Raw genomic sequence first — 461,373 nt, forward strand, 5'->3', positions numbered from 1 at the left:
CATTGAGATCGGTGGACTGAGTCCACATGAGACCCGTCACGTTGTCACTGACTGTACCATTACTGTTTTTGGTGTAGCTCGGAGTATTGCCTTGGTACTGAGCATCTTGTCCAAAAGTGGCATCAGAAGAAGAAGGACAAGTGCTCAATGTGTTTCTAAGCCCAAAACATTGGCTTTGGTTGGTATCTACAATCGGTGTGGTCAGCTCGTTTGCACTAGCTGTACTAGACCAAGCGGCTAAACTAGCCATAGCTAACAAACTATTTACTGGCGTATTTTTCATTGTCGTTCCTTGTTTACTCAGCGTAATCATAGTCTAGATAGCGGGAAGTAAAGAAACACATTGAGAAAGTAAATGTATGTAAAGCTAACTCTATGCAATTCGTCTTACTTGAGAACACAGCAGGCCAATTGCGGCGAATAGTTGAACGAAAAAACAAGTTATAAAGATAACTTCTATGCCAAAGTAAGCAATCACATAGCCCGATGCAGCCAAGCCAAAAGGCATCAGTAGCTTAAATAGAGAACCCGTAATCCCTGCTACCCTACCTAAACATTTCTCTTCAAATGCTTCCTGTCGGTAGCTCCAAATACAAATACTGCTATACAAACCAACCGCTGAAATCCATAAAAATGCCGCTGCCATACCCCAGACATTATTGATGACCAGTGGGAAAACAAAACCGAGAGACTCTAAAACTATCGAGCCAATCAAAACCACGCCTAAACCAAATCTAGCTCGTAGCTTATCTGCACTGAACGATCCCAAAAGACCGCCAACTCCCGATGCCGCTATCAAGTAACTCACCTCTAAAGCGTTAAACTCAAGCTCTGATTTCGCGTAGAATATCGCTTGGATCCAGAAAACGGCTCCTGTGGTGTTAATCACCATCACCGCAAGAGTGATAATCCACATATTATGTTCAGCTCGTAATACCGTCCAAGCTTCTTTTAATGCCGCAAAGACACTCTGCTTTTTTGGCGGTTCACTTGGAGCAAGCGTTAACCTTTCTAATTGCCAATACGAAAGCAATAGAAGTACCGCCACAGCTAGAAAAACATTGTGGATTGTCGACATTAGCATCAATGCTCCCGATAACACTGGCCCTACCGTTTCCATCACGCTGTTTAACGAACTCATCCTCGCTATCGCAGTATTTTGTGTTTCAGGTGCCAATGCCCTTTTCATCATCGTCATGCGCGCATTGTGATAGCCATAGTTAAACGCCATCATCAAAAAGGCGGCGGGAAACAGGACCCAAAGTGGCTCACTTAGCCACTCAACTGCCAGATACGAGCACAAAACGACCACCAACTGACCCAACAACATCGCTTGAGACCAGCGCTTCTTATCAACGCGATCGACTACCACACCAATAAACAGCGCCAATAGTAAATTTGGTAAAAATTCCACAGCGCGCATCCACCCCATCATCTTGGATGATTGCGTGAGTTCATAAACCAATAGCGGTAATGCTAGGTTATAAATCTGCGCTGAAAACGCAACAAACAGCGCGCTGGAAAACAGAATTTGAAATGGCCTGTTACGCCAGATTGAAGTTTGAGGCTTAGCTAACGTATTCATTTATTTTTCCTTTCATCCTGAACAGAACCTCCTATTATCGAGATTAAAAGATGAAGAAAAATAGAAATAAAAAATTAGGATTTCACCTTTATGCGCTATTGGAATGCTCTGGCATTTTGCCGTGATAATCTCTCGACCCAACATTGGACTCAAATATCATTAGATCAATTCAGCCATGCTTTATGTTGTACACGTCGTAACGCGCAGCTGCTAATTAAACGATTGGTTGAAGAAGAGAAAATTGAATGGCAATCGGGAATTGGGCGCGGAAATTTACCGCAGGCGAAACTAAAACAACCACTTGATGGTCTGCTAGAGCAAAAAGCAACTAGCCTACTTAAACAAGGCAATGTAGAAGCAGCACTTGATCTCGTTGATACACAAGAAAGAGAGAGTTTTCTTAGTCAGTATCTTTCCCAATATCAGGTAACACAAACTCAGCAAGACATCTTACAAATTCCTTTTTATCGAGGCACCCATTGCCTAGATCCAGTCAAGATTAATCGCCGTACCGAACTCCACATCGCCAGTTATCTATATGCCAAATTGGTTCGAACTCAACCTAGTCTGCATGGCGATCTCGCACACTCATGGCAACAACTTGATGACAGCCTGACGATAACCTTAAGGAAGGGGCTCAAGTTTAGTGATGGAAGTCCATTATGGGCAAAAGATATCAAGGTTCATTTTCAACGTTTGATGGAACATGGCGGTGCGCAAGTCGAGCTTTTTCGATTGATAGACCAAGTGGAAGTAATCAACCCGCTTTGTATTAGATTCACCAGTCATGCTATGTCTTCTCTTCTGCCGAGGCTACTTAGCCATAGCGCGATGGGCATAACGAAAGTTAAGGACGGGAAGTTACTCGGTAGCGGCTCATTCTTACTGTCAGAGCAAACAGAGTGGCGCACATTACTCAGCGTTAACCCGAACTATCACGGCTTAAGACCTTGGATAGATGGCATCGAAATTTGGAACGTGGGTGATAATGCTAAAACCCTAGAACTTAACTGCGATGTGGTTCATGGTCACCACTTAGTGGAAAGATCAGCTGCGAAATTTACCTCAAAGCAAAAATGGGAACAGGGTTGCACCTATGCAATGCTGAACCCCCACCATCATTCTTGGATGCGAAATCGAGCTCATCGTAAGTGGCTGCAACAACTGATGCTCAGTATAGGGACACCTAGCGGGGTTCATTGCGAAGTGGTTGCGCGTGCAAAAGGTATGCTGTCAACGCCAACAACCATTGCCGAGCAAGATTTATCACACGCCAAACGCGCACTAGCGGAACTTAAAATCCCAGCAAAACCCTTAACGATTCTCACCTATCAGCTTGGAACCAATATCGCGACAGCACAACTCGCCACTGATTGTTTGCATCAACTCGGTATAAAGTGCCAACTACAAGTTTTGGAGTATCCAGAGTTCAATCGGCCTGAAACGTTTAAAAGTGCGGATATTGTCATCAGTGGGGAGGTATTTGGTGAAGATACCCTGCTTTCTTGGGTTGATTGGCTACTGTGTAATTATTGCCACCAAGCGTGTCTGTCCAAAAAAAATAAACTTTGGTTGGAACAAAAAGTCATCGCGGCCGTCGCAGAGCAAAGCGAAAGTAAGCAGCTAAGAATGTTAGAGAAAATAGAAAAACAGCTGATCACCAAGCACCTATATCAGCCGCTGTATCACACAATGCAAGATTTAAATATATCTGACCAAATATCGGCACCTGAACAACTTGCCAACGGTTGGATTGATTTCAATCATATCGTGATGTGAACTATAGTACTAAGGCAAGCTATTAAAATAATGCAATAAAAATGGGAATTACTGGACAAACCATTGTTAAATATTGCCCACAATGCCGTACAGGTTATTTATAAGATGATAAACTAAAGCATTAATCTTCTAATATGTTGAGATCACCTGATTTAATGAAACGCCTTATTACCATTATGGTTACCATTTTGGCATCGATTGCCGCAGCACCCTCTATTGCTGCCTGCAATGTCGCGGCTGATCAGGATTTTCTTTACTCACATATTGAGACTCAAGACCGCCCAATGCTTGAGTTCTATTACCAATCTCTTTGTCGCCCAAGGTCCGTCAGCTTAGATGAATACCAACTAGCGGCTGATGCATCTCCGTCTTCTACGGCACTCTACTACTTCGCCCTTGGCAACCTCAGAAAATACGAAGGGATTAAAAACATCACTATTCCCGATATGGAGAAGATCGGGCGAGATAACCATGTCGACTGGATCGTGGCAGAAGCCAAACTCAATCAGGCACTGAAACTTATCGATTCAGACTTGTTAATCCAAGCGGAATACCTTCTCAATGAAGTGGTACCGATAGCGAGAGAAATCGGCTATCGTCGCCTGTTGGCCCGAGCATATCGTTGGTTAGGAAATGTTAAAATTCAGCGCTCAAATATCAAAGCTAGCTTAAATTATTATAAAACGGCTTACGAGCTTGTCAGCGAGATTGGGGATGACTTTCAGAGCACCATGACCCTGAACAACATCGCAACTGTCTACATGCTTTCAGAAGATTGGGAGCGTGCAGATACTTATATTCAACGTGCGCTTAAACTCTACAATGACAACCAATACGATAACAGCCTGTTTGAAGCCATATTGTTTGCTAATTCTAGTGCGGTCTATTTCGCGACCGAGCAAAATGAACAAGCCAAGTACTATTTGCAACGTGCTTTAGAGGAAGCAGACAAAACAGGATCAAACAGAATCAAAATTTCGACTCTGTCCAATATGTCACAAATGTTCTCGAGGGTCGATCAGCCTAAAGAAGCCTTAGCTATGGCTAAGCGCTGCGTCCTACAAGCGGAAAATAGTTCAACAAGCCTGATGCTAGCAACTTGCTATGAAGCCTATGCCGCGGCTTACTTATTAGAGAAAAAGTATCAACAGGCGATCACTTACGCGCACAAAGTCATGTATATCCTGAAAGCGTCAGAGAGTAACGAAATCATCTGGGAGATGGACATACTGTCAAAGCTTGTCGAAGCGCACGAAGCACTGGGTGACTACGAAAAAGCCCTTAAGTTTATGAAACAAAAATACTTAGTGCGCAAAAACTTCTATCGTCAGACCTACAATGAAGACATACTCAGCGAAAAAAGTGCCCTGGAAAGACGACTAAACAAGCGAGAAATTGAGTTACTAGAAGCACAAAATGAATTACAAACCATCACGCTCAAAGAGCAACGCTCGCGTGAGATTCTTTATGCCGCACTATTTTGTGTGCTCGCCTATTTTGTGATCCGAAGTGTGGTAAACCTAAAACGTACCAACCTAGAGTTACGTAACCAAAATACCACCGATCCATTGACCGGAGCCTACAACCGACGTTTTTTAGAAAATTGGTTGGAGCAAGCCCCTTCAACGATGCAAAGCCCTGTCTACGTGGTAAGCGTGATCGATATTGACCACTTTAAGCAATTTAACGATCAGTACGGCCATGAGATTGGGGACTTGGTACTCAAGGAAACCGTAGAGACACTACAGAACAACTTACGCAAGAAAGACATCTTAGTTCGCTGGGGCGGCGAAGAGTTTGTCTTAGTCATGCCTATGGAAGATTTAAGCAAGCTAGAAGAGACCCTAGAGCGACTAAAAACCAATGTCGAAACGCATATCGCGTATCATAACGACCAACAATTTAGCATTACGGTCTCCATTGGTGCATCTTCTTGTAAAAGAGAATATCTTGCCGATGATTGGGAAACGGTGTTCGGGCAAGCCGATACCGCCCTATATCAGGCGAAAGATGCAGGGCGAAATCGCTATCAGATCTACTCCAATCAAGCGTAATTTAACACGTTATTTTTTAACCGTTCCTGCTACCCAAAATTCGTTTTCCCTCGACTGAACCTGCTCAGCAAGGAAGTCAACAAAGCAGCGAATTCGCGCCGTTCTGCGCAGATCGCTGTGCATCAATAACCAAATGCTGCGATAGGGAATTGGCTTCTGGAAAGGCGCACGAACTAAGTTTGGATGCCTATCCCCCAGATTACACGCCAGATAAGCCATCCCTAGCCCTGATGCTGCTAAAGAGACCAGTGGCACAAGTTCTGAAACGCGATGCTTTAATGTTGCTTTGGGGTAATAGCTCTCCTGTAACCACTTCGCCGTGATATCCCCTTCAGGCTCATGCCAACCAATGAATGACAAACCTTCACCTTGGTTGTCTTTGACCTTTTCAGCATATTCTCGAGTGCAATATGCCGCTTGCGACATTTGAACCAGCCTTCTTCCTACCGCTTCATCATAAACTTCATTTGCTACCCGAATGGATACATCCGCTTCTCGGCGACTCAAATTGGCAATATCATTACCAAACTGCAAATTTAAAGTAATGTCCGGATAACGCTCCGAAAACAGCGCCAAATCATCCATTAGTGAAGTCAAAGCCATCCCATGAGGCATTGAGACATAAACCGTTCCCACAGGGTCAGAGTCTCTCCCGATGATCATTCTCGACGCAGATGTCATCTCGTCTTCAACTCTTTCTGCGTAAGGCAGTAGCTCTTCACCGATCTGGGTTAGTACCAACCCTTGTTTAGAGCGATCAAACAGGCGACTCCCTACCTGTTCTTCCATCACTGAAATTCGCCGAGTTAAAGTGGTGTGATTCACACCAATGTCATCCGCCCCGCCTCGCAAAGTCCCGCTACGTACCACGGCCAAAAAATACTTAAGGTCATCCCAGTTGAAGGCATAGCTATCATTCTTCTTCACTTCCATTCTCCCGTGGTTCATTTTTGAAGCACAGTGTCCACTTTTACCTATATACAGTCCATTTTTCAACCATGGTAACTTAATCCCAAGTCAGCAATCACACCAATGGAGAAAGACATGGGTACTATTCAAACGGCATTAATCACAGGCGCTAACGCAGGTCTTGGATTCGAAGCGGCGCGCCAACTCGCTCAAGAAGAAGGCATTAATAAAATTTATCTCGGCTGCCGTAATCTCGCCAAGGCACGAGAAGCGAAAGCCAATTTGGTTCAGTTATCTGGCCGAGACATTTTTGAAATCCTAACCCTTGATGTTTCGGATTCATCGTCGGTGCGCAACGCCGTTTCAACACTGTCTGCACCTCTTGATGCCGTTGTACTAAACGCGGGTGGCACTGGAGGACGCACACCGAATGCTCTTACTTCAGATGGCGTAACCAATATCTTTGCGGCAAATGTGTTTGGGCATTCGGTGTTGGTAGAAGAGCTCATTAAAAGGCAGCTGATTACATCAACCGTGCTCTACGCGGGCTCGGAAACCGCAAGAGGTGTGCCTAAGATGGGTGTTGCTAAGCCCGAGTTGAGTAGTTCATCCGTCGAAGAGTTCGCATCTATCGCTAACGGCAGCAAATTCGGCGCGAAAGCAGATCCACTGGATATATATGGAACCATCAAGCTTACCGCTGCGCTATGGATGTCTTCAATGGCACGCCAGCACCCTCATCTACGATTTGTCACTATGAGTCCAGGTGGCACAATGGGCACCAATGGTATGGATGACCTTCCTTTCCTTAAAAAAGTGTTCTTCAAATATGTTGGCGGGCTACTGATGCCGATGTTAGGCATGATGCACAGCGTCGAAAAAGGGGCAAGACGCTACCTTGATGGTCTGTTCGATCCAAGGTTTGAGTCTGGGCACTTTTACGCCAGTCGACAAGGTTCCCCAACTGGCCCCGTCGTCGACCAAATCACGATTGAACCTTCGCTCGGCAATATCGCTGCGCAAGATAACGCCCGCCAAGCTATCGAACAATTTTCGTAGCAATAACAACGAATAGGAGAATCATTATGGATACTACACTGCAAATACTGGTAGGAATTTTCACTTTGATGCTAACTGGACTCGGTGTGATGTCGATGTTTGCCCCTCAAAAAATGTTAGCTAACTTCGCGCTTGAGCCCATTGGTAAAGCGGGTCTCAATACCGTTCGCTCTGTCATGGGCGGTCTATTTTTAGCCAGTGTGGCAATGCTGGTGTTCGGATTGACCTCAGGCAATACAGAAGGCTACTTCTTTGTTGCAGTCGTCATGTTAGCTGTCGCGATAGGTCGCGTGGTCGGTATAGTACTTGATGGCTTTGATAAAGCCGTTGTACCACCGCTGGTTCTAGAGCTCGTCATTGCAGGCGTATTGACCTTCGCACACTTCAAAAATGGCGGGTTTTATTGAGTTTCCCTCAGAGTGAATACAAAGGCAGTATAGCGACTGCCTTTGTTTTACTTATCTTAAAACCAACCACCCAACTCGAAAAGATACGCCAACAATAACAAACAGTATTGAGAAAACAGTAACTGGAATAATGTGCAATGCCATATCAGTGAGATTAGATTCTGATAATTTAGGAATCACTCGGAGCCTTGCATCTAATGCGAATAGAAAAGTGAGTAAAAGCAGAGTGAGTTTAGCGGCAATCCCGTGCGAAATTGGAATAGACATATCAAACCATAAACTCACATCAGGTAACATTCTGTATGCCAACATTAACCCTGTAATGATTTGAATAACTAGCGCAGGCATACCTATTTTTTCATAGACAGATTCAAAATCCAAAAGTCTCTGGGCAGAGCGTTCTCGTAGCACCCTAGGCAGCACGACCACAGCTATTACGATATGCCCTCCTGTCCAAATAGTCGCCGCGAGTATATGTAATGTGACTAACAAACCATACATGTTTTGTCCCTTTTCTACTGGTTAGGCAGACCGCATTGAGCGATGCGAGATTGATTACCTTCAATAATGACACCTCATAAAAATGAGAACCATAATCAATATCAATCAATTGGCAGTTAATTAATTCCCCACCTGAACCTTTTGACAAAAATCTACCCAGTAAAACTATTCAGCTACAGCAAGTTAGTTGGATTTTGATTACACTAAACTTTTAGAGTTTGTAGAGCCGTTCCATTGCTGACCAATAAAACGCTGACTTTCGCTACAGCGAATCTGTTTAATTTTGTAGAGCCTCCAAAGGCGTTTTACGACTTTGAAAACATCTATGATGGCGAAGCATGGAAAGAGAAGTGTCGATGGACTCAAGAAAAACTCAACATCCTAAAAGCGGACATTGTAGGTGTTCAAGAAGTGTTTAGTATCGACGCCGCGCGAATAATGTTTGAAGAGCTGGGCTACCCTCATTTTGCCGTCGTTGATGAGCCTCATTTGGAGCAGGACTATATTTGTTCTCAACCAGTCGTTGCCCTAGCTTCAAAATATCCAATCGTGAGCCTAGGCGCTGTTACGCCGCTCAATTCAATTAAAGAACACTATCAAGTGAATACGCCTGAGTTTAGCCGCAAACCGATTTATGCGACGGTTGATGTACCAGATATCGGCGAGGTAGCCGTTTATGTCTGTCACCTTAAGTCACAACGGCCAACAGACAGCCTAGACGCTGAGAATGCTCACTCTCTTGTAGGTCAATGGTTATCAAGCCAGCAAAGGGGATGGGAAGCCGTGATGCTACGACTGTTTATGGAACAACAATATAACAACCACCCAATCCCAACCGTTCTGATGGGAGATATGAACCAAACGATAAGCAGTAATATTACTGGCTTACTGATCCAGCAAGTCAATGAAGATGATAAACAACTCAGGCTAAGAGACAGCTGGCAGCTTCAATCTGCATCGGCAATTGAAAGTGAGCGACCATCCACTCACTATCATTTTGCAAAAGGGAATGTGCTCGACTACATTCTGCTGTCACAGGAGTTTCAACCCGACTCCCAATATTCGATGGCTGACGTCACAGAGTACCAGACACTGGATGCCCACTTGATCAACCCGAGTTTTGAGAAAGATAAGCAAGCCAGTGACCATGCGTTTGTTGCCGTAACCGTTCGTTTTGTTCTGTAAGCAAAAGCGAGTGGCATCAACTCATTTTATTTTCGCTTAGCTGCACTCTAGTTTTGCTTCCTCTCCCATAAACCAAGAGATCCATCTCCTCTTCGAGTTCAGTATAAATCCTTCATCTTTACTGATCCCCCCAGCAATGAAACCGTCGATAGGAGACTCACTTGCGTTAGGTGAAAAGCGCCATTTTTCACTGTTGATTCGTTGTCCACGTTGAATTGCCTGATTGAGTTTTTCACTAACCACATAAAGGGTGAAGCCTTTTGTCTCGCTGAACCCTAACCCAGAATCTGACACACTGCCGATAGCCACTGGCAGCTCCATTGTACAATCGCGACCATCTGGATCTGAAAAGCGGTAGATGGCATTTCCAACTCTTCCTTTTAACCAAACTAATTGCCCTTGGGTCATTTGATCTGCGACGATAACGCCTAACGAATTGGATGGCACTTCCTGCGAGGCAACTGCAACTGCGGAAGCCGAACATAGAAATAGAAGCTTGATGACGTTTTTCATGCTGACGCCTCCTCAGTCATATGCGTAAGAGTCGGTTGAGCTAACAGGTAAACCAACCAAAATGGCCCTGCAATTGGGACGAAAAACACAAAGCCCCAATATCCTGATTTACCGGTATCGTGGAGCCTTCGAGCTATTGCAGAAAGAGTAGGAAATAAGCTCAAAATCCCATAGGTAGCATCAAACCAACTTTTCATCGCAACATCAGCCAATATACAAACCAAACTAACCAAGGCATGTACAAGGAAGAACCGCCAAAATTCTTGTTTCGACGAGCAGCCAGAGAAGTCAAAACTGCGCCTCCACGCCAATAAATAAAACCGCATAAATGTCACTCCTTTATAAACAACAAGGAGATTTTCAGGCGATTTCGAATCTAAAAAGACCTAAATCGCGTTCTAGGTCGTCTCAAAACCGGCATTTGTCCTATTATTGTTTTTAATTAAGTTTCAAAGAGTTATCCTTATTGGTACTCGAAACGGAATCAAACTTCATCTAGGACCGATTATGCTCGCCATTCCTGTGCCTTTTGTTGTCTCAATGCTACTTGGGCTATTAGCGATTACGCTCTATTTGCGTTTCGAGCGACAAACCAAAGCAGCTTGTTTGTTTCTGGGGTTGTGCGCAACAACAATCGCGATGGTAGGTTTGAGATGGACATTTGATGTCTCACTGTTTAACTTTTTCCAGCCCGTTTTAGCTTCTCTGATTCCGGTTTGTGCTTGGTTCGTTTTTTCGGCATCAACGCAAAGAAACTTATGGTCACTAGTAAAGCACTTTGTCGCGCCTGCATACATATTGACTAGCGTGGCTACTCAAGATTGGTTGTCACTCCCTATAGATGAAGTTCTCACTCTTACCTATATCGGTTATGGCATTGGGTTGATCCGGTTTTCAGGAAAAGAGTCCTTATTGATCAATGTTTCTCTAGGAAGTTGGGATAAGGTTAAGAAAGCAGAGAGTATTGCGGGTTGGATGTTACTGTTTTCAGCACTCGTCGATACATTGATGTCACTGGATTTCGCATACAACAAAGGAGAGATGTCGTTATATATACTGACTGTTGCCCACCTAGTATTGTTGCCGACGCTCTCTATTGCTGTCGTTATTGTTGGTATAAACACACCTATCTCAGAGACTGAGAACGCTGAAGCACAGCCAGATCATTTGGTAAGTAATACTGTTTCTACAATGACGATGTCACAAGAGCGAGCTATCGAGATTACGTCTTTGTTAGATGAGAAAATACGTCGAGAGTCTCTGTATCTCGATCCCGATTTAACACTCGCGAAACTTAGCCGTAAACTCGTCATACCCGCTAAGCATATTTCTATCGCAGTCAATCAAGTACATGCTCAAAATATTTCTAAACTCATCAACTCTTACCGGGTTTGCCATGCAAAACAGGCGTTACGCAGCTCTCAAGATACCGTGACACAGATTTTCATGAATAGTGGCTTTCAGACTAAATCAAATTTTAACCGGGAATTTTCAAGAATCACTGGTATGACCCCAAGTCAGTATCGTAAAGCTAAATCAGCGCAATAAACCTAACCATCTGAGTTCGTTGACACAAACATTGAACTTAAACTTAATTACGACTTAGAACTACGCCTAACTGACTAAAGTAGCGACTGCTATACTAGAGAAAACCCATCTCTTGAACGGTACTAATGAAAGTTCGCGCAATACTGTTGTTTTTCTTATTGTTACCCATTCAAGTTATAAGTGCAGAGATCGCGCTGTTTGTTCCGCGAACAGAGAGTGCTTCGTGGCAATCACAAATAAGATTTGCCCAAGCGGCTGCCAATGACCTTGGCGTTACCTTACATGTCTATGATGCAGAGAACCAACCCGAGACTATGTTGAAGCAAGTCTCCCAAGCATGTGAGAAAGGCGTAGATGGTGTTCTGTTCATGAACTACGAACAGATAGGTGAAAAGCTGCTTACCATTACTGAGAAGTGCAAAATACCGAGTATTCTTTTCAACACAGGGTTTAACTCCCGCGATTTTCTCCCTCGAACCAAATATCGTTACTGGATTGGAGAAATTACTCCTAACGATATCAAAGCAGGTTCCGTTTTGGCCGAGCAACTGCTGCTAAAAGCCAATGGTCAGATCAACAAAGTAAAAATGCTGGTGCTCAATGGTAATCTCAAGGAGTTATCGGCAATCGAGAGAAACCAAGGGCTTTATCAATTTATACGGCACAACCCGAGCGTAACTGTTGTTGCAGAAAGTGACTCCAATATGAGTTGGGGGCGTGAAGAAGCGAAACGCCAATTTAAGCATTTTTACCAACGTCATCCTGAGATCAACATGGTATGGGCCGCCTCTGACACTATCGCATTAGGTGCCAGAGATGCCATGCGAGAGCTAGAGTTACCGCTAAATTCCATCTATATCGGAGGAGTGGATTGGCTACCGGAAGCACTTAGAGTAATTGAAGAGGGAGAGCCCTATATCTCGGTTGGTGGTCACTTTACCGAAGCGGCGTGGAGCATGATCTTGTTGAACGACTATCTTGATGGTCACGATTTTATTGCTGAATCCACCCAGTTTCGCTCCCCATTCTATTCAATCAATCATGCCAATGTAGCCATGTTTCAAAGCTTTATTGACGACAATTGGCAACGTATTGATTTTCAGGCGCTCTCTAAACAGCATGAGAGCGATAAACTGTATAACTTCAGCATCAAATTCCTACTTGATGGTTATTATCAAAACACCAAAGCACTCAAGTTGACCGATGAAGAAGTAGAATGGTTAAGAGATCATAACGAACTAAGGTTAGCAATTGATATTGATTGGCCGCCGTTTGAGTATGTCGACGGTAGTGGAGAGTATCAGGGCATTGCTGCCGACTACATTAAGCTGATCGCTCAGCGCTTAGGGATAGAGCTTGTTCCTAGTACCAATATGAGTTGGTCTGAGGTTGTTGAAGCTTCAAAACAGCGAGCACTAGACATTTACCCTGCTCTTCCTGTCACGCAAGATCGTGAGCAATATCTGGACTTCACTCGCCCATACCTCAGTTTTCCACTCATGATTATCACCAATCAAGACATTCCTTATGTGCGCGATATCGAGGCTCTCAATGGTATGCAGGTTGCGGCGGTAGAAGGGTATAGTTCATACGAGCTACTGCGAGACAACCACCCAAAAATCAAGCTGTATGCCGCTGAAAACGTGTCAGATGCTTTGCAATCCGTCGCATCAGGCAAAGTAGATGCATACGTAGGTAATATTGCAACCGCCAACTATGTTATGACACGCGAAGGGTATAGCAACCTTAAAGTTTCAGGGCTCACACCGTATCGAATAGATCTTAGAATGGCAGTGCGAAGTGACTGGCCAATCCTTAACAGCATTTTGCAGAAGTCTTTGGACGCCCTCTCTGAAGAAGAGAAACAAACCATCTACTCCCGGTGGGTAACGGTTAGATACGAACACGGAGTGGATTATAGTCTCGTGTGGAAAATCGCTCTTGTGTCGTTGTCGGTGTTGATTTTACTAAGTTACTGGACGAGCAAACTCTCCAAGTTAAATGACAAACTCAATAGCGAAATTGCCGAGCGAAAGCAGATAGAACAGCAGCTGTTACATGAGAAAAACAAAATCGAGCAGCTGTCGATTACTGACCCATTAACAGGGCTATTTAACCGTCGTTACTACAACAAGAAGGTGCCGTCAGAAATTCTAAGAGCACAAAATAGCCAAGATTGGCTGAGCTTTGTGATCATTGATGTCGACGATTTCAAGCAGTACAACGACCATTACGGACACCTAAACGGCGACAAGCAGTTGATCGAGTTCGCCAATGTCCTCAAGCAGCAATGCCAGCACGTGTCTGACTACTGTTTTCGTCTTGGCGGGGAAGAATTTGGGGTACTCTTTATAGGAAAATCCCCACAAGAAGCTAAAAGCTTTGTCGAACAAATTAGGCTAGCCATTGAGTCTTTGCAGATTGAGCATCAGTACAGCCGCGCTACGGACGTGATCACCGCTTCATTTGGATTAGTCACTACCAATAAACCCAATTACAGCTTAGAACAACTCTACGAAACCGCCGATGCCGCTCTCTATGATGCAAAAGAGAGCGGCCGCAATAAAGTGGTAGTTAAAGAGTTAAAGTAAAGATTTAATCAAAGAAAGCTAACCGTTCAATCTGTAAGTCTCATTAACCCCGCTTTCTTGCACGAAATCCTCATCGTGACTGACTAAAACAAATGCGCCACCATAGTTATTTAAAGTCTCGGCGAGTAACTGCTTAGACTCCAGATCAAGGTGGTTATCAGGCTCATCCAACAAAAGTATCGGCTGAGTTGGCTGATGGCTGACCACCAGCATTGATAACTTCATTTTCTCACCACCACTTAGCTGCTTGACTGTGCGGAAAACCGAATCACGCCGAAAACCGATACCTGCTAACAAAGTTCTAGTCTCCGCTTCCAATAGTCCACGGCACATTTCCATCACCGTCTCTAACAGAGCCTTGGTGTTATCTAACAAGCCAAAGTGTTGGTCTAAGTAAAATAACGGCGTATTGAGGTAACAGTCACCGCTGAGCAAAGTACTTTTGCCCCGCAAGATATTAAGCAAGGTAGACTTGCCTGACCCATTGCCACCATGCAACCAAAGTTTGCTAGTTCCCGTTAGCTGCAAATGAATAGGCTCCTGGCAGCCATAAGGTAAGACGCCATTAACTATCGAGACTAGCTGTCCTTTACGGCCTCCATGACTTTCACCCATATAGAACTTTTGCGCTTTTAACTGCTCACTCCTCTTGTTCAAAGCGTGCTCTTTCTTATCAAGCAAGTCTCGACGACTGTTTTCGTTTTTCAGCTTGTTGGACATGGTTCGCTCAGCACTGTCTTTCATACCATCAAGCAAGATTTTAGGTTGGCTGCCACTTCTACGCGCTTTCATTCCTTTTGCTTGTCTTTGCTCGGCTTTCTCTTTGTTCTTCTGTGCTTGTCGCTCAAGCCTTTTTTGCTCCTTGTGGACACTGTCTAGTTGACGTTCAACCGCAGTGACTTCTAGCTCTTTTTGATTTCTATAGTCATCATAGTTACCACCATATTGGGCTAACCCCAAGGTTGAAAGCTCCCAAATTTGCTCCATTTCTCGCAATAAAAAGCGATCATGGCTTATAAGCAACATATGACCCGTGAAGGCATTCATTTGCTCGCGAAGCCACTCGCGACCTTGTTTGTCTAAATGGTTGGATGGTTCATCAAGCACAAGCAGCCGCGCTTCAGATTGAAACAGTTGCCACAACTGCAAGCGTGCGAGTTGCCCACCACTTAGCTCTGAACAGAGAAAGTCCGTGTTTCGCGGTAACTGCATCTCATCAAGCTGGGATTCGAGCTCTTGTTTCAAAGACCATTGCTCTCCGACAATTTCGAACAATTGTTCGTCGCAATCCCCTTGCTCAATTTTCGGCAAAGCGCGAAGAACACTCTCGACCCCAAGGTACTGCGCAACCGAGATATTGCCATCCAATAGCTTTGAAGGTAATTGAGTGTAGGTTTTCACACTCGCATTTAAAGCGACTTCACCCTGAGTGGGAGAAAGAGCCTTGGTTAGAATAGAGGCGAGAATCGATTTCCCCACCCCGTTACGTCCGACTAACCCGACTTTAGATTGCGTTAACGAACAAGAGATATCACTGAAAAGCACCTCGCCATTGTCGAAGTGGTAACTGATTTTATTGGCTTGTATAACTGGCATAAATTGCCTCCTGTTAGACAGGGTTAGGCATTGCACGTAGCAAACAGATCGCAAACAAATGCGATAAAAAACAATCTTGTATAAGAGAAATCATGCTCGATTGAGCACAGACGGAGCTACGCCGACTAACCCTGTGGAATCCTAATAACGATGTAAAACTGGATAACAGGTGTTAGTTATTCATATTGGCGTAATCTCCTAAAGAAGTGATGGCCGGAGTATAGGGTAATCTTTGTTCAAACTTCAAGCGCTAAAAAATAAAGAGATGATCAACCGCACACATAAGCATGTTCATCTCTTTGTCTCGAATGCTATTAATCGACTTGCTCAACCGAAATACGGTTTTTGAACTCGAAGACCTTCTCTGCACACACATCAATGCAACGTCCGCAGCTCATACAGTCTTGGCTCATGACTCGTCGGTCACCTTCTTTTAGCGGTTGACGCAAAATCTCTGGCTCTGGGCAAACATTGTAGCAATCCATGCATTTGGTGCAGTCTTCACGACGCACTGCTGAAACACGAAGTAAGCTCTTTGAACCAATCACACCATAGGTTGCACCTAGCGGGCATAAGTGACCACACCAGCCGTGTTCAACAAGCAACAAGTCTAGCAAAAAGACCATAACAATCAGTATCCATCCGGCACCCATTCCAAACACCAAGCCACGATGAAGGGTGGCAACCGGATCAATCCACGCCCAAAGCACGCTTCCCGAGATTGCACTGCCAATAAGTAGTACTGGGATCAACCAGTAACGAAGTTTAGATGACCAGCGGTAGCTCGCCTTTAAATTGAGCTTTCTTCTCAACCAAGCGGCGAAGTCGGTAACGATATTAAGGGGGCAAACCCAGCCGCAAAAAGCACGCGGGCTCACTACAGCATAAAATACCACCACAACGGCGAAGCCAATCAAAGCGGTGAGTTCAGGCATATGCCCTGCTGCGAGTGTTTGAAGAACAATTAATGGATCACTAAACGGAATGACATCAAACAGATTACTAGACGATAGGTTGCCCTTTAGTACACCTAAGGTTGGCCCTGCCATGAACAAGGCAATGATGCTGAGCTGACAAACACGGCGCAGCAGCAAAAAGCGATGAGCCTTCCACCAGCCGAGTTCTCGGATTGCGTCTTTTCCTGCATCTTTCGCTAGATTCTTAGCCATTAGAGCTTACCTCCTAGCGTTTCTAACGCTTCTACAGGTACTTCCGGCGCGCTATTTTCCAGTGACTTGGTTACCTCTTCCCACCCCAATTGGTAGTGAGCTCCCATCTTGCCTTTCGCGAGCTCTGTTGGAATGATCTTGATTGCGGCAACTTCGGTCACACAAGCCTGCTCACATTTACCACAACCTGTACATTTGTCTGAATGAACGGTTGGAATGAGTTTCGCGTGATAGCCCGTTCGTTCATTGCGAATATGCTCAAGGGTTATTGCTTCATCGACTAGTGGGCAAACGCGGTAACAGACATCACAGCGCAAACCCTGCCAGTTAAGACAGCTTTCATGGTCAATCAAGACCGCGGTACCCATGCGAGCATCGTCGATATTGGTCAGGTTAGGGTCAAGCGCTCCGGTTGGACAAGCAGGCACACAAGGGATGTCTTCACACATCTCGCATGGAATTTTGCGTGCATTAAAGTAAGGCGTTCCTGCTTCAACAGAAGAGAGTAGCGTTGCCAATTTCAAGGTATCATAAGGGCAGGCTTGAACACATAAACCACAACGAGTACATGCGGCTTCAAATTCCCCTTTAGGCAGCGCTCCCGGTGGTCGAACCGGTACACCTTCACCGTTTCTTGCCTGACTTTGCGTCGACTGAAGTCCCAATACTGTCGCAGCGACTCCAACCCCAGCGGCCGTTCGAGCGGCATCGCGTAAGAACCGACGTCGACTCTCTGATAGCTTTGAATTAGACGAACTCATGACCCAATACCTCTCGCCTTCGCTTACATTGCAAGGTGACTTACAACCTACTTAAGCATAGCAACCATAGTAAATTTAAGGTTATTTTTGCGAGCAATGAGATCGAGATACATACCTCTAAAGAGGTGTATCAAACTTCAATTGATGCTTATCAACAAACCGCAGTGATAAAGCGCCCATATTGAAAAATTGCAGGGAAAGCACAGCTCACCTTATCCAACAAATATCTAAAGATTGAGTTTTTTGTCACACGAACTTTCCTTGCGACATATTATCCTTATAGAATGTGTGGCTATATTTTTGCTGCGGGGGTCTTATGATTGAAATCGTAATAGACGGAAAGTATCGAATTGTTGAGCAAGGCTCGACCCTACTAGAAGCGGCCAAAGTGTGTGGTGTAGACATCCCCTCACTATGTGGCCTGAACAAATCTGACCAAAAAGTCCCTTGTGACTTATGTGTTGTCGAAGTCGAAAGTGGCGGAACAAAGCGTGCTTGTGAATTAGAAGTCTATTCTGGGCTTAATGTCATTACCCAATCAGAGCAACTCAGCGCCCACCGTAAGCAAGCACTCAACCGGATCATGCTAGATCACTACGCCGATTGTGAAGCGCCATGCAAAACTGCTTGCCCTGCGGGTGTCGATATACAATCTTACTTATATTTCATCGCACAAAACGATCATCAAAAAGCGATTGAAGTGATCAAAAAGACGCTGCCAATGCCGCTTTCAATTGGGCGTGTTTGCCCTGCATTCTGTGAGAGTGAATGTCGCCGCTCATTGGTTGATGAGTCGATAGCCATTCGACAACTTAAACGTCACGCTGCTGATGCTGACCTTGCAGCGCAAGAATCTTATGTACCAGAGAAAAAACCAGCCAAAAACCTTTCCATTGCGATTGTCGGAAGTGGGCCGGGTGGCCTAACCGCAGGCTATTACTTGTCCAATGAAGGTTACGATGTCACTGTATTCGAGTCTATGCCTCAAGCTGGCGGCTGGCTTCGATATGGGATCCCTGAATACCGACTCCCTAAAGCGATTCTCGACAAAGAGATCGAATTAATGTGCCGTAACGGCATGGTGGTAAAAACGAGTCAGAAGCTGGGTGAGAATTTTAGCCTGTCTCAATTAAGCGAAGATTATGACGCAGTGTGCCTTGCTGTCGGTGCCTCACTCGCTGTCGAAATGAACTACCCGGGCAGTGATTTAGATGGCTGCTACCTAGGTGTGGATTACCTCAAAGATTATGTCACTGAGCAGCACTACACCACTGGCAAAAAGGTCGCAGTGATTGGCGGAGGTAACACGGCGATAGATTGCGCTCGAACAGCGCGCCGAGCCGGAGCAGATACCACCCTGATTTATCGCCGTACTCGCGAAGAGATGCCCGCCGAAGACTACGAGATTGAAGAAGCCGAACACGAAGGTGTGAAGTTCTTATTCTTAACCAATCCTGCTGAAAACATTGCCGACTCAAATGGTCGTGTCAGTTCAGTTCGGTTAGAGAAAATGGCGCTAGGTGCTCCAGATTCTTCAGGGCGTCGTCGACCACAAGCCACTGGTGAGTTCTTCACTGAAGCGTTTGATACCGTGATTGCCGCAGTATCGCAAAAACCTGATTTGAGCTTTTTGGAGAACGATTCACTCTCTATCCCATTGACTCGTTGGAATACCGCGCAAACAGATGACGCCACCATGCACACGGGCACTGGCAATATTTTCAGCATTGGTGACTTCAGACGTGGCCCTGCTACCGCTGTAGAAGCCGTGGGAGATGGCCGCATTGCTGCGAAAGCGATTGATTTATACCTCAATGGCGACATGACAGATATGCCTAAACCAGAGTTCAACTCACGCAAAGAGCAGAAACTCTCTCAAGTTGATCCGCTTCACTTCGAACATATCGAAAAAGTCGCGCGAAGCATTATGCCAGAGCTCACTCCCGATCAACGTGAGCAGAGCTTTGCCGAAGTCGAGTTAGGTTTCGATAACGATGACGCCATTCAAGAAGCACTGCGCTGCCTTGAATGTGGCTGCCAAGCCAACACCCAATGTGATTTACGTGACTACTCAACAGAATATGGTGCCGAGCAGCAATTCAAAGTTTCGCTGGAGGTGAAATCTCATCAAGATTGGTTAACACTGCGCAGTAAAGATCCTAGACACAAGTTCAGCGTTGACCGTAGTTCGCAGTTTATCGAATTCGATGCTAACCGCTGTATCAGCTGTGGTCAGTGTATTCAGGCATGTAGCGAACAAGCCGTTCACGGCATTCTCAATTTTGTTCACGATGAGAAAGGACGTCCTGCCCTCCGCCCCGATGATAGACCGCATTTTGGCTCAGCGAGAAATGGTCATTTACTCATGGGTGACTCCAACTGCGTGCAATGCGGAGCGTGTGTGCAAGCCTGCCCGACAGGCGCTATGGTCGATAGCCGAGATCGCTCTCAAGGTCGCAGCGAACAACTTAAACAAGTGGATACCATTTGTACTTATTGCGGGGTTGGCTGCAAGCTCACCATGCATGTCGACGAGGCGAGCAATCAAATACGCTACGTAAAAGGTGCAGAATCTCCCGTTAACCAAGGCATGCTGTGCGTCAAAGGCCGTTTCGGCTTCGACTTTATCAATGATGAATCAAGGCTAACAACACCTCTCATCCGCAAAGATGGCTGGTTGCAACCCGCAACGTGGCAAGAAGCGATTGATTTAGTCGCGAAGAAGTTCTCTGCGATTAAGCAAGACTTCGGCGGCAATGCGTTGGCAGGTTTCTCGTCAGCAAAAACCACCAACGAAGATAACTATGCATTCCAAAAGTTTATCCGTCGTGAGCTTGGCACTAACAACGTCGATCACTGCGCGCGCTTGTGTCATGCCTCTAGCGTTACCGGTCTTGAAGCCTCGTTAGGCAGTGGTGCAATGACCAACGACATACCCAGCATCAAACATTCGGATGTTATCTTCATCATAGGCTCAGACACCACGTCTGCGCATCCGATCATCGCTTCGCATATCAAACAGGCGATTCGTCATCATGGCGCTCGACTGATCGTCGCCGATCCAAAGCGGATTGATATGGTCGATCATGCTGAGCTGTACCTCGCCCATAGACCGGGGACAGATGTCATGCTGTTAAACGGGGTGATGCAGCAGATCATTAAAAACGGTTGGTACGATCAAGAGTACATAGAAGAGCGTGTGGATGGCTTCGATACCTTACTTCAAGAAGTGATGTCCCCTGCTTACGCCTTAGATAAAGTTGAGCTAGTCACTGGCGTCAGCGCTGAAGACATCTTTGCCATGGCGCGCACCATAGGCACGGCCAAACGTACCGCTGTTTACTACTCTATGGGCATTACCCAACATACAACGGGGCACGACAACGTTCGCTCAATCGCCAACCTGCAGCTTTTGTGCGGCAACATTGGTATTGAAGGTGGTGGCATCAACCCACTACGCGGTCAGTCTAATGTTCAAGGGGCCTGTGATATGGGTGCACTACCAAACAACTACCCTGGCTATCAAAAGGTGTATAACCCAATGATACGCCAAAAGTTCTCTATTGACTGGAACGCACCTGACCTGCCAGCAGAACCCGGGTTAACACTCACCGAGATCATTGATGGCGCATGCCAACGTGATGTGCGCGGCTTGTACATTATGGGTGAGAACCCAGTATTGAGTGACCCGAACCAAGCCCATGTAATTGAAGGGTTAGAAACGCTCGACTTCTTAGTGGTGCAGGACATCTTCTTAACTGAGACAGCCCAATACGCAGATGTGGTTTTACCTTCATGCTCGTTTGCCGAGAAATCTGGTCACTTCACCAATACAGAACGTCGCGTGCAGCGAGTCAACGCCGCAGTCAACGCTCCGGGAGAAGCAAAAGAGGACTGGTGGATCATCCAACAAATCGCCAATGCATTGGGCAGTGACTGGCACTATCAAACTGTCGCTGACATAACAGCGGAAATCACCCGCGTCACGCCACAATATGCTGGCCTCAAGTGGGATAACATTACGCCAGAAGGTGTCCAGTGGCCGAGCAACAAGAACAACCCGAACGGCACACGCATCATGCACCAAACCCAATTCACTCGAGGTAAAGGGCAGATGGTTGGAGTTCCATTCCGCTACGCAGCCGAACTGCCTGATGAAGAGTTCCCGCTCGTGCTTACCACAGGCCGAGTGTTAGAACAGTTCCACACCGGAACCATGACTCGTAAAACCAAAGGGCTCGACAAGCTTGCTGGGCCAAGAGCGATGATCAGTGTACAAGACGCCGAAGCGTTGGGGATTTCAAATGGTCAAAGATTGAAAGTCTCGACCCGAAGAGGAGAGATAGAGATCGATGCGTTTGTTACCAAACGAATCCAGAAAGGAGTGATCTTTATTCCTTTCCACTTCGTCGAGTCGCCCGTAAACAGGCTCACCACCACAGCCACCGACCCGCACGCTAAGATCCCAGAGTTTAAGGTCGCAGCTGTAAGAGTTGAGTCGCTAGACACCGCAGATAACCATGCCTAGCTAGCCGTTTTAGATAAGGAAAGAGAGTCAGCCGGAAGGTTGGCTCTTTATGTTTATCCGTCTAACCCCAACATGATACGATATAAAATAGATTGGTGAATATTAAATACGAGTTGTAGTAGAAATACTCTCCCAACAGTAGTTTTAGCGCTTTGCAAATTTACGGAAAATAATCAGAAAGGAATTCGAAAAAATGATAAGTAACTTTTACACTTGCGAAAAAGAAGTGGATGAAAATAGCCATGACGGAGAAGGCTCAATAGACATTTATCGTGCGTTCAAGCGTAAAGATTTCGACGGTGCATGGGATTTCGCTATTCGTGTCGTTATGCCGCCGGGAAGCTCTATGGGCGAACATACTCATGGAGACGATGAAGAAATGTATATCATTTTGAAAGGTGAAGGCACTATGACCATCGAAGGTAAGGAAAGAAAAGTGTCTTCAGGAGATATGATAGTTAACAAACGTTTTGGCACACATGGTTTGGTAAACACATCGAGCAATGAAATTGAGCTGTTAATAATTCAAGCAAGTCTAAAGTAAATAGCAATTGCAAAACGTTTAAACGGATTCCAAACGCTCGGCTTTTTTCGTTCAGCTAAGTTGGTGATGACAATCAATTTACTGGTTTTATGGTTGGACGATTATAGCTTCAAAGAGGCAGATGTAATGAATAATTTGTTCACGTATGTATCAGCAATGAAAGAAGAGCTTGACGGCCTATCGATAATTGAGAGAGTACATACACAACAGACTACCGAAGAAGACGGATTACTTATAGAACACAGTGAACTACTCGTAACGTTTAACAACGGTGTCGGTGTAAGAAAGTTAACCGAACGAGAGCTGTCAGATCATGACTCGGATACAGTCTGTGAGGAATGCTGGATTTCATACGAAGTCACTGAGCAACCGATCACTCTAAACATAACCCCCAAGAAAAAACACTTTACAAATCAGTGCCAAGAATCATTCTGGCTGCAAATCAATAAAGCGCAGATATGCACATAAAAAGGAATCTCAGTTGGAGAAAGTTTTAGTTAGTTCCTGTTTGGTTGGCAATAAAGTTCGATACAACGCCAGTTGTTTATCCATACCTGAATCCGATTTCAATTGGCTTCAATCAAATGTAGAGCTGGTGATATTTTGTCCTGAAGTGTCGGCTGGCCTTCCCACTCCAAGAGCGCCTGCTGAAATCATCTTCGGAAGAGGGATTGATGTGCTTAGCGGCTCTGCCAATGTTGTTGGTGATGATGGTATTGATGTCACAACTAAATTCGTAGTCGGCGCTGAAAATGCTTTGAAAAGTTGCCAGCAACAACAAATAAAGTATGCAGTACTAGCTGAGGGCAGCCCTTCTTGTGGTAGTTCCAAGATTTACGATGGAACATTCAGTGGCACCAAAATCACTGGATCTGGTGTAACTGCGGCTTTGTTGGAGCGTAACGGCATCAGGGTGTTCAGCCAACATACAATCGACCGACTTCGAAGCGTACTGAAGAGAGCTCGCTAGCGAGCTTCGACATTAGAATACTCGATGGAAATCAGCGACAATGCATTCTTGTCAGCATACCCATTACTATCATCTGGTACCTCGACGTTTCATCATCTCCATTCACACTTTACGGCAAATAGCGTTTAGCCGACTTCATCAGTTTTTGGAAAGATGGGCACTCTAGATGAGAGGGTTGAGGGCAGTTCGCGACGTGGTTAAGGTTATCGCGTACGATTGCCAGCCTCTTGATTTTCTCATCAATTTCTTCCACTTTTTGAGTAAGCAAATTTCGGTTAATGGCCAGTTCATCGTCGACATCAAACATGGATGCGATCTCCTCTAGCGATAACCCCGCAGCCCGACCCAGTGAAATAATATTTAATTTATTCAAAATATTAGGTGAGTATTGTCGACGTAAGCCATTTCTTCCAATCGAACGAATCAGCCCAATCTTTTCATAATACCTGAGCGTGGACGGTGCCAAACCTGACTCTTTAGAAACGACTGCAATATCCATAAATATTCTCATTGACTTAAAGTTAACTTCAAGTTGTAACATGATTCAAAACTAACAGGTTAAAAGCGAATTACAACAGGGAAAACGAAATGGCAGTATCAATTTGGCTACAAGCGATTTGGGTTGGTATAGGCGCGACGGTGATCATGGATATTTGGGCGTTAATTCAGAAGCGTGTGCTTGGCATTGCTCCTCTTGATTACGCGTTAGTCGCGCGTTGGGTATGTTTGATACCAAACGGACAATGGGTTCATCGTCCGATTATGGCGACGCCACCCGTCAAGGGAGAGAGGCTATTGGGTTGGGCTCTACATTATTTGACTGGTATCGTTTTTGCGTTGGTCCACACACTTGTTTTGGGCGAAACATGGCTGATGAATCCGAGTATCGTACCTGCACTCACGACAGGCATAGTGACCCTAGCGTTTCCATTCTTGATCATCCAACCTTGTCTAGGATTTGGTATTGCCGCAACCAAAACACCCTCGCCATGGAAAGCACGAGGGTTAAGTTTGTTAGCGCATAGCTTATATGGCTTTGGTCTGTATCTAACAGCGCTTGTGACGCTATAGAGACGTTAAGCTTAACTAACCCGCTTGAGAATCAACGCAGTACCCATACCACCACCGATACACAGTGAGGCGAGACCGAGTTGAGTTTTAGAGCGGATCATTTCATAGATCAGCGTAGTGACAATTCGGCCACCCGATGCACCGATTGGATGCCCAAGGGCTATCGCTCCGCCATTGACGTTGGTTTTACCTTCAAACCAATCGTAAGGCACTTGATGCTGTTCAGACAGCCCTTTCATCACTCCAATGGCTTGCGAAGCGAAGGCTTCGTTGAGCTCTAACCTTTGAATATCACTCAGCTCGAGCTCTGCGCGTTGCAATGCCTGTTTTACCGCCGGGATTGGGCCTAATCCCATCACATCAGGCTCAACACCACCCTGCCCTGTTGCCACTACCTCAACCAAAGGAGCAAGCCCATGTTGCTGAACCGCTTGCTCACTGGCAACAATCAAGGCTACCGCACCATCATTTAAGCCGGAGGCATTACCTGCCGTTACGCTCCCTTGCTTATCGAATGCCGCGCGAAGCCCAGACAAGCTTTCTATGGTCGTACCGAATCTCGGATGCTCATCAAGATTCACAGCGCTTTCACCTTTGCGTGATTTAATCACTACAGGAACGATTTCTTGTTCAAAGCAACCAGACTTAATTGCCTGCTCGGCTCTTGATTGGCTGCGCAGGGCAAATGCGTCTTGCTCCTCACGGCTTATTTCATAGCGCTTGGCAATGTTTTCAGCAGTAATACCCATATGAAAACTGCCAAAAGCATCCGTTAAGCCATCTTTGAGCATAGTATCAACCATGGAGATATCGCCCATTTTATTGCCTTGGCGACACTTCCCATCCACCACAAAAGGAGCATTACTCATACTTTCGGTGCCTGCAGCAACCACAAGGTTTGCGTCACCGCTTCGTACCGAGTTTATGGCGTTGAGTATGGATTTCATGCCACTGCCGCAGATCATGTTCAAGGTATACGCAGGGGTTGTAACAGGTATCTCTGCGTGAATAGCGGCTTGCCGACCCACCCCCTGCCCTAAACCTGCACCGAGCACATTACCCACCACCACTTCATCAATCATGGTCGGAGCAAGTTCGGCTTGGGCAAGCGCACTCTTAATGGTTAAGCTCGCTAATTCAACGGCAGATTGGGAGCTCAGCCCGCCAAGGAAGCTGCCAATCGGAGTTCGCTTGGCAGCAACAATATAGACTTTCTCGGTCATCTTAGAGTACCAACCCACCATCTATTTTAAGAACTTGCCCAGTGATAAAGCTTGATTTGTCACTGGCTAAAAACTCGACGCCATTGGTGATATCTTCCGTTGTCCCCATACGGCCAAGTGGCGTTTTGCCTTTCATCATATCGAGAACTTTCTCCGGCAAATCAGCGGTCATGGGCGTTTCGATAAAGCCAGGTGCTACACAGTTGGCGCGAACTTGAGCCCCTTTACGAGCAAACTCTTTCGCCCACCCTTTTGTCATGGCAATAACCCCACCTTTTGTAGCCGCATAGTTGGTTTGCCCAATGTTGCCGTCGGTCCCAACTACTGAAGACATAGTCACAATCGAGCCGTAGTTGTTTTCCATCATTAACGGCGCGATGGCTTGAGTCAGGTTGAATACACCTTTTAGGTTAACGTCTAGTACAAAGTCCCATTCTTGCTCTGTCATTTTGTCGATCAGTGCGTCTCGGGTCACGCCTGCGTTATTCACTAACACATCTACGTGCGAGTCTTGTTGTTTAATTGACTCCACCAGCTCAGCAATTGCTTGTCGGTCGCAGATGTTCACCGTAACAGCTTGCACATTTTCTACATCAGAAAATGCCGCGGCTAATCCGTCCGAATTCATATCTAAGGCGTATACCTTTTCTGCTCCGTTTTGAGCGAATCTCTCAGTGATTGCTCGACCTATTCCTTGCGCTGCGCCTGTTACCAGACAAATTTTGTTCTCAAACATGTCTTAATCCTTATGGGCAAAATAAAAAACTGACGAGTAAAACCAATCAATCGCAAACGCACTTCGCCTACCGAATTATCGGTGTCTGCCTTGATTGGAAGTTGATGAACGATTGAACCACTATTCATCTTTACTAATTTTGAGTCGAAACTGCGTGTCAAAGATTGCAGTATCCATAAATTTTAATGACGAACTGACGACAGGAGCGAAATCCATGTGCTGCAAGATGTCTCGCTCTAAATCCATACCCGGAGCTATTTCTATTAGCTCTAATCCATTCTCCGTTAAGCGAAACACCGCTCTTTCGGTGATGTACAGAACAGGCTTGTTACTCATAATGGCTTGCTTAGCACTAAACGTAATTTGTTCTACTTGGTTAATGAGCTTTTTCTGTCGACCTTCCTGAATAATAGTCAAAGCTTGGTGATTTACCTCAACTTGTAAACCTTGTGCGGTAAAAGTGCCGCAAAAGTAGACCTTCTTCGCGTTCTGCGTGATATTGATGAAACCACCACAACCTGCAATTTTGCTCCCAAAACGAGAGACATTAATATTACCGCTTTGGTCACATTGGGCTAAGCCAAGAAAGGCTTGGTCGACGCCGCCACCATCGTAGAAATCGAACATCTGATCTTGGCTGATGATGGCTTGTGGTAGACGAGAGGCACCAAAATCCAATCCACTTTGCGGCGTTCCACCCACGGCGCCCGGCTCAACCGTTAAAGTGAAATGCTCCAAAACCCCCGCTTGCTGCGCGACTTGTGCGATATATTCAGGAGCACCAATCCCTAAATTTAAAATAGAGTTAGCTTCTAGCTCCATCGCGGCGCGGCGGGCAATAATGGTTTTCGCATCAAGCTTAGTAGGTTGGTTAGAATCACAAGGTGTTGCTTGCTCTTGAGGAGTTGGGATTCCCACAAACTCAGGATTCATCATGGTGGCGAAGGTTTGCATATGCTCTGCGTCATCTTGGCACACAACCACAGCGTCAACAAAAATACCGGGGATCTTCACCGCATGTGGATCGAGCGTTCCGGCTTCGACGACACGTTTCACCTGAACAATCACTTTACCTCCGTTGTTCTTTGCTGCTTGCGCCGCCGCTAAGCTTTCAACAATTAGGCACTCATCTTCCATAGTGATGTTGCCGTTCTCATCGGCTGTGGTACCTCGCAATATGGAAACATTGACGGGTAGTTTGTGATAGAACAGGTGTTCTTCTCCGAGCAGATCAATCACCTCTACCCACTGCTGCGTGGTTGCTGAGTTGATCTTCCCCCCTTCGATTCTCGGGTCGACAAACGTACCTAACCCGACTTTGCTAATCGTGCCCGGCTTACCTGCTGCGGTGTCACGTAATAAGTGAGAAATAATACCTTGAGGAAGGTTGTAGCCTTGAACTAGGTTGTCGACCGCTAACTGTTGTAGCTTAGGGACTAATCCCCAGTGCCCACCAATGGCTTGTTTCACTAGACCTTGTTTCGCAAGATGATTAACAGCGCGACCTCGCCCATCGCCCTGCCCTGCAGCAAAAATCAGAGTAAGATCTTTCGGTTGCTGAGTGTGAGTAAAACGCTCCCCAATGGCTCTTTCAATGGCTTCAGGCACGACACTGCCAATGAACCCCCCGAGTAATACTGAATCACCGTCATTAATCCATTGCGCTGCCTGTTCTGGCGTAAGCTTTGCGACCACTTCAACCTTCCTTGTTGTCTCTGCCCAAGTTTCTTTCTACCAAATCAGCTTAGTTCCTGTCGGCGCTGTTGTTAATTGCACAAATAGAGATTGTGAATTTCATATTAGGAATAGTTTTTAGCTAGGGGAGTGAGCGACACAGATCTCTTCGACCCTCTGATAGAGGTACTGTTTAAAGCCGAGACAACGTTCTGGCATTGGCGTTCTTGGGCGGAAAAACAGGTCGATATCAAAACTCGCGCACTGGTAATCTTGCATGATGTGTTGCAGCTCGCCATCTTGAATCTGCTTGCTCACCAAGGAATGAGGTAGGTAAGCAATCCCAGCATTTTCTAGGGCAAGATCAAGCAGCATTTCGCTGTTGTCACACTCTAGTGTGTCTTGAATGGTGGCTATCTCCGTTTCTCCATCACGCTCAAAACACCATCGGTTGCCTCCAACCAAGGTTCGCGCATATAGGCAACGATGCTGACCAAGCTCATTGGGGTTTTCTGGCATACCATGTTTAGCGAGGTATTGGGGAGAAGCACATAAATATAAAGGCTCACGCAGCAGCCGCTTACGCACAAGTAACGAATCTCGTTCTGGCTCACCGTCATAACTGGCACTGGCACGAAACGCAAAGTCGATACTGAGTGGATCAAACTCTCCGGCCTCAATAAAGATCTTAAAGTTCACCTGAGGGTGCATTTCAATATACTCAGCGACAATCTTGGTCAAATATTGACGTGCAAATAAGGGGGTGGAAGAAAGCTTTATTTCACCACGCTGCTCTTCCGCTAGATTTTGCACCTCTTCACACAAGCTATGAATATCGGGTAACAGCGGAGAAAAGCGCTCATAGAGTAGTTGGCCTGCTTGAGTGGCGTTCAACTGCCGCGTACTGCGTTTAATCAGCTCGACTGACATCGCTTCTTCCAGCTCTTTAACCCACCGACTGCCCGCCGCAGGAGAAATACCCTGTTGAATGGACGCCTCACGAAAAGAGCCGAATCGAATCACGGCACAAAAAAAGACGATCTTATCCAGAATAGGCTGTCGGCTTGAAAGCAGATTCGTTGTCATTCACTCACCAAGCCTTTTTGCAGAGCGAGTTTGACCAACGCGGCTGTTGATGTAGCGCCGAGCTTCTTTTTGATTCGGAGTCGATGCGTTTCTACCGTACGAACACTGATATGAAGCAAGTCGGCAATATCTTTATTGCACGCGCCATTAACAATCGCCTTCAGCACATCTGACTCGCGGTTAGTTAGCGTATCGTCTTTTGGCTCTGGCTTATCGTTTATCTGCTCAAGCAATCGATCTGATGCCTGAGGACACAAATAAGAACGCCCTTGCGCCACTTGGTTGATTGCCATGACCAACTCTTCAGAACCCACATCTTTGAGCACATACCCTTTCGCCCCTGCTTTGACAGAGCGAACGACATAGTCACGGCTATCGTGCATCGACAACATAATCACTGCCGTGCGTGAATGGCTTTTTTCGAGCTTCTCTAAGACTTCAATCCCATTGAGACCCGGCATATTGATATCAAGCAACAACACATCGGGCTTAAGTGACAGTGTGGTGTCGAGTGCATCGATACCTGTTCCCACACAAGCGAGAATATCTAGGTTGTCTTCCCTTTCAAGTCGCGACTTTAGCCCGTCCTGCATCAAACGATGATCGTCGGCTAATACAAGTCTAATCATACAAACTCCATGTTTAAGCTCACTCGTACTTCTGTACCTTGTCCCTGCTCACTGGTTACGGCAAATGTGCCACCAATCGCCTGAATCCTTTCCTTCATATTCTGCAATCCCATATGTTCAAATATAGGTTGTTTGCGCTTTCCTGATTTTAGTTTCTTGGCCGGAATACCGACTCCGTCGTCACTGACGGTTAAAATCAACATTCTGCCTTCTCTTTGCATAATCACGTCGACACCTTGTGCATTGGCGTGTTTTTCGACGTTATGCAGTGCCTCTTGCACAACCCGATACAAGGTTGTTTCTACTTCTGGTAAAAACTCTTCTCCATCTATATCGTGTTCGAACACGAGCTCTAACTGCGTACGCTCCCTTAGCTCGTTTATATAGGCTTCAATCCCCGCCACCAGCCCTAAGTCATCCAGCTGCGGTGGGCGTAAATCACGCGAAATTCTTCTTAATTCAACAATCGCCTGCTCCATCGCGTTTTTACTCGCATCGAGTTCAAGTTCTTTTTTCTCTTCATTCGCTTCTTGGGAAACATTGTCTAAACGGTATTTAGCGGCGACCAACAACTGATTGACGCCATCATGCAGCTCTCGCGATACGCGGCGACGTTCATTCTCTTGCGAATCGATAATCTGTTGATTCAATACGCTTAACTGTTGATTCGCTAAACGACGAACATTTAGGTTAAGCGAGGCACCCAAAGCAGCAATGACAGATACGGCAACAAACACTAAACCAAACAAGGCGGTACTGGTTTTGCCAACATTCTGGTCAAAGCCGTTTTGCATATGCTCGACTTGTCGCTCAATATCGTCGAGATAGACCCCTGTCCCCACCATCCACTGCCATTTATCAAGCGAGACCGCATAGCTCAGCTTAGGTAGTGGTTCTTTCTTCGATGGCTTGTGCCATAAGTAATCGACAAAACCGCCACCGCTTTTTCCCGCTTGGATGAGCTCTTGCAGCAGTTTTTTTCCTTGAACATCTTCGACGTTCCACCAGTTCTTGCCTATTCTATCTGTTTGATATGGCAACACGAGCGCATCGCCTTCCCAGGTATAGGCAAAGAAATAACCATCACTGCCATATGTGAGGCTGCTCAACTTTTCGGCAACAATTTGCTTGGCGAGCTCCTCAGTTAACGAGTCATCTAGGTAGTAAGGCTCGATACTTTTGACTGCCATTTCTACGTACTGTTTTAATTCTTGCTTCTTGACCGCCAGGACATTATTTCGGGTCAAGGCGACCTGCTCTTCAACTAGCTGTTTTGCTTGACTAAATAGGATGCTAGCAACAATCACCACTACGATAATTAATGGAACTATCGATAGTAGAATGATGTTGAGTGTCAGCCTTCTGTTACTTACAAATCCCATTTCGCCATCCATGCTTGTACGTAGTTTTACTAAAACTTTATTCGGAAAATTGCACTTAATACCGACTAAATTTGCGCAATTTTCCCAATAGAGAGCAATAAATCCCCTCTCTAAACTTAAGCTCAAATGTAACATTGCGTTAACACAAATTACTACGCGATGTTCACATTTCTCAATATTGACAAGGAACTCAGCTTAACAAGGAGACACCCCCCATGAACCTTAAGAAAGTTGCCATCGCTACTGCACTCACTCTTGCGGCTTCAGGTCTTTCTATCAGCGCTCAAGCCGCAGATAAAAAGGTACTACTGAAAACCCCAATCGCTTTTGGTAGCCACTTACCCGCTCTCGGTACACCGATTCAATGGTACGCCGATCACATCACCAAAACCTCGGGCGGTACGATCAAAATGAAGATCTATGAGCCAGGTAAATTGGTCAATCCAGCTGAGATCTTAGACGCAGTATCTACAGGTAAGGTCAACTCAGGCTATTCAACTGCTGGTTACTGGCAAGGTAAGCTTCCTGCATCCGCACTTTTCTCAGCAGTACCATTTGGCCCAGAAGCGGGGGAATACATGGCGTGGCTGTTCTTCGGCAACGGTCTAAAGCTCTATCAAGAGATGTATGACCAAGGTGGCTACAACGTAAAAGTGATGCCTTGTGCGATCATTTCCCCGGAAACATCGGGTTGGTTCCGTAAGCCTATCGAGAAGCCAGAGGATCTAAAAGGTCTTAACATGCGCTTCTTCGGCCTTGGCGCATCGGTGATGGAAAAACTTGGTGTTGGTACGGTTCAACTACCCGGCGGTGAGATCTTCGGCGCTCTAGAGAAGGGGGCGATTGATGCTTCAGAATTCTCTCAGCCTGCCATTGACCAACGTTTAGGTTTCCACAAAGTGGCTAAGTACAACTACTTCCCGGGCTGGCACCAACAATCGACCGTATTCGAGCTGCTGATCAACAAAGATACGTGGAACAAGATGAGTGACACTCAGCAAGCTGCGGTTGAAACCACTTGTATGGCAACCATGACCTACTCGATTGCAGAAGGTGAAGCACTGCAATTTGCTGCGATGGAAAAAGCTAAGGAAAACGGCGTAGAAATCCGTTACTGGAACAAGGAAATGCTCAGCCTGTTTGAGAATACTTGGCTAGAAGTGGTTGATGAGAAAAAAGCCGCCGACCCATTCTTCGATAAAGTCTGGAGTGACCTAAGCACCTTCCGTGAAGGATACGCGCTATGGGCAGCAAACGGCTTCTTACCTCGTGAAACCCAAAGCCAATAAGCTTGCGTAAAAGGTCGACGTGAAAACGTCGGCCATGGTTGTAAGGAGTAACCAATGAGCAAAGTGTTGTATTCAACCCCGACGGTCCCTATGTACTGCCACATTGAACGCTTAATCACTACCGCAAGTAAGGCCTTGGCTTGGACGAACCTAGCCCTAGTTGCAGTGATCATCATTCAGGTAGTGCTGAGAAAAGTTTTCTCCAATGGTCAAATCGCGCTTGAAGAGTTGCAATGGCACCTGTATGCAACGGCGGTAATGTTTGGTACCGCTTACGCGCAAATATCCAACTTACATGTACGTGTCGATCTGTTTTATCACAAGTTCTCGGAACGTAAAAAAGCACTCGTCGATCTGTTTGGGCTAACCCTGCTTGCGATACCTTTCGTCGTGATTGTGATTCTTCACTCTTATGATTTCGCTTATGAGTCTTGGCGCGTGAATGAAAGTTCTGCGTCCCCATCCGGACTGCCTTATCGCTGGCTTATCAAAAGCGTTATCCCACTCAGTTTTACGATGTTACTTCTGTCGATGCTAGCGAGAATTCTGCGCAATTTAGAAACTTTGTTTGGCGGCGAACAATCAAAAGGAGCAAATCATGGAAGCGAATGAATGGATTGTGATCGCCATGTTTGGCTCGTTTATCCTGTTACTGTTTACCGGCATTCCAGTTGCGTACGTACTTGGCGGTATTGGCGTTGTGTTTGCAGCAGTGGGGTACTTCGCGGATGTCTATCTCGATACTTTTACTGGCCTCGATTACACCAGTTTAGGGTTGGTGGTTAACCGTATCTACAAGATCATGGACAACTGGATCTTGGTTGCCCTGCCTATGTTTATCTTCATGGGTAACATGCTCGATAAATCAGGAATCGCAGAAAAGCTCATGGCTTCAATGCAGGCTCTGTTTGGTAAGGTACACGGCGGCTTAGCCATTACTGTGATGGCAATTGGTATCATCTTAGCTGCTTCTACCGGGATCATCGGTGCCTCTGTGGTGCTGTTAACCGTGATGTCACTGCCAAGCATGATGCGTCAGGGCTATCATCTACCTCTTGCTCTTGGCACCGTCGCATCGGCAGGGACGCTGGGTATTTTACTTCCCCCATCCATTATGCTCGTGATCATGGCGGATCAGCTTGGTCTCTCAGTTGGTGACTTGTTTATGGGTGCCATCATGCCGGGCTTGCTACTAGGTAGCTTGTACATTATCTACATATTGGTTGTAGGTAGAATGAACCCAGACAAAGCGCCTGTACCAGAAGACGTCGAGCCCGTCGATTGGAGCTTGATTCTGCAAGTTTTCAAAGACATCACGCCAACCGTTATGCTCATTTTCTGTGTACTGGGCTCTATATTCGCTGGAGTGGCTACGCCAACTGAAGCGTCTGGCATTGGAGCAATGGGGGCGACGATGCTCGCGGCTTACAATAAGAAGCTTAACCTCAAAGTACTGAAAGAGGTGTTACTGGCTTCTTACGGCACTACGGCTTACATCTTTATGATCTTCTTAGGCGCTTCGTGTTTTGCTTTAGTGCTGCGAGAGCTAGGTGGAGATGAGCTCATTGAGTCATTCTTAAGCGGCTTACCGTTTGGTCCTTATGGCATTATCGCTTTCATCTTGATGATCGTCTTCCTGCTTGGCTTCTTCCTTGATTGGATTGAAATCACCCTGATTGCGCTGCCGCTACTTGCACCAGTCATCGCAAGCCTAGGAATTGAACTGGATGGTCACGGTGTGGTGGATAACCCAAGCTTGGTTTGGTTCGTGATGCTGGTTGCTATGGCACTGCAAACGAGCTTCCTAACACCACCGGTTGGCTTTGCGTTGTTCTACTTGAAAGGGGTTTGCCCAGAGGGTGTCGCACTAAAAGATATCTACCGCGGCGTTATTCCGTTTATCGCCATTCAGTTGGTCGCACTTATCTGTTTGGTTGTTTGGCCGCAGTTAGTTCTTTGGTTCCCGAGTGTTGCATACGGTTAACCTTGTTAGCGAAGTATAGTAGTCCAAAAGCCAGCTCATTTGTTTGAGTTGGCTTTTTATTTGATATCAAAACATTCATTCAAAATGCTAAGAGCGCGTATACTAGACGCTACAACACACTACAGAGACAACTTGGATGAAAAACAAACTCATTGCCACAGCATTAATCTCAGGCTCACTATCTTTGTTTGGCTGCTCATCAACTGGCGACATCGAAAATGCGGCCGATAAAAATGCTGATGCCCAGATTGCAGGATGGGTAGACTCACAGATCTTAGCCCCAGAAGGACTCTCGCTAGCCAGTGATAATGTCGAATATCTATCAGGGAAAGCGGACTTAAACAGCGATGGTAATCCCGAGTATTTTGTTCTAATTCAAGATCCTTACTTTTGTGGCAGCGGCGGCTGTAGCGCGACCATCTTCGATAATGCGGGCAACATAATTCACAACATGACGGTCACCGATACGCCAATCTTACTCGCTGATAGCTACCGCAATGGCTGGCAAGACTTTATCGTTTGGAGTAATGGCGCATACCGACTGATGAGCTTCAACGGCGAGTCTTATCCAAGTAACCCGTCCGTAGAGCCAGTGGCAGATCTAGAGTCACAGCGACAAAGTGCTATGGAAAAAGTCATGGCAACAGAGCTTTACCAGCAAGATGGTTACGATATTGAAGCGGTTTATGATGTCGAGATTTGGGCACCTGCCGAAGAGTTTCGCTTCACCTTCAAGCACTACGGTGATCCCGACTTCACCTATCATGCAACAGTAAATCAAACGACTGGCGAAGTGGATGTTCATACCAAGCCAGTTAAATAAGCCAAACATGGCTACCAAGGTTGCTTGGTAGCCCTAAATAGGGACAACTAACCAGTAAAGGTTTCCCTATTTAATCTGCGACAGCTTAAGATAGGAGTGAATCTCGCCATTCTTGTGTTCTACCGCAGAATGAATATTGATCTCTGCGTTACCGACAATGCAAAAACTGTAGGTATTCTCCCCTTTGTAGATCTCTACCGAGACGAGCCCCTCTTTCAATTTCCACTTCCCCGTAGTTTGGAAACGGTCAAACAATCGATACTCGTCTAGAGTACCATCACAGTGAAAAACGACTTCGGTAATGTAGCCACCAGTACAGGTCTTAATCCAATGATTGCCCGCAACATCGTCAAGCGTAAGTTCACGCTTACCTTCAAGCCAATGTAGATACTCACTACTCTGCATTTGCGTTGGTGATAAGGCTTCTTTATTCACCAAGGCTTGCTGCTCAGCTTCCCGATTAAATAGTTGCAGTAAAACCTTATCTTTATCCATCTCTATACCGTTAGTTCTAGTCGATTACCATCTGGGTCAAACACACAGCTTTCATAGTACCCATCGCCAGTATGCCTTGGACCGTCAACCCTCTCATACCCATCCGCGACTAAGCGAGCCGTTAACTCGTCGACAGCCTGTTCGCTCCCCAATGAAATCGCAAAATGAATCAAGCCCGTAAACTGTTCATACAAATCATCTTTTGATTCTGGAACCCCTGCCATCTCCATTAGCTCTAGTCGACAACCGCTATCAAAGGATAGAAAGTACGAAGAGAATTTCTTGCTTGGGTTATGGTACTTTTCATTGGCCGTCGCATTAAAGTACTTAATGTAAAACTCTTTAAGTACTTCAAGTTGTTTTGTCCAGATTGCGATATGTTCGATTTTCATCACTTTGCCCCTTTAGTCTCGATAAATATCAGATTAAAGGCGAACGAGAAGGTAAAAAAGAGATGAGATTTGAGGCAAAAATTTCCCATTATCACTTCCTTTTCTGCTTGAAAACTAAACGCTTAAATCTTAGCTTTCTCGGCACGATATTGATTTCCCTGTCAAAACCGATACAATCTCTGCGCTATTTAAGCAAACGTTTATTTATTCTCAGGGCGGGGCGAAATTCCCCACCGGCGGTATTCCCTTCAGAGTTTAGGGTGAGCCCGCGAGCGCTCGATACGTCGAGGTCAGCAGATCTGGTGAAAACCCAGAGCCGACGGTTATAGTCCGGATGAGAGAGAATGAAAACACACCATCATGCAAAGATCGGTTGATCTAAGCGTGTCGTGGTGCATTTCGTTTTGGCTGGGGTTTATACCTCAGTGCTCATGTATGCCCTGATTCTGGTGATATTTAGGAGTTAACCATGAATCAGTCATCTCTACTTGCCGAATTCGGCGAACCAATTACTCGTGTTGAAAACGCACTTGTTGCCCTTAAAGAGGGACGTGGCGTGCTTTTGCTTGACGATGAAGATCGTGAAAATGAAGGCGACATTATCTATTCAGTTGAATCACTCACAACACAGCAAATGGCGTTAATGATTCGCGAATGCAGCGGTATCGTATGTTTATGCCTTCCAGAAGAGCAAGCTGACCGCCTTGAACTAACCCCAATGGTAGAAAACAACAACAGCGCAAACCAAACTGCGTTTACCGTTTCAATTGAAGCGAAAGTTGGGGTGACGACAGGCGTTTCAGCTCAAGACCGCGTGACGACTATCAAGACTGCTGCAAACCCAACAGCGCAACCTTCAGACTTAGCGAGACCTGGTCATGTCTTCCCACTGCGTGCGCGCAAAGGTGGCGTTCTGACTCGCCGTGGTCATACTGAAGGCACAATCGACCTAATGCAGATGGCTGGTCTTCAGCCAGCAGGCGTACTTTGCGAAGTGACCAACCCAGACGGTAGCATGGCGAAAACGCCAGAAATCGTCGCCTTTGGTAAGCTACACAATATGCCAGTACTGACCATTGAAGATATGGTGATGTACCGCCAACAGTTTGAGCAAAAACTTGCTTAATGAGATAAAGCCAAGTGCTTTAGCACTTGGCTTTTTTGATTGAGACTATCCGATGCAACACGCGCCCTTTGAAAAGCAGTTGATAGACCTTATTCAAGCAGATTCCTTACGTACTCAAGCTCTAAAGTGCGTTTCCGAACTCTGTCTACCTGATTGCTATATTGCAGCCGGATTTGTGCGAAATTTAGTGTGGGATTCATTACACCACCAGTCTGAAGCAACACCTTTAAATGATGTTGATGTCGTCTATTTCGATAGAAACGAATCAAACTCAGACCGCTACCTCGAATATGAACAACAACTGAGCTTAGAAATGCCGAATCTAAACTGGCAGGTAAGAAACCAGGCGTTGATGCATACTCGGAATGGAGATGAACCATACCGAAATTCGGTTGATGCTATGACTTATTGGCCAGAAAAAGAAACCGCCGTCGCTGTTAGACTAAACGATAAGCTTGAATATGAATGCGTTTCTGCATTCGGTTTTGACTCGTTATTTGATCTAAAAATAACTCACAATCCGGTGCGGCCGAAAAAACTGTTCGTGAGTAGAGTTGAAGGAAAAAACTGGCTTGCAAAATGGCCCTTACTTAAAGTGACGTTCTAAGCTTGCTCTCGCTCTTGCAACCACATATTTAGCGCTTCAACAGGAATGGGTTTAGAGAAGTAATAACCTTGTACACAGTTACAACCGTATGAACTTAGCATCATGTGTTGTTCTTTCGTTTCGACCCCTTCTGCGACCACTTTAATTTCGTAGGTCTCTCCGATTGCCAAGATAGCTTTGATCAATGCATTACTTTGCGCGTTGTCCGTTAAATTAGCGATAAAGCTCTTATCAATCTTTAACTCGTCAATAGTGAACTGATTAAGATGGCTCAAGCAAGAGTAGCCAGTTCCAAAGTCATCCAGTGAAATACTGAATCCATGTGACTGCAATCGAGCAATGATGGGTGTCACTCTCTCCAAATCATGAATAAAAATACTTTCCGTTACTTCAAGCATTATTCGGTTGGTGGTTATTCCCACCTCTTCCGTTATAGCAAGTAAGCTTTCGACAAATCCGTCGAGCAGCAGCTGTTTAGGAGAAACATTGATAGAAACATTTAACCCCTCACCGCCATTGCCCGGTAAGTGGCAAATATCTTCACAAGCTTTCCTAAACACAAACAGCCCTATTTCGTTGATCATTCCATTTTCTTCTGCAAGAGGAATGAAGACATCCGGTGGGATAAATCCGTGTTTTTTCGAGTTCCAACGGACTAAGGCTTCAACACCCACCGTTTCTCCTCGCTCAGTACATATCTGGGGCTGGTACACCACGCTAAGTTCCTGACGGCGTAGCGCATGCTTTAACTGTTGTTCAATTTGATACTCATCTTTGATCTGCTGATTAATCTCATGATCAAAGAAAAGAACACTGCCTTTCTTGTTTTGCTTAGATCGATAAAGCACCATGTCTGCATTGGTGATTAAGGTTTCTGCGCTATCACTGTCACATGGATACATACTGACACCAATGCTGCAATCAGCTGTTAGTAAGCGTCCATCAATGATCAAAGGCTCATCAAACACACTTTTGACCGCCGATGTTTTCGCAATCGCATGCTGCTTGTCGTCTAAAGCTGGGAAACAGAAAATAAACTCATCACCACCGAAACGAGCCACTGTGTCTTGAGGTTCAAGCAGTGATTCGAACTTACGACTTAAGCACTCTAAAAGCTTGTCACCCACAGAGTGTCCATAAAGATCGTTAACTTTTTTAAAGTCATCTAGATCCAAGAAGATAACGGCAAGCTTTTTCTGGCTATCTTTCGATTGTTTGATTCCCATTTCAATTTGCTCTATCAGAGCAGAGCGGTTGGATAACCCTGTTAGTGGGTCATGCAGCGCCATATACTGCATTTGGTTTTTGGACTCTTCTAAGCGTTCAAAGTCATCGGTAATCCGTTGTTGAAACTTGCCAAATCGCGTCACAATAACATGGCTTGCGACGAAGCTTAGACCAACCATGAGCAGCGTTGAAGCTAAGCTAATAAGAACGAGGTTGATTAACTGCTGGTTGTGGCTGTCTTCAAGTATCTCTTGTTGCTTCTCTATGTAACGATTAACTTCGTTGATCGGAAACGAGGCACCGATGTACCAACCCCAAGGATTAAACTGCCTTAAGTACGCTATCTTGGACGCCTCTGACACCTCTCCGCTTGGTGGTTCAATAAACTCCCCTTGCTCAAAGTCGTTACGATTCAACTTCTGCCAAGCGCGTGCCAATTGACCATCTAACTGATATACGTTTTTCCCCACCAAGTTAGTATCTTCATGGACAAGAATGACGCCATGTGTATCAAAGATAAACACCTTCTCTTCTTGGTTAGTTTGGTAGTCAGCGATACTTGTAATCAATGCAGATTTAACGTCTCCCTCTACATCAGCTACGTATTCTCCCGTTCCTATAAACCAGTCATACGGCTCAAACGCTTTACCAAACCCAATCTTTTCAAATTCTTGCGTGACAGGGAAACCCGGCTTTTGGTACCACCAGCGATAAAAAGCTTCACCACCATTCTGCTGAATAAGCTTAATATGCTCTCTTAAGATGTAGGTACCTTTAATGTCGACAGCATTCCACGCCGAATTACCTTCTATTTGCGGCTTAAGAGCATGCATGACGTTGATGCCATCCATCTGAAATATGAAGAAGTAACCGCGATTGTTGTAGAAGCGAATTGGCTTGAGGGCATCAGAGATCATTTTCTTGATCTCTGCTTTACTTTTGTTCGGGTTGTTTTGGAAGATACTATCGGCGATCTGATGAGCTTCAATAACTCTTTGCTTTGCCTGATTTTTTAACTCTGATACCGTTTGTGCCTGACGATAGACCACTCGGTTGTAAACCTGCTCCACTTGCTCAAAGACCACTTGCTTTTGGTGATCAAGCATATTGCTTCGTAACGATTCAACACTAACGCGTGCTTTTTCCTTACTGTCGCTGATAAACACCAACATGATGACGGTTGCAAACAAGGCAACAATCAAAGTCGGTACATATCGAATCAACAGCACTAATTTTTTATCGTTAAGAGACGCCAATTCAAACAACCATCATTACTATAGATATATTTAATAACTATACTGCATGGAGTGACGCACACTAGAAAACAATACCAAACTTGAGGCTTAGGTTAGATTTTACCCCAACACAGTTCAAAAATGAAATCAAATGCTTAATTAGCGCACTATTTGAAGCAATTTTCTTAAGGGAAGAACCGCCACTGCTAGTAATATCAGCGATTACGCATCTCTTTCAATCTAAGACTAAACTCTTAGCTTAAGGCTGCTTCCTTAGATGGAGAATAAATGCACGACGAAGAAAACTCAGACGATGATTTGATGCCAATCATCGACGACGTATCTGAAGTCCCTCAACAAAGTGCGCCTCTACCTTCTTGGCGGGTTCTGATCGTCGATGATGATCCTGAAGTTCATCAGGCAACCATATTGGCGTTAAAAGACCTGATCATTGAGCATAAACCGCTTGAACTGCTTCACGCCTATTCTGCAGCAGAAGCTGAACAATTATTAAGTAAAGAGCAAGATATTGGTGTTGTCCTGCTCGATGTCGTGATGGAAACTGATAGTGCAGGCCTAGACCTTGTTGAAGTCATAAGAGAAAAGCTCAACCTTGTTGCTATTCGGATTATTTTAAGAACGGGGCAACCGGGTTATGCGCCCGAAATGGAAACCATTCAGCGCTACGACATTAACGACTATCGTACTAAACCTGAACTGACTCGAATTCGCTTGTTCACTATTTTAACCAGTGCTCTTCGCGCGTATAAGCAAATATGCAATCAGAAGGCGATGCGTCAAGGCCTTGAAAAAGTCGTCAATGCCAGTACCGAACTCGCCAATTATCACGGACTGAGAGTTTTTGCTGAAGGTGTCGTAAGACAGATCAGTACCATCATTCAAATTGAAGCGGATGGTTTGATATGTGTACAGGAAAATGAAAATAGTGGCGATTCGATGGCACAAATCATCGCCGCCGCAGGGCGATATAGCCAGTTTGTCCAGTCACCATTGGCCAGTCTTGATTCCCCTAAAATACGTCAACGTATCACACATTGTTTGGAGCAACGTACCAACCAACTCGATGATGGCCTAACTCTCTATTTCGCCACAGAACATGGCCGACGATTAGCGGTCTATGTTGATATCAATCGCCCGTTGGAGAACGTGGACTACAAACTGCTCGAAGTATTTTGCGCTAACCTTTCGGTGGGCTTTGACAATGTGTTGCTTTACAGTCGCTTAGAAGAGCAAGCATTTACGGATCCACTACTCAATATCCCCAATCTCAATCGGTTACTGCAATATCAGTATACGTTAGAGGATACGGCCTCAGCTCCGATGCTCGCGCTCATCGATATTGATGACTTCTCTGCGTTTAATGATAGCTTCGGACACCGCTCTGGCGACAGGCTGCTCCAATCCGTTGCTGACAGGCTGTCAGAAGCTTTTCCTCGTTGCTTTCTCGCTCGGGTTGGTAGTGATGTCTTCGCCATTGTCGGTTTAAATCACGATGTCACATCGCAACGGATCGCCGACGTATTTGATCAAAGCTTCTTAGTCGACGATCAACCCTTCAAAATCTTTGCCAGTACAGGGCTTGTTCGCTTGGGAGACAGTTCAACTGACCTTGCGCATCGCTATAAGGATGCTCAAGTCGCTTTGAAACAGGCGAAAGTTCATCATCGCGGCGCTGCAATCACCTTTTCAATTGAAATGGGGCAAGATGCCAGAGATAGAATGTTGCTACTCACCGAACTTAAAGAGGCACTCGATGATAAAGGGCTGTTTCTCATGTATCAGCCCAAATATCGGCTTAATTCTATGGAGCTATCTGGAGTTGAAGCTCTGCTACGTTGGACTAACAAACAAGGCAGCCTTGTTCCACCTGACCAATTCATTCCACTAGCTGAGCAATCCGGTATGATGACAAGAATTGGTGAGTTTGTTCTCCAACGCGCTTGCGAAGAGTTTCGTCAACTCATTGAGTCTGGTTACAACAATATCACGATGGCAATCAACATTTCTCCGGCACAGTTTGATGAACCAAACTTTATCGCTCAGTTACAGCAAGCGATGACTATCAATGCCATTCCAGCTCACCAAATTGAACTAGAAATTACCGAAACGATCGCGGCAAAGGACTTACCCTACCTAAGTAGAATGTTAGAACAAGTCCGAGAGCTTGGATGCAAAGTCGCCATTGACGATTTTGGAACCGGTTTTTCGTCATTGAACGTACTGCATAAATTACCCGCCACTCGGCTCAAGATTGATAGAACTTTTGTTGATGCCATGGAGCATGACTGCACAATCGCGAAAATGATCGTTAACTTAGGGCAAACACTCGGCATGGAGATAACGGCAGAAGGAATAGAGACGCCATTCCAACTCGAAAAACTCAAGAAATTCCAATGTGAAGAAGGGCAAGGTTGGCTATTTGCAAAGGCAATGAGAATGGAAGAGCTAATCCACTTCATAACAAACGAAAAAGACACTTGAACGGTAGTGAGCGATATGAAAATCTCAAACCAAACCTCAAGCTCTACAAAGCCAAATGGCCACCCACAAGCACAAGAGTCTCACCTCACGGCAACTTCCCTGATCCAACGCTACCGAACTATGATTTATATTGGCTTGCTGTTGATCATTCTCATCACATTAGGCAATGCTCTTTATCTGAGGGCACAAGTGAAATCTCAACTGTTAAGTCAGCAAGCTCAGTATGGCTTAGAGTCAATGCTGTCGCTAAATAAAACCATTTCTGTGTCACTCAACCATATCGATACGATGCGTAACGCAATAGAAACCGCGTATCTGTATCCTCAACTTGCACCGAACAAAGTCTCGCTCGATTTCCTTTCGAGCTACTCTCAACAATCTCCAGCGAATGCACCTTGGGAAAACCTGCCACAATCGCTCAAAGATAAGATCGGTCAACTTTACGTACGCTCCAATGCACGCGATTACTCATTTGATCAACTCGCGCTCTTAACTATGGCCTCTGAAGTGGTGTCAACGCACGCGCAGCACGATGATTTCCAGTGGAGTTACTACTACGATGCTCACGAGGTCATCACCTATATTTACCCCTGGCTAAGTTACCTGGACCTTATGGCTGCCACCAATACCACCACTTTGGATGATGCACTAGATGTAGTATTTGAAGCCGGTGGAACCTATCCCTTATCGCTGATCAACCCTGAAGCTAACCCAGAGAGAAACAAAGTCTGGACCACGCCTTATATGGATGCAGGTGGCAAAGGAATGATGGTTTCACTGCTTGCTCCTGTCTATCAGGATTCAAAATACATTGGGGGGGTGGGAACAGATATCACACTCAAGGTTCTAGATAAGATACTCACCAAGCGCCCACTCGAAACAGGAAGATTAGTCATAGTAGACCAACAAGGGCTAGTTGTCGGTGACAGCAAGGGAACGCTGCAAGGCAAGACCGAGTCTGTCTCTCAACAAAGTGTTCTAGCTTTAAGTGAGATTGGTGATGCACACCAAGCGACACATGGGAGACTCAATAGTCACCCGAATGGCTACTGGATCTCATTTACTCTAATGGATACCCCTTGGAGACTCGTGTTAGAGATCACCAACTCTGATATTAATCGACATGTACTTACTACATTGCTGCCGAACTTGATTTTAGCAACAGTGTTTACTGCGATACTGTTGTTCGTCGTTCTATATCAACATTGGAACTTTAGCCAACCAGCGCTTCAGCTTGCTCAATACGTCGAAGAACTACCCACTAAAAATGTGCTTACCATACCTGATATTCCAACTCGCTGGGAATACTGGTTTAAGCGGGCGGCGGATACAGAGCGAGATCGCCGAAATCATCTGGACACCATCGAATTGCAAACACATGAACTGGAGCAGCGCGTCCATGAACGGACAATAGAATTAAAAGAAACACTAGAAACCTTGAAAGCGACACAAGAAGAACTGGTCAGGTCAGAGAAGTTGTCTGGATTAGGGTCACTGGTTGCAGGTGTGGCTCATGAGCTCAATACCCCGATTGGTAATGCTATGATGGTTGCAACTAGCCTTAAAGATTTCAATCAAGAGTTCATTGAATCCACTAAACAGGGTCTAAGACGCTCTGTGCTCGACAACTACATTGCTCAAAGTACCGAAGGGTCTGAAAGTATTGAGCGCAACTTACGCAGAGCATCGGAGCTGATCTCAAGTTTTAAACAAGTTGCGGTTGACCAATCAAGTTATCAAAGGCGTGAGTTCGCTCTCGATGAAATATTGCATGAGTTGCAAATCACGATGTCACCTAATTTGTCACGCAGCCAAGTATCTCTTGAACTGGAATGTGAGAAGAGTGTGCACATGAACAGTTACCCTGGTCCATTGACGCAAGTATTGATGAACCTACTGTCCAATGCCCTTACGCACGCATTCAGTGAGCAAGAGCATAAAACTGTCTGTATCCGTGGAACCTTAGTCGAACAAAAAGCCATTATTACTGTTGAAGATAATGGTCACGGAATCAGCCAAGAGAACATTAGCAAAATTTTTGACCCATTCTTTACCACTCGTCTTGGTCAAGGTGGATCTGGCTTGGGGCTAAATATCGTCTATAACTTGGTTACGGATCTGTTAGGTGGCGATATTCGCGTAGAAAGTGAACTCGGATTAGGAACCACCTTTATCCTTACCCTACCGATTTCCGCGCCAAATAGTGAAACCGAACCAGAATAGAGATTCAGAAAACCCGTTAAGCTGCCGATTGTGCGGTTAATCGCTCTCTTTGACGGACTTTAATCGAGAACAGGCTAAGTAGTATCAAAGCACAGACTGTCCCTATTAACGATACGTATAGGGTAGTGTAATAGTTATACAACTCACCAACCACACCCACAGATAGGCTCGCCACCAGCATACTTATGTTTAACGTATTCGAGAACAAAGTAGACGCTGTCCCAAGTCGGTCACGCATCATATCCTGCAATACCACCATCCCCAATGTGGCACAAATACCGATAAAGAATCCATTGAGTAATTGAGCCGCTAACATAGCCGTAAAGCTGGTATTGGTCAGCATCACCGCATAGAAAAGCGTACCACTGGCAATTCCCATAAGCAGTAGTTTTACTGTCCCCACTTTCTCCGATAGCCGCCCAGCCCATAACATCACAGGGATCTCACATAATGCGCCAGCACCAAATAAAAAGCCTAACCAGTTAGGGTCGACTTGTAACTCTTGCGAGAGATAGAGAGGCATACTGGTGATATAGAGATTGTTGGCTCCAAAAGCGACAACCAGCACGAGGCAATACAGAGAAATTAAGCCCCCTTTACCTTTCGAGCTTGGTTTTGTAGGGTCTGCTTCTAGCTCTTCAGCAGCCGTTTTGCATGAGGGTAAGAACAGCAGAATGACAATGATCCCGATAGTGACAATCGTGGCTGACACGCCAAATGCTGCACCAAACCCAAAGCTGGCTTTGAGCATAAAAGCCGCTGGCGGTCCAAATACCCACGCAATTGCAATACCCGCGCGCATGGTCGATAGGAAAGTGGTGCTGTCTTCAACGTTGTCATCTGCATACTCTCGCCCCATTGCAAACAGTTGCCCAAACGCCGCACCTCCAAAGCTGCCAAACAATGTCGCTATCGTGACCCCTACCCAATAGTCTCGGATAAATATAAAGCTCACCACGGTGATCAAATAGCAAATTAGTGAAACGACTAAGATCGTTTTTCGTTGCCAGTTTTTGTCTGATTGAGCAGCCAACATCTGTGAGACAACGACTGAACTCACGACTGCGAGCACCATATATAAGCTCAACATCATTGGCGAGGCACCAAGCTGTTCAACAATAAACAGACTCGAAAGTGGGTAAAAAAACGCGCCACATAAGCCTGTTACAAAGGCGGTGAAAATAAATAAGATAGCGGTTTTATCTTTATACATCATGAGATAACTCTTGCTGTGTAATGTCATTCAATTAGCGCTAGTTTAATCAAACCAATGCCTATCAATTGATAGTATTCGAGCTACCTCTAATACTATTCCTTCAGTTTTGAATTAGTTTTTGACGGTTAGAGTCATCTAACTTAGCCTAGGTGATGAGAGAGGGGCTTATCGATGAAACCATTTATTGAAAATGTACTCAGCGCACCAAATTACGACTGGTTAGTGCGAGAATTTCATTGTCGTGTGAAGAAAGAAGAGTTTGCTTGTTCATGGCACTATCACTCAGAGTACGAGCTTGTCCTGTATCTCGACCCGGAGAATGTCTTTAATGGCAATTACCTTGCGGGCGATGCAATAGGCCAAGTACATAACAACACGCTTCTGCTTTATGGGCCTGGGTTACCGCATATGATCACAGGCAAACTTGCAAGCAGTGTAGAAAAGCCGCATAGCTCAATCATCGTATGGCTTAAGCATCATTGGATTGAAAAGCTTCAGTCAACGATTCCCGAAGCACGCAATATCAAAGCTCTACTAGAAAAAGCAGCGTTTGGTATCAAATTCAGTGACGAAACGGCCCAAAAGGTGGCGCAGTTGTTAATTGGAACGGAATCGCTTGAGCGCCACTACCAAGCTTTAAAAGTCATGGAAGTTCTTATCCACTTAGCGGATGATTTAGAGTCCCAGAAACTTTCTACGACGCCTTATCGAATTAGCCAAATCTCTGATAGGGATACCCATCAGAAAGTGGAAAGAGCCACGCACTACATTGAAAAGCACTTCCACGAGCCGATCAGAATCTCTGATGTATGCCACGCCCTCCACATGAGTGAAAGCTCGGCATATAGGCTGTTCGAAAAGCACTTTGGTGTCAGTTTCTCCGATCACTTAAAGCTATTTCGAATTGGTAAAGCGTGTGAGCTGCTTGCTAGTACTCAATCTCCAATCGCGTTGGTCGCGGAAAAGGCAGGCTTTCCTAACCTTTCTAATTTCAACCGCCAGTTCCGCGCCGTAAAGCAGATGACACCCACCCAGTTTCGGGCTCGGTTTAATTAGGGCAAGCAGGAACTTGCCCTGTAAGGAACATGGTTTAGAGATTGTACTTCGACAAATCTGGACGCGTCGCTATCGCTTGTTCAACCAACGCAACAACTTGCGCGCGTTCTTCACCTTTAAGCAGCTGACGAGGAGCGCGTACTTGTTCGCTGCCTCGGCCACACACTTGTTCCGCCAGTTTGATACATTGAACCAAAGTAGGAATTGTATCGAGACGAAGCAGTGGTAAGAACCAACGGTAGATTTCTAACGCTTCAGCATAGCGCCCTTGGCTTGCTAGTTTATAGATAGCAACAGATTCCGCAGGAAATGCGTTGGTTAAACCAGAGATCCACCCGGTAGCACCGAGCATGAGAGACTCCAGTGCGATATCATCAACGCCACTAAAAACGGTAAAACGGTCGTCGAAGCGATTATACAGTTCCGTAATACGACGCGTGTCAGTGGTAGACTCCTTAACCGCAACGATATTTCCACACTCTGCAAGTTGTTCCATCAGATCAAGATTCACATCGACGCCATAGGAAACTGGGTTGTTGTAAATCATAATTGGCATTTCAGGTGTTGCTTGCGCAAGAGTACGGTAGTAGTCCACTGTTTCGCTATCCGATGTGCGGTAAACCATTGCTGGCATCACCATGCAGCCATCGATTCCTATTTTTTGCGCATCTTGCATGTAATCAATCGCCGCAGTGGTTATCGACTCTGCCGTTCCTGCAATCAACGGTACTCTATCAGCAACCACTTCCTTTGCGGCCAAAAGCACCTGACGCTTCTCTTCAGGGTATAGCGCGCAGTTTTCACCAACCGTCCCCAAACAAATAATGCCGTTGACGCCATCATTAATTTGGTTATCGATTACAGTTTGCGTGGCGTCGAGATCAATGCTCTGATCTTTACGAAACTGAGTACTTACTGCAGGGTAGACACCTTTCCAATCTACGTTCATCTTTACCTTCCATTTGTATATTGTATGCAATTTATGTTTGCAGTCGAAACTGCAATTAAAGCGGGGATTTCCCCTAGTTAAAAATCTCTTTTTCTTGTAGCACAAACTTTACTGCCGCAAGATCAGCAAGGGCACTACCTACTGATTTATATAAGGTTATCTCCTCTTCATCACTGCGACCTTGATGAGATTTACGACACAAGTCAGCCAACTCTGCTTGTATGTTCTTGGCAGCAAAAACTCCCTCTTCGATCGGGATCAACAAATCACCTGCTTCTGCCAATACATTAACTCTACTGTCGACAAACACACTGGACCGTTGAACTGCAGTGCTGTCACACTCTCGCTTGTCAGAATCGTGATTACCAATCAGATCGATATGAGTTCCCGGTTGAACAAGAGCACCACTAAACAAAGGCTTATCTGATCCCGTTACGCATGAAATGATATCCACTTGATCAAGTACTGAGTCGACATCGTTAATGACTTCTAGCGTGAACTGATCAGAACTTGGCAGAGACTGATACTCGTTGCTCGATGAAATAGTATCGAGAGTTTGACGTGCTTTTTGCTCATCGCGCCCCCAAATCAAAACTTTGCGTATCGGACGAATGGCTGAATAGGCGTAAGCAATGTAGGGAGCAAGGTTGCCCGTTCCACAAATCAGCAGGGTTTCAGCATCACGCTTTGCTAAATAATCCGCAGCAAGCGCAGATGCAGCAGCAGTGCGCCAGTAAGTAAGGACTTTGCCATCGAGCAAAGCCAGTGGTTCACCATTAGAGCGATCAAAGGAGAGGATTTTTGACGCTAAACTGTCTTTGCCTTCGATGTCGTTATCTGGGAAATAGGTAAAAGCTTTGACGGTGATCAGCGATTCACTCCAAGCAGGTAACAAGGCAAACGCATCGTATTTATCTTCCTCTAAAGGCATCACGTTACGCTGTGGAATAGTTGCTTGCTCTTGGTAGGTTAGTCGCATTGACTCAATCAGCCCTACCATCGAAAGGCAGTTGACTATTTGCTGTGCGTCTAAGTTAATCATCTCTCGTTCCTTTTGCATTTTCACTGCAACCTTTTGTTAACATAATATGTCAGTATATTTTATACAATATTTAATTTTAAATTTTTTAGCAAAAGCGACTTAGCGCAAATGGAGAAATATTAAGCGATGGTTCACGCTGTCGACTTAGCTCACTGACTAAGTCTGCAGTGATAGCCGCTTGCGTAAGACCAAGGTGTTGATGGCCAAAAGCAAACAGTATTTTTCCATTTTCTACGCTGTCGATGACGGGTAAAGAATCAGGTAATGAGGGGCGGTTTCCCATCCATTTTTCACCATCCAACTCATACGATAACTCCGACTTCAAAAGCCCTTTCGCCAACTCTTTAAGCATGGTTGCGCGTTTCATGTTAGGCGGCGAATTCAGCCCTGCATACTCAACCGTACCCGCTAACCTCAGTCCCTCTTCCATAGGTGTCATTATGAATTTTCTATCCGCAGAACTGACAGGAAACGGGAGACAATTTTTCAGCTCCGGCACCATTAAGTGGTAACCTCTTTCTGCTTGTAGTGGCACCTTAATGCCGGTGATTTTTTTGACCAAGTCTACGGACTCTGCGCCAGTGGCAATGACAATTTTGTCAAACGAGTAGCTTTCATTTTCCGTTGCGACAACACCTAACTCACCGTCAAAAAAAGCCTCTTCCACTTGTTCTTCTACCCACTTCCCTTGTCGAAACTTAAAAGAAGATTCAAGCTCAACGCATAGCCTATAAGGGTTTAGACTATGGCCAGTATCTGGAAAAAACACGCCAAACTTTACTGAATCAGAAAGTTGAGGAACTCGCTCGCGCAGTTTGTCTTGTTGCCAAACTTGGCACTCCACCCCATGCTCTCGTAAGCTGTTTAGCGTCGCACGATACGAATCAAACAGCCGCTCACTTTCAAATGTCAGCAATGAACCGTCCATCTCGATTAAGTGTTGCAACCCGACTTCTTCAAGCAGCGCGAACCAACTTTGCATCGCGTTCTGATTGAGTTGAGTCAAGGCTTGAGTAGATTGCTTGGTCGTTTTTTCTCTCGCATTTAATAAGAAACGAATCATCCAAGGAGTGGTTTTGTGAATGTCTTGAAAGCGTATTGATACCGGGCTTTGACGAGACAAGAGCATCTTCGGAAGTTGAGGTAAAAGATCAGGTGTAGCAAGCGGAAAAATTTGTTCTGTCGCGAAGTGCCCTGCGTTACCTTTTGAGCATCCTTGTCCAGCTCCACGCTTATCGAAAACCGTCACATTTTCACCTTCAAGTTGCAACTTCAGAGCGATACACAAGCCAATTATCCCACCACCAATCACTGCAATATTGTGCGAATCTGCTGAATTGTTGCTCACCATTTATTTTGCTCCTTATCACGTTTCAAAAACAAAATTGTATAAAATATACTTAACATCACGATAACATCCAATCTCACCACTTCAACTAATTTCTTATTCAAGGAGCAAGAAATGAGACAAGGAACCTTCTTTTGTATCGATGCCCACACCTGTGGCAATCCTGTCCGGCTAGTAGCAGGCGGTGTTCCTCATTTAGAAGGCAAGACGATGAGCGACAAGCGTCAGTTTTTCTTGGAGCACTATGATTGGATCCGTCAATCGCTCATGTTTGAACCTCGCGGTCATGCAATGATGTCTGGTTCGGTTGTTCTTCCTCCTTGCAGTGAGAATGCTGATGCTTCGATTCTGTTTATCGAAACTAGCGGCTGCCTGCCGATGTGTGGACACGGCACGATCGGTACCGTGACATCAGCCCTAGAACATCGTTTGATTACTCCGCGTGTCGAAGGCAAATTGATCCTCGATGTTCCAGCTGGTCAAATTGAAGTGCATTACCAACGCGATGGCGAGAAAGTCACCTCAGTGAAGATCTACAATGTTCCTGCCTACCTAGCCCATCAAGATGTCACCGTTAACGTGGAAGGGCTGGGTGAGATAACGGTTGATGTTTCTTATGGTGGCAATTACTACGTCATTGTTGATCCACAAGAAAACTATAAAGGGCTTGAACGCTACTCATCAGATGAAATTCTAATGCTTAGCCCTAAAGTTAGACAGGCGGTGTCACAGGCCGTCGAATGTATCCACCCTGAAGATCCAACCGTATGTGGTGTATCTCATGTTTTGTGGACAGGCACACCGACTCAGCCAGATTCTACCGCACGAAATGCCGTCTTCTACGGTGAAAAAGCGCTCGACCGCTCACCATGTGGTACAGGAACAAGCGCGCGAATGGCGCAGTGGTATGCCAAAGGAAAACTCAAACAGGGCGAAGATTTTATCCACGAAAGCATTATTGGCAGCTTGTTCACTGGGCGTATTGAAGGTATCACTGAGGTCAACGGGCGCGCGGCCATACTGCCAAGCATCGAAGGTTGGGCTCAAGTCACAGGACACAACACCATATGGGTAGATGATCAAGACCCTTACGCATATGGCTTTGAACTTAAATAACCCGAATCGAATTAGAACAACTAGGAACCCGTTATGAGTACCGCAACTACTTTTTCAGCCATAAACCCTCAAACACAGCAGCCCCTACAAGGGGTATTCGCCGAGCATACTGATCAAGACGTTGATCTGGCGATTACTGCTGCTCACGAAGTAGCAAAAGCATATAGGCAAACCTCTCCCAATATACGTAGTCAATTGTTACAGACCATCGCCGACTGCTTAGAAGAGGCGCGCCAAGCGATTGTAGAAAGAGCAAATCTTGAGTCTGCCCTCCCGCTCGCAAGACTTAATGGTGAGCTAAGCCGCACTACAGCTCAACTCCGTCTCTTTGCCGATGTAGTTGAAGGAGGTCTTTGGCAAGAGGCAATATTTGATACTGCTAATCCATCCCGCGAGCCTTTACCTAAACCAGATATTCGCCGCCAAAACATCGCCTTAGGTCCTGTTGCCGTATTTGGTGCTTCTAACTTCCCTCTTGCCTTCTCAACCGCTGGTGGCGATACCGCTTCTGCACTTGCGGCAGGTTGCCCTGTGATTGTAAAAGGTCATCCAGCCCACCCTGGAACCAGTGACATTGTCGCTAAGTGCATAGCAAAAGCACTCGACGCAGTAAACTTACCTCAAGCCATTTTTGCTTTGTTACAGGGAACCACTCATGAACTAGGACAGGCTGTGGTCACTCACCCTGCAATTAAAGCGGTTGGTTTTACGGGGTCCATTCATGGAGGTCGAACACTGTTTGATCTCGCTCAGCGAAGACAAGAACCGATTCCATTCTATGGTGAACTAGGCGCTTCAAACCCTGTTTTCATTCTTTCGAATCGAATGAAGAGTGGTGCAAGGACTTTAGCTGAAGAGTATGTAATGTCGATGAATATGGGCTGCGGTCAGTTCTGCACCAAGCCTGCGGTCGTATTTGTCGCGAAAAGCAATGCAACCGATGAGTTCCTAGCTGCCGTACGCAAAGGTATTGCTGCACAACAAGGGCAAACCATGCTCACTGCTGGCATTAGGCACAATTATCTAGAGCAAAGTGAGCTAAGAGCACAGCAATCAGGTCTTACTCGCACACTATCGTCAGCGGAACAAGGCGTACCGTCAATGCTGTTTGAAACCACCAGCGAGGAGTGGCGATCCAATCCTCAGTGGCAAGAAGAGATCTTTGGTCCCCAATCCATTGTCGTTTTGTGTGAACACGACCAAGATATGCTTGAACTTTGCCAAAACTTAGCAGGTAGCCTTACCGCGACCATACAAGCAGAACCCAACGATCATCCGGTCGCAGCTCAACTATTGTCTGAGTTAGAAGAAGTCGCAGGTCGTATCGTGTTTAATGGTTGGCCAACGGGTGTCGAAGTCAGTTATGCCATGGTACACGGCGGCCCTTACCCTGCCTCGACTATGCCCGCGAGTACTTCTGTCGGTGCAGAAGCGATTAAACGTTGGCTAAGGCCGGTCGCTTATCAGGCCGTGCCTGAAGAGTTATTGCCTCAAGCATTGAAATCAACCAACCCATTTAATGTACGACAGAGCGTTGATGGGAAGTAAATCAGTGTAAAACGAAAAAGCCAACCTCGTTTGAGGTTGGCAAAATCTTACCAATCAGGTGATTTAGGGGGGAAAGGTAAGATCAGGAGGTAGCGAGCACTCCGTGAATTTCAGACTTGATTGTATCTGACTGAGTACCAAAGATAGCTTGCAGGCTGTCACCTATCACTAGCACATCGTGAGCACCGAGTTGTTTGAGCTTTTCCACATCGACATTGGCAATATCTTTTACTGACACTCTCAAACGGGTAATACACGCATCAACAGACTTGATATTCGCTTTACCACCTAGAGCGGCAATCACATCAACCGCAATCTCATCTGGCTGACCCGCGATTTTAACTTCCGCAATTTCAGTCTCACGACCCGGTGTCTTAAGATCCAGTTTTACGATTAAGAAGCGGAACAAGCCATAGTATAGGCATGCCCAAATCGGACCTATGATGATAAACATCCACGCGTTGGTCGACATTGGGTAGTACAAGAAGAACTGAATCGCGCCATGGGCAAAGTCAGTACTGTGCTTGATCTCCAAGAACGCGGTGATGGCAAAGGCGATACCAGTCAAAAAGATGTGAATGATGTACAGCACTGGCGCAACAAATAAGAAAGTGAATTCGATAGGTTCTGTAATACCTGTTATCCACGAGGTTAGCGCCGCCGACATCATTAAACCACCGACGATTTTCTTACGCTCTGGTGTTGCACAGTGGTAGATAGCGAGAGCCGCTGCGGGTAGTGCCCACATTGAATACATAAAGCCACCAGATAGATATCCTGCTGTTTTATCTCCAGCAAAGAAGCGAGTTAACTCACCAGTGATCTCTTTGCCTGTCTCAGGATCAATGTAGCTACCGACTTCAAAGAAGAATGGAGCGTTCCATATGTGGTGCAAGCCAACTGGAAGTAGTGAGCGCTCACCTGCTCCATAAACAGCCCAGGCCAAAACTGGATTCTGATAAGCCGCCCAATGGGAGAATGCATCTAACATTTGCCCTACTGGTGGCCAAGCAAACGCCAAAAATGCACCAACGACAATGGCACTTAAGCCAGTTACAATCGGTACAAAGCGCTTTCCGGCAAAAAAGCCGAGATACTCGGGTAAACGAATATTGTAGAAACGGTTGTACATTAGAGCTGCGACGGCACCAATGATCACCCCACCAAACACCCCAGTTTGCAGGGTGCTAACGCCCATAATGGTCGCATCCGTTTCAAAACCTCTAAGCCCAGTAACGATACCGAGCGAGGCGTTCATAATAATCAAACCGACTAAGCCAGCGAGTGCCGCAGCACCATCGTTACCTTTAGATAATCCAAGCGCAACACCGACCGCAAACATCAGCTGCATATTGCCAAATACGCCATCGCCCGCCGCTAGCATAATCTTACTTAAGGATTCTGGGATAAAGCCAAATCCGGCATTACCTATCCCGAGCATAAGGCCCGCGACAGGTAACACGGCCACTGGCAGCATCAATGACCGCCCTATTTTTTGTAGTTGTCCAAATAAACTTCCAAACATGGTTCCCTCCTGACTTAAGTCAGTCATTTAGTACCCGAGAAAACCTCGGGTTTTGTGTTTCACGTAAAGTCGGGGAAATTTTATCGAGTCATGAAATGTTGAAGGTTACAAAACGCTACCAGTTTGTAAGCGATGACTTACAAAAGTGTGGCGTTTAAATCAAGAAATTGCTCCATCCTCGATTGAGAAAGGATGAGCAAAAATGCATCATATTTGAGCGCACAAGCTTGGATGCATGACAATGGAAAACAAACAGATACTGGTTGTAGACGACAATTTAGAGCTAAGAGAAGCCCTATCAGACTACCTTGGCCGGGCAGGGTTTGAGGTCATCGGTGCTGAGAATGGTCACGCGATGTGGCGCTTATTGCAATCAAATCAGCCCGATTTGATCATTCTCGATATCATGATGCCGGGTGAAGATGGCTTTACCCTATGCCAAAAACTTCGTCGTGACTCGCAAATTCCGATCATCATGCTAACCGCAGTAACGGAGGAAGCCGATCGAGTGGCCGGGCTCGAAATGGGCGCGGATGATTACATCACAAAGTCATTTAGCCCTCGTGAACTGTTAGCACGAATTAAGACTATTCTAAGACGCAGCCAGCACAGCGCTGAGGCAAAGCTAACCCGTAAAGTTATATTCAATGAATGGCAACTCGATACGGTCACTCGTCAGCTTACTCACCTAGATAACAAACATGTCAAACAACTCAGTGGCGCAGACCTCTCCTTGCTTGGTCTGTTCATCAATAATGCTCAAGCTATCTTGTCTCGCGACGATATCGCCCGCGAAATATGGGGCAGAGACGCCGACCCGTTTGAACGAGGTATTGACGTTCAAATTAGTCGTCTACGACACCACCTCGAAGATAAAGATCGCTCTTTGATCTTAACGGTTCGCAACAAAGGCTACATGCTGACAACGGACGTCCACTATGAAAATTAGAGCACTCAGCCAGTCGTTAGCCTTTCGTGCCAGTGCATTCCTGTTGGTGGTGATTCTTGCCGCGCAGCTATTATCTGGACTGATTTGGTATCAGCACGCTAGTGAGCGGGACAGGCAAGGACTCTCTAATACCGTTAAAAGCTTAGCGTTAAGCGCCTCATCAACGATTTCATTTTTCCAGACTCTTCCTGCTGAATATCGCCACTTAGTCCTAAACCAATTGAGAAATATGGGCGGCACGCGCTTTTTTGTCTCTCTTAACAACCATCGTATTGATGTCCCGCCAATTGCTCAAAGCGAAACTAAAACACTGGTCGTCAATCAAGTAGAGCAAGTGCTCAAAAGCGAGTTACAAGGCGTTCCGAATATCGACGTTGAGTTTACTGAAAGAGAAAACCTGCGTGTGTTTAATAACGAGTTACCCATTGATGAGCTACCACTACTCTGGGCACATTACTCACTCTCGTTTGGGGATTTAGATCCGCCGATTCTAGTGATGCAAGTTGAAGTAGCCGAGAATGAATGGTTTTACCTTGCTGCCGTTCTACCCGCTCCCTATGTGAACCTTGAAACCAGTTATTTCGAGCTCAGAGAATGGTTAACACTCTGTTTATCTGCCTTGCTACTTTTGCTCTGTACCTGGTTTATCGTTCGACGCGAGATACTACCTATCCGTGAGCTCGCCAAGGCTGCGACATTAATGTCGAGCAGGCTCGATGTACCAAAGGTGAAAGAAAGAGGGAGCAAAGAGTTAAAAGCAGCGGTGAGAGCGTTTAATAAAATGAATCGCCGAATAGATAGCCATATTAATGATCGTGAAATGCTATTCGGCGCAATTTCTCATGATCTCAAGACCCCAATTGCTTGTCTGAAGCTAAGGGCTGAAATGCTTGAAGATGAACGAGAACAAGAGCGCTTTACTCGCATCGCCAATGACCTCGACCTCATGGTCAAAGGAGCCCTTCAATGCATAAAAGACACAGATATCCACGAGGAAATAGAACCTATCAACCTCAATGAGCTGATCCAACATATTACCACTTCATTTCCTCATCAAGCCGATAACCTAACGGTCTTAGGGTATGTTGATAAACCCTTAGCAGGTAAGCCTTTAGCCATCAAACGCTGTGTTCAGAACCTAGTCGACAACGCGCTTAAATACGGTGATAAAGCTGAAATCACTTTAATTGAAGAGACCGAGCATGTTGATATTCGGATTGAGGATCATGGTCAGGGGATAGAGCCAGATCTATTCGAAAAGCTCTACCAACCCTATTTCCGAGCCAACACTGAGCATCAGGGCACTGGACTAGGCTTGACCATTTCCCAGAGCATTGCCAAAGCGCATGGCGGCTCTCTCACCTTATCCCGCTCTCAGTTTGGTGGATTATGCGCTACGTTATCTTTCCCAAGAGATTCGCTATGAAAAAACTTGTATCACTATTGTCCCTCTCTCTTCTCTCGCTACCGGCTCACGCTAATGTCGAGTTTCTTCATTGGTGGACATCGGATGGAGAAAAGCAGGCACTCAGCGTGCTTGAAAAACAGCTCACTAGCCACGGCTTAGCGCTCTCCCCTAGCCCAGTATTAGGTGGCGGTGGTGACAGCGCCATGACGGTTCTGCAAGCACGCGCCCTAGCGGGAAATCCACCAAGTTTTGCACAAACTGAAGGGCCGAGTATCAAATCTTGGGATGCGATAGGTATTCTCCATGACGTCAATTCAGTTGCTCAGAAGCATCACTGGGATGAGACTTTGTACCCGCTCGCAAGAGATATTAATAAAACGCAAAACGGCTATGTTGCTCTACCACTGACCTTACACCGACTTAACTGGTTGTGGGTGAACCATAAACTTCTAAACTCTCTCGATCAACCTGTCCCCAAAACATGGCAGCAAATGTTCGCCACGATGGAATTGGCCAAGCAAAGCGGAATCAGCCCACTTGCCGTCGGTGATCAGCCGTGGCAAATCGCCATGCTGTTTGAAAACCTAGTTATATCAACGGGTGGAGTCGAATTTTACACCAAAGCCATGGTTGAGCTACAAAAAGAGAGTATCGACAGTGAACCTTTGAGGCTCGCGCTCCGGCAATTAAGACGAATTAGCTTACTGGTAGAAAACTCGTTACCAGACACCAAATGGGATTCTGCAACCCGCGCGCTGGCTTCAGACCAAGCTCTGTTCCAACTCGGCGGTGACTGGATATTAGGCGAGTTAATGGCGAACAACATCGATGTACCCAATGACGTCGGTTGTTACGCCACCCCAGAAAGTGACGGCGTATTCCTGTTTAACATGGATAGCCTTATCTTTATGACGAGCAAATCCTTTAGCTCGTCTCAAGCCAATCATGCTGCTGATATTCTGGCAGATAAAGACTTTCAACGTGACTTCAATCAGATAAAAGGCTCTATTCCCGTTAGAGAAGATATTGATATCAGTGACTTCAATCCTTGTCAGATACAGTCGTATCAGGACTTCCAAGTAGGGACAACCAATAACAAAGTCGTGCCGAGTATGATTGATTCAATGGCGGTGAACCCAGTGGCTCAACAAGCGATAAACTCAGCCATTTTCCGTTTCTATCGCGACAAAGATCTTAAGCCCGATACGGTGATAAAACGGATTATAGCTATTGCAGAAAGCAATTAGATGATGGAGTAAGTGAAGCAGCCGTGAATGACTGCTTCACTTTGTTAACGAGGTTTACATGATACCTCTAGCAACGCCGACGCGACGCCCTTCTTCCATTTCCCACTGCACTCCATACTTGTCAACCCAGTAGAAGAACGAAATTGGGAAACCGTCTAGCTTCTCAGGGTGATAATCATCAGACGGGTCAATCATCGCCACGCCTTCTTGCTGCTTAAGGTAACTAAACACCGCAGTGCAGTTGGAGACTTCAAGAGCTATATGTCGCGGGCCACCTAAGTCATAGGTTCTTGGTTGAGGCGGGATTTCTGATTGACCTATCGGCTTGTGATAACGCATCAGCTCCAAATAGATCGAAGCATAAGGGTGTTTGAGGAAAAGCACATCCACCTCGACATCTTGGTCTGATAGTCCAGCATCCTGATTGAACTCCGCCATCGAAACATTGCGATAGTCCATCTTCTGGCCTTGGTCATCGATCGCACGGTCGAAACCCAGTACTCTGTGATAGTACTCAGCGGCACTGTCAACATCTTCCACAATGATGTTAACGTGAGATAAACCGAGTATAAAACTACTGATATCCTGTTGCGTAAGACGTTTAAATAGCTCAGGCTCAGCACTAGGTGACAACTCCACCGCGTAGTTAACCAATTTGCCCGTGGTTAGCTGTTCATTGCAGACTAGGTATTCCTTGGTTTCACCTCTATCGGTGTCACTTGGAGCGACTTGAACCTGAGTATGCCATTGCTTTAAAGCAAACCACTCAGGGTTAATCACATAAGCCGCAGCGACCATATCAAAAGGAATAAAGCCTTGGCTTGAACCAAATAGCGCCGCCCATTCAAGTGCCCAAATACGCGACTCTTTTTCTAAGTACTCAGCCAGTGAACTGCCGTTGCGCATCTCTCTCAACTCATGGAAATCAATCCAAATGTCGTCACAGACTTCAAACGGAATAAGTGTGAGTTGTACGTCACTGTTTAACAGTACGTTAAACGCCGCTTCATCGACTTCGAAGTTAAGATCTCTGAAAGGTCGCAACTGCCTCTTACTCGCTACGAAATGTTGGTCTGTATTTCGACGCCCAGCAACACAGACAACTTCTTCAATGTTTGCGACCAACTCGGGAAAATGTTTAATAAGTAAGGCAATGTTGGTCAACGCGCCGATAGCAAGAATGGTCAATGGGCCTTGCTTTAACTCTTGAGCGAGATTGTTGACGGCTTCTGGTAACTCTTTGTCTTGCGCTTCAGAATAGAAAACGGGACTTCCTTTCGATACCCTCAAACTGGTTGGCCCAAATTTGGCGGTAAACTGAGTCGCAATCTCCGTCGTCACGTCAATATCATCAGTATTACCAAGCGTTGAGCTCAAACCAACAATATCGACTTCTTGACTGCGGAATAAAACACCTAACGCGTACCCGTCATCAACGTCACAAGGGATTAACCCATTGTAGTGGTCGACGGTAATATCTGTATCTATCCATGTACGTTTTTGAGGCTGCATTAAGAAGTCTTTAGAATCAAGACCTTGCATAGACTCTCCTTTGCTTTCTGTTTATTAGTGGGATTATTTTTTAAGTAGGATAAAGAGGAAGGCTTATTCAATGATCAAAGCCTGGCTATACATCACCACATTTCGGCCAGCTTCTTTACCCAAGTAGAGTTGCTCATCCGCTTTGACGATAGCGCGTTGGATACATTGGTCTGATTGTTCCACGGTGACATCATGCAATCCTGAAGAAATCGGAACTGCCCCAATAGACACAGTGACAACGTCATGCGGAGAGTTCTTGCAATGCTCAATATTAAGGTTTTGTACAGCGACTCTGAGCTCGTTTACTCTTTCTTTCAGCTTCTCTTCCACTTTGCTTGAAAGAATGAATACAAACTCCTCTCCACCTAAACGACAACCTAACTCTTGTGGCTCAAGTAGGCTGTGCATCGCATTTGCCACATCAGTGAGGGCGTTATCGCCTTCCGTGTGACCGTAAGAGTCGTTAAACAGCTTAAAGTTGTCGATATCACACATAATGAAATAGACAGACTCACCCTGATGCAAAGCTTGCTGTACTGTTTTTGCAGCATGTTTCTGATATTTAAAACGAGATCCAATACCGGTGAGTGGATCGGTTTCTGTTTGATTATGTAAAATCCGCAGTTGGTTTTTGATCTTGGTGATCAAACTCGAATAAGAGCGTGCTAAATCACCAATTTCATCCGCTCTTTTTATCTCTGGAATTTTTGATTGATCAATCTTTTCAATATCTTGCTTCATTGACAGCGCTAAAGCTTTAACCGGGCTGACCAACCAAAAAGTCACCAAATAAATCAGTAGGAATGAGATAACTAGCGCAACCAATGCCTCGTACAATACTCGAACTAACAATTCCCTTTGGATCTGCTTGAGCGAGGTGGCATCAACAACTGCTCTAAAGTAACCGCCATTGTTATTGCGTAACTTAACCTGAACATAGAGTAGTCCCGCTTCCTCATCGAGGTAATAACCCGATTCGTATATATTCTCAGGTATGGTCGGAATTGGCAGTGAGCGTAGCTTAAGATTCTCATTGATAACCGAAAGATCGACCTTTAGCTTATTAATCAGGCGATTAAGCTTCTTAGTATGTATAGCATTGGTGGTTGGTGTTGCGGCTAATTTGCTCTCAAGCTTAACTAATTTGTTTGCCAGTATTTGAGCCTCTTCTCCGGTAACATCCAGCCGCCACCCTTTGCTTTTCGCTATCGAGTATCGCACCTTAACGGTTTGCTTTAGGTAGTCACTGGTACCTGAAACTTCAGCAAACTTTAGGTTCGGTATCGCTTTGAGGTTATCTAACGTCGACTGCATAAGCAGGTTGGCATAGTTTCTTCCGGCTACAGAGCCAGAAAAGAAGGTGTTATATGCCGTAAGATGACTGGCAGACATATCCGCTAGATACTCAACTTTTGTTGACCAGTCATTTTGATAGCGGCTGTAAGACATACCAAAAATGATGGACAAAACAAGAACCAGATGCGAAACAAACAGCATCTGGTTTATTGTCATCCAGCCAAATAAACGGTCACTCAACGGCGTTACTCTTTGCTATCCGTATAGGTCGCGAGCACAGGCTCCGTACAGGTACCGTTGATACAGATATCTTTGTAAGTGGTGTGGCAGCTAGCGCAAAAGCTAGGATCTAGGGAAGGATGCATCGAACTAATGTCCTCGCCTTTACGATTGTAGCTTCCATAAATTGCCAACCCTTCTATATGTTCCGTCACCCATATAATCCCGTCTACTTCTGAGACCGCGACAACCGTTGGACCATCGGTATAAGGCCCATGAGTCTTATATTGCTCTAATTTGCTTGGGTTAACTCGAATCGTCAGAGGGGAGCCTCTTCCTTCATTGATCCACGCGTACGCACGAACTGACTCTTGAATAAACAGAGAGGTATCTGGCGGTAAAACGGTATCAGCAGGGAGGTTCATTGACTCTTTCACCACTGGCCAATCTTCCCACCCTTCTGGGTAACTTGCATCTGAATCCGCGTAGGCAAATCCAATAGATGCGATTGAAGATACTGCACACAACAAAGCCACTTTTAGGCGTTTGGAAACTTCCATATCATTCCTTTGAATTTATACTTATTATTTTCTGTTTCTGCACTTTAAGAAACACTGCTCAAGCCGTGAGCAATCAAGGCCTATACGCATGTTATGAAACTAAAGTTTATACATCAGTTGAATATAGTAATGATATAGATATTAAGTGCAAATTGAATTCTGCGTATTTAGAACTTAAATGAAACAATAACAGCACAACTTAGAGCAATGGTTCGTTTTAGCTCGTTTGCATGTAATCACCAACTATTGACCAATCCCCCAAAAAGCAGCTGTTTTTGAGTTGTAAAGTCGCATTACGCCAATCAAATGGTATATTGAATACAAAATAGTAATAGAGAAACACTGGAGACTTGGATGTCGCAAAAACCTGTTTTTAAGACTCGAACCCAATTAGTGGAAGAAGCAATCCGCAGCAAAATTTTAAAAGGCGAGTTAAAAACTGGGCAGCCATTACGTCAAGATGCGTTGGCAAAAGAGTTTAATGTCAGTCGAATTCCCGTACGTGAAGCCTTAATGCAGCTTGAGGCGCAAGGTCTAGTGAGCTTCGAAGCCCACAAAGGTGCGACGGTAACCGAGCTTTCACCAGATAAAATTGATGAACTGTTTGAACTGCGCGCAGTGGTTGAATGCCACATCTTAGAGCGTGCTATTCAAAACATGACAGATGAAGACCTAGCGCGTGCCAATGAGATTCGCGAACGCTTCGATGATGTTGTAAGCCGCGGGGACGAAGTCGAAGAGTGGAGCAATTACAACTATGAGCTTCACAAGGCGCTTTACGCTCCGGCTAACATGCCAGAAACCATGGATGTAATTTACAACCTTAACACCAAGTGTGACCGCTACATTCGCATGCAGCTCCTTTTCACCGAAGGAACGGCAAAGGCAGATAAAGAGCATCAGGCGCTACTCGAAATGTGCCAAAACCGCGATATTGACGGCGCTAAGTACATGCTGAAAAAGCATATCCTTGAGGCTGGTGCTGCCATACGCGACTTACTGCTTGAGCGTAACAACCATCAATAGAGTGAGTAAAAGCCATGCATCTAGGCCCAGAGTTCTTACTGGCGGCGATTCGCCAGAAAATTAAAGACGAAGGTTTGTGTTACAGCGAATTGTCCGAGAAGACGGGGATACCGCTATCGACAATAAAACGCCAATTACACAATCCATCGCTGGGCTTAGATAAAATCTTGCTCTACACCACGCATCTTAATACTGATTTACAAGGCATATCAGATATCGCGATTCAAATTCAACGCGATAACGAACAGTTTTTATCCGACGAACAAAACGCCTTGTTTGTTGAACACCCTTACCTGCTCGACTTCATCTACCTAGTGACTTCTTGCAATAAAACCCCAGAGGAAATCGCTGAGGAGTACCAGTTGTCTGATACCAGCGTGCGTTTTTACCTTAGTATTGCAGAAGTATTGGGCTACATAGAAAATCTCGGAGATAAGATTTTTTATCGTTCTGGACGCCGCTTTATCATGGAAGAAGGCACCGCGCTTGATACCTTGTTCAAAAGACGCTTTGAACAAGTGTCTATGGCTGATGAAACCCTCTCACAAGTCTGCCACGCTCGCGTGCGATTAACCGCAGAGCAACGGCTGCAACTAGAAAAAGAAGTCGATCAGAAAATCGGTGAGATGCATGCCGCCAACAGCGCTAATGGAACGGGCGAGTTGACGAATGTCTTGCTGCGAAACATTCCTGGACAACAGATTTTCTTCTCTGACGGCATTCCTGAAATTGATGGAAAGCTGCTTAAAGAAGTCTCTTCCCGCTTCCGTCGCCAGTAACCCTCTCTTCCTGAGCTCTTACTGTGATCAAAGCGAAGTAATTGTCACATCAATAGCTTGTTTTTTACCCAGTCTCAGATTCTAAGACTGCCGGTCTCTCTTTTTGCCACCTTGTTACAAACATGTTAATTAATGTTGTTTGATTATTTTATACAATATACATTTCTCTTATCCCTTTGGTGAAACATCAAGCTTACTCTTGTGCCGTTTTTCGAGTAGGCGTCGCCCACAAAGTGACGCCAAAGGGCCATTCCGATAAGGACATAACGAGGAAGCTATGAAAGCCAAAAAACTGATCGCACTAAGTACCATCGCTGCTGCGCTACTGACTAGCAACGCGATAGCTAAACCCTTTCCTGCTGGGACACAGCTCGCAGATAAACAAGAGATTGTGTTAAACAACGGAGCAGAAGTCACCTCTATTGACCCTGCAAAACAAGCGGCAGAGCCTGCATTTAATCTAGGACGAGACCTGTTTGAAGGTCTTACAATCCAAGATAAACAAGGCAAAACCATTCCAGGTATCGCAGAGAGTTGGCAGGCTAATGATAACAACACTGTCTATACCTTTAAGCTGCGTGAGTCTCAATGGTCAAATGGCGAGCCTTTGACTGCGCACGATTTCGTTTATAGCTGGAAACGCTTAATCAATCCCGAGACCGCTTCTCCGTACGCATGGTTTGCTGCGATTCCGGGCATAAAAAACTCAAACAAGATTATGAAGGGTGAAGCATCGGCAGATACCTTAGGTGTGCGTGCTGTTGACGATTATACCTTTGAGGTAACGTTAGAAAAGCCCGTTCCTTTTTTCATCAAACTGCTTAGCCACCCTGTACTCGCCCCTGTTCATCAGGCAACGGTAGAAAAGCATGGCAACGCTTGGACACAGCCCGAAAACATCGTGACCAACGGCGCGTTCACCGTTTCAAGTTGGAAAGTCAATGAGAAGATGGTAATGGCGAAAAACGCCCACTACTGGGACGCAGATAATGTCGTACTAGAGAAAATTACTTGGTTACCGATTGGTGATGCTAACGTCGCACTAAACCGCTACCTTGCAGGAGAAATTGATCAAGCACTCTCGATTCCAGCGGCGCAGAAAAACAAACTCCTTAAGAAATACCCAGAACAAGTCGCTGATACCAGTGCCTCATTAGGATCGACTTTCTACTACTTGAACACACAAAAAGGGCCAACCAAAGATTTACGCGTTCGTCAGGCTTTATCATTTGCGATTGACCGTAACATCATTACCAAAGCGATTGCTAAGAATGGCGGCATCCCTATGTTCACTTTGGTGCCACCGCAAACCGATGGTTTTAAAACTCATACGCCAACCTTCGCAACTTGGGATCAAGCTAAGCGAGATTCTCAAGCTAAAGCACTGCTTGCAGATGCGGGGTACAGTAAGAGCAATCCACTTAAGCTGACCTTCACTGTCCCTACCTTCTCGAAAGATGTGAAAATGGCGACCGCAATGGCTGGTATGTGGAAGAGCAAACTGGGTGCACAAATCGAAATCAAACAGCTAGAACCTAAAGTCTTTTACGCACTTAAAGATCCGGGCAACATCAGCCGTGGTGGTTGGACTGCCGACTACAATGAAGCATCCACTTGGTTAGATATCTTTGTCTCAACTGGCGAGTACAACGACTCAAAATACAACAACCCAGAGTATGATCGCCTGATGGCTGAGTCTAAGAGCCTAAGTGACCCTTCCGCTGAATATATTGCCGCAGAGAAGCTTCTGATCGAGGACATGGCGATCATTCCAATGTATCGCAATGGCAATGACCAATACCTGATCAAAGAGTATGTCGGTGGATTCGAGCGCACCAATCCCGAGTCGTCATACTACCGCAAAAATGTTTACGTAAAGGCCCACTAATTGGGACGGTTTGCCCGCACCTTACGACGTCCTCGTAGGTAGCGGGCTTTTTTGAACGAAAGGATGCGTCATGTTGCTGTATATTCTCCGTCGCTTGCTTATCGCAGTGCCCACATTACTGTTTATCGCCTTGGTTTCTTTTTGGCTAATGCATATTGCCCCAGGTGGCCCATTTGATATGGAAAGGCCGATGCCAGAAGTGGTACGCGCTAATATTGAAGCCAAATTTCACCTTAATGAACCTTTTATTGTTCAGTTTTTTATCTACATTGGGAACTTCATACAGGGCGACCTTGGCCCTAGCTTCGTTTATCAAGACTTTAGTGTCACCGAACTTGTCGCGCAATCATGGCCTGTTTCAGCTGTGTTGGGCGTAATTTCTTTTTGTATTTCCGTCCCTCTAGGCATGGTTCTAGGTACCATAGCCGCGCTCAATCGCAATGGAAAACTCGACTACTTACTTATGTCGCTTTCAATGACAGGAGTTGTGATTCCAGCGTTCGTCTTGGCGCCTGTGCTTGTGACTATTTTCTCTATCCATTTAGGCTGGCTACCCGCAGGCGGATGGGAAGGCGGACAAGCTTCGTTTTTGATTTTACCTGTACTTAGCTTGGCGATTGGCTCTGTAGCAAGTATCGCTAGGGTCATGCGCGGCGCAATGATTGAGACGCTCAACCAACCTTATATACGCACAGCAAAAGCAAAGGGGCTGTCCACCAGCTACATCCTGTTTCATCACGCTCTTCGCCCTTCACTCATACCGATTGTCGCGATGCTCGGCCCGAGCTTTGTTGCCGTTGTCACTGGCTCGGTGATTATCGATATCTTCTTTAGTACCGGAGGTATGGGGCAACACTTCGTCTCTGGAGCACTCAACCGAGATTACGGCTTAGTCATGGGCATAACCCTGATTGTCGCCTCTCTTACCATCTTGTTTAACTTGGTGGTCGATATTCTCTACACCGTCATCGACCCGCGTATTCGTGTTTAGGAGGTAACCAATGTTAACCAAACGTATTGACGCCCAAGAGCTAGCAGATCAAGTAAGCTCTCAAGTTGAAGCGGTGGAAGGGCGTAGCTTATGGCAAGACGCCTGGACTCGCTTTCGTAAAAACCGTGCCGCAATGACATCCATTTATGTGCTGATGTTTATCGTATTGTGTATCACGTTCGGCCCTCAGCTTGCTGCCTTCGGTCACGATGAAATTGATTGGAACGTGGTTGCTGACCCTTATGAATTAGGCAAACCTTCGCTCAGTTCGGGGCATTACTTTGGTACCGATGACTTAGGCCAAGATATCTTCGCCCGCACCATGCAGGGAGGCAGGCTTTCGATCATGGTTGGCTTTATGGGCGCACTGGTCGCGGTGGTGATTGGAACTGCTTGGGGAGCCTTATCTGGTTATCTTGGTGGCATCGTTGATAGCACTATGATGCGCATTATAGAAGTGCTCGACTCCGTCCCATTTATGTTTCTGGTCATTCTGTTCGTTACCCTATTTGGCAATAATATCTACCTGATCTTTGTTGTGATCGGCATGGTCTCTTGGCTCGGCATTGCTAGGGTCGTACGCGGTGTCACATTCAGTATCAAGAAAAGGGAGTTTATCGAAGCAGCCCATTCTATCGGCGTGTCTCGATTGACCATAGTGCGCCGTCACGTGTTACCCAATGTGCTGGGCATTGTGATGGTTTACTCCTCTCTCATGGTGCCCGGATTCATTATGTTTGAATCCTTCCTAAGCTTTTTGGGGCTGGGCGTTCAACCACCCGATACCAGTTGGGGCATCTTAATCGCTGAGGGCGCGAAAACAATTGATGTTGCCCTTTGGCAATTGGTGTTCCCTTCAATTTTCCTTGTTGCCACCTTGTTCTGTTTTAACTTTATCGGTGATGGTCTGCGTGACGCACTCGATCCAAAAGATCGTTAAGGAGTAGTGATGAGTATTCTCTCGATTAACCAGATGAATGTGCGCTTCCAAACCCCTGATGGCTTAGTGCAAGCGGTCAGTGATTTGTCCTATAGCATAAACAAAGGCGAAACCTTGGGCATTGTCGGCGAGTCTGGCTCGGGCAAAAGCCAATCGGTTTTTGCGCTGATGGGCTTAACTGCTGACAACGGTTTGGTCAGCGGAGAGGCCAATTTCCACGGTGAAAACCTACTTTCGATGTCAAAGAGCCAACTCAATCATATTCGTGCAGAAAAGATTGGCATGATCTTCCAAGATCCGATGACCTCACTTAACCCGTTTATGAAAATTGGTAAGCAACTTGCCGAAGTTTTGATGATTCACAAAGGCATGTCACGTAAAGAAGCCGATAAAGAAGCCATTGCGATGCTTGATGCGGTAAGGATTCCATCAGCGGCCACAAGGATGGCGCAGTATCCGCATGAAATGTCCGGCGGCATGCGCCAGCGAGTGATGATTGCAATAGCACTACTGTGTAAACCTGAACTACTGATCGCAGATGAACCGACCACCGCCCTGGATGTTACGGTACAAGCGCAAATTTTGACTCTATTGCGTGAGCTGCAAGCCGAGTTCAACACTGCCATTCTGCTTATTACCCATGATATGGGCGTGGTCGCGGAAATGTGTGATCGAGTCTTAGTCATGTATGGCGGGCGCAAAATGGAAGAAGCAGATACGGAGTCAATTTTTTCGACTCCTTCTCACCCGTACACACAAGGTCTTCTCAAAGCGATACCTTCAATCAGTGAAGATATGGATCGCCTGCCTACCATTCCCGGCAATCCCCCTAGTGCACTGATTCACAACAAAGGCTGCCCTTTTAAAGAACGTTGTAACGAGTACCGGGCGGAGTGCAGTGCGCAAATGCCGCCATTTAGAGCGCTCTCTACGAGCCAAGGGTTAGCTTGCCATGTCAAAGCCCCCGCTTCCATCACATCCATTGCACGTTCAGCTTAGGAGGTAACATGAACCAACCAGAAGTTTTACTTTCAGCGCGTGATTTAAAAGTTCACTTCGCAATCAATAAGCACATATTGCCAAGTAAACGCAAAGTGGTGAAAGCCGTCGATGGTATCGACTTAGAAGTATTCCGCGGAGAAACTTTAGGCATTGTCGGTGAATCTGGGTGTGGAAAATCAACCCTAGCACGAGCACTGCTTCGCCTGATAGAACCGACAGGTGGCGAGCTCTCATGGAAGGGGCAAGATATGCGTGGGTTTGGTAAACAAGAGCTAGCGAAAAAACGTCGTGAGTTTCAAATGGTGTTTCAAGATCCTTCTGCCTGTTTGAATCCTCGTTTGACGATATCCGAATGTATCGCTGAACCCTTGCTGACTCATGAGCCCCATTTAAGCCGCCAAGAGGTAGAAAGTCGCGTTATCGCGATGATGGACAAAGTGGGTTTACTTGCGAGCCAGCGAAATCGCTATCCGCACGAGTTCTCGGGCGGTCAATGTCAACGCGTGGGCATCGCACGTGCTCTGATCCTCAAACCCGACTTAGTGGTGTGCGATGAACCTGTCAGCGCCCTTGATGTATCGATACAAGCGCAGGTGATTAATCTTCTTGATGACTTAAAGCAAGAGATGGGCTTAACACTGGTCATGATCGCCCACGACCTAAGTGTAGTAAGACACATAAGCGATCGTGTCATGGTGATGTATTTGGGTAAACCGATGGAAGTTGGGCGTTACGATAAGGTTTTCGATGACGCCCAGCACCCATACACTAAAGCCTTACTATCTGCTGTTCCTATCGCTCACCCAACACTCGCTCGCAATCGCGATATTCAACTACTGCCTGGCGATCTTCCATCCCCACTCAATCCACCAAGCGGATGCGTGTTTCGTACCCGTTGCCCAAGTGCCACTGATTTATGTGGCCAACAAAAACCGACTCGAAGTGGTTTGCCAGACCACCACATTTTCTGTACTCATACTTTGCTAGGAAGCCAACCATTATGACTTTAACCACTGTTCCACAACGACTTAACGCTTTACGCGACGGCATGCAAGAACATAATTTTGATGCTTATATCGTTACCAATAATGACCCGCATGCCAGTGAATACTCCGCCGATTATTGGTTGGCAAGACAATGGATTTCCGGCTTTACAGGCTCTGCTGGCAACGTGGTGGTGACCAGAGATGGCGGCGGGCTTTGGACAGATGGACGCTACTACATTCAAGGAGCCGAGCAAATCGAAGGCTCTGGTTTATCGCTGTTTAAAGCACGCCTAGCCGAGACGCCAACAATTGCGCAATGGTTAGCTCAAACCTTGCCAAAAAACGCGACGGTAGGTGTCGATGGTCGCAGTATCAGTAAGCAGTTTTTTGATGAGCTTACTAGCGCATTCGCAGACAAATCGATTCGAGTGGTACTAGAGGACGATCTTATTTCCCCCATTTGGCATGATCGCCCATCGCGACCGACAGCGCCTGTTTTTAACCATCCAATAGAAGTTGCAGGGCTAACATGTGGCGAAAAAGTCGCTCAGATTCGTCAATACCTTAATGATGAGAAGGCCGATGCGCTATTGATTTCAACGCTAGACGACGTGATGTGGACGCTTAACATTCGTGGAGGCGATACCACCTATTGCCCGATATCTGAGGGCTACTTACTTGTCGATAAGCAAAGTTGTCGTTTGTTTATTGATAATCGAAAGCTCGCTCAGCAAGTTGTCGCCGCACTTGAAGAATCTCAGGTTCATATCCATGATTACGAGCACCTTAGCACAGCGTTAAACCTTATCGAAAAAGGCGCTAGGGTCATTTATACCGCTAAAAACTGTGACAGCCTGTTAGCAAGCCAGATCAAATCTGAGCTCTGTCTAATTGACCGCCCATGCCCTGTCACGCTAATGAAAGCCCAAAAGAATTCAACCGAACTTGCAAGTATGGAAGAGACCTTGCGCCAAGATGGCGTAGCGGTCGTGAAATTCATGCAATGGCTAGATGAACAAGTACCCAGTGGCAAAGTCACCGAGTTAAATGCCGAACAACAGTTAATGGGCTACCGCAAGCAGATTGACGGCTATTTAGGCGAAAGTTTTAGAACCATCGCGGGGTTTGCTGAGCATGGCGCTAAGATGCACTACGCGGCAGACGAAACGAGCTGCTACCAAGTCGATGAGAGCCATTTCTTCCTTGTCGATTCGGGTGGGCAATATCCAGGTGGTACCACAGACATCACTCGCACTTTCCACTTTGGCAACCCTTCAGCACAAGAAAGAAAGGACTACACCTTAGTGCTAAAGGCTGTCATACGCCTAACACAAACTCGCTTTATGAAAGGCTCGACTGGAGCCAATCTCGATATCATGGCGCGCGGCGTGTTGTGGCAACATGGCATCGACTATCAATGTGGTACTGGTCATGGTGTCGGCGTATATTTGAATGTTCATGAAGGGCCGCAAAATTTTTCGCAAAATCCTGCCGAAGTCGCCCTTAGACCGGGTATGGTGATAACTAATGAGCCCGGTGTTTACCGCGAAGGTGTGCATGGAGTGCGGATTGAAAACATCATGAAAGTGGTCGAGTTAGAAGAGAACGAATTTGGCACTTTCTATGGCTTTGAGACCATAACCCTCGCACCAATCGCGACCAAGATGATAGATAAATCGATGTTGGATAGCAGTGAAATTGAATGGCTCAATCACTACCATCAGCAGTGTTGGAGTAAGCTCTCACCAGACCTTGATGAGCAAGGAAGAATTTGGTTAGAAAAAGCCACGCAGGCGATCTAACCTCATAAAGTCACTCTGCCAGATACGCCATGATGTATCTGGCAGATTCAATAGGTTTTGTTGAAGCGTTATTTCCGTGAACGACCGCCGCGCGAAGAACGCGCTTTATGCGCCGAGGCCGCCTTTGCTTGTGAATTCAATATTGATTCAACGGTCAGTTCCATCGGCTCTTTTGGTTTAAGGCCATGTGGGAAAGTACGCGCGCGCGGAGGTAAATCATACTCTTCACTAGACGCTCTAGGCATACGCTTAAAACGGTACAGATAAAAGTTTTCTACTTTCTCTCGCGCCCAGTCGGTTTTCTTTAAGTATTTTACGCTGCTGGCGATCGAAGGATTGGTATGGAAACAGTTGAAGCGCATTGCGGTATCAAGAATATCCCAACCATAAAAGTCTACTAACTCTTGTAGCAAAGTCTCTAGTTTCAGGCCGTGTAGAGGGTTATTTTGTTGTAGTTCAATTCTTTCTTCATCGGTCATCATATTGAGATCCTAGGTGTCTTACTAATTGCAGCGAGTTAAATAGCCAATGTTGCGCATACCCTGCTAAGTAGATGTCAAACTAGCAGAACAAAGACAGCAACACTTGGTGGCGCGGATTCTAACAGAGTTAATCTAGCTTCCCTATCCTTATTATCAACTAGGTAAGCTTTCTTCTTCTCGTAAAGTCAGCACTTCATATCCACTACTAGTCACCAACACAGTATGCTCTGATTGAGCAGACAGTTTTTTGTCGCGGGTTATCACCGTCCAGCCATCTTTCTTGGTCTTGGTTTTCTCGGTGCCTTGATTAACCATAGGCTCAATGGTAAACACCATGCCTTCTTTTAGCAGCAAACCGGTATCACGAATACCATAATGAAGCACTTGCGGCTCTTCATGCATTTCTCGACCAATGCCGTGACCACAGTACTCTCTTACTATGCTGTAGCCGTAAGTCTCTGCATAGCTTTGGATGGCATGGCCAATATCACCAAGACGCGCTCCTGGTTTGACTTGCTTGATCCCCTGCCACATTGCTTCATAAGTGACTTTCACTAACTTTCTCGCCAGTGGGTTTGCATCAGGCATCACATACATTTTGCTTGAGTCAGTGATAAAGCCACCTTTCTCTAGCGTAATATCCAGATTGATAATGTCGGTACTTTTTAGGATTTGGCTCGCTTTAGGCACACCATGACAAACCACTTCATTCAACGAAGTATTGAGCACGTACTGGTAATCATACTGCCCTTTGCTGGCAGGTCTCGCCTGTAGCTCATTGAGAATAAAATCTTCAACTCGGTTATTAATGTCCATAGTTGAAATACCCGGCTTCACGTAGTCATCCAGCATTTGAAATACCTTAGCCAACAACTTGCCGGAGGTGCGCATCAATTCAATCTCGCTTTCTGACTTAATCGCTACATTACTGTTCATTAGCAACGCCTTCTGTCGTCGAAACATTGGTCGCTGACACTTCTGCCGATTTCATTAAATCTGCCACCAAGTCATTGAAAGAGAGCTGAGGATGCAGCTCAGCAAGCATACCAATCTTGATCCAGAATTCTGCCTGCGAGTTGATCGAACGCGCCATCACAGAGCTCGCTTTTCTGAGCTCTTCATGCAACTCGTCTGAAATCTTAACAATACCCATCAAATACACTCTATATATAAAACGTATATTTATTGTATATGTGGCGCTTAAAGGATCAAGTAATTTTCGGATCCTCTTTATCTCGCCTTGTCTCACAACAACTTCTTGTAAGGCTAACGCTTTGCTTAATCAAGCTTTCTGCATTTCAGCATTCATTCGTCATCTCTGGAGATCACTGCTTTAATTATAAAATTCAGTTACTGACAATTTTATTTAGATCACAAAAGCACCACCTTGGTATTGTATTGGTATTACACTTTAAAATACCATCAATGTGTACCCTACAGTACCTAAGGACATAAAATGAAATCTACTAACATCAAACTATCATTCATGATGTTCATTGAATGGTTTATATGGGGCGCTTGGTTCGTCCCCTTATGGCAAATTCTAAATACCAATGGATTTACTCCTACTGAAATTGCCTGGTCTTATGCGTGTACTGCGATTGCCGCTATTTTGTCGCCAATCCTTGTTGGCTCAATTACTGACCGCTTTTTCCCCGCGCAGAAAGTGCTTTCTGTGATGCTTTTAGCAGGTGCAGGACTGATGTACCTAGCAGCACAACAAACTGAGTTCTCAACCTTTTTCCCGCTGCTACTCGGTTACTCACTCACTTACATGCCGACCATCGCACTGACCAACAGTATCGCTTTCTCAAACGTTGATGACGTTGAACGCGACTTCCCACGCATCCGTGTAATGGGTACGATTGGGTGGATTGCTTCTGGTATCGCTATCGGCTTCTTACCATCGTGGTTAGGCTATGGTGATATCTCGTCAAGCAACATCCCACTGATCATCACGGCTCTAAGCTCAGCATTACTTGGCGTATTTGCTTTAACACTACCTAACACACCACCAAAAAGTACTGGCAAGCTGAATCTAAAAGTTATGCTTGGTCTTGATGCCATGGTGCTTCTAAAAGATCGTAACTTCCTTGCTTTCTTTGTTTGCTCTTTCATGTTTAGCATGCCTTTGGCTTTCTACTACATCTTCGCGAATGGTTTCTTAACTGAAGTTGGTATGAGCAACGCCACGGGTTGGATGACGCTAGGCCAGTTCTCTGAAATCTTCTTCATGCTCGCATTGCCTTTCTTCACCAAGCGATTTGGTATTAAAAAGGTACTACTCCTTGGTCTCTTTACTGCGGCAATTCGCTACGGATTCTTTGTCTATGGCAGCGCCGAAGCTTGGTATCTATACTCACTGCTATTTTTGGGCATTCTACTGCATGGGGTTAGTTACGACTTCTACTTCGTTACGGCGTACATTTATGTCGATAAGAAAGCGCCAGCGCATATGCGAACAGCCGCTCAAGGCCTTATCACCCTTGGATGTCAAGGTATCGGCAGCTTGCTAGGCTACCGCCTCGGGGGAGTATTGATGGAAAAAATGTTCGCTTATGACACGCCACAAGACGGTTTGACCTTTAACTGGGCAGGCATGTGGGGATTCGGTGGCCTGATGATCGCCGTCATCCTAGTCATTTTCATGTATTTTTTCCGTGAACCAAACGGTGAGATCAAACCGATAAAGATTGACTCGCAAAGCGACGAATCCAATACCCAACAAAAAGCACAAGCTTAATTAATTTCCTGCTCAGACATAGCCCCACAACGGTTTCTGAGCAGGCTCTTCAACCTCAATTTTTGGTAAGTAAAATGACGATTACAAAACAAGATAAAATTCTCGGTGCTTTTTATGGTCAGGCATTAGGTGACTCGATGGGAATGCCGTCTGAGTTGTGGCCACGTAGTCGAGTAAAAGCCCATTTTGGTTGGATTGATCGTTTTCTTGATGGCCCACAAGAGAATAATGCCGCCTGCTACTTTGAAGCATGCCAGTTCACCGACGATACCAATATGGCGCTAGCACTAGCCGATGCGATTATCGAATGTGATGGTGAAATTGTTCCTGAAGTGATTGCTCGCAACGTGCTAACGTGGGCGGAAGGGTTCGATGCATTCAACAAGAACATTTTCGGCCCTAGTTCAAAAGCTGCGATGCGCGCGATTAAAGATGGTGTTGCGATCAGCGAACTTGAAAACAATGGCGTAACCAATGGTGCAGCAATGCGCGTCTCTCCTATGGGGTGCCTGATGCCTACAGCAAGCCTTGACGACTTTATCAGTGAGGTAGCATTGGCATCTAGCCCAACTCATAAGTCAGATGTCGCTATCTCAGGTGCCGTCGCGATTGCATGGGCGATTTCTAAAGCCATTGAAGGTACGAGTTGGTCTTCCATTAAAGATCAGCTGCCAGCCATTGCTATTGCTACTCAAACTAAAAACATCACCACTTTCAGTGCTTCAATGGGAGCGCGTATCGAACTAGCGTTAAATATTGCTAGCGAGCATTCAGGTATAGAGGAACGCATGGAGAAAATCTATAACCTAGTGGGCGCGGGAGTAAGCACCATAGAGTCCGTGCCTGCGGCGATTGCTATGGTCGAGTTAGCACAAACTGACCCTAACCGTTGCGCGATTTTATGTGCTAACTTGGGTGGTGACACTGACACTATCGGTGCGATGGCAACCGCTATCTGTGGCGCTTTGCATGGCATTCAGGCTATTGACCCTATGCTTAGAAAACAGCTCGATGACAAAAATCAACTCGACTTTGAAGAGTACGCTCGTAAGTTCAGAGTATTAAGAGAAAGTAAGGAGCAAGTCTATGCCTCATAATGCTCTAATCAACCTGATACCCAACTTGAGTAATCGGCGTCAACTATGCCTAATTGGTGCAGCCGTCGTCGATATCGTAACTGAAACTCCCGCACTTCCGCAGCGTGGTGGTGATGTTGAAATGCAGGAAAAAGGCATGCATGTCGGAGGATGCGCACTGAACATCGCTATTGCTGTTAATCGACTTGGGATTAACTCAACCAATGCCTTACCTATTGGACAAGGGCGATGGGCAGATTTGATCCGCAACGCCATGCTAGAAAAAGGGATAAGTTCTGATCTCCAAGATAACAGCGGCGATAACGGTTGGTGTTTAGCACTCGTAGAGCCTGATGGCGAGCGAACCTTTCTCTCTGTCAGCGGTGTTGAGAATAACTGGAATCAGCAGGTGCTTGATACGCTTAATCTAGACGCAGACGCCATCATCTACCTTTCTGGTTATCAACTGGCTTCACAATCCGGCGAAACGATAATTGATTGGCTCGAAGCCTTGCCAAGCAGTACCCAACTCTTTATCGACTTCGGCCCACGAATCAACGATATAGAGCCTAAGATCATGGAACGCCTTCTAGCGCTGAAGCCGATCGTTTCGTTGAACCGGCAAGAGGCACAACACTTGGGAATGGATGTTAGCCATGAGTTTGTCGAACAGTGGTACTCTCGTTACCAATGCCCTTTAATCCTTCGAACGGACAGTGATGGGGCTCTGTTTAGCAATCGTGACGCTTATGGCACTGTCGCTCCTTTCGCTGCACAAGTGGTTGATACGATAGGTGCTGGCGATACCCATGCTGGCGGTGTACTCGCGGGTCTTAGCTCTGGCTGGGATTTTGCTGATGCAGTCTTATTGGGCAATGCCGTTGCATCTTACGTCGTCAGCCATGCCGGCGGCGATTGCGCCCCTGACGCTAAACAGCTTTCAAGCTATCTATCTCAATACGCTTAAATCTCAGAAATCGATTAGTAACCGAGGCTTAACCATACGTTAAGCCTCTTAAAGCGTATCCTTTACCTACTTTCAATCCCAAGACATTATGAAATCTAGAGCGAACACCATTCTCGCCGCTGGATGCGGCATCAATTTGTGCATCGGCGTACTATATACATGGAGTGTGTTTAAAAATGCCCTTATTGAAATGGGTTGGACACATACTGAGGCTTCCCTGCCTTATACAATCACCATTGTGACTTTATCGTTAGCACTGCTTGTCGCGGGCAGAATTCAAGACCAGTTTGGCCCAAAAAGAATCTTGATGGTTGGCACTTTTATCGCTGGCAGTGGAATGATGGTATCTGGGCTTTCACTTACGCCACTCAATCTCAGCTTAAGCTTTGGGGCGCTGACAGGCACAGGAATTGGCTTTGCTTACGCCTGCCTTAACCCAACAGCGATGAAATGGTTTCATCCTTCAAAGAAAGGGATGGTCAACGGTGTCCTCGCGACCGCGTTTGGGCTCGCCGCACTCTACCTTGCGCCTCTCACGACTTTTTTAATCAGCCAGTATGGTCTATCGGCTAGCTTGCAAATATTGGGAGCGGGATTACTACTTATTGCTTTCCCATTGGCGTGTTCATTCGGCAATCCACCAGCGGACTATAGTCCACCAGCAAGACAAGCAACAAACGCCACGAAAATCGAGAGATCTCAAACCAATATTGCATGGAGAGAAATGCTCGCAGGACGTTCCTTTTACCTGCTCTGGTTCGCTTATGCTTTTGCTGCTGCAGCCGGGTTAATGGTCATCGCAAACATCACCTCTATCGCCACTCATCAAGCCAATATATTCGATGGTGCATATTTGGTTATCGCCTTAGCAATATTCAACTCAGGCGGCCGCTTGGCGGCAGGGTTACTCAGTGACAAAATCGGCGCAGTGAAAACCTTGGCATTGGCAATGGGACTGCAAACTGTCAACATGCTGCTGTTTACTCAGTATGATACGTCACTAACTCTCATCGTTGGTGCCGGGTTAGCAGGAATTGGCTACGGTACTTTGCTTGCTGTTTTCCCGTCCGTGATGGCAGATCTTTATGGACTCAAACACTTCGGTACTAACTACGGCATTCTCTACACTTCTTGGGGAATGGGTGGTTTTATTGGCCCTGTCCTCGCCGCCTGGTCAATCGATAGCTTCGGCTCCTATGACCTTTCATACTTAATTTGTGCAGGGCTCGTGCTCATCGCTTGCCTACTCGTCTGGCAAGTAAAACCCCGCTCACAAGGTGTTGTCATCGCACACGTCTCATAACGCTCTAAAAAGCGAGTGGGGATACGCCCACTCCTTTGCACAGCTCTTCATATTGGTAGAGCAAATCGGCTATAATCGCCAGATCACTGATAACAAAAAGAAACTCATGACTACGTATCAACCTCTGATTTCGCTGATCAAAAAGCGCATCGAACAAGGCGATAAATCTCCGTTGTACATCAAAATTGCTGAATCGGTTAAAAGTGCCACAGAGCAAGACATTCTCAGCGGTGGAGACTTTATCCCAACAGAGCGCGAGTTTAGTGAGTTGCTGAGTGTCTCAAGGATTACGGTTCGTAAAGCATTAGACCTACTTGATAAAGATGGGGTCATCATCCGCTCACGAGGCTTAGGCACCAAGATCAGTGAAACCGTCGAATATTCGGGTAAAGAAGCCGCGGGATTTTCTCAGCAGGTGGTATTGAAGGGTAAAAAACCCGACACATTGTGGATAAAAAAAGACATTGTCCCTTGCTCTAGTGAGATTGCAGAAACGCTCAATATCAACCAAGGGGATGAGGTTTTTATTCTTAAGCGCGTTCGTTATATCGATGATCAGGCAGTCTCCATCGAAGAATCTTATGTCCCCGCAGAGCTCATCCACAACCCAGACGAAATTCAGTTATCGCTCTACGATTATTTCCGTAGCCAAGACATTATGCCGTCCAAAACGAAAAGTCGCGTTTCGGCCATCATGCCGACTGAAGAGTCTTTAGAAAAACTCCATATCGACGAGAAGACCCCAGTGCTGCTGATTGAACAAACCGCCTACGACAGATCAGCCAGACCTATTGAGTACAGCATCAACCATTGTCGAGGCGACTTGTACGTGTTTGTCAGTGAGTAAGTTGAGCTAAAACTCCCCCCATTTCTATTGTTTAAACCGCTATTGCTCTTTGCTTGCTTTCATCCTCACCGACTGTTACGTTGTGAGGATGAAAGAATTTAACACCTCTCACATCAATCTTTTCTGGTGGCGCTCTAACTAGAGCGGCGCGGAATAGTCACATTCTTACGCTGCTGGATGGTAGCTAAGAGTGTGGTGCTTTTTTATCTCCAGTAGCGATCTATTTAGCTCGGAGATAAACCATGAACAATCATCCAACCCCTTCACAGCACGAAGTCATCCTTACTGGGGATAGAGCAACAGGCCCTTTGCATCTAGGTCATTATGTCGGTTCACTGCAACAACGTGTTTCCCTACAAGCACAACATGATCAAACCATCTTGGTCGCAGACATGCAGGGCCTCACCGACAATGCGCACAACCCGGCAAAAGTCTCATCAAACATTTTGAATGTGGTGGCAGACTACTTAGCGGTGGGCATAGACCCATCGCAAACAACCATCTGTTTGCAATCTCAACTGCCTGCTCTTGCCGAACTCACGATGTTCTATAGCAATTTGGTTTCTATAGCGCGCTTAGAACGCAATCCTACCGTTAAAAATGAAATCCAGAGTAAAGGTTTTGAGCGCTCTATTCCGGCTGGTTTTCTTACTTACCCGATTTCTCAGGCAGCCGATATCACAGCATTTAACGCGACGCTGGTTCCGGTTGGCGATGACCAGCTCCCTATGCTCGAACAGACCAATGAAATCGTTCGAAAAATTAACAATCTAGCGGGTGAACCAATCATCAATGAATGCCGACCACTACTAAGTGACGCGCCGCGTTTACCCAGTACTGACGGTAAAAACAAGATGTCTAAGAGTTTGGGTAATGCCATCAATTTAGGTGCAAATGAAAAAGAGATTCGCGCTGCGGTAAAGTCAATGTTTACCGATCCAAACCATTTAAGAGTAGAAGACCCAGGGCAAGTGGAAGGTAATATCGTCTTCATCTATCTTGATGCCTTTCATACCGACAAAGGCTATGTCGAGCAGCTTAAAGCCCACTATCGCAGAGGCGGTCTCGGTGATGGTACAACGAAGAAAATCCTTGAGGAGTGCCTGCAAGATATGCTTCGTCCAATACGAGAGAAACGCGCCGATTATCTCGCTGACAAAGCGCAGCTTATTGAGGTGCTAAAGCAAGGCAATATCAGGTCTCATCAAACAACACAACTGATGCTGAACAAGGTAAAAGAGGTTTTTGGATTGAATCTGTTTTGAAAGTTTTGTAGCTTGGCAAGCATACTATAAGAGCACATCCACAGATGTGCTCTTTTATTTTAAAGTAACTCGCTTATTCCCTAGTAGAATTAATTTCTTTACGGTAAATAAACCACTCTAGAGCCTCAAGAAACTGTTCAGGCTGCTCTAACATAGGAGTATGTCCTGACCGACTAATCTGTTTGAGCTCAGCCTGAGCCAATCCAAAATCAATGGATTGCCAGCACTCCAATGGTGCAATACTAAAATCATGATCGGATCCGATGATCAATAGTGGTATCGCAGGTAGTGATTGATAGAAATTTCCACTTATCTCAGTGAAAACTTGACCCCACAACTTATCTAAAACAACCGTATGTGTCGGGAAACCTTCCCACAACGGCAATTCGTTAAAGCCGAAATCGAACCAGCGCATAGCTCCCAAACGATGACACATATGAACAAATTTACGTTCTGGTTGCGCTTGAATATCATCATGCAGCTTTGCGATGTTTTCAGAAAAATAAGCCTTTCGGGTCTCATCGGCTTCAGACTCCCAACGTTCGAATTGCTTCGACTGCATCTCTGGCGACAGACTGGGAGAAATGTTGCTTAACACTAGGCTACTTATACGTGCTGGATAGCGAACAGCAAAGTATGCTGCCATATATCCGTGACCAGAGTGGCCAAGTATAGCAACTGTATCTAATTCTAGAGATTGGCAAACAAGATCAATATCATCAGCAATGATATCAAGAGAAGCATCTCTAATATCTGGCTCCCTAATACAAGAAGCAAAGCCTCGATGATCGATGTAGATGCATTGAAAGTTGGAGTAAATAGACTCGGGCATTATGCGGTAATAATAATCTGTACTACCGATAATCAGCAGAGGTTTACCAGTACCTTGGACAACAACCTTAAGACTGAAGCCTCCAGATTCAACAATTTGGGTATTCATTAGAAATTACCTTTATCAATTCGTGTTTAACCCCTCTTTGATGAAAAAGAGTGGGCAATAATGCGTTTGAAGTTAGGTAAAAATCGTCAACGAATAAGTGTCATGGTCGTCTGTCAGTCTTTAGATAAGTTGATTGGAGATTATTAAACATACGCCTTGAAATCAATAGAGCATTACAGAGCACCATTGCTGGCATAGTATATTAATGGCATATTAAGTAGCTGATATTTGCCATCAAGCTAGGGAGAGTTAAGTGCACAAGGTATTTGTTTTTGGGACGCTAAAGGAAGGTTTTCCTAATTTTAAAACGAATAAAGGGATTCGCTATGGCAACACATTCCAAACCAAACAGCGATTCCCTCTTTACCTGATTGGTGAACGCCACTCCCCTTGGCTAGTGTTACAACACGGGCAAGGTCATCCGGTCAAAGGGCAAATCTTTAGCGTTACTGAGCAAGCTTTGTCGGCAATGGACAAGCTTGAACGTATTGATGCAAAGGACGGCTATCGGAGAATTTCACTTGAAGTTGAGTGTGTAGAAACAGGAGAGACTCTCACTGTTTATGCTTATGGTAAACCACCTGAAATGCTAGTAGACGCTGATATTCGTGCTCAGTTAACTGACGAATATTGTTTATCGCACGCGAAGCTTTATCGTAGCCGATATGCCACTTCCTAAAGGTTTGAAATGGACATTTTGAAATTTGCAGAAAAAGCCATGTCTATGGACGACGACGCGTGGGCAAAACACTCTAGCCCTTGGAGTGTCTATTCTCGCTTTTCAATTTTGCCACTGCTTACTTCTGCCCTAGCGTCAAGAGAGTGGTTAGGCTGGTATGCTTTGATTCCAACATGCTTGGTATTGGCCTGGGTATGGCTCAATCCGCGTATGTTCCCGGTTCCAAATTCAACCAATAATTGGGCCTCAATGGGAACATTTGGCGAACGCATTTACCTTAATCGCAACAAAGAAGATCTAATTCCCAAGCATCACCTTATTGTGTGCAAAATTTTGATGCTGCTACAGCTTCTCGGCTTACCCGTTTGGCTCTATGGCGCTTATACACTCCATATCGAATCAATGATCTTCGGCACGCTTTGGCTGATGGCAACCAAAGCTTGGTTTGTCGATCGTATGGTTTGGATCTATCGAGATGTTAGGGATCTAAACCCAATTTATCAGTCTTGGTTTAAAGACTAACCCGTCAGTTGTTTAGGAGAAATTGAATGAAGTGCTCATTACAAAAAATAGATAAGAGCAAAATGATAATTTAGGACACATTACCTATAGTTAGAAGTGTAGCTTGATCCATTCCACATTTTGTTGGAGGAAGGTATATGACATTTACTCAACTATTGGTCCCAATTGCTCCTGGACAAGAGATTGATGACTCACACCATCAAGCTTTCCAATTTGCTAATAATTGTTCAGCAAATGTCACCTTGCTGCTTGTTATCAAGGAATTGGCGGAGTTCAAAGAGATTTTTCACCTTTCTGGGTCATCGCTCAACGTACTTGACCAAGCGACCCATCACTTTAAAGACCATTTGGCTCAACAAGCACGAACCCTAGCAGAGCAATATGCCAACATACGTTTTACGACTAAGGTTCGTGTTGGTACACCATTTATTGAGATCATTCAAGAAGCTGACGAGTCGAACTCGTCAATGATCATCATTAATTCCTATCGAGAATCGAAACAAGATGCGTGCGAAAGAGGCAGCAACACTCTCAATCTAATGCGTAAATCGGAAGTGCCGATCTGGTCTTTAAGCCGAGCTCCAAGAGCAACTCGCAACGTTGTTGCCGCTGTCGATCTAACCAATAACGAATATCAAGATTTCAATGCACAGCTCTTGGCAATGGCAGTAGATTTCTGCACCCAAACTGGCGCTTCTCTCACCCTTTGTCACGTTTGGAAGTTTGAATCTGAAGGGTTTCTAAAAGATTGGAGTGGTTATAGTGACATTGAGATCGCACTGCTAGCCCAAGAAATGCGCAAAGAAAGACAGTCTCGTTTGAGTAAACTATTAGAAGGACAAAAAGAGTGCTCAGTAGATATAGCGACTAAAATACTCGAAGGTGAAACTCGAGAAGTTTTCCCTCAGTATGTCGCTGATGAAAACATAGATCTTGTAATCTTAGGCTCAATGTCGCGGACAGGCATTGCAGGTTTTGTGCTCGGAAACACAGCTGAAGCAATGGTTAGCCAACTCGATTGTTCAGTTGTAACGCTCAAACCAGATACGTTTGCGTCGCCCGTTCTAAAACATAATAACGAAAAATGAGTACTAAGACTTGAGCTACACTAAGACAATAATAACAATTCCATCATCGATGTCGTAGGCAAATACCAATAACTAATCAGAGCATTGGGGAAAGAACTTATGGACTCGTTCGCCATTGAGTTTGCCTTTGAAGTATTCATTTCAACGTGTTGTGTTTATGTCGCCGCACAAATTGCACTTGAGAAAGTACATTTCGCTTCTCTCACAGCAATCGTTGTTGTTGTGTCTCTTTTTTCCTTGATTCCTTCACTAGGGTGGGTGATCAGCTTAGTCATTTTTGTCACTCTTCTTTACTACGTGACCGAAACACCTCTTGAAGGGTGTATATGGATAGCATTTATCTCTAAATTAATCAGTTTCGTTTCCATTGAAGTGATGCGGTACTTGTTGATCTAAACTTTCTAGTGTCGCTAATCGTGAACCAAAAAAATGGGACTAACCAATAGTCCCATTTTTAGATCTTGTTTCGTTATCTTTACTCAGTTGGATTGATCGTCACTGGCTTGAAGGTCGCCGTAGCATTACCACCAGCTCCAGGGCGATCCACATATGGCGTGTTTTGCATCAAGGTGTAATAAACATCGACATAATCGTCATCGTTGGTCAGCAATCCATCAGGAATCACGTCAATAATTTTTCCGGTGATCTGAGCGATAATGGCATAGCCTTGCACTTCCGGATCTGGAATCATTTTTAAGATCTCTTCAGCGGCTTTCACTAGAAGCTTGGCAAGCTCCTTGTAGTCAGTGCCGTCGTCCTGCTCCATCAGAACCATATCAACGGCTCCCCAGCGGTAACGAGGCCAGATTATGATTGTTTGCCCTGGGTAGTAGTCTTGGCCGTCGTAATCGAGGTAAGGCATTTCAACTAAATCTATCTGAGGCGCGTCTCTGCTTGGGTCAACACCAGTGATGATAGCGTAGATCTCTGCCTTGCCAGAAATCCAAGGTTCTTGGTCATCATTGAGGCGAATTTTGGTAAGCTGAGTCGTACTCAGGGGTTGCACATCTGCAGCCATAGCAGAGCGTTTAAACCGCTGCGCTTTTGGCTTAGCAACGGGTTCATCGGTTGTTAGCTTGGTTGGTTGCCCTAAGCGCTGCATCTCTGCCTGCATAGCTTGTAGACCCGCTCGTAGCTCCTCGGCGCCATTACTATCAACAACCAGAACAGGTACGTCTGGCATTTCATATACATCTAACTGATGAAGCTGACCGTATATGTCGTAGGCCTCTATGTACTGCCAATTGGAGTCATCGCCAGCAGGTTCAAATGCGAAAAGTGGGCTTTCCCCCTGCTTCCACTGTTCTACCATCGAAGCATCAGCAATACGAAGCTCGATTAAAGAGTCCGTAAAATCTTCGACTCCTTTGATCGTCCGGTAGTCTTGGTCTGCTTGTTGTAACTGACGACTAAAAGCCGAGTATGGTTGGGCCGACTGAATCTGACTGACGGATGCCGACAAATTCTTCTCGGTGATTTGCGCTTTCAGGTTAGCTTCTAGCGATTGGTACCTTTCACTGAACTGAAGTGCGAGTTCTTGTTTCTGTTTGGAGATTTCTTCTGCTTTCGACACCGGAGTCATGTCTTGTGCAATAAGAGGTTTTGCGTTGGATTGGAATCCAACCACTGCCGTTGCAAGCATTAAGCTGATAGAAATATTCGGTCTCATAAATGATCCTCATTGTAATAATTATCAGTAGTAGAGTAATTAATCTACAACTACAACCTATCAGCTTGATGGATAAGAGGAAGCAAAATGATTAGATTTTGGCCAATTTTTCTGCTCAAGATCACTCTATCACATAAAATATCAATATTTAATTTTGTCTAAATTAGCAACAACGAATTTAACCTCCACCTATTGATACATTTGTAATATCATTAACTAAAAGAGCGCCGTTGGCGCTCTTTTATGTTTAGTTTTAGTAACTTGCAAATAGCTCTATTTCACTGCCTAAGTGAGAAGACTTGAGAGTGAAGTGGACATAGCCCGTTTTTTCGACATTGAACTCAAGATACTGGTGTTTGCCCTGTGAAACCGTGGAAAAATCATACTGATTTTCAGATGCCCAAGCCTCTAGACCAACGTACATATCGACTTCTCCTTGCGCTTGCTGTTTAGGTGTCAACCAAATACGGACAGTACCTGGCTGTTCAACGTACAATCCGATATAACGACGCTCATTCACAGTGAGTGATTTAGCCCTGTTATTTTCAATCAATAGTGGCGATAGGTCATCTTTCGGTTTATGAGTTTGATTTTGCTGTTTAGCAAACGTAACAACTTCGACATTTTGAAATGCCTCGCGCGCTGCCAAGCTAAAGTAGTAACGCCCAGGGGCAACCAAACCGTTCGATTGTGCAAGGAACTGAATCGTTTCTTCACTTCCACGCTGGAACTCTGAAACCTGGTAGTCATAATAGTGCGAGACTTTCTCGTAACTAGCATAAAGATCAGCATCTCCGTCGCCTGTTATCGAAATACTGAACTCCGAAATACCGTTAGGAACATCAACATAAAACAGCTGCTCCTGATAATCATCAGCCTTAAAACTCATTGTTTGATTTAAGCCGATGTTTAATAGTTCTTGTGGTTGAGGTTTGTCGGTTGTGCCCGATTCACCATTGCCGCCCCCCTCTTCTGTATCCGGCTGTTTTGACACCACTTTCAGCCAAGTAGCAAACTCAGCATTCAAGTTAACACCAAGCAGATCTACTTCGCGAGACCATGTCACATAATCGCCCGAACGAGCAAACTGAAGCAGACGGTCAACTTCGCTTGGATGTTGCTCGAACAGGAAACGAACCGCTAAGTAGCCCCATCGGTAAACTCGATTAAGGTCATGCTCATATGTTGTTGTTAGTATTTCTGCCAATGAATAGTTTTCATCACCAATGAGATCCACCGCAGCTTGATAGCCTTTTTTGTAATGCATGTACTCAGCAAAACCTTCGAGCCACCAAACAATGTTTCCTTCACTTAGTGTCTTACCAAAACCACCATACAAATTGAATCGACCATCAAGATAATGAACGTATTCATGTTCTAAATTGAGGATTGAGAGTTCATCTGACGAATATCGATACGCGAGGAATCGCGCCATGTTGTTCTCATCCGAAGGGTCTCCTTCCAAATACTGACCACCGTTATCAGTACTATTACCAAACAGAAAATTCGAATATGTGGTGTACGAATTATTGTCTTGCCAAACCACAACCTCTACCTTGTTGTTATGGTCGTCTTTGACTGGAATCTGACCAGTATTGGCAACTAGATGGAAATCAGCCTCAGTCGAATCCAGTATCTCACATGCCTGCTGAGACTGCTGCTGAGTAAGGTTCTGAGAGCGAATGACTGCCGGACCATTACACTCATACCTATTCACTAACAAGCGGTGCTCTAGTTGCTGCTTTTTACCCTCAACATTGAGCTTTTCCGCCTTTTCGGGCGCGTAGAACATCAGCATTTCAGCGGATGCCAGCCAAAGTTTTTCACCTTGAGTTCCGATTTTATGCTGAGCCATAATGCTTTCTAAGAAAGGGATGACTTGCTGGTTAAGTGATTCGTTTCTGCCCGCTAGAAGGCGGCCTGTTTCACGCACTGCGTTGTAAATAAGAAACTCAGAGTCCGTCCCTAGAGTCCACAAGTTGCTATCGACAAATTGTTTTAATCTTTGCAAGTACTGAGGATGTTGTACCAACTCTTCATAGAAAGCATCGCGAACAATGTGACCATTCATTGCTCGAAAGAGGTTGTTTAAGCCATCAACGTACTGAAGGTTATTACTGTTTTCACGATCAAACGACTCCAGTAAAGTCAGCATGGACTCCATCGTTACGTGAAGCTGCTTAACACTATCAACCAACAAGGTCATGGACGACATTGCCCTAATTTGCTCGCGTCCTAGATCTGTTGCATGTTGAGAACGAATAAAGCGATCTGAGATTTGTGCAATCGAGCGACTCAATTCATCAGAAAAGTAGCCGTACTGCTCCTGTGTCGAATAACGAGCAAAATACCCCGCTTTAATAAACTCGCTTAGATTAGCAATGCGAATTGCCTGCGCGTCTTCCCCCTTGTACTGGTTCACTTCGGCACTTAACACGTGAACTACTTGGTTTAGTGATGCTTCACTATAAAGTGAAACAGCCGCTTCAGCTGGCGCATTGAACCAAGATTGATAGCAAGATGATTGAGCAGATGCGATATCCTCTACCCATAAATGACTTTGAGATAAATCGTTAAATTCGCATTTTGTAGACGCTTGAGCATGGCTTCCCAAGCTCGCTACTAGACATGCTCCCGCTAATTTTCCGAGAGCCCATTGACGTTGTTTCATTTGCAACACCCTGTTTTTATTGATAAATGGCAGGCGCGTTATAACAACAATCAATATATTAACTAAAAACATATCAGAAGCCTTTTAGACTCCCATTCAAAAATTTCGCTCTCTGTTCAAATAGCAATCGTTTTCATTAAACACTTATTTAACAATTACTTAGAATTAAAAAAGTCGACACGGAACTGGCTAATCTGCTCATTGTAATAGACCATCCAATCTGAATCAGTCATCGCGCTGTAAGTGGAAGTCCGCTGTTGACTCAGTGAGGACTTCAATGCTGAAAGCTGGCTTTGATAGTCTTGTACTTCTTGCTGCTGATCCTTTACTTGCTGCTGCCGAGTGCTGATTTCATTGATTTGTTCACTGCTTAGGTAAGTCGCAGCTAGTTGATTGACGACCGCATCTCTTTGCTGCTGGCTGTAACTAGCTGGAATGAGAGAAACCGCCGTTTCAAAAGTGGCAACATCACCCTCCAATCCCACCGAAGCCGAATTCTGTTGCCAACGCTGCGTAAGGGATTGGAACTGAGCGAGGTAATCATCTGGCGAGATATCAGCGAGTGCTTGGGAGTCGAGAGCAAAATCATAGGCCGCAAATTGATCTGCGAATATTGTTTCAGCCTTCTGACCCCAAATCTCTTCTGCCTCACGTTTAAACTCGGTAATTTTGTCGGCTAACGTTGCTAGTTGGTTTAACTCTAGAGTCCCTAAGCTGTCATGCCATTGCTGCTTCAATTGCGGATAATTTGCCAGCAAGAAGTAACCTGAATCAGTCATTAAAAATTTCAGCGAGACCAGTTGCAATTCACAGTTGTTCAACTCTAGGCAATGTTGCCAGAATGCTTCGAGTTCCTGACTTAGCGCTGCCCCTTCCAAACCTGATAAGCGCGCTACCCATTCATTTGCATTCGGCTGATTAGGTTGAGCAGATGGCGCCTGAGTTTGAGCTTTGTCTTCTTGAGCCAGATTATCAATAGGAGAAGGTGTTCTCGCCGCCTCAACCACGGACTCGACAGGGTTAACGTTATAATTCATTGTTGAAGAGGACGAGTCCTCAATGACGAACCAACCAATAATGCTCGCCGAAGCGACGAGCATGACCAATGACAACAAACGCAGCATTATTTCACTACCGCTGTCACTGGGAAGTGATCCGACAGATTATAGTGTTTCCATAATCGTTCGTCGGTTGAGCGAGGGACATCCACACGGTTGTCGTTATAGGACTTCACCTGATATTCATTACTGACCATCACGTAGTCTAGATACTCGACGTTTTCTCCCCCAGACATGGCTTCACCGGCAAAGTCGTTGATTCGAGGATCAAACGTCGACGCCGTATAGCCTGAGTAGGTTGGCTCGATAGCGCTCAAGTTGGCAATCATCTGTTGGTAATCACCCGGGAACTTCAGCTTGTTGACGTTGAAATCACCGCTGTACACCACAGTGTCTGTTTTGGGAATGTTGAGTGACGTCGCTAACTGGCGAATCTGTTTGAACTGACGCTGACGGTAATCCCTCGCCGTATCAGTATCAAACGACGCAGTATGAGTGGCGAATACGTGGTAAGCCTTTCCACCTTTGATCACCTCAGCATAGTTTACGCCTTTATCCGCAAAGCAATCCGTGCCCGTACAGTCTGGAAATACATATTGCGCCTGGTTAACAATAGGATAGCGACTCACGATCATCACACCACCATCGTAGATGTTGATCCCTTCCTTATCGAGCATCTTGGTTTGATAAGGGTATTCTTTCGCCAGTTCACGTAGAAAAGCATCACGTCCACTTGCAAATACTTCTTGCAGTGCCAACACGTCATAACCCTTCACATATTCAGGGATCAGATCATAACGATCACCAATATGAGAAGCGATAACAGGTAGCGCCCAAATATTGTAGGTCATCATTTTGAGGGTGTTCTCATCGTTCTCTACTTGCTCTTCGACCTTTTGTGGCGTGATGGTGTAGTAAAGGTCATCATAACGAGCTGTTTTAGCCGATTTAAAAGCAAGCTCAGCACTGCGCTCCCCAAATGATTGGCTGTTGTAACGGTGAATATTTCTATCATCTTTCAAACTTAGCGAAACATCTGACGCAGATACACCATATTCAATGGAAGAGTTGTACCAATGCCCTTTCATCACCTGATTTAGCGTTACACTTTCACCCACCGGGTTTGAAACAACGGTACTAAAGCGGTAGGTTTTACCGGATTTAACCCCTTCCCAACGGTTGAAGCTCATCACCTGTTTGGTTTCCCAAGGTCCGAGGGTTTCAACATGCTGCTTCCACTCTTCACCATGTTTGAGAATGTCTGTGCCGTCATGGCTGACTTGAATAGTCAGCGCTTGGCTGGAGTTGTTAGTGAGATACACATCTGTGTCAGCAAAAGCTGAGCTTGCCATCAGAGCGACTAAGGCGATGGAACACTGCTTAAAATTCATTACGTTATCCTTGTTGTGTTTTGGAGGCTTGAATCTAGAGCATATGCTTTACATAAATGTTATGAATGTATGACATGGTTATTTCGCAGTAATCGCGATACAAATTCGTGAATCAGACATTATTTACGTGCAAAAATAAGCAAATCTATAAGTAAGTATCTGGCAAAAGATCAAACTTTCATAAACTGGGGTTCATAACTTCAAATGAAAAAGCTCAGCGATTGCTGAGCTTTTTCTTTGGTTAGCTGATTACGGGCGACAGCTTGCGGTATCGAAATCAACGACTATTGCTGCATTTTCAAAATTGCCGGAAACTTTCAGATATCCCCAGTAATTAGCTTGCCCAGCGATAGTAATACACTCACTGTTGCCTTCATTGTCCGACCATCCGTGAAGGTTCGATCCTGCTTCATTCGGCCATTCAAAATTGCTGTATTCCAGTTTAAGATCACCTGTTCCATTAGCAGAAGTTATTGCCATCGACTGATGCTCATTGACCCCTTCGATACTGAGCCAGATGGCTGACTGGCTCGCTAGACATGCAGGCTCTCCTGCCACTAAACGTCCGCCTGAGATTTTGCTTTGTACTGCACAATCAGTCGGTAGCGATGAACCACCTCCTTGCGGTGAAATAACAATCGAAGCAGTCGTCGTGCCGGTATTTCCATCGTTATCCGTAACAGTTAAGCGGACCGTGTAGTTACCCTCGCTGTTGAACTGGTGCGACGGATTGGCCTCGGAACTTGTCGAGCTATCACCGAAGTCCCAGAGGTATTTTGTGATTTGGCCGTCTTTGTCTGAACTACCTGCACTGCTGAATGAAATGGATTCACCGACTTTACCCTCATTGCTTACATTGATTACCGCGGTCGGTGACTCTGCACCGCCACTGACCAGTTGTTGTTGCCACTGTTCGAACTCAGACTGATACTGAACGGCCCATTGATTAATGATGACTTTATACTGGGACCAGTTTCCGCTTCGTGTTTCAACTAACATGCGATTGACGTCATCCATGTGGCGTTCAAACATGAATCTCACGGCTAAATAACCCCAACGATAGATGCGATCGACATCGAAGCCATCGTAAGTGGTTTCGAATATTTCGCTTAATGTGTAAGTAGAACCATCTTTAATTGTCTCCATCGCTTTAGGATTGTTGTCTTCATTTGCGACATACTCAGCGACACCTTCACTCCACCACACGACTTTTTCAGTTGGATGACTGAAGTCGCCATACATGTCGAATCGCCCATCTAAGTAGTGGACATACTCATGTTCAAGGTTCCAAACGAAATGATCCGGGTTAGCGTAAGACGCTTCATAAGCAATGAAGTTAGGAATATTGCCCGGCTTAGAAGGGTCACCTTCGAGATACATGCCACCATTATTAGTGCTGATATCAAAAATAGGGCCTGCATATTTACCGTAATCGTCACTACTATCGAAGATATTCACCTGCAGCTGTGTATTGTGATCGTCTGCGACAGGCTGATTGCCAGTTTCCAGTCGGGTGTGGAAGTAACCTTCCTCAAAACCCATTTTTTCACACGCAGCCTGATGCTGAGTTTGAGTCATATTCTGCGACAGAATACGAATAGTCGGGCTACACGTGTAGCTTTGCGCTAAAACAAGGGACTTCAGCTGTTGTTCAAAATTACAGATGCCAAATTGAGAACAATCGGAATGATAAGAGGCAGTATCAGCGGTCGCGAGCCAAACCGTATCACCATAGCCATACATCTCGTATTGGCTAAACACCTCAGTGACCTTAGCTTTTACTTTCGCTTCAATCGCAGTGCCACTGTACTTCAGTAATCGGGCCATTTCACGACCCGCGTTAGCGGTCATAAACTCATCCGCTCGCGTAATAGAATCTCGATTGAGTGCCATCTTAGCGAGTGCGTCGACCAAAGCGGTCTGCGAACCTATCGCCTGAACGTATTGGTCATTCCATTGCCCCGCGAACAGCACGGTGAAAACGCCATTGACAGCATCACGCATATACCAATGCTGAGCGTAATCTGAGTTCCAGCGATTTAGCCATTGAGTAATAACATCAAGGTAGGCATGCTCAAGACTTGCGCTATCCATTGTGATGATCACTTCGCGCAACACCTTACCGTGAGCATCGCTGCTTTCATAAAAGTTCGCGTTGGCGACAAAAGCATCGACCGCTTCTTTTACCGCAGGTGTCACCCAAGATAAAAAGCTCACGTTGTTGTTATAAAATTCAGCGTAGTAGCCTGCTCGCAGGAAGAGGAACAACGCCTCTAACTCATCACTTCCACCACCCTGATATGCTTTTGCAACATTCACCGTATGCTTGGCGACATTGAACATGTTGCTAGACTCAAAGGCTGTTTCTTGAACGCGGCTTTCTGCTGAGAAAAGTTTGTTCACGCAACTCGCTCCCTGCGTCGTAATCGCGGATATAAGCGCTGTACTATTTGAAGTGGCAAATGTCTCTACATCACAGGTCACTGCTGCTTCATCTGCAGCAGAAAACATCTTAAAAGTTGGTTCTGGTTTTTGAGTGAGTGTTTTCTTTGGTGCGTTGTCTGGTTGATGATCTTCGACACCATGATGTTCATGGTCATGCAGAACACTTCGATCTACATATTGCGGCACTGGCTCGCTCGCCGCGTACACGTTCAAAGAAAATAAAGCACCTGCCACTGCAATTGTTAGTTTTTTAAGTTCCATCTTAGCTCTTCTATATGTGTGTATATTTTATACAAACGGCGTTGCCGTCACCGGATCTCACTTGCTGCGAAATCACTGAATAATCTAGACGGGAAAATCTTAACTATGAAACAAATTACTCATATTCAATTTTTGAGTCTCATTTTATAAGACGCACAGAATCACTATTTAAGCTTGGATACTTATTCATTCATTAATTTAGTAGCAGTGACTTTCTAAGCTTTAAAAGTGGTAGAAGCCACGTGTGTAAGAAAAGCATAATGCTGCCTAAAATGAGGGATAAGGTTGAGATTTAACCCGATGAATATCAATAAAAAAGCGCCAGAAAGGCGCTCGTATAAAATTGAGATTTTTTGCGAAGTGTTAGACTAAAACGATTTCGCCCAACTATGGAGAGCATCTTTCATCTCGGCTCGGTCATGTTTCATTTGATGCATGTCTCCATCACTAATTGGAGAATCTCGCAACTCAAGGGTTCGAATCTCTTTATCTAATGAGTTGTAGTTTCTCATCATCTGCGCAAAGTCCTCATTGGTTTCGACAAGCGCAAGAATCGCTTCTTTATATTCAGGAAATTCTTTTAGTAGAGAATGATCTTCACCGAGCATATGTACTCCTCCATGGTAGAAATTAACTGTTCAATTTTTAACCATAGCAACGAATACTGCCGTGAAATGTGCGCTCTCGCACTTACTGGCAATAAACTTGCCGTTCAAGTGTACTTTGATTATGGAAGCTTTAACCCATAATCTTAGGAAGAATCGATTAATGTAGTCTTGAGTCATTTGTCCCATAATGGCTACATCGACATCAGACAGGTTCAGTAAAATGCAAAAGGTTATTCTCGTAACAGGCGCAACAGATGGCATCGGTTTTGAAACTGCAAAAATGCTCACTAGCCAAGGGCATCACGTTCTTATTCATGGCCGTAATCCAAGCAAGCTGCAAGATGTAGAAGAAACACTAAGTCAACTTGGCAAGGTCTCTAGTTATGTGGCGGACCTGTCTGACTTAAGTGACGTAGACAAGCTCTCCCAGCAACTTATTAGCGACTTTGAAACCATCGATGTGGTGATTAACAACGCGGGCGTATTTTCTACCCAACAACCACGTACCGACAAGGGTTTAGACATCCGCTTTGTGGTCAATACTCTAGCGCCTTATAAACTCACTAAAGCGCTTTTGACTTTGCTACCAAGTGATGGTCGAGTAGTAAACTTATCTTCAGCCGCTCAAGGAAGTGTCAGCATTGAGGCTCTTATTGGCAATAAAGCGCTTGCCGATGGTGACGCCTACGCACAGAGTAAGCTCGCGCTCACTATGTGGTCTCGTTACTTAGGTTTAGCCCATAAAGATACTGGCCCTATGATTGTTTCCGTCAATCCGAAATCGCTGCTTGGGAGCAAGATGGTAAAAGACGCGTTTGGTATTGCTGGCGGCGATCTTAGCCTAGGCGCCGATATACTGGTCAGAGCGAGCCTTTCAACTGAGTTTGCCAACGCGCATGGACTCTATTTCGATAACGATCTCGAACGTTTCTCTGACCCGCATAAGGATGCGCTTGATGATTTGAAAGTTCAGCAAGTCGTAGAGGCAATTGAGCGCTTAGCTTGATCGAGTGTGCTCACTAAATACAAAAATCGGTGTTTGGCTTAACCAAACACCGATTTTTTATGTTTAAGCGAGTGCCTAATTCCTAGTAAGAAAATGTCTCACGGTAAGCAAACAAGCCTTGGCTGCCCCCGGTATGCAAGAACAAAACATTGCTGCCTGCTTTTATCTCTCCCTTAGCACAAAGATCCATAAGGCCCGCCATTGCTTTTCCGGTATAAACAGGATCGATAAGCAATCCTTCAAGCCGAGCACAGCGCTCAACCGCTGTCACCATCGCTTTGGTAGGAATGCCATAGCCGTCGCCAAAATAGCTGCCATCGGCAAACACTTTTCCGTTCGCTAGATTAGGATCTAAATCTAAGCTTGTTAGCGTTTGGCGCAGAAGCTGCGACACCAGTTCCTGCTGCTCCTCAGTAGAACGGCTAACCGTTATTCCAAGTACTGGAATATCAACCTCAGCCGCAATCAACCCTGCCAATAAACCCGCTTGTGTCCCAGCACTCCCCGTTGCCAAAACGATTTGGTCGATTTTTACTTCTTGCTCAGCGATCTGCTGTACCAACTCGTTGGCACATCGAACATAGCCATAGCTGCCAATGACGTTAGAGCCACCCATTGGAATCAAGTAAGGTTTACGCCCGCTAGCGGTAAGCTCACTCATTAATTGAGTCACAAAGTCATCGCATTGTTCACCTTGAGGCACGGAGTGAATTTCAGCACCCAGTAGGTGATCTAGCAACATGTTGCCGTTATTGTAGTAGTCAATCTTTGGTGTACCCGCGACATCCTCCAACACTAACTCACAATCCAAACCAAACTTAGCGGCCGCTGCCGCAGTTTGTCTGGCGTGATTCGATTGGAAACCACCGACGGTTAATAAGGTATCCGCCCCTTGTGCTAGCGCATCGGCAATGAGGTACTCAAGTTTACGGGCCTTGTTTCCACCACCAGCCAATCCAGTGCAATCATCACGTTTGATATACAAATTGCACCCCAATTCTGCGGAAAGCCTTGGGGCAAACTCCAAAGGTGTCACACCGTGTAAGATTGGACTGCGCTTGAGATCTTCAAATTTGATCATCCGTTTACTGCCTCCTTGGTAAGGGTTGGCGCTTTAAAACAGCGTCCACCGAGTCGCAACTAGACCGTTGTCGCTGCTTGATTACGCTTGAAAAACTTGTTCGGTACTTTAGTCAATAAGATACCAAAAAGAAGTGGTAACATCAGAACAACTGATTGATCTGAGATCATTTCGTCGTTCACATAGGAAGAAATAAACAATGCGACAATCGGGAAGATCAAAAAGCAGATTGAAGCATGAAATGGTGACGACACCTGACCCAGTTTAAAGTAAGCAACGATACCGCCAACACTGGCAATCAAGCCAAGATAGATAACCGCCCAGATCGAGTCCCATGTGAACGCGCCAATCTCTACGTTTTCACCGACCGCCGAAACCGCAAATAGAAATAGAGAAGCGATAGAACAAGGTATCGCGTTATAGGTCAGTACCTGAACATCACGACACTGCTTTTGAGCAAAGACATACATGAACGCGTGGATCGCAACAGCCATACCTAGCGACAAGGTACCAATGAGATAATCTTCGCCTCCAAGCTCCAATTCATTAGATAGGATGATGCATAGGCTGATCACCGCTAACACTAAACCGAACATTTGGTGCTTTTCCAAACGTAGACCTAAAAATAGCGAAGAGGTTAACATCACCGCAATCGGCATATTGGCAAAGATAATCGAAGCAAGACCCGACGAAATGTACTGCTCGCCGTAAATCATCAGGGTGAACGGGATTGCAAAATACATAATCGACACAATCAACATCCAACGACGCTTACCCTTAGGAAAAAGCAGCGGTTGGTTAAATGCTTTGGTTAAGACAATAAGCAGTGGAGCTGCGAGCAAAAAGCGTAGAGCAGTGGCAAACATGGGTGGAATGGAATGCAGCGCGACTTCCATCGCAAACCAAGTTGTCCCCCAAATTAAACAAACTGATAGGAACAGAAAAAAGGTAAATGACTTTGAATTCATGGTGATAACTCATCAACTACGCAAATGAAAACTGTGCGCTGAAGCACGAAAAATTTGGCATGTAGTCTAATGAATCACTAAGAGAAAATGTTTTCCTTTTACATCAAACCTTACCTATTAAAGGTAAAAAATTTCTAATAAATCGAGATATCTTAGAAAATTTTTATATCTGGCAAATAATGCAAACGATAACCTTGGTTAAAATAAGGTTATGAATAGAATTGAAGCATTTACGGTCGCTATACAAGATAGTACTTCAAGAGTGAGTCACTATGATTTAGCAGGATAGTAATGTTCAAAGTTGGGAATATGCTGCTCCCAAATAGGCGGAGTCCCAATATACTGTTGAACAGCCGTAATAAACTCTCTTACCAGTGCCGTCTGCTTACGGTGAGGGTATAAAGCGTAAAGAGCCAGTCCTTTGTTACACAAGGTATAGTCGGTAAGAAGCGGCTTCAGCCCAAGCTCATCAATAGAGCAGTTTAGATTGGAAGAAGAAAGCGTCACATAACCAAGCCCATCTTGAACCGAAGCAATCAAGGTCGGGACATCATTGACTTTGAGCTTGCCTCTCATCTTGTAGTTAATGATATTACTGGAGTTGGGTTGCTCGCTAAGTCTCATCGTATCGACAGTCAAAGAGCGGTTGCTGTACACCACAGAAGGAAGCTTCACTAGCTCTTCAGGGGTTAACGGCTCTCCATACTTTTCGATAAAACTGTGTGAAGCAAGGATCACCGCCCTAATATCGGCAATCTTTTTCGCAATTAAGCTCGAATCATCTAAGCGCCCTAAACGAAACGCCACGTCAAAGTGGTCAGAGATAATATCTGAACGTTTATCATCCAGTAGCAGTTCAATCTCAACATCTGGAAACGCTTGCATAAACTGACTGATCACTGGACGAAGGTAGTTTTGACCCACATGGTACGGGGCAGTCACTCTAATTCGCCCTTTAGGCTGAGCATGATAAGAGTCAGCAATTGACTGAACGTGAGTCAAAGTACCCACAAGGTTATGAGCTTGTTCGAGAATCTCTTCTCCTGCTGGCGTTAGTGAAAATGAGCGCGTCGAACGGTTAAGAAGCTGAACGCCTAAATCAGACTCTAATTTTTTTATCTGCTTTGATAGAGAAGAGTTGTCCATATCATGCAGAGCGGCTGCCTTGGTAAATGAGCCTTGCTGGACGACATCGATAAACAGAGAGAGTTGATTCACTAACGCCATATTACAACCTTACTATTGAGCTCGCTGCCATTGCACCAACCACTTGTCAAGATGGTTCGCAAACTGCTGGCGATCAGCCTGACTTAATGGCGCAGGCCCTCCTGTTTGAATACCACTGCTACGCATGGTCTCCATAAAATCACGAATGTTCAAACGTGACTTGATGTTCTCTTTGGTAAACAGCTCACCGCGCGAGCTCAGTGCATGGCCGCCTTTGGTGATGATTTCGTCCGCAAGCGGAATATCACTGGTGATCACCAAGTCACCCGTTTGGCAGCGTTTTACTATCTCATTATCAGCCACATCAAATCCGGCTTGAACTTGCAGCATGGTTACCTTTGGTGAGGCTGGAGTGCGGATAAACTGGTTAGCCACCAAGGTCACTTCAACCCCAGTACGCTCAGAAGCGCGAAACAAGATGTCTCGTACAACGACAGGACAAGCGTCCGCATCTACCCAAATTTTCATTCTTCATTATTCCTAAAAACGGTCTACTGACGCTATTAGACCGTAATTACTAGGGACTTAATAGCGTTATTTAAACTTAACCGCCGTTCCGCTAACACTCACCATCATCATGCTACCGCCGCTACCTATCACTTCATAGTCGATATCAATACCGACAATACCATCTGCACCCAACTCACGAGCTCTGGACTCCATCTCTTGGAAGGCGATTTCACGCGCACGTCCCATCTCTCGCTCATAGGCACCTGAACGACCGCCAACCACATCACGAATCGCACCAAACATGTCTTTGAAGATATTGGCTCCTAATATTGCCTCGCCTACAACAACACCCAAATAGTCTTGGACCGGGCGACCTTCAACAACTGAAGTGGTAGTTTTGATCATCATTCTTTCCTTATTAATGTGTGGTATAGAGGGTCTTACAAGGTTAGCCTCGGCTGTATAAAGTCAACGAATACTGAGATACGACGAGCCACCGTCGATGACTTGTAGTAAACCGCATTGACCAACTCTCGCTCTGTGTTATGAAGTTTTTGATCCTCTAGCAAAGAGACGAGTCGACCTTCTTCAATATCTTTTTGAACCATAAAACCAGACAAGCAAGCCACACCATTTGCGTTGAGGGCTAACTGACGTATGGTTTCACCATTTCCCGAAGTAATCAGTGGTTTCAAAGGTTGGAACCCTTTTAGAGGCCATTGGTTCAATACTTTTGGTGTCGTAAAACCAATCACTTGATGCTGAGACAATTCCAACGCTGTTTTAGGTACACCATATTGGGCGAGATAATCCGGTGACGCCACAATGTAGAGTGGGCTTTTACCAAGCAGTCTTGCATGTAATGTGGAATCTTTTAGCTGTCCGATTCGAATAGCGACATCCGTTCTCTTTTCTAACAGATCAACAAACCCTTCATTAGAAGTCAGCTCCAGCTCAATATCTGGAAAGGCTTGTTTGAACTCTTGAATAAGTGGCACTAACTGATGGAAAACGAACGGGCTTGCGGCATCTACACGGAGGTGACCCTTGGGTAGCTCACCTCGCGTTACGATTTCTTCTTCAGCTTGTTTGATAATATCAAGCCCGCGTCGAACCGATTCGATAAACTGCTTCCCTTCAAAAGTGAGCTCAATACGTCGAGTTGTCCGGTTCAAAATAGAAACACCAAGCTGCTTTTCTACTTTGCTTACTGCTCGCGATACCCTAGCTACCTGAATATCAAGCACATCCGCAGCCGCAGAGAACCCACCGCTATCCACGACTGTAAGCAAAATATCCAAATCATCTGAACGGGTCAGCATCCCATCTCTCCAACAATGTTATTACCTTCATTTATAGCAAAAGTAATTTGATAAAAGCACTATTTTTCGCAAATAACCTTTCTTTAATAATGCTCGCCATCGAATACACAACTAATGAGAACAACAATGCCAATCGCTCTATTCGCATTAACACTCAGTGCCTTTGCTATCGGCACGACTGAATTTGTCATCGTTGGATTAATTCCAACCATGGCTGCTGATTTATCCGTTTCGCTCCCTTCCGCCGGACTCCTAGTGAGTTTATATGCTTTGGGCGTTGCGATCGGTGCACCTGTATTAACCGCTTTAACTGGCAATTGGCCACGTAAAAAAGTGCTCCTGACCGTGATGAGTTTGTTTGTCTTGGGTAACTTGTTAGCTTGGCAAGCCCCCGGCTATAACACGCTTGTTATGGCACGTATACTGACCGGCCTTGCCCATGGCGTATTTTTCTCAATTGGTTCCACCATTGCGACAGGCTTAGTGTCGAAAGAAAAGGCAGCCAGCGCGATAGCGATAATGTTCACTGGTCTAACTGTTGCTTTGGTTACAGGTGTGCCGCTTGGTACATACATTGGGCAAACCTTTGGCTGGCAGGCGACATTTCTCATCGTAGCCTTGCTAGGATTGATTGCTCTTATTGGCAGTGCGGCATTGATACCAAGTAATCTGAAACAGCCACCAGCAACCAAGTTGTCTGCTCAACTTAAAGTGCTTACTCAACCGAGACTGCTACTCGTCTATGCGATCACAGCACTGGGATACGGTGGTACGTTTACCGCGTTTACTTTCCTTGCGCCAATTCTAGAAGAAGTGTCGGGGTTTAACTCAAGCGCAATCGGTCTAATCATGTTGGTGTATGGTGTATCAGTCGCCATTGGCAATATTTGGGGCGGGAAAATGGCAGACACTATGGGACCAATTAAAGCCTTAACGGTTATCTTTGTCGGCCTCGCTCTGGTTCTATTGATGTTTAACTTCACTGCATACAACTCAATCACCGCAGTAATGACCATTCTCGTTTGGGGCGCGTTTGCTTTTGGCAATGTTCCCGGCTTACAGGTCTATGTGGTCAACCTAGCGGAGAAGTACGCACCTGATGCTGTCGATGTCGCCTCTGGTTTAAATATCGCCGCATTTAATGTAGGTATCGCATTAGGCTCTTGGGGAGGTGGCGTTATTGTTGAGCAAGCCGGATTGATGAACACACCTTGGGTTGGCGCAATGATTGTGTTGTTTGCTCTCGTCCTTACTCGCGTGAGCGGCGCACTGGATAAGCGCTCACTGAGATTGCAGCAAGTATAATTAAACCAATACTCAGCCCATGTCATACGGGCTGAGTGTCATTTCACACGCATAAGGCGATGCTTAACATCCTCTAGCTCAAACTCTTCGACTTGCGAGCGTCGCATCTGATCTACTTGCTCTATCATTACTGCGGAATAACCTTTGCGTTTCATCCACTGCATTGGCTCAGAAAAGCTATCTTCGTTCACCACGTAAGACTCGCCTTTATGCACTCCTTGATACACGCTGACAACCCAAACGCGAGATTGAAAATCTAATACTTCAAGCAGTTGTGACTTCACTCGTTTCAACAGATTCATAGCTAGCTCATAAACAACCAAACACCAACACCCATCATTAGCGTGCCAGCAATACGATTAAGAAGTCGAACGTTTTGCGATTGCCCAAGTAGACGTTTCAGCCCTTTCCCGCCCGTTGCGTACAAAGTCATACAGATAAACTCGAATACCAAGATTATCGAGACCAATACAATCAGCTGAGGGGCTAAGTCAGCACTCTGGTCGATAAACGGAGGAAGCAAAGAGATCATAAACGCCCAGCCTTTAGGATTAGCGATCGCAGTGACAAAGCCTTGCACCACCAAATCCCAATCACTTGAAGGTTGCGGAGCTTGTTCATCTAGGTTAATAGCAAGCTTACCTTTTGAGCGCCACATCTGAATGCCTAGATAAAACAGGTAACTGCCCCCAATGAGCTTCAATGCTACAAATAACCACGGATAATTGAGCATCACAGCAGCAATACCGAGGACAGCAGCGACAGCCACTAGACCGACACCAACTAACTCCCCTGCCATCATCCACAGCGCTCGGCGATAGCCAATACTCATGCCTAAGGTCAGCGCTAACGTCATGCACATCCCCGGCGTAATTGAGACAAAGAAAAAAGTCGGAATAAACATTCCCAGCAAGGCGGTATTCATAGTTGAGATTTTTATCGTTATTTGTTGTGTTATGCGTCTAACATAAAGCAATGAACTCTTAAAACCAATACACGTAATTGGTTGGATTAGTGGTGACAACGCTAAATGATATTATAATCAGTCTATTAACTGTTTCTCACTCATAAGGGGCTAGGCTTGTTCACTCTCATTTGGCGCATGCTTACACTATTGTGTTTCACTTGGTTGGTTGGCTGTGCGTCGGTGGATCCAAGCACGCTGCCTGAAAAAGCCACCTCCACTCATTTGGGTTACCAACAGAGTAGCCCACTCGCCAAATACTTTGAGTTTGATAAGCACCCCGATCCTTCCCTGACTGGATTTTTACCCTTAGATCAAGGCGAGGACGCTCTTCTAGCCCGCCTTGCCTTGATTGAATCGGCACAAAGTTCGCTTGATTTACAGTACTACATCTATCGTAATGACGAGACAAGCCAACTCCTGACTTGGCGACTCTACGAGGCAGCGGAGCGTGGGGTTAGGGTCCGCTTGCTCCTCGATGATATGCAGGATAGAGGTGACAATAAACTTGCCGTACTCAATGCCCACCCAATCATAGAGATTCGCCTGTTTAACCCTCACCACTATCGAAGTGCCCGAATAATAGCGATGGCAAGTGACTTCCAAAGACTAAATCGGCGCATGCACAACAAGTCTTTCACCGCTGACAGCGTTGCTTCTATTGTTGGGGGTCGTAACATAGGCAATGAGTACTTTTCATTTGAGTCTAATGTCGAGTTTGGTGATTTCGATGTGCTTTTATATGGTAAAGCTGTTGAACAAACCGCCGAGCAGTTTGACCTCTATTGGAACAGCCTCTACGCCATTCCAATGGAGTGGATCGTTGAAAATGCAGAACACCCAAATGAGAGCGCTATTGAACAAGAAGTCGCGGAAAGAAAACTCGGCGAAAAGTTCTCCGAAGGACAATACGACTTCACTGAGTTAGACCTCTACGAGCAGCTAGTCGCAGGTGATTTGGATATGTATTGGGGAGAAGGTGTTGTTTGGTATGACTTACCTGACAAAGTCGCCACACAGCAGAGTCAACTGGTTGATAATTTAAGTGAACTGCTAGCAGATATTGACTCCTCAATTGTACTGATTTCTCCTTATTTCGTTCCTACCGAATCTGGAACAACCGCTTTGGTAGAAGCGGCTCAACGAGGAATAGACGTTACCGTTGTGACTAACAGTCTCGCCTCAAACGATGTGTTTGCCGTTCATGGCTGGTATGCGAAATACCGTGAAGCGCTCGTCAAAGGTGGGGTAGAACTATGGGAAACCAAAGCCAGTGCAGATCTAGCAAGTAAATGGAGTGTAACAGGCAGCAGTCGTTCAAGTTTGCACGCCAAGATGATGTTCATCGATGGAAACACTCTATTTGTTGGATCTATGAACTGGGACCCTCGCTCTGCTTACCTCAACACAGAAATGGCAGTGGTTATAGAACAAAAGCGCTTTGTTGAAGAATCTCTCGAAGAGCTACCAAAAAGCTTAGAGAAAAATGCCTATCAAATAGTCATTCAAGACGGTGACATTGCGTGGAAAGATCTCTCTTCTGGGAAATTGTTAACCTCTGAACCAGACGCCAGTATTTGGCGAAAAATGGGCGCTTGGGTTTCAGGGTTGCTGCCAATTGAAGAACAACTCTAGCCCTATGATTTCATGTTAAAAACTGCATAAGCCTCGACTATATATGCAGTTTTTAACACCTCATACCAGTATATGCATTTAGATTCTCAAGTAATGAGAAATCTGTATATATTAACGGGCAGTCTTTTCCTTGTTACAAAATATAACTTATAGATAATTCCGTTAATCATACTGGTTAAAAACCTGTTAAATGACATAAAATTCTAGTGATGAATGTCACATCTATAAATCTAGTCAGTTATTTTGCTTTTTGATTTTTCGATCTGCCTGCTAACCTCCTGCTCGCCTTGAAGTGAACTCAAGGTGCATAACTATAAGGAGTGTTCACTATGAATACCAAGAAACCGATGTCGCTAACCAGCCGCGTAATTCTAGGTATGGTTGCGGGTATCTTGACAGGATTTGCGATTCGCAGTCTCTTTGCTGACAACGGATTTGTCGATGCATATATTGTAAATGGATTATTTGAAGTCGGCGGCCAGATCTTTGTCGCTAGCTTGAAAATGCTTGTTGTCCCACTAGTCTTCGTTTCACTAGTTTGCGGTACAAGCTCTCTGAAAGACCTTTCTACACTGGGTCGTATGGGTGGTAAAACACTCGCGTTTTATGTTGCAACCACAGCCGTTGCCATCACTCTTGCCCTAACCATGGGTAACCTTTTCCAGCCGGGCGCTGGTGCAGACTTAACTGCCGCAAGCTCGTTTAAATCGGCGGAAGCACCCTCTCTTGGTCAGGTGATCATTGATATGTTCCCGACCAACCCAATTAGCGCAATGGCAGAAGGTAAAACCCTTCAAGTTATCGTCTTTGCTGTGCTTTTTGGTATTGCAATCAGCGCTGCGGGTAAACCGGGCGAGCGTATTGCTTCTTTCTTCTCAGATCTCAATGAAGTGATCATGAAGCTTGTTGCTATCCTAATGAACCTTGCGCCATACGGTGTGTTCTTCTTGATGGCGAAGCTATTCACTGGCTTAGGTCTTGGCGCTATCGTCAATCTAGCGGAGTACTTCCTTGTACTAGCAGGAACGCTATTGCTGCACGGTCTGGTGACTTACAGTGTGATGCTAAAAGGCTTTACGGGCCTTAGCCCAATTACCTTCTTGAAGAAGATGGAAGATGCGATCATGTTTGCTTTCTCTACGGCTTCTTCAAATGCGACGATTCCAGTCACAATGGAAACAGCGAAGAACCGTATGGGTGTAGAAAACCGTGTCTCTTCATTCACTGTGCCATTGGGCGCAACAGTGAATATGGACGGTACGGCAATCATGCAAGGCGTCGCGACCGCGTTCATTGCTCAAGCATTCAACATTGATCTGACTATGGGTGATTACCTAATGGTGATCATGACGGCAACTCTGGCATCAATTGGTACAGCGGGTGTTCCGGGTGTTGGCCTTGTCATGTTAGCGATGGTGCTTAACCAAGTCGGTCTACCGCTTGAAGGTATCGCTCTTATTATGGGTGTTGACCGTCTACTGGATATGATTCGTACTGCCGTAAACATAACAGGTGATAGTGCCGTGACCATCATCGTTGCTAAATCTGAAGGTGCACTAGATGAAGCTCGCTTCAATGACCCAATGGCAGGTGTCAAAGAAGAAGAAGTTCATTTAAAGCGCTCTGAAGCCTAAAATTCGGGTTCAAAACAAAAGCCCCAGATACAATGTCTGGGGCTTTTTCTATTTCGCTAACATGGCAACCTTTTTAAGGAAGCTATCTCTAAGGTGTTCTTGGTCATAATCGAGATGATAGGTATTGTGAAAGCCGATTTTTAGCTCAACACCATTACCTCGCATATATACATTGTAACCATCGTAATCAGAGAAGGCTTCGACACCTTCATAGATCTTACCATGCTCAGTTGGTGAGCCGTTCGCCATCACCGTTTCATAAGCTTGTAGGACCTTGGTTGGATCAAGTTCGTTCTTCATAGCTTACCTCCTTTCACTATCCAAACCTAGTTTAATGTTTGAATAGCGATCTACTAAAAAGTATGAACGGTGATCGAGGTTTTCGCCATCTCTAGTCTTGAGCCAAATCAAAACTCTAAACGTTATTACTTTCGCGAACTAGCTCTGCCAATGTTTTTAATCGTTGTTCGCTATTCTTAACATACGGGTTGTCTTGATCCCACGCATACCCCGCTAAGATAGCGCTGATCATTTGTTTGATACGGGGGTTAGGGTTCTGATAGAAGATGACATCTTGCAGAATACCGCTATACCAGCCTTCGACATAAGTTCGGAAAGTGTTTACACCAACCATTAACGGCTTAGCGTACTCGTCATCCCAATCCACTTCTTGCCCATTTAGCTGTTTCACCACGCACTCGGCGGCATACTGGGCCGACTTCATCGCAATGGTCACACCGGATGAAAATACCGGATCAAGAAACTCTCCTGCATTGCCTAGCAGAGCGTAGTGCTTGGTCGCGAGCTGTTTTACGTTCGCTGAGTAGCCGCCTAGCTCTCCCGCAGGGTTTGGATATTTTGCATTGGCAAGCAATCGGGCTAAACCAGATTCTTCGCTCGCTAGTTGCTTAATGGCGGCAATTTTATCTTCCGGGTAGCGATCAAAGAACTCAGGTTCCCCCACCACACCAAATGAACACACGCCATTGGAAAAAGGAATCAACCAGTACCAGACATCGTGATTTTCAGGGTGCACGGAAATTAGAATCTTGTTGCGGTCGTACTCTAACGCTTGCGGGTCAATGTTATCAACGACATGAGTGAAGATAGCTTTGCGTGGCGGAAGACAAGACGGCTCTTCAAGGTCGAGCATTCTTGGTAAAACTCGCCCGAAACCACTCGCATCCAACACATAGTCTGCTTCTATTTGGTAGCTCTCACCCTGCTCATCTTTGACTGTCAGCAAAGAGCGTTCACCAACAAACTCAAGTTCAGTTAACTCATGTTGATATCGAATTTCTACCCCTTGAATCTCAGCACTATCGGCGAGGACTTTATCGAAGTTACCTCGCTGAACTTGGAACGTAGTCCCTGGTCCTGAAGTAAATTTATCTGTGAAATCAAACTGGGTGTATACGCCATTGCGTCTAAACGCTGCGCCATCTTTGTACTGAAAACCGTATTGATTAACCGCATCAAGCATACCGGCTTGTTCTACTACTTCCATACACGCGGGAAGTAGGCTTTCTCCGATAGAAAAACGCGGGAACAGCGCCTTTTCAATAACAATAACGTTTATGTCCTGCGCGTTTAACAACGCAGAAACAGTAGAACCTGAAGGCCCTGCACCAACAACAACGACTTGGGTAATTTCTTTTTTCATAATTTTTATTGTGATTTTAGCTTGAGCAGCGTATGGCCAAGGCCAATATTATCGGTTCTTTCTTCAACGGCTAATCCTGCTGCTTCAATGATCTCTAAGAAATCGTCGCTACGATAGAAACGGCTATTGCCATTGGCTAGGCAGGTGAAGTAGAGAGAAGTGGCATTCAAACTGAAAGAAGCGGCGTCATACTTTTGCGCATCCCAAAACAACTCAAGAATGTAAATAGAGTCGCCTTCACGAAGCTGACCTTTGACTTTCTTGAGGATATTAAGAATTTCCATTGGCGAGAAGCAATCTAAGAACTGGCTCATCCACCAAACATCGGCGCTTTCTGGCAGTACTTGCTGCTTATCGAGCATATTGGCAGGGTGTGGATGAACTCGACTTGCAAAGCCCTGATCTTTGGCATTTTTCATCGCCATCTCAAGCTGTTGAGGTAAATCAACAATGGTGATCTCAACATCTGGGTTGTAGTTACAGCATTGCATTGCCCACTTACCCGTGTTGCCACCGATATCAACCAGTGTTTTCGGTTGGCTTTTAAAAACTTCTTTGAGCAGAACCGGGAACGAACGGTCAGAATAAAAGTGGTCAAACTTAAACCAGCTCTCTTTTGCTTGCTCTGGCAGAGTCGACAAACCTTGATAAATGGTTTCCCAGTCACCAAGCTCCTTCAAGCCAGCTGGTTTGCCTTCAACTATCGCTTCGGTGAGGTGCATCATCGCCGCGTAACAAACATCAGCAGTAAAATCCATGTTGGCATTGGTCATGCCATCATGGAGGATAAAGAAGCCTAAGTTTGCTAGGCAATAGTTAGGTTTTTCCCACAACACGATATTGGCACTGATCGCCATATCAAGCAGCACTTTAACGCCATACTCAGATACCTGAGTTTGCTGAGCAATTTCAGCCGCATTTAAGCCTTTTTCACCTGCTTTATCTAGAGCAGACAAAATACCTAAATCACGTAAAGTGCGCGCTGTTTGGAACACAATTGGCGCAAATGATAGCTTTTGAGCTTCTGTTTTTGCTTCTAGAGCATTAAACGGGTCTTTGTTTTCTTGTACCACGAAAAACCTAACTATAAGTTAATTAAATGATTATTGTGCAGACGCTGTAAGCGCTAGCTGCTTCTTAATATCTACGTTTAAGTTGTTAATCCAACGATTGTAGTTACGGTGAATTTTGCCATCACCTGCTTTCAAGTTTTCTGAGTTGAGATAAATAATTGAATAAAACTTGTCGTTATATGGAATTTTTACTTCCGCATAATGCGAGCGAACGTGTAATTTCGCATTCAGCTCATTTTCAGAAACTTCATCTACGATCCAACCGCGGTTCATGGCAGCTTGCATAATCGCCATCTTAACTTGTTTACTTTGAAGATTATAAGCAACTGGAGTATCCTCAACGTTCATTACTGGCTGAACGCGACCACAACCGACAAGTAGCAATGCGAGCAATACTGAGCTGAGTAACTTTAGTGGTGACATATTAATAATTCCTTATTAGGTGTTTAGTCTTTAATAGTATTTCGCTGTAAAAACGACAATTCAATATCTTATGCTAAATTCAGATATCAACATCTCATTTAACATCGACGCGTGGCTCGCGCATTCTAACGGATTCTCAGTGTCTCAAAACTGGGAAAGTTGGGCAAATAGCTTACAGTGGCCTGAAGAGGACAAATTAATTACCTCTGCGATTCCACCCATGATGCGCCGTAGAATGAGTAATCTGAGCAAGCTTGCCGTTCAAACGACCATTGAACTTCTCAATGAGCACGAGGTCGATTACCTGGTCTTCGCCAGTCGTCATGGAGAACTGCACCGCAGTGTTAAACTTGTCGACGATATCTTAAATGGTGAAGAAGCTTCTCCGATGGCGTTTTCTCAGTCGGTACACAATACTGCGGCAGGTCTTGCCACCATCGCGACCAAAAAACCTATTCCTCTTACTTCTATTGCTGCTTCAGAAAACACCTTCCAAAGCGCAATTCTCGAAGCCTGGTTGTATTTAAACGAACATCCAGATAGCAAAGTATTGGTTGTCGATTTCGATGAGCCACTACCTGAGGCCTACAAAAAGTATGAAGACCTGAGCTATCGCGGTTACGGCTTAGGACTTGTTGTTTCAAATGGCAACGGCTTCTCGTTATCGCAACATCAAACTAACGAGACACCAACCCGAACTCTGCCCCAAGGATTAGAATTCATTCGTCATTTCTTGTCTAATCAAAGCCAATGGAAAATTGAATCCCCACAACAGACATGGACTTGGCAGAGAAATTAATGAAAACATTCGATCAACATTGGCGTGTTTTCGCGACGGGATTCTGCTTCTCTGTTTTTGGCCTTGGCGGCTTAACACTGAGTTTTATCGTTATCCCCGCGATTCATCTACTAACCAAAGATCAAACGGTTCGAGAGTATCGCGTTCAAGGTGCCATTCAGCGTTCATTCAATCTGTTTTGTAAACTGATGAAGTTCACTGGTGCCATTGATTACAAAATTGTCGGCGCTGAGCTTCTGCAACAGGACAAAAACTGCTTAATCGTTGCCAACCATCCAAGCCTTATTGACTATGTTCTAATTGCATCGCAATTGAAACGATGTGACTGCTTAGTTAAATCTGCCATTTGGGCCAACCCATTTATGAAGCATATTGTTAAGGCGGCGGGTTACATTCCAAATGAAACGCCTGATGACTTACTGGCAATATGCGAAAAACGTTTTGAACAAGGCAACGTACTGCTCGTCTTCCCAGAGGGCACCCGAACCACACCCGGTGTTGAATCGAAACTACAGCGAGGCTCAGCGCAAATCGCTGTGCGCACTGAGCGAGATTTACGCGTAATTCACATTAGCGTTTCTCCGAGCTTTCTCACAAAAGAGACAAAATGGTATCAAGTTCCCCCTACCAAGCCTTTTTTCCTTGTTGAAGTTAAGGATAAAGTTGAGGTTAAACCATTTATAGAGCAAACTACGTCCCCAACAATTGCCGCTCGCCGTTTGCAGCAGCATTTATCAGAGACGATCTTTCCAGAAAATGACTAGTGACAAGTAGGCCCAAGTGGAAAAACTACACAACGAAATAAAACAACTTATAATTGATGCACTAAATCTAGAAGATTTAACCATTGATGATATTGAGACAGACGCTCCACTGTTTGGTGATGGTCTTGGCCTAGACTCAATCGATGCGTTAGAACTAGGTTTAGCGATTAAGAAGAAATACAACATTGTCATCGATGCGGATGATTCAAATACTCGCGAGCACTTTGCTTCAGTGAGTAATTTAGCGAAGTATATTTCTTCACAGATCAGTGAATAATCCGTAGGTAACACCCATGACAGATGTAAATAAAGAACAGGTATTTGCTCAAGTAAAGGACGCACTTGAAGAGTTATTTGAGATTGATGCTGCGGATATCGTGCCTGAAGCGCACTTGTATCAAGATCTTGATTTAGACAGCATTGACGCTGTTGACCTAGTAGTTCACCTACAGAACGTAACAGGCAAAAAAATCAAACCCGCTGAGTTCAGTACTGTGCGTACTGTCGAAGACGTGGTTAACGCAGTGACTGAGCTTCTTAAGGAAGCCTAATGCGCCAATTGCTGACAGTTCTGTCTGCACTTGTCCTGCTCGCTTATCCATTCGCCGTTTACTTCGGCATAGATAAATACGGCCTTTCCATGGTGGGGATTCTATTGATCGCCGCCTTGGGAGCACGCCTCCTGTCCGTACATCGTACCAAACTAAAAGAACTCAAATACGTCGCGCAAGTTACCGCTGTTACGGGTATCTCACTCGTTGGATTAGGTATCCTGTTCAAACAACATGGCTGGTTGATGTTCTATCCCGTCGTTGTCAACTTATGTATGCTGGTTGTGTTTGCTTCTAGCTTGAAGCAGCCCCAGACTATCATAGAGCGCTTGGCACGCCTTCAAGAACCCGACCTACCTCAAAGCGGTGTTGATTACACGCGTAAAGTCACCATAGTTTGGTGCCTGTTCTTTGTTCTCAATGGTTTGACTGCCCTGTATACCTGTTTCCAACCTATCAAAGTTTGGACACTATACAACGGGCTGATCAGCTACATTCTTGCTGGCAGCTTGTTTGCAATTGAGTGGGTTGTGCGTCAGTTTATTCGTAAGGATCACTCATCAAAATGAACCTAGTTAACCCCGAATTTACTTCGCTTGCTTCGCTTATGAACGCATCGCGCTTGAGCACAAAGCCAGTGGCGTTCGAGTCAAACGAAACCATTACATGGGGTCAGTTCCAACAAGATGTGGCTGAATTTTCTCAGCAGCTATCGAAACATTCCGCAAAACGCGTCGCTCTGTGCTTTGGTAACAGCTATCTATTTGCGGTCAGTTTCTTTGCCAGTTGTTATGCTAGTAAAGCAATCATCCTACCGGGTAATTACCAAACTCAAGCCGTGGCGGAGCTTAATGGCCATTTCGATCTCGTTATCCATGATAAGCAAGTCGTGGTAGCGAACGAACTGAAAGCACTAAAGCTCAATCACAATACACACGAGACGATCAAAGAAGTTTCCTTTGACGCGTTATCACTCGAACAGATCTCGATAACCTTGTTCACTTCCGGCTCTAGCGGCAAAGCGAAAGCGATCAATAAAACGCTTTTACAGCTTGCAACTGAAATTGAAATATTAGAGTCACTGTGGGGACCAACCTTGGTAGATACACGTATCGAAAGTACCGTGTCCCACCAACACATCTATGGCTTACTGTTCCGCCTGTTATGGCCTTTGTGTGCAGGCAGACCGTTTGCCCAATTCAATCTTGAGTTTCCAGAACAAATTGTTCACCATGCGGATGACAATACTGCCTTGGTTAGCAGCCCTGCCTTGCTTAAGCGTTTGACAGAAGAGCATAACAGCTCACCACTACGCTGTGTGTTCTCCTCGGGCGGTCCATTGCCCTTAAGTGCAGCCAAACACAGCAATGCGTTATTTACTCATTTTCCTATTGAAGTCTTCGGTAGTACAGAAACCGGAGGGATTGCATTTAGACAACAGCAAGTGGCAACGACACCTTGGCAGTTGTTTCCAAGTGTAGAAGCAGAGCTAAATAGCGAAAATTGTCTAAGACTGCGCGCTCCGCACATTGCAGGTGATGAGTGGTATCAGACAGCGGATGAATGCCATTTCCATGATAAGGTGACCTTTGACCTAAAAGGGCGTACTGACCGAGTCGTGAAAATTGAGGAAAAACGTATTTCTTTGGTTGAGGTGGAAAAACGTTTGGAACAATTAGATTGCATTGAAGAAAGCGCGGTCATTCCAATGCAAGATGGGAACCGTTTAACACTTTGCACAGTCATAGTATTAACCAACGCAGGCCAGCAAGAGGTGGAGCGACTTGGTAAAGGAAAGTTCTGGCTCTCTTTACGTAAAAGTCTACGCGACTGGCTAGAGCCTATCGCGATTCCAAGAAAGTATCGCGTGCTAGCTGAAATTCCGCTTAACAGTCAAGGTAAGCGACAAGTCGCTGAAATTGAAAAGCTATTCCAAGATTAAAAGAACATGGATAAAAGAAAACCAACGATAATAGATGTAAAGACAATAGATTCAGAAACGACTTTAACTTTTAAAGTGGATGCTGACATATTGGATTTTCGTGGTCACTTTACTGATTTCCCGCTGCTGCCGGGTGTCAGCCAAATCGATTGGGCGCTGTATTATGCCGTTGAACAGCTAAGCACTCCGCCAACCTTTAAAGGCATGGAAGTGATCAAGTTCCAAGAGCCTATCCTGCCAGACATGACTGTTAACCTTGCGCTGAGCTGGGATGGAGCAAAGCAAAAGCTCGCCTTCAAGTACAGTTCACAACAAGGTGAGAGATTGGTCATCCACTCTTCAGGTAAAATGAAGTTAGGTCAGTAACGTGGAAAATTACCAACCTTGTTTCCTTATCCCTTGCTATAACCATGGCAGCACAATCGCTGCTGTGGTGTCATCGCTCGAACCTTTTTCATTACCTTTTATTGTGGTGGATGACGGCAGCAATAATGAAACTAAACAGGCACTTCAACAGATAGCCGAGCAAGACAATATTACTCTGGTCACGCTGTCCGAGAATTCGGGCAAAGGTGGCGCAGTCATGGCCGGTATTCGCAAAGCGAAAGCGCTTGGCTACAGTCATGTAGTACAGATTGATGCCGATGGGCAGCACGACGTAGAAGCGCTGCCTAATCTGCTAGCGTCTTCACAGCAAAACCCCAATCACCTCATTTCTGGTCAGCCCGTCTACGATGATAGCGTACCTAAATCGCGCTTATATGGTCGATACGCGACCCACGTTTGGGTCTGGATTGAAACATTGTCGTTTGCCATCAAAGACAGTATGTGTGGTTTTCGAGCCTATCCAGTAGCCAAAACCGTAGACGTGCTCGATAAGTACGACATTGGCACACGAATGGATTTCGATATCGAAATTCTTGTGCGTATGTATTGGGAAGGCGTCGAAATTGATTTTGTTGAAACTCGCGTTATCTACCCTGAAGGCGGCATCTCCCACTTTGATGCTCTGTGGGATAACGTTAAAATCAGTTGGATGCACACGCGACTTTTCTTCGCCATGTTGCCAAGAATCCCTCGTCTACTGGCGCGTAACCGTCGCAAGAACGCGGCCAATAAAGACGCACACTGGTCTAAACGACAAGAGCAAGGCACCATCTTTGGTATCAAACTGATGCTCGCGATCTACAGCTTGCTGGGGCGTAAAGTGTTCAACCTGATACTCAAGGTCGTCATGCGTTACTATCACCTAACTGGCAAAGAGGCGAAACAAGCTTCTGAGATCTATCTCAAGCAACTGAAAAGTTACGCTCAGCAGCACTCGCTCACTCTGCCCAATGGATTAGATAGCTATCAGCATTTGCTCTCATTTGGTCATACCATGCTGGATAAACTGGCCGCTTGGAAAGGTGACTTCAATGTCGATAATCTAACCATTCACGGTCAAGAACATTTCCAAGAGATGGTCGACAATAACCAAGGGGTACTTATCCTTGGTTCGCACTTAGGTAATATCGAGCTTTGCCGTGCGCTCGGCCGCCGGCATTCACACGTCAAAATTAACGCTCTTGTCTTTACCGAACATGCCGAGCGTTTCAACACCGTGATGAAGGCCGTTAACCCAAATTCTGAGTTAAATCTGATACAGGTGAGCTCGATGGGGCCGGATACCGCGATTTTACTCCAGCAGAAAATCGAGCAAGGAGAATGGGTGGTTATTGTCGGTGATCGCACCTCCACCAGCAAAGAAAGTCGCTCTGTATGGGCAGAATTTTTAGGTAAACCTGCCCCCTTCCCGCAAGGCCCATTTATGCTCGCTTCAGTACTCAAAGCGCCTGTTTACCTGTTATTTGGCTTAAGAGATGACTCAAGTGAGAAACCTCACTTTGACGTCTATTTCGAACCGTTTAGCGACAAGATCGTTCTTCCACGTAAAGAGCGTCAGCAAGCGCTAGAGAAAGTGGTGCAAGATTACGCTAATCGATTGCAACACTACACCCTGCAAGCACCCTTGCAGTGGTATAATTTTTTCAATTTTTGGACATTAAGTAATCAGAATGATGACAAAGCAAAACACTAACGCCATTAAGTTTGGCGCACAGGCCCTAACCATAGAAGATGTGGTGGCCATTGCCCAAGGTGCCAATGCTAGCCTCAACAATTCACCAGAGTTCACTGCAAAGATTGATCGCGGTGTCGCGTTTTTAGAACGCCTGCTGAAAGAAGAAGGCGTCATCTACGGTGTCACAACTGGCTACGGCGATTCTTGCACCGTTGCGATTCCGCCTAACCTTGTTGACGAACTGCCACTGCATTTAACTCGCTTCCACGGCTGTGGATTAGGTGAGGTGCTCTCTCATGAACAAGCAAGAGCAGTGCTTGCAACGCGACTTTGCTCATTAGCGCAAGGTGTGTCTGGCGTTACCCATGATCTGCTTAACCAAATCGTTACTCTGATCAATCAAGATATTGCTCCACGTATTCCTCAAGAGGGCTCTGTTGGCGCCAGTGGCGACCTTACTCCACTTTCTTATTTAGCTGCAGCATTAATTGGCGAACGTGATGTCCTTTACAAAGGTGAAGTTCGCCCTACCGCTGAGGTGTTTGCCGAACTTGGCATTGATCCTATTCATCTTAAGCCAAAAGAAGGTCTAGCCTTGATGAACGGTACATCCGTCATGACCGCTTTGGCTTGTCTTGCTTATAAACGCGCCGAGTACTTAGCGCAACTTTGCACCAAGATTACCGCCATGGTTTCTGTCGGCATGCATGGTAACGACTTCCACTTCGATGAAGCTCTGTTTGCGGTTAAACCTCACCCGGGTCAACAGCAGGTCGCAGCTTGGTTACGTGATGATCTAAAAGCGGATCGTCCACCGCGTAACAGTGACCGACTACAAGACCGATACTCACTGCGCTGTGCGCCGCATGTTATCGGGGTAGTACAAGACTCACTACCTTGGCTACGTTCAATGATTGAGAACGAGCTCAATAGTGCCAACGACAACCCAATAATCGATGGCGACAACGAACGCGTTCTGCATGGTGGTCACTTCTATGGCGGCCATATTGCGATGGCAATGGATACGCTAAAAACAGGTATCGCTAACTTAGCTGACTTGCTCGACCGCCAAATGGCGCAGCTAATGGATTACAAATTCAATAACGGCTTACCATTCAACTTAACGGGTGCCGAAGGCGAACGTAAACCAATTAACCATGGCTTCAAAGCGGTACAAATTGGCATCTCGGCTTGGACAGCAGAGGCGCTAAAACACACCATGCCAGCCAGTGTTTTCTCTCGCTCAACGGAATGTCATAACCAAGATAAAGTCAGCATGGGCACCATTGCAGCACGTGACTGTATTCGCGTATTAGAGCTGACTGAACAAGTTGCTGCCGCTTCGCTTTTGGCAAGTGTTCAAGCGGTAGAGATTCGTCGACGTCATAATGAGCTCGATGAGCACCACATGAGCGACAATCTAAAGATGATTCGCGATGCCGTACTTGGAGAATTTGAATTTGTCGCAGAAGATCGTCCATTAGAGAAAGATCTGCGCCACTTTATTTCACGTATTCAACAGCGTCACTGGTCTTTGTACTCGGAGTCATAATGGAGCAAGAGATCCTATTCCCGCTCGAATCTGAGGTGACAATAGTCACCTCTTTTCAAGATGCTGACCCAATGGGCGTCATCTATCACGGTAACTACTTCCGCTACTTTGAAGAAGCTCGTCGTGTGATGATGGATAAGATTGAGTACGGCTACCTAGCAATGAATGCCTCTGGCTATATGTGGCCTATCATAGGGACTCAAGTTAAGTACGTAAAAGCGATTCCATTTAACCACGAGATCCGCGTAGCCGCGAAACTCACCGAGTGGGAAAACCGACTGCGCGTCGATTACGTCATTTATGATGGCAAAACAGGACAGAGAATGTGTAAGGGCCACACAATGCAAGTCGCAGTGGCAATGGAAACGGAAGAGATGTGTTTTGCCTCACCTAAGGCGCTAACGGATAAAGTAGAATACTGGCACCAACACGGGAGAATTGCCGAATGAAAAAATGGCTGTTAATCGCCCTGCTTGCTGTCTCTCCATTTTCATCGGCTAAAGTCACTGATCTTGAGTCGCTGCAAGTTCAACTTGCACAGCATGAAATTGTTCGCGGAGACTTCACCCAACTGCGACACATCGAAATGTTCGAGCAACCTCTTAGCTCACAGGGCAATTTCACATTAAGCAAACAGCAAGGGTTACTTTGGCAGCAAACAGTCCCTTTTCCAGTTAATCTCGTTCTGACTGAAGATAAGCTGCGCCAAACTTTTGCAGGTCAAAAACCACAAACCGTCACCGCAAAAGACAACCCAATGGCCTTTTATTTCAGCCATGTGTTTTTGGCGGTTTTCCATGGTGATACGCAAGCGCTGCAGGAGCAGTTCGACATTGCTTTCAAGGTGACCTCCGGCGACTGGACGATAAAGCTGACGCCAAAACAAGCGCCATTAAATGCAGTATTCGAAACGATCACCCTAGTTGGAAGCCAGAACATTGATCAACTGACCTTAAAAGAAATTCGTGGTGATAAAACCGAGATTCTTTTCTCCAATCAAACTCATCAACCAGAGAGTCTAACGGATGCTGAACAAGCGCAATTCAGCTTCTAAGCTCCCTAACTCAGCAGAAGCAAAAACAACGAAAAAAATCGCACTCGCATGGCTAGGTTTGGTCATGCTGTTTATTGCTGTGCTCGCGAAACAATGGCTCTGGTCAGCCCAATCTCCGATAGAAACCAATATCCTCAAGCTGCTGCCTGTTAACCAGCAAGACCCTGTCGCAGAACAAGCCTTTGAATCGGTCTCTAGCAACCTAAGTGACAAAGTCGTGTTTGTTGTCACCGCCAACAAAGATGAGCATGCCTTCGCGGCGGCCAGCCAATTGGAACAAGATTTGACCCAAACAGGGCTGTTTGCCGAAGTCGTCGGTAAAGTAAGCGCAGCGCAACAAAGTCAGTGGGCGGCCTACTATTTTGATCACCGTTACCAACAACTGACAGCCGAGCAGCGTGATAGGTTAGCCAATCAACCTCAAGCTCAAGCTCAACATGTACTCCAGTCACTGTATAACCCGTTTTCTGGTGTAACAGGTCAAGAGCTCGCGAGCGATCCATTCCTCCTCTTTCGAGATTACCTTTCTCAATTAACTCAGTTGAGCTCGGCTTTTGTCCTTGACCAAGGTTTCCTCACTACAGAGTTTGAAGGGCAAAAATATATACTTGTCAGTGCGACACTCAATGACTCCCCTTATAGCTTAACGGCACAGCAAGGTGTCGCAGATATTGTTTCGATTGAGCACTCGCTAACCGAACAATTTGATGCCAATACCTTCCATACTGGAGTGTTGTTTTACGCCCAATTTGGTACTGAAAGTGCCAAATCCGAGATCAGTACCATCGGTTTATTCTCGCTATTAGGCGTCATCATTTTAATTGTTGGTGTTTTCCGCAGTGCAGCACCGTTATCACTTGCGCTTCTTTCTATTGGTGTGGGCCTTTTATCCGCATTAGCTCTAACAACCTGGATATTTGGCAGCGTGCATCTGTTTAGCTTGGTATTTGGAGCGAGCTTAATTGGCGTCTCCATCGATTATGCATTCCACTACCTAACCGAAAGACTGGCCGCAGGTCAAAAATGGGACAGCCGTAAAGGGCTAAAGCATATCTTTACCGCAATCACTATGGGGCTCATCACTAGCTTAGTCGGCTACCTAGGAATGCTGATTGCGCCTTTCCCGGGTCTACAACAACTAGCTCTGTTCTCTTCAATAGGTTTAATTGCCGCCTACGCCACCGTCGTTGCTTGGTATCCTGTGCTTGCCGTTAAGCCAAGTGCTGACAGAAAGCTTCCAGGGCAATGGTTCTGGCAACAGTGGCTCGCTGTGTGGACTAAACCTGCCATTAAGTACGGGCTACCTTTAACTTGCTTAATCGCAGCGATCTTACCTTTATCAAACTTGCACTATGATGACGATATCAGGCAGCTTCAAGCCATGCCTGAGAGTTTAAAACAGCAAGAAGAGTTCATTACCCAACTGAGTGGTCTGCAATCATCACAACAGATGTTGGTCGTAACTGCCGACAGCGATGAAGCGTTACTGCAAAGGCTTGAAGCTTTAGATACACAGCTAAAAGAATGGCAACGTGAAGGTAAAATCCAAGGTTATCAGAGCCTAAGCCAATACCTGAGTTCTACCGCTCGCCAAGAGCAAAACTATCAACTGATTCAAGATTTGTATCAGAAGCAAGGGACTCTTCTCCGTGATACGTTAAAGCTATCAGAAGTGCCTAATTTGTCTGCACCTTTGTCGCAGGTGACACTGCAAGAGTATCTTGAGCATACGGTTTCAGAGCCAGTGCGCTTTCTCTATATCGGCAAAATAGAAGATAAAGTCGCCGGGGTCGTTGTTCTCAATGAGCTCTCGCAACCAGAAGAGGTCAAGGCATTTGCCAATTTCCATAGTGATATTAGCTACCTCAATAAAGCCGAAGAAATCTCGGCTTTGTTTGCCGACTATAGAGTTAAAGTCATGGAACTGCTTATTGCGGCATTGACGGTAATTGCACTACTGCTGGTAAAACGTTATGGCTTCAAGCATTCAATCAAAATTTTGGCGCCTTCTTTGATTGCCTGCGTTGCCGGTTTAGCGACCGCTTCAGCCGTAGGTTCAACACTGAATCTGTTCAATTTACTCGCACTTATTCTCATTATTGGGATTGGCATCGACTACACTCTGTTTTTTGCTGAAAAAGCGCGTAGCCAAAGTACATTACTGGCAATTACGCTTTCGGCGATGACCACATTGCTCTCGTTTGGCTTGCTGTCCCTGAGCCAGACACACGCCATTCATAGTTTTGGTATCACAGTGTTGAGTGGTATTTTCGTTGCTTGGTTGCTGTCCCCTATGGCTATTGAAGAAAGGAAACCATCATGAAGTCACGTTTTCTATCCCAAACGCTATTAGCCACATTGCTTGGTGTGACTGTAAGTGCCTGTAGCTTAACTCCTCAATCAGCTACACCCGTTGTTCAGATTACTCAGCAGGAGCAAGTTAACTTACCAACACCAAGCGACTTAGGTTACTCCCTAACGGCTAGCCAGCTGATTGAAGCGACATGGAACAGCGATGAGCAAAAACGTACAGAGCAGCTGCCTGTTCAGCTGCAAGTGGGTAGCGACAAACTGGTTTTAGCTGGTTTTTCATCTTGGGGCACTCGAATATTATCGCTTAACTATCAAGATGATAAGATCACAACCGAGGTATTAAGTGGTCTGGGGGGCGTCTTACCTCCTCCAGAGCAGGTACTATTTAACCTGATGATCACGCTCTGGCCTGTTTCTGCTTGGGAAGGCCCATTAAATAAGGTAAGGTGGCAAATAATTGATAACTATAATACCCGAGCAATTTTCGATAATAGTGGTAAAAAGGTCATTGATATCCAATATAGCAACAAGGACAGGCTAAGCGGAGATATCGTTTTCCATCACTTAATCGACAACTACACTATTAAAATTAAAACACTGCAATTTAATAAAGTTTAGACAACACCATAGATAGCCATCATGCTGACACACGTTTCAAGACCCATTTTTATTCAAGACTGTGGCTTTCATTCTGCGATGGGATCTGAAGACTCTCAGATTCATCAGTGCCTGTCCGGTCAACGCGCATCAAACATGGTGCGAGATGATCATATACTCAATACAAAAACGTCAACCATAGTCGGTCGCGTGCAAGCTGAGCTGCCCGAACTTCCTGAGCACTTACGCGCATTCGATACTCGCAATAACCAATTGGCTCTCTCTGCACTTAAGCAAATTGAGGGTTCGGTCCAAAATGCCATAGTTGAATTTGGTGCATCACGTATCGCTGTGATTATCGGCACTAGCACATCTGGCATTGCCGATGGCGAAATTGCCTATAAGCAGAAGTTAGACAGTGGCGACTTTCCCGATTCATACCACTACCGTAAACAAGAGTTAGGTAATACCAGTGACTTTGTCGCATCCTACTTTGGAATTACCGGACCTTGTTATGCCATCTCAACCGCTTGTTCTTCCAGTGGGCGCGTATTTATTACTGCTCAGCGCTTAATGCGCAGTGGGTTGGTTGATGCCGTCATTGTCGGCGGCGTTGATACGATCTGCCGCCTAACATTAAATGGCTTTAACGGTTTAGAAGCTTTATCCCAAAATCTTTGTCAGCCATTTTCAGAGAATCGTGATGGCATCAATATCGGTGAGTCAGCGGCGATAATGCTACTGGGTCAAACACCATCAAAGGTTGCCTTGCTTGGCACTGGGGATAGCTCTGATGCTCACCATATCTCTGCACCTCACCCTGAAGGTGTTGGTGCTGAACAAGCGATGCAAAAAGCACTAGATGATGCTGGGCTAACTGCCGCTGACATTGGCTACGTCAATGCGCACGGTACAGCGACCCCACTCAACGACAGCATGGAAAGCAAAGCCATCCATAGGCTGTTCCCAAACAACGTGCCTGTTAGCTCAACCAAGCCTTTAACAGGCCATACCTTGGGCGCTGCTAGTGCTACCGAAGCCGCGATTGCTTGGCACATTTTAAAACACGATTTACCACTACCGATTCAGCATTGCCAAAACAAAGCAGAAGACATTGAAGTTTCACTGGTTGAAACTCAAACCAAGCTGCAAGGCAAAGCCATTTTAAGTAACTCTTTTGCGTTTGGTGGTAACAACATTAGTCTAATTTTTGGTTACACCCATGACTAACTACCCTTCAGTAGGGCAACTATTGCCTCATGATGAGCCCATGATACTTATTGATCGTGCGCTAGACATTCAACAAAACACCATTCACTGCCAAGTGGATATTGGTGATAAGAATCCGTTCTTCAACGCCGAGTCACAAACCATTCCTGCATACGTCGGTATTGAGTTTATGGCTCAATCAGTCGCTGCTTGGTCCGGTTACCATGCCATGCAACAAGGCCAAGAACCGCCAATAGGCTTTCTTCTTGGCAGTCGCCGTTACACATCTCATTGTGACCATTTCAATCAAGGTCAAATACTCGATGTATACGCCGAGAAAATGATGGAAGATAACGGAATGGCGGTGTTCACTGCGCGTATCGAATTCGAGCAGCAAACCGTGGCGAGCTGCCAATTGAATGTTTACGTACCATCTGAAGAAAAATTAAAAGAAATGAAAATCAGGAGTCAACAATGACCCGACAAGTTTTAGTGACAGGCGCAAGTAAAGGAATCGGTAAAGCGATTGCCGTTCAATTAGCGAAAGATGGCTTTACCATTGCCGTCCATTATATGGGCGATCAGCAAGGTGCTCAGGACACATTGAACCTCATTGAGGAAAACGGTGGCAGCGGCCGTCTGATCCAGTTCGATATCAGCAATCGCAAAGAGTGCCGCTCTAAGCTAGAAGCCGACATCGAACAACATGGTGCTTATTATGGTGTGGTTAACAACGCAGGCATTACCCGTGATACTGCCTTCCCTGCAATGACAGAAGAAGAATGGGATGGCGTTATCCACACAAACTTGGATAGCTTCTACAATGTGCTCCACCCATGCGTGATGCCAATGGTACAAAAACGTAAAGGTGGCCGAATCGTCACACTAGCGTCTGTATCTGGCCTGATGGGTAACCGTGGGCAAACCAACTACAGCGCGGCAAAAGCTGGGGTTATTGGTGCGACGAAATCTCTCGCGTTAGAACTGGCCAAACGCAAAATCACCGTTAACTGTGTCGCACCTGGTCTTATTGATACTGGCATGGTTGATGACCATGTTAAAGAGCACGCAATGCCTCAGATTCCGTTGCGCCGCATGGGCGAGCCAGAAGAAGTGGCAGGCTTAGTCAGCTACTTAATGTCTGACATCGCGGGCTATGTGACTCGCCAAGTCATTTCAGTTAACGGAGGTTTAGTATGAGTCGCCGCGTCGTAGTCACCGGTATGTCGGGCGTTACTGCCTTTGGTAACGACTGGCAATCAGTAGAGCCAAAGCTGAGAGCCTGCGAAAACGCGACTCAATATATGCCGTCTTACGAGCAGTACGATGGTCTTAACACTAAACTCGCGGCACCAGTTGATAACTTTGAGCTGCCTAAACATTACAAACGCAAGCAAGTTCGCGGTATGGGGCGCGTGTCTCGTTTGGCGACGGTGGCAACTGAAAACGCACTTGAGCAGGCAGGATTAATCGGCGCTGAGGTGCTTACCAACGGCCAGACCGGTATTGCTTACGGCTCTTCGACAGGCAGTACCGACGCCGTCGGTTCATTTGGTGTGATGCTCAACGAGAAATCGACCAGAGCCATTACCGCCACGACCTATGTTCAGATGATGCCTCACACTGCCGCTGTGAATGTCGGCCTATTCTTTGGTTTAAAAGGGCGTGTAATACCAACTAGCAGCGCATGTACTTCGGGTAGCCAAGCCATTGGCTATGCCTACGAAGCAATTAAACATGGCTATCAAACGGTGATGGTGGCGGGTGGCGGTGAAGAGCTATGCCCAACCGAATCTGCTGTCTTTGATACTCTATTTGCCACCAGCTTAAAGAACGACGCGCCAAAAAGTACGCCTCGTCCATACGACACTCACCGTGATGGGTTAGTGATTGGTGAAGGCGCTGGTACTCTAGTTCTTGAAGAATACGAGCATGCCAAAGCACGCGGTGCCAAAATCTATGCAGAAATCATCGGCTTTGCCAGCAACTGCGATGCCGCTCATGTGACCCAACCTCAGATGGAAACCATGCAGATTTGTATGGAAATGGCGCTGCAAGATGCGGGCATCGAACCGGAGAAAATCGGCTATGTTTCAGCTCATGGTACGGCGACAGATCGGGGTGATATTGCGGAAAGTAACGCCACCGCGAACGCATTAGGTAAAGTGCCTATCAGTTCGCTTAAGAGTTACTTCGGGCATACTCTTGGAGCTTGTGGTGCTATTGAAGCATGGCTGAGTCTAGAGATGATGCATTCTGGTTGGTTTAGCCCAACGCTAAACCTAGACTCATTAGACGAGCAGTGCGGTAATCTCGATTACATCACAGGTAACGGTCGTGAACTTGATGTCGAATATCTGATGAGCAATAACTTTGCTTTTGGTGGCATCAATACATCGATTATCTTTAAGAAGATCTAACCCTCTCTTTCTCAGCCAAGTCCAACGTTGACTTGGCTGACTTCCCCCGCCCTCATTTCCTATTCCCCCGTCTTCTCGTTTCTCTAATAATTCTATGTACTTGCGCAAAATTTTTACTGGTTAGGCCTGGGTAAAATCCAAAACTGAAGCAATCTCACAAGTTATTTTTAACAATTAAGTAACATGCAATAAATCACTCATTATCTCGTGATTTCAGCCGCATAACGCTCTTAGCATAACCGATTTCCCACCTATTCCTGCCAAGACTTGCTAACTTATTTTTAGGTAATTATTTATCTAACCATACGCAGTTTATAAGCGTTAGAGCGTGAAACGGAAATAATAAAATAACGAGTAGAAAGGAACTATTATGTTTAGAATGAGCAAGTTAGCGGCTTCGTTAGCGTGTATTGTTTTAAGTGGCAGCCTATACGCTGCAGAACCTTACGATGCGACGAAGAGCTACTCCGGTGGCAGTCAAGTAACCGTCGATGGAAATACCTACGAGGCTAAATGGTGGGTGAATGCAGGACAAAGCCCTACTGACAACTACGCCAATGAATGGGATTCTCCATGGAAACTGGTCAGTGGAACAACACCAGAGCCAACGCCAGATCCGGACCCGACACCGGATCCAACACCTGACCCTACTCCCGATCCGACCCCAGATCCAACCCCAGATCCAACCCCAGACCCAACACCCGATCCAACACCTGGTACTGGAGTCTGTGCTGAATTCAACGTGTACCCAAATTGGACGCAAGGCGATCATGCCACTGGTGGCGACATCATGGTTAATGACAATATTGCCTACAAAGCAAACTGGTGGACATCTTCCATTCCTGGTAGTGACAGCAGTTGGGGACATCACCTAGATTGTGACAATAACTCTTCAGGTGGCACTACTGCTCTGAAATTGCCAAACCCATTAGATCCAGTAAGGCTCGAAGTCAGCGGTTGGCCAAGTAACTTTGTGGTCGCAAGTCCTGCAAGTCTTGATGCTCCATCCACTTTGACTATCAATGCGATTAATAGCCAAGACCTTGCAAATCTGACCAAACTGACTGACGCCTTCGTGGCCTTGATTCAAGCAGCAGATCTTGCGGGCTCAACATCAATAATCCTCAACAGTGACGTATTGGATGCTGCAACAGCCGATAAAGGTGCAGCCCTTGGTACTGTAGCGGTCAAACAAGCACTAACCGCAGCAGTAGACGCCACTGGTACTCATAGCCAAATTGACGTTAACGCGATCAATGCGCTTACGGATGATGTTAAAGGATGGGCGCAAGCTCATAACCTTGTCATTTCAGCGCTGGCACCGCAGGCGACATTCGGTTGGACGTTGAGCATTGGTGATTTTGCTTACAACACTCATTCAGGTAAACGAGCAGTATGGAACGCCGCTTCTGGTGCGTCTTCAGATCTGTTGGCAAGTTTCGAGCTTTATAAAGCAGACTCACTCAACAAAGCCGACTTTGTTGCCTTTAATAAATCAGCAACGACTGCCGCTCTTACCGATGAGCAATGGCACTATGCGTTAGAATACGTTAAACAAGTGTCTGACCATATCAAAACACCAGCGCTACTCTCTTCGATTCCAACCGCGCAGGCTTCCACCTACTTCTTAGGCAATAACTCTGGTGACCGCCATATTCGCAAAGCTGCACACAGCAACATTTTTGCAATTTTATTTGATACAGACAGTGCTGACCTAAATACTAAGATCGCTCGTTACCAGACTGCGACCGTACCTTTGTATTACGTTGGCGAAAGCGTGAAGAATGGACCACTAACTCGAATCACCTCATTGAATGCTGAGTTGGCAAGTGCTGAAAATGCAATGAACAACCAAGCCTTCCTCTATGAAGTGGCTCAAGCACAATGGGCACCCTCTACGGTATACAAATGGAATGACTTCTTAGCAGGTCTTAACTCGATGCACAATGTCGGTGTCGCTGGTAACACCTTCTGGCTATTGGATGACAATGCTAACGATGCGACGAACTCAGTTTACGCAAAAGTCGCCATTGCCGCATTCTTAGCGCAAAGTATGCAAGAAACCATTCGCTACAATGCTTGTGATGAAAACAACTGGTCCGAAGTAAGATACGGCGCTCCGGTTAACTACCCAATGACAGCAAGTTGTGGTCAGCTAGGTCAGAAATACGCCGATTACGGTAAAGACCCAGTTACCGGTATTGACCACCCTTACTCATGTCCACGCGATCCGAAGATGGAAGTCACCGCACTAACTAATGCGAAATGGTACGGTGCGCCAGCGCCAGTCTTCGCAGCACCAGACTCTGTACTTGCAGAGAAAGGTTTACTCGTGAATGGCAATGTTGGTCGCTGGACGAACGACGGTCACTGTATGGAAGTCCCGACTAGCGTTGATACCTCTAAGCAGGTTTGGGAACGTGGCGAATGTAAGGTTTACGAAGGCCAGAAAGCAGGTAAATTCATCTGGGATGGTAGTGACACTAACGGCACTGTCGAAGGCTGTGGTTGGTGGGGCCGTGGTGTTATTCAAACCACAGGTCGCCAAAACTTCGGTACGCTAAACCACTTCATGGGTCGTTCTCACGTTGACCCAGATACGATTGGAACCACAGTGAATGGTGTTGTTGTTCAAGCACCGCCAGCGAACCCACTCTATGCCGATCTCGACTTCTGTTCTAACCCTGGGTTAATTTGTAGCTCAGAAGAGAACAGAGAGATCAAATGGATTGCAGGTCTATTCTACTGGGTAACCTCCGTACAGGCTTACAACGATGAAGGTGGTCCATACGCAAGCTGGAACTACCATGCCGAGCTGAAGAGATACGTTGACGGTGGTCTACAAGGCACTGAGTTTATCGACGCAATTTCTGGCATTGTAAACCGTGGCTGTCCTGATAGTCATTGTCCGGTAAGTGGCGAAGTTCACGCAGTTAAAGAGCGTCAAGACAACTTCAAACTTGTGTTACAAACTCTGGGTCTAAACCCTCAGTAATGAAGTGGCCCCTTAACTACAACAAAGGCTCCTGATGTTCAGGAGCCTTTTTGTTTTTTTTAAAAGACAAACAACTAGAATAAAGATGACAACGTGGAATGCAAGCCCCTGCACTAATGCATAAATCACAAACCATAAATTACACCTATGAAAAGTATGATAGTCTTACGCTCCCACAGGCGACAGGGTTGCTTGTCAGGTTATCAATAATTAGATCATAAAAACTAAGGATTAATGATGTTTAAACGCCTACTTTGCGTTGCTGCTGTACTTGTAATGGCAGGGTGTAGCTCACCTAAATTTGACGGTAAGCCCCTTGAAGAGACAAACCAATCAAAGCAACTCACCATTGTCGAAGATGATGCGACACGAGATATTTTTCTGGCTTCAATGCTAAATTGGTGCGATATCAATGGCTACACATGTAAAGTTGTCGTAGATGGCACAACCCCTAAGGAAGATGAACTCACTCTCGACTATGTATCTCGCTGGAGCTGGGACTTTAAAACCTTTATCGCAGATGCTCGCATCACTGCATACCAAGAAGGGCAACGCGTTGGCTACGTAACATTCAAAGCACCGAATCAACTTAATTTTGACAAATACGGAAGTGATGAAGAACGCATTAAAGCCATGATGGACGTTCTTTTCAAAATCACCTCTGCAAAAGAAGCGACTCGCAAAGCTGGTAATGGTGAAATTTAACAATATAGAGCCCTCTTCTTGAGGGCTTTTCTAAATAATTTAAACGAATCCCTTCGAAACCTACCCAACCTTCACAATAAACCTTTACAATGCGCTAAGTTCAGGTACTATCTACGTGCTCTGCAATTCAGAGTTATTAGTGAAACTGCAAGTCGAAAGTAAATTCTTAGTAAAACGCGTTACCGTTGTTATCCTTAGTGTTTCCCTTAGCTTCATCGTTACATTAAATAGTTCAAATTTTCAGTGCATATAGAAGATTAACTTAACTTATATAAGGAAGACATCATGTCTAACAAAACTACTGGTATCGTAAAATGGTTTAACGAAGAGAAAGGCTTCGGTTTCATCACTCCAGAAAACGGCGGTGCTGACGTATTCGTTCACTTCCGTGCTATCGCTTCTGAAGGTTTCAAAACTCTAAAAGAAGGCCAACAGGTTTCTTTTGAAGTTGAACAAGGTCAAAAAGGCCCACAAGCTGCTAACGTAGTACCAGCTTAATTTTAGATTGACCTAAGCGTCAATTATCTAAGATTCGAAAAACCAGCCCAAGTGGCTGGTTTTTTATTGCCTATAAGAACGAAAAAGCTCTACCGAAGTAGAGCTTTCTTTAACAGCGATTACCACATTAAATCGTCTGGCACAACGAAATCTGCGTACGGGTCATCTTCAGCAGGGATATCTTCCGCTGGTGCATTTTGTTCGATGATGACGCTCTCGTCACGCATTGCAATTTTCTTCGCTACGCTACTTGGAATTACCACGTAAGTCTCATCAGTACGGGCAATAGATAGAATGCCTTTTGCCAATTGGTCACGAATCAACTGTTCAACATAGATAGCTTTAACCAGTGTGCCATCAGTAAAGTTGTATTTAATTTCGCCATCTTTCTGATCGATGGTGTTCATCTCAATCAGTTGCTTGATTTGCGCTTTGATCTCTTTGGATAAACGTTGCTCTTTCTGCTCTTCACTCAGTGCTTTATCGCGCTCTTGCTGTTGGCGCTTGTTCTCTTCCACTGCTGCTTTAACTTCACGTGCCTGTACACGAGATTTTTTCGAACCTTTCTTTGCTTTTTTCAGTTTCTTCTCGTTCACTAAGCCTGCTTTCAGCATTTGCTCTTGAAGTGTCAGTTTTGCCATTGTTCTTCCACAAGTAAGTCATCAATTTGTGTCTATTTTACCGACTCAAGGCAGTCAAAGAAAGGCTTCATCCAACATAAAATCCGCAGTAGAAATGAATAGAAAATCATCGCCTCGCCAGAGCGATTTCATCAATCGTGACGACAAATCTATTTTGTTAGACTCTGCTGCCTTTTTATCCGTTAATGCGCTCGACGCGGAAGCTTAGAGAAGCCAAATTCAGACCCGTGTCAGGTATGACTCAGCTCCACTGGGTCATGTATTTCTCTCCCTATCTTTGTGAGATTTGAAGTGGAAAACAATTCCAAACTTGATCGTGTTCGTGCTGATTACAATGTTCATTACTGGAGCCAAGGCTTCTACGGTATCGATAACCAAGGTGAGGTGTATGTATCACCTCGCAGTGATAATGCCCATCAGGTGCCACTAAGCAATATCGTCTCTAAGCTAGAACAGAAACAACTGAATTTGCCGGTATTGGTTCGCTTCCCACAGATCCTGCACCAACGCGTGCACGGCATTTGCCAAGCGTTCAACCAAGCGATTGAAGAGTACCAGTACGACAACAACTACCTGCTGGTGTACCCGATTAAGGTCAACCAACAGAAAGAGGTCGTTGACGAGATTCTTGAAAGCCAAGCGCAGCTAGAAACGAAACAGCTTGGCCTTGAAGCAGGCAGTAAACCTGAGCTACTCGCGGTACTGGCATTAGCTCAGAAAGCGAGCTCTGTGATTGTCTGCAACGGCTACAAAGATCGTGAATACGTTCGCTTAGCGCTAATAGGTGAAAAGCTAGGTCATAAAGTCTTCATCGTATTAGAGAAATTATCTGAGCTTGATCTGGTTCTAAAAGAAGCAAAAAGTCTTGGCGTTAGACCTCGCTTAGGCATCCGTATTCGCTTGGCATCTCAAGGGGCAGGTAAATGGCAATCGAGTGGCGGCGAAAAGTCTAAATTCGGCCTAGCCGCGTCTCAAGTGTTAACCGTCATTGAGCGTCTAAGACAAGAAAACCAACTGGATGCGATGCAACTGGTGCACTTCCACCTAGGTTCGCAAATGGCCAACATTCGTGATATCCGCAATGGGGTTAATGAGTCAGCTCGCTTCTACTGCGAATTACGTGGCATGGGAGCAGATATCAAATACTTCGATATCGGTGGTGGCTTAGCAGTAGATTATGACGGCACACGTAGTCAGTCGTCTAACTCGATGAACTACGGGCTGATTGAGTATGCACGTAACATCGTAAGCACAGTGGGCGATGTATGCCAACAGTATGAGCAGCCAGTACCAGTCATCATCTCTGAGTCTGGCCGCTCACTCACTGCCCATCACGCAGTATTGATCACAAACGTAATTGGAACAGAGGCGTATCATCCAGAGAGCGTGGGACAGCCAAGTGCTGAAGATCCAACTCTGCTACAGAATATGTGGCGTAATTGGGAAAACCTGCAAGATGGTAGCGATGCGCGTGCCTTAATTGAGATTTATAACGACACCCAAAGTGACTTAGCCGAAGTACACTCACAGTTTGCGACTGGAGTACTTAACCTACAGCAACGCGCTTGGGCAGAGCAGCTTTCGCTACGAATTTACTTCGAGCTGAGCCGCCAGATGAGCAATAAAAACCGTTTCCACCGTCCAATCTTGGATGAGTTGAATGAACGACTAGCGGATAAGTTCTTCGTTAACTTCTCGCTATTTCAATCTCTACCAGATGCTTGGGGGATTGATCAGGTGTTCCCTGTATTGCCACTATCAGGATTGGAAAACGTTGAAGATCGCCGTGCAGTAATGCTCGATATCACTTGTGATTCTGACGGTGCTATAGAGCAATACGTTGAAGGTCAGGGGATTGAAACCACGCTGCCTGTTCCAGCTTGGGATAAGGATAAGCCATACCTGATGGGCTTCTTCCTTGTCGGTGCATACCAAGAGATTTTGGGCGACATGCACAATCTGTTTGGCGACACCCACAGTGCAGTGGTGACCGTTGATCAAAGCGGTGAGGCGATTATAGAGCGCATTGATGAAGGTGATAGCGTCGAAGATATGATGCGCTATGTACACATTGATGTAGATAAGATTCGTCAAAACTACCGTGAGTTAGTTGCTGAGCGTGTCAATGTGAACGAGCAGCAAACCGTCTTAGAAGAATTAGAAGGTGGCTTAACAGGCTACACCTATTTAGAGGATTTCTAAATGAATGATTTGTTTACAAAAACTGATTATTCGCTTTACTCGAACTCAATGAGCTTTATGCGCAGACCTTACCTGCGCAATCCTGTCTCTGCAGATGCCGATCTCGTCGTACTTGGCGTACCCTTAGATATGGCAACATCAGGCAGACCAGGCGCTCGAATGGGGCCAGATGCGATTCGTCGTGCATCAGTAAATCTTGCGTGGGAAGGAAACAAGTTCCCTTGGGATTTTAATGTCTTTGACCGCGCTAAAGTCATTGATGCGGGTGACTTGGTGTTCGACTGTGGCGACGCGGAAGATTTCACTTATCGCCTAGAAGCTGCGACCAGTGAGATCCTTAAAAGCGGTAAAACGATGTTAGCGCTAGGTGGTGACCATTTCATCACTTTGCCAATTCTGCGTTCTTATGCGAAACATCACGGAGAAATGGCGCTGATTCATTTTGACGCGCACACAGACACTTATGACAACGGCAGTGCTTACGATCATGGCACCATGTTCTACCATGCGCCCAATGAAGGCCTAATTTCAGCGAAGCACTCTGTTCAGATTGGTATTCGTACTGAGTATGACCAAAATGATCATGGATTTAATGTTATTAATGCCATGGAAGCAAATGACTTGAGTGCAGAAGCGATTGTAGCGTGTATTCGTGACATCATTGGCGATAAGCCAGTCTATGTGACCTTTGATATCGACTGCTTAGATCCTGCTTTTGCACCGGGTACAGGCACTCCAGTTTGTGGTGGCTTGAACTCTGACAAAGTACTTAAGATCTTGCGTGGTTTAGCTGGTGTTAACATTGTTGGGATGGATGTGGTGGAAGTATCTCCTCCTTACGATCATAGCGATATGACTGCCTTAGCAGGTGCAACCGTCGCACTTGAACTGATGTACGCTTGGGCGTCGAGCCGCGTTAGCGAATAGCCTCTAATATCAATCGGTATAAATAAAGCCTGCCAACTCAAAACTGGCAGGCTTTCACCGCGTCCCACGAAATCGTTGAGGCGTTATTCCTGTCCAGCGTTTGAACCCCCTTCTGAAATTGGCGGTATCACTGTACCCCAAACGAAAAGCAATCTCTTCAATGGTCAATTCGGTACGAAGCAGAAACTCTTTGGCAATATCGCTACGTACCTCGCCGAGCAATTTCTGGTAACTCGTCCCATCCTGTTCAAGCTTTCTTCTTAACGTACGTGAAGAGCAACCAAACTGCAGTGCAACTGCTTCAATCGATGGGAATACACCAGCACTCTGATACAGAATTGTTTTGATCTGGTTGGTCAGTAGATATGGCGATTGTAGTGCTGCAATAACTGAATCACAGGACTGAAGGCAATTGCTCAACATATCTGCGTTATGGGTTTTAAGCGGCAGAGACAATAGCGAGGAACAAAAGCTCAATCTTAAACTAGGCGCTTCAAACTCGACTGCACAGCTAAATCGCTCGCTATACTTCGAACCATAAGCAGGTGCTCGATAAGGAAAAGAGAGGTGAGTAATCTCGAGCCTATGCCCTGTTAGCTCTTCGAACATAGCCACTAGCGCACTAAAAAAGTACTCGCTACAGAAAGGCAAAAGCTCGCCAATTTCGAGTGTATTTTCCAATACGATAGAAGCGATACCGTCATCTATTGTCACTTTTACAGAAAATACCGGACCATTTAGGTTGAGATATTTAAAGCCCGTTTTGATCGCTTCTTCTAAAGTACGACTGCTTAAGATGGCATAACCTAAAAGACCAAAATGGCTCAGCTTAGCTCTTTCTCCAATCAACAAGCCCAGCCCTACGTCGTGAAACTGCTGAGACACATGGCGAAACAGAAGCAACTTGTCCGCATAGGTCAACTGCGTCTTCTCGCTTTGCCAATCTAAATGAACCAAGCCGAGCTCCTCTAATATGGGTGTCGTCTTAACTCCAAAGCTCTCCACCGCTTTTAGCAGCAAGGCGATGTCCATAACGCCTAACTGGTGACGGTGGTCTATAGGTAGATACTCAGCGACAATTTCCATAACTCGTTTGTTGGTTGTTTGGGGTGGGTTGGCTAATTGGTGTTTCTAGCATACTGACATTATGAGTTTACTTTCGTGATCGTAGATGACTTTATGTCCGAAAGTGACCTGATTAATCGCTTCAAAATGACTCAAGCTAAGTCAAGTGTTAATCATTTGTAAATCAAAGCTATGATCTCTACTCATTCTGCCCCTGAGAATCTTGTGTCGTCAGAAGGCAAACCCACCTATGGTCATTTTGATGGTACGCCTAAGCAGCTCAATGCGACCTGTTTTGACTATCGAAATAGTATGGACAAACCTGCAAGCAAGCTTGCCAAGCATTTCCACTACAAGCAGTTTCAGTTTGTCAGCCTGAAAACGGCAAGATACATCATAGGATTCGCCATCGCAGATATACGCTACCTTGGTTCGTCTTTTTGCTATATCTACGACACCGAAAGCAACTCGCTAAGCGAACAAAGCTGGTTAAGACCACTGTCGTTTGATAAACAAATGACCGAGTCGCCCTACTCTGGTATGACACAGTTCGCGGGAACAAAACTGCAGTTTGAAATAGCCAAAGGCCAGTGGCGTGCTAAAGCGATGAGCAACAATCTGAAGCTCGATATTATCTTACATGCTCCAGCCAATAGTTTGCCGCTTTCCGTATGCACGCCCACAGCTTATTCCGGATGGACTTACACCCAAAAGCACAACGCACTAACCGTGACTGGCAAGCTAGAAATCGATGGCAATAGCGTAGATCTAAACAGTGCACTTGCCAGTTATGACTTCTCTGCGGGGTATATGCGCCGTGAAACAAGTTGGCGCTGGGCGAGCATCAATACCCGTGATGAAAACACCTTGCTTGGATTGAACCTAGCCGCAGGGGTTAATGAAACCGGCAGCTGCGAGAATGCACTTTGGGTCAATGGTCAACGACACTTGCTTAATCCAGTCCATTTTACGTTTGATCGCGACCATGTTGAGCAAGATTGGCACATATATTCCGACGACGGACGAGTATCTCTTAGGTTTAAACCACTCAATAAACGCAGTGAAAAGCTCAACTTACTGCTACTTAAAAGTAACTTTCGCCAGTTCATCGGTCTCTTTGATGGCTTTGTTGTCGATAACGATGGACTAAAGCATCAGCTAAAAAGTGTTCTTGGGCTCACTGAAGATCACTATGCCAAGTGGTAATCCTGTTTAACGGAGAGCAGAAATGGAATTTCAAACGATTATTGATCACCCAGAGTGGCTGCTGATGTTGCTCGCTCCACTGTTTATAGGCTTGATGGCCGCAGAGTATTTCATCGGTCAGAAACGAGGAAAGCTTCCAGAGAACTCCGCCTATAAACTGCCAGAGGTGCTGTGCAATTTTTCGTTAGCAGGCATGCATCAATTAGCGGATCTGCTGACGGGTCTCGTCATCGTAAAACTCTATTTTTGGCTGTTTGGCTGGAAGTTGCTCGACATTGAAATGAACGTGACCTCTTTCATTGTTTTACTTGTTTTGCAGGATTTTTGCTACTACTGGTTTCACCGTGCGAGCCATAGGATACGCTGGATGTGGGCTGCCCATGTCGCGCATCATAGCTCGGAAAGAATGAACTTTAGCACCGCATTTCGTCAAAGCTTAATGTACCCGGTAGCCGGAATGTGGCTATTTTGGGTTCCCTTGGTCATCATAGGTTTTGAACCTAAATGGGTCATTTTTGCTGTGCTGCTCAACTTAGGCTTGCAGTTTTTCGTTCACACTCAATGGATTCGCTCACTGGGTAAGTTCGAGCTCATTTTTAACACGCCATCGCATCATCGAGTCCATCATGGACGTAATCCACAATACATAGATAAGAACTACGCGGGTGTCTTGATCATATGGGACAAACTGTTCAGTACGTTTGAACCTGAAGTGGAAACCGTCCGCTATGGGATCACTAAGCCTATCGACAGCTACAATCCGCTGACGGTCACCTTCTCCGAATGGCGAGATATGTTCCATGATGTGCAGAGCAAGCATATGTCACTAAGACAGAGGCTGAGGATCTTGCTTGCACCTCCCAGTGATAAACCCGTGGCTACTGAAACAAAGGATACAAAACAGCCTGTAGAAGAAGCCAATCAGTAACAGACTAACGGTCAACACTGTGCTCTTTGCGCAAGCCTTCAAGTAACTGCTGTGCTTGTTTAGGGCTACGCAAGCGAACAAACCGAATATGCTGGTAATCTGGGTGATTCATATCCGCTAGATAACGCTGCTGATTCTTGTGATAGGTTTTCACAGTCCAGAGAATTATTGAATCACGGCTAAAGAAAGACTTGGCAAAAGTTTCGCGATTGCCTGTTCCCGGCCAAAGCTCTTTGCCTGTGATACATCGCTGTATCGCTCGGCTTACCGCCTGATACAAGGTGCGTGGGAGAGAGTAATCTACCCAAATAACGGTATCGACGTTCTCCCATTTCACTTTCCGTGTACGGTTGTAGTTGCCATCGAGCACCCAACTGGAGCCTTGCAATGCATTGCGGATCTTGGCAAAAAACTCTAGGTCTGGTGACTCCTGCCAATCTGGCTTCCAAAACAAACGATCCATCTCGATATGCTTGCAATCAAGAGCACTTGCTAGCTGAGCACTAAAGGTCGATTTTCCACTTCCACTTGTCCCTACAACATTCACCTTATGCATTGTAACTCCTTGTATGCTAGTCAAAAAAGGGGCGAGAGTAGACCACAAGTTGCACATTCAATCAAGGGAAATGTTGCAAATAGCACCAGACTAAAAAGGGCTTCCGAAGATGCCCTAAGTCATATGTCTAAGATCGTAAGCTTAATCGAGTCTTAGAGTCACGCCAGAGTAGTTTGTATAACCGCGCAGCATCACATGATAAGTCACACCTTTCTGTGCTGATACACTACATTGTTCGCTATTGCCGTTTCGGTATGGACGACAATCATAGCTACTCGTCGTTGGTTTGCTGCCTGCTTTTACGTACAAATCAGCATCACCTGAACCTCCAGAAATAGACACAACCACATTTGATGCTGAATCTACGGTAAAGGTGTAAAAGTCTTGAGCAGAGCGGCTGCCACTAAGGTTAGTGAGAGGCTTACCTTTCTCGAGAACGTTGCCGCCAGGAGGCGTTGCGCCACAGCTCGCATCAACACCAACAGTGGTAAATGCCGCTTTAACATCATCGACGCTGTATCCCATATCTGAGGCAGCTTTCGCTACACCACACGCTCCTTGGTCAAAAGTACTGTTTGCTGTCCAGTAAAGTTGGTTAGCCACGGTAAAGACTTCGAACCCCTTACGGACATTCCATCCAGTCTTATTCGACAACAAATAGAACGCGCGGTTGAAAACACCACTGGAGTAGTGAACATTTAAACCATCATAGTATTGAGATGCATGATCAATTGAACGACCATCTTTTGAAGGCTGATCAAAGTAGCGTAGGCCACCCTCTGATTTAAAGATATCTGCACCCACAATCCAGTCTACATTGCCACGCATGTAGTACTCCGCAGCCTCACCTGCAATATCAGAGAATGCCTCGTTAATACCGCCAGACATGTTTTGGTAGACGAGCCCTGAGTTTTGCTCTGTAAATCCGTGACTCACCTCATGTGCGCTGACGTTAATGTCCACTAGCGGATAAAAGGTATTTTGACCATCACCGAACGTCATTGACGATCCATTCCAGAATGCGTTTTCATAGTTAGAGCTATAATGCACACGCATGGTTAATTGGAAAGTAAGAGGGGCGGTGTTCATCCACTCTTTATACATATCAAACACGACGTTACCGAAGTAATGAGCATCATTAAGTGGTGAATAAGCACCATTGATGTATTTGTGATCGGTAAAGTTAGTCCCATCAGTACAGTCGTACGTATAGGCCTGAGTACCGGAAGTGCCATGATTTAAGTCGATGGTTTTTACCGCAGCATTTTCTAACTTACACTTGGTGCCAGTTTTGTCGATCGCAAACGCCGGGAAGTCTTTACCGTAATCATAGCGATTAGTCTTTATGTTACCTCCAGGGCCTGTGCCGTTAGCTTCCGCATGGTTTAAGCCATCCCAATGCTGCAGTACTTTACCTGTCATCGCATCAATGAAGTAAAACGGGCGCGCTGGTTCTTCCTCTGCGACAAAGAAATCTACCATGTATACCACTTGTGCCGTCTGAGACTCATCTAAACGGACCATGAGTTTAGCGTTTTCATTTTCAACGTTAGGTTTAGCAATTGACTTACCTTGATAGGCTGCAATTGCTGCCGAGACGGCCTGCTTTTCATCTAGCGTCGGGCTTGTCGTTGCTAGATCGGCGCCAATTCCCTGAGCCATGGTACCAAACACTTGGCTAGGCTGATCTTTTGACACTGTGGCGACAACCGAAGTATCGAATACAGGCAGACCTAGGTGTGTTTGTTGGTAACGGACTTTGGTTTTACCGTTTGGCAATACGACACGTTTCACTTCGACGAAACCTGTCTCCACTGGAGCCACGCTGTTCGACTGAGTCTGAAGAGTTTGTTGGAGTAGTGCATCATCACTGACTTGCACCATTTCTGCCGCAGTCACAGACCAGCTCATAGACGTGCCCAAGATCGCGGCGATCATCCAGCTTAATTGACGTTGTTGGTTCATTATTTTTTCCTGTCATTTGTAGAAATTCCTTCTTCCCAACAGCTAGATAGGAAGTATTTAGCGATAAATCGCGCATTAAACATGGAAGATCGCGTCAAAAACGCGCAACTTTCCTAAACAGATAATTTATACAGAACGCTAACTAAAATTTACGCAAATGAATCAATAACGAGCAACCAATAAAAGTGAGCAATAAATGGTAGTTAAAAAGCAAGGATTTAGAGCTAGTGATAGAAATATGTGCTTATTTGTTAACGCAAAAGTGTCAACAACTAGTCAGTGACTTAGGCCAAAAGTTTATTTCTCGCTTTCATACTTTGCAGTATATCCTCCCGCCAAAGATATGGAGTAAAAACTCAGTTAACACCTCAAAAATCCCAATATCTGACACAATAAAATACCGTCTCAACTTTAAGAAACTACGCACTCATAAATCGGTTTTTGTTCTGTTTGAATTCCAGTAATGATTTGAAGTAATTTTGCATGTTGCAAAAAAGTTGCAATATGCAAACTAGATATACAACTAAAGCGTCAGAAGACGGTATTTAAGGGTTAATTCCTTATTTATTCAGCACCTTCCTGTGGCACATCCTTTGCTTCGATGGTTATAAAAATGTAAATCAATATTGCGTCAGACAATAAAAAGGAAGTTCCGCATGCTGTCTAAACTAACGATTGCTCAAAAGGTGTATTTATTAGGCTTCTGCCAGCTACTTGCTATGGCTATCTTAGGCGGGTTCGCACTCTATCAAATGAACAAAATTGGTAACGAACTTATCGACATAGCAGAAGAGGATATACCACTGACCAAAAAGCTCACCGTTGTTACTGAACATCAACTTGAACAAGCAATTCTATTCGAACGAGCCCTAGTCAAAGCCATTCGTGTAGATCAAGGAATGGAAAGCAAACAAGCATTTGAAAAGGCCAAAGATAAAGTGCATGACCTGACGGTACAAGTACAAGAAGAGATCATCGAAGTTGAGTCATTCATAGAACATGCGATCCCTTTACTTCACTCAGAAACAGCCAAACTGGAATTTGCTCAACTGCTCGCAGACCTGAAAAAAGTAGAGGCGTCCTACAGTACTTTGACGGGCGAAGTCGACCAAGTCATGGAGTATGGACTCAACGGTGATATCGAGAAGATGTTAAAAATCTCGCATAAGGTCGAGGCACATGAAGATGAGCTGGACAAAGCTTTAATCGCGATACTGGACAGGGTTCAGAACTTTACGCTGAAAAGCGCATTACAGGCCGAGCAAGATGAGAAAGAAGCCATAAAATGGATGTCTATCATAGCCGCTATATCTTTGGTGGTCGGTATTATCCTGCCACTTTTAGTGACTCGCTCTATTCGTTCCCCCATATTGAACCTAATTGAAAGGTTAGATCAAGTGGCTAGCGGAGATGGAGACCTCACTGTAAAACTTGAGACCAGTGCCAACGATGAAACGAGCACAGTGGCAAGATCCTTTAACAAATTCTTAGGTGTTCTGAGCTCCATGATTTCACAAATCAACTCTAAGGCAGAGGAGTTGCAAAGTTCTTCGAGCCTGACTTCTAGCTCTTTGCAAAGAACATTACAAAACGTAGAAAAACAGCGTATTGATATTGAACAGGTCGCCACTGCTATTAACCAGATGAATATGACGACCCAAGAAGTTGCAAACAGTACAGCTAATGCTTCTTCAGTCACCGACCAAGTTAAGAAAAACGTCTTAGAAGGACATAGAGAAGCACTCGCTACACAAGAAGTTATTCAAGAACTGGCGAACGAAGTAACAAGCTCATCAGGTGTCATTGAAAACTTGGTTTCAGAAACCAACAACATTGGTCAAGTCTTGGACTCAATTCAAGGCATTGCTGAACAAACAAACTTGCTCGCACTAAACGCTGCTATTGAGGCCGCACGAGCTGGTGAAACCGGACGTGGTTTCGCTGTAGTCGCAGACGAAGTGAGATCTCTGGCTAAAAGAACTCAGGAAGCTACTATTGATATTCAACAGCTAGTGGAAAGATTGCAGTCAGAAGCCAAAAACGCAGTCACGAGTATGAAGAAAGGCACCGACACAGCGGAGCTGTGTCTATCTAAAAGTAGTGAATCTGCCAATACTTTCTCGCTTGCAGCTGAGTCTGTAAACCAAATTGCTGACCTAAACCTGCAGATCGCAGCGGCAGCTGAACAGCAATCAACTGTTACGCAAGACTTAGACAACAATCTTATCAGCATCAAAACGCTAGCAGATGAGACCGCCGAAGATACTAAGCAGTCTGCAGTTGCTAGTGAAGCCATCGCTCAAAATGCTGTCGATCTTCACAACAATCTGCGCAAATTCCGTTGTTAACCAAATGTTGAAAACAGCGGCTTTGAACAGTGCGTTCAAAGTCGCAAATTCAGCCCTGCTCTAGCCACATGTATACAAAGTAAAGTATGATTGTTTTATAAAGGAAATAAATGGTTTAAGAGTGAACGCCGCCTATGGCAAATCTAAAAAATTCTGTGGCAAAAAATATCAAGACTAAAGTCGCGGGTCAGACCCAAGATGATGTCGTTTACTGCCACATTTTCGATGCAATTCTGGAACAACGCCTTCCACCAGCAACGAAACTCAATGAAGAAGCCCTAGCCGAAATCTTTAGTGTCAGCCGAACCATCATTCGCCGCGCTCTGCTTAGACTGTCTATGGAGCAGGTTGTCAGTATTCGTCCAAACCGTGGGGCTATGGTCGCTGCACCAACTAAGGAAGAGGCTAAACAGATCATTAAAGCGCGTGAAGTTATGGAGCTGGCGATTACTGAGTTAGCCGTTGAGCACGCCACACCCGCCGAGATTGACGAGTGTCGTCGATTGGTAGAGAAAGAAAATGAAGCTTTCGACAATGGTGATTATGGTAAAGGGTTACGTTTATCGGGTGAGTTCCATATTAAGCTAGCTGAGATAGCAAACAACGCTCCGCTGCTTGCCTTCCAACGTAGCTTGGTTTCTCAAACGTCACTGCTTATCGCCCAGTACGAAACAGGCAACCATGCTAACTGTTCTTTAGATGAACATACGGTGTTACTTGATGCCATTGAAGCCGGTAAAACCGAGCAGGCCGTCGAACTAATGCGAGTACATATCGACCATATCCGTTCCAAGCTCAATTTAGACAGCGGTGCCGCATCCAACGATCTGCACGTTGTGTTTTCTGATCTGATTAAAGGGCGTTGATAAGGTAGCACGATGCGGGAACGCTTCGCTTTTGGATGCGAGACCGCTGCGCTACGAGAAAAAGCCAAATTCCCAACGCTAACTTAATAAGGTGTTGGGAATTTCTCTCCCTCAATACTCGCTGCAAGAGAGCCTCAACTCACTCGTCCCTCGTTCTTCAGGATGACAGTGCCTACATCCCGCATCCCGCATCCCGCATCCCGCATCCCGCATCCCGCATCCCGCATCCCGCATCCCGCATCCCGCATCCCGCATCCCGCATCCCGCATCCCGCATCCCGAAGATTGTACACAACAAAAAATACAATATCAATTTTCTTTACGTAAAGATTTTTTACTCGAAGATTAGATGGCTTCATCATATTAATCATAAACTTATCGAAAATACCTCTGTTGAATAGCGCCTAAAACACGCCTTTTCGTGTTGCATTTTTGTAAAAATAAAGTTGACCTTATGGTCAAACTATCCAATTATTGACCACGAGGTCAGAAAAAACATCAGAACAATAGTGTCAATGCACAAGGAGGTCTCTTGATTACTTTCCTACTCAATCAAGAACTCAAACAAGAAAGTGAGCTGTCGCCTAACATGACAGTGCTTCAGTACCTGAGAACACATGTACAAAAAACGGGTACCAAAGAAGGATGTGGTTCAGGTGACTGTGGTGCCTGTACCGTTGTACTGGGTGAAGTCATCGAAGGAAAACTTCAGTACCGCTCTGTTAACTCTTGTTTGACGTTCGTCTCTAGCCTTCATGGTAAGCAGCTTATTACCGTCGAAGACTTGCAGAACAAAAACAAACTGCACCCAACACAGCAAGCCATGGTCGACTTTCATGGTTCTCAATGTGGTTACTGTACTCCGGGCTTTATCATGTCCATGTTCGCTCTAAGTAAGAACAAACCAGCAGCGAACAAAGAAGATGTCATGGAATCACTGGCTGGCAATCTATGTCGCTGTACGGGTTATCGCCCTATCATAGATGCAGCCTTGTCATTGGTTTCAAACGAGCCACTAATGGATCAGTTTGTCGAGCTTGAGAAGAAAACTGTCGCGAGACTGCAAACCTTGCAAGAACAGCCAGCTAGCTTAAGTCATGGAAACTTAACCGCGTACCTTCCGCGTAGCGTCGATGAGCTAGCAGAAATTTACACTGCAAATCCTAAGGCGAAACTGGTTGCCGGCGGTACCGACTTAGCGCTAGAAGTAACCCAGTTCCACCGAGAAATCGAAACTCTAATCAACGTCAACCTTGTTGAAGACATGAAGGTTTGCGAAGAGAGTGAAGACGCTCTACACATTGGTGCCAACGTGGCGATTAGCGATGCATACCAACTGCTGACCAGCCACTACTCTGATTTCGGCGAACTGCTACATCGCTTCGCCTCACTGCAAGTACGCAACCAAGGTACGCTTGGCGGCAATATTGGTAACGCTTCACCGATCGGAGACGCGCCACCACTTCTTATCGCCCTCAACGCTCAGGTTAAACTGCGCCGCGGTAAGCAATCAAGAATCCTGCCGATTGAAGATTACTTCATCAGCTACAAGGTGACAGCTCAGCAAGAAAGCGAGTTCATTGAACAAGTCATTATTCCTAAACCGAAGAGCAACGACACTTTCCGTGCATACAAACTTTCTAAGCGCTTAGATGACGATATCTCAGCAGTATGTGGGGCGTTTAATATCCAGATCGAAGACAACAAAGTAGTCGACGCTCGCATTGCCTTTGGTGGAATGGCAGCAACACCAAAACGCGCTTCAAACTGTGAAGCAGCCTTAATTGGTCAAAGCTGGACACAAGAGACTATCGATAAAGCAATGAAAGAGATAAACAGCGACTTTGAGCCGCTATCTGACTTCCGCGCCAGCAAAGAGTATCGCTCTATGACTGCCGCTAACATGCTGCGCCGTTTCTTTATCGAGCAGAACCATCAGAACAACCAGATTGAAACGAGGGTAACGTCTTATGTCTAACGCACACCATCAGACCCTATCTCATGAAGAGATGGTCGCCATCGTAAAGCAGGATCTCAAAACTGGCGTTGGTAAAAGCGTAAAACACGACAGCGCCCCAAAGCAGGTCACGGGTGAAGCGGTCTATATCGATGACCGTCTTGAATTCCCAAATCAATTACATGTGTATGCGCGTTTAAGTACCCACGCTCATGCGAAAATTACCAAGCTTGATGTCTCTCCATGTTATGAATTCGAAGGCGTAGCGATAGCTATTACCCATGAAGACGTACCTGGGCAACTTGATATCGGCGCCATACTACCCGGTGACCCACTGCTTGCTGACGGGCTAGTTCAATACTATGGACAACCCGTACTCGCAGTTGCAGCAAACGACATGGAAACCGCACGCAAAGCCGCGCAAGCCGCCATCGTTGAGTATGAAGCACTGCCGCCGGTTCTGGATGTCAAAGAAGCACTAGAAAAAGAGCTATTTGTGACTGAAAGCCACCAGCAAAAACGTGGCGATTCGGCGGCTGCACTTGCCAATGCTAAACACATTATTGAAGGTGATTTAGAGATTGGCGGTCAAGAGCATTTCTACCTTGAAACTCAGGTTAGTAGTGTTATGCCGACCGAAGATGGCGGTATGATCGTATACACCTCAACGCAAAACCCAACTGAAGTACAAAAGCTAGTTGCTGAAGTTCTTGGCGTACCTATGCACAAAGTCGTGATCGACATGCGCCGTATGGGTGGTGGTTTTGGTGGCAAAGAGACCCAAGCCGCAGCACCGGCGTGTATGGCAGCGGTGATTGCACACCTAACTAAGCGCCCGACGAAGATGCGCCTACCACGTGCAGAAGATATGACCATGACGGGCAAGCGTCACCCATTCTACAACCAATATAAAATTGGTTTTGATGATAATGGCGTCATTCAAGGCTCAGAGATCATCGTTGCAGGTAACTGTGGTTACTCACCCGATCTATCGAGCTCGATTGTTGACCGCGCTATGTTTCACTCAGACAACGCCTACTACCTAGGTGATGCAACGGTCACAGGTCATCGCTGTAAAACCAATACTGCGTCAAATACGGCCTATCGTGGTTTTGGCGGCCCGCAAGGTATGATGACCATTGAACACATCATGGATGAAATTGCCCGCTACTTAGGCAAAGATCCGCTCGAAGTACGCAAAGCCAACTACTACGGTGGGGAAGGACGTGATGTCACTCACTACTACCAAAAGGTTGAAGACAACTTCTTACCAGAGATCACAGAGCAGCTAGAACAAAGCAGTGACTACCACGCTCGCCGCAAAGCAATTGCCGAGTTCAACAAGCAGAGCCCTATCTTGAAAAAAGGCTTAGCGATCACTCCAGTGAAATTTGGTATTTCATTCACGGCGACTTTCCTCAATCAGGCTGGCGCGCTCATTCACATCTACACCGATGGCAGTATTCATTTGAATCACGGTGGTACAGAGATGGGACAAGGCTTGAATATCAAAGTGGCACAAATTGTTGCACAGGAGTTCCAAGTTGATGTTGAACGTATCCAAATCACCGCTACCAATACCGACAAAGTACCGAACACATCGCCAACAGCAGCCTCATCGGGCGCCGACCTCAATGGTAAAGCCGCGCAAAACGCCGCACTAACCATTAAGCAGCGCTTGATTGAATTCGCTTCTAGTCACTTTAAGGTAACGCCAGAAGAGGTGGTATTCAAAAACGGCATGATCATGATCCGTGATGAAATCATGACCTTCGAATCCTTTGTTCAATTGGCCTACTTCAACCAAGTATCGCTATCGAGCACAGGCTTCTACCGTACGCCGAAGATCTACTACGATCATGAAAAAGCTCGCGGTCGCCCGTTCTACTACTTTGCCTACGGTGCCTCTTGCTCGGAAGTAATAATTGATACCTTAACGGGTGAGTACAAGATCCTACGCGCAGACATTCTGCATGATGTTGGGGCTTCGCTAAACCCTGCCATTGATATCGGTCAGATTGAAGGTGGCTTCCTGCAAGGTGTCGGTTGGTTAACCACCGAAGAGTTAATCTGGAATGAACAAGGCCGCTTAATGACCAATGGCCCTGCAAGCTACAAGATCCCAGCGATCGCAGATATGCCAATCGAGTTCCATACCCACTTATTGGAGAACCGAGCCAACCCAGAAGATACGGTATTTAATTCAAAAGCCGTCGGTGAGCCGCCGTTCATGTTGGGTATGTCGGTCTGGAGTGCATTGAAAGATGCTATTGCTTCTGTCGCCGTCGAGGGAGCGATTCCTAAGTTGGATACACCAGCAACACCAGAACGTGTCTTGATGGCGATTGCGAAAGTGAGTCAGCCACAAACGGCATCTGAGAAAGCTGAACAAGCCTAGTACGCGTCATTCCATAGACTGACGACAAGATAAATAGTTCAAGGAGAGACGTATGTTTAAGGACAATTGGATTCATGAACTGGCACAACTAGAGAAAAACAGCGAACCGTGCGTGATGGTGACTGTATTGGAAGACCGTGGCTCTGTGCCAAGGGATGCAGGCACCAAAATGCTGGTCACCCGTGACAGGTTGATTGCCACTATAGGCGGTGGTCACCTTGAGCATGTCGCGACCAAAATGGCTCGTGAGATGCTGATCGCAGGTGAACGCTCACTCAAAGTAGAACGCTTTAATTTGGGTGCCCGTCTAGGCCAGTGTTGTGGCGGAATGGCAACACTGAGCTTTGAACCTATTGGCACCGCCCAAAAGCATCTGGTTGTGTTTGGAGCAGGTCATGTTGCCAAAGCCCTTTTACATATCGTCTCGACTCTTCCCTTCCGAGTGACTTGGATTGATGAGCGCGATGATGTTTTCCCTGAAGAACTGCCACGTAATGTGACTAAGTTAGTGACCGATGATCCGGTCGCAGAAGTACGAGACTTGCCACCAAACAGTTACTACTTAGTCATGACTCACAATCATCAACTCGATTTTGATCTCGCTAGAGCCATTATTGACCGAGATGACAGCGTCTATTTCGGCATGATTGGCTCCCTGACTAAACGCAAGAAGTTTGATATGCGCTTAGCCCAGCGTGGGTACAGTGATGCACAGATCAACACTATGATTTGCCCCATTGGCGTCAGCATGGTGAATGGCAAGCATCCAGCAGAAATCGCGGTATCAGTTGCAGGTGAACTAATCGCACACTATCAGGGCATTCCACTTGAAGAAAAACGCCCTACGGCACACAGTAAAAGTAACCATATGAGCGATTCGCCACTGGAAGAGAAAATCGCCTAACCCAATCAGCCGTTTAATTTGGGTTTAAAAAGGAAGTAAAAATGACAACGCAACGCAACGCTTATCGTGCAGCAATTTTGCACAGTATCGCGGATCCGAAAGATGTCGGACTGGACAATTCATATCAATTCTTTGATGACGGTATCATCGTTGTCGAAGACGGGCATATTGTGGATATTGGTGAAACCGAGGAAGTGCTCGCCCGCCAACCCAAAGATCTCAATATAACCGAGTACGAAGACAAGCTGATTACCTCTGGGTTTATCGATACCCATATTCACTACCCGCAAACGGGTATGATCGCTTCATACGGTGAACAACTGCTCGACTGGCTAGAAAACTACACTTTCCCAGAAGAGCGCCGTTTTAAGAATCCAATTTACGCACTCAAGGTCGCTAAGTTGTTTTTTGATGAACTGGCAAGCAACGGGACTACTACAGCCCTCGTATTCGGCACGGTACACAAAGAGTCAGTAGACGTATTTTTTGGTGAAGCGGAACGTCGTAACCTACGCATGATTGCAGGCAAGGTATTGATGGATAGAAACGCGCCTGACTACCTAACCGATACGCCTGAATCTGGATATGAAGCATCAAAAGAACTGATTGAAAGATGGCACAACCGCGGTCGTTTGCTTTATGCTGTTACTCCTCGATTTGCTCCCACTAGCACACCTGAACAGTTAGCCACTGTGGGTAAGCTGCTCGAAGAGTACCCAGATGTGTATATGCACACTCATCTTTCAGAGAACAAGAAAGAGATCGAGTGGGTACTGGACCTATTCCCTGAGCGAGATTCTTATCTCGATGTCTATGACCACTATGGTTTACTACATAAACGCTCGGTATTCGCTCATGGTATCCACCTGTCTGATTGTGAGTGCCAGCGTCTAGCCGATACTGAATCAGCCATCGCTTTTTGCCCTACGTCTAACCTTTTCTTAGGTTCGGGCCTGTTTAAACTACCAAAACTAGAAGAGCATGGCGTAAGAGTCGGGATGGGCACGGATGTCGGAGCAGGAACCAGCTTCTCGATTCTTCAGACCATGAGTGAAGCGTATAAGATAATGCAGCTTCAACAAGAGAAGCTGCATCCCCTTAAGTCTCTCTTCCTTGCAACATTAGGTGGTGCTCGTTCACTCCATTTGGAGGACAAGATAGGCAACCTTGAAGTGGGTAAAGAAGCCGACTTTGTCGTACTCGACCTACATGCTACTCAATTAATGCGTTTCCGAATGAACCAAGCAACAACCCTTGAAGAGAAACTGTTCGTCCTGATGAGCTTAGGTGACGATAGAACCGTGTGCGAGACCTTTATCTACGGTGAGAAAGCGTATGATGCTAAAGGTAAGATAGATGGAAAGAAGTTCGCTAGCTAAGTTCTCATAACAGGTAATATAAAACGCTCCCGATTGATGGGAGCGTTTTAATTTATCAGCCTAGCACCCCTACTTAATTCCGTATTTGGCTAAGATCTTGTCAAAGGTACCATTGGCCTTAATTTCGGCCAGCCCTTTATTAAACGCTTCAATGTATTCAGCATGGTTGGGATTCGCTAGCCCTGCGGTAACATGCAACGGGTTAACTGACAACGCATTATTAGTGAACTCAAAATCGGCCAAATTCATTCCAGCTCCAGACAAGGTAGATTTCGCCACAAGCTCATCTTCTAAAGTCAGGTCTATCCTTTTTGCCATCAGCTTCTTAGCATTAGCGACCAAGTCATTCGCCTCTGGCTTTTTAAAGTTATTGGCCGCTAAAAATTCATCACCATAACCGTAGTTACGGATAATACCCACTGTTTTACCCGACAAGCTATCAAGTCCGTTGTATTCGAACCCTTCCCCTTTGCGCATAATAAACTTGAGCGAGTTTTCTAAGTATGGCTCACTGTACTTCAAGAAAGAGGTACGTTCATTGGTAAACCAAGTCGCGACTAACACATCAACCCTACCACCTTTCACTTCATTGAGTGCGCGTGTCCAAGGCATAATTTTGAAATCAACGGTATGCCCCTGCGATTTAAAAGCTTCCGTAATAATCTCAACGGATACACCGGGATTCGCTTTGTCTTTCTGAACAAACGGCGCCCATGGATCTTGTGCGGCAGTAATCACCGCTGCATTTAAAGCAAAAGAAAATAGTGAACTCACCACTATTAAAATGAGATTTCTCATAACATGTCCTCTGTTTATATCCTAGGTACGGAACTTAGCCATATGATTGGCAATACTTTGACTCAAACCCAGTACTTCTTCAGTCCTTTGTGCATTCTTAGTTGCGCCAGAGGAAACATCATTGGTAGCCTCTGATGCTTCCACAATCGCTTGGCTGATTTCTTCCACAGCCATCCGTTGTTCGTCGGTAGCCTGAGAGATTTGCCCACTTCTATCTGAAATAACGGTTATTAAGCTTTGTACTTCACTGACTGAGCTTTGCGATTCACTCACTCTCGAGGCCGTTTGCTCAAGCAAAGACGCTATTCGAGTCAGTTCATCTTCAACCGACTTGGTCGCAGCACCTAATGCTGCAATGTTTTTTTGAATTTGCTCTGTCGATTCACTGGTTTTTACAGCAAGATTTCGCACCTCATCTGCAACCACAGCAAAACCTCGCCCTTGCTCACCTGCCCTCGCAGCCTCAATCGCAGCATTCAGAGCAAGTAAATTGGTTTGCTCTGAAATATCATTAATCACATTAAGAACCGTGGTGATTTTTTCTCCTTCCTCAATCAAGATGTGCATCTCAGCATTCACATGGTTCATCTCTTCACGCATGTTGATGATGTCGTTGGCTGAGCTCTCGATTGCATCATTAACATTTGAAGCAAGTGAGGTAGCCGTATGTGCTTGTTGGGCTGTTTCCGAAGCCGTATCCGCAACAGTAGAGACCGATTGATTTAACTCTGTTGCAGCTGCCGCTACGGTGGTCAATTGATGTTTTTGCATTTCAAGTTTTTCAGCATTGGACTTCGCCGTAGCACCATTCGCTTGCGCTTTGTCTTTAAGCGCATCAGAGGACTGATTTACATCTTGAACAATCACCCTAAGCGACTCAGTAAAACTATTAATGCCTTCAGTGATGTCTGCAAATTCTCGATATTTTGCTGGCGCAAGCTTGTTGGTTAGATCTCCATCTCCAGAAGCGAGATCTTTAACCACTTCTGTCAATTCAGATATGGGGCGAATCACCGTCATAGACAGTGCAACTACGATCACTATCGATAAAATGATGTCGAGTACAATCAGCTCGATAAAGTTGGTTTTGAGCGAATCGGCAAGCTTAGTATCGAGAGCATGGGTATCAAAATAGACAACAACCTTACCTACTGGGTTTTCTTCTCCATATTCGACAAAGGTCAGTGCAGCACTCATGCTGTTATCTTCGGTAAACAGCGATTTGTCCGTCACCTCAACCGTTTCATACTCTTCACCAGCAAGTTGATGTGTGAGAAACAAAAGATCACTGCCTTCATTATCAATAAGCTGTACAGCGGAGATTTCAGGTAAATTCAGTTCCGCCGAAATAGAGACTTTTGCGGAGTCTAAGTCAAAGTCCCACACGGCTTTGGGCAAACTGATCATCATCCGCTGAGTCGTGTTCTCGACGGAATGCTGTAGTTCAACTAATAAGTTGTCTTTAAAACCTTGATACTTAATGAATGCCGATACTAGTAACACTAAGGTCAGCGCTATAATGACCTGTACTAAAAATACGACTTTTAACTTTTTCAAAACTGCCCCCTAAATTTTTTGACAGTTAATAAAAAAGTAGTAACTGATTAACCAATTATCAAACAAAGAGATTAATTAGACATCAATCACAATTTTCTGGGTGTATATCTTCCATTACAGCAAAGAATAAATACCAAGAGACTGTCATCAACATACCTAACAACTATCGTTAAAAACTATGGGCAGTGATCCTAGTTAAACCTAAATGGTCGCGGGCGAGTATTTATCCAAAATTCGCTGCACTAATTCCATACGTACAGGCTTAGGCACAACATCATTAAACCCCAGCTCTAAGTAGTGCAGTACATCTTTGTCGAAGGTATTGGCTGTCAGTGCAACAATTGCGGTATCGGGCGCTAAATCATCTTGACGGATTCTCTTTAACGCTTCTATGCCATCCATGATTGGCATTTGAATATCCATGAAGATGATATCGAAATGGCGCTGTTTAATAATATCTAGGCACTCTTGTCCATTGTTTGCCGTGGTGGTCTCAACTTGTAATGTCCTCAACATTTTCTGCGCGACAATTTGATTCACTCGCATATCTTCCACGATCAAAGCAGATAAACCAGAACTCCGATTCAGCGACACCTCTGATTGATCTAGATTCCGGTTATGATTGCCTAATGCACTAAGCAGACTGAAAATATCATAAGGTTTGGTCAGCTTTACCTGCTTTTCTGAAAGGGGGACTGAAGCATGTAAATCAGCAATCACAACACTCATTTGCTCTTCAAGATGAACCTCAGGAAAATTGTCCTCTACTCTGTTTTCACCACTATGGTAGTAAACCGCGATATCGCCAGATTTGTCGAACAAATCAAAACGCTTAAGTTCGTCACTGATTAGCTCCCTGGCGTGTAGATCAGTGCTTACCACCCTTACTCGCCTTTCAAGATTCATAGCACAACCAATTGCTTTCTCTCCCTCTACCTGAACTGGTATTACAACGCTAAACTCAGTGCCTTTATTCAGTTCACTCTTAACCTCTATCCTCCCACTCATCAGATTAACCAATGACTGGCAGATAGACAGTCCTAAGCCAGTGCCACCATATTTTCTTGTGATGGAATCATCGGCTTGAGTAAATTCCTCAAACACTTTATCAAGTTGTTCTCGTGACATACCAATACCAGTGTCTGACACTTTGAGCCTTAAGAAGCTCTCCGGTTCTGAGCGCTCCAATGAAAGGCGCACATCGACAAAACCCTGCTCAGTAAACTTAAGCGCGTTGTAACTTAGGTTATTGATTAACTGCAGCAACTTGGTTTTATCTGCGATGAGCTTGTAGTCTTTATTCAGTTCTGTTGAAAAAAAGATCTCAACATCGATTTTACTCATATCGACAAAAATGGTTTTAGACAGCTCAATTAACTCACTGCAATAGAACGCTTCTGTTTGCAGCTTCATCTTTCCTTTCTCAATTTTGCTGAGATCGAGCACACTGTTAATAAGCTTAAGTAGGTGTTGCCCTGAGCTATTAATCATCGACAGAAAGTTACGCGTCTGCTCATCGGTAGCCTCGTAGTACTCTTTATGGCTCAAACCGATAATGGCGTTTAATGGCGTCCGCATCTCATGCGACATATTGGCAAGAAAGCGAGCTTTGGCTGTAGCATGTTGCTCTGCGAGTTTTTTTGCCTCTTCCAGTTTGTCTCCACGCTCGGTCAAGTCTTGACTGAGTTTAATTTGGTGGAGGTACATATAAGAAATCACACCGACTAGAATAATGGAGCAGGCAATGATCACTACCATGTACAAATACTGACGGTCATAAAGATTTTCTTTGTCCTGTGTGAACTCGAGTTGATTCCTTTGCACTTCTGCGACGAAACTAGAAAGGTACTTATTGAGATCAAAGTACGTTTTTTCTACCGCGCTCAATGATTCTGCAACCTTCCGTTCATTGTTGAGAGTAAGACCAGAGATTTGCGTTGCGAGTTGAGTAATTCTCTTTTCCAATTCGGCTAACTCGCCCAAGTCGCCGTACTGAGCATGTATATTTCGCGTCCGCTGTGCTTTCAGATCTTGTAGGATGCTGGCTTTATGCACTCTCGCTTGCATTTTTAGTCGCGCCAACGAACGAGAATCTTTTTGAATCGAGAAGTTGAGTATTTCAGCCTTCAGTAACAACAGTTTGGCTTTTGCCGAAATATTGTTATTAACTATTGTGACATAAGGTTGAGGGGATATTTTTCTAATTTCACTTAACGAGTAGAAGAAATAGGTAGCCATTATCAGCAGCACAATGCTAACACTCGCAATAATGGCTATGAAGGTGCGCCCCTTTGGTAAAAGACGGGAACTCATTGTTCTATTCCACAACAATCTCTCTCACCTGCCACACTGACAGGCTATAGTAAAAGTCGTTTCTAATTTCAGCGTGCTCGGTGAAAGGCAATACAACAAACAAAGGACCTTTGTCATCAATGGTCATTCTAACCCCTGCCTCATGCGTTGCGAGTAGAATGCCATACTTCTTAATGTCCTCTAGCGAGATAGTGACAACATAATCATCCCACGCGATTACTTGTACCTGCTTACCCTTAGCACCCACATACTCGAGTAAGCTAGCTAATTTTGGTCCTTTGTACTCGACCACTTCAGTGACGACATGATTATTGGTATGAATAGTCCCTTGCTCTAAACCAAGGAGCATCGCTTCATCAAACTCAACGCCCTGTGGTGAGTTCGTTTGGCTTATATTGCCCGAGATCCAAAGGATAGGCTCCTCTGCTGGAGCCGATATCGCCAACACATATTGGCTAAAAAACAGTAAAGTGCTCATCGCACTTATAACTAGAGCTCTTCGCATAATCGCCCCTAACATCCGGTAGTTGAGTAATCTTGCTGTAATCTAGGTCTATCAAGTCAGTATAGACAAAGATCGAGAGTAGGATGGAAACCAACAAAGGTATGTCATTGAATCGAAGACTATTTACTCCCTTTAACTAAAGCGATCACTTTCACCAATAACCTTAAGATCGCTATCAAGCTGCACCAATAATGTTACAGCTTGTTCCTTATCAGTGCGTTCAAGCTTTGCGAAACACTATAAAAAAACCTACCCCTTTGTTTCTAAAAGAATAAATCTCTTGGCACATAGATTGCTCATTATAGAGATAGTCATTGTATACAAGTAAAAATACAAAGGAGAACACAATGGAAAAGGATTCCGACTTAATCTACGCACTCGGTGATAGACCGGAACCAAAAGCTGCTACCTGGGCCGCCATCCAACATGTACTGGCGAGTTTCGTCGGTATCATAACCCCAACATTGATTATTGGTTCTGCGCTAGGCTTAGCTGAGCATGTTCCCTATCTGATCAGTATGGCGTTGATGGTGTCTGGGGTCGGTACGTTTATTCAAGCAAAGCGAGTGGGACCAATCGGCGCTGGGCTCATTTGTGTTCAAGGAACGAGTTTTGCTTTTCTAGGTTCAATTCTGGCTGGGGGCTTTTTAGTTAAAGGACGTGGTGGAAGTGCAGAAGAGATTCTGGCGGTTATTTTCGGCGTTTGTTTCCTCGGGGCATTTGTCGAAATCTTCCTTTCTCAATTGATCGATAAACTAAAAACTATCATCACACCGATTGTCACAGGCATTGTTATCACAACGATTGGAATCTATTTGATCAAAGTGGGCGTGACTGATTTAGCCGGCGGTTTTAACGCGCCGGATTTTGCCAGCCTTGAGAATTTGATGTTAGGCGGCTTAGTACTCGCGACCATCGTTATCATGAACTTAAGCCGCCATACTTGGGTCCGTCTCTCGTCCATCCTCGTTGGTCTTATCGTTGGCTGGATTGCAGCAGCATTGGTGGGAAAAGTTGCTCCAGTTGATCTATCCAGTCAGCCATTGCTTAGCATACCCGTTCCATTTAAGTATGGTTTCAGTTTTGACTGGCAAGTGTTTCTTCCCATCGGGTTCATATACCTAATCACAGCCATTGAGTCGACGGGTGACATTACAGCAAACTGTATGTTCTCCAAACAAGAAATATCTGGCTCTGGCTATTTAAAACGTTTGAAAGCGGGCGTGTTAGGCGATGGCGTCAACTCTCTTATCGCTGCGACTTTCAATACCTTTCCAAATACCACCTTCAGTCAAAATAATGGTGTAATTCACTTAACCGGAATCGCCAGTCGCCACGTAGGGTATTTTATCGCTGCTATCTTGTTTATTTTGGGTTTATTCCCAATTTTAGGCGCGTTGCTGATGACGATTCCAAAGCCAGTATTGGGCGGCGCTACATTAGTTATGTTTGGCACTGTTGCGGCAGCTGGCATCAAGATCATCGCTAGCGAAACCTTGAATCGTGAGAAGATCATGACGATTGCGTTGTCATTTGGTTTTGGGCTTGGAGTGATGTTAGTCCCTGATCTACTCAGCCAGACACCTAAGCTAGTGCAAAGCATCTTCGGCTCGCCAGTGACACTGGCTGGTATCACGGCACTTACCATGACGTCACTACTAGCAGTGTTTAAACGTCAGAAACAGGGCAAAGAGCCATCTATCGCCCTAGCAGATAACTAAACAGTGGAAAATGCCCTCAGCAACCGTTGAGGGCAGATATTCTTATTGCGCCCACCAGCCTAAACGAGCAACCGCCGTTGAACACCAGTAGAATTGCAAATCACGATTATCGGTACCAATTCTTGCGCTCGCGCCATTTGGGCCATCAGTAACATTGTTCAACGCAGCCTTAAGCGTTGCAAGAGAATAGGTTATCGCCCCCACTCCATGTTGAGTGCTCACATCCACTTGACTCTTCTCTACTTTGTCAAAGAATGGGTCATTGGTGCTATATAAAACGTTGCCTTCTCCAACATAGTAAGAGTGCGGTGTATGGGTCGGATGCCCTGTCGCGTTAGTTACTGTAAGCACACCAGGTTTTAGAGTATCAATATTATCTGGGTGAATAAGCTCCATCTTGGTGCGCAAGATACGCCAAAGGTCGACGCTTTCTTTTGCACTGGGTGTTCTGTCTTTGCTCTCGACAGGGAAACAACGAGTGAAGGCGAAGTCATGACAAATTCCATTGATCGGCATAAAGGTTTCCTCCTTTTATTATTGCCTTAACATATATTTATAAAACGCTCAGTACAATGTATAAATAACTGGTAAAACCAATAACTTGGGTCAAACCAAGATCAAAAAAGGCACCGATTTCGGTGCCTTTTGCCAATCGAGATATTTAGCCTTTCATCGTTAACATACCTTGAGTGACGATAAAATCAATGATGGTATCGAGCCCTTTGCTTTCCTTTAGGTTGGTGAACACAAAAGGTTTAGTGGGACGCATCCGCTGGGTATCTTGCTCCATCACTTCCAGTGACGCTCCAACGTATGGTGCCAGATCGATCTTATTAATAATCAGCAAGTCTGAACGAGTAATACCTGGACCACCTTTACGCGGGATCTTTTCCCCTTCAGCCACATCAATCACATAGATGGTTAAATCCGCCAACTCTGGGCTAAAGGTGGCACTCAAGTTATCTCCACCGCTTTCTACAAACACCACATCAAGGTTTTTATGACGTTTTGCCAGCTCTTCAACCGCCGCTAAGTTCATCGAGGCATCTTCACGAATTGCAGTATGTGGACAGCCGCCCGTTTCAACACCGATAATACGATCCGGCTCTAACGCTTCAGCACGGGTGAGGATTTTGGCATCTTCTTGAGTATAAATATCATTGGTCACAACCGCGATATTGAGTTTGTCTCTGATCGCTTTACACAACACTTCAAGCAGTGCTGTTTTACCCGATCCTACGGGGCCGCCAATACCGACGCGTAAAGGTTGTTTGTAACTTTCCATTATTAAGTCCTTCTAATTCTTTGCTTGCTACTTCGCTAAGAACGAAATAGCCGTGTGTACTGAGTTTCATGCAAACTGCTGGCAATTGATATTGATGGCGTAAAGCTGCCGATCATCCAATCTTCAATCGTTCTGGCTCTATCTAACGCTTTAGGAAACCGTTCACTGAGTTGAATCAAAGCACGTTGCCCATCTGTTTGACCTAAAGGCACGAGCTTGACCCCTGCCATGATCAGGTTTTCAGCCCAGCTCCATAAGTAGCCTTGTTTGAGTTGCTCGATTTCTATATCCCAATGCTGCGCGGCGACGCAAAGCCCAAGCAACTGATTTGGCTTGCTATCGGCATAATCAAAACTGTCATGATAGATATCGAGCTGTTTGAGTAAGGTATACAGCGCTTGCCCACGCTGCTTCTCTTCGGCTCTGAGTTCTTTGGTCTCTCTGCTGCTGTAGAGCAAGTCACTCAGCGCAGCTAACTGTTGTTGGTTATTGTTAATCAGCGCTTGGGAGTAGCGTTCAAGGATTGGCAGCTCGAGTGTCGCGACACTGTTCATCAGCATGTTATCGAGCCAATCTTGCATTGAAACACGATCCGATACCCACTGCGCCTCAACCGCCCACTCCAAACCTTGCGAATAAGTAAAGCCACCGATGGGTAGAGAGGGGCTTATCAACTGAAACAGCCGATACAACGCCAGATCGTTTGGCCTTTTTTGATAAGACATAGGCTAAGGTTTACAGGATGACGAGGGCGCTAACTGAGGCAACACCAACAGAAAGCCAAGGGCTTGAAAGTGCGCGACCAAACTGCAAGCCAAGAACCATAAGCGCCGCTGCACTGACAGTCATACCCGCGGCAAACGAAGAGATTGCGCCTTGCGCTTCAACACCGTGCGCATAACCGTGGAAAAACACTAAACCAACACATAAAGTCAGCGCCAAACGCAGCATATCTTTTGAAGCGTGGAAGGCTTGCCAGATTGCGCCGCTCACGACAAACAGCGAAGCCCCTATCGCAAGCTCGACGCCATTAAAGCCGCCAAACGCCTGCCCAGCAGCAAGACCAATCAACAGTGAGGCAAGCGCGCTGAGGACTAATCCCATTTTACGCACGGCTGACGTCTGTACACATGCGACTAAAATACCAAACGCAACCAACATAATCAGGTGATCGAAACCGGTTACCGGGTGAGTTAAGCCTGCTGAGAAAGAGCCTGTTTCGTGCCCGGGGTGCGCCATCACTGATGATGAGAGAAGGGCCAGACAAGTGAATGCAGCGAATTGTTGTGTTTTGTTCATGATAACTTCCTTGTTGTTATTGCTTTAATTTGGGTGTGATTAGTGATGGTGATGATGCCCACCAGAGCGGCCACCATAAGCGCCACTTTCTGGCTCGAATGACGCGTCTTCTGTGGTGACTTTAGCACCCAAGCCTTCAACCATTTCGTCTAATACATGGTCGTGCTGGTAACGGACCCAGCCAAATTCCACTTGCAACGGTACATGTCGATTGCCAAGGTGATACGCCACGCGCGTCAGTAGATGCAGATCGCTGCAATAAACCGTAGAGACCTTTTCCGGCGCGGCTTTGATTTCGACGATCATGCCGCATTGGCTTTTAAGTTGTTCACCGCCACGCAAAATGTGTCCACGCGGCAGAAACAAGCCTGCTTCACGACCATCATCTAGCTCAACTTTAAGTCGGCTCTTAATTCGGCTATCTATTGGCAAGCTCAGAAACGCATTAGGTTTAGTACAAATTTCTTTGCTGATTTCGGTAAGTTCGATCATCTCATCTCCTTATCAGTTCGTTTTCTCATTCAATCGTTCGTTTACTGGTTAGCTATTTCGTTGCTGCATTAAAACAAGAAGTACTTTTGTGCCATGGGTAACACGTCAGCAGGTTCACACACCAACAGCTCACCATCAGCGCGAACTTGGTAGGTTTGTGAATCCACTTCGATGTTCGGCTGCCAGTCGTTGAGCTTCATGTCAGCTTTACTGATATCACGACAATGGCTGACAACCCCGATTTGGCTGCCAAGACCAAGCTCACTTGCAATACCTGCTTGCTCAGCCGCTTGGGAGACAAACAGCATCGAAGTGTTTTGTGATGCCTTGCCGTAGCTGCCAAACATACTGCGATAATGGACAGGCTGAGGGGTTGGTATCGAAGCATTAGGATCGCCCATCGGAGCCATGGCTATCATGCCGCCTTTAAGAATCACGCTCGGCTTAACACCAAAGAAAGCGGGCTTCCACAACACGAGGTCGGCAAGCTTACCCACTTCAATTGAGCCGACTTCATGCGCCATACCGTGAGTAATCGCCGGATTAATGGTGTACTTAGCGATGTAACGTTTAAGTCGAAAGTTGTCACTGTAGGAAGAGTCTTCTTTCAAGCTGCCGCGCTGTACTTTCATTTTGTGCGCAGTTTGCCAAGTGCGAGTAATCACTTCGCCCACACGCCCCATTGCTTGAGAGTCTGAGGCAATCATAGAGAAGGCACCGAGATCATGCAGAATGTCTTCGGCAGCGATAGTTTCGCGGCGAATTCGAGACTCGGCAAATGCCACATCTTCAGCAATAGAAGGCGACAAATGGTGACACACCATCAACATATCGAGGTGCTCATCAACCGTATTGACAGTGTAAGGACGAGTTGGATTGGTCGACGATGGCAGAACATTGGATTCACCTGCCGCGCGAATAATATCCGGGGCGTGCCCACCACCTGCTCCTTCGGTGTGATAGGTATGAATCACGCGATCGCCAATCGCACCTAAAGTCGATTCAACAAATCCTGACTCATTCAATGTATCGGTGTGAATCGCGACCTGAACATCCATCTCATCAGCGACCGACAAACAGGTGTCAATCGATGCTGGCGTCGTGCCCCAATCTTCATGCAGCTTCAGTCCCACCGCGCCCGCCTCTACCTGCTCTCTTAGCGCTTCTGGCTGGCTAGCGTTACCTTTCCCGAGTAGGCCAAAGTTCATTGGAAATTCATCTAACGCTTCAAGCATACGATGCATATTCCACGGGCCGGGGGTACAAGTTGTCGCGTTAGTGCCTGTGTTGGGGCCAGTACCACCACCAATCATGGTGGTGACACCTGAAGCCAATGCTTCTTCGATTTGCTGGGGACAAATAAAGTGAATGTGCGAGTCGATACCGCCCGCGGTTAAAATTGATCCTTCCCCTGCTAAGATCTCTGTCCCCGGTCCAATCACAATCGTCACTTCTGGCTGCACATCAGGGTTGCCGGCTTTGCCTATGGCTTGAATACGCCCATTTTTAACCGCCACGTCTGCCTTAACGATGCCCCAGTAATCCAATACCACTGCGTTGGTGATAACCAGATCTGGCGTTTCGGCGCTTGGGCGTTGACTTTGCCCCATGCCATCACGAATCACTTTACCGCCGCCGAATTTAACTTCGTCGCCGTAAACAGTAAAATCCTTTTCTACTTCAAGCCACAGTTCGGTGTCTGCGAGACGCACGCGATCGCCCACTGTTGGCCCAAACATTTCGGCATATGCCTGACGAGAAATGCTTGCCATTACCTATCCTTGTTTTTGTTCGTTATTGGGCGAGTTTGCCCATGACCTTACCTTGGAATCCGTATATCTCTCGCTTACCTGAAAACTCAACCAACTCAACCGTGCGAGACTGGCCAGGTTCAAAGCGTGTCGCAGTGCCAGCAGGGATATTGAGACGGAACCCTTTACACGCTTCACGCTCAAAACGCAGTGAATCGTTGACCTCAAAAAAGTGATAATGCGAGCCAATTTGTACTGGTCGATCGCCAATATTTTCCACTTTGACCTTGATGGTTGCGCGACCAACATTGAGTTCAATCTCGCCAGGGGCGGATTCAATTTGACCGGGAATAAAACCAGAATATTGACTTGTTGATGCTGACATATGATCTCCTAGACCCTAGACGATTGGCTCATGAACGGTGACCAATTTGGTCCCATCAGGAAAGGTGGCTTCGACTTGTACATCAGGAATCATGGAAGGTACGCCCTCCATAACGTCATCAACAGTAAGAAGTGTTCGTCCAAAGTCCATAAGCTCAGACACCGTTTTGCCTTCGCGAGCACCTTCAAGAATGGCACTACTGATAAACGCTACAGACTCTGGATAGTTAAGCTTTAACCCTCGCTCTTTTCGTTGCTGCGCCAGCATGCCAGCGCAGAAGATCAACAGTTTGTCTTTTTCTCTCGGTGATAATTCCATTGGTTTCCTTGCCATTCCCTTAACATGATGGAGAAGGAGCAAAGAGAAACATGGAGTTTAGGTTGCCCAAATTCTTGGGGGCTGGGGAGTTTCACCAGTCCAGTATTGACGCGCTTGTTGCCAAACTCTCTGAAAGCTCTCCAAGATCACCTCACTCCATCGACCCAGTGCTCTCACGACAACCAATTCTTCTATCTGTGTCGCAGCAATCACTAAGTCCTCTGTGCCGACTTCTTGCTGTATGTTAGAGAGCAAGCTCTGTACCAGTTGAAAAAAATCCTCATTTTCGACAGAAATATACAGCGTTCCCGAGAGAGAGAAATTGAGCAAGCCCTTTTCAATCATGGACTTATCGCCACCAAAAATATTTAACCCCTCGGTCAAAATTTTTCTTCCGTCTCGGTAAACCTCTGTTTTTCCGACTAAATGTCCGGAGGAAAATCCCTCATTTAGTGCAGGGCGCCCAAAACAGTGCATTTCCCAGCCCACAAATAGGGCATCACGGTCAAGATGAATTTCGGTATCAAGGCGAGCATGGGCATCAGGAAAGAAGATGTTTTCCTGTGGTAACCATTCGAGTAAACCACCACGTTCGACATGCAATATCTGTTTCTGATGAGAGTAGCGTTTTTCAGAACGATAAAACTTAGTCGCACCCGGAGTGGTGACCAGAGCATGAGCCCCTTGCTCCACGCGAGTGCTTATTTGCAGAGTGTCGCCACCGACCACACCGCCGGGTGGATGCAATAAATAGGTATGGCACGTTTTCCCTTCGGGATACAAAGGGCGCTGAATCGCTAAAGGCCCTTTCTGTTGACGGTCTTTGATGACAGTTTTATCCCCTCTGTCTTTAAACAAAAGCGATAACATGGCCTTCCAGCCTTTCTCTACATCAGACTCGATGTTCTTTTTAAGCGTCTGATTATTATCACCTAAATCAAACGCAACGGCAGGTTCACAAATCATACGGTGAGATACTCCTTTATCAATCTATCATCCAGCTCTTCCATGTTCCCTTGGGCAACAGTGCGCCCTCTATCCAAGATGCAAAACTGATCTCCGACCTTACGGGCGAACGGCAGTTTTTGCTCAACCAATAAAACCGTAAGTCCAAATTTCTCATTCAACATGCGAATAATATCGCCGATTTCTTGCACAATATTGGGCTGAATCCCTTCCGTCGGCTCATCCAAAATCAGCAAGCTAGGGTTGATCACCAGCGCCCGACCTATAGCCAGTTGTTGCTGCTGCCCACCCGATAAATCGCCCCCTCTGCGATGCAGCATTTCCTTCAACACAGGGAACAGCTCGAAGATAAATTCGGGGATGTGACGGTCTCCTTTTGCTCGGATAGGTAAGCCTACTTGCAAGTTTTCTTCCACAGTTAACATTGGAAAGATTTGACGACCTTGAGGAACATAGCCAATCCCCATTCTGGGCCGAGCTTCGGCTTCGTTTTTGATAATAGACTGACCTTCAAGGGCGATGTCGCCACTCTCAGTTTTGAGCAACCCCATAATGCATTGCAATAAGGTCGTCTTACCTACACCATTACGCCCCATTAACACAGTGCATTTTCCTTTGGGGATCTCCATCTCCAAGTCCCAAAGTGTGTGGCTCTCACCGTAAAACTGGTTCAATCCAGAAATTGATAGCATGTTATTCCCCCAAATAAACCTGTTTGACTTGCTGGTGCGCTTGAACCTCATCCATGCTGCCTTCTGCCAACACATGCCCCTGATGAAGCACTGTGACATGGCTAGCGATTGAGCGGACAAAGTCCATATCATGCTCAACGACCACCACAGAGTGTTTACCAGCTAGTGAGTTAAGGAGCTCAGATGTACGATCCATCTCTTGGTGGGTCATGCCAGCCACAGGCTCATCAATAAGCAGCAGCTTAGGGTTTTGCATCAACAGCATTCCTATCTCTAACCACTGTTTTTGGCCGTGAGAAAGGTTGCCTGCCAGCAGCGTTTGGTAGTCATGAAGATGAATTAAACTCAGCACCGATTCGAGCTTATCTTTTTGCTCTCCTGTCATCTTCGCCACATACGAACCCCACACTGAACGCACACCCGACATCGCCAGTTCGAGGTTCTCCCACACTGTTAAGCACTCGATCACCGTCGGCTTTTGAAACTTACGGCCAATTCCCGCATTGGCAATCTCGGCTTCATTCATATTAAGTAAGTTGAGGTTCGAACCGAGCCAAACCTCACCAGTGTCCGGTTTCGTCTTACCCGTGATGATGTCCATCATGGTGGTTTTCCCGGCTCCATTTGGGCCAATAATGCATCTGAGCTCGCCTTCACGGATGTACAGATTGAGATCATTGATCGCTTTAAACCCATCAAAGGTTTTATTTACCCCTTCCACATAGAGCAAGATGTTGTGTCTGGTATCAATCAGGGGATGGACGTCCGGCTTAAGAAACGAGAACACTTGATCTCGACGTGTAACTTCAGCGAGTGATTGCTTAAATTGCTCGGTGCGCTTTAACTCAGTCATACCAAGACCTCCTTACTTTTCTCTTCGTCAGTGCTCGACTCAGCGGCGTTAGGCCTGCGGTTTCGATTGACGACTAAATGCCACTTATCACTGACAAAACCGATTAAGCCTTTCGGGAAGTAGAGCGTTGAAAGTACGAACAAGCCTCCGAGGGCAAACAACCACACTTCTGGAAACTCTACCGTGAACCAGCTTTTGGCATAGTTGATCACCAAGGCGCCAACAATTGCACCAAACAAGGTCGCACGACCGCCAAGTGCGACCCAAACCACCACCTCTATCGAATTGAGCGGTGCAAATTCACCTGGGTTAATAATGCCAACTTGCGGCACGTACAGCGCCCCAGCAATCCCAGCGATCACCGCAGAAAGAACGAACACCCACAGTTTGATACCATCGACGTCGTAACCCATAAAGCGTGTGCGCGATTCAGAGTCACGAATCGCAACCGATACGCGACCAAGACGGCTCGCCACGACGCTGCGACAGACCAAATAGCTAACGATAAGAGCAATACCAGTCGCAATAAACAGTGCGATTCGGGTACTGTCTTGCTGCAAACTAAAGCCCAGAATGTCTTTAAAATCGGTTAAGCCATTGTTGCCACCGAAACCCATTTCATTGCGAAAAGACGCCAGCATCAGCGCATAGGTGAGAGCTTGTGTAATGATGGAGAGATAGACCCCAGAGACCCGAGAGCGAAACGCCAAATAGCCGAATACATACGCCATTGCGCCGGGTACCAGCACCACCATCAGAGCCGCAAACCAGAATTGGTCGAATCCATGCCAAAACCAAGGTAGTTCTTGCCAGTTTAGGAACACCATAAAATCAGGCAGGATAGGATTACCATAGACACCGCGATCGCCGATCTGACGCATTAAATACATACCCATCGCGTAGCCGCCAAGCGCAAAGAAAGCGCCATGGCCTAAACTGAGAATACCCAAATAGCCCCATACGAGATCGACGGCGAGCGCTAACATCGCATAGCTAAGGTATTTACCCAGCAATGAAATCGTAAAGGTTTCGACGTGAAGCGGGTGCGAAGCGGGCAACATCATATTCGCCGCCGGAATTAAGATCACCGCTGCCAAGATGGCCAATATTGTCATCTGACCGCCCTTATCGCCTTGCAGTGCAGAAAAGACAAAAGAGCGTGAGGGTTTCGTGTGTGTTTGATTGGTCATAACGCCTCCTTAACTCTCAGCCGCGCGACCACGTTGAGGGAACAATCCTCTTGGTCGCTTCTGAATAAATAAGATGATAAACACCAGCACCAGAATCTTAGCCAGTACCGCTCCGGCCCATGGCTCCAAGATCTTGTTAAACAGTCCCAAACCTAAACCAGCGACCAGCGTTCCCCAAAGGTTGCCTACGCCACCAAACACCACCACCATAAAGGAATCGATAATGTAGGCTTGACCCATATTTGGCCCAACGTTGGTCAACTGAGACAGCGCCACACCTGCCACTCCTGCCACACCCGCACCTAATCCAAATGTCATTGCGTCGACACGCTCAGAACGAATCCCCATAGCTCTTGCCATCGAACGGTTTTGTGAAACGGCACGAACCTGCAATCCGAGGGGGGTTTTCTTCAAGATCATCACTAATGCAACAAACACCATGGCACAGAACAAGATGATGTAGAGGCGGTTGTAAGTCAGCGACAACATGGGGTTGATTTCTAGCGCGCCCGCCATCCAATCTGGCGTACTTACCGAACGGTTTAACGGAGAGAAGATAGAGCGAACGGCCTGCTGAAGAATCAAACTGATGCCGAAGGTTGCCAGTAACGTTTCAAGAGGTCGCCCATACAGATGGCGAATCACGCTGCGCTCAATCAAGATGCCAACCAATCCTGACACCACGAATGCCATAGGAATCGACAAGATCAGTGCCACACCGGTATGAGCCGGCAGAAGTTGCTGAATCACATAAGTGGTATAAGCCCCAAGCATAATCAACTCACCATGCGCCATGTTGATCACGCCCATGACCCCAAAGGTAATCGCTAGGCCGATTCCCGCCAGCACCAATACAGAGCCAAGACTTAGCCCAAAAAACAACGTCTCGACACCTGCGTAGAGTCGTTGGCTTTGCTGGTAATCTTGTAAACCACGCTCTGCGGCCGCAATGATTTGTCGATCAGTCTCTTGCGCCAAAATCATGTTAAGAGTCTTAAGTACAATGGGTTGGTTGGATTGAGAGATAGACTCAACAGCGTCAATGCGATTGGAGGCCTTAGGATCAAGTGCCGCATCAATCGCAATAGCGAACGCCAACATAGCGACGATCTCTGCATTGGTTTCACTTTGTTGTAATGCGCTGAGCTTGTCGATTGCTTCAGGATTACCTGTCAGCGCTTTGATTGACTGCTTGCGAACCTCTGGGTCCTCGCTGTTAAGACCAAGTGATGCAATTTCAGTACGAAGGTAAGCACGAAGTTTATTGTTCACTTTTATTTTTTTAAACTTACGCTTGTTTTCAATGATCAGAGGATCGTTAATCCAAGCCTGTCTCGCCTCTGCCCCTGTTTGAGCACTCTCGATAATAAATAGCTGCTGATGCTGAGCGTGTTTATGATCTTTAAGGTAATAGAGTTGTCCATTCAACCACGCCTCTAGAATGGGCTTGGCTATGTCATGAGAATAGTTTGAGGCAAGCCAGCTAGCCGCTTGCTGCTTTTCGTGTGTGTTCTTTCCAGTCAACGTCTGGAAAAAAGAGTCTTGAGTCAGTGGCTTAACGTTCTCGGCCGACGCTGTCGTTAATCCAATAAGCACAGAAACGAGCACACAGAGCATCCGTAATACGGTCGTCATGATATGCATCCTTGCGTTAGAATTTATGGCAATAAAAATGCGCTGCGTTACCACATGCAGCGCCAAACTTTTCAGGTTATTGATTGGGGGTATTGAGTCTTAATTGGTCCCTGAACATTTCTTGGTTTCAACATTAAACGCACCGCAAGAAAACGGCTTCGACCAGCTAGAGAAGAGTTTCGCCGATTCAGGGAGATACTCTGACCAAGCATCACCTGCTACAAGGCCCGTCGTTTCCCAAACAATATCAAACTGACCATCATCTTGGATTTCACCGATTAACACAGGCTTAGTGATATGGTGGTTAGGCAACATAGTTGAGTAACCGCCTGACAAGTTTGGTACAGACACGCCAATCAATGCATCTTGCACGGCTTCGGGATCTGTCGTTCCTGCATTGGTGACCGCTTGCGCCCACATGTTAAAGCCGATGTAGTGCGCTTCCATAGGATCGTTAGTCACACGCTTTTCGCTGGCGATAAATTTCTGCCACGTCTCGACGAACTCATCGTTCTTCTCCGTATCGACGCTCATGAAGTAGTTCCATGCTGCTAAGTGGCCGACAAGCGGAGAGGTGTCCATGCCAGACAGCTCTTCTTCCCCAACGGAGAAAGCCACAACTGGGATGTCTTCTGAAGAGATACCTTGAGCGCCAAGCTCTTTATAGAAAGGGACGTTGGCATCGCCATTAATGGTCGAAACCACAGCGGTCTTTTTGCCTTCAGCGCCAAACTTCTTAATGTCAGAAACAATCGACTGCCAGTCTGAATGACCAAATGGCGTGTAGTTGATCATGATGTCTTTTTCGCTCACCCCTTTACTCTTGAGGTAAGACTCTAAGATTTTATTAGTAGTACGTGGATATACATAGTCAGTGCCGGCCAGTACCCAGCGCTCAACATCAAGTTCATTCATTAGGTAGTCAACCGCTGGAATCGCTTGTTGGTTTGGCGCAGCACCAGTGTAGAACACATTCTTCGACGACTCTTCACCTTCATACTGAACAGGGTAGAAAAGTAGGCTGTTGAGTTCTTCGAATACCGGCAACATAGATTTGCGCGATACGGATGTCCAGCCACCGAACACCACATCGACTTGCTCTTTTTCAATCAACTCGCGAGCTTTTTCTGCAAACAGCGGCCAGTTTGACGCAGGGTCGACCACCACCGCCTCAAGCTTTTTACCGAGTAGGCCACCTTTTTTATTTTGCTCTTCCACCAGCATCAGAACCGTGTCCTTCAATGTGGTTTCACTGATCGCCATGGTGCCGGAAAGCGAGTGCAACACACCAACTTTAATAGTGTCGGCGGCGCTCACCACTCCTGACATACAGGCTAATGCGGTACCTACTGCTGCAAGCTTGAGTTTGAACTTCGTGTTCATTGGATATCTCCTTATAGTGAATTGTTATTCAATTCTTTTTCCTAAGGAAACAAATCCAAAATCGATGCCAATTTATCCGCTCATATCCAAAACAAACAAGCCATTGATAATTATAAGATTAAAATTTTGATTTGTTATTTTGGTGCAACTAAGAGATAGCGTATCGCTGCATACTAGTGCAATTACATATTCAATTTCACCAATTTGGAGAGATGACTCGAAAAATCATCTTCCTCAACGAAATCCGTTAACCGCCCACACAAGCCCATCCAGTGATAAATCTACATATCTATCACTAAGCAGAGGTATATAGCACTATTTCAATAAACAGCAGCATAATAATGCCGACCTTTGACATTCAGCCAACCGATATGAACTTAGCTTACTATCAATTTCAAAAATCTAGTAAATGGCACTCAAATTTATAACGCCAAGCAAATTTAAAATGAACACAGTTGCATATGGAGATATTTTTGAGGAGTGTCGACGGGTTCCGTTATAGACATAAGAATCGACAAAACATGCTTGTTGTTTGTAGTAGGCCATGTTCAACAATCTCTTATACCATTCAAAGGAAAGTTAAATGTTTAAGAAACTATTAAGTTGTTGTATCGCCTCTTCACTTTCAGTGATCTCTGGCTCTGCCTTAGCAGAACAAATAGAGGCTCAGGTTAACCAGCCAGAAAGTGAAATACTTGCCCCGCTGTTGATGGCATCAGAAAACAAAGGAATACAGAACCAATATATTGTCGTGTTAAAGCAACCTTTATCGCTCAGCAATGACAACCCACAAGCGATGCAACAATTTACGCAACAAGCCGTTACCAGCTTAGAGAACGAGCACGTTCTGCAAATCAGTAAAGTGTTCGACCGCTCAATCAGCGGATTTGTTGCCACCCTGTCACCACAACAGCTCAACGCACTTCGCTCAGACGCACAGGTTGATTTTATCGAACAAGATCGAGTGATCTCTATCGATCCTGTGATTTCAACGAATGCCAATCAAAGCAACGCCATTTGGGGGCTAGATAGGATTGATCAACGTAGTCTGCCACTGAATAATAGTTACAACTATAACTACGATGGTTCCGGTGTCACGGCTTACGTCATAGATACCGGGGTAACGACAACGCACGCAGAGTTTGGTGGTCGCGCGACATCAGGCTACGACTTTGTCGACAATGACAGTGATGCGACGGACTGTAATGGGCACGGAACCCACGTTGCTGGTACCATCGGCGGTACACAGTATGGCGTGGCGAAGAACGTCAATATTGTCGGTGTCCGCGTTTTGAGTTGTAGCGGTTCAGGTTCAACTTCCGGGGTAATTGGTGGTGTTGACTGGGTTGCAGCCAACGCATCGGGCCCTTCAGTCGCCAACATGAGCTTAGGTGGCGGCGTGTCTACCGCGCTCGATAGAGCTGTTGCTAACGCTGTTCAATCAGGTATTAGCTTTATGCTAGCGGCTGGTAACTCTAATGCTGACGCTTGTAATTCGTCTCCTGCACGTGAACCTAGCGGTGTAACTGTTGGCTCAACCACAAGTAATGATAGCCGCTCTAGCTTCTCTAACTGGGGCAGCTGTGTTGATGTATTTGCTCCGGGATCGAGCATTAAGTCTGCTTGGTATGATGGCGGCTACCGTACAATCAGTGGCACGTCTATGGCAACGCCACATGTCGCCGGTGTTGCAGCCTTATACCTTCAAGAAAACAGTTCTCTCTCTCCAGCACAAGTGGCAGCTCTGATAAGCGAGCGAGCAAGTGTCGATAAAGTGAGCGACACACGCGGTACAGTGAATAAACTGCTTTATAGCCAAACAGATAGTGGCTGTGAGCCTGACTGTACAACTCCAAATCCTGACGGCGAACTCAAAAATGGAGTCCCTGTATCTGGAATTAGCGGCTCTCGTGGTGACCAGAAGCATTTCTATATTGATGTAGCTGCAGGTCAAACCCTTACTGTCACAACAAGTGGTGGTAGCGGTGATGCAGACTTGTTCCTCCGCTATGGTGCTAAGCCTACCACTAGCTCTTGGGATTGCCGACCATACCGTTACGGTAACAATGAAACTTGTACTGTCTCTAACACCCAAAGTGGTCGTTATTACATTATGCTCAACGGATACAGCAGTTTCAGCGGTGTTAGCGTAGTGGCTAACCACTAGTTGATCGCACTCTAACTTAACAATAATGGCCAGACAGATTTACTGCTGGCCATTTAGTATAACTTGTTGCTCTCACTGCAATGCTAAAACTTAAATTTAGCCACCAATTGACTTAAAGATTCTGCATTTCTCTTCAAACTAACGCAGTGTTGCGAGGTTTGTGTGACCATCTCTGTATTGCTTTTTGCTACATCGGCAATACTTTCGACGTGCGGTGCAATCTCATTGATCACCTGAGACTGTTGACCTGTTGCGGTGGCAGTCTGTGCACTGAGTTGATTGATCTCCTCAACAATATTGCTGATAGAGGCAAGGTGGTGTTCAGACTCTTGAGCTGCTGCGAGACACTCACTACCAATTTTGTGGCTCTGACTGACTTCGCTAACGACTGTGTTACTAAGCCCCTGTAAGTTTTCTATGATGGTACGAATTTCACTGGCGGACTCATGGGTTCGAGACGCTAATGTTCTTACTTCGTCGGCAACAACAGCAAAGCCACGGCCTTGTTCACCTGCTCGTGCCGCTTCGATAGCAGCGTTTAATGCCAGTAGATTAGTTTGCTCTGATACACCACTGATGACATCCAGTACTGTATCAATGGCATTGATATCATTAGATAGCTTTCCGATACTTTGATTGCTCTGCTCTAGCTGCTGGCTCATAGCTTCAGTGCGTGCGTATGTTTTGCTCACTGAGCTGAGTCCGTTTTTCACCTCTAAAGTGGTTTTATGGACGTTGTCTGAAGTATGGTTAGCGTTATTGGCAATCTCTTCAGAGCTAGCGCTCATCTCATGAACCGCGGTTGCTACCTGATCAATATTATGTTCTTGACCATGGATCTGCTGTTTCATTTCGTTAGCTTGTTGATCAATCAGATTGATGGTTGCAACCAGTTCTTTACGCGCTCTTTCTATTTCTTGTAAAACGTTGCCCATATAGGCGACAAATTGATTGTACCCCTTGGCAATGTTACCGACTTCATCACGACGACTTTCATCCAATCGTTGAGTCAGATCGCCGCCGCCACCACCAATTTCAAGCAATAGTTGTGCTGTGGTTGAGAGTGGTTTAAGCAAGATATTCGTCATATATGCGCTGATAATGATGAACAGCAGTGCTACAGATCCGCCGACCCAAATCATCGTTTCAATGAAATGGTTGATCTCGGTGAGCACTTCAGCCGTCGGTTGAACAGAAATCAACACCCAATCAAGTTGTGGCAGAGCCATCAAACCAACGATCGTCGATGTTTGTTCAAGCTTTGATTCATGTATAACAGGCGCTGTTCCAGCTAAAGTTTGCAGCTCAGGCGTCAATGCACCAAGACCAATATCAGCCAACTGCTTTCCAACTTGCTGCGTACTAGGGTGCACCTTCACCTCACCGCTCTTGTCGACCAACATTAGTCGACCTGAATCGCCTAGAGAGTAGTTAGCAACAGTATTGCCTAAATTTTCGAGCGACAGACCAATCCCCGTCACTCCAACGCGGCGGCCTTGGCTAATCACAACATGGTTAACAAAAACCGTTGCGATGCCTGTAGCATCATCGATATCAATCGACAGCTCGACCTGCTTATCGCCATTGAGAAAACCATAAAACCATTGGTCATCCGCTGATGAACTCGACATAGATTTGAGCTTTCCACTTGGCAAATAGTAGCTGTCGTCGACAGTGGTAACGAAAAAGGCGGTTAAGGCATTAAACTGCTGCTTGATCGAGGCGAGTTGTGCACTGATTTGTCCACTATCTTGACCGTCAAAATCCGTAAGTGGTTGTAGCTGAGACATCACTTCAGCAACAACCAACGGCTTTTCTAGCTCCAGCTGAATTTGGTTACTGACCTCTCCCAACGCCGCTGGCATCTGCTGTGAATAAGTTTTGTCGAGGATAATCTTCTGCCCCTGACTGACCGTAATGCTAATTAGCACCACTATGACAAGAATCACTGCCATCACCGTAGCCAAGATAGTCTTGTGTCGAATACTTAATGCAGTTGCCATCACTTGTAACTCCTTTTAGCGGTATAAAAAACCCCGGAACAGGGGCCGGGGGATCTCACTTGAGATAAATAGCGGGAAATACCACGTTTGCATGAATCACGCTTATCGGGCTTGCAATCCGATAAGCGAGATAAATTGGGTTAGTTGATTACTGACCCTTGTTCTACCCAATTGCCAACCAGAACACGTTCGTCATCTGTCATTTGGGTCAAATTACCTAATGGCATGTATTTAGTATTTACGGTTTGCGCTATACGTGGACCATTGGCTTGAATCTCTTGAGGTGTATCTAAGATCACTCCGGCTGGCGCAGCGGCAAAGGCAGCATGGGTTGGCGTTGCTGAGTGACATACCGAGCAGCGCTCTTGAATAACCTTGTTGATTGCTGCAAAACTCACACCGCTAGGCGCCGCTGATTCCGATGCCGACGCACCTGTTTGATCAAGGCTCTCTGATGTTGCAGCCACAGTGTCTGTAGAGCTTGCTTCCGGCTGCGCAGTCGCTTCAACCGCAACAGGCGCTTTAGCCACTGGTGCTGCCGCTTTCTTAGCATACGGTGAGGTGACAAACGCAAGTGTCACCATACCTAATGCAGCTACAGGAACCGTCCAAGCGAATTTCTGGCTACCATGACGAGTATTGAAGTAATGGCGCACTAAGATACTGAAGATCGCCAAACCTGCGAGTATTGCCCAGTTGTAATCCGAGCCATAGGTGCTCGGGAAGTGGTTACTGATCATGATGAACAGCACAGGTAAGGTTAGGTAGTTGTTGTGACGAGAACGCAGCAAACCTTTCGCCGGCAGCGCAGGGTCTGGCTCGCGGTTTTCTTCAATAGCACTCACTAAGTTGCGCTGTGCAGGCATGATAACGCGGAACACGTTACCGACCATAATCGTACCGATGATTGCGCCAACGTGAATATAAGCGCCGCGACCACTGAAGACTTGAGCTAGACCATAAGCCGCGCCAACTAAGAGTACGAATAGAACCGCGCCTAATAGCATTGGTGTTTTACCTAGTGGTGAATCACACAACAAGTCATAGATAAACCAGCCAGCAACCAAAGCACCGACACCAATGGCAATTGCCGTCGTTGGTGATAAGCCCGATCCCGGTGCAATCAAATAGATCTCAGCGTTTAAGTAGTAAACCACTGCCAATAGCAGCACACCGGTGATCCAAGTGAAGTACGCTTCCCATTTAAACCAGTGCAAATGCTCTGGCATTTCTGGTGGCGCAAGTTTGTATTTTTCTAGGTGATAAATACCACCGCCGTGAATCGCCCAAAGGTCACCAGAAAGGCCCGTTTTTGGGTTGACGCGGTTTAGGTTGTTCTCCAACCAAACAAAGTAGAATGAAGCACCAATCCATGCGATGCCAACTATCATGTGAACCCAGCGAATCGCTAGATTCAACCACTCCGTGATATGTGGATCCATAATTTACTCCTTTACAGCGCTTGTTCCATGCGCTGTTTTTCTTCCAGCTTGTTGTTTCTCGGTAGATCGTCCAAATGCAGTGAGACTAAGTCGTTCTCGAAATAGACTTCATCGCAGTTATGCCCTTCGCCGCCTCGGTCGACGATAAGAAACTGATCTTGGTCAGTTAGGGCTAACACTGGGTGATGCCAAACGCCTTTGTGGTAGTTCACACCTTGACGTCCATTGCTCAAGAACGCTCGGCATGACTTCAAACTTGGCTGATCCCCTTTTGGCGCAACAACAATAAGATACGGTTGACCAAGCAACGGAACGAAAGCTTGCGATCCCAAAGGATGACGCTCTAACATTTTTATCGTTAACGGATAGCTAAGCGGCGTCGCTTGAAAGATACTGATGATGGCTTCACCACCTTGCTCTTGTACATCGGTGCTCGCTAGCTTGTGATAACGACGAGTCGAGCCATTGTTGATCATAAAGTAGTCGCTATTGTCTACTTCAATCACATCCCCAAACTCAGCAAACGCCTGTTTGGTCAAAGGTTCGATGGTTAATCGGCGAATTCCATTGCTCATATTGCTTCCCTCGCTTATTTCGCTTTAGTGCCAAACAAACGTAAACGGCTGATACCACCGTCAGGGAAAATATTGAGACGAACATGAGTCACAGCGCCAAGATCATTCACCTCTGAGCTGAACTCGTGAATATCATGTGCCTTGAGCTTTTGCGCTGGCAAGAGTTCGCGCCAGAAGAGACTCTGAGTTGCAACTTGATCGTCCGTTCCGCCTTTGACATACGCAGCTTGAATTGAGCAGCTATCTGGGAAATTACCTTTAAAGTGGGCTGTATCGACAACCACTCGGTCAATGTTGCCTGCATGTCCCAGCGCGACAATCACCCAATCATTACCCGGAGTACGACGACGGGCTGTTTCCCAACCATCACCCATGTTCTCACCGCGACCTGGGCCCAGAATGTTAGACTTGTTGCCGTAGTGCTCATCACTACACGCCAAAGCGCGACCGCCATTTTCAACCGCAGCAAGGTCGACTTTCTGTTGACTATCGATGCGATCCCAATCAACGCTAGGTCGACCATAAACGCGTAAACGTGCAACGCCACCATCCGGATAAATGTTGAGACGTAAGTGAGTAAACACTTCATCACTTTCGATCTGTTCAAGATGATGATGATCGCCTTGCAAACCCATAGAAGGCAGAATCTCTTGCCACTCGGTTGCGTCGGTTGGATCACCGTCTGGGGAGTAACAGGCATCAATCGAAGCCGACGGCGGGAAGTTACCCGTAAAGAAAGACGTATCAATATCAACACCCGCAATCGTGCCTGCAAGACCTAGGCGAATGACACAGTAATCGTAGCCTTCACCACGCTTACGGCGGCTTTCCCAGCCATCCATCCATTTGCCGTTATCATCGTAAAGATCGTCTTTCCATTCTGGTGCTTCACGGCGTAAAAGTCGGCTCTTATCGGCAAAAAAGTCGTCGGTAGCGTAGATAGCTTCTGCGCCAAGTTTATCGTCAGCAAGGTTAATGTATTGTTCAATATCTAAGGACATGTCCTTTATCCTTCCAATTATTCAAAAATAGGTTAAGTGAGTATGCTCATCTAGAGCTCTATGCCCTTTGTCGGGCAGATATCAATCGATATCAGAACGAAACAGTCGCCATCTCCGTGACTTACATATCTCGTAGGCGAAACAGTGCGATCTTGTTGATCTCCTGTATCGCAGTAGCAAACTCAGTGTCACTATCATTGCCTAATCGCTTCTCGAAGGATTCAAGAATTTGGTAACGATTGGCCCCTTTCACTGCCATGATGAAGGGAAAGTTGAAGCGGCTTTTGTAACTGTCGTTGTACGTAGTGAATTTTTCGAACTCTTCCGCTGAGCACTGATCAATGCCTGCGCCAGCTTGTTCCGCTGTGGATGCGGCAGTAAGTTCGCCGTTAATTGCTGCTCGCCCCGCTAAATCTGGGTGAGCATTTATAAGTGCAAGTTGTTTTGCTTTCTCTGCGTCTAATAGCGTTTCAGCCATTCTTAAATGCAGATTTGAAACAAAGTTATCCTGATCTGAGAGCCCTTGATCGTAGACGGCTTCTGCCACCCATGGGCTATGCTCATACACATCGCCAAAGTGGGAGACAAATTCCGTACGTTCCATTTGAGATGGTTTGCAAAAACGAAATTCAGTCATGTTATTTTCCCTCTTTTGGTGTGTATGGATGATGCTCGTGCCAATGACGAGCGATATCAACACGGCGACATAACCACACATCGTCATGTTGTTTAACGTAATCTAGGAAGCGCTTTAGCGATGCGATACGACCCGGTCTACCGATCAGACGACAATGCAGACCAACCGACATCATCTTAGGCGCTGTCGCACCTTCAGCGTATAAAGTATCGAATGTGTCCTTTAGGTATTGGTAGAACTGTTCACCCGAGTTAAACCCTTGCACAGTGGCAAAGCGCATGTCGTTGACATCAAGTGTGTAAGGAATCACCAACTGGGGTTGACCCGCCTCGGTATGCCAGTAGGGCAAATCATCGTCATACGCATCTGAGTCGTATAAGAAACCTCCTTCTTCTGCGACAATCTTGCGGGTATTTGGCCCAGTACGACCTGTATACCAACCAAGCGGTCTTTCACCGGTGATCTCTTTAATGATTTCAATCGCTTTCATCATGTGGTCGCGCTCTTGCGACTCATCCATGTATTGGTAATCAATCCAACGATAGCCGTGACTACAAATCTCATGTCCCGCTTGAACCATAGCTTCTGCGACATCTGGATGACGTTCAATCGCCATCGCCACTGCGAATACGGTCAATGGAATCTCGTACTCATCAAATAGCTTTAACACACGCCACACACCTGCGCGACCGCCATACTCATAGATAGATTCCATGCTGATGTGTCGCTCACCTTTAATCGGCTGAGCGGCTGGAATCTCTGACAGAAAGGCTTCGGACTCATCATCCCCATGTAAAAGGCAGCGTTCACCACCCTCTTCGTAATTCAACACAAACGACACGGCGATACGAGCACCACCTGGCCATTTAGGGTGAGGAGGATTCGCCCCATAGCCAATCAGGTCTCGTGAATAATCCTTATCCATTCAGGCTCTCCTTAAATACAAGGCACTTTGTCTTTATGCCTTCTTAAACTTCATACATTCATTGTATACAATAAATTATCTTAATGTAAAGATTTTGTTGTTAAAGTTAATTTACGTAAACAAAAGCTATTTTATCAATAAGTTATGTACAGTTAGGCTCAAATAGGTATCTAGTTCGATCTCACAAAACTGATTTTTGCTCACTTTCGTTAGTAACAAAATTATAACATCGAGCTTTACTATCCGAATATTTTGTGTACATATATAGGTAACACAAGCAAGTTTAAAACAACTTTGTATACAATTTAAAATCAATAAACGCTAAGGAGAGCGCTGGGCGCGAATGACAATTATGGGCAAACTAACTACACACGTATTGGATACAATGCACGGCGTTCCCGGTGCAAATATTCAAGTTGAGCTGTTCCGTGTTGAAGGCGACAGCCTGACCAAGATTAAAACGGTCACCACCAACTTCGATGGTCGAACTGATGAGCCAGTGCTAGAAGGCGATGAGTTTGTAACAGGCAGATATCAATTGGTATTCCATGTTGCCGATTACTACAAAAACCAAGATGTCGACCTTGGTGAAATCCCATTCCTAGATGACGTTGTGATTCGCTTTGGTCTCGGAGAAACAGGTGCACATTACCACGTGCCTTTGCTTGTCTCACCGTATAGCTTCTCTACCTATCGAGGTAGTTAAGGCAAGAAATTACCAATAGATAACCCTAACAACGTCATACATATCAATCGGGAGAATTGGAGTCTGCAAAAACACCATCAAGATGCAGAAAGCGGTATTCAATTTCAGAAACACCAAAACAAAAGGACTTGCTGACATGAATGAAAGCAAAGCAGAAGTGCTTAACAACGAAAGCCAATCGGGTGGCTTACTAGAGCGCTTTTTCAAACTGAAAGCACATGGAACCAGTGTTAAAAACGAAATGATCGGGGGGATCACCACTTTTGCCACTATGGCATACATCATTTTCGTTAACCCTCAAATCATGGCGGCCTCGGGGATGGATTCTGGCGCGGTCTTCGTTGCAACTTGTATTGGTGCGGCGATTGGCTGTCTGTTAATGGGGCTTTTTGCCAACTGGCCTGTCGGTTTGGCGCCGGGCATGGGCCTTAACGCCTTTTTCTCTTTCACTGTAGTTAGTGAAATGGGTTACAGCTGGGAAGTAGCGCTTGGTGCGGTATTCCTCTCTGGTATCCTATTTGTCGGGATGAGCTTCTACAAAATACGCCAATGGATCATTGAAAGTATTCCAGAGAGTTTACGCTTCTCAATGACTGCAGGTGTTGGTCTTTTCTTAGGCCTTATCGGGCTTAAAACCGCAGGCATTGTTGTAGAGAACCCAGCTACTTTGGTTTCACTTGGCGACTTCACTAAACCTGATGCCATGCTTGCGGCTATCGCTTTCTTGATCATTGCGGTACTGAGCGAGCGCAAAGTGTTTGGCGCAGTGCTTATCGGGATTTTGAGCGTCACTGTCGTGGGCATGATGTTAGGTCTCGTTCAATACAACGGCTTCTTTGCTGCGCCGCCAAGTATTGCACCTACCTTCTTGGCAATGGACATCTCTGGCGCGTTTAACATCTCAATGGTGAGCGTCATCTTAGCCTTCTTGTTCGTTAACATGTTCGACACTGCAGGCACACTGATGGGTGTTGCTGAACGTGCGCATCTGGTAAACAAAGAAACAGGTAAAATCGAAGGGCTTAGCAAGGCGTTAAAAGCTGATTCTATCTCTAGTGTTGCAGGTGCTTGTGTCGGTTGTCCGCCTGTCACTAGTTACGTGGAAAGTGCGGCGGGTGTAGCTGCAGGGGCTCGTACAGGTCTGTCAGCCATTGTGGTTGCAGCACTGTTCTTAGCCGCTATTTTCCTTTCACCTTTGGCAGGTATGATCCCAGCTTACGCCACTGCAGGTGCACTAATCTACGTAGCGTTCGTAATGATGAGCAGTATGCAGCATGTCGATTGGAAAGATTTTACCAATGGTGCTCCGGCAGCAATTACCGCTCTAATGATGCCGCTGACCTTCTCAATTGCAAACGGTATTGCTCTTGGCTTTATTACTTACACAGTGCTGAAAGTCGCGACAGGAAAAACCAAAGATGTCTCTATCTCAATGTACATCCTGACTGTCGTCTTCGTCGCTAAGCTGATCTACATCTAATTCCTAGGGTCTGATGACCCTAATCATCCTTGTGAAAACTAGCCTGAGCATGGGTTCGGGCTAGCTTCCTATACGAAAAATTCGTGACCCTACGTAGTTTGTAGAAGTCAATTGTCCAATCTACGAGAGAAAATGGATTCTCTCTGAGGTATAACCAATGAAACTTCTGTATACACTCAACCAAAAGCCACCACACGGCATTACCTTGCTGCTGGCTTTACAACACATGCTAGCATCCATTGGTGGTATTGTGGCTGTCCCGCTCATTGTTGGCGCATCCATCGGGCTGCCTAATGAAGAGATTGTCTCGCTAATCAATGCTGCCCTACTCGCTTCGGGTATCGTCACCATGGCGCAATGTATTGGTGTCGGCCCTATCGGTATTCGTTTACCTGTTGTCATGGGCTCTAGTTTTGCTTTCCTAGGTGTGGCGATTGCCATTGGCCGCGAAGGCGGTGTCGCTAGCATTATGGGCTCGGCTTTAGTCGGCTCTCTAGTGGTGATTGTGGCTAGCTTTTATATGGACAAAGTCCGCAAGCTATTCCCAACAGTAGTGAGTGGCGTTGTTGTCACCCTCATCGGCTTAACCATATTGCCTGTTGCAATGAACTGGGTGGGTGATGCGCCCGCAGCGAGTGAAAACTTTGCCACTCTGCCAAAGCTTTTCTTAGCCATCGTTTCACTGGGCATCGTGGTTGCGGTCTCGGTTTACTGTAAAGGCGCCGTTGCTGCATCTGCTATTGTTATTGGTCTGGCGGGTGGTTACATCGTCGCGCTGTCCCTAGGCATGGTAAACCTTGATGACATTACTTCTGCCGCTTGGGTTGGTGGACCAGAGCCTCTTAAATACGGCTTAAGCTTTCAAGCCAGCGCCATTGTGAGCATGAGCTTGGTTTATATTGTCGTGATTGCTGAAGCAACGGGTGACTTTATGGCACTAGCAAACAACTGTAATAAACAGATCTCAGGTAAAGACCTGCAACGTGGTCTGCTTGGTGATGGCTTAGGCAGTACACTTTCTTCGATTCTTACTGCTATGCCACTGGCTTCTTTCAGCCAAAACGTTGGGATAGTGGGTATTACTGGTGTAGCGAGTCGATATGTTGTTGCAGCAACAGGTGGCCTGCTGATTTTAGGCGGCTTGTTCCCTAAACTTGCGGCCGTCGCGGTGACCATTCCTAAACCGGTTCTTGGCGGTGTTGGCTTTGTTATGTTTGGCATGATTGCCTACGCTGGTATTCGCATGCTGATTATGGCCGCAGACACCAAGCGCAATGCACTGGTTATCTGTGTCGGTTTGGCATCAGGGTTAGCCGTAACTTTTGAACCTCGTTTACTTCAACACTTACCGCACGATATTGCTAACTTCCTTCACTCTGGCATTACCACGGGCACCATAGCAACGGTTCTTCTTCATCAACTTCTTCCTAAGTCATCCAATAAAGAAGTTCGAGAAGCACTGACAGAGAGTAAGGTTCAAGTCGAAGAAAAGATCATTCGAAAATCCGATGATGAAGCGCCACAAGAGGTGCAAAGCAAACTTGAAGCAAAAACTACTGAGTAGACTCACTTTAATCACAACAAAGGCATTAAAAGGAGACCTAAGCTCACGACACCAATCTGAGCTTAACAACAATAACACCGCTAGTATTTGCTAGCTTAACTGTAACTAAAACGTTTAAGACCCTCTCCCCTGAAATGGCTGAGATGGCTAAGGACTATTATGAATGGAAACCATCTGGATTAAGAATCCACTGGCAATTTATACCGGAAACACGCAAGACGCCCAAGGTGGCCTAGTGGTTCAGGGAAACAAAGTTGTCGAACTTATCCCAAAACATGGGACGCCGTCCCACTCAATTGATTATGTGGTTGATGCCTCTCGGCATGTCGTCACTCCCGGGCTCGTTAACGCCCACCACCATTTTTATCAAACCTTAACGCGCGCTTACCCTGACGCGTTGAACAAAGAACTGTTTCATTGGCTCAAAAGCCTGTATCCCGTCTGGGCAAATCTAGACGAAGAGATGATGAGTGTCGCAACTGAGCTTGCCTTAGTTGAGTTGATGCTGTCGGGTTGTACCACTGCTTCCGATCATCACTACTTGCTGCCAAACGGTTTAGAACACGCGATAGACTTGCAGGTCGAAGCGGCGCAAAAGCTTGGTGTAAGAGCCATCTTTACTCGTGGCTCAATGAGTTTAGGTGAAGAAGACGGCGGCTTACCGCCACAGCATACCATTCAAACCGAGCAAGCGATTGTCGATGACAGCTACCGTTTGATTCGCCAATACCACCAGCAACAAGAAGGGGCAATGACCCAAATCGCGCTCGCGCCATGCTCTCCTTTCTCCGTCACCACAGATTTGATGAAAGAAACTGCCCACATCGCCAAGCAAGAGAATGTCATGATGCACACCCATTTGTGCGAAACGCTGGATGAGGAAGATTTCTGTGTCGAGCAATTTGGCATGCGCCCGGTCGATTATCTCGAAGATGTCGGCTGGCTCAATGACAAAACTTGGCTTGCCCATGGTATCCATTTCAATAATGAAGAGATCCGCAGACTTGGCCAAGCAGGCGTAGGCATTAGCCACTGCCCAACATCGAACATGATGCTTGCTTCGGGAATTTGTAAAAACAATGACTTAGAAGCCGCAGGCGTGAAAGTCGGCCTAGGCGTTGATGGCTCGGCCTCAAACGATGGCTCAAACATGATTGCCGAAGTACGTATGGCGATGTACTTACAACGCCTACAATATGGCTCGGCAAACGTATCCCACTTTGATGCGCTGCGTTGGGCGACCAAAGGCTCAGCTCAAGCGATGGGACGTAATGATATTGGCGAACTCAGCGTGGGTAAACAGGCCGATATTGCGATGTTCAAACTCGACGATATTCGTTTCTCAGGTAGTCATGACCCTCTTGCTGCACTCCTGTTATGTGGCGCTCAACAAGCTGACCGCGTGATGGTTGCTGGTCACTGGCGAGTAATGAACAGCGAAGTGATTGGCGTCGACACCCATCAATTGATGGAACGCCATAAAGCTGCAGCATCAAGGCTAGCACGTAAAGCTTTAGGTGAGTAACACGCGCTCAATCATCGCCAGCCTAAGTTCAAATCAACTTAGGCTGGCATTTTTGATTACTTGTAACCGATCCATATCCCACTAATTAAAATTAGATAATCAAGCCACTCAAGAACATCGGGCAGGCATACCCTCACAATTGAAACATAAGCTTATTGAACCTACCTTTGAGTACACGCTTGTTAGCTATGCGAATTCAAACACCCAATCCTTAGAAGCCTTCACCACTCGGTTAACTAGCATTAGAAATTGCGACTAAAGCCCCATTGCAACAACTTGCACCCAATGCGAGTATCAAAAAAACATACGACTCAAGGTAGAGAACAACAGGTTTTTGCAAACGCTCACCACGATGCGTGGAGTATAGTGGCAAAACACCTTGCAATGACGGATATGACCACATCAATACAGCTATGGAATAAACAGATCGTTAATCGAGCGAGTATGGCTGGCTTGGGCGCGACACTCATTGGCAATGGGATAGGTCGTTTTGCTTATATTGCGCTGATGCCCGCATTGATTCAAAGCGGTTGGTTTAGCGAAAGTGATGCTTCTTACTTAGGCGTAGCGACGCTTGTCGGATATATTGCCGGAGCGCCTGCGGCCAATCTTTTACTTCGTTATTTCAGTTCTGGCCAGCTCATTCGTAGCGCAATGTTAATCAGCAGCTTCAGCTACCTTGCTTGCTCGTGGCAAGACGCCCCTCTGACTTGGTTTTATATTTGGCGTACCTTGGCTGGTGTCACTGGCGCATTACTCATGATTGCTGCTCCGCCAGTGATTGTTCGCCAATTCAGTTCCGACGTCAAAGCCAGAGTCAGCGGCATTGTCTTTTCTGGTATCGGTATCGGAGCAATGCTTTCAGGTACACTGCTGCCAGCACTTATCTCATATGATTTGATTTCCGCTTGGATAGGGGTGGGCGCAGTGGCGCTAGTCACCACTATTTTGACTTGGAACGCATGGGACACTCGCATTACCCCCACCCATGCAGCTTACGTTCAAGCGTCATTTTCTCATCTTTCACAGCCACAGATTAAAAATGTCATCCTCATATCACTCGCCTACAGCTTATGTGCGATTGGTTATCTGCCACACACTTTATTTTGGGTCGATTACCTTGTTAGAGAACTCGGCATGTCATTCACTAGTGGTGGGTTCTTTTGGGCTACCTTTGGTGTTGGTGCAGCGATGGGGCCACTCATTACGGGTAGCTTAGGAGATAAATTTGGGCTTAAGCGTTCTCTATGTATCGCTTTCAGTGTTAAAGCGGTGGGCGTTGCGATTCCTTTATTCAGCACCCATCCAATTTTATTGTTTATCTCTTCCCTATTGGTCGGCATTTTTACCCCTGGGATAGTCACCCTTGTGTCCACCTACACGCTCGAATGCGTTGGTTATGAGCTACATACCAAAGCTTGGAGCGGAATGACGTTATCTTTTGCTATTTCACAAGGCGTAGGTGGTTTTCTGATGGCCTACTTTCTCACCCACTTTGCGTCTTACAACACCCTATTTGCTCTCAGTGCCAGTGCGTTAGTAGTTTCACTTATATGCATTTTATCTACATCGACACACTACGCGGAACAAACACAATCAGCTAATAATTCAATGAAATAAGGACTCTCCATGCAACTCTTCCTAAATGATACATCGCCATTTTCACGTGTGGTTGTGGCGACAGCTTTGTTGTCGAGCATCCCTTCTCTTTCATTTGTTTGGGTAGATCCTTGGAGCTCACCAAGCAGTTTAAAACGTGTGAATCCGCTTTGTTTAATTCCCGCGCTCGAGCTAGATAACGGGCGGTCCCTGACAGAGAGTTTATGCATTAGTCAGTATTTGATTGAGTCCAATCAGCCAACTAAATTGAAAAACGTGCAGATCAACGATGTCGAACAAGTTAAGCTCCTAGGAACAGCGAAAACTCTGATGGAAATCGCCTTTAGAACCGCAGTACTGCCTCGCTTTACCGATCAGGACAATGAGCTAATCAGACGTGGACAAGAAGGCATTGTTTTGGCTCTAACGAACCTAAACAAAGAAATGGAAGAGTCAGGTTTAGAATTCTATCTAGATCCAAACTTAGCAACGCTGTATCTACATATTGGTTTGGAATATATCCAATTTCGTCATCGCGCTTTGTATGACGACGCTGCCGTCACGCATATTGACGAGTTCTTAAATACCTCACCATTTAGCCAACTCCTTGAACTAGTCAGTATTGAAAGGCTATCAGAAAAACCCGATTACTCAGCGTTAGAATCTCCTTGGCGACAGCGGTAAAAGTAAAGGGGCGATGATCGCCCCTTATTAGTGTTTTTAGATTTGTTATTTAATATGAAAGATCTGCTCGGTCTCAAGTGATGTCATTGAGCGGATTTGACGCCATACATAATAAAAGATACCAAACATCATCAACATGCTAGGAATCGCGATAATTGGGTAGCTATATAACGTGAGCTTACCGAGCTCTTCATTAAACTCTGGTGTGCCTGCTGGGCTAGTCACAATCCAAGTTGCGAGAAAATAGTTCATCGCAGAAGAGAACGCAAAAGTACTCGCGAATAGATAATTTGACGACATTAAGCAGCGCTCGAATGCGTCCGTCTTTCCATTCTCTTTTAAACGTTCAGTGATCAAAGCTAGATTTAGCACCGTGTCGTTAAGGATCATCTTCTGCATAAATGGGTAACGGGTAAATGTCGACCCCAAAACAGCCAAGCCAATAAGACCAGGGATTAGTGCTTCTTTCAGTGCTAACCAACGCGTATCAAGCTCTAACAGGCCAATACCTCCTGTCAGTAAAACACTCACAAAGCCCAAAGCAGCGATGAAGTTAAACTTCTTATTGCGGATAAGATCCATACCGCCATACACAATAGGAAAAGCGAGTGCGACAACCAATGCCATTACAGTGCCTAGATGCTCTTCGCCGCTGAACTTCATTAGAATGAATGAAGGTATAAATACGTTAAACAGGATTTCGAATAGGGGATTCGACTTTTTCGTCGTGGTGTTACTCATAATTGTTACTGACTCTACTCTGTCACTTCACTTTAGTTTCGGGGAGAAGTGTTCAACGCTTAGCTTAAGATGTAAAGCGTTAAAACGTCGAGTTGTGTAACGACTTATGAAATGGATGAAAGAAGTCGAGGAAAACACCTCACATATCCTATAGGTCTAACCACTAAACTGAACCACATAAGGTATAAATGCCACTACAACTCCACTAGAGAAATAATAAATGTATCAACAAGTTGATTTCACTTCGCAAAACTCCCGAATTTCTGGCCACTTATATCTTCCAACAGCTGCAACAGAACCCGCACCTTTGATCATTCTTTGCCATGGTTTTTGTGGTGTAAAGGAGCTATTACTTCCGGCTTTCGCTGAACGTTTTGCAGATCATGGCTATGCTGCACTAACGTTTGACTATCGCGGCTTTGGTGAAAGTGAGGGGGAAACGGGTCGCCTTGCGCCAAAACTACAAATTGAAGATATCCACGCAGCGATTGAGTGGGCGAAAAAGGAATCCAACGTTGATTCAAATCGTATCGCGCTATGGGGGAGCTCTTTTGGAGGGGCCAATGCCATTATCGCAGCGAGTCAAAGTGATGATATCAAATGTGTCATTGCGCAATTGACTTTTGCCGATGGTGAAACGGTCATTACTGGTGAAATGTCTGCTGAAGAAAAGGACAAGTTTCTTTCTACACTTGAGCGCATGCGAGATAAAAAGGCTAAAACGGGCAAGGAAATGATGGTTCCGATTGCGAAAGTACTCAGTGATGAGCAGTCTGTGGACTTCTTCAATCAGTTCAAAGACGACTTTCCGGCTCTGACAATCAAGATTCCATTCCTAACGGTATGGGAGACTATCTGCCACAAACCAGTCGAAGCGCTTGCAAACCTAAATAAGCCTGTGATGATTATTGCTGCAGAGCAAGATGGCGTGAACCCATTATCTGAATCACAAGTCTTATTCGATATGGCAAATGAGCCCAAAGCACTCCATGTTGAAGAGGGTGCCACTCACTACCAAGTATATTCAGGTAAACACTTTGAATCGGTAGTAACAAAACAGTTGGAATGGTTTAATCAATACCTGTAAATGATTAAGGGCCACCGATTTCAAAGTATATCGGTGGCAACACACCCTATTTATTTTAACTTTCTCAACCAGAAAACCACTCATTCGGCACCTTGACCGCAATCACCTCTGCTCGGCAACAAACGCTACCTTGAGAGAGAAGTTCGCATTCAAGCACTATCTTCTTTTCGAATGCTTCAACAATTTTCGCTTTCAAAGTCACCATAGAATCCATTACGACAGGTTTAAGGAACGAGATGTTTAAGTTGCCCGTGGCAAACCAAACAGGCTCCCCTTGCCCGACTTCCTGTCCATTGAGTTGATACCCCTTAGCGATAGCCATACAGACGCAATGACAATCAATGATGGTTGAAATAATGCCGCCATTGAGAAAATGAGTTGGTCCGGCGCAATGGTGCTTTTGAGGAACAAAGTCGCATCTTGCCTCGCTATCTGATTGCCAGTAACTCTTGATCTGTAAACCCAGCGGGTTCTCTGACCCGCATCCATAACAGTGGTTATTTGGGATCTGATCTTGTATCGCAACGGTTTGTGGCATGTCTCGCTCCTATTCAGAGTTCGCTTTCAGTGAATAAGTTAATAGTTATCTTATAGTTATAGTCGACTTTGCTCGCGAAATAATGGAAAGCAGGATTCTATCTCTCAATCCGCAAAAATTTTTGTCGTCTAGATAAAATCACTCGTTTGATATCAATTTCGCTCCTACCTACTATGCCCGCATCCGCAGATAACAGCTGCCCAACACAATTTACTGCATAACCTTTTTGGAGAAGTTATCGTGGAACGACTAAAAACTATAGACCCTGCGAAGATGGGGAAAGAGCGTCACAAACGTGAATATGATCTACGAGTTTTGAACTGCGTGAGTGAAGATGAATATCAGTCACGAATGGCGATTTGGAACAACCTAATCACACCTACGGCACCGATAGAAGAAGCAAAGAAGTTTGTCGATGCAGCTTTTAGCAAACTAGAGCAAGACCTCAAGGCATCAAGCAGTGAGTTAGTCATCAACTACAACGAGTTTGTCACTCTAGCCAACGAAGAGATTAACTACATCAGAGTTCATGTTGCAGACAATCGCTCGCAATATTTTTGGTACGCGACAATCGCGTTAACTATCTGTTTAACGGCTTCGCTGTACTTCTAATCAATCTCGGTGTTAAGCCTTCCTCATGAAGGCTTAACACTAAACTAGTGAATGGCTCCGCTTTGCCTTCTCCACCGGGATCAAAGCAAACAGCATAGATGAAGCCATCAATAGTATCGCTGCGATACTCCAGCTTACCCCTATTCCAAAATGATCGGCTAAGTAGCCGAAACCTAACGATGCCCCCATCCCACCGACCGTCACCATTAGCGAACTTATCGACAACATAGTCGAACGCATATGACTCGGCGTGTTGTCTTGCAGCAAAACGCTTTGCGAGTTCTCACCAAGGGTAAACAAAAAGAAAAATAACAGATAGACGATGGCAAAGCTCTCTAGCTCAGTGGTCAACGCTAGACCAAACAGCGCCCCTCCAGAAGCTACCCGACTTACCAAAAGCAACATTCTGTGTGACCCGGAAAACCAACTCAGCACTTTGACAGAAAGCCAAGAAGAGAGAGCAGCCATGAGGAAGTAAAGTGCTGAGATAAGGCCAAATACCTGAGTTCCAGTGTCTCGCTCACTCAACAGCTCTGAAAGGTAAGGCTGCCACAAATTCTCCACACAGCTTAATACCATGCCTAACACGAGTGTTGTTTGCATCACGGGTTTTAGAACACTGTGATGCCAAGATAATCTCAATGCTTGACGCCCTTTGGTTAACAGATTACTTGGCCTAGGTTCAGGCTTGCTTTCTACCTTAGACAGTTCAATAGGTACTAACCAATGAGTCACAATGAGTAAGGTGATACTTGCGATGATGATCACCAGTAAGTTGATATCATAGATAGATTGCATCCAAGAAAAATGTGCTAGGCCAGAGTCAGGTAACCAGCCTCCAATCAGAGAGCCAAGTGCTAAGCCAAAAGTAACCATAATGTTGACCTTAGCAAGTGCTGAGTGATAGCTAGCCTCTCCTTCAATTGACTGAAATTGGTCATAAAACCAAGCGTCTAACGTACCCGAATAGATGGCACGAGCTGCGCCAAGTAATACAGCACTGACCATAACAAGAATCAAGTTCGACGCCTGCAACATTAGTGCTGCACCTAATATGGTCATTAACAGAGACAATCGGTAAGTTCTCACTCGACCAAACTGATCAGCAAAGCTACCTAGTGGTACCTCAAGCAGTGCAGTAGTGCCAATCCACAGCGCCATCACGATACCAATTTCGGTGAGATTTAAGCCGCGGGTTTGGAAAAGCAGAATCAGAACCGGAACGATCAATCCCGTAATCGACCAATGCAAAGCTTGCTGAGTTGCAAATCGATATATGAGGGCTGATTGGGTCATTGTGTCTCTCACTCACTAATTAGAATGAGAGAAGAATCCCATAGTGATTCTAAAATACAAACATATCTATTTTAGGTCATTAATATGATACTCAATGTATCGTCACATGCGTTCGGAAATAGAATGGATCAAAATCTGGCAATAGAAATCTGCCGACTAATTAAACGAGAATTAAAGAAGCTGGGGGTTTCTTATCAAGATCTTGCCGAGCAACTCGATCTCTCAATCGTGAGCGTTAAACGATTACTTAATAATGCTCAACCCATGTCGATGCAACGACTGATTCATATTAGTCAAATTATCGAACTTCCATTGTCTCAGCTGCTCAAATTAGCCGAGCAAAACCTTAATACGCTTCCTCTATTCACCACAGAGCAAGACACGGCTTTTTACCAATGCCCTCCCCTGTTTACTTTTTGGAGCGAACTTGCCGAACACAAAACCGTAGACGACATTGCGCGGAGGTATCAATTGGATCAAGCATCCGTGCATTTGTATCTACGCATGCTCGAAAAGGCGGAACTAATCTCTCTGGGTATCAATAACCAATGTAAGCTCTTGGTTCCCGGTCATACCGCATTTGAACAAGGCGCCAGATACCCTGAATTTTTCACCACCAGAGTTTTAAGTGGCTTGCAAAAGCGAGTCATCAATATTCCCGTAGAAGATGATCAGGCTTTTCTGGTTAGCCTGAAAGCAGAGCTGACTCACCAAGAATTTTTGGAGATAAACCATAAGCTCGAAGACTGGATGTTCACTCTGCTCAGAGAAAGCCAAGATATCGCGGCAAGAGATGGACTCAAGGTGACCCCCTATACCTTTGGTTTTATGGGAGCACAGGGCGCATTTCATGACACATTGCCGACAATTGTGCGACTGACTGAGAAACAATAATCCATCACCAATAACAAAAAAAGCCTCCAGTTGGAGGCTTTTACGTATCTAGTGATTGATATTAGCGAACAATCAAACCAAGTAGGATACCGACGGCACCGAAGTCTGCGTCACTGAATGTTGTGTTAGCAAAACCTAGGTCGCCCAACACTGGCATTAGGAATACTGGTAGGAAGGTAATCAGTAGACCTTGAGCAAAAGCACCTAAGATTGCACCACGACGGCCACCTGTTGCGTTACCAAATACACCCGCTGCAGCACCAACGAAGAAGTGCGGTACCACACCTGGGATAATCACAGTTAAGCCCATCACGTAAAGTAGGAACATACCTAGCAAACCCGCAGCAAAACTGGATAAGAAACCAACTAGTACTGCATTTGGCGCGTATGGGAATACCACAGGACAATCTAGAGCCGGTTTAGCGTTTGGCACAAGCTTGTCTGAAATACCCTTAAATGCAGGAACGATTTCAGCGATAACCATACGAACACCTTGCAGGATAACGTAAACACCACCAGCAAAGGTAATCGACTGCATCAGGGCAAACATAAACCAGTGCTTGCCACCACTTACTTCGCGAACAAAGTCACCGCCAGCGAAGATACAGGTCACCATAAAGATAATGCCCATAGTGAAAGAGATAGCGACTGGCGTATCACGTAAGAACAACAAGCTCTTTGGTACGTTCATCTCTTCTGTGGAGTGCTCTTTATTACCAAACTTGCTGCCAATGAAGCCCGCTAGCACGTAGGAGAGTGTCGAGAAGTGACCAATAGCCACATCATCAGAACCTGTCACTTGCTTCATGTAACGGTGCGCGATGGCTGGGAAAAACACCATCACTGAGCCAACAACCAAAGAACCTAGTGCAATAAGAGGTACACCACTCATTCCGCTTGAAGAGAGGATCGCCGCCACCATCATCGACATAAATAACGTGTGATGACCTGTCAGGAAGATAAATTTCCATGGTGTTAGACGAGCGATCAAAATGTTCACCAGCATCGCAAAGAACATGATCATCGCCATCTCTTTACCAAATGCTTCTTGAGCAATTGACACAATCGCTTCGTTGTTTGGTACCACACCCGTAATGCCAAACGCTTGTTGGAAGATAGTCGCAAAGTCACCTAGAGAGGTAACAACTAAGCCAGCACCGGCGCCCAAGATGATAAAACCGAGAATGGTTTTTACTGTGCCTTTAATGCATTCAGTCACCGGCTTTTTCTGAGCAATTAGGCCGATAAGAGCGATAAGACCGACCAGAACAGCAGGTTCTGATAGGACATCGTTCATTAAGAAACTAAAGAATTCCATAATGGCCCCCTATAGTGCGCCAAGTTCTTGTAAAGCCGCAGATAAACGCTCTTTCATTGCTACTTTATCAACCATGTTATCTAGGCTGACGATCTTCGGTTCAACATCGAGTGCTTTCAGTTGGTCAGTAATGTCGTTCGTACCAATAAAGATGTCACAATCTGTGCCTTTTGCACTGCCTAAATCAATGTGATCAACCGCTGCATTAATCTCAAGCTCTTTGACAATTCCCTTGATGCTCATTTCCATCATTAGGCTCGTGCCAAGACCGTGTCCACAAACAACCATAATTTTCATAATTCAGTACCTTTTTATTCTTGATATCTATAGGGGTGATAGTCAGGAGTTATGTTTTAGTAATTCTTGATGACGGCTAAAACGTCATCGACAGATTGAGCGTTGCAGATTTGCTCTACATGCTCTTCATTCATAAACAGCTCAGCCAGTTTTGAAATGGCACCGACATGGCTATCGCTATCCGTTGCCGCTAGCGTCACCAACATCTTCACAGGGTCATTACCTTCAGAGTCAAAGTTAACGCCGTTTTGAATCACAGTGATCGCAAGTGATAAACGATTAACGCCATCTTCTGGTCTTGCATGCGGCATCGCCATACCAGGGCCAACGACATAGTAAGGACCTAGCTCTTGATGCGAGCGGAAAATCGCCTCTACGTAGCTTGGCTCAACAGCGCCATTATCAAGCAATGCCTGACACGATTTTTGAACAGCGTCTTTCCAGTCACTGGCTTCAGCATGGACTCGAATCACATCAGAGGTAATCAGTTCACTTAGCATTGGATCTTTCCGATTTGTTGTTTTGATGGCGCTACTCTAACGATGATCCTTTTGGAAAAACCGGATGATGATCACAAATGATAGCGCTATCTGGTAGCGCTATCATAAATTGTGATAGCGCTACCATTTATTAATCTTAATGCGGTTTCATATGCTTGTGATCACCATCTAATGCGCTAATATCATTTCAACCCAAGGGCTGTGATAAGATGTCGCGGCGAATTAATAGATAAAAAAACGAAAATAACAAATGAGCGAACCGCGAAAACGCAGAAGCACTGGAAAAGTCACACTTGCCGATGTAGCCAAAAAGGCCGGTGTGGGTTCAATGACCGTTTCGCGAGCATTAAGAACGCCAGACTTGGTGTCTGACAAATTGCGAGAAAAGATTCAACAAGTCGTTGATGAGCTAGGTTATATTCCCAATAAAGCGGCGGGCGCATTGGCCTCAGCTGAAAGTTATTCCATTGCTTTGATCCTGCCCTCATTGATCGATAAATCTTGTGCCTTGTTTCTACCTAGCTTCCAGCAAACCCTAAACAAAGCGGGTTACCAACTGATTCTCGGCTACAGCGACTACTCGGTAGATCAAGAAGAAAAACTGCTTTCAACCTTTCTCGAAAGTCGCCCTGCCGGGGTCGTACTGTTTGGTGGCGAACACAGCAAACGCACCCACCAATTGTTGGAGGCAGCAAATACGCCGGTACTTGAGATAGCCGAGCTTACATCTACCGCTCAATACTTGAATATTGGTGTCGATCATTTCGACATCGGGAAGTCCTGTACCAAGCATATTATCGAACAAGGCTTTAATAATGTTGGCTTTATTGGTGCACGTGGTGAGCATTCAACCCTCCAGCGCAAACTCCATGGCTGGCAAAGCGCGATGATAGAAAACTATCTAACACCGGATCACTTTCTAACCACGCACGAAGCCCCTTCTTCACAACTCGGAGCTGAAGGTTTGGCTAAGCTATTGCTGCGCGATTCCACTCTCAATGCGTTGGTATGTAGTCATGAAGAGATTGCCATCGGCGCTTTATTCGAATGTCACCGTAGAGTGCTCAAGGTTCCAACCGATATTGCGATCATCTGTTTAGAGGGATCGTCAATGGCAGAGCATGCCTACCCGAGCCTAACTTGTGCTGAAGTCGACTACGAGCGAATGGGAACCAAAGCCGCAGAAAAACTGCTCCACCAGATCAAAGGCGACCGAGTAGAAGCCGTAACAGATATCGGCTTTAAGCTGACGCGCAGGGCTAGTACTGCGATCAACTAATTAGGTAGTTTTTCAGTCAATATCGGACTTTATAAGCGGTTCAACGACCTAAGGTTTACATTGTTTAAAGGATTCCAGTAGCCATAGTCGAAACTGCTCTTCCAATTTTGTGGCTGGCTGATTTTTGCTGAGTAAGATATAGCTATGCCCCGACGGGATAAAACCAAACGGGGCGATGAGATTACCACGTTGCAGGTCATCAACAACCAAGGGGTAAGAGCCTATCGTTGCCCCTAGCCCATCAACACTGGCTTGAAGTGAGAAGTAAAAATGAGCAAAAGTCTGTTGCTCATTGGCTAGCAGTTTCGGTTTGTTGAGCTCCTTGCACCAATTTTCCCAAGCCAATGGACGTGTCTGACTGTGCAGCAGTTTCATGGCACTCAAATCCCGTTCTACTTGTTGCCAGTACTCAGGTGACATCACAGGTCCAACCCACTCTTCAATTAAAGGAGTTTGCTGATAGTCATGGGGAATAGCAAAGTCATCTCGTCGTATCGCCATGGATAATCCAGATCGCTCCAGATTGATTGCTCCACCTGCGGTTGATAAGCGCACATCCGTAGCGAAGTCGTCGTTAAACGTAGACAACCTAGGCATTAACCAACGCATGGTTAGTGTCGGCTCACAAGAGACTTCTAGTACGTTTTGATTGTGTGTTTCTAACTTAGCTACACCCGTTTCAAGCGCTTGAAAAGCCTGCTCTGTGTAGGTTTTCAGCAGCTCACCTTGCTGACTCAAACGGACATTTCTTCCTTGCTTCACAAACAAGGTCTGGTCGAGATAGTTTTCCAGCACTTTAATCTGCTTGCTGACTGCACCGTGCGTAATGTTGAGTTGCTCTGCAGCCTCGCTGTAATTTGAGCACTGCGCTGCAACATGAAAAACATGAAAGGATTTGAGATGCCTCATCAGTGAACTTTTCTCACATAAAACTAGAATTCATTTCGATTATAGGCACAACCAGATTTACCTACAATGCCAGCCACAATCCAATCAAACTGGGAATAAATATGGAGTTAGTAAGTTTAGCGCTATTGGGCATCTTAATCGTGATTAGCCCTGGAGCTGATTTTGTTCTGGTACTTAGAAACAGCCTTAATCATGGCCGTAAAGCGGGTGTGATGAGTGCACTGGGAATCAGTCTTGCCATCGGTGTTCATATTGCTTACTCGATGCTCGGCATTAGTTACCTAATGTCACAAAATGAATGGTTATTTAATCTGGTGCGATACCTAGGTGCAGGATACTTAATTTACTTAGGATTAAGGGGCCTTTGGGCACGCTCCTCAGCGCCGTCTAATGCAATCGAGCCGAGCGCAGCCAAATCCGCTTGGCGCTATTTAGGTGAAGGCTTTCTTTGTAATGTGCTTAATCCTAAAACCATGCTGTTTTTCTTGAGTATTTTCAGTCAGGTAATGACCAACGACGCATCAAGTAACAACAACGCACTGATCTATGGTGGCTATATGATGCTTCTACATGGCCTGTGGTTTGTACTAGTCGCACTACTCTTCTCCTCTAATAAGCTGCAAACCTTACTGAGTAAAGCAAAGCATCGACTTAATCAATTATGTGGCGCAGGGCTATTACTATTCGGACTAGCACTAGGATTTAATGATTAACCGTAAGGGCTGGCGATGACAGCCCTTTGTCTATTTCGATCTGACGCTAGGCTAACTCGCCTGCTCCTTGAATTGAACGGGCACTGTTTTCAACCAAGAACACCGTGGCCGCTTGTTTTAATGTCTCCCACTCAGCATCTTCAACGAAGATACCTTCTTGCCATGATGCTTGCTGAGCGCGGCTTAACTCTGCACTATCAACATGGATAGAGTAACCTTTCGCACTTTGGTTAACATCAAAGTCGCTAACCGATAGCTCAATCAGCATTGAATGTACGTCATCGTCACCATTTACAAGGCTTTCGGAAAAATACACCTCCGGTGCGATGCAACCACGGTTCAGTACATACAAGGCACGTTGAGGGCTGCTACCATTGACCCATTGCGCACGACAGGCGATGCCTTTTGCGGCCAAGCGAACCAGCTCACTGTAGGCTAACCAGCGATTATGGCACTGCTTTAGCGTGATTGAGATGGTTTTGTTATCCACCATTTTCTCTAAGGCAAAATCGAGTACCGCAGGCAACTGACACGCGATACTGCTGTTATGAAAATCAACCTCGAAACTCGATTCGCTTTGATTGGAGATCGATACGGCGCAGTCTGAGTCTAAGCTGAGAAACTGACTGGCATTATTAAAATGCCTCACGCCACTAAGCCCCACCATTTGCAGATCCGCCACCATATTGGCGATGACATCCGCTTCACCACAATGACGGCGCATACCTAAAAATGCCTTGTTCACAGCGGCAACTAATTCATTGTGTGAAACGATCATGATGCCAATCCTCCATTGATCTTTTGTGGCTCTGAACAGGTAATCTCGTGGCTACTTGGCATGGTCGGAAAAATCCATGTGTCACTATATTCTGGGTCACGGATTTCAGCTAACAATGGCGCTCCTTGGAAGAAAGTCACTCGAACCCAACGATCAGAGCGCGGGTCAAATTTGGTTGCGCCGAATATTGCCAACTTGCAGCGTAGTAGGTGCATTGGTAGCGCATCTTGACGTAATACGTTCATCTGGATGTCTCCCATAGCGCGATTACCTAAAGTCCAGACCCTTCGAGTGATAGCGCGATACTGAGGGCAATGAAGCAGAAACTCCGCCACGCTCGTCTCAGCAGAGTAGTCATCAAGCGCATGGAACAACTGATTGGCCTGACGACCAATATCGAGTGGCAATTCACGCTCTTCACCCACTTCTTCACCGCGGACGCCGAGTCTTGGTTCTTCTTTGTCTTGAGAGCGATACCAGAACCAGTATTTGTTTTCTGCCAGCGAGTAATCTGCTTCGACAGCCCACTGGTATTTGTCGCTGAGTAACTGACGCAGCTGTTGGACGGTTTTACCACTTGGAATCGATAGTGCTTCGCTGGTGTTCATTTGGTTTTCAAACTGATCAACCACACTCGGATAGAGCTCAAGCAGGCAAGAAGTAAGGATTTCTTGGGCTTCCAAACTCATGCTTTCAGCCTGCTTAACAACATCACCCCAGTACGAATGTGCCGCAATAACTTGCGGCAGGTGCTCTATAAGCTGGGCAATATCGGTGATCGCCAATTGATTTAAGCTGTCTTGCTGTTCGTTAATGGTGATGACTTGTTCTAAATGGCACTTGGCCTTAACCAATAAATCTCGCAATTGATCATGCATCTGGCTGTCACACGGCAACGCCAATACTTGCCCAATCGCGCGCTCTCTTGACGTCATCCACTGATCAACGATACACGGATGATTGATTAGATAAGGCGCCATGCCTAATCCCGTCGCATTACCTACTCCTAAATAGCGCTGTAAGCCTTTGTGTAGCAAGATAGCCTTGTCGCCACCTTTCTGCTCTGCAAGATAATGCACCCAATCTAGGCTAAACTCGCGCAGCATGTACACGGCACACATTTGCGCGCTAAAAGACTGATTAAAATCAGCATTCGTTTCAAGCAGCTTAAAATCGGCAATGCCAAATTTACCATTGCCATACACCGCCGTAGTACGCAGTATGTAGCCAACCTCTGCCAACTCATCAGGCTGTGGCTGCTGACCTTTAGCTAAAGCGCCGACAATATGCTCAAATACTCGCACGCTCTTGTTTGCACGCGCCAACACAAGCACCTTGTTAGGGTTTCGTCCTGCTTCTTGCAGGGGTACATTAGCGCGCAACTGCTCTAACAGTTCAACATCAACATCGCCATGAACCAAAGCGAATGTGACATCCCACTTTTCCGCAATGACGCGATCATTACGTTCTTCGTCAGCAATCTCATCGCAAAAGACGACCAAGTGATAAGTTTGTGTCGGAGTCGCCAATTTGTAAATAACATGACCATAGCCCTGCGGGCATAACTGCCACTCATGCTTGGTTACGCGCCAGTTTTGTGTCGCCATTTTACGAATCAAACTTCGCACAAAGCTGATTCGATTTTGGTGCATAGCGCCTAGCCTTTCCGGAGCCATGACGAGGGCTGCATTGCGCAGCTGGGTTTCAGTGTAATTAGAACGATGTGCATCCATTTTGCTCACCACCTATTTTTTATTGTAAGAATAATAGGAGTTTGCGCGGGCGTAGGGTACAGCCTACGCAAACTCATCGGTATTGGATTAATAAATTAAAGCCCTTGTTCCTTAGCCATCTTCATTGCGATCTGAGGTGCATTCCATAGCGAAGGCAGCAGTATCAGAGAAACAGGCACGGCCGTGATAACAATGAAAGATTGCAGTGCTGAAATACCTCCGGAGCCCAGTGAGATGAGTATCAGCGCAGTGACCCCCATCGCAACGCCCCAGAAGGTACGAACGATAGCGTTAGGCTCCGTTTCACCACTGATCACGACACTGATGGTGTAAGTCATCGAGTCACCTGTCGTAACAATGAAAATCGTGGTCAAGATTAGGAACAGAATCGAGACAAGCATAGGTAGCGGTAGCTGTTGTGTAACCGCCAGTAGTGCACCCGGTAAGTTGAAGCCTTCAAACGCTTTACTCACACTGCCCGGTTCTGCAATTTCAAACGCCAGACCTGAACCACCGACAATGGTGAACCAGAAACAGGTTGTGAGTGGCGCAATGATGCTAATTGTCGAAATGATCTGACGAATGCTGCGTCCACGTGAGATTCGAGCAATGAAGATCGCCATCATTGGACCATAACCTAGGAACCAGCCCCAGAAGAACACCGTCCACCAACTCAACCAACCTTCATCTCCGCGGTAGGTCGCCATTGGGATGAAGTTATCCAGCATGCTACCGACACCTTGAATGTAACCATTGAAGATAAAGTCTGTTGGCCCAAACAGTAGGATGTAGATCATTAAGGCAATCGCCAGAATCACGTTGTAGCGGCTGAGCATTTGCATGCCTCGATTAAGACCACTCAACGCAGATAGGGTATACAGAGCAATCGCAAACAGAATGATAATAAGTTGCGTGGTAAAGCCATCAGGAATATCAAATAGCGCATTTAACGCGTAGCTAACCTGTAGACCGAGGAAACCAATTGGCCCAATGGTGCCGGCCGCCACAGCGATAATACAACACGCATCAATCAGTGCACCGGTATGGCCTTTAAGGGCACGCTCACCAATCACAGGGTAAAGCAAAATGCGAGGCTTTAGAGGTAGGCCTTTGTCGTAATGCAGGTGCATGACAACGATTGACGTTAAGCTGCCAACAATTGCCCACGCAAGGAAACCCCAATGCATGAAGGATTGCGATAGTGCATTGACCGCGCCTTGCTGTGGATTTTCCTGCGCGCCATATAATGGTGGTGGGCTCACGTAATGAGCGATAGGCTCTGCCGCTGCCCAGAATACGCCACCACCAGCAAGCAGAGTACAGAAGATGATCGCCATCCAGCGAAAACCATCCATCTCCGGTTTGGCCGAACCACCAAGAATCACCTTGCCTGTTCGCCCTGCAGCGAGACCAAGACCAATAAGAAAGGTGAGAAGAAGCAGTATTTGCCAGTAAGGTCCAAAGACCTGCACTGACCATGCAAAGCCAGCATTGACTAGGCTTGATAGCAGCTCACCATCATAGAGCGCGAGTGCAACGAAAAGTGCGATAAAACCGCCACTGTACCAAAAGGCTGGATTACTCAAACCCAGCTTATCTGGAGAGTTTTCGGTGGCAGGCGTAGTGTTGTGTTTTGCTTGTGGCTTACCCGATGACACGTTCATAGGGTTCGCTTTCATGCTATTGGTTAAATCAGACATACTCTGACTCCAGACTGTTTTGCGGCAGCCGACGACTGGCAGCAAAAGTTAAATTAACACCTGCCTTATTATTGTTGTGTTGGCAGGCTGTTCCTTGTTTGGGTTACTGCTCTGAAATAGGCTCGAGTCCTTGTTTGAGGAAATTAAACCAGTTATCACCCAGTATTTGTCCCGCCTCAGATTCACTGAATCCATGGCGCATTAATCCGTTGTAGATGTTCTCCATCCCCTTACTGCCACTAAACCACGGCAGCGCATCTGGCCAACCCGAGTTACTGGCCGAGCCTTCGCCATAATCCATCGCTTTCGACCAGCGGCCATTGCGCATCCACTCCAGAACTTGCTGTGGTTGGTTAAGACACAAATCACTGCCAATGCCCAAGTGGTCGACGCCAAATAGGTCAGCTGTTTTCGCCACCATTTGGCAAAAATCATCCAACGTGCACTGGCTGCCATTTGGCAAATGGAAGGGGTACAAACTAAAACCAAGTAAGCCGCCACGTTGTGTTAGTGCTTTGAGCACGGTGTTGGATTTGTTTCGCAGAGCATCATGAGCGAACGTCGGGTTAGCGTGGCTAATGCAAATTGGTCTTGAAGAGAGGTCGATGGCTTCTAGCGTTGAGCGCTCTGCACTGTGAGACATGTCGATGATCATGCCAACGTGATTCATCTCTTCGATCGCTTGTTTGCCAAAGCGAGTAACACCTGAGTCATTCTGCTCATAGCAACCTGTCGCCAATAAGCTCTGGTTGTTGTAAGTCAATTGCATGATTAACAAACCTTGGCGACGCATCACTTCAATCAGACCAATTTCGTCATCAATAGGCGAACAATTCTGAGCACCGAAGAAGACGCCGACTTTGCCCTGCTGTTTCGCCTTTGCCACATCTGCCATGGAATAAATTGGCATGATGAGGTCTGCGTTTTGCTCGAAGCGAAGGTTCCATTCGGCAAAGCGAGTTAGGGTCTCACGTGCATTTTCGTGATAGACGATAGTGGCATGAACAGCAGTGATGCCACTCGCCTTAAGGGTTTGGAAATACTCACGATCCCAATTGCAGTATTGCAATCCATCTATCACAATCCGTTGTTGGTACATAACCACTCCTTAAACGTTGAATCGCCTTTAATTGGGAAGCAGATAATGTTCTGCCTCCCACGGTCAGAGCCTAATAAGGGCGCTGGTAAGCGGTTTTCACCACGGTGTAGAATTCTTTCGCATATTGACCTTGTTCACGCGGGCCAAAGCTAGACTCTTTGCGGCCACCAAACGGTACGTGGTAGTCGGTGCCTGCAGTCGGTAGGTTCACCATTACACAACCGGTCTGCGCTTGCTGCTTGAAGATGGCGCTAGTACGCAGGCTTTGCGTTATAATGCCGCCCGTCAAACCAAAACGGGTATCGTTGGTAACGGCGATGGCTTCATCAAGATCTCCCACTCGAATCACACTCGCCATCGGCGCAAACACTTCCTCTTGGTTCACTTCCCAACTGTTTTGGGTGTCGAGGAATAAGGTTGGCGACATGTAGTAACCGTCGTGCGCTAAGTTAAGGCGCTCGCCACCAAAGGCCAGCTCAGCACCACTTTGACGCGCCTTTTCAATCCACTCGAAGTTTGCTTCAAGCTGATTACCGTCTACAACTGGCCCCATGAAGATACCTTCATCCAGTGCATGACCCACTTTCAGCTCACTCATACGTTTGATCAGCGCTTCAACGTAGGCATCATGAATCCCATCCATAACCACTAGACGAGATGACGCGGTACATTTCTGACCTGCGCCGGAGAAAGAGCCGGCGATGGTCGCTTCTACTGCGATTTGAATGTCTGCATCATCGGCAACCACCAAGGCATTTTTACTGCCCATTTCAAGCTGGCAGCGTACAAAGTTTGGTGCCGTTGCGGCCGCAACCTTACGTCCCGTATCGACAGAGCCGGTAAAGCTCACCCCATTGACCTCTTTCGAGTTGATCAAGGTATTGCCCACCTGCGAGCCACTGCCGAGTACTAGGTTGAACGTGCCCGCTGGCAGCCCTTGACGGTGAATGATTTCCGTCAGCGCCACGGCACTTGCTGGAGTTAGATTGGCAGGTTTCCAAACCACGCTGTTACCAAACGCGAGTGCCGGAGCAATCTTCCACGCCGCTGTTGCCGTCGGGAAGTTCCACGGAGAGATAATGGCGATAACGCCAACCGCTTCGCGAGTGACTTCAACGGAGACGCCTGGACGGACGGAGGCAGCGTTATCACCAATTTGGCGCAGCACTTCCGCCGCAAAATATTGAAAGAACTGACCTGCTCGGTAGATTTCTCCGCGTCCTTCAGCAAAGGGTTTACCCTCTTCACGTGAAAGCAGTCTGCCTAGCTCATCGCAGCGCTCAATCAGCTCATCACCAATCGCTTGAAGCACTGCTTGCTTGCGCTCCATTGGCGTCTTTTCCCACTCTGGTTGCGCTTGCTTAGCGACTTGAATCGCTTGCTCTACCTGAGCCTGACTCGCTTGAGCAAAATTGCCCAGATTTTCATTGATGTCTGATGGGTTAATGTTTGCTATGGTATCGACGCCTGCTTGCCATTCGCCGCCAATATAAAGGGCCTTTTCTGCTTGAACATTGTTAATAAAAGTCATTGCTCTTTCCTTGTTCTTGTTTGACTGACGAGATCAATCAGTTTCAATTATTGGAGGATTACTCTGGCTGACTTGCCGACGCGTAAACCACAAACTCGACCAGCATTTCTTCGCGAGCTAAGCCTGCAACCACCATGGCTGCACGATTTGGATAAGGCGCTTCAAAATACTCTGCGTAAATTTGATTAACAGTTTTTAGGTATTCGCGATCGGTCACGTAAATAAGTACCTGCAGCACCGAGTCAAGCGACTCACCTGCACACTCTAGGGTATGAACGAGATTGTTAAATGTCTGTCGAGTTTGTGCCTCAATGCCGCCCTCGACCACCGCACCAGTGTCATCGATTGGGATCTGTGCCGTGTATAAAGTTCCGTTGTTAACAATCGCCCATTCAAGGGGAGCCTTAGAGGCAAACAGAGCGGTTTTTACTGGATGTTTTTTCGTTTGAGTATTCACGTGCCTTTCAACCTATGTAACAACTTTGTTTCAAGATGGTTAAATCATGCACATTGACACCTGATAAATCTAACGGTAAATTTTTTACATTTGATAAGTTTTATTTATCACTTTTGACAACATCAGAGAATTAAAGGGATTTAAAAGGTGGTCAGATGAGTATCAAGCTTCAACAATTAATGCATTTTGTGATGGTGGTAGAAGAAGGTGGTTTCCGAGCCGCATCACACCGCGCTAATCGCTCTCAGGCAGCATTATCTACATCAATAAAAGAGCTAGAAAAGATACTCGGACAAAATCTTTTTGAAACGGGAAACAAAGCCAAATTAACGCCATTTGGTGAAATATGTCTGCCTAAGATTATTCAGTTTCTCAATATATACACCGCGCTCGACAATGACTTACGCGCGGCAGCAGCGGGTCAGCAAGGAAGAGTAAGGATAGCCAGTGTCCCCTCTGTGGCGGCAAAACTGATTCCAAGTGTACTGGGTGCGTTTTGCGAGCAGTACCCGAATGTGGAAGTGAGCCTAATTGACGACAACGCGGCTGGCGTAGAAGAACGCCTGTTATCTGGTGAAGTAGATCTGGCGCTAGGTAATCCTTCCCACCTTGATGAAGGCGGGATTAACTTTACCCCACTACTGTCTGACCCAATTGGTGTGGTCTGTTTACACGACAACCCTATCGCCAAGCAGCCAGAAGGCATCGCATGGCAAACCCTACTGGAGCAGCCTTTCATTCGCAACGGAACCTGTACCCTACTTGATCCAACCCCAGCGCGAGCTTTGAGCCAACAAGCACTCTATTCGGTAGAAAACATCACCTCACTATTTTCTGTGTTGGAACTTGGGATAGGTGTCACGACTCTGCCTAAGCTCGCTTTTCCGACCAATGAAACCCGCTTGGTGTGGATTCCGTTAATCGACCCACCACTGGAAAGACAAATCGGTATCTTTACCCTCAGCGACCGAACCATTTCTCCACAAGCCAAAGCCTTTCATGATTTGTGCATTGAATACCTTAACTATAATGAACAACCTACATAGCCTGATACGAGCTAGAGTATTACGCTTCACAATCCGGCTCGAACTGCTTTATTGAAGGCATGTGGACTTGATCGAAACAAAGTACAACACAACGCCCAGATTTAACCGTCTTATTCTCGTAATGCCAACCATACTTGTGGATCAATCTTTCGGTTAACTCTAGCCCTAACCCGAAGCCTAACTCCTCTTCTCTGTCACCACCGGAAAGATTGCGATTAGTGATAACTAACCTGCCACCGGATTGTTCAATAAACACTTCACCTTGATAGGTGTGCTGAAACGCATTGCGAACAAGGTTAGTGATGACGATTCTACATAATCCTTGTGGCAACGAATGCTTCGTCTCATCCACATTAAGGTCTACTTTGACCTCTTTTCCCTGAAGCAAATACCGGAGCTCACTGCCAATTTGAGTAACAAGCTCGCCAATAGACAAGTCGCTGAATGGCAGCGTCTTGTCTTCCTGACGGTTTAGCCAAAGGAGAGTTTCTGTCAAATCTGTCATCGTGTACCCTGCACGCTCAATTCTCTCCAAGACCTCGAGTTGCTTGTCCTGCGCCAATTGCTTGGTGATCATCTTCTTCAACAACTCGGTATTGGTACGGGTGACTGCAATGGGCGTCCTCAATTCATGGCTAGCATAGCCCAAAAATTGCTGTTCACGCTCCAAACTTTCCTGCACGCAACTAAGGCTGGATCTTATGATTTCAGCCAGTGTATTGAGTTCATTGTAATCGAACCCCGGAATAGGCTGGCTAAGCTTTTCTTTATCCAGAGATTTCGCCCAGTCTTTTAGTTGCTCAACGGGAGTCGAGACACTGCGAATAAAAGCAATCAGTATTAAAGAAAACGCAAAGATTGCACCGATCGCTACAAAAACAATGTAGATAAACTGGGGCAGTTCACCTGGAGTATATTCATTGTCAAGGAACAGTACAGAGGCGTATCGGACGTCACCTTTGTACTCCATTTTCATCGCAAAATAGCCGGCTTTAGGCGGGTCAATCAGAGGGATTCCAACAACTTTCTTAAGAACTTCATTCAGTACCAACTCATTCGGGTCCAGGTTGTCTTGAATTGGCTGTGGTAGGTCTTGCCATCGTCTCGCCACTGTAAGGTCATTGATTTTGACAGGCGTGTTATCCGTCAATTGTACTTGATAAGCTTGTGTTCGCATGAACCCTGTCATCGCCAGATCCAAGCCGGAAAAGAAGTAACTTACCGCGACACCAGACATCGCTATAATCGTCAACGATCCTGTCAGTAACATGGCGAATAAAAAATAAAGCCTCAGACTACGTCTTATCTTCATCAGGTAGCCTCTCGTTTCAACGCAAAGCCACGTCCGGTGATCGTATGGATCAACTTAGTTTCAAAGCTGTTATCCACGACTTTACGCAGATTAAACATATGAACCTTTAGACTGTTGCTGTCTGGCTGTTCATCCCCCCAAACACTTTGCATCAATTTTTCTCGAGAAACTGTATTGGGGCTCGCTCTAACTAAAGTTTCAAGTAACTTGAACCCGATTGGAGAAAGTTTTAACGGTGTATTCGCTCGAGTCGCAGTTTGAGTTTGTATATCGACTTCAAGATCGCAAACAGAGAACTTAGTGACCTGTCCACTGCGCCGACGGGACAAAACCTGCGCACGAATAATTAACTCCTCCATCGCAAAAGGTTTCACCAAGTAGTCATCCGCTCCTTTCGAAAAGCCGGTTAGCTTGTCATCAAGGGTATCCTTAGCCGTCAACATCAGAACAGGTACATCAATCCCTTGCCCTCTAAGCTTTGCACACACTTCGAGACCGTTCATTTTGGGCAAGTTCAAGTCTAAAATTACCGTGTCGTAATGTCCGTGTTGAATCAAGTTTAGTCCAGACAATCCATTTGCAGCGTGGTCACACTGAATGTCTTCCAAAGCAAGGTAGTCAACAATCGCCTTAGCTAAATCCAAATCATCTTCAACCAGTAACAACTGCAAGTTTTCCATGACTACCTCTTACTCTATGAAACCACTATTAATCTAGACGTTAAACACTCTGTGCGAGCTTTTTCTCACCCATCACCGCTGTCTTCAATTTATCAAAACCATTGTGAATATCGCATTGGATCAGTAGCAGTGATGGGGTTAGCACCAATGTAATCACCGTCGCGAATAAAATACCGTAACCTAATGCAGCGGCGGCTGGAATTAGGAACTGCGCTTGCATCGAGGTTTCACTCAACAACGGAGCCAAGCCAGCAAAGGTGGTGACAGAGGTTAGCAATACCGCTCTAAGTCGGCTGCTGCACGACTCTACAATGGCTTCACCCACGGGGACGTTATGATTTCTCGTCAACTCATTAAACCTAGATACCAACAGCAGGCTATCATTTACCACAACACCACTCAGAGCAAGAATCCCATTTAAAGACAGGATACTTATCGTCAGGTCATTGAGCCAGTGGCCCAAGATCGCACCTACAATACCAAACGGAATCGCCACCATAATAATAAGTGGTTGAACGTAAGATTTTAACGGTATCGCCAGCAGAGCAAAAATCACCACCAGTGCCATAACAAAAGTCGATTGCATTGAGTCTGTCGACTCTTTCTGCTGTTCCGCTTCCCCAGTAAAGTCTATCTTTAGCGTCGGATAATCCGATTTAAGCTGAGGCACCAGCGTTTTCTCCAAATGAGCCACCAGTTCATTAGACGACACCACATCTTTATCCACCACAGCAGTCAGATAAACTGCGCGCAAATTATCAATACGAGTGATTTCCGCTTGTTGGTAGTCAGAGTAGACATTCGCGACTGATAGCATAGGAACCACCTTGCCATCAGGAGTACGAACACTCGATTTCTGAATATCAGCCAACGTTTGACGGTCACTTTCTGGGTAACGCACTCGGACTTTGACTTCATCTTTGCCTCGCTGAAAGCGCTGAACAATATCACCACCGAACGCCTGTAATACCTGCTTAGCCAAAGTCGAAGTATCCATACCTAAAGCACGCCCTTGTTCGGTCAATTCGAAGCGGTATTGCGGCTCCCCGAGATCTAGATTGTCATCAATGCCACTTACTCCTGGTGTTTGTTCCAGAAACTGCTTAAACGCCTTCCCTGCATGAGTGAGAACCGTTTCGTCGCTGGCTTTCAACTCTACTTTAAAGTTATCAACCATTTCCATCGAAGAGAGGACTTTAAGCTTCTTCACCCCTTCCATCTGTCCAGACATTTGCAGCCACAAATCCGCAAACTCACTAGAGCTGTAGTTCGCGTCAGGCGACAGCTCTACCTGTACCGTGCCATTTCGGTCTTCATCAGCAATGACTTGAAGGCTTGTAATGTAGGACACCTCCTCATCATGGTTTTTTACATCCGATCTCAATTGCTGATCGGCCTTAAGTGCATTGGCTTCAAGCTTTAAGAGGTTAGTCTGCGTCTGCCCAAAGCTAGAATCGTTATACATACTGATTTCAGCACTGACTGTATCGCCTGCAATATCAGGAAAGAAAGCGATTCTCACGGCTCCTGTAAGTGGCATACCAATAACAAGAATAAACAGCGCGATAAAGGCCATGACGACAGCATAACGGAACTTTAACGCCTGCTTAATCACCTGTTTGTACACTCTTTGATTGAACCACTCCAGTCCATTGTCTGCACCTTGCTGGATACGGTTCCAGATGCCTTTTTTCTCACTTCGATGCGTATTAATATGAGCAAGGTGTGCCGGAAGAATAAACTTCGACTCTACGAGCGATAACAGCAAACAAATAGTTACTACAGTCGCAAACTGCGCATAAATCTGGCCCATTTTTCCATCAACAGCTGCAATCGAAAGAAAAGCAACGACCGTTGTCAGCACACCAAAAACAGTCGGTGCCGCCACCTTCAATGTGCCAAGTATCGTATTATTTAGCGTATCCCCCTGTGCACGCCGAGTCGAATAGATGCTCTCACCTACTACAACTGCGTCATCCACCACGATCCCCAGAGCCATGATAAATCCAAAAGTCGTCATCTCATTAATGGTTAAACCCACGAAGGAATCGGTCATAAAGAACAGTGTGCCGAAGAAAACAAACGGTAAGCTGGCTGCAACCCAAAACGCGACGCGAATGTTGAGAAACAGCGCCAATACGATAAAGACTAAAGCGATACCCGTCAGTGCATTTTTAGCCAGCAAAGATAGTCGATCTTTGATCAAGGTACTTTTGTCATACCAAGTTTCGATACTGACGTTTTCCGGCAGCAGGTTGCTGTTACGCCATTGCTCGACTACCTGTTTAGCTTGCTCAACGATTTGCACAACATCACTATACTCATCCATGACAATTTGAATGCCCATCGCATTACTTTGGTTGTATCGTGACAAGCTAAACGTATCTTCCTCAAAGGCATCCGTGACACGAGCAATATCACCTAACGTAACTTGGCTACCGTCAGGGGTCGATATAACGGGAATCGCTTTGAAATCCTCGACCTCGTAGGCTTGTTCAGACACCTTTAGGCGCACCGTTTTCTCATCATTGCGCAGGCTGGTTGAAATGCTAGTGGAAGATTCCGCATTGATCGCTTCAGATACATCGGTAAGCGTTAAGCCATAAGCTTGCAATCGACTCTCATTAACCTCGACCGAAATCATAGGATCAATTTCTGCTTTAACTTCCAGATCACGAATGGCACTTTCTGCCAACAGATCGGCCTTGAGTTGCTCTGCTAAATCCTGCAACGTAGCGCGATCAGTATCGCCATAAAGTTGAACCCACAAAGCGTGATCTTGCATTCGAGCCTTATCAATCACCGGGTTATCAGCTTCTGTCGGCAGATTGTTAATGGCGTCCACTTTCGTTTTCACGTCAGTCAGCAGAGTATCAAGACTATAGTTGGTCTCTTTTTCTATGGAAACATGGCTACCGGATGCGCTAGAAGTCGACGTAATGCGCTTTATACCCGCGACAGTTTCTAAAGCCTCTTCAATCTTTATCGAAATCCCCTCTTCAGCTTGAATAGGATCGCCGCTGTTATAGTTAACGGACACAGTTACGATGTCCGGCTCCATGCTTGGGAAGGCTTCCTTGCGTAATGAGTTCACCGAGAGCAGACCGACGATTATAACTCCTAGCATAAGTAGGTTAGCGGCAACCGGGTTTTGAGCAAACCAAGCGATCATGCCTTTAGGCGTTTGGGAAGGTTGTTCCATTTTACCCCTCCTCCTTTGGCATGACTTTCAGTCCTGGCTTGAAGTTACTCAGTGGTCTGATAACAACTTGAGCCTTACTGTCTGCTAAGCTTGGGGTCACATACACTTTACCATCACCAACAAACTGCTTGCTGGCGTTGGATTTTTGCAACAGACCTTGTCCGTCAACCGTCCAGATTTCACCCTGTTGGGAAATCGCTGACGCGGGCACTTCCCACAGGCCATCGACTTCGGCTCCGCTAAGAGTTGCTTTCACGAAAGTGCCAGGATAAAGAGGCGTGTCTTGTTCGAGCGGGTTGTCAACAACCACGACCAACGAACGTTGGCGAGTATCTTGGGTCACATGTTGGAATTTTCTCTCAACCTTGCCAAGCCATTGGTGAGCGCCACTGCTGTCAGTTAGCATCACATGCCAGTCACCTAAATCGCTCGAGGTCGGCAGATTTTCCCATTGCTGCGCTGACAGGGGCACCTCGACTTCGACATGCTCAACACTGTATAAGGTGGCAACTGCACTGCCTGTACTCAAATAGCTCCCTGGTTGAACCTCTCTGCTTACAACTAACGCGGTGAAAGGTGCGCGTATTGCCGTATCTTTTAAGTCTTTCTCCGCTTTCTTCAGTGCCTGTTTCGCATTCGCTAACTTGGCTTCCGCGCTGGCGAGTTGAGGCTCTCTGAGCACCAATGGAGAGTTCGGTTCCCCACTCAGACCTGAGCGCTTCCACTCCGACTTCGCCTGCTCTCCCTCACGTTGCTCTTCTAAAAGCTCAAGTTCAGCCGTCGCTACATCTGACTTGGCTTGCGCCAACGCCTGTTGGTACCCAGTATCATCCAGCTTTGCCAATATGGTGCCTTTACTGACCACTCTTCCTGTTTCAAAGTCATTAGACAATGAGATCACCCTGCCGCTGACTTCGCTGGCATAATTGAGCTGATACCTTGAACGAGTCTCTCCGTAACCGACCACCTGAGCCTGATAACTAGCACTGGTCGTCATCTGAACTGCGACTTGTTGGAGTTTTAAACTCTCGTTCACCGTTGGTTGCTGCAAGGTATCTGGCATCTCCTGCTCAGACTGGCTACTCTCGCCCGCTTGAGCCATGTGGCTGCCATTATAGCCAAGAGCTGCAAAGACGCTTGCTACAGCAGCAATTGTCACCGCTAAAGTGATAGCATTTTGTTTCATGATGATACTCCCAAGCCCAGAGCTAGGCCTAAATCGATTCGGTTTAATAAACGTTGATAGGTGGCGTTAACAAGTTGAGATTCAGTATCATAGGTCTGCTGCTGAACGGTCAGTAAATCAAAGATGTCGACCAGACCTTTTCGATACTTCTCTTCGTAACTGACAAAGCTACGCTTCGAGCTTGCGAATGCTTGATTTAAATGTAACTGCTGCTTTTCGAGCGAATACTCCTGCCCCACAGCATTCTCGACTTCATTGATCGCCGTCAGTAAGGTTTCCTGATAAGTCCAATAGCTTTGCTCTGTTGTGAGCTCAGCAATTTCGGCTTGAGATTTGAGTTTCCCGCCCTGAAAAAGTGGTGCCGATAACTGCCCAAGTAACCCCCACAATGGGTCGGTGAACAAAGCTTCACTTGGTGACTGCGCAATATCCGTCAAACTTGCCGTTAAGCTAAAAGATGGCAACATGGCTTTGTATGCCGCATCGGTACGAAGAGATTCAGCTTCGATATTGTAGAAAGCTTGCTGCAAGTCTGGTCTGCCAGCCATGTTCTGCTCAGCGAGAGAATCAAGAGGGTTGACCACTTTTGGAAACGTCATTGCGACCTCTGGCTGCTCCAACTCAGATTGCCATTGTCCAGTAAGCAACTGGAGACTACGTTTGCTCTTTTCTAAGCTTTCTTCATACTCAGCAACAGTAGCGCGCGTTGACGCCGTGCTGGTTTTCGCATTGTCTAAATCTACTAAGCTTCCCAGTCCCACCTGATAGCGCTCCAATACCAACAGCTCATTATTCTCCAGCACTTCAAGCCTTCTTCGCTCAATATCAAGCAACTGCTGATTGGCGCTTATTTCCAACCAATTACGCATGATATTAGCCGCCAGCAAGTTTTTTGCTGATTGTAGGCTTGCCTGAGAAGCCGCAATATCTTTCCGTGCTGCCTCGCTGCTATCTGCCAGTTTTTGCCACAAATCCAGCTCCCAACTCACGGTCACTTCACCCATATAGCTGTCGTCAGTATCTTGTTTGGATTGACCCGAAAAGCTAGCACTCGCAGTAGGTAGCTGTTCGGCAACAGTAACGCCTTGTTGGGCATAAGCAATTTTCAACGCGATCACGCTTTGTTGCAGGCTAGGGCTGTTTGAAAACGCAATGTCTAAGTAGCTCTCAAGCTCTGGCACTGAAATCAAGTCAGTTAACTCAGTTACTTGGGTGGCTTCCCGTGTCACCGATGTGATTTGTCGTTCAGCTATAACTTGTTTGAGCAACCGATCAACAGACTGGGCACCGTTTTGCTCAGCCTGTTGTGCAAAATCGGCATTAGTCCCCACCGCGCAGCCCGTAACAGCCGTCAACATCAGAGCAAGAATTGAGTATCGAAATGTCATCGTTGTTATCTCCCGCTAATATACAGACAAGGTATCAAATGCTGGGGTTAAGGCAGGGTTAAGGTGGAAAGGTCCAACACTAGAAATGACCGGATTTAGCAGGCAGTCATCCTAAAACGAACATTAGCTGACTGTTATCAATAGAGGACGATGATTATTTTCTGCGGCATAAACTTGCTATAATCTCAGGGTTTTCTTTCCCAACGAGTAATAACAATGATCATTTTATCAACCACTTATGGCGATATCGAAATTGAACTGAACATGGAAAAAGCCCCTGTTAGTTCAAAAAACTTTTTACGTTACTGCCAAGAAGGGTTTTATGAAGGCACGATTTTTCACCGTGTGATTGACGGTTTTATGATTCAAGGTGGTGGTCATATTGAAGACATGACCGAGAAAGAGACCCATGCACCTATCGCTAACGAAGCGAACCGCGGCCTAAAGAACAAAACCGGTACCATCGCTTTTGCTCGAACTGATGCCCCGCATTCTGCTACAGCACAGTTCTTTATCAACCTAGACAACAATGACTTTCTTGATCATACCGCCAAAACCAACCAAGGCTGGGGCTATGCCGTGTTTGGTAAAGTGACCACAGGGATGGACGTGGTGAACAACATAGGTAAAGCCATGACTGGCAGTAAGAAAGGCCACGATGACGTGCCTTTAGACACAATTAAGATCAACAAAGTAACCATCACAGACTAAACACTTTGTTTGTGCCAACAATCGCTATGAATGAAAAGCCATTGAAATAGCACCTAAATAACAATGGCTGCGGCATTGCCCGCAGCCATTGCATTTTTCTTCGTCTACCACTGGACGCTCGCCCTCTTCAACACGGATTGCTGATTGAGGACACCCAACAGCACACTGCTGACAATCAATTTGTAGGTAGTTATTACAGCTCTGAGAGAAGTTTGGTCGTAGACTGACTTTGCTGTTCTGAGAAGCGTGTAACGCGCCACTGGAGCACACCTTAGTACACTCGTCACATAGTGAACACTCGTTGTAATCCAGATTGAGCCTTGCAGTTTGATCACTCATCTCGATAACACTATTGGGACAAATACGTTGGCATTCGCCACAACCATCACAGAGACGCAAGAAAAGCGCCTCATCCACAGCTTTAGGTGGTCGCGGCGCAGTTCTCGCCGTTTGCTCTGGTTGCTCAGATAAGCGACTTACTGGTTTAGATAGCCGAGAGAGAAACCCTCTGCGATTTGTATCAATAGCTTCAATCATTTAAGTATATTTTCTTCTCTTCAACGACTAACTCTAAGTCAATAATAAGTTTATTTAGCCAGTTAGAGACATCTAAGGCTAATAGACTATAAAACTTATTGTGTGAAACTTTATTTAATAAATCTAGGTAAATCATTCCCCAGACTAATAAGTGAGACTCCATTAATATATTGGCTGCTTTCGATTTATTATTTTCTAATAAAAACGCAAACGCTAATAGCATCAAACCAAATTGGTCTTCTGGCTCTCTAATACCCGTATTTAATTCAATTTCGTTGTCTGATAAAAACTGGCGATATTGAACCGTTGAGTCACCAAAGACGACTTTCTCTCTATCTAGGTAAACAGAACCCCATGGCGGAGCTTTCATCTCACCTAACCCTTCAAAAAGCTCGGTAAAGTCAGCGCTTAATGTGTCTTCATCAAGCTCCAATAGAGACTGTATAGTCACCTCACTCAATACCCCATCTTCTACAAGTGCGGTAGTAAGCTCGATTAGCTCATTTTTGCTTATCTTTTGATGGAATAATATTCCCAACAACTTTGCAGTATCGATAATCATTTCTATTTTCATTAAATTTAACTGTAATTAATTATAAATTACCACTCACTATTTAATATTAAATGAATGTCAAAAATACAAATATTAAAATTTATAGCACGTTATTTTGATTTTTATCAAAACGAGTCCAATCCTTGATATTACCGACAACAAACTACCTATAAAGTATTACCCATTAGTAATATAAAAGGCATCTTTGTATGACGAATAACAAAAAAGAATCTGGAGTAATGAATCTTACTCGCCGAGGGTTTATCAAAGCCTCTTCGGCGGTAGGTAGCGCTGCGGCATTGGCCAGTGGTATCAGCTTACCATTCACTTCAAAACCTGTTGCTGCCGCTGTTTCAAAACACGTCGACGAAAAAGTTGTGTGGAGTGCGTGTACTGTGAACTGTGGTTCACGTTGCCCGCTGCGTATGCATGTGCAAGATGGTGAAATCAAGTACGTTGAAACCGACAACACTGGCAGCGATGTTTATGGCGAGAGCACCCAAGTAAGAGCTTGCTTGCGTGGTCGCTCGATGCGTCGCCGTGTCTACAACCCCGACCGCCTCAAATACCCAATGAAGCGCGTGGGTAAGCGTGGTGAAGGTAAATTTAAACGCATTACTTGGGAAGAGGCGTACGATGAAGTTGCAGGAACAATGCAGCGCCTTATCAAAGAATACGGCAACGATTCTATCTACCTAAACTATGGTACAGGCACACTTGGCGGTACGGTCACTAAGTCTTGGCCACCTGCGTCAACATTGATTGCTCGCCTTATGAACTTATGTGGTGGATACCTAAACCACTATGGTGACTACTCGACTGCGCAAATCGCCAAAGGTTTGAGCTACACCTACGGCGGCTGGGCAAACAACAACTCTTTCTCTGACTTAGCCAATACTAAGCTCAACGTTCAGTTTGGTAACAACCCAGCTGAGACGCGTATGTCTGGCGGCGGCTTAATTCACCATTACGTTGAAAGTAAGAATAAGTCGAACGCGAAAACCATCATCATTGACCCGCGCTACACAGATACTGCAGGCGGTCGCGAAGATCAGTGGATTCCAATTCGCCCATCTACCGATGCAGCGCTCGTTGCTGGTTTGGCTTATGTCATGATCACCGAAGACCTTGTTGATCAGCCATTCCTAGATAAATACTGTGTCGGTTACGATGAGAAGACGCTTCCTGCCTCTGCGCCTAAAAACAGCGATTACAAGTCTTACATTCTCGGTAAAGGCGAAGACGGCATTGTTAAGACACCTGAGTGGGCGTCAAAAATCACCGGTATTCCAGTCGATACCATCGTTAAGCTTGCACGGGAAATGGGCACGAACAAACCTTGTGCTATCCACCAAGGTTGGGGACTACAACGCACTGCAAACGGCGAGCTCGCTTGTCGCGCGATTGCAATGCTTTCTCTGCTTACAGGTTCTGTCGGTGTTGCAGGCGGCTCAACAGGAGCACGTGAAAGTGACATCAACATTCCATTTGTGCGCTTCCCAACCGTCCCTAACCCGATCGAAACCTCTATCTCAATGTTCCTTTGGACGGATGCAATCTACCGTCACCATGAGATGACCGATAAGACTGATGGTGTTCGTGGCGCAGAGCGTCTTAAAAACCCAATCAAGATGATTTGGAACTATGCGGGTAACTGCTTGATCAACCAACATGCAGACATCAACCGTACACACGATATTCTGCAAGATGACAAGGCGTGTGAAATGATCGTAGTGATCGACAACCACATGACTTCGTCAGCGAAATACGCAGACATCATCCTGCCAGATTTAACAACGTCAGAGCAAGATGACTGGGCGATGGATGGTAAAGCCGCTAATGCGCCTTACTTCATCTATGCACAGAAAGCGATCGAGCCGCAGTTCGAAGCAAAAGGCATCTATGAGATGTGCAGTGAAATTGCTAAACGCATGGGTGTAGAGCAGGCCTTTACCGAAGGTCGAACTCAAGAGCAATGGGTAGAACACCTTTATGCTGAAACGCGCAAGCAAGACCCATCTCTCCCTACATTCGAAGAGATGAAAGAGCTAGGTATTTACAAGCGCCAATACAACCGCGACTACATTGCTTACGAAGATTTCCGTAACGACCCAGAAGCGAATCCACTCAACACTCCTAGTGGCAAGATAGAGATTTACTCCGAGCAACTGGCTGAAATCGCGGCGACTTGGGAACTCAAAGATGGCGATGTCATTCACCCGTTACCTATCTATGTAGACTCATTCGAAGGTCACAATGACCCACTAGCGAGCAAGTACCCACTACAACTGACAGGCTTCCACTATAAAGCTCGCTGTCACTCAACGTACGGCAACGTGGCTGAAATTAAAGCAGCCGCACGTCAAGAAGTGTGGATCAACCCGATTGATGCAGCAGAGCGCGGTATTCAAAACGGAGACATGGTCAGTATTTTCAATGACCGTGGCGAGGTTCGTATCCCAGCAAAAGTGACCCCACGTATTTTACCGCGTGTTGTCGCACTTGGTGAAGGTGCTTGGTATGCACCTGATGGTCAGAAGGTCGACCACGCTGGCTCAATCAACGTATTGACCACACAGCGCCCAAGTCCGCTTGCTAAGGGTAACCCTCAGCATACAAACCTTGTTCAGATTAAAGCAGTTAAAGCATAAGGTAGGTTGGAATGAAACAATACGGCTTTTACATTGATTCAAGTAAATGCACTGGTTGTAAAACTTGCCAGCTTGCTTGTAAAGATTACCGCGACTTAGACATCAAACGTAACTATCGCCGCGTTTACGAATACGCCGGTGGCGGCTTTGTTCAAGATGGCGACACTTGGGTACAGAAAGATGTTTTCTCGTACTATCTATCGATTGCTTGTAACCACTGCTCTAACCCAGCATGTGTGAAAGTGTGCCCATCTGGCGCAATGCATAAGCGCACCGAAGACGGTCTTGTCGTCGTTGATGAAGACGTGTGTATCGGTTGTCAGCACTGTAGCAATGCCTGCCCTTACGGCGCACCACAGTACAGTAAAGAGAAAGGTCACATGACTAAGTGTGACGGCTGCTATGAGCGTGTGGCAGAAGGCAAACAGCCGATGTGTGTTGAATCTTGCCCTCTGCGCGCACTTGAGTTTGGTGAGATCGGCGAACTACGTGAAAAATACGGCACCACAGCTGATGTGGCACCATTACCATCCTCTAGCCTAACGCTGCCAAACATAGTGATTAAGCTCAACAAAAACTCAAAACCAACCGGTGATACCAGTGGTTTCTTAGCGAACCCGAAGGAGGTGTAAGATGATTTTCCATGAGTATTCGTTAATCTTCTTTACGGTGTTAGCGCAAACCGCTGTGGGTGGCTACATCCTAGTCAGTGCTCGCGCACTGGCAATGGGTCATGATGAAGATAAAATCAACAGCTACAAAGTGCCGATGTTTGTACTTTGGGCTCTGATGGGAGTGGGGTTTCTATTCTCTACTACTCACTTAGGCTCTCCATTCCGTGCCTTCAACGCACTAAACCAAGTGGGAACCGCATGGCTATCGAATGAAATCTTCTTCGGTGCCGCTTTCTTTGCGGTAGGTGGTTTGCAATGGCTGCTTTCTGTACTGAAAAAAGGTGGAGCGGGTATCCAAAAAGCGCTGATGATTGCGGCGATGGTACTTGGGGCGATCTTCATGTACGCGATGATTAACGTCTACATGATTGATACCGTGCCGACTTGGTTTAACGCCTATACACCGCTGAGCTTCATCATGACTATGGTGGTTGCAGGTTTGCTACTGTCTCAACTTGTGATTGTGTCAGCGAATGACTCACGCTTCACCGTTGACCGCAATATCATCATGCTTGCTGTCGTAGCTGTGGCGTTGAGCCTCGTTATCACAATGGGCAAAGCCAACCTAATTGGTGATATTCAAACTTCAGTGGTCAAAGCATCCCAGCTGGTTGATGGTTTAGGAGTCTACCTTGGTGTTCAAGTAGCGTTGTTGATGGCTGGCCTACTGATTTGGGCTTTGCCAATGATCAACAAATCAAGCGTTAACCCGGTCAACCTAAGCATTGCGCTAGTGTTAATCCTCGCATCTGAGCTGATTGGTCGCGGTTTGTTCTACAGCCTGCACATGACCTCAGGTTTGTAACCAATCGCTTATAATAAAAAATCCCCAAGCTGAAACTTGGGGATTTTTATTTTGGCTCTTTAACCTTAGTTATAGGCACGTGCTAGGGTGCCATTGCCTTGGTAACTGTACATACCTGAATCATTGCTGATAAACACTGACTCTCCCGGTTTTAGTCGCAGCGCTTGCTGATTCACTTCGACCTGAACCTCCCCCTCAACACAGAACAGAATCTCAGCACTACGAAGGTATTGACGCTTAATAGCATCATTGGCAGTTAAGATGTCAAAGCCAAAGTCATCTACTGGAATGGGGTAACTCAGCTTTCCTTCTTTGTAGATAGGTGCCAGCTTGATTTGCTCCGGGTTGGTCGAGACAAACAAGGTGTTATCGATCAACTCATCCACATCAATATGCTTGGGCGTTAAGCCTGCGCGCAGTACATTGTCCGAGTTGGCCATGATCTCTAGCCCAGTGCCTTGTACATAAGCGTGCGGCGTTTCAGCATGAAGGAACATAGCCTCACCTGGCGCTAACTCAACTGTGTTAAGAAACAACGGAGAAAGTAAACCAATATCACCCGGGTAGTGCTTGTTAAATTCTGCTACATACTCAAACACTTCACGCATCAAGGCGGTTTTAGGACCACGAACCAATGCTTGATCAAGCTGTTCTAATGCGCTGATTTTTCTCTGTTCATCCAAAGACATAATGGCGGTGAAAAACTCACGTAAGCCATCGCTGTTTGGTTTCGCCTCAAGAGCACTCACCTCGGTATCTAAGCTTGCAATGCCCGCTTGTTGGAACAAGTCGATGATCTGACTTATAGGCCTAAATCCATTCATCGCCTTGTAGAAGGTTAACGCATACACCAACTCAGGCTTGTGGTTCGGATCTTTGTAGTTACGATGGGCAGCGTTAAGTGCAATCCCCTGCTCATTTTCACGCGCAAATCCTGCTTCCGCTTTATGTTTACTTGGATGAACCTGAATCGATAACGGCGTTTCTGCCGCAAGCACCTTAAACAGATATGGCAGCTCACCAAAACGCATCGCAGTGTAATCCCCAAATATACTTTTACTGTCTTGGGCGATCACATCGGAAAGCAGCTCTCCCGTCGCGGCAACACGCGAGCATCCGTTTGGATGTGCGCCCATCCAAATCTCCGCTTGTGGTTGGCAGTCCGAGTTATCGATTCCAAACATTTTAGAAATCGACTCTTTACTGCCCCACGCGTAGTTTTGAATAACGTTATCCAGTTTAAAAACAGACATAACGCACCATTAAAGTAATAGGAAGAGGAATGCTGAAATCAGCACACCCGCCCCAAGCACCAACGGATAAGCAAAGCGGCTAAGATCTTGCGCCAATTCTTCGGTTGAATTTGGCTCATCTTGAACTGACTCAACTGGCTGCTCTGCCTCTTGCTCAGCACCAAATAACGCCATCACTTGTTGCGGGGAGTTCGCTGCTTGCAGTTGGTCACGGAAATCATCGTCCACCAATGAAGAAGTCAGTGTAGTCAGCACTTCCATATGGGTAGAACCCGCTTCTGCTGGCGGAATCGCCAATAGGAAAATCATAGTCACTGGCTCATCACCATCGAGACCTTTCCACTGCATCTCATCTTTAACAAACGCACACGCAAACACCGGCTCTTTTACTCCTGGCGACTTACCATGTGGCACCGCTAAGTATTCGCCGAGAGCTGTTGGGCCTTCGTCTTCGCGTTTAAGTACAGCTTCAAGGAACTGGTCACGATCAGTTAACTTGCCCGCTTGATCAATTTTGTCGACCAAGGCATTGATCGCTGCGAAGCGCCCATCAAAGGTAGCATCGAGCATGATTAGATTTTCAGACGTTAAGTTAGCTAGTTTCATCATAAACTCCTACTACTGGGCTTGCGGCTGAGTCAGCCAAACAAATTGATATGGTTTAAGTGTAAATTGCGCATCGAACTCGCGCTGTGAAATCAGATCTAAACCGCCTACTGCTAGCGACACTTCCGCTGCTTGCTCTGATAGGTTGACCACAAATTGAATCGCATTTTCCCCTTCGCCGCGTTTAAGTCCAAACAGTCCATGACCTAGCTCTAGCACTTGTTGAGAAGAGCTTGGTGAGAATGCTTTTTGCTGTTTACGCAGTTGGAGAAGATGCGTCATTTCACTGTAAACACGTTGACGTAACGAGCCCTCTTCAGCCAGTTCAGTTTCTAGCTGAGCAAAGTCAAACTTCTCACGGTTGATACGGCGATTAATGCCCGAATCCAGCATACCTTGTACATCATTTTCACTGCCAAGTAAGCTGTGATAGTAAACCGCAGGCACACCGATGAACGAGAGCAAAATAGATTGCGCAGCTAGGAACTTGCTCGCTTTTAACTCGTCACTATCGTTAGGCTCTGTCACCGCACTCAAATAGTTGATATTCAGTTCGTAAGGCGACTGGGTGCCATCACCGTTATTCTTGTAGTTAACTCGTCCACCTTTGCGTTCGACGTGCTGACACATCATCAGACGATCGTCATCGCTCAAGATCCCTTCTGTTGGGCGCACACCGATGCCATCATGGCTAGCAAGGAAGTTAAAGTAGGTTGTCTTGCGTTCCGTATTGAGAGACTCCATCGCCTCTGCCGTTAAACCTTTAGCCCAAGTTGTTAATACTTGGCTATCTTGGCTCAAGAACGCGTGCAAGGTTAATGGTGGTAGTGGGAACTGATACACCATGTGCGCTTCATCGCCTTGACCAAAGTAAGAGATGTTCTCTTTGTGCGGCACATTAGTTTCGGTGATCAGCAGAGAACCCGGCATCACCTCGTCGAGCACAATGCGCCACAACTTTATGATCTCGTGAGCCTGCTCCAAGTGGATACAGGTCGAGTTCAGTACTTTCCAGATAAAACCAATCGCATCTAAACGAATCGAACGACCACCATTTGCCGCATACATCAGCAAAATATCAATGCTTTCGAGCAGGACTTGTGGGCTCTTAAAGTTAATGTCTATCTGGTCTTCTGAGAAGGTGGTCCACACATGAGTTGTCTCACCCGAAGCCTTGGTAAACGGTGTTAGGAGCGGTAATGCGCGGGGGCGCGTAACACTCGAATAATCTAGGCTTGGGTCAGACTCAATAAAGTAATCTTGATAAGCTTCATCACCGGCTAAAAAGCGCTGAAACCAGTCACTGCTTTTAGAGATGTGATTAATCACGCAGTCGTACATCAAATCGAAGTTTTCAGCTAGTGCGTTAAGCTCGCTCCAGTCGCCTAAGTTAGGATCGACTTTGCGATAATCAACCACACTAAAACCATCGTCTGAGGTGTATGGGAACATTGGCAAGATATGAATGTTGCTTAATGCCCCTTTAAGGTACTTGTCAGCAAAGGTTTTCATCGTCGCTAAAGTTGGCTGGCCTTGCTCTTGTACGCTGTCTCCGTAAGTAATTAGATAGGATGTTGTCTCATCGACCCAGTTAGCGTAATTCGGTGCTTTGCCTTGCCACTTTTCAACCAGAGCATGGATTTCTTGGGTGATGCTTTTAGCTTGCTCATCACCGTAGAGCAAAGCGACTTTTTGGTAAATTTTCTCGTTGTTCATACTCTGCTCCACTAGATTTTAAAGCCAATGCGTAGGTCGATGGAATTGTTCGGTTTGACTGACCACTCTTGTTCCACGCTCTGCTCGCGGTAGTTCACACGCTCCATCTGAGCAAAATGGGCAAACGCAGTGGTATCAAGTTGCTGCACATCCTCTGTCGCATTAAACAGGCGCACAACAACAGCATTGTCTTGATAGAAGGAGTGACCAATACTTGAAAGCGTCAGTGGCTGATTCACTTCAAACAGGCTGAATGACTTCACCGATGAACGCGCATCAAAGCGAACTTGGAAGCGTTCGAGACGATTTTCAAAGCTATTAAGTGACTGCTTCTGGTAACTAAACGGCATATCGAGATATTGGCTTTCTAGGGCTCGCAGCGTTTGATGGCTAGCATCTGTCGGCATCGCAATCGAGAAAGCAAAGCTCATCGATTTTTGCAGCTGAGCATCTGGCGTATACACCACGGTATTGTTGATGCCGGAAGCACGCCCCGGACGCCACAACAGATCATCTTTACCTAGCTTGCCCGTTGCTTTAAACAGCGTCAGCGCAATCACATCACTCTGTTCACCTGACAAAACTTGGAACTCTTTCAGGCCGCGACCATTAATCACCACCGCTTTACCTGCTTGCTCAATCGCAACCGCACCATCTGTGGTTTCAATATCAATCGGACACTCACGGAAGCGTGCTTGCCAGCCTTCAACATTTGGTGCAATTGGACGCGTCATCACAGCGAATGGCTGAGTGGCGACGGATTCCTGGCTTTGTACATCTGAGTTAATCAGTATACGAACGCGGTGGTCACACGCCTGATTTACAGTGTGAATTGCGACTTTTAGCTGCTCGTCGTTGGCATCTAGTATCAATGTAATTTCAAAACTGGCTTGAACCAGCTCATTGCCTGCTTGGCGCGACTCTAAATCTGAAGGCACTGACATTGTTGCCAACAGCGTCATCGTCTGCTCAGTCTCACCTACTTGGCTTGATAGCCAAGTTAACTCATTGAGGTAACGTGGCTCGTCTCCCTCTAAAGGCGAGAAGTCGTAAGAGTCACCATCATCAGCCTGCTCTTCAAAACGCAGCAACTGCTCGATCACGCGGCCTGTTGCTTTGTTAGTTAAGCTCAGTTCGCCATCTTTCAGCGTGACGGTTAACGCCGCATTTTCAATCGTTTGGACGTCACTGCTCTGCATAAGCATCGCTGACTCTGACTCAACCAATTGGAAGACTTGGTAGCCCATCGCAGGTAGGTTGGACACCTTCACGTTCAATTCAAAGCGGTAGTATGGCGGCACGGCGACTTCTTTCTCACCATCTTTGGTCACTTCAATGACTTTGCCTCCATCTAACGTCTCGCGCGCTAGAATTTCGGTCGCAAGCAGGGCTTTACCATCCGACAAGGCAATAGATGGGTGCTTAGAGAAAGCAGTGACTTTAGCAACACCGCTAAATGGTGTGATTTGGCCGTTAAAGATCATCACTTCATTGTCATCACATGCGCTACTAGCGATCTCTTTCACCACTAGGTTGTATAAGCCATGACAGATTTCTTCGGCTTGCTTTAGACGGTGCATGATGTCAGCGTTAGTGGCATCGCTATTACACCCACCCATACTGTCATGGGCGTGACATTCAAGGATCTTCTTCCAAGCCATATCCACCAGCTCAGTGTGAACAGTGATGCCTTGTGCTTTAGCAAACGCAATCACGACTTCGAGCTTCTTGAGTAAGAACTGCTCAATCTCGAAGTTGAGCTTTTTAATGTCATAGCGAACAGAGCCAATTGTCTTATGGATACGAGTGTATCGCGGCGCTTTGAATTCACCTTGGTAAGTCTCAAATTCACTGCTGTTGCGGCGAAGAAAATCAACAAAGTTTTCCATCGATGAGATGGTGTAAATGTCTCCAGCAGGCGAACGTTCGCTGGCTGCTAGCAAAGTTTCCGGGAGGTTCGGGTCAATGTTGACCTGATCGCCACCGGATGGGATCAACACTTCATCGAGACCTGACAGCGATTTGATCTTGTCAATCATCGGGAAGATTTTCTTTTCCAGATGTTCTGCATCAGGAACAATGTTTTTCGCCGCGCCGTAACCATGAACTAGGTTGTAAGCGTAGATTGAATCACCACCTTGCGACTTCCAGAAGAAGTGCGATTTTTCTACGTGTTGGTCGTAATCAATACCACGCCAAAATACGATGTTATCGATCCCCATTCCTTTGAACAGTGTTGGCATTTGCGCGTTGTGACCAAAGGTATCCGGCAGGTAGCCGACCTTCATGCTGTGACCGAGTTCTTCTGCGATATGCATGCCGTACTTCAAGTTACGGATAATCGACTCGCCCGCCACATTGTAGGTATCAGTCTGAGTGTACCAAGGGCCGATAAAGAGTTTTTTATCGCTCACCAATTTAGCCATACGCTCACGCATGTACGGCAGCACTTTGAGGTAATCTTCAACAATCGCCGATTGACCATCTAGGTGGTAGCAGCTGTAGTTTGGTTGATACTCCAAAGTTTCAATCACTTTGGTGAAGTTATAAGTTGCCAGAACGTCACTGTCTTGCTGAGTAAAATACCACTCACGATCCCAGTGAGTGTGAGGAATGACATGTACTTTTGCCATGGGGAAACTCTCGATAAATTCTTGATAGTTTGGGGAGGCAAGCCTCCCCGCTAGACGTGTTTAGGCTTTTGCGTGGTCTGGTTTAGTGCACAGCAGTAGAGCTATAGCGATAAACATAGAACCCGCGATAACAGAAATGGTGTAGCTGATTGGGTCAGAAGATAGGAACCACCCCCAAACGGCTGGTAGTGGTAGGCTTTGCCATACGTTAAGGACGACAGCCAATTGCGTACCGATAATTGAACCCAGAATCATGATTGGAATCATCTTCGGATTTTTCAGAATGAATGGAATCGCACCTTCTGAGATACCGATTAGGCCCAGCATCAGAGAAGTTTTACCGACCGTGCGCTCTTCACTTGAGAAAACTGGCTTGCGGAACTTGCCATCTAGCAGCGCCGCGATGCCCACACCGATTGGTGGAATAACGATACCCAACTCACGAGCTATCAGGTCAAACCCTTCACCCATGCCGTTCAAACCAAGCGCAACCGAACCTGCTGCTTTGTTGATTGGACCACCTAAATCAAAGGCTGTACCTGCTGCAATCACCATTGAGTAGATACCACGCCCGGCATCACCGGCTTGAGTAAACAGGTCGATCATCGCAAGGTTTACAGCACCAAAGAATGGGTTAATCGCGTACTCCATAGTAAGCACCATCACGACACCCGTCACCGCCGGGACTAGCAGCATGGTCTTTAGCGTGGTCAGTTCGGTTTTCACCTTAATCACGTCGTTAAGGTAGCGAACCAGGTAACCCACAAGGAAACCAATCGCAATCGCACCGAAGAAGCCAGATGGCGCCCAGCCTTCTAAATCAAAGAAGCGCTTATAAGGTTCATCGGTCATCAAGCCGCCGATAAAAGCTGGGATCAGCGCTGGTTTGCCAGCAATCGAATACGCGAGGTAACCTGCAAAGATTGGATACATAAACTTGATGGTCATGAAACCAAGTTTATCTAGGGTTTGGATAGGTGTACCTGAGATATCAATGAACTCACCAGTGATTTTGGCGACAGCCATCAGCAGGCCACCCAGTACCACGACTGGTAGCATGTAGCTGATACCCGTCATGATATGACCGATAGCAACTTGGTAAGCCGAACGCTTTTCATCATGCACTTCGACATCTGCGTCCGACTTTTCCTTACCACGCAAAAATACCGTTGGTAACAAATCATCGACGCGCTTGATCAGCTCTTGAGTGCGAACCTGAAGTGGATTAGCGTTATCAAAACGCTCCATGTCCATAATAGGGACATCAACCGCCAAAACAACGCCGTCTGCGGTTGCAATGTCATGAGCAGTGAGTTTGTTTTTAACACCATCACTTCCCTGCGTTTCGACCTTCACTTCATAGCCTTGCTTTTCAGCCCAGGCTTTGATTTTTTTAGCCGCCATAAAGGTGTGTGCAATGCCGGTAGGGCAAGCGGTCACTGCAACGAGTTTTTTCTTACTCATGGTTGTTCACCGTTATACTTATCAACTGAGGCAAGTATATTTAGCGGTGATGTATCAAGGTACAGTTTCCTCGTACAACCCATGTATGACGATACTTTTGTGATAACTATCAAGGTAATTTCCCGCATTTTAACGCCTAATATTAACCATTCTGTTATTAAGTCTTAGTGTAAGCGATGAATACCTTTAAAGGGATCGAACGAGTCATATATGAGTACCTGATCAGCCACGCTAAAGAGCTAGATTCAGTCTCAGCCAAGACGATAGCCAACAAGGCCTTGACCACAACAACGTCGGTAAATCGGGTGTGTAAAAAGATGGGCTATGCGAGCTACACTGAGCTCAGATATAAACTCGCCGACGACCTGAATAAAGATGTCTCGCCAACAACTCAGGGCGATGACCAAGCGCAGCGAGTCGACAAGATAGCTCAGTCACTGATTCACTCTCCGGTGGTCTATCTATACTCTCGTGGGGCGTCGATTGTGAGCGTTTCGTATTTGTCGCGCTTTCTTTCCCTCGCTAACATTCCTCATCTAGTGATTACCGATATCCACCAGTTGGCTCGCGCGGAATCAGGCACAGTCATCCTAATTAGTAAATCAGGAGAGACACAAGCCGTGGTCGATATGGCCCACAATGCAAAGCGCAAAGGATTAAAGGTTTTTGCAATAAGTCATTTAGGCTCAACATTGGCAGGCATAGCAGGTATCAACCTTGACTTGGAAGAACAGGTCGATGGTATCTCACCATATCATCGCGAATCTCAAATCCATATCTTAGAGCTAGTCGATTTGATCGGACGAGAGCTGTTAGCGGGTTAATTGTTTGCTCGGGCCGTAAAGATAAGGGCAATCCCACCCAAAACCAGTAATGATGAGATAGCAGCGGTTAACGTTATCGACTCACCTAGCCCCACACTTCCTGCGGCAAAGGCAATCACAGGCACCGCTAACTGAGAGACCGACGCCTGAAGAACTGAGATATGTTTAACAACTTGATACCACAAAATGTAGCCAAAACCGGAAGCAAAGATACCCGACAGTAACGCCCATAGAACGCCATCAGCCGTGATAGTTTCAATTGAGACAAGTAGTGGGCTGGCAGCAAAAGCAAGCACACTTGCGAGCATAAACCCTTGGGTAATAGACACTGAAGCAACGCTATTTTGACGCCCTAACAGAGTGAAAATGCCCCAACAAACGCCAGAAACAAGCATTAGAGCAGCGGCACTCAAACTCGGAGCCTCTGCCGACGGTAGCATTAAAACAGTAAAGCCAGATAGAGCCACCCCAATACCTAGCATCTCTTTCACACTCAAGCGATTGCCAGAAATAACGTGAAACACCACTAAGGTCAGCTGCACCATACCAAACAGAATCAAAGCGCCGGTCCCCGTACTGAGCCGGGTGTAAGCATACGAAAAGCAAACTGCATAACCAAAAAGAGAGATGCCTGACCACCAGCTGTGTTTATCAGTAAAGAAGCGATAGCTCATTTGACCACGCCAACTTTGAATAAGCATCAGTGTTACCGCTCCGGAAACCAATCGTAGCCAAGTAAAAGAACCCGGATCGATAGCGTGATTCGCCAATGCTAGGCGACAAAAAAATGAGTTGGCAGCGAAGGCAATTAGCGCGACGACGAGTAGTGAAATAGTGTGCATGACTCTCCCTTTTAGCTAGAAGAGTGTAGTGGGTAATCAAGCGCTTGTAATAGCTTTAATCATTCTGGTTAAGACGGATTAGCTATAAAGAATCAGACATAAAAAAGCCAGTCAATGAGATGACTGGCAAAGGACAGATAGAGAACTAAAAACTACACTACAGGTTCATTACAACGCCAAAACGCACCGCGTAGTCATTGTCGCGATTACCATTGCTATCAACATAAGTCTCGTCTACCGACACTAACTCCATGTATGGCGTCCAAGTTTCATCGACTTTGTAGTTAACCATGATGGTATGCTCCCAGTAATCGTCTCGGCCCGTACCCTGATCAACCCCGTCTTGAACACGGTAGCGAGGGTTATACATTAAACCCCAATCACCGATGTTTTTAGAGAGCCACAAATCAAACTGATTTGATGCTCCGCGTGTTGTGCCGCTACCATCCAGATACTGCTTACCGTTAGCATCATTTGACCAGTTGTAGCGGTAGCGACCTGTCATCGACACCCCGTTGTCAAACGTGGTGCCTAGCTTTAAGTAAGGGCGATATTCCGTCCAGTCTGAAGTTGTGACGGTGACGAGACCAGGAGACCAATACCAATCATCATTAAGATTAAACTTGTAAGACGCTTCAAACTCTTGAGCTGCCGCTTGCAAACCGTTCTTGTCTGGGTTGTTAGCATCATTACTGCCAAAGTAAGCGTCGTTATGAAGCTGAGCTGCTTCTGCACTGAAGTAAAAACCGTTCTCGAAAGTATGCATAAACTTCACGCGGCTATCACGATTTTCTGACGTCGTATTGTAACCAAAACGAACATCAAGTTTGGTTTCTCCCGCGATGGCAGAAGTCGATGCACCTGCAAGCAAAGCTGCGCAAATTAGGGTTTGGAGTTTCATTCGTAGACCTTTAAAAATGTTTATAAAAATGTGCTGTCAGTGACGCCAAATATAGGGCTACGGATAAACTCGGTAAAAGGTATGGTGATACATTCGCTGTATCAAGGTTCTATTGAGTCCCAAGTCACAACAGATGTTTCTAGGTTGTTTCTATTCAAAGGGACACGTAAGAAAATGTGACAGAAAAATCGCTACGAAACGGGCAAAGAGTAGGTGTTGTGACTTATCTCGCGGTGAAAAGCGAGTATTCAGATATGCTGAGTGAGTTACAGCAAAAGGGAACCACCATGAAGCGCCTAACACTACTTTTTACATTACTGGCTGCGCTAAGCCTTCCAGCTTTCGCCTCTGAGCGGGCAGAGATAGGTTGGCAGTGGATAGATCAAGGCGCAATGATTGTTGATGTCAGAACGCCACCAGAGTTCGCAGACGGGCATTTACCACAAGCTGTGAACTACCCGCTCTCAGCGCTAAACATTCACTTTGCCGATATCGATAAAGACACTCAGATAGTACTGTATTGTCGTAGTGGCAATCGTTCAGGGAAGGCTTATCAGTATCTAAAAGCAAAAGGCTTTACCAATTTGCATAACGCTGGCGGCTTGGTAGAGATGCTAGAGAGTCAAAACTGATAAGCTCTGCCTTGAACAATAACTTCCTACTTAATTTGATACCGTTTCACCAATTCTCGCTTGTGATTGTATGATTCAATAAGCTCCTGCTGGGTTTTCCCTTCATTGTGATAGAAAAGTCCACCTTGCTGCTTGAGCTTATTGTAGTGCTCGCGGATCATCGACAGCACTAAATCCACTCGCTTAATAGTAGTCGGTGTACAACTTTGACCATCAAGATCATCCTCAATATCGAGTACATGCGAGCGAAACATTTCTACTTGGAACAAAGAATCGAGCTCGTGATCATTCTCCAGTGCTTGCTGGTAGCGTTTAGCAAGATTCTCTTTCTCGGTAAGAACACCTAGATCTGCATCGTTATTTCTCAGCCAATTTATCTGTTCTACTAAGGTATTGAGCGCTTCGTACTTAACATTTTTAAAGACCTCAATAGAGTCGTTGTAAGATAAATCATTCTCTAACAACCAACCGGATAAGAAGCGAGTTTCAAATCGCTCACAGAAGTTGAACATAGGTGCTTCTAACCCATTGCTGTTGAGTTCTTTAAGTGGATTGAACGGATACATATAACCAAAGTCGAACAGCCATAATTTATGCTGCTCATCAACAAGCAAGTTACCTGCGCATAAATCCCATTCAAATAGACCTATCTTTTCGCACGCTGATAACGTGGAAAACAGCTGCGAGAGCATTGAACTCGTTATCTGTTTAACGGGTTCCCCTTCAATCCAGTCAGACAGAATAATGCCTAAGCGATAATCAGCATAAATCGTAGACACTATGCACTCGAAATCCGGCGAAGTACTCGTATCGTCTTTTTGCTGCTGAATATCGAAACGACGTTGGACTTCGTTAAGGAAGGAGTACTGACCATCGAGGTTTTTCACTTTCGCTTCTGGTCTCTTTTTCTTCAGGGTGTAATCCTTGCCATCAAATCGAACTCGAAAGACTTCTGCGGTTAGTCCACTTTGAAATGTGTCGACAACGTAATCAGAGTCAGCAGTGGTAGCTGCCAGTAACTCGGGAGGTATAGGGATTTGCTTAGCGCAACCGACAATTAGGTTGCGTTCACTTAGATCAAACTCTTGCTGTTGCGACTGACGTTGATTCACGGGAGACTCCTTGTCTGGCATGTGTATTTGGTGATTTTATCAACAGCAACATGATGTAAATCCTCCCAGATTTTTAAATTCAGGGTTGAGAGAAGAGGCGTAAGCCAAAAGTATAAGCCTATGATTGTTATCACGAAGCAGTCTTGAACCCTGATAGTTTTCTGTACATTGGTGACAATGGCGCTAAAATGCTCATCAACGAATAACCGAAAGTGGCAACACTTTTATAACTAACTTAAGGAGGAATTTATGTCTTTGTGGTGTTCAATCAACCCACGCTTTTATGGCATGAAGGCTCGCTCAAGAGTTTTAGATATCGCGCTGCGATAATCTCGACTTGAGCGAAATATCAACTATAGACGAATAACGTCCCCGAGTACTTTCCCTCAAGCTCGAAGAATTATTGTCAGCACAGACAACGGCCTTTTGCGCCCCAAATTCTTGAGAAAATTATGAGTACTTATTTAACTGCACAATCACTAACTCTTTCCTACACCTCAAACCCGCTGTTTAAAGCACTAACCTTCACCCTTAATCGTGGTGATAAAATCGGACTCATTGGTCACAACGGCTGTGGCAAAAGCTCTCTATTGAAGCTACTCAATGGTCAATACGAGCCGACTGAAGGTCACATAGCCAAAGCAACTCATTGCCTTATGAGCTATGTAGAGCAACATGTTCCTGAGCACCTTTATAGTCAAAGTATCCGTGAAGCCTTAGCTGAAATGTTAAGTATGGATGACGACTGGCGCGCTGAACTGGTGTTGGCCGAGCTTGGTTTTTCTGACTCTGAGCAAGATATGCCTGTCGCCAATTGCAGTGGTGGTCAGCAGATGCGATTGCTTATCGCGAGAGCCATTATCAATCAGCCAGACTTACTGCTTCTCGATGAGCCCAGCAACCACTTAGACTTACCTTCGTTACTTTGGCTAGAGCAGTTTCTCTCCAATTGGAAAGGCTCTTTTGTGTTGGTTTCACACGACCAAACTTTGCTAGATCGAGTGACAAATACGACTTGGGTCATGCGAGATCAATCTCTTCATCATTTTGCCTTACCTTGCACCCAAGCAAGAGCAGCACTACTTGAGAAAGATCGGCAAGACCAAGCCCGACATGCCAACGAGCAAAAAGAGATAGACCGAATAGAGAAAAGTGCTAAACGGCTCGCGACCTGGGGTAAGGTTTATGACAACGAAGATCTCGCCCGTAAAGCAAAAACCATGTTCGCGAGAAAAGAGCGCTTAGAGGAAGCTCAAACAGAGCTGACAGAAGGCACACCTTGGCAGCTTGTATTGCAAGGTGAAGCTCTGCCTGCCAACCGACTGCTTGAAACCGGCGAGTTTAGCGTTACACCACCAGATAGCCATTTCCATCTATTTAATATGGTAGAAATGCGCGTAAAAAGTGGCGACCGAATTGCGGTTTTAGGAAGTAATGGCTGTGGTAAATCAACCCTGCTTAACCAACTTTACCGACATTATCTCACCGAGATTAGCCCATTGAGCTCACAGGCTGTCACCTTCCATGACAGGTGTCGCTTAGGATATTACGACCAGTCTCTCAAGCAGCTGAAAGACTCTGACACTATAAGCGACGCCTTACAGGCCTTTTCATCCGTGAATAGTGAAATAGCTAAGCGTTCGCTCATTGGTGCAGGCTTTGAGTATACGCGGCATAACCAAGATGTGGCATCACTCAGTGGTGGTGAGCGTGCGCGCCTGCTATTTATCGGCCTAACCCTCGCGAAATACCATCTGTTGTTTCTTGACGAGCCAACCAACCACTTGGATATGGAAGGCAAAGAAGAGCTGATTGCGACTTTGAATGAGTTCAATGGTGCAGCACTCATTGTCAGCCACGACCGTAGCCTCATTGAACAAAGCTGCAATCGTTTCTGGTTAATCAACAATGGCACATTGACCGAATACCTAAGTGTTGAAGAGGTGTATCAAGAGATAGCCGAACATCCTGACACAGCGTTAGCTGTTCAAGCATCTGATAATCAGCAGGAGTTGAGTCCCTTCGATGGAAAGCTAACTGGCGAAGAGCAACTGTTGGAGCGTTTGATAGAGCTAGAAACGTTACTTGAAGAAGATCTTGAGCGTAAACCTAAACATCAAAAGCCCAACCTGCAGCAAGGTTGGCGTGAGGAGATAGAACAAATAAACAGTCGACTATAATCAAAAAGTAGGGGCACCATCAGGTGCCCTACATTATTCGTACTGTTTAATCAGTTCGGCAATTCTTCCCGATTGTTGCAGAGACTTCAGCCCGGCATTAAAAGCCGAAAGAATACTCTCTTTGTTTGGATGATCACGACTGATAGCAATATATAACGGATTCTCAGCTAATGGTTTGTCGATCAAAGCGAAATCATTAATCTCTAATTCGTTGTTCTTTACATACCATAAGAAAAAGAACTTATCGGCCACTAATGCATCGATCCGGCCAGCTTTTAACTTTCTCACATTGGTCGCTAAACTATCAGAATCCATCCGATCAAAAGCATTCGATTTCAAAAAGTCATCATCATAGGCATAGCCTCGCAATACTCCGATCCGCTTCTCGTTTAAACTTGCTAGCCCTGTATAACTGAATGCGTTTTCTTTGAGCGTGACAAAGATGAGTGAATTGGTCAGATAGGCATCACTGAAGTCAAGGTACTCTAGTCTCTCGCTACTCTTCCAAACGGTCAGCGCAATATCATAGCGCTGAGTCGTCACTTCTCTTAAAGCTCGGCTCCAAGGTTTAATGGTATTTTTAATGGTGTAACCTTGTTCAGCAAAAGCTTCCGAAATGATCTCATAGGCTAAACCTTTCACTTCTGCGGAGTCGATAACATATGGCGGCCATTCATCCTGTATCGTCCATACTATGCGTGAAGGAACCTGTGCTTGGGCTGAAAAGACAAACAACATACATATTGTGATAAACCGGACAATCATGATTAGTCCCTCTCAATCATATTTCGAGTTAGAGTCACTGCTTCTCGACACCTAACCTCGGTTCTCTCCGCCTTTTACAACACAACGCCTTTAGTGAAGAGAATGTAACGCGGTAAGGTTAAACTCTAACGCTGGCTTAAGAAGCTTTGGGGGCGTCAGTTGATGATCTCGTCCCTCCCTTTTCTCAACAAATTGTTGGCATGAGGTATTCTCATCAACCAAGATGTTGTCATGCTTTTCATCACCTATCGTGGTTTTATAATGGAGGTTTTCTGCCTTATCTGGGTAATCATGACAAAGGTACACTTCTGTACTGTCCTTCAATTCATACAGCTTACGTATCGACTCAAACATTTTCTCAGCGCTGCCACCAGGAAAGTCGGCCCGACCCGTACCATTAAAAAACAATGAGTCACCAACAAACAGTGCATCACCTATCTTAAAGGTTAAGTCAGATTGGGTGTGTCCGGGTGTCGCAATGACCTCTAAGTGAGAATTGCCAAAATCCATCTCTTCATTTTCCAATAGATAATGTTCAAAATGATAAAGCTCACTGAGACACAGTTCGTCCTTCCACTGCGCATAAACCTCTTTTACCCCTTCTGAAACGTAAATCGGAGCCTGAAGTTCCTTACTCAAATAAAACGAACCCGACAAATGATCCGCGTGAATATGCGTTTCCAAAATAGCCACTATGTGCAGCTGATTAAGTTGAATATGATCAATAATCTCTTGCGCAGACTCGTAGCTAATCTCGTCATTTTTCACATCATAATTGGCAACAGGATCAATGATAATCGCTTCTTTTGTATCCTGATCAGCCACCACATAGCTTATGGTGCCAGAGTCAGGATGAAAAAAATGTTGGATGTTCTGAGATGCCATTTTGCCTCCTTGAGAGGGGTCGGATTCAATAGGAAAAATAGAACAGCGAATAGTACTCAGTTTAGACCTTTGTCAGGATCATGAAGGAAAAAAGTACGACTAAAATGAGCAATGCAATCGTAATATTATGTTCGTAGAGCAAGCAAATACTTGTTTTAACGATAAGTTTTCGATAGGGCATCGCTGTGCAAATAAGCGAGTGGCAGGTGACTTCTTAACTCAGTAATTAACTCGTTTGCAGATTGTGCATCAAGTCTATATGGGTTGAATTCAGGTGAATCCATAAAATAGAAGTTGAGCGTTTTTAGAATCTCTGATTGAAGCAAATAAGCCATAGACCAACCGCTAAACTGCCTATTTTCTATTGAACTTCTATCTAGCAGCGTGACATTACAATGACGCTTATCTTTCTGGATACGGCGATAGGTAGACTCCACATTCTCCTCGCTACCTTCCAAATACTGTATAAAATAATGTTGATTGAAATACAAAATCCCCGTGACTTCATGTTCACCATTATTTTCCTGAGCACTGTTCATTATGTCTTCAAAAGATGTCAGCTCAAACGCCTTGCTAACTGTGCTCACATAGATAAGTTTAATCAGATCCATTGATACCCCTCAAAGTGCATATAGGCAAAGCTTAGTCGCGACTGTCGTAAGTTACAAAACGATCAATTGCAAATTTTGACAATAAAAAAGGCCCTTCTGCCATAACAGAAGAGCCTAGATATTTGATTAGTCAGGTTACGCGTTTTCTAGGTCAGCAACCATTACCTTAGAAAGAGCTTCAGCCACCTTGATACCGTCAATACCCGCAGAAAGGATACCACCAGCATAACCAGCCCCTTCACCTGCTGGGTAGAAGCCTTTAAGGTTGATGCTCTGGAAGTCTTTGCCACGCTTGATACAAACTGGAGAAGATGTACGAGTTTCAACACCAGTCAATAGACCGTCATCAGACGCAAAGCCTTTGATCTTCTTATCAAACGCCGGAATTGCTTCACGGATCGCTTCAATGGCAAAATCTGGTAGCGCTTTAGAGATATCCGTTAGGTGGATACCTGGAGTGAATGACGGCTGAACGTCGCCAATCTCACTCGGATCGCGACCTTTAAGGAAGTCACCAATTTTCTGCGCTGGTGCATCATAGTTTTCACCACCAAGTACGTAAGCACCTGATTCAAGCTCACGCTGGAAACGGATACCTGCTAGTGGGTCACCTGGGTAATCACGTTCAGGGTCGATACCCACCACGATTGCACTGTTTGCATTACGCTCTGAACGCGAGTATTGGCTCATACCATTGGTCACAACGCGACCTTCTTCTGACGTAGCGGCGACGACAGTACCGCCCGGACACATGCAGAAGCTGTATACAGTACGACCATTCTTACAGTGGTGAACCAGTTTGTAGTCTGCTGCGCCAAGAATTGGATTGCCCGCGTTAGGACCAAAGCGCGCTTCATCTATCATTGACTGCTTGTGCTCAATTCGGAAACCAACCGAGAACGGCTTCGCTTCCATGTACACGCCGCGATCGTGCAGCATTTCAAAGGTATCACGCGCACTGTGGCCGACGGCTAGAACAACGTAGCGAGATTTAATCTCTTCGCCGTTTGATAGTGTTAGACCCGTGATTTGCTCGCCATCCATGTGGATATCATCGACGCGAGTGCTAAAGCGGATTTCACCACCCAGTTCGATAATTTTCGCACGCATCTTCTCGATCATCGTTACCAGCTTAAAGGTACCGATGTGCGGCTTACTTACGTACATGATCTCTTCTGGAGCGCCTGCTGCAACGAACTCAGTAATCACCTTACGACCGTAGAAGTTAGGATCTTTTACTTGGCTGTAAAGCTTGCCGTCAGAGAACGTACCTGCACCACCTTCACCAAACTGTACGTTTGATTCCGTATTTAGAGTGCGCTTACGCCAGAAGCCGAAGGTATCTTTTGTACGCTCACGAACCTCTTTACCACGCTCAACAACGATAGGTTTAAAGCCCGCTTGCGCAAGAATCAGTGCCGCGAACAGACCGCACGGACCAAAGCCGATAACCACAGGACGTTCCGTCACGTTCTCAGGCGCTTTCGCAACGAACTTGTACTCCATATCTGGCGTTTCTTTTACATGTGGGTCACTAACGAACTGCTCAAGTAGCGCGGCTTCGTTTTCAACTATAACGTCTAGCGTGTAGATCAATAGGATGTTGGCTTTTTTACGAGCATCGTAGCCACGTCTAAATACATTGTAAGAGATGACTTGGTCTTCAGAGATGCCAAGCTTCTTGGTGATGGCAGCAGTCAGCGCCTCTTCCTCATGATCAAGAGGAAGTTTAATTTCATTTAAACGTATCATGTTGATGTCTCGTATAGATAGGTGTCTTAGCCAAAACCGTTTGACGAACGGTCAGCTCACAATGGCGCGCATTTTACGAGAAATTGAATTGTCTGTCATACTAAATCAAACATATTGAATTTTGCCTTGGGATGAGTATTATCCCCTCTCTTCTATTTTGACTAACTTAAGAGCATTCATCATGGCGTTTGTCGTAACTGATAACTGTATCCAATGTAAATACACTGACTGTGTCGCTGTATGTCCGGCAGATGCGTTTCATGAAGGCCCAAACTTTATGGTCATCAATCCAATCGAATGCATTGACTGTGGTCTGTGTGTTGATGAATGTGATGCGCACGCGATCTTCCAAGAAGATGAAGTGCCAGACGATCAAACGCTTTTCATTGAGCTCAATGCTGAACTTTCCGAGCTTTGGCCAGTACAAACCGAAGTGAAGCCCGCCATGGATGAAGCAGAAAAATGGAATGGCGTGCCAGACAAGCTAGGCATGCTGGAGAAGTAGCGAGAAAGCGAGAAAGCGAGAAAGCGAGAAAGCGAGAAAGCGAGAAAGCGAGAAAGCGAGAAAGCGAGAAAGCGAGAAAGCGAGAAAGCGAGAAAGCGAGAAAGCGAGAAAGCGAGAAAGCGAGAATTTTGAAGGGTTGGCATTTTGTGTCAACCCTTTGTTTTTATTGCCGTCATATTCAAGAGTTGAGGCTTTCGGTAAGAACAGGTTTATGCAATAAAGAGCGCCTGCTTTACTCCTAGCACTACCACCGCAAAACGTTTCCCGATATTCGCTTTCTATTTCCCGATATTGCTATTGTTAAAATAACGCTTAGATGAGAATACCTCCCATTAAGGAGTCATCTATGCATCTAACGGACAAGATGAGCGTCACTCAAGCACTCATCTCATTATTAAAAACGGAAAAAAAACGCATCACTTATACCGGTGTTAGCGCTGTGTTGTGTGTGTTCGCAGAACTCGCCACTTGGATTTGCTTATACGCCGCATTGAGCAAGTACCTAAATACCCAAAGTCTCTATTTCTACTTAGCCCTTATGACCATTGCAGTCTGTGTGCGCTATTTTTTCTATACGATTTCGGTATGGCAGGCGCACCTTGCGGCTTATCAAATTATTCAGACCATTAGGCAGAAGCTCGTTCGTGCTCTGTCCGAAATGCCAACCGCTAAACTGATGCAATACCATCGTGGAGATATAGAAAAACGACTCAGCGACGATTGTCAGAGCCTTGAACCTCTTATTGCTCATCATACGACCGATATTATTACTGGTACTTTACTTCCGTTTGTTTTGCTTGGTTTTATGGTCAGCATCGACTGGCAACTAGGCTTAATCGCATTAAGTCCTCTCCCCCTCGCTGTGATTGCCCAAACAGTCATGATGCGTGGCTTTTCAGATAGACAAAAAAAGTACAATCAAGTCGTTGCGAATATGCACAAAGCGCAACTAGAGTTTTTGCGTAGCATCGGCGTGATGAAACTATTCGGCGTTGACGCGGACTCTTACCGCCAGTTAAGCAATAACATGACTAAGCACCACAAGCTGGTTAACGCTTATACCAATCAAATGGTTGGAGCATGGGTCACCTTTACCACCTTAGCTCAAGCGTCTTTGGTTCTTGTTATTCCATTCGCCATCGTCAAATTGACCCAAGGTTCATTAAGCCCGGTCGAGCTCGCGATGATCGTGATTCTTTGTGCCGGCATCCTTAAACCATGGTTGGATCTAACACAGATATTTGGGCAAGTGCAGCAGTCCTTTTCTTCTCTAGAGCGAATACTACCTCTGTTCTCAGCAACGTCGGATCAACATTTCAAATCCATTGCAACGCCTTATGTCGAGCTTTGTTGTGAAAACTTAGCAGTCAAACGTGACTCACTCGATATCGTCAGTGGACTGAGCCTTCAGTTATCTCATGGCGAGTGCATCGTAATTCAAGGCGCATCAGGCTCAGGGAAAAGTAGTCTACTGGCAACGCTCTACGGAGAATTAGCAATTTACGAAGGCGATTGGTTTATTAACCAAAAAGCCGTGTCTTCGATGTCCGATAGAGAACGAAGCCAATTTATCTCAGTTGTCGACCAACACCCTGTTTTCTTCAGCGCATCAATACGCGAAAACTTGGTCTTAGGAGATCGATTGATACACGACTCCGTGATTATCAAACTCCTCGATATGCTTGGACTTTCTGCACTTATCGAACAGCTTCCGAATGGTTTGTATTCCAGTATGGATGAAACCGAACGCAATTTTAGTGGAGGGGAACTACAGCGGTTAGCCATCGCTCGCGCCATGCTAGTACGCCCTGCCATTCTGGTTTTAGATGAAGCGACTTCTCATCTAGATAAGGTAACGGAAAATCGTGTTCTAGAAGCAATACGTCAACATGCACCGCAGCAAATCCAATTGGTCATCAGTCATGGTTCACAAGCATTAACTATCGCTAACCGAGCGTTTTCATTATCACACGGGCAGCTTAAACAAATTCATCTTGAGGAGACCGTCTGTGCGTAACATTCTCAAGCTACTCGATCACGCCGATATCAATCCAAAAACGTTTTTGGTTGGCATTGCTGGCAAACTGTTCAGTGAGATTCTGCCATTATTTTGTTGGCTACTGATATTCGGAGCCCTTACCCAAACATGGTTACTTTCTCTTGAAGCCCTATTCGCAGTTTCACTTATCACGGTTGTCGTTCAATGGCGGTTAGGACAATCCGCCAAACAAAGCTTCTTAGGCGCTTATGACATTACTCACCACCTGAGAAAAGTGCTACTACATGACATTCGTAGCCAACCGTTTTCCAAGATCACAGGGCAAGGTCTGGGAGAGCGCATTAAGCTAATCACTCGTGATTTAAAAGCATTCGAAGACATTTTTAGTCACCTAATTGCTGACTTGATCGCAGCTTTGGTGGTTCCGTTCGCGATGCTTTGTGTACTGCTATTTTGCTCACCTTACCTAGCCTCACTTATGCTGATTGTTATGGTGATCGCGAGCTTATTGCTGTGGAAATTCGAAGATAACTTTTCCAAACAAGCACAACGCCATGTCGATAAAAACGCTTCTTGCACCAACAAACTGCTCGAATACATAGCTTGTTTACCAACGCTAAAACGCTTTGGTCGCAGTGAAGTATTAGCGGCTCCACTTAATCAAGAATTAGTAGACTTGCGCAAAACAGGGTTAGGGGTTGAATGGGCTGGTGGAATTGGCGTCATTTTAGCAAGCTTGTTGCTTGAGCTTTCTATTCCGATGGTTGCGGCGCTCGGCGCTTACTTAATGAACCTGGGCAACTTTACGCTCGGGGAGTGGTTAGTTTCAATCATTGCTGCCGTCGCTTGTATCCGACCATTTGTACGCATGACTATTTTCTCTACGTTACTCAGATACATGGCTAAATCTGCCGATCGTCTATATGCCCTGAGCCAAGAACCACAACAACCTGTGCATGGTGTTCAGCCGCATCACCACGACATTGAATTCAAAGCGGTTGAGTTAACTCTGGATGGCAACACCATTCTTAAAGACATCAATTTGCAGGTTCCATATGGGCAACATATCGCGCTCATCGGTACCAGTGGAGCGGGAAAAACCACCTTGTTAGATTTACTTGCTGCATTCCACATCCCCACTCATGGAGCGGTAAGAATTGGTGGTTGCACGGTAGAAGCGATAGGGACAATGCACTGGTATCAGCACATCTCCTACGTAACCCAAAATGTGCAATTGTTCGCAGGGTCGCTAAAAGAAAACTTGCTCATCGCAAAGAAAGACGCTAGCACCCAAGAGTTAGAAGCTGTAATCACTACCGCAGGACTTGATGAGCTGATCGCTCGTTTGCCACAAGGACTAAACACCGAAATAAACGAGAATGGCAAGGATTTATCGGGTGGAGAACGTCAACGCTTGTCCCTCGCAAGAGCGTTGCTTCATGATGCGCCCATTGTGCTTCTTGATGAGTTTACATCCGCACTCGACCAACCCAAACAACGGGAAATACTGCATAGCATTACCGAGTGTTTTGCCTCTAAAACCATGATCACAGTAGCGCATCGATTGGACACCATTGCTGATGCGGATTGCATCTATTTGATGAACCAAGGTCGCATTGAGGATTTTGGCTCGCACAACCAATTAATCACAACCTCTTCCCGCTACCAATCTCTGTGGGAAACTCAACATAACAATTAAAAATACAGCGCTGTGAGTAGTGCTAACTTATTCAGATTCAAGGAAAACAGTATGTACAAGATTTCTTCGCCGCGCACCGTCATTGCAAGCGCTATCCTCACTATTTTGGGTACTTCATACTCCTATGCCGAAGAAACACCACCAGCAATAGAAGTGGTTGTCGTTGAAGCAACCAAGTTCGATACTCCTTTATCGCAAGTGAATAATTCAGTTGTGGTCAAAACGGGAGAAGAGCTCGAAAAAGCAGGCATTTATCAGGTCAAAGATCTCGAGATGGTATTCCCTGGAGTGCTTATACAAACTCGCGGAAATCGAACTTACGCTAACACCACCATTCGCGGGATTAGTTCACCTGACTACTATTCTCCAACCGTAAGCATTTATGTGGATGGTGTCCTGCAAGATAACGCTTTTGTCACTCAACCACTGATTAACGTGGAAAAAGTCGAATTGCTGCGTGGCCCGCAAGGCACACTTTACGGTGGGAACGCGCAAGGCGGTGTCATTAACATCATAACTCGTCGTGAAACTGACACCACTGAAGTCAAAACTTCTGCTCTATATTCGAATTTGAGTCAGCAGGTTGATGCCGTCGCCGCGACCCGTTTATCAGACTCCATTTCAGCGGATATTGCAGCTAGATATATTTACGATGAAGGTGATATTAAACATGCCGCCAGCGGAAAAAAAGACGCAAACGATGCAGATGAGCAAACACTGAAAGTTCGCTTTCACTACTTACCAAATGACTCAAAACTTAGCGCAACCCTATCAATCGCCGCAGATAGGCTCGACAGCCATGAAGAATGGTACCTCACTGAGAGTGAACATGACTCTGGTGTAAAAGACGCACCTATCCCCAAGCTAAAGCGAGACGTTAATACTTTCGCTTTGAATCTTGGTTACGATTTAGATTCCTCTCAAATCACAAGTATCACCGCTTATCAAACACGCGAAATAGACCGTGAATATGTATATGGCTACTACCAAGAAGACCAAAACAAGTTCAGCCAAGAACTGCGTCTAAACCAACAATACAACGATCGTTTTAGCTACGTAGTTGGTGGCTACTTGGAATATCGCCGCTTGGACGTGTCAGCCAATAACGCACGAAATAAATTGGACTATGACACTTATGCGTTGTTTGGGCAGGCAAACTACCAGTTTGCACCGCAGTGGGATGTATCTCTTGGCGTTCGAGCTTCATACCTAAAAGTAAACTCTGACTTCAACGGTAACCCAGCGCGATTTATCACCCCCTTTAACAAGGAACAGACAGAATCGACAGTCTCACCAAAAGCCGCCATTGGTTGGCAAGCAAGTGATGACACTCGACTTTACGCTTCGATAACCAGTGGTTACCGACCAGGGGGCTACAACGTTGTTCCTCTGAGCAATGCCGATGCAAACGGTTATGACGCGGAAACATCACTCAATGGTGAGCTAGGTTGGCGCACCAGCTTTGCGAATCAGAAAGTCGATTTTAGTGGCGCATTGTACTGGATTAAAACGGACGATATTCAACTATATACCGGTACGCCAGGGCATCAAACCCTTAAAAATATGGGCGAGGCTCTGAGTAAAGGTATCGAAGCTGAGTTCGCTTTCTACCCAACCGACGATCTGACCATCACTGCTGCCGGGACTTTTGGACATTCAACATTTGAATCAAACAACAGTACCTTTGAAGGAAATCGACTGCCTTACGCGCCAGACACCACGGCAACGTTGGGCTTTAACTATTACCTACCAGTAACAGGAATCAAAGGAGATATTTCGATCAACTCTCAAGCTCGTTATAACTCTAAAATCTACTTTAACGAAGCTAACTCACTATCACAAAGTGCGTACACTTTAGTCGATCTATCCATTGACTACGACTACAGCGAAGCCCTGTCTATCTCGCTCTTTAGTAACAATATTACTGACAAAGACTACACCACTTACGCATTCTCTTATGGTCAGACATACAGCAATTACGGGACAGGTAGAGAAGTTGGCGTGAAAGCGAAGTACGAGTGGTAATGAAACCTATGGTTAAACCATTGCTCGCCGTTCTGGCGAGCGTTTATACCATCCAAAGCTTAGTCAGTATGTTCTCACTTCAAGGCTTGCCAGCGATAATGCGACATGAGGGCATAGGTACCTCCCAAATAGGGTTGTTCTACCTTGCAATGCTTCCTTGGGTCGCTAAATTTTTGTGGTCACCTTGGATCGAACGGCAACGCAAAAAGGGAGCTAGCTTACAAAATCACGCCATAATTATTTTCGGTTCTCAGCTAGTTTTAATTGCCATACTCATTACGCTTTGCATCATTGGAACGATCGAGAATCGAATGACCCTGTTTGCTGGCGTTTTGGTTATCAGCTTATTTTCCAGCTTCGCTGATATCGCTACAGACGGTCTGGCGATTGACCAGTTGGAGGCAAAAAGAAGATACCTAGGCAACGTCATGCAAGTTGGTGGTTCGTATCTAGGGGCTGTTTTTGGCGGTGGATTGTTTATCTATGCGACTTCATTGCTCGATTGGCAAACCGCATTATTCGGTCTGGCTCTTCTGACTTTATTATTCAGTATGCCAACGCTTTGTTTATTCTGGAATCACAGCGCCAATCAGAAAAGCGTGCCAACAGCTCGCACTCCCTCCCTTAAAGCTGCATTTTCTAATCCTGAAGTAAGGATTGGACTGCTCCTTGTGACCGTATCGCAGCTCGGAACGAGAGGGACATTATCAATGATGATGCCTTTCTTGGTCGACAGTGGCATAGAGCTAGAAAGCTTAGGTCTTTTAGTTGCCGGAGGGGGAGTGATTACTGGTTTAATTGGCGTAGTGCTAGGTGGCTGGTTAATAAAAAAAAGTCGATCACTCAATGTGTTACTACTAATGATGGTCTTTGAAGTCGTGTTTTTTAGCTTCTATTTAGCATACGACTTAAATCTTGCTGAGCAGGGATGGTTAATCGCGGGTATCTTTGTCGTTAATGGCATCATTACGTCGGCTAAATTTGTTGCGCTTTATACTCTAATGATGGGGTTTGCCTCCGGACATCAGTCAGGTGTGGACTTCTCTCTTTTCCAATCGATGGATATGTTCATTGCAATCGTGATGGCTATCATTTGCGGGGCACTGATCGGCGCTTTCGGGTATTCAGTGCATTTTATGTTAATGATCGCTTTTAGCCTCATCGCTATCTTCATAATCCCAGTCTTAAAACCAAATGAGAAGGCGAGCCTCATCTCACAAATCTAACCAAGCCCTGTCGTTAAAGAAGCTTTAGGTATATCCAGAGCTTCTTTCTCTGTGAACTCGACTTAGTTCAATAATCTCTACAAATGATATCTATTATCATTTATATTAATTACTCAGGGAGATGCTCACGAGAAAACGACGAAGGCTGAAACAATGAGTAATATCGTGAAGAGCTTAAACTTAGTAGGCGGCGTAGATGGAACGTTTGATGTTGTTGCTCTCGATGATGGTGTGAATGCCTACATCGTTAACTGTACAGCAACAACAGACATTCAATTCAATGATCCAGCAGACGCGGGGTTCTATATCAGCTTTGCTGGTATTAACCACGCCTATAGCCCCAAATACCCTGATTACCCAGCCGCATCTTTTGCTTCTCGATGCATAGCATCACTTTTGCCGAAGCCTGAACCTGTAAACCCTATTGAGCTAGGAGAAGGAGGTCGAATTGAGAACATTCGAATTCATTTCCCATTACACCATAGCTTGACTAAAAATCTTCTTCCTCAAAATAGGGGTTCATCATTCAAACCTTTCGACCTTTATGAAACAGGATGGCAAATGCCACTTACGGGAGAGATTCTTAACGTTGCCAACTCGATTTGGAACAATGACTTCCAAGGTATAGCCCGAACAGTATGGCTAAGAGGAAAAATCCTAGAGCTGCTTGCGTTACTCATGGTGCACAAAGAGCCTAAGTCTCTCGCCGAGCAAGCGTGCGACCTCATTGCAACGCAGCCTCATATTGATTGGAGCATACCGGGCTTATCTAAAGAACTCGCAACTAATGAATGTTATCTAAAGCAATCCTTTAGAGAGCAGTTCAATATGGGCGTCGCAAGCTGGATCCAAGCTTATCGCATCAGCCTTGCCAAAGAACGTTTAGCCAACCCTAATGAGTCCATCACCAAAATCGCCTTAGACTTGGGGTATCAAAGTGGTAGCTATTTTTCGAAGGTATTCAAACAGCACACCGGGCTCACGCCCAAAACATTTCGAAGCCGGCTTTAAAAATGGTAATTCTGGTTTATTTAGAATCCAGAAATTTACTCTAATATATCCACCACAGAGACTCTGCGTTCATTCAACCTAACTTGGCATTTATGATTAGTTTGGTGTACGGGCGCTGAAGGAGGTTCCCTACTCCTTCCTTCGTCACGGAGAACTGGAGAACTGGAGAACTGGAGAACTGGAGAACTGGAGAACTGGAGAACTGGAGAACTGGAGAACTGGAGAACTGGAGAACTGGAGAACTAAAGTTGACTCACTTTGGATAAACGGTCAACTCTAGCTATCTGGCAAATTGAAGCGCCCCTGCTCTTAGCCGTGTTGGCGACGCAGGTTGTCTAAGATGATGCCAGTTGCCATAGCAACGTTAAGTGACTCCGCACCACCAAAAGCAGGAATGGTAATCTTATCGGTAACAAACTTAGCGGCTTGCTCGCGAATGCCGTGAGATTCGCTGCCCATCAATAAAATCCCTTCTGCAGCAAACTCTGTTTTGTGCACGCTTTCACCTTCGAGGAAAGCACCATAGACAGGTAAGTTCGATTGCTCTAGGTAGCTTGGCAGGTCAAGTTGGCTAACCGTCACACGACCAAAGCTGCCCATCGTGGCACTGATGGTTTTTGGGTTGTATGGGTCAGCACAATCTGTACTTGCGACTATGTGTTTAATACCGTACCAATCGGCAACACGAATAATAGTCCCTAGGTTACCAGGATCAGACACGCCATCTAGCGCAATCATCAAGCCTTGTGCTTTTGGTGTCTCTACACTAGGGATTTCGACCACGGCAATCGCCGCATTGTTACTGACCAAAGTGCTCGCTTTCGTCAGTTCATCAAGTGATGCTTCGATGCACTCGAATCCACTTAGTTCAGTGCGATAATCAGCAAGAAACTCAGGTGTAGCGAACACCTGCTTTACCGTTAGCGCGCTATTCGCCAACTCAAGTACGTTCTTCTCTCCTTGCACCAAAAACAGACCATGCGCTTTACGCTGCTTCTTTTGGCCAAGAGCTCGAAGTAGTTTAAGTTGGTTTTTTGAAATCATAATTTTTCCACAATGATGGGCTAACCCAGATAAAAGCGCGGCAATTATAGAGTAAAGCCTTGTTGAGCTAAAGAGGCCAACCAAGATTACTCAGATTCTAGTTACAGTCTTGAGTACGAGGCTAATAACAAAAAAGCACCTCACTGGGGGTTGTGAGGTGCTTTGCCTTAGTTTGACTCGCTTCAATTAGCTAGCTTGATACTCGGGGTAATCAAGTAAGCCTTTTTCTGCGCCACCAAATAGCGTTGCAGGGTCGTGCTCAGCTAGTGGGTAGTCGTTCGCGATGCGAGCCGGAAGATCAGGGTTTGCGATAAATGGGCGACCAAAACCCACCATATCGGCTAAACCATCATTCAACGCTTGCCCCGCTTTTTCAGTGTTGTAGCGACCTGCGTAGATGATCGTTCCTTGGTAAGCCTCACGCACTGCGATTTTAAATTCAGCGGGGGTATCTGGAGCATCATCCCAGTCCACTTCAGCAATGTGCATGTAAACAACATTGAGCTTGTTAAGTAGAGCCGCTGCCGCCGTGTAAGTTTCTACTGGAGTTTTGTCTACTGTGCCATTCAGTGATGTGAACGGAGCTAGACGTACACCAACGCGATCCGCGCCAATTGCATCTGTCATCGCTTCGACCACTTCGCCTAAGAAGCGCAGACGGTTTTCAACTGAGCCACCGTACTCGTCTGTGCGGTTATTCGCCTCAGAATCGATGAACTGGTTGATCAAGTAGCCATTCGCCGCATGAAGTTCAATGCCGTCAAAGCCTGCTTCAATCGCATTTAGTGCAGCCCAGCGATACTCTTCAATCACTTTCTGAATATCTTCTTTGGTCATCGCGCGTGGTTCTACAACATCGACAAATCCCGGCTCATCTGTGCCATTATCGATGAAGACTTTTACATTCTCAGCTTTTAAGGCAGACGACGAGATTGGCTGCTTTCCACCAATATTATCTGGATGAGTAACCCGTCCTACATGCCACAACTGAGCAAAGATCGCACCGCCTTTTGCATGAACGGCATCGGTGACTTTCTTCCACCCCGCAATCTGCTCTGCTGAGTAAATACCCGGTGTCCAAGCGTAACCCTGACCCACCTCAGAAATTTGAGTGCCTTCTGCCACAATTAAGCCCGCACCAGCACGTTGAGCGTAGTACGTCGCCATCATATCATTTGCCACATTACCCGGCTGACTAGCACGTGAGCGAGTCATCGGCGGCATCACAATGCGATTTTTAAGTTCAAGTTTGCCTAATTGGATAGGTTGAAATAGTGCGTCTTTCATTAGTCTATGCCCCATTACTTGCTGACTTGAATCAGTTCAATTTGGTAACCATCAGGATCGGTGATGAAGGCGATATGTGTTGAGCCGCCTTTTACTGGGCCAGGCTCACGAGTCACATTGCCACCTAAGGCTTTAATTTGATCACAAGCGGCGTAAATGTCTTCAACGCCTAGTGCTAAGTGACCAAATGCATTGCCCATTTCGTACTGGTCTGTATCCCAGTTATGAGTCAGCTCAATCGTTGTGCCGCCTTGTTCATAACCGACAAACACGAGCGTGTAGCGGCATTGGGTATTTTCAGTGCGATCCAGAACGCGCATACCTAGCACCTTAGTGTAGAACTCGATCGATTTTTCTAAATCAGTCACGCGGATCATGGTGTGCAGAAATTTCATCATTTCCCCTTGTCGATAGCGACAACAGCCTAGAGTCACTCGCGGGCTATTGTGTCGGTGGTTCATGTCATAAACTTTGCACTAAGAATACGACCAAGCTACCAAGACAGGAAATTATCGTTTTTTATTATTTAAATAATGATTTGTTATCATCATTCAATTTGTTAACCATAAAGGATTTGAAGTGGTGATAAGCGATCGGCAAAGCGGCGCTAGCAACAATCACGAGTAGGCCAAGTATCGCAAGCTCATTGGGAATTTCTCTAAACACCCCATAACCAAGAGCTACAGAGTAAATGATCTTTCCATACTCGACATTGGCAATAACGTTCGCTTCACCATATTTATAAGCCGTCACACCAATCCACTGCGCCACAGATGAAAGCACACCAACACATAGCAGTAGACCTAACTCCGACCAACTCGGCCACTGCCAAGCTGCTAGGCTTGGTAGCAAAGCCATCACTCCTACAAACAGCGCCTGATAAGCAAGTAGCGTAATTCTAGGCTCTTCTTGTGCCACTTTTCGCACGCAGATAACAGCCACAGCAGCCCCCATTGCAGCCAGTAAGCCTGCTCCGGTATATTGCAGTGAAGCTTGTTGGAACTGTGGCTGAACCACCATCATCACACCGATAAATCCCACAATGATGGTGAATAGGCGCGTAGCCGTGATGCGCTCTGACAAGCAAAGCTTAGAGATACACGCTACAAACAGCACTTGAGTAAAGCCGAGTGCCGTAGCATCGGCTAAAGGAATATTACTTACCGTGACAAAACCAAAGTAAAGAGCAATAAACGCACCTAGAATACGTAACGCGTGTAGCTTGACTCGTTTAGGTCTAAGCAAAATGTCTAGGCTACGAACCATAGCTGGCATCAACAAGGTAATAAACACCAGTTGTCGGAAAAACAGTATTTGAAACACATCAATGGTATCGCTTAGCACTCGAACAATAACACCGACCAGAGTAAACATTGCTGTTGAACATAGCGCTAAGGCAATCCCTTTCCACATTGGAGGTAATTGGCCTAGCCTGTGAATAAATGGCTGAGTATAGCCACTGAATTTATGGGGAGTATGCAAGATTCAATGCCTCGAAATTAACCGCGAAGAGTCTAGCTTAAAGGTGACACTAATAGACGGGTCAAGAAACTCGAACATTGAAATGACAGTAGCGGAGCATCGCCATGTTAAACTTTTCAAAATCAAACAATTATCATAGGAGTTCGCTTGGAAACTGTAGAAAAGTACACTCAAGCCATGTTTGAGTTTATTGAAAAGGAGATGATTCAAGATCCAGCGCACGACATCAATCACGTTAAACGAGTAGTCAAAACTGCGCGCAACCTATGTGCACAAGAAAACGCCAAGCTAGAGGTGGTGCTACCTGCCGCTTATCTGCATGATTGTTTCACCTTCGCGAAAAACCATCCCGAGCGCAGTAAGAGCTCTGTGGTCGCAGCCGACAAAGCCATCGAATTCCTTACTTCCATCCGCTACCCAGCTCAATATTTAGATGCCATTCATCATGCGATTGTCGCACACAGTTACAGCGCAAATATCACACCGCAAACACTAGAAGCGCAAATTGTACAAGATGCAGATCGCCTTGATGCCTTGGGAGCGGTAGGGATTGCTCGCTGCCTACAAGTAAGTACTAACTTTGGCGCAAGCTTATACAGTTCAGACGATCCATTTTGTGAGAATCGAGAGTATGATGATAAAAACTACACCGTCGATCACTTCTACAACAAGCTGTTTAAACTTGAGCAGATGATGAACACTGACGCCGCTAAAACCGAGGCTAGAATCAGAACTCAGTACATGCGCGCGTATTTAGCCCAACTCGCGAGTGAAATTTAGCTTTTGTAGAAAACCGCTAGCCAGACCGTTATCTCGTCTTGAGCGGTCTGCTTCACTTTATGTTTGCAGTGTGCGGGGATATTGACATGGTCGCCCTGCTCAAGCTTAACGATACGACCATCTTCAAACTCAATCACACCAAACCCAGATAGAACCATCACCCACTCGCTCTCATCTTGATCATACCAACCAGACTCCGGTGAGCTTTGACCATGAGAGAGGATTCGTTCAATACGTACATCCTTACCCTTAACGATATCTTCAAATTGCTCTTCATTGAGAGAGTCAGGTAAGTTCGCAAGCAAATTAGTCATCGTCGTTCCTTGTAAGGTTTTATCGTCTCTAATTTAAATCTATTGGCTGTAGAGGTTTTTTATCGTATCTCGCAGCCATTTTATCTTTGGATTGCGGTTATTACGTTTATGCCAAATCATGGTGAATGGGATCTTAAGTTTCTGTTGTTGCTCGTCATCCAATGGAATCGGCATGGCAACCAGATCTGGGTGGAGTTGCTGGCAATATTTCTGACAATATTTGGGGGCGGTGGTGATCATTTCATGGCCTGCTTTTTCCGCAACAAACAGAGCCTGCTCAAACCCCGACATGGTTAAGTTGACGTTACGGCTTAACCCAAGCTCTATCAGTATTTCATCCAGAGCCCAGCTCTCACTTTTCTCCCACGTAACGTTAATGTGTGGGTAGCTGAGAAACGTCTCCAAGTTCCATTCCTGCTCAAGCGCGGGGTGATCTTTACGTAGATAAACCAAGGGCAAGTCAGTAAAGAGTACTTCAAAATTGATGTAATAAGGCAGCAGTTCAAGAGACTCTTTTGATCGAGGGTGGCTCTCTCTACCCGTAAAACCGATATCGACGTCACCACGGGCAATGGCCTCTAGTGAGTCATAGTCCCAATTGGTAAATTTAATCTTAGAATCTGGGTATGTTTGGTGAATACGCTTAGTCAATTCATCAACCATGATCAAAGATAACGGAGACTCTACCCCAAGGTTAAAACGCACACCTGTTGGTGCTTCGTCACCACGTCTTGAGACGATTTGGCTACCAATAAGTAGCCAGTCAGACAGACTCTCTTCCATGCTGCTCGCCAGTGGCGTTGGTCTTAAACCCTGCGGAGTATTGACGAACAACGGGTCATCAAACCAATCACGCAACTTACCCAATGCCTTACTTACCGTTGAAGGCGTGACATTGAGCTTCTTTGCCGTTTTGGTCACACTCTGCTCTTGTAGCAACAATTGCAGAGTGAGCAGTAAATTCAGATCAAGGCGTGCAAGTGATTTCTTCATGAAGATCGCTACGTGGTTGATTTGCTCCTAATAGTATTAAAGCGATGCCGATAACGCCACCAGCAACCAATGCAATTAGCAACATATTTACCGCAGACACACCAATCCATGCCATAAACCAGATATACAGGGCGGAGCAACACACTTGAGAAATACCCAGCACCGAACTAGCTAAACCGGCTTTGTTGGAAAAAGGGCTAAGTGCTTGACTCATCGCGACCCCAAACCCCATAGAGAACCCCATGCTAATCAAGCCAAAACCTAGCATGTAAAGCGTCGAGCTATCGCCATTCAAGTGAGCCGCGAGGATGACGATAGCCGACGTCAAAGTAATGATTTGTGAGCCTAGCAACAAGGTTCCTTGCTTAAAGTAAGACAGGGCAATAGGGGCTGAAAAAGAAGTCGACATCCCTACCATAGCCAAGAGCGCCATTGCCGTAGAGTATTCACCGCGGCTGAAGTTCAGTGTCTCCATGACTATCATTGGAGAAGTATTTACATAAGTAAGAATTGCCGTCACACCAAGCGAGGTAAACAAAACTCTAGAAAGGAAATAACGGTCCCATAGCGTTTCGTTAGAACTAGGTTCTTCGCTGTTAGACTGATCATTTGACTGTTTTGACAAGGTTTCTTTCAACACAAACGTCGCAATCAAGCAGACTAAAACCCCCATTGCCGCCATCGCACTAAACAGGACAGGCCAAGGAAATTTCAGCATGATTAAGTGCCCAATGACTGGTGCAAAAACAGGGATCATGCAGGTGATGCCGTTCAACATAGAGAGCACTTTAGCGCGCTTTTGATCGTCAAGCGTGTCGCGCAAAATAGCGAAGGCCACCACGTAACAACACCCTGCCCCTACGCCTTGGAAAAAACGCATCATCAGGAAAGCATCACTGGTTTGAGATGCGCCACCGAGCCAAGAAGAAATAGCAAAAACAATGGCACCAACAATAGCAACAGGCTTACGTCCGAATCGGTCAGCAAGTCGACCAACAAACAGCATCGTCATTGCCATACCTGACAAGTAGATAGAAAACGCCATATGAAGCTGCGACTGCGTTGCGGCTAGATCGGCGGCTATTTGAGGTAACCCAACAAGGTAGAGGTCAATGGCCGTAGGATAAAGAAGCACAAAGGAAAATGCGCATAAAAGGAATCGGGACATAGCTACCTCACTTATATAGTAATCGTTTGCGAGGATAATATTCGATACTCCACCGTTTGGCGCGTTGCCATTATGACAACAAGCATTTCCAATTACGACATCGGCAAAAAACGGATTATCTTATCGGTTACTTATTAACCTAAGCAAGTTCACTGAAATACAGAGTTAATTTTCATAAGATAAACAGTTCTTTAAACAGCATTAGATAATCAATATGGAAAAGTTACTTTCAAAGGAATGGAAGTCTATCGAGTGGGTTTTGACGGATGTCGATGACACATTGACATGGCAAGGCAAACTGCCACCGGAAACACTGATTGCGCTATCAGAGTTACAGCAACAGGGGATTAAAGTTGTCGCGGTGACTGGGGCGTGTGCAGGTTGGTGCGATCATATTGCTCAGCTTTGGCCTGTCGATGCAGTACTAGGTGAGAATGGGGCTTTTACTTTGGAAAAAAGCACCAAGGGCATTTCTCTTACCAGTTCTGAACCGCTGCAAAAGATGCGTGAACAACAAAGCCAGCTAAAGCAGCAAGTAGAAGATATTCTCGCAGATTACCCACAAGTAAACTTGACCCTAGACCAAGCCTATCGCCTGTGTGAAGTCGCGATTGATATCGGCCAAAATCGAGAACCACTAAGCGCTAATATCGTAGAGCAGATAGTCGCCCGTATTCACGAATTAGGCGCGCATGCGACAGCGAGTTCAATCCATATCAATGCTTGGTACGGCAATCATTCAAAACGTAACAGCGCATTTGAGTATTTAAAATCGAAAGGATTAACTGAGCAAGATGTTTTGACCAAGTGCTGCTATGTCGGTGATTCGCTTAATGACCAACAAATGTTTGAAACCTTGCCCTTGACTGTTGGAGTGAAAAACATCCAGCACTATTGGCATAGGCTGACACACAAACCCTCTCTGGTCATGACTCAGCCGGGCGGTTATGGATTTGCCGAGTTTGCAAAACAGCTACTGGCACAAAAAGAGACGCAGTAGGGTAGCTACTACGTCTCTATTAAGGTTAGATCACTCTTCCCCTTCGGAGATAGGCAGTCGCTTATCTTTAAGGTTGGTGTACAAGTGGGCTTGATTCCTTTCAATCATTACCATAGCAAGAAGAGGATTAAGTGCACGCACTTCCCCTTTCATATAGGGAACTGGGATGTCCCATGGATTGTTTTGGTACAAACCCTCTTCGTCGAACTGGACAAGAAACTCCATGCTTACCTCCTAACACATCGAGCATCTTCTAAGTTTAGTCCGTAATTGAGACTTTTATTAGTAATGAAGTTTCAAACAGACAACAGCCGTGTGGTCTCATGATGACCGAAAACATTTAGACAAGCGCAATACCAGTAAAATTCTCTACCGTTACTTAGACTTAACTCACTGCTAAAGCATTATTTCTCGGAACTGGTGAACCGCTTATCTCGCTCATGAAAATAGAGATGAGCTTCGCGCCTATCAATCAACACAATCGCGGCAAGAGGAGTCACTGAGTGGATCTCTCCTTTTTGGTATGAAACTGGTAGATCCCACGGATTATCTTGATAGCTTCCTGTCCTATCAAACTGAACTAGAACGTCCATAGCTACCTCCAAAACGACATCAAGTACTCCTTAAGTTTAGTTGATAAATGACCCTTTTATTATTTGTAAATCTAGTCACATTCTGACAACTCTTTCGACAAGGATCACCTCAACGACTGGCCTCGCTATCTATACTTAAATTAGATGGTCAATCTGATGAGGTGGCTACTATGGACTTTACAGAAAAACTTCGCTTGCGAGGTAAAGCGGAAGAAGATCTCTACTTTGCTAAGTTAGATCGTGAGCTAATTGAAGCGATGCACGAAAAGCAAAAATACGAACATGAATTACGTTCTGAAGAGCTCGATACTCCAAGAATTGAAAGTATACTAGACAGCAAATAGCCGTCACACTGAATACTTATGGAAGATATTGAATACATTAGAGCTTCAATACCCCTGTTGATGTTTGCCTTTTTTGCTGTATTGAAGAGCCACAAGGAGAGCACGAGAAAGCGCTACCCTGACATGAAAGATGTCCAAATATCTTTTTTGGGGGCGATAATTTCTTGGTTCACTATGCTGATTGCTCTTATTCTATTTACTCAACTTGTCATTGACCCACCAGCTTCGCTCTACATGGCTCTATTTATGCTGATTCTAACGAGCCTAATGATCGTTATTGCCCTTCAACATTTAAGCTATCAGCTGATGTTTAATGATCAAAGGCTGATGGTTAGCCATATTTTAGGCAAAGCCAAACAATGTCAGCTTTCATCGGTCACAGAGGCAAAAGAAAAAAGCTATGCCAACGAAGGGGGAAGCAGCAGAGTCGTCTTCCTAACTCACGCCCAAGGTAAGATTAGAGTACCCATCTCTATGTTAGGTGGTCAGTATCATCACGAGCTCCATACTTTGCTAAACGAGCTGCTTTCAAACACTAAAAGTGCCAGATAACAAAAAGACAGGGTTTCCCCTGCCTTTTTTCAATCGGCGTAAACCAATTAAATTAACTTCTTACGCACATGCACGACCAGTGCTTCAGCAAGAATAACAACAGCGAAGATACTCACTAGAACCATCGACACTTTTTGCCACTCGAACAGGTTTTGCGCGTCGTTAAGCACTACGCCGATACCACCAGCGCCTACTAGTCCTAAAACGGCAGATTCTCGAACATTGATATCCCAACGGAATAAGACAATCGAGAAAAAAGCCGGCATAACTTGAGGCCAGTAGCCTTTAAGCAGAATACTCATCCAAGAGGCACCCGTCGCTTTTAAGGCTTCGATTGTTCCCATATTCACTTCAGCAATCGCCTCTGCGAGAAGTTTACCGACAAAGCCCACACTGCGAACAGCAATCGCCATGATTCCTGCTAATACGCCAGGACCGAACAGAGCGATAAACAGCAATGCCCATACCAGTGAGTTAACCGAACGCGAAGAAACCAAGAAGAACTGTGCAATCCAGTTTAATGTTTTGCTTGGCGTAATGTTAGGTGCGTTTAGCAAGGCTAATGGAATAGCGAGAATCAAAGTGAAAAGCGTTCCAAGAGTTGCAATGTGCAGGGTTTCAATCAGGGCTGCATGAATCATTTCAGGGTAGAAACCGTAATCCAACGGAACCATGCGACTAAACATGTCACCAAACTGCGCTGGTGCGTCGTAGAGGAACTCTGGAATGATTTCTATAGTCTGCCAAGACCAAACTATCGCTGATACAAAACACAAGTAGGCGGCGAACCTTGCCAAACGCTCATTGAACGTAAAACGCTGCCACTCTCTATCAATTGAAGCGGTTGTCATTAGAAGATTCTCCTTACTACATTAGATAAGAATTCACCTACAAGAATCAGTGCAATAATGGTGATAAGAATAGCGGCAACAAAGTCGTAATCAAAACGTTGGAAAGCAGAGAAAAGAGTGCCACCTAAACCGCCTGCACCAACAATGCCCACCATGGTTGAGTTACGTAGGTTTGAGTCAAGTTGATAGCTAGCAAAGCCGATAAAGCGCGTAAATACCTGTGGCATCACCGCAAACAAAATCACACTCGCAAAGCTTGCCCCTGTTGCTCGAATGGCTTCAACCTGTTTAAACGAGATCTCTTCAATGGCTTCAGCAAAAAGCTTGGCGATGAAACCAATCGAAGCAAACACCAAGGTCAGAATCCCCGCTAACGCGCCAAAGCCCACGGCTTTAACGAATAAGATGGCAATAATGACTGGGTGGAATGATCGGCACAGCGCGATAAAACCACGTACTGGTGTTGAGACAATCGATGGCATCATGTTTCTTGCCGCCAAAAGACCGAGAAACAAAGAGATAACGATGCCAAAGAAGCTTGAGATGATCGCTATCTGTAAACTCTCTGCTAAGCCACTAAGTAGCAGGTTCGAACGAGAGAAATCGGGTGGAAACATGCGAGATAGCAAGCGCTCACTTTCTCCAAAACCGATAATCAGGCGTTCAAAGCTAAGGTTAAGTGTCGAGAAGCTGTAAAACAGATAAGCAACCACTGCAACCACGCCCACTCGGCTCGCCCATGATGCTTTAAAGGGGTTCTCAACGTTTACCGAAGAAGGTGACGTGCTTAATCTAGCCATGACTCACCTCCATAGATGATCTTCAGATCTTCTTCGCTGATACCTTCTGGGCTGCCATCGTAATGCACTTTTCCGTTACACATACCAATGATGCGAGTAGCAAAACGCTTCGCCAAGTTCACATCATGAATATTAACCAGAACAGGGATTTGTTTATCTTTGGCAAACGTCTCCATCAGCTCCATAATCTCGACCGCGGTTTTAGGGTCGAGAGATGAGGTTGGCTCATCCGCCAATAAGATGTATGGGTCTTGCATGACTGCACGTGCAATACCGACACGTTGACGCTGACCGCCAGAAAGACTATCGGCACGCTGATTGGCAAAGTCTTGCAAGCCAACGAACTCAAGAAGCTCAAATGCTTTTTGCAAATCCTCTTTCGAGTAATTTCGACGCCAAGCGTTCCATGAAGACATGTAGCCTAAACGCCCACTGAGCACATTTTCTATTACCGTTAGTCTCTCAACCAAGTTGTACTCTTGAAAAACCATCCCGATGTGACGACGCTGTTTACGTAGTGCTTGCCCCTGCAGTTTTGTCAGGTCTTCACCTTCAAACAGGATTTCACCGCTAGTCGGGTCGTTTAAGCGGTTGATGCAACGCAATAAGGTACTTTTACCTGTACCTGATGGGCCTATGATGGCAATGATGCCCGGCTGATCGATATTGATGTCGATACCTTTAAGGATTGGCTTACCTGCCACGTACTCATGAAAGAGATTATTGATCTTTATTCCGTCGTATTTTGATGCGTCACAGCTTGCTACGGCCATACTACTATTCCTTGTTTTCTTATTTTGAGCCCAAATTTAGGGTGTACGATGCCCGTGCCCTACACACTAGGCACCGTACTTTTTGACGTTATTAGAGAATTAGAAACTTTTGTTTTATTGGTTGGTGGCTTGCTTTGCTAGCTCAGCTGCTTTTTTCTTAGCGCGCTTAGCCGCATCTTTCTCAGCCAGTTTCTTCAGACCAGTTTTTGTGTAAGCCGTGCCTGTTGCATGAGCGATATCGCGGATAACTGACCAGTCTTCTTGGTAGGTAATTGGTGAGAAACGGTCTGCACCTTTAAATGCCGCACTCATCTCTGGAGTGAATCGGTAGCTAAAGAAAGCTTCGTTAATTTTCTCTACCAGTTCAGGTTTTAGGTTGTAAGCGTAGCCAAATGCAGACGTTGGGAAACGTGGACTGCGGTAGATAATTTTAAGCTCAGAGTCATCAACACGACCGGCCGCAACCATACGGTCATAAACATCTGATGCAACAGGCGCTGCATCGTAGTCACCGTTGTATACGCCTAGGATAGATTGATCGTGTTTACCTGAGTAAAGCACTTTGTAATCTTCATCTGGTACTAAGCCTTGTGCTGGGAACAAAGCACGTGGCGCTAGGTTGCCAGAGTTTGAAGAGGCCGATGTATGGGCAACTCGTTTGCCTTTCAAGTCCGCCATTTCGTTGATACCACTGTCTTTACGAACGATAGTCACTAGGTTGTAGCCTTGGAAACCTGCTTCGTCACCTTTTACCGCAATTGGCACATAACCCGCTAGGTTTACAGCGTAGCCGGTAGGACCCGTTGAGAAACCTGCGACATGCAAACGACCAGAGCGCATGGCTTCAACCTGAGCTGAGTTAGAGTGAACAGTGTAGTAAATGACCTTTTTGCCAGTAATTTTGCTTAGGTGTGCTTGGAAATCGGCAAACGCATCTTTATACAGCGCTGGGTCTTCTACTGGTGTGTAGGTGAAAACTAAGGTGCTTGGGTCGATCCACTCGTTCGAGTCTTTTGGTGAGTCAGCCACTAGATCTTGGTTTTCATCACAATATCTTTCATCCAGTACCCCACGGTTAGCACACTCACTTGCCATCGCCATAGATGGAAGCAGCAAAGAGCCAGCGATTAACAATCCTTTTACACTGTTTTTCATATTAGAACCTTACATTCACGTTATTGTTGATGTTCACCTTTACTATTGCAGGGGACGTGCCATCTATTTTTATTTTTACTTTCAAATACTTAATTAAAAGCACATCTAGCATTTTTTAATTTGGGTCAAATGTGTCTTGCGCAAGCTACGCCATTTGGGTCATTTTTGTCCCATGAAATTTACAATTAAAAAAAGGGCTCGAAAGCCCTTCATTTTTAATCAAATATCTTGCTAACTTAGGCTGTATCGCAGATTAGATATCCATACAGTTTGCGTAGTAAGTGACCGTTGATGGCCAATCACTGAATACGCCTAATACGCCTACATCTTTGGCCAACACATCCAACACTTTCATCATGTCGCCATCTTGCTTAATTTGCTCAGTCACGCTTTGGTAATACCAACCGCCACCTTGCGCAAGTGGGCCAGAACGCTCTAATGTCCAAGCGATAATATCGAGATCGGCTTGTTTGGCTAGCTTCGCGTATTCTGATGCAACAATCGCATTCTTATCATCTAACTGAATAAGCGCATAAAGAGGTGGAGCAATGATCTGAACACCATCTTTAGATAGCGCTTTCATGTTCTCTAGCGTCGCAGTAAAGCCTTCTAGATTGTATACGCGATCGTCAAGGTAAACGGCTTGTTTACCAAACTCAGGTTCGTTTTTAATCCAGTATTTCACGTCATCTAGGTTGAATGACTGAACATAAGCATCTTTGGCTGTAAACCCTGCCGCTTTCAGCTCATCAATTAGCTTCTGCGCATAATTCTCTTGGCTGAAGCCCTGATAAGGCATTTCAACTTTGGCTGACTTCAGCTCTGGCGTCACCTTCACACCATGCTTTTTGAACAACGCTGCACTTTCAGCATGGGTCATCAAAGTACCCGTTTGTGAGTACAGATCTGTACGCCAGCCAGGCGTCCCATTCATGTACTCTTCGATGGTAGTGGCTTTCGGGTTTGCGCCATCCATTTTACCTTTCAAGGTTCTAAACTCAGCCAAAGTAAAATCTGAAGTACGACACTCTACTTGTGCATCCTCGCCAGTCTCAGGATTCGCTGGTTTAAACGGCACCGAACATTTCTTAGCAAGTTCTGGGTGAGCAAGAACATCGGTTGTAGTGTGGAGATCACTTTGTGAATGGCGACATACCAGTTGTTTATCTTTGGTAAAGGTCACATCACATTCAAGTACACCCGCTCCCATCGCAATCGCAGCTAGGTACGACTCTTTGGTATGCTCAGGAAACTGCATTGCTGCGCCGCGGTGACCAATCGAAAAGTCGCTACGATAAAATGGGCCGTCACTACAGCTTTCAAGCTTAGTTTTTAGAGGGCTCTCTTCCATATCACTAACGAGATAGAGAGGGCGTGGGCCGACCTGTGCTGGTTCGTTGCCCGCCATGGCAATTGAGCTAACACCTAACAATAGAGTGATACCACTGGTTAAGATTTGCTTCATCGGTTTCTCCTTGCAGCAAATTGTTTTATTGATTTTTAATCGACTCTGACAAAAACGGTTTACATCCGTTTTACAGATTTATTTCCGCGAGTTTAAATCAGAGTGGTTACTCTATAGCACTCTCTATGCCAAATATTTTAACCTTAAATTTCAATAATATAACTTCAGCCACACTATCACTCCGTTATATTGAGTCATTTGTGTCTATCGCTCAGTTGGCGCGATTCGCCTTGAAGCTCTCTTTGTCCAGTTGATGCTTTTTCATCTTTCGATATAAGGTTTTGCGCGGTAGATTTAGCCGCAGCGACACCTCATTAATATTGCCTGCCATTTCAATCAACGCTTCAGTAAGCACATTGCGCTCGTACTGCTCCATTTGCTGCTCAAACGCAAAGGCTTCACTACCTTGAGTCGACGGTGCTTGCAAATCAAACCCTTCGCCCACAATGCCCAATACAAATCGATCTGCGACGTTTCTTAACTCACGCACATTTCCGGGCCAGTCATGACGGCACAACTGTTGTATTTGCTCAGCGTAGAGGGTCGATGATCGCGTTTTATATTTTTGACTGGCTTGAACCACAAAATGCCTAAACAGAGACTGAATATCTTCTTTGCGTTGGCGTAACGGTGGTAAATTTAGACTGGCGATATTGAGCCGATAAAACAAATCAGCCCTAAACTCGCCGCGCTGACTCAGCTCCGATAAATCAGCTTTGCTTGCTGCAACCACAACAATATCAACCGGAATCAGTGTATTACCGCCAACACGTTCAATGACTCGCTCTTGTATCACTCTGAGCAACTTGATCTGAACCGCAATCGGCATGCTTTCAATCTCATCAAGAAATAGAGTGCCACCGTTTGCCTGTTCAATTTTCCCGATACGCTTTTTATTCGCACTGGTAAAAGAGCCTGCCTCATGCCCAAACAACTCACTCTCAATGATACTTTCCGTCATACCGCCACAGTTAATGGCAACAAAAGGCTTATCACGACGTTTCGAGTAACGATGCAGGGCTCTAGCAATCACTTCTTTGCCCGTGCCAGTTTCCCCATTGATGATGGTATCCACCCCAGTTCGAGCCAAAGCCAACACCTGGCTTCGTACCATCTCCATTTGATTAGAAACCCCAATCACGACATTTTCAATCGGTAGCTCTGGCGTATTCGAAAGCGTATCTGGGGCGTTCTGCACCTGCGTTGAAGCGAGGTTGAGCTTTTCTATCAGCTCGTCACTTTGTAGCGGCTTTTCGATAAAGTCGAATGCACCAAGCTTCATCGCTTCTATCGCCATCGGAATATCACCATGACCACTCATCAGGATGATTTCACACGCAGGCGAACGACTTTGAATTGCATCTAGCATAGATAGGCCGTCTAATTGCGGCATACGTACATCGCATAGAACAACCTGCTTACTGTCCGGAGATAACGACTTCAAACCCGCTTTCGGGTCGGTAAAACTGGTTACGTTAAAGCCTTCAAGCTCTAGCATCTCACTGACTGCCTCTACGACATCTAGTTCATCGTCAATGAGGGTGATTTGCTTTTCCATCGTCATGTTCTTGCGCCTTCTAAATGAACAACAAACTCACTACCCTGTTGCGGCTGTGAGTTAACCCGAATAGAACCACCAAAATCTTTGATGATATTAAAAGCGATCGAGAGCCCTAATCCTAAGCCCTTGCCCACCTCTTTACGGGTATAAAATGGGTCGAAAATATGAGGAATATCGTCAGCGAGTATGCCTTTTCCATTGTCTTTCACCGCAATCGTGACCTCTTCTCCCACTCTAGAGACAGACACCAAAATAAGCGGCTCAGGGGTTTGTTCTACGGCATCAATCGCATTGCTGATTAAGTTAACTAACACTTGCTCTAAGCGAATGGGATTTGCTCGAACACTCTCACAAGAAGAGAGATTACAGTCGAGCACTATCGGTATCTGCTTATTGGCAAAGAGTTCTATCGCATCGTTGACGACAGGCATCACCGCTACCGAGCTCACTTTACCATCGCTCTTACGCGAGAAGGCTTTCAAGTGACGCGTCAGAGCCGCGACTTTACCTAGCAGGGTTTCAATTTTGTGCAGATTCTGGGTCGCTTTATCTGAACGCGCTTGCTCTAGCCACTTTTGCGCGCTGCGAGTATGACTGCTGATCGCGGTTAAAGGTTGGTTAATTTCATGAGTAATTCCAACACTCAATTGCCCTAGCGCGGCGAGCTTGCCAGCTTGAACCAGCTCATCTTGAGTGACGCGAAGTTTCTCTTCTGCCAGCCTACGCTCTTCGACTTCGGCTTCCAGTTTTTGATTGGTTTTTTTCACTACTTTTGCGGTAGCTTGGAATACCTGCAAGGACTTCGCCATTTGGGTAATTTCATCCTGCCCTTTTAACTCAATATGGGTATCCAAGTGCCCTGTTGAAATGGCAAACATATCGTCTCTAAGGTTAAGCAGGCGCTCCAAAATATTTTTGCGTACGTAGAACCACGCGATCCCCGCAGCGGCAAATAGACTAAACACCGAGAGAGCAAGCGAGAAGGTGCGATTTGAAGCTAATGAGGCTTGTACATGGGCAATCGACGAATCAATTTCTAAGTTAACGTTTGACGTGTTTCGCTCTATTTGAACGGAGAGTTGATGCAGGTATTTACGGCTGTTTTCAAGTAAGAATTCCTGCTGATAGTAGTGCTCCAACGCTTGGTTCTTGAGCTGAACTAAACGGCTTGAGCGAGAGGCAAGGGTGTAGATAACCGAGAGCTTTTCATCGAGCACAGGCAAAGATTCAGCAAGCCCACTCTCGAGCCACAAGCTAAACCAATCTTGTCCCAATTGCTCTAGACGATAGGTTGTGTAATCCAACTCGTTGAAGCTGCCATCATTATAAAGCTTCTCAACCAAACCTAGTTGATAGAACAACAAAGCCTTTAGCTGACTGTACTGAAGACGAGACTTTTGCTCCGCAGGCAAGCTATCAAGCTCTTCACTCACTTGCTGCAAGAGAGGATAAAAACCTTCTAGCAAGTTGCGTAACTCTTTGTTGAGCTGCCGCGATTCTTCACCACTTTGATAAAGTAAACTCAGGCTGTTACTCACCTGCATAATCAAGTCTTTAAAGTAAGCATGGTACTCAGGAAAATGGGCAAGTACTTGGTTCATCTCTTCTATGCTGTCTTCAATACGAACCATGGCATTGCGCCTTTCAAGGTTCGAATCGGCTGCGACTAACTGTGACGAATCAGTGATCACCAAACGCACCATATCGTTTAGCCTAGCCGCCTGCTCAAGAGCTGGGATTTCTTTTTCCTTGAGCTCGAGCAGAGCGCTTTCTAGCTTGTCATAAGTGGTCGAACTAAAAAGGGCGAGCAGTAACGTCGTCATCGATAGCATTGCTAATGCGAGACCCAGTCGCACCTCGATGCCCCGCCACTTAAACTTGGCGCGATGCGTTTTTTTCGTCATGGGTTCGGTATCAGAAACCGACGAGCCTCTACCAAGCATCTGATTCACAAAGATATTCCTACTAGCTAAATGTCCAGCTCTTTTAGAGCACAAACACCATTAACAAAGCATATAAAACATCACTACATTTTATTAATAAAGCTATCTGTATCAGATTTGTGGAATAGACAGTGAGAAACATTAACTTTCTTCAATCTAAGACTCACTACACTCGGCTCTTTTGGTTAAAATTGATAGCCTAAACAAATTGTTAGGATTTAAAGATAAATGGCTGTATTAGATATTCTCACTGCCCCAGATCCGCGCCTCAAGATAATCGCAGAGAAAGTCACGGACATTGCGTCAATACAAACTCTGATCGACGATATGCTCGAAACCCTGTATGCGACTGACAACGGGATTGGTTTGGCTTCTACACAGGTAGGTCGTAAAGAAGCGGTGGTGATCATTGACCTTTCAGATAACAGAGATGAGCCACTAATCCTAGTTAACCCGGAAGTCGTCAGTGGTGAAAACAAAGCCTTTGGTCAAGAGGGATGCCTGTCTGTGCCAGATTACTACGCTGAAGTTGAACGTTTTACTTCGGTGGTTGTGTCTGCGCTGGATCGAGAGGGAAATCCGATCACAGTTGAAAGTGATGAGTTCTTAGCCATTGTAATGCAGCACGAAATAGACCACCTCTCTGGTAATCTATTTATCGACTACCTGTCGCCCCTGAAACGCCAAATGGCAATGAAGAAAGTAAAGAAATACGTAATAAGCCAAGCTAAGGCTCGTTAAGTGCTCATTAAATGGGCGAGTAGATAAATCGCCCACACTTAAAACTTAATGAGAATCACAATTATTACCAATAACAATCACTAAAATATTATTTTGTTGTATGTTTGCCACCGATTTTATAAAGGCTAGGTTAATCATATGAAAAATAAATTGTTTCTTTGTTCTGCTCTACTCCTTGCACTCTCTGGTTGTGCCTCTGTTCCTACGGTAGATACCGAGGTTTCACAACATGCTAAGTCCTTCCCTACCCCACAAAAAGGCAACTCGGGTATTTACGTTTATCGAGAAGATGCGTTTGTAGGCGCTGCGCTTAAAAAGTTTGTCTATGTCGATGGCGAATGTATTGGCGAAACGGCCCCGGGGGTGTTCTTCTATCATGAGGTGAAAGGCAACCAAGAACATATTATCAGTACCGAATCTGAATTCTCAGAAAACCATGTGACGCTTTTCACTGACGAAGGACGCAACTACTTTATCAATCAATACATAAAAATGGGCGTGTTTGTCGGTGGCGCTGGTGTTGAGCTTGTCGACGAAACACACGGTAAGTCACAGGTTTTAAAAACCGAAATGGCGCAAAACGGCAATTGCTCTTCAATCTAGTATCAGTTAGCTGCAGAAGATCCTCTCGGCACCAAGCTAGATACAAGAGCTCTCGGTAAGGCTTAATTGGACGTTAAATATCAAGGGACACACTGATGAAAATGAACACAATGCGTATTCCCTGTAAATCTGTTGAAGAATCCGAACAGTTTTACACCCACAAACTGGGACTACATAAGGTCTTTGGCAGCGCAAATGACGGATTTATTGGCTATCAGTTAGACAATATTCAGTTATTGCTCGAAGTGGAAGAAATCGGAGAATTTGAGTGTGGTCGATTCTTGGGTTTTAGCTTAGAAGTTGATGACATACACAGCTTCTTTGAAACATTGATTCAGCGCGATGTCAGGTTTACCGGGCCTCCTGAAACACAGTTTTGGGGCGGTTTAATGACTCATATTATTGATTGCAATAACAATACATTCTCAATAGTCCAAACCAACCCGCGTCAGTAGTATCAACAGTTCGCAACAAAAAATTATAGGAGTATTTATATGAAGAAGTTAATAGCAGGATTAGTTCTGTTGTTTTGTGCAGGTACAGCCTCAGCGTATGAGGGCCAACCCAAAGAGCAAGTGGACAAATTCTTCAAAGAGCTTTCTTCTGAACAATCAACTCAAGCTATCGATAAGCTATTTAGCAATAATCCGACGATTAGCGCCAATAAACAACAGCTTACTCTTCTCAAACAACAATTTGGAGTTGTGCTGGCTATGTACGGTTCAATCATTGGAGCAGAGAATATTCATTATGAAGAATTATCTCCATCTCTCGTTCGTATTGTGGAAGTGGCCAAACATGAAAATCATCCAGTAACGTGGGAGTTTTACTTCTATAAACCTAAAGATACTTGGATGATTAGCCAAGGTATGTTTGTCGATCAATTCCAAGTGATTGGAACGAAAAAATAGATGGGTCTTATTGTCTTGAGTATGAAATCGATCTATCAATCCATCTCCATAAGAATGTTATTTTTACTATGGTCTCTGCTCGCTGTAGGTTGTACTACAGCCACACACACAACTGATGCGGTAGGGTTTGATCAGCAAGAATACATCAAAAGGCTGTCATCTAATCTGTACTATCCACAAGAGGCAAGAAGTCTGTCGCTGGAAGGTACCGCAATGATACAGACAGATATCAATCAAAAAGGCAGTGTAATTGGGCTCACGATATTAGAAAGTTCAGGGCATACCATTTTGGATACCGCTGCAACGAAAACGATACTCGCGACAAAGTTTCCAAAGCACACGGCACCCCACCCGATCACCGTCGTCTTTCCAATGGCCTATCAACTTGAAGATAAATAGCGCCTAGTAACCTGACGGCTCGCTTCAGAGAGAAACGCCCAACAGACATACCATCTGTTGGGCGTTTTGCGTTTGGGAAGACTAGTGAGCTAAAACAGCATCAAAGATGTGTCCGTTGTCATTCCCTTCAATACTTTGTTGATAGAATTTAGCCACTTCACTTGCAGGAATTCCTGTGCTGCTATCAACACCCCATTGCTCTAAAGTCTCTTTAACCACAGCAGGGCTGACCGCATTGATACGCTTGCCCTCTTCAAGCTCTAAGGCAGCAACACCGACAAACGCATTAATACCCGCTACACCGATAGAAATCGCCGCTGTCCCCGCCATTGGGTAGTTGGCAGCCTGACCAGAAGTTAAGGTAATAGAACCTCCCTCTTTCAAATATTCCAGACCAATACGAACGAGGTTAACTTGCCCCATTAGCTTACCCTTTAAAACCTCCGCATAGCCTGAACTTGGCATGTCTGCGATGCTGCCCATTTCACCATTACCCGCCATTGAAACAATCGCATCTACCTGACCAACTTGCTCAAACAAAGCTCTGATCGACGCTTGGTCTTCAATGTCGACGGTAACCTCTCCACGGCTATGCCCAACCGCCATCACTTGATGATTCTGACTCAGTTGGTTAACGACGGCTTGCCCAATGACACCATTTGCTCCAATTGCTAATACTTTCATGCTGTTACCTTCTCTTGTTTATATTGTGTTTGCTCTAACCAATCGACCATTTTATTGGCTAGCTGGACAGATTCATCTTCTTGTAAAAAGTGGGATGCGTTGTTTATCGTGATATGTGGTTGGCCCGAAGCACCAGGGAAATTGTTCTGGAATTTCTCGTCGTAACCTTGCCCCGCAAGGAATGGGTCTTGATCGCTAAATAGTGTCAACACGGGCTTGCGCCACTGTTTAAGTTTTTTCCAATCCTTATTCACTTCATCAAGTTCAGCGGCAACAATTTCAGGCATTTTTCGTGGTGCTGCATAGAACTCAGATGACGGGAACGGTGCATCGTAGGCTCGCATTTCTTCACTACTCAGTTCTTTGGTCGTCAGTAGTTGGATGACTTTGCCAATCTCTAGTTGTTCGCTATGCCTGAAGTATCCAGCCCAGTTGCCGTAGTTGATCTTGTTTGCCAATTTATCGAACGTTGCTTTACCTGCTGCTGCAGCCATGACCTTCAACACTTTTGGCACCATAAACTTTTCTAAGCCGTTCATCTCAGCGAGAGCAGTATTGGCAACCACCAAACGATCTAACCATTGAGGTTGGTTCGCTAAAGCGCGTAAGCCAATCATTCCACCCCAATCCTGCATGAATGCCGCACCATGACGCACACCAGTTTGACGAATAAAACTTGTCATCCAACGAACATGATTCGCGTAGGTGTGCACATCACTTGTCGCTGGCTTATCAGACTTACCAAATCCAATTAGGTCAGGGGCAATGACGCGATACCCGGCATTCACGAGCACAGGTACCATATGGCGATAGAGATAGCTCCAGGAAGGCTGACCATGAAGCAGAAAAATAACCTGAGCGTCCTTTTCTCCCTCATCAATGAAGTGCATTTGCATTCCCTCAACCTCGACATAGTTAGGGGCAAATGGGTAGTCAGGTAGGTCGACAAATGCGCTATCTGGGGTCGTTAAAATCTGGAAAGTCATAGTCTCACTCCTAAATGTTCAAAACAGTTGGCCATCTTCTGCCAGTACGAACAAACCGCTTGGTTAAGCTGAGTATTTTCTGGCGATGGAGTTACTTTAGAAGAGAAACATGAACGAAAAAAGCATAGCTTTTAGACCATAATGGTCATATTATTAGACCATGATTGCCTTAGAACATTTGCACGTTGTTAACGTGATTCATCAGGAAGGTAGCTTTCGCAAAGCAAGCGAGAAGCTATTTAAAGCGCGTAGCGCGGTGTCTTATTCCGTTAAGCAGGTTGAAGATCACTATCAAATAGAGATTTTTGATCGTGACACTTACCGCCCGACTCTTACCAGAGAAGGCAAAGTTCTGCTGCAAAAAATCCAGCGCTTGCTCGATGCCGCCAACGAGTTCGACCTTTTCGCGCGTCAGATGAACAGTGAAGTCGAAAGTGAACTCAAGATCAGTATTAGTGCGATCTTCCCGACCGATAAAGTAACCGAGCTTCTCAAACACATTAAGCAATCCTATCCAGAGACTGTAATTCATCTAGACATAGAAACCGCCTCAGGCGAGCGTATGTTGTTGGATGATAAAGTGGATATCGGTATTTATGCCGTAAGAGAGCTAAACCAAGAGTTGGTAGAATATCAGCGCATTGATAACCTGAGTTTGCCGGTATTCATTTCAGACCAGTTCCCTTTGGCTAAGCTAAACCAAATCAAACAGAGTGATTTGTATGAATACCCGCAAGTCGTGGTTAAATCATCCTACAAGTCAAACCCTGACTCGGGGATCGTCAAGCAAGCCTTACAATGGTATGTCTCTGATCACCAAACAAAAAGGTCGCTGATAAAAAGTGGCTTAGGTTGGGGGCGACTCGCCACACATGAAATCGAGCATGAACCAGGGCTAATCCCTGTTCCAACTTTCGAACCACTCAACGTACCCATTTATATTGCGCGCAAGAAAACTACAGCGCTTGGCCCGGTTGGTCAGTTAGTGTGGGACTACTTTCAAGCTACCTTCAATGAGCTCGACGAAGACTAAGGTGAGCAACTTAGAAAACTAGCCCTTTAGAATTAATTTTAATCAATTTAATGTTTGATTTCGGTGGGTCATTCCGTATCTATCGCCTAAATTTAATGAAGTGAGCAACAGATTTCCGGCCAAGGAGCTGGCGTATGTTTAGATCATTATTTTCTAGCTTAAATAGACTCTCTTCGTTGCAGTGGTCAATGCTGCTAACCTTGTTCATTCTTCCCATTGCTGTTGAGCTCTTCATAGGGCAATCTTGGTTATGGCTCATTTTGTTACTGATTTATCACTTGATTGTGGTATATACCATAACCTCTATGACCAGCTTGTTGAATCAGCTTAAGCAAGTCGCTACCCACCTATCAGAGGGTGATCTTACGATAAGAATTGACAGCAATGATACTCCCAGCACTCCCTTGTTGCGTACTTTCAACCGCATTGGTGAGGATATTTCTCGAACCGTACACGCCCTCCGTAAATCGACTGCCCGCTTAGTAGAAGTTGCTGAAACCGTCCAAGAAGATTCGGGGATTTCAAAAACGGGCGCGATCGGACAAAAACAAGATGTTGATAACGCCAAAGAGATCATCAGCCAGCTCTCTGAAATCACGCAAAACGTTTCTAGCTACTGTGAATCAACCGCAACACTGGCTAATCAAGCCAAATCCAAAGCAGATCAGGGCACCCACGACATGGTTGCCTTAGAAGCAGCGCTCGATAATGCCAATCAGCATATTGAAAACTCCAATGAACACTTTCAGTCATTGATGGAAGAAACCGCGCAGATTAGCCAAGTAATGGAGACCATTAGTGGCATCGCCGAACAAACTAACTTGCTTGCACTAAATGCGGCCATAGAGAGTGCTCGTGCTGGAGAACAAGGCCGCGGTTTTGCCGTCGTCGCCGATGAAGTCCGTTCTTTGTCAAAAAGAACTCAAGAAGCAACAGAAGAGATTCGTAATAAGATAACCAATCTTCAAGCCAAGACTGATGACGTGTTGGAAACCATGCAAGAAAACAAATCAAGCATGCAACGCTCATTAGAAATAGCATCTACGGCAGAGCACACATTCAAAGAGCTTAATCTACAAATCGATGAAGTACGTACTTACGGCCAACATATTGCTCAATCATCAGAGCAGCAACTAGGTCAAACTCAAAGCTTACAAGACAGCCTAGCGCTTATTGCTTCGGAATCCGATAACAATGTTCGATCTACTCAGGAAACCTTGATAGCCAGTATTACGGTGCGTAACTTGTCTGGGGAAATTGATTCCTTACTTCATCGCTTTGCAACCAATTCAAATCAAATTGAAGCCGATGAAGCCAAGCGAGAAAAACTGATGGAATGGAACGCTCAACTCGATATTGGTTTGGACGAAATCAATCGCCAGCATCGTACCCTACTCCATCTCATTAACGAGCTCTATTACCTGCTTAAACACAATTATGGCCTGCCTTCGATCAAGCGAGTGGTTCAGGGTTTGATTGACTACACGGCTAACCACTTTGCCTATGAAGAAATTTTGTTCGAACAAATCGGCTACGAGCAAACCAGTCATCATGTGGCGGCGCATCAACAGTTGGTAAAAGAGGTCTTAGATTTTCAGCGTCGCGTAGAAACAGGGGAAGACATCGGCGATGAGTTAATGACGTTTCTCAAAAACTGGCTTAAAAACCATATTATGAAGGAAGATAAAGCTTACGTAGACTCATTTAAAAACAACAACTTAAATTAGAAGTTTTAGTAAAGGGGTTAGCCTACCCGATGGAAAATTTGTTTTATTGTAACGACAAAAAACCTGATTAGTTGTCAGGAGCAATTGCTGTTTAAATCCGCGCCGAGAGATTAATTCTATCCATTAACTTCAAGGTGTTTCCATGTTTGCAATTGATGATGTTGTTGTCGCAACAAAAGGCGTTGATTTCGGTAAGATGGTGGTTGTTGGTCTAAGCAGCGGCGGCTTCTACGTTCGAGTAACGGTAGATGGTATGACACTGACTTACCCAGCTCGCGATCTGCAAAAAGCGTAATCACGCAGCAAGTACACGATCAAAAAAGGTAGCGATTTCGCTACCTTTTACGTTTCTGCTCAGCAAATACTACTGATACTTTTCACCCGCAGCCGCGACAAATGCCATTTCAACCAATAGGTTAGGATCTGCAAGTTCGACTTTAACGCAAGCGCGACTTGGTGCTGTGCCTTCCACAAACCAGTTATCCCACACTTCATTCAGGGCATCGAAATTGGCAAAGTCAGTCACGTAGATAGTGACCGACAAAATGAGCAATGCCATTAAATACCGTTACATCTGACCAACGTTTAGTAGGGTTAATACGGTGAATTGTCATACTCTTCTCAATCGTTATTTTGTTCAATTACGCAGACAGGTGCGCCAACTTGGCACTGATATCCTGTTGCGACTAATGCTCCCGTCTTCAAATCACGACGAAAGCTAGTAAGGTTGTTGGAATGCTGATTGGCGACGACTACCCACTCGCCACAATCGCTAATCGTAAAATCACGTGGAAAACCACCGCCACAATCGGTTAAGCCAAGCCATTGCGCTGTAGGTTGCGAAACATCAAAGCAGCTCAACACGTTCTGCTGTCGACATGACACATAAATAAACCTCTCGTCTTGCGACAACTTAATCGCGGACGCGGCTTCTCCTTTCTCCCCATTTGGGATTAAGTCTGACTGCTGTGACACTTGCCAGCCAGCGTCTGTTTTGGTCAGCACAACCAAGGTTTCACTTAACTCACACACAACATAAGCTTTATCTTCAGTACGATTGAACACCAAATGGCGAGGTCCAGACCCAGGCGTTAAAGCTAGCGTTTGTTGCAAGAGAAATTGGTTTTGCTCAATGTGATAGAAGCGGATGGCATCGCTGCCTAAATCCACGCTTACCAACGCTTTTTCCGTGCGCTGAAACACGACTTGGTGCGCATGCAGGGACGCTTGTCTATCAAAATTGGGGCCTTTACCTTCTTCAAACAGCGTTATCACCAGCTCTCTTGGTACTCCATCATCACCTAGAGAAAACACGTTGACATCACCAGAGCCATAGTTGGCAACGGCTAGGTATTGGTTATTCTCACAAACGTCTAAGTGACAAGGATAGTCACCTAAAATGGGCAACGCGTGATTGATGCCCCCTTGCATACAGACAAGTTGTGCGCCGTCTTGCTGAGCAACTTCTGAAAAACTATATAGGGCTTGGCGGGTTTGTTTGAGGTAAGAAGGATTACGTAGAGGGTAGAAATCGTCGAGGAGAGTCAGTTCACCAGTCTGTGGATTTAAGCTGACTTGAGCAATGCCTTGGCTCTGACTCGGGGAATCCGTGTAGGTTCCGATGAAAAACCGTAAGTGACCGCTTACTTGCATTGTAATACTTCCAAATAAAAAGGATTTTGCCGCTCGGAGATCCTCGCGGCAATTGGTTTAACCATTATTTACTCAGAGTTTTAAGTAAGCTCTCAGTTGGTTTAACAATGGCGACAATCGTTTCATCAATGATGATGGCATTTTGATCAATCAATGCTTGATACTCTGTCGCATCCGCTGCGCGAACTTGGTGACCTTGCTTAGCCGTTTCAATTAACGTTAAGGCTAAGTCTGCTACTCGCACACTTGCCTCTGCCACTGCAACCGTATCAACTGACGCGACATTCGCTGCAAAAATTGGCTTAGCCTGAGTGGCTGCAAACTTCACCGCTTGATAATGGCCTTGCAATGTATCTAGAGCGGCTTTATCACCCTTAGCAAACGCCTCGACCAAATCATTCATCTGATATACCGCCAAGCTTTCTACCGGTAGCGCATCAGCAAAGCGATTTAAGCGTTCATATTGGTTGTAAAGATCGCCTTTGTTCGGCGTTGATATCCACTTCTCCCAGTGACGCGCGTAATACTGGGCAGGTTCAATGTACTTAGAGAGTGTTTGCAAAGGCATCACATCCGCACCATTTGCGAGGCGCTTAAGCATCATGTTGGCGTCAGCGTGATGACGCAAACCAACGGAGACTTCAGACCACGTATCCATCGCATTCATACGACGATACATGCTGCGCTCATCGGTCAGCTCTTGGCTAGACCACAAACGCTCAGCAATCGCGTAGCTACGCGGCCATAAACGCTGCTCGATGGTCATTGAATCAAGATTTTCACCCCAAATGGTGATTTCACCACCCAAGATGAGCTGCTGTTCATCTTTGGTTAGCTCGGCAGGGTAGCCGCCGTTTGGTTGAGGAATGACAGAACCCTTGATTGAACTTCCTGCCACCAGCTCACCTGTCGCAGGCCAGCGAACGTTACCGATAAGCTGATAACTACTTGGCTTAAGCTTGCCACCAGCAAACTCATAGTTGAACTCGGTGTAGGACATAAAGTTATCGAAATGACCGCGGAACACTTTGCCCGGAACATATTCAAGAATATGAACTTCTTGACGAGACTTACCGTTGTAATCGGTAAACGCGCGGTACGTACCATCTTTTGCTTCAATGATGGTCAGATTACCTTTACGCGGGCCGCCCTTATTGCGCGGTTTAACCCAGTCGTAGGTTGCGAATCGCTCACCACTATGCAGTTTATCGTCGACAGCAATACCTGTTGGCATTGGATCATTGCGGTAGTGGTAGCTAGTCGGTTGCGGCTGGTCTAGATAATAGCCCGTTGAAAGCACCCCTTGATACCCTTCTTTCGCGGCACGACCAATACTGTCGTGTCCACGCCAACTTTGGATAACAATAGAAGTCGGCAAATCTTTATGCCAGATCTCATCCCAACCAGACATTTTCTTGCCGCGCTGCTCAAGCATCTGTTCCACTTTCGTGTTGAGATAAGATTGCAGGCCACGTTCACCATCTAGGTTATTGTCAGCAATAAACTTCTGAATGTTCGGATTTTCTTTCCACTGCTTGTAGTTCGGCTCGTCGCCGCCAATATGGAAGTACTCATCAGGGAACAGCTCCACTACCTCATCAAAGACACTTTCGAGCATGGTGTACAGTTCAGGGTTGGTTGGGTCCATCAGCGGCTCAAACACGCCCCATCCACGCTGCTGAGGGTAAGCTTGCTCGCCGACACCAGACATCAATTCTGGATAAGCATGAGCAACCGCTGAAGCATGCCCTGGTAAAGAGATTTCAGGAATAACACGAATGCCAAGATTACGCGCGTAGTTCACCACATAACGAATCTCGTCTTTGGTGTAGTAGTCACCGTCTGCCGTTTCAGACCAGAGTTTAGTGTAGTTATCTAGCTGAATACGAATCGCTTGGTCATCCCAAATGTGCCAGTGGAAGACGTTCATCTTCGCCGATGCCATCGCATCAAGCTGACGTAGGATCACATCAAACTCGATAAAGTGACGTGACGTATCGTATGAAACACCACGCCATTTAAAGCGTGGCTCATCTTCAATCGACACTTCTGGCACATGATAGCCCTTAGCATCCGTTGTCACTAACTGGAGGAAGGTTTCTAAGCCATGTAGCGCACCATATGGACGCTCAGAGCGGATAACAACTTGACCATTCTTAGCATCCAGTTGGTAAGACTCATCACTCTCGATGCCTTGTACTTGGCTTTTTGGTGCCTTGCGAATATCAATCACCAAGGTTGCGTCTTTCTCAGACTCGGCTTGCCAATGAAGCATAGGTAAACCGGTTTGACGATAAAGCCTTTCCATCGTGCGTTTTACATTGAATTGCACACGCTCAGAATCATAACTTTTTACATAGATACTAAAATCTTTGTCGAGCGCGATTTGCCCTTTCCCCAGTTCGACTTCCTGAGGGTAAGGCATAAGATTAAGATCAGTATTAGGAGCCATTGCCATCGCTGTTTGCCCCGCCATTAAGCCAGAAATAAGTAGTGCTAACGTTGCTTTGTTCATCCGTGTCATCCCAAATTTACTAATGTTCGATTCAATTACGCAACATGCGCAACCGCTTCTTGGACAAGCTTCGCGATCTCATCCCATTGTTCGTTCTCAATCAGTGTTGGAGCCACCATCCAAGTACCACCACAGCAAATCACTCGGTCAATCGCTAGATAGTCATTGATATTGTGTTTACCGATACCACCAGTTGGCATGAATGACACATCAACGTATGGAGCAAGCAGAGACTTGACCATGCTAATGCCGCCAGATGCTTCCGCAGGGAAGAATTTTAGGAAGGTTAAACCAAGCTCTAGTGCTTGCTCGACTTGGCTTGGGTTATTGACTCCAGGAACAACAGGCATGCCGATCTCTTGGCAGCGACGAACCGTATTTGGATTAAGACCAGGGGCAACCACGAACTCACTTCCGGCTTCTTTCGCGAGGTCAATTTGCTCTGACGTGAGTACTGTTCCCGCGCCAATGCACATTTCAGGGTACGCTTCGCGCATTGCACGGATTGCGTCTGCTGCTGCTTCAGTACGGAAGGTCACTTCAGCGACGGGTAGGCCATTTTCAACCAAAACTTTGGCTAGAGGTACTGCATGTTCAACCTTGTTGATTTGGATGACAGGGACAACTTTGAACTGCTGTAGTTTGTTGATAATTTCTTGAGATGTAGCTTGTAGAGACATAATAGTTTCCGATTCTATTTCTGGTCTTGTGACCCAATAATAAGTCCACTCATTGCGCTGAAAGGAATAATCGCGCCTGAGTATTGAATAACGGTTGAAGCTAATTGATGGCCTAATAGCGCTGAGGCACTGGCACTTTTTCCGGTAAGGCGCGCAGCAAGATAACCTGCGGCAAACGAGTCCCCTGCGGCGCACGTGTCGACGACCTTGTTGACTTTACTTGCCGCAACGTAACGCTCTTCTATGCCTAGATCGCTAGTGGTGATGATTTTACAAGGCTCGCAACCACGTTTAATCACCACTTCTTTGCAGCCCAGGCGCAGACATCTCGCTTGCACCGACTCTTTACTGTCCCAGACGATGTGGTCATCATCTTCTGTAATCAAAGCAATATCGACGTAAGGTAGAAGCTTTGCATACCAATGTTGCGCTTGCTCTGTTGACCAAAGTTGCGGGCGATAGTTGTTATCGAATATCACCTTTCCACCTTGAAGTGAGAAGGTACAAACGGCATCAAGTAAGCGTTGACGTGAATCGTCGTCTAGAATGGCAAGACTGATACCGCTGAGGTATACCGCATCTAGCACCTTACCAGCCAGTGCAGCTTCAAGTTTGGATTGGCTTTCGCTATTAAAGTAAAACTTGGCTGCGGCATCACTGCGCCAATAGTGGAAGTGACGCTCACCCGTCTCATCCGTTTCAACCATATATAGGCCGGGCAGTTTGTTCTCGATGCGCTCAACTAGCTCAGTTTGAATACCTTCTTGACGCCAGTTTTCCAGCATACTCTGAGACAATTCATCGTGACCAAGCCCCATCGCATAGTGCACAGAGACATTTTGATCTTGAGTTAAACGAGATAGGTAAAGCGCCGTATTGAGCGTGTCACCGCCGAATTTTTTACTCAGTGGAGACCCACTGATTTCGACCATGCACTCGCCAAAAAAAGCAATGTTAAAATTAGAAGATGCCGACATAACACACCTTAATCTTGGAAAAATAAAAAACAGTGGCTCTGCTAGGCAGAGCCAAAGTTGTGGAGAAAACTAGCTAGTTTGAGTGGCAGGACGTTGTGCAGATTTGTCTTCTTCTAGGACGCCTGAGTCAGACAATTCCATTTCCATCAGAGCACGCTCATCGTCAAGGATTGCTCTTGCCATTTCAGGGCTGACTTGGTTAGCAGGAGTACATAGGCTCACTACGACACCCGCTGCCAGTGCGAACAGACAAGATGGAATCACTGGGTTGCCCCAGAAGGCTGTGTAATCCGCGTTGAGCATAACAGTGAATGAAGCCACTGAAGCACCAGCAAGTGTCGCGATAGCACCTTGCCAGTTGTAGCGTTTCCAGAAGCGACCTAGCATTCCGCACACGAACATGCCTGACATAACGGTCGAAATCATCTTAGTGATGTAGCCAATGATATCGTTTGAAGTCAGAGCAAACAGTAGAGCAAAGCCGATAACCACAACCAGCGCTAGACGAGAGTAGTTGAGCATGGATTCTTTGTTTGGCACACGACCTGTGAACATAACGTAAACGTCACGCAGTAGAATCGACACACCCGCAATCGCATCAGAGCTTGCACTCGACATGGTTGCTGACAGACCCGCAATCAGAACAATCATACCGATACCTACTGGCAATACAGTTGCAGCAATGTATGGGAACGAGAAGTTAGGGTTGTCTAGTGTTGGGTCAATCGCATGTGCAGCCATACCAATGATTGCAGGAATGATAGAGAAGAATAAATACAGTACGCCCGAGCCAATGAACGAGCGGCGAATGGTAGACACATCCTTACCCGAGTAGATACGCTGGCGGAATGAAGGCGTCGCAAGTACACCAACACCAATCACAACCGCTAAAGATACCGCTGGAATGATGCCGAGCTTTTCAATTGCTAGGAAGCTTGTTGCGGCCGGGTCCATAGCTGCGTATAGGTTGTCCATACCACCGATATGTTGAACCGATAGAACCGCCATCAGAATGAAGCCAACAAATAGAATGATTGCTTGAATCGTATCCGTCCAGACAACCGCAGTGTAACCGCCAATCACAACATAGATAGTAAACGCTGCAGCTATGATGATTTTCGCTAGGTTAAGGTCGATGTCAGCGATCCACGCGAGGTACATACCACCGCCAAGAATATGCGCGCCTAGCCAGCCGATTGAAGCGATAAAGATAAGCAAGCCAACCACGTTTTTGACGATGCGATTTGCACCCACATAGTAAGCAAGCTCTTCACTCATGGTCATAAAGTTCAGTTTACGAACCGGAGCAAACCATAGCGCAAGAAGTAAGATACCAATGGCACCACCGATGCCATAAAGCGCACCAGCCCAGCCATTAGCATAACCAAAACCAACCGCGCCCATACTTGAGCCCGTACCGACCATAGTCGCGACGGTTGTACCTAATACAAGAAACAGAGGTAAGCCACGGCCACCTAATAGAAAATCTTCCCCCGACTTTTGGTTGCGCGAAACAAACCATCCAAGCCAGATCAGAAATACTACATATGCGCCGAAGCCAGTAAGAAAAAGTGTACTATTCATTGGACACCTCTCAATGTCAAAATCCATCTTTCAGATTAATATAATTCCTGCAGCTGTATTATCTCGTCTATTTAAGACAACAATTAAATATAAAATCTACTTATATTTAATTAATATTTATGTTGCTATGCAATTAAGAATTATATTTGTAGGGATGAGAGCACCGAAACAATATTAACAGGGAACGAAATTATTCCGGCACTCTTAATTATTATTTGTGAAGTCTATCGGCGATCTTCGCGGTAACAAGTCACATCAACTTCTACCTTCACATCAACAACCAAATCACACACCATGCAGATACGTGCTGGCGGGTGCTCGCCAAAGAACTCTTTGAACACTTTATTGAATGATTGGAAATAACGAGAGTCCGTTAAAACAACCTTTACATGAACCACATCTTCTAGTGTGTAGCCCGCTTCAGTCATGATATCGACACAGTTTTGAATCGCTAGGCGAGACTGGTCAACGATACCACCTTCTACCACTTCACCGTCGGTCATAGGTGTTTGACCGGAAACGTATAGGAAACCGCCTGCTTCAGTCGCTCGTGCAAATGGAAGGTGTTGACCACCAGTGCCTGTTCCACCTTCTACACCGTAACGCTTAATAGACATAATATTCTCCAGTATAAGTACTTTATTAAATTGATAATAAATAAATTAATTTTAATTTTTAGGCGTCATTTCTATAAATAAAAACGCCACTTCTATTTTTGGTTACATCGCCAGATAAATATGACAACTCACCATTAACAAATACAGATTCAACACCTTTTGCCATTGAAATAGGATTTTCAAAGGTTGCAGTATCTTTTATTGTATTTGGGTTAAATAAAACTAAATCTGCGTAAGCCCCGACTTTTATTTCGCCGCGATCTTTTAAGTTATATCGCTTGGCTGACATGCCCGTCATTTTGTGAATGGCTTCCGCTAATGAAAACAGTTTCTCTTCACGACAGTAGTGCCCAAGCACTTTCGGGAAAGTGCCCCACAAACGTGGATGTGGATGTGGGTCATTGGGTAATCCGTCGGAGCCAACCATGGTCAGTTTGTATTTCAAAACACGTTTAACGTCGTTTTCATCCATGCAGTGGTAAACCGCACCAGCAGGTTGAATCGCTTTTGCCGCCTCCATTAATGGCAGATCCATCTCCTCGGCAATGTCATTGAGCATTTTGCCTGCATGTTCAGGGGCGGTTTCAGACCAAGTAATAAAGATATCGATCTCGTCGGTCACTTGTTTTAGGTCGAGTGTTGATGAACTAGCGGAGTACGGGTAGCAGTCACAAGACACATCTTGGTGTTTCGCCGCCTCATCCATCACATTGAGCACTTCTTTTGTTCGTCCCCAGTTGCCAGCGCCAGCACACTTAAGATGCGAGATAACAACCGGTACCTTAGCGAACTGCCCCGTTTCAAACGCTTCTTCCATTGCGGAGATGATCTCTTCAAATTCTGTACGCATGTGGGTGGTATAAATGCCGCCGTGTTGACCGAGCACCTGTGCTAAGCGCATGACCTCGTCCGCTGTCGCTTGTTTCGCGCTCGCATAGGCAAGACCAGAGCTCAAACCAAGCGCACCCTCTGCCATCGCTTGGTCAAGCGTACTGCGCATTTGAGCGATTTCTTCATCGGTCGCGGTGCGTTGCAAGTCATCCATCACGTTATTACGCAAAGTGGTGTGACCGACTAATGCCGCTACATTGACTGCAGGATTTGCTTGCTGCACAGCTTGCGCGTAGCTAGCGAACGTTGGGTATTTAAAATCTTCTTGCTTACCGAGTAGGTTCATTGGATCAGGTGGGTCACCGGCTAAGATGGTCGGGCTGGCACTAATGCCACAGTTACCAACAATCACAGTCGTCACACCTTGACTGATTTTTGGAAGACACTCGGGATAACGAATCACATTGGTATCATCGTGAGTGTGAACATCAATAAAACCCGGCGCGAGTGCCAAGCCTTGCCCATCAATCACCTTGTTAGCCGTCGCTTCAGATAACTCACCAATTTGCTCTACACGATTGTGACGAATTGCGACATCAGCGGTATATGCTGGAGCGCCGGTACCGTCAAAGACTTCTACACTTTTGATTATGGTATCGAACAACATGGTTCACTCTCTTCGTCTCTCGTTTGCATGTGTACATACTAATAATTCCCGTATTTAAATCAGTGACAAAACACACATAAAAACCGAATTTGCTTGATAGTTTCTAACATGCAAATTAACCTAGATAGTAACAAACATTATTAATCAATAACTTAATTCATGTTAGAAGTGAGCTTGCGATGAAAGAATTCGAGAAAAAGTGTGATACAAACTATCATAAAAATACTATCAACATCCCTGGGTGGGGTGAGAAGTCTCAGCCATATCAGAGTGATAGCCAGCAAACCTACAGCTTGATCAACGAAGAAATCAGTCTGCCCGCTGCCGTTATTCAACAATCTAGAATCAACAATAACCTCGACTGGATGCAGCGCTTCGCCACAACCCACAACGTCAAGTTATGCCCGCATGGCAAAACCAGCATGACACCCGCGTTGTTTCGTCAGCAACTTGACCAAGGCGCATGGGGAATGACTGTCGCCACAGCCGCTCAAGCTGAAGTTGCGGCGTTAGCAGGGGCAAGTAAAATCATTATCGCTAATCAGTTGGTCGGCAAAGCCAATATGGCTATCGTGGCCAATCTGATTGAGCAGCATAGTGTTGATGTATTTGTTTGCGTTGATTCACAGCGTAACATTGAAGCACTTGGGCAGTTCTTTGCGAGCCGTGACGTCAAACTCAATGTCTTGATTGAATTCGGTGTTGAAGGTGGACGCTGCGGCTGTCGAACTGAGCAGCAAGTTGTCGAGCTTGCTCAGTGCATTGCCGAACAATCTCACCTGTCATTGACTGGTATTGAAACGTACGAAGGGGTCATCCATGGTGATAATGCAGAACAAGCCATTCGTGATTTTCTCAATCAGATCGTAACGCTTGGCCGTAAACTGGCTCGCGATCAACTCATCTCAGGTAAGCCAATTGTGACGGGTGCAGGTTCAGCGTGGTACGACGTAGTTTCTGAGTGTTTTGCCAACCTCGACGATCTAGATGCCATTATTCGCCCAGGTTGCTACGCCATCCATGACACGGGGATCTATCTAGACGCTCAAAACAAAGTCATGGCGAGAGCTGAGAAAAACCAAGGAGCAGCGTGTGATTTAGGTGGTGATTTACAGTCCTCTCTTGAAGTGTGGGCACACGTCATCTCAAAACCTGAGCCGGGTAAACTCGTGGTTGGCCTAGGAAAAAGAGACGTCGCTTTTGATGCCGGTTTACCCATCCCAGAGCGAGCATACCGCGACGGGGAAGCCATTTCCGTCTCTAATGCGGTGACCACTGCAGTGATGGATCAACATGCGTTTATGGAGATAGACCCAGATTGCCCACTCGATGTTGGCGACGTTGTCGCTTTCTCAACCTCACACCCTTGCCTAACTTTCGATAAATGGCGTGCCATCGCCGTGTGCGACGATGAATACAATGTGACTCACTGGGTAGAAACACGTTTCTAAACCGCTGAACTTTTACGCTTGAATGAATCAGGTATACTGCAAAGCATTGATATGGAGGCCAAACATAGGTCTCCCGAGAATAGGAAAACATCTTGAGTTTAGACGTCGATATTATTTCGCAAATCACTGAGCGTTTTAGCGCCCTGCGCGACGCTGAGAAGAAAGTCGCCAAACTGATCATGGACGACATTCAGACTGCGGCGAATGCGAGTATCACCGAGCTTGCAGAAAGCGCTGAAGTGAGTGAAGCAACCATTACTCGCTTTGCTAAAGCCGTTGGCTGTAAAAACGTTCGTGATATGAAAATCAAGCTGGCGCAAACCCTAACAGTTGGTCAACGTTTCATTCTTGAGCCGCCAGATCAAAGTGGTTATCAGGGCATCTACGAATCAATCAAGCAGTCGCTAGATATCAACCGCAATTTGATCAACGAAGCCGATATCGATACCGCTGTGGGTTGGCTACACAATGCAAGACAAGTCATCTCTATTGGTATGGGTGGAGGCTCAACCATTGCCTCGCAAGAGATGCAGCATCGACTATTCCGTTTAGGCTACCCTGTGGTTGCTTATAACGACGGTTTGCTTGCACGTATGATTGCTTCTACCGCAGACAGTAATGACGTATTGGTGATGTTATCCGCAACGGGATACACGCCGACCATCATCGAAACTGCAGAGCTGGCAAAGCAATACGGGGTAAAGATCATCGCCATCACACCGAGCTCAACGCCGCTCTCTGACATTGCCGATCTCACACTGCCGATTGAGCACCAAGAAACAGATTTTATCTACAAACCTTCTGCGTCTCGTTACGCAATGTTAGCCTTGGTTGATGTCCTTTCGATGGCGCTTGCCGTCAACCATAAGCGACGTTCAAGAGACAAACTAAGACGGCTTAAGTTGGCATTAGACTCATATCGAGGTGGCTTAGACCGTCAGCCGCTTGGAGACTAATAACAATCCACCGCAAACAAAAAAGGCGCTAACCAACCGTTAGCGCCTTTGTTATATTCAAACCGTCAAACCGTCAAACCGTCAAAGCGTTCTAGTCAACAGAGCGACTTAATCTTAAGCTTGCCAGCAAGCCCAACACGCCCAATGCAAAGTAGACGACCAAGTTAACGGTGCCAACATTTGCAAAGGCAACAAGTGGATTGCCCTCAATAAGCAGATCAAATGGCAAGGTCGTTAAAGCCTGTAAGAAGTGACTCACTGCGTACGTCCCTAACAGGTTTGTCGAAAGCAGTTTAATCACGTAAAAACCAATCACCATGACTAACAGAGGCGAATTAACCTTCTGAGAAATGGCCATGGCCAAAGTTGCGAGCGGCAGTAGCGCCAAGCCCACTAACCACATGCGACCAATAAACTCAAACCAATGGGTAAAGACGTAAAAGATTGACTCACCAGTGAAGAACAGTGGGAATTTCTCCGACATGACAAGATTAATCACCCACATTAGGAAGTCTGCAGATACAACCAACATTGAACAAATGATAGGTGTCACCAGCAAACCAAAACCAAGCTTCACTAAATGTGTCGTCATGTCAGAGACAGGCATGCTACGCCAAAACATCACACTGCCCTCTTGGCGCTCTTTACGTAATGTCTTCGGGAAATAAAGGCAGGTCAATAACATCGACAAAAAGCCAGTGAAGCCAAACGCCAAGCCACTTAACTGCTTACCTAATTCATAACCAGATTCGAAGCCATTCACATCATACGTTAGCTCGTAAGTGACATTGCTTTGAATAGTCGAATTCATCAAGATCGAGAGTAGCAGCGCTACACCACACACGAGCAGCACCAAAGGAATACGCGTGATTACTTTATGTTCTAGCCACTCTTTCTCTAGCATATAAAAATAAGGATTCATTACGCTGCCTCCTTCTGTAGAGCTAAGAACAGATCTGCCAGTTTTACATTGTAAATTTTGTCTACGCTATCGAGTTGTTGCGCTTGTTCACAGCGAATCAGCCAACGCGTACTGCCAAGAGCGCGCTCACTAAAAAGCGGCTTCAATGCTTCCATTTGTGCGCGTTGTTCATCGGTGGTTTCTACGATCACGTAATCTTCGGCAATGTTTTCCATCGACGATTGCAACACTGCTTGACCATGCTTAAGGATCAACACATCGGTTAGCAGGTGTTCAATCTCAGACACCTCATGGCTGGCAATAATCAGGGCACGCTCTCCCTCATGAAACCATTCAAGAAGATGTCGATAAAAGGTGTCTCTGTAAACAAGATCCAAGCCGAGGGTCGGCTCATCAAGAATCAATACTTTGGTGTCAGTCGAAATCACAATCGCTAGGTGTAGCTGAACCTTCATGCCTTTTGACAGCGATTTGATTTTGCTATTAAGCTTGATGTCGGTTTTTTCAAGTACAGCGCGCGCTTTGTTCACATCGAAACTTGGGTGCACACCGGCGGTATACCGAAGAATTTGTCTTACCGTCATCCAGTCAGGCAGCACGTTAACATCTGAAATGTAAGACAGGTGCTCCATGACTTTGGCGCGCTGTGAGATAGGCTCAAGCCCCAGTACTTGAATATCACCCTGATAGTCGTGAGCACCGAGCAGGCTTTTAATCAAAGTCGATTTACCTGCACCATTGTGACCAAGCAAACCGAGGACTTGTCCCGCTTTGAGTTCAAAGCTAATGTTTTTGATCGCTTCGCCTTGCTCTTTGGCTCGACCTGAGTAGTGCTTGGTTACCTGCCGAGCTTCAATTAATACGCTCATTGTTTGCCCTCAACGTGCAGTGTTAACTGCTCAATAAATTCTTGAAGTGGAATGTCTAGCTGCTGCAGTTTCACCGCGATTGACGGGATCTGCTGCTGAATAAAATCCTGTTTTTGCGACGCTTTTAACTGACTCAGTGCGCCTTGTGCCACGAACATTCCCTGACCGCGTTTTTTTTCTACGAGACCTTCATCCACCAGTAGCTGATAACCTTTCATCACAGTGATGTGGTTGATTTTCAAATCTCCTGCGACGGCTCGGACCGAAGGTAATGCCTCTCCTTCGTTCCAAATACCTTGCAGGATTTGCTCTGTAATTCGATCCGCTAGTTGACGAAAGATAGGCTGCGTTTCGTTCCAATCTGTCATGAAGCTTGCCTTATCAATTGCGCTTTAGTGTTATACATAGGCATAACACTAAAGCAATTCGCAATGATTGCAACCAATAATTGAAATATCGCCTTAGAAGACAAATTAATTGATGCAGATTAACAAAGCTTTAATCAGCGCTAGATCACACTTTTTATCCCCGTAAAATACCGCTCCTATTTTATTGAGTAAGAGATAAGTAGTGACACGCGATCAATTTGAGTTATTAGCACCGGGCGGAGATTTAGATTCGATTAAGGCAGCCATTGCCGCTGGGGCGGATGCTATCTATTGTGGTTTAGACCGTTTCAATGCGCGCAACCGAGCCACTAACCTCACCTTAGATAACTTGAATGGCGTATTGCAGCTTGCGCACCAGCATAACTGTAAGATCTTCCTAACTCTCAACGTGTTGATTCTAGAAAGCGAAATTCCAGCCATTGTGCGCTTGCTTAGTCAATTGAACACCACAGCAATTGACGGCGTCATCGTGCAAGACCTTGGTTTGGCCTACATTCTCAACAACTATTTTCCTAATTTAGATGTACACGCATCAACTCAGCTCAACACCCATAACGAGGGGCAGATTCTGTTTCTCAATCGATTGACAGCAAGTCGCGTCAATCTATCGCGCGAGTTGAACATCAGTGAGATTAAGCATTTAGCTCAGTTTGGTCGTGAGCATGATGTAATGATGGAAGTGTTTGTCCACGGATCATACTGCATTGGGTTCTCAGGGATTTGCTACATCAGCTCTGCGCGTAATGGCGCTTCAGGCAACCGCGGTCGATGCAGTCAACCTTGTCGTGAAGAGTACCAAACCACCAAAACTGGTAACAGCTACCCACTCAATATGAAAGACAACTCCGCCTTTGGCGATTTGGCGGCACTTGCCGATGCCGGCGTGTATTCGTTGAAAGTGGAAGGCCGCATCAAGAAATCTCACTACGTTTACACCGTGGTCGACAACTGGCGTAAGCAGATTGACCGCTTGTGCGATGGCGTGGAACTGTCGAATGACACCACGGAACTGTACACCGTCTTCAACCGTGATTTCTCCAATGCATTCTTGCAAGGTGACTTCGGTAAAGCGATGTACATCGACAACCCCCGCGACCATGCGGTGAAACACTTTTCGAAAATCTACAAATGCGAATCCGCCGACGATGTGCAAGCAGTGAAGAAAAAGCTCTACGACGACAAAACAGCAATCATCGAAAAAGTAGCTGAAAAGACCCAGGAATTTGACGTCACTGCAACACAAGCCTCTGCTAGCAGCCTAAAAGGTGCGATTGATGTACCCACTTTACCGCCTCTGCCTCAGCCAGAAATGCTTCAAGGAGAGCCAACGTTATCGGTATTGATCTCATCACCACAAGACGTCGCACTGCTCGAATTCACTGACGTAGACGTCTATTTTCAGCTGCCGATGGGGCTGGCGGCTGAACTGAATGCAATGATCGAGCTGTTCCAAGCAAACCCGCAGTTAAAACCTTGGTTTCCTGCGATTTTGATTGGTGGCGATTACCAAGCTGCACGCACACTGTTAGAGGCAGTAAAGCCAGCGCTCTCGATCACTAACAACTCCGGTGTGGGCATTTTAGCTCAGGAGCTTGGACTGGGTTGGATTGCAGGCCCACAGATGAATACAGTCAACTCTTACTCATTCAAATGTTTACAACAAGAGTTTGCCGCAAGCGGTGCGTTTATCTCCAACGAGTTGAACATGAAGCAGATGCGCCATATTAAGCGTCCGCAAAACATGCGCAGCTATTACAGCATCTACCACCCAAATACACTGCAGACTAGCCGCCAATGTTTGTTCCAACAGACCGAAGGCTGCCGCAAGATCAAAGTCAATAAAGGTTGTTTGAAGCGTTGTGACAAACGTACATCAATCATTAATCTCAAAGACAACCCATACGTAGTGCAAAAACAAAAGGGCAGCCACAACTCAATCTACAGTGAGCACAACGTATTGAACCTACAAGTGCTGCAAGATTTACCGCAACTGTTCACTGATGTGTTGATCGATCTGCGTGATATTCAAACTGAAACACAAGTGACAGCCAATAAACCAGAACTGATTGATGCGTTCTTATTGCTCCTAGCACAACACAATAACGACAACGTAAGTACCATCAATCGCATGATTCAGCCAACGGCCAATGCCCAGTATTTGAAGGGGTTGTAGGTTCAAACTTAGATCGTTTGTGATAACTGTCATTAGATGTCTTGAACCCATAGCAATCTGTGACTTACAATGGCGCACTTTTTTTACGGACTTCAAGGTCGAAAAACATGACAGATACAGCTAAACCAGCTCTACCAGATCGCCTATCAGGTAACCCACGTAGCCCTTTCTTTGTAAAAGAGTGCTTCGATCACCAAATCGGTATTCGTTTTAAAGGTCAAGAGCGCACAGACGTTGAAGAGTACTGTGTTAGCGAAGGTTGGGTAAAGATTGCATCACCAAAAGCGAAAGACCGCTTTGGTAACCCAATGCTAATCCAACTAAAAGGCGAAGTTGAAGCGTACTACGTTTAAGATAAGTTCAATAACAAAAGCCTGAGCAAGCTCAGGCTTTTGATTGGCTCCAACGCAGCTTTTTATATAAAACTACATATGTTCGAGTTGATATTTAGCTTTATCATATTCTTGGTTTGCTGCCTTCGTGTACCAAAATATAGCTTTAGTCATATCCTTATCAACACTTCGCCCTTCATGATACATCATACCTAACCTGTACTGAGCTCTAGCATACCCCTGTTCAGCTGCCTTTTTGTACCATATAAAGGCTTTGTCCTCTTCCTTATCAACCCCAACACCATTCTCAAGCATCCACCCCAAATTAGTTTGAGCTCTAGCATATCCCTGATCAGCCGCTTTCTGATACCAGAGTACTGCTTCCTTCTCATCTCTTTCGACACCTAAGCCATCTTCAAACATCCATCCTAAGTTAGTCTGAGCCCTCGCGTAACCCTGTTCAGCTGCTTTAAGATACCAAGACAATGCTTGATCCAAATCTCTATCAACACCTACGCCTTCCTCAAGCATCCATGCTAAATTCGTTTGACCTTCGGCATCCCCTTGAACAGCAGCTTTTTCATACCAAATGACTGCCTGAGTTAGATCCTTAGCAATACCCAAACCTTCTTCTAACATCAAGCCTAAATTATTCTGTGCTCTAACATTCCCTTGTGCTGCAGCTTTTCTATACCAATGAACAGCTTTCGCTTCATCCTTATCAACACCAACACCATGTTCTAACATCCATCCCAAATTTGTCTGGGCGCTAGCGTACCCTTTCTCTGCAGCTTTCTCATACCAAGATATGGCTTGAGTAACATCTTTTTCGACTCCTACCCCTTCGGCAAGCATCCAACCTAAATTGAACTGCGCTCTTGCATATCCCTGCTCAGCAGCAATCTTGTACCAATAAACTGCTTTAGCTCCATCTTTCTGCACACCAGCCCCATCCTCAAACATCCCCCCAAGATTCGTCTGGGCTCTTGCATATCCCTGTTGAGCTGCTTTCTGATACCATTGAACCGCTTCAGCTTCATCTTTTTGAACACCAGCACCATTCTTGAACATCCAACCTAAATTAGTTTGTGCTCTAGCATAACCTTGCTCAGCTGCTTTCCTATACCAAAACACTGCTTTAGTGTCATCTTCCACAACACCAATCCCGTGACTATACATCCTCCCTATATGAGTCTGAGCTCTCGCATATCCTTTATCTGCAGCTCTCTGGTACCACGACATCGCTTTTGCTGTATCTTTCTCAACACCAATCCCTTTTTCAAACATCCGACCGAGATTAGTTTGGGCGTAGGAGCTGTTATTTTCAGCAGCTTTCAAGTACCAATAAGCAGCTTTGTTTTCATTTTTCTGAGGACCATTTCCTGTATCATACATCCATCCTAGGTAACCTTGAGAATATGCGTTTCCTCGTTCGGCAGCCTTATGAAACCAATAAAAAGCGGCGTCTTCATTCTTTTCAACGCCTCGACCTTTTATGTATATTACGGCTAGTTCCTTTTGAGCTTTTACATGTCCTTGGTTGGCAGCTTTTTCATACCACTCAATCGCTTGTTCTGCGCTCTTTTCAACAGTTCCTCCCTTAACATAGTTGCGCGCCAAAATATATTGCGCTTGTGGGTGCCCTTGCTCTGCGGCCTTGCGATACCAATAGATTGCTTGCCTACTATCTTTTTCTACATTTTGCCCTTTGGCATACCAAGCGCCAAGAATATACTGGGCTTTGATGTCGCCGCGCTCAGCAGCCAGCTGTAAATTAGCTTGATCTTTAGGTAACGTAGAACACGCGACTACGAACAGAGAAATAAAAGCGGTAAATATGTATCTAGTCACATTCAAACTCGACTCAGAAAAAAGAAAAATACATTACATTAAAAACATAAATCTGACACATTAATCTAAGGTAAGTTTTTGGAAAGTTGAGAATAATCACTGAACTTTGATTCAATGACCATGCTTTTAGTAGATAAACGCTTTGGAGTAGAGCGTATAAATTGATACACGATTGATGAATGACTGGAGCCAAAATGGAAAGCCAACTTGTCACACTAAAACGCGCCAACAAAAGTTTCGTCGATGGCAAAGAAACCCATCACGTATTGGAAGGCGTCGACTTCACTTTAGCGACAGGTGCAAGTGTGGCGTTGACGGGCGCAAGTGGTAGCGGCAAAAGTACCCTACTCAATGTCATTGCTGGCTTTGAGCCGCTTTCCGGTGGTGAATTGTGGTTAGATGGCGATAAAACAGCCGCTTGGACAGATTCGCAATGGAGCCAGTTCCGCCATCAAAAGCTCGGTGTCATCTTTCAACAATTCAACCTGTTAACACCACTCAACGTAAAACAAAACATCGCCTTTCCTCTGCATCTAAACCAACAAAAATGGAACGATTGGTGCGATTATCTCATCGAGACATTGGGCATCAGTCAGCTTCTTGATAGGCACGTTTCTGCCCTATCTGGCGGCCAACAACAAAGAGTCGCCATCGCACGCGCATTGGCTCATAAGCCTAAGCTTCTGCTTGCCGATGAACCGACAGGTAATCTCGACCAAAAATCAGGATTGGAGGTGATGAAGCTACTGAGTGAAATCACCACCCACGGCAACACTGCGGTGCTCTTAGTGACCCACAGCCCCGATTGCGCTGAGTTTATGCAGACTCGTTTGCGGCTAGAAAACGGTCAATTACGCAATGGTGATTTGCAGCAACCCCTCCCTACTTTGCAAGAGCAAAGCGACCGAGGGTAAGACCATGACTCAGGTTAGATTCTCGCCTATCAGACTCACACAAACTCGACTCACATTGAATCTGTTTGCGGCGCATTATCGCCAAGCTCCTCTTCAAGCAGCCGCCATTTTGATTGGTATCGTGCTGGCGGTAACCTTGTTTGCTGCCGTACAAGCAATCAACCTCAATGCTAAGCGCAGCTATGCGGAATCTACCGAGCAATTGAGTGCTCAAGCGCAAAACCTGATTATTCCACCAGCTGGACAAAACTATTTGCCTGAATCGCTCTACTTCAGCCTCAGACAAAGCGGACTCAGTGCATCATTACCTGTAATTGAAGGGCGAGTTCGAGACCAGCAAGGTCGTCGCTGGTCAGTACAAGGTAGCGAATTGATTGCGGCTATCTCGTCACGCTCTCGCTATTCAACCCACAACCAACAATCATCAGGCAACGAGCAAAACGTTTCTCTATTCGACAGTGCTTTACCCCTGCCTGAGCTTTTAGCTGGCGAACCCATAGTGATGATGAGCCTGTCGCAACACCAGAACTTAGGCGAAGTTGAAACGCTGACTCTGGATGAAGTCCCGACCCGTGTCGTCGTATTACCCGATGAGTGGCAATTAGGCAGCCGAATGTTGATGGATATTGGCTTTGCCCAGCAGTTACTCAACAAACAAGGACAGCTTAGTTACATTGCCGTTTTTGACGCAGGCTTCAATACAGGTAATAACGCACAAGTAAAGTGGCAACACCTCATCGACGAGCAAGGACAATGGATCGCCAACAATCAAAGTACTGACCTTGGTTCACTCACTGACAGCTTCCACCTCAATCTTACTGCGATGAGCCTATTGGCATTTCTGGTTGGTCTGTTTATCGCTTATAACGGCGTGAAGTACAGCTTACTCAAACGCAATCGACTGTTAGTCCAAGTTCAGCAAGCGGGGGTTGGGCAAAACCTGGTGTTCACGGCACTGCTGATTGAACTGACTATTCTGGTTACCCTCGGTGCTTCACTCGGTTTTGTATTGGGCATGCAGCTTAGTCATTGGCTGCACCCAACCGTAGCGCTCACACTTGAACAACTTTACGGAGCAACACTGCTTCCCGGCACTTGGCAGTGGCAATGGTGGGCGCAGGCTCTGCTGCTAACCCTAGCGGCAACACTATTGGCGTGTTGGCAGCACTTTAAACAGCGAGTGAACCAGCCGCTCTCTTCTCATGGCGGTTTTTATCAAGCCCCAGAAACGTCTAACGAAAACCAACTGTTCATGATTGGTATTGTGCTGACTATTGCGGCGCTCGCTGGATTATGGCTGAGTGAGCATCACCGTTTTACTATGGCTTGGCTCGGCGTACTTGTCGTGTCGATTCCTCTGTATCTGCCTAAAACACTCAGCGTACTCGCCAACGAATGTGAAAGGCGTACCCGTTCCGGTTTGATCCAATACCTGTTCGCTGAACTGCGCGAGCTCATTTCTCCGCTTTCTCTTGCCATGATGGCACTGCTACTTGCGGTCACAGCCAATATAGGAATGAATACCTTGGTTGGCAGCTTTGAATCGACGCTAAAGCAGTGGCTCGAACAGAGGCTTCATGCCGATATTTACGTCAGTCCCGCACAGGGAGAGATAGCCAATGTAGAGAGCGCATTAGAGCAATTTGACGGCGTTGAGACGGTCTACAAACAATACTATGTTGAAGATAACCTACAAGGCTTGCCCACTTTACTCGGCACCAAAGACAAGGATACCTTAGAGCAAACCATGGTGTTCAAGTCTCACCTTGATAACTTCTGGCAACGCTTTTACCAAGGTCAATTGGTCGCCATCAGTGAGCCGACTGCGGTCAAACTCGGCTTATCGCTCGATAGCGAACTTGAGCTCGATGCCATTCCAAACAAAACTCTGCGCGTCGGGGCGATATTCCATGATTACGGTTCACCCAATGGTGAAGTGTTATTGGCTCCAAAGTTGTGGCGTGAAAGCGGCTTTACCAACTTGCCCACCAGCCTTGGCGTCAAGGTCTCTGGCAACCCAGATCTCGTCTACGACCAACTGCGAAAGCAATTGAATCTGCACCCAAGCCAGCTTTACGATCAGGCGCAAATCAAATCCATCGCTCTCGATATTTTCTCGCAAACCTTCGCCATCACGCGCGCCCTCAATGGCGTGACTCTAATGGTCGCGGTGATTGGTTTATTTAGCGCTTGTTTTATGTTGCTCGACGCGCGCAAAGCCGCCATTGCGAGGTTATACGCGCTTGGCGTCAGTCGCCGCAAACTAATGACCATGGTCATCGGGCAAATCGTCGCTTTGGTCAGCTTTACTTTGATTATCGCTCTACCACTCGGCGCTATGGTCGGTTATGTATTGACGGACATCGTTACCCTGCGCGCCTTTGGTTGGAGCTTAAGCTACCTGTGGAGTTGGAGTGATGCCCTAAGCATTGCAGCAATCACTATCTTAGTCGCGGTAGTTGCGACACTGATTCCGCTGTGGCGATTGGTCAGCAAGCCTGTCGTGTCTAGTTTGCAAAGCGAGGTGTTGTAATGAGTCGTTTAGCACGCAACCTCACTTGGCTACTGGGCAGCCTGTTGCTGCTTGGCTGTGAAAAGCCTCAGCAGCAAAATATGGCAATGCTATTAGGCAGTGGAGAAGCTCAAAGCGAGAGTAGTCCATTCACTCCTGTGGTTAAGGGCGTTGAACTCACCTTCCCTGCTGATCATCAAGCACACCCTAGTTTTCGTCATGAGTGGTGGTATTTAACGGCGAATTTAATCGATGAAAGTGGCAATCCGCTCGGTGTTCAGTGGACACAGTTTCGCTTTGCTGCCGCGCCAGAAGATGGGAAAAACAAAGCGAACAAAACCGTATGGCAGAGCCAACAAATCTATATGGCGCATAGCGCGGTAACCACAATAGACAAGCATTATGCCGATGAGAAATGGTCGCGCGCTCAAACCTCGTTAGCAGGCGTCGATGCGTCGCCATTTCGGGTTTATCTCGACGATTGGCAGTGGCGTTCTTCAACCAACGATCTCTTCCCCGCCACACTCAATGCCAATTCAGAGCAGTTTGGCTACTCTCTGACACTCACTAGTCGCGCGCCTTATCAAAAACAGGGCGAGCAAGGTTACAGCACCAAAAGTGCCGATGGTCAGGTGGCTTCGTATTACTATAGCCAGCCGTTTATTGATGTTTCTGGCCAAGTCATTATTGATGGCAGCACTCATCAAGTAACGGGTAAAGGCTGGATAGACAGAGAGTGGAGCTCGCAGTTCTTGCTCGACTCGCAACAAGGTTGGGATTGGTTTGCCTTAAGGCTCAGCGACGAAACCAGCTTGGTAGTATTCCAGTTGCGAGATTCCAAGACAGGAAAAGCCAGTTACTCTAGCGCCAGACTGATGCGACAAGATGGCTCAGGTATCGCCATTTCACCCAATGAGATTCAATTGAACGCGGCCAAACAAACTGAAATCCAAGGGCGTAATTATCCAACCGAGTGGCAAGTGGCTATTCCGAGCCAGCAAATTGAGCTTTTGGTTTCAGCGCTCAACCCCAAGGCTAAAATGCCCCTTTCAGTCCCCTATTGGGAAGGCCCAGTTCGCATCGAGGGCACTCACTCTGGCTCAGGGTATATGGAGTTAACAGGCTATTAAGCCGCAATCTAGTTTCAGCTATTTGGATTTACGCTAGTTCAATCCACGCTATCCTAGTGATAAACTGCTGCGCAAAGTCATCAATAGATTAAAAAGGAAATATGATGAACCCGATTATTGCACTGCTGAAAGAGAACAACATCAGCGATGAACAGATCAACGAAATCTTCCAAACTCTGACGCAAAACCCTCTTGCAGCAATGGCAACAATCAGCCAACTAGGCCTGCCACAAGACAAGCTACAAATGCTGATGGCGCAAGTAATGCAAAACCCTGCGCTAATCAAAGAAGCCGTCGATGAGTTGGGCTTAGATTTCTCAAAAGTTGAAGAAGCAAAAGAGAAGCTTCAAAGCCAAAATCAAGGCAACTAAGACCTAGGGTCTATTAATATAGAAAAGGCCGCTAACCCGATCATGGGCATAGCGGCCTTTTTGTTTACTGCTTAAACGCGTCGCTTGATCACTTAACGACTGAAAGAGGCGAATTGCTCTGCGGTCATACCGTAGTAAAGCTTGTCTTCCAAGCCTTGCTCTAGCTTGTAATAGTCTGTCTGACGTCCTTCTTGGCTAAAGCCGCATTTCTCTAACGTTTTGTATGAACCCACATTCGATGAGTAGCAATCTGCGCTGACTTTGTGTGCCTTAAGCTCGGTAAACCCAATCTCCGTCATCATTTGGCACGCACGAGTCGCAATGCCTTTACCCCATGCACAAGTCGGTAGTTGATAACCGACCTCATAGTTACCCGTTAGGAACATTACCGACGTCACGGCACACATCCCCATGTATTTTCCTTGCTGATCACGAATCACAAACGTCGGACTCTCTGGCCAAACGTCATCTTTGATCGCTTGAGCTGTGTTCTCAATGATTGGGCCAAAGAAACCTTCATAAAGGCTATCGTCAGCCGGGGCGAAGAACAGATACTTGTTGACCTTATCGTCATTCAGCATCTCGATAATCTCTTTTAGATCAGACGCTTGAATCAGTTGAATGTTCAACGACTCATTAAATGGAATGGTTTGGCCTTGTTTTAGTTTTTGATATGACATGTGTTACCTCGTTATCTGGCAACTATCTTAGTGGAACCAACCAGAGAATAATTGGACTTTTGCGACAACTTGCTTGTCTTGGTCGCCGCAAGTTCCTACTCGAAGTCACCGTAGATATCTATCGTCAGGTCGCGTTTTTGCAAATACTTGTTCGGCGTTTTTTTAAGCTGCTGCTTGAGTGTGCGTATTAAGTACGACTGATCACTAAAGCCAAATTGCTGCGCAAAACTCACCCAATCAATCGCCTCTTGTTGTTTGTAGAGTGCCAAAATCATCTGCTCAAGACGGGCCATTTGTTGATACTGCTTAACGCTCAGGCCAACCACCTGCTTGAAACTGCGCTCTAACGTTCTTCGAGAACACGCGCACTGCGCGGCAACCTGTTCCATATCTATCGCGAGCTCCGGTGAACTCAATGCTTGCGCGTCCATCACCGCGATGGCCTTCTGCGATACTAAAAACGGCTTGGCTCGACAGGGTTCAATCCTTAAAAAGTCTAAGTGACGTTTTATCGAATCTAACAACGCTTCTGGTGAATCTTGTTGCCATAGTGCTTGTTGAAAATCCTCATCAAATAAAGGGCTCAGCCAATCAAACCACTGACACTGGTTAACCGCGTTAACTTGGGCATCATCGTAACAAGCAGATGGGAGAGCATAGAGTCCTTCAGGTCGAAAGGTAATACCGATGCGTTTGATCGGAGCCTCATCCTCTAACAGAAGGAGGTTTTCATTCGCAGTCAGTAGGTGGCTTCCTTTGCCACGAAGTAAGGTTTCACCGTTGTCATAGCTGTAGGTTTGATGCTTGGGAGTGAACAGCAAATGAGCGCGCGGATTAGGAATAAGATGAGGTTTTGGATCAATCACTTCACCATGTTCAACCTCCAAGTACCAGACTTGGTGAATAAGCCACTCGTAACCGGCTAAGTGCTGCTTCCAAGCGATCATGGTTGTCCTTGCTTGCGGAGAAAGAGCAATAAGTGTGACTCAATTCGTCAGTGTGCGCTACGCATTTATCAAAACTCCATTTTTAAATCGAGCATATTTACTGTACGCTTATACAGTCATTTTAAAGCAAGGGTGAGCTCAGTAATGCGCGTTGATTATCAAAAGAGGCTGATTCCAGTGATTCGTTATCTCGAAAAGAACTTCAACCAACCCCTCAATTTGCCAGAAGTCGCAGCCCTAGCGAACCTGTCTCCTTATCACTTCCATCGCACCTTCAAAGCCGTGCAGGGAGAAACCCTCGCTGATTTTGTCAGACGTTTGCGATTGCAGTCAGCAGCCGACGAATTGTTTAAATCAAAACAACCCGTGTTAAACATCGCATTGGAGTATGGTTTTGCCTCTTCACAGAGCCTAGCTAAAGCGTTTCAGCAACATTATGGGGTAACGCCAAGTGCTTTTCGTGATTGCGAAAACTACCAGCAGTTTTCTGAATTATCGCGAAACAGCAAGATTGGACACACGCTGCGCAAGAATGGAAACGCAGACAAACCTAGCGATTCATATACTGGCTCTGAACTAACAACGTGGAGCAACAAAATGGAAACGCAAAACTTTACAGCGACAAAACTGGCTTATGTCCGAGTTACAGGCCCTTACGGCGAAGGTTATCAAGAAGCCAGTGGCCGACTCTACCAATGGGCTGGGATGAAAGGATTAGCGGAAAACACTTGTATCTTCATCTATCACGACAACCCTGAAGTGACCCCAAGCGATAAATGTCGTACCGATATCTGTTTGATGGTGCCTGAAGAGACAGACGTAATAAATGGCATAGAACTGCAAGACTTTCCCGGTGGCGAGTACGCAGTGATGCGCCAAAACATCACCCAGCACAACCAATATGCGCTTGCTTGGGATGATTTGATGAGTAAAGTGATCGAAACAGGGCTAGAAAACGATGACAGACCTTGCTTCGAGCTCTACCACAGCTACGACCCACAAACCCAGCATGCTGACGTCAGCTTTTGTACTGCGATTAAGTAACCATAAAGCCTGCGAGTAAGCAGGCTTTTTCTCCCCCGCTACTTATATATTAACGACATAATTATCATTTATATCAATAGGTTAAATATACAGTTCGTGATCTTAGTTCGCAAACCACAACCATATGCTGAGTGTTTCATTTAAAGTGAGAACCAACTCACAGACTATCTGAGAGGTAATTTTACACTGCAAAAAATCCGTCGACTTAGATCGACACATAACAACACTAGGATCTCCTAATGAAGAAGAACATCATTGCCCTCGCTCTAGGTAGCGTTATTGCTTTAACTGCTGCGCCATACTCTCTTGCCGCTAACGACTCTACAGTGCAAGCCTCAACAGATTACGCCCAACTCGTCACTAAAAGACAGGTGGTTGATCAGCTTCTGAGCGATGCCGTGACAGCATTTAAATCCCCCGCTCGAATCTCGCATGCTGGGTTCACTGCGAAAATGCCAAGCAATATGGAGATCGTTACCGATCGCTTACTAGAGGCATACGAACTGGAGCCATACCGTACTGATCTTCTTATCTCAGCGGCTAATGCTCAGATTTATAACAAAAATGTCGATCGTGCGATTGAGCTATTTGAGCAAGCACTGACGGTGGCACCGGACGATGTGGATCTACATGCCTACCTTGCGGTATGGCAACGCTTTAAAGGCAACCAAGCTGAGTCAAGCAAACACATGGATGCTTTATCTAAACTCAATGCAGGTAAAGCGGCTGACATTAAGCGAATTTTCTCGACAGTGGATCGCGTACTAGAGACGCCACTAAAAGAGAAAGCAGCGCAAGGTAAGTTAGAAGATAAGGGAGCGATTGTTACTCTGGGTTACGCACTAAACCCAGATGGCTCAATGCACCAGATCTTAGTTGAGCGTCTTGAAACCACTTTGGCAATGGCAAAAGCGAACCCTGATGCGCTTATCGTGCTAACGGGTGGCGTACCAAAGAACCACAAGACCGAAGGCAAGTTAATGGCTGACTGGTTGATCGCGAAAGGCGTCAGCAAAGACAGAATCATTGAAGAAAACTACGCCACCAGCACCGTTGGCAACGCGCTATTTAGCAGCTACGCACTAGCCCGCCATAACATCCAACATGCGACCATCATTAGCTCTGCAAGCCATGTACGTCGGGGTCAGACATTGTTTGAGATTGCAAGTTGGCAAACAGGCCCACAAGGCATTACGTTCGATACAGTCAGCTACCCTGACAAGCCACTAAAAGAGCTCACCAAGGCAAGTGACAGTGAGCTACTAGGAATCTACCGCGATGCCCTTCGAACCTACGGCATGTGGAGCTACCGCTCATACCCGTTGGAATCTCGCTAAGATTAAAACCAAGAAGGTCGCGTAATGCGACCTTTTTAGTTTTTGGTTCAGGGTTCGGTGTGAAAGGTTAGTTTCTTTTGAGGTGCAAGTAAAATTGTGGTGAGAAAAAGTTTAATCCTTTAAAAGTTTCGAACTCATTCGTTTTATTACACTTAAATATCGATTTTATTCAATTTTTCTCATTTGCCCTAAGTTGTCTCATCCCCTCAATATAAACCTCATAGTTATATACATCGTCTTCATCACCAGTATCCGCAAAGAACTTGAATATATCCCCTGCCAACTCCAACTCTTTCATATCTCTTGATCTAGTTAAGATATAAGACAGCTCTCTTGTCACGTAGCTCTTGTCCAATTCATATGATTTTTTGAGATACTTTTTAGCTTTTAAATACCAGTCCAAAGGAGGTTCCTTTGACATCGTAAACTTCAAATAATAACTCCGACCAAGAATAATCATCTGGTTAGGGTCATTCTCATTATAAAAAGGGCTAAATTCTATGATCTCTATTGCTTTATCTACATTTTGCTCAGCCACCCCTCCATTGAAGTAAATACTCGCCTCAATTAAAAAAGCAAAGTTTTTATTTTTCTTAGAGATAACCGCCAGTTCATTCAAGAATTTTTCCTTGCGATAATAGCTACTTAGATAATCTATATTTTCTAAGTAGAGAAATATTCCATCGACAACCTTTGCATCATCTTCTGATGAAAAATCATCTAAGAAACATTGCTCTAGTTCCTTTGAACAAGGGTATTTGTTTCTTGCCTTAAGCCAACTGGTATCACCCTCGGAGATTACTTGTGGCGACATAAATAGTACTAATAAAAAAACTAGCATTTGATACATAAGTTATCCTGAAATCCATGTCATGGATTGCCATTGATTTGGGCAATGGTTATATCTATAAAGTTATTAATAATATAAAATTGGCTATCTTATTAAGTTTCTAAAGGAATCGATAAAGTAACTATTTACTGTTTGTTAAGCGATCATAACCTTTTGTATACACCCTTCTATGTTTATCATGATTTATGGGGGTATAACAGTCACTATCGCCAAATCATTCGTCTCAATACTGACTAGGTCTGCAGCTAGCAGTACTATAATGATAGATAAATTTCAGTCTGATAAACATACTCCTCGAACAGATAGGAGTATTTGTCCAAAACGTTTTTGAGGCAAAAAATCCAACATACACTTCCTAAAATCTATAAAAACTAGTACTTCCAGAGTTGGCATTCCCATTTCTTAGTCAACCCTCCCCACGAAACGTCAGCCGCCATTCAGAGGGCGAGACATTGAAGCTCTTTTTGAAGTGTTTACGGAAGACACTTTCTGAACCGATCCCAGAAAGCTCTGCGATGGTCGATATTGGGTGATGGGTAGATTCTAGCAGTTGCTGGCTTAATGCTAGGCGTTGATTTAGCAACCACTCGCCGAAAGTACAGCCATACACAGCCTTAAACTGGCGCGTAAATGTCCTTCTACTCATTGCACAGCGCTGAGCGACAGAGTCTAGGTCATAGTCGTTAACTAAGTTCAGACTGATATCATCGAGTACCTTGCCAAAACTGGTGACGTTATCTGACTTAGCCGCAATTGGGCTGGGGATATATTGCTGCTGTCCACCACTTCGAAACGGCGCCGTCACCATTAAGCGGGCAATTTGCGATGCCACTTCATTACCGCAAAGGGTTCGCACGATGTTAAGACAACAATCTAGAGAAGCAGCCGTTCCGGCAGAGGTCACTATTCTATCTTGCTCGATGAACAGCGGCTCACAGTCGATAGTCACGTGAGGAAACGATTGTTGGAAAGCTTGCTTAAAGCCCCAATGGGTTGTTGCTCGTTTGCCATCCAGTAAACCTGCTTTTGCGAGCGCATAAACACCCAAGCAAAGACCGACGACTGTCGCACCGCGTTGATAGGCGCTATTTAGTTTCTCAAGCAAAAGCGCGCTTGGCTCGGGCAATGAGTTGGGCCAACTAGGAATGATCACAATATCCGCTTCATCCATCGCCGACAGATCACAGCTTACTGAGGCATTAAAACCAGAACTCAGAAAGACGCTCGACATATTTTCACTACAGATCACTAGATCAAACACTGGCTGTTGGTCGATAAAGATATCTTGAAAAACCAAACAAGGCACCGAAAGATGAAATGCGCTGATGTCATCGAGCGCCACTAAAGCAATCTTGTATTTCGTCATCCACTTTGACCCGATTTGAGCGGTAGTTGTCCTTTTGACCAGTATTGCACAATACCACTAAGCTGCATACTTACCCTATCAACCAGATAGGAGTTACACATGAAAATTCACCACTTACGCAGCGCGACGTTCGTTATTGAGTCTGGCGAGCACTATATTTTGATTGACCCGATGCTAGGTGTTAAGGGCTCTATGCCGCCGTTTTCCGTGTTTCGCTTTAAAGCAGCAAAGAACCCAACTGTAGATTTACCAAACAATGCGAACGCCCTGCTTAGCAAGGTTAACCAGTCATTGATTACCCATAGCCAGACCTTTGGCTTTAAGCCGCTACAGCATGGAGATCATTTAGATCCTGCCGGTGAAAAGTTCCTGATTGAGCAGAACGTGCCAGTGACCACATTGAGCCAAGACCAAGCTTACCTAGAGAAGTACGGAATGACAGTTGCCAATGGGCTAACACCTTGGCAAACCACGCCATTTCTTGGGGGCTCGATTACCGCCGTACCTGCCCAACACGGTCATGGCTGGATTCATAAAGTGATGGCGAATGGTTGTGGTTTCTTCCTTCAACTGCCGAACGAGCCGAGCCTTTACATTAGCGGTGATACCGTATTAACACCTGATGTAAGAAAAGCGCTGAGTGAGCTAAAGCCTGATATTACTGTGGTCGCAACAGGGCAAGCTCAGATGGATGTCGGCCAGCCGCTGCTTATGTCGAGCGATGAGGTGATGGAGTTTATTCGCTTATCGCCGAACAAGGTGATTGCCAACCACATGGAAGCGCTAAACCACTGCCCAATAGATCGAGACACTCTGAAACGCTCGCTAGATGCTGAAGGGTTAAGCGATAAAGTCCTTATCCCGCAAGATGGTGAAACATTGGAGCTTTAAGTCGTTATCGCTCTCAGGATAGCGCCGTTCGGCGCCTCCTGAGAGCCTATTTACTTACAAAGCCAAAAGCGGTGTAACCACATGCTCATAACCTATGGTCAGCGAAACATAAACAAGCAGCGCCGCCATCAGGAGATTGAACACTTTAAAGTAACTCGGATTAGAAATTCGTTTGCCTAATACCAACCCCGCCAATGAGTAGCCTGTCGGTGCGCCAAAAGCCAAAATAGCTAACACTAAAGACCACAACACAATCGCACTGCCCGTAATACCAACACTTGGAAACTGAATCGTTGATACAGGCAAGGTCGCGACTAATGCCTTAGGGTTAAGTAGCTGCATGAACAAGCCATCGCGAAAACTCAGCGAATTCGAATCGCTGGTATCTTGAGAGAGTTCGACATTCGCGCCCGCAACCTTCCACGCGATATGCAATATATACAGGCAACCCGCCAAGCTAATGAAAGGTAGAACCTGCGGATTAATCACCTTTAATCCAATAAATCCTAGCATGACGAACAAAATGAACATCGCCATTCCGACGCCAATAAAGAACCCAAGGTGAGAACGTGTATTTCTGTTCAAGCCACTATGTAACCCCAAAAGGTTCACAGGGCCAGGGGTATACATCACCCCGATCGCGTAGGCGAAGATTTCTGACATTTAGCACTCCAAAAACACAGTGAGCCGCTTAGCTTATCGGCTCCACTGAAGCTGAAACTGTTTTGGTGTCATGCCAAATACGCGCTTAAAGTTACGGTTAAGGTGACTTGCATCTGCAAAGCCAGAGGCGACAGCGGCAATCGTTGAGCTGTGTCCTGCCAATAACTGTCTGCGCGCATAGTTGATGCGACAATTCAAAACATATTGATGTGGAGTTATGCAAAAGTGCTCGCGAAAGGCGCGGATGAAATGGAACTTCGACATGTTGGCGACCTCTGCAATGTCATCAATAGAGATATCATAAGCAAGGTTCGCCAAAATATACTCTTTCGCTCTAAGCAAAAGCCTGTCTGCTCGCGTCTTGTGAATCGGAAGTTCAAGGCTTCCATGCAGACGAGTTAAAGATTGTGCTAACTGAAACAGGCTCGCTTCATGTTCAATCTTTGAGTAAGACTCTCCTTGTAAACGCTGAGACATGGCATAAACCTGACGCCTTAAAAGTGAGTCATCAAATAAGGTTTGGTTTAACCTAAGTGTCGTGTTCTTTTTATGGCCTAGCGCCTGAAACAGAGGATGCAGCTCATTCGGATGGATGTAGAGCATCACGTATTCTAAGTTTTGCTCTACACCTGAGTGACCATCATGTATGTCTTCCGGATTGAAAAGCATCACACTGCCGGGAGTGCTTTTATAAAAAGCGCTGCGACAGAAAAAGTCTTGTCGGCCTTGAAGCGTTAAGCCGATTGAGTACTCCTCGTGCGCATGCTTTGCGTAGGTAAAATCACTCATAACCGCACACAGCATAGACACCTCATCCTGCTGAGAACTGCTTGTATATTTGAAGTGATTATCTTTACCCACGCTCCCTCCTTTTCTTGAGCCCTTTCACATAATTCCTAGGCCAATATATTCAAGTCATCAATAAAAAACTTGAACAAAATTGCTCAACTGCCATCAGTGAACCAAAGCGAGTTGCAGAGAAGGGCTAGGAATCTACCACGGACCCTTCGAACCTATGTTATGTGGAGCTACAGCTCATATCCATTAATGTCTCAACTCTCGTTAAACAAGCCTATATCCGCGTTTTCTTTTAAACCTAGTTTCTCCAACGCTACCTTCAGTGCATCGCCCGCACTTACGGCAATATCAGGTATCACTCCGCATTGCTCCCAGTTTCGATTGGAAATAGGGTTAATTGCTTCACCTACAGGAATTGCAACTGATAGGCCTAGGGTAAGGTCGAACAACCGACAAGGGTGGGCTGCACCACCTGTTGCTTCACCAATCAGCAAGGCTCGCTCTAAGCATTGAAGGTTGTAGCAGAACTCTTCAGCAGCAGACAGGGTCTCATTGCTTGTTAACACATATAAGTTAAGTTCTGGGTAGCTATTAGTATCTGAATCAGTCCAAAACTCTTCCAAGCAGGGGTCATCTCGCCAGCGAATGGTATTTAATAAAATAGAATTATTGCTATCAAAAAAATATGACGTGATTAGCTTAACCATATCAGGATGCCCTCCACCATTATTTCGAACATCGATAATAAGGTGCTCTATGCCTGCCATTTTACTCATAGTTTCATGAGCAATTTGCGAAGCAAAAGAAGGAGAGCAAAAACGAGATAGCTTTAAATAAGCCACTTCGCTCGTAATAAAAACCAGTCTTTCAAAGCCAAAGTTGCTACTCCTAAATCGCTGTTCAGGAGGAACAATAGAATCATTAGTTATAATCTTGAAGTGCTTATCATTGCATAAAGAAAATACATCCTGCGTTAGCTTTTCTATAAAGCCCTCAATCAACGCCTCACCATGATACCTGCCTCGATAATAGTTTTGCTGAAGCATCAAATTCAATTCTTTACCTATAGTGGGTAAAACATAGTGTTCTTCAAGTAAGCGACCAAGCGAATCGACAATTTTTTGCTTTTCAGTATCGTTCATTTAGCTTCCTCTAAAACTATCTGGGACACCAGAATATCAATAAAACTGGATCAACAGTTTAATCTGTATTTTAGAATGGACAATCACTGAGCCATATCAGATAGCTCGGTGTGGAAGATTTCAAGCAATGACTCTGGCTTAGAGCTAAGCGGTACTACTTTGTTGGTGCAACCATCTTAAGATTGCTTGGTTGGTTTCTTGCGGCTTTTCTTGCTGAATCCAATGGCCGCAATCTAGGTTGACTACGTCTACATTAGGAACAAACATAGTTAGCCTTTCGGACTTAGGGATCACATCTCGGTCGCCATAGATCATAAGCGTCGGCACTTGAATGATGGGATTTACGTCTGCTAATAGATGCCAATTACGGTCAAGATTTCTGTACCAATTTATACTGCTAGTGAAGCCTGTTGATTTAAAAGCGGATTCGAAAACCGCCAGCTCAGTGTCGCTCATTAACGGCTCCCCGAGCGGTGTATCGACTCTGGCGAGATTGATCATCGCCATGCCCGGCTCTGGTTCTCTTAGTGGCTCATTTTTCCGATACAGATTACGCAGAAATCGAGACGTGTTCTCATCCAATACCGCATCTGCAACACCTGGCTGCCGATTAAAATGGACAAAATAGTAGTCACTGCCGAGTACTTGTTCCATAAATTCGATCCAAGGAGTTTCTCCGCGTTCCTGATAAGGCAAGCTTAGGTTTATGACTTTTTTGACACGATTTGGATGCAATAAAGCCAGACCCCAAACCACCATCGCTCCCCAATCATGACCGACAAAAGTGGCGTCTTTGTATCCGTAGTGATCAAGAAGCGCGATCAAGTCACCCGACAAATGATCTATATCATAAGCAGTGACTTCTGTCGGACAGGACGAATTGCCGTACCCGCGCTGGTTTGGGACGATGACATGGTATCCCGCTTCTACGAGAGCTGGTATCTGATAACGCCAAGAAAAGGCATGCTCCGGCCAGCCATGACATAGCACAATGGGGTTTCCAGCATTTTGCGAGCCTGCTTCGAAGACTTCAAGTTTCACGTCATTGACTGAAACAAAAGTGGGCTTGGGAAAATCGGTTGGATTAAACATTACATTTCTCCTTTATCTGGATGGAATCGTCAGACTGCGCCTCCTACTTAGGAGGGATGCTTTAGGCTATAAACATTTACGAGTGTGCGTGGCAACCTCGAAACCTTGTTGCTGACGAGGACAGAGAAACTGTATATGTTAATGGTGCCAAATACTGGCACCATTGAATGGTAAACTTTAGAAATGAATATTCGCCTACGACAAGAATCGATAATACGTAGCCTTCGCCGCAACGGTACTTCCACCGTGGCTGACCTTGCTCAAGAGGTTGGCTCATCTAGGCGAACAATCTTGCGTGATATTAGCGCGCTTCGTGATGAGGGGGTTGTCATCCACTCTGAACCAGGTCGCGGAGGTGGTTTGCAACTTGATTCACGATCAATTCAAACCACCGTGCGCTTGTCAGTTTCTGAAGTTTTTGCGCTTCTCATCAGCGTTGAATCAATGCGCGCGGCCGGAAACCTACCTTTCTCTGGTCTCGCGGACGTAGGGCTTGCGAAGATAGAGAAAGCACTCCCCTCAGACCAAGTACGCGATCTGCGTCATTTTCTAGGTTGCTTGTATATCGGAAAGCTTGCTCCGCAGGTTGACATATCTGATATGGGAACGATGGATTCCGAACTGCTTCCCGCATTCGAGCAAGCTTTTCTACAACGGCTACACCTGCGTTTTCAATACCGTGACGCTAAAGGAACCATAACCCAACGAAATGTTGAGCCACAAGCTATGCTGATTTTACCACCACTATGGTATTTGGTTGCCTGGGATCCGACACGTAAAGATTTTCGTCATTTTCGAATGGATCGGATTAGCACCCCTGAACTCGTTGAAGGTACTACATTTCTTCGGCGACAAGTGCCGTTCGAAGATCACGTTTCTCCCGTGCGTAATCTAGCTCGCGGACTTTTGCCCAGTTGATGTTTGGTTGCTTGCCTAACCAAAAGCGCTTGCTAACAAAAGAAAGTCAACTCAACACCAACGTACCTAAGCAAGTAAGTACGGCTAAGCCTAATCATAGGCTCGGCTGACTGACCATAAACACCACGACAAGTACTAAACTGGCACCAAAGCCTCGATTTATCCAGACCATTTTTTGCGGAGATTGGATAAAGCGATTAAGCATCGAACCAAAATACGCCCATAGCAGCATACCAATGACACCAGTAAACACCATCACGCTAATAATAATCACCACTTGAGTTAGGTAATCGCTAGTTGGGGAAATAAACTGAGAGAACACGGTCAATGAAGCGACCCAGCTTTTCGGGTTAAGTATCTGAACCAAAATACCCGACATAAAACCAGATTTCTTGATACTTGAGTTTTCGTCCATCTCCATGTTGGCAATGCCCCAAGCCATGTAGAGCAAGTAACCCGCCCCTAACCATTTCAAGACATTGTAAAGTTCGGGGTAAAGAGTAAATAAACTCACCAAGCCAATACTCGCACCGCCCAAAATCGCCACCACACCGACCGCGTTACCGAGAATAAACGGTAGCGTTGCCCCAATGCCATAACGGCTCGACAGCCCTACTAAAGCAATATTCCCCGCCCCTGGCGTTAATGAAATCGATATTGCAAACAACATAAAAGCTGTCATCAGTTGAGCACTCATTGCTCTCTCCCATAAAGTGATAATTTCAATATGAGATCCAGTCTAACGATTCGCTCAGGAATAAAATTGCTATTTGGGTTAACATTAAAGCAATTTAAGGCAGACTATTTCCATTTAAGACATGAAAAAGAGAGAATCCACCAATTTTGAACTAGATAGTACAGATTTATCCATCTTAGAACATATACAGAAAGATGGCAGAATGAGTAACTCCAAATTAGCAGAGACAGTGAACCTAAGCGAAACGCCTTGCTGGAGACGCTGGAAAAAGATGGAGGAAGAGGGCTATATCGAGGGGTATGCAGCTCGATTGAATCGTAAGAAACTCGGCTTTCAGGTTTCGGGCTTTACACTGGTGACCTTAGGCAGCCATGAGGTCGAAAATACCCAACCATTTGAAGATTATGTCGCAGAGTCCGATTGGATACTCATGTGTCATTGTATTGCTGGCGGAGCAGATTACATTGTGCAAGTGGTCGCGAAAGATCTTGATGAATACTTTGAACGAATCAGCTCGATCAGACGCGTCAAAGGAGTCAGCGCTATTCAATCAAATGTGTCGGTAAAAGAGATCAAGAGTACCTTCCAACTGCCTTTAGATTAACAGGTTTGATGACGGAACTGTTGAGGAGTCACATCAAAATACGCCTTAAAAGCTTTGATATATGAGGAGTCATTTTGATACCCGACGCGATCGGCGATGGTTTGAATCGAATGCGTTTCATCCAGCAATGAGAGCGAATAGATTAAGCGGATCTGCTGACGCCATAACTGAAATGAGGTATTAAACTCCTTGGCAAACAAGCGCGATAATGTTCGCTCCGAGGCGCCAACTTTCTCTCCCCACTCTTTGAGTGAGATTGCCGATGCAGGCGTTTCTGTAAGTTGTTCGAAGATAAGCTTTAAGCGCCGATCTTTGGGCAACAGTAGCTGATAAGTCTGTACGTTATCTCGCAATACTTGGTCATGCAGCACCGCTAACAAACGCGCTAACTCATCATCCTCTACATGACGCTCACACTGGCGACGAATCTCTTGCAATAGCTCATTGAGAAATGGCGTAAGAGAAATTGTGCGCACATCAGACTCGTAAGGCGCACCAAACGCTGGATTGAGATAGATACCAATGAAGGTAGTATAACTTAAGGCGATGGATTCATGCTGGACACCCGCAGGAACAAACAAAACCGATGTATGAGGCACAAGATGCTGGTACTGCTCTGTTTGAGTTTGTAGCAAGCCCTTTAACGGAAAAATAATCTGGTGCCAAGTATGTTGGTGCAGATGGTCAATATAGCCTTTCGGCATATCTATCGTTTTCACTAAAGCAGGCAAATGAGGGTTTGCAGCCATCATCTCATTGGAAGTGGCCACCCCTGAGTTAGACTCTATTTGGCGAGTTGACATGGTTAACTGTCTTTACATCCCTATTCCGTCACTATTAGTCTAGGCTATCATGCCAAGTAGATTGATTGAAGAGAGTGTGAGAGGAAGCATGAAAAAGCTCGGTGTTGTAAACGCGGTTCTGACAGGAAAAACAAAGCCCTTCGCGCATGGCGCACAAAGTGCCATCAACAAACAGGTTCGCACAGAACGACAACACGCCAATGAAGTTGGCTTTACCAACGATGAACAAGGCGATCCGCGCTTTCATGGTGGCATTCAAAAAGCCCTTCACATTTACCCAAGCGAGCACTACCCACTTTGGCAAAAAGATCTCGGTGATAAAGCCATTTTGCAGTCCGTGGGCGCTTTTGGCGAAAATCTAAGTTCATCCGGAGTGACAGAAGCCAGCATCTGCCTTAAAGATAAAATACGTATTGGTTCAACTCTGCTCGAAGTGTCGCAAGGACGCATGCCGTGTTGGAAGCTCAATGTCCGAATCGACCAACATGATATGGCGAAAAGAGTTCAAGATACGCTAAGAACCGGGTGGTACTTCCGTGTCTTAGAAGAAGGTGACATTGGCGTAGGTGATGAAATCATTCTGTGTGAGAGGCCTTATCCAGATTGGTCACTTGCGCGTGTTATGGGTGCCGTTTTTGAAGGTTGCTTAGAGCCGACACTTCTACAAGAGATGTCTACCTTGCCCTTAGTTGAATCATGGGGAGCTTTGATTCAACGCCGTTTAGACACAGGCATACTCGAAGACTGGCAGCAAAGACTCGTCGGGCCAACCGCAGGCTAAGCCCAACAAAAAACCAATCAGCTAGCCACGTTTATCAATTTATTTAGGTGCGTGGCTTTTTTGTTTTTCTATGTTGTTGAATTACCGAAACAAGCCACCTGCGCGAATTTCTAAAGTTCTATCCTTTGAGCTTACTAACATAATCAACAATAAATAATCGCTACACTCTGCCCCGTTTCGACTCCCTTAATACCCACCTTGGAGAAAATGAGTGGCAACCATGAAAGAGGTCGCGAGCCTAGCTGGTGTTTCGACAGCAACCGTCTCACGCGTCATCAACCGAACCAGTTATGTCGAGCCAGTGACGCAAGAGCGAGTCGAGCGTGCCATCAAACAGCTCAACTACCGAAGGGACGCGCGCGCCACTGCACTGGCAAAGCGCAGCAACAACACTTTAGGCTTACTAACAGGAAATTTGGCCGATCCTTTCTTTGCCCTAATCGCCAAAAGCGTTGAAGAAGTTGCACGAGCTAATGGCTGCCAGTTGGTCGTTGTCAGTGGTGGGCACAATGCTCAGCGAGAAAAAGAGGGGCTCGACTTTCTCATCAACCAAGGTTGTGAAGCTATGGTCGTCCACTCCAAGATGCTCGATGACGCTACGCTAATGCAATACGCAGCTCACCTTCCGGCAATGGTATTGCTCAACCGCACTATTGCACAAATCTCCAATCGTTCTGTCTGGGTGGACAATCGAGCAGGCGCACGGAAATCAGTCGAATATTTGATTCAGCAAGGTCACCGCAAAATTGCATGTGTCACCAGTGACCTGCCGATTGAAGACCGCACCGATCGCCTTGAAGGCTATCGAGATGCGATGAATGCAGCTAACTTAGCCATTCCAACAGGCTGGGTCATCAACCAAAACTTCAGTGAATCTGGTGGTGAAGAGGCGGGGCGTCAGCTTCTCCAATCATGCCCGGGCGTTACTGCCGTGGTGACATTTAACGATGTGATGGCTGCTGGCTTAATGGCGAGTTTGCATGAGCAAGGACTGTCGGTCCCGGAAGACATTTCCATTGTTGGCTTTGATGATGTGTTGTTAGCGCGATACCTCTACCCTCGATTAACCACTATGCATAACCCAATTGATAAAATGTCAACATATGCAGCGAAACTGGCGCTAAATTTAAGTAAAAGTGGCTATTCTCCGCCGAATAAGCATCAATTCGAAGCGAGCTTAGTTAGCCGCCAAACCGTCAATGCAATACAAAAGATCGGATAAAACTGTGATGAATCTTACATTCGCGCACCTCATGTATGCGCTTACATGAAAACAACACACCGCTCTCATTTTGCCTATTATATGACCGTTACTATCCACTGCGAACAAACCCTACATCGATCCTGAGGATAAATAACATGACAAATTCTAAGCCTCTGCCGTCGTTCGGAATCGCACTCGCCCCTATCGCGGTGATGTTTGCACTTCTGGTTGTCGGATACGGAATACTCGGACTTCGCATTGAAGTTCTATTGCTGATTTCAGCTGCCTTTACTGGCCTTATCGCGTGGAAAATTGGTTACAGCTGGGATGACATTATCAATGCCATCGTAGAAAAACTGGCAAAAGCGATGCCTGTCATTTTGATTTTGGTCTCCGTTGGCGGCCTTATTGGTAGCTGGATGGTCAGCGGCACAATCCCTTACATGGTGTACTGGGGACTTAAAGTCATCAGTCCTGAATACATTCTTATTGCCGCTTTCTTTGTCACTAGTGTCGTTTCCGTGTGTACGGGGACGTCTTGGGGCTCTGCGGGTACGGTTGGCGTCGCACTAATGGGCGTTGCAGCAGGACTAGACGTCTCGCTGGCAGCCGCCGCTGGTGCAGTAGTATCTGGTGCCTATTTTGGTGATAAAATCTCACCGCTTTCTGATTCAACTAACTTTGCGCCTGTCGTTTCTGGCACTACCTTGTACGAACACATTCAACATATGCTTTACACTACAATACCGGGCTTTGTGATAGCTTCTGTAGTGTTCTTTTTCGCTGGTCAAAGTGCTGATATCTCCAACATTCACGAACCAGAGAAAGTTGCTCAAATCATCTCGGGTTTAGATAATCTCTATAACTTCAACATCCTACTTCTTATTCCACCAGTCATGATCCTGTGGGGCGCGTTAACGAAAAAGCCTGTTCTACCATTGATGCTTGGCGCTTCAGCTATAGCAATTGTTTTGGGTATGATTTTCCAAGACTTTAGTCTAAACCAAGGCTTCCAAGCATACGTCGACGGCTTCAACCTGGCGATGTTTGAAGCTAACGGTCACAGTGTAAATGGCTTGGTTCCTGATATCGCAAAGCTGCTTAACCGCGGTGGTCTGTTCTCGATGATGAGCACAATTCTATTAGTATTCTGTGCCTTTGCCTTCGCGGGTATCTTGAGCCTGACAGGTGCACTAAACGTGGTGCTAGGTAAGTTCCTGCATGCAATTCACACTACAGGTCAGCTGATTGCTTCAACTGTTGTGGCAACCATCACTGTGGTTTTCACCACTTCTGACGGCAAACTGGCACTGTTGATTCCAGGTGAGTTGTTTCAAAACGCTTACCGCAAGATGGGCTTAGACACCAAGAACTTGTCTCGCACCATCGAAGATGCAGGCACCATCATTGAACCGTTAGTCCCTTGGACTGCCGCAGGTATCTACATGGCAGGCACATTGGGCGTGGCGACATTAGATTACCTACCGTGGGCGATTCAATGTTACACCGGCGTGATCTTCGCTCTGATTTACGGCTTCACTGGCTTTGGTATCGCAAAAGCAAAACCACAGCAAAACGAGCAACAGATTGCTGACGAGCATTCAAATACACCAGCAGTAGAAACAAAATAAGGTAAATCATTGATGAACGCTTTCGACCAAATTCTGAACCGCAAGGAAAGTGGCTCTGTTAAGTGGGACTTTATGCAGCAAAAGCTGGGATTAACTGGAACGGATTTGCTCCCAATGTGGGTGTCTGACTATGATTTTAAGGCGCCACACGTGGTGTTGGACGCACTACACCAACGTGTTGAGCATGGGATCTTTGGTTACGCGGAACGCGATTATGCGTATTACCAAGCAACCATCGATTGGTATCTAAACCAACATGATACTCATATTCAACGCGATTGGATTACCACAGTACACGGCGTACTTCCTGGACTCGCAATGGCACTGCAAATGCTCACCGAAAAAGGTGACGGCATTGTCATGCAAAGTCCGGGCTATGGTTCTTTCCGTAAGATCATTGAGCTCAACGATCGTGTTGTCGTTGAAAACCCATTGGCAGAAACTAAAGGCGAATATCAACTCGACTTTGATCACCTCGAAAGTTGTTTCGCCAATGGTGCAAAAGCGATGATCTTGTGTAACCCGCACAACCCAACAGGACGAGTTTGGTCTGAAAGCGAAATTACAAAGGTTGCCGAGCTTTGCGAGCAGTACCAAGTGTGGCTTCTAAGTGATGAAATATGGGGTGATTTAGTGGTTGGCGATGAGCGGTATTACTCTGCTTTACGTCTGCCGCAAGCGCTCACTAAACGCCTGATTGTCGCAACAGCAGCGAGTAAGACATTTGGGTTGTCGTCACTACGAATCTCTAACTTTATGATTCCAGATGAGTCACTTCGAACTCAGTTTATTCGTCGGCTAGATGCGCATGGCATGGACGTGTTCAACAGTCTCTCTATGAGTGCAGCGACTATTGCTTATCAAGAATGTTCTGGTTGGTTAACCGAGTTAAAAGACTATCTTCGCGCAAACATCGTTAAGCTTGAGCAGTTTTTGCAAGCGGAACTGCCTGAAGTGAAGTTTACTGCGCCACAAGCCGGGTATTTGGCTTGGCTAGACTGCCGCCCTCTCAACCTGACTGACGCCGAGTTGGAGCAAAAGTTTGTCGCAGCGGGGCTTGTCCCAAGTATGGGGATTGCGTTTGGCAAAGAAGGTTGCGGTTTTGTCAGACTTAACCTCGGCTGCCCGGCGAGTACATTAGAACAAGCAATGCAACGCTTGAGGCAAGCACTGGCTTAGTTGCAAAAAAAAGAGGTCGCATCACGCGACCTCTTTTACATCCAATTATCGTACTATCGACTTGCTAGCTCAGCGAAAATCGCTTCTGCATCAACAATACCGCCAGAGATAGATAGCGTACTAAATGGTACTAAATCTTCTGGAGACGATGGCTTCTTCACTAATAACTCTGGATACGTACGTGATTTGCTCATCAACAACGCTTTAAGCTCTTTCGCTGATAGCTCTGGGTAGTGAGACCATACCAAGGCAGCCACACCCGAAACCACAGGCGCAGCCATACTGGTACCACTATACGCAGCATAGTTATTGTCAGGTGTAGAGGAAAGAACGCGATAGCCAGGAGCGAACACATCTACCGTTTCCTGACCAAAGTTACTAAAGCTTGCGACCATAGAGTCATCTGCGTATTTCGCCGATGCACCAACATCCATCCAAGTAGAGATTGGACGAGACCATTTGTGCTTAGCGAAACGGTTCGGGAAGCTTGGCTTGATATCGTTATCCGTTTTGCTGTTACCCGCCGAGTGAACAATAAGCACCCCTTTGCGCGCTGCATAGCGGAAAGCGTGGTCAACAATATGTTTACGTGGTGAGTAGCTCTTACCAAAACTCATATTGATGATCTTTGCACCGTTATCTACTGCGTAGCGGACTGCGTTCGCGATATCTTTATCACGCTCATCACCATTTGGCACCATACGCACTGCCATGATCTGTGCGTGATCCGCAATACCTTCAACCCCTAAGCCATTATTACGCTCAGCGGCAATGATACCCGCTACGTGTGTACCATGAGCGCCCACTGGACCTTTTACATCATTGTTGCCGTAGCCTTTTTCCCAAGGGTTAGTGATATCGTCCATAACGATGTCTCTACGGGTATCAAAGTCTAGGTTATAGTGATAGTCCAAAGATTCCTTATAACGGCTTGTACGTGACTCTAAATACTCAAATGAATACCAAGAATCAAACACGCCAAGTAATCCTTGAGCCGCTGCAACCACATCAGCGTTAGAGTGAGAAAGCAGAACTTGTAGACCATCGACAGTAAAATCTTTGTGCTCAACCAAGGCTAAGATTTGCGCTTTGTAGCCATTAGCTTGTTCAGTCGCTGCTGTCACTTGTTCTAGAGCCGCGGTGTAATACTCAACGTTCTCTAGGTAGTCAGCCTCAACACCTTGATAGTATTTGCGTTTCTTTGGCGGAATCCAGTGGTTACCCTCTTTAAGTTCTAAGTACTTTTTGTACTCACGGGTCACTTCTAACGTATCTTGATCAACGTTAATTCCTAGAGAGTTACCCAAGAAGTTCCAGCCGTGCACATCATCAATGTAGCCGTTACCGTCGTCATCGATGCCATTATCTGGGATCTCATCTTCGTTGGTCCAAAGTTTGTTTTTTAGATCTTCGTGGTCAATGTCGACACCTGAATCTAGCACCGCAACAATGATAGGCTGAGGTTTAAGTGGTGGCAGCATGAAATCATAAACAATATCTGAGCCTACACCTTGAATACTTGAGTAATTGGCCGACATATTGAACCAATCACCACGATCTTCAGCAGGTGTACTGAACATGCGCATAGAGAAAAACGCAGGCTCGGCTGGCTTAGCCGAATAATCTTCAATGATATTGCCTTTAACATCTGTGATGAAAGGAGAATTAACTGGAGTTGGGTCAGCACTGACGTTTGCTGAAACCGACGCTGAAGCCAAAATAGCAACAGCAAGGGCGGAAAGTTTATATCCGTTTTTCATTATGTTACATCCTATATTTTTGTATGCTTAAAAAGCGAGCAAAAGATAAAATGCAACACTACGAATATCATTCATTAAATTGATTAATTGAGTTTAAGATCTCATTGTGAGTGTTATTTTTCTGTCAAAGTTTGAGCCACATTCTATTAACATATTCAACACTTACCCTTACCGCCCTTTGTGTTGAAAACTCTTTGTAATCAATATATTAGACAATAATGATTGATTGGATTTTATAGAAATTAGGGATTAATCAGTATGGAAACACATCTAGGCTTTACCTACCACTCAACAGAGAACTGCGTTCAGATCTACCGTGATGGGAGCTTGGTGACGACACTGCGAGGAAAAAGTGCAATTCACTTTACAGCGCGGGCTGCTGAAATGAACCATCAACAACAGCAACAGCTGATGGCGAGAGAAACGGGTAACTATAAACGTGGTAATGAAAAATCAGCCAAATCTAAACACCAAAACAAGTACCGCTAACCACTAGGGTTATCAACAATTACAGGGAATATCGTGAAAAACAGAATGGAACAAACCACTCTTAGAGCCATAACCAATAATCAAAACTGGTGCCAGCGTGTAGCAGAAATACACCAAGTGGAAACAAAACTTGAAGCGAATTACTGGTGTTCGAAAGACCCAATGCCAACCTTTTTCCCCAATCTAGTCACACTCAATACGTCCTCTACACAAGGGCTATTGGAAGAAGTCATTCCCGTACAAAGCAGCTATTTTGTAAAAGATTGCTTTGCCGCGTTAAGCCTCGCCCCATTAGGGTTCACTAAATTATTTGATGCGAATTGGTATATTAAGAAAGCTCAACCACCGCTTCGACAACTCGATGGTGTCCTAATCTCAGAAGCGACGAGCGCTGAAGGGTTGGCTGAATGGGAAACTCGCTGGCGTGGCGAAGAAAACTATACGCCTATTTACCCTAGCAGCGTGCTAGATTCTGAGGCCATCAGGTTCTTCACTGCTGAGTCAAATGGGCAAGTCGCGGGTATTACGAGTTTCAACGATACACACACGCTCGGCATCTACAATTTATGGGGCGAGCCGTGGTTATTCTCCGCTCTTATTGGGCATTTGCAAATGCTTTACCCTAATCAAGATATTGTCGGCTATGGAGATGAACAAGAAGTACAGCGACTTGAACCACTTGGCTTTGAGATTTTAACACCTTTAACAGTGTGGGGACGTTTCGCTTAACCGTTCAACTGTTAGTTTTAACGCCGCAGCCGTTGATAATAAGCTGAGTGATGAACTGAGCGGCTTGATGATAATCGTCGTTATCTAGCTGCTCTTTTTTCATGACATTGCAGATTTGCCAGCCAAAGTCTGCATAGGTTTGGGTGGCGGCCCAGATGGTAAACATCAGGTGGTGCGCCGGAACATCATCCATCAACCCCTGCTGTGACCAGGTTGAAAATTTATCGATGATCATTTGTGACTGCTTAAACAGCTCTTGACCAATATCTTCTGGTAGTGCTTTTGCCCCTGACATTACTTCATTGGCGAATACCTTTGATGCATAAGGATGGTCGCGTGAAATACGAAGTTTCGCTTCGATATACTCGGTTAAGGCTTGAACTGGGTCTGTCAGTTCTTCAATCGGTCGTGATGCTTCAAGCAATGGCTGGGTTACGGTCTTTAGTACCGCGTAATAGAGCTTATCTTTGGAGCTGAAGTAATAAAAAACGTTCGCCTTAGGAATATCAGCCGCTTTAGCAATATCGACAATTTTTGTCGCCGCATAACCGTGGGTAGCAAACTGTTCACTGGCTACTTCAATAATTAGCTGCTGATTTTTCTGCCTAATACGACTCATTCGATACCCTTATACGTTCACATCGAAATCAGTGTAAACAATATGTTATTTAAGGCAAGACGAGAAACAGCTCCACGTAGCCTACATCACAGTCATAACGAAGAAGTGACGACCGATTGGTCGCCACTTCTTCGTGTGCCTAGTATAGATTTACAATGTAAATTATCGCCATACGCCCCACTCTCCAGTGGTTCCTGGCTCTTCACCTTTTGTCCACCATTGCGCTGTCCACTCTCTACCATTATGAGTCACAACATCTCCCGTGTCGTAGACCTTATCTCTATCCCAAAGGTTTGTAGGTTCGACAGGAGGTGTATCTGCTTTGATGAGCGAAAGGGCATAACTGAAAGTATTGTTGGGCGCTAAGACTTGGTTGGCGTAGATATTATTGGTATCAAACATATAGTGGTTCATTTCTGCATGCCAAATCCCCACATACCAATCACCCGTTTGCTGAGAGTTAAACTGATCTGCAATTTCAGCCGCCCACGTTGTGGTATTGTTGGCACTAATGGCTAAAGACACATCGACAATTTCTGCCCCAGTGGCATCAAATGTACGGAATCTGATCGTGTCGCCAGATTCTACCGGACCAAACCCTTGTGGCACAAAGTAACCCAATGCTGTCAGATTGTTATTCGGATCCGTTGGGTCAGTAGGATCGGTTGGCGGATTGGTTCCGCTGCCTCGCAAGGTAATATCACTACAGTTGTAAAAGCCCTCACCTGCCACATCGATACGTTGCCATCGAGTGTATAGGATCGCGTCGCCAGAGCGTTCTGCCGGGAAAGTGACTTTCATTCGGTATCGCTTTTGCGCATCGACTGCAATATCGCCTGCGGTATCAATTAACTCAAGATCATCCCAAGTTAAAGGTAGTGAAGGGTCATAACTTGGCTTGGTTAAGTAGAACTCCCAATAAGAAGGGTTGTGCGGTGCTTGGCCGTAGAATACAAAATCTATTTGATTGTTGGCATCTAATGCAACGTTAGTACGCTGCCAATGCGGAGACACAGCATTAAGCCCTTTCTTGGCCGAATCGCCAGCAGAACACAGCTCACCGTCAGGCACTATGACTTTGACATGAGCCATGTCTCGATAGTTAGCCACATTCGCGGCCACTTCACTGCGCTGCACAAAGGGATAAGCCCCCGATTGATCATAAGCGGCCTGACACGCTTGATTGGGTATTTCATCAGTCCAAAAACCGCCATCTTCATAACATGTATTTTGGCGCGCGCTAGGGAACTCCGCCCAGCCATGAGCACTCACATTCATCGAGTTCAATGCGGCTAATGCACTTAAACTCATTAGAGGTAGGGTTAGATTAATCTTCATTTTTCATCCTTTTTATTCGCTAACTGACTGCTCAAACAAAGAGTAATCCCTTTGTTTGTCCATCAAAGCTAGCAGGATGAATCGAAGTGATAGGTTAGATTGACGTGATGAATTATTAGACTTTCGCCTGCTTTCCAAGATTTTTGTCGCCTGACTAAAGAGCCAGTCCACTCTTTCGAGTCACTTCAAACTCTCGGCACTTTAGAGCACTGCACCGATATTGGAGTTAAAGCCGCCTTTTTACTCTCTAATCGCTATAACTGTATTATTATTAAGGATAAAGCCAGTACGCATGTTCAATCATTTACTAAGGACAGTAATACATGCCGCATTTCATCAGAGTATTCGCGATAGTTGGGCTCTTTTCCTTACTCGGCTGCACCGAGCCCATCACTCCAATCAAAGTTGGTGTGGTGTTACCCCTTACCGGAACTTTCAGTGGCTATGGAGATAAAGCGCTGAAAGGGGCTCAGCTCGCAGTAGAGCAAATCAATGCAAGAGGAGGCGTCAATAACCGTCAGATAGAACTGATTGTCCGAGATAATCAGACCGATCCGGCGAAAACCGTTGCCTACACTCGTGAGCTAATTCAACAACACAACGTCCATGCTTTGCTCGGTCCCATAAGCAGCTCATCGCGATATGCGATGAGTGAAATTGCCAGCAAATACCAAATCCCCATGCTTTACGGTATCGATTACGAGGGGGGACACCATGACAACTACCTAATTTGCTATAGCACGATTCCAGAACATTACATCGATCCTGTTATTCCCTATTTCATCGCTAAGAATCAACGAAAGTACTTTATCTTTGGTTATGACTATATCTGGCCCCATAAAATGTCACAGCGCATCAAACAAGCTGTCGACAGCAATAAAGGCGAGGTAACGGCTGTAGAATTCACTGCATTTGATGTCACAGACTACCGCCCAGTGCTAGAGAGGCTAGAGGCGTCTGAAAGTGATGTATTAATGCTTATTTTACCTGGCACAGATGGTTTCGAGTTTATTAAGCAGTTTCGCCGCTACACTTTTAGCCGACCGATAGAAGTCGTGGCTTTCGCCGCAGACGAAACTTATCTCGACGCTGTAGATGCAGAGCTATTAGAAGGTATCTATACACCCCTGCACTTTTTCAGTGACCTGCAAACTGATTTCACCAATCAATTCACTAAGCAGTATCGGCACTTTCATGGCGAAGATGAGATAATCACATACTCATCCAAAGCCCACTACGACTTAGTCTACCTACTCAAGGCGGCAATAGAAAAATCTGATCTTGCAACCCATCAGCAAGTCATGAATAACTTACATGGTCTGACTCGCTATTCAGGTGCAGAAAAAATACATCTTCGAGAAGACAATCATTTTGACTTACCCATGTATCTTGGACAATACCAACAAGGCACGCTAAAAGTAGTCAAGCAGTTTGGCGTTATCTCTCCACCGGATCAACGAGTAGGAGTGCAATGAGCCGACTGAGATATAAGATCTTTTTACTGTTTGTCCCTTTAATAGCCTGCATATTCCTGTTTGGTCACGGCTACTTCGTTGCTCGCAAAAACCTGATGCTAGAGCACATCAACCAAACCAGTCGACTGGCAACAGCCCAAGTCGCTGTCGATATTGGCTATTTCGCTGAAAGACGATTTGGCGAATTTGATGATATAAGCGCTCAACTCCAGCAATGCCATCAGATTGAAGTTTCTACTTCACCTATTTCTGTCGCCAGTGCGCTGAGCTATTCTGCTGGTTTCTCTGCACTTTTTGTTTCAGATATCAACGGCCACACCAATCAATTCACTCTTTCTGCCAACCCTAGCAATCGCTATGTACTACGCAAGAACTTAAATGGCGCGTCGTTACTCGACAGTCATCATTTATCACTACTGATGCGATCTGCTGCAGATTGGAAGTTAGCTGCGCCAAAACGTGAAAAGCAGCTAAAACAACTGGTGACAGCGCTTTCAGAACTCAAAAATAGGGGGGAAGAAAACTCTTTTTCAAGCCGAAAATTAACCCGAGAACTGATTAAGCTCCGCCAGATGAAGCACTTACCAAAAGCGGTAGTGACCATGGTTGATGATGCGACCGTTGCCAAACTTGACTTGATTTACGATACCTCTACTTATTTTTTCTCTCGCCCTCTCTTGGATTGCCAACACAACCTCGTCGGCTTTTATACCGTTGTTCTTGATCGAACGATATTGGAAGATCAGCTGTTTGCCGTAAAACAGAATTTTCTAAAACAAGGACTGCATGCGGTAGATGTCGCTCTAATTCGCAATAAAGATCAACACATCATCACTGGCTACCGGTATCTAGAACAAAACAAGCTCACAGAGTACAAACTCAACCAAAATACTGCGCCTGTAATGAGAGAAGATCTTGGTGGCATTCTGACCAATCAAACTGTTGATATTAATCCCAGTATTGCCTCCTCACTGTTATTAGACACGAGTCATTCACATAAGACAGGCATTAGTGTGGTGCTTTTTGTCGACCAAGACGAAATCAATCGAGTCAGTCAAACGATAAGAAAAGAGGTCGACATCTATATCGCTGTTTCAATCACGCTCTTCTTGCTGCTATTTCTGTTTGTTTCCCGGTATGTGGCTAAACCAATCATTACCTTACGTAAGCAAATACGCCTTCTTTCTACAGGCGGGAACCCCAAAATAGAGCGAACCACGCGAAAAGATGAAATCGGCGAACTGCTCAACGCCTTTGAGAAGATGACCCAAACCATTCGCCACAAAGAGCAGCAGTTAACCAAACTTGCTCAATATGACCCTCTGACAGGGATCTTTAACCGAAGGGCACTGATGGATGCAGTCAGAGATATAGAGGCACTTCATCACCATACAACCATCGTTTTTATGCTCGATTTAGATCACTTTAAAATGGTTAATGACCAGTTTGGCCATGCAGTCGGAGATAATGTACTGCGCAACGTAACTGCGTTAATCAAACAAGATATTCGTCATAGTGATATTTTTGGTCGAATGGGAGGGGAAGAATTTACCGTGATACTTCCTGAGACAAAACTTGAGAAAGGGATACAAATTGCCGAGAGAATTCGAAAATCGATTGAAGTCTTCTTGGGTGACTCTCTTCCAGAGCCTTCTTCACATCAACCGCTTACGATAAGTATCGGTGTTAGCGTTTGGCAAGGAGGAAGCTTTTCAAAAGCCCTTGCGAATGCGGATAAGTATCTCTATCGCGCTAAAAAACAAGGGCGTAATCAAGTGGTTTATGAGGACAAATGAGAATCCAAATAAGCCTGAGCCTGCTCTTTGCCCATGTATTTACCTAAGGTTCGCGCAGGGACTGTGGTCAAATCAACCACGATCAAACCATCTAGGGCAAAATTGAATGCAGGGTCAACATTAAAGCAGACCAGTTTGCCATTCATACCTAAATACTGCCTGAGCAAAACAGGCAACCCCATCCCCTGCTCTAAACGACTTAACACTTTAGACAACAGAGGTAACTTGGACAAAGAACTAAGCATATCTGGGCGCCAGAATTCCTGACCACTTTTTTCTAGTGGCGTTGTCGGTGCGACTAGCTTAGCTTTTTCATCATCGTAATAGTGAACGGACATCACTGATGCAATTAACTGGCGTGCGACTGGGCTGTAGTCATTGCTGATACTGACTGGGCCAAACAAGTGGGTGTACTTAGGGTTGCGTTGAACAAAGCTAGCAATGCCTTTCCACAGCAGAAGTAAAGAGTGCATGTTCCTTTGATACTGCTTTGCGACCACTGAACGTCCTAACTCTATAGACTGACCTAAGCTATCAACGAAAGCCTCATCGTATTTAAACAAGCTCGTCGAGTAGAGAGCATCAATGCCACCTTTGGCAAGCAACTCATCAACCAAGCCCAAACGGTAAGCGCCGACTAAATCGCGGTTAGCCTTATTCCAGACAAAGAGCTGATAATAATGCTGGTCAAACTGGTCGATATCACAACTGCGTCCACTGCCTTCGCCCACTTCCCTAAAGCTCTCTTCCCGAACTCGGCCAATCTCGCGCATCATGCTTGGCATGCTTGGAGTTGGCGCGCAGAAAACCTCGAAATCCCCCTGCTCTAGCAGCTTATAAGACTCGAGTGCGAGCAATTCGCTTTCCAATGTCTCTACAGACACAGGAGCAATGATAGCTTCAGCATTCTCATCCTGTAGGGTTGGCGCTTGCTCGTTGCCCATACTCCCCATCAGATAGGTATTTAATCGAAAGTACTGAGTAATATCCTCTTCGTTATCGAAGTCTTTAATCTCACTGTAAGGAATAGGATTACCCACTGAGACCGAGATGGTCTCTCCCGATTTGTTGAGTAGCTCTCGACCTAACATCGCCGTCCTGAGTAATGGATGAATTCGCCCTGCTTGATAAAACAGTTTGCTGTTCATTCCATTGATGAACAGCGAAACGGTGGTCGCCTCGGCATGCTTAACAAACTTAGCAACTGACTTACTCCACGCTTTATCGGTGATCTTATTCTCACTGGCTTGCCACGAGGAGACTTCACCAGCAGGAAAAATAATCAGAACTCCACCTTCTTTTAAGTGATGATTGGCCTCTTTAATCGCTTGTCGATTGGTTCGCTTGGCTTTTTCACCACCAAACACATCAACTCCGATAAACAACTCATCAAGCTCTGGTATGCGCTTGAGCAGCTCATTCGCCAGCACTTTGACATCTTTGCGTACTTTAGAAATCAAAGAAGCGAGAATAATCCCTTCGATACCACCAAACGGGTGATTGGCAACGATTAAAACCGAGCCTTCCGCAGGGATGTTCTCAAGGCTGCCATGATCAACCTGGTACTGGGTACCAATTCGAGCCAACGCTTCATGCATAAACTCAAAACTGTCTTCTGGTAGAACATCTTGTTTGTACAACGAGTCAAGCGTAGCAAGCCCTGTCGCCCATTCTAAGACGGACTCTCCAATACCAAATGGTGTTTTACGCGGTAATCGAAAAGGACTATCAATCATACTAAGCTCCTTTCGCTAAAAGGCTGTGAGTGAATGTACCTTGTGTTTTAACGTCGCGAATAAACAAGAAGACACCGCAACTCCACACGATACACGCCATACCAAACAGTAAACCTCCGTCACTGCCCACCACTTCGCCCATCGCATTAAACTCTGGCATAACCACACCTAACGGAGTAAACAGATGGAAGAAGATCGCACCGGTCATAATGCCCGCGCTCATAGCAGCTCCAACACCATGTAATCGAGTGAACAGCAAGATAGAAGCGATGAGCTCTGCAAAGCCAATCATGTAACCGCCATAAACCCCAAACCATTCAATTCCTGACCACTCACCTAAAGTGCCGAAAATATGCTCGGTTTCGTAAGAGCCAGAAAACTTAAAAAATAGCGATTGAATAAACACAAAGGCGATAAAGGCAGAGGGTATATGCTTTAGTGGCGCAAATTTCATGGGTTTGTTCCTTATTATTGTTATTGGATTAATGTCGGCCAGTTTTTATCAGCCATAGAGATGTGACCCGCGCGGTCGTCGTCCCACCAACTTTTGACTTCTGCGTCATAGTTAAGGTAAAGCTTGCCATCAACGATTGCCCACTGCTTCGGATCGGATGAAGCAAAGTCATTCTTGGCTGAAATCGCCCATGCACAGTAACCACCATATTGCGGTGCGTATGCATCTGGGTCTGCTTTGAATTTGTCGAGATTTTCTTGTGAAGAGAAATACCAGTCAGCGCCTTTATATTCGGTTTGCCATTTACTATCTCCTTTCACTGGCTTACCTTGAGTGAAGTAGGCCACGGTGTCATAGCCACTAACGGCTTTGTTGCTAAAGATTCCGGTATAAATCTCATCCGCAGCAAAGGTAGGAAAACTGAATAACATGATCAGCAGGGCGAATAACTTTTTCATTTGAAAACTCCTTGTTCGACAATGTCGTTTTTAAGGCAACTTAGGCTAGTGCGAAAATCAACATTGCGATGATTGTCTATAGATTGGTAATTCATTTCTTGTTTAGAAGAAGACACGACAACCGAGGTAAAACTTACAGTGCGCGCATCATTTCTTTCCATTAATGGTGAAAGATGCGGATAGTTTGCGTCATAGGTTTGATGGAACAGGCGACCCACTTCTTGATCAGGCATGGTAGTGATCAACTCATTAAACAGTTTGAGACGATACTGACGCGCCTCTTCAAAGTGCATCGCTGCAGACACAATCGGGGCAAAAGCATGAGAACGCCTAAGTAGCTCGCCATCCCAAGTCCAAAGTACGGTTTCATTGGCGGTGCGTCTGGTGTCAAAAGAGACGACGGTAAAAGGGGCAAACGAGCTTAAATCCATATCCAACAGGCGGCTATCGACAGTCTGGCTCGAACAACTGCTCGCTAGACGTTTTATGATAAGACCTCGACTGGTTAACTCTCCATTTGGCGTCATGCCTTGATAAAAGTTGAGCAGACAGACGGTAACGCCATGTTCATTGGTTGAAATCCAACTGCCACCACCAACAGGATCAATCGGCATCAGACAATGAACACCGTCAATCAAAACACTTTGAGGTTCAAGTGCAGGTAGGCGAGAACGTTGCTCATCTCGATTAAAGTAAACTTCATAGTGATTATTGCCATGATAAACCCAAGATAATGTACACATACCTATTGAGCCCTCTGGTAAGTTGCCGTTGTGGGCGCGACGCCAAAATGGCTGTCAGAGTCGACACCACGCAAAGAGGCAACGACTTTAGCCATCGCAAAATGATGGGTAGCATGTAGCGCAGCGAACGTCAGCTCACGAACGAATGTTGAAGAGACTTCCTCGACATGGGTTTGCGACAACATGACTTCCGTTTCAACGCTGACGGCTTGGTGAAGTTCATTGGACGGTAATTCAAACAGCCACTCGACCAGCTCTCTGATTTCCTGCTTGGCGACGTCTAAGCTTCTTTCTACCGCGTGCCCGCGGCGGCGAACGTTGTAGTCGATTTTGAGCGGATCAAGCTTGATAGCGTGAAACAAATCAAGCCAGTGACGAAAGTGCTCACCTATCGAACTACTCACATGCGGTTGAGCAATAAAGACATAATCTTCCTGGCTGAGCGTTTCTAAAAACTCGTAACCTTGATTGAGTGTTTCAATGCATCCCACCACAGCTTGGGAAGGGCGCGTCTGAGCATTTGTCGCTAAGCGTGTCATTACATTTTTCATGTTTTTCTTCCTAAGCGCGACGGTTAATCGGTCATTGGATAAAGCTGAGTTAAGAGTTTCTCTTCCCGCCAAGCTTGAAGCAATGCACCCAATGTCGGGGTTTTGTGGCCTTGTTTTTTATGCTTAGAGCCAATCTGGTAAAGCAAACGATACTGTTTTAAAAGCGTAGTAAAGATATCGCTCAGCGGTGTATCGCTATCCCAAATATGCGCGGCTTCGCTGCTCGCCCCATTGATTTCCAAGATATCGAAACACTCACCATTCATTAGGGTTTGAATGTCTTGGAACTTGATATCGAGACGACCATAGTGGAAGCCTTCAAAATCGCCGAGAATCTGATCTAACTTTTCTTCCAGCGCTTGTGTGATGAAATGGTTACCGTCGCGAAAAATAGCACCGCGAGAATGGCTACCTGCAAATGCCAACTGAAACTCGTCCTTATCTGCAACCACCAAATCGAGATGTTCACTATGACGAGGAAGATAAAGATGCTGAAGTTTGCCTGCTCTTGGACACTTTTCGATTAGCTCTTTCAGAGTAGAATGACCATCCCCAATCACCCTTGGGGAATACTTCAAAGTAATAGAGATGATTTTCCCGCGCGACTCTCCAGGCTGCCGGACGTAGAACACGCCAGCTTCGGCACTGTATTGCGACTTCTCTTGCAGTAAGAAGCGACCAGAGACAGGAAAGGTTTCAATATAATTTTGCAGTTGCTCATCCGAATGAATAAGTTTCACTCCAACCCCACGGCAACCCAGATCAGGCTTTGCCACTAACGGGTACGTCAGCTCTGCTTTCTCAAGCTGGCTTTTAGCATCACTGAGTAAGTCTTGAGTACGTTGCTCAGTTTTAGTCAAAGTGATAAATGGTAGAATCCATTCTTTGGTTTGTTTACCCGCAGAAGTGAAAATGTCGTGCTTTGACTCCCCGACCATGCCACTCAATTTGATGGCTGGATTGGCGATCAATGGCAGTGCCCAATCTCGATGGACGACACTCAACGCCGCACTTTGCAGCACAACGGGTGTGTAGAAAAACCAAGCAGGCAAGAATTCAAACGGAGAAATTACTCGTTTAGGCTCTTGGAGTACGGGCATACCCGCATTGACCATTCCCTGTGGAATCATTTCAACGTTAGCGAGCTGTGTCATACGCATCCCTTAAAAGTGTTTTAGTAATCAGTTTGTTTAGCAGCAACATCAGGCACAGGCCCAGTGGAATAAGTAGCCAGCTCACTTGACTATCTTGAAGCCACTGCGCGTTGCCGAGTTGGAAAAAGGAGCCAAAAACCAGCGCTGTCCACAGGCCCGTCGCCGTCAAGACTGCAATAAAGAATTTGATTTTTGGCACATCTAGAAAACCACTCAATGTGAAACCAATCGTTCTGAGACCAGGAATGAAACGCACGATAAACAAGGTCATAAACGCTTGCTGATGAAGCTCACGCTGCATACTCCTTGCTCGCTGATAACGGAACAAACGATAGCGAAGAAAACGCACTTTTTGCGCCGCCTTACCCATAAAGTAAAGGCCAAGGTCTCCAGTGCTGATACCGACAAATATCGCCATCAGGGCAACAGAGGTCGGCATCAACTGCTCAACCGCTAAGGTCGCTGCGGTAACTATCGCTAGGTCTTCTAATAGGTAAGAGAGTAAAACGATGCCTATGAACAGCATCGTCACAGAGACATTGTCTTGAAACAGCCAAGCTTCTATTGTCGCCGCTAACTCTGTCATAACTCGCCCCGAACTGCCCTTACCTAAAAACAACACGCAACTGGCGTGTTAACTGAGTGTTATCTTCTGCAGCAACGATTGGGTTAGTAAGTTTATGATTCGCACCCATTTCATACGCTACATTGATAAAGATAGGATAGTCCGCAGAAAAATTTCACTGTGAGACGATTTTTACTGATGAGATAACAATGGTATATCGAATAAAGTCGCCAAAATGTAGAAAAGCCAGTGGCTTGAGCGCAAACCACTGGCTTATCAGTTAGACGTTTGTAATGGGTAATTAATGGTGTTCAGAAAGTACCTGCTCAGTCTCTAAATCAAACAGATGACATTGAGATGTAGCAAAACTTAATAAAGTAGAATCCCCGTCTTGTACAATTCGATCCGCATCAAACGGCACACGAGCAATCATTTTATCTGCACCGAGTTGGAAGTAGAGGTAAAGCTCATTACCCATAGATTCAACCACACTTAATGTATGGCGCTGAGTATTCACATCACTTGCGAGTGCATCATGATTAGCGAGTTGAATATGCTCTGGCCTAATGCCAAACCAAACCCATTTACCACGATGTTGACGAGCCAAAGACTGCTTATCAGCCGGCAACAGCCAACGCGTCCCATTTTGGCTTATCACATTCATCACACCATCAATCTCATCGATACGTGTTTTAAGTATGTTCATTGCAGGTGAGCCAATAAACCCAGCGACAAACTTATTTGCCGGGTAGCGATAGAGGTTCATCGGCGTGTCCACTTGCATAATCTCACCTTGATTCAAAACGCAGATCCGATCGCCAAGCGTCATCGCTTCAACTTGATCGTGTGTCACGTAGATCATGGTCGCGTTTTGACCTTCAGCCTTAAGATCATTGTGTAGCTGGGCGATACTGACACGCGTTGAAACACGTAACTTAGCATCAAGGTTAGAAAGTGGTTCATCGAATAGGAACACATCTGGCTTACGCACCATGGCGCGGCCTAAGGCAACACGCTGTCTTTGTCCACCAGACATTTCACCGGGTTTATTTTGCAGTAAATGCTCAATTTCAAGGGTTTTCGCAGCTTCAGCAATGCGCTTTTCAATCTCTAACTTGGGTAACTTCTGCTGCTTGAGTCCAAATGCCATATTCTCGTAAACCGACATATGTGGATAAAGGGCATAGTTTTGAAACACCATCGAAATACCACGATCTTTTGGCGGAAGATCATTAACGCGCTTTTCGCCGATAAACACGTCTCCATGAGAGATCTCTTCTAAGCCAGCGATCATCCTTAATGTCGTCGATTTAGCGCAGCCGGATGGACCAACAAAGACCATAAACTCCCCTTCACGGATGTTTAGGTCGACACCATGTACCGCTTTGAAACCATTCGGGTAGGTTTTTTCTACCGCTTTCAATGTCACTTCAGCCATGACTTTCCTTAAATCAATTCGTTAAATGCTTGCGCGTCAAAATGGGCAACGGATGGGATCACCAGATCAGCAACTGGCTCAAGTTCACTTCGCAGTGCAGTACCGGTAAGCACGCCGACTTTTCTTGCGCCCGCGTTATGACCAAATTCCATGTCTGAGACGGTATCGCCAAACATGATCACTTCATGAGGCTTTACATCGCACTGCTGACAAAACGCATTCAATAAAGCCGGAGCGGGTTTAGGTTCGATATCGCCATCAGAATAACCCACATAATCAAACAGCTCGCTCAAGCCTGATTGCTCAAGTGTGTACAGAGTTGAATCTTTGGTATCCGCGGTTGCAATGCCAAGCAGCATGCCCTGTTGTTTTAATGAAAAAAGCTTATCGGCCACACCGGGTAAGGCTTCGACCCAGTGCGGATTTTGTTCGACTTGGTCATTAAATGCCGCTTTTGTCACTTGAGTAAACATCTCTAGAGACACATTCGGCTGCAACATTTCAAACCACGCTCGTGCCGTATCTTCAACGGGGTTAGATGCCAACAGGCCGTGGTTATCTACCCTATCTCCTTGTACACCGATAGCCGAGAGTAACTCATTCACTGTGACACTTTGATGACCTTGGTGTTCATCACTGAACCCTTTGACCTGCTCGCTCGCACTGCGAGATACGTTGAGCCACATATTGTGGAACTCAAGTAAGGTTCCATCTTTATCAAATAGCAGGGCTTTAAACTTCATCACTCTCTAATCGCTCCATTAGTTCACCCCAAGTTTTAACTAGAGGTTGATTAAATATTGGTTGGTTGGCGTCAAATACGGCATTGATGCAACCTTCAAACTGGTTGCGTTGCTCGTCGCCTATGTGGCGGCGAATATCGATTCGGCACCATGAGTATCCTTTCGGCACTTCGAGGGTTTGTGGCTGTTGAGACAAATCAATACAGGATGCTACTTGCCCATCAACCACCACTTCAGCCATATACCGGTATTTTGTATCTTTAACGCTGAGTACATAGCTCAGCTCTCGCCCAGCCGAGTCTTGCCCCGGTATCAATTCGCCTTGATTGATTTCAAACTCAAGCCCGCAGCGGCGCTCCAGATAGACATGACCATTGCGCAGGCCAGCGAGAATGCCTTCTCCGCTTAAGCCATGACTAAATACAAAGGTAGCAGGATCACCATAAATCGATGGTTCTTCAGATTTTGGATTACGTTCATGTGGCTCTAGGTGCGAATCGCTGCCGCCTATTGCTGCAATACGATGGCCACAGCTCCACAATTCATTCAATACCACGAGCGCTTGTTCAGCCGCTTTGGGGGAGGTAGACCAAGTTGGATCGCAGCAAACTTCGAATGTCGATACGCGACTCAATTCAAGATCAGCATAGTGCCAATGCCATGGTCTCATCATCGGATGATTAATGCTGATTGAGCTGTGACCTTGTTTCGCAAGCTTTAGTCCAGATTCAATAATAGCGGCACTTTTATGTTCAATATCTCTAAGGTCAAGCGATTGAACACCACCATGAACATTGAAGTGACCAAGGTCCGTTGTCACTTCAATGCCGGGTAAGAAAAGGCATTGGCTAGAAACAGGCAGCTTAGGTTGAGTGATGTTGTGTTCAGTAAAAAAGAAGAAATCTAAGTTTTGTGCATGCACAATCTCAGTAGCTGCTTCAAGGTTATTATGACCATCAGAGAGCTGAGTGTGAGCATGAAGATCACCACGATACCAACGGGACTCAGGGCATTTGACTTCACTGTAGTCAAATTCAATTTCATGCGTTGTAGAGACAACTTTACGTAGAGGTAGGGCACTATCTGCCATCTCTTTTTGCTGCGAACAAGCCACATCGACCTGATACTGCATAGCTCGCTCTGTGCGAAACTCCCCTTCTAAATTGTACAGCTCAAGCAGCCATTCTCCTGCTGCTAGCTCTCCATCTATCGCACCAAATCCAGATTGCTCATTGCTAACAACCAAAGACTTATACGCTTTTTCAAACAACAACTTGCCGCGAAAACCACCTTGTACATCATAAACAGCCGCATATAAGAAGCCTTTCGTTACGGTTGTTCCCGTTATCGTCACTGTCTTGGTTCCAAGCGGAACATCGAAGTTAAGACGAACCCTGCCAAAAGGCAGCTCACCTTGAAATCGAGTCATACAACTCACCCATTGATTACTATTAGGATTGAGAAAAGCTAGCCCACCAAAGCAGCGGGCTAGAAAAGGGTTAAGAGCGGTTCGCTCTATCTAACGCGCGTTGAGCTTTCTTAGCCGCTTGTTTTAGCGCTTTCTCTGCTGGCACGTTTTGAATTTGGATTTGGTCTGCTGCGACTTTTAGTGCATCCATGATCTTACCATTGGTCGGATCTAAGAAGTCCTTGGTCGCAAAACTCGCCTGCTTAAGTGGGATCAAGGCTTGTGGATTCTTGCTAGTGAACGCTTGATACTCAGGCACATTCTCTACACTCTTTCGTACAGGAATGTAACCCGTAAACATTGACCATGCTGCGGTATTTTTCGCATTGGTATAAAACTCAATGAACTCAAACGCACCTTTCGCGGCTGCTTCATTCGTCCCTTTAGGCATGATGTAAACTTGAGCACCAGCCTGCGGTGCCGATGGATTTGCGCCCCAGCCAGGCTGTGTGGTTGCTGCTAGCTTAGTGAAATCCAGATCGCCTTGGTCGCCAGAAGAGCCCGTGTAGCCAAGCGCATTGCCTTTCATCACGTCATCAATCGTCTTGTACCAGTATTCCCAACCTTGACCACCGTGGTGAATACGCATGATCTGATCGTCGTGAATCCATTGACGGAAGCTATCCCACACTTCAACCCACTCCGGTGAGTCAATCAGCACCGTCTTACCGTCATCACTGATCACCTTGGCACCATTAGAAAACGCGGCGTCAATCATGTTGTCTTTGCCCCACATCGGCTCCCAACCATAGAAGGTGGTATTGCCTTTGGCGTCTCTTTGAGTCACTTTTTCAGCGACTTTCGCCACACCTTGCCATGTATTTAGATCTTGCTCAGTAAATCCATTGTCAGCCAACACTTGTTTGTTGTAATAAAAAACCTGTGTGGTTCCATAGGCTGGCAGACCAATGACAGTGCCATCTTCCGCTGTCACCTGCTCTTTGAACGCACCAACAAAATCGGAGAAGTTAAACTCGTCATCCATGTATGGCGTCATATCACGACTCAAACCTCTGCCATGCATAGCTTCAGCACGACCAGAGTCTAAAAGAACCAACTCAGGTGCAGTTTTTGAAGCCAGACCAGCTTGCAGCTTTTGATAGGTTTCAGCGTAGTTACCTTGCAGAGCAGGTTTGATCACGTACTCATCTTGGCTCGCATTGAACTCTTCGATCAGTTTAGTCATCATTTGCTGCGGTTTAGTACCGCCGGAATACCAGAAATTCACTTCTGTTTTAGCCAGTACACTACCAGAGAACATAGAAGCGCTTGCCGCGCCAGCACACACTAGTGCGAGAGTTTTTAGTTTCATTTCCGTTTACTCTTTTACGCCGTTATCGGCGATACCTGAAAGAATCGTCTTTTGACAGATGACGAATAGAATCAACAAAGGCAACACCGCAATCGTGCTCGCCGCCATAATTTGCGACCAGTTCAATCCGTAGTTACCTTCGGCGATGAAGTAGTGACGAATACCAGTAGCGATCAGGTTTAGTTCCTGAGACGTAATAACCAGACTCGGCCACATGTAACTGTTGTAGTTAGTAATGAAAGTGATTAAGAACAGTGTTGCTACCGCTGCTTTACACTGAGGTAGTAAAATTGCCCACAAAATTTTTAGCTCGCCAGCGCCGTCAATACGGGCTGCTTCAATCAAGGATGGATGAATCTTGATAAACACTTGGCGTAAGTAGAACACACCAAAGATAGACGCAGCATTAGAAACCACCAACCCCATATGTGAGTCCAACAAGCCCAACTTTGCCAACGTGATATAAGATGGAATATAGGTCACCGCCCCCGGCAGCATGTAACACCCCATCACGACAAAATAGAGCACTGTTTTTGAGCGAAACTTCAGCTGGGTCAGCGCATAAGCAAACATGGCGGAGTTAACAATCACAAGCAGTGTCGTAAATAACGCGACAGAAAAACTGTTGAAGATGTACAAGCCAAACGGTGCACTTTGAAAAGTATCGACAAAGGTTTCCCAGCGAAAGTGCTCTGGAATTAAATTAAGCGGACTAGAAAATATTTCATCATTGCTCTTCAGCGAACCGGATAGCATCCATAAAAATGGGAATACCATGATTGTGCCGCAGACCACCAGAAACAGGTGCTTTACTGGTACTAGCAAAGCTTGCGTGTTGATGCTTGATGCGCGTTGCTGAGTCTCACTATCGCGCTTATTTTCTGTAGAGCTAGCTGTTTTGCTCTGCACATAAGCACGCTGCTGTGGAACAGATTTAGCGTCCATTACTTGAATCGTCATAATATGTCCTTAGTAGTAAACCCAACGTTTACCGATGTAAGTATTCACTAGTGCTAGTAACCCCGTGATTAGGAAAATTACCAAAGATGTCGCTGCTGCAGGCCCCATTTCATATCGCTCAAACGCTTGCTGATAGAACAGGTAAAGCAGAGTACGTGTTTCTCCGCCAGGACCGCCCTGAGTCAGGATCTGAAATTGATCGAACGCCTGTACCGCCGTAATGATATTGACGACAATTAAAAAGAACGTGGTGGGTGACACCAGAGGCAAAGTGATTTTGATAAAGCGGGTCAGGCTACTGCATCCGTCAATCAATGACGCTTCATAAAGTGAAGTCGGAATTTTGTTCAACGCACTAATATAAAACAGCATTGTCCAGCCAATTGATTGCCATATCGTCACAATGATGACCGCCGTCATCGCTGTGTCGCCTTGCTCTAGCCAAGCGATTCTGTCAAAACCTGCCGACATGAGCAGTTGATTGGCCAAGCCTGCTTTAGACTCAAATACCCAAGACCAAACAATAGAGACGGCGACCGTCGGAGTGATCCACGGAGAGAAAATCACCGCTCGATAAAACTGGCTGCCAGCAAAGTTCTTATGCAGTAACAAGGCAAACATAAGCCCCAATAAAACAGTTGGAACCACAACGCCTAGTGAGAACCAAAACGTATTGAGCAACGCTTGAGTAAACTCAAAGTCCTCGACCATGTATTGGTAGTTTTCTAAACCAATAAAATCGTAATCTGGAGAAATGTAATCCCAGTCGGTGAAACTGATGTAGATCGAATAACCAAATGGCACTAGCCAAAAGGTGACCAAAGGCAATAAGAGCGGTGCGGTAAAAAACAGCACCTTGGTTCGATGTATCATCTGTTGAGAGAAAGCGCTCATGGCAACCTCGTACTAATTGATATGGGAGTAAATTAGTTGAGCTATATGACAAGTCTGCTTGAGTGCCCTACATATTTTTTATGGCAACTCATTAGAAAATCTTTAGACCTGTTCACTCATCTCTATCTGGTGATGTAACCAATCGCAGAAGAAGTTCACCTTGGCGCTGCGACTAGGCTTGGTAATAAGGTAGTGTCCTGACTCCGCTGGCATGGAGGCGTCAATGGCAAGCACCAGCTCTTTGCTTTTGAGCTGTTGTGACACCGCCAGTGAACGGACCAATAGCGCGCCAACGCCTTGTTTTGCCGCCTCTAGTGCATGCAGTGAATTGCTGATTTCTAATTGCACCCTTGGCAAGGTGATATCAAACTGGTTGTGGCTCAACCATTGCAGCCAGTTCTCCTGATACCCTTTAACTTGCACCGCTGGTAGCTCGGAAAAATCTCGTTCAGCGAGCGTCTGCTGATAAGTCTGTTTAAAGCTCGGACTGCATACCAGTTGCCAGTGCTCCTGAAAGAGGCGTTCTGAATGCGTATCTTCACTCTCGACCTTGCCGTTGGTCAGCTCGATATCGACATTCTGACAAGGATTAGTCGACGGCCAATCCACCAGCTGAATATCCAGCCGAATAAACGGATACTTGTGATAAAAATCAGATAAGCGGGGCAGCAACCAGTTGTGACACAAAGTGTGGTTGACTCTAAGGCTTAGAACATCGGTTTCTTTTTCACCGAATAGGATTTGCGTTTGCAGTTTTAAGTGGGCCAGTGACCCCGACACAATAGGCTGATAATGCTGCGCCGCCGAAGTAAGTTTGACCCCTTTTTGGCTACGTTCAAACAGAGTGGTATCGAGAAAACCTTCCAGGCTTTTGAGCTGCTGACTAACCGCAGCTTGCGTAACGCACAGTTCGCGAGCCGCTGCGCCAATTGAACCGAGACGAGCAACCGCTTCAAATGCCACAAGGGCGCGGAGAGGAGGTAACATGGTTTCACCTGATTGAAATAAAAGTGAAAATTACTTCAATCAGGTTGCAGTTTTTCGACGCTTAAATGACAGATTAATGACTGACAGAAGAAGAGAAGATATTTATGATCGCTGTCCCAGTCAGAATAAAACTAATACCTACTAACGCATAAACATCGAGCTTTTGACCATATACAAGCCATGAGATAGCAGCGACCAAGACAATACCCGCCCCACACCATACAGCGTATGCAACCCCCAACGACATGGTTTGCACAGTAATCGATAGAAGATAGAAGGCCAACCCATAGCCTATAAGCACTCCTACACTCGCTGGTAACGACGTAAATTGGTTGGTTTTAGGTAGCCAAGACGTGGCGAAGACTTCACAAATGATCGCCAAAGAAAGCGTGATAATGGGAGGAAGAGACAACAACATAAAATGACTCATATACAATTGAACAGGCGCGCGTACTATATCTCAACTCTGTTTCATCCTCATGTATTTAGTCCATAGAATCTCTAATCACTTTCTTAAGCAGCTCTAACTAACCCAAATTGGTTCATTTGGTGTTGACTGCAAATATGAACCAAACTATATTATGAGCCATTACATCAAATGAACCAATGCGATTATTATGGCCACTTACATCTACACGCGTTTTTCTCCTAAGAACCGAGCCTACGCTGAACACCTAGAGTTGCTGCAAAGTGCTGCTGCAGAGAGTGAACACATTGAAGACAAAGTCCAGGGGAATGTACCGCCACCGGAGCGCCCTGGTTTCAAGCTGTTACTTGAAAAGGTCAAGCCCGGCGACACCCTATACATCTGGTGGTTAACGGTTTTTGGCCGCGATTTTTCTCAGGCCAAAAACACGCTAGAAACACTGCTTGATAAAGGGCTAACCATCAAAACCCTGTGCGAACCATTAACTCTGCAAAGCGGCTGCACTCACACTCAATCAATGCTCAGCTTGCTGTCTGGTTACGCGAAAGTTCAAATCCAGCATCGGCTATTTGCTGCTGAGTTAGGTCGAGAAGAGTTAAAGGGAGATCCCGAGCGCTGGAAAGAGAAGTTTCGTGGTCGGCCTGCCGACAAACACAAGCATCAGCAGATCAAGTCTTTGCTTCTTGAAGGCGAGACGATGCAAAGTGTCGCCACTGCCTGCGATGTCAGCCTATCCACCGTCAAACGGGTCAAAGCAAAACTTAACAAGCTCGACCAAGAAGGTTGTTTACGCCGTCGTGGTCATCATAGCGATCCGTCTGGTGAGGTGTAATGAGTAGTAAACCTATTCAGTTTCGAACCATCTTACTGGCGTGTTTAATCATCAGTATTGGTCAGCTCAGCATGGGGTTGGTTTTCCCATCACTGCCATGGATCGCGAAAGATTTTTCTATCTCGCTCGACCAAGCACAGCTTTTAGTTAGTGTGTACTTACTAGGCTTTGGCCCCTCACAATTTATCTACGGTCCAATTTCCGATGCTCTGGGGCGTAAAAAAGTTCTGCTTACCGGGTTACTGATCGCCCTTTCAGGTCTGCTGGTGATCATTGTGTTGAAAGACTCCTTTAATGGCATGGTGTTAGGGCGCTTTCTGCAAGGGTTAGGTACGGGCTGCTGCGCAGTACTCGCTAGAGCATCAACCAGAGACAGATACAGTGGTGCCCAGTTACCTGTCGCCCTATCCTACATCGCCATGGCCGCTTCCATTACTCCATTGGTTGCTCCTGTTATCGGTGGTTTTATTAACTACCATTTTGGTTGGACGATGGTGTTCGTTTCTTTGCTAGGTTACGTCGCTATAGCCTGGGGACTACTCGCTTTCAGATTTGATGAAACGCTCTCAGCGACCAACAAGATTCCGTCACCAAAACAGATGGTTCAGCAATATAAACAGTTACTGACATCGCGCTATTTCATGAGTTTTGCCAGCATAGGTTGGCTTAACTTTAGTCTGATGATTACCACTGTCTCCATCATGCCTTTTATCATGCAAGACCAGATCGGCATGACATCAGACGAATACGCACTATGGGCGATCATTCCCGCACTGGGGATGATTACCGGTACCAGTATCTGCAATCGTGTCAGACCTATGATTGGCAGCAAAAAATTACTGCTATTTACGCCGATACTGCATTTAAGCTCCGCACTGTGGTTTTTCATTTGTCCCCTTGAACCTCTTTATATGATGATCGGCCAATTGCTGATGATTCTCGGAAACGGGATTGCGCTCCCTTGTGCCCAAGCTATGGTCATGCAACCATACAAAAAACAGGCAGGAGCGGCAGCAGCAATGTCTGGGGGTGGGCAAATGATCGTTTCTTCGATTGTCAGTATGGCGCTGGTTCAACTTGGTTTAAGTCAGGCATGGCATTTATCGATTGTTATCGTGATTTTTGCGGTGATTACCCTAGGGAATATCTTGCGCGGCTTTAATGCGGTGCAGTCCATGGAGCAACAAGGGAAAAACATCACAACATGAAGTCACTCTCTCTATCTCAAGCACAAAAACTTGCCCTCATCGCCCAAGGGCTTCCCGTAGGAAAGTCAAAAGGCAGTGCTTATAGCAAAACACTCAACGCTTTCGAGCAACTAGGGTATGTGCAGATAGATACGATTTCCGTTGTTCAAAGAGCCCATCACCATACACTTTGGAGTCGTAACCCAAGCTATCAACCCAAGCACCTTGATCAGCTTGTCGCTGACCGCAAAGTCTTTGAATACTGGTCTCACGCCGCCGCTTATCTACCTATGAGCAACTTTCGCTACAGTTTACCGCGAAAGGCAGCGATCAAATCCGGTCAGCAAAAACACTGGTACTGCAATGACCGTCAATTGATGAGCGATGTTCTTAAGCGCATCGAGTCCGAAGGCCCACTGATGGCAAAAGACTTTGAGTCAAAAGCCCATAAAACGGATGGGTGGCATACCAAGCCGACTAAGCAAGCCTTAGAAAACCTATACATGCAGGGCGATCTAATGATTGCTGAGCGAAGAGGGTTTCACAAAGTCTATGACTTAACTTCACGCGTGTTACCCACTAGCGTCGATACTTCCATGCCAACGCCTCAAGAACACGCACGATTTCTTGTCATGAGTTACTTGAAAGCGCACAGCTTTGGTACTCTCGCGGAGATGACCTATCAGCTTAAAGACGTCAAACAGCATGTGAAGCAAGCGCTACATGAATTAATAGAGAGTGGAGAAGTTGAGCAGATAAAAATAGGTGAAGGCGAGTATGTGGTAGAAAGCGAAGCACTTCAGTTGCTCGACAAACGCATCAATCGCAAACGAGCAAAGATACTCTCTCCGTTTGATAATCTGCTTATTCAAAGAAAACGTGCCAACGCCGTATTCAACTTTGACTATCTGATTGAATGCTACGTCCCCCAAGCTAAAAGGCAGTTTGGCTACTTCTGTTTACCTATTTTATGGGATGGCAAATTAGTCGCACGGGCAGACTGCAAGGTTGATAAGAAGAAGTCTGTACTAAACGTACTCCACCTGTTCACCGAGCCTTCAATAAAGGATAAAGCGGCATTTCTAACCGCATTAGACGAAGAGCTTCAAGCATTTGCCACATTCAATCACTGTGAACATTTCGCCATCTTGAAGCAGTCTGAAAACCGCTAGCGTCTTTATGATACAGAAGCGCTAACTCCTCAAACTAAGACGCCATGACAGACTTGTTGTCGATGAATTTGGTCATTGATCTCTAAACCAAGATGGTTAACTATCAACGAAGAGTCACAGCAACAAATATCGACATAATGAAAAGACTGACTATTTTAGATGGAGGAATGGGACGCGAGCTCAAGCGAATGGGTGCGCCTTTTTCTCAGCCTCTCTGGAGTGCTCAGGCACTGATTGAGTCACCGCAATGCGTAGAGCTGGCCCACACCAACTTCATAGATGCTGGCGCTCAAATCATTACCACTAACAGTTACGCCTGTGTTCCATTTCATCTTGGGCAAGAGCTGTTCAACGCTAAAGGAGCGAATCTCGCTGCGAAAGCAGCCAAAATAGCCAGACTATCAGCTGACAAAGCATCACATGCAGTACAAGTGGCAGGCGCTCTACCACCCGCCTTTGGCAGCTACCGACCAGATTTGTTTCGTCCAGCAGAGGCAAAGCAGATCTTTAACCTACTCTATCAGGCACAAGATAAATACGTAGATATCTGGCTAGCGGAAACCATCTCAAGTTTGGAAGAACTCAACGCTATTGTATCGGTTCTATCTCAGACAGATAAAGCAAGCTATTACGCTTTTACTCTTGCGGATACCACTAAGACTGCTCAATTGCGCTCTGGTCAATCGGTGCGAGAGGCAACAACACGCGCTTGTATAGCTGGTGGCAGCGGCATCTTTTTTAATTGCTCAGTACCCGAGGTCATGGTTAACGCGGTGACCGAAGCGAAACAAGTTCTTAATGAGCTAGGGAGCTCAATCGAGATTGGCGTCTACGCCAACAACTTCACCCCAATCGGTGATGAACATGAAGCCAATGACACCATTCAAGCGATGAGAGAGCTAACACCACAAGATTATCTTGAATACAGCAAGGCGTGGTTTGAGAGTGGAGCGACGATCATCGGAGGCTGCTGTGGAATAGGCCCTGAGCACATAAAACTACTCAGTGAATGGCAAAGCACACTCAAGCCTTAGTACATACCACGTTAGCGGTGGGCGGCACCTTTACCGACAGGTTTAAGGAACTTATAATCTGGCTCGCTGCTCAAGCATCTTCATCAACGCGATGATTTAGCTAAACTCTCGCTTATTTACTCACCTCATATTTACCCTTTGGAACCTTTTATGTCATCAGCAAATTCCGTTATTGTCCTCGATTTTGAGACTACTGGCTTATCACCAAATATGGGCGATCGCGCCATTGAAATAGGTGCAGTAAAACTCGTTAACGGCGAAGTAGTGGATACCTTTCAGCAACTGATGAATCCTGGGTTTCGAGTCAGTTCCTTTATTGAGGGGTATACGGGCATTACCAATAATATGCTAGCCCATGCGCCAAGCTGTGAGGAGGTAATGGCAGAATTCTGTGACTTTATCGCTGACGACAACCTTGTCGCACATAACGCTTCGTTCGATAAACGCTTTTTGGACGGAGAGCTAGAACGTATTGGCCTTTCCTACCAAGGCCATTTTGCCTGTTCACTATTGGTTTCTCGCAGGCTTAATCAGGAAGCACCAAGCCATAAACTGGGTGACTTGGTGCGTTTTAAGAACATTGATAATGATGGCGTGTTTCACCGCGCTTTAGCCGACTCTCAAATGACAGCAAAGTTATGGATGATAATGCTTGAAGATCTCGAACAGCAAGGTATCCACCAGCCTTCCTTTGAGCTTATGCAGAAAATCAGCAAGACCAGTAAACATGCGGTGGGTAAGCTCCTTGAGCAGCATCGATAAACTCAATGCCACTAATGAGTAACTAGGGTTCAAGCTGCTCACCTATGTAAAAACATAGTTTCATTTGACTAATTGTATACTCGAGCAAGGGTTCCCATACCTTGGTAATGATACATTATGGAGTCATGAGGGATAAATACAGACTCACCTGGTTCCAATCGTATCTGTGTGTCGTCGGTAGAAAGTGTCATTTCTCCTTCGACACAAAATACGATCTCGGCGCTGCGAACGTACTGGTGGCTTGGCGTTTGCTCTGAATATAGAATATCAAAACAAAAATCATCCACTGCGATAGGATAGGTAATCTTACCTTGCTTCTTAACTGGGATTAACTTGACCTCTTCAGGCTTGATCGGTTCGAATTTGGTATTGTCGATCAGTTCAGCGATATCAATGTGTTTGCGAGTTAGCCCCGCGCGTAAAACATTGTCTGAATTTGCCATGACCTCAAGCCCTGTACCTTCCACATAGGCATGGGGAGTCTCCGCGTCAAGAAACATAGCCTCACCAGGTTCGAGCTCGACGGTATTGAGCATTAGAGGAGCAAATAAACCAATGTCTCCGTCATAGTAGGTTTTGAAATCCGCGCAGTATGATAGCGCTTCTCGACACATAGCGGTTCGAGCAGGACGCTCAATCGCACGATACAATTCTCTGAGCGCTTTCGCTTTACGTTCGTCACTCACCGACATCACCGAAGTAAAGAATGACCTCAGTCCTTGGCTCGTCTGATTACTTTTTAGTCGTGAAACCTCATCATTGAAGGTAGCTATCCCGGTTTGCTGGAACAGTTCTACTATATGCTCAATCGGACGAAAGCCGTTGATTGCTTTATAGAAAGTCAGTGCGTATACAAGCTCTGGTTTATGGTTGGGATCTTTATAATTTCGATTTGCCGCACCTAGCGCAATACCTTGAGCATTTTCTCGAGCAAAACCTATTTCAGATTTACGCTTATTAGGATGCACCTGAATAGAGAGTGGGGTTTCTGCCGCAAGCACCTTAAATAGATATGGAAGCTCTCCAAATCGAACCGAAGTATAATCACCAAGAGCGTCCTTTCGATTTTTCTCAATGTAATCAGACAAAAGGTGGCCTGACCCAGCAATTTTCGAACAGCCTCCCGGATGCGCGCCCATCCAAACCTCAGCTTGCGGAACATTATTGGGGTTATCTATACAAAATAACTCTCGAAGCGAATTTTTACTGCCCCAGGCATAGTTCTGTATGACGTTTTCCAGTTTATATAAAGGCATTACAGACCTCACTCAATATCAGATAGTTCCGCCAATTAAGACAGAGTCAGTAGTGTTTCAAACTTAAACATGTTGTCGAAGCGACAGAACTCGACGGCTCCATTTTTAAGTCGTCCAAACTCATGCTGAAAACGTTCTTCAATACGCTCCGAAGTCTGCTGCAACTCCTGTTTCTCGCCCTGCTCAAGTTCCAGAATTCGATAACTCAATGTGATATGAAAATGATACGAATCGAACTCTGGCATGTTAATGCCTGTCGATGTTCTCAACCTCTTTCTGCAATTAGCTAGTGCTTGTCGCGACGATTCTGTCGCTGGCTTCAAGCGAATCGAAGTACCACCTGTTGGGCAGTTGTATACATAGTCAAACTCCATTTCGAAACCAGAATGCGCACCAATCTGGCTAACCTCAGTGGCAAATAGATCGGTCGTATGAGCCAGAGGTGTATCTAACGGCAGTTTAGTAGTCCATTTTTCTGGCAACCGCACTTGATCACAAACCCCTTCAAATACCGTCATATGCATTGACGATATCGGCAAGAACGAAAATTTAGTCCCACACTGCATTTGCTTAAGCTCATTTTGAGCCCATTCAAGCAAAGTGATGAGTTCAGAAGATTGGTCGATATGGCAAATAAAAGTATTGCCAGGAAATTGCCTTACCGTGCCATCATGGTTGAATTTTATTCCTACGGCTGGTGCATAGTTCATACGTGTTTCTCCACAAAATTTCCGCTCTATACTATCGCGATTAAATTAAATTAGTTAAGTTAATTTAAACAAAGAAGTAAAAATGTGAGATAGGCAGAGGGAAGACCTTCAAGTTAAACTCCCATAAACTTCTAATTCATTGATTTAAAAAGAAAGTCAATTAATGACAAGCAATGCATAAGGGTAGCAAATGAAAGAACTAACCTGTTTTAAGGCCTATGATATTCGTGGCAAATTGGAACAAGAGCTTAATCACGATATCGTCTATCGGATTGGCCGCGCTTTTGGTCAATATCTCAACGCACGTAGCGTCGTTGTGGGAGGTGATGCCAGAGCAACATCGATACCTCTAAAACAAGCGCTAGCAGAAGGGTTAATGGATGCTGGGGTCGATGTCATAGACCTTGGGTTAACAGGTACTGAAGAAATCTACTACTATGCGCAAGTTATGGATGTTGATGGCGGCGTAGAGATTACCGCGAGTCACAACCCCATAGATTACAACGGATTAAAGCTAGTAAGGGAAGGAGCGAAACCCATTAGTGGCGAGAGCGGTCTAAAGGAAATTCAATCTCTAGCTGAACAAGGCCTGTTTACTGAGCCGGCCTGTAAAGGCAACTACCGAGTAACCTCTCATCTTGCTGAATACACCGAGCACTTGCTTAACTACGTTGACCTCAAAAACATCACACCACTTAAGTTAGTTGTTAACTCTGGTAATGGTGCCGCAGGGCATGTAGTTGATGCACTCGAACAGCGCTTTTTACAACTCGGTGTTCCAATAGAATTGATTAAACTTCACCACGAGCCTGACTGTCGCTTCCCTAACGGAATCCCTAATCCTTTGTTACCGGAAAACCGCAAAGATACCTCCGAAGCCGTTTTGGCACATAATGCAGATTTGGGAATCGCCTGGGATGGTGATTTTGACCGCTGCTTCCTATTTGACGAACGAGGCCAGTTCGTCGAAGGGTATTACATTGTAGGTCTGCTCGCTGAAGCGTTTCTCGTCAAAAATCCAGGGGCTAAGATCATCCACGACCCACGCCTAACGTGGAATAGCATAGATATAATTGAGCGCAATGGTGGCAATGCCATCATGTCTAAAACTGGTCACGCGTTCATCAAAGAGCGTATGCGTTGTGAAGATGCCATTTATGGTGGAGAGATGAGCGCCCATCACTATTTTCGAGACTTTGGTTACTGCGATAGCGGTATGATACCTTGGTTACTGGTCAGCGAATTATTGTGTTTGAAAGGCGAAACACTGTCGAACTTGGTGGCTGAGCGTATTGCAGCGTTTCCTTCCTCGGGTGAAATTAACTGCAGATTAGCCGCTCCCGAATCGACACTTCAGCGCATTAAATCTATCTTTGAGACAGATGCATTAACGGTTGATCACACCGATGGTATTAGTATGGAGTTCTCCGACTGGCGGTTCAATTTAAGAACTTCTAATACCGAACCTGTCGTTCGCTTAAATGTCGAAACAAGGGCATGTACTCAATTGTTGAAAGACAAAACCGAGCAGCTTTTAGCACTTCTAAACTCGAACTAATCCCTTTTTCAGAGCTGCCAATTGGGCAGCTCTATCTTATTTGTTACTTAAATTAACGACCTTAATAAAACCTCATCATTTCCACAAACAAGATCACACTTTCATTATCTTTTATTAAGAAAACCTCTAACAAAGCTCAAGCCGTGAACACTTTCACAAAAACATTAAATTAACCAAGTTAATATATTTGTCATGTTAGTGCCCTACTCTACGCTTTGACAAAAGACAAACTTCGACAATAAAAGGCAATCGAATGTCACGACTAGAACTAAAAAATATCTGTAAAAACTTTGGCGACTTTGTAGCGTCAAAAGACATCAGTTTTGTTGCAGAAGAAGGGGAAATGGTCACCCTTCTTGGCCCATCCGGTTGTGGCAAGACTACACTGCTCAAAATGATCGGTGGCTTTCACTCCCCAGACTCTGGTGAAATCGTTATTGGTGATGAAGTCGTTAACAATCTCTCCCCAGAGAAGCGCAATACCGCTATGTGTTTCCAGTCATACGCACTGTTCCCACACTTAAGCGTCGACCATAACATTGCATTTGGTTTGCAACAGAAAAAAGTGACTAAGAACGAACAGGTGCGACGTGTTGAAGAAGCGGTATCTCAAGTAGATCTCGATGAACACGCTCACAAGATGCCAAGCGAACTTTCTGGTGGACAACAACAACGTGTTGCGCTCGCTCGCGCCATGGTAACCAGACCGGCAGTGATTCTATTTGATGAACCTTTGTCTAACCTCGACGCTAAATTACGTGAATCGGTACGTTTTGAGATTCGAGAGCTGCAAAAGCGCTATAACCTAACCGCCATCTACGTCACTCATGATCAAGCAGAAGCACTAGCAATGTCAGATAAGATTGTCGTGTTGAATAAAGGACGAATCGAACAAATAGGTACTCCAGAAGATATTTACTATCGTCCGGCGAGCCGATTTGTCGCAGACTTTATCGGAGCCGCAAACATCATGCCTGCGCAGGTAAAACCACTCGCTCAAGATAACACCTACCAAATCGATACCGAGCTAGGTCAATTTGTTGTCGAGTCTAGTGAGCAGCCAAAGAGTGAGTACGTTTATGTTTGTTGGCGACCAGAAGACGCATCCGTCGCCACCAGCAGTTGTGAGAACAGCTTTGCTGCCAATGTACAAAAAATGGCATTTATGGGTAATGTGACAGATTTGGTTGTACAACCTGAGCAAGACTCGACTATCGAGGTTCGCATTCAGTTACCAAAGAAACCTGTATTCGACAACCAATCACTAAACTTTTCGATTCCAAGAACAGGTATCCGCTTCTTAGAAGAGGTCACAGCATGAACAACAATCTCACCAGCTGGAAAGTTTGGCTGATGCTGCTTCCCGGTGTCGGCACTATCATGCTTTTGATGGGGTCAACCTTCTATATGGTGATCTCTCAAAGCCTGGGGTTTCACAATATGATGGGGGAAAGTGGCTTTTCACTCTCATTCTGGCAAGAAGCTCTCAGCGACGCAAAACTACATAAGTCGCTGATTTACTCAATTAAGGTTTCCGTAATCGGTGCGCTTGGCGCCGTAGCAATGGCCTACCCGTTAGTACTTTGGTTGCGCAAACCGTTTCCAGGGTCAACAACAATCACTGGGGTTCTTAGAGCACCAATGTTTATCCCAGGTCTAGTTGCAGCATTTCTCTTGGTAAACGTCATTTCTTACCACGGTATCGTTAACCAAATTTTCATGGGTCTAGGTATCACTGACAAACCCATCCGAATGCAAAACGACGATTTTGGCTGGGGTGTAATCATGCTACAAGTGTGGAAGCAGCTGCCATTTGCCATGATCTTGCTGGCAGGGGCGGTCAACTCTATCCGAAATGATGTATTGGATGCCGCTTCAGACCTAGGAGCTTCTGCATGGAGCCGATTTAAAGGCATCATCTTTCCCATTTCGATTCCATCACTTCAGGTCTCGTTGATCTTAATCTTCATTGGCGCCTTAGGCGACTACTCGTTCTACTCTATCGCCGGGCCGAAAAACACTTACTCACTGTCAATGCTCATGCACATTACCTCTACAGAGTTTATGGAATGGAATAAAGGTGCAGTTATCGCCGTGATCATTATGGTAACGGCTGTTATCGCAGCGCTTGCTATCTCTCTGTTAACCGCGCCACTTGCTTATAAGAAAGGGAGATTGAAATAATGACTTCTTTGGTATCAAAAGCTCTACCAAGCGGGAGCACTCCAAAAGTGAAAACCAAAAATGGAAAGCTGATCAACAAAATCGCTATCGGTCTATTTATCGCAGTAAACTTCTTTTGGCTCGGCGTTCCTTTCATCATGGCTTTGTTATGGTCTTTAGTCGACCCAGAGCATCCATGGAGCTATCCAGATGTATTACCTCAAGTACTGTCATTTGGCCGTTGGACAGACATGTGGGAAAACTCGGGGCTGGTAGAAGCGCTACAAAACAGTTATACCATTGCTCCTGCTGTGGCAATCCTTACCGTTCTCTTGGCTTTGCCCACTGCGTACGCCTTTGGCCGTATTGAATTCAGAGGCAAACGAATTGCAGAAGTGATCACGCTACTACCTCTTGTGATGCCGGGTATGATAATTGGTGTGTTCTTCAGCTCAATGTTGATTGCTCTGGATTTCTCCAACGCATACATAGGTATCGTCGTTGGTCATACTGTCCTAGCCCTACCATATGCTATCCGCATTTTGTCGGCGAGTTTTAAGAGCGTGCCACAAGACTTAATCGATGCTAGCCGAGATTTGGGGGGAAACTCATGGACTACGTTCAAAAATGCCTACCTACCGATGCTAAAACCCGGGTTACTGGCATCACTGATCTTCTGCTTAGTCATCAGTATTGAAGAGTTCAATATTGCATTTGTGCTTGGCTCACCAGACTACGTCACCGTGCCAACCATTCTTTACTCTTATCTGGGCTATTCATTTATTCGCCCGAATGCGGCGGTGGTTTCTCTGATACTGGTGATTCCAAATGTCATTCTAATGCTGATTATTGAACGTCTGCTTAAAGGTAACTACCTCGCAGAATCCACAGGCAAAGCCTAAATCATAACAAGCTGTACCCCTATAACAGAAAATTATAAAGAGACACAACAATGAAAAAACTCCTTCTTACCGCTGCCATAGCAACAACTGCCAGTCTATCGACGAACACTTTTGCTTATGACCTAAACACCATGACTTGGGATCAAATCGTAGAACAAGCCAAAAAAGAAAAAATGGTCAACGCCTACATTTGGTACCTTCAACCAGAATTCCGTAAGTTTTTCCGTTCATTCGAGAAAGAGTATGGCATTAAGGTGCGTGTACCTGAGGGAAATGAAGCAGGTAACCGCAACAAACTACTCGCTGAAGCACGCAAAGATCAGGGAACCATTGACGTGATGGCATTGGACACCGTCAAACTGCCAATGATGATTCAAAGCAACGTCGTCTATGGCCCACTCACTGATATTATCCCTGGTAGCGATAAATTACGCACCAACTTAGTCGGAGTCGACACCCAAGGGTATGCTTACGCGTTTTGGGGTAACCAGACCGGTTTTGCCTACGACCCAATGCGTGTTGATGAAAAGTCGCTACCGCAATCTTTTGATCAGTTAACTCAATGGATTGAAAAACATCCAGAGCAGTTTGGTGTTAACGATCCGAATAAAGGTGGTGCAGGCAATGCGTTTATTCAACGTGCTATCTACCATGTATCTGGCAGCAACGATACTTACTTCCAAAGCACCATGGACAAGTCAGCGATGACGCAATGGTCCAAAACTTGGCAGTGGTTTGAAGAGCAAAAAGACAACATTATCATCACCGCATCTAACGCTGACAGCCTGACACGTATCAACGATGGCGAAATCGCCATGGCACCAGCATGGGAAGATCATTTAGCCGGTTTGCAAAAAGATGGCGCAATCACGCAACGCATTAAATTCTATATTCCAGAATTTGGTATGCCAGGTGGTGGTAACATCATCATGATTCCAAAGAATGCTAAGAATAAAGCGGCGGCTGCAGTATTCATTCACTGGATTACTTCAGCACAGGCTCAGACAGGTCTAAACACAGTGTTCGGAGCAGCTCCTCAACACCCAGATGCAGATGACTCCAACGCACTAGTCGATAGTACGCAACGTTCATACAGCTCTGAGTTCTTTACATCAGAATACGCAACTGAAGCGAAAAAAGCGTTTGTAGAGAACGTATTAATGTAATAATTCAGGCTCGGTTTCGATCGAGCCTATTTGATTAATAACTTGAATAAGAAACCTCAGGTGATTAATCAAATAGTAGTGTCCAATAACAGTCTAACCAACAAGATGCGTAGAGTTTGTGTGGTTAGCCAATGGATGAATAACAAGAAATTAAACCTAAACGGTTAAGGATTGAATGTGATTGATTTTGGCTCCGATACACAGCGTCAAATACTATCGATAATCCATCGCAACGCACCCACAACACGTGCAGCAATCGCTGAGAAAAGTGGTCTGACACCAGCAGCGATAACAAAAATAACCAAGAAGATGCTCGATGACGAGCTGATCATAGTCACCGGGAAACAAAAAGGATCACGTGGACAGCCCGGAATTGAGTTGGGAATAAACCCCAACGCCGCTTACAGCCTAGGTATCAATATTGAGCTTGAAAAAATAAGTATCGAGCTGGTCGATTTCACAGGTGAAAGTGTCTTTTCACGTGCTATACGCGGTATTTTTTCTGATCCAGAATCGGCCATCGATGAGCTTTCTGACTTGCTTAAAGTGACTTCAAAAGCGTTTGAAGAAGAGTTTGCTAAGCTGATTGGAATTGGGATGACTACCAGCTGTAACTTTGTTCAAGGTAGCAATAACATTACGATGCCACCACACCTTAAAAAATGGGAAGAGATCGATATACCAAAACGTATTGGGCAACAATTTAATTGCCCATGCTGGATAGACAACGATGGCAACGCAGCAGCGCTGGGGGAATCAGTGCGTTCTAAACGTGCTCGCCATGCCAACTTTTTCTATCTCTATCTAGGTTATGGTATTGGTGGTGGCCACTTCTTCAATGGCCAAACCTATCGTGGTGCAGGCGGGAACGCCGGTCGTATCGGTAAGTTGTTTCCCGACCGCAATAATCGTCCATCTTTGTCGTGTTTGTATGACTACCTGGGTATGTCAGATCCAAGCCCACACCGTGAAGAAATTTTATCAACCTTGCTAGCCAAGAACCCAGAAAAAGTCATCGAGTGGAAAAAGAATGCTCAGCAACAGTTGGTTTCTGCACTGCAAGCCATTCGCGCCATCTGCGACCCGGAAGAGATCATTGTCGGCGGACTCCTTCCCTCTCAGTTGGTTAAAGACCTGCATAATGCGAGCATTAATTCGCTAAAGAACTATCTCGAAGATGAAGAAGTTATGCCCAACATTACACCAGCGACACTCTCTGGCGACAAAATGGCCGCTACTGGTGCCGCGATGATACCTCTATACCAGCTGGCCTATTCTGCATCATAAACTCATATGGGTGCGGTTAGTCGCACCCTACAAAAACCTGTTCCCAATTATATAAAGCACCCATGAAAAATCAGACACATAGCCCAAAAACTAAGCAAAATTCGTCAAAATGCGACCAAAAGCTAACAAAACAGCATTGGGTTCCACAAACCATCGCTGCCGGAGCTTACTTTAATTCAATCCCAATAGCTGGGTTCAAAGTGGCCCAAGGACCACTTGGCAATCCACTTCACCCTAATACTGAAACGACTTTTGAAACTGATTTAAAAGCTAGATTTAGCGCGACCAAAAAATCACATCCAGAAATTGAATTAAAACGCATCCATTTTGAAATGCCACATTTCGAGCCAGACTCACTTCCTAGCGTGGATGATTATACCCCTATTGAGTTACCTAAACCGCTAGCAAGTACGTCTGTCACTCTAGCGTGGGCAAAACAAAAGAACCTGAAAAAGACTCATGTTGGCTATCATTTTACTGGTAACCAACTGGCTAACTTAAGAGATAGACTCGATGCAGGTCCTTCATTTCGCGGTTTAGTCGGTAACCTAGGCTACTTCATGACTCGAGACCTTAACGTCGGCGCTCATAGATGGTCACATCAGCATCGATATTCTGATCCTGAACATCAGTTACCAGAGATACTTTCCTATTTAGGCTTTTACTACTTTGCCGACGCACAAGGCAACATTGAAACGGCAGGCTTTGACAGTGCACACAGTGCTGCAATTGGCATTAAACATAGCGGTGAAGTCAAGGTTCTACCTAATATTCGCAACTACGCTTACGACATTACCATCGCGGGCCGCACTATCAAAGCAGACAAGATTAACCCACCGATGGACCAAGTTGAACAACTTGACGTAGCCCTGTTTAATCCAAACTATCCCTATGAATACCAGGGCTCGCTGGAAGCCTTCGCCCCTATGCTGGCCGTTAAAGATCGCGTCAATATCTTCATTAGTAATCAGGGGGAAGGACAAAAGCCGTATGAGCAAGTGGTCAAAGTTTGGTGTGACGAATGTCCATTGCCTTCTTTTGGTGCCGTGTTGTCACTTAAAACTGAACAGTTTAACCAACTCTACCCAAACGGATTGCCAGCTAGAACCCCTGTTTCCGTGATTCCTTACTCACGCTCTTGCGATTTCTCAGAATATGCCCAGATTCTAGGCGGGTTGGTGCCCTCGGTCATTGATGGACAAAGTATTGTTCCAACCGGAGCTCAATTTAGTGCCCAGCAAGCAGAAAAAGCCCTAGATGAAGTCGCAAACACTGACGCAGCTCTGTCACGCACGGGAAAAGAAACCAATAACTTTGACGCTATCATCCGTGAACCTGGTGGTTTGTTCATTGAAACTGACAACCATGTGGGTTATCTGCTGTTTGATGGACGGCACGAAATGAGCGTCGGAGTAAACATTGTTGATGTCGCAAACCTTGTGAGTCGCTTAGCGCAATCAGACATCAATTTCTTCGACGGTGAAACAATACGAAATGCCATCTCAATCGATGGTGGTTCAGCAATGAAAGCATACGCGGTCGAGGTTCAAAGCGGCAATGTTTCAATGGATATTTTAAATCGCGTTGCCGCAGGAAGCCGAAATGCTCCGGGGAACGATGAACAAGGTTTAAACCTTTACTCTACAGTTGTTATGGAACTATAAGTTATGAGAATTTTGTTAACTCACTACCGTGTCGGCGAAACAGACGGCGTTTCACTTGAGATGGATAAATGGAAATGGGCGCTCGAGCAACAAGGACATCAAGTCTTTTACATGGCAGGCAGTTCTGGCAGTGTTGAAGCAGAATGCATCAACGCTCTGCGCTATGAAGACGAACTAAATGCCAAGATTACTCAAGATGCGTTCATTGCACCTAAATATTTCGAAACAGAACAGTCTCTGCTTGAAGCCATTCACTCTCAAGCTGAAGAGATCGCGTCTCAAGCCACTGCAATCATAGAAAAGCTCAATATCGATGTGATTGTACCCAACAACATCTTCGCTGTTGGGCACAGTTTAGCCGCCGCAATTGGTCTAGAAAAAGCAATCGAGAATACCGGGGTTAAAGTAGTCAATCACCACCACGATTTTCATTGGGAACGTGAGAAATTTAGTCAGCCTTGCTACCCAAGTATTCAGCAGATACTCGACAAGCACTTTCCTCCACAACGCCCGCAAGACAAGCACTGCGTCATCAACAAGTTAGCTAAGGAATCATTAAAAAATGCGACAGGCTATGAGTCGACTGTTGTACCCAATGTATTCGACTTTGACCATTCAGACTGGAAGATCGATGACTACAGTCAAGATCTTAGAAGTGAGTTTGGCATTCGAGATCAGGACATTGTTATCCTGCAAGCCACACGGATTGTTGCGCGTAAAGGCATAGAGCTCGCCATTGATCTCATTGCGGCACTAAACCAAAAGCTCCCTGACTGGATCGGTAGAACTCTCTATAATGGGCAACAAATTCAGCCCGATAGCCAAATCATTCTTGTTCTTGCAGGTATGAATGAAGAAGATGAATACTACGATAAACTCAAAGCGAAAGCAGACCAGATGAATGTGACTTTGCTTGATATTAACCATCGCATCGAGCACTCGCGTGGTAGCAAAAACGGCATCAAAACCTACTCATTGTGGGATGCTTATGTCCACGCTGATATTGTAACCTACCCAAGCTGGCTTGAAGGTTGGGGGAACCAATTCCTTGAAGGCTTGATCGCTAATGTTCCGCAAGTCGTTTATCGCTACCCAGTATACAAGACAGATATTGAACACTTTGGCTTCCACATCATAGATCTAGGAGAAGAACTAAGCTGGGATGCCAATAATCTAGCTCAAGTGTGTCCAACACGTATCGACAGTGCAGCAAAGCAGACCGAAAGCTATCTGTTTGATGACGCGATGCGTCAGCAACATATGCAAGAAAACTACACCATTGGCCAGACTTCGCTTTCCTACAAGGCGCTTGGTGAAATACTCAACACGGTATTCTAATCGTAATGTAAATATTGGCTCACTGGTAGTACTCGCTAAGAAGTATTAGTCGGCGCCTAAATTCACTGTCAGGTATGAGCCTATTGTTAAAACAATTCCACCCGCAAGATGCTTGCGGGTGGAATTGTTTTATGAGAAACATTGAAGCTATTTAGACATCTTGCCCGACATCTTCTTCCTCTAACATTGAGGAGAACTTAATTTCAAACTGATTGAAGTTAAAGGTACTCGGCCCATGAACTCGCTTGGTCGTGACTTTCTCTTCGCCAAATTGAACCGTTACGTGAGTATAGACCTTGCCTTTCACTTCAATGATAGATTCTTCTAATGCCACTTCTAACTCCTGCTCATGAGTATCACGAGCGTGTTTGACTTTTTCTAGGTGAGCATTGGCATCGCTCTTGTCCGCTTCGAGTTTCTCTTCTTGTTCTGGAGTTCGCTCTGATTTAGGAATTTTCTTTAACTCCAACTCTTTACGAACCATATCCATGGTTGCTTCTTGAGCTTGGGTGTACTGCTCTTTCAACTTAGCTTGCTTGTCTTTAAACATTTGGAAGCGAGCAAAGGCATGCACATGAGTGGCGGTGTCGCCCTCAACCCCAAGATTTACACAAGTTACTTTGTCGCCGACTTTTGCGCTACCACCGCTAAGTGTTCCTTGCCTTTCATTGGCGTCACATACCACTAAATTGTGTCCGCATCGTACTTCATTATTCATACAGTGCACGGCAAGGTGAATATCCGTGGCCGCTTGCAATTCGCTAAACTGCGCGTAATTGGCTGTAATTGAACCGCCCGATTTCACCACACAGCTTTTCTTCTCATCCTCAGAGACGTTGTGGCCAATAATACCTTTCGCAACCTCTATGTCGCCTTGCGCCTGAACGTCAGCAGACTCAATAAAGCCACCGACAGTCAGTGACCCCGTGGTACGGACAACCATGTCGGACTCAATATTGCCAAATACCACCACATTGCCTTTAAATTTAACATGCCCAGTTGATACACCTATCGTTGGCAAACAAAGCGCGTCTTCCACATCGACACTCTTTTCCTTTAACACGGGCATACCGGAAACTTCTGCGACCAATAGGTTGGGATTATCAGGCGATACTTTGGTTCCTTTACCCGCTTTAAGTACAGAGTCATTGCCCGGTTTAGGCGGAATAATTTTCCCTTGTACCGTAATGCCAGGCTTGCCTTTTGTCGCCGGAACTCTTTTCATTAAAGGGTCATTTTCAGAAACGGTAATGGTTTCACCAAGATTAAGCATATCCACTTTGCCGTCTTCATCAGAGGCTTTGGGGGCAAGAACTTGTTTGGTTGGATCTTCGACAAGAGGAACGAACTTAGCATCGACACCTTGGACAGGGTTTTTACCTTTAGCAACTGGCTGAGTAAAGGTTTCCCCTGCCTTTAACTGATGACTCATTACCAAAACTTTTTTCAACGCAAGCTTGTTAATGCCTTTGGTAACATGCGCCTGTGCAAGAGCTTGCACAATTTGCGGTCCACGAAGTGGCTTGCCTTTGTAGGCACCAACCACAACCATACTCGCCAACATGTCATGCTCAGAAAGCACCACTTCAACCGTCGCATCTTGCACTTCAGCAATCGAAATCCCGATATAAGCTTCACTCTTCATCTCTTTGGCGAGATTGATAAATCGAGCGACTTCATCATCAAGTAGCTTGTACTCATCAGCACCGATCGCTGCCAATGCATCATTTAACCCTCTGGTGTCGAAGTTATTATCCACTGTAATATCCGGTGATAACTTCGCGACAACCTGTTCCTTGTCTTCAGAAAAAGCGACAAACTTGTTCCACATGCCATTCTGCCCTATGTACGTCCTTACTTGAGTGTATAGAAGTTATTCCCCCAACTGTATCAAGTGTGTGACAAATTAAGGCGTACATCACTAGAAGGCGTTTTTACACTGTAAATAACGTTAGCTAGAGCTCGGAAAGTGATGAGCAGCACCTATAGAGTACACAGCGGTAACACGACAGCCTTGTTTGGAATACTCCAACGAATCACATAATTCAGAAGCAAGAATAATGCCTCGACCGTGAGTTTGGTTTTGCCCTGACGAGTTGTGGGCCCTCTCGTAATTGAACCCCTCTCCATTGTGCTCAAGATCAAGCGTCACTTTTTGCTGCTTAGGATCGTAGTTAACTCCGAGCTCAATCCAAGCATCGTCATCAATCTGTTTTATTTTTTCTTCTTTCATTTGATAGAACAGAAAGAAGCCATCAGGTTGCTCTTTAATTGAGGAATCAAGCTTGAGTAAACCATGATCAATAGCATTGGCAAACAGCTCGGAAAGTACAGAACAAACCAAGTCTAAGTGAGCGCCACTGATTAAAATGCCTGCTAAAAACTTTCGTACTTCGGTCATGACTGTCACTTGGCGCAACACGCTACCATCTAGCCGAAGCGTAGAGTTACAAGGAATTTTGTTGTATTGAATGGGTTCAATAGGAACATCTTGGTTGTTGCCGTTTAAAATAGGAAACTTCATGGTCAGTATCGATAAATCATCACCCACAGATTCATCGGCAAACTGACGTACGGATTCGTAAAGAACGGGAATCACTGACTGCTGACAGGTAAATGAGGCTTCAAGGCGCTCTTGGCCAAACTGCTCTCCAGACTCATTGGTCGCTTCTATAACACCGTCAGTGTAGCAAATGATTTGTTGGTCGGGCTCCAGTTTGAAGTGAAGTAAATCAGATTCAAACTCGTGGGTTTGTAGCACCCCCAGTGGCATATGAGTGGAGGTTAATCTTCTGACAATAGTGCCATCATTATCAATTAAGTATCCGTCAGGTAACCCCCCTCCCCACCAAGAGACTTCGAATCCATTTGCACGGACTTCAAAGATACTGGCTGCTAGCATCATCCCCATAGGTAAGAAACGAACCAATACATCGTTAATCTCTCTTGCTATTTCACCGAGTGAGAGCCCTTTGGCTGCCATAGAAAAAAATGCTCGAGTCGCGGGAATCGCAGAAATTGCTGCGGGCAATCCATGCCCTGTTGCATCGGCAATCATGACATACACACCACCATGAGGACGATTCGCAACAACAATCAAGTCGCCATTAAACACCGTTGAAGGAGTAGATAAATAGTTAATGCCATAGATGTTTTTAACCTGCGAACTCATCTCATGCATTAGATTGGAGAAGATAGATTCTGCAATGGCGTAGTCATAACTGACTTGCTCACGGAATTGGCTCAGTTCATCGCGTTGTTCTTTTACTTCGTTATGCATTTTAACGATTCGGCAATGCGCTTGCACCTTAGCGATCAAAACACTTCGTTCAACCGGCTTAAGAATAAAGTCATCTCCGACGGTTAGACAGCGTTCAAACGAGACATGGTCATCAAGTACCGTGAGAAAAATAATGGGAATATGAACATCAGAAAACGCATGCTTAATTTCTTCCGCTGTAGTGAAACCATCTTTAATCGGCATCATTACGTCTAGCAGGATAACGTCGGGCAAATTGTCCATCTCTTTCATAGCCTCTACCACCCCTTCACCGTTTTCAAACGTAGTGACAGTTTCAGCTAGATGATTGAGCATGAATCGGCATAGTTCTCGATTGGTCGCGTGATCATCAACGATCATTACATGCATAACTAACCTCCGAGTTATTACTCAATGGCAAACTTCTTATCGAAGCGAGAAATGGTTAAAATCTTTCTCACCTGTGGCAAGGTATTGGTTATTCGAATCATGCCATCTTCCTGGCCTAGGTAGTTGTGCATATTGAGCAACATACCAAGGCCCGCACTATCTATGTAATCAACCTTTCTGAGATCAATTGTGAAACGAAACTCTTGGCGATCGTTATAGCAACGACGAAACTCTTGAACCAAATTAAATCCAAACGCACCTTCAATCAAAATGGTGACATGCTTGGTTGCGGAATCAATCACTGTTTCTACTGACATACTCTTCCCCTTTGACCTTATGTAATTAACGTATGTTAATGGTTAGAAAAGCTCGACTTCCCCTTCTTCAATGCTTTCTTGCGATGCGGCTGGCGCCCCTCGACTTTCAACCTGAGATTGAAGTGCTACGACTGCTTCGGCAAAATCTTGCTGATCGATATCTTGACGAGTCCATTGCTCGCAAAGGTTGATGAACTCTTGCAGATAGGCGACGGACTGCTTAGCGTAATCCCCCTGCTGAACGATGATGTCAGCAAACTGTAGCGCTCGAATACCATTATCAACCTGGGTATGTAATCGATCCCCACTTGAACGTATCTTCTGTACTTCTTGCTCCACTGAAATATTCACTTCTTGGACACCGCGGAGCATCTCATCAACCTTGTCTTTCGATTCAATCGCTTCTGTCATATCAATAGAAGCCATCTCACCTACCGTCTTGTTTGCCTCTTGCACTGTCTGTTGCGCCACATTGATTTCCGCTTCAATTTCATCGTTGAGCTCTTTCGCTTTGTGTGAAAGATTACGTACCTCTTGTGCGACGACCGCAAATCCTCGTCCAGCCTCACCAGCACGCGCAGCCTCAATCGCTGCATTAAGTGCCAGAAGGTTCGTCTGTTCGGACAAACCTCTAACCTGAGCCAATAGCTTAAATACCGAATCTAGTTTGTCCGACATATCATGGATACTGTGCACTGCCGAGATACTTTTTTCGGAAACATTGACTAAGGTATCGACAAATTGACGAATAATCGCTTCGGTCTTAGGTAGCACTTGGCTTATGTCGCTTTCATGATCACGGTTACCGAGCAGGTTATCTACAAGCTCTGATGTGATCTGACTTTGTCCCTCAGCTAGCTTTTGCAGCTCAAAATAGCTTTCGTTGAGCGTCTCTACGGATTCATCGACCACACTTCGTTGGTGATCAAGCGGGTCGGTTAGTTGCTGAGAAATTAAGTTCAGCATCGGAGAGATTTCGCTAGGTGGAGTGCTGCCAGGCGAAAGAGCCTTTTCACTGGCTTTTTTAGATGGCACTTCACTTGTCACTCGCTTAGGCAATACAAACCATGGAATTGCAGCGGCGAGTACAGTCAATGCTACATGAGCGATAGAGGTAGACATACTCATAGCGATAGACAAGAGCACAACTTGTGATCCAATTGCGATGAAGTATCGAGTTTTTATATTGCTTGTTTTAGCTTTCATCGGTCTTCCTTGAGGTTGTATGTCACCTGACTACTCATCAGGAGACAAAAATTGACATATCTGTTTGGGGACTTTCTTCAGGTCGAGAACAGATAGAGCAGCATCCATCTCCACCGCCACACGGGGCATCCCCCAAACAACCGAAGAGGCTTGATCTTGCGCGATGGTTTTGCCACCCGCTTGTTTCATACGAAGCATTCCTTGTGCTCCGTCCTTCCCCATACCAGTAAGAATGACGCCGATTGCATTTTTGCCAACGGTTTCTGCAACCGCATCAAACATAACGTCAACCGAAGGTTTGTGGCGATTCACCGCCGGTCGGTCATCCAGTTGGCAATAAAGATGATTTCCACGTCGTACAACAACGAGGTGTTTATCTCCAGGAGCGAGATAAGCGCAGCCATTGACCAACGGCGCCCTATTCGCACTCAATTCTTTGACGTTAATCTTGCTATGCTCATTCAGCCGTGCAGCAAAGGAGGTTGAGAACATAGCGCTAATATGTTGAGTAATGATGATGGGGGGGAGCCCTGCGGGCAATGCCGAAAGCACCTGTTTCACCGCTTCCGTTCCTCCGGTTGACGCGCCAATCGCTATCACTTCAACTTTACTTTGACCTTTAATCGTCGGTAATACTTCCGGTTCAACGGCCGAGCCTTTACCTGTTACATTTGCCCCTGCCGCCATTTTTATCTTTTCGTTAACCAGTTGCTTGTAATTAACCATCTCCGCAGTGCTTTCGACCGAAGGCTTGGGAAAATAATCTACTGCACCAAGCTCTAAAGCCGCGAGTGTCGCTTCTGCCCCGTGCTGAGTGAGGGTGGATATCATGACGACAGGCATCGGCCTCAAACGCATGAGATTCTTTAGAAACTGAACCCCATTCATTTTTGGCATTTCGATATCTAGAGTAATGACGTCGGGGTTATGTTGCTTAATCAGATCTCTCGCTTGAAATGGATCTTCCGCCATGGCAACAACCTGTAGCTCTGGATCTGAGTTAATGAGTTGAGAGAGCAATGCTCTAAAAACAGGAGAATCATCGACGACTAAAACTTTAACTTTCTTCATTAGAACAGCTCCACGTCATCGTCATGTGGGCGATGACTTTCTTTATCCAACTGACTGGCGTATTTTTCTTCTTGATGTTGTAGGTTATGCATTTCAGTAAATGGAATACGCTTAATCCAAGCTTTTCCGCTGATTGGATCAAACAACACTCGTCTTGGCTCTAGCCCGCCAAGATCTTGAGCAACAACATTAAGGCTTTCTTGTTCGACGTAACTTAGGATGAACGCGATATTCTTTTCCCCAACCATGCTGTTGCGCCCTAACATTTGTGCACCTCCAAACAGTTTGACCTGTAGATTGCTTCGCCTCGCTCCCCGTTCTATCAGTGCATTGATCAGCATTTCCATCGCATAGCTGCCGTAGCGAGAGGCAGTGGATATAACTTCTTCTGGCTTCCATGTTTTTAACTGCGACTTACTGTCAAAAGGCAGTAAGAAATGGTTCATTCCTCCCACTTCTGATTCTTTATCCCACATACACGCAGCAATACATGACCCCAAACCTGTCGCGATAATTTCATCTGTCTTACGACTACAATACACCCCCCCAGGAAACACCTTTACAATGTGTTTTTCTTTTAAAGGATGATAGAAGCGATCAAAGTGACTGTTTTCGTACTTGGGTGTTTCCGCTCTTGCCCAGCTCATGGTTAGCGCCTACTTTTTTACGTAAATGGTATGTCCTAGATGATGGAAAATATCTAAGCTCGCAGGCACACCCTCTGAATGACCTAAAAGCAGTACCCCGTTGGGTTTTAGCTGCTGATGAAAACGTTGAATTAATTTTTCTTGGGTTTGCCTATCAAAATAAATCATCACATTACGACATGAGATGAGGTCAAACTTTTCTTCAAAATGCCACTTTTCAAGTAAGTTCAACCGATGAAAGTTGATTCTTTTTTGTAGGCCAGCTTTGCACTTAATACTACCTTGATGCTGCCCTACCCCCCGAACAAAACAGGGTTTAAGATATTTTTTGGGTATACTTGCAATAGCCTCATCACTATAAATACCCGTTTTTGCATGCGCCAAAACTTTGGTGTCGAGATCAGTGGCAGTGAGGCTTACATCGTCAAACTGGGATAGCGCATTCACCCAATGTAAGGATGATATTAAGCTATAGGGCTCCTCCCCCGTAGAGCACCCTGCTGACCAAACTTTAAGTCTTTTCACCCCTTGTTGGCGCCACTCTTTCATCAAAACTTTCTCGATAAACTCAAAGTGATGATACTCACGGAAGAACTGCGTTTTATTGGTTGTTAAGCAGTTAATAAAGCTAACCTGCTCTTGAGGGTCTTGTTCTATAATCTGCCGATATTCGCTAAAACGCTTAAGGCCTAGCCGCCTAAGCTGACGGCTAATCCTTCCATATACCATGGTTCTTTTTCGATCCGAGAAGAAGATGCCAACATTCTTGTGCATAAACCACTGAATAAACTTGAAGTCTTTTCCAGTCAGCTCGAACTCTTCGTTGTCTGGCACCGCACTCTCAGTTTGAGCTAGAACTCTTCCCATTCGTCTCCATCCTCTTCAAGCTTGAAGCTTGAGTTCGCCACTTTCGGTGTTCGAATCTCACGGATATTGGTATCGCGCCCGCCCTTATCTTTGGATTTTGACTCAAATGTGGTGACGTTATTGTCAGTGGCAAAAAAGTTCATTAGGTGGAGTAGCTCTTTACCTTCATCCTTGAGCGATTGACTCGCCGCTGAAGTTTCTTCAACCAGTGAAGCATTTTGCTGAGTCATCTCATCCATGGTGGTGATAGAGCGATTAATCTCATCAATACCGGTCGATTGCTCAAGGCTTGAAGAAGCAATTTGGGCAATCAGCTCTGTCACTTTCTGTACCGCTTCAACGATTTCGTTAAGAGTTTCACCGGATTCGTCGACTAAGCGAGAACCTTCATCGACTTTCTCAACGCTGTCTTTGATCAAGCCCTTAATCTCTTTCGCCGCAGCCGCACTGCGCTGCGCTAGATTGCGAACTTCTCCCGCAACAACTGCGAAACCTCGACCCTGCTCACCCGCTCGTGCAGCCTCTACCGCAGCGTTAAGGGCCAGTAGATTGGTTTGGAACGCAATCTCATCAATAACGCCTATGATGTCAGCAATCTTCTTACTAGCGGTATTAATCTCAGCCATGGCGGAGACAGCCTGTCCAACGACTTCACCGCCTTTACCAGCTTTCTTCGCCGCATCATCAGACAGCTCATTCGCGCCCTTCGCGTTGTCTGCATTTTGACGAACGGTCGCCGTCATCTGCTCCATACTTGCCGCAGTCTCTTCTAAGTTAGAAGCTTGAGCCTCAACTCGCTGACTAAGGTCATTATTACCTTCAGCAATCTCTGTAGATGCCGTGGCAACTCGAGCAGAAGATTGAGTAATCTTATCGACCATATTCCTCAAGTTAAGGATTGAGGTGTTCACCGCATTAGAAAGTCGAGCAAACTCACCGGTATTATCTTCTGGCATCGTGGTATTGAGATTGCCATCGGCAACTTGACTCATCACATCAATACATTGCCCGATAGGTGTCACCATGGTGTCTAACAGGTTATTGATCCCATCGCCTAACTCTTTCATAAATCCATTGTAAACACTGGTATCGATACGCTCATTCAACTCACCTGCAATGGCTTTCTGAATCAGTGATTCGACTTGGCGCTGCCCATCTTGCTGTTCGGTAATATCAACCCACTGGAGCGCAGGCCCAATATAGTTACCTTCACCATCACGCATTGCGATACAGGTTAGATTGAACTCCAACCCACCCACAGCGATATTTGATGAGAAAGGAAGTCTGTCTGGATTATTGATGATGCTACGTTGATTAGCAGGATTCTTGTGGAAAACATCAATGTTCTTACCGACGAGATTACTGGCATCAAAACCAGGGAGTGCCTCTTTGAGATCTCTTTCACGACTACTCAATAGGTTTTGTAAGGCGGGATTAAGATAAGTAATGATACCGTCCTTATTCGCCATCATTAGGTTCGTTGTCATTCCAGAAACAGCTGAGGCTAAACGACCAATTTCTTCTTCTTGAGCACGTTCTTCCGTCACATCACGCCACTCAAGAGTGTTGCCAATATAACTCCCCTGAGCATCATGGATAGCGGCAACGTTTAGCTCAATTTTTATATCCGCAATGGTGATATCTGTGCTGTATGGTAAGTTACTGGGATCAGCGAGAAGCTGGCGCTGGTGAGCAGGATTGCGATGAAACTCATCAATGCAGCGTCCCATCAGCCACTCTTCACTAGCAGTAAACCCAGACCAGACCGTTCGCATTGTCGCCTCGTGTTTTTTGAACAGAGTAATAGTCTCTTGGTTTGCGTAGGTAATTTGGAAATCTCGGTCAATCATCACCATAGCGGTTTGGGCTTGGTTAACAGCCGCTTGTAAGCGAGAGATTTCGTTGTCTCGTTTCACACTCTCGGTAACGTCAGACCATTCAAGAGTGTTACCGACATAGTTCCCTTGAGCATCGATAATGGCGCCGACGTTAAGCTCAATTAGAACATCTTTGACTTGAATGTTGGTGGTATACGGCAGGTTGGATGGGTTAGACAGCATCTGACGCTGATGACTTGGATTAGAATGGAACAAGTCAATACAGTAGCCTAATAGAAACTCTTCCGTAGCGCGGAAGTTGGGCCAAATTGACTGAAACAAGGCTTCATGAGTTTTCAGCAGATCGACTGATTTTTGATTGAGATAAGTGATATTGAAATCACGGTCAATCATCATCAAAGCCGTTTGCGCTGCATTTAATGCAGAGAAAAGCTGTTCCTTGGTGACACCTTGTTCATGCTCAGGTTCAAATTCTTCAGTTAGTGTGTCCTGCGTTGGCGCTTCAAATTGAGCAGCAGGCGCTGTTTTCCGATTCCAAAATGCCATGAGTTTTCCCTCACTGGTTGCTTCTTCTGACGTGTATTACCAAAACGAATAGACCACACCCGTCTTGGTATTAGGCCCAACTCTCTTCCTCTTGGCTGGGTACAGGAAGCTCGGCAACATCAAAGAGAGCCTCCAAATGAATAAGTATTAAATGCCCGTTAGTCACCGATGCTATGCCGCGCACGTAACTGTGATCGACGCTAGTAGAGACATGTGGTGAAGGTTTTATTTGTTCTTCCGTTAACGGGTAAACCTCTGACACTCCGTCGACAATGATGCCAAGCGGGTGTTTATGTGAATCATTTAGCACGATGACTACCGTCGTCGAACTAATCTGTGCCGGAGACAAGCCAAAACGCATTCTTAGATCGACGATAGGAACGTATTCGCCTCGAATCTCTAGCACGCCTTTCATGTACTCTGGAGAATTTGGCACTTCACGAACAGAGCTCCAACCGCGAACCTCTCGGACATCCAAAATCGGCACACCATACTCTTCTTCTTCTAAAACGAAGCTGAGAAACTCTTCTGTCATAATCATTATTCAGCCCTCAGAATTCGGTCTATATTGAGCAGTTCTTCAGTATCGAGCAGTGACATAACGTGTTCGCCCACGTTGATCAAACCTTGTAGGTAAGGCGTTACTTTAGACTCGCCAACAGCTGGATACAGGTCGTTGTCGCCACGACTGACAACATCACTCACTCCATCAACCACAAGCCCCATTAAGCGATCCTGATCCTCATCACTATAGCGAAGCACAATAACAACGGTTGTAGGGCGGTATTCATTAGATCCGACCGAGAACCTCAACCTAAGGTCAACCACAGGGACAATCATTCCGCGTAAGTTAATCACCCCTCGAACATATTGAGGTGCTCGTGGTATTGGGGTTGGACGCTCCCACACTCGAATCTCTTCCACATCTTTGATTTCTACGCCATACAACTCGTGAGCGAGTTTAAAACTAAGGAAGTCGGCACTTTCGCTGACCTCTCCACTAACATTGTCCAAGAGTACTTCTGCCTGGGCTTCTATGTTCTGCTTCGCAGCATCTGACATGTCATGAATATTGGTTACTTCGCTTGTCACTGCTTCCATGCTCGCTCCTTAAGCTGCCACGCCTTTGTGAGTGGTTTCGGAGGCTCTTTTTAAGAAGTTGGTGATCAGCCCCTGAATATCGAGAATAAGCGATACCGAGCCATCCCCTAAAATGGTCGCACCTGAGATACCCGCGACTTTGCAGTAATTGGACTCCAAGCTCTTGATGACCACCTGCTGCTGATCAAGTAATTCATCAAGTAATAAGCCAACTCGATTACCAGCCGCTTCAACAAAACAGAGAATACGCTGCTCTAAGCCTTCGCTATTGCCCATTTCGAGCTCATCTTGAAGACGAAGAATTGGAATGTTTTCTTCACGGAGGCGATAAAGTTCGATTCCTCCAGAGGCGAGCTTGATGCAGTTGGGATCAATTTGAATCGATTCAACAATCGTAAGGAGTGGGATCACATACACTTCACCACCCACTCTGACTAACTGTCCATCAAGAATGGCAAGGGTTAATGGCAAACTAATCGTAAAGCAACTCCCCGCACCAAGCGCAGATTCCACTTCAATATGCCCACCAAGCTCTTCGATATTTCGGCGCACGACATCCATGCCGACGCCGCGACCGGATATATCAGAAACCTCTTCTGCGGTAGAGAAGCCAGGGGCAAAAATCAGATTCATGATTTGTTTATCGGAATACTCTTCGCGGCGAGACTCCGCAGCAAGTACGCCTTTTTCGAGTGCTTTGTTCCACAGCTTGTCGCAATTTAGGCCCGCACCATCATCCTTAATTTCAATGACAATCGAGCCCCCCTGATGATAGGCGTTGAGCTCAATAGTCCCCATTTCACTCTTACCTGCTTCAAGGCGCTGCTGGGGTTGTTCGATGCCGTGATCGATACCATTTCTAACTAGGTGAACTAAAGGATCGACAATTCGCTCTAGAACGGTTTTGTCTAATTCGGTTTGCTCGCCTTTAATTTGTAGATCCACTTGTTTATCCAATCGACTCGACAAGTCGCGGACAAGGCGTGGAAAACGACTGAAAGCAAAGCTCATCGGTAACATCCGGATATTGAGGACATTTTCTTGTAAGTCTTTGCTGTTCTGCAGCAACTGATCTAAGCCGGTTTTGAGTTTTTCTAGCTTTTCAATGGTGAAGTCGTTACCAATTTCAGTCAGCATAGATTGTGTAATGACGAGCTCACCGACTAAGTTAATCAAGCTATCGACCTTATCGATATCGACGCGAATTGAACTTACATTGGAGTCTGACTTAGCCACCTTAGTCGATTTATTCGGTTCTTTGCTTTGTGCGGTATTCACTACCTCGGGAGTAGCGCTTACCACGCCCTCAGCTTTACTTTGCTGTTTGGCATTTTCGATAAGATCTGAAGACTGTTCTTCTTGCTGCAGTTGCGGTGTTTGCTCAATCTTTAGGTCACACTCATCTTCAACCCATTCGAACACTTCATGGATTTGCGCTTCTTCAACGCTGCTATCTAAACTAGCAGTCCAAGCAAGGAAACACAGCTCGGCTTCAATGTCATCGATTTCTGGAAGTTTTGTCGTATCTACAAAGATCTGACAAGACTCGTCTAACTCTTTCAATTCACGGAGAATACGTAATGGGTCATTGCCACTAAAAAACATTTCAGGGTGAGGAGAGAAGGTGATCTTCCAAGGTTGATTCGAACCCTTGCTACTAGTTGCTGGATTCTGTTCGGATTGAACATCGACTGTCTCTGATGGCGCCTCACTGAGCAACTGTGCTAACTTAACTCCGACTTCTTCTTTTAGCGCGACGTTAACTTCGTTACCCAACTCGTGACCTTCGAGCATGCTGTGAATACAGTCACCACTTTTAAGCAATAGGTCGATCGTTTCAGCGGAAAGTGAACGCTCATTGTTGCGCACCAAATCGAGATAGGCTTCGACGTTGTGAGTAAACTCACTAATATCAAGTAGGTTAAACGTCCCTGCCCCTCCCTTAATCGAGTGGGCTGCACGGAATATGGTGTTGATTGACTCTTCTTCTACCTGAGCCGGGTCTAAGTTAAGTAGTACATCTTCAAGCACTTCAAGATTTTCACGACACTCCTCGTAAAACATCTTGCGCAGCTGTTCCATATCTAAAGCCATATTGTAGCCTCACCAATTGACGTTGCTGTGAGAAGAAACCGTTTAGATTACGCGTTTTAGTGTTTTTAATAACGTATCTGGATTAAACGGTTTCACTAACCAACCTGTTGCTCCCGCTGACTTACCTTGTTGCTTTTTATCTGTACTGGTTTCTGTTGTCAGCATCAGAATTGGGATAAATTTGTATTGTGGTTTTTCGCGCAGCGCCTTCACTAACTCAAAGCCTCCCATATTTGGCATGTTGACATCGGATATCACCACATCAAATTTGGCTGTTGTCACCTTGCTTAACGCATCTCTTCCATCATTTGCAGTTTCAACGTCATACCCTGCGTCGCGCAAAGTGTGACTCACCATCTGACGAATTGAGACGGAATCATCCACAGCTAGAATTTTAGTCATATTTACAGTTCTCCAACTTCGGTGTTCATATCAAAATGATCATCCAGTCCAAGTGTACTAATACCTTCGATCAGTGACGGAGTAGGTTGTACTAATTGAATGTCTATCTGATTGGATTTGGCAGAGAGGAATAATGACGCCAGAGCCTGAATACCAGCAGCATCAACGCGGCTGACATGTGACGCATCTATATTGAGTTGATTGTCTTGAGCAAGCCAAGTTTTGTATTGGGTCGCGGAGTCGAGTACCGTTGAGATATCTAATGACTCAGGTAACAAACATTCCATGTTTTCAACCTTAACTACTTTGTTATTATTCCTAGCCGATATTAAGCATGTTGCTTAAGAATGAGTGTAGGAAGGAATCATTAATTCGCAAGTTGCTTATATACGGAATATGGATGAGTCTTTGTTGATAGATTTAAAGTTGCAGGAGATTATCTTTACTTTTTAGATAATTACATAGTGTTGCATTGTTTTAGGAAATTATGATTTTTTTCCAATGGATGAGCCAAGTTCTGATGAACAGCGTTAGGCGTGATTTCAATTTACAGTGTAAAAAAGTAGTTGTTTACACTGTAAATTCTTACTTTCATGGCCGCAGCCAACATTGTTTTACAGTGTAAATTTGGGCAGCTTAATTACCAACGTAACTATTACTAATGATAGAGGTAAGAAGCTGAGCTCTAAACTCCTGTTCTGCCTGCTTACTCCCAGCAAAACCGAACTCTCTAGCGCACCATTGCCAGTCTTTACGTTGAACAACCTTTCGAATGAAAAAGTCACTCATGGTATCCAATACATGCGGCGAGTTCTTCCACCATAGATCGAGCAATGGAACTACGCTGTCAAAGCTCGCTCCCCCGTTGCAATAGTTTTTTATTAGGCTATTCAGTTTAGGCTTTTCAACGGAAGCATTATCTTTTGCGAGTAAACTACGGACAAGTTCAATCTCAAGTTCGCAGTAAGTTTCACTCACAGCATATTGGAAAGAGAGATCAAAATAACCCTCGACTTGATGCCCCCAATCAATGTCACCGCTTAGCATGACGACTGAATAAGTGCCACTCGCCTGCTCTCTCTGGCTGCCTAGCTTAACGGGAAAAAAACCACAGCTACGCCAAAAATGAATCAGTTCCGCAGTGGCACCAAAGCTGGTGGAGCAAAAATCGTAACGACCGCTTTGGATAAGTTGCTTGACCATAGCATTGCCGATACCTGCTCTTTGCATACTAGGGTGAACGGCGATGCGCATAATTCGTTGGCTCGACTGCAAAGCGGCCTCAGTCACGCCAAGTTGATTGGCTAATAAACTTGGCACTAAATGTCCTCGTGGGCGGCGCTTACCTAACTGAACTTGCTCAACCAATTCCGGAGATAACCTCCCCTCTTCTACTGTGAGCATGCAACCTAGACATTGGTCATCCTCCAATATCGCATGTAGCTGTATCGCATCATCTTCAAGTAACAGCATTAAGTCATTGGGAGAGGTCTGATAATGAGCATTCACCAATAAAGCAAAACACCTTCTTAGAATCGAAGCTTGAGCGACGAGCTTTCGCTTATCTAACTGGATAAGTTGATTCGACGAAGCTTGCTGTTTCACATCGGCCAAATCAGCATTTAATAGGAACGTATCAAAGAGCCATTGCTCAAGCGGGTCACCCACGCTCCAACGGATGGGTGCATCCAAATGGAAAAACCGAGCACCAGGACGTTGTTGCTTTAGCCATGTTTGGAATTTAACACTAAAGCCTCGGCCACATCCTTCATAGCCATGAATCGTGGTCGAAAAAACAGCGCGATGATGCTGTTCAACCATAGTCTTCAACATGGGAATGGGGATAGCTGACGCTTCATCGACAAACAGACAATCACACGTTTTCTGGCTGCGAAGCAGTTCATCCGGCGCAACAAACTCTAGCACTGATTGCTGAAATTGAAGACGGCCTTTATCAGCAGTTGCTTGAGGTAGCAACCGTTGAGCATGCTCAAAAACTGGCTGAACGGTCGCTAAACTTGGTGCCGTCACCACGATATGGATAGACCGTTCTTGCATCAGTTTCGCGGCAGCAATACCCAAAGCACTGCTTTTTCCTCTGCCACGATCAGCGGTCATCACTAGAGGACGCTTGCGATGCCCTTCAACGACTTTAAGGATTTTCTCAATAGCCTGGTTTTGCTGTTCAAACTTTTCATGAGCTTGGTTTTCACTGCACGGAGGCATTGATAACTTGCCGTCCTCTTCAACCACAATGAGATTGTGAAAAGCATTGTTTAACCATGTTTGGGCAAGCGTTGGGCTACTGGTTTTCTCAGGTAGAATGATCACCAGCCCACCACCTTTCACACAACCTGTTGCAGCAGTGAAGCTATTAGCGTCAAACCCTTCCCGGAAATCACAGCACAACAATAGGCATTCTTGCCCTAAGAGCTGATGACCCTTCTTGAAGCCGACTTGTTTTTCCACCTCATCATTACAATCGCCCCCAAGCAAGAAAATGTCTTTACCAACAACCAAAGAAAAAAGAGTATCGAGGCATTGCTTCTGCCAATGCTCACTACCTTGTAACACAACACCATAGCGATGGTTAGACTTAGCGGACAACGCGAGCAAGTTGGAAAAATAGTCTTTGATTGCAGTCATAAACTCATAAGCACGATAGGATTGGAGTTAGCGATATTATGGCATAAAAAAAGCCGCAAATAGCGGCTTAATAAATGAGTGTGATGACTTAGTGTAGCTTCTTCGCAACTAGGTCTAGTAACTCTTGCATCAAAGTGTCATCAACCTTTTTCAAGTTTAACGTCAAGTTGCTGCCTTTGCGGGTATAGCTAGCGCGACCCTTCACTAACTCTGTTTTAGCCACGGCGGATTTCTTAGTTGGTGATAGCTCTTCAATCCAAGCTTCGATGGTTTCTGTCACTTCTTTAGTGATTCGAGCCACCCCTTGAGATTGAGTACGCTGCCAAACAAAACCTTCATCTGAGCTGCACTTATTGAGAAGTTTGCTCTGCTTATCTGACTCCATAGCATTAAATTGCTTATGCAGTTTAACGATTGTTGGGCGGCCCAGCTCAGCCACATTTGGGTAAGCTTGTAGAAGTTCAAGCGGAAGATCAGCAGCTTTGAGTGCGCCACTCACTAGTGCTTCACTGCACTGGAACATCTTGGCTAAAGCTTTTTGGTCTTCAGCTTCCCCACTTTCCAGTTTAGCTAGCATCTCGCGACCTTTCTCATACAAAGACAAAGGTTTATGAGCGTTCGCGACGTCAGACAAGAACTTAGCGTGTTCAGTGCTAATATTCTCTCCGACATAAATCATGAACTCTTTGTCTGCAAGAATACAAGACATGCGACGGCGACTACCATCAAGGACTTCAATCTTGCCATCTTCACGTCGACGACCGACTGCTGGATATTGCTGACCACGCTCTTTCAACGTAACCAATACATCTGATAACGCATGTTCGTTTAAGAACGACTGCTCACGAGCGTTTTCTGCAAATACAACCGTTGACTCACCTATTTTTTCAACAGGAATACGCACTAATTCGAATTGAACTTTCTCTTCACCAGCAACGGCAAGTTCAATCACCTGAGCTTGTTCTTTCGCCGCTTGTTGCGCTTCTTGCGGTGTAGTGACATGACGCTTATTCGCCTTGCCAAATAATCTCGCGTTTAAATCTGAAGTTTTAATTGCCATTTTCTAATTACCCCTGATTTAATGATGACCAATGACTATGCAGAACTCGTTCAAGTTCTAATGCACTTTTTTGCACCGCATCTTGCGCAGTCGCTAGGGTTTTCTTACCCCCTTCAAAGTCGCCTGTCGTCAAGTCAAATACCGTGCTGTAGGTATCAGCACATGTTTCAAAAGCGCGGCTGCGAGGAATAGTCGCCATCGTTACTTGATCACCTAATAAATAATTCATTTCGGTTAATACTGCGACCTGCTTTTTGTTGTCATCTTCAAACATAGTCGGCATCAGACGAACAAACTCAAGACCCTGCCAATCTTCTGGGAACATTTCGTACACAGTTGGCAAATGCTGGAAGAAGTTAACCGTTGATGCCCAGTCCAAACGCTTCGCAGCACACGGAATCAGTAGCGCGTTTGAGGCGTACATAGCGTTCCATACCAGTGGATCGACGTGTGGGCCAGTATCAATCATGATGACATCGAAGTCGTCAGCAATCTGATCGATCAGTTTTTCCTTCAGCAGCTTCACGATATCCAAAGACTGATTCTGCGATAAGTGTTGCCACGCTTCAGCGTTAAACATCGCGTCTTCAGGGAAAGCAGAAACCGTCTTTAAGTTTGGATACTGTGTGGGCAGCAGGACATTTTTATGTAGGAACTCGTTATCGACTTCCACCCCTTCTGGCACATTATCCAACATGATATCAACGGCTGAATAGATGTTGTCGTGGTCGGTCAGACTAATTTGCGGGTTTAAGAACAAACGTAGTGACCCTTGAGGATCTAAATCGATAAGACAAATACGGTAACGCTTATCTAAATTCAGCGCTAAGCAAGCCGCAAGGTGTACCGCTGTCATCGACTTACCTGTACCACCCTTTTGGTTTTGTACGTTGATGATCCATGGCTTATTGTCACCATTCTTCTTACGCTCATGAAACTTAGGGATGCCCGCCGCATCCATCAACATATGCGCTTCTTGCAAAGAGATTGAATAATGGTTGGCATTATTCTTAGTGAATTGGTGGCCAGACTCTTCAAGCTTGCTAATTGCATCATCCAATTTACGTCGAGTTAAGCCCGAACGCGTTTCCATCAACGCTTTCGACATTGGAGGAAAATGCTCATCGCTGCGTTCTTCCAAAACTATTTCGATACGATCAGCTTGAACCTGAGCTGTTTTTTCTGCTAGCTGAATGAGACTCTCAATCGTATGTTCTCGTTTCATTTGCCAAATTCCGTTAGTAGTGACCCGATGATTATTGTACAGCACTTTGCACAACATACAATAAAAAGGTGAACATGCAATTATAGATATTAATCACATTAAATAGAAATACGACATGTATTTTAAAGTCAAAGAGCAAAAACAGGTCAAATCATTGTTAAAAAGTTCTTTATAACAACCTTAAAGTCTAACAACAATAAAAGTGTTACAGCATCACTTATTTACAATGTAAAAATAATAGTAAATGCATCTAATCAGTTAACTCTCCGGAACGATTAAGAATTAGCTCTATTTTACGGTTGGTGCAATTTTGACTTAAGTCGCGCAGCAAAATGAAAAAGCCTCCACCCAAGTAGCTAAATTCGTTCATGCTAGAAATACACCGCGCTAGAACTTTACTGGAACAATGATCAAGGAAGGCATGGTGATCATGCTTTCGGTAACTTTGACTACTTAGGGAACGATGATCAAGGAAATTTCAGTTCGGAAACAAGGGGATTCTAGATCCTAAACAAATGATCAAAGATCGGAACAATGATCAAGTAACACTATCTACCGGAAGCATGAAAAAATACCATCGAATTACGGACGAATGCAGATGGACTAAGAGATAAGAGCCGACAAGGCATTAAGAGAACGAATTGTTGAACGACAACTTAATCAATGCAGGAACGATGTCATTTACTTGATCATGCTTTCGAAACAATGAAGACTAGCGATAAAAGCACAGCAAAATAGACGACTTGTCGTTCAACTAAAGATATTGTTCAGATAACAATCAATACCCGTTGTTACATCCGTCTTCCTTGATCATTGTTTCGGAAGTTAGGCCAGGAAAAAGAGAAGGTTTCGTCGTCAATCTCAAACAGTTATTCTTGGTCCTGTGGATAAAGTGTGTAGGGCTGATGATCATGCTTTCATAGGCACGTTGATCATAGATTCGAATTAATGATGATCATCGTTCTAGTAATATTTGATCATGCTTTCAAAGACTTATTGATCATGCTTTCGGGGTTATCATGATCATGCTTTCCAAAGGTTTTAAAAAAATCTCTTTATGTACATACACTTACAGACGTCAGAACGCCCGGATCAATAGATCATATAATCAATTAAGATCAGATTAATCAAAAAGATCAGTTATTTAAAAGCAATAATTTTTTCTTTATTTATGATCTTTTTTTCTTTATTCTTTCGGAACTATAGCGATATTACGGCTAGTGTGACACGGATCTAATAATGAGCTCAGACGAAAAACTACTGATCAAAGCGCCAAGAAGCCACAAAGATGGACACTTATTTGAAGTATCTGAAGTTGCTGTTAATTGGATAGAGCAGTATCAACACTTCAAAGGCGTTACCAAAAGTATCGTCGAACTTCTTAATCTTATCTCCCTAAGAGGCTTTAGCAGCAAAGATGGATTAGTTTCTACAACTGAACTGATTGATGCCACTGATGGTCAAGTAACCCGCGCAGCTATCCAGCAAAGGTTACGTGCAGCCGTCAATATTGGTCTTTTTCAGCAAGTTCCTGTTCGATTTGAAGAGGGTCTGGCTGGAAAAACCATGCTGCACCGTTTCGTGAACCCCAATCAGCTAATCTCCGTTTTAGGTGCAACGAGTCTGGTTACAGAGTCTGTTAAACAAACCGAGAAACAGAAACGCTCAAAAGCTTTGGCGCAAACTCAAGTCAATAAACGATTATTGAATGAGCACGGGCTAAACACGCCACCAGCAATGAAAGATGAAGCAGATCAGTTTGTGGTTTCACCAACCAACTGGGCAGGCATCATAGATCAAGCCTTAGCGCCACCACGTACCCGCAAAAGCTACCAAAAGAGCATGGTGTCGATCTCTGGTACACGCGCTGTGATCGAAACACGATCATCTAAAAATATTATGACGGTTGATGATCTGATGACCTTGTTCGCGCTGTTCACTTTGACGGTGCAATATCATGAACATCACCAACATCAGTATCAGTTAGATGGTACTCATGTGCCGAATAAAACCCCACTGTACATCACCGATATTCTTTCCCTGCGTGGAAAAAAAGACAGTGGTCCGGCTCGTGATTCTATTCGTGACAGTATTGATCGAATTGAGTTTACTGACTTCCAGTTGCACGAGCTGACTGGTCGATGGCTTAGTGAGAACATGCCAGAAGGCTTTAAGAGCGATCGTTTTAGATTTTTGGCCCGTACCATTACCGCATCGGAAGAAGCCCCCACAGAGGGCGCTGACGGCGAAATTCGCATTAAACCAAACCTATACATCCTAGTTTGGGAGCCGTCGTTCTATGAAGAACTGCTTACGCGCGATTATTTCTTCCTGTTTCCGCCTGAAATTCTAAAGCAGCACACATTAGTGTTTCAGTTGTATAGCTACTTCCGCAGCCGTATGTCTCGCCGTCATTCAGATGTGATGTTACTGAGTGAGTTGAACCAGAAACTGGCGCGAAATATTGAATGGCGTCGCTTCTCGATGGATTTGATCCGCGAGTTGAAAAGACTAGCTGAAGACAAGGGCACCGAAGATCTGTTTTTGGTCAATCTTTGGGGTTACCACCTAACGATCTCGGCAATGATCGAAAATGGCAAAGTCAAAGATTATCAATTTGATATCAAGTGTGATGCCGAAGAAGTGTTGCGTTACTCGCGCGCCCGAACCACCAATGCGGGTAAGCGTAATATGGCGCCAACCTTGCCAAACCCGCTTCGTAACGAAATGGTGTCAAAACAGCAGCTTGAAGAGATGTCTCAGATCATCGATGGTGAATTTGAGCCAATCCAACGCAAAGAGCGTTCACCGCGCGGTAAGTTAGGCCGTCGTGTTAAGCAACGTAAGCACCTGGTTGAGATCAATGCGGATGAGATTACCATTACTCTATCCAAATATACCTCCTCAGAGGCTCTAGAACGCTCTATATCGGCTTTAGCCGCTATGACAGGGCATTCCCATAGCTCAATTCAAGAAGAGTGTCTGGAGCTGATTGACAAGCTTGATTACCTCCGAGTCGGTCAAGAGGCGATTCCTTACGAGACGCTAAGCAAGATGGTAGAGCTCTACAATGGTCAAAGTGAGAACAAGCATTTGTCTATTGAGCGCTTAATTGCGGGCTTGGCTGTTCGTCGTAAGGTATGTAAACAAGTTTTTGAAGGTCACCTAGACGAAACTGTGTTCAGAGCGCTAGATGAGGTGGCAGTTTAAGCCATCAATTAGGGCAAGATATGAAGCCAGCGATTCAAACGCTGGCTTTTTTGTGTTTATTTACGCTGATATACACCTTGTTACATTCTTTGCGCTATTGAACAGAGCTACTACATTCCCCTGACAGTGCACTGACATTGGCTCAGGAGCAGTTGGATAATATTTATCCCGAATAGACAACCTTTTGTCCTTTCTGATGAATGAGGGATAGGATTATCCCTGATAGATTGGCTCATATTGTTACATTCATTCTGAATATTTTGCGAGTTCTCCGAGCTCGCTTTTTTTTGCCTAAAATTCAGCAGGTTATCTGATTGCTACGAAACGATGATCAAGGTAATCTCCCTTGATCATCTTTCCGTATTTTTTGCTAGCAAGCCTTTTAGTGGTTCTCAAGGTTAAAAAGACGCAATTATTAAGGCCATTCCTTTCATGTTTTATTGTGGAAATCGGTAGTACGCTCCGCTAATTATTTTTTGGTGAAGATGCTTCGTAGATGAATAGAAAAATAGCAGTACTGACGATTGCGGCAGTGATAGCTGGATGTGGGGGAGGCGATGGAGGAAGTACTCCATCAGTAACCAGTAATAGTCTAGTGAACTTGTCAACGCTATCAAATGCGTCTGCTGAGCTGCAAACAGTACAATGTAATCAACTACAGTTGGTTGGTAAGAATTATGCTCAGCCGAATACCGTTGATAGTTGCTGGCTTTTACAAGTTCCTGAAGACTACACGCAACCAAACAGTAAGAAGATTCAAATTGCAGTTGCTAAGACGAGTGCCCAAGGCGTTAAAAAAGGTTCATTTGTTTTCTTGGATGGTGGACCTGGAGGAATGTCACTAAACATTGCTGGCTATAGCAATAGTCACTTTCCTGCTCTTTCATCCAACCATGACATCTATTTTGTTGATCAGCGCGGTACTGGATACTCTACGCCTTCTTTGAGTTGTGATTTTGGTGACTCTGGTACGACTCAGCAAATCAAAGACTGCAAGAACAAGTATACTAACGGCGGAGTTGATTTAGAAAAATATACTAATGTTAACAACGCTCTAGATCTTCTTGTATTGGAGAAAAAGCTTACTGAAGCAAATCAACTTGAGAGTGGCTGGAAGCTCTATGGTGTCTCGTACTGAACCCGACTTGCTATGACTATGGCAAGAGAAGAACAAAAACAGATTGCAGCAGGCTACCAGCAGTCGAGCGCTATTAAAATGATGGTGTTGGATGGTGTATTCCCGATAGAGGTAAATGGCATTAAAGATATGCCTTGGTCAAACTATGAGTCACTTGATCGTTTGCTAGAGGTTTGTCGCCGAAGTGCGCCTTATTGCAATGAGAACACATTAAAATCTGACCTGAACACTCGTCTTGGCGAGATAGGCGAGCAGTATCGATTGCCGTTACTCAATTATCTAGTCCAGAATAGTATGAGTCGTACTTATAGTGTCGTTGGTGACAAAAAGTTTGAGCCAGTAGCACTTCTCAGGTTAAACAAAGCACAAATTGAATCCGATATAATCTCTATGGCAATAGATGAGTATAGTGCTACTGAACCAGATATGTTTGCGGGGATGGGGCTATCTAATATTTGTGCAGAAGAGCCAGTCAAGCCTGTCTATCATTCAGTTCATTCGAGCCGCGCTAAATGGGGAGAGCACGTGCAAAGTGTTGTCGATACTAGTCACCACCTAGGGTTGAGCAGTGAAGCGTGTGATGCTTGGAACATTAGCACTGTCCCATCGAGCAACTATACTTCTATGGCACCCGTGACTTATCCTGTGTTGTTACTAAATGGTGCCAATGATGGCCAAACTCCTCCTGCATGGGCTGAAGTTTCTTCGGTAAAGTTCTCAAATAAGTTAAGCCTGACATCTGATGATGGTGGTCATGGAATAATCACTGACGCGCGAGATGGGAAGAATATTTGTCTTAAAGATATAGTTTTCAGTGCGATCAATAAGCCAGAGACAATGCGTGATATCGATACTAGCTGCCTAAATACTAGTAACTTTAAATACAACCCTTAGTGACTCGTTATTGAATCTAAAATAGTACTCGCCCTCGTTAGATATGAGGGCGTTTTTGCATTGAATAGAAATTAATGCTTCCATAACGGGAAACCTTGATCATCGTTCCGTGGTTCATTCCAAGCATGGGCTGCCATAAACTGAACATGGGCATCGATCAACTGATGAGATTCTTCCTGCCAGCTGCAATGACTTTGTTGATTGCAGAACTCCAAGCTTAATACTGTCAGGTGCTGCATGCGCTTCATACACCAATCTTTTAGTTCTAGCTCACTGGCCGGATTCGAAACCACATTTTGCAGTTTGCTATAGGCCAGCTGTAGAAACTGGTACGCTTTATCAGGTGCGTCGTAACGAGTATGATTAAAGATACGCAGGCAACCATCTAACCAACAGGCAATCGCCTTACTTTGTTGACCAGAAATTAACGGCCCCCAAATTTGCTCTGGAGGTGACAGGATCAATGATTCAAGATTACTACCTTGATCATGCTTTCGGTGTTGATACCAGATCCCGATCTGTTCTACCCACATATCTAATTGACTCATGCTGCCTTAACCCAATGTTTTACAAAGTGATTTGGTCCGACTTGATCAAACCCTTCTTTAACAATCGCACTTTGCTCACGGATCTGATCAGCATCTAAAGAATAGTTTGGTTCATTTTCCACTAATTGACCAAATGGCAGATCGGGGTCGGGTACCGCAGAGATCAGTAGCTTGGTGTATGGATGTTGCGGATCAGTTAAGATCGCTTGAGTATCACCCCATTCAACAATTTGCCCCTTGTACATAACGGCGGTTTCTTCCGCAATGTAGTGCGCGGTCGCGAGATCGTGGGTTATGTACAAAAAGCCAATACCGAGCTCTTTTTTCATCCGTTGCATCAGGTTGAGGACACCTAGACGAATGGAGACATCCAGCATAGAGGTCGGCTCATCAGCAAGAATAACCTCAGCGCCTACCGCGAGTGCTCTTGCCAGATTCACCCTTTGTCTTTGGCCGCCGCTTAGCTCATGTGGGTACTTGCCTAAGGTATCAGGAGCCAGTTCCACTAACTCGATCAGCTCCTTCAGCCTAGAAGGAATATCGGCTTTGTTTGCCACTTGTTTGTGTATCTTCAGTGGACGAGTTAAATGGTGCTCAATGGTTTGGGTTGGATTTAACGAGCCAAATGGGTCTTGAAACACCATTTGCACCTTGCTGCGATAATCTAGAAGCTCTTTCTTACTGGTGATTTCATCGATGTTCTTGCCGTTAAACAGGATCTCGCCAGATGTAGTTGGGTAAACCTTAGTGATCAAGCGTGCGCAAGTACTTTTACCACAGCCAGATTCTCCAACTAGCGCTAAGGTACGGCCTTTATGCAGGTTGAGGGTTATCCCTTGCAGGGCTTTAAATCGCTCAACAGACGCAAACCCTCCGCCAATAGTGAACTCTTTAACCACGTTGTTAAGTTGAATGATGGGTTGGCTCATGCGAGGGCTCCTTGCTGTTGATGTTTACCTTCGTGAATGTTCGGGAATGAAGCCCATAGCTTTTGTGTATATGGGTGCTGAGGGTTGTTGCGAATTTGCTTAGACTGATTAACCTCGACAATTTCGCCATGGCGCATGATGGCAATGCGGTCGCATAATTGGCTCATCAGGGCTAAATCGTGGGTAATAAACAGCACCGAGAATCCAAACTCTTCACGTAGTTGATAGATTTGCTGCAATATTTCGCGCTGGACCACCACATCGAGTGCTGTAGTCGGCTCATCCATAATGATTAGCTTTGGATTGAGTGATAGAGCAATCGCGATGACCAATCGCTGTCTCATACCACCACTGAACTGGTGAGGGTACTCAGTGAGTCGCTCTCGGGGAATGTTGACTAAATCGAGTAGTTTTTCCGCGCGATCTTTGGCTTGTTCCTCACTCATGCCTCTATGGTGGCGCAGTACATCGGCAAATTGCTCTTGAATTGGCAACACGGGATTAAGTGAGTTCATGGCACTTTGAAAGACCATAGCAATTTCGCTCCAGCGGATAGCACCGAGATCTTTATCGGATAGCCTAAGTAGGTCTTGCCCCTCGAAATGAATTTCGCCGCCAGAGATAAACGCAGGTGGCTTATGTAGACGATTAATTGCAAAAGCGATGGTGCTTTTACCACAACCTGATTCGCCGGCAAGGCCAAATATTTCACCTTTACCAATGTCAAAACTGACTGACTTCACTGCGTTGAAGTCGCCCGTGTCGGTAATGTAGTCGACACATAAATCCCGAACCTTGATGATCGGGTCTGCATGATAGGCATGCGTGCTGGTTAGTTTACTCATAATCTTACTCAAAAACACAAAAGATAATGATTATCATTAACTCTTATTTTTTGAGTGAAAAGAAGTACGATTGAAAACAGTGAAGTGACTCGAAAAATGCGCTCAGAATGTGTTCAGCACTGGGGGCTAGAGAAGAAAACACTTAAGAAAAAATGAGACCCGGATCGCCTTCATTTCTGTAGGGGTAATCCTTTAAATGTACTGTGCGACAACGGCAGGCGCAAAACTTATTTATACAAAAAACAGTAAGAGTTTCTGAACTATTAGCACAATCACATTATGGGACTAAAATTCTTAACAAGGGGCGAGAGGTTTTGCTACAGATTACCTGTCCCTAGCATGGTTTGTTCGGAGGTTATTATGTCCATTAATTCTATTGACCATGATGAAATGAGTAAAATTGCTGGCAAGTGGGACTTCACGGAAGAAGTAGAGTCACAAAAGCCGACTAAGGGTGCCAAATCTGCCGAAGCTCGTCGTCGTATCGAAGCATTAAAAGAGATTCGTGAGAGTGGGTTAACTATCGAAGAGGCAAAGGAACTAGGCATTCTGCACTAGTTGTGACACACATATGCGATTACCTAAGGGGGGCACAGGAAAGCCCCCCTTTGTTTTTGAGAGTTTTTTGATCTAACCCTTCACTCCCTCTGCAATTCCTCGCTACATTCGCGTTGGGTGTGGTATATTCCCTCCCCATATTTTTACAGATTTAAATTTTGCTATGTCGATAAACCTGTCAACTCTCCCTGCAAGCGAAAAAAACAAGATTGAACTTGATAAGCAAGCCTCATTTTTGGTTTGGAAGCTTCGTGAAGCGAAAGCTGTGCCTGATGAGATTGATCAGGAGGCAGCCAAAATTGCCGATGAAGAAGAAAAGGCTTCATTCCTAGAGTCTGTAGCTAAATATAAGCGAGTAATGGGCGTCGCGTAACGTAACCATTTCCTCTGCAAGGCGAGAAATTGAAATGTGCTCGCTTTTTGCTAAAATCCTTCGCGTTAAATTGAATTAGAGAGAACATCCCGATGGGAAGAAGTTTTGAAGTGCGCAAAGCCTCAATGGCTAAAACTGCTGGCGCAAAAATTAAAGTTTATTCCAAATACGGTAAAGAAATTTACATGTGCGCGAAAAATGGCGGTGCAGACCCAGACATGAACTTGTCTCTTAAGCACCTGATCGCAAAAGCGAAAAAAGACCAAGTTCCTGCACACGTTATCGACAAAGCGATCGATAAAGCAAACGGTGGTGGCGGCGAAGACTACGTTCCTGCGCGCTACGAAGGCTTTGGTCCTGGCGGCACAAGCGTCATCGTTGATTGTCTAACTGACAACGGTAACCGTACTTTCCAAGATGTACGCCAGTGTTTCGTTAAAACAGGTGCGAAAATTGGTGTTGAAGGTTCTGTTTCACACATGTTTGATCACCAAGCAGTATTCCAGTTTAAAGGCGATGATGATGAAATCATTCTAGAAACGCTGATGATGGAAGACGTAGACGTGACTGACGTTGAACTTGAAGATGGCGTGATTACGGTTTTCGCACCTCACACTGAGTTCTTCAAAACTAAGACTGCTCTAAACGGTGCGTTCCCAGACCTGACTCTTGATGTAGAAGAGATCACTTTCGTACCTCAAACTCACACGCCAGTTGCGGGTGAAGATGCAGAGAAATTCCAGAAGTTCTTAGACCTTCTTGATGACTGTGATGACGTTCAGCAGGTTTACCACAACGCTGAGCTGTAATCGCTAAGCGCTGCAAATCAGATAAACTAAAAAGGGATCGATTCGATCCCTTTTTTTGTTTTCGCGTGTTAAAAATAGGGCTGATACCAAACTCGAAAGAGCATTCATTCTGCTCACTCTGTTATTGATGGACCAATGATATGATGACCAAATTTATTCCGATTGTATTGAGTTGTAGCTTGGCTTTTTCCGCTGCTGCTACTGAGCTGGATCTCGTGACGCAAGCGCAGCAGCTCTATGAAGCAGGCGATAAAAAACAAGCGCAGACTTTGTTTACTCAGGCGGCTGAGCAGGGCAGTGCAGAAGCGCACTTTAGACTTGCTTACCAATACACTTTAACGGATGAAGAGAGTGTCAACCATTTGCAGCAAGCCGCGGTGCATGGTCATCAAGAGGCACTAAAATACTATCTAGATAAGGTCTTTTTCCGCGCAGGCAGCATTAGAGTGTCTGACCCTAAAAGCGCACTAGAGACTTACTATAAAGCCAAACGTAAAAATCCTAACTTGACCCTCTATGATGAACAAGAAAAGGTGCAAGTACTGACTTACGCTGCCGAAGTTCCTGAGCGTGACCCTGATGTATTCTTTAAAACTTATCAGGTAGAGGATGAAGATGGAGATTGGCCCTTCTACGATGTATGGGAGTTAGCTGAACAAGCTTCAAAAGAGGGAAGTAAGTTTGGTAAACCCGATCCGGAGCTGGTGTTTTGGTTGATAACGCGTGGTGGTGATGTGCCTGCAGAGCTGTCGTTTGCGGTCACCGATTACTATAAGCATTGGAAAAATGATCAAGTGGTGCCTTTTAATCTTTGTCATTGCGTGACCAGTGGCGCGGGGGCAGGGTATTGCGCTGATAGGGATGCCGTAGAGCAGGAGAAACGTCGCCAAACTGAGCTTTCAGCGTTAACTGAAAAACTGCCTGTGGAGAGCATAGCTCTGTTGAATCTTGCTTATAAAGAGATGGAAGATTATGTCACGCTCAAAGCGCAGCAAGAAGAAATGCATGGTGGTACGGGGCGTACTGCTTGGATTATAGACTCGATTCAGTCGCAGAAGGATCTTTATCTTTCAACGCTAGATAAAGCCATTCAAGGCGATATAGAGGCCGTTTCCACGCCACTCAGTGAAACAGATAGCCAATTAAATGCGACATACAAAAAGCTAATGAGTGCGCTTAAACTGCCATCAGAAGACTATGCGATGCCAAAACCACAAGCTGATGATGTAAGAGAAGTGCAAAGGCAGTGGATTAAACATCGCGATGCGACATGTCGCTTGATCGCGTCAGTCGAGCCACAGTTAAAAGAGCAATGCCTTAATTGGATAACGGCTCAAAGAGAGCAAGAGTTGCAAGGTATTATCACGCCATAATGGCACCAACAAATATGACAAGGGGACATGAGGTCCCCTTTTTGTTTTTTAAATGCTTTAAGCTTGCGAGACAGCGCTTGCGCCAGCTAACCAGTTAGACAACTTTCTAATTTGCGGTAAGACAGTCAAGTTAAGTGTTAGCGCTGCCGGCCATGCCAGAAGAAAGCTATCTAGCCAAATTGCTGGCCACTCGTTACTAAAACCCAGTTTATAGCCAGAAATTAATCCCGACATAATGATGGCCATGGTCAAAGACGAAAGCAGGGCGGAAATCCAAAAATGTTTGCGGTTCATAAATTCTCCTCTTCTTATTGTTGTTCTGATGTATTTAAGGATATAACTATCCAATAGTGAAAAAAATAAGCAGGTATAGAAGTATGAATTCCATATTTGGAAACATGGATGATCTCTATTTGTTTTGTAGTGTGGTGGAAGAAGGCTCTTTGCTGTCGGCTTCTAAAAAGCTTCAGCTTCCTGTTTCGACCATGTCACGTCGCTTATCTGCGCTTGAACAGCGCCTCAATACGCGATTATTGGAAAAGAAGGGCAGAGAGCTAGTTGCAACACAAAGTGGCTCAGAAGCCTTTGAGTTGCTTAGAAGTGGCATGGAATCGGTCGAATCTGGATTCGGACAAATGCTTTCTGATACACAGGAAGTATCGGGTAAGATAAAGCTCGCTATTCCGCACAACTTTTATCGAGCCTTTGTGGGGGAGGTGGTCGAGCAGTTTTTGGTTGATCACCCCAAAGTATCGCTCGACTTAGTGCTTAGCCAAGAGCAAGCAGTACCACAGACTGACCGAGATTTGCTGATCACCTTCGACTTGGCTGAGATGAATGAGATGATCGCTAGACCTTTATTTAAAGCTCGCCATGCCTTTTTTGCCAGTCCTGAGTACTTAACCAAAGTAGGGGAGGTTAACGATCTTGCCTCTTTGAGTCAGCTTGACTGGGTCAGCGTTGATCATGCTCTAGACATTTCCGTGTATGAGCAAGAGCATCTGGTTGATGTGATGAGCGTGAAGCCTAAGCTGATCGTGAATGATATTTTGGCGGTATGTGGCGCAGTAGAGAAAGGTTTGGGCGTGGCGTCGTTGCCTTTCAGACATGTGCATAAAGGGATGAACTTAGTTAGGGTGCTGCCTCAGTATCAACGCAGTGTTAGACAAGCCTACTTGGTGTATAAGCAAAGGCGCTATCAACCTAAGGCATTGAGTTTGTTGGTAGAGCGTTTAATGGCTGGTGTAGAGAAGATGCAAGAACCAACGGATTTTACACTGTAAAGTCACCTTAATTGGAATTGAAGAGTAAAGGAAATCAAATGGATAAAGTGGTTATTGTAACGGGAGCGGGTAGGGGAATTGGCGCTGAAACCGCAAAACTTCTTGCAAGCCAAGGCTATGCCGTCGCGGTCAATTATCTTAAAAACCACCAGCGTGCTGATGAAGTGGTTGAGCAGATTACTTCCGAGGGCGGAAATGCGTTCGCGATTCAGGCTGATGTTTCAGACCAAGAGCAAGTTGAAGCTATGTTTGCCCAAATTACCCAGCGCTATGGCACAGTCACTCATTTGGTGAACAATGCAGGTATTCTGTTTACTCAATCAACCTTGAGTGAGATTGACCTAGAACGATTCAAGAAGGTAATGGACGCCAATGTCATAAGCTGCTTTTTGTGCTGTAAAGCGTTTATCAATCAGCTTGATAGAAATGGCTCTATCGTTAACGTCTCTTCCGCTGCCTCAAGAACAGGAGCGCCATTTGAATACGTAGACTACGCGGCCTCTAAAGGCGCGATGGACTCGTTAACCAAAGGACTGTCACTTGAGCTTGCGTCACGTAATATTCGTGTTAATGGTGTCAGACCAGGCTGTATTTATACAGAAATGCACGCCGATGGGGGGGAGCCAGGACGCGTAGATAGGCTTGGGCCACAACTTCCGTTGGGACGCGGAGGAACGGCATTAGAAGTCGCGAACTCTATTGCTTGGTTATTGTCTGATGAGGCGTCGTTCGTCACTGGCTCTTTTATCGATATAGCGGGTGGTCGATAATTGCTTTTTAACAAGGGCATTCGCTAAGCCTATGCCCTTACATTGGGCTAAACCACCAGAGGCAAATGGCCTGTCTTCACTAGGATCACGGTTTCTTGTTCGACGTAAGGAAAGTGCTCACTCATATGCGGGCTGCGTATCCAACAACCTTGTGGATACTGCCCGTGTTCATCGGAGAATTTGCCACTGAGAACAAGGATCTCTTCACCACCAAAATGCTTATGTGGTTGAAACCTTTCTCCGGCTGGCCATTTCACTAAGGCAACATGCTCATGCTCAAAATCATGTAGGGGCATCACTTCAAGGCCGCCAATCCCTGTAAGCCATTGCTGTGTGTTTGTGTTGACTCGTACTGTCGCACTATCGCGTGCATCAAATTGATTTAGTTTGACTAATATCACGCAGCCTTTGTCGCTAAATGGAGCATGGTTACTGCCCGGAGGGTTACGTAAATAAGTCCCTGCTGGGTAATCGCCATTTTCATCGGAGAACACCCCCTCTAACACAAAGATCTCTTCACCCATTGGGTGAGGGTGGGTTTTAAACTGAGAGCCTGCTTCATAGCGCACAATACTTGTCGTATGGCCTGATTCCGCTTCCTCACGTTCGAGTTGTTTACGCCAAACACCTTGGGCAGGGCTGGCGATCCAAGGCATAGACTGAGTATCAATCACGACTCGCTCAGCAAAATTCATATTGAGCATACTTTTCTCCTTCCCGTTACTTGTTCAATTGAAGGCAGTGTTATTGGCATCAGGCAATGGGATTATTTAGATAAGAATATTCCAGTTTCTTATCGTTTTGGTTATTTTGTTAGTACTTATACTACCCATATACCAAGGCGTTAGATAGTAAGTACTAACTGGTGGGGTAGGTACTTATTGGTACATCTTTATGAATAACAAAGAGAAAAAATTTTCGAGGAAAGTCGCTCCTCAAAGTAGCGCGCGGATGGTCGAAACCATCTATGGCTGCAAATGGTCACTAACGGTTTATCAATTGCTTGCTGCAGGCATAAATCGTCCTGGAGAGATGGTGCGTAGCGTTGAAGGGCTGTCGACTAAGGTGCTAAATCAATGTCTAAAGCGTAATGTAGAGTTCGGTATTTTAGATAAAGTGGTTTACAACGAGTTGCCGCCAAGGGTGGAATATCAGGTGACGGATTTTGGGGAGAAGTTTCTCGCCGTACTTGAGCAACTTGAAGCGCTTCAGCAAGAGATTGACCGTGATTTAGAGCGCTAATAGACATGTAATACTAGCGCTCTTTGTAAAGCAGTTTAGCCAGTGATTAAGGCTAGGTTCTTTAAGCTTTTGTAGGCCGCAGTTTGTGTTTCAATCGGCTTACATACCGAGAGCAGATCATCAATAAAGTGCCCCAAAGCGCGAGCTTCAATCTTTCTAATACCGCGTTGTTGGGTTTCGGTTAAGTAGTCATAGACTGATGCGGCGCCAAAATCGCCAAATATCATCTCACCTTGTTCATTGATCAACACATTGTGCGCGTAGAGGTCACCATGACATACCTTGTTATCGTGTAGGTGATTAAACACATCCATCATCTGGTCAACGATCTTTTCAATCTGACTGACCGAAAGGGTGAAGTCTTGCTTAAAAACATCTCGTGTACAGGTTTGTAGTGTTGGTGGTAGACCAAGATTGAAGTAGCTATCTGGGATCAACTCCATCACTAGGGCAAGGTGATTGTCCTCGTTTACTTGAGCGATAGATTTCACAAGGTTGTGGTGGTGACCCGTTTGCAGGCAAGCTTGCAGCTCATCGCAAGGATAGCCATCACTGGTTACATCCCCCTTAAACACTTTTACCGCAACATTGGCTGGGAAGTCGAAATTGGCATCAATCCAGTCCGCGTGAGAGATCACCCCTGATGCCCCTTGCCCTAGAACATGATTAAGCTTGTAAGCGCTTGAAGCAACTTGTGGAACACTCTCTTCAAGACTGGTTCTTTCACAGAAAGGGTTGCCTGCAAAAGCCATCCACGCCAGTTTGGGAAGCTCAAGTAGTACGCTAGGGAAGCACTCAAGCTGATTTGCTGATAGGCGCACTAACTCCAAGTTGAGCAACTGGCTAAAGCTGTTGGGTAGTGATGTCAGTTTGTTACCTGCCAAGGCTAATTTTTGCAGGCGCGGGCGATAACCCAAAGATTCTGGCAATTTAGCGATCTGGTTATCAGTCAGAATTAACCAACGAAGTTGCTCTGGCAATGACTCTTCGGCGACACGAACAATTTGGTTACTTTTAAAGCCAACCATCTCAAGCTTTTCGCAGCGTCCGAGAACAAGCGGAAGGCGTGTGAAACGGTTATTGGAAGCAAACACTATTTTGAGTTGCTTTAATTCAGTGAGCCATTCTGGCAGTTCACTTAAAAGGTTGTTCGAAACATCGAGAATTTCCAGCGTATCAGCTAAGGCTAAGATCTCTTGTGGTAACTCGGTTAATTGTTCAGAAATTTGAAGACGCTGAATGCCTGCAAGCTCTCCGCTTTTAAGCTGTTCTACTGTGTGCAAACTGACTGCCTATAATTGCTCGTGAATGGGAAAAGAGCGCGTATTCTACGCAGGTTGGCAACAAAAGGCGAGGTGAGCGTTAGGTGGGAATTAGGTTCGACAATAAAAAAGCCGAGTGGGTAAACACTCGGCTTGGCAGTTATGGGTACGGTTATAAAAACGCCTTGTATGGCAGTTCTGGTTCATTTTTAAAGATGTCTTTGAAACCACGGAAGTGCTGATAATGCATACGCCCTTTGTCTGTTGGGTATGTGTACTTACCGCCAACCTGCCAGAAGAACGGAGCAAAGCTGTACTGAAGACGATCTTTTTTCATGTTCCATAGCACTTCAATTTCTCGAGGGTCATTCTGGAAGTTGGCCCAGATGTCGTGGTGGAATGGCATTACGACCTCACAGTCTAGTGACTCAGCCGCTCTGAGAATATCCGATGAAGTCATTTTATCAGTGACACCGCGAGGGTTCTCACCATAAGAAAGTAATGCAACATCAATTTGGTACTCGTTACCATGTGATGCGTAGTAGTTCGAGTAGTGTGAGTCACCAGAGTGATAAACGGAACCACCCGTTGTTTCGATTAAATAATTGACGGCACGTTTGTCCATTCCATCCAAGATCTCTTTGTCGTATGACGATGTGCCTTCTGGAAGTGTTACTAGTGCAGTACGGTCAAATGAGTCGAGAACGCGGATCTTCATGTCACCCACTTCTAATACATCACCAACTTTTGCTACAACGCAACGCTCCTCAGGAACTCCCCAGCCCATCCATAGATCGACACAAGCTTGTGGGCCGATAAATTTAACGTGCTCAGAGCAGTTTTGTAGGACCGCAGCGGCAACGTTGACATCAATATGATCAGCGTGATCATGAGAGGCGAGTACAGCATCGATCTCTTTGATCGCAAATGGGTCAAGTGGGAAAATTGCTGTACGCAAGTTTGGTTGAAGCGCTTCTACACCACCCATACGCATCATCTGGTGTTGGTTTTTCATGAACGCATTCTTTTGAGTTTTCTTACCTGTACCACACCAGAAGTCGATCGAAACATTGGTATTGCCTTCACTTTTTAGCCAGATCCCAGTACACCCTAGCCACCACATAGAGAATGTATTTGGTTCTACAACAGTATTTTCGATCTCTTCGTTTAGCCATGTACCCCACTCAGGGAAAGTGCTTAAGATCCAAGATTCACGGGTTATTTCATTCACTTTGCTCATAACAGTACCTTTAATTTCACGAAATTTGATTTATTTAGGATGTAGGGAGCCAAGCGTCTTAATATGAGATTAAGACACTGAGCAATTTATTGTGTTATTTATCTATTTGGTGGCGTTAAACCAGAATGACTTGTGTTCCTTGAGCTTCAATAGCTTTGACAACGTCAGGGTTGGCATCTTTGCCGGTTATAACGATATCAATCTTGCTCGCGGGGCAGAAAACCATCCCTGTTCTTTGACCCACTTTCGAACTATCCACTACCACGACTAACTTATCGATTTGCTCAAGCATTTGCTGCTCTGCTACAGCGGTAAGCATGTCTGCTTTATAAAGCCCCGCTTCCGTTAAGCCTTTGCCTGAGGTAAACATCCAGTTACCCGCGTACCCACCCAACGAATCAGGAGCAGGGTTAAGAAAGATGTTTTGCGCTTTATTGTATTGGCCACCAATAATGATCACATCGTCATGATCCTCATTGATTAGATAGCTCGCCAATGGAAAGTAGTTGGTGACAATCTGTACATCTTGGCCACACAGCTTTTGGCCCAGTAAAAATGCGGTTGAACCACAGTTGATGACCACGCTATCGCCCGGGTCGCACAACTCAGCGGCACGTAAGGCTATAAGAGACTTCTCTTCATAGTGCTCAGTACTGTTGATGTTTAGTGGTGACCACTTTTTCTTTTGGCTCTCAATACGCTCAGCACCGTTACGAACTTTACGTAATTTGCCCAACTCATCGAGCTTTGAAATGTCGCGACGAGCTGTCGCAGGAGAAACATTAAAGCTGTTGATGATATGCGAGACGTTGATCGTCCGATTTTCTTCTAATAACGACAAGATACCGTCGTGTCTTTGTACTTCGTTCATTCTTATCACCTTTTCAAGTGTTGTGATTACTTGGTGATTGCTTGTGATTTGTTTTGATTCTAATAATCATCAGTTTGATTGTCAAATAACCATGAAACAAAAATATGTTATAAATCACAAATAATTATAAGTTGCTGATTTTTATGTGTTTAGTGGTTTTTGGTGTGATCGGTGACCCAAAAACAGCCATTGAATGAGGGCAAAATTGATAAAAATCAAAATAATCACAAATGAGCATTGAATGATTACTTTTGATTGTTAAAGTTTAATTCGTGAGCAAAAGAGAGCGTATTTCACACATTAAGTTGAAAACGTTCTGTCCTACGAACCAAATAAAATTACAAATACTATTAGGGGTAAAGATATGGAGTTCTTATACGACATCTTCTATATATTTTACAGCCAAGTAATGACCAAAGCCCCCTTGCTGCTTGGTCTCGTTACTTTTATTGGCTATTGGCTGCTGAGACGCGATCCTACGACGATAATCAAAGGCTCAATCAAAACGATTGTTGGCTTTATGCTAGTCCAAGTTGGTGCGGGCACATTGGTTAAGGGGTTTAAACCCGTCATTGAAAAGTTGTCGGAATATCATGGATTGACGGGATCCGTTATTGACCCATATACAACCATGATGGCGACGATGGAAAACATGGGAGATATGTATTCCTGGGTTGGCTATGCAGTACTGCTAGCGTTAGGCATTAACATTCTCCTCGTCCTTTTCCGCCGCTTCACTGGCATTCGCACTATTATGCTGACTGGGCATATCATGTTCCAACAGGCAGGTTTGGTTGCTGTTTTCTACTTCATCCTTGGCGCTTCAATGTGGGAGACCATCCTATATTCAGCAGTGTTAATGGCGCTGTATTGGGGTATCTCTTCCAATATCATGTTCAAGCCTACTGAGGAAGTAACGGGTGGTGCTGGTTTCTCTATTGGTCACCAACAGCAGGTTGCTTCTTGGATCGCGACTAAGATTGCACCAAAACTTGGCGATAAGAACGATAGTGTAGACCATATCGAACTGCCTAAATGGCTGCATATCTTCCATGATAGTATCGCTGCAACAGCGATCGTTATGACGGTTTTCTTTGGCATTATCTTGCTGTCGTTTGGCCTAGATAACCTACAAACAATGGCGGGTAAAACGCACTGGACAATCTACATCCTAGAAACAGGCTTGAAGTTTGCTGTAGCGATTCAAGTTATCGTTGCTGGTGTTCGTATGTTCGTTGCTGAACTGTCAGAAGCATTTAAGGGTATTTCTGAACGCGTGATTCCAAATGCAGTATTGGCTATCGACTGTGCTGCGATCTACGCGTTTTCTCCTAACGCTATGGTGTTTGGCTTCATGTGGGGTGCTATTGGCCAATTCCTTGCTGTTGGCGCGCTGCTGCTTGCTGACTCTCCAATCATGATCATTCCAGGTTTCATTCCAATGTTCTTCTCGAACGCAACAATTGGTGTCTTTGCTAACCACTTTGGTGGCTGGAAAGCGGTTATGAAGATCTGTTTCGTGATGGGCATTATCGAAGTGGTTGGCTCTGCTTGGGCTATTCAGCTGATTAGTAATCATGGTGTGGAGTTCAGTGGTTGGATGGGTATGGCTGACTGGGCTCTAGTGTTCCCACCTATCTTTGCCGGTATCTCAATGTCAAAAGCCTTCTTCTGGGTATTAGTCGCACTTTCACTGGTATACATGTTCTTTGCGTCCAAACAGCTTCGAGCAGAAGAAGATGCGCAAGGCGTTGTTTCTGTTACAGAAGAACCTGAAGTGATTGAAGCGGTAGAGAAAGCGATCAAAGCGAGCGACGGTGTTCGCCCAGTAAGCATCTTAGCTGTATGTGGTAATGGGCAAGGCTCTTCAATGATGATGAAGATGAAGATTGGTAAATACCTAGAGAAAAAAGGTATCCCTCATGTCATGGACTCATGTGCGGTATCTGACTACAAGTCTAAGCTTGCGTCCACTGACATCATCGTCTCATCGAAACACTTATCTGCTGAAATGGAGCCAGGCGAAGGCAAGTTTGTCTTGGGTGTACAGAACATGCTCAATCCGAACTCTTTTGGTGATGAGTTATTAGAAATCATCGATAAGAACTTCGCTGGAGCAAAGTAACCTCTATACAAAACAACCAATAACAATAACTAAGTGCCAGTTATTGCTGGCACTTCACTGGAGATAGAACAATGGGTTTTAAGCAATCACTGATCGACAACAACTCAATCAAACTACAAGCTTCTGCTTCTAATTGGCGTGAAGCTATCACCATTGGTACAGACATGCTGACCGCATCTGGTGCGATTTTGCCAAGCTACCACGAGGCGATTATCAACAGTGTAGAGAAACTAGGCCCTTACATCTGCATTGCACCTAACTTGGCACTGCCTCACGCTCGCCCAGAAGATGGCGTAATTCGAACGGCTTTTGCGCTCGTTACTCTCGAAGAGCCTGTGTTCTTTGAAGGGGAGGATGAGCCTGTTGATGTACTGATTACGTTAGCTGGAAGCTCTTCAGATGAGCATATGGAAAGCTTAATGGAAGTGACCACGGTACTTGATGACGAAGATAGTGAAACGGGCGTTGATCTTAACAAGTTGCGCCGCTGCAGAACTAAAACTGATGTGTTTGACGTTATTGATGAAGCGCTAGCGGAAACGGCGTAAGGAGAAACTATGTATAGCGCACTAAAACAACGTGTCTTCGAAGCCAATCTCAAGCTGCCAAAATACGGCTTAGTGACATTCACCTGGGGAAATGTTTCGGAAATAGATCGCGAACTTGGTGTATTAGCAATCAAACCTTCCGGTGTTGAGTACGATGCCATGGCCGCAGACGACATGGTTATCGTGGATTTAGAAGGCCAAATTATTGAAGGGAAACTAAATCCTTCGAGTGATACAGCGACGCATATTGAAATCTATAAAGCGTTTCCAGAGGTTGGTGGCGTAGTGCACACTCACTCACGTAGTGCCACTATCTGGGCGCAGGCTGGGATTGATATTCCCGCACTCGGTACGACTCATGCCGACTACTTTTACGGAGATATCCCCTGCACCCGTAAGTTGTCTCACGATGAAATTTCAGGGGCTTATGAGAAAAATACTGGGCTCGTTATCATTGAAGAGTTCAAGCAACGCGGCATTAAGCCTATGGCTGTTCCTAGCGTGATTGTGGCAGGGCATGCGCCATTTTCTTGGGGCAAGAACGCGAATGATGCGGTTCACAATGCCGTAGTACTGGAAGAGATTTCGGCAATGGCGTTGGCAACTCGCTCGCTGAATAGTGGCATTAAAATTCAGCCAGAGCTCTCTGACAAACACTACCTGCGTAAACACGGTGAAAATGCTTACTACGGTCAGCGTTAATCTTTGTTGGAGGAAGAGCCCATGTACAAGGTATTAGCATTAGATTTAGATGGAACAGTGCTAACAGATGAACACACTATCCATCCTGAAGTTAAACGCGCGATTAAAGAAGCCAAGCAGCACTGTAAAGTCGTCGTGGTAACAGGGCGTCATCATACTGCTGCTAGGCCTTATTACTACGAGCTTGAACTAGACACTCCAATAATCTGCTGTAACGGCACGTATGTTTATGACTATGCCAATAAGAAGGTTCTCAAGCAGAACTCGATTGATAAGGAAGATGCGCAGATATTTATTGAGCTGGCGCGCGAGTTTCAAGTCAAGATGGTTATGTACATTTCTGACGCCATGACTTACTCGAACTACAACCCGATAACCTACATGCAAGCTTTGGAAAGCTGGGCTAAAACGGCACCACAAGCCCACCGTCCGAAGATATATAAGGTTGACTCATTCAGTGAAACAGCAAAACAGACAGAGCATGTTTGGAAGTTCGTTGTTGAGGGATGCCCAAGCTCAGTGGAGAGATTGTTGGGACACCCTTGGGTTGAGCGACAGTTCAATGGTGAGCGCTCTTGGTCAAACCGAATTGACTTTGCCGCAAAAGGAAACAGCAAGGGCTTCCGTCTTGCTGAATATGTCTCTGAACTTGGTTACCACGCAAATCATGTGATCGCGGTTGGCGACAATCACAATGATATCTCAATGCTTCAATACGCCAATTTAGGTGTCGCAATGCGCAATGCCGACGACACCGTGAAGTCACACGCCAAACTCGTGTGCTCGACAGATAACAATCAAGATGGCTTGGCCCGTCTAATACGTGAAAAAATTAAAGGATAACGAAGATGACAAAACCAATGATTCAAATAGCCCTAGACCAAACTAATTTACCTGCAGCCATTGAAGTTGCGAACAATGTTGAAAGCTTTGTTGATGTGATTGAAGTGGGCACTATCCTCGCATTTGCTGAGGGTATGAATGCGGTTTCGACTCTGCGTGCTAATCACCCTGATCATATTTTAGTGTGCGATATGAAAACGACAGACGGCGGAGCCATTCTAGCCAAAATGGCCTTCGAGGCGGGAGCTGATTGGATTACGGTTTCCGCTGCCGCACATATTGCAACTATAGAAGCGTGCAAGAAAGTCGCGGATCAGCACAAGGGCGAAATTCAGATTGAGATCTACGGTAATTGGACAATGGCAGACGCTCAAGCTTGGGTTGATTTAGGTGTCTCACAAGCCATTTATCACCGCTCTCGTGACGCAGAGTTGGCAGGAGTTGGCTGGACCGAACAAGACTTGGAAAAAATGCGTGCCTTGTCTGAACTTGGTCTAGAGTTATCGATCACTGGCGGTATCGTGCCTGAAGATCTTTACCTATTTGAGGGTATCAAGGCCAAAACTTTTATTGCGGGTCGAGCTCTAGCGGGTGAGCAGGGTAAGCAAACCGCTGAAGCACTTCGTGCTCAAATTGACCGCTTCTGGAGCTAGGAGTCGTCTATGTATCAAAATCTTCAACGCCACCGAGTCGGTTTGTATGAAAAGGCCCTACCTAACGAGCTAAGTTGGGAAGAAAAGCTTAAAACGACCAAAGAGCTAGGATTCGATTTTTTAGAGATCTCTGTGGATGAATCTGACGAACGTCGCAGCCGCTTAGATTGGGATGATGAAACCATTTATGCTCTGCGTCACCAGTGCGAACGTTATGGGGTTCCTCTTCAATCGATGTGTTTAAGCGCTCATCGCAAATACCCGTTCGGCTCAGTTGATCCTGAAACTCGCGAGCAAGCCTTACTGCATATGGAGAAAGCGATCTCATTGGCATACAAGCTAGGCGTGCGTACGATTCAGCTAGCAGGCTATGATGTCTATTATGAGCCAGCCAATCACGCGACTCACGAGCGGTTTATTCAAGGAATGAAACAGTCAGCGAAGCTAGCTGAAAGAGCCGGTGTCATGCTTGCTGTCGAGATTATGGATACCGACTACCTGAATTCATTAAGTAAATTTGAGGTATTAAGCCGAGAGGTCGATTCTCCTTATTTTACGGCTTACCCTGACGTTGGCAACATCTCTGGTTGGAACTACGATATCGTAACTGAGCTGAAATTGAGTAAACCACACATCACTCAAATTCACCTTAAGGACACCTATCGAGTGACTTCAGATTATAAAGGGCAATTTCGCGATTTGGTTATCGGCGAAGGCGAGGTCGATTTCAACTCGATATTCGATACCCTCAAGAAGACAGAATGCGTCGTCCCTTTGGTCATTGAAATGTGGGCTCAGGATGATAATTGGAAACAGAATATTGTCACTGCTCAGCGTCGGCTAAATCAAGCTTGTGATCATGCTGGCTTGCCAAAGCTATTTGCAGCTTAGCATTGAATAGAGGTGCCTAGCACAAGGGCATCATGCTCCGGCGCTCAATCAGAGCGCCCTTCATCCCCTTTATGGGATAGTGCAGTGCAAGCCCCCCGTATTGCACTGCGCATTTTCAATCGAATGCATAAGATTTGACTTCAAGTCTGAGTTGGAGCACAGTTGCGCTGACTTTCCTATCTATAAGCTGCATACAAGAATGAAACTGCTTCACTTACAACTGTTTTGGTACGAAAAACACCACACTCTACTGGAGATGGAAGATCTACCAAGCTTAACTCCTACCCAAGAACAAGAGCTAAAAGAGTGGGTGAAACAGCGCCGAAAAATTCTAAGTTATGAAGTCCACCAACAGACTTGGGTAAAAGTAAATGTTGATGGCTTTGCCTCACAGATTAGGCTCAACCCAAACGGTACTTTGTCGGAGAAAGATCTCTTCAGTGACAAATCGCTTCAGGGCTTGTGGAAAGTGATGGAAGGCTTCTTGTTTATAAAAGTCATAAGTGGTGAGTTTATTGTTGAGTATCAAATCGTTGGCAGTAACCTAGAAAACATTCACTGCGGAATCGAATACATCAACGGTAAAGTTAGCACTTACAGTAAGTTTATCGTGACGAAATAGGACAACTTTGGGCGTAGCTTTTAGACCATGCCCAAAGTGCACTGTTTTCAATTCTTTTGGGCACTCAACTGCCAATAGCTCAATAGTGACAACAGAGCGAAGAAGGCCGGATCGCTCCAACCGAAGCCGACAAAGATCCCTGTCAATCCAGCATAGCCAGTTATTACGACACCGAGAAGATTGGTGACAAGCAGAGCTTTGAGTAGCTGTTGCATTGTCTCCTTGTGCTCTATTTTTCTTAAAAACAGGCTTACTGCCGCTACGCCTCCGAGAAAGATACTTGTGTGTTGTGACAGGAAGTAAGCGTACTTATCGTTAATCTCAACGCCATACATTGGCCACATCATGGTTGGCAGAAAAAACAGTGCGAATGCAAACACAGTGTAGATGCTGCCGTGTAAGGTTAAAAACAGTCTGTTCGTCATAGCGGTTCCTTACAGACCTACTGGTCCACGATTGATTTCAGTCAGTGGCTGATTGATGTCAAAAATAACGCCACGTACTTCTGCTACGCCCATTTCTTTCAGCCTAGCAGCATGCATGTCTAGGTAATTTTGTGCGCTGACCTCATCTTGGAAAAGATAGATACCACCACCTAGCTTTTCAGATTCGCTTTCCGTCCAGATTTTCCAGATCATGCCTGGCTCTTGATTAATTGACTCCGCTAGACCAACTAATGCTTTAGACATCTCTGCGCCCATAGGGCCATGATATTCAAAATCGACTTGTAGTAGTTTCATTTTAGTTTCTCCGATTGTTGTCTGTTGTGAACGCGTGTTTCCGTTCGATGGAGATATTGTTGTCTATATAAATTGAACAGAAAAGTTCATAATGTTGTGTATAAATGTCTAAAAAATTGACAGGTTATGCGATGAGACTGAAAAGTACCCTTGAGCAATGGGTTACGCTGAAAGAAGTGGATCGGGCGGGCAGTATTCAAGCCGCGGCTTCGGCTTTAAACAAAAGCCATACAACCTTGATTTACTCGATCAAAAAGCTTGAAGATCAACTGGGCGTTAAGCTGGTGGAGGTTAAGGGCAGACGTGCAACAGTCACAGAGCATGGTCGTTCACTGCTTAGAAGAGCGAGCAGTATGCTCGAACAGGCAAGAGAGTTGGAAGACTTAAGCCAACAAATCTCAGCGGGTGTCGAGTCAGAGATTACAGTCGCGATAGATCACCTTTGCGACCCGAGCCTGCTCTATCAACCGATGGCAGAGTATCTTAGTCAAAACAGTACCACTTCGATTCAAGTGGTAGAGACATCTTTATCTAAAACGGCAGAAATGGTGACCAGTGAGCAAGCTGATATTGCGATTATTACTTTGCCGGTGACCAATTACCCGGCTCAAGCTTTTTCGATGACGAGTATGTTGCCCGTTGTCTCAAGTAAGCACCCACTCGCAAGTCAAAGTCAGGTTTGTATGGCGGATTTTGCCACTCATTGCCAAGTTGTCATTCGCGATCTGGGGGCTACTCCGGTTGAGAATAAAGAGCAAAATGTCGGTTGGTTAAAAGCGAATCAGCGGATAACCGTCGACAATTTTGACCATGCATTTCGAGCGGTGGAGCAAGGCGTCGGTTTTTGCCGTTTACCAGAGCACATCATCAAGCTAAGAAACACAGGCCAGCTTAAGGTGCTTAAAGTCGAGCACAATGAAAGGTATCAAGTCCCGCTGCATATTACGCTTCCTAAGGGAGCGAAAACTGGCCCAGCCGCCAAATGCTTCTACGAATTGTTATTATCAAAAGCGGCTAAAGGCTAATTGTAACCCTTGAAAACATAACAGTGAGTAATTACTTACAACCATTTGTTTACGTCGGTATGACGCAAAAAGTGACCTACCACACGCTGCGTTAAGTTAGTGATTTAATCTTTTTATAAGCTGACATTGGTATGCGATATTTCGATGGTAATTTTAAGATTGACTGGTAAGTGATATGAGAAGCGAAAAAGAGAAAATGCTCGCTGGCGAGCCTTATGATGCGTGGGACAAAGAGCTATACAACGAACGAATTGAATGTCGTAAAGTTCTGCAAAAGCTCAACAATAGTATTCCAGATACTGAAGAGTGGCGCAGCGCGATTGATACTCTAATCCCTGATTCTAAAGACGCTTACCTAGAACCTCCATTTCGATGTGACTATGGTTCGAACATAAAACTCGGCAAAAACTTCTACGCTAATTTCAACTGCGTGGTGTTGGATGTGGCTGAAGTTCATATCGGTGATAACGTCCTCTTTGCCCCTAACGTACAAATCTACACAGCAGGTCACCCTCTCGATGTGAAAGGTCGTGTTGAAGAAGGCGTCGAGTTTGGTACACCGATTACTATTGGCGACAATGTTTGGCTTGGCGGTGGTGTGATCGTCTGCCCTGGCGTCACTATCGGTGAAAACAGCGTGGTTGGAGCGGGGAGTGTTGTGACCAAAGACATTCCAGCTAACGTTGTCGCAGCAGGTAACCCGTGTCGAGTGATTAAACCTATCGAACAGTAACAAGCAAAACGGAGTTTTCAATGCAACCTTGGCTGAATTGGGCAAAGCAGATTAAAGCGATCGCACAAGCGGGAGAAACCTACGGTCGTGATAAGTATGATTTAGAGCGTTACCAGCAACTTGACCACATTGCTCATCAGATGTTCGCATACTTAAGCGATGCGCCTGTTGCTGCGGTAGAGAAGCTGTTTATCCCAGAAAGCGGCTATCCGACACCTAAGATAGATTTGCGTGCCGGAGTCATCAAAGATGGCAAGATACTGTTGGTTCGAGAGCGTGAAGATGATTGCTGGACTTTGCCTGGCGGATGGGGCGATGTGTGCGAAACACCGAAGCAAGGTGTCGTTCGCGAAGTTCTCGAAGAGTCTGGCTTTGTGGTTGAGAACCCGCGGCTTATTGCAGTAAAAGACAGAGCCGCCCACAACTATCAGCCTGAGTATCCATTTCATATCTATAAGCTGTTTTTTCTATGTGATTTCGTGTCTGGCGAGCCAACGACCAATATCGAAATCTCAGATATTGATTTCTTCTTACCCGAACAATTGCCAGAACTTTCACAAGGGCGAGTACTGCCTGAAGATATCGCAATGATCTTTGATTACTTCCGCTGTCCTGATAAAGCGATTTACGTCGACTAGAGGAAGTGGTTTTACTTATATAAGTAACCAATAAACATTGTTTTGAATTAAATGAAAAAAGTTCTTTACCTCAACCTTGGTTGAGGTTTTAGCATGCTTCTTGTTGGCTAGGAATTGAAAAGGAGAAAGCAATGATTCAACTAGAGCATGTTAATTTAGTGGTTAAGGACATCCCTGAGATGTTGAAGTTCTATCAAGCGGCATTCCCACATTGGTCGGTGCGAGATGAAGGACAAGGAGAGTGGAGTGGTAAGCCGAGAAACTGGCTACATTTTGGTGATGAATACCAATATATTGCGCTGAGCGATCATGGTGAAGGAGACAATCGAGAACTGGCAGGGCATCAGGTAGGACTAGCCCACTTTGCTTATGTCACCAACAACATTGACGCGGTGATCGGCCGATTGGTTGAAGCAGGTTATCCTATCGCTAAGCCGGGCGCTGATGAACCTTACCGTAAAAATGTCTACTTCGTTGATCCTGCAGGATTTGAGATTGAGTTTGTTGAATACCTAACCGACGATCCAAAACTGCGTAATTTATCGAGTTAAAGCGCTAGAGCGCAGAAAGCAATTGAGCCTTTCTGCGCGTTAGTGACGTTATTACAGCGGAGTAAATTCGAACTTGTCGCCTTTATCGGCAACATGGTATCCAAGTGCTGTGATTTGTTCTCGGATCTTATCGGCATCCGCAAAGCGTTTTTGTTGCTTCAGTACCAGCCTCTCTTCGGCAAGCTTTATGACCTCGTCGGGTACTACAACCTCTTCAATATGGTCAATATTCAGGCCGAATATCTTATCGAAAAACAACACAGTAGCTTTTATATCTTGGCTAGGGTAGGCGCTGTCTAATACATCCCATAACAAAGCGAGAGCCTTTGGCATATTTAGATCTTGATTGATGAGCTGGATAAAACGCAGCTTATATTCCTCTATCAACTGCCCGTTATCTGCTAGCTTAGCCACCTTGTTTCTCAGTCGTTTTAGTGCTGTTTGCGCTCCTTGTAAACTCTCCCAAGTAAAGCTTAGATGACTTCTATAGTGACTCGTTAATGTAAGGTAACGATAGGCTAAGGGCTCAAATCCGCGCTCGAGTAATGCTTCTAGGCGCAAAGAAGTGCCAGATTTAGAAATTTTCTCTTTGTTAAGTTGTAGAAAAAAACCGTGAAGCCAATAGTTTGCTTGTATGCGTCCGTTTTTTGCTTGGCACTGCGCGATCTCGTTAGTGTGATGGATAGGAATATGATCCTCGCCGCCGACATGAATGTCGAATTGCTCTCCTAGGTATTTTTCCGCCATTGCGGAACACTCGATGTGCCAGCCAGGAAATCCAACACCCCAAGGGCTAGGCCATTCCATTTGCCTTGCCTGCTCGCCAGAAAGTTTCCACAATGCGAAGTCTGTCGCCAGTTTTTTATCAGCCATGTTGACCCTAATTCCGGCCTCTAAACCTGATGTATCCAAACGTGCGAGTCGACCATATTCAGTTAATTTACTGGTGTCAAAATAGACTCCATCACGGGTCTGGTAGGTGAAGTCTTTCTCTTCAAGTTCAGTGATGAAGTCTATTTGCTCTTGGATATGCTCTGTTGCTCGGCAGATGGTGGTTGGGGTCAAGATATTGAGCTGCTTTAAGTCCGTTAGGAAAGCTTGCTCAAAATATTTCGCTATTTCCCAGGCAGACTTATTTTGTTTTCTAGCACCTTTCTCCATTTTGTCTTCACCAGTGTCGGCATCTGAAGTTAGATGGCCAACGTCTGTGATGTTCATAACGTGATTTACTTGATACCCATTGAGTGACAACACGCGTCTTAAGGTATCGACAAAAAGGTAGGTACGTAAGTTACCCGCGTGAGCGTAGTCATATACGGTTGGACCACAAGCATAAAGGCCTACGGTATTGCTATCAATGGACTTAAATGGTCTTTGTTCACGAGCCATAGTGTCAAATAACGAAAGGGTCGCTGAGGTCATAGATTGTTCCTTCAAATACAAAAAGGCCGCGGATGAGAACATCAGCGGCCTGTGATTAGGTATAGATTTTTGCTAACTAATAGCTACACGAAAGCCGCCGTATATCGAAGTGATTACAGCAGCAACAAACTGGAGAGGTGTAGCTAAACAAATATGTCATGCTTTTACCCTAAAGAAGAGGTGTGATAAATGCAACCTTTGGATTCACATGGTTTCGAATTGGTTAGGTTGCTACAATTACAGGCTAAGCAACTTTGAAGCATCATTGAATTGGTGTTGGAACTTGATCATGGCCCGTCCTAAGAAACATCGTCACATTTGCACTCATGCAGCTCATGCTTTTTACAAACCCAATGGTGTGACTATGGATGAGTTGCAGATTGTTGAGCTGTTGCCGGATGAATTAGAAGCACTGAAACTTGCCGATCAAGAAGGATTGAATCAGATTGATGCCGCGGTGCAAATGCAGGTGTCGCGCCAAACGTTTGGAAACATCATTAAACGCGCTAGGCATAAGGTTGCTAGTAGCATCATCCAAGGTCATGCCCTAAAACTTCAATAGGCTTGAGCTACTCAGGCTCTTTGATTTGATAAAGCGTGCGCTTTGTCCCTTCACACGCATCTTTGCAGTTGCACTCCCTAGTGATGTTGAGTTTCGATAAACCACCGCAACTGCCTTGAATTGGTCGGCGAGAGAACACCACCCCGATCGCCATTAAGGCTATAAAGCTAACGAAAATAAGTACTGTAAGTAGTAACGTCATCGTCTAATCCTCCGGATTGAGCGCCAGTTTGGTTGCGACGGTGCCAATGTGAGAGTGGCGTCGTTTTTGCCACAAGCTTTTTTCTTTGGTGATATTCGACTGTAATCCAAACTCTCTACTGCAATCAGCTCGGCAAAATTGATGCTGTGCACATCTTGCTTCGCTTTTGTGGCTAACACTTTAACTTTAGATTGAAACAGCCCTTTGAGCATATTTTGGCCAATGTTTCTCACTACAACAATGTCTACTTTGTAACCAGCGATAACGTGTTGCCACTTTTTCTTAGCACTACAACAAGATTCATCCTCAGAGATAGAGAGGTACTGTGTTTGCTGCGTGATGGAATCAATGATGGCGATTTGCTGGCAGCGAGAGAAGTGATTACTTACCACGTTGTTAATACAAGGAATTGCGTAGATCATGCTGGCTTCAAAATTCGTTGAAATTTAGAGCACTATAACGACTTATTATTGGCATATGCCAATAATAAAGTTGGTTTCTTAGTTATCGCATTTCGACATAGATTGACTCTTTCACTATCCTTTGAGGGATAAGAAATAGAGATAAAAACGGCTTGTTTTCAATGACAGGCGAGAAATATGCTCCCTGCATCCGCCTACTCAACTGCAAATTCAAGATTGAGTTGGTCCCAAAGCTTTTGGGCGACGAGCCCGTGGTGGTGATTTCGGTTTCTAAACATGAATAGTTCACCAGATGCTTTTAGTGGGATGCCTTCAACGTGAATGGGAACCAATAACCCTTGCTTGAGTTCGTCATTTATCAAGTGTTCGGGAATGCTTCCCCACCCAAAACCTGCCTTAATCAACTCTTTCTTAGTCATGAAATCATGAACATTCCATGCTTCTCTATTTGGCAGCGTATGAAAAGAAGCCTTGGTTGAATGGGTAGCACTGTCTCGTGTGACAATTTGAGCGTATTCCGCAATTTCTTCCAGGGTAAATTTATAGCTGGTGCTAGGCGGGAAATAGTCTGGTGCAGCAACATTGATAAAATTAACTTTCGCTATCGGTAGTTTTTCATGCGCGATGTTTAATCCCAATGCAGGGCCAAATGCAAGGTCCGCTCTATTGTCGTCTATACGTTCTACGACACCGTGCAGTGACTCGGTATGGATTCGAAACTGGGTATTGGGAAATTGTGACGTGATTGATTTTATTTTTGTTAACAGTGGGGGAAGATCAACGGCAATACTCACCACAATTGTAAACTCAGGTTCAACCCCCTTGGTCAGTTGATGACCAATTTGGTCCAGCCGTTGGAAATGATTCATTGTTATCTTTGCGCTGTTATAAAACGCTTTTCCAGCCTCTGTAAGAGTAGGGCGATATTCATCGCGATTAAACATCTGAACACCATATCTTTCTTCTAGCGATTTGACGGAGGCGCTAACAGCAGCTTGTGTTTTAAAGATTGTTTTTGCTGCTTTCCTGAAGCTACCTTGCTCGGCGACGGCTAAAAACGCTTTGAGTTGCTCGTTGGTCATATCCGCTGATTCCAGTTAAAGATGATAGGTTTAAGTAATCATGTTGAGTTTTTATTTTGGTTATCTTTTTATCATGTCATTGCTTATCTTGGAACCATAAAGTATGGCTAGCCGAAAACATCGGCTTTTAAGAGTTATGAATAGGAAGACAAGCTATGTTGAAAAGAATATTAATTACCGGTGCGAATGCGGGAATTGGAAAGGAGTCGGCTCGACAGCTCGCCTTGGTTGAAGGCACAGAGAAGATATATCTCGGTTGTCGCAACCAAGAAAAAGCGGAGCAGGCAAAAGCCGAACTCACCCAAATAACCGGGAAGGACATCTTCGAAGTCTTGTTGATAGACGTTGCAGACAGTGAATCAGTGAAGTTAGCGATTAAACAGCTTTCACAACCGATAGATGCCCTGATCATGAATGCTGGGGGAGCTGGAGGCACACATTTTAACCAAAGAACCACTGATGGTGTTACACAGCAGTTTGCAGTCAACGTGTTTGGTCATGCAGTACTGCTTGAAAACCTACTCGCGACAGAAAAACTAACTCAAGTGGCACTGTATGCGGGTTCGGAATCAGCCAGAGGCGTTAAAGAAATGGGGATGGAGAGACCAAACCTAAAGACATCTTCGGTTGAAGAGTTTGTATCAATAGGGAATGGTTCCTTTTTTGCGTCAAACAAAGATTCACAAGCTTCTTATGGGACAACGAAGTATGTTGGGGCTCTTTGGATGGCAGCATTGGCTCGTACACATCCCAATATTCGATTTGTCACCATGAGCCCAGGTGGAACGAAAGGGACGCAGGTTCTAGAAAGTGAGCCCTTGGTTAAACGCTTTGTTTTCAAGCTAATGATGCAAGTTATGTCGATGTTTGGCAAAGTTCATAGTGTTGACGTTGCCGCTAAACGTTTCGTTACAGCATTACTCGACGACTCTCATAAAAGTGGTGTGTTTTACGGTAGTCGCATGGGCATTTCTGGTCCAATTGTTGACCAAGCCACCCTGTTTTCAGACCTAAGCAATTTTACTCATCAAGACAATGCGCGAGAAGCCATTACCCGTTTTATGCACTAACCAATTTCAACGATTAAGAGGTAATTACCATGCCAGCATATATGCTAACGTTTGTTCGAGTTCACGATCACGAGTCGCACCAAAAAGACTATTTACCCAATGCACACGCTATTTTGCAAAAGCATGGTGGTAAAGCTCTGGCGGTAACAGAAGAGATAGATGTAAGAGAAGGTGCTATGCCACAAGGCCGTGTCATTTTAGTCGAGTTCCCTTCTAAACAAGCGGCAGAAGCATTCTACAATGATCCAGATTATCAACCGCTTAAGAAGCTACGTTCGACGCTTTTAGATGCCGATATGGCAATTTTCGACAGCGGTTTTTAGAACTTTTAACCAAGCTAGTATACAGTGCCGTGTTTAGCTCATAACACAAGCATGAGCTAAATCGGCTAGTTATTGTCTGTTTCAGATAACAGTACTTTGCGGAGTAGATTGGCAAGTTGATCTTGTTCATCTGGGTTTAGAGCGCTAAGCATATTGTTCATATTGTCGACGTGATCGTTCAGGGCGTTATCGACAAGTTCAATGCCTTCATTGGTTAGAATCACCTTACAGCTGCGTCTGTCATGCTCACTAAAAACTCTCTCCACAAGTTCTTGCTTAACCAAATGTTCTATCCGAGTGCTCACTGCCCCAGAAGACAGCATAAGAGTTTTATATAACTCTGTTGGGGTAATGCCATGGGCATCGCTACGGCGCATTGTTGCTAAGATGTCGAACTCAATGCTGCTTAGTCCATGTTGCTTAAACACGCTGTCCATCTTCGACTTCCACAGATTGCTTGTGCGACGCAAGCGGCCAACAACTCCCATCGACGAGCAGTTTAAATCGGGTCTTGCTTGTTTCCATTGAGCCAAAATTAAATCGACACTATCTGATGGCATTTTTATCTCTCATCTAAATATCTTTTTAAAAAGATACTTGATCAAAAGTTAAGTTGCCATTACTTTATAAAAAGTATCTTTTGCAAAAGATACTTTTGTTGAGGTTATATGGAGAGACTCTAGTGAAGGATTTGCATCAGATTAAAACCATAGTGTTGACGGCATTCGCCCCTATCGTATGGGGAAGTACTTACATAGTGACGACAGAGTTATTGCCAGCGGAAAGCCCTTTGCTCGCTGCAACGATTAGAGCCCTACCGGCAGGTTTGTTGCTCGTATTGTTTGGTAAAACGCTACCCAGCTCGGCGTGGCTTGCTCGACTTGGGGGACTCGGATTTTTGAACATTGGGTTGTTCTTTTATTGCCTATTTTTTGCAGCGACCTACTTACCGGGTGGTATGGCCGCTATGGTGATGTCTATTCAACCTGTTGTCGTGATATTGCTGAGTTGGTGGTTACTCAGTGTAAAGGTGTCTGCAATACAGCTAATCGCCTCAGTAGTGGGCATCTTTGGAATCGCTTTACTGGTCCTAAATAGTACCGCGAAGTTAGATTTAGTCGGTCTCATTGTCGCGAATGTTGGAACATTAAGCATGGCGAGTGGGGTCGTTTTGACTAAAAAATGGGGCAGACCTACAGGCATGTCTGTGCTGAATTTTACGGGTTGGCAGCTCCTGTTTGGTGGATTAATGCTGCTCCCAGTTGCTATATGGTTTGAGGGGGTACCTCATCAACTAACGCTAATGAACGCTCTGGGTTACTTATACCTGAGTGTTTTCGGAGCCGTAGTTGGGTATTTTCTGTGGTTTAGAGGCATTGATCAGCTGCCTACAACGACGGTCTCATTTCTCGGTTTTTTAAGCAGTGTCTCTGCTTGTATCTTGGGTTATATCGTTCTCGACCAGCATTTGTCGGTATTTCAGTTGCTTGGAGCATTACTGGTTTTAGTCTCTATTGTACTTGCAAGCCATCACTCTTCAGGAAAATCGACTCTATCTAATCAAACTCCAACCGTTCGATCACTAGAAGGAAACTAATATGAATCTTACTATCGTATCTGGCAGCCAGCGTGACAATTCGCAGAGCTTAAACGTCGCTCGCTATTTAGAATCATTATCTGAAAAGCACTTTGAAACTATCAATATCTTGGATTTACATCAGCTTAATTTGCCGCTCTGGAATGAAGGTGTTTGGCAGCAATCCGAAGAGTGGCAGCAATGGCCCCCTATTGCAGAAATGTTAAGGCAATCTGATGCTGTGATTCTTATCTCGCCTGAGTGGCATGGAATGGCGACACCTGCAATTAAGAATTTCTTGTTGTTAACGACTGATGAAGAGCTAGCGCACAAGCCAGTATTGCTAGTGAGTGTTTCTGCCAGTGTGAATGGCGTCTATCCGATAAGTGAATTACGTATGACTGGCAGCAAAAACAACCATGCCTGTTTTTTGCCTGATCATCTGATGTTTCGCAATATCGAAACGCTGATGACCCAAGGTCACCAATTACAAGATGATGAGATGCACCAACGTAGTCAATATACCTTGTCATTGCTTGCCCACTATGCTCAAGCGCTTGCTCCTATTCATCGCGATATGGTGACTATCGGAAAACCATTCCGTTACGGAATGTAGCTGTTTTACAGTGTAAAAGCTCAAGTAGGAAGGTTGCCTAATAATGGAACCTGTTTATCGCTTGATGTGTTTGACTTGGTCAACTTAGTAAAGATTCTAGAGTCCTATTAAAAAAGGGTATATACATAGTTTATGTTATTCAATCTGCTGAGTATTTAATGACTCTCAAACAAATTCTTCAAATCCGCAATGTTCGCTGCTTCTTAATGTTCCGAAGCAGCTACTTTGCGCGCTTTTACTATCCAGTCTTCACTTTACTCTACTTAGACTATGGTTTGACCCTTTCTCAGTTTGCCATGCTCAATGTAGTTTGGGCGGCAACCATCGTTCTAGCAGAAGTACCATCGGGTGCATTTGCCGATACTCTAGGGCGTAAAAAGCTGGTGGTGCTGTCCTCAATTGTCATGTTTATAGAAATCGCCATGATCGCCTTTGTTCCGACTGGTAATCCCACCTTAGTGTTCATGGTATTTTTGGTAAATCGGGTCTTGAGCGGTTTGGCTATGGCATTAGCCAGTGGTGCCGATGAAGCACTGGCTTATGACACGCTTAAAGATCAGGGAAAAGAAGATCTTTGGCCGCGAGTGTTGCAGATTCAGTTACGTATTGCTTCAAGTGTCGGCATAGTTGTTACCTTGGTAGGCGCTGCAATGTACGACGTTAACTTTATGGCTCATGTTTATCATCTACTGGGATTCTCAGCGCCAGAAACGACTCAAGATATAATGCGCATTCCTGTTTATGCGACCTTATTTGTTGCTCTTATCGCCATGTACGCTGCATTTAGCATGAGGGAAGAGAAGAAGACGTTGCCAAGTGACAGCGGTAAGTTGGCAACGACAATGGCGAGTCTTAAGCTCACTATGAATACGGGTAAGTGGGTGCTCTCCACACCCTATGTTCTGTTTATTCTGCTTTATTACAGCCTGTTCGAGCACACTTCACGTATGTTTTTAACCATGAACAGCCAGTACTATCGAGCGATCGATATTCCCATCATCTACTTTGGGGTGATTGGCGCTGGGATAAGTTTGCTGCAAATAGTATTAGCGGGGCAAAGCCGAAAGTTGGCGGAGAGCATCGCTCCGAGAAGGTTTATTGCCATTATGGGCATCGCGACGATGGCGACCTATTACTGGATTAGCTTAGGCTGGTCTATTTACGGGGTGATTCCGGCGTTGCTATTAATCTTCATCATAATGACGATGAATATTTTCATTAGCTACCACCTTAATAAAAACACCGAATCACACAACCGAGCCACAGTACTGAGCTTTAAAGGGCTGATGTTTAATCTTGGCTATGGGATGATTGGTATTTTGTATGCTTACTACTACAAATTACTGTCGAAAAACTATAGCGAAGAGCAGATAGAGCAACATATTGACTTCATTGCCTCTCTTTCTTCATTCTTCTACTACTTTACGTTTTTGTTTGTTGCTATCAGTCTGTTTTTCTACGTGAAAGACAAGCAAAAGCCGATTTTCTAAGTCCTGCTAACCTGTTGGGCTAGCTTATTCTTAATGTTTGATTGTATTCAACATTCAATAAAGAGTGAGCTTGCTCTACGGTTCCTGTAACCCAGTTAGGAACATGGTTTGCGTCAATCAGTAGCGGCATGCGGTGATGATATTGAGCGCATTGCGGATTGGGTTTCGTGGTGAGTGTGACCACTTTTGAGTTGTTTTCGAGTGCGATAGCTGCCATGTACAGAGCTCCTTTGTTTGGCTGCTCAAATAGGTATTTCACCTTTCGTCCATGTTCCTCACGCCACTCATACCAACCACTGCATGGGACAATCACTCGACTGAACTGAAACGAACTGGCAAAGGTGGGCTTCTGCGTCACAGTTTCTGCTTGGGCGTTAATGATAACTCGCTTTGCCCAGTCAGGCTTAATGCCCCATGCGAGGTTGCGCTGCTGTAGTTTGCTACCATCACTGGCTAAACAAGCCACCTGTTCTGTCGGACGTAAATCATTGTTGCTATGAGTATTAAAATTTAAGCCAAGCTGTTCACAGACGATATTACACAAGGGATCGTCGATGACATTGAGTCTTCCGCACATTGCTTCCACCTTTCTAAAATGAGCTTAGTCAGTATAGCAATCACGCAGGAGCCGTTTTAAAAAGTAAAAAGCCGCGCTGAGTGGCGCGGCTATTTGAGCGATAATTTGTGCCTTTTAGCTTTGGCACTCAGCGGGCGCTGGTCTGTTTTGCCTTATGGCGAGTATCGCTTGAGGTAACAAAGACATCACAATCATGCCGATCATCAAGCTGTACTGGAATGGGGTGAAGGATTCACCGAGCAAGACGAGTCCAGACACGATCCCCGCGATCGGATTGGCAATACCCCCAAAGGTAAAGTCGACCACAGACATACGTTGCAATAGCCACACATACATGCCGTATCCTAGCGCCGTGTTAAGCCCGACAACCCATAACAAACCAGACAGATTGGTCATTGAGAAGTTGTTGAAAATCGCAGCGTATTTCGCCGGTTCCATTGCCCCTTGAACACCTGCGGCGATAGACAGGATCACGCCACCGAGGATGAGCTGCCAGGTTAAGACTGTCCACCAGTGCATACGATTGCCGAGTGATTTAGTGATCGAGCTGCCAACCACAATACACATGATCGCCGCGAGCATAGCCCCCAAACCAATCGGATTTAGGCTAATTGAACCTGGGTCAAACAGCATCCAAGCGAGTGCGATCAGGGTGGCACCACATACCGACTGAATCAAGCCTGGGCGATGTTTGTTGATCAGCCAGTTGTAGAGCATCGCAAATACAGGCACTGAGATCATGCCGACGCCAGAAATGGCAGAAGGCAACGTCAGCGCCATGACAAAGATTAGCCCGAAGAAGGTCGCAATATTGATCAATCCTAAGCTAAACAAAATCTGCCAGTCGCCTTTTTTCGGCAGGCTTGGCTTAAATGCCAACAACAGAAGTCCGGCTGGTAGTGCACGGATCGCACCCAGTAATAGGGGAGGCCAGTCCGCAAGTGTGTATTGCGTGACGGCATAAGTGGTTCCCCAAAAGAACGCCGGAATCATGGCAAGTAATATATTCATAATAACTATCTTTACGTTAAGATACTTTTGTGAGGAATGTACGCCTAAAAGCGCTGTTTGTAAAGTATCTTTATGTTAAGATATTCAAAACGGCATTTTGTTACTGGAGACAAATATTCATGGACGCTATTGATAGAGTAGTAGACCAGTGGGCTAAGGAAAAGCCAGAGCTAGAAACTGAACCTATGGCGATAATGGGTCGATTGATGCGCATTGCCAAGTATATGGAGACAGAAGTGGCTCAGCTACATAAGCGCTATGACTTGAAACTTGGGGAGTTCGACGTGTTGGCGACTTTGCGTCGTAGTGGTAAACCTTTTCGCTTAACCCCTTCAGAGCTGATTGATTCTATGATGCTGACATCTGGCGCGATGACGAACCGATTAGATAAGCTTGAGTCTAAAGGTTTGATCAGCCGCGAGCACAGCAAAGAAGACCGTCGTAGTGTGACGGTTGAGCTAAGCCAAGATGGTTTTGTGCTGATCGACAAAATTATTGAAGAGCACGCCGCAGTACAGGAAAAGTTGGTTAAAGGTATTAATGCTAATCAGAAAAAACAGATGAACACTATTTTGAAAGGCTGGCTTACTCAATACGAGTAATCTCTTCGAAAATACGAAATAGAAAAACGCCCTCATTTGCGTGTGCAACTGAGGGCGTTTTGTTTAGCTTTGTTAGTCAGTGCTAAGAGACGGCGTCATCACAATAAAGCTGGGCGTGGTCAATTCCCCCGAGTGCGCAGCTTTCATCGATATCAGATAAATCACCACTGACCCCGACCGCGCCAAGAATGTTTTTTTCGGCATCGCGAATGAGCAATCCTCCTGGAACGGGAACCATATTACCGTGTGCGAGAACATTAACAGCGGAGATAAATGCAGGTCGATTGTCGGCATCTTGAGCGAGCTTTCGCGAAGAACACCCGAGCGCTAGTGCGCCCCAAGCTTTAGCAATCGCGATATCTGGTCGCATCATACTAGAACCATCTTGGCGTTGTAGAGAGATGAGTTTCCCTCCACTGTCGAGAACGGCGACCGTGAGCGGTGCGCTTTTGCTCTTGGAACCTGCCTGAAAGGTACCGTCAATGACGGAGAGTGCTTGATCTAGAGTTAAACTTCCCATGTTATCTCCTGTTAATGTTCTACCGCCCTAGCTCGAATAGACGAACTAGGTTGGTATTACGCAGCCCCGTTAAGAAGCTGATAGCTTGGTAAGGTCAGGAAGGTGGCGAACTCTTTCGCTGTTGACAGCTCGAAGAAAAGGTCAGCGGTTTGTTCAAAGCGGCCAGCTGCGAATCGAGCATCGCCCACTTCCTGTTTGATAGTGTTGAGCTCTTGATACAGCCATTGGTGGAAAAGCTCTTTAGTAAAGGTTTGCCCATCATCAAGTTCGACTGAGTGATGAATCCATTGCCAGATATTAGCGCGCGAGATCTCTGCCGTTGCGGCATCTTCCATTAAGCCATAGATCGGCACACAACCATGGCCTTGAATCCAAGCTTCGATGTAATAAAGCGCAATACGGATATTCTTGCGAACACCTGCTTCATCGCGTGTCCCTTCACACGGTTTTAGCAGCAGATCTGCGCCAATTTCATGTGTTGGGCTGACAAAATCGAGTTGGTTTGGCTTTCCGCCAAGATTCTTATCGAATACAGACATTGCCAAATCGACGAGCGCTGGATGTGCAACCCAAGTTCCGTCGTGGCCATTGCGAGATTCACGTTCTTTATCCTCGATCACTTTGGCGGTCACTCGCTCCATCTCTGCAGGATCTTTGGCTGGGATGAAAGCTGACATACCGCCCATTGCCAAGGCGCCACGCTGATGGCAAGTACGTACTAACAGTTGGCTGTAGGCATTAAGGAATTCTTTATCCATCCCAACCACGTGTCGGTCTGGAAGAATGCGGTCGGTGTGGTTTTTGAGGGTCTTGATGTAACTGAAGATGTAATCCCAGCGGCCGCAGTTCATTGCGACGATATGGTCACGCATGGCGTAAAGCATTTCGTCCATTTGGAATACGGCAGGTAGCGTTTCAATCAGAACGGTCGCACGAATCGTGCCTCGCTCGACACCAAAGTAATCTTCAGTGAAAGAGAAAACGTCATCCCACCATTGTGATTCTTCCATGCTTTCTAGCTTAGGAATGTAGTAGTAAACCCCAAGTCCTTGCTCTGCTCGTGATAGATAGTTGTGGTAGAAGTAGAGCGCGAAATCCATCAAGCAACCAGGAATGGGTTTATCGTCAAATTGGATCGATTGCTCCGGCAGGTGCAGGCCTCGCGGACGGGCAATCAGTAGGGCTGGGTTATCACTTAGCTGATAATGTTTGTTTTTTGCTTCATCGTGATAACTGATCGTGCGGGCATTGGCATCGCGCAAGTTGATCTGCCCTTGAACCATGTTCTCCCAAGTAGGGGAAGAGGCGTCTTCAAAACAACACATAAAGACCTTAGCACCTGAATTCAGTGCGTTGATCACCATTTTGCGATCAATCGGGCCGGTTATTTCTACTCGACGGTCTAACAGTTCAGGTGGCGGAGTGGCGACTTTCCAGCTCTTGTTGTCACGAATAGATTGTGTATCCGCTCGGAAATTCGGTAGTTCACCAGCATCAAAGCGCTTTTGTTGCTCTTCGCGAGCAGCGAGTAGCGCATCTCGACGTGGAGCAAACTTCTTAACTAGCTTGGTTAAGAATGAGAGCGCTTCTTTGTTAAGGATGGTTTGGTATTCAGGGGTGTCCATGTTACCGACTACGCGCAGACAGGCGGTTTCTTCTCTTTCTGCTACATCGTTCAGACTCATTGTTCGTCTCCTTTAAACAATATCGAATGATTTTGTGTACAAAAATCATGTTGCACGAATACTTATATTTCAATTCATGTAAACAATCAAAGGGTATTTAACATTTATTTTTCATTTGCTCTGTTGGGAAAATATTTTTATGTAAAGATATTTTATATAAAGCAATGATTTCTAGGGTTTTCGGGGTTAGTGTTCGCTTCGAGTAATGGCTCTATGTTGAAAAAATGTTGCATTTGGGGGTTGCCAAATTCTGAATATGATTCATAGTACACAAAGTATCTTTGAATTGTATACAATCGAAATGGAGGTTCGCATGGCAAAGATGAAGGCAATTGAGGCGGCGGTAGAAGTACTTAAGAAGGAAGGTGTAGACATTGCCTTCGGTGTTCCTGGCGCAGCGATTAACCCAATGTACGCGGCAATGAAAAAGCTCGGTGGTATTGATCACGTACTTGCTCGCCATGTGGAAGGTGCTTCGCATATGGCAGAAGGTTACACGCGTACCAATCAAGGTAACATCGGCGTGTGTATCGGCACATCGGGTCCAGCAGGCACAGATATGATCACCGGATTGTATTCTGCATCAGCGGACTCAATTCCAATCCTTTGTATTACAGGGCAAGCGCCACGAGCTCGCCTGCATAAAGAAGATTTCCAAGCAGTAGATATCGAATCTATTGCTAAACCCGTCACTAAGTGGGCGACAACCGTACTAGAGCCAGCACAGGTGCCACGTGCATTCCAGCAGGCGTTTCACCTAATGCGCTCAGGCAGACCAGGCCCGGTACTGATTGACTTACCGTTAGATGTTCAGCTGACGGAAATCGAGTTTGATATTGATACTTATGAACCGTTAGAGGCATACCAGCCAAAAGCAACACGTGCTCAGGTAGAAAAAGCCATCGAAATGATGTGTGAGTCTGCTAACCCAGTGATCGTTTCTGGTGGTGGTGTTATTAATGCGGGAGCTGAAGCGTTACTGCAACAGTTCGCTGAAATTACAGGTGTTCCTGTGATTCCAACTCTGATGGGGTGGGGTTCCATCGCGGACGACCATGAATTGATGGCAGGTATGGTTGGTCTGCAAACGGCGCATCGTTACGGCAACGCAACCTTGCTTGAATCCGACTTTGTCTTTGGTATCGGTAACCGATTTGCTAACCGCCACACGGGGTCTTTGGATGTGTATACCAAAGGGCGTAAGTTCGTTCACGTTGATATAGAGCCGACTCAAATTGGGCGTGTGTTCTGTCCGGATCTTGGTATTGTTTCTGATGCCAAAGCAGCACTTGAACTGCTGGTGGAAGTGGCGCGTGAATGGCGTGACGCAGGTAAATTACCAAACCGCAGCGCGTGGGTTGGCGAATGTCAGCAGCGTAAAGCGACGATGTTACGTAAAACTCACTATACCGACGCTCCGATTAAACCAATGCGCGTTTATGAAGAGATGAACAAAGCGTTTGGTCGCGATACTTGTTATGTCAGCACGATTGGTCTCTCTCAAATTGCGGCAGCGCAGTTCCTACACGTTTATAAGCCACGTCATTGGATTAACTGTGGTCAAGCTGGCCCGCTAGGTTGGACGACACCTGCCGCACTTGGCGTACGTGCCGCGGATCCTAATCGCGATATCGTGGCTATCTCTGGTGACTACGACTTCCAATTCATGATTGAAGAGCTGGCCGTTGGCGCGCAGTTTAACCTGCCGTATATCCATGTTTTGGTAAACAACTCTTACCTTGGTCTGATTCGGCAAGCGCAGCGTCAGTTCGACATTGATTATTGTGTTCAGTTGGCGTTTGAGAACCAGAATGCTCCAGAGCTCAACGGCTACGGTGTAGACCATGTGACGGTTGTTGAAGGCTTAGGTTGTAAAGCGATTCGAGTGACTGACCCAGAGCAGATGCAAGAGGCGTTTGCTCAAGCGAAAGAGTTAATGAACAAGCACAAGGTGCCTGTTGTGGTTGAAGTGATTCTAGAGCGCGTAACCAACATTGCGATGGGCGTCGAGATTGACTCAATCAATGAGTTCGAAGCCTTGGCAGAAAGCGCTGACGACGCACCAACGGCGTTAATCAATAACAGCTAACAGAATAAGGAAATCAAAATGGCAAAGTTTGCAGCAAATTTATCCATGTTGTTTACCGAATTGGACTTCGAAGATCGCTTTGAGGCCGCAGCAAAGGCGGGTTTTAGTGGCGTAGAGTATTTATTTCCTTACGCCTTAGAAGCCGCTCAAATCAAGGAGAAACTTGATGAAAACCAACTTACCCAAGTGCTGTTCAACCTTCCGGCCGGCGATTGGGAGGCGGGCGAGCGCGGTATCGCGGTGGACCCAAACCGAATTGAAGAGTTTCAAGCAGGCGTCGCCAAGGCCATTGAATACGCCAAAGTATTGGGTAATACCCAAATCAACTGCCTCGCAGGGATCGTTCCACAAGGGGTAAGCCAACATGATGCGCATGCGGCGTTTGTTATCAACCTACGTTATGCCGCGCAGGCTCTAAAAGAGGCTGGCATTCGCTTAGTGATTGAAGCCATCAATACGCGTGACATCCCGGGATTCTTCCTCAACACCACTGAGCAGGCGAAAGCGGTGATTAAAGAAGTGGGTAGTGACAATCTGTTCATTCAGTACGACATCTACCACATGCAAATCATGGAAGGGGACCTAGCGCCAACCATGACTGCCAACATCGACCAAATTGCCCATGTGCAGTTAGCCGACAACCCAGGCAGACATGAACCGGGTACTGGGGAGATTAACTACCCATTCGTCTTGAAACATCTTGATGAGCTTGGTTATCAAGGGTGGGTTGGCTGCGAGTACAAGCCGAAAACCACCACCACTGAAGGCTTAGATTGGATCAACCTATACCGCTAAGTGCGGTCTGTGCCCGCCAAAGGGTGGGCTAACGTTACGGAGAACAGAATATGAAAATTGCATTTATTGGTACAGGTATTATGGGTCGCCCAATGGCAGCGAACTTGCAAAAAGCCGGTTATGACATTGTGCTATCTGATCACTTTAATCCCGCGCCAAAAGACTTGGTGGATGCGGGAGCTCAAGTTGTTAACTCTGCGCAAGCAGCCGCTGAAGCGGCAGACGTTACTATTCTTATGGTGCCAAATACACCACAAGTAGAAGATGTGCTATTTGGTGAGAATGGTGTTGAAGCTGGCCTAAATTCGGGTGGCGCTGAAGGTAAGCTTGTGATCGACATGAGCTCAATCTCACCAATGGCAACCAAAGCGATTGCTGCGCGCATCAATGAAAGTGGTGCACAGTACCTAGACGCACCAGTGTCTGGCGGTGAAGTCGGTGCGGTTAACGCTACGCTAAGCATCATGGTGGGTGGCGCGCAAGAAGCGTTTGATAAAGCTCGCCCTCTATTTGAGGTGATGGGCAAAAACATCACGCTAGTCGGTGAAAACGGCGCAGGTCAAACTTGTAAGGTCGCCAACCAGATTATTGTGGCACTTAACATAGAAGCGGTTTCTGAAGCGCTGGTGTTTGCTTCAAAAGCGGGCGCTGATCCAGCACGTGTGCGCCAAGCGTTGCTTGGTGGGTTTGCAAGCTCTAAGATCTTGGAAGTCCACGGCGAGCGTATGATTGAAGGCACGTTTGATCCTGGCTTCAGAATCTCGTTGCACCAGAAGGACTTAGATCTAGCGCTAACGGGTGCCAAAGAGCTAGAAGTTGCACTGCCTAATACGCAAAACGCACAAGAGTTGTTTGAAGAGTGCGCGGCTCAAGGCGGACAGGACTGGGACCACTCAGCGCTGATTAAAGCGATTGAGAAGCGCTCAGGACATTCGATTCGAGATTAGGGTCTACTACCTCTAGTTTCCGTCTGGGATAGCAAGGATTCCTCTCCCTCGCTATCCCATACCAATCACGACAAGCAATTGGTGGTGATTGGTATCTATATATCAATCTTGCTGACTAGCCGTTGTGGGGGAAATCAGTCGGGTTGATATTACTTAAATCGCGTAGTTTTTCGTCTCCTTTTGTACGCGTTCCCGTTGTAAGGCAACAGGTAGAGGCTCGTTCGGGCCTCGTCTTAGCAGGCACCTCGCGTGCTTACATCGGGATTTTTCTTGGTTACTCAGCTGCAGGCACTGTTGGCGCAATAAAAGCGCGGGGGAGTTGTGCTATGTTAGCCCTAGGAAGAGTAAGGCTTCGAGTACGAGTAAAGAGATGCAGTTAAATACGTTAATCGCGAGACAAATCGTTGAGCGCGCGACAAAAATTATCCAGTTTTCTGTCAATGTGATGGATGAGAACGGGATAATTATCGGCTCAAGCGATCCAGCGCGATTGCACCGAACCCATGAAGGCGCCTTATTGGCGATACATGACAACCGAACAGTTGAAATTAATCATACGGTTGCCAGTACTCTGATTGGTGTAAAAGAAGGGATTAACTTGCCTATTTTGCATCAAGATAGTGTGATTGGTGTAGTCGGTATTTCAGGGCAGCCTGAAGAGGTCAGACGCTATGGCGAACTGGTTAAGATGACCGCTGAACTCATCGTTGAGCAAGCTGATTTAATGGCTCAGATTCAGTGGAATAAACGTCATAGAGAAGAGCTACTGCTGCAGCTAATACAGGGTTCTACCTTAAATGAAACCCAGCTGCTATCGATAGCAGAACGATTAGATTTGGATTTAGCTCAGCCAAGGATCGCTGCAACAGTTAAGGTGATACCTAAGCAAGGTCAACCTTTGACGTTAGAGCAGTTGCAGAAGCTGGTGCACCTGTTGGAGTACCCAGAGCGAGACAACATTGTAGGTATTGTGTCTGTCTCTCAAAACGAAGTTGTCGTGCTCAAGCCAGTGACCTTAGTCGACAATACATGGAGTAAAGCTGAAGAGAAAAAGCGGGTTAAACGCCTGCTTAAGCGGATCGCTCAAGAGGCGGACTTTACGGTCAAAATCGCCATGGGAGAGTATTTCCCCGGCCTTACCGGGTTATCTCGCTCTTATGAAACGGCCAAGGCGACCCTAGCTTGTAGCGATGAAAGCAAAGATGCGATCTTATTTTATCAAGAGCACAAGCTGTCGGTTCTGATTGATAATTTGAAGCAAGATGAGTGGCGTCGCAATCAGATAAGTCACCCGATTGAAGTTTTGCAGCAACACGATAGTAAAGATGTTCTGGTTAAGACGTTAAAGGAATTTTTTGCTCAGGATTGCGATCTGGCTCAAACCTGTGCAGCTCTCCATATTCACCGCAATACACTGCGTTACCGAATAGAAAAGATTGAAGAAGTTACAAGTTTAAAAATCAATAATTTAGACCATAAAGTTCAACTGTATTTAGCCCTAAAATGTGTGTGATCATTTGAAGGTTTTTGTCATTTTGCACAAAAACGTTCGTTTCAGATAATAATAAATCTGTCATTTTGCATAAAGAATTTATTTGTCTCTGCTCTTACTCTTCAGGCAGTTCACAAAATAATCGGAAATAACAACAAAATGATAGAAGTCACTACCCTTGGTGCGTTGACCGCTTTGGTCGTCGCCATCGCCCTTATTTTGAAAAAAGTGCCGCCTGCATACGGCATGATTATTGGTGCCTTAATTGGTGGTGTGGTCGGTGGTGTATCACTAACTGACACAGTTTCACTGATGATTGGTGGTGCGCAAGGTATCGTTACTGCGGTACTCCGTATTCTTGCCGCTGGTGTACTAGCGGGTGTCTTGATTGAGTCGGGTGCGGCAACGTCGATTGCCGAAACCATAGTGAAAAAAGTGGGTGAAACACGCGCGCTTCTTGCACTCGCTATCGCGACGATGATTTTGACTGCGGTTGGTGTGTTTGTCGATGTAGCTGTTATTACGGTGGCACCAATTGCACTCGCGATTGCACGCCGCGCTGATATCTCTAAGACCGCAATTTTGCTCGCCATGGTGGGCGGCGGTAAAGCGGGTAATGTGATGTCACCAAACCCGAACGCGATTGCAGCAGCCGATGCGTTTAATGTTCCACTGACATCGGTGATGGCGGCAGGTGTGATTCCTGGTTTGTGCGGCTTAGTATTGGCTTACTTCATCGCGAAAAAGCTTGTAAACAAAGGCTCTAAAGTGGATGCGTGTGAAGTGGTAGAAGTAGATCACTCGCGCCTACCCGCTTTTAAGGCAGCGATTGTTGCACCATTGGTTGCGATTGCACTGCTGTCACTGCGCCCGATAGCTGGTATTAACGTTGACCCATTAATTGCGCTTCCTTTAGGTGGCCTTATCGGCGCTGTAGTCATGGGACGCTTTGCAGATACCAATCACTTCGCTGTTGCCGGTCTTAGCCGTATGGCACCAGTCGCAGTAATGTTGCTTGGTACAGGTACATTGGCGGGCATTATTGCTAACTCTGGCCTTAAAGATGGATTGATTGATGTATTAACGGCATCTGGATTGCCTTCATTCTTACTGGCACCAATTTCAGGTGCAATGATGGCACTGGCAACAGCGTCAACAACGGCGGGTACGGCAGTCGCTTCAAGTGTGTTTAGCGGCACAATTTTAGAACTCGGAGTGCCAGCTTTAGCAGGTGCTGCAATGATTCATTCGGGAGCGACAGTTCTTGATCACATGCCTCATGGCAGCTTCTTCCATGCAACGGGTGGTGCGGTGCACATGGATATTCGCGAACGTCTGAAGTTGATTCCATACGAGTCTGCGGTAGGTCTAATGATCGCCTTCGTCTCGACCATGATGTTCGGTGTGTTTGGTTTATTTGTTTAAGGAATGAAAATGAAGATTGTAATTGCTCCTGATTCGTACAAAGAAAGTTTAACTGCTATGGAAGTGGCGACTGCGATTGAAAACGGCTTTAAAAAAGTAATGCCAGACGCAGAGTTTGTTAAGTTGCCAATGGCTGATGGCGGTGAAGGTACCGTGCAGTCATTAGTTGATGCAACGGGTGGTCGCATTGTAACGGCTACAGTGACAGGACCGTTAGGTCAGCCTGTTGAAGGTTTCTATGGCTTGTTGGGCGATGGCTCTACAGCCGTGATTGAGATGGCCGCGGCATCGGGTTTACACCTTGTTGAACCCGCGAAGCGTAATCCACTGTTAACGACGACCTATGGGACTGGCGAACTGATTAAAGCAGCACTTGATGCTGGGGTGAAACATATCATTGTAGGCATTGGTGGCAGTGCGACCAATGATGGTGGTATTGGTATGGCCCAAGCGTTAGGGGCTCGCTTGCAAGACGAACAAGGCGCTGATCTAGCTTATGGGGGCGGAGCGCTTGAGAAGCTTGCTAGCATTGATTTGTCTGGTCTAGATAGCCGCCTAGCTGATGTTAAGTTAGAGGTGGCGTGTGATGTTGATAATCCACTGTGTGGCCCGAAAGGCGCATCTCATATCTTTGGCCCGCAAAAAGGCGCAACGCCTGAAATGGTAGAGCAGCTAGACAGTAACCTAGCTCACTACGCTGAGGTGATTCGCCAAACTAACGGTAAAGAAGTGATAGACCAAGCTGGCGCAGGTGCTGCGGGTGGCCTTGGAGCGGCTCTACTTGGTCTGTTTGATGCGAGCCTACGCCCAGGTATCAGCATTGTCATGGATGCAGTCAATCTGGCCGAAGTGGTAAAAGATGCGGATTTAGTGATTACTGGTGAAGGTCGTATCGATAGCCAAACCATTCATGGCAAAACACCAATCGGTGTCGCTCGCACTGCCAAACAGTACGACTTGCCTGTGATTGGTATTGCGGGAAGTATCGCGCAAGATTGCCACGTTGTGCATGAACACGGCATTGATGCCGTCTACAGCGTAGTGCTGGGAGCAACCGATCTGCCGACTGCGCTTAAAGAAGCGGCATTCAATGTCGAGATGACCTCACGTAACGTTGCCGCTGCACTGGCAATGACGCTAGAATAACTTCCCTTTACACTGTAAACGGCCGCTAGTTAGCGGCCGTTTTTGTATTTAATGAAGTTCGAGTTATAGAGGCAACTGGCACCTATATGAACTCTAACTAACTGCGTTACCCGCGTCGATCAAACTCATTATGAATGAGTACGATACATTGAGACGCAAACAGCATTTGAGGCCCAAGGCTGACCTTTTGCGTGCCTAAACGCTTAAGACTGTTCCAACTCTTTTTCGGCATTGGAATGTGGTCGGTTAGGATAAAACAAGCATTGCCATCAAACGGCTCGTCACGAATGTCCGTGCCCTTTTTATCAAGTAAGTAGAGCGTATAGTCTTCTGCCAAGCGCTGAACCAGTTTTTCAAAGCTGATGGTTTCGACACTTAAGCCGCTTGCCACATTGCGCAGCTCTTCTTTTTTCATGCCGACAGAGTGCTCCAATGCTTTCGCAATTAAAGCGATTAACGCCGATTCATGAAAGCCACCAATGTTGGAAAGCTGAGTGGACTCAAAGCATAGAGTGCGCGAAAAGTCCGCAGTACTTTCAATGACCAGATAGACCTTCACGTCATCTCGATGAGATTGAGCAGTGAAAATCGCATTCATCAAAACATGAGCAAGAATTTCGGAATGAGCGTCGCCACCGACTCCCTCAACGAAAACCTTATGGTCAGTCGAAGCTGCGCGGGCACGGATTACAAAGGCTTTATTCATAGATAACCATTAGAGCGAAAATTGCCCCTTATATTAACGATGTACAACGCCCTGTCTATTTGCAATTTGATTTATTTGCATCCAAGTGTTGGGTTGGTTGCTCTAGGCGCTCAAAAGTGACGACTCCAAAATACGAAACTCTTAAAACAACATCCCAACAAACAAGCCGATGAAAAATACACATAAAACATGCATTGCAGCGGGTGGTACTTTGTCCGTAATGGGTTGTTTTACTTCTGGGTTGACTAAATAGTCCTTACCATTCAATGTGTAAAGTGCATAGCCTAAAGGGTCCATAAAATCTCTCCTGCTTTCTCTGTCTCTGCTGGTTATTATTGTTGAATAAACAGGAAGTAATAATGATATGGTAGAAAATCAAAGTTCACCTTTTATCACTCAGATCCACTTGCAGCGATTGCAGCAGCTGAGTCGTTACTATTCGCTGAATATCGCAGCAACAACCGATGTCCAGAGTTTAGCTGAGCAACTTAGCTGTTCTGAGCGTAATATTGCCAAGCTAATGAAAACCTTAGCGAGTATTGGTTGGATTTCGTGGAAGCCGGGTAGAGGTCGGGGTAACAAGTCAGAGATAACCTTGCTCGATGGTTTTGAGTCCGCATTGATGAGTGTTCTTGAGCAGCATTGTCACAAAGGGCATTTGAGTGAAGCGGCAAGGTACGCGGATCTGTTTGGTTATGAGGAGATGTTTCGCAAAAAGCTACCAAGTTGGCTGACGCAGGCACAGGAAAGCTTAAAAAACCTGAACACCCTAGTGACCTTAGTTCCTTATTCTCTTCCTATTATGCACCCATTGTGGGCTTATAGATCCAGTTCACGACTGTACATTGAAGCCATGTTCGATACGTTACTTAAGTACGACAATGAAACAGGAGCGATACGGCCACATCTAGCACACCACTACGAGTTTAGAGAAAATGAACTGTGGCTAAGGATTAGACCCGATGTCTATTTTCACAATGGTGAAAAGCTGACTGCTCAGCACGTCGCAAAATGTATCGAAGACCGAGTGAGTAAGCCGCACAACTACCAAATCCTCTATCGCCATATCTTGGAAGTGGTGGCCGAAGGGTTATGGGTGGTGATCAAGATGTCTCAGCGCCATGAGTCGATTCTACATCTACTGTCCGAGGCCCATGCTCCAATCTATTTAGACAGCCCAGAGCAGGAGATTCCTTATGGGACGGGACCTTATGCACTTGAAGTCAGCTCGGAACATCATTGGATATTGGCGAAGAATCCTAATTACTTCTCAGCAGGTGGTTTTATCGACCGGGCGGAGTTTTGGACGAGTGATGACGCAGATAGCAGTGTTCAAGGGCATATCGTACATCATCGATGCCCAGCCTCTCCAAGCGGAGGTGTTGACAAGATCTCATTGCAAACAGGCTGTGATGTGATCGAATTTAAACATCATCAATCAGAACTGTCGATGGACGAAAAAGCATGGATTTTTCACCAAGCGCGAGAGTTCTGTCGACAACAAGCCAGTGACTACATTCCTATTGCCAACTCCATCACTGGTTATCATCAAAACAAAGGTGTGTTTCTTTATCACCCGAATCAAAGTAAGCCTACTCGACCACTGAGAGTGTGTATTTCAGGTCAGACTGAGCCTAGGTTAAAACTGATTGAGCACCTTAGACAGCAAGGTGCTGAGATTGAGCTCTTCCCTCTAGAGCATTTGAAGCAGACATGGATTGATTTTGCCGTTGGAGGGTATGTTTTTCCTAACAACACTGTGTTTGGCTATTACAAATGGTTGCTCACTAGCTTGGCGTTCGCTTCTTGCCTTTCAGCAGAGCAGCAGCAAGCGTTTCTCTCTATTGTTGATCAACTGATGTTGGCAAGTGATACCGAGCAAGACTTCCTCAATGAGCTTTATCGCTGTGAGGATTGGCTGATTCAGAATGGTGTGTTTGTGCCTTTGTGGCGCGACTCTGAGAGTTACGATGTCGCCAACTCTCTGCACGGTTTGGAGACAGACAGTGCAGGAATTTTATCGCTACAAAGACTCTGGTTTGATAGCTGAACTATTGTTTGTTCATCGGAGCATTACTTTAAACTCCCAAATATGTAGATAACACTAATTGTATCGGTAAGCTATTTTTGACCTAGGGAAGGGTGAAAAAATATGATTTATCGAACGTTGGCTGATCTAGTCGTCATACTTCATCTGTTGTTTATTATCTTCGCCTTGCTTGGAGGCATGCTAGTGCTTTGGCGTCGGTATATGATGTATGTCCATATTCCGGCGGCCTTATGGGCTGTAGCGATAAGTGTTAATGGCTGGATTTGTCCTTTGACACCACTAGAAAACAAACTCAGGTTTTCTGCAGGTGTTGAAGGTTATCCGGGGGGATTTGTTGAGCACTATGTCGTTCCCATAATTTATCCGCCTGGATTGAGTTCTGACATTCAGGTTTTTCTCGGTGTGGCGGCAGTGGGAATAAATATCGTGGTTTATGGATTTGTCTATTGGCGGCATAAGATCAAGCCTTGTGGGAGGCAAGAATGAAAAGCTTGCTAATTACTGTAGTAGTGAGCTACTTGCTTATTGCGCTGACTATCTACTCCTTGCAACGTCGCCTTATGTATTTCCCTCAGCCCGTCAGCAATGTCTATGGCGAGATGAATACCAGCTTCGTTGTTGATGGTGTCCAACGGCCTGGTTGGGTGCTCAATGACGGTCAAGATAAGGCGCTAATCTATTATGGTGGCAACGCAGAAAGTATCGAGGCCAATATTCCTCTATTCACGTCAGTGGCCCCAAACTATACCATCTACTTAGTTCCTTACCGTGGCTACGGTAATGATTCAGGTGTACCGACGGAAAAGGCATTGTATAGCGATGCCATGCAGATTTTTCAGTCAGTGGAAAGCAAACATAATTCCATATCATTAATGGGTCGAAGTCTGGGATCTGGTATCGCGACACATATCGCTGCTCATAGACAGGTAGACAAGCTCATACTGGTGACGCCATTTGATAGTATCGAAAACGTCGTCAAAGATATCTATTGGATGTTCCCAGTTTCTTGGTTGCTCAAAGATAAATACAAATCCGCAGATAGGGTGAAAGACATTACGGCTAAAACCTATATCTTTATTGCAGAACAGGATCGAGTGATCACACGAGCAAGAACCGAGCAGTTAGTTTCTAAGTTTAGCGATCAGCTGAGAGACGTTATCGTCATACCTAGTGCCAACCACAACACGATTTCACAGTTTCCCTCTTATGAGATGGAGCTCAATCGAGTTTTGAGGTAACCGCACTCGCTAGCTACTGCCAAATGGTACCTTGCTTTCCTGAGTTGGTTGATCTTCAGGTGGGGCTGTCGTGTGTAAGTTTGCGTCAATCGTTTGATCCCCTTTTAGTCGCTCCCAAAGTTGACCAATCTGCGCCAAGCTCCTTTCACTCGGGTAACGCTGAGTTGTATCGAGTAGTCGCCAGTCACCACTCTCATTCATATGAGCGAAGATAAATTCGAACGGCAGGTTATCTGACATCCCCAAGCGAAGGTCAGTGACAATCAAAGCGTCATTTTCAACTCGATAATTTACGTAGTTATGCGCAAAAGCTTGTAGCCCTTTTAATGTTTCGGATTTCTCTTTCATTGGCCATTGCCCTAATGGACGTGACACAAAATTTATATGAGATTGCCCGTCTAATATCGAGGCTAAGCCTTCCCAATATTGTCCTTCATCCATAACAATGACTCGCCATAACAGCGTATTAAAAGGGGTTGGTGTAATCAGAACTTGTTGGCTAGGAAGGTTTTGTGACACCAAGTTATCTTCAACTCGAGCCGCAACGAACTGTTGGGAAGCATAGCCCCACCCCAAATAAAGCGTGGAGGTGAGCAGCATAGATAAACACCACCTGCTACCTCTAGAGTTTGAGAACAGGCTTACACCAATTGCGACTAATAGAGGAACGGTGTAAATAGGGTCAATGATGAATACACTGTTGAGTGAAAAGTAACCTTGTATTGGCCATATAAGTTGCGTGCCATAAGTCGTCATTGCGTCTAGCAGAGCGTGGGTGACCAACACACTCGCAGTGAGTAAAAAGGTGCGGGAGAAATTCCAGAAAGCATCGGGTTTTAAGCGACAATACAGCCAAGAAACAATCCAAGAAAATGGCAACAAAACCAGCAGAGAGTGACTAAAACCGCGGTGTTTAATGGTGTTTTGCACTGCATCGCCATAATCTAATATGACATCGAGATCAGGTAAGGTACCTAGCGCGGCTCCGATTAACAGCACTTTTGCATTACACTTTTTGCCTGCAATGGCACCTGCTACTGTTGCACCTAACGCTGCTTGAGTAATTGAATCCATTTATAATTATCTCTTCACTGGTCTCCCATCCCTTTGGGCTTATCTTTAAGAGCCAAGATGACAGGGGTGAGTATCTACTCGTTTATTTTTATCTACTTACTTTGGCAGCTACTTAGATCAATTGCGATAAAAATCTAAAAAGAATCTTGGAGCAGTTCAAACTGACTATCCCAATTCTCTGATAGTGACTATTTTTCTATCAATCTAATCACTTGTTAGGCTATGCGTATTCACTCACCCTATACTGAGAAGCGTTAGGGAAGAATAAAAAGGAACAAGCCAATGAAACGAGCTTTCACTCTGACATTACTCGCGAGCTTATCAATGAGTACTCATACTTTTGCAGCAGACAGTGCGGATATGGTGTTAACTAACGCCAAGATTTATGGTCACCAATCGGCAGATTCGATCGCCATCGCCAACGGAAAAATTCTTTATATTGGCCAAAGCGCTGAATCAGATAAATTCACCAATCGTTATACCGAAGTGGTTGACTTAGAAGGCGCTTATGTAATGCCTGGCTTTGTCGATAACCATAACCATGTCTTTGAAGCAGCATCAGAAGCGGGCGGGCAATGTGAAGTGAGCATGGATGCAGGATTAGAGGATCAAATCCCTTACCTTAAGGCGTGTCGCAAAGACGCGACCAAGGGGGAGTGGGTGATGGGCTACGGCTTTTCGATCGAAGCACTTCTTGCTGAAGGCAATGAGAGAACCCCACTTGAAGTGATTGATTCCGTTTTCCCAGATCAGCCAGTCATTATTATGGAGCAAACGTCTCACTCTATGTGGGTTAACTCGGTGGCTTTAGAGCTCGCTGGTATCACTAAAAGCTCACTTGAGCCACAAGGTGGTAAGATCCTAAAAGATGAGTACACCGGTGAGCTCAATGGCATTTTGTTTGATAATGCGGGCGATATCGTGATGGAAATGGCTTGGAACAGCTTAGAAGAGCAGTTTGACCAAAGCTATGAAGGGCTTATGGCGGGGCTAGAAGAAGCAAGAGCTCACGGTATTACCACGATCGGTGATGGTCGCCTATATTGGAAGCGCGGCTGGTATGAAGTATGGCAAGAAGCAGAAAAGCGCGGGGATCTCACGGCGCGTGTCTCGCTTAGGCCTTGGATTTATCCTACGGACAGTATGCAGCCTCAATTGTCGTTCTTAAGCGAGATATATTCAGCGGATACGTCAGGGTTGTTGCTGGTTGATCAAGTCAAAATGTACAGCGATGGTATTTTGGTCAATGGTACCGCCAAGACGCTCGCCCCTTATCTTGATACCTATATTCCAGATGAACCGTATGGCATTAACTATATTCCACCACAAGCGATGGAGACGTGGTTAAAAGCACTAGATAAGATTGGCTACGGTGCTCATATCCATGCGATTGGTGATGGAGCGATTCGCGAGTCGTTGAACGCGATCGAAGCAATGCGCAGCCAAGGTGGCGATAGAGATTACACCCTAACTCACGTTGAGTTAGTCAATTCTAAAGATGTACCACGTTTTGCTAAATTAGATGTGACCGCGGACTTCCAAGTAGGCTCTGATTACGTCGCTTACCACGACCACCAGTGGGCAGAAGCCTTCTTAGGTGCTAAACGCACAAGAGCCTTGATGAACCTAAAAGCTATCTTCGATACAGGTGCTAACGTATCGTTAAGCAGTGACTGGAACGTTCACGACATCAACCCTCTGGTGGGGATCGCTAACAGTGTGATTATGGGAAAAACAGGTTTACCGAGCGTTAAAGACGCCATAGAGGCCTATACGATTAATGCCGCTGCTAGTCTAGGTATTGATGAGGTAACGGGCTCGATTGAGCTAGGTAAGTCGGCTGATTTTGCCGTGCTTTCTCATGACATTACCCAACTTTCACCAGAAAAGATAAAAGCCACTGATATTTGGATGACGATCCTAAAAGGTAAGATAGTGTTTGATTTAGATCAGCAGTAACCACTCGCATTATCTAAATTGGTGCAGGTTTTTAATCGCCTCAATCACCTTGTTTCCGGTCTCTGATAATGTGAGGCTGGAACGCCAGTTTATTTCAACACGGCGTGGGATCGCGCTTTGCTCAAAATCAGAGTCAAGAGCGACGAGAGAGCCCGATTTAAGCTGTTGATGGAGATTATCAAGAGGCAAGAAAGCAAATCCTTGGCCGTTTTCTAGCAATCGAATGAGTAGCGTTAGATCATTGATCACGGCATAGTCGGGGCTAAAGCCTTCTCCCTCTTCTTCTCCAAGTTCCCCCCAAATCAACTCTTTGAACAGGCTTAAATCATCAACAGAGATAGGCTGCAATTTCGTTAGAGGCAGCGAACGATGGCAGACCAAGCCTTCTTGGTAGCAGCCTAATTTAGCGTATTCCACTTCAGTTTGATGCAGTTGTCCTGATTCATGGCGAATGATGATATCTGTGTCGCCACTGTGCAGATTTTCGCTGAGTTCTTGAAACTCTGCTCGGTAAATCTCTAGGCACACGTTTGGCAGTTGAAACAGGGCAGTGATTGCATTGGTTAACGGGGATTCAGGAATATAGTGCTCAAGTCCGATGCGAATGGATGTTGGCTCTCCTTGGCTCAGTGCTGCTGCTCGATGGTTGAGTTTATCAAGTTGCGCAAGGGTATGAGTCAGGGAAGGGAGGAGTTGTTCACCTTGAGCGCTTAGGGTGCTTTTGTTGCCTGTTCGATCGAAAAAGCTGACACCTAGATCAATCTCAAGGTCAGAGATCCACTGACTGACCTGAGACTGTTTTTTACCTAACTTGCGCGCCGCAGCGGACATCGACCCCAGCTCGATGGCAAGTAAAAGTGCTTTGAGGTGAGTGACATTCATAAGGCGGAGCTCCGGTTGGAAAAAACACCGCCTATTATCCTCGATTACGCAATGTGCGTCATCTTGTTGAGGGTAAAACTCTCGATCGCACCCTCTACCGCTGCTGAGTATGCCGCTATATGCTCGCTTGCCAAATGTGTATCAAGCGCGGCTTCCGACTCCCAGTTCTCGTGGAATACAAAGTGAGCTGGGTTTTGATTGTCTTGGTGCAAGTCATAGTTAATACAACCCTGCTCAACACGAGTCTTGTCGATTAGCTTGATAAGCTCAGATTTGACTAGCTCTACTTGACCGTCTTTAGCAATGATATTGGCAATGATGGTTAACTTTGTCATGGTTGATGTCACTCTCTCAATTAGTTTTTAAAGTGTGGTGATTACGTCATCCATTGGAAGACGCGCTTTTGGCAAACCATGGTTATAGTCTTCACCTTCTTTGTGGTAACCCATAGCCAAAGCAAAATCACACACGTAACCGTCTAGCTCATCTTTGAAGACTTCTCCGATTAGCTCAGGATCAACCCCTTCCATTGGAGTAGATGCAATGCCCATACGCGCAAGAGTGTGCAGCGTGTTGCCCAAAGCAATATAGGTTTGAGCTTTAGTCCAGTTACCGTTAAAGCCAGTTTCATCTGTATTTAGCTCAGCAAAACCGTAAGCGCCGTTTAGCATGTCGTTGTAGCGCTCTGCTGGTAAGTGTCCAGAAGTCACTTCTGCATCGACAACTTTTGCGTATTGCTCTTTAGTAAAGTGCGGGTTATGAGCAAACAAAATAGTGTGTGATGCTTCTTTTGCATGCGGTTGGTTGAACTGGTGCATGTTAGCAAACGTGTTGTGGAAGCGCTGTTTGGCTTCATCGCTCTCAAGTACGATAAATTTCCAAGGCTGAGAGTTGATTGACGATGCAGATAAGCGGATAGCTTCTTTAATTACCTGCATATCTTCTACAGAAATGCGTTTTGTTGCGTCGTACTTTTTCGCTGTGTAACGAGTGTTTAAGTCTTTGATGATTGGATGAGTCATGTTGGCTCCTAACTATCTAAAAATTACGAATTCAGTTGGGTTTGATGTTCGGTGCGTCAACAATTAACGTGTAGTTGGAACATGCCCCAATTATCGAAAATCCGCTCTAGCTCATGTCGATGGGGCTAATTTAGTGCAGTTGCTCGCAGAGAAAAATAGCTAATTATTCCAATCACTATGGAACAGAACTTCCATAATTGGCCGTAGAAGGTAGGTAAGGTTAGATGAATGCTAGTGGTAGCAGAAGCATGGCGAGATAAGTAGATTCTCGCCTTTGCTTGCCTGTCTTGAGCGCAACTTACTTAGATTGGTACTATGAGAATATCAACCGGTGATTTATCGACAAGATGTTTGGAGTATGAGACGATTTTGCTCCAAAAATCATGGTGATGACCACAGATCAACAGGTCGACATTGTTCTCTTCTATGGTGTTTTTAAGCTTGTCAGCCAGTTCGCCAGTGCCCACAAATATCTGTCTGATCGCAAGCGGACTGTACTCTTCAAAAGCAATAATTTGCTCGATAGCATGTTCGCCTAATGGTTGCTGATCCGGTGTGTCTTTCAGATCGACTAGCTCTGGATAAATTTCACCATGTGAGCCGTCTACGTGGATAAAAGAGATTTGTGCATCGGTCAGTTTGGCCAAGTATACCGCCCTATCAATCAGAGCTTTGGTCTCTTCCTCAAGCTCTAGGGCAACAAGAATATGCCGGTAGTTCATAATCGTGTCCTCTTCTGAATATCCTACAGTAAGCATAATATGTGTACTGGGTGAATGTTGTCGTTAAGGTCTCGAAATGATGAAAATTATCGACGGTTTGTTGGTAAAAATAGGAAACAACCTCTAGTCAATCAGACCTCATTTGTTCCTCGTTTCATCTCTACAATGATTGGCAGATGTTAATGCTGATTTAGGAATCGATTATGACTACATTTCCCAATCACTTTCTGTGGGGGGGCGCTATTGCTGCCAATCAAGTAGAAGGGTCTTTTGATTTATATAACAAAGGATTATCTACATCAGATATGTTGCCAAATGGGATTTTAAGCCCCCATCAAACCCGCGAACAGCGAACCGATGGGATTAAAGATTTGGCCATCGATTTCTACAACCGCTACCCTGAAGATATCGCCCTATTTAGTGATATGGGCTTTAACTGTTTGCGCCTTTCAATCGCGTGGACACGCATCTTTCCTAATGGCGACGAGCGTGAGCCCAATGAGGAAGGGCTAGCTTATTACGACAAGATTTTCGATGAGCTGGCGAAATACGATATCCAGCCATTTGTCACCTTGTCTCACTATGAAATGCCTTATGCTTTGGTGGAAAATTATGGTGGTTGGGCGAGCCGTGAGTTGATTACTTTCTTTGAGCGTTACGCCAGCACGGTATTTGAACGTTACAAAGATAAAGTGAAGCTGTGGCTAACGTTCAATGAAATCAATATGTCGTTGCATGCTCCGTTTACTGGTGTCGGGCTCGAAGAAGATGCCTCAGAGCAAGCGATCTATCAGGCTATTCATCATCAATTAGTTGCGAATGCTAAAGCGGTTAAACTGTGTCACCAAATCATACCTGATGGCAAAATTGGCAACATGCTGCTAGGGGCAATGAACTATCCGTACACCTGTAACCCTGATGATGTGATTGCAGCGATGCACGAGAACAATAAGTGGTTGTTCTTTGGCGATGTGCAAACCCGAGGTAAGTACCCTGGCTATATGCTGCGTTACTTCCGTGAGCAAGGGATAGAAATTGCAATGGAACCGGGTGATCTAGAGGAGCTCGCAAGTGCAAGTGTCGATTTTATCTCATTTAGTTACTACGCAAGTGGCTGTGCGAGCGCCGATCCTAAGCAAAAAGAGGTGGGCAACATCGTTGATAGCGTGCCAAATCCATACCTCGAAAAGAGTCAATGGGGTTGGCTAATCGATCCAAAAGGCCTGCGGATTCTGCTCAATTTCCTTCATGATCGTTACCAAAAGCCACTGTTTATCGTTGAAAACGGTCTAGGTGCTCGTGATGAAGTTGACGAAAATGGCGAAATTATCGATGACTATCGTATCGCTTATTTGAATGATCACCTTGTTCAGGCAAGGGAAGCGGTGCTTGACGGTGTCGATCTGATGGGCTTTACCAGTTGGGGACCTATCGATCTTGTGGCGAATTCAACCGCAGAAATGAGTAAGCGCTACGGATACATCTACGTTGACCGTCACGATGATGGAAGCGGAACTCTAGCGCGAAAACCTAAGAAAAGTTACTACTGGTATCGGGGGGTCATTTCAAGCAACGGTGCGAGCCTATAAAGTCTGTTCCTAACGCCAACAACGATAAGGTGTGTCGGTGGCACTATCGACACACCTTTAGCAAGATTCCATTCATTCTTGTTCTTGAATACGGTTGTTTAGCTAGTATTTGGACACTTCTGTGTCATTGATTGCGCTAAATTAGTTTTTAACGGATTACCTGTAGTACAACAAAACCTTTAAAGTTCATTCCCCCACTAGGAGGTCTCGTGTACATGAACGGGAGTTTCTATAGTACGATGAGTCATTGCAATACAACTGCAATCTTTTCGATTGATGGCTTGTACCGCAGTGTCAACTTACAAGTGAGCCGCTATTCTGCTGAAGGTGGGGGTCGTATGGATTAGGAACACGATCGCCCGTCCAATCACCACATGTTTGAGACGTAATCATATAACCGGAGCGAGAAGAATAGGCTGCGCAATGGTTCAATACATCAACCGACTCTCCATGATAAAACGTCATCGTTACTTCTGTACTTTGCCTAACCACTACATCGCCAAAGTTCATAAGGGTAAGTGATTACTATGCGCACTCATCGACGCAATGCTTATATTACTAATATAAAATCTAATTTTGTGAGGTTACTAATTTCTCGACAGGCATTTACGCTGCCTATAGGATTAATCTCACTCATCATTTAGACCCAGTGCGTAACCTATGTGGAACCAAAAATTTAAGCAAACTCTTGTCTTACTCTCTCTGTCGTGTCTTCCTTTTACGACAATCTCAGCGCCTAATGAATCGGCACTTTGGTTTACCCAAACCGATATCGCTCTAGATTCTCGTTATCAAACGGTTCTGCTTGATAACGGCTTGCGCGTTATCACCGTTGAAAACAGCACGCCCAAACAGGGGCTATCTATTCGTATGTTTGTGGACGCAGGCTCATTTCAAGAGAAAGGTAAAGAGCCAGGACTTGCACACTTTTTAGAGCACATGGCATTTAATGGCTCAACTCATGTTCCAGAAGGCGAAATGATTTCAATGCTTGAAAGGCACGGTTTAGCTTTTGGCGCAGACACTAATGCCACCACAAGTATGACCAACACTAATTACCGACTCGATTTACCTAAGGCAGATATTGAAAGCATTAATACGGCATTATTTTTATTACGAGAGACGGCTTCTGAGTTAACGTTGGATCAAGGCGCAATAGATAGGGAGCGTAAGGTCATTAAGTCTGAAGTTCGTGAGCGTCAATCGGTAGGGCTGGACCGTTTCCTTGACTCTTCAGATTATATTTATGCAGGAGCAAATCTACCCAATAAAATTGGCCTTGGGACAATCAAAGGGATGGATCAAGTCACCCAAAAGGACCTAAGAAGTTTTTATCAAACTTATTACGCTCCAAGGAATACCACTCTGGTTTTGGCTGGCGATGTGAGTCATGACGTTATGCTTGAACGCGTTAAACATTTCTTTTCTGACTGGCGCAATAAAGAGTTTCAGCCCGCTGTTGACCCGGAGTTTAACGTCGTGTTGCCGAGTAAAGTTGAAGCGAAAGTGTTTACAGATCCAAATGTAGAGACGCGAATAGAATTTAACTTTCTCGAGAAGGAGTCACCTGAAGCTAACAGTAAGGCACTCAATCTAGAGTACTGGACTCACTTACTTAGCACTAGGGCTTTGATTAATCGTATTGACACATTAGCCTACGAAAGTGGCGGTCGAATTCTGTCACCGAGTATGTCATCAGAGATAAGCTTAGAATCTGTTCGTGTAAGTCAAATCGGGGTGACAACAGCAGATAGAGATTGGGAATTTGGCCTCTCAACACTAGAGCAAAAATTACGTCAAGCGGTTGAGTTCGGTTTTACCGAAGATGAGATAAAGAAGCAGCTTACAGCGTTAGAAAATCAACTACAGCTTAGTGTCGAAACGGCTGGGGATTCGTCCAGTGACACTCTTGCTAACAGAGTCATGAATGCCGTTGATAGTGGTTACGTTATCGCATCACCACAAACCGACCTATCCATATTCTATGAACTACGAGACCAATTGACCGTTAAATCAATCAATGAGGCCTTTCGGAAAAGGTGGGCATCTCAACCACCTCGTCTCTATTTAACCGAGCGTAGCAATGCCCCAGGCCTTGAGAAGACGTTGCTTGAAACATATGCGGAAAGCCAACAAACTAAGGTAACGCCCTATGTGGAGAAGGCTGCCACTGAATTTGCTTACCAGAACTTTGGTAAGCCAGGCAAAGCTCAGCTAATTGGTACGTCCAAATACGGGCATATTCTTCGCTATCGTTTTGATAATGGTGTCATGTTGAATATTAAACAGACCGATTTTGAGAAGAGCGTTGTATACATCTCGGCCCGTGTTGGTAAAGGGCTGATGGCATTAACTCAAGAGCAATCTGCTCTGATTAATTTGTACAACGTCGGCATGTCTACTGGTGGGCTTAAAGCTCATGATATTAATGAGTTGAAGCGCATATTTGCAGGCACGACCATGGGCCTTGAATCCACGGCAGAGACTAACGCATTTGTTTTGAAACAGGCAGTGAAAAATGAAGATGCGCTTAATCAACTTCGGGTATTTGCCGCCTTAATGATTGACGGTGGCTATCGTGAACAAGGCAAGTCTTTCACGCTACAAATGTTAAGTAATTACTTAGAAACCTACCAGGAAAGCCCAGAAGAAGTTCAGGCTGTTAATATTAGGTCCAAACTGCATGGTGGTGACTTGCGATGGGTCGAACCTTCGATGAAAGAGCTAGATGCATTCTCTATGTCTGACTTGAAACCGATAATGGATAATGCCATTTCGAATGGCCCAGTAGAAATAGGTATTGTTGGTGATATTTCTCCTCAAGAGGCGATTGACTACGTGGCCCAAACTTTTGGTGCATTAGATATTAAGGCAAACGCAACAATAGAACGTTATCAGGTAGAGTTTCCAGCAATTAAAAAGGAAGATGTTACTTGGTATCACAAAGGTGAAAAAACAACAGCACTTGCGAGTAGCTACTGGGATCTGCCTGATGCTCGTAATACGAAACAAAGCTTACACTTTTTGTTGTTGGAGAACGTCATTCAGCAACGCGTAACAAGAGAAATCAGAGAGGCTATCGGTGCCGCTTATAGTCCTTGGTCTGGGCGCATGCAATCTTACAGTTTTAAAAACTTCGGTTATCTAACAATCAATAGCAATACGACCATCGCTCAAGTTGATAAGGTTTTTTTAGCTTATAAGAATGTGCTGAAGTCGTTGCAAAGTGAGCTGATCACGGACGATGAACTTAAGCGAGCAGTAACGCCAATTTTGGACGCTGTAGATCAGCAGGTAGAAAGCAATAGTTATTGGTTCGACTTAACTTCAACAGCGCAAACTTACCCGGATATAATTGAAGCCGATGGGATCACTGCGCAAGAATTAGCAGCAGCAACAAAAGAAGATATTTTGGCAGCAGCTAAGCTCATTGATGTCGACAATGTACTTCAAGTAAGAGTGCTTCCAGAAAAATATATTGACCAGTAATACAAGCTCTGGCAGGGCAAAAGCAACGCTGTTGGGGTGCGTTTAATCCAATTTGATGAGTGTTACTTTTGTATATTGAGTTAATTGCTCAAGGATGAGCTTCAATGACGACAACAAAGGCCCGACTATTCAGGCCTTTGTTGTTTTCTGTTCTGACTCATGCATGTTTAAAAGCACAGGTGATCCTATGTGTCCTACCCGTTTTCTCATGCTGGTATCCCGCCCATTGCAATAGTGCTTATCCTAAAGCAACTCACTAAACCTAAATTCATGTGGCTGCTCACCGCCACATGCAAGCCTTTAGACGCGACTAGGGGCTTTTTCATTTCATATGATTGGTATATTTTTGAACTAACTTTTAGTCTCACTATGCATCTGTCGTGAATATGCAAACTTTGTCATGCTGTGAGATAAGGACAAATAAGTCAAATAATGCTTTGGATTAATGTGTCGAATCAGTTGAAACAAAGAAAGGGGCAAAGACATGTTTGCCGAAATGGTCGTCAGCACGTCCTTGGGGATTTAGAGCCCAAAGAGCCGCCTGACATTATTCCATCCTCAATCTTAAAGAGTCATTCCGATTGGGGGCACTCAACAATTACTGGTTTGGGGTCTTTGATTTTATGCCTTGGCAGCCAAGAAAGAAATCTATCGCAGATTCTAAGTTGGCTTGGCGCTCGTTTGCGTCGTTCGGAGCCATACCGAGGAAGACGGGGAAGAAGGTTCTCCCTTTAACCAGCGCCCAAAGGTTAGTGGCCAGTTCTGATGTGTTTTGCTGCGGTAAAGCGCCGTGACGAATGGCCTCTTCAAGCCAAGTCTCCATCGGGCAAGCTTTAATGCTCTCAACTTCATTGAGGTGACATTTTCCCTGGCACATGGCTTCAATGGTGATAGCGACTAGTAGGCGTCGCTTTTCACATTGCATGATGTGTTCAAGCTGCTGGGCAAATATATCGATCAGTTGTTGGCGAATATCGATAGCCGGATTGAAATCAGGTAAAGCGTGATTGAGCTTTTCCTCTTCCATGATGTACTCAACAACCGCTTTATATAAGTTCTCTTTAGAACCAAAATGGGAATAGACAGTCGGCTTTGTCGAATTCGCTTTCTTTGCAATGAGCTCTAACGAGGCGCCTTGTACGCCCATTTCCTTGTAGCACTCAATTGCAGCCAAAATGATACTGAGCTTGGTTTTCTCACTGCGTTGGTTTCGTTTGTCCATACCTTTATCCGTACAGGATGGGGAAAGATGCAAAGCTACCATAAATAATCATGCCTTCTATCACTAAAATAGCTTATTGAGAGTTTTTTCATCTTTTATCGACTTGTTTGCTGCTTTTACCATCAAGATTGGCGATTGAGTATCTCATTGAGCTGATTAACGAGGTTAACCATAGGGTCGATTTTCTTACCGACCAACTCGGGTGCTTCTGGAGTAGTTAGCACGAAGTCATTAGGCTCCAATCCCGATTTGATCGGAACATAACCCGTGTAGCTCTCTTTGATTTTGGCGATTGTGACCTGCTTGGGTTTTACTACGCGTTTTTCATCCAAGACAAACAGGGTTGGAATCCCATCATTAGTATGGATAGAGGAGGCTGGGACAAATAGCTGAGGTTCTTGCTGTGGACTGTTCAAATAGAAAGCGGTCTTTGAGCCGATCAAATGCTCGCCATTTCGGTTGTCGAAAACGGCGTAAGCGCTAAGTTCTTGACTTTGGTTGGCGAGCTTAGAATCAACATAGCGCAGCTTGCCATCGATATAATGACCTTCCTGGCTGACAATTGAAGCCTGTAAATGGTTTGGGTAGTTGTTTAGTACCTTGCGAAAGACGTTCAGTACTTGAGGAGAAGCAGTGAAGTGTAGCTCTACAGTATCGGTCGCGATCAGTTCTGTAATCAAATCACCTTCATTAACGTAGTTGCCTGCATTCAAATGGAACTGGCCTAGTGTGCCTGAAAATGGCGCGTACATGGTGGTTGCCTCATGATCTTGCTGGGCGATCAGTAAGTTACTTCTGGTCGCTTCTACCGCATTGACAGCGCTTTCAAACCTTGGGTCATCCTCTCCGGTGGTACGAGTAAGCTCGATGATGTTTCTGGTTGCCATTTGATACTCATTTTGAGCGGTCTTAACTGCTAGAGCAGCCAAGGTGGCATCGAAATCAAGCAATGGCTGACCTTTTTCAACGTATTCACCATCTTGGACGTAGATATTGGCAATTTTTCCGCTGTTTTCCGCCTGAATCTTGGTGTACTTAGATGGTCTGAACTCGCCTTCCAGCGCAATCAATTTAGTCGCTTTTCGTTCAATAGGTAATTGAACCATGTAAGCGGTCGAGTTAGCTGATGGCTTTGCTTGAGAAAGTTGGCAGCCGAAAAATAGAGTTGGAGCAAGCGTTAAGGTTAGGCCAAGTGAAAGGGCGAGTTTGTTCATATCTGTCCCTGATTCGTTGTTTTATTTATATGATTTATCGAACTTTATAATTCGTTTCTAAATTTTTATGGTTGGAAAGGATATTTTAACTTTACCGTTAAGTAAAGTTTTGTCTTGGACAAAGCCATTTATATTCCAGTACAAGGAGTTGTAGAGAGTTTGGTTATTCTTACTAAGTGAGAAACACTGGTTATTTTTAATTACTCATTCTTATTGAGTAAGAATAGAATTTGATCATGGCCTTAATGTGGCGATACAAGAACAGAGTGAACTCAATGAAGCAAAACAGTGGGCAAGTAAACGAAAAGGTGCTTCAGCTACTTATGCAAGTGGCGGTGAATGAAGAGCCGGTGACAGCGAAGCAACTTAGTGAACAGTTGGGTACGCCTATCAGTAGCCTTTATCGACACCTAAAGCTGCTGCGAGAGTGGAACTTGATAGAAGAAAGTCCAAATGACAAAACCTTGATCATCGGTCCGGCAGCATTACTGCTTATGCGAAGCTACGAAACCAGTCAGCATGACCTAGATACCGTCGATTCAGTGCTCAATCGTTTACAAAAACAAACCAATGAGATGGCGGCATACATGGTACCTGTTGGTTATCGAGCACTTTGTGTCAGTCGCAAAGAGAGTATGCAGGCGCTTCGTTGCAGCTACGTCCAGGGTCAAAGTCAACCTCTGTTGCGAGGCGCCTCATCGAAAGTCATGTTGGCTTATATGCCTGCAGCAAGATGCGAAAAGATCCTGCGTTACTTTGGTCAGCAACAACAATTGGAACAGTGGCAACAAGAGTTAGAGCAGATCCGTAATCAAGGTTATGCGCTTAGTACCTCTGAGATTGACCCTGGTGTTTCTGGGATCAGCGCGCCAGTGATGAAAGGTTCGAAGTTAGTTGGCGCAATTTCGGTGATGGCACCTGCACATCGAGTTCAAATGAATCAACAGAGGATTATTCTTCACGTTCTTCAAGCAGCGAGGGCATTGCCCCCAGAAAGGTAATAGATATGTTCGGGCTATTTCGACGTAATAAAACGCAAAGTGTTACCGGTGTTTTGTCCCATCGTTTGGTATTGCTGAGCGTCAGTGAGCGCTTGAAACCAATGAAACAAGTGGATTTCGAAATGGCCGATCAAAGCTTAGAAGAGATGTACGATTGGGTCTCTGAGCTAGAAGGGCACTGTTGGATAAACGGTGGTCACTACAACCTTGAGGCACAACCCGTCGGCAAGTATCAACTTCATTTAAGTCGTTATCTTGGCTCTGAAGCTCTGCCCATTGTGTTGACGAACAACAGTGAAACAGTGCTGCACACCCTACCTCTTATCCACTCTCCTCGGCGTGAGCTTGGCATCATACATATTGGTCGGCAATTTGAGATTAAAGCTTCTCTTGAACCAGACCAAGGGAGCGCTTTTCATTTCGCGTTATCTCGTTATAACGAATGTCGCCTGTTCTGTTTGGGCATCGATCAAGCAAGCCAAGATGAAAGGGCGTGGGAGTACGCCGAAGATCTTGGCTGTGACTGGATGACATTGGCAGAATGCAGTTTCAGTTACCGATTGCAGGTCAAACAGCAGCTAGCCAATTATTTAGCTCACTGTGATGATGTTATCGTCAATATTGATCTCTCTTGTCTCTATCCGGTATCGCGTTTAGAGAGAGGCTCCGCACTGGATGTTCAAATGGTCAATCGAATGATCCGCCAGCTGTTGATTTCCGGTAAGGTTCGTCAGGTACAGTTGGTCGGGTATAAAGATAAACACCTTTATTCAAAGCAAACTCAAAGCATTTTGCATGAATTGACGCAGATGTTTCCATCGAATAATCGAGCGGCTTAGTCACGACTTTCGAAAAACCTTGTCGCTAGAAACGCAAAAGCTGGCGGTTAAGCCAGCTTAGTTGGGTGTTAGCACATTAAGATTTGTTCGCGTCTTTGTTCGACTCTTTCCAGTACTGAATACGTACGCGATGCAATTGTGCTCTTCTCATTTTCTTCATGATAATCCCTCACTTAGAAACAATGCAGCTCGTCATTGAGCTTATGTGAATGTAGTTCCTCATGAACAGGGATTAATTTAGACCCCAATTTCGAAAAGATCTAGGTTTTTGATCACATTTTTTTGTATGTACGCCATACCTTATTAGTTAAAAGTGAACCATGGCGCAGTTTAATAAGTTTGAAATGTAACTTGTGGGTAAGTGTCATATTGCAAATTAATATTAAATAAACAATAACTTAAGCAAAGTGTCATTTTCTCCGTCTACGATTTGCTCGCATTTATATAATTATTACTCAAGCAAGGAGTCAGCAATGCGTTCGGTTTCAGACAAGAAGTGTGACAATCAGGATTCTGAATTTAGCCAAATGATCGATGCACGTCTATCTCGTCGTCGATTTTTAGCGGGAACAGCAGCAGTAAGTGCGAGTGCTTTTCTTTCACTTAACCCAATTACTAAAGCTTTTGCAGCGAAAAATGATAGCCCGCTGCTTAACTTTGAAGCCGTACCAGCTTCAACTGCCGATGCGTTTATCGTGCCTAAAGGCTATAAAGCGACGCCACTCCTTTCTTGGGGTGATCCAATTTTCGCAGACGCACCAGAATTTGATCCAAGTGGTAAGCAAGATTCGAAAGCACAATTGCGCCAGTTTGGAGATAACACTGATGGAATGAGCTTCTACCCAATCAGTGAAAACCGCGCTGTAATTGCCGTAAACAACGAATATACAAACTATGATTTGTTGTTTGACCACGGTGGTAACTCCATGACTGCAGATGATGTGTTAAAAGCGCAAGCAGCACACGGCGTAACCGTATTTGAAATCGTTAAGTCTGGTGACCAGTGGAAGCTAGATAAAAACGGTCAGCGTAACCGCCGTATTACAGCAAATACCGAAATGCAGCTGACAGGCCCTGCCGCTGGTCATGACTTGATGAAAACCAAACTCGATCCATCAGGTATGAAGCCACTAGGCACGTTCAACAACTGTGCAAACGGTCAAACGCCTTGGGGTACTTACCTGACTTGTGAAGAGAACTTCAACGGTTACTTTGGTACTAGTGGTAGCGCTGAGGTGTCAGCTGATCACAAACGCTATGGTGTTAAAGCAGCTAAGAGCAAATATCAATGGCACGATACTGACGAACGATTTGATGTTGCTAAGCATCCAAATGAACCACACCGTTTTGGTTGGGTGGTTGAAATCGACCCTAACGACCCAAGCTCAACGCCACTTAAGCGCACTGCATTAGGTCGCTTTAAGCATGAGAATGCTGCCCTGCTAATCAACGACAACGGACATGTTGTGGTGTATTTAGGTGATGATGAGCGTGGCGAGCACCTATACAAGTTTGTCTCTAAGAACAAGTACCAACCAGGTAACGACAAAGCGAATCGCGATCTATTAGAAGAGGGCACTCTGTACGTGGCTAAGTTCGAAATGGATGACAAGGAGCTTAAGGGCAAAGGCCAGTGGCTAGAGCTAACGCATGGCAAAAATGGTCTAACTAAAGAGAACGGCTTTAAAGATCAAGCCGAGGTGATGATCTTTGCGCGCCGCGCGGCTACGCATGTTGGCGCTACGACGATGGACCGCCCTGAGTGGGTTGCGGTTCACCCTGATAACAAACATGTGTTCTGTACCTTGACCAACAATAAGCATCGCGGTGTAAAAGAAGGTCAGCCTGTTGGTGGTCCTAACCCACGCAAAGAAAACCACTACGGCCAGATTGTGCGTTGGGTACCACAAAACGGTGACCATACAAGTGATGGTTTTGAGTGGGATCTGTACCTGATTGCGGGCAACCCAGAAGTGCATAAAGGTAACTTGTACGCAGGCAGTGATAACATCAACGCTGATAACATGTTTAACAGCCCAGATGGCATTGGTTTTGATGCGGCAGGACGCCTATGGATTCAAACCGATGGTAACTACTCGAACAAAGGTGACTTTGCCGGCCAAGGTAACAACCAGATGTTGTGTGGTGACCCAATGACGGGCGAAGTGCGCCGTTTCCTAACAGGCCCTATTGCTTGTGAGATTACAGGACTTACCTTCTCAGCGGATAACAAAACTATGTTTGTGGGTGTTCAGCACCCAGGTGAAAGTGGGGCACCTTCTCATTTCCCTGCTGGTGGTAACAGCAAACCGCGCTCTACTATCATGGCGATTACGCGCGAAGATGGTGGTGTAATCGGCGCATAAGCGTTATTAAATGGTTGAGCCCCGAATGTCATCATTCGGGGCTTTTTTGTTTTCACTTGGGTGTTTTCTGACTTTGTTTACATTGCTCGTACATACTTGAATTCGGTTATTGGTAACGTCTGCGCCAAATGTAACTAAATGTAAATACGTAAAGAGTGGCATTTCGCCAATCTTTAAAATCTTGCCTATGAACTTTCATCACCAAAGCAAAGCGATACGAAATCATGACCAAGAAGCCAAGTTGTTTCGAAATCGAGCGATTGTTGCTTTTGTCGCTATGGTTGCTCTGCTTGGAGTACTTATTGCCAACCTTTATCGCTTAGAAGTAAAGCAAGTCGATTATTATAAAACCCGCGCTAATGACAATCGAATTCAGGTCTTGCCTATCGCTCCAACTCGAGGGTTAATTTACGATCGCAATGGCAAAATCTTAGCGAACAACTTTCCGGTTTACGTTTTACAAATGATTCCTGAAAAAGTTGAGGATTTGAATGCCTCTTTGGATAAGCTGGGGCAGTTGGTCTCGCTTTCTGATGCTCAACGAGAAAAAATTTACAACCATCACGGTAAGCGTTTTAAACCTGTCATCGTCAAGAATGGTTTAACAGAACAAGAGGTTGCCCGATTCTCAGTCCATCAATATGAGCTGCCGGGCTTTTCTATTGATGTCGAGATGAAGCGAGATTACCCATATGGCGAGATATTGACTCATGTATTGGGCTATGTTGCACATATCAATGATCGTGATCTCAAGCAGCTAGATGAGAAAGGCGAGCTTGCGAACTACCGAGCAACGAAAACAATCGGCAAACTAGGTATTGAAAAGTACTATGAGCATCTACTTCATGGTCAGCAAGGGTATCAAGAGGTTGAAGTAAATAGTCGCGGCCGCATTATCCGCACCATTGAGTATGTCCCACCAGTTTCAGGTCAGGATTTGGTGCTGAACATTGATATCGATTTGCAGAAGTTTGTATTCGATAAGCTTGATCATCGAGAAGGCAGTGCCGTGGTGCTGGACCCTCGTGACAATAGTGTTCTTGCTATGGCGTCTAGCCCAAGTTATGACCCTAATCTGTTTGTAGAAGGGATTTCGAGTAAAGCCTACAGTAAGCTACTCAACGACCCATTCCATCCATTAGTCAATCGCGCCACTTTGGGCGTGTACCCTCCTGCCTCGACAGTCAAACCCTTTATGGCAGTGGCTGGGTTAAGTGAAGACATTATTGAGCCAGATACAGTTCGTAATGATCATGGTGCGTGGCGGATTCCGGGTACGACAAGACAAACTAAGGTGTGGCGAGATTGGAAACGTTGGGGGCACGGGCCTGTGAATGTCACGCTAGCGATTGAAGAGTCGGTTGATTCTTTTTTCTATCACATTGCGTATGAGCTAGGTATCGATCGTATTTCAGATTGGATGAATATGTTTGGTTTTGGTCGATTGACGGGGATTGATATACCGGAGGAGACGCGAGCCAATATGCCAACTCGGGAGTGGAAAGAGTCTCGCTATCGTCAGCCTTGGTACAAAGGCGACACCGTGCCTATTGGTATTGGGCAAGGTTACTGGACAGCGACGCCTTTGCAGATAGCTAAGGCAACGTCTGTATTAGTGAATCACGGTCAAGTCATTGCGCCCCATTTATTGAGAGCGACCTTAGCTCACGGTACGCCATTTAGTGAAGAAAAGCCCAAATCGACCAAGACCGATGATCAGATTAAAGGGGTGAGTGATAAAACCTGGGACATTGCGATGAACGCGATGCGACTGGTTAACTCTGGTAGTCGAGGCTCGGGGCGTAGAGCGTTTCGAGGGGCTGACTATTGCAGTGGTGGCAAATCAGGGACAGCTCAGGTGTTTGGTTTGAAGAAGGATCAGGTCTATAACTCCAAGGAGCTGAGTTATGATCTTCTTGACCATGGCTTGTTTACTGCCTTTGCACCTTGTGATCAGCCAAGATATGTCGCCACTGTGGTGATCGAACATGGTAATGGCGGCTCAAAAGTGGGGGCTCCTTTTGTACGTCAGGTATTTGATTACCTAGATATCGCAGGAAAAAAACAGCAGAAATCGAATCACTCGTAGCGGTAAAAAGTGCTCCAATGGATAATTATGCGTATGGAAGCATAAAATTTGTGATCTTATGTTGATATGGCACTAAATGTAGTTGCGACATTTGTACGGTATCACTATATTGAAAGGGTATTCCAATAACTTAAAGGTGTAGAGAAACGAGTAAACTCCCAGAGTTAATACGAATAAACTGAACGCAAAAAGAGACACAGGGCTTAACGAATCCGTCGTTAAGAGTGCATCGAAAAACGTATAAGAACTAAGTATTTTCAAAGGCCTTTTGCTTTATCCCTCTCAAGTAGTCGCATCTTCAAGTTATCGATACTGTTTTGATAACCAAGGAGGAGGTTTGGCTATGTTATCACTAGGTTTGGTCGCTTTAGGCGTATTCGTATTCTTCTTCTGCTGGGTAGTTCAGCACGGTCTACCAGTCTTGGGTATGAAGCTCGATGAAGATGATTTATTGCTGATTTCAGAAATGTCTGGCGAAGACGTACTCGAAGCATAACGAAAGATATCACCAGAAAAAAAGGAGCCATAGGCTCCTTTTTTAGTTTCTACTTTTTGTTTTCAATTTGATTGTCTATCTGACAATAGTTTCCCCTGAATTTACAAAAACTATTTAATGCTTTGAAAAATATAGGCTTATTGTCTGTCGGTATCAGGTAAAAAAACTGGCTCATAACTTGCGATAGCTAGTGTCCATGCCTTGTTCCACTAAGTTAATGCTGGTGGCAGGACTTATCCAAGACGACTAAGGAGCCAGTTATGAAGCAATCACTTTCCCTTCCTGAAGGTGCGCAGATAGCGGTTGATAAAGATGGCAACGTTAGAGTGCTTCCTTTGGGGCTCCCACCACGACCAGAAGAGATTGTCATAACACAGTCGGACTTAGATAGCCTGCCCGAGTTGAGAAAAGCATTAGTTGAGAGCCCAGAGCCAAGCCCCCCTTTTGTCTCTGAGGTCGAAGATGTGACTCGCTTACTGGAACAAGGCTTGGACCCCACAGCATTGAGTGAGTTTTCACCAGCCGCAGGGGGAAGCAATGGCGCAAGTCTTACCTTGTCTCAATCGATAGAAAGAGAGGGGGTTGAAAAGCTTGCTAAAACAGAGTTTGAAACACGAGGGCTAGATAAAGAACAAGGAGAAAAGCAGAGAGTCTCTTTGTTTGATGACCCGGCATATAAAGCGACCAATCAATCGCCGCAAGTATTCAATGAGCAGAGAACGTTTACTGAGGAATCAGGGTTTAATCTTGTTTCTCCACTAATTCCGTTTGATGTGAATGGAGAGGTATTGAGCATCACGGTCACAGAGCTGCCAACCAAAGGTTTTATATCTCATTTTGATGGAACTCCAATCATTATTGGAGAAACGCTGACTATAGAACAACTCGAAAACATCTGTTTTCATGCACCAGAGGAGTGCCGGGAGGGCGATGTAGCTGGTTTATTCTCATATAGTGTTGATGATGGTGTAGGAGCATTTAATAGTGTTCAGCAAGCTAGTATACAGATATTGCTCCAGCCACTTAATGATGCTCCCGTCGCTTTTGACAGTGTTGAAACTGTTATTGAAAACCAGAGATTAGAAGGGCGATTACCTCAAGGGGAAGATGTTGATGGCACCATCGCGTCTTACCAATTAGTCGCAAATCCGGAGCTCGGTGGCGTCACGGTCAATTCTGACGGTTCCTTTGTTTTTGAAACCGGAACCGATTTCGATTTCTTATCAGAAGGTGATACCACCCAAGTCTCTTTCCTATACTCCGTTACAGACGATGGCGGGTTAGACAGTGAACTTCAAACCGTGACCATCACCGTTACCGGTATCAATGATGCGGGAGTGATTGCAGGGGTCGATTTCGGTCAGGTAGTGGAGGATTCGCAAGGGGTAAAGTTAACAGACTCTGGTCAATTGACTGTTACTGATGTTGATGGTGAGCAAGAAGAAGCATTTGATACCAACAGCGTCGTACCAGCCGCGGGTGTTCTGGGACAGCTTGAGATTGATAAAGCCGGCCTATGGCAATACAGCGTCGACAACGCAGACGTTCAATACTTAGGTGAAGGGGAAACCAAACAAGAGATTTTCACCGTGAGTTCGGTTGATGGCACGGAGCACACCGTGACGGTAACCATTATCGGTGTAAACGATGCTGCAGTGATAGCAGGCCAAGATACAGGCAGTGTTAAAGAAGATGAATCTACACCGCTGTTAACGGAATCTGGCACATTGACCATCAGTGATGTGGACGGCGCAGACGAAGAGCTATTTGTCCCTGCGTCTTTGACTACTCCGGAAGATGCGATCGGCACGCTGACTATTGATGAAAATGGCCAATGGAATTTCGAGTTAGAAAACAGCTCAATTCAATACTTGGGTGAAGGGGAAACCATCACCCAGGTTTACACGGTTGAATCCATTGATGGCAATTCACACCCGATCACCATTCAAATCATTGGTACCAATGACGCCGCGGAAATTACTGGTGACGATGTTGGCACCGTCACTGAAGATGAATCCACCCCACAGCTTACTGATACAGGCTCACTACGAATTTCTGATGTCGATGGTGAAGATGAAGAACTTATCGTGGCTGCTACAGGCATCACCAGTGCAGGCGCATTAGGTAGCTTAGACATTACCCAAGATGGTGATTGGACCTACACGGTTGATAATGCGGATGTTCAATACTTGGCAGAAGGTGAAACTAAGGTTGAAACCTTTACCGTAGAATCGCTCGATGGCACAGAGCATACCGTGACCGTCACCATTATTGGCGTCAACGACAGTGCAGAAATCGCCGGCGATGATGTTGGTGCTGTCACCGAAGACGATGATACGCCACTTCTTACAGACTCTGGCACCTTAACCATTTCGGATGCCGATAGTGGTGAAGCAGAGTTTAAACCAAGCAGCGCGGTTGCCTCTGCGGGCGCATTGGGTTCTTTGACTATTGATGGGGCAGGCAACTGGGACTACCAAGTTGATAACGCCGACGTGCAATACCTTGGCGAGGGTGAAACTAAAGTAGAAACCTTCACTATTGAATCCCTTGATGGCACAGAGCACACGATTACCGTCACCATTACTGGCGTCAACGACAGTGCGGAAATTTCTGGTGATGATGTTGGAGCTGTAACTGAAGATGAAGATACGCCACTTCTGACCGATTCAGGCACCTTAACCATTTCAGATGCCGATACCGGCGAAGCAGAATTTAAACCGACCAGTGTGGTTGCATCAGCAGGGGCGCTTGGGGCGTTAACCATCGATGAATCGGGCAATTGGGACTACGTCGTTGCCAATGATTCAGTGCAATATCTGGGCGATGGCGAAACCAAAGCAGAAACCTTTACCGTTGAGTCCCTTGATGGCACGCAGCACATCATTACCGTGACCATTACTGGCGTAAACGACAGCGCAGTGATCGCTGGCGTTGATACCGGCGAAGTAACGGAAGATGACAGTAATCCACTTCTGACTGACTCTGGTACGTTAACTATTTCGGATGCCGATACTGGTGAAGCTGAATTTAAACCAAGTAGTGTAGTAGCGTCTGCGGGCGCATTAGGTTCACTCACCATAGATGATTCAGGTAACTGGGAATACCAAGTTGATAATGCCGATGTGCAATATTTGGCGGAAGGTGAAACTAAAGTCGAAACTTTCACGGTTGAATCGTTAGATGGAACTGAACAAACCATCACTGTGACTATCATTGGTGTCAACGACAGCGCCGAAATTGCCGGTGATGATGTAGGTGCCGTAACGGAAGATGATGATACGCCACTCCTTACTGACTCTGGCACCTTAACCATTTCAGATGCTGATAGCGGTGAAGCTGAATTTAAACCAAGCAGTGTAGTTGCATCTGCGGGTGCATTGGGTTCTCTGACCATTGATGATTCAGGCAACTGGGACTACCAAGTTGATAACGCTGACGTGCAATACCTTGGCGAAGGCGAAACCAAAGTCGAAACTTTCACGGTTGAGTCGCTCGATGGTACCGAGCACACCATTACTGTGACTATTACTGGCGTCAACGATGCTGCAGTGATCTCAGGTGACGATGTTGGCGCCGTGACCGAAGATGAATCCACCCCAGAGCTTATTGATACTGGTTCACTGCGAATTTCTGATGTCGATGGTGCAGACGAAGAACTTTTCGTTGCAGCCACAGGCATCACCAGTGCAGGTGCTCTAGGTAGCTTAGACATTACCCAAGATGGTGATTGGACCTACACGGTTGATAATGCGGATGTTCAATACTTGGCAGAGGGTGAAACTAAGGTTGAAACCTTTATCGTAGAGTCGCTCGATGGCACAGAGCATACCGTGACTGTCACCATTGTCGGCACCAATGATATTCCTGCTATGTTGGGAGATCTTACGGGTGAGGTGAAAGAGGAAACGACTCTACAAACCACAGGTACGCTTACCCCAGTCGATATCGATAACGGCGCAACGCATACTTGGGCTCTAGTCGGAGAAACGTATTCGACCTACGGTTCAATATCAATCGATGACCAAACGGGGGAATGGACTTACACCCTTGATAATAATGCCGCACAACCACTGGCTGAAGGTCAAGAAGTACAAGAAACCTTTGTGGTTGAGGTGGATGATGGATTAGGGGGAACATCGCAACAAAATATCGTCATTACCATTGAAGGTACCAACGATGATCCTGTGATCAGTGGTGATGACAGCGGCAACACTGTAGAAGACTTAATGCTGGTGGCCGATGGTGTGCTCAGTGTTGATGATACTGATGTGACGGATACTCACACTTGGTCAATTCAAGGTAATGGCCAAGGCAGCTACGGCAGCATCACCATCAACCAAAACGGTGAGTGGGAATACACACTCGATCCTAGTTTGACTCAGTCGTTTGAACACGGAGAACTCTACGAAGAACAAACGTTCACGGCTATCGTCAACGATGGTAATGGTGGCACTGACAGCTTTGAAATAGATATCGACATTCTTGGTCAAAATGATGCGCCGAATATTTCAGGTCGTTCAACTCGAACTATCTGGGAAGACGATGGTAGCGGCGTTCGAAGTGGTACTTTAAATACTGGCGACCCTGACGTTAACGAGGTACACACTTGGTCGATTGTTGGCGACCCTGATGGACAATTTGGTTCCCTGACTATCAATCAAAATGGCGTGTGGACTTACACCTTAGACACTAATGCTACGCAAGCAGCCAACACCCAAGCTCTCTCGCTTAATCAAAACGTCAAAGAGTATTTCACCATCCAAGTGGTTGATAAACATAATCAAGTGGATACCAAGCAAGTGGTTGTTACGGTTAAGGGGCGCAACGATGCACCAGAAATTGATGGTGTACTAGTGGGCACGGTGACCGAAGATGATGCATTGCCAGCGACCACTTCAGGTCAACTGAATCACAATGATGTTGATGGATTGGATGACCATGTTTGGTCACTGCAAACCAATCAAGGCCAATACGGTTCGCTGCAAATTGATGCTAATGGTGAGTGGACTTACACCTTAGCCAATGGTCACTCGGCGGTTCAAGCCTTGCTTCCAGGAGAAACTCTAACCGAAACCTTCTTGGTCACGGTCACTGATGACACCAATGACAACAAATCCTCCAACAATGCTTCAGACACTGAAACCATCACCATCACGATTGAAGGTAGCAATGACACGCCAAGCATTACTGGTGGCACAACCGGCAGTGTGATTGAAGATACGCCAGCGAAAAGTAGCGCAACAGGTAAGCTACTAGCCCTTGATATCGATACCAACGATGCACATAGCTGGAAAGTGGTTGGCGAAGATATTAACGGCGAGGCGAGTGGCCTTTACGGCACCTTAACGGTTGATGATAACGGCCAATGGTTATACCAACTCGATAGCACCCGTTGGAGTACACAATCGATCCCACCTGGCACAACAGAAGTCGACACATTCGAGGTTGAAGTAACGGATATCAATGGCGCGACAGAAAGCATCACGGTGGATATTTCGGTGGCTGGTGTTAACACCACACCTGATATCGTATTGGGCGATACGCCTACCATTGTTGAAGATGATGTGCCAAATACCATCAGTGGTACCTTTGGCTCGGGTGATCCTGATGTTGGCGACTCAGCGCTTTGGAGCGTTATTTCAAACGGCAGCTATGGCAATTTTGTACTCGATTCAGCTGGCGGATGGATTTACACCCTCGATAATGGCAACAATGCCGTCAATCGACTTGATAAGGGCGATCTTCTGCAAGATACGGTGCAAATCAAAGTTGTCGACCGATTTGGCGAAGTGTCTATTAAAGATTTCACCATTGATATCAAAGGCAACAATGACGGCCCTAGCATCAAAGGGGATATAGCGAAAACCATCCGAGAAGATACCGCCAGCTTCAGTGGTCAACTGCAAGATGGTGATCCAGACGCTCACGATACTCACTTATGGTCACCGAGCAATCTAGTCGGCAATTACGGCAGCTTTACCATGACTTCTAGCGGCGCTTGGGTCTACTCACTCAACAATGCGCTCGACGAGATCCAAGAGCTCAATCCAAATCAAACCTTGCAAGAAAACTTCACCGTTGAAGTGGCCGATAGCTATGGTGAGACCGACAGCCGTGATGTGGTGATCACCATTCGTGGCACCAATGATCTGCCAACGGTGTCTGGTGATATTGCTGGGACATTTGTCGAAGACCAAGTCGCTCAATCTATCACGGGTGTGATGACCTTGTCAGACATAGACGATGCCGATACCCCAAGCTTCATCGCCAATAGCTACCAAGGTAATTTTGGTCAGTTTGATATTAACCAAGCGGGTGAATGGAGCTTTACGGCCTACCCAGATTCACTGGATGCGATGAAGCGTGAAGAAGTAGTATCAGAAGTCTTCACTGTGATTGCAGAAGATGACTTTGGCGGCGTAATCACCCAATACGTCACCATCAACATTGAAGGGACTAATGATGTGCCTGTCATCACTGGGGATAGCTCAGGTAGTGTGATTGAAGATGGTGCTAACTTTGGTGCGATCGATTTCAGCTCTACCAGTGGGCAGTTAACCTCTTCGGATGTCGACAAAGACAGCTCTGTAGTCAGTTGGACGATTGAAAATGGCACTGATCCAGGTGACGCCGACTATGGCGTTGGTACATACGGTATTCTAACTCTTGGCAATAATGGCCAGTGGGTATATCTACTCAACAATAGCGATCCAGACACTCAAGCACTGAACCTCGGTGATATCGCCCAAGAAACTTTTTATGTCTCTGCAACCGACAATGATGGTGGTGTCTCAGAGTGGCACCAGATCACTATTGATGTCTATGGTCAAGATGAAAACGGCTCTGGAGGTGGTGGCAGCGGCGCTGGTACCGATCTGGGCGATTTATCGACGACCCTTATCGAAGATGTCACCACTGTGACAGATGGCATGGTGCCAGTTTTACCGGGAAACAATAACATCACTGGTGTTTCCCCAATCTCGGGTGGCATCTTTGGTACCTTGATTGATGGTTCTGGTCAAACGGGAGTCGCAGGCCGTCAGTGGCAATACACGCTTGATAACAGCTCTGACTTAGTCCAAAGCTTATCTGAAGGGCAGGAAGTCACCGAAACATGGCGCATTGACACCAATCAAGGCTACTACACCATGGAAGTCGTGATTGAGGGGACAAACGATGACCCAGTGATCACCTTTACCGATTCTCCAATCACTGAACCTGCGCCGGGCGTGACTGTTCAGGTGGGTGAAGTGACCGATGAAGTCTCTCCGCAAGCATCCGGTGTGCTTGGTGTTGATGATCCAGATAACGGTGACACGCATACATGGTCGCTGGATCCAACGACCCCAGCATCAGGCACTTACGGCAACTTAACACTTGATGCAGACAGCGGTGAGTGGGTCTACGTATTGGCCGATAACGCTGCGGTTAACAATCTTGCTCATGGAGAAACGGCCACTGAAACCTTTATCGTGACGGTTACTGATAGCGAGCTTGCGACTGATACACGAACCATTACCTTACAAGTAACAGGCGTGGGTGAAGATGTAGTGGTTGTGGACCCTGTGATTGAAACGCTCACCATGACAGAGGATGTGGATGATCAAGATGGTAGTGATGACGGCGTTTATACCGCTTCGGGGTCGTTAGCGGCACCAACAGACTTAGGCGACAACCCAACCTGGACCTTAGTCGATGGCTCGGGTCAATACGGCAGCATCAGCGTGGATACGAGTGGTAACTGGGTTTACACCTTAAACAACAGCAGTAATGCGGTTCAGTCCCTGCAAACTGGTGAAACGGTGCAAGATACCTTTACGCTTTATGTCGTCGATGAGCATGGTAAAACCGTTGTTAATGGTAGTGGCCAACCGCAGTTGATGGAATTTACCGTGGATGTTCAGGGCAGCAATGATGCGCCAAACATTACCGGCGATTTAGCTGAGTCCATCAATGCCGATAATACCTCGCCCCTGTCAGGTACAGTGCAACCGGGTGATGTCGATACCAATGATAGCCACAGTTGGATCATTGAGAATCCTCCCCAGTATGGTGCCTTTAGCTTTATGTGGGATGGCGTATCGGGAGAATGGAGTTATGAGCTAGATACGACTAGGAACGATCTTATTGAGCTCAATGGCCGAGATTCAGCGCCATTCACTGAAACCATCACCGTTAAAGTGGCCGATAGCTTTGGCTTAATATCTGAAAAAGACATTGTCATTACCATCAACGGGGTGAATGATGCTCCAACCATCAGCGGTGATGCCAGTGCCGCATTAAGTGAAGATGGTGTGCTTACTCAAAGCAAACAGCTCATTGGTGATGATGTCGATATTGGAGATACCGTGACCTTTGATGCCAAGTCACTCAATGGTACTTATGGTTTATTTATTATTGATGCGACCGGTGAGTGGAGTTACACCATCTACAATGATAAGCCACATATCCAAGCCCTTGCTGAAAATGAGGTGGTGACTGAAAGCTTTACCGTGTTCGCTACCGACGATTTGGGTGCGGAAGTGAGCCAAGTGGTGACGGTTACTGTCACTGGTTCTAATGATGTGCCGGTGTTATCCGGTGATGTTCAAGGCATAGTGCAAGAAGCTTCGGGTAGCAGCGCATCAGGTAAGTTGGTGGTCAGCGATGCTGATGTGGGAGACAGTGCAACCTTCACCATCGTCTCTAATGGTAACTTAGGTACGCTACAAGTGAACGCTCAAGGTGAGTGGACCTATATGGTCGATGATACCGCCCCCGCAGTCAATGCGTTGGCAGTAGGGGAAAGCACCACCGATACGATTCAAGTCAAAGCTATTGATGGTGAAAATGGTGAGTCCAATATCGTAGACATCACCATCACCATTAACGGTACTAATGACGCGCCTGATATTGTTGCCATTGCGACTCAAGAAGTGACAGAAGATACACTGTCAACCCTTTCTGGTACGTTTGATAGTGGCGACCCTGATAACTCAGACCCTCATTCTTGGTCAGTGATCAGTTCGGATACCCGAGGCACGCTAACGGTGAATCAGACTACCGGTGCATGGGACTTCGAGCTAAATAATACTCATGCTGATATTCAATCCTTAGCGGCGGGCGAAACCCTAATGCTCAGCTACACCATTCAAGTGATGGATGAGCTGGATGAAACAGACACTCAAGTGGTTGAGTTTGAAGTGACGGGTACCAATGGCGCACCGAGTGTCGTTACCTCAAGCAGTACACTGACCGAAACCATCAATGCTGACAGTACGATTACATCGGCAAGTGGCAGTATTGTGACAGACGATGAAGACACCAGTGATACGCACACCTTCGCCTTGACCGGAGATGTGCAAGTGCTGACCAGCAGCTTTGGTGAAATGACGATTGACCGCACTACCGGTGTATGGAACTACACCCTGAATGTTGCTGCAGGGTTATTGCTTAAAGATGAGTTGGTGAGTGATACCTTTACCGTGACCATTGATGATGACAATGGTGGTGTGATTACTCAAGTGCTAACCGTCAACATTCAAGGTACCGATGACTTGCCTGTAATTACCGGTTCGGCGGCAGGTCAGGTTCAAGAAGATTACCTCAATCAAACCTCTGGGCAGCTTGCCGCGACAGACACCGAAACTGACACGGGCGATCTTACATGGCAGTTAGTAAGTAACTCAGTCGGTCACTACGGTACGTTGAGCTTTAATCCAACAACGGGTGAATGGGACTATCAACTTACTCCTGGCTCAACCAATGACTTAGTCGCTAGTGCCACAGATACTGACGAGTTCACTGTACAAGTATCGGATGGTGTAAAAACCACGCAGCAAGTGATTGCGATTACGGTGATTGGGAATATGGCTCAACAAGGTGGCATCGGCTTTGACTTGCTACAAGCGAGCAGCGCAGATGAATGGTTTTGGGGCGGCCCAAATGACGGTTCTGATACAGGGCAAACAGACAGCTTCGCTTGGAGTGATTCTACGGTAGGTACATCGGCGCAGCCAGGTACTGATTACGTGAAAGACTTTGATGCAGGCGAAGACATTATTGACCTATCAGGTTTCGTCAATGCTAACGATGTTTGGCAATCGGTCTCAGTAGCACAGCAAGTGAACATTGATGAGGTTGGAACTGATACGCAAATTAGCTTGTTCGATAGCAATCAAGATTTGGTTCAAACCATTACCTTGCAAGATGTACTGATCAGCGAGCTGGCCAGTGAAGATACTTCCGGTATGACTCAAGCAGAGTTGCTGAGCGCCTTAGTCAGTGACCAAGCGATCACTATCTCTCAAACCTATGGGCATGAAGGGGACGATACCTTAACCGGCAGCGCTAGTGACGACATCTTGTTGGGCGGACTGGGCGAAGATACCTTTGTCATGCTGAGTGAGAATGCAGGCACGGCATTGAACCCAACCCAAGACACCTTGGCGGATTTTTCAGTCAGTGATGACATCATCGATTTGTCAGACCTACTTCCGGATGCACCGAGCATGAATGATTTATTTGCGAGCATAGACGCTTCTGTTGTCGATGATATCAACGATCCTAATGATGACGCATACACCTTGTTAGAAGTTATCGATGAGAACGGCGGACAAACCAACATTAAGATCAATGATATGGGGTATAGCGAACTCGGATTAGGCGCAGGTGCGACCGATGATGCGATCGTGACTGCATTAGTCGAACAACTAAAAGTCCTCCAAGTCGAGACATAGAATAATGATCTTTACTATCAGTCAAAATAATTACAGGGGGAGCAATGAGCTCCTCTTTTTAGTTTTAGACGGTGAAATTCAATGTGAGAATGATATTTTCATTTTGGCTCTATAACTCTTGTTTTGCTTCCCATTTTGAGAATGCAGATAGCGAACTTTTTGCGGAAATATTATCTATTTGAAAATACGAAGTTATATACACCTTGTTGAGTATTTCTGTTTTGGCATGCACATTGCGTTGGTAGAAGATATGAACGCTCACATTGGTTGAGTCTAGATATCTTAAGGAGCACGTTATGGCTTACCTAAACCAAATGACCAATAACACCCATATGGCGAACTCTTTTGGTGCACCGTCGGGCGATGCGAGCCTACTATCAATGGTACAGCGTGACTTCTCCCCATTGCTGTTTGACTCCGGTATGTTCTCGATAAGTGGAGAAAACCGTCGTCGCATTCGTTTCAACCCTAAGAGTGTCACTGCAAAGGTTGGCACATTAGGCTCTTTAGTTATTGACGAGTCCGGTCACTGGGATTATTCGGTCTATAGCATTAAAACCCAGTACTTAGTGATGGGGGAAAGAAAGATTGAAACCTTCTTCTTACGTTCGACAGACGGTAATCGCTTTGCTGTGACGATTGTGCTTGTTGGCGATAGTGGTGGCGCTTCGATTGAAGAGTTAGAAACCACGATCAGTTTTGGCTAACGAGCGTACATTTTACTGCTGAAAATGTTGCACCACTTCGTTTTTAATAGTTTCAAAGCGTTTCGGTTGCTGGCGATGTTTTTTAGTCAAGAAATACAAGGTTTCTACCACTTCATTGCTTGGTTCGAAGATAGAAATTCGTTCACTATTGGCAAACGAATCGAGTGCGCTTTTGGGCAAGACGGTAAATCCTAATCCATTGGCAACAGGCAGCAAGATTTGGCTCAACTGATTGATGTAGCCTGTGACCGGAATATCATCGATATTCATTTTCTCCAGCTCAGACTCCCCGCATTGAGCAAAGTAAATCGAAAGGTAATGAATCGCGTCCGGGTGTTGGATTAGACCGATTTCTTTTAGCATCTCTTGGCTTAAATTTTTGGATGCACGTGATTTGGGCAGCATTAAACATAGCGGCTCATTGCCTAAAACTTCTGAACTAAACCGAGAATCAGATGGAACCTGCGTCACAATTCCAATGTCTGTTGCGCCAGACAAGACATCAGCAACAATTTTTTGATGAGGTGCGGCCTCTAGTCTTGATATGAGCTGCGAGTATTTACATTGTAAATTGAGTAGATGTGGGTAGAGCAATAGTGCCAGCGAACCCGAACAAGACAGCGAAACATCACCTGAAAAAGGGTCTTCCATGTTTAAAGAACTAAGCAGTTCAGACTCTTGTCGCTCAAGCTGAATTGCATGTTGGTAAACACTACGGCCAGCTTCTGTAACTTCAAAACTTTTGTTGTGCCTTTCAATTAATGGATAGCCGCAAGCTTGCTCGAGTTTTTTGATATGTTGACTAACACCAGGCTGAGTCATAAACAACTTTTCAGCAGTTTTGGTAAAGTGGCCTGTATCGAGCAGGGTAACGAAGGTTTTGAGCCAGACAGGGTTAATCATCGTACTTTCTCATAACATAAAATTATCGAGATTAGTTTATGCGATAACAGAGATTTCTGATAGAAAAAAGGCGAGCCGTACGCTCACCTTATGTTTCATGCGGCGTTTAAGTGGGAGGCGAGGTCACGACCATTACCTCGATATTTGTCGATTGTTGGTGCAAAGGCAGCTGAAATATGCAACAAGCGAGAGTCAGGGTGTTCGGTAAGGTAGCGAGCTTTGCCTTCTTCGCTTTCAAGCAGATCCCAGTCGCGATGAATCGAACGGGCCAAATGAAGAGTGGTGGCCATTTTAGGAGAAATCTCGGCATCTCGTGGCTCCGCAAAATTTGCAATGGCGTCGACCATGTCATCAGGGAAGCGCCAAGTTTTGGCTAGTTTTGCTCCAAGAGTAGGTGCTGTGATATCTAATATTTCTTCCTGAACCGCAATGGCACTTTCACCCGCTTCGGCTCTTTCTGCAATGGTTTTTGCTTGCTCAGGAACTAATGTATGAATCATCAATTCGCCAATGTTGTGTAATACGCCCGTTGTGAACACTTCATTGCTATCCATGCCTGTCTCAATGGCAATTTTGCTCGCAATAATCGACACTTCGAACGTTTCTTCCCAGTATTTATCCATATCTAATGTTTTAATTTTAGGGAAGGCACTAGAGAGAACTGAAGCGACAACTAATGTTCTGACGGGGCCTGTTCCAACTCGAAGTAAGGCTTCATTTATCGAAGATACGCTTTTGCTTCCTCCAAAATGAGCTGAATTGGCAAGACGGAGCAATCTAGCGCTAAGAACTTGATCCGTTGCTATTTTATTCGCTAGTTCTTTAAAGTCGACATCACTTGTGTTGACCATATCGAGAAGCTCTTGAAGTACCTTCTGGATTCTCGGTAACTCGTTCAGTCGAGATAGTAGTGCCTCCTGGCTCATAGCTCTCTCCTTAATTCCATGTGAGCTAAGTTACTATAGTTCAGAAACTTATCCTGTTACAAAGATAAGCAATCAATACCATATGTGCGGGCTAATGTTTTGTTTGTTTTTTGTAGCATCGCACCAAATAAGTGATGCACTAAATTTACTTTTATTGTTATCATCTGCGGAAATAGTCGGGGAGCCTACCCAATAGGGAAAGGGCTGAGATCGCGAAGCGAGACCCGTTGAACCTGATTCAGTTAGCACTGACGTAGGGAACTATGCACACTAATTCCATTTCTCGGGTTTAGTGTACTCGCATTCGATAGTAAGTCTCTTTATGAGCGTTCTTTTCGTGGTCGAGAGTTCCTATACGTCTTGTAGTAGGAGCATCTATGCCACATTCACAAGACACAACACCTATTGTATTAACCATTGCTGGCTCTGACAGCGGTGGCGGCGCAGGCATCCAAGCGGATATTAAAGCGATGTCAGCGACAGGCAGTTACGCGTGCTCTGTCATTACAGCCATTACTTCGCAAAACACCCGAGGCGTGACCGCCATTCACCCGATTCCATTAGCGCATATTGAAAGCCAGCTCGATGCCGCATTCACTGATTTGAATGTCGTCGCGGTTAAGGTTGGTATGCTGGCTGATGCCGAAATCATTAAGGTCGTGGCGGCTAAAATACGTCAATATCAGCCTAAGCATCTCGTGGTTGATCCTGTCATGGTTGCAACAAGCGGTGATCTGTTACTAGAGCAATCGGCAATCTCAACGCTCAAACAAGAACTGCTACCACTCGCGGATCTCATTACCCCGAACCTACCTGAAGGGGCGGCACTGATTGGTGGTGAGGTTCCTCAAGATGAAGAGCAAATGGGGGCGATGATCGAGTCATTACGCACGCTTGGGGCGAAAGCAGTGCTGCTTAAAGGTGGGCACTTAGAGAAAGACCAAAACAGTAATGATCTCCTTATTGAGCAAGAAAGCAGTGAGTTATTGAGCGCAAAACGTGTCGCGACCAAAAATACGCACGGTACAGGTTGCACCCTCTCTTCTGCCATTGCTTCATACCTTGCTCAAGGTAACCGTCTTCATAAAGCGGTGTATCTTGGTAAGCAATATATCTCTCAAGCCATTGCGCACGCCGATCAGTTAGATGTGGGTCAAGGTCATGGCCCAGTGAACCACTTTTTCTGTGGCCACACCAATGTGCGCTAAAGCGATCGGGATAGAGCTTAAGGCGTCACAGCTTCGCTATCTCGATAGCCCAACCCCGACCCTAACTGGCTTAGATATGCACATCCCAGCTGGGAAGTGGACAAGTCTGCTAGGTCGAAGCGGCTGCGGCAAAACCACGTTGTTGCGCTATTTAGCGGGTTTACTTGATAGCAAAGTGGAATGGAAGGGGACCCTTAAGCTAAGCCAAGGGCAAGACTTACATGAGCAAATCGCCTACATGGCCCAGCAAGACCTATTACTGCCTTGGTTAAATGTCATAGATAACGTTATGTTAAGCCGTAACTTTGGTGCGCAAAATGTTGATCATGACAAAGCACTTCAGTTGCTTGAACAGGTTGGGTTAGCTGCCCATGTTAATAGTATGCCTGCTCAGTTATCTGGGGGAATGCGTCAGCGTGTTGCCCTTGCGCGTACACTGATGCAAGACAAGCCTGTTGTGCTAATGGATGAGCCTTTTTCAGCGCTAGATGCCGTCACGCGCCATAAGTTGCAATCCTTGTCAGCCAAGTTACTCAAGGGCAAAACCGTTGTGCTGATTACCCACGATCCCCAAGAAGCAGTACGTTTATCGGATGCGCTCTATTTGCTTCAGGGTGTACCTGCCTATGCGCACTCGTTGGACGTTCCTGCCTCACTGCCTCCGCGCGAGATAGATGGTGAGTGTGCAGCTTTGCAGCGAAGTATTCTAGACAAGTTGGAGCAAGACTATGAGTAAGGTATCGAATCTAGAACTTACGTTGCCTAATAAGAGAATCAACGCTCAGGTGACACATCCAATGGTGCGTATGACGGTTAGCCTGTTGGTGATTTTGGGCATTTGGCACAGCGTTGTGGTTTTGTTTGATATACCAAGCTTCATTTTGCCTGCTCCGCTAGATGTCTTCGAGCGATTGATTTCACGTTTTGATGTACTCATGAAACACACTCTTGTTACTGGGCAAGAAATCATACTGGGTTTACTGCTTGGCCTCTCTATGGGGCTTATCTTTGCACTGCAAATGCTGCTGTTTAAACCATTAAAACGTTGGCTATTACCTATGCTTATTGCTAGCCAAGCAATCCCGGTGTTTGCCATTGCGCCTGTACTGATGCTTTGGCTTGGGTACGGCATCGCGTCCAAGGTGGTGATGGCGGCAATCATTATCTTCTTTCCTGTGACCACTTGTTGCTATGACGGTTTGCGCAATACACCAACGGGTTATCTCGATCTCGCCAAGACAATGGGAGCAAGTAAATGGCAGCTATTAAGACACATACAACTCCCTGCTGCGCTGCCAACTTTGGCCTCAGGTATTCGAGTTGCCGTTGTGATTGCACCGATAGGTGCTGTAGTCGGAGAGTGGGTCGGTTCAAGTGCGGGTCTTGGCTACCTAATGCTTCAAGCGAATGCACGCATGATCATCGATGAAATGTTCGCCGCATTATTCATCCTCGCTCTGCTTTCCGTTTCTCTCTATTTCATTACAGACAAACTACTTAAAAAATTTATTCCTTGGGAAAATCAATAAAGAAAGGATACTCCGTGAAAATAACCAAAAAAATCAGTGCAGTGGCACTACTCACCTCACTATTATCAGCGAATGCCATTGCAGAAGAGAAGAAGCTCACTCTAATGCTCGATTGGTTTGTTAACCCTAACCATGGGCCAATCGTCATTGCTAAAGAGCGTGGTTACTTTAAACAGCAAGGCATAGAAGTCGAGATCCAAGAACCTGCCGATCCAAGCACGCCGCCAAAACTTGTCGCGGCGGGCAAAGTCGATTTAGCGATTTCCTACCAACCCAGCTTGACCATTGATGTCGCTGCCGGTTTACCACTGATTCGCTCAGCGACACTGATTGCAACGCCACTTAACACCTTGATGGTGCTAGATAACGGCAAGAACGACAATCTGGCTGACCTAAAAGGCAAAAATATAGGTATTGCGATTGCGGGCAACGAAGAAGCCACCATCGGTACTATGCTGGGCCAAGAAGGTGTGAAGTTTTCAGATGTGAACATCATCAATGTTGGTTGGGCGCTCTCTACATCATTAGCATCGGGCAAGGTTGATGCGATTTGGGGCGGTTTGCGTAACTTTGAAACCAACCAACTTGAACTAGAGGGTTACAAAGCGAAAGCCTTCTACCCAGAGGAGCACGGCGTGCCTGCTTACGATGAGTTAGTATTTGTGGCTAATGCGAAAACCCATGATGCTGAAGCCATCAAGTCATTCAACAAAGCGTTGGAGCAAGCAACGACCTATATCGTTAACCACCCGCAAGCCTCTTGGAAACAGTTTGTCGCTTACGCACCAGATACCTTGAATAATGAACTTAACCAACGTGCTTGGAATGATACCTTAACTCGTTTTGCGCTGCGCCCATCTGCGGTCGACCTTAACCGTTATGATGACTACGCCGAGTTTATGTACTCGCAAAATCTGATTGAGACACTGCCAAAAGCAGCGGACTACGTACCGGAGTTTAACTAATGAAGTATCAAGACCTCATCGAAGCTTGTGAGTCTGATTGGCAAGAGTACACCGAGCATGCTTTTGTACAGCAACTTGCACTGGGCACTTTGCCTCAGCCTTGTTTTTTGCACTATCTCAAGCAGGATTTTTTGTTCTTAAAACAATATGCTCGCGCTTATGCCTTGGCGATATACAAAGCGCGTAACCTTGAAGATATGCGCCGCGCTTTGCCAAGTGTTCATGCTTTGCTTGATTCAGAAATTGGCCACCATGTGACTTACTGTGGTCAGTGGGGCCTGACAGAATCTGATTTAGAGAATGAGCCTGAAGACTTTGGAACGGTGGCATACACTCGCTATGTGCTTGATGCAGGAATGACGGGCGATTTGGTCGAGCTGTATGCTGCGCTTGCTCCTTGTTCGATTGGCTACGCGGTGATCGGTAAGGCTTTGAGTGAAAGCGATACGACTAAACTAGAAGGCAACCCATACCGCAGCTGGATAGAGTTGTATGGTGGTGAAGAGTTTCAGTCTGGCGTTGAACAAGGTTCAGAACATTTTAACCAATTGCTAGAAGAGATTGATATCAACAGCCAACGCGGTCAGAACCTGATTCAGGTATTTAAAACGGCAACGCGCATGGAAGTGGCATTTTGGCAGCAAGGGCTAGATGTCAAAATCTAATCCAATCCAAATGAAAATTAAGGGCTTGAGTGCATCTGGTATTCAAGCCCCCCTGTCTTTCTTGTTGATAGATTTGTTATCTCAAGCTGCATGAATTGAAATTTATTGGTCAACTTTCAGGCATCTTCATCCTTGACTGCTAAGATTTTTAGTATGTTTTTGCAAAATTCTTGATGACCAATGCAAGTACCCAATAAGCCAGATAATGAAGCTCAGCGTCTCAATGAACTTGAGCAGCTTGAAATTCTAGATACCGATTCAGAAGAGCGTTTTGACCGTGTGACTAGATTGGCTAAAAGATTGTTCGATGTGCCAATCGCTGTCGTGAGCCTTGTCGATAGCGATCGTCAATGGTTTAAGTCTTGCTACGGGATTGATGCGCGAGAAACACCGCGTGATGTCTCTTTTTGTGGTCATGCTATCCTGGGCACTGATCCTTTCATCATCTCTGATGCAACGAAAGATGAGCGGTTTGCAGATAACCCTCTTGTTGTTGGTGAGCCGGGCGTGCGATTTTACGCTGGTGTTCCTCTTGTCCACCATGATAACTCTATGCTTGGTACCTTGTGTGTGATTGATACTAAGCCTCGCCAGTTTAATCATGAGCAAGTGAACGACCTTGTCGATTTGGCTAAGATTGTAGAGCAAGAGTTAGCAACCAGAGTGACAGCAACCACAGATCCATTGACCCAAATATCTAATCGACGAGGTTTTTCTTCATTAGGAGAAAAGCTACTCGAATACTGCCGATTTGGTGGTTTCCCCGTCTCTTTGGCCTATTTCGACCTAGACAATTTCAAGCTGCTGAATGACCAATTCGGGCATCAAGTGGGGGACGAAGCACTGAAGCAGTTTACGCAATTGTTGCAGTCATCTTTTAGAGAGTCGGATGTTTACGCGCGCATGGGCGGAGATGAGTTTGTCGTCTTAATGTCGGGCACCACCGAAATGGTCGCGCACATCGCTATTGATCGCTTTACACAAGCAGTCGAAGCGTTTAATCAAGACCCGAGTCACTTATATCAGTTAGGATTCAGTGTTGGCATTGCTTCGTCTAAAGTGCTTAACGACACAACCTTGGAGTCTTTATTGAATATTGCCGATCAACGTATGTTGCGAGTAAAGGACACAAATAGAGGGTAACGTCGTCAATCAACACGAAATTTCATTAAATTGACATTGTATTGATAAATTTTCCACGCCTTCTCGACTAAAATTCAGCTTCGTTTCTAGCTGTTGTGAATCCCTATCGTGAAAAACTTCATTCAAAACAAACGTGAAGGCTTGATGTTGCTTGTCGCTTTCTTACTCGTTGTTGCACCAATGTCGTTGTTTGTTAGCCACATTGATTTATTGAGCGAAGTATCTGATGTAACCGGGCTAGGTTATACCTTGTTGACAGATTCGGCAGGCTCGAAAGGATTCTTAATTACTCTCTCCCTACTTATATTAGCCACTTGGAAGATAGTGGGTACCAACTCACAGTTTCTAAGTAAACTGGTTCAGCTTGGTATTATTTTAGTGATTGGTTTTGCGGCAAAAACGGGACTTAAGCATATTACTGAAAGTCCACGTCCTTATACTGAGCTACTTTCGCATCAACTCTTGATCCCTCAACCCGCTCATTTTTACAAGCTAGATACCGTACAAAAAGCAGAGGTGATCAATCAAATCTCACAGCAGGTGACGACTTGGCGTACTCGCCATTGGCAAGGGGAAAAAGATTACTCTTTCCCATCCGGTCACACGATTTTCGCTGCGATTTGTTTGGCATTTTTCGGTGGTCTATTTTGGCAAAACAAACAATATGGATTGGTAGCTGTCGTCAGTGTGTGGGCGATAGGCGTCGCCTATAGTCGATTGTGGCTTGGAATGCACCGACCGATTGATCTTGTTGGCTCTATTCTGTTTGTGGGGATGGTGTATTTGTTAGTACCGAGTCTAGACAAACTTGTTAATAGACTTTGGCCGATGTTAGAAGGTCACTTGCTGGTTAAAGGCAAGCAAGCAAAACGTTGATATGAGCCTCCAGTAATCGAACAGACTACTGGGGGCTGTTGTATTAGTCGGTAAGGAAGCCGTTGTTTATTGGCATGCTGCTATCTTTTTCGCTTCATGTTGGATGATGTTTTGCAGTTCCTCTTTTAGCTCATCAAACTGCTGTTGCTGCATTTCTTGATGATTGTCGATTTCAGAAGAAATCCATAGCGTAGACCAGACAATACAGATTACTGTGATAATGATGTCTTTTAGAGTCACTTTGAGTTCAAAAGTCATGCTTCCTCATAATGTACACTGTTTTTTATCGGCCGTATTTTGCAGTTATCTTAGTTTGGTGTCAAATTAATGAGAGTGTGTCTAGGGTGGTTTGTCTCACTATCTCATCACTTAGCATTACTCCAGTCGTGATACCTGTGGTGGCGGTGGAAATTGCTAACCGCTCAATGATTACCCTCACTTATAAGAGTGATGAATCGAACAATCATCAACACATATGCATATCTGATAGCACAAATTCACAAATTTAATGATAAAGTGTGCTGGAAATGCTTTCGTATCGAACTAATAAATGGATAATAGGGCAGATAACATAAATTGGAATGATCACAATGTCTGAAGAATCAAATAAACTATTTGAAACCACTGTAGGTATGAGCTTTATCGCTACCCGTATGGTTCAGAACTCCATTCAAAACAAAATTTCGAAACTTCGCGATGATGTGAATTTTGAGCAAATGCTAGTACTGATGGAACTAGACTATGAAGATGGCCTTAGACCAAGTGTTATCGCAGAACGTTTGCATCGCAGCAAAGGGACAATGACCAGTCTTATTCGTCATGCAGAAAAGAATGAACTGATTGCGAGTGCGAAAGATCCAAGCCACAAAAATGCCAAGCGTTTGTTTTTGACGCTGAAAGGTAAAAAGGTACACGATCAATTAGCACAAATGATTCGTGACGAAATGAGCTTTGCGACTCAAGATCTGAATGATGAAGAACGCAAGCATGTTTTCTCTGCGATGGAGAAAATCATTCTTCGTTATAAGCCAGATTTTTACGAGATATAACGAAGCGGTTTTGATTAAGGGTGCAATAGTGCACCCTTTTTGTTACTCGTTCATCTCGCATCTACGAGATGTATTGCAAGATATGATAAGCGCAAGTCGACAAGCTTATCACTAGCAGTGGAAACGGAAGCTGAATAACTGCGCTCTGTTTGTTCATTATTGCGTCCTCACCTACCGAACCTCTTTATTGTAGAAGGTTATTGTCACTATTGGTTTTATAGATAGCTTATAACCTCTTTTATACCTATGTTACCTCATATCTTTTCATTTTTGAATCGAAAATGATTCAAGATTTTTCGAAAGTGATACTCCTGGAGATTTTTGTTTTCGATTGTGAATTTCTTGTCAGGCGGTTTTGATTTACTAGGTTGCTCTGATGATATCGAATGGAACCCATTCCACATCATTTGTCTAAACAGACCACCTTATTCGCAAAAAAATGTATTATTCTTGCAAATGTATAAATAACATTAATGTAAGCAATCAATTTATAGTTGGTTGTGTCTGATTTTGTTGCGAGGCTTGCATGCAGGTAAAAATTCTAAAGCGTCTGATCAAAGACAAAATGTTTGGTAAAACAAAAAATACTGCGTTGGATGTTCAAGTAGCCCAAATGGCAGATGCGCGAATGGGTGCCATGTATATGTTAGCGAGTACTGAGATCTCGAAGGTTTCAGCATTCTCTAACGCTCATTTCTTCGACAACTTTGTCATTGGCTCCGAGCCACTAAGCGATCTCAAATCGGCAGCATCAGGTCTTTTAGATAAAACCAATGCGATCAACAAACTGCAGCAAACCAAAGCAGGGAAAAAGATCGTTGGCGCGGCTAAAGTTGTCGGCGATACCGCAAGTGCAGTGGTTACTAAAGTTAAACAGGTGATTTCGGACTTCTTCCGTATGCTAATGAACAAAGCGCGTAACATCTATGGTGATTTACTCTATGGTGTTGAGTGGTTTGCTGACTTCGCTACGTGGATGACTGGAGAGTTTGCCGGAAACTTTTCAAGCTTTATTCCAGGATGGGGCTACGTTCAGAGTGCTTCCGATATCTACTCGGGTGTAAAACAAGCGGTATGTAAATCTAAAGATCTCATTACGCAAGTGTATGCAGGCCGTGGTGTTGAACTATTGGGCGGCCACCCAAGCATTATTGCCAATGCTTTGGCTCGCCATTCTGCGACAGGCGCATTAGGTGGAATTAAAAACGCAGCGGTCGGTATCACTAAGATAGGTTTAGAGGCTGCGGGTGATGCGTTTGCTGGTGTGGGTACATTAGTGAGCGTATTAACTGGATTGTTTGAACGTATCGTTAAGCTGGTGGATTACATGATCCAACGCTGCTTAGTGGGCAAAGTACTTAAACGCGCTAAGAAAGAGTGGTCTAATCGTAATGCGAACGGCAGCTTAGTTCAGGATCACAAAAGATTTTCAGAGTGGTTCCAAAGTGCAGTCATCACTACGCCTATCATTGCGGCTTTAGTCATGGGAAGCGGATTTGTCGCTCACCCCTATAAGTTTGCC

The 461,373-nt window shown here is 45.5% G+C and carries 421 protein-coding genes, 3 pseudogenes and 2 riboswitches (2 of these 426 running past the window's edge); of the genes and pseudogenes, 207 read left to right on the plus strand and 217 right to left on the minus strand.

From position 1 onward, the window contains the following. Positions 1-283, minus strand: the beginning of a protein-coding gene (locus tag AC6R00_RS05855) for an Lcl C-terminal domain-containing protein (protein WP_500639644.1). The gene continues 1,205 nt to the left of window position 1, outside the view; the window shows 283 of its 1,488 coding nt (coding positions 1-283); its start codon is at positions 281-283; its stop codon lies off the left edge, out of view. Positions 284-373: 90 nt separating this feature from the next. After that, entirely contained in the window at positions 374-1,585 is a 1,212-nt protein-coding gene (locus tag AC6R00_RS05860; protein WP_500639645.1) for an MFS transporter, read from the minus strand. A gap of 90 nt (positions 1,586-1,675) precedes the next feature. Between AC6R00_RS05860 and AC6R00_RS05865 the strand changes: the two genes are divergently transcribed. Continuing rightward, positions 1,676-3,364: an ABC transporter substrate-binding protein gene (locus AC6R00_RS05865; RefSeq protein WP_500639646.1), complete on the plus strand. Its 1,689-nt coding sequence runs from the start codon at positions 1,676-1,678 to the stop codon at positions 3,362-3,364. Positions 3,365-3,519: 155 nt separating this feature from the next. Continuing rightward, positions 3,520-5,418 carry a tetratricopeptide repeat-containing diguanylate cyclase gene (locus AC6R00_RS05870; protein WP_500639647.1) on the plus strand — a complete coding sequence of 633 codons (1,899 nt, stop codon included), beginning with the start codon at positions 3,520-3,522 and terminating at the stop codon, positions 5,416-5,418. A gap of 9 nt (positions 5,419-5,427) precedes the next feature. On the opposite strand, the gene AC6R00_RS05875 is transcribed toward AC6R00_RS05870, so the two are convergent. Next, positions 5,428-6,345: a LysR family transcriptional regulator gene (locus tag AC6R00_RS05875; protein WP_500639648.1), complete on the minus strand. Its 918-nt coding sequence runs from the start codon at positions 6,343-6,345 to the stop codon at positions 5,428-5,430. A 117-nt stretch (positions 6,346-6,462) separates the two neighbouring features. Between AC6R00_RS05875 and AC6R00_RS05880 the strand changes: the two genes are divergently transcribed. Both AC6R00_RS05880 and AC6R00_RS05885 read left to right on the plus strand, forming a co-directional pair. Next, positions 6,463-7,386 (plus strand): SDR family NAD(P)-dependent oxidoreductase, encoded by a 924-nt coding sequence (locus AC6R00_RS05880; protein WP_500639649.1) that lies wholly within the window; start codon positions 6,463-6,465, stop codon positions 7,384-7,386. A gap of 26 nt (positions 7,387-7,412) precedes the next feature. Further along, positions 7,413-7,793 carry a DUF4345 family protein gene (locus tag AC6R00_RS05885; protein WP_500639650.1) on the plus strand — a complete coding sequence of 127 codons (381 nt, stop codon included), beginning with the start codon at positions 7,413-7,415 and terminating at the stop codon, positions 7,791-7,793. A 51-nt stretch (positions 7,794-7,844) separates the two neighbouring features. Here the strand turns inward: AC6R00_RS05885 and AC6R00_RS05890 are convergent, their stop codons facing one another. Next, entirely contained in the window at positions 7,845-8,294 is a 450-nt protein-coding gene (locus tag AC6R00_RS05890; protein ID WP_500639651.1) for a copper resistance protein CopD, read from the minus strand. Positions 8,295-8,528: 234 nt separating this feature from the next. Here AC6R00_RS05890 and AC6R00_RS05895 point away from each other — a divergent pair, with 234 nt between their 5' ends. Further along, complete coding sequence (locus AC6R00_RS05895; RefSeq protein WP_500639652.1) at positions 8,529-9,479, plus strand: endonuclease/exonuclease/phosphatase family protein; 951 nt, start codon at positions 8,529-8,531, stop codon at positions 9,477-9,479. Positions 9,480-9,515: 36 nt separating this feature from the next. Here AC6R00_RS05895 and AC6R00_RS05900 read toward each other — a convergent pair whose 3' ends face one another. Both AC6R00_RS05900 and AC6R00_RS05905 read right to left on the minus strand, forming a co-directional pair. After that, positions 9,516-9,992, minus strand: coding sequence for a hypothetical protein (locus tag AC6R00_RS05900; RefSeq protein WP_500639653.1), 477 nt, complete (start codon positions 9,990-9,992; stop codon positions 9,516-9,518). Further along, on the minus strand, positions 9,989-10,318 hold the full coding sequence (locus AC6R00_RS05905) for a DUF805 domain-containing protein (RefSeq protein ID WP_500639654.1): 330 nt from the start codon (positions 10,316-10,318) through the stop codon (positions 9,989-9,991). Before AC6R00_RS05905 ends, AC6R00_RS05900 begins: the two co-directional genes overlap by 4 nt. 181 nt (positions 10,319-10,499) lie before the next feature. On the opposite strand from AC6R00_RS05905, the gene AC6R00_RS05910 reads away from it, so the two are divergent. Together AC6R00_RS05910 and AC6R00_RS05915 are read left to right on the plus strand one after the other, a co-directional pair. Further along, positions 10,500-11,540, plus strand: coding sequence for a helix-turn-helix domain-containing protein (locus AC6R00_RS05910; protein ID WP_500639655.1), 1,041 nt, complete (start codon positions 10,500-10,502; stop codon positions 11,538-11,540). Positions 11,541-11,665: 125 nt separating this feature from the next. Further along, positions 11,666-14,131: a diguanylate cyclase gene (locus AC6R00_RS05915; protein WP_500639656.1), complete on the plus strand. Its 2,466-nt coding sequence runs from the start codon at positions 11,666-11,668 to the stop codon at positions 14,129-14,131. An 18-nt stretch (positions 14,132-14,149) separates the two neighbouring features. On the opposite strand, the gene AC6R00_RS05920 is transcribed toward AC6R00_RS05915, so the two are convergent. The 3 genes from AC6R00_RS05920 to napG form a co-directional block, all read right to left on the minus strand. Next, positions 14,150-15,727 carry an ATP-binding cassette domain-containing protein gene (locus AC6R00_RS05920; protein ID WP_500639657.1) on the minus strand — a complete coding sequence of 526 codons (1,578 nt, stop codon included), beginning with the start codon at positions 15,725-15,727 and terminating at the stop codon, positions 14,150-14,152. A 314-nt stretch (positions 15,728-16,041) separates the two neighbouring features. After that, complete coding sequence (gene napH, locus AC6R00_RS05925) at positions 16,042-16,896, minus strand: quinol dehydrogenase ferredoxin subunit NapH (protein ID WP_500639658.1); 855 nt, start codon at positions 16,894-16,896, stop codon at positions 16,042-16,044. Beyond that, positions 16,896-17,657 carry a ferredoxin-type protein NapG gene (napG, locus tag AC6R00_RS05930; protein WP_500639659.1) on the minus strand — a complete coding sequence of 254 codons (762 nt, stop codon included), beginning with the start codon at positions 17,655-17,657 and terminating at the stop codon, positions 16,896-16,898. The genes napH and napG overlap by 1 nt, the downstream gene beginning before the upstream one ends. Before the next feature lie 316 nt (positions 17,658-17,973). Between napG and fdhF the strand changes: the two genes are divergently transcribed. The 4 genes from fdhF (at position 17,974) to AC6R00_RS05950 (ending at position 23,699) form a co-directional block, all read left to right on the plus strand. Then, positions 17,974-22,185 carry a formate dehydrogenase subunit alpha gene (gene fdhF, locus AC6R00_RS05935; protein WP_500639660.1) on the plus strand — a complete coding sequence of 1,404 codons (4,212 nt, stop codon included), beginning with the start codon at positions 17,974-17,976 and terminating at the stop codon, positions 22,183-22,185. Between the two features lie 193 nt (positions 22,186-22,378). Next, entirely contained in the window at positions 22,379-22,729 is a 351-nt protein-coding gene (locus tag AC6R00_RS05940) for a cupin domain-containing protein (RefSeq protein WP_500639661.1), read from the plus strand. A gap of 126 nt (positions 22,730-22,855) precedes the next feature. Further along, on the plus strand, positions 22,856-23,197 hold the full coding sequence (locus AC6R00_RS05945; protein ID WP_500639662.1) for a hypothetical protein: 342 nt from the start codon (positions 22,856-22,858) through the stop codon (positions 23,195-23,197). 13 nt (positions 23,198-23,210) lie between these two features. Continuing rightward, entirely contained in the window at positions 23,211-23,699 is a 489-nt protein-coding gene (locus AC6R00_RS05950) for a 2-thiouracil desulfurase family protein (protein ID WP_500639663.1), read from the plus strand. Between the two features lie 109 nt (positions 23,700-23,808). Here AC6R00_RS05950 and AC6R00_RS05955 read toward each other — a convergent pair whose 3' ends face one another. Continuing rightward, entirely contained in the window at positions 23,809-24,198 is a 390-nt protein-coding gene (locus AC6R00_RS05955) for a helix-turn-helix domain-containing protein (RefSeq protein ID WP_500639664.1), read from the minus strand. 89 nt (positions 24,199-24,287) lie between these two features. On the opposite strand from AC6R00_RS05955, the gene AC6R00_RS05960 reads away from it, so the two are divergent. Then, a complete protein-coding gene (locus AC6R00_RS05960; RefSeq protein WP_500639665.1) occupies positions 24,288-24,770 on the plus strand; it encodes a DUF2938 domain-containing protein in 483 nt (160 codons plus the stop codon). 11 nt (positions 24,771-24,781) lie between these two features. Here AC6R00_RS05960 and AC6R00_RS05965 read toward each other — a convergent pair whose 3' ends face one another. From AC6R00_RS05965 to AC6R00_RS05990, 6 genes are all read right to left on the minus strand, one after another. Beyond that, positions 24,782-25,993 carry an acetyl-CoA C-acyltransferase gene (locus AC6R00_RS05965; RefSeq protein WP_494503876.1) on the minus strand — a complete coding sequence of 404 codons (1,212 nt, stop codon included), beginning with the start codon at positions 25,991-25,993 and terminating at the stop codon, positions 24,782-24,784. A gap of 1 nt (position 25,994) precedes the next feature. Then, complete coding sequence (gene fabG / locus AC6R00_RS05970) at positions 25,995-26,729, minus strand: 3-oxoacyl-ACP reductase FabG (RefSeq protein ID WP_500639666.1); 735 nt, start codon at positions 26,727-26,729, stop codon at positions 25,995-25,997. Between the two features lie 120 nt (positions 26,730-26,849). Continuing rightward, complete coding sequence (locus AC6R00_RS05975) at positions 26,850-28,424, minus strand: acyl CoA:acetate/3-ketoacid CoA transferase (protein ID WP_500639667.1); 1,575 nt, start codon at positions 28,422-28,424, stop codon at positions 26,850-26,852. Between the two features lie 117 nt (positions 28,425-28,541). Then, positions 28,542-29,489 (minus strand): LysR family transcriptional regulator, encoded by a 948-nt coding sequence (locus tag AC6R00_RS05980; protein WP_500639668.1) that lies wholly within the window; start codon positions 29,487-29,489, stop codon positions 28,542-28,544. After that, complete coding sequence (locus AC6R00_RS05985) at positions 29,486-30,118, minus strand: response regulator (RefSeq protein WP_500639669.1); 633 nt, start codon at positions 30,116-30,118, stop codon at positions 29,486-29,488. Before AC6R00_RS05985 ends, AC6R00_RS05980 begins: the two co-directional genes overlap by 4 nt. Beyond that, the gene (locus AC6R00_RS05990) at positions 30,115-31,500 is read right to left on the minus strand and encodes a cache domain-containing protein (RefSeq protein WP_500639670.1); all 1,386 of its coding nucleotides are present in this window, start codon (positions 31,498-31,500) and stop codon (positions 30,115-30,117) included. The genes AC6R00_RS05985 and AC6R00_RS05990 overlap by 4 nt, the downstream gene beginning before the upstream one ends. Before the next feature lie 215 nt (positions 31,501-31,715). Here AC6R00_RS05990 and AC6R00_RS05995 point away from each other — a divergent pair, with 215 nt between their 5' ends. From AC6R00_RS05995 to AC6R00_RS06010, 4 genes are all read left to right on the plus strand, one after another. Further along, positions 31,716-32,789, plus strand: coding sequence for a TRAP transporter substrate-binding protein (locus AC6R00_RS05995; RefSeq protein WP_049844748.1), 1,074 nt, complete (start codon positions 31,716-31,718; stop codon positions 32,787-32,789). Between the two features lie 54 nt (positions 32,790-32,843). Beyond that, the gene (locus AC6R00_RS06000) at positions 32,844-33,401 is read left to right on the plus strand and encodes a TRAP transporter small permease subunit (protein WP_054961033.1); all 558 of its coding nucleotides are present in this window, start codon (positions 32,844-32,846) and stop codon (positions 33,399-33,401) included. Beyond that, complete coding sequence (locus tag AC6R00_RS06005; protein WP_500639671.1) at positions 33,388-34,773, plus strand: TRAP transporter large permease; 1,386 nt, start codon at positions 33,388-33,390, stop codon at positions 34,771-34,773. Before AC6R00_RS06000 ends, AC6R00_RS06005 begins: the two co-directional genes overlap by 14 nt. Positions 34,774-34,909: 136 nt before the next feature. Next, the gene (locus AC6R00_RS06010) at positions 34,910-35,596 is read left to right on the plus strand and encodes a COG3650 family protein (RefSeq protein ID WP_500639672.1); all 687 of its coding nucleotides are present in this window, start codon (positions 34,910-34,912) and stop codon (positions 35,594-35,596) included. Positions 35,597-35,662: 66 nt separating this feature from the next. Here AC6R00_RS06010 and AC6R00_RS06015 read toward each other — a convergent pair whose 3' ends face one another. Next, positions 35,663-36,091 carry a hypothetical protein gene (locus tag AC6R00_RS06015; RefSeq protein WP_500639673.1) on the minus strand — a complete coding sequence of 143 codons (429 nt, stop codon included), beginning with the start codon at positions 36,089-36,091 and terminating at the stop codon, positions 35,663-35,665. 2 nt (positions 36,092-36,093) lie between these two features. Beyond that, positions 36,094-36,483 (minus strand): VOC family protein, encoded by a 390-nt coding sequence (locus AC6R00_RS06020; RefSeq protein WP_500639674.1) that lies wholly within the window; start codon positions 36,481-36,483, stop codon positions 36,094-36,096. A 202-nt stretch (positions 36,484-36,685) separates the two neighbouring features. Next, a riboswitch (FMN riboswitch) is annotated at positions 36,686-36,833 on the plus strand. Between the two features lie 119 nt (positions 36,834-36,952). Here AC6R00_RS06020 and ribB point away from each other — a divergent pair. Together ribB and AC6R00_RS06030 are read left to right on the plus strand one after the other, a co-directional pair. Continuing rightward, the gene (ribB, locus tag AC6R00_RS06025) at positions 36,953-37,609 is read left to right on the plus strand and encodes a 3,4-dihydroxy-2-butanone-4-phosphate synthase (protein WP_171803372.1); all 657 of its coding nucleotides are present in this window, start codon (positions 36,953-36,955) and stop codon (positions 37,607-37,609) included. A 52-nt stretch (positions 37,610-37,661) separates the two neighbouring features. Further along, positions 37,662-38,216, plus strand: a complete 555-nt coding sequence (locus tag AC6R00_RS06030) for a nucleotidyltransferase family protein (RefSeq protein ID WP_500639675.1) — start codon at positions 37,662-37,664, stop codon at positions 38,214-38,216. On the opposite strand, the gene AC6R00_RS06035 is transcribed toward AC6R00_RS06030, so the two are convergent. Then, entirely contained in the window at positions 38,213-40,699 is a 2,487-nt protein-coding gene (locus tag AC6R00_RS06035) for a bifunctional diguanylate cyclase/phosphodiesterase (protein WP_500639676.1), read from the minus strand. The genes AC6R00_RS06030 and AC6R00_RS06035 overlap by 4 nt on opposite strands. Before the next feature lie 267 nt (positions 40,700-40,966). Here AC6R00_RS06035 and AC6R00_RS06040 point away from each other — a divergent pair, with 267 nt between their 5' ends. Beyond that, entirely contained in the window at positions 40,967-43,180 is a 2,214-nt protein-coding gene (locus AC6R00_RS06040) for a bifunctional diguanylate cyclase/phosphodiesterase (RefSeq protein WP_500639677.1), read from the plus strand. 15 nt (positions 43,181-43,195) lie between these two features. After that, positions 43,196-45,403, plus strand: coding sequence for a sensor histidine kinase (locus AC6R00_RS06045; RefSeq protein ID WP_500639678.1), 2,208 nt, complete (start codon positions 43,196-43,198; stop codon positions 45,401-45,403). A gap of 16 nt (positions 45,404-45,419) precedes the next feature. Here the strand turns inward: AC6R00_RS06045 and AC6R00_RS06050 are convergent, their stop codons facing one another. Beyond that, a complete protein-coding gene (locus AC6R00_RS06050; RefSeq protein WP_500640165.1) occupies positions 45,420-46,616 on the minus strand; it encodes a sugar efflux transporter in 1,197 nt (398 codons plus the stop codon). Between the two features lie 174 nt (positions 46,617-46,790). On the opposite strand from AC6R00_RS06050, the gene AC6R00_RS06055 reads away from it, so the two are divergent. Continuing rightward, a complete protein-coding gene (locus tag AC6R00_RS06055; protein WP_500639679.1) occupies positions 46,791-47,675 on the plus strand; it encodes a helix-turn-helix domain-containing protein in 885 nt (294 codons plus the stop codon). 34 nt (positions 47,676-47,709) lie between these two features. Here AC6R00_RS06055 and AC6R00_RS06060 read toward each other — a convergent pair whose 3' ends face one another. From AC6R00_RS06060 to AC6R00_RS06070, 3 genes are all read right to left on the minus strand, one after another. After that, positions 47,710-48,624 carry a dihydrodipicolinate synthase family protein gene (locus AC6R00_RS06060; protein ID WP_500639680.1) on the minus strand — a complete coding sequence of 305 codons (915 nt, stop codon included), beginning with the start codon at positions 48,622-48,624 and terminating at the stop codon, positions 47,710-47,712. 73 nt (positions 48,625-48,697) lie between these two features. Continuing rightward, complete coding sequence (lhpI, locus tag AC6R00_RS06065; protein ID WP_500639681.1) at positions 48,698-49,666, minus strand: bifunctional Delta(1)-pyrroline-2-carboxylate/Delta(1)-piperideine-2-carboxylate reductase; 969 nt, start codon at positions 49,664-49,666, stop codon at positions 48,698-48,700. A gap of 85 nt (positions 49,667-49,751) precedes the next feature. Further along, entirely contained in the window at positions 49,752-51,017 is a 1,266-nt protein-coding gene (locus AC6R00_RS06070) for an NAD(P)/FAD-dependent oxidoreductase (RefSeq protein ID WP_500639682.1), read from the minus strand. A gap of 111 nt (positions 51,018-51,128) precedes the next feature. Here AC6R00_RS06070 and AC6R00_RS06075 point away from each other — a divergent pair, with 111 nt between their 5' ends. Continuing rightward, positions 51,129-52,130 (plus strand): 4-hydroxyproline epimerase, encoded by a 1,002-nt coding sequence (locus AC6R00_RS06075; protein WP_500639683.1) that lies wholly within the window; start codon positions 51,129-51,131, stop codon positions 52,128-52,130. Between the two features lie 33 nt (positions 52,131-52,163). Next, positions 52,164-53,678, plus strand: coding sequence for an aldehyde dehydrogenase (NADP(+)) (locus AC6R00_RS06080; RefSeq protein ID WP_500639684.1), 1,515 nt, complete (start codon positions 52,164-52,166; stop codon positions 53,676-53,678). An 82-nt stretch (positions 53,679-53,760) separates the two neighbouring features. Here AC6R00_RS06080 and ptsG read toward each other — a convergent pair whose 3' ends face one another. Beyond that, the gene (gene ptsG / locus AC6R00_RS06085) at positions 53,761-55,203 is read right to left on the minus strand and encodes a glucose-specific PTS transporter subunit IIBC (RefSeq protein ID WP_500639685.1); all 1,443 of its coding nucleotides are present in this window, start codon (positions 55,201-55,203) and stop codon (positions 53,761-53,763) included. Positions 55,204-55,444: 241 nt separating this feature from the next. Here ptsG and AC6R00_RS06090 point away from each other — a divergent pair, with 241 nt between their 5' ends. From AC6R00_RS06090 to AC6R00_RS06100, 3 genes are read left to right on the plus strand one after another with little or no spacing between them, the layout of a single operon-like run. Beyond that, positions 55,445-56,152, plus strand: a complete 708-nt coding sequence (locus tag AC6R00_RS06090; RefSeq protein ID WP_500639686.1) for a response regulator — start codon at positions 55,445-55,447, stop codon at positions 56,150-56,152. Beyond that, complete coding sequence (locus AC6R00_RS06095; protein ID WP_500639687.1) at positions 56,142-57,578, plus strand: ATP-binding protein; 1,437 nt, start codon at positions 56,142-56,144, stop codon at positions 57,576-57,578. Before AC6R00_RS06090 ends, AC6R00_RS06095 begins: the two co-directional genes overlap by 11 nt. Further along, positions 57,575-58,807, plus strand: coding sequence for an ABC transporter substrate-binding protein (locus tag AC6R00_RS06100; RefSeq protein WP_500639688.1), 1,233 nt, complete (start codon positions 57,575-57,577; stop codon positions 58,805-58,807). Before AC6R00_RS06095 ends, AC6R00_RS06100 begins: the two co-directional genes overlap by 4 nt. 54 nt (positions 58,808-58,861) lie before the next feature. Here AC6R00_RS06100 and AC6R00_RS06105 read toward each other — a convergent pair whose 3' ends face one another. From AC6R00_RS06105 to AC6R00_RS06115, 3 genes are all read right to left on the minus strand, one after another. Next, positions 58,862-60,349 (minus strand): nucleoside hydrolase, encoded by a 1,488-nt coding sequence (locus AC6R00_RS06105; RefSeq protein ID WP_500639689.1) that lies wholly within the window; start codon positions 60,347-60,349, stop codon positions 58,862-58,864. Between the two features lie 63 nt (positions 60,350-60,412). Continuing rightward, complete coding sequence (locus AC6R00_RS06110) at positions 60,413-61,885, minus strand: diguanylate cyclase domain-containing protein (protein ID WP_500639690.1); 1,473 nt, start codon at positions 61,883-61,885, stop codon at positions 60,413-60,415. A gap of 5 nt (positions 61,886-61,890) precedes the next feature. Continuing rightward, positions 61,891-62,424 carry a hypothetical protein gene (locus AC6R00_RS06115; RefSeq protein ID WP_272787997.1) on the minus strand — a complete coding sequence of 178 codons (534 nt, stop codon included), beginning with the start codon at positions 62,422-62,424 and terminating at the stop codon, positions 61,891-61,893. Between the two features lie 354 nt (positions 62,425-62,778). Here AC6R00_RS06115 and AC6R00_RS06120 point away from each other — a divergent pair, with 354 nt between their 5' ends. From AC6R00_RS06120 to AC6R00_RS06155, 8 genes are all read left to right on the plus strand, one after another. Then, the gene (locus AC6R00_RS06120) at positions 62,779-63,450 is read left to right on the plus strand and encodes a GntR family transcriptional regulator (protein WP_500639691.1); all 672 of its coding nucleotides are present in this window, start codon (positions 62,779-62,781) and stop codon (positions 63,448-63,450) included. 14 nt (positions 63,451-63,464) lie between these two features. Further along, positions 63,465-64,229, plus strand: a complete 765-nt coding sequence (locus AC6R00_RS06125; RefSeq protein ID WP_500639692.1) for a transcriptional regulator — start codon at positions 63,465-63,467, stop codon at positions 64,227-64,229. Positions 64,230-64,506: 277 nt separating this feature from the next. Beyond that, positions 64,507-66,117 (plus strand): peptide ABC transporter substrate-binding protein, encoded by a 1,611-nt coding sequence (locus AC6R00_RS06130; RefSeq protein ID WP_500639693.1) that lies wholly within the window; start codon positions 64,507-64,509, stop codon positions 66,115-66,117. Positions 66,118-66,187: 70 nt separating this feature from the next. Continuing rightward, positions 66,188-67,108: an oligopeptide ABC transporter permease OppB gene (gene oppB, locus AC6R00_RS06135; protein WP_171320612.1), complete on the plus strand. Its 921-nt coding sequence runs from the start codon at positions 66,188-66,190 to the stop codon at positions 67,106-67,108. Between the two features lie 10 nt (positions 67,109-67,118). After that, entirely contained in the window at positions 67,119-68,048 is a 930-nt protein-coding gene (locus tag AC6R00_RS06140; RefSeq protein ID WP_239824078.1) for an ABC transporter permease subunit, read from the plus strand. A gap of 9 nt (positions 68,049-68,057) precedes the next feature. Beyond that, positions 68,058-69,047 (plus strand): ABC transporter ATP-binding protein, encoded by a 990-nt coding sequence (locus AC6R00_RS06145; protein ID WP_500639694.1) that lies wholly within the window; start codon positions 68,058-68,060, stop codon positions 69,045-69,047. Positions 69,048-69,055: 8 nt separating this feature from the next. Continuing rightward, positions 69,056-70,054, plus strand: coding sequence for an ABC transporter ATP-binding protein (locus tag AC6R00_RS06150; protein WP_054961051.1), 999 nt, complete (start codon positions 69,056-69,058; stop codon positions 70,052-70,054). Then, entirely contained in the window at positions 70,051-71,838 is a 1,788-nt protein-coding gene (locus AC6R00_RS06155) for an aminopeptidase P family protein (RefSeq protein WP_500639695.1), read from the plus strand. The genes AC6R00_RS06150 and AC6R00_RS06155 overlap by 4 nt, the downstream gene beginning before the upstream one ends. A 68-nt stretch (positions 71,839-71,906) precedes the next feature. Here AC6R00_RS06155 and AC6R00_RS06160 read toward each other — a convergent pair whose 3' ends face one another. From AC6R00_RS06160 to AC6R00_RS06170, 3 genes are all read right to left on the minus strand, one after another. Next, positions 71,907-72,320 carry a VF530 family protein gene (locus AC6R00_RS06160; RefSeq protein WP_004743668.1) on the minus strand — a complete coding sequence of 138 codons (414 nt, stop codon included), beginning with the start codon at positions 72,318-72,320 and terminating at the stop codon, positions 71,907-71,909. Positions 72,321-72,473: 153 nt separating this feature from the next. Continuing rightward, the gene (gene map / locus AC6R00_RS06165; protein WP_500639696.1) at positions 72,474-73,256 is read right to left on the minus strand and encodes a type I methionyl aminopeptidase; all 783 of its coding nucleotides are present in this window, start codon (positions 73,254-73,256) and stop codon (positions 72,474-72,476) included. After that, positions 73,246-73,473, minus strand: a complete 228-nt coding sequence (locus AC6R00_RS06170) for a ParD-like family protein (RefSeq protein WP_239851462.1) — start codon at positions 73,471-73,473, stop codon at positions 73,246-73,248. Before AC6R00_RS06170 ends, map begins: the two co-directional genes overlap by 11 nt. Before the next feature lie 303 nt (positions 73,474-73,776). Here AC6R00_RS06170 and AC6R00_RS06175 point away from each other — a divergent pair, with 303 nt between their 5' ends. The 6 genes from AC6R00_RS06175 (at position 73,777) to trpS (ending at position 80,521) form a co-directional block, all read left to right on the plus strand. Next, positions 73,777-75,063, plus strand: coding sequence for a nucleoside permease (locus AC6R00_RS06175; protein ID WP_004743665.1), 1,287 nt, complete (start codon positions 73,777-73,779; stop codon positions 75,061-75,063). Between the two features lie 74 nt (positions 75,064-75,137). Then, positions 75,138-76,160, plus strand: a complete 1,023-nt coding sequence (locus AC6R00_RS06180) for an ADP-ribosylglycohydrolase family protein (RefSeq protein WP_500639697.1) — start codon at positions 75,138-75,140, stop codon at positions 76,158-76,160. Continuing rightward, positions 76,150-77,106 carry a PfkB family carbohydrate kinase gene (locus AC6R00_RS06185; RefSeq protein WP_500639698.1) on the plus strand — a complete coding sequence of 319 codons (957 nt, stop codon included), beginning with the start codon at positions 76,150-76,152 and terminating at the stop codon, positions 77,104-77,106. Before AC6R00_RS06180 ends, AC6R00_RS06185 begins: the two co-directional genes overlap by 11 nt. Before the next feature lie 88 nt (positions 77,107-77,194). Next, complete coding sequence (locus AC6R00_RS06190) at positions 77,195-78,409, plus strand: L-lactate MFS transporter (RefSeq protein WP_500639699.1); 1,215 nt, start codon at positions 77,195-77,197, stop codon at positions 78,407-78,409. Positions 78,410-78,515: 106 nt separating this feature from the next. Then, on the plus strand, positions 78,516-79,256 hold the full coding sequence (locus AC6R00_RS06195; protein WP_500639700.1) for a GntR family transcriptional regulator: 741 nt from the start codon (positions 78,516-78,518) through the stop codon (positions 79,254-79,256). Between the two features lie 242 nt (positions 79,257-79,498). Next, positions 79,499-80,521 (plus strand): tryptophan--tRNA ligase, encoded by a 1,023-nt coding sequence (gene trpS / locus AC6R00_RS06200; RefSeq protein ID WP_500639701.1) that lies wholly within the window; start codon positions 79,499-79,501, stop codon positions 80,519-80,521. Positions 80,522-80,594: 73 nt separating this feature from the next. Here the strand turns inward: trpS and AC6R00_RS06205 are convergent, their stop codons facing one another. Next, the gene (locus AC6R00_RS06205) at positions 80,595-81,461 is read right to left on the minus strand and encodes an alpha/beta fold hydrolase (protein WP_500639702.1); all 867 of its coding nucleotides are present in this window, start codon (positions 81,459-81,461) and stop codon (positions 80,595-80,597) included. A 253-nt stretch (positions 81,462-81,714) separates the two neighbouring features. Between AC6R00_RS06205 and AC6R00_RS06210 the strand changes: the two genes are divergently transcribed. The 4 genes from AC6R00_RS06210 to AC6R00_RS06225 all read left to right on the plus strand — a co-directional run bounded on the left by AC6R00_RS06210 (position 81,715) and on the right by AC6R00_RS06225 (position 84,146). Next, positions 81,715-82,140 (plus strand): gamma-glutamylcyclotransferase family protein, encoded by a 426-nt coding sequence (locus AC6R00_RS06210; RefSeq protein ID WP_500639703.1) that lies wholly within the window; start codon positions 81,715-81,717, stop codon positions 82,138-82,140. Positions 82,141-82,149: 9 nt separating this feature from the next. Beyond that, a complete protein-coding gene (locus AC6R00_RS06215; protein ID WP_500639704.1) occupies positions 82,150-82,662 on the plus strand; it encodes a DUF6653 family protein in 513 nt (170 codons plus the stop codon). A 137-nt stretch (positions 82,663-82,799) separates the two neighbouring features. Next, positions 82,800-83,750: a universal stress protein gene (locus AC6R00_RS06220; RefSeq protein WP_500639705.1), complete on the plus strand. Its 951-nt coding sequence runs from the start codon at positions 82,800-82,802 to the stop codon at positions 83,748-83,750. A 99-nt stretch (positions 83,751-83,849) separates the two neighbouring features. Then, positions 83,850-84,146: a hypothetical protein gene (locus AC6R00_RS06225; RefSeq protein ID WP_500639706.1), complete on the plus strand. Its 297-nt coding sequence runs from the start codon at positions 83,850-83,852 to the stop codon at positions 84,144-84,146. A gap of 79 nt (positions 84,147-84,225) precedes the next feature. Here the strand turns inward: AC6R00_RS06225 and AC6R00_RS06230 are convergent, their stop codons facing one another. From AC6R00_RS06230 to AC6R00_RS06255, 6 genes are all read right to left on the minus strand, one after another. Further along, positions 84,226-85,419, minus strand: coding sequence for a DUF3103 domain-containing protein (locus tag AC6R00_RS06230; protein ID WP_500639707.1), 1,194 nt, complete (start codon positions 85,417-85,419; stop codon positions 84,226-84,228). Between the two features lie 253 nt (positions 85,420-85,672). Next, the gene (locus AC6R00_RS06235) at positions 85,673-88,090 is read right to left on the minus strand and encodes a M9 family metallopeptidase (RefSeq protein WP_500639708.1); all 2,418 of its coding nucleotides are present in this window, start codon (positions 88,088-88,090) and stop codon (positions 85,673-85,675) included. Between the two features lie 155 nt (positions 88,091-88,245). Next, positions 88,246-89,214, minus strand: coding sequence for a chromosome partitioning protein ParA (locus tag AC6R00_RS06240; RefSeq protein WP_500639709.1), 969 nt, complete (start codon positions 89,212-89,214; stop codon positions 88,246-88,248). Next, positions 89,214-90,539 carry a sphingomyelin phosphodiesterase gene (locus AC6R00_RS06245; RefSeq protein WP_500639710.1) on the minus strand — a complete coding sequence of 442 codons (1,326 nt, stop codon included), beginning with the start codon at positions 90,537-90,539 and terminating at the stop codon, positions 89,214-89,216. Before AC6R00_RS06245 ends, AC6R00_RS06240 begins: the two co-directional genes overlap by 1 nt. Positions 90,540-90,788: 249 nt before the next feature. Further along, positions 90,789-93,245: a collagenase gene (locus AC6R00_RS06250; protein ID WP_500639711.1), complete on the minus strand. Its 2,457-nt coding sequence runs from the start codon at positions 93,243-93,245 to the stop codon at positions 90,789-90,791. A gap of 368 nt (positions 93,246-93,613) precedes the next feature. Beyond that, positions 93,614-93,853, minus strand: a complete 240-nt coding sequence (locus AC6R00_RS06255) for an HP1242/YdcH family protein (RefSeq protein WP_500639712.1) — start codon at positions 93,851-93,853, stop codon at positions 93,614-93,616. 220 nt (positions 93,854-94,073) lie between these two features. Here AC6R00_RS06255 and AC6R00_RS06260 point away from each other — a divergent pair, with 220 nt between their 5' ends. Beyond that, positions 94,074-94,859, plus strand: coding sequence for an SDR family NAD(P)-dependent oxidoreductase (locus AC6R00_RS06260; RefSeq protein ID WP_500639713.1), 786 nt, complete (start codon positions 94,074-94,076; stop codon positions 94,857-94,859). An 82-nt stretch (positions 94,860-94,941) separates the two neighbouring features. Here the strand turns inward: AC6R00_RS06260 and AC6R00_RS06265 are convergent, their stop codons facing one another. The 6 genes from AC6R00_RS06265 to AC6R00_RS06290 all read right to left on the minus strand — a co-directional run bounded on the left by AC6R00_RS06265 (position 94,942) and on the right by AC6R00_RS06290 (position 99,907). Then, positions 94,942-95,940 (minus strand): D-cysteine desulfhydrase family protein, encoded by a 999-nt coding sequence (locus tag AC6R00_RS06265; RefSeq protein WP_500639714.1) that lies wholly within the window; start codon positions 95,938-95,940, stop codon positions 94,942-94,944. A 59-nt stretch (positions 95,941-95,999) separates the two neighbouring features. Then, the gene (locus AC6R00_RS06270) at positions 96,000-96,908 is read right to left on the minus strand and encodes a DMT family transporter (RefSeq protein WP_500639715.1); all 909 of its coding nucleotides are present in this window, start codon (positions 96,906-96,908) and stop codon (positions 96,000-96,002) included. A gap of 270 nt (positions 96,909-97,178) precedes the next feature. Then, positions 97,179-98,135, minus strand: a complete 957-nt coding sequence (locus AC6R00_RS06275; protein ID WP_500639716.1) for a LysR family transcriptional regulator — start codon at positions 98,133-98,135, stop codon at positions 97,179-97,181. Between the two features lie 12 nt (positions 98,136-98,147). Further along, positions 98,148-98,603 carry a YaiI/YqxD family protein gene (locus AC6R00_RS06280; protein WP_004744646.1) on the minus strand — a complete coding sequence of 152 codons (456 nt, stop codon included), beginning with the start codon at positions 98,601-98,603 and terminating at the stop codon, positions 98,148-98,150. Positions 98,604-98,669: 66 nt separating this feature from the next. Then, complete coding sequence (locus AC6R00_RS06285) at positions 98,670-98,990, minus strand: heavy metal-binding domain-containing protein (protein ID WP_004744645.1); 321 nt, start codon at positions 98,988-98,990, stop codon at positions 98,670-98,672. 35 nt (positions 98,991-99,025) lie between these two features. Continuing rightward, positions 99,026-99,907, minus strand: a complete 882-nt coding sequence (locus AC6R00_RS06290; protein WP_500639717.1) for a LysR family transcriptional regulator — start codon at positions 99,905-99,907, stop codon at positions 99,026-99,028. A 126-nt stretch (positions 99,908-100,033) separates the two neighbouring features. Between AC6R00_RS06290 and AC6R00_RS06295 the strand changes: the two genes are divergently transcribed. Beyond that, on the plus strand, positions 100,034-101,212 hold the full coding sequence (locus AC6R00_RS06295) for an MFS transporter (RefSeq protein ID WP_500639718.1): 1,179 nt from the start codon (positions 100,034-100,036) through the stop codon (positions 101,210-101,212). Positions 101,213-101,250: 38 nt separating this feature from the next. Here the strand turns inward: AC6R00_RS06295 and AC6R00_RS06300 are convergent, their stop codons facing one another. Together AC6R00_RS06300 and AC6R00_RS06305 are read right to left on the minus strand one after the other, a co-directional pair. After that, positions 101,251-101,514, minus strand: coding sequence for a hypothetical protein (locus AC6R00_RS06300; protein ID WP_500639719.1), 264 nt, complete (start codon positions 101,512-101,514; stop codon positions 101,251-101,253). A gap of 2 nt (positions 101,515-101,516) precedes the next feature. After that, positions 101,517-102,137: a LysE family translocator gene (locus AC6R00_RS06305; RefSeq protein WP_004749102.1), complete on the minus strand. Its 621-nt coding sequence runs from the start codon at positions 102,135-102,137 to the stop codon at positions 101,517-101,519. Positions 102,138-102,314: 177 nt separating this feature from the next. On the opposite strand from AC6R00_RS06305, the gene AC6R00_RS06310 reads away from it, so the two are divergent. Both AC6R00_RS06310 and AC6R00_RS06315 read left to right on the plus strand, forming a co-directional pair. Continuing rightward, positions 102,315-103,811 carry a phospholipase D family protein gene (locus AC6R00_RS06310; RefSeq protein ID WP_500640166.1) on the plus strand — a complete coding sequence of 499 codons (1,497 nt, stop codon included), beginning with the start codon at positions 102,315-102,317 and terminating at the stop codon, positions 103,809-103,811. A gap of 329 nt (positions 103,812-104,140) precedes the next feature. Then, positions 104,141-105,445: a dicarboxylate/amino acid:cation symporter gene (locus tag AC6R00_RS06315; RefSeq protein ID WP_500639720.1), complete on the plus strand. Its 1,305-nt coding sequence runs from the start codon at positions 104,141-104,143 to the stop codon at positions 105,443-105,445. Positions 105,446-105,493: 48 nt separating this feature from the next. On the opposite strand, the gene AC6R00_RS06320 is transcribed toward AC6R00_RS06315, so the two are convergent. The 4 genes from AC6R00_RS06320 to AC6R00_RS06335 all read right to left on the minus strand — a co-directional run bounded on the left by AC6R00_RS06320 (position 105,494) and on the right by AC6R00_RS06335 (position 108,604). Continuing rightward, the gene (locus AC6R00_RS06320; protein ID WP_004744637.1) at positions 105,494-105,745 is read right to left on the minus strand and encodes a DUF3081 domain-containing protein; all 252 of its coding nucleotides are present in this window, start codon (positions 105,743-105,745) and stop codon (positions 105,494-105,496) included. Positions 105,746-105,860: 115 nt separating this feature from the next. Then, the gene (locus AC6R00_RS06325; RefSeq protein WP_500639721.1) at positions 105,861-107,108 is read right to left on the minus strand and encodes an NAD(P)/FAD-dependent oxidoreductase; all 1,248 of its coding nucleotides are present in this window, start codon (positions 107,106-107,108) and stop codon (positions 105,861-105,863) included. A 5-nt stretch (positions 107,109-107,113) separates the two neighbouring features. Next, entirely contained in the window at positions 107,114-108,181 is a 1,068-nt protein-coding gene (locus tag AC6R00_RS06330) for a methyltransferase (protein ID WP_500639722.1), read from the minus strand. Between the two features lie 30 nt (positions 108,182-108,211). Next, on the minus strand, positions 108,212-108,604 hold the full coding sequence (locus AC6R00_RS06335; RefSeq protein WP_171320570.1) for a hypothetical protein: 393 nt from the start codon (positions 108,602-108,604) through the stop codon (positions 108,212-108,214). Between the two features lie 70 nt (positions 108,605-108,674). Here AC6R00_RS06335 and AC6R00_RS06340 point away from each other — a divergent pair, with 70 nt between their 5' ends. The 20 genes from AC6R00_RS06340 to cspE all read left to right on the plus strand — a co-directional run bounded on the left by AC6R00_RS06340 (position 108,675) and on the right by cspE (position 128,065). Further along, positions 108,675-109,403 carry a beta-ketoacyl synthase chain length factor gene (locus AC6R00_RS06340; protein WP_500639723.1) on the plus strand — a complete coding sequence of 243 codons (729 nt, stop codon included), beginning with the start codon at positions 108,675-108,677 and terminating at the stop codon, positions 109,401-109,403. After that, a complete protein-coding gene (locus AC6R00_RS06345; RefSeq protein ID WP_500639724.1) occupies positions 109,403-110,167 on the plus strand; it encodes a lysophospholipid acyltransferase family protein in 765 nt (254 codons plus the stop codon). The genes AC6R00_RS06340 and AC6R00_RS06345 overlap by 1 nt, the downstream gene beginning before the upstream one ends. 16 nt (positions 110,168-110,183) lie before the next feature. Continuing rightward, positions 110,184-110,444 (plus strand): phosphopantetheine-binding protein, encoded by a 261-nt coding sequence (locus tag AC6R00_RS06350; protein ID WP_004744631.1) that lies wholly within the window; start codon positions 110,184-110,186, stop codon positions 110,442-110,444. Positions 110,445-110,460: 16 nt separating this feature from the next. After that, positions 110,461-110,718: an acyl carrier protein gene (locus tag AC6R00_RS06355; protein ID WP_171320567.1), complete on the plus strand. Its 258-nt coding sequence runs from the start codon at positions 110,461-110,463 to the stop codon at positions 110,716-110,718. After that, entirely contained in the window at positions 110,718-111,287 is a 570-nt protein-coding gene (locus AC6R00_RS06360; protein WP_500639725.1) for a COG4648 family protein, read from the plus strand. The genes AC6R00_RS06355 and AC6R00_RS06360 overlap by 1 nt, the downstream gene beginning before the upstream one ends. Then, entirely contained in the window at positions 111,284-112,660 is a 1,377-nt protein-coding gene (locus AC6R00_RS06365; RefSeq protein ID WP_500639726.1) for an AMP-binding protein, read from the plus strand. Before AC6R00_RS06360 ends, AC6R00_RS06365 begins: the two co-directional genes overlap by 4 nt. 6 nt (positions 112,661-112,666) lie before the next feature. Next, positions 112,667-113,026 (plus strand): ApeI family dehydratase, encoded by a 360-nt coding sequence (locus AC6R00_RS06370; protein ID WP_500639727.1) that lies wholly within the window; start codon positions 112,667-112,669, stop codon positions 113,024-113,026. 1 nt (position 113,027) lies between these two features. Continuing rightward, entirely contained in the window at positions 113,028-114,740 is a 1,713-nt protein-coding gene (locus tag AC6R00_RS06375) for a glycosyltransferase family 2 protein (protein WP_500639728.1), read from the plus strand. Then, a complete protein-coding gene (locus tag AC6R00_RS06380) occupies positions 114,721-116,274 on the plus strand; it encodes an HAL/PAL/TAL family ammonia-lyase (protein ID WP_004744625.1) in 1,554 nt (517 codons plus the stop codon). The genes AC6R00_RS06375 and AC6R00_RS06380 overlap by 20 nt, the downstream gene beginning before the upstream one ends. Beyond that, positions 116,274-116,723 carry an acyl-CoA thioesterase gene (locus AC6R00_RS06385; RefSeq protein WP_500639729.1) on the plus strand — a complete coding sequence of 150 codons (450 nt, stop codon included), beginning with the start codon at positions 116,274-116,276 and terminating at the stop codon, positions 116,721-116,723. The genes AC6R00_RS06380 and AC6R00_RS06385 overlap by 1 nt, the downstream gene beginning before the upstream one ends. After that, the gene (locus AC6R00_RS06390; RefSeq protein ID WP_500639730.1) at positions 116,720-117,328 is read left to right on the plus strand and encodes a LolA family protein; all 609 of its coding nucleotides are present in this window, start codon (positions 116,720-116,722) and stop codon (positions 117,326-117,328) included. The genes AC6R00_RS06385 and AC6R00_RS06390 overlap by 4 nt, the downstream gene beginning before the upstream one ends. After that, complete coding sequence (locus AC6R00_RS06395) at positions 117,300-119,651, plus strand: MMPL family transporter (protein ID WP_500639731.1); 2,352 nt, start codon at positions 117,300-117,302, stop codon at positions 119,649-119,651. Before AC6R00_RS06390 ends, AC6R00_RS06395 begins: the two co-directional genes overlap by 29 nt. Beyond that, entirely contained in the window at positions 119,648-120,259 is a 612-nt protein-coding gene (locus AC6R00_RS06400) for a DUF3261 domain-containing protein (RefSeq protein WP_500639732.1), read from the plus strand. Before AC6R00_RS06395 ends, AC6R00_RS06400 begins: the two co-directional genes overlap by 4 nt. A gap of 21 nt (positions 120,260-120,280) precedes the next feature. Beyond that, positions 120,281-121,468, plus strand: a complete 1,188-nt coding sequence (locus tag AC6R00_RS06405) for a beta-ketoacyl-[acyl-carrier-protein] synthase family protein (RefSeq protein WP_500639733.1) — start codon at positions 120,281-120,283, stop codon at positions 121,466-121,468. Then, on the plus strand, positions 121,461-121,925 hold the full coding sequence (locus tag AC6R00_RS06410) for a hotdog family protein (RefSeq protein ID WP_500639734.1): 465 nt from the start codon (positions 121,461-121,463) through the stop codon (positions 121,923-121,925). Before AC6R00_RS06405 ends, AC6R00_RS06410 begins: the two co-directional genes overlap by 8 nt. Beyond that, positions 121,922-122,647 carry a 3-ketoacyl-ACP reductase FabG2 gene (locus AC6R00_RS06415; RefSeq protein WP_500639735.1) on the plus strand — a complete coding sequence of 242 codons (726 nt, stop codon included), beginning with the start codon at positions 121,922-121,924 and terminating at the stop codon, positions 122,645-122,647. The genes AC6R00_RS06410 and AC6R00_RS06415 overlap by 4 nt, the downstream gene beginning before the upstream one ends. Continuing rightward, entirely contained in the window at positions 122,644-123,867 is a 1,224-nt protein-coding gene (locus tag AC6R00_RS06420; protein ID WP_500639736.1) for a beta-ketoacyl-ACP synthase, read from the plus strand. Before AC6R00_RS06415 ends, AC6R00_RS06420 begins: the two co-directional genes overlap by 4 nt. Positions 123,868-124,237: 370 nt before the next feature. After that, positions 124,238-126,862 (plus strand): cellulose-binding domain-containing protein, encoded by a 2,625-nt coding sequence (locus AC6R00_RS06425; protein ID WP_500639737.1) that lies wholly within the window; start codon positions 124,238-124,240, stop codon positions 126,860-126,862. A 237-nt stretch (positions 126,863-127,099) separates the two neighbouring features. Next, on the plus strand, positions 127,100-127,567 hold the full coding sequence (locus AC6R00_RS06430; RefSeq protein WP_500640167.1) for an Sbal_3080 family lipoprotein: 468 nt from the start codon (positions 127,100-127,102) through the stop codon (positions 127,565-127,567). A gap of 285 nt (positions 127,568-127,852) precedes the next feature. After that, entirely contained in the window at positions 127,853-128,065 is a 213-nt protein-coding gene (cspE, locus tag AC6R00_RS06435; protein ID WP_004744614.1) for a transcription antiterminator/RNA stability regulator CspE, read from the plus strand. A 119-nt stretch (positions 128,066-128,184) separates the two neighbouring features. Here the strand turns inward: cspE and AC6R00_RS06440 are convergent, their stop codons facing one another. After that, on the minus strand, positions 128,185-128,706 hold the full coding sequence (locus tag AC6R00_RS06440; RefSeq protein WP_004744613.1) for a DUF2058 domain-containing protein: 522 nt from the start codon (positions 128,704-128,706) through the stop codon (positions 128,185-128,187). A gap of 279 nt (positions 128,707-128,985) precedes the next feature. Between AC6R00_RS06440 and speA the strand changes: the two genes are divergently transcribed. Next, on the plus strand, positions 128,986-130,908 hold the full coding sequence (speA, locus tag AC6R00_RS06445) for an arginine decarboxylase (protein ID WP_500639738.1): 1,923 nt from the start codon (positions 128,986-128,988) through the stop codon (positions 130,906-130,908). Beyond that, the gene (speB, locus tag AC6R00_RS06450; protein WP_500639739.1) at positions 130,909-131,835 is read left to right on the plus strand and encodes an agmatinase; all 927 of its coding nucleotides are present in this window, start codon (positions 130,909-130,911) and stop codon (positions 131,833-131,835) included. It abuts the gene before it with no gap. A 54-nt stretch (positions 131,836-131,889) separates the two neighbouring features. Here speB and AC6R00_RS06455 read toward each other — a convergent pair whose 3' ends face one another. After that, on the minus strand, positions 131,890-132,921 hold the full coding sequence (locus tag AC6R00_RS06455) for an AraC family transcriptional regulator (protein ID WP_500639740.1): 1,032 nt from the start codon (positions 132,919-132,921) through the stop codon (positions 131,890-131,892). A gap of 171 nt (positions 132,922-133,092) precedes the next feature. Here AC6R00_RS06455 and AC6R00_RS06460 point away from each other — a divergent pair, with 171 nt between their 5' ends. Both AC6R00_RS06460 and AC6R00_RS06465 read left to right on the plus strand, forming a co-directional pair. Then, positions 133,093-134,106, plus strand: a complete 1,014-nt coding sequence (locus AC6R00_RS06460; protein WP_500639741.1) for a DUF2804 domain-containing protein — start codon at positions 133,093-133,095, stop codon at positions 134,104-134,106. A gap of 22 nt (positions 134,107-134,128) precedes the next feature. Further along, the gene (locus AC6R00_RS06465) at positions 134,129-135,034 is read left to right on the plus strand and encodes a sterol desaturase family protein (protein WP_500639742.1); all 906 of its coding nucleotides are present in this window, start codon (positions 134,129-134,131) and stop codon (positions 135,032-135,034) included. Between the two features lie 4 nt (positions 135,035-135,038). On the opposite strand, the gene AC6R00_RS06470 is transcribed toward AC6R00_RS06465, so the two are convergent. Together AC6R00_RS06470 and AC6R00_RS06475 are read right to left on the minus strand one after the other, a co-directional pair. After that, positions 135,039-135,590, minus strand: coding sequence for a P-loop NTPase family protein (locus tag AC6R00_RS06470; protein ID WP_494503955.1), 552 nt, complete (start codon positions 135,588-135,590; stop codon positions 135,039-135,041). 141 nt (positions 135,591-135,731) lie between these two features. Next, positions 135,732-137,555: a M4 family metallopeptidase gene (locus tag AC6R00_RS06475; RefSeq protein ID WP_500639743.1), complete on the minus strand. Its 1,824-nt coding sequence runs from the start codon at positions 137,553-137,555 to the stop codon at positions 135,732-135,734. A 656-nt stretch (positions 137,556-138,211) separates the two neighbouring features. On the opposite strand from AC6R00_RS06475, the gene AC6R00_RS06480 reads away from it, so the two are divergent. The 6 genes from AC6R00_RS06480 to guaD all read left to right on the plus strand — a co-directional run bounded on the left by AC6R00_RS06480 (position 138,212) and on the right by guaD (position 147,406). Beyond that, a complete protein-coding gene (locus tag AC6R00_RS06480; protein ID WP_500639744.1) occupies positions 138,212-139,903 on the plus strand; it encodes a methyl-accepting chemotaxis protein in 1,692 nt (563 codons plus the stop codon). A gap of 134 nt (positions 139,904-140,037) precedes the next feature. After that, positions 140,038-140,769, plus strand: a complete 732-nt coding sequence (locus tag AC6R00_RS06485; RefSeq protein WP_004744605.1) for a GntR family transcriptional regulator — start codon at positions 140,038-140,040, stop codon at positions 140,767-140,769. A gap of 531 nt (positions 140,770-141,300) precedes the next feature. Further along, positions 141,301-142,746, plus strand: coding sequence for a xanthine dehydrogenase small subunit (gene xdhA / locus AC6R00_RS06490; RefSeq protein ID WP_500639745.1), 1,446 nt, complete (start codon positions 141,301-141,303; stop codon positions 142,744-142,746). Then, positions 142,739-145,123 carry a xanthine dehydrogenase molybdopterin binding subunit gene (gene xdhB, locus AC6R00_RS06495; RefSeq protein ID WP_500639746.1) on the plus strand — a complete coding sequence of 795 codons (2,385 nt, stop codon included), beginning with the start codon at positions 142,739-142,741 and terminating at the stop codon, positions 145,121-145,123. Before xdhA ends, xdhB begins: the two co-directional genes overlap by 8 nt. Positions 145,124-145,175: 52 nt before the next feature. Next, positions 145,176-146,027, plus strand: coding sequence for a xanthine dehydrogenase accessory protein XdhC (gene xdhC, locus AC6R00_RS06500; RefSeq protein ID WP_171320540.1), 852 nt, complete (start codon positions 145,176-145,178; stop codon positions 146,025-146,027). Positions 146,028-146,068: 41 nt separating this feature from the next. Then, a complete protein-coding gene (gene guaD, locus AC6R00_RS06505; protein WP_239856006.1) occupies positions 146,069-147,406 on the plus strand; it encodes a guanine deaminase in 1,338 nt (445 codons plus the stop codon). Positions 147,407-147,475: 69 nt separating this feature from the next. Here the strand turns inward: guaD and AC6R00_RS06510 are convergent, their stop codons facing one another. The 4 genes from AC6R00_RS06510 to AC6R00_RS06525 form a co-directional block, all read right to left on the minus strand. Further along, positions 147,476-148,204, minus strand: coding sequence for a transporter substrate-binding domain-containing protein (locus AC6R00_RS06510; RefSeq protein ID WP_004743677.1), 729 nt, complete (start codon positions 148,202-148,204; stop codon positions 147,476-147,478). A 21-nt stretch (positions 148,205-148,225) separates the two neighbouring features. Continuing rightward, positions 148,226-149,761 carry a methyl-accepting chemotaxis protein gene (locus AC6R00_RS06515; RefSeq protein ID WP_500639747.1) on the minus strand — a complete coding sequence of 512 codons (1,536 nt, stop codon included), beginning with the start codon at positions 149,759-149,761 and terminating at the stop codon, positions 148,226-148,228. A 201-nt stretch (positions 149,762-149,962) separates the two neighbouring features. Further along, the gene (locus AC6R00_RS06520; protein WP_500639748.1) at positions 149,963-152,074 is read right to left on the minus strand and encodes an ATP-binding protein; all 2,112 of its coding nucleotides are present in this window, start codon (positions 152,072-152,074) and stop codon (positions 149,963-149,965) included. A 4-nt stretch (positions 152,075-152,078) separates the two neighbouring features. Next, positions 152,079-152,579: a putative pterin-binding protein gene (locus AC6R00_RS06525; protein ID WP_500639749.1), complete on the minus strand. Its 501-nt coding sequence runs from the start codon at positions 152,577-152,579 to the stop codon at positions 152,079-152,081. 347 nt (positions 152,580-152,926) lie between these two features. Between AC6R00_RS06525 and AC6R00_RS06530 the strand changes: the two genes are divergently transcribed. Next, a complete protein-coding gene (locus AC6R00_RS06530; protein WP_500639750.1) occupies positions 152,927-154,300 on the plus strand; it encodes a nucleobase:cation symporter-2 family protein in 1,374 nt (457 codons plus the stop codon). Between the two features lie 42 nt (positions 154,301-154,342). Here the strand turns inward: AC6R00_RS06530 and AC6R00_RS06535 are convergent, their stop codons facing one another. The 14 genes from AC6R00_RS06535 to urtA form a co-directional block, all read right to left on the minus strand. Next, positions 154,343-154,816 (minus strand): hypothetical protein, encoded by a 474-nt coding sequence (locus AC6R00_RS06535; protein ID WP_500639751.1) that lies wholly within the window; start codon positions 154,814-154,816, stop codon positions 154,343-154,345. A 145-nt stretch (positions 154,817-154,961) separates the two neighbouring features. Continuing rightward, positions 154,962-155,585, minus strand: coding sequence for an urease accessory protein UreG (ureG, locus tag AC6R00_RS06540; RefSeq protein ID WP_008079192.1), 624 nt, complete (start codon positions 155,583-155,585; stop codon positions 154,962-154,964). A gap of 35 nt (positions 155,586-155,620) precedes the next feature. After that, positions 155,621-156,310: an urease accessory protein UreF gene (locus tag AC6R00_RS06545; protein WP_500639752.1), complete on the minus strand. Its 690-nt coding sequence runs from the start codon at positions 156,308-156,310 to the stop codon at positions 155,621-155,623. Between the two features lie 10 nt (positions 156,311-156,320). Next, the gene (locus AC6R00_RS06550; protein ID WP_500639753.1) at positions 156,321-156,884 is read right to left on the minus strand and encodes a HupE/UreJ family protein; all 564 of its coding nucleotides are present in this window, start codon (positions 156,882-156,884) and stop codon (positions 156,321-156,323) included. Positions 156,885-156,923: 39 nt separating this feature from the next. Beyond that, complete coding sequence (gene ureE / locus AC6R00_RS06555; RefSeq protein WP_500639754.1) at positions 156,924-157,376, minus strand: urease accessory protein UreE; 453 nt, start codon at positions 157,374-157,376, stop codon at positions 156,924-156,926. A gap of 68 nt (positions 157,377-157,444) precedes the next feature. After that, complete coding sequence (ureC, locus tag AC6R00_RS06560; RefSeq protein ID WP_500639755.1) at positions 157,445-159,148, minus strand: urease subunit alpha; 1,704 nt, start codon at positions 159,146-159,148, stop codon at positions 157,445-157,447. A 22-nt stretch (positions 159,149-159,170) separates the two neighbouring features. Next, on the minus strand, positions 159,171-159,512 hold the full coding sequence (locus AC6R00_RS06565; protein WP_500639756.1) for an urease subunit beta: 342 nt from the start codon (positions 159,510-159,512) through the stop codon (positions 159,171-159,173). A 15-nt stretch (positions 159,513-159,527) separates the two neighbouring features. Further along, positions 159,528-159,830, minus strand: coding sequence for an urease subunit gamma (gene ureA / locus AC6R00_RS06570; protein WP_008079177.1), 303 nt, complete (start codon positions 159,828-159,830; stop codon positions 159,528-159,530). Positions 159,831-159,887: 57 nt separating this feature from the next. After that, on the minus strand, positions 159,888-160,796 hold the full coding sequence (locus tag AC6R00_RS06575) for an urease accessory protein UreD (protein ID WP_500639757.1): 909 nt from the start codon (positions 160,794-160,796) through the stop codon (positions 159,888-159,890). Next, entirely contained in the window at positions 160,793-161,488 is a 696-nt protein-coding gene (gene urtE / locus AC6R00_RS06580) for an urea ABC transporter ATP-binding subunit UrtE (protein ID WP_500639758.1), read from the minus strand. Before urtE ends, AC6R00_RS06575 begins: the two co-directional genes overlap by 4 nt. A 1-nt stretch (position 161,489) precedes the next feature. Beyond that, on the minus strand, positions 161,490-162,341 hold the full coding sequence (urtD, locus tag AC6R00_RS06585) for an urea ABC transporter ATP-binding protein UrtD (protein ID WP_500639759.1): 852 nt from the start codon (positions 162,339-162,341) through the stop codon (positions 161,490-161,492). After that, complete coding sequence (gene urtC, locus AC6R00_RS06590) at positions 162,338-163,531, minus strand: urea ABC transporter permease subunit UrtC (protein WP_500639760.1); 1,194 nt, start codon at positions 163,529-163,531, stop codon at positions 162,338-162,340. The genes urtD and urtC overlap by 4 nt, the downstream gene beginning before the upstream one ends. Before the next feature lie 9 nt (positions 163,532-163,540). Further along, positions 163,541-165,166, minus strand: a complete 1,626-nt coding sequence (urtB, locus tag AC6R00_RS06595) for an urea ABC transporter permease subunit UrtB (RefSeq protein ID WP_500639761.1) — start codon at positions 165,164-165,166, stop codon at positions 163,541-163,543. Positions 165,167-165,265: 99 nt separating this feature from the next. Then, positions 165,266-166,549, minus strand: coding sequence for an urea ABC transporter substrate-binding protein (urtA, locus tag AC6R00_RS06600; protein ID WP_004744086.1), 1,284 nt, complete (start codon positions 166,547-166,549; stop codon positions 165,266-165,268). A 583-nt stretch (positions 166,550-167,132) separates the two neighbouring features. Between urtA and AC6R00_RS06605 the strand changes: the two genes are divergently transcribed. Then, entirely contained in the window at positions 167,133-168,716 is a 1,584-nt protein-coding gene (locus tag AC6R00_RS06605) for a S8 family peptidase (protein ID WP_500639762.1), read from the plus strand. Between the two features lie 83 nt (positions 168,717-168,799). Here AC6R00_RS06605 and AC6R00_RS06610 read toward each other — a convergent pair whose 3' ends face one another. The 7 genes and pseudogenes from AC6R00_RS06610 to puuE form a co-directional block, all read right to left on the minus strand. Continuing rightward, complete coding sequence (locus AC6R00_RS06610) at positions 168,800-170,719, minus strand: methyl-accepting chemotaxis protein (protein WP_500639763.1); 1,920 nt, start codon at positions 170,717-170,719, stop codon at positions 168,800-168,802. Between the two features lie 140 nt (positions 170,720-170,859). Further along, positions 170,860-171,129, minus strand: a pseudogene (locus tag AC6R00_RS06615) (urate hydroxylase PuuD); the annotation flags it as partial. Between the two features lie 89 nt (positions 171,130-171,218). Beyond that, a pseudogene (locus AC6R00_RS06620) lies at positions 171,219-172,161 on the minus strand (urate hydroxylase PuuD); the annotation flags it as partial. A gap of 11 nt (positions 172,162-172,172) precedes the next feature. Next, positions 172,173-172,736, minus strand: coding sequence for an ureidoglycolate lyase (locus AC6R00_RS06625; RefSeq protein ID WP_500639764.1), 564 nt, complete (start codon positions 172,734-172,736; stop codon positions 172,173-172,175). Between the two features lie 14 nt (positions 172,737-172,750). Continuing rightward, positions 172,751-173,737 carry an allantoicase gene (alc, locus tag AC6R00_RS06630; protein WP_239854955.1) on the minus strand — a complete coding sequence of 329 codons (987 nt, stop codon included), beginning with the start codon at positions 173,735-173,737 and terminating at the stop codon, positions 172,751-172,753. A gap of 121 nt (positions 173,738-173,858) precedes the next feature. Then, positions 173,859-174,374: a 2-oxo-4-hydroxy-4-carboxy-5-ureidoimidazoline decarboxylase gene (gene uraD / locus AC6R00_RS06635; RefSeq protein ID WP_171320518.1), complete on the minus strand. Its 516-nt coding sequence runs from the start codon at positions 174,372-174,374 to the stop codon at positions 173,859-173,861. Position 174,375: 1 nt separating this feature from the next. Beyond that, positions 174,376-175,299 (minus strand): allantoinase PuuE, encoded by a 924-nt coding sequence (gene puuE / locus AC6R00_RS06640; RefSeq protein ID WP_500639765.1) that lies wholly within the window; start codon positions 175,297-175,299, stop codon positions 174,376-174,378. A gap of 352 nt (positions 175,300-175,651) precedes the next feature. Between puuE and uraH the strand changes: the two genes are divergently transcribed. From uraH to AC6R00_RS06670, 6 genes are all read left to right on the plus strand, one after another. After that, positions 175,652-176,005 carry a hydroxyisourate hydrolase gene (uraH, locus tag AC6R00_RS06645; protein WP_500639766.1) on the plus strand — a complete coding sequence of 118 codons (354 nt, stop codon included), beginning with the start codon at positions 175,652-175,654 and terminating at the stop codon, positions 176,003-176,005. Positions 176,006-176,141: 136 nt separating this feature from the next. After that, the gene (locus tag AC6R00_RS06650) at positions 176,142-177,485 is read left to right on the plus strand and encodes an NCS2 family permease (RefSeq protein WP_004744095.1); all 1,344 of its coding nucleotides are present in this window, start codon (positions 176,142-176,144) and stop codon (positions 177,483-177,485) included. Positions 177,486-177,642: 157 nt separating this feature from the next. Beyond that, complete coding sequence (locus AC6R00_RS06655) at positions 177,643-179,049, plus strand: nucleobase:cation symporter-2 family protein (protein ID WP_239854959.1); 1,407 nt, start codon at positions 177,643-177,645, stop codon at positions 179,047-179,049. A gap of 163 nt (positions 179,050-179,212) precedes the next feature. Beyond that, positions 179,213-180,574, plus strand: coding sequence for an 8-oxoguanine deaminase (locus tag AC6R00_RS06660; RefSeq protein WP_500639767.1), 1,362 nt, complete (start codon positions 179,213-179,215; stop codon positions 180,572-180,574). 393 nt (positions 180,575-180,967) lie between these two features. Further along, complete coding sequence (locus tag AC6R00_RS06665) at positions 180,968-182,194, plus strand: YbfB/YjiJ family MFS transporter (protein ID WP_500640168.1); 1,227 nt, start codon at positions 180,968-180,970, stop codon at positions 182,192-182,194. Between the two features lie 9 nt (positions 182,195-182,203). Further along, complete coding sequence (locus AC6R00_RS06670) at positions 182,204-182,857, plus strand: glutathione S-transferase N-terminal domain-containing protein (RefSeq protein WP_500639768.1); 654 nt, start codon at positions 182,204-182,206, stop codon at positions 182,855-182,857. A 45-nt stretch (positions 182,858-182,902) separates the two neighbouring features. On the opposite strand, the gene AC6R00_RS06675 is transcribed toward AC6R00_RS06670, so the two are convergent. Then, entirely contained in the window at positions 182,903-183,598 is a 696-nt protein-coding gene (locus AC6R00_RS06675) for a VC0807 family protein (RefSeq protein WP_500639769.1), read from the minus strand. 220 nt (positions 183,599-183,818) lie between these two features. Here AC6R00_RS06675 and uilS point away from each other — a divergent pair, with 220 nt between their 5' ends. Continuing rightward, positions 183,819-184,685, plus strand: a complete 867-nt coding sequence (uilS, locus tag AC6R00_RS06680) for a UilS family quorum-quenching N-acyl-homoserine lactonase (RefSeq protein WP_500639770.1) — start codon at positions 183,819-183,821, stop codon at positions 184,683-184,685. A 64-nt stretch (positions 184,686-184,749) separates the two neighbouring features. Here uilS and AC6R00_RS06685 read toward each other — a convergent pair whose 3' ends face one another. Further along, entirely contained in the window at positions 184,750-185,223 is a 474-nt protein-coding gene (locus AC6R00_RS06685; protein WP_500639771.1) for a PaaI family thioesterase, read from the minus strand. Positions 185,224-185,496: 273 nt separating this feature from the next. Here AC6R00_RS06685 and AC6R00_RS06690 point away from each other — a divergent pair, with 273 nt between their 5' ends. Continuing rightward, complete coding sequence (locus AC6R00_RS06690; RefSeq protein ID WP_367940015.1) at positions 185,497-185,835, plus strand: thiamine-phosphate diphosphorylase; 339 nt, start codon at positions 185,497-185,499, stop codon at positions 185,833-185,835. A gap of 39 nt (positions 185,836-185,874) precedes the next feature. Here AC6R00_RS06690 and AC6R00_RS06695 read toward each other — a convergent pair whose 3' ends face one another. Beyond that, complete coding sequence (locus AC6R00_RS06695; protein ID WP_500639772.1) at positions 185,875-187,131, minus strand: MFS transporter; 1,257 nt, start codon at positions 187,129-187,131, stop codon at positions 185,875-185,877. A gap of 123 nt (positions 187,132-187,254) precedes the next feature. Here AC6R00_RS06695 and AC6R00_RS06700 point away from each other — a divergent pair, with 123 nt between their 5' ends. Continuing rightward, positions 187,255-188,025: a helix-turn-helix domain-containing protein gene (locus tag AC6R00_RS06700; RefSeq protein ID WP_500639773.1), complete on the plus strand. Its 771-nt coding sequence runs from the start codon at positions 187,255-187,257 to the stop codon at positions 188,023-188,025. Positions 188,026-188,086: 61 nt separating this feature from the next. Here the strand turns inward: AC6R00_RS06700 and ulaA are convergent, their stop codons facing one another. Genes ulaA through AC6R00_RS06715 form a run of 3 tightly spaced genes read right to left on the minus strand, consistent with a single transcriptional unit; the run spans position 188,087 to position 190,140 of the window. Next, a complete protein-coding gene (gene ulaA / locus AC6R00_RS06705; RefSeq protein WP_004744109.1) occupies positions 188,087-189,343 on the minus strand; it encodes a PTS ascorbate transporter subunit IIC in 1,257 nt (418 codons plus the stop codon). Between the two features lie 9 nt (positions 189,344-189,352). Next, positions 189,353-189,640, minus strand: coding sequence for a PTS sugar transporter subunit IIB (locus tag AC6R00_RS06710; RefSeq protein ID WP_004744110.1), 288 nt, complete (start codon positions 189,638-189,640; stop codon positions 189,353-189,355). Positions 189,641-189,696: 56 nt separating this feature from the next. After that, positions 189,697-190,140 carry a PTS sugar transporter subunit IIA gene (locus AC6R00_RS06715; RefSeq protein ID WP_004744111.1) on the minus strand — a complete coding sequence of 148 codons (444 nt, stop codon included), beginning with the start codon at positions 190,138-190,140 and terminating at the stop codon, positions 189,697-189,699. Between the two features lie 250 nt (positions 190,141-190,390). Between AC6R00_RS06715 and AC6R00_RS06720 the strand changes: the two genes are divergently transcribed. Then, entirely contained in the window at positions 190,391-191,419 is a 1,029-nt protein-coding gene (locus AC6R00_RS06720) for a LacI family DNA-binding transcriptional regulator (RefSeq protein ID WP_004744112.1), read from the plus strand. A gap of 48 nt (positions 191,420-191,467) precedes the next feature. On the opposite strand, the gene AC6R00_RS06725 is transcribed toward AC6R00_RS06720, so the two are convergent. Next, positions 191,468-192,328 carry a LysR family transcriptional regulator gene (locus AC6R00_RS06725; RefSeq protein WP_500639774.1) on the minus strand — a complete coding sequence of 287 codons (861 nt, stop codon included), beginning with the start codon at positions 192,326-192,328 and terminating at the stop codon, positions 191,468-191,470. A 101-nt stretch (positions 192,329-192,429) separates the two neighbouring features. Between AC6R00_RS06725 and AC6R00_RS06730 the strand changes: the two genes are divergently transcribed. Next, complete coding sequence (locus AC6R00_RS06730; protein WP_500639775.1) at positions 192,430-193,041, plus strand: LysE family translocator; 612 nt, start codon at positions 192,430-192,432, stop codon at positions 193,039-193,041. A gap of 46 nt (positions 193,042-193,087) precedes the next feature. On the opposite strand, the gene AC6R00_RS06735 is transcribed toward AC6R00_RS06730, so the two are convergent. From AC6R00_RS06735 to AC6R00_RS06760, 6 genes are all read right to left on the minus strand, one after another. Then, the gene (locus AC6R00_RS06735; RefSeq protein WP_500639776.1) at positions 193,088-193,819 is read right to left on the minus strand and encodes a DUF3726 domain-containing protein; all 732 of its coding nucleotides are present in this window, start codon (positions 193,817-193,819) and stop codon (positions 193,088-193,090) included. Continuing rightward, positions 193,816-195,552: a hypothetical protein gene (locus tag AC6R00_RS06740; RefSeq protein WP_500639777.1), complete on the minus strand. Its 1,737-nt coding sequence runs from the start codon at positions 195,550-195,552 to the stop codon at positions 193,816-193,818. The genes AC6R00_RS06735 and AC6R00_RS06740 overlap by 4 nt, the downstream gene beginning before the upstream one ends. 95 nt (positions 195,553-195,647) lie before the next feature. Beyond that, the gene (locus AC6R00_RS06745; RefSeq protein WP_239823981.1) at positions 195,648-197,252 is read right to left on the minus strand and encodes a BCCT family transporter; all 1,605 of its coding nucleotides are present in this window, start codon (positions 197,250-197,252) and stop codon (positions 195,648-195,650) included. Between the two features lie 103 nt (positions 197,253-197,355). After that, a complete protein-coding gene (locus AC6R00_RS06750; RefSeq protein WP_500639778.1) occupies positions 197,356-198,351 on the minus strand; it encodes a membrane dipeptidase in 996 nt (331 codons plus the stop codon). Positions 198,352-198,421: 70 nt separating this feature from the next. Next, on the minus strand, positions 198,422-199,882 hold the full coding sequence (locus AC6R00_RS06755) for an aldehyde dehydrogenase family protein (protein ID WP_500639779.1): 1,461 nt from the start codon (positions 199,880-199,882) through the stop codon (positions 198,422-198,424). A 58-nt stretch (positions 199,883-199,940) separates the two neighbouring features. Further along, the gene (locus AC6R00_RS06760) at positions 199,941-200,339 is read right to left on the minus strand and encodes a RidA family protein (protein WP_500639780.1); all 399 of its coding nucleotides are present in this window, start codon (positions 200,337-200,339) and stop codon (positions 199,941-199,943) included. 155 nt (positions 200,340-200,494) lie between these two features. On the opposite strand from AC6R00_RS06760, the gene AC6R00_RS06765 reads away from it, so the two are divergent. Next, positions 200,495-201,385, plus strand: a complete 891-nt coding sequence (locus tag AC6R00_RS06765) for a LysR family transcriptional regulator (RefSeq protein WP_500639781.1) — start codon at positions 200,495-200,497, stop codon at positions 201,383-201,385. A gap of 19 nt (positions 201,386-201,404) precedes the next feature. On the opposite strand, the gene AC6R00_RS06770 is transcribed toward AC6R00_RS06765, so the two are convergent. From AC6R00_RS06770 to AC6R00_RS06790, 5 genes are read right to left on the minus strand one after another with little or no spacing between them, the layout of a single operon-like run. Then, positions 201,405-202,697, minus strand: coding sequence for a sensor histidine kinase (locus tag AC6R00_RS06770; protein ID WP_500639782.1), 1,293 nt, complete (start codon positions 202,695-202,697; stop codon positions 201,405-201,407). Then, entirely contained in the window at positions 202,697-203,377 is a 681-nt protein-coding gene (locus tag AC6R00_RS06775; protein WP_500639783.1) for a response regulator transcription factor, read from the minus strand. The genes AC6R00_RS06770 and AC6R00_RS06775 overlap by 1 nt, the downstream gene beginning before the upstream one ends. 40 nt (positions 203,378-203,417) lie before the next feature. After that, positions 203,418-206,579, minus strand: a complete 3,162-nt coding sequence (locus tag AC6R00_RS06780; RefSeq protein WP_500639784.1) for an efflux RND transporter permease subunit — start codon at positions 206,577-206,579, stop codon at positions 203,418-203,420. A gap of 1 nt (position 206,580) precedes the next feature. Continuing rightward, positions 206,581-207,765 carry an efflux RND transporter periplasmic adaptor subunit gene (locus tag AC6R00_RS06785; RefSeq protein WP_500639785.1) on the minus strand — a complete coding sequence of 395 codons (1,185 nt, stop codon included), beginning with the start codon at positions 207,763-207,765 and terminating at the stop codon, positions 206,581-206,583. Then, entirely contained in the window at positions 207,762-209,153 is a 1,392-nt protein-coding gene (locus tag AC6R00_RS06790; RefSeq protein ID WP_500639786.1) for a TolC family protein, read from the minus strand. Before AC6R00_RS06790 ends, AC6R00_RS06785 begins: the two co-directional genes overlap by 4 nt. Before the next feature lie 216 nt (positions 209,154-209,369). Here AC6R00_RS06790 and AC6R00_RS06795 point away from each other — a divergent pair, with 216 nt between their 5' ends. Further along, the gene (locus AC6R00_RS06795; RefSeq protein ID WP_500639787.1) at positions 209,370-209,864 is read left to right on the plus strand and encodes a peptidylprolyl isomerase; all 495 of its coding nucleotides are present in this window, start codon (positions 209,370-209,372) and stop codon (positions 209,862-209,864) included. Positions 209,865-209,888: 24 nt separating this feature from the next. Here the strand turns inward: AC6R00_RS06795 and napF are convergent, their stop codons facing one another. Together napF and AC6R00_RS06805 are read right to left on the minus strand one after the other, a co-directional pair. Then, the gene (gene napF, locus AC6R00_RS06800; RefSeq protein WP_500639788.1) at positions 209,889-210,401 is read right to left on the minus strand and encodes a ferredoxin-type protein NapF; all 513 of its coding nucleotides are present in this window, start codon (positions 210,399-210,401) and stop codon (positions 209,889-209,891) included. Then, entirely contained in the window at positions 210,394-210,963 is a 570-nt protein-coding gene (locus AC6R00_RS06805) for a molecular chaperone TorD family protein (RefSeq protein ID WP_500639789.1), read from the minus strand. The genes napF and AC6R00_RS06805 overlap by 8 nt, the downstream gene beginning before the upstream one ends. A 200-nt stretch (positions 210,964-211,163) precedes the next feature. Between AC6R00_RS06805 and AC6R00_RS06810 the strand changes: the two genes are divergently transcribed. Genes AC6R00_RS06810 through AC6R00_RS06820 form a run of 3 tightly spaced genes read left to right on the plus strand, consistent with a single transcriptional unit; the run spans position 211,164 to position 215,084 of the window. Next, the gene (locus AC6R00_RS06810) at positions 211,164-213,605 is read left to right on the plus strand and encodes a DmsA/YnfE/YnfF family dimethyl sulfoxide reductase (protein WP_500639790.1); all 2,442 of its coding nucleotides are present in this window, start codon (positions 211,164-211,166) and stop codon (positions 213,603-213,605) included. Positions 213,606-213,616: 11 nt separating this feature from the next. After that, complete coding sequence (locus AC6R00_RS06815; RefSeq protein ID WP_239823972.1) at positions 213,617-214,237, plus strand: DMSO/selenate family reductase complex B subunit; 621 nt, start codon at positions 213,617-213,619, stop codon at positions 214,235-214,237. 1 nt (position 214,238) lies between these two features. Continuing rightward, entirely contained in the window at positions 214,239-215,084 is an 846-nt protein-coding gene (locus tag AC6R00_RS06820; protein WP_500639791.1) for a dimethyl sulfoxide reductase anchor subunit family protein, read from the plus strand. Between the two features lie 65 nt (positions 215,085-215,149). Here AC6R00_RS06820 and manA (AC6R00_RS06825) read toward each other — a convergent pair whose 3' ends face one another. Genes manA (AC6R00_RS06825) through AC6R00_RS06845 form a run of 5 tightly spaced genes read right to left on the minus strand, consistent with a single transcriptional unit; the run spans position 215,150 to position 222,756 of the window. Then, a complete protein-coding gene (gene manA / locus AC6R00_RS06825; RefSeq protein ID WP_500639792.1) occupies positions 215,150-216,337 on the minus strand; it encodes a mannose-6-phosphate isomerase, class I in 1,188 nt (395 codons plus the stop codon). A 9-nt stretch (positions 216,338-216,346) separates the two neighbouring features. Next, positions 216,347-216,943 carry a fructose PTS transporter subunit IIA gene (locus AC6R00_RS06830; RefSeq protein ID WP_500640169.1) on the minus strand — a complete coding sequence of 199 codons (597 nt, stop codon included), beginning with the start codon at positions 216,941-216,943 and terminating at the stop codon, positions 216,347-216,349. 12 nt (positions 216,944-216,955) lie between these two features. Next, positions 216,956-218,659 carry an alpha-amylase family glycosyl hydrolase gene (locus AC6R00_RS06835; RefSeq protein ID WP_500639793.1) on the minus strand — a complete coding sequence of 568 codons (1,704 nt, stop codon included), beginning with the start codon at positions 218,657-218,659 and terminating at the stop codon, positions 216,956-216,958. Positions 218,660-218,670: 11 nt separating this feature from the next. After that, positions 218,671-221,292 carry a glycoside hydrolase family 38 N-terminal domain-containing protein gene (locus AC6R00_RS06840; RefSeq protein ID WP_500639794.1) on the minus strand — a complete coding sequence of 874 codons (2,622 nt, stop codon included), beginning with the start codon at positions 221,290-221,292 and terminating at the stop codon, positions 218,671-218,673. A gap of 60 nt (positions 221,293-221,352) precedes the next feature. After that, positions 221,353-222,756: a PTS fructose transporter subunit IIC gene (locus AC6R00_RS06845; RefSeq protein ID WP_500639795.1), complete on the minus strand. Its 1,404-nt coding sequence runs from the start codon at positions 222,754-222,756 to the stop codon at positions 221,353-221,355. 176 nt (positions 222,757-222,932) lie between these two features. Between AC6R00_RS06845 and AC6R00_RS06850 the strand changes: the two genes are divergently transcribed. After that, on the plus strand, positions 222,933-223,580 hold the full coding sequence (locus AC6R00_RS06850) for a MurR/RpiR family transcriptional regulator (protein WP_500639796.1): 648 nt from the start codon (positions 222,933-222,935) through the stop codon (positions 223,578-223,580). Here the strand turns inward: AC6R00_RS06850 and AC6R00_RS06855 are convergent. Together AC6R00_RS06855 and AC6R00_RS06860 are read right to left on the minus strand one after the other, a co-directional pair. Then, the gene (locus tag AC6R00_RS06855) at positions 223,577-224,422 is read right to left on the minus strand and encodes a DMT family transporter (protein ID WP_500639797.1); all 846 of its coding nucleotides are present in this window, start codon (positions 224,420-224,422) and stop codon (positions 223,577-223,579) included. The two genes, AC6R00_RS06850 and AC6R00_RS06855, sit on opposite strands and share 4 nt — an antisense overlap. Positions 224,423-224,579: 157 nt before the next feature. Beyond that, positions 224,580-225,323 carry an oligogalacturonate-specific porin KdgM family protein gene (locus tag AC6R00_RS06860; protein ID WP_500639798.1) on the minus strand — a complete coding sequence of 248 codons (744 nt, stop codon included), beginning with the start codon at positions 225,321-225,323 and terminating at the stop codon, positions 224,580-224,582. Positions 225,324-225,610: 287 nt separating this feature from the next. On the opposite strand from AC6R00_RS06860, the gene AC6R00_RS06865 reads away from it, so the two are divergent. Continuing rightward, positions 225,611-225,955 carry a rhodanese-like domain-containing protein gene (locus AC6R00_RS06865; protein ID WP_500640170.1) on the plus strand — a complete coding sequence of 115 codons (345 nt, stop codon included), beginning with the start codon at positions 225,611-225,613 and terminating at the stop codon, positions 225,953-225,955. A gap of 26 nt (positions 225,956-225,981) precedes the next feature. Here the strand turns inward: AC6R00_RS06865 and AC6R00_RS06870 are convergent, their stop codons facing one another. After that, positions 225,982-227,067, minus strand: a complete 1,086-nt coding sequence (locus AC6R00_RS06870) for a protein kinase family protein (protein ID WP_500639799.1) — start codon at positions 227,065-227,067, stop codon at positions 225,982-225,984. A gap of 452 nt (positions 227,068-227,519) precedes the next feature. Here AC6R00_RS06870 and AC6R00_RS06875 point away from each other — a divergent pair, with 452 nt between their 5' ends. Beyond that, positions 227,520-229,247: an ABC-F family ATP-binding cassette domain-containing protein gene (locus AC6R00_RS06875; protein ID WP_500639800.1), complete on the plus strand. Its 1,728-nt coding sequence runs from the start codon at positions 227,520-227,522 to the stop codon at positions 229,245-229,247. A 33-nt stretch (positions 229,248-229,280) separates the two neighbouring features. Here the strand turns inward: AC6R00_RS06875 and AC6R00_RS06880 are convergent, their stop codons facing one another. From AC6R00_RS06880 to AC6R00_RS06895, 4 genes are all read right to left on the minus strand, one after another. Next, positions 229,281-230,012: a substrate-binding periplasmic protein gene (locus AC6R00_RS06880; RefSeq protein WP_500639801.1), complete on the minus strand. Its 732-nt coding sequence runs from the start codon at positions 230,010-230,012 to the stop codon at positions 229,281-229,283. Positions 230,013-230,102: 90 nt separating this feature from the next. Further along, the gene (locus tag AC6R00_RS06885) at positions 230,103-230,897 is read right to left on the minus strand and encodes an MBL fold metallo-hydrolase (protein ID WP_239854223.1); all 795 of its coding nucleotides are present in this window, start codon (positions 230,895-230,897) and stop codon (positions 230,103-230,105) included. A 155-nt stretch (positions 230,898-231,052) separates the two neighbouring features. Further along, entirely contained in the window at positions 231,053-231,508 is a 456-nt protein-coding gene (locus AC6R00_RS06890) for a BLUF domain-containing protein (protein WP_500639802.1), read from the minus strand. Between the two features lie 135 nt (positions 231,509-231,643). Then, positions 231,644-233,260, minus strand: coding sequence for an NAD(P)/FAD-dependent oxidoreductase (locus AC6R00_RS06895; RefSeq protein ID WP_500639803.1), 1,617 nt, complete (start codon positions 233,258-233,260; stop codon positions 231,644-231,646). A gap of 181 nt (positions 233,261-233,441) precedes the next feature. Between AC6R00_RS06895 and fdxA the strand changes: the two genes are divergently transcribed. The 6 genes from fdxA to AC6R00_RS06925 all read left to right on the plus strand — a co-directional run bounded on the left by fdxA (position 233,442) and on the right by AC6R00_RS06925 (position 241,725). Next, on the plus strand, positions 233,442-233,765 hold the full coding sequence (gene fdxA / locus AC6R00_RS06900; protein ID WP_500639804.1) for a ferredoxin FdxA: 324 nt from the start codon (positions 233,442-233,444) through the stop codon (positions 233,763-233,765). A 346-nt stretch (positions 233,766-234,111) separates the two neighbouring features. Then, positions 234,112-235,782 carry an ABC transporter ATP-binding protein gene (locus AC6R00_RS06905; RefSeq protein ID WP_500639805.1) on the plus strand — a complete coding sequence of 557 codons (1,671 nt, stop codon included), beginning with the start codon at positions 234,112-234,114 and terminating at the stop codon, positions 235,780-235,782. Beyond that, complete coding sequence (locus AC6R00_RS06910) at positions 235,775-237,463, plus strand: ABC transporter ATP-binding protein (RefSeq protein ID WP_500639806.1); 1,689 nt, start codon at positions 235,775-235,777, stop codon at positions 237,461-237,463. The genes AC6R00_RS06905 and AC6R00_RS06910 overlap by 8 nt, the downstream gene beginning before the upstream one ends. Before the next feature lie 51 nt (positions 237,464-237,514). Beyond that, positions 237,515-239,488, plus strand: a complete 1,974-nt coding sequence (locus tag AC6R00_RS06915; protein ID WP_500639807.1) for a TonB-dependent receptor — start codon at positions 237,515-237,517, stop codon at positions 239,486-239,488. Next, positions 239,488-240,714, plus strand: a complete 1,227-nt coding sequence (locus tag AC6R00_RS06920) for an MFS transporter (protein ID WP_500639808.1) — start codon at positions 239,488-239,490, stop codon at positions 240,712-240,714. Before AC6R00_RS06915 ends, AC6R00_RS06920 begins: the two co-directional genes overlap by 1 nt. 153 nt (positions 240,715-240,867) lie before the next feature. Next, a complete protein-coding gene (locus tag AC6R00_RS06925) occupies positions 240,868-241,725 on the plus strand; it encodes a helix-turn-helix transcriptional regulator (RefSeq protein ID WP_500639809.1) in 858 nt (285 codons plus the stop codon). Positions 241,726-242,034: 309 nt separating this feature from the next. Here AC6R00_RS06925 and AC6R00_RS06930 read toward each other — a convergent pair whose 3' ends face one another. The 4 genes from AC6R00_RS06930 to AC6R00_RS06945 form a co-directional block, all read right to left on the minus strand. Further along, positions 242,035-242,769 carry an RNA methyltransferase gene (locus AC6R00_RS06930; RefSeq protein ID WP_500639810.1) on the minus strand — a complete coding sequence of 245 codons (735 nt, stop codon included), beginning with the start codon at positions 242,767-242,769 and terminating at the stop codon, positions 242,035-242,037. Between the two features lie 186 nt (positions 242,770-242,955). After that, the gene (locus AC6R00_RS06935; RefSeq protein WP_500639811.1) at positions 242,956-244,056 is read right to left on the minus strand and encodes an alkene reductase; all 1,101 of its coding nucleotides are present in this window, start codon (positions 244,054-244,056) and stop codon (positions 242,956-242,958) included. A 14-nt stretch (positions 244,057-244,070) separates the two neighbouring features. Further along, positions 244,071-244,451, minus strand: a complete 381-nt coding sequence (gloA, locus tag AC6R00_RS06940) for a lactoylglutathione lyase (RefSeq protein ID WP_500639812.1) — start codon at positions 244,449-244,451, stop codon at positions 244,071-244,073. Positions 244,452-244,578: 127 nt separating this feature from the next. Then, complete coding sequence (locus tag AC6R00_RS06945) at positions 244,579-245,469, minus strand: DMT family transporter (protein ID WP_500640171.1); 891 nt, start codon at positions 245,467-245,469, stop codon at positions 244,579-244,581. 246 nt (positions 245,470-245,715) lie between these two features. Between AC6R00_RS06945 and AC6R00_RS06950 the strand changes: the two genes are divergently transcribed. Further along, positions 245,716-246,318: an HD domain-containing protein gene (locus tag AC6R00_RS06950; protein ID WP_500640172.1), complete on the plus strand. Its 603-nt coding sequence runs from the start codon at positions 245,716-245,718 to the stop codon at positions 246,316-246,318. Here AC6R00_RS06950 and AC6R00_RS06955 read toward each other — a convergent pair. The 3 genes from AC6R00_RS06955 to AC6R00_RS06965 are packed head-to-tail and all read right to left on the minus strand — an operon-like array spanning position 246,315 to position 248,829. Further along, positions 246,315-246,632, minus strand: coding sequence for a cupin domain-containing protein (locus AC6R00_RS06955; RefSeq protein ID WP_500639813.1), 318 nt, complete (start codon positions 246,630-246,632; stop codon positions 246,315-246,317). The genes AC6R00_RS06950 and AC6R00_RS06955 overlap by 4 nt on opposite strands. Before the next feature lie 39 nt (positions 246,633-246,671). Continuing rightward, positions 246,672-247,625 (minus strand): HTH-type transcriptional regulator YidZ, encoded by a 954-nt coding sequence (gene yidZ / locus AC6R00_RS06960; protein WP_500639814.1) that lies wholly within the window; start codon positions 247,623-247,625, stop codon positions 246,672-246,674. Then, entirely contained in the window at positions 247,600-248,829 is a 1,230-nt protein-coding gene (locus tag AC6R00_RS06965) for an MFS transporter (RefSeq protein ID WP_500640173.1), read from the minus strand. Before AC6R00_RS06965 ends, yidZ begins: the two co-directional genes overlap by 26 nt. 178 nt (positions 248,830-249,007) lie before the next feature. On the opposite strand from AC6R00_RS06965, the gene AC6R00_RS06970 reads away from it, so the two are divergent. Next, positions 249,008-249,793: an HAD-IIB family hydrolase gene (locus AC6R00_RS06970; RefSeq protein WP_500639815.1), complete on the plus strand. Its 786-nt coding sequence runs from the start codon at positions 249,008-249,010 to the stop codon at positions 249,791-249,793. Positions 249,794-249,823: 30 nt separating this feature from the next. On the opposite strand, the gene AC6R00_RS06975 is transcribed toward AC6R00_RS06970, so the two are convergent. After that, the gene (locus AC6R00_RS06975) at positions 249,824-250,018 is read right to left on the minus strand and encodes a hypothetical protein (RefSeq protein ID WP_004746483.1); all 195 of its coding nucleotides are present in this window, start codon (positions 250,016-250,018) and stop codon (positions 249,824-249,826) included. 179 nt (positions 250,019-250,197) lie between these two features. Next, on the minus strand, positions 250,198-250,386 hold the full coding sequence (locus tag AC6R00_RS06980) for a hypothetical protein (protein WP_239854211.1): 189 nt from the start codon (positions 250,384-250,386) through the stop codon (positions 250,198-250,200). Positions 250,387-250,556: 170 nt separating this feature from the next. On the opposite strand from AC6R00_RS06980, the gene AC6R00_RS06985 reads away from it, so the two are divergent. Further along, complete coding sequence (locus AC6R00_RS06985; protein ID WP_239854210.1) at positions 250,557-250,730, plus strand: hypothetical protein; 174 nt, start codon at positions 250,557-250,559, stop codon at positions 250,728-250,730. Between the two features lie 18 nt (positions 250,731-250,748). Continuing rightward, on the plus strand, positions 250,749-251,282 hold the full coding sequence (locus tag AC6R00_RS06990) for a hypothetical protein (RefSeq protein WP_500639816.1): 534 nt from the start codon (positions 250,749-250,751) through the stop codon (positions 251,280-251,282). A 47-nt stretch (positions 251,283-251,329) separates the two neighbouring features. On the opposite strand, the gene phnE (AC6R00_RS06995) is transcribed toward AC6R00_RS06990, so the two are convergent. The 7 genes from phnE (AC6R00_RS06995) to AC6R00_RS07025 all read right to left on the minus strand — a co-directional run bounded on the left by phnE (AC6R00_RS06995) (position 251,330) and on the right by AC6R00_RS07025 (position 259,830). Then, positions 251,330-252,133: a phosphonate ABC transporter, permease protein PhnE gene (gene phnE, locus AC6R00_RS06995; RefSeq protein WP_500639817.1), complete on the minus strand. Its 804-nt coding sequence runs from the start codon at positions 252,131-252,133 to the stop codon at positions 251,330-251,332. Continuing rightward, on the minus strand, positions 252,133-252,933 hold the full coding sequence (gene phnE / locus AC6R00_RS07000) for a phosphonate ABC transporter, permease protein PhnE (protein WP_171320450.1): 801 nt from the start codon (positions 252,931-252,933) through the stop codon (positions 252,133-252,135). The genes phnE (AC6R00_RS06995) and phnE (AC6R00_RS07000) overlap by 1 nt, the downstream gene beginning before the upstream one ends. Further along, the gene (gene phnC / locus AC6R00_RS07005) at positions 252,921-253,706 is read right to left on the minus strand and encodes a phosphonate ABC transporter ATP-binding protein (RefSeq protein ID WP_239854207.1); all 786 of its coding nucleotides are present in this window, start codon (positions 253,704-253,706) and stop codon (positions 252,921-252,923) included. Before phnC ends, phnE (AC6R00_RS07000) begins: the two co-directional genes overlap by 13 nt. Before the next feature lie 114 nt (positions 253,707-253,820). After that, positions 253,821-254,861 (minus strand): phosphate/phosphite/phosphonate ABC transporter substrate-binding protein, encoded by a 1,041-nt coding sequence (gene phnD, locus AC6R00_RS07010; RefSeq protein ID WP_171320449.1) that lies wholly within the window; start codon positions 254,859-254,861, stop codon positions 253,821-253,823. Between the two features lie 253 nt (positions 254,862-255,114). Beyond that, the gene (locus AC6R00_RS07015; protein ID WP_004746471.1) at positions 255,115-256,326 is read right to left on the minus strand and encodes a glycerophosphodiester phosphodiesterase family protein; all 1,212 of its coding nucleotides are present in this window, start codon (positions 256,324-256,326) and stop codon (positions 255,115-255,117) included. A 211-nt stretch (positions 256,327-256,537) separates the two neighbouring features. After that, complete coding sequence (locus tag AC6R00_RS07020; protein ID WP_500639818.1) at positions 256,538-257,890, minus strand: sigma-54-dependent transcriptional regulator; 1,353 nt, start codon at positions 257,888-257,890, stop codon at positions 256,538-256,540. Next, positions 257,887-259,830 (minus strand): ATP-binding protein, encoded by a 1,944-nt coding sequence (locus AC6R00_RS07025; RefSeq protein WP_500640174.1) that lies wholly within the window; start codon positions 259,828-259,830, stop codon positions 257,887-257,889. The genes AC6R00_RS07020 and AC6R00_RS07025 overlap by 4 nt, the downstream gene beginning before the upstream one ends. Positions 259,831-260,058: 228 nt before the next feature. Between AC6R00_RS07025 and def the strand changes: the two genes are divergently transcribed. From def to AC6R00_RS07050, 5 genes are all read left to right on the plus strand, one after another. Continuing rightward, positions 260,059-260,571, plus strand: coding sequence for a peptide deformylase (gene def, locus AC6R00_RS07030; protein ID WP_500639819.1), 513 nt, complete (start codon positions 260,059-260,061; stop codon positions 260,569-260,571). Between the two features lie 138 nt (positions 260,572-260,709). Beyond that, positions 260,710-261,174 (plus strand): DUF2846 domain-containing protein, encoded by a 465-nt coding sequence (locus AC6R00_RS07035; protein ID WP_500639820.1) that lies wholly within the window; start codon positions 260,710-260,712, stop codon positions 261,172-261,174. A 95-nt stretch (positions 261,175-261,269) separates the two neighbouring features. After that, a complete protein-coding gene (locus tag AC6R00_RS07040) occupies positions 261,270-261,629 on the plus strand; it encodes a VOC family protein (protein WP_500639821.1) in 360 nt (119 codons plus the stop codon). A 39-nt stretch (positions 261,630-261,668) separates the two neighbouring features. Further along, positions 261,669-262,085 (plus strand): hypothetical protein, encoded by a 417-nt coding sequence (locus tag AC6R00_RS07045; protein WP_500639822.1) that lies wholly within the window; start codon positions 261,669-261,671, stop codon positions 262,083-262,085. A gap of 54 nt (positions 262,086-262,139) precedes the next feature. Next, positions 262,140-262,484 carry an energy transducer TonB gene (locus AC6R00_RS07050; protein ID WP_500640175.1) on the plus strand — a complete coding sequence of 115 codons (345 nt, stop codon included), beginning with the start codon at positions 262,140-262,142 and terminating at the stop codon, positions 262,482-262,484. A gap of 81 nt (positions 262,485-262,565) precedes the next feature. Here the strand turns inward: AC6R00_RS07050 and AC6R00_RS07055 are convergent, their stop codons facing one another. Continuing rightward, positions 262,566-263,168, minus strand: a complete 603-nt coding sequence (locus AC6R00_RS07055) for a short chain dehydrogenase (protein ID WP_500639823.1) — start codon at positions 263,166-263,168, stop codon at positions 262,566-262,568. Further along, the gene (locus tag AC6R00_RS07060) at positions 263,165-264,154 is read right to left on the minus strand and encodes a haloalkane dehalogenase (protein ID WP_500639824.1); all 990 of its coding nucleotides are present in this window, start codon (positions 264,152-264,154) and stop codon (positions 263,165-263,167) included. Before AC6R00_RS07060 ends, AC6R00_RS07055 begins: the two co-directional genes overlap by 4 nt. A 160-nt stretch (positions 264,155-264,314) precedes the next feature. On the opposite strand from AC6R00_RS07060, the gene AC6R00_RS07065 reads away from it, so the two are divergent. The 3 genes from AC6R00_RS07065 (at position 264,315) to AC6R00_RS07075 (ending at position 267,209) form a co-directional block, all read left to right on the plus strand. Continuing rightward, positions 264,315-265,187, plus strand: coding sequence for a LysR family transcriptional regulator (locus AC6R00_RS07065; RefSeq protein WP_500639825.1), 873 nt, complete (start codon positions 264,315-264,317; stop codon positions 265,185-265,187). A 134-nt stretch (positions 265,188-265,321) separates the two neighbouring features. Then, positions 265,322-266,914: a bacteriohemerythrin gene (locus tag AC6R00_RS07070; protein WP_500639826.1), complete on the plus strand. Its 1,593-nt coding sequence runs from the start codon at positions 265,322-265,324 to the stop codon at positions 266,912-266,914. A gap of 142 nt (positions 266,915-267,056) precedes the next feature. Beyond that, positions 267,057-267,209 (plus strand): hypothetical protein, encoded by a 153-nt coding sequence (locus tag AC6R00_RS07075; RefSeq protein WP_004746464.1) that lies wholly within the window; start codon positions 267,057-267,059, stop codon positions 267,207-267,209. Between the two features lie 69 nt (positions 267,210-267,278). Here AC6R00_RS07075 and AC6R00_RS07080 read toward each other — a convergent pair. From AC6R00_RS07080 to AC6R00_RS07115, 8 genes and pseudogenes are all read right to left on the minus strand, one after another. Then, positions 267,279-267,528: pseudogene (locus tag AC6R00_RS07080) on the minus strand (Rid family hydrolase). Positions 267,529-267,535: 7 nt separating this feature from the next. Next, positions 267,536-268,567, minus strand: coding sequence for a lactonase family protein (locus AC6R00_RS07085; RefSeq protein ID WP_500639827.1), 1,032 nt, complete (start codon positions 268,565-268,567; stop codon positions 267,536-267,538). Between the two features lie 64 nt (positions 268,568-268,631). Continuing rightward, positions 268,632-271,082 (minus strand): beta-N-acetylhexosaminidase, encoded by a 2,451-nt coding sequence (locus AC6R00_RS07090; RefSeq protein ID WP_500639828.1) that lies wholly within the window; start codon positions 271,080-271,082, stop codon positions 268,632-268,634. Between the two features lie 35 nt (positions 271,083-271,117). Further along, positions 271,118-271,762, minus strand: a complete 645-nt coding sequence (locus AC6R00_RS07095; RefSeq protein WP_069668829.1) for a bifunctional 4-hydroxy-2-oxoglutarate aldolase/2-dehydro-3-deoxy-phosphogluconate aldolase — start codon at positions 271,760-271,762, stop codon at positions 271,118-271,120. A 14-nt stretch (positions 271,763-271,776) separates the two neighbouring features. Further along, positions 271,777-272,739, minus strand: coding sequence for a sugar kinase (locus AC6R00_RS07100; protein WP_500639829.1), 963 nt, complete (start codon positions 272,737-272,739; stop codon positions 271,777-271,779). 69 nt (positions 272,740-272,808) lie between these two features. Beyond that, the gene (locus AC6R00_RS07105; protein WP_500639830.1) at positions 272,809-274,323 is read right to left on the minus strand and encodes a sodium:solute symporter family protein; all 1,515 of its coding nucleotides are present in this window, start codon (positions 274,321-274,323) and stop codon (positions 272,809-272,811) included. A 224-nt stretch (positions 274,324-274,547) separates the two neighbouring features. Then, positions 274,548-274,940, minus strand: coding sequence for a RidA family protein (locus AC6R00_RS07110; protein ID WP_038187972.1), 393 nt, complete (start codon positions 274,938-274,940; stop codon positions 274,548-274,550). A gap of 58 nt (positions 274,941-274,998) precedes the next feature. Beyond that, a complete protein-coding gene (locus AC6R00_RS07115) occupies positions 274,999-276,438 on the minus strand; it encodes an N-acyl-D-amino-acid deacylase family protein (protein ID WP_500639831.1) in 1,440 nt (479 codons plus the stop codon). 179 nt (positions 276,439-276,617) lie between these two features. Here AC6R00_RS07115 and AC6R00_RS07120 point away from each other — a divergent pair, with 179 nt between their 5' ends. Together AC6R00_RS07120 and AC6R00_RS07125 are read left to right on the plus strand one after the other, a co-directional pair. Next, positions 276,618-277,889: an amino acid deaminase gene (locus tag AC6R00_RS07120; RefSeq protein WP_500639832.1), complete on the plus strand. Its 1,272-nt coding sequence runs from the start codon at positions 276,618-276,620 to the stop codon at positions 277,887-277,889. Between the two features lie 92 nt (positions 277,890-277,981). After that, positions 277,982-278,845: a MurR/RpiR family transcriptional regulator gene (locus tag AC6R00_RS07125; protein ID WP_004746447.1), complete on the plus strand. Its 864-nt coding sequence runs from the start codon at positions 277,982-277,984 to the stop codon at positions 278,843-278,845. Between the two features lie 91 nt (positions 278,846-278,936). On the opposite strand, the gene AC6R00_RS07130 is transcribed toward AC6R00_RS07125, so the two are convergent. Genes AC6R00_RS07130 through AC6R00_RS07140 form a run of 3 tightly spaced genes read right to left on the minus strand, consistent with a single transcriptional unit; the run spans position 278,937 to position 281,004 of the window. Then, on the minus strand, positions 278,937-279,767 hold the full coding sequence (locus AC6R00_RS07130) for a hypothetical protein (RefSeq protein ID WP_500639833.1): 831 nt from the start codon (positions 279,765-279,767) through the stop codon (positions 278,937-278,939). Then, a complete protein-coding gene (locus tag AC6R00_RS07135) occupies positions 279,767-280,636 on the minus strand; it encodes an ABC transporter ATP-binding protein (protein WP_500639834.1) in 870 nt (289 codons plus the stop codon). Before AC6R00_RS07135 ends, AC6R00_RS07130 begins: the two co-directional genes overlap by 1 nt. Next, complete coding sequence (locus AC6R00_RS07140) at positions 280,633-281,004, minus strand: GntR family transcriptional regulator (protein ID WP_004746441.1); 372 nt, start codon at positions 281,002-281,004, stop codon at positions 280,633-280,635. Before AC6R00_RS07140 ends, AC6R00_RS07135 begins: the two co-directional genes overlap by 4 nt. Before the next feature lie 202 nt (positions 281,005-281,206). Here AC6R00_RS07140 and AC6R00_RS07145 point away from each other — a divergent pair, with 202 nt between their 5' ends. Together AC6R00_RS07145 and AC6R00_RS07150 are read left to right on the plus strand one after the other, a co-directional pair. Further along, positions 281,207-283,198, plus strand: a complete 1,992-nt coding sequence (locus AC6R00_RS07145; protein ID WP_500639835.1) for a peptidase U32 family protein — start codon at positions 281,207-281,209, stop codon at positions 283,196-283,198. A gap of 107 nt (positions 283,199-283,305) precedes the next feature. Continuing rightward, a complete protein-coding gene (locus AC6R00_RS07150; RefSeq protein ID WP_004746437.1) occupies positions 283,306-283,551 on the plus strand; it encodes a DUF3297 family protein in 246 nt (81 codons plus the stop codon). 72 nt (positions 283,552-283,623) lie between these two features. On the opposite strand, the gene AC6R00_RS07155 is transcribed toward AC6R00_RS07150, so the two are convergent. Then, complete coding sequence (locus tag AC6R00_RS07155) at positions 283,624-285,381, minus strand: SEL1-like repeat protein (protein WP_500639836.1); 1,758 nt, start codon at positions 285,379-285,381, stop codon at positions 283,624-283,626. A 194-nt stretch (positions 285,382-285,575) separates the two neighbouring features. On the opposite strand from AC6R00_RS07155, the gene AC6R00_RS07160 reads away from it, so the two are divergent. The 4 genes from AC6R00_RS07160 to AC6R00_RS07175 all read left to right on the plus strand — a co-directional run bounded on the left by AC6R00_RS07160 (position 285,576) and on the right by AC6R00_RS07175 (position 290,308). Continuing rightward, entirely contained in the window at positions 285,576-286,295 is a 720-nt protein-coding gene (locus AC6R00_RS07160; protein WP_500639837.1) for an ABC transporter ATP-binding protein, read from the plus strand. A gap of 4 nt (positions 286,296-286,299) precedes the next feature. After that, positions 286,300-288,828 carry an ABC transporter permease gene (locus AC6R00_RS07165; RefSeq protein ID WP_500639838.1) on the plus strand — a complete coding sequence of 843 codons (2,529 nt, stop codon included), beginning with the start codon at positions 286,300-286,302 and terminating at the stop codon, positions 288,826-288,828. After that, positions 288,828-289,937, plus strand: a complete 1,110-nt coding sequence (locus AC6R00_RS07170; protein WP_500639839.1) for a lipocalin-like domain-containing protein — start codon at positions 288,828-288,830, stop codon at positions 289,935-289,937. Before AC6R00_RS07165 ends, AC6R00_RS07170 begins: the two co-directional genes overlap by 1 nt. A 104-nt stretch (positions 289,938-290,041) precedes the next feature. Then, positions 290,042-290,308: a DUF2999 family protein gene (locus tag AC6R00_RS07175; protein ID WP_004746427.1), complete on the plus strand. Its 267-nt coding sequence runs from the start codon at positions 290,042-290,044 to the stop codon at positions 290,306-290,308. A gap of 92 nt (positions 290,309-290,400) precedes the next feature. On the opposite strand, the gene AC6R00_RS07180 is transcribed toward AC6R00_RS07175, so the two are convergent. Then, a complete protein-coding gene (locus AC6R00_RS07180) occupies positions 290,401-290,988 on the minus strand; it encodes a GNAT family N-acetyltransferase (protein WP_500639840.1) in 588 nt (195 codons plus the stop codon). A 95-nt stretch (positions 290,989-291,083) separates the two neighbouring features. Further along, positions 291,084-291,935, minus strand: a complete 852-nt coding sequence (locus AC6R00_RS07185) for a helix-turn-helix transcriptional regulator (RefSeq protein WP_500639841.1) — start codon at positions 291,933-291,935, stop codon at positions 291,084-291,086. A 144-nt stretch (positions 291,936-292,079) separates the two neighbouring features. Here AC6R00_RS07185 and AC6R00_RS07190 point away from each other — a divergent pair, with 144 nt between their 5' ends. Next, positions 292,080-292,979, plus strand: a complete 900-nt coding sequence (locus tag AC6R00_RS07190; RefSeq protein ID WP_500639842.1) for an AraC family transcriptional regulator — start codon at positions 292,080-292,082, stop codon at positions 292,977-292,979. Between the two features lie 239 nt (positions 292,980-293,218). Beyond that, positions 293,219-294,316 (plus strand): ElyC/SanA/YdcF family protein, encoded by a 1,098-nt coding sequence (locus AC6R00_RS07195; protein ID WP_500639843.1) that lies wholly within the window; start codon positions 293,219-293,221, stop codon positions 294,314-294,316. A gap of 169 nt (positions 294,317-294,485) precedes the next feature. Here AC6R00_RS07195 and AC6R00_RS07200 read toward each other — a convergent pair whose 3' ends face one another. Both AC6R00_RS07200 and AC6R00_RS07205 read right to left on the minus strand, forming a co-directional pair. Next, positions 294,486-295,166: a hypothetical protein gene (locus AC6R00_RS07200; RefSeq protein WP_500639844.1), complete on the minus strand. Its 681-nt coding sequence runs from the start codon at positions 295,164-295,166 to the stop codon at positions 294,486-294,488. A 406-nt stretch (positions 295,167-295,572) separates the two neighbouring features. Continuing rightward, entirely contained in the window at positions 295,573-296,532 is a 960-nt protein-coding gene (locus tag AC6R00_RS07205) for a GlxA family transcriptional regulator (protein ID WP_500639845.1), read from the minus strand. 99 nt (positions 296,533-296,631) lie between these two features. On the opposite strand from AC6R00_RS07205, the gene AC6R00_RS07210 reads away from it, so the two are divergent. Continuing rightward, on the plus strand, positions 296,632-297,423 hold the full coding sequence (locus tag AC6R00_RS07210) for an MBL fold metallo-hydrolase (protein WP_500639846.1): 792 nt from the start codon (positions 296,632-296,634) through the stop codon (positions 297,421-297,423). A 54-nt stretch (positions 297,424-297,477) separates the two neighbouring features. Here AC6R00_RS07210 and AC6R00_RS07215 read toward each other — a convergent pair whose 3' ends face one another. The 4 genes from AC6R00_RS07215 to AC6R00_RS07230 all read right to left on the minus strand — a co-directional run bounded on the left by AC6R00_RS07215 (position 297,478) and on the right by AC6R00_RS07230 (position 301,118). Continuing rightward, positions 297,478-298,086, minus strand: coding sequence for a LysE family translocator (locus AC6R00_RS07215; protein ID WP_171803511.1), 609 nt, complete (start codon positions 298,084-298,086; stop codon positions 297,478-297,480). Positions 298,087-298,119: 33 nt separating this feature from the next. Further along, the gene (locus AC6R00_RS07220; RefSeq protein ID WP_500639847.1) at positions 298,120-298,947 is read right to left on the minus strand and encodes an AraC family ligand binding domain-containing protein; all 828 of its coding nucleotides are present in this window, start codon (positions 298,945-298,947) and stop codon (positions 298,120-298,122) included. Between the two features lie 191 nt (positions 298,948-299,138). Beyond that, positions 299,139-300,026, minus strand: coding sequence for a S41 family peptidase (locus AC6R00_RS07225; protein WP_500639848.1), 888 nt, complete (start codon positions 300,024-300,026; stop codon positions 299,139-299,141). A gap of 144 nt (positions 300,027-300,170) precedes the next feature. After that, complete coding sequence (locus AC6R00_RS07230) at positions 300,171-301,118, minus strand: alpha/beta fold hydrolase (protein ID WP_500639849.1); 948 nt, start codon at positions 301,116-301,118, stop codon at positions 300,171-300,173. Positions 301,119-301,301: 183 nt separating this feature from the next. Here AC6R00_RS07230 and AC6R00_RS07235 point away from each other — a divergent pair, with 183 nt between their 5' ends. Next, on the plus strand, positions 301,302-302,036 hold the full coding sequence (locus tag AC6R00_RS07235) for a helix-turn-helix transcriptional regulator (protein WP_500639850.1): 735 nt from the start codon (positions 301,302-301,304) through the stop codon (positions 302,034-302,036). A gap of 94 nt (positions 302,037-302,130) precedes the next feature. Here the strand turns inward: AC6R00_RS07235 and AC6R00_RS07240 are convergent, their stop codons facing one another. Continuing rightward, complete coding sequence (locus AC6R00_RS07240; RefSeq protein ID WP_500639851.1) at positions 302,131-302,733, minus strand: LysE family translocator; 603 nt, start codon at positions 302,731-302,733, stop codon at positions 302,131-302,133. Positions 302,734-302,854: 121 nt separating this feature from the next. Between AC6R00_RS07240 and AC6R00_RS07245 the strand changes: the two genes are divergently transcribed. Next, complete coding sequence (locus tag AC6R00_RS07245) at positions 302,855-303,337, plus strand: Lrp/AsnC family transcriptional regulator (RefSeq protein ID WP_500639852.1); 483 nt, start codon at positions 302,855-302,857, stop codon at positions 303,335-303,337. Here AC6R00_RS07245 and AC6R00_RS07250 read toward each other — a convergent pair. Continuing rightward, the gene (locus AC6R00_RS07250) at positions 303,334-304,140 is read right to left on the minus strand and encodes an AraC family transcriptional regulator (RefSeq protein WP_500639853.1); all 807 of its coding nucleotides are present in this window, start codon (positions 304,138-304,140) and stop codon (positions 303,334-303,336) included. The genes AC6R00_RS07245 and AC6R00_RS07250 overlap by 4 nt on opposite strands. Before the next feature lie 88 nt (positions 304,141-304,228). Here AC6R00_RS07250 and AC6R00_RS07255 point away from each other — a divergent pair, with 88 nt between their 5' ends. The 4 genes from AC6R00_RS07255 (at position 304,229) to AC6R00_RS07270 (ending at position 308,935) form a co-directional block, all read left to right on the plus strand. Then, a complete protein-coding gene (locus AC6R00_RS07255) occupies positions 304,229-304,921 on the plus strand; it encodes an MOSC domain-containing protein (protein ID WP_500639854.1) in 693 nt (230 codons plus the stop codon). 211 nt (positions 304,922-305,132) lie between these two features. Then, a complete protein-coding gene (locus AC6R00_RS07260; RefSeq protein ID WP_500639855.1) occupies positions 305,133-306,143 on the plus strand; it encodes a LacI family DNA-binding transcriptional regulator in 1,011 nt (336 codons plus the stop codon). Positions 306,144-306,280: 137 nt separating this feature from the next. Next, positions 306,281-307,756 (plus strand): Na+/H+ antiporter NhaC, encoded by a 1,476-nt coding sequence (gene nhaC, locus AC6R00_RS07265; RefSeq protein ID WP_500639856.1) that lies wholly within the window; start codon positions 306,281-306,283, stop codon positions 307,754-307,756. A gap of 12 nt (positions 307,757-307,768) precedes the next feature. After that, entirely contained in the window at positions 307,769-308,935 is a 1,167-nt protein-coding gene (locus tag AC6R00_RS07270; RefSeq protein ID WP_500639857.1) for a MalY/PatB family protein, read from the plus strand. 53 nt (positions 308,936-308,988) lie between these two features. Here AC6R00_RS07270 and AC6R00_RS07275 read toward each other — a convergent pair whose 3' ends face one another. Next, positions 308,989-310,695 (minus strand): S8 family peptidase, encoded by a 1,707-nt coding sequence (locus AC6R00_RS07275; protein WP_500639858.1) that lies wholly within the window; start codon positions 310,693-310,695, stop codon positions 308,989-308,991. Positions 310,696-310,953: 258 nt separating this feature from the next. Between AC6R00_RS07275 and AC6R00_RS07280 the strand changes: the two genes are divergently transcribed. Both AC6R00_RS07280 and AC6R00_RS07285 read left to right on the plus strand, forming a co-directional pair. After that, complete coding sequence (locus AC6R00_RS07280) at positions 310,954-311,184, plus strand: hypothetical protein (RefSeq protein ID WP_500639859.1); 231 nt, start codon at positions 310,954-310,956, stop codon at positions 311,182-311,184. Between the two features lie 33 nt (positions 311,185-311,217). Then, on the plus strand, positions 311,218-311,913 hold the full coding sequence (locus tag AC6R00_RS07285; protein ID WP_500639860.1) for a hypothetical protein: 696 nt from the start codon (positions 311,218-311,220) through the stop codon (positions 311,911-311,913). A gap of 4 nt (positions 311,914-311,917) precedes the next feature. Here the strand turns inward: AC6R00_RS07285 and AC6R00_RS07290 are convergent, their stop codons facing one another. Further along, positions 311,918-312,532 carry a TetR/AcrR family transcriptional regulator gene (locus AC6R00_RS07290; RefSeq protein WP_171320401.1) on the minus strand — a complete coding sequence of 205 codons (615 nt, stop codon included), beginning with the start codon at positions 312,530-312,532 and terminating at the stop codon, positions 311,918-311,920. Positions 312,533-312,694: 162 nt separating this feature from the next. Beyond that, positions 312,695-313,870: a lytic polysaccharide monooxygenase gene (locus AC6R00_RS07295; RefSeq protein ID WP_500639861.1), complete on the minus strand. Its 1,176-nt coding sequence runs from the start codon at positions 313,868-313,870 to the stop codon at positions 312,695-312,697. Between the two features lie 323 nt (positions 313,871-314,193). On the opposite strand from AC6R00_RS07295, the gene AC6R00_RS07300 reads away from it, so the two are divergent. Both AC6R00_RS07300 and AC6R00_RS07305 read left to right on the plus strand, forming a co-directional pair. Then, positions 314,194-315,345: a substrate-binding protein gene (locus AC6R00_RS07300; protein WP_500639862.1), complete on the plus strand. Its 1,152-nt coding sequence runs from the start codon at positions 314,194-314,196 to the stop codon at positions 315,343-315,345. Next, the gene (locus AC6R00_RS07305) at positions 315,342-317,141 is read left to right on the plus strand and encodes a diguanylate cyclase (RefSeq protein WP_500639863.1); all 1,800 of its coding nucleotides are present in this window, start codon (positions 315,342-315,344) and stop codon (positions 317,139-317,141) included. The genes AC6R00_RS07300 and AC6R00_RS07305 overlap by 4 nt, the downstream gene beginning before the upstream one ends. Here AC6R00_RS07305 and AC6R00_RS07310 read toward each other — a convergent pair. From AC6R00_RS07310 to AC6R00_RS07380, 15 genes are all read right to left on the minus strand, one after another. Then, positions 317,126-318,877: a bifunctional lysophospholipid acyltransferase family protein/GNAT family N-acetyltransferase gene (locus AC6R00_RS07310; RefSeq protein WP_500639864.1), complete on the minus strand. Its 1,752-nt coding sequence runs from the start codon at positions 318,875-318,877 to the stop codon at positions 317,126-317,128. The genes AC6R00_RS07305 and AC6R00_RS07310 overlap by 16 nt on opposite strands. Before the next feature lies 1 nt (position 318,878). Then, the gene (locus tag AC6R00_RS07315) at positions 318,879-319,331 is read right to left on the minus strand and encodes a hypothetical protein (protein WP_069668778.1); all 453 of its coding nucleotides are present in this window, start codon (positions 319,329-319,331) and stop codon (positions 318,879-318,881) included. A 20-nt stretch (positions 319,332-319,351) separates the two neighbouring features. Then, the gene (locus AC6R00_RS07320; RefSeq protein WP_500639865.1) at positions 319,352-319,789 is read right to left on the minus strand and encodes a YHS domain-containing (seleno)protein; all 438 of its coding nucleotides are present in this window, start codon (positions 319,787-319,789) and stop codon (positions 319,352-319,354) included. Then, positions 319,786-320,532, minus strand: coding sequence for an NRDE family protein (locus tag AC6R00_RS07325; protein ID WP_500639866.1), 747 nt, complete (start codon positions 320,530-320,532; stop codon positions 319,786-319,788). Before AC6R00_RS07325 ends, AC6R00_RS07320 begins: the two co-directional genes overlap by 4 nt. 2 nt (positions 320,533-320,534) lie before the next feature. Further along, the gene (locus AC6R00_RS07330; RefSeq protein WP_171381186.1) at positions 320,535-321,071 is read right to left on the minus strand and encodes a protein kinase family protein; all 537 of its coding nucleotides are present in this window, start codon (positions 321,069-321,071) and stop codon (positions 320,535-320,537) included. Between the two features lie 35 nt (positions 321,072-321,106). Further along, entirely contained in the window at positions 321,107-322,237 is a 1,131-nt protein-coding gene (locus AC6R00_RS07335; RefSeq protein WP_500639867.1) for a D-alanine--D-alanine ligase, read from the minus strand. Next, the gene (locus tag AC6R00_RS07340) at positions 322,221-322,823 is read right to left on the minus strand and encodes a DedA family protein (RefSeq protein ID WP_500639868.1); all 603 of its coding nucleotides are present in this window, start codon (positions 322,821-322,823) and stop codon (positions 322,221-322,223) included. The genes AC6R00_RS07335 and AC6R00_RS07340 overlap by 17 nt, the downstream gene beginning before the upstream one ends. Positions 322,824-323,103: 280 nt before the next feature. Further along, complete coding sequence (locus tag AC6R00_RS07345; RefSeq protein WP_500639869.1) at positions 323,104-324,240, minus strand: ABC transporter ATP-binding protein; 1,137 nt, start codon at positions 324,238-324,240, stop codon at positions 323,104-323,106. Positions 324,241-324,248: 8 nt separating this feature from the next. Next, a complete protein-coding gene (locus tag AC6R00_RS07350) occupies positions 324,249-324,983 on the minus strand; it encodes an HAD family hydrolase (RefSeq protein ID WP_500640176.1) in 735 nt (244 codons plus the stop codon). After that, positions 324,973-326,412 (minus strand): CehA/McbA family metallohydrolase, encoded by a 1,440-nt coding sequence (locus AC6R00_RS07355; RefSeq protein WP_500639870.1) that lies wholly within the window; start codon positions 326,410-326,412, stop codon positions 324,973-324,975. Before AC6R00_RS07355 ends, AC6R00_RS07350 begins: the two co-directional genes overlap by 11 nt. A gap of 70 nt (positions 326,413-326,482) precedes the next feature. Further along, entirely contained in the window at positions 326,483-327,763 is a 1,281-nt protein-coding gene (locus AC6R00_RS07360) for an extracellular solute-binding protein (protein WP_500639871.1), read from the minus strand. 6 nt (positions 327,764-327,769) lie between these two features. Then, positions 327,770-328,723, minus strand: a complete 954-nt coding sequence (locus AC6R00_RS07365; protein WP_500639872.1) for a carbohydrate ABC transporter permease — start codon at positions 328,721-328,723, stop codon at positions 327,770-327,772. A 9-nt stretch (positions 328,724-328,732) separates the two neighbouring features. After that, entirely contained in the window at positions 328,733-329,617 is an 885-nt protein-coding gene (locus AC6R00_RS07370; protein WP_500639873.1) for a carbohydrate ABC transporter permease, read from the minus strand. Between the two features lie 102 nt (positions 329,618-329,719). Then, positions 329,720-330,604, minus strand: a complete 885-nt coding sequence (locus AC6R00_RS07375; protein ID WP_367937449.1) for a LysR substrate-binding domain-containing protein — start codon at positions 330,602-330,604, stop codon at positions 329,720-329,722. Positions 330,605-330,677: 73 nt separating this feature from the next. After that, complete coding sequence (locus AC6R00_RS07380) at positions 330,678-331,022, minus strand: DMT family transporter (RefSeq protein WP_500639874.1); 345 nt, start codon at positions 331,020-331,022, stop codon at positions 330,678-330,680. Between the two features lie 199 nt (positions 331,023-331,221). On the opposite strand from AC6R00_RS07380, the gene AC6R00_RS07385 reads away from it, so the two are divergent. The 5 genes from AC6R00_RS07385 to AC6R00_RS07405 all read left to right on the plus strand — a co-directional run bounded on the left by AC6R00_RS07385 (position 331,222) and on the right by AC6R00_RS07405 (position 336,018). After that, positions 331,222-331,863 (plus strand): recombinase family protein, encoded by a 642-nt coding sequence (locus tag AC6R00_RS07385; RefSeq protein ID WP_500639875.1) that lies wholly within the window; start codon positions 331,222-331,224, stop codon positions 331,861-331,863. Next, complete coding sequence (locus AC6R00_RS07390; protein ID WP_500639876.1) at positions 331,863-333,071, plus strand: multidrug effflux MFS transporter; 1,209 nt, start codon at positions 331,863-331,865, stop codon at positions 333,069-333,071. Before AC6R00_RS07385 ends, AC6R00_RS07390 begins: the two co-directional genes overlap by 1 nt. Further along, positions 333,068-334,222 carry a winged helix-turn-helix domain-containing protein gene (locus AC6R00_RS07395; RefSeq protein ID WP_500639877.1) on the plus strand — a complete coding sequence of 385 codons (1,155 nt, stop codon included), beginning with the start codon at positions 333,068-333,070 and terminating at the stop codon, positions 334,220-334,222. Before AC6R00_RS07390 ends, AC6R00_RS07395 begins: the two co-directional genes overlap by 4 nt. A 137-nt stretch (positions 334,223-334,359) precedes the next feature. Beyond that, on the plus strand, positions 334,360-335,256 hold the full coding sequence (locus AC6R00_RS07400; RefSeq protein ID WP_500639878.1) for a homocysteine S-methyltransferase family protein: 897 nt from the start codon (positions 334,360-334,362) through the stop codon (positions 335,254-335,256). A 150-nt stretch (positions 335,257-335,406) separates the two neighbouring features. Continuing rightward, positions 335,407-336,018: a 3'-5' exonuclease gene (locus tag AC6R00_RS07405; protein ID WP_500639879.1), complete on the plus strand. Its 612-nt coding sequence runs from the start codon at positions 335,407-335,409 to the stop codon at positions 336,016-336,018. Between the two features lie 68 nt (positions 336,019-336,086). Here the strand turns inward: AC6R00_RS07405 and manA (AC6R00_RS07410) are convergent, their stop codons facing one another. Further along, positions 336,087-337,274, minus strand: a complete 1,188-nt coding sequence (gene manA, locus AC6R00_RS07410) for a mannose-6-phosphate isomerase, class I (protein WP_500639880.1) — start codon at positions 337,272-337,274, stop codon at positions 336,087-336,089. A 35-nt stretch (positions 337,275-337,309) separates the two neighbouring features. After that, positions 337,310-337,984 (minus strand): DUF1868 domain-containing protein, encoded by a 675-nt coding sequence (locus AC6R00_RS07415; RefSeq protein WP_500639881.1) that lies wholly within the window; start codon positions 337,982-337,984, stop codon positions 337,310-337,312. A 190-nt stretch (positions 337,985-338,174) separates the two neighbouring features. On the opposite strand from AC6R00_RS07415, the gene AC6R00_RS07420 reads away from it, so the two are divergent. The 8 genes from AC6R00_RS07420 (at position 338,175) to AC6R00_RS07455 (ending at position 348,062) form a co-directional block, all read left to right on the plus strand. Beyond that, positions 338,175-339,542: a phosphohexomutase domain-containing protein gene (locus tag AC6R00_RS07420; RefSeq protein WP_500639882.1), complete on the plus strand. Its 1,368-nt coding sequence runs from the start codon at positions 338,175-338,177 to the stop codon at positions 339,540-339,542. Between the two features lie 253 nt (positions 339,543-339,795). After that, entirely contained in the window at positions 339,796-340,863 is a 1,068-nt protein-coding gene (locus AC6R00_RS07425) for an ABC transporter ATP-binding protein (RefSeq protein ID WP_500639883.1), read from the plus strand. Next, on the plus strand, positions 340,860-341,726 hold the full coding sequence (locus tag AC6R00_RS07430) for an ABC transporter permease (protein ID WP_500639884.1): 867 nt from the start codon (positions 340,860-340,862) through the stop codon (positions 341,724-341,726). The genes AC6R00_RS07425 and AC6R00_RS07430 overlap by 4 nt, the downstream gene beginning before the upstream one ends. Continuing rightward, on the plus strand, positions 341,726-342,607 hold the full coding sequence (locus AC6R00_RS07435) for an ABC transporter permease (protein WP_500639885.1): 882 nt from the start codon (positions 341,726-341,728) through the stop codon (positions 342,605-342,607). The genes AC6R00_RS07430 and AC6R00_RS07435 overlap by 1 nt, the downstream gene beginning before the upstream one ends. Before the next feature lie 50 nt (positions 342,608-342,657). After that, positions 342,658-343,773, plus strand: coding sequence for an extracellular solute-binding protein (locus tag AC6R00_RS07440; protein ID WP_500639886.1), 1,116 nt, complete (start codon positions 342,658-342,660; stop codon positions 343,771-343,773). Between the two features lie 177 nt (positions 343,774-343,950). Beyond that, a complete protein-coding gene (locus AC6R00_RS07445; protein WP_500639887.1) occupies positions 343,951-345,060 on the plus strand; it encodes an ROK family transcriptional regulator in 1,110 nt (369 codons plus the stop codon). Positions 345,061-345,122: 62 nt separating this feature from the next. Further along, entirely contained in the window at positions 345,123-346,724 is a 1,602-nt protein-coding gene (locus tag AC6R00_RS07450) for a hypothetical protein (protein ID WP_500639888.1), read from the plus strand. Between the two features lie 3 nt (positions 346,725-346,727). Next, the gene (locus AC6R00_RS07455) at positions 346,728-348,062 is read left to right on the plus strand and encodes a glycosyltransferase (protein ID WP_500639889.1); all 1,335 of its coding nucleotides are present in this window, start codon (positions 346,728-346,730) and stop codon (positions 348,060-348,062) included. 151 nt (positions 348,063-348,213) lie between these two features. Here the strand turns inward: AC6R00_RS07455 and AC6R00_RS07460 are convergent, their stop codons facing one another. The 16 genes from AC6R00_RS07460 to AC6R00_RS07535 form a co-directional block, all read right to left on the minus strand. Then, on the minus strand, positions 348,214-349,893 hold the full coding sequence (locus AC6R00_RS07460) for a flagellar assembly protein A (protein WP_500639890.1): 1,680 nt from the start codon (positions 349,891-349,893) through the stop codon (positions 348,214-348,216). A 120-nt stretch (positions 349,894-350,013) separates the two neighbouring features. Further along, positions 350,014-351,711, minus strand: a complete 1,698-nt coding sequence (locus AC6R00_RS07465; RefSeq protein ID WP_500639891.1) for an ATP-binding SpoIIE family protein phosphatase — start codon at positions 351,709-351,711, stop codon at positions 350,014-350,016. Positions 351,712-351,728: 17 nt separating this feature from the next. After that, on the minus strand, positions 351,729-352,028 hold the full coding sequence (locus AC6R00_RS07470; RefSeq protein WP_004746336.1) for an STAS domain-containing protein: 300 nt from the start codon (positions 352,026-352,028) through the stop codon (positions 351,729-351,731). Between the two features lie 42 nt (positions 352,029-352,070). Further along, positions 352,071-353,234, minus strand: coding sequence for a methyl-accepting chemotaxis protein (locus AC6R00_RS07475; protein WP_500639892.1), 1,164 nt, complete (start codon positions 353,232-353,234; stop codon positions 352,071-352,073). A 30-nt stretch (positions 353,235-353,264) separates the two neighbouring features. Further along, the gene (locus AC6R00_RS07480; protein WP_500639893.1) at positions 353,265-354,305 is read right to left on the minus strand and encodes a protein-glutamate methylesterase/protein-glutamine glutaminase; all 1,041 of its coding nucleotides are present in this window, start codon (positions 354,303-354,305) and stop codon (positions 353,265-353,267) included. Further along, the gene (locus AC6R00_RS07485) at positions 354,305-354,952 is read right to left on the minus strand and encodes a chemotaxis protein CheD (protein ID WP_500639894.1); all 648 of its coding nucleotides are present in this window, start codon (positions 354,950-354,952) and stop codon (positions 354,305-354,307) included. The genes AC6R00_RS07480 and AC6R00_RS07485 overlap by 1 nt, the downstream gene beginning before the upstream one ends. Before the next feature lie 9 nt (positions 354,953-354,961). Further along, the gene (locus tag AC6R00_RS07490) at positions 354,962-355,819 is read right to left on the minus strand and encodes a CheR family methyltransferase (RefSeq protein ID WP_500639895.1); all 858 of its coding nucleotides are present in this window, start codon (positions 355,817-355,819) and stop codon (positions 354,962-354,964) included. Next, a complete protein-coding gene (aer2, locus tag AC6R00_RS07495) occupies positions 355,804-358,203 on the minus strand; it encodes an aerotaxis transducer Aer2 (protein ID WP_500639896.1) in 2,400 nt (799 codons plus the stop codon). The genes AC6R00_RS07490 and aer2 overlap by 16 nt, the downstream gene beginning before the upstream one ends. A gap of 70 nt (positions 358,204-358,273) precedes the next feature. Beyond that, a complete protein-coding gene (locus AC6R00_RS07500; RefSeq protein WP_494504076.1) occupies positions 358,274-358,744 on the minus strand; it encodes a chemotaxis protein CheW in 471 nt (156 codons plus the stop codon). Next, positions 358,744-359,304, minus strand: coding sequence for a chemotaxis protein CheW (locus tag AC6R00_RS07505; RefSeq protein ID WP_500639897.1), 561 nt, complete (start codon positions 359,302-359,304; stop codon positions 358,744-358,746). The genes AC6R00_RS07500 and AC6R00_RS07505 overlap by 1 nt, the downstream gene beginning before the upstream one ends. A gap of 9 nt (positions 359,305-359,313) precedes the next feature. Beyond that, positions 359,314-361,398, minus strand: coding sequence for a chemotaxis protein CheA (locus AC6R00_RS07510; RefSeq protein WP_500639898.1), 2,085 nt, complete (start codon positions 361,396-361,398; stop codon positions 359,314-359,316). A gap of 42 nt (positions 361,399-361,440) precedes the next feature. After that, positions 361,441-361,800: a response regulator gene (locus AC6R00_RS07515; protein ID WP_500639899.1), complete on the minus strand. Its 360-nt coding sequence runs from the start codon at positions 361,798-361,800 to the stop codon at positions 361,441-361,443. 2 nt (positions 361,801-361,802) lie between these two features. Next, positions 361,803-362,087: an STAS domain-containing protein gene (locus AC6R00_RS07520; RefSeq protein WP_500639900.1), complete on the minus strand. Its 285-nt coding sequence runs from the start codon at positions 362,085-362,087 to the stop codon at positions 361,803-361,805. 349 nt (positions 362,088-362,436) lie between these two features. Further along, the gene (locus AC6R00_RS07525) at positions 362,437-364,446 is read right to left on the minus strand and encodes a tRNA(Met) cytidine acetyltransferase TmcA (RefSeq protein WP_500639901.1); all 2,010 of its coding nucleotides are present in this window, start codon (positions 364,444-364,446) and stop codon (positions 362,437-362,439) included. A gap of 88 nt (positions 364,447-364,534) precedes the next feature. Continuing rightward, positions 364,535-365,506, minus strand: coding sequence for a ParB/RepB/Spo0J family partition protein (locus tag AC6R00_RS07530; protein WP_500639902.1), 972 nt, complete (start codon positions 365,504-365,506; stop codon positions 364,535-364,537). Positions 365,507-365,513: 7 nt separating this feature from the next. Then, positions 365,514-366,731, minus strand: a complete 1,218-nt coding sequence (locus tag AC6R00_RS07535) for a ParA family protein (RefSeq protein WP_004746316.1) — start codon at positions 366,729-366,731, stop codon at positions 365,514-365,516. A gap of 1,239 nt (positions 366,732-367,970) precedes the next feature. On the opposite strand from AC6R00_RS07535, the gene AC6R00_RS07540 reads away from it, so the two are divergent. From AC6R00_RS07540 to AC6R00_RS07550, 3 genes are all read left to right on the plus strand, one after another. After that, the gene (locus tag AC6R00_RS07540; protein WP_272787769.1) at positions 367,971-369,941 is read left to right on the plus strand and encodes a replication initiator protein RctB domain-containing protein; all 1,971 of its coding nucleotides are present in this window, start codon (positions 367,971-367,973) and stop codon (positions 369,939-369,941) included. 496 nt (positions 369,942-370,437) lie between these two features. After that, positions 370,438-371,079 carry a hypothetical protein gene (locus AC6R00_RS07545; RefSeq protein WP_500639903.1) on the plus strand — a complete coding sequence of 214 codons (642 nt, stop codon included), beginning with the start codon at positions 370,438-370,440 and terminating at the stop codon, positions 371,077-371,079. Positions 371,080-371,097: 18 nt separating this feature from the next. Then, positions 371,098-371,973 carry an alpha/beta hydrolase gene (locus tag AC6R00_RS07550; RefSeq protein ID WP_500639904.1) on the plus strand — a complete coding sequence of 292 codons (876 nt, stop codon included), beginning with the start codon at positions 371,098-371,100 and terminating at the stop codon, positions 371,971-371,973. A 71-nt stretch (positions 371,974-372,044) separates the two neighbouring features. Here AC6R00_RS07550 and AC6R00_RS07555 read toward each other — a convergent pair whose 3' ends face one another. From AC6R00_RS07555 to AC6R00_RS07565, 3 genes are read right to left on the minus strand one after another with little or no spacing between them, the layout of a single operon-like run. Beyond that, positions 372,045-372,521, minus strand: a complete 477-nt coding sequence (locus AC6R00_RS07555) for a transcriptional regulator (RefSeq protein WP_500639905.1) — start codon at positions 372,519-372,521, stop codon at positions 372,045-372,047. Beyond that, the gene (locus AC6R00_RS07560) at positions 372,518-373,450 is read right to left on the minus strand and encodes an ATP-binding cassette domain-containing protein (RefSeq protein WP_500639906.1); all 933 of its coding nucleotides are present in this window, start codon (positions 373,448-373,450) and stop codon (positions 372,518-372,520) included. The genes AC6R00_RS07555 and AC6R00_RS07560 overlap by 4 nt, the downstream gene beginning before the upstream one ends. Next, complete coding sequence (locus AC6R00_RS07565; RefSeq protein ID WP_500639907.1) at positions 373,447-374,295, minus strand: ABC transporter ATP-binding protein; 849 nt, start codon at positions 374,293-374,295, stop codon at positions 373,447-373,449. Before AC6R00_RS07565 ends, AC6R00_RS07560 begins: the two co-directional genes overlap by 4 nt. Before the next feature lie 360 nt (positions 374,296-374,655). Between AC6R00_RS07565 and AC6R00_RS07570 the strand changes: the two genes are divergently transcribed. The 4 genes from AC6R00_RS07570 (at position 374,656) to AC6R00_RS07585 (ending at position 377,408) form a co-directional block, all read left to right on the plus strand. After that, positions 374,656-374,853, plus strand: a complete 198-nt coding sequence (locus tag AC6R00_RS07570; RefSeq protein WP_004746308.1) for a PA3496 family putative envelope integrity protein — start codon at positions 374,656-374,658, stop codon at positions 374,851-374,853. Positions 374,854-375,016: 163 nt separating this feature from the next. Further along, the gene (locus tag AC6R00_RS07575) at positions 375,017-375,226 is read left to right on the plus strand and encodes a DUF3283 family protein (RefSeq protein ID WP_038202197.1); all 210 of its coding nucleotides are present in this window, start codon (positions 375,017-375,019) and stop codon (positions 375,224-375,226) included. Positions 375,227-375,318: 92 nt separating this feature from the next. Continuing rightward, positions 375,319-376,035 carry a YebC/PmpR family DNA-binding transcriptional regulator gene (locus AC6R00_RS07580; RefSeq protein ID WP_008074122.1) on the plus strand — a complete coding sequence of 239 codons (717 nt, stop codon included), beginning with the start codon at positions 375,319-375,321 and terminating at the stop codon, positions 376,033-376,035. Between the two features lie 140 nt (positions 376,036-376,175). Continuing rightward, on the plus strand, positions 376,176-377,408 hold the full coding sequence (locus tag AC6R00_RS07585; RefSeq protein WP_500639908.1) for a lysozyme inhibitor LprI family protein: 1,233 nt from the start codon (positions 376,176-376,178) through the stop codon (positions 377,406-377,408). A gap of 57 nt (positions 377,409-377,465) precedes the next feature. Here AC6R00_RS07585 and AC6R00_RS07590 read toward each other — a convergent pair whose 3' ends face one another. Beyond that, entirely contained in the window at positions 377,466-377,702 is a 237-nt protein-coding gene (locus tag AC6R00_RS07590; RefSeq protein WP_500639909.1) for a DUF2798 domain-containing protein, read from the minus strand. A gap of 83 nt (positions 377,703-377,785) precedes the next feature. Between AC6R00_RS07590 and AC6R00_RS07595 the strand changes: the two genes are divergently transcribed. Then, entirely contained in the window at positions 377,786-378,691 is a 906-nt protein-coding gene (locus AC6R00_RS07595; protein ID WP_500639910.1) for a LysR family transcriptional regulator, read from the plus strand. Between the two features lie 38 nt (positions 378,692-378,729). Then, on the plus strand, positions 378,730-379,461 hold the full coding sequence (locus AC6R00_RS07600; protein WP_500639911.1) for a glucose 1-dehydrogenase: 732 nt from the start codon (positions 378,730-378,732) through the stop codon (positions 379,459-379,461). A gap of 47 nt (positions 379,462-379,508) precedes the next feature. On the opposite strand, the gene AC6R00_RS07605 is transcribed toward AC6R00_RS07600, so the two are convergent. Next, positions 379,509-380,165, minus strand: coding sequence for a cupin domain-containing protein (locus AC6R00_RS07605; RefSeq protein WP_500639912.1), 657 nt, complete (start codon positions 380,163-380,165; stop codon positions 379,509-379,511). A gap of 190 nt (positions 380,166-380,355) precedes the next feature. On the opposite strand from AC6R00_RS07605, the gene AC6R00_RS07610 reads away from it, so the two are divergent. Further along, positions 380,356-380,703 carry a winged helix-turn-helix transcriptional regulator gene (locus tag AC6R00_RS07610; RefSeq protein ID WP_500639913.1) on the plus strand — a complete coding sequence of 116 codons (348 nt, stop codon included), beginning with the start codon at positions 380,356-380,358 and terminating at the stop codon, positions 380,701-380,703. Between the two features lie 35 nt (positions 380,704-380,738). On the opposite strand, the gene AC6R00_RS07615 is transcribed toward AC6R00_RS07610, so the two are convergent. The 3 genes from AC6R00_RS07615 to ulaR all read right to left on the minus strand — a co-directional run bounded on the left by AC6R00_RS07615 (position 380,739) and on the right by ulaR (position 384,076). Then, positions 380,739-381,986 (minus strand): leucine-rich repeat-containing protein kinase family protein, encoded by a 1,248-nt coding sequence (locus AC6R00_RS07615; protein WP_500639914.1) that lies wholly within the window; start codon positions 381,984-381,986, stop codon positions 380,739-380,741. A 151-nt stretch (positions 381,987-382,137) separates the two neighbouring features. After that, positions 382,138-383,205: an L-ascorbate 6-phosphate lactonase gene (gene ulaG / locus AC6R00_RS07620; protein ID WP_486788511.1), complete on the minus strand. Its 1,068-nt coding sequence runs from the start codon at positions 383,203-383,205 to the stop codon at positions 382,138-382,140. A gap of 115 nt (positions 383,206-383,320) precedes the next feature. Beyond that, on the minus strand, positions 383,321-384,076 hold the full coding sequence (gene ulaR, locus AC6R00_RS07625; protein ID WP_486796058.1) for an HTH-type transcriptional regulator UlaR: 756 nt from the start codon (positions 384,074-384,076) through the stop codon (positions 383,321-383,323). Positions 384,077-384,440: 364 nt separating this feature from the next. Here ulaR and AC6R00_RS07630 point away from each other — a divergent pair, with 364 nt between their 5' ends. The 7 genes from AC6R00_RS07630 (at position 384,441) to AC6R00_RS07660 (ending at position 390,460) form a co-directional block, all read left to right on the plus strand. Next, complete coding sequence (locus AC6R00_RS07630) at positions 384,441-386,201, plus strand: PTS ascorbate-specific subunit IIBC (protein ID WP_500639915.1); 1,761 nt, start codon at positions 384,441-384,443, stop codon at positions 386,199-386,201. Between the two features lie 71 nt (positions 386,202-386,272). Then, complete coding sequence (locus tag AC6R00_RS07635; protein WP_500639916.1) at positions 386,273-386,749, plus strand: PTS sugar transporter subunit IIA; 477 nt, start codon at positions 386,273-386,275, stop codon at positions 386,747-386,749. A gap of 9 nt (positions 386,750-386,758) precedes the next feature. Then, positions 386,759-387,451: an L-ribulose-5-phosphate 4-epimerase gene (locus AC6R00_RS07640; protein WP_500639917.1), complete on the plus strand. Its 693-nt coding sequence runs from the start codon at positions 386,759-386,761 to the stop codon at positions 387,449-387,451. A gap of 21 nt (positions 387,452-387,472) precedes the next feature. Continuing rightward, positions 387,473-388,294: a pyridoxal phosphatase gene (locus AC6R00_RS07645; RefSeq protein WP_500639918.1), complete on the plus strand. Its 822-nt coding sequence runs from the start codon at positions 387,473-387,475 to the stop codon at positions 388,292-388,294. 5 nt (positions 388,295-388,299) lie between these two features. Beyond that, positions 388,300-388,947: a 3-keto-L-gulonate-6-phosphate decarboxylase UlaD gene (locus AC6R00_RS07650; protein ID WP_500639919.1), complete on the plus strand. Its 648-nt coding sequence runs from the start codon at positions 388,300-388,302 to the stop codon at positions 388,945-388,947. A 9-nt stretch (positions 388,948-388,956) separates the two neighbouring features. Then, on the plus strand, positions 388,957-389,838 hold the full coding sequence (locus AC6R00_RS07655; RefSeq protein WP_500639920.1) for an L-ribulose-5-phosphate 3-epimerase: 882 nt from the start codon (positions 388,957-388,959) through the stop codon (positions 389,836-389,838). A 199-nt stretch (positions 389,839-390,037) separates the two neighbouring features. After that, positions 390,038-390,460, plus strand: coding sequence for a hypothetical protein (locus AC6R00_RS07660; protein WP_004746289.1), 423 nt, complete (start codon positions 390,038-390,040; stop codon positions 390,458-390,460). 47 nt (positions 390,461-390,507) lie between these two features. Here AC6R00_RS07660 and AC6R00_RS07665 read toward each other — a convergent pair whose 3' ends face one another. Next, complete coding sequence (locus AC6R00_RS07665; RefSeq protein WP_494504093.1) at positions 390,508-390,885, minus strand: hypothetical protein; 378 nt, start codon at positions 390,883-390,885, stop codon at positions 390,508-390,510. Between the two features lie 9 nt (positions 390,886-390,894). Beyond that, positions 390,895-391,200, minus strand: coding sequence for a monooxygenase (locus AC6R00_RS07670; protein ID WP_171380939.1), 306 nt, complete (start codon positions 391,198-391,200; stop codon positions 390,895-390,897). 131 nt (positions 391,201-391,331) lie between these two features. Between AC6R00_RS07670 and AC6R00_RS07675 the strand changes: the two genes are divergently transcribed. The 4 genes from AC6R00_RS07675 to AC6R00_RS07690 all read left to right on the plus strand — a co-directional run bounded on the left by AC6R00_RS07675 (position 391,332) and on the right by AC6R00_RS07690 (position 394,147). Continuing rightward, positions 391,332-392,225, plus strand: coding sequence for a LysR family transcriptional regulator (locus tag AC6R00_RS07675; protein WP_500640177.1), 894 nt, complete (start codon positions 391,332-391,334; stop codon positions 392,223-392,225). A gap of 175 nt (positions 392,226-392,400) precedes the next feature. Beyond that, positions 392,401-392,958 (plus strand): sugar O-acetyltransferase, encoded by a 558-nt coding sequence (locus AC6R00_RS07680; RefSeq protein ID WP_367937418.1) that lies wholly within the window; start codon positions 392,401-392,403, stop codon positions 392,956-392,958. Between the two features lie 20 nt (positions 392,959-392,978). Then, positions 392,979-393,596 carry an NUDIX hydrolase gene (locus AC6R00_RS07685; RefSeq protein WP_500639921.1) on the plus strand — a complete coding sequence of 206 codons (618 nt, stop codon included), beginning with the start codon at positions 392,979-392,981 and terminating at the stop codon, positions 393,594-393,596. A 131-nt stretch (positions 393,597-393,727) separates the two neighbouring features. Beyond that, on the plus strand, positions 393,728-394,147 hold the full coding sequence (locus tag AC6R00_RS07690; protein WP_367937416.1) for a VOC family protein: 420 nt from the start codon (positions 393,728-393,730) through the stop codon (positions 394,145-394,147). Positions 394,148-394,198: 51 nt separating this feature from the next. On the opposite strand, the gene cysS is transcribed toward AC6R00_RS07690, so the two are convergent. After that, positions 394,199-395,569 carry a cysteine--tRNA ligase gene (cysS, locus tag AC6R00_RS07695; RefSeq protein ID WP_500639922.1) on the minus strand — a complete coding sequence of 457 codons (1,371 nt, stop codon included), beginning with the start codon at positions 395,567-395,569 and terminating at the stop codon, positions 394,199-394,201. Positions 395,570-395,858: 289 nt separating this feature from the next. Between cysS and AC6R00_RS07700 the strand changes: the two genes are divergently transcribed. Further along, on the plus strand, positions 395,859-396,131 hold the full coding sequence (locus AC6R00_RS07700; protein WP_500639923.1) for a DUF134 domain-containing protein: 273 nt from the start codon (positions 395,859-395,861) through the stop codon (positions 396,129-396,131). A gap of 7 nt (positions 396,132-396,138) precedes the next feature. Here the strand turns inward: AC6R00_RS07700 and nqrM are convergent, their stop codons facing one another. The 3 genes from nqrM to AC6R00_RS07715 all read right to left on the minus strand — a co-directional run bounded on the left by nqrM (position 396,139) and on the right by AC6R00_RS07715 (position 397,837). Beyond that, positions 396,139-396,333, minus strand: coding sequence for a (Na+)-NQR maturation NqrM (gene nqrM, locus AC6R00_RS07705; protein WP_500639924.1), 195 nt, complete (start codon positions 396,331-396,333; stop codon positions 396,139-396,141). Next, on the minus strand, positions 396,330-396,755 hold the full coding sequence (locus tag AC6R00_RS07710) for a NifB/NifX family molybdenum-iron cluster-binding protein (RefSeq protein WP_500639925.1): 426 nt from the start codon (positions 396,753-396,755) through the stop codon (positions 396,330-396,332). The genes nqrM and AC6R00_RS07710 overlap by 4 nt, the downstream gene beginning before the upstream one ends. Positions 396,756-396,949: 194 nt before the next feature. Beyond that, positions 396,950-397,837 carry a LysR family transcriptional regulator gene (locus AC6R00_RS07715; RefSeq protein ID WP_500639926.1) on the minus strand — a complete coding sequence of 296 codons (888 nt, stop codon included), beginning with the start codon at positions 397,835-397,837 and terminating at the stop codon, positions 396,950-396,952. Between the two features lie 155 nt (positions 397,838-397,992). Here AC6R00_RS07715 and AC6R00_RS07720 point away from each other — a divergent pair, with 155 nt between their 5' ends. Both AC6R00_RS07720 and AC6R00_RS07725 read left to right on the plus strand, forming a co-directional pair. Further along, positions 397,993-398,907, plus strand: a complete 915-nt coding sequence (locus AC6R00_RS07720; protein ID WP_500639927.1) for an SDR family NAD(P)-dependent oxidoreductase — start codon at positions 397,993-397,995, stop codon at positions 398,905-398,907. 29 nt (positions 398,908-398,936) lie between these two features. Continuing rightward, positions 398,937-399,230: a DUF1330 domain-containing protein gene (locus AC6R00_RS07725; protein ID WP_500639928.1), complete on the plus strand. Its 294-nt coding sequence runs from the start codon at positions 398,937-398,939 to the stop codon at positions 399,228-399,230. Between the two features lie 65 nt (positions 399,231-399,295). Here the strand turns inward: AC6R00_RS07725 and AC6R00_RS07730 are convergent, their stop codons facing one another. Beyond that, on the minus strand, positions 399,296-399,790 hold the full coding sequence (locus tag AC6R00_RS07730; RefSeq protein ID WP_500639929.1) for a MarR family winged helix-turn-helix transcriptional regulator: 495 nt from the start codon (positions 399,788-399,790) through the stop codon (positions 399,296-399,298). A gap of 122 nt (positions 399,791-399,912) precedes the next feature. On the opposite strand from AC6R00_RS07730, the gene AC6R00_RS07735 reads away from it, so the two are divergent. The 3 genes from AC6R00_RS07735 to AC6R00_RS07745 all read left to right on the plus strand — a co-directional run bounded on the left by AC6R00_RS07735 (position 399,913) and on the right by AC6R00_RS07745 (position 402,912). Continuing rightward, a complete protein-coding gene (locus AC6R00_RS07735; RefSeq protein ID WP_500639930.1) occupies positions 399,913-400,827 on the plus strand; it encodes an EamA family transporter in 915 nt (304 codons plus the stop codon). Between the two features lies 1 nt (position 400,828). Then, positions 400,829-401,422 (plus strand): NADPH-dependent FMN reductase, encoded by a 594-nt coding sequence (locus tag AC6R00_RS07740; protein ID WP_500639931.1) that lies wholly within the window; start codon positions 400,829-400,831, stop codon positions 401,420-401,422. A 158-nt stretch (positions 401,423-401,580) separates the two neighbouring features. After that, positions 401,581-402,912, plus strand: coding sequence for an MFS transporter (locus AC6R00_RS07745; RefSeq protein WP_500639932.1), 1,332 nt, complete (start codon positions 401,581-401,583; stop codon positions 402,910-402,912). Positions 402,913-402,931: 19 nt separating this feature from the next. Here the strand turns inward: AC6R00_RS07745 and AC6R00_RS07750 are convergent, their stop codons facing one another. Further along, entirely contained in the window at positions 402,932-403,489 is a 558-nt protein-coding gene (locus AC6R00_RS07750) for an SOS response-associated peptidase (RefSeq protein ID WP_500639933.1), read from the minus strand. A 114-nt stretch (positions 403,490-403,603) separates the two neighbouring features. Continuing rightward, positions 403,604-404,500 carry a DMT family transporter gene (locus AC6R00_RS07755; RefSeq protein ID WP_500639934.1) on the minus strand — a complete coding sequence of 299 codons (897 nt, stop codon included), beginning with the start codon at positions 404,498-404,500 and terminating at the stop codon, positions 403,604-403,606. 119 nt (positions 404,501-404,619) lie between these two features. On the opposite strand from AC6R00_RS07755, the gene AC6R00_RS07760 reads away from it, so the two are divergent. After that, positions 404,620-405,102, plus strand: coding sequence for a MarR family winged helix-turn-helix transcriptional regulator (locus AC6R00_RS07760; protein WP_004747390.1), 483 nt, complete (start codon positions 404,620-404,622; stop codon positions 405,100-405,102). 82 nt (positions 405,103-405,184) lie between these two features. On the opposite strand, the gene AC6R00_RS07765 is transcribed toward AC6R00_RS07760, so the two are convergent. After that, positions 405,185-405,622: a GlcG/HbpS family heme-binding protein gene (locus AC6R00_RS07765; RefSeq protein WP_004747389.1), complete on the minus strand. Its 438-nt coding sequence runs from the start codon at positions 405,620-405,622 to the stop codon at positions 405,185-405,187. A 56-nt stretch (positions 405,623-405,678) separates the two neighbouring features. Continuing rightward, positions 405,679-407,307 (minus strand): malate synthase A, encoded by a 1,629-nt coding sequence (aceB, locus tag AC6R00_RS07770; protein ID WP_500639935.1) that lies wholly within the window; start codon positions 407,305-407,307, stop codon positions 405,679-405,681. 313 nt (positions 407,308-407,620) lie between these two features. Here aceB and gcl point away from each other — a divergent pair, with 313 nt between their 5' ends. The 6 genes from gcl to AC6R00_RS07800 all read left to right on the plus strand — a co-directional run bounded on the left by gcl (position 407,621) and on the right by AC6R00_RS07800 (position 415,201). Further along, the gene (gene gcl, locus AC6R00_RS07775) at positions 407,621-409,396 is read left to right on the plus strand and encodes a glyoxylate carboligase (RefSeq protein ID WP_004747386.1); all 1,776 of its coding nucleotides are present in this window, start codon (positions 407,621-407,623) and stop codon (positions 409,394-409,396) included. A gap of 18 nt (positions 409,397-409,414) precedes the next feature. Continuing rightward, complete coding sequence (hyi, locus tag AC6R00_RS07780; protein WP_500639936.1) at positions 409,415-410,191, plus strand: hydroxypyruvate isomerase; 777 nt, start codon at positions 409,415-409,417, stop codon at positions 410,189-410,191. Positions 410,192-410,241: 50 nt separating this feature from the next. Then, positions 410,242-411,138: a 2-hydroxy-3-oxopropionate reductase gene (locus AC6R00_RS07785; protein ID WP_500639937.1), complete on the plus strand. Its 897-nt coding sequence runs from the start codon at positions 410,242-410,244 to the stop codon at positions 411,136-411,138. Positions 411,139-411,508: 370 nt separating this feature from the next. Beyond that, positions 411,509-412,651, plus strand: a complete 1,143-nt coding sequence (locus AC6R00_RS07790) for a sugar diacid recognition domain-containing protein (protein WP_500639938.1) — start codon at positions 411,509-411,511, stop codon at positions 412,649-412,651. Between the two features lie 138 nt (positions 412,652-412,789). Then, entirely contained in the window at positions 412,790-414,055 is a 1,266-nt protein-coding gene (locus tag AC6R00_RS07795) for a GntP family permease (RefSeq protein ID WP_004412799.1), read from the plus strand. Between the two features lie 9 nt (positions 414,056-414,064). Beyond that, complete coding sequence (locus AC6R00_RS07800) at positions 414,065-415,201, plus strand: glycerate kinase (RefSeq protein WP_500639939.1); 1,137 nt, start codon at positions 414,065-414,067, stop codon at positions 415,199-415,201. A 106-nt stretch (positions 415,202-415,307) separates the two neighbouring features. Here the strand turns inward: AC6R00_RS07800 and trmY are convergent, their stop codons facing one another. Together trmY and AC6R00_RS07810 are read right to left on the minus strand one after the other, a co-directional pair. Further along, positions 415,308-415,907, minus strand: coding sequence for a tRNA (pseudouridine(54)-N(1))-methyltransferase TrmY (gene trmY, locus AC6R00_RS07805; protein ID WP_500639940.1), 600 nt, complete (start codon positions 415,905-415,907; stop codon positions 415,308-415,310). Positions 415,908-416,048: 141 nt separating this feature from the next. Further along, positions 416,049-416,204: a hypothetical protein gene (locus AC6R00_RS07810; RefSeq protein WP_004747377.1), complete on the minus strand. Its 156-nt coding sequence runs from the start codon at positions 416,202-416,204 to the stop codon at positions 416,049-416,051. Positions 416,205-416,271: 67 nt separating this feature from the next. Between AC6R00_RS07810 and AC6R00_RS07815 the strand changes: the two genes are divergently transcribed. The 3 genes from AC6R00_RS07815 to AC6R00_RS07825 all read left to right on the plus strand — a co-directional run bounded on the left by AC6R00_RS07815 (position 416,272) and on the right by AC6R00_RS07825 (position 419,195). After that, the gene (locus tag AC6R00_RS07815) at positions 416,272-417,957 is read left to right on the plus strand and encodes an SgrR family transcriptional regulator (protein WP_500639941.1); all 1,686 of its coding nucleotides are present in this window, start codon (positions 416,272-416,274) and stop codon (positions 417,955-417,957) included. Positions 417,958-418,059: 102 nt separating this feature from the next. Beyond that, a complete protein-coding gene (locus tag AC6R00_RS07820; protein WP_500639942.1) occupies positions 418,060-418,443 on the plus strand; it encodes a DUF2784 domain-containing protein in 384 nt (127 codons plus the stop codon). Beyond that, entirely contained in the window at positions 418,440-419,195 is a 756-nt protein-coding gene (locus AC6R00_RS07825) for an alpha/beta hydrolase (RefSeq protein WP_500639943.1), read from the plus strand. The genes AC6R00_RS07820 and AC6R00_RS07825 overlap by 4 nt, the downstream gene beginning before the upstream one ends. 9 nt (positions 419,196-419,204) lie before the next feature. On the opposite strand, the gene AC6R00_RS07830 is transcribed toward AC6R00_RS07825, so the two are convergent. Further along, the gene (locus AC6R00_RS07830; protein WP_500639944.1) at positions 419,205-420,269 is read right to left on the minus strand and encodes a metal-dependent hydrolase; all 1,065 of its coding nucleotides are present in this window, start codon (positions 420,267-420,269) and stop codon (positions 419,205-419,207) included. Between the two features lie 282 nt (positions 420,270-420,551). Between AC6R00_RS07830 and AC6R00_RS07835 the strand changes: the two genes are divergently transcribed. Next, positions 420,552-422,228, plus strand: coding sequence for an amidohydrolase (locus AC6R00_RS07835; RefSeq protein ID WP_500639945.1), 1,677 nt, complete (start codon positions 420,552-420,554; stop codon positions 422,226-422,228). Positions 422,229-422,237: 9 nt separating this feature from the next. Here the strand turns inward: AC6R00_RS07835 and AC6R00_RS07840 are convergent, their stop codons facing one another. From AC6R00_RS07840 to AC6R00_RS07855, 4 genes are all read right to left on the minus strand, one after another. Continuing rightward, positions 422,238-423,110 carry a LysR family transcriptional regulator gene (locus AC6R00_RS07840; RefSeq protein WP_500639946.1) on the minus strand — a complete coding sequence of 291 codons (873 nt, stop codon included), beginning with the start codon at positions 423,108-423,110 and terminating at the stop codon, positions 422,238-422,240. A 44-nt stretch (positions 423,111-423,154) separates the two neighbouring features. Further along, entirely contained in the window at positions 423,155-423,445 is a 291-nt protein-coding gene (locus tag AC6R00_RS07845) for a putative quinol monooxygenase (protein WP_500639947.1), read from the minus strand. A 27-nt stretch (positions 423,446-423,472) separates the two neighbouring features. After that, complete coding sequence (locus AC6R00_RS07850) at positions 423,473-424,132, minus strand: nitroreductase family protein (protein WP_239854167.1); 660 nt, start codon at positions 424,130-424,132, stop codon at positions 423,473-423,475. Positions 424,133-424,434: 302 nt separating this feature from the next. After that, positions 424,435-424,854 (minus strand): universal stress protein, encoded by a 420-nt coding sequence (locus tag AC6R00_RS07855; protein WP_239854168.1) that lies wholly within the window; start codon positions 424,852-424,854, stop codon positions 424,435-424,437. A 203-nt stretch (positions 424,855-425,057) separates the two neighbouring features. Between AC6R00_RS07855 and AC6R00_RS07860 the strand changes: the two genes are divergently transcribed. Together AC6R00_RS07860 and AC6R00_RS07865 are read left to right on the plus strand one after the other, a co-directional pair. Further along, complete coding sequence (locus AC6R00_RS07860; protein WP_239854169.1) at positions 425,058-426,443, plus strand: glycoside hydrolase family 1 protein; 1,386 nt, start codon at positions 425,058-425,060, stop codon at positions 426,441-426,443. A 660-nt stretch (positions 426,444-427,103) separates the two neighbouring features. Beyond that, entirely contained in the window at positions 427,104-429,932 is a 2,829-nt protein-coding gene (locus tag AC6R00_RS07865) for a M16 family metallopeptidase (protein WP_500639948.1), read from the plus strand. A 598-nt stretch (positions 429,933-430,530) separates the two neighbouring features. Here AC6R00_RS07865 and AC6R00_RS07870 read toward each other — a convergent pair. After that, complete coding sequence (locus tag AC6R00_RS07870) at positions 430,531-431,154, minus strand: TetR/AcrR family transcriptional regulator (RefSeq protein ID WP_500639949.1); 624 nt, start codon at positions 431,152-431,154, stop codon at positions 430,531-430,533. Positions 431,155-431,276: 122 nt separating this feature from the next. Then, a complete protein-coding gene (locus AC6R00_RS07875; protein ID WP_500639950.1) occupies positions 431,277-432,368 on the minus strand; it encodes an efflux RND transporter periplasmic adaptor subunit in 1,092 nt (363 codons plus the stop codon). A gap of 275 nt (positions 432,369-432,643) precedes the next feature. Here AC6R00_RS07875 and AC6R00_RS07880 point away from each other — a divergent pair, with 275 nt between their 5' ends. The 7 genes from AC6R00_RS07880 to AC6R00_RS07910 all read left to right on the plus strand — a co-directional run bounded on the left by AC6R00_RS07880 (position 432,644) and on the right by AC6R00_RS07910 (position 450,587). Beyond that, positions 432,644-433,369 (plus strand): IclR family transcriptional regulator, encoded by a 726-nt coding sequence (locus tag AC6R00_RS07880; RefSeq protein ID WP_500639951.1) that lies wholly within the window; start codon positions 432,644-432,646, stop codon positions 433,367-433,369. Positions 433,370-433,374: 5 nt separating this feature from the next. Beyond that, entirely contained in the window at positions 433,375-434,208 is an 834-nt protein-coding gene (locus AC6R00_RS07885) for an arginase family protein (RefSeq protein ID WP_500639952.1), read from the plus strand. 473 nt (positions 434,209-434,681) lie between these two features. Beyond that, positions 434,682-436,574 (plus strand): PhoX family protein, encoded by a 1,893-nt coding sequence (locus AC6R00_RS07890; protein ID WP_500639953.1) that lies wholly within the window; start codon positions 434,682-434,684, stop codon positions 436,572-436,574. A 187-nt stretch (positions 436,575-436,761) separates the two neighbouring features. Then, the gene (mrdA, locus tag AC6R00_RS07895) at positions 436,762-438,663 is read left to right on the plus strand and encodes a penicillin-binding protein 2 (RefSeq protein ID WP_171320310.1); all 1,902 of its coding nucleotides are present in this window, start codon (positions 436,762-436,764) and stop codon (positions 438,661-438,663) included. Positions 438,664-439,000: 337 nt separating this feature from the next. Beyond that, complete coding sequence (locus tag AC6R00_RS07900; RefSeq protein ID WP_154662709.1) at positions 439,001-439,159, plus strand: hypothetical protein; 159 nt, start codon at positions 439,001-439,003, stop codon at positions 439,157-439,159. Positions 439,160-439,419: 260 nt separating this feature from the next. Beyond that, positions 439,420-449,880 (plus strand): VCBS domain-containing protein, encoded by a 10,461-nt coding sequence (locus AC6R00_RS07905; protein ID WP_500639954.1) that lies wholly within the window; start codon positions 439,420-439,422, stop codon positions 449,878-449,880. A gap of 296 nt (positions 449,881-450,176) precedes the next feature. After that, a complete protein-coding gene (locus tag AC6R00_RS07910) occupies positions 450,177-450,587 on the plus strand; it encodes a VCBS domain-containing protein (protein WP_500639955.1) in 411 nt (136 codons plus the stop codon). 12 nt (positions 450,588-450,599) lie between these two features. On the opposite strand, the gene AC6R00_RS07915 is transcribed toward AC6R00_RS07910, so the two are convergent. Together AC6R00_RS07915 and AC6R00_RS07920 are read right to left on the minus strand one after the other, a co-directional pair. After that, the gene (locus AC6R00_RS07915; RefSeq protein WP_500639956.1) at positions 450,600-451,490 is read right to left on the minus strand and encodes a LysR family transcriptional regulator; all 891 of its coding nucleotides are present in this window, start codon (positions 451,488-451,490) and stop codon (positions 450,600-450,602) included. A gap of 95 nt (positions 451,491-451,585) precedes the next feature. Beyond that, a complete protein-coding gene (locus tag AC6R00_RS07920) occupies positions 451,586-452,416 on the minus strand; it encodes an HDOD domain-containing protein (protein WP_500639957.1) in 831 nt (276 codons plus the stop codon). Between the two features lie 167 nt (positions 452,417-452,583). Beyond that, a riboswitch (TPP riboswitch) is annotated at positions 452,584-452,693 on the plus strand. Positions 452,694-452,793: 100 nt separating this feature from the next. Here AC6R00_RS07920 and thiD point away from each other — a divergent pair. From thiD to AC6R00_RS07955, 7 genes are all read left to right on the plus strand, one after another. Then, a complete protein-coding gene (gene thiD, locus AC6R00_RS07925) occupies positions 452,794-453,624 on the plus strand; it encodes a bifunctional hydroxymethylpyrimidine kinase/phosphomethylpyrimidine kinase (protein ID WP_500639958.1) in 831 nt (276 codons plus the stop codon). Continuing rightward, positions 453,614-454,360 (plus strand): ABC transporter ATP-binding protein, encoded by a 747-nt coding sequence (locus AC6R00_RS07930; protein ID WP_500639959.1) that lies wholly within the window; start codon positions 453,614-453,616, stop codon positions 454,358-454,360. Before thiD ends, AC6R00_RS07930 begins: the two co-directional genes overlap by 11 nt. Continuing rightward, positions 454,353-455,153, plus strand: a complete 801-nt coding sequence (locus AC6R00_RS07935; RefSeq protein WP_500639960.1) for an ABC transporter permease — start codon at positions 454,353-454,355, stop codon at positions 455,151-455,153. The genes AC6R00_RS07930 and AC6R00_RS07935 overlap by 8 nt, the downstream gene beginning before the upstream one ends. A gap of 14 nt (positions 455,154-455,167) precedes the next feature. After that, positions 455,168-456,118 (plus strand): ABC transporter substrate-binding protein, encoded by a 951-nt coding sequence (locus AC6R00_RS07940; RefSeq protein ID WP_500639961.1) that lies wholly within the window; start codon positions 455,168-455,170, stop codon positions 456,116-456,118. After that, complete coding sequence (gene tenA / locus AC6R00_RS07945) at positions 456,118-456,783, plus strand: thiaminase II (protein ID WP_500639962.1); 666 nt, start codon at positions 456,118-456,120, stop codon at positions 456,781-456,783. The genes AC6R00_RS07940 and tenA overlap by 1 nt, the downstream gene beginning before the upstream one ends. A gap of 180 nt (positions 456,784-456,963) precedes the next feature. Further along, positions 456,964-457,926, plus strand: a complete 963-nt coding sequence (locus tag AC6R00_RS07950) for a sensor domain-containing diguanylate cyclase (protein WP_500639963.1) — start codon at positions 456,964-456,966, stop codon at positions 457,924-457,926. A 108-nt stretch (positions 457,927-458,034) separates the two neighbouring features. Continuing rightward, on the plus strand, positions 458,035-458,802 hold the full coding sequence (locus AC6R00_RS07955) for a phosphatase PAP2 family protein (RefSeq protein ID WP_500639964.1): 768 nt from the start codon (positions 458,035-458,037) through the stop codon (positions 458,800-458,802). A 66-nt stretch (positions 458,803-458,868) separates the two neighbouring features. Here the strand turns inward: AC6R00_RS07955 and AC6R00_RS07960 are convergent, their stop codons facing one another. Further along, positions 458,869-459,060, minus strand: a complete 192-nt coding sequence (locus AC6R00_RS07960) for a hypothetical protein (RefSeq protein ID WP_500639965.1) — start codon at positions 459,058-459,060, stop codon at positions 458,869-458,871. A 332-nt stretch (positions 459,061-459,392) separates the two neighbouring features. On the opposite strand from AC6R00_RS07960, the gene AC6R00_RS07965 reads away from it, so the two are divergent. Then, positions 459,393-459,851, plus strand: a complete 459-nt coding sequence (locus tag AC6R00_RS07965) for a MarR family winged helix-turn-helix transcriptional regulator (protein WP_500639966.1) — start codon at positions 459,393-459,395, stop codon at positions 459,849-459,851. A 526-nt stretch (positions 459,852-460,377) separates the two neighbouring features. Continuing rightward, positions 460,378-461,373: the 5' portion of a hypothetical protein gene (locus tag AC6R00_RS07970; protein WP_004747311.1), read on the plus strand. It continues 234 nt past the right edge of the window; only the first 996 of its 1,230 coding nucleotides appear in the window; it begins with the start codon at positions 460,378-460,380; the stop codon falls past the right edge of the window.

Source organism: Vibrio sp. R10-SF1-ISO8 (assembly GCF_059833805.1).

Excerpts from the sequence above, each read along its gene's own strand:
- AC6R00_RS05860 (WP_500639645.1), bottom strand. The coding sequence starts at position 1,585 with ATGAATACGTTAGCTAAGCCTCAAACTTCAATCTGGCGTAACAGGCCA.
- AC6R00_RS05865 (WP_500639646.1), top strand. The coding sequence starts at position 1,676 with ATGCGCTATTGGAATGCTCTGGCATTTTGCCGTGATAATCTCTCGACC.
- AC6R00_RS05870 (WP_500639647.1), top strand. The coding sequence starts at position 3,520 with ATGAAACGCCTTATTACCATTATGGTTACCATTTTGGCATCGATTGCC.
- AC6R00_RS05880 (WP_500639649.1), top strand. The coding sequence starts at position 6,463 with ATGGGTACTATTCAAACGGCATTAATCACAGGCGCTAACGCAGGTCTT.
- AC6R00_RS05885 (WP_500639650.1), top strand. The coding sequence starts at position 7,413 with ATGGATACTACACTGCAAATACTGGTAGGAATTTTCACTTTGATGCTA.
- AC6R00_RS05890 (WP_500639651.1), bottom strand. The coding sequence starts at position 8,294 with ATGTATGGTTTGTTAGTCACATTACATATACTCGCGGCGACTATTTGG.
- AC6R00_RS05900 (WP_500639653.1), bottom strand. The coding sequence starts at position 9,992 with ATGAAAAACGTCATCAAGCTTCTATTTCTATGTTCGGCTTCCGCAGTT.
- AC6R00_RS05905 (WP_500639654.1), bottom strand. The coding sequence starts at position 10,318 with ATGCGGTTTTATTTATTGGCGTGGAGGCGCAGTTTTGACTTCTCTGGC.
- AC6R00_RS05910 (WP_500639655.1), top strand. The coding sequence starts at position 10,500 with ATGCTCGCCATTCCTGTGCCTTTTGTTGTCTCAATGCTACTTGGGCTA.
- AC6R00_RS05915 (WP_500639656.1), top strand. The coding sequence starts at position 11,666 with ATGAAAGTTCGCGCAATACTGTTGTTTTTCTTATTGTTACCCATTCAA.
- AC6R00_RS05920 (WP_500639657.1), bottom strand. The coding sequence starts at position 15,727 with ATGCCAGTTATACAAGCCAATAAAATCAGTTACCACTTCGACAATGGC.
- napH (WP_500639658.1), bottom strand. The coding sequence starts at position 16,896 with ATGGCTAAGAATCTAGCGAAAGATGCAGGAAAAGACGCAATCCGAGAA.
- napG (WP_500639659.1), bottom strand. The coding sequence starts at position 17,657 with ATGAGTTCGTCTAATTCAAAGCTATCAGAGAGTCGACGTCGGTTCTTA.
- fdhF (WP_500639660.1), top strand. The coding sequence starts at position 17,974 with ATGATTGAAATCGTAATAGACGGAAAGTATCGAATTGTTGAGCAAGGC.
- AC6R00_RS05940 (WP_500639661.1), top strand. The coding sequence starts at position 22,379 with ATGATAAGTAACTTTTACACTTGCGAAAAAGAAGTGGATGAAAATAGC.
- AC6R00_RS05945 (WP_500639662.1), top strand. The coding sequence starts at position 22,856 with ATGAATAATTTGTTCACGTATGTATCAGCAATGAAAGAAGAGCTTGAC.
- AC6R00_RS05955 (WP_500639664.1), bottom strand. The coding sequence starts at position 24,198 with ATGGATATTGCAGTCGTTTCTAAAGAGTCAGGTTTGGCACCGTCCACG.
- AC6R00_RS05960 (WP_500639665.1), top strand. The coding sequence starts at position 24,288 with ATGGCAGTATCAATTTGGCTACAAGCGATTTGGGTTGGTATAGGCGCG.
- AC6R00_RS05965 (WP_494503876.1), bottom strand. The coding sequence starts at position 25,993 with ATGACCGAGAAAGTCTATATTGTTGCTGCCAAGCGAACTCCGATTGGC.
- fabG (WP_500639666.1), bottom strand. The coding sequence starts at position 26,729 with ATGTTTGAGAACAAAATTTGTCTGGTAACAGGCGCAGCGCAAGGAATA.
- AC6R00_RS05980 (WP_500639668.1), bottom strand. The coding sequence starts at position 29,489 with ATGACAACGAATCTGCTTTCAAGCCGACAGCCTATTCTGGATAAGATC.
- AC6R00_RS05985 (WP_500639669.1), bottom strand. The coding sequence starts at position 30,118 with ATGATTAGACTTGTATTAGCCGACGATCATCGTTTGATGCAGGACGGG.
- AC6R00_RS05990 (WP_500639670.1), bottom strand. The coding sequence starts at position 31,500 with ATGGGATTTGTAAGTAACAGAAGGCTGACACTCAACATCATTCTACTA.
- AC6R00_RS05995 (WP_049844748.1), top strand. The coding sequence starts at position 31,716 with ATGAACCTTAAGAAAGTTGCCATCGCTACTGCACTCACTCTTGCGGCT.
- AC6R00_RS06000 (WP_054961033.1), top strand. The coding sequence starts at position 32,844 with ATGAGCAAAGTGTTGTATTCAACCCCGACGGTCCCTATGTACTGCCAC.
- AC6R00_RS06005 (WP_500639671.1), top strand. The coding sequence starts at position 33,388 with ATGGAAGCGAATGAATGGATTGTGATCGCCATGTTTGGCTCGTTTATC.
- AC6R00_RS06010 (WP_500639672.1), top strand. The coding sequence starts at position 34,910 with ATGAAAAACAAACTCATTGCCACAGCATTAATCTCAGGCTCACTATCT.
- AC6R00_RS06015 (WP_500639673.1), bottom strand. The coding sequence starts at position 36,091 with ATGGATAAAGATAAGGTTTTACTGCAACTATTTAATCGGGAAGCTGAG.
- AC6R00_RS06020 (WP_500639674.1), bottom strand. The coding sequence starts at position 36,483 with ATGAAAATCGAACATATCGCAATCTGGACAAAACAACTTGAAGTACTT.
- ribB (WP_171803372.1), top strand. The coding sequence starts at position 36,953 with ATGAATCAGTCATCTCTACTTGCCGAATTCGGCGAACCAATTACTCGT.
- AC6R00_RS06030 (WP_500639675.1), top strand. The coding sequence starts at position 37,662 with ATGCAACACGCGCCCTTTGAAAAGCAGTTGATAGACCTTATTCAAGCA.
- AC6R00_RS06040 (WP_500639677.1), top strand. The coding sequence starts at position 40,967 with ATGCACGACGAAGAAAACTCAGACGATGATTTGATGCCAATCATCGAC.
- AC6R00_RS06045 (WP_500639678.1), top strand. The coding sequence starts at position 43,196 with ATGAAAATCTCAAACCAAACCTCAAGCTCTACAAAGCCAAATGGCCAC.
- AC6R00_RS06050 (WP_500640165.1), bottom strand. The coding sequence starts at position 46,616 with ATGTATAAAGATAAAACCGCTATCTTATTTATTTTCACCGCCTTTGTA.
- AC6R00_RS06055 (WP_500639679.1), top strand. The coding sequence starts at position 46,791 with ATGAAACCATTTATTGAAAATGTACTCAGCGCACCAAATTACGACTGG.
- AC6R00_RS06060 (WP_500639680.1), bottom strand. The coding sequence starts at position 48,624 with ATGAACGTAGATTGGAAAGGTGTCTACCCTGCAGTAAGTACTCAGTTT.
- lhpI (WP_500639681.1), bottom strand. The coding sequence starts at position 49,666 with ATGATTAACTTAGACGCACAGCAAATAGTCAACTGCCTTTCGATGGTA.
- AC6R00_RS06070 (WP_500639682.1), bottom strand. The coding sequence starts at position 51,017 with ATGGTGAGCAACAATTCAGCAGATTCGCACAATATTGCAGTGATTGGT.
- AC6R00_RS06075 (WP_500639683.1), top strand. The coding sequence starts at position 51,129 with ATGAGACAAGGAACCTTCTTTTGTATCGATGCCCACACCTGTGGCAAT.
- AC6R00_RS06080 (WP_500639684.1), top strand. The coding sequence starts at position 52,164 with ATGAGTACCGCAACTACTTTTTCAGCCATAAACCCTCAAACACAGCAG.
- ptsG (WP_500639685.1), bottom strand. The coding sequence starts at position 55,203 with ATGTTTGGAAGTTTATTTGGACAACTACAAAAAATAGGGCGGTCATTG.
- AC6R00_RS06090 (WP_500639686.1), top strand. The coding sequence starts at position 55,445 with ATGGAAAACAAACAGATACTGGTTGTAGACGACAATTTAGAGCTAAGA.
- AC6R00_RS06095 (WP_500639687.1), top strand. The coding sequence starts at position 56,142 with ATGAAAATTAGAGCACTCAGCCAGTCGTTAGCCTTTCGTGCCAGTGCA.
- AC6R00_RS06100 (WP_500639688.1), top strand. The coding sequence starts at position 57,575 with ATGAAAAAACTTGTATCACTATTGTCCCTCTCTCTTCTCTCGCTACCG.
- AC6R00_RS06105 (WP_500639689.1), bottom strand. The coding sequence starts at position 60,349 with ATGCAAGGTCTTGATTCTAAAGACTTCTTAATGCAGCCTCAAAAACGT.
- AC6R00_RS06115 (WP_272787997.1), bottom strand. The coding sequence starts at position 62,424 with ATGGAAGTTTCCAAACGCCTAAAAGTGGCTTTGTTGTGTGCAGTATCT.
- AC6R00_RS06120 (WP_500639691.1), top strand. The coding sequence starts at position 62,779 with ATGTCGCAAAAACCTGTTTTTAAGACTCGAACCCAATTAGTGGAAGAA.
- AC6R00_RS06125 (WP_500639692.1), top strand. The coding sequence starts at position 63,465 with ATGCATCTAGGCCCAGAGTTCTTACTGGCGGCGATTCGCCAGAAAATT.
- AC6R00_RS06130 (WP_500639693.1), top strand. The coding sequence starts at position 64,507 with ATGAAAGCCAAAAAACTGATCGCACTAAGTACCATCGCTGCTGCGCTA.
- oppB (WP_171320612.1), top strand. The coding sequence starts at position 66,188 with ATGTTGCTGTATATTCTCCGTCGCTTGCTTATCGCAGTGCCCACATTA.
- AC6R00_RS06140 (WP_239824078.1), top strand. The coding sequence starts at position 67,119 with ATGTTAACCAAACGTATTGACGCCCAAGAGCTAGCAGATCAAGTAAGC.
- AC6R00_RS06145 (WP_500639694.1), top strand. The coding sequence starts at position 68,058 with ATGAGTATTCTCTCGATTAACCAGATGAATGTGCGCTTCCAAACCCCT.
- AC6R00_RS06150 (WP_054961051.1), top strand. The coding sequence starts at position 69,056 with ATGAACCAACCAGAAGTTTTACTTTCAGCGCGTGATTTAAAAGTTCAC.
- AC6R00_RS06155 (WP_500639695.1), top strand. The coding sequence starts at position 70,051 with ATGACTTTAACCACTGTTCCACAACGACTTAACGCTTTACGCGACGGC.
- AC6R00_RS06160 (WP_004743668.1), bottom strand. The coding sequence starts at position 72,320 with ATGATGACCGATGAAGAAAGAATTGAACTACAACAAAATAACCCTCTA.
- map (WP_500639696.1), bottom strand. The coding sequence starts at position 73,256 with ATGAACAGTAATGTAGCGATTAAGTCAGAAAGCGAGATTGAATTGATG.
- AC6R00_RS06170 (WP_239851462.1), bottom strand. The coding sequence starts at position 73,473 with ATGGGTATTGTTAAGATTTCAGACGAGTTGCATGAAGAGCTCAGAAAA.
- AC6R00_RS06175 (WP_004743665.1), top strand. The coding sequence starts at position 73,777 with ATGAAATCTACTAACATCAAACTATCATTCATGATGTTCATTGAATGG.
- AC6R00_RS06180 (WP_500639697.1), top strand. The coding sequence starts at position 75,138 with ATGACGATTACAAAACAAGATAAAATTCTCGGTGCTTTTTATGGTCAG.
- AC6R00_RS06185 (WP_500639698.1), top strand. The coding sequence starts at position 76,150 with ATGCCTCATAATGCTCTAATCAACCTGATACCCAACTTGAGTAATCGG.
- AC6R00_RS06190 (WP_500639699.1), top strand. The coding sequence starts at position 77,195 with ATGAAATCTAGAGCGAACACCATTCTCGCCGCTGGATGCGGCATCAAT.
- AC6R00_RS06195 (WP_500639700.1), top strand. The coding sequence starts at position 78,516 with ATGACTACGTATCAACCTCTGATTTCGCTGATCAAAAAGCGCATCGAA.
- trpS (WP_500639701.1), top strand. The coding sequence starts at position 79,499 with ATGAACAATCATCCAACCCCTTCACAGCACGAAGTCATCCTTACTGGG.
- AC6R00_RS06205 (WP_500639702.1), bottom strand. The coding sequence starts at position 81,461 with ATGAATACCCAAATTGTTGAATCTGGAGGCTTCAGTCTTAAGGTTGTT.
- AC6R00_RS06215 (WP_500639704.1), top strand. The coding sequence starts at position 82,150 with ATGGACATTTTGAAATTTGCAGAAAAAGCCATGTCTATGGACGACGAC.
- AC6R00_RS06220 (WP_500639705.1), top strand. The coding sequence starts at position 82,800 with ATGACATTTACTCAACTATTGGTCCCAATTGCTCCTGGACAAGAGATT.
- AC6R00_RS06225 (WP_500639706.1), top strand. The coding sequence starts at position 83,850 with ATGGACTCGTTCGCCATTGAGTTTGCCTTTGAAGTATTCATTTCAACG.
- AC6R00_RS06230 (WP_500639707.1), bottom strand. The coding sequence starts at position 85,419 with ATGAGACCGAATATTTCTATCAGCTTAATGCTTGCAACGGCAGTGGTT.
- AC6R00_RS06235 (WP_500639708.1), bottom strand. The coding sequence starts at position 88,090 with ATGAAACAACGTCAATGGGCTCTCGGAAAATTAGCGGGAGCATGTCTA.
- AC6R00_RS06240 (WP_500639709.1), bottom strand. The coding sequence starts at position 89,214 with ATGCTGCGTTTGTTGTCATTGGTCATGCTCGTCGCTTCGGCGAGCATT.
- AC6R00_RS06245 (WP_500639710.1), bottom strand. The coding sequence starts at position 90,539 with ATGAATTTTAAGCAGTGTTCCATCGCCTTAGTCGCTCTGATGGCAAGC.
- AC6R00_RS06250 (WP_500639711.1), bottom strand. The coding sequence starts at position 93,245 with ATGGAACTTAAAAAACTAACAATTGCAGTGGCAGGTGCTTTATTTTCT.
- AC6R00_RS06255 (WP_500639712.1), bottom strand. The coding sequence starts at position 93,853 with ATGCTCGGTGAAGATCATTCTCTACTAAAAGAATTTCCTGAATATAAA.
- AC6R00_RS06260 (WP_500639713.1), top strand. The coding sequence starts at position 94,074 with ATGCAAAAGGTTATTCTCGTAACAGGCGCAACAGATGGCATCGGTTTT.
- AC6R00_RS06265 (WP_500639714.1), bottom strand. The coding sequence starts at position 95,940 with ATGATCAAATTTGAAGATCTCAAGCGCAGTCCAATCTTACACGGTGTG.
- AC6R00_RS06270 (WP_500639715.1), bottom strand. The coding sequence starts at position 96,908 with ATGAATTCAAAGTCATTTACCTTTTTTCTGTTCCTATCAGTTTGTTTA.
- AC6R00_RS06275 (WP_500639716.1), bottom strand. The coding sequence starts at position 98,135 with ATGGCGTTAGTGAATCAACTCTCTCTGTTTATCGATGTCGTCCAGCAA.
- AC6R00_RS06280 (WP_004744646.1), bottom strand. The coding sequence starts at position 98,603 with ATGAAAATTTGGGTAGATGCGGACGCTTGTCCTGTCGTTGTACGAGAC.
- AC6R00_RS06285 (WP_004744645.1), bottom strand. The coding sequence starts at position 98,990 with ATGATCAAAACTACCACTTCAGTTGTTGAAGGTCGCCCGGTCCAAGAC.
- AC6R00_RS06290 (WP_500639717.1), bottom strand. The coding sequence starts at position 99,907 with ATGCTGACCCGTTCAGATGATTTGGATATTTTGCTTACAGTCGTGGAT.
- AC6R00_RS06295 (WP_500639718.1), top strand. The coding sequence starts at position 100,034 with ATGCCAATCGCTCTATTCGCATTAACACTCAGTGCCTTTGCTATCGGC.
- AC6R00_RS06300 (WP_500639719.1), bottom strand. The coding sequence starts at position 101,514 with ATGAATCTGTTGAAACGAGTGAAGTCACAACTGCTTGAAGTATTAGAT.
- AC6R00_RS06305 (WP_004749102.1), bottom strand. The coding sequence starts at position 102,137 with ATGAATACCGCCTTGCTGGGAATGTTTATTCCGACTTTTTTCTTTGTC.
- AC6R00_RS06310 (WP_500640166.1), top strand. The coding sequence starts at position 102,315 with ATGCTTACACTATTGTGTTTCACTTGGTTGGTTGGCTGTGCGTCGGTG.
- AC6R00_RS06315 (WP_500639720.1), top strand. The coding sequence starts at position 104,141 with ATGAATACCAAGAAACCGATGTCGCTAACCAGCCGCGTAATTCTAGGT.
- AC6R00_RS06320 (WP_004744637.1), bottom strand. The coding sequence starts at position 105,745 with ATGAAGAACGAACTTGATCCAACCAAGGTCCTACAAGCTTATGAAACG.
- AC6R00_RS06325 (WP_500639721.1), bottom strand. The coding sequence starts at position 107,108 with ATGAAAAAAGAAATTACCCAAGTCGTTGTTGTTGGTGCAGGGCCTTCA.
- AC6R00_RS06335 (WP_171320570.1), bottom strand. The coding sequence starts at position 108,604 with ATGTCACCACTAAAGTTACTCAGCTCAGTATTGCTCGCATTGCTACTT.
- AC6R00_RS06340 (WP_500639723.1), top strand. The coding sequence starts at position 108,675 with ATGCTAAATTCAGATATCAACATCTCATTTAACATCGACGCGTGGCTC.
- AC6R00_RS06345 (WP_500639724.1), top strand. The coding sequence starts at position 109,403 with ATGAAAACATTCGATCAACATTGGCGTGTTTTCGCGACGGGATTCTGC.
- AC6R00_RS06355 (WP_171320567.1), top strand. The coding sequence starts at position 110,461 with ATGACAGATGTAAATAAAGAACAGGTATTTGCTCAAGTAAAGGACGCA.
- AC6R00_RS06360 (WP_500639725.1), top strand. The coding sequence starts at position 110,718 with ATGCGCCAATTGCTGACAGTTCTGTCTGCACTTGTCCTGCTCGCTTAT.
- AC6R00_RS06365 (WP_500639726.1), top strand. The coding sequence starts at position 111,284 with ATGAACCTAGTTAACCCCGAATTTACTTCGCTTGCTTCGCTTATGAAC.
- AC6R00_RS06370 (WP_500639727.1), top strand. The coding sequence starts at position 112,667 with ATGGATAAAAGAAAACCAACGATAATAGATGTAAAGACAATAGATTCA.
- AC6R00_RS06380 (WP_004744625.1), top strand. The coding sequence starts at position 114,721 with ATGACAAAGCAAAACACTAACGCCATTAAGTTTGGCGCACAGGCCCTA.
- AC6R00_RS06385 (WP_500639729.1), top strand. The coding sequence starts at position 116,274 with ATGGAGCAAGAGATCCTATTCCCGCTCGAATCTGAGGTGACAATAGTC.
- AC6R00_RS06390 (WP_500639730.1), top strand. The coding sequence starts at position 116,720 with ATGAAAAAATGGCTGTTAATCGCCCTGCTTGCTGTCTCTCCATTTTCA.
- AC6R00_RS06395 (WP_500639731.1), top strand. The coding sequence starts at position 117,300 with ATGCTGAACAAGCGCAATTCAGCTTCTAAGCTCCCTAACTCAGCAGAA.
- AC6R00_RS06400 (WP_500639732.1), top strand. The coding sequence starts at position 119,648 with ATGAAGTCACGTTTTCTATCCCAAACGCTATTAGCCACATTGCTTGGT.
- AC6R00_RS06405 (WP_500639733.1), top strand. The coding sequence starts at position 120,281 with ATGCTGACACACGTTTCAAGACCCATTTTTATTCAAGACTGTGGCTTT.
- AC6R00_RS06410 (WP_500639734.1), top strand. The coding sequence starts at position 121,461 with ATGACTAACTACCCTTCAGTAGGGCAACTATTGCCTCATGATGAGCCC.
- AC6R00_RS06415 (WP_500639735.1), top strand. The coding sequence starts at position 121,922 with ATGACCCGACAAGTTTTAGTGACAGGCGCAAGTAAAGGAATCGGTAAA.
- AC6R00_RS06420 (WP_500639736.1), top strand. The coding sequence starts at position 122,644 with ATGAGTCGCCGCGTCGTAGTCACCGGTATGTCGGGCGTTACTGCCTTT.
- AC6R00_RS06425 (WP_500639737.1), top strand. The coding sequence starts at position 124,238 with ATGTTTAGAATGAGCAAGTTAGCGGCTTCGTTAGCGTGTATTGTTTTA.
- AC6R00_RS06430 (WP_500640167.1), top strand. The coding sequence starts at position 127,100 with ATGTTTAAACGCCTACTTTGCGTTGCTGCTGTACTTGTAATGGCAGGG.
- cspE (WP_004744614.1), top strand. The coding sequence starts at position 127,853 with ATGTCTAACAAAACTACTGGTATCGTAAAATGGTTTAACGAAGAGAAA.
- AC6R00_RS06440 (WP_004744613.1), bottom strand. The coding sequence starts at position 128,706 with ATGGCAAAACTGACACTTCAAGAGCAAATGCTGAAAGCAGGCTTAGTG.
- speB (WP_500639739.1), top strand. The coding sequence starts at position 130,909 with ATGAATGATTTGTTTACAAAAACTGATTATTCGCTTTACTCGAACTCA.
- AC6R00_RS06455 (WP_500639740.1), bottom strand. The coding sequence starts at position 132,921 with ATGGAAATTGTCGCTGAGTATCTACCTATAGACCACCGTCACCAGTTA.
- AC6R00_RS06460 (WP_500639741.1), top strand. The coding sequence starts at position 133,093 with ATGATCTCTACTCATTCTGCCCCTGAGAATCTTGTGTCGTCAGAAGGC.
- AC6R00_RS06465 (WP_500639742.1), top strand. The coding sequence starts at position 134,129 with ATGGAATTTCAAACGATTATTGATCACCCAGAGTGGCTGCTGATGTTG.
- AC6R00_RS06470 (WP_494503955.1), bottom strand. The coding sequence starts at position 135,590 with ATGCATAAGGTGAATGTTGTAGGGACAAGTGGAAGTGGAAAATCGACC.
- AC6R00_RS06475 (WP_500639743.1), bottom strand. The coding sequence starts at position 137,555 with ATGAACCAACAACGTCAATTAAGCTGGATGATCGCCGCGATCTTGGGC.
- AC6R00_RS06480 (WP_500639744.1), top strand. The coding sequence starts at position 138,212 with ATGCTGTCTAAACTAACGATTGCTCAAAAGGTGTATTTATTAGGCTTC.
- AC6R00_RS06485 (WP_004744605.1), top strand. The coding sequence starts at position 140,038 with ATGGCAAATCTAAAAAATTCTGTGGCAAAAAATATCAAGACTAAAGTC.
- xdhB (WP_500639746.1), top strand. The coding sequence starts at position 142,739 with ATGTCTAACGCACACCATCAGACCCTATCTCATGAAGAGATGGTCGCC.
- xdhC (WP_171320540.1), top strand. The coding sequence starts at position 145,176 with ATGTTTAAGGACAATTGGATTCATGAACTGGCACAACTAGAGAAAAAC.
- guaD (WP_239856006.1), top strand. The coding sequence starts at position 146,069 with ATGACAACGCAACGCAACGCTTATCGTGCAGCAATTTTGCACAGTATC.
- AC6R00_RS06510 (WP_004743677.1), bottom strand. The coding sequence starts at position 148,204 with ATGAGAAATCTCATTTTAATAGTGGTGAGTTCACTATTTTCTTTTGCT.
- AC6R00_RS06520 (WP_500639748.1), bottom strand. The coding sequence starts at position 152,074 with ATGAGTTCCCGTCTTTTACCAAAGGGGCGCACCTTCATAGCCATTATT.
- AC6R00_RS06525 (WP_500639749.1), bottom strand. The coding sequence starts at position 152,579 with ATGCGAAGAGCTCTAGTTATAAGTGCGATGAGCACTTTACTGTTTTTT.
- AC6R00_RS06530 (WP_500639750.1), top strand. The coding sequence starts at position 152,927 with ATGGAAAAGGATTCCGACTTAATCTACGCACTCGGTGATAGACCGGAA.
- AC6R00_RS06535 (WP_500639751.1), bottom strand. The coding sequence starts at position 154,816 with ATGCCGATCAATGGAATTTGTCATGACTTCGCCTTCACTCGTTGTTTC.
- ureG (WP_008079192.1), bottom strand. The coding sequence starts at position 155,585 with ATGGAAAGTTACAAACAACCTTTACGCGTCGGTATTGGCGGCCCCGTA.
- AC6R00_RS06545 (WP_500639752.1), bottom strand. The coding sequence starts at position 156,310 with ATGTCTTATCAAAAAAGGCCAAACGATCTGGCGTTGTATCGGCTGTTT.
- AC6R00_RS06550 (WP_500639753.1), bottom strand. The coding sequence starts at position 156,884 with ATGAACAAAACACAACAATTCGCTGCATTCACTTGTCTGGCCCTTCTC.
- ureE (WP_500639754.1), bottom strand. The coding sequence starts at position 157,376 with ATGATCGAACTTACCGAAATCAGCAAAGAAATTTGTACTAAACCTAAT.
- ureC (WP_500639755.1), bottom strand. The coding sequence starts at position 159,148 with ATGGCAAGCATTTCTCGTCAGGCATATGCCGAAATGTTTGGGCCAACA.
- AC6R00_RS06565 (WP_500639756.1), bottom strand. The coding sequence starts at position 159,512 with ATGTCAGCATCAACAAGTCAATATTCTGGTTTTATTCCCGGTCAAATT.
- ureA (WP_008079177.1), bottom strand. The coding sequence starts at position 159,830 with ATGGAATTATCACCGAGAGAAAAAGACAAACTGTTGATCTTCTGCGCT.
- AC6R00_RS06575 (WP_500639757.1), bottom strand. The coding sequence starts at position 160,796 with ATGATTTGTGAACCTGCCGTTGCGTTTGATTTAGGTGATAATAATCAG.
- urtE (WP_500639758.1), bottom strand. The coding sequence starts at position 161,488 with ATGCTATCAATTTCTGGATTGAACCAGTTTTACGGTGAGAGCCACACA.
- urtD (WP_500639759.1), bottom strand. The coding sequence starts at position 162,341 with ATGACTGAGTTAAAGCGCACCGAGCAATTTAAGCAATCACTCGCTGAA.
- urtC (WP_500639760.1), bottom strand. The coding sequence starts at position 163,531 with ATGACCAATCAAACACACACGAAACCCTCACGCTCTTTTGTCTTTTCT.
- urtB (WP_500639761.1), bottom strand. The coding sequence starts at position 165,166 with ATGACGACCGTATTACGGATGCTCTGTGTGCTCGTTTCTGTGCTTATT.
- urtA (WP_004744086.1), bottom strand. The coding sequence starts at position 166,549 with ATGAACACGAAGTTCAAACTCAAGCTTGCAGCAGTAGGTACCGCATTA.
- AC6R00_RS06605 (WP_500639762.1), top strand. The coding sequence starts at position 167,133 with ATGTTTAAGAAACTATTAAGTTGTTGTATCGCCTCTTCACTTTCAGTG.
- AC6R00_RS06610 (WP_500639763.1), bottom strand. The coding sequence starts at position 170,719 with ATGGCAACTGCATTAAGTATTCGACACAAGACTATCTTGGCTACGGTG.
- AC6R00_RS06625 (WP_500639764.1), bottom strand. The coding sequence starts at position 172,736 with ATGAGCAATGGAATTCGCCGATTAACCATCGAACCTTTGACCAAACAG.
- alc (WP_239854955.1), bottom strand. The coding sequence starts at position 173,737 with ATGTCCTTAGATATTGAACAATACATTAACCTTGCTGACGATAAACTT.
- uraD (WP_171320518.1), bottom strand. The coding sequence starts at position 174,374 with ATGACTGAATTTCGTTTTTGCAAACCATCTCAAATGGAACGTACGGAA.
- puuE (WP_500639765.1), bottom strand. The coding sequence starts at position 175,299 with ATGGATAAGGATTATTCACGAGACCTGATTGGCTATGGGGCGAATCCT.
- uraH (WP_500639766.1), top strand. The coding sequence starts at position 175,652 with ATGGGCAAACTAACTACACACGTATTGGATACAATGCACGGCGTTCCC.
- AC6R00_RS06650 (WP_004744095.1), top strand. The coding sequence starts at position 176,142 with ATGAATGAAAGCAAAGCAGAAGTGCTTAACAACGAAAGCCAATCGGGT.
- AC6R00_RS06655 (WP_239854959.1), top strand. The coding sequence starts at position 177,643 with ATGAAACTTCTGTATACACTCAACCAAAAGCCACCACACGGCATTACC.
- AC6R00_RS06660 (WP_500639767.1), top strand. The coding sequence starts at position 179,213 with ATGGAAACCATCTGGATTAAGAATCCACTGGCAATTTATACCGGAAAC.
- AC6R00_RS06665 (WP_500640168.1), top strand. The coding sequence starts at position 180,968 with ATGACCACATCAATACAGCTATGGAATAAACAGATCGTTAATCGAGCG.
- AC6R00_RS06670 (WP_500639768.1), top strand. The coding sequence starts at position 182,204 with ATGCAACTCTTCCTAAATGATACATCGCCATTTTCACGTGTGGTTGTG.
- AC6R00_RS06675 (WP_500639769.1), bottom strand. The coding sequence starts at position 183,598 with ATGAGTAACACCACGACGAAAAAGTCGAATCCCCTATTCGAAATCCTG.
- uilS (WP_500639770.1), top strand. The coding sequence starts at position 183,819 with ATGTATCAACAAGTTGATTTCACTTCGCAAAACTCCCGAATTTCTGGC.
- AC6R00_RS06685 (WP_500639771.1), bottom strand. The coding sequence starts at position 185,223 with ATGCCACAAACCGTTGCGATACAAGATCAGATCCCAAATAACCACTGT.
- AC6R00_RS06690 (WP_367940015.1), top strand. The coding sequence starts at position 185,497 with ATGGGGAAAGAGCGTCACAAACGTGAATATGATCTACGAGTTTTGAAC.
- AC6R00_RS06695 (WP_500639772.1), bottom strand. The coding sequence starts at position 187,131 with ATGACCCAATCAGCCCTCATATATCGATTTGCAACTCAGCAAGCTTTG.
- AC6R00_RS06700 (WP_500639773.1), top strand. The coding sequence starts at position 187,255 with ATGGATCAAAATCTGGCAATAGAAATCTGCCGACTAATTAAACGAGAA.
- ulaA (WP_004744109.1), bottom strand. The coding sequence starts at position 189,343 with ATGGAATTCTTTAGTTTCTTAATGAACGATGTCCTATCAGAACCTGCT.
- AC6R00_RS06710 (WP_004744110.1), bottom strand. The coding sequence starts at position 189,640 with ATGAAAATTATGGTTGTTTGTGGACACGGTCTTGGCACGAGCCTAATG.
- AC6R00_RS06715 (WP_004744111.1), bottom strand. The coding sequence starts at position 190,140 with ATGCTAAGTGAACTGATTACCTCTGATGTGATTCGAGTCCATGCTGAA.
- AC6R00_RS06720 (WP_004744112.1), top strand. The coding sequence starts at position 190,391 with ATGAGCGAACCGCGAAAACGCAGAAGCACTGGAAAAGTCACACTTGCC.
- AC6R00_RS06725 (WP_500639774.1), bottom strand. The coding sequence starts at position 192,328 with ATGAGGCATCTCAAATCCTTTCATGTTTTTCATGTTGCAGCGCAGTGC.
- AC6R00_RS06730 (WP_500639775.1), top strand. The coding sequence starts at position 192,430 with ATGGAGTTAGTAAGTTTAGCGCTATTGGGCATCTTAATCGTGATTAGC.
- AC6R00_RS06735 (WP_500639776.1), bottom strand. The coding sequence starts at position 193,819 with ATGATCGTTTCACACAATGAATTAGTTGCCGCTGTGAACAAGGCATTT.
- AC6R00_RS06740 (WP_500639777.1), bottom strand. The coding sequence starts at position 195,552 with ATGGATGCACATCGTTCTAATTACACTGAAACCCAGCTGCGCAATGCA.
- AC6R00_RS06745 (WP_239823981.1), bottom strand. The coding sequence starts at position 197,252 with ATGTCTGATTTAACCAATAGCATGAAAGCGAACCCTATGAACGTGTCA.
- AC6R00_RS06750 (WP_500639778.1), bottom strand. The coding sequence starts at position 198,351 with ATGTACCAACAACGGATTGTGATAGATGGATTGCAATACTGCAATTGG.
- AC6R00_RS06755 (WP_500639779.1), bottom strand. The coding sequence starts at position 199,882 with ATGACTTTTATTAACAATGTTCAAGCAGAAAAGGCCCTTTATATTGGC.
- AC6R00_RS06765 (WP_500639781.1), top strand. The coding sequence starts at position 200,495 with ATGAGTATCAAGCTTCAACAATTAATGCATTTTGTGATGGTGGTAGAA.
- AC6R00_RS06770 (WP_500639782.1), bottom strand. The coding sequence starts at position 202,697 with ATGAAGATAAGACGTAGTCTGAGGCTTTATTTTTTATTCGCCATGTTA.
- AC6R00_RS06775 (WP_500639783.1), bottom strand. The coding sequence starts at position 203,377 with ATGGAAAACTTGCAGTTGTTACTGGTTGAAGATGATTTGGATTTAGCT.
- AC6R00_RS06780 (WP_500639784.1), bottom strand. The coding sequence starts at position 206,579 with ATGGAACAACCTTCCCAAACGCCTAAAGGCATGATCGCTTGGTTTGCT.
- AC6R00_RS06785 (WP_500639785.1), bottom strand. The coding sequence starts at position 207,765 with ATGAAACAAAATGCTATCACTTTAGCGGTGACAATTGCTGCTGTAGCA.
- AC6R00_RS06790 (WP_500639786.1), bottom strand. The coding sequence starts at position 209,153 with ATGACATTTCGATACTCAATTCTTGCTCTGATGTTGACGGCTGTTACG.
- AC6R00_RS06795 (WP_500639787.1), top strand. The coding sequence starts at position 209,370 with ATGATCATTTTATCAACCACTTATGGCGATATCGAAATTGAACTGAAC.
- napF (WP_500639788.1), bottom strand. The coding sequence starts at position 210,401 with ATGATTGAAGCTATTGATACAAATCGCAGAGGGTTTCTCTCTCGGCTA.
- AC6R00_RS06805 (WP_500639789.1), bottom strand. The coding sequence starts at position 210,963 with ATGATTATCGATACTGCAAAGTTGTTGGGAATATTATTCCATCAAAAG.
- AC6R00_RS06810 (WP_500639790.1), top strand. The coding sequence starts at position 211,164 with ATGACGAATAACAAAAAAGAATCTGGAGTAATGAATCTTACTCGCCGA.
- AC6R00_RS06815 (WP_239823972.1), top strand. The coding sequence starts at position 213,617 with ATGAAACAATACGGCTTTTACATTGATTCAAGTAAATGCACTGGTTGT.
- AC6R00_RS06820 (WP_500639791.1), top strand. The coding sequence starts at position 214,239 with ATGATTTTCCATGAGTATTCGTTAATCTTCTTTACGGTGTTAGCGCAA.
- manA (WP_500639792.1), bottom strand. The coding sequence starts at position 216,337 with ATGTCTGTTTTTAAACTGGATAACGTTATTCAAAACTACGCGTGGGGC.
- AC6R00_RS06830 (WP_500640169.1), bottom strand. The coding sequence starts at position 216,943 with ATGAAACTAGCTAACTTAACGTCTGAAAATCTAATCATGCTCGATGCT.
- AC6R00_RS06835 (WP_500639793.1), bottom strand. The coding sequence starts at position 218,659 with ATGAACAACGAGAAAATTTACCAAAAAGTCGCTTTGCTCTACGGTGAT.
- AC6R00_RS06840 (WP_500639794.1), bottom strand. The coding sequence starts at position 221,292 with ATGGCAAAAGTACATGTCATTCCTCACACTCACTGGGATCGTGAGTGG.
- AC6R00_RS06845 (WP_500639795.1), bottom strand. The coding sequence starts at position 222,756 with ATGAGTAAGAAAAAACTCGTTGCAGTGACCGCTTGCCCTACCGGCATT.
- AC6R00_RS06850 (WP_500639796.1), top strand. The coding sequence starts at position 222,933 with ATGAATACCTTTAAAGGGATCGAACGAGTCATATATGAGTACCTGATC.
- AC6R00_RS06855 (WP_500639797.1), bottom strand. The coding sequence starts at position 224,422 with ATGCACACTATTTCACTACTCGTCGTCGCGCTAATTGCCTTCGCTGCC.
- AC6R00_RS06860 (WP_500639798.1), bottom strand. The coding sequence starts at position 225,323 with ATGAAACTCCAAACCCTAATTTGCGCAGCTTTGCTTGCAGGTGCATCG.
- AC6R00_RS06865 (WP_500640170.1), top strand. The coding sequence starts at position 225,611 with ATGAAGCGCCTAACACTACTTTTTACATTACTGGCTGCGCTAAGCCTT.
- AC6R00_RS06875 (WP_500639800.1), top strand. The coding sequence starts at position 227,520 with ATGAGTACTTATTTAACTGCACAATCACTAACTCTTTCCTACACCTCA.
- AC6R00_RS06880 (WP_500639801.1), bottom strand. The coding sequence starts at position 230,012 with ATGATTGTCCGGTTTATCACAATATGTATGTTGTTTGTCTTTTCAGCC.
- AC6R00_RS06885 (WP_239854223.1), bottom strand. The coding sequence starts at position 230,897 with ATGGCATCTCAGAACATCCAACATTTTTTTCATCCTGACTCTGGCACC.
- AC6R00_RS06890 (WP_500639802.1), bottom strand. The coding sequence starts at position 231,508 with ATGGATCTGATTAAACTTATCTATGTGAGCACAGTTAGCAAGGCGTTT.
- AC6R00_RS06895 (WP_500639803.1), bottom strand. The coding sequence starts at position 233,260 with ATGATACGTTTAAATGAAATTAAACTTCCTCTTGATCATGAGGAAGAG.
- fdxA (WP_500639804.1), top strand. The coding sequence starts at position 233,442 with ATGGCGTTTGTCGTAACTGATAACTGTATCCAATGTAAATACACTGAC.
- AC6R00_RS06905 (WP_500639805.1), top strand. The coding sequence starts at position 234,112 with ATGCATCTAACGGACAAGATGAGCGTCACTCAAGCACTCATCTCATTA.
- AC6R00_RS06915 (WP_500639807.1), top strand. The coding sequence starts at position 237,515 with ATGTACAAGATTTCTTCGCCGCGCACCGTCATTGCAAGCGCTATCCTC.
- AC6R00_RS06920 (WP_500639808.1), top strand. The coding sequence starts at position 239,488 with ATGAAACCTATGGTTAAACCATTGCTCGCCGTTCTGGCGAGCGTTTAT.
- AC6R00_RS06925 (WP_500639809.1), top strand. The coding sequence starts at position 240,868 with ATGAGTAATATCGTGAAGAGCTTAAACTTAGTAGGCGGCGTAGATGGA.
- AC6R00_RS06930 (WP_500639810.1), bottom strand. The coding sequence starts at position 242,769 with ATGATTTCAAAAAACCAACTTAAACTACTTCGAGCTCTTGGCCAAAAG.
- AC6R00_RS06935 (WP_500639811.1), bottom strand. The coding sequence starts at position 244,056 with ATGAAAGACGCACTATTTCAACCTATCCAATTAGGCAAACTTGAACTT.
- gloA (WP_500639812.1), bottom strand. The coding sequence starts at position 244,451 with ATGAAATTTCTGCACACCATGATCCGCGTGACTGATTTAGAAAAATCG.
- AC6R00_RS06945 (WP_500640171.1), bottom strand. The coding sequence starts at position 245,469 with ATGTGGAAAGGGATTGCCTTAGCGCTATGTTCAACAGCAATGTTTACT.
- AC6R00_RS06950 (WP_500640172.1), top strand. The coding sequence starts at position 245,716 with ATGTTTGAGTTTATTGAAAAGGAGATGATTCAAGATCCAGCGCACGAC.
- AC6R00_RS06955 (WP_500639813.1), bottom strand. The coding sequence starts at position 246,632 with ATGACTAATTTGCTTGCGAACTTACCTGACTCTCTCAATGAAGAGCAA.
- yidZ (WP_500639814.1), bottom strand. The coding sequence starts at position 247,625 with ATGAAGAAATCACTTGCACGCCTTGATCTGAATTTACTGCTCACTCTG.
- AC6R00_RS06970 (WP_500639815.1), top strand. The coding sequence starts at position 249,008 with ATGGAAAAGTTACTTTCAAAGGAATGGAAGTCTATCGAGTGGGTTTTG.
- AC6R00_RS06975 (WP_004746483.1), bottom strand. The coding sequence starts at position 250,018 with ATGGAGTTTCTTGTCCAGTTCGACGAAGAGGGTTTGTACCAAAACAAT.
- AC6R00_RS06980 (WP_239854211.1), bottom strand. The coding sequence starts at position 250,386 with ATGGACGTTCTAGTTCAGTTTGATAGGACAGGAAGCTATCAAGATAAT.
- AC6R00_RS06985 (WP_239854210.1), top strand. The coding sequence starts at position 250,557 with ATGGACTTTACAGAAAAACTTCGCTTGCGAGGTAAAGCGGAAGAAGAT.
- AC6R00_RS06990 (WP_500639816.1), top strand. The coding sequence starts at position 250,749 with ATGGAAGATATTGAATACATTAGAGCTTCAATACCCCTGTTGATGTTT.
- phnE (WP_500639817.1), bottom strand. The coding sequence starts at position 252,133 with ATGACAACCGCTTCAATTGATAGAGAGTGGCAGCGTTTTACGTTCAAT.
- phnE (WP_171320450.1), bottom strand. The coding sequence starts at position 252,933 with ATGGCTAGATTAAGCACGTCACCTTCTTCGGTAAACGTTGAGAACCCC.
- phnC (WP_239854207.1), bottom strand. The coding sequence starts at position 253,706 with ATGGCCGTAGCAAGCTGTGACGCATCAAAATACGACGGAATAAAGATC.
- phnD (WP_171320449.1), bottom strand. The coding sequence starts at position 254,861 with ATGAAAAACAGTGTAAAAGGATTGTTAATCGCTGGCTCTTTGCTGCTT.
- AC6R00_RS07015 (WP_004746471.1), bottom strand. The coding sequence starts at position 256,326 with ATGAAGCAAATCTTAACCAGTGGTATCACTCTATTGTTAGGTGTTAGC.
- AC6R00_RS07020 (WP_500639818.1), bottom strand. The coding sequence starts at position 257,890 with ATGACGATGGAAAAGCAAATCACCCTCATTGACGATGAACTAGATGTC.
- AC6R00_RS07025 (WP_500640174.1), bottom strand. The coding sequence starts at position 259,830 with ATGCTTGGTAGAGGCTCGTCGGTTTCTGATACCGAACCCATGACGAAA.
- def (WP_500639819.1), top strand. The coding sequence starts at position 260,059 with ATGGCTGTATTAGATATTCTCACTGCCCCAGATCCGCGCCTCAAGATA.
- AC6R00_RS07035 (WP_500639820.1), top strand. The coding sequence starts at position 260,710 with ATGAAAAATAAATTGTTTCTTTGTTCTGCTCTACTCCTTGCACTCTCT.
- AC6R00_RS07040 (WP_500639821.1), top strand. The coding sequence starts at position 261,270 with ATGAAAATGAACACAATGCGTATTCCCTGTAAATCTGTTGAAGAATCC.
- AC6R00_RS07045 (WP_500639822.1), top strand. The coding sequence starts at position 261,669 with ATGAAGAAGTTAATAGCAGGATTAGTTCTGTTGTTTTGTGCAGGTACA.
- AC6R00_RS07050 (WP_500640175.1), top strand. The coding sequence starts at position 262,140 with ATGTTATTTTTACTATGGTCTCTGCTCGCTGTAGGTTGTACTACAGCC.
- AC6R00_RS07055 (WP_500639823.1), bottom strand. The coding sequence starts at position 263,168 with ATGAAAGTATTAGCAATTGGAGCAAATGGTGTCATTGGGCAAGCCGTC.
- AC6R00_RS07060 (WP_500639824.1), bottom strand. The coding sequence starts at position 264,154 with ATGACTTTCCAGATTTTAACGACCCCAGATAGCGCATTTGTCGACCTA.
- AC6R00_RS07065 (WP_500639825.1), top strand. The coding sequence starts at position 264,315 with ATGATTGCCTTAGAACATTTGCACGTTGTTAACGTGATTCATCAGGAA.
- AC6R00_RS07070 (WP_500639826.1), top strand. The coding sequence starts at position 265,322 with ATGTTTAGATCATTATTTTCTAGCTTAAATAGACTCTCTTCGTTGCAG.
- AC6R00_RS07075 (WP_004746464.1), top strand. The coding sequence starts at position 267,057 with ATGTTTGCAATTGATGATGTTGTTGTCGCAACAAAAGGCGTTGATTTC.
- AC6R00_RS07085 (WP_500639827.1), bottom strand. The coding sequence starts at position 268,567 with ATGCAAGTAAGCGGTCACTTACGGTTTTTCATCGGAACCTACACGGAT.
- AC6R00_RS07090 (WP_500639828.1), bottom strand. The coding sequence starts at position 271,082 with ATGAACAAAGCAACGTTAGCACTACTTATTTCTGGCTTAATGGCGGGG.
- AC6R00_RS07095 (WP_069668829.1), bottom strand. The coding sequence starts at position 271,762 with ATGTCTCTACAAGCTACATCTCAAGAAATTATCAACAAACTACAGCAG.
- AC6R00_RS07100 (WP_500639829.1), bottom strand. The coding sequence starts at position 272,739 with ATGTCGGCATCTTCTAATTTTAACATTGCTTTTTTTGGCGAGTGCATG.
- AC6R00_RS07105 (WP_500639830.1), bottom strand. The coding sequence starts at position 274,323 with ATGAATAGTACACTTTTTCTTACTGGCTTCGGCGCATATGTAGTATTT.
- AC6R00_RS07110 (WP_038187972.1), bottom strand. The coding sequence starts at position 274,940 with ATGTCTATTAAGCGTTACGGTGTAGAAGGTGGAACAGGCACTGGTGGT.
- AC6R00_RS07115 (WP_500639831.1), bottom strand. The coding sequence starts at position 276,438 with ATGTTGTTCGATACCATAATCAAAAGTGTAGAAGTCTTTGACGGTACC.
- AC6R00_RS07120 (WP_500639832.1), top strand. The coding sequence starts at position 276,618 with ATGAAAGAATTCGAGAAAAAGTGTGATACAAACTATCATAAAAATACT.
- AC6R00_RS07130 (WP_500639833.1), bottom strand. The coding sequence starts at position 279,767 with ATGAATCCTTATTTTTATATGCTAGAGAAAGAGTGGCTAGAACATAAA.
- AC6R00_RS07135 (WP_500639834.1), bottom strand. The coding sequence starts at position 280,636 with ATGAGCGTATTAATTGAAGCTCGGCAGGTAACCAAGCACTACTCAGGT.
- AC6R00_RS07140 (WP_004746441.1), bottom strand. The coding sequence starts at position 281,004 with ATGACAGATTGGAACGAAACGCAGCCTATCTTTCGTCAACTAGCGGAT.
- AC6R00_RS07150 (WP_004746437.1), top strand. The coding sequence starts at position 283,306 with ATGACAGATACAGCTAAACCAGCTCTACCAGATCGCCTATCAGGTAAC.
- AC6R00_RS07160 (WP_500639837.1), top strand. The coding sequence starts at position 285,576 with ATGGAAAGCCAACTTGTCACACTAAAACGCGCCAACAAAAGTTTCGTC.
- AC6R00_RS07165 (WP_500639838.1), top strand. The coding sequence starts at position 286,300 with ATGACTCAGGTTAGATTCTCGCCTATCAGACTCACACAAACTCGACTC.
- AC6R00_RS07170 (WP_500639839.1), top strand. The coding sequence starts at position 288,828 with ATGAGTCGTTTAGCACGCAACCTCACTTGGCTACTGGGCAGCCTGTTG.
- AC6R00_RS07175 (WP_004746427.1), top strand. The coding sequence starts at position 290,042 with ATGAACCCGATTATTGCACTGCTGAAAGAGAACAACATCAGCGATGAA.
- AC6R00_RS07180 (WP_500639840.1), bottom strand. The coding sequence starts at position 290,988 with ATGTCATATCAAAAACTAAAACAAGGCCAAACCATTCCATTTAATGAG.
- AC6R00_RS07185 (WP_500639841.1), bottom strand. The coding sequence starts at position 291,935 with ATGATCGCTTGGAAGCAGCACTTAGCCGGTTACGAGTGGCTTATTCAC.
- AC6R00_RS07190 (WP_500639842.1), top strand. The coding sequence starts at position 292,080 with ATGCGCGTTGATTATCAAAAGAGGCTGATTCCAGTGATTCGTTATCTC.
- AC6R00_RS07195 (WP_500639843.1), top strand. The coding sequence starts at position 293,219 with ATGAAGAAGAACATCATTGCCCTCGCTCTAGGTAGCGTTATTGCTTTA.
- AC6R00_RS07200 (WP_500639844.1), bottom strand. The coding sequence starts at position 295,166 with ATGTATCAAATGCTAGTTTTTTTATTAGTACTATTTATGTCGCCACAA.
- AC6R00_RS07205 (WP_500639845.1), bottom strand. The coding sequence starts at position 296,532 with ATGACGAAATACAAGATTGCTTTAGTGGCGCTCGATGACATCAGCGCA.
- AC6R00_RS07210 (WP_500639846.1), top strand. The coding sequence starts at position 296,632 with ATGAAAATTCACCACTTACGCAGCGCGACGTTCGTTATTGAGTCTGGC.
- AC6R00_RS07215 (WP_171803511.1), bottom strand. The coding sequence starts at position 298,086 with ATGTCAGAAATCTTCGCCTACGCGATCGGGGTGATGTATACCCCTGGC.
- AC6R00_RS07225 (WP_500639848.1), bottom strand. The coding sequence starts at position 300,026 with ATGAACGATACTGAAAAGCAAAAAATTGTCGATTCGCTTGGTCGCTTA.
- AC6R00_RS07230 (WP_500639849.1), bottom strand. The coding sequence starts at position 301,118 with ATGTTTAATCCAACCGATTTTCCCAAGCCCACTTTTGTTTCAGTCAAT.
- AC6R00_RS07235 (WP_500639850.1), top strand. The coding sequence starts at position 301,302 with ATGAATATTCGCCTACGACAAGAATCGATAATACGTAGCCTTCGCCGC.
- AC6R00_RS07240 (WP_500639851.1), bottom strand. The coding sequence starts at position 302,733 with ATGAGTGCTCAACTGATGACAGCTTTTATGTTGTTTGCAATATCGATT.
- AC6R00_RS07245 (WP_500639852.1), top strand. The coding sequence starts at position 302,855 with ATGAAAAAGAGAGAATCCACCAATTTTGAACTAGATAGTACAGATTTA.
- AC6R00_RS07250 (WP_500639853.1), bottom strand. The coding sequence starts at position 304,140 with ATGTCAACTCGCCAAATAGAGTCTAACTCAGGGGTGGCCACTTCCAAT.
- AC6R00_RS07255 (WP_500639854.1), top strand. The coding sequence starts at position 304,229 with ATGAAAAAGCTCGGTGTTGTAAACGCGGTTCTGACAGGAAAAACAAAG.
- nhaC (WP_500639856.1), top strand. The coding sequence starts at position 306,281 with ATGACAAATTCTAAGCCTCTGCCGTCGTTCGGAATCGCACTCGCCCCT.
- AC6R00_RS07270 (WP_500639857.1), top strand. The coding sequence starts at position 307,769 with ATGAACGCTTTCGACCAAATTCTGAACCGCAAGGAAAGTGGCTCTGTT.
- AC6R00_RS07275 (WP_500639858.1), bottom strand. The coding sequence starts at position 310,695 with ATGAAAAACGGATATAAACTTTCCGCCCTTGCTGTTGCTATTTTGGCT.
- AC6R00_RS07280 (WP_500639859.1), top strand. The coding sequence starts at position 310,954 with ATGGAAACACATCTAGGCTTTACCTACCACTCAACAGAGAACTGCGTT.
- AC6R00_RS07290 (WP_171320401.1), bottom strand. The coding sequence starts at position 312,532 with ATGAGTCGTATTAGGCAGAAAAATCAGCAGCTAATTATTGAAGTAGCC.
- AC6R00_RS07295 (WP_500639861.1), bottom strand. The coding sequence starts at position 313,870 with ATGAAGATTAATCTAACCCTACCTCTAATGAGTTTAAGTGCATTAGCC.
- AC6R00_RS07300 (WP_500639862.1), top strand. The coding sequence starts at position 314,194 with ATGCCGCATTTCATCAGAGTATTCGCGATAGTTGGGCTCTTTTCCTTA.
- AC6R00_RS07305 (WP_500639863.1), top strand. The coding sequence starts at position 315,342 with ATGAGCCGACTGAGATATAAGATCTTTTTACTGTTTGTCCCTTTAATA.
- AC6R00_RS07310 (WP_500639864.1), bottom strand. The coding sequence starts at position 318,877 with ATGATTGATAGTCCTTTTCGATTACCGCGTAAAACACCATTTGGTATT.
- AC6R00_RS07315 (WP_069668778.1), bottom strand. The coding sequence starts at position 319,331 with ATGAAATTTGCGCCACTAAAGCATATACCCTCTGCCTTTATCGCCTTT.
- AC6R00_RS07320 (WP_500639865.1), bottom strand. The coding sequence starts at position 319,789 with ATGAAAAAGTTATTCGCCCTGCTGATCATGTTATTCAGTTTTCCTACC.
- AC6R00_RS07325 (WP_500639866.1), bottom strand. The coding sequence starts at position 320,532 with ATGTGTACATTATCTTGGGTTTATCATGGCAATAATCACTATGAAGTT.
- AC6R00_RS07330 (WP_171381186.1), bottom strand. The coding sequence starts at position 321,071 with ATGACACGCTTAGCGACAAATGCTCAGACGCGCCCTTCCCAAGCTGTG.
- AC6R00_RS07335 (WP_500639867.1), bottom strand. The coding sequence starts at position 322,237 with ATGACACAGCTCGCTAACGTTGAAATGATTCCACAGGGAATGGTCAAT.
- AC6R00_RS07340 (WP_500639868.1), bottom strand. The coding sequence starts at position 322,823 with ATGACAGAGTTAGCGGCGACAATAGAAGCTTGGCTGTTTCAAGACAAT.
- AC6R00_RS07345 (WP_500639869.1), bottom strand. The coding sequence starts at position 324,240 with ATGGCTGAAGTGACATTGAAAGCGGTAGAAAAAACCTACCCGAATGGT.
- AC6R00_RS07350 (WP_500640176.1), bottom strand. The coding sequence starts at position 324,983 with ATGAAGTTTAAAGCCCTGCTATTTGATAAAGATGGAACCTTACTTGAG.
- AC6R00_RS07355 (WP_500639870.1), bottom strand. The coding sequence starts at position 326,412 with ATGACTCGATTTCAAGGTGAGCTGCCTTTTGGCAGGGTTCGTCTTAAC.
- AC6R00_RS07360 (WP_500639871.1), bottom strand. The coding sequence starts at position 327,763 with ATGAAACTAAAAACTCTCGCACTAGTGTGTGCTGGCGCGGCAAGCGCT.
- AC6R00_RS07365 (WP_500639872.1), bottom strand. The coding sequence starts at position 328,723 with ATGACGATTCAAGTAATGGACGCTAAATCTGTTCCACAGCAGCGTGCT.
- AC6R00_RS07370 (WP_500639873.1), bottom strand. The coding sequence starts at position 329,617 with ATGAGCGCTTTCTCTCAACAGATGATACATCGAACCAAGGTGCTGTTT.
- AC6R00_RS07375 (WP_367937449.1), bottom strand. The coding sequence starts at position 330,604 with ATGTTACCTCCTCTCCGCGCCCTTGTGGCATTTGAAGCGGTTGCTCGT.
- AC6R00_RS07380 (WP_500639874.1), bottom strand. The coding sequence starts at position 331,022 with ATGTTGTTGTCTCTTCCTCCCATTATCACGCTTTCTTTGGCGATCATT.
- AC6R00_RS07385 (WP_500639875.1), top strand. The coding sequence starts at position 331,222 with ATGGCCACTTACATCTACACGCGTTTTTCTCCTAAGAACCGAGCCTAC.
- AC6R00_RS07390 (WP_500639876.1), top strand. The coding sequence starts at position 331,863 with ATGAGTAGTAAACCTATTCAGTTTCGAACCATCTTACTGGCGTGTTTA.
- AC6R00_RS07395 (WP_500639877.1), top strand. The coding sequence starts at position 333,068 with ATGAAGTCACTCTCTCTATCTCAAGCACAAAAACTTGCCCTCATCGCC.
- AC6R00_RS07400 (WP_500639878.1), top strand. The coding sequence starts at position 334,360 with ATGAAAAGACTGACTATTTTAGATGGAGGAATGGGACGCGAGCTCAAG.
- AC6R00_RS07405 (WP_500639879.1), top strand. The coding sequence starts at position 335,407 with ATGTCATCAGCAAATTCCGTTATTGTCCTCGATTTTGAGACTACTGGC.
- manA (WP_500639880.1), bottom strand. The coding sequence starts at position 337,274 with ATGCCTTTATATAAACTGGAAAACGTCATACAGAACTATGCCTGGGGC.
- AC6R00_RS07415 (WP_500639881.1), bottom strand. The coding sequence starts at position 337,984 with ATGAACTATGCACCAGCCGTAGGAATAAAATTCAACCATGATGGCACG.
- AC6R00_RS07420 (WP_500639882.1), top strand. The coding sequence starts at position 338,175 with ATGAAAGAACTAACCTGTTTTAAGGCCTATGATATTCGTGGCAAATTG.
- AC6R00_RS07425 (WP_500639883.1), top strand. The coding sequence starts at position 339,796 with ATGTCACGACTAGAACTAAAAAATATCTGTAAAAACTTTGGCGACTTT.
- AC6R00_RS07430 (WP_500639884.1), top strand. The coding sequence starts at position 340,860 with ATGAACAACAATCTCACCAGCTGGAAAGTTTGGCTGATGCTGCTTCCC.
- AC6R00_RS07435 (WP_500639885.1), top strand. The coding sequence starts at position 341,726 with ATGACTTCTTTGGTATCAAAAGCTCTACCAAGCGGGAGCACTCCAAAA.
- AC6R00_RS07440 (WP_500639886.1), top strand. The coding sequence starts at position 342,658 with ATGAAAAAACTCCTTCTTACCGCTGCCATAGCAACAACTGCCAGTCTA.
- AC6R00_RS07450 (WP_500639888.1), top strand. The coding sequence starts at position 345,123 with ATGAAAAATCAGACACATAGCCCAAAAACTAAGCAAAATTCGTCAAAA.
- AC6R00_RS07455 (WP_500639889.1), top strand. The coding sequence starts at position 346,728 with ATGAGAATTTTGTTAACTCACTACCGTGTCGGCGAAACAGACGGCGTT.
- AC6R00_RS07460 (WP_500639890.1), bottom strand. The coding sequence starts at position 349,893 with ATGTGGAACAAGTTTGTCGCTTTTTCTGAAGACAAGGAACAGGTTGTC.
- AC6R00_RS07465 (WP_500639891.1), bottom strand. The coding sequence starts at position 351,711 with ATGCATGTAATGATCGTTGATGATCACGCGACCAATCGAGAACTATGC.
- AC6R00_RS07470 (WP_004746336.1), bottom strand. The coding sequence starts at position 352,028 with ATGTCAGTAGAAACAGTGATTGATTCCGCAACCAAGCATGTCACCATT.
- AC6R00_RS07475 (WP_500639892.1), bottom strand. The coding sequence starts at position 353,234 with ATGAAAGCTAAAACAAGCAATATAAAAACTCGATACTTCATCGCAATT.
- AC6R00_RS07480 (WP_500639893.1), bottom strand. The coding sequence starts at position 354,305 with ATGAAGAAAGTTAAAGTTTTAGTCGTCGATGATTCTCCTGTTTTTAGA.
- AC6R00_RS07485 (WP_500639894.1), bottom strand. The coding sequence starts at position 354,952 with ATGAGCTGGGCAAGAGCGGAAACACCCAAGTACGAAAACAGTCACTTT.
- AC6R00_RS07490 (WP_500639895.1), bottom strand. The coding sequence starts at position 355,819 with ATGGGAAGAGTTCTAGCTCAAACTGAGAGTGCGGTGCCAGACAACGAA.
- aer2 (WP_500639896.1), bottom strand. The coding sequence starts at position 358,203 with ATGGCATTTTGGAATCGGAAAACAGCGCCTGCTGCTCAATTTGAAGCG.
- AC6R00_RS07500 (WP_494504076.1), bottom strand. The coding sequence starts at position 358,744 with ATGATTATGACAGAAGAGTTTCTCAGCTTCGTTTTAGAAGAAGAAGAG.
- AC6R00_RS07505 (WP_500639897.1), bottom strand. The coding sequence starts at position 359,304 with ATGGAAGCAGTGACAAGCGAAGTAACCAATATTCATGACATGTCAGAT.
- AC6R00_RS07510 (WP_500639898.1), bottom strand. The coding sequence starts at position 361,398 with ATGGCTTTAGATATGGAACAGCTGCGCAAGATGTTTTACGAGGAGTGT.
- AC6R00_RS07515 (WP_500639899.1), bottom strand. The coding sequence starts at position 361,800 with ATGACTAAAATTCTAGCTGTGGATGATTCCGTCTCAATTCGTCAGATG.
- AC6R00_RS07520 (WP_500639900.1), bottom strand. The coding sequence starts at position 362,087 with ATGGAATGTTTGTTACCTGAGTCATTAGATATCTCAACGGTACTCGAC.
- AC6R00_RS07525 (WP_500639901.1), bottom strand. The coding sequence starts at position 364,446 with ATGACTGCAATCAAAGACTATTTTTCCAACTTGCTCGCGTTGTCCGCT.
- AC6R00_RS07530 (WP_500639902.1), bottom strand. The coding sequence starts at position 365,506 with ATGGCAATTAAAACTTCAGATTTAAACGCGAGATTATTTGGCAAGGCG.
- AC6R00_RS07535 (WP_004746316.1), bottom strand. The coding sequence starts at position 366,731 with ATGAAACGAGAACATACGATTGAGAGTCTCATTCAGCTAGCAGAAAAA.
- AC6R00_RS07540 (WP_272787769.1), top strand. The coding sequence starts at position 367,971 with ATGAGCTCAGACGAAAAACTACTGATCAAAGCGCCAAGAAGCCACAAA.
- AC6R00_RS07545 (WP_500639903.1), top strand. The coding sequence starts at position 370,438 with ATGAATAGAAAAATAGCAGTACTGACGATTGCGGCAGTGATAGCTGGA.
- AC6R00_RS07550 (WP_500639904.1), top strand. The coding sequence starts at position 371,098 with ATGGCAAGAGAAGAACAAAAACAGATTGCAGCAGGCTACCAGCAGTCG.
- AC6R00_RS07555 (WP_500639905.1), bottom strand. The coding sequence starts at position 372,521 with ATGAGTCAATTAGATATGTGGGTAGAACAGATCGGGATCTGGTATCAA.
- AC6R00_RS07560 (WP_500639906.1), bottom strand. The coding sequence starts at position 373,450 with ATGAGCCAACCCATCATTCAACTTAACAACGTGGTTAAAGAGTTCACT.
- AC6R00_RS07565 (WP_500639907.1), bottom strand. The coding sequence starts at position 374,295 with ATGAGTAAACTAACCAGCACGCATGCCTATCATGCAGACCCGATCATC.
- AC6R00_RS07570 (WP_004746308.1), top strand. The coding sequence starts at position 374,656 with ATGTCCATTAATTCTATTGACCATGATGAAATGAGTAAAATTGCTGGC.
- AC6R00_RS07575 (WP_038202197.1), top strand. The coding sequence starts at position 375,017 with ATGTCGATAAACCTGTCAACTCTCCCTGCAAGCGAAAAAAACAAGATT.
- AC6R00_RS07580 (WP_008074122.1), top strand. The coding sequence starts at position 375,319 with ATGGGAAGAAGTTTTGAAGTGCGCAAAGCCTCAATGGCTAAAACTGCT.
- AC6R00_RS07585 (WP_500639908.1), top strand. The coding sequence starts at position 376,176 with ATGATGACCAAATTTATTCCGATTGTATTGAGTTGTAGCTTGGCTTTT.
- AC6R00_RS07590 (WP_500639909.1), bottom strand. The coding sequence starts at position 377,702 with ATGAACCGCAAACATTTTTGGATTTCCGCCCTGCTTTCGTCTTTGACC.
- AC6R00_RS07595 (WP_500639910.1), top strand. The coding sequence starts at position 377,786 with ATGAATTCCATATTTGGAAACATGGATGATCTCTATTTGTTTTGTAGT.
- AC6R00_RS07600 (WP_500639911.1), top strand. The coding sequence starts at position 378,730 with ATGGATAAAGTGGTTATTGTAACGGGAGCGGGTAGGGGAATTGGCGCT.
- AC6R00_RS07605 (WP_500639912.1), bottom strand. The coding sequence starts at position 380,165 with ATGCTCAATATGAATTTTGCTGAGCGAGTCGTGATTGATACTCAGTCT.
- AC6R00_RS07610 (WP_500639913.1), top strand. The coding sequence starts at position 380,356 with ATGAATAACAAAGAGAAAAAATTTTCGAGGAAAGTCGCTCCTCAAAGT.
- ulaG (WP_486788511.1), bottom strand. The coding sequence starts at position 383,205 with ATGAGCAAAGTGAATGAAATAACCCGTGAATCTTGGATCTTAAGCACT.
- ulaR (WP_486796058.1), bottom strand. The coding sequence starts at position 384,076 with ATGAACGAAGTACAAAGACACGACGGTATCTTGTCGTTATTAGAAGAA.
- AC6R00_RS07630 (WP_500639915.1), top strand. The coding sequence starts at position 384,441 with ATGGAGTTCTTATACGACATCTTCTATATATTTTACAGCCAAGTAATG.
- AC6R00_RS07635 (WP_500639916.1), top strand. The coding sequence starts at position 386,273 with ATGGGTTTTAAGCAATCACTGATCGACAACAACTCAATCAAACTACAA.
- AC6R00_RS07640 (WP_500639917.1), top strand. The coding sequence starts at position 386,759 with ATGTATAGCGCACTAAAACAACGTGTCTTCGAAGCCAATCTCAAGCTG.
- AC6R00_RS07645 (WP_500639918.1), top strand. The coding sequence starts at position 387,473 with ATGTACAAGGTATTAGCATTAGATTTAGATGGAACAGTGCTAACAGAT.
- AC6R00_RS07650 (WP_500639919.1), top strand. The coding sequence starts at position 388,300 with ATGACAAAACCAATGATTCAAATAGCCCTAGACCAAACTAATTTACCT.
- AC6R00_RS07655 (WP_500639920.1), top strand. The coding sequence starts at position 388,957 with ATGTATCAAAATCTTCAACGCCACCGAGTCGGTTTGTATGAAAAGGCC.
- AC6R00_RS07660 (WP_004746289.1), top strand. The coding sequence starts at position 390,038 with ATGAAACTGCTTCACTTACAACTGTTTTGGTACGAAAAACACCACACT.
- AC6R00_RS07665 (WP_494504093.1), bottom strand. The coding sequence starts at position 390,885 with ATGACGAACAGACTGTTTTTAACCTTACACGGCAGCATCTACACTGTG.
- AC6R00_RS07670 (WP_171380939.1), bottom strand. The coding sequence starts at position 391,200 with ATGAAACTACTACAAGTCGATTTTGAATATCATGGCCCTATGGGCGCA.
- AC6R00_RS07675 (WP_500640177.1), top strand. The coding sequence starts at position 391,332 with ATGAGACTGAAAAGTACCCTTGAGCAATGGGTTACGCTGAAAGAAGTG.
- AC6R00_RS07680 (WP_367937418.1), top strand. The coding sequence starts at position 392,401 with ATGAGAAGCGAAAAAGAGAAAATGCTCGCTGGCGAGCCTTATGATGCG.
- AC6R00_RS07685 (WP_500639921.1), top strand. The coding sequence starts at position 392,979 with ATGCAACCTTGGCTGAATTGGGCAAAGCAGATTAAAGCGATCGCACAA.
- AC6R00_RS07690 (WP_367937416.1), top strand. The coding sequence starts at position 393,728 with ATGATTCAACTAGAGCATGTTAATTTAGTGGTTAAGGACATCCCTGAG.
- cysS (WP_500639922.1), bottom strand. The coding sequence starts at position 395,569 with ATGACCTCAGCGACCCTTTCGTTATTTGACACTATGGCTCGTGAACAA.
- AC6R00_RS07700 (WP_500639923.1), top strand. The coding sequence starts at position 395,859 with ATGGCCCGTCCTAAGAAACATCGTCACATTTGCACTCATGCAGCTCAT.
- nqrM (WP_500639924.1), bottom strand. The coding sequence starts at position 396,333 with ATGACGTTACTACTTACAGTACTTATTTTCGTTAGCTTTATAGCCTTA.
- AC6R00_RS07710 (WP_500639925.1), bottom strand. The coding sequence starts at position 396,755 with ATGATCTACGCAATTCCTTGTATTAACAACGTGGTAAGTAATCACTTC.
- AC6R00_RS07715 (WP_500639926.1), bottom strand. The coding sequence starts at position 397,837 with ATGACCAACGAGCAACTCAAAGCGTTTTTAGCCGTCGCCGAGCAAGGT.
- AC6R00_RS07720 (WP_500639927.1), top strand. The coding sequence starts at position 397,993 with ATGTTGAAAAGAATATTAATTACCGGTGCGAATGCGGGAATTGGAAAG.
- AC6R00_RS07725 (WP_500639928.1), top strand. The coding sequence starts at position 398,937 with ATGCCAGCATATATGCTAACGTTTGTTCGAGTTCACGATCACGAGTCG.
- AC6R00_RS07730 (WP_500639929.1), bottom strand. The coding sequence starts at position 399,790 with ATGCCATCAGATAGTGTCGATTTAATTTTGGCTCAATGGAAACAAGCA.
- AC6R00_RS07740 (WP_500639931.1), top strand. The coding sequence starts at position 400,829 with ATGAATCTTACTATCGTATCTGGCAGCCAGCGTGACAATTCGCAGAGC.
- AC6R00_RS07745 (WP_500639932.1), top strand. The coding sequence starts at position 401,581 with ATGACTCTCAAACAAATTCTTCAAATCCGCAATGTTCGCTGCTTCTTA.
- AC6R00_RS07750 (WP_500639933.1), bottom strand. The coding sequence starts at position 403,489 with ATGTGCGGAAGACTCAATGTCATCGACGATCCCTTGTGTAATATCGTC.
- AC6R00_RS07755 (WP_500639934.1), bottom strand. The coding sequence starts at position 404,500 with ATGAATATATTACTTGCCATGATTCCGGCGTTCTTTTGGGGAACCACT.
- AC6R00_RS07760 (WP_004747390.1), top strand. The coding sequence starts at position 404,620 with ATGGACGCTATTGATAGAGTAGTAGACCAGTGGGCTAAGGAAAAGCCA.
- AC6R00_RS07765 (WP_004747389.1), bottom strand. The coding sequence starts at position 405,622 with ATGGGAAGTTTAACTCTAGATCAAGCACTCTCCGTCATTGACGGTACC.
- aceB (WP_500639935.1), bottom strand. The coding sequence starts at position 407,307 with ATGAGTCTGAACGATGTAGCAGAAAGAGAAGAAACCGCCTGTCTGCGC.
- gcl (WP_004747386.1), top strand. The coding sequence starts at position 407,621 with ATGGCAAAGATGAAGGCAATTGAGGCGGCGGTAGAAGTACTTAAGAAG.
- hyi (WP_500639936.1), top strand. The coding sequence starts at position 409,415 with ATGGCAAAGTTTGCAGCAAATTTATCCATGTTGTTTACCGAATTGGAC.
- AC6R00_RS07785 (WP_500639937.1), top strand. The coding sequence starts at position 410,242 with ATGAAAATTGCATTTATTGGTACAGGTATTATGGGTCGCCCAATGGCA.
- AC6R00_RS07790 (WP_500639938.1), top strand. The coding sequence starts at position 411,509 with ATGCAGTTAAATACGTTAATCGCGAGACAAATCGTTGAGCGCGCGACA.
- AC6R00_RS07795 (WP_004412799.1), top strand. The coding sequence starts at position 412,790 with ATGATAGAAGTCACTACCCTTGGTGCGTTGACCGCTTTGGTCGTCGCC.
- AC6R00_RS07800 (WP_500639939.1), top strand. The coding sequence starts at position 414,065 with ATGAAGATTGTAATTGCTCCTGATTCGTACAAAGAAAGTTTAACTGCT.
- trmY (WP_500639940.1), bottom strand. The coding sequence starts at position 415,907 with ATGAATAAAGCCTTTGTAATCCGTGCCCGCGCAGCTTCGACTGACCAT.
- AC6R00_RS07810 (WP_004747377.1), bottom strand. The coding sequence starts at position 416,204 with ATGGACCCTTTAGGCTATGCACTTTACACATTGAATGGTAAGGACTAT.
- AC6R00_RS07815 (WP_500639941.1), top strand. The coding sequence starts at position 416,272 with ATGGTAGAAAATCAAAGTTCACCTTTTATCACTCAGATCCACTTGCAG.
- AC6R00_RS07820 (WP_500639942.1), top strand. The coding sequence starts at position 418,060 with ATGATTTATCGAACGTTGGCTGATCTAGTCGTCATACTTCATCTGTTG.
- AC6R00_RS07825 (WP_500639943.1), top strand. The coding sequence starts at position 418,440 with ATGAAAAGCTTGCTAATTACTGTAGTAGTGAGCTACTTGCTTATTGCG.
- AC6R00_RS07830 (WP_500639944.1), bottom strand. The coding sequence starts at position 420,269 with ATGGATTCAATTACTCAAGCAGCGTTAGGTGCAACAGTAGCAGGTGCC.
- AC6R00_RS07835 (WP_500639945.1), top strand. The coding sequence starts at position 420,552 with ATGAAACGAGCTTTCACTCTGACATTACTCGCGAGCTTATCAATGAGT.
- AC6R00_RS07840 (WP_500639946.1), bottom strand. The coding sequence starts at position 423,110 with ATGAATGTCACTCACCTCAAAGCACTTTTACTTGCCATCGAGCTGGGG.
- AC6R00_RS07845 (WP_500639947.1), bottom strand. The coding sequence starts at position 423,445 with ATGACAAAGTTAACCATCATTGCCAATATCATTGCTAAAGACGGTCAA.
- AC6R00_RS07850 (WP_239854167.1), bottom strand. The coding sequence starts at position 424,132 with ATGACTCATCCAATCATCAAAGACTTAAACACTCGTTACACAGCGAAA.
- AC6R00_RS07855 (WP_239854168.1), bottom strand. The coding sequence starts at position 424,854 with ATGAACTACCGGCATATTCTTGTTGCCCTAGAGCTTGAGGAAGAGACC.
- AC6R00_RS07860 (WP_239854169.1), top strand. The coding sequence starts at position 425,058 with ATGACTACATTTCCCAATCACTTTCTGTGGGGGGGCGCTATTGCTGCC.
- AC6R00_RS07865 (WP_500639948.1), top strand. The coding sequence starts at position 427,104 with ATGTGGAACCAAAAATTTAAGCAAACTCTTGTCTTACTCTCTCTGTCG.
- AC6R00_RS07870 (WP_500639949.1), bottom strand. The coding sequence starts at position 431,154 with ATGGACAAACGAAACCAACGCAGTGAGAAAACCAAGCTCAGTATCATT.
- AC6R00_RS07875 (WP_500639950.1), bottom strand. The coding sequence starts at position 432,368 with ATGAACAAACTCGCCCTTTCACTTGGCCTAACCTTAACGCTTGCTCCA.
- AC6R00_RS07880 (WP_500639951.1), top strand. The coding sequence starts at position 432,644 with ATGAAGCAAAACAGTGGGCAAGTAAACGAAAAGGTGCTTCAGCTACTT.
- AC6R00_RS07885 (WP_500639952.1), top strand. The coding sequence starts at position 433,375 with ATGTTCGGGCTATTTCGACGTAATAAAACGCAAAGTGTTACCGGTGTT.
- AC6R00_RS07890 (WP_500639953.1), top strand. The coding sequence starts at position 434,682 with ATGCGTTCGGTTTCAGACAAGAAGTGTGACAATCAGGATTCTGAATTT.
- mrdA (WP_171320310.1), top strand. The coding sequence starts at position 436,762 with ATGAACTTTCATCACCAAAGCAAAGCGATACGAAATCATGACCAAGAA.
- AC6R00_RS07905 (WP_500639954.1), top strand. The coding sequence starts at position 439,420 with ATGAAGCAATCACTTTCCCTTCCTGAAGGTGCGCAGATAGCGGTTGAT.
- AC6R00_RS07910 (WP_500639955.1), top strand. The coding sequence starts at position 450,177 with ATGGCTTACCTAAACCAAATGACCAATAACACCCATATGGCGAACTCT.
- AC6R00_RS07915 (WP_500639956.1), bottom strand. The coding sequence starts at position 451,490 with ATGATTAACCCTGTCTGGCTCAAAACCTTCGTTACCCTGCTCGATACA.
- AC6R00_RS07920 (WP_500639957.1), bottom strand. The coding sequence starts at position 452,416 with ATGAGCCAGGAGGCACTACTATCTCGACTGAACGAGTTACCGAGAATC.
- thiD (WP_500639958.1), top strand. The coding sequence starts at position 452,794 with ATGCCACATTCACAAGACACAACACCTATTGTATTAACCATTGCTGGC.
- AC6R00_RS07930 (WP_500639959.1), top strand. The coding sequence starts at position 453,614 with ATGTGCGCTAAAGCGATCGGGATAGAGCTTAAGGCGTCACAGCTTCGC.
- AC6R00_RS07935 (WP_500639960.1), top strand. The coding sequence starts at position 454,353 with ATGAGTAAGGTATCGAATCTAGAACTTACGTTGCCTAATAAGAGAATC.
- tenA (WP_500639962.1), top strand. The coding sequence starts at position 456,118 with ATGAAGTATCAAGACCTCATCGAAGCTTGTGAGTCTGATTGGCAAGAG.
- AC6R00_RS07950 (WP_500639963.1), top strand. The coding sequence starts at position 456,964 with ATGCAAGTACCCAATAAGCCAGATAATGAAGCTCAGCGTCTCAATGAA.
- AC6R00_RS07960 (WP_500639965.1), bottom strand. The coding sequence starts at position 459,060 with ATGACTTTTGAACTCAAAGTGACTCTAAAAGACATCATTATCACAGTA.
- AC6R00_RS07965 (WP_500639966.1), top strand. The coding sequence starts at position 459,393 with ATGTCTGAAGAATCAAATAAACTATTTGAAACCACTGTAGGTATGAGC.